Genomic DNA, 461,373 nt, shown 5'->3' on the forward strand with positions numbered 1-461,373 from the left:
GGCGCGGTCATCGCGGGTTGGCAAGGCTTTTTTGCTCTCGTCCCCGTTTGGACTGGCGGGCTCTGCCGTGCTCACGGCCTCTGCGCTGCGCCCCCGGGGCCTGCGGATCGCGCTTCATCAAGCGCGCCATCCCCGGCCGGATATCCTGGCATCGTCTCTCTGCCGGCGGCAGCTCCCGGCGATTCCTCACGACGGAGGTCCTGGCGAGGAACCTTTCCGTGAGGGCGAGGACGGCTCGAAACCTGGGGGAGACTCGTCTCGGATCGTGGAGCGCTTTCGGGGCCTCGACCTGTTCGTGCGGCGCGGGCGCGTGGTCCTTTGCCGCGGCGATTCAGGCGCGAACACGCTGCCCTCCGGCGTCGACCTCGTGGGGAGCTTCGACTGCATGAACGATTGAAAGCGGAGGAGCAACGGCCTCGATCCATGCATCATGGCATTCCCCCTGGGTCTCGCGTTGACGATCGGGCCCGCGAGCCCCGGCGACACGGGGGCCGCGGACGGCGTCTCGACGCTCGTCAACTTGCGGATCGGGAGCGAGAAGGACATCGGGCTCGAGACCTTCCGCTCTCCCGAGTGAGCCGCCTGGGCGCTTGCCCTGATGCGGCTGTTGGGCCGCGGATAGGAGATGTTCGCGCACCTTCCGCGGGTCAGCCGTCGCGGCGCATTCGGCCCTGCGACCCGGCCCGGCGCGGCGTTCCGCGCCGTCGCGATGCGGCCGTCCGTAGGACGCGTCCCCTCGGACGTGGCGCGGCCGGTTCATGGAGTCCCTCGGTGCCGGCAAGGCCCGCATGCGGTGCTCGACGTGCAAACGCGTCGTGACGCGCCGGCGGAAGCGTTGCGCAACGGCGCAATCCGTTGCGGTTCATGGCAGCGCGTTGCGCTGCCGCCGCACATCGACAGGCCGTGGAGGCGTTTCGACGCGGCCGCGACAGAGCTCCAGGGGTTCCGCGGCGTGCGGGCGAGCGCGCAGGCCGACCAGCGCCATTCGGCGACGAGCGAGGCCGAGCGGGGTGCGGCGAACACCGACAGCGACGACCGATGGCGCGCGTTCGAGAAGTGGAACGCGGGAGTCGCCGGGCTCTCCGACGACGGGGAGAAGCCGTCGCCGTCCGAGGCGCGCTGGCTCTACGCGCAGCTCTTCCCGGCGCCCGAGGGGCTTCGCTTCATCACGCGCCGGCCGCGGGTCCAGTGGGCCGCGATGGTGCAGCGGATGAAGACGCTGGAGGAGAAGCGCGCGCAGGCGGTGATCGCGGGATTCGGCGGGACGCGGCATGTTCGGCAGCTCGTCGCCGCCCACGCGCGCTTCGGCGAGGCCTACGGCTTCACGGCCGTTGTCATCGCAAACGATGGCGGGCCGACCGATGGCCGGCCGCAGTGGAGCGCCGCCCGGGATGCGCTGCGGAGCCTGATCCAGAAGATCGAGGGCCACGCCGATCCGGACATCCCGGGGAGCGAGGCGCTGGCCGCGTTCCTGCTGGCGCCCTACGTCGCGATGGTCGACGACCTCGCGAGGCCCCGTCGAAGAGCCCCCGCCAGGAAGCCCGAAGCCGTCCCGGTGCCCCCGCCCGGGGCGGTCGGCATGCCGTGAACCCATCCGCGTGAGCCGGCGCGTCCACGCGGGAGATGGGTGGCACCCGTCTCCGGGTGGACGTGCCTCCAAGAAAAGATGGGTGGCACCCGTCTCCGGGTGGACGTGCCTCCAAGAAAAGATGGGTGGCACCCGTCTCCGGGTGGACGTGCCTCCAAGAAAAGATGGGTGGCACCCGTCTCCGGGTGGACGTGCCTCCAAGAAAAGATGGGTGGCACCCGTCTCCGGGTGGACGTGCCTCCAAGAAAAGATGGGTGGCACCCGTCTCCCGGTGGACGTGCCTCCAAGAAAAGATGGGTGGCACCCGTCTCCCGGTGGACGTGCCTCCTACAAAAGACAGGTCGCGCCCATCGCCGCGGTCCCCCGGCGACGTTCTGGACGCGGGCTCAGGGCCCCTTCTTCTTCTTCTTCCACTTCTTCTTCGGGCCCGGCGGAGGCTTCATCTTCTTCGGGTCCTTGGGCGCCCACGGCACGCGCGTGTCGACCGGCAGGATGTCCTCGTGCGGCAGGGCGCGCTCGCCCTCGCGCTTCACCGCGAACGACGCCGAGACCACGTTGACCCTGTGCGCCCCGACATCGGATAGATCGGCGTTGATGCGGAGCCCGATAGGGATGCAGAAGAGCCTCTTTCTCTCCTCCTCATCCATGTCGGCCGCCGGCGGCGCCCCGTCGCCCGCGCCGCGCCGATCGCCGAGCATATTCGGGTTCTCCATCGCCTCAGCAATCTGCGCGAGCACCTCCTCGGCGCACACGAGCTCCGGCTTGGGCTTCGTCCTGCGGCCGGACGGATACTGCACCTTGGACTGGACCTTGACCGTCACGGTCACCGGCTGCCGGTCAGACCCCATCTGCAGCGCGCCCCCCGCGAGCGCGCCCTTGGCCGCGTCCACGACGCGATCCCACGTGGGGCCGTCGCCGGCCGACGCGCTCACAAGCCGCACGCCGAGGACCTGGCCGTCGGCGCCGAGCTTGACCTCGAAGGTCGCGCGCGCGTCGAGGGGCGCGGTCGAGGAGCGCACCGTGTCCGCCAGGGTGCTCGCCACCACGCCCGCGGCCGGGACGCTGATCCCCACGCTCCTGTCCTTGCCGTGCAGCGTCTCGGTCAGCACCTTGCCCGCGATCGCCGGATCCACGGGCAGAGCGCGCGGCGCGGCTGTCGGGGCGGCGCGCGGCGCGTCGGGGCCGGGGAGCAGGCCGGGCACCGTCCAGAGGGGCGTCCCGATCCCGGGCGCGAGCGCGACGTCCCCGCCCGCCGCGGGGGGCGGCCCGCCGTACTCGCCACCGGGCGGCGCTGTTGTCGGGGCACCCGGCGCCTCGGCCACGGGCCCGGACGCCTCGGCCGCAGGCCCGGCCGCCTCGGCGGCGGGCGCCGCGGCCTCCGGCGGTTCGGCCTCCGGCGCCGCCCTCGGCTCGGCGGCGGGCGCTTCAGGCGCGGCCGGCGCCGGCCTGGCGCGCTCGGTCGAGGCGACCTTGGCGGCTGCGGCGCCCGGCGCGGGCGCCTGCGTCTTCTCGGCGGGAGCGGCCTTGCCGACCTCACCGGCCTCCTCCGGATCGCTCGCGACCGCCTCGCCTCCGGCCGGCGCCGCCGCGGCGCCCCGGGAGGCGGGCGGTTCGAGATCGAGCTCGATGCCGTCCACGAGCGCCGGCGGCCCGGCCGGGGCCTCGGGGGGCCGGTCGGGCGTCGGCGCGGCGAGGATCGCGAGGTGCGCCGCGACCGCCATGGCCAGGGCCACGGCCTCGCGTCCCCGCAGCGAGATGCTCACCGCCTCCTCGAGCCAAGGCGACTACGCATCGAGCAAGGCTAGCATGTCCCCCCGGCGCGCGGACCGGCTTCCCCGGGAGGCCCCCGCCCGCCGCCGCGGAAAGCACGATTGCGGCGCGGCGGCCACGCGCGGTGTCAGAGCACCGGTGTGCCCGGCGCGGCGCCGTCGACCGTGAGGGTGCGGACTCGCCCCGCGACCTCGGCGGTCAGCAGCATGCCCTCGGACACGAGCCCTTTGCCGAAGTCGCGCGGCGGCAGGTTGCAGAGGACGACGACCCGCTGGCCGACCAGCTCCTCCGGGGCGTAGCTCGCCGCGATGCCCGAGATGATGCGCCGGGGCGCGCCGTCGCCGGTGTCCACGCGCAGCTCGAGCAGCCGGTCCTTCTTCTTCACGCGCTCGGCGCTCGTGACCACGCCGATCCGGAGGTCCAGCCGGGCGAAATCGTCGAACGCTACAGGCGTCTTGGCCTGGTGTGCCGGCTGGGCGGCCGCCTCGGCGCCGCCGCTCGCCTCGGGCGTGACCTTCGCCTCCGGAGCGGCCTTCGCCTCCGGAGCGGCCTTCGCCTCCGGAGCGGCCTTCGCCTCCGGAGTGCCCTTCGCCTCGGGGATGGCCTGGGCCGTCTCGACGTCCGGCTGCGGCGGGGCGAACCGGGCGAGCAGCTCGGCCTCCTTCTCCTTCTCGAGGCGCGGGAAGATGGGCGCGCCCTTGCGGAGCTTCTCGCCGGGCCTGCGCGCAGGGGCGTTGAACGGCCACTGATCGCTGCCCACCTCGGGCGCGATCGGCGGCAGCCCGAGCTGCTCGCGCATCCTGCTCGCCACAACCGGCATCACGGGGGAGATCATCAGGCTGATCGCCCCGAGCTGCTCGATCAGGGTCCCGACGATCGTCCCGAGGCGCTTCGGGTCGGTCTTCTTGGCCACCCACGGAGCGGCCTTGTCGACGTAGAGGTTCGCCGCCGCGACCACCGTCCAGATCGCGTCGAGCGCGCGCGTCGGCAGGTGCGCGTCGAACGCCCCCGCCGCGGCCGCCGAGGCCTGCTGCTGCGCGCTCCTGAGCTCCTCCTCGAGCGGGCCCGGCGCCCCCTTCTCGGGGACCTCGTCGGCGAACGGGAGCACCCGGTTCAGCAGGTTGCCGAGCGCATTGCCGAGCTCCGAGGCGTACCGCGACAGCAGGTCCTGGATGCTGAAATCCCCGTCCTGACCGAACGAGATCGCGCGCATGAGGCAATAGCGCACCACGTCCACCCCGACGGGCGGCGCGCCGGCCGCGGCGCCCGGGCCGCCGGGCAGGGCCGCGGCCGCCGCCTCCGAGAGGGCCTCCGCCACCTCGACGGGGCTGATGGTGTTGCGGAGCGTCTTCGACATCTTCTGTCCGCTGTAGGTGAGGAACCCGTGGGCGAAGACCTGGCGCGGCAGCTCCGCCTCGCCGTAGCCGGCCGAGAGCAGGAATGCCGGCCAGTAGACAGCGTGGAAGCGGAGGATGTCCTTGCCGACGAGGTGCACGTCCGCGGGCCAGAAGCGCGTGTTGTCCTCGGGCGCCATGAGGGCGGTCAGGTAGTTCGCCAGCGCGTCGAACCAGACGTACATGACGTGCTTCGGGTCGCCGGGGACGGGGATGCCCCACTGGAACGTGGTGCGGGAGACCGACAGATCCTGGAGCCCCTCGCGCACGAAGCTCGTCACCTCGTTCAGGCGGCTCGCCGGCTGCACGAAGGTCGGGTTGCGCTTGTAGTAGTCGAGCAGCGCGTCTCCGTACCTGGACAGGCGGAAGAAATAGCTCTCTTCCTTGACGCTCTCGACGGGCCTGTGGTGCAGCGGGCAGACGTTGCCGGGCTGCTTCAGGTCCTTCTCGGTATAGTAGGCCTCGCACCCGACGCAGTAGAGCCCCTCGTAGTGGCCGAGGTAGATGTCCCCGCGCGTCTGGATGCGGCGCCACAGCTCCTGCACGGCCTGCTTGTGGCGCGGCTCGCTCGTGCGGATGAAGTCGTCCGGAGCGCAGCCGAGCTTCGGCCACGTGGCCCGGAAGACGGCGGCGATCTCGTCGGCGTGGGGGCCCGGCGCGATGCCGCGCGCCTCGGCGGCGCGCTGGATCTTGAGGCCGTGCTCGTCCGTGCCGGTGAGCATGCGGCTCTCGTGCCCGCGCATCCGGTGATAGCGGCACAGCACATCCGCGGCGATCGTCGTGTAGGCGGTGCCGAGGTGCGGGACGTCGTTGATGTAATAGATGGGCGTCGTGACGTAGAAGCGGCTCGCCATGGGGGCGCTCTCTTACCATGCGGCGCTCTCCTGCGGCGAGGCGGCCGAGCGGCTCACTGGAGAACAGCGGCCCTTGCCATGGGAGCCGTCCTGGATGGAGAGGGACCGAGGAACGGGCGGGCGACGCGAGCGGGGCGCCGTCACCGCCGTCATCGAACGGGCGTCGGGTCTGCCGGGATGCTGATCGTCAGGCCGGCGGTCGCGCTCGGCGTCGCGAACACGCCGTGCACCTCGCCCGCCGGCGCCCATTGCCCCGCGTTCATCAGCGCGCCCCCCGTGATCTCGGGCTGCGGCCCGGGGCGCGCCTGCACCTCGTCCGCGTGGACGCACACGTTGACGTGCACGCGCGCGTCCGCGTCCGGGCGCTGGACGAGCATCTCGTGGAGCGCCGCCGCGGCATCGAGCGCCGCGCGTCGCTCCCGCCGCTCCTCGATCGCGGCGCCCGGGAGGAGGCGCACCCCGAGCACCTCGTTGCCGGTGATCGACGCCAGGATGAAGCCCGCGCGCGCGAGCTGCGCCTCGGTGAGGTCGAGCACCTGCCCGATATCGGCCGCAAGCGCCTCGTCGAGCTCGTCGGCGCCGCCGCGCGTCCGCACCTCCAGGTAGACCGCCACCGCCGGCATCCTCGGCTCGGGACGGCTCGACACCGCCGACGACGGTCCGCCGATGGCGTCGCTGAGCGCGCGCATCAGCTCCTCGACCGAGCCGTAGCGCCGCTCCCGCTGCTTCTCCATACACCGCAGCACCACCGCGTCGAGCTCGGGAGGCAGCGGGACCCGCACGCTCGGGGGCAGCGGCATCTCCTCCAGATGCTTCCGCACCATCTCGTCCGTGTCATGTGTGTGGAATGGTAACCGGCCTACCAGCATGCGATGGAGAAGTACCCCGAGAGCATAGATGTCCACACGCGCATCGATGGGGCCGCCAAGGATCTGCTCCGGGGCCATGATCGATGGTGTCCCGGGCATACGTCCGGCGGTGGTGAGCCAGGTCGAGCTCTCCTCGGGGGCCAGCATCTTGGCGATGCCGAAATCGAGCAGCTTCACGGTGCGCGGCTGGCTCGAGCAGATGAAGATGTTGCTCGCCTTGACATCCCGGTGGATGATCCCCGCTGCGTGCGCCGCCCCCAGCGCCGCGCACACAGGTTCCATCAGCTCGAGCACATCGCGGAGCGCGAGCCGCGTCTCGGCCCTGATGAAGGCGTCGAGCGTCTGGCCCTCCAGGCGCTCCATCGCATAGAAGGGCCGGTGATCTTCGAGCTTGTCGACCTCGTAGATCTCGATGATGCTCGGGTGGGAGATCGTGCGCAGGACCTCGATCTCGCGCGCGAACCGCTCGAGCACGCGGGGGGAGTGGGCCACCGCCTCGTTCAGCACCTTGACAGCGGCCCGCCTCCCCGAGCGGCTGTGCCGCGCCGAATAGACCGCGCCGCAGCCGCCTCGAGCGATGAACTCCTCGAGGATGTACTCGCCGGCCAGGGTGCCCGGCGGGAGCTCGCCGCGCGCGGCGAGCCTTTCAGAATACAAGAAGGTCCTGGTCTCGGCCTCGTCGTCGTCGGTCATGTCGCCTCTTCGCATGGTGTGTTGACGTCGCACCACCTGCGCGTGCGTTGCGCGAGCTGCGTGAGTTTAATAAAGCAATAGTTTTCTGATCGGGTAATAGTTTTTATGAAGTTGTTAAGAAGGCATACACAGGAGCGTTTCCAAATGGTAACTTAAACTTTCCCATAGCTCGACCTCGTTCCAAAAACCCGCGATGAAAGGTGGAGACCGTCATGGAACTTTGCTGTACGCGTCTCGCTGCTCTTCTCGTAGTACCTCTGGTTACCACCGCCTGCATCGGCGCCGAGCTCGACGAGGAGTCGGAGGCGCTGCTCGCTGAGGCCGAGAGCGCGATCGAAAGCAACAACGGCTACTTGCCGAACGCGCTGAGCCTCAACGCGCTGAGCCTCAACGCGCTGAGCCTCAACGCGCTGAGCCTCAACGCGCTGAGCCTCAATGCGCTGAGCCTCAACGCGCTGTCGGCCATCAAGAATCCGGGAGCGAATGGCACAGCGTCGAGGGAGGTTCTGCGCTACGTCGTGAGCTGTGCGCTGCGCCCCGACCAGATGTTCTCGTTCTCATGGACCGACAGCGCCGGGGTCGTCCGCCAGGAGGTGTACCGCGGCGACCTCGGCTACGCGCACTGGTGGCCGACCACCCCCCTCGGCACCGCCTACAGCGACAATACATATGTTCAGAGCCAGATCACGGCCTGCCTCGCCGCGCGGATGAACTGGTACGGTATCTCGGTGAGCATCTCCCTGCGCAACAACGAGATGACGTCGACTCCGGCGGAGCGCGCGGCCTATCCGGTGAGGGAGGGCGCGTTCTGGGGCAACCTGTTCGCCACGACGGAGGCACCCTTTCTGCGGGCCTGCTACTCATCAGACCCAGGAAGCATCGCGCGCGCGCGCCAGGTGCAACGCGACTGCGCGGCCGGCCACCTCGTCGACCCGGTGAACGGGACAACCGTGCAGCAGTGTGGTTCCATGGTGATCGTGGGCTCCTGCGAGTCGGTGTGCAACGGGTCGGACTCCACGAGCGGCTTCTACAGGGGGTGTCTCAAGAATCCTTCGGTCTCGCCTTGGGAACGCTGGGACCAGGTGATGACCACGTTCTTGACGCCCGCCCCCTCCCCCTAGGAGCGTGAATGCGCTCGGAAGCGCTGCGAGACGAGGAGCCGGAACGCCCGACGAGGGAAGCGGGGCGCTGTCCGGCCTGCGGGCGGCGGAACCAGGGCGCGTGCCCCGAGTGCACGCTGTCCGCCCGGCCGCCCGCCGGGCAGTCGTCGATCCCGCCGGACATCACGGCGATCGTCCCCGTCGCCTTGCCTCGCTTCCCCGGCTACTGGACCCGCAGGACGCTGGGGCAGGGCGGCTTCGGTCTCGTCTTCGAGGCCGAGCCCGAAAGCGGCGGGGCGCGCGTGGCCATCAAGCTCGCGCGCGTCGATCGGCGCGGCGCAGGCCAGCGCCTCCGGGGTGAGATCGATGCGCTCGCGGCCGTCGGTGCCCCCCATGTGCCGGCCGTGCACGGGTGGGGGGCGCTGGACGACGGCTCGCCCTACGCGGTGATCGAGCACATCGCCGCGCCCACGCTCGCCGCCCGGCTCGCGGCGCGCCCGGCGCCGAAGCTCGAGGAGGCCGCCCGGCTCGGGCTCGCGACGCTCTCGACCCTCGAGGCCGTGCACGCGCGCGGCTACGTGCACTGCGACCTCAAGCCCGAGAACATCCTCGCCGAGGAGGCGAAGGCGACCCTCATCGACTTGGGCATCTCCCGCGTCGTGGGGCGGCGCTACGACGGGCAGGACGAGGATCTCGCCGTGGGGACGGCCGAGTACATGGCGCCGGAGCAGTCCGCCGGGGGGGTCGATCTCGACGCGCGCGCCGACATCTATGCGATGGGCGTCATCCTGTACGAGCTCTTCGCGGGCCGACCCCCGTTCTGGGGGCCGCGCGCGGCGGTGCTGGAGGACCACCGGAGCCGCAGGCCGCCGCGCCTCTCGGCCAGCGTGGCCGTGCCGCGGGCGGTCGAGGAGGTGGTGCACCGCTGCCTGGCCAAGGAACGGAGCGAGCGGTTCGCGAGCGCGACCGAGCTCCGCGTGGCGCTGGAGCGTGCGCTCCGGGACGAGCTCACGACGAGCGCGCGCGAGGCGCCGCGCTCCGTGGCCGGCATCGAGCGCCGCGTGATGGGGCTCCTGTTCTTCGAGAGCGCGGCCGATCGCGTCGCCGTGCAGCGCAGGCTCCGGGCGCTCGGCGGCGAGCTCGCGCACGCCTCCGGCGCGCGCTACGTGGGCGCCTTCCCCCAGGAGGGCGCGGCCAGCCCCGCGCACCGCGCGCGGCGCGCGGCCGACGAGCTGCTCCGACGCGGGACGTGCGCGCGGGTCCTCATCGATCTCGCGCCCGTGTCGATCCAGGCGCGCCCGGACGGGGCGCGGCGGCTCTTGAGCCCGCTCTTCTCGCGCGCCGAGCGGTGGCCCTCGGCCGACGGGCCTCCCGGGCCGTTCCTCACGCCCGAGGCGTCGGCCGCGCTCCCGGAGCCGTCGCGCGCCCCGGCGGGCGACGAGCTCCCGCCGGGCATCGAGGACCAGTCGCGGGAAGCGACGCGCCCCGGCGCGTTCATCGGCCGTCGCGACATCCTCGATCAGCTCCTGCAGAGCGCCGAGGAGGCGCTCCGCCTGAAGCAGCCCACGGCCGTCTCCGTGACGGGCGGGCCCGGCCACGGGAAGAGCTGTCTCGTCGTCGAGCTCGGCAAGCAGCTGCGGGAGCACCTGCCGCACGCCCACATCATCGACCTCCGCGGGCACGAGCCGACGAGCGCCGCCTCGGACGCGACGCTCCACGAGCTCGTGCGCGAGGCGCTCGGCATGCCCGAGGAGCCCCCGAAGAGCGGCGTCCGCGCGGCGCTCGCGGAGCGGCTCGGCCCCGCGCTCGGCGAGGAGCTCTGCTCGGGGATCGCGATGGCGCTCGGGTGGGTGGACGAGCAGACGGGCGTCGATGTCTTCCCCGAGCTCGAGGCGCTCCGGGCCGCGCCCGGCGCGCTGCGCTCGGCGCGCGTGCGGGCGGCGGGCGAGTGCCTGCGGCGGCGCGCGGCCGCGTCGCCCGTGATCGTGATCCTCGACGACGCGCACTTCGCCCACGACGCGACGCTCGCGGCGCTCGAGTACGCGGCGCTCGCGGACGAGGCCACGCCGCTGTGGATCTGCGCGATGGGGCGCCCGGCGTTCGCCGAGGCGCACCCTTCCTGGGGCGAGCGCGCCGCCCGGCGCGAGGTGTTGCGGCTCGATCCGCTGGACGACGAGAGCGCGCGGGCGCTGTGCCGGCGGCTGCTCCTGCCCGCGCGGGACGTGCCGGAGCCGGCGATCGAGCGCCTGCTCGAGCGCTCACAGCGGGTGCCGCTGCTGCTGGTGGAGCTCGTGCACGGGCTCAAGCGCGAGGGGATCCTGCGCCGGCACCCGCGGGGAGACGCGTGGTACCTGGCGACCGACGAGCTCGATCGGCTCCCCGCATTGCCGGCGCTCGATCCGCTGGCGCAGGCGGAGATCGCGGCGCTCGGGCCCGCGCTCGGGGCGCACGCGCGGCTCGTCTCGCTGCTCGGCGCCGAGGTGTCGATCGACGAGATCGCGGGCGTGCTGCGCCACCTGGACGAGCGCGGCGAGGGCGCGGCTTTCCCGCTCGACGCGCGCGTCGGGACCGAGCGGCTGCTGAGGGCGGGGGTGCTGGTCGGCGATCGGAAGGGCGGGCTGCGCTTCCGGCACGCGCTGGTGCGGGAAGCCGTCGCGCAGGACGTCGCGGAGTCCGAGCGGCGGCGGATCCACCAGGCGGCGTACGAGCACCACCGCGAGGCGAATCACGAGGGCCGGGAGCAGCGGCGGTTCAAGATCGCGCACCACGCGGCCGAGGCGGGGCTCGCGGACGTCGCGGAGGAGGCGTACCTGGCGATGGCCGAGCGGGCGCGGGGGCGGCACGCCTACGTGGAGGCGGAGCTCCACTACAGCCGCGCGCTCGCGCAGCCGGCCACGGAGCGCGGCGAGCGGCGGAGGACGGCGTACCGGGGCCGGGGGCTGATGCGCTACCGGCTGGGTCGCTACCACGATGCGCTCGGGGACCTCGATCGCGCGCGCGCGATGGCAGTCGAGGAGGGCGACGTGATCGAGCAGATCGAGATCCTGCTCGACGAGGCGACGGCGCTCGATTGGATGGACGACTACGGCCGATCCAAGCAGCGCGTGGAGGAGGCGAGGGCGCTCGTCCACGGTGATCTGCCGCCCGCGCTGGCGGCGCGGCTCTCGATGGCGGCGGCGCGCTCGCTCCACCGCGAGAGCCGCGATGAGGAGGCGGCGCATCAGTTCGAGCGCTCGGCGGCGCAGGCAGAAGGCGTGGGCGACGAGGGCTACGAGACGCTCGTGGTGTCGCTGCTCCTCCTGGGCTTCATCTACCCGGGGCTGGGCAAGCTGGACGAGGCCGGCGCGGTGCTGGATCGGGCGATTCGCATGTGCGAGGAGCGCGGCGATCTCCTGCACCTCGGACCGGCGATCAACGGCCGGGCGCTCCTGCGGGCCTGTCTCGGGGACAGCGCGGGGATGATCTTGGATTTCTGTCGACTGCTCACCATCTCGCGCGAGCTGGGTCTCGGGACGGTGGAGCTCGTGAGCGAGTTCAACCTGGGCGAGTACCTTTACCTGATGGGTGACCTGAACGCGGCCGTGCCGCACGTGGAGCGGGCCATGTCGCTGGAGCGCCAGCGGCGGGGGGAGGAGATACGGCCGGTGGTGCAGCTCCTTCAGGCGAGGCTGCTCCTTTACCAGGGCGAAGAGGGCAGGGCGCGGGAGATCATCGAGCCCATCCGGGCTCAGCAGACGAATGCCGCCGCGGCGGGGGGCGAACAGACGGCGATGACCCCCGCGGAAGAGGTGCTGTGGTCGATGATCGACCTGGCGACGCGGGAGGCGAGCGACGAGGAATGGGACGAGCTCGAGCAGCGGTCCACTCGCCATTTCGTGGGGCAGGAGCAGATCGAGGTCATCGAGGCGCGGGCGCGGGCGCGCTCGCGGCGCGGCCGCCACGAGGAGGGGATGGCGGCGCTCGCGAGGGCGATCGACGCGGCGGGGAGGATCCCCAACGTGATGCGGGAGCGGCTCGAGCGGCAGCGAGGAGCGTAGTTGGCCGAAGCAGGAGAGGCGCGCCTCAGTCGCAGTCGAGGCACCTCCACTCGACCTGGCCGTCCGCGGGCACCCCGAACCGCTCGACCGTGTACTTCTCGATGTCGATCAGGAATCCCGAGGGCCGGGCGTTCTCGGTGCAGCACCCGCTGCAATCGGAGTCGGCGCACATGTCGTACACCGTGACGTCGATCTCCTTGCCATCCTTCCGGAGACGCAGGGTCTTCAGCTTGTAGGCCTCGAAGTCCTTGGAGTGGACGGCCGCGATGTTGTGCTCCTGGACCCAGCTCTCCGACTGCTGCCCTTCGAGCGCCGCGAACTGACCTGCCCACATGCACCCGTTGAATTTGATGCACTCCTCGCTGCCTGGGTCGGGGTACGACTCGAACTCTGTCAGGCTGGCCGTGCGCCACACCACGCCGGTGTCGCCCCCTGACCCGGCGCTGCCCCCTGACCCGGTGCTGCCCCCTGACCCGGCGGTGCTCGTTGAGCCGGTGTCGCCCCCTGAGCCGGCGCCGCCCCCTGAGCCGGCGCCGCCCCCTGAGCCGGCGCCGCCCCCTGAGCCGGCGCCGCCACAGCTCGGATCCGTCAGCTCGATGCTCGAGGGGGTGAACGAGGCGCGGGAGGTCGTGGAGAAATGGAACATGAACGACGAGCCCGGACCCACCGACACGCTGGAGGTCCTCGAATACGTGCACGTGGACCCGGATTGCGTGTGGGTCCAGCCCGGCTCGTGATCATCGCACGTGGCGCCGCTCGGCACCCCGAACGCGACCTCCGGCCTCGTCCAGCCGGTCGATCCGGTATTCTCGATCTCGATCGTGCCCCAGTAGTCCGGACTCCCGTCGTAAACGCTCGTCGTGACTCTGTACGAGCAGGATGCAGGATGCTGCTGCACGTCGGAGGAGGTGCCGGACGGAGGCGCTGGGTCCGTCGAGCAGGCGACGAGCGGAGAGAAGATCGCCGCCAACGCGATCGGAAGCCCCGGTACCCGCAAAGTTCGAACCGTGCTCATGCGAATATTCCCTTCTTGCTGGATGCAACGTATGGGCTAAAAAACAATGACAAGCACATCCACCGCCAGAAATCCGGCGCGGCCGTGCCACGGTAGACGTCCGCCACGCAGAGCTCGATGCTGAGGCCCCCGCGTACGACAGGCCATCTCCACGCCCTGCTGCTCCTCCTCGTGACCGCGCCGGCCCAGGCCGACGCGGGCGAGGGCGAGGCCGCGCCGGGCTCCCCCGCCATGACCGCGCCGGGCGAGGCGCCGGCGACCGCGGCGCCGGCGAGGAAGGACGTCTCCACCGGGCGGCGCGCCCTCGCCGCGGCCGGCGCGGTGTTCCCCGGAGTCCTCGCGCACGGCACCGGGCACCTGATCCTGGGCGAGCCGCGCACGGGGTGGACCCTCCTGGCGCTCGAGGGCGCGGGGGCCGGGCTCGCCGTGGGCGGGCTCGCGGGCGCGGCGGTCTCCGGGGCCTCGCGGCGCGTCATCGCGCCGATCGTGCTCGCCACCGTGACGGGCGTGGGCCTGTTCGGGATCTCCCTTCTGGCGGACCTCTATGGCGTGCTCGCCCCGGAGGGCGGCACCGGCAGCCCTCCCTCGTCGCTGCCCTGGGTCGAGACGCAGATCGGATTGGCCTACGTCCACGACCCCACGTTCGCCTACCGCACGTTTCTCGTGCCGGGCATGGATCTGCGCCTGAGCTCGCTCCGCCTCTCGGGCTCCGGCTGGTTTGGCCTGAACGACGACAATGCGCGCCTCCGCGCCGAGGCCGCGCATCGCTTCATCGGCCCCGGCACGCCGGACGGCCCGCGCGCGGCGGACGGCTCGTTCCTCGAGCTCGAGGGCGCGCTCACCCATCACCGCTACACGTCCGACGACTTCTCGATCACCACCGGCGAGGTCACCCTCCAGGGCCGGCTCGATCTCGCCCACATCGGGCGCACGCTGCGGGGCTCGTTCGCGGAGATGGGGTGGGGGATCGCGATCGAGGGCTACCGCAACGGCGGCCGGCCGTTCGAGGGGAACGAGCTCTTGATTCCCCACTTCGCCTTCGGCATGTACCTCGGGCACGCGGGGTATCCGCGCGGCGAGGCCAAGGTGGTTTACGGCCACCGGCACGACGGGTACGCTGGCGGCGCGAAGATCCCCGGCCTCGGCAGCGGCGTCCCGGGCCACCTCGGCCTGCAGGGCCGGCTCTACGCCTCGCCCCGCTGGGGCCTGCTCGCCGACGTGCAGGCGGGCTCCGCGTACGTCGGGCGCCTGTCGCTGCTCTTCCGCCCCGGAGACTCGCCATGATCCCGAGAGACGCTCTCCTCGCGCTGCTCGCCCTCACCGCGCCGCTCGCCCTGTCCTGCCTCGACGTGGCCGAGGGCCGCGCGCGCCGCGATCAGGAGGTAGGAAAGGCCTCACGGGGCCAGGCGCGCGTCGCCGTGGACGAGGGGCTCGCGGCGATCCGCCGCCTCGAGCCGGGAGAGCTCTCGCTCTGGGCGAGCGCGCCCGCGCTCTCGATCCGCCTCACCGACGAGGCGGGCGGGCCGTGGACGGTCACGATCGAGAACATGCTCGCCGACGCCGAGCTCTCGGCCCGCGTCGGGGACGAGCGCGTGCCCGTGGAGCTCGTCGACGCGCCGTTTCCGACCCAGCGCACCTTCCGCCTCTCCCTGCCGCCCGGCGCCGAGGCGACCCTCTCGCTGCGCTCGCCGGACGAGGCGCGGCGCGCGCCGTGGCGGTTCGCGGTCTTCGCCGACGTCCAGGAGGAGATCGACCGCGTTCAGGACATCTACGCGAAGATGAACGAGGCGGAGGGCGTCCGCTTCGCGCTCATCAGCGGCGATCTCACCTCGCAGGGCTCACCCGAGCAGCTCGAGCGGTTCCAGCGCGAGATGAAGACGCTCCGTTTCCCCTGCTATGCGACGCTCGGCAACCACGAGCTCGGCACGCGGGACGACCTCTACCATGAGTGGTTTGGCCGGGGGAACTTCCGCTTCGTGTTCCGGGGCGTGCAGTTCACGATGCTCGACTCGGCGAGCGCGACGATCGATCCGCTCGTCTACGGGTGGCTCGACGGCTGGCTCGCCGAGGGGCAGGAGCTCTTGCACGTGGTCACGATGCACCTCGCGCCCCTCGACCCGGTGGGCTCCCGCAACGGCGCGTTCGCGAGCCGCGCCGAGGCAAACAAGCTCCTCACGATGCTCGCGGACGGGCGCGTGGATCTCACGTTCTACGGCCACATCCACTCGTTCTATGCGTTCGAAAACGCGGGGATCCCGGCGTACATCTCGGGCGGCGGCGGCGCGATCCCCGAGCGGCTCGACGGCATCGGGCGCCATTTCGTCACGGTCGACGTCGAGCCCCCCGGCACGATAGCGCAGGTCGCCGTCGTTCGCGTGGATTGAGCCGAGGGGCGACCGTCCCGCCGGTCGAGCCACCCCTGGGGCGCGCCGCGGCGCCCGCGCTATCCTCGGGCCCATGACCTCTCCCGAGACGCTCGCCGCGCAGGCGCGCCACTTCGTCGACGACGCGACCGGCGCGGTCGTGCCGCCGCTGCACGCGAGCACGACATACGCGCGCGACGAGGGCTACCGCCTGCCCGCCGCGCACGAGTACACGCGCGACGACAACCCGACGTACCGCGCGCCCGAGGGGCTGCTCGCGGAGCTCGAGCGCGGCGCCGACGCACGCCTGTTCGCGTCGGGCATGGCCGCCGCGACCACGGCGGTGCAGGCGCTCTTGCGGCCGGGCGCGCGCCTCGTCGCCTCGCGCGCGATGTACAATGGCCTCCGCCTCTGGATGACCGAGTGGTGCGCGACATGGGGTGTCGACCTCGAGCTCGTCGACGCGACCGACCTCGACGCCCTCCGCGCGGCCGTCCAGCGCGGTCCGACGTCCCTCGTCTGGATCGAGACGCCCGCGAACCCCACCTGGGACGTTGTCGACATCGCCGCCGCGGCCGACATCGCGCGCGCGGGCGGCGCGCGGCTCGCCGTCGACTCGACGGTCGCCACGCCCGTCCACACGCAGCCGCTCGTCCTCGGCGCCGACCTCGTGGTGCACGCGGCCACCAAGGCGCTCAACGGCCACAGCGACGTCCTCGCCGGCGCGATCGTGGCCGCGCGCGACGACGAGGCATGGCAGCGCATCCGCCACATCCGTCGCGTGCAGGGCGCGGTCCCCGGCCCGTTCGAGGCGTGGCTCCTGCTGCGCGGCATGCGGACGCTCTTCGTGCGCGTCGGCAGGGCGAGCGCCTCCGCCCTGGAGCTCGCCCGCCGGCTCGCGGCCCACGCCGGCGTGGAGCGGGTGCTGTATCCAGGGCTCGAGTCGCACCCCGGTCATCCGGTGGCGGCGCGGCAGATGAAGGGCGGGTTCGGGTCGATGCTCTCGGTCCTCGTGCGCGGCGGCGCCGAGGACGCGCTCCGCGCCGCCGGCCGCGTGAAGGTCTTTCTCCGCGCGACCTCGCTCGGCGGCGTCGAGAGCCTCGTCGAGCACCGGGCGACCGTCGAGGGTCCGCGCACGCTGGCGCCGCCGAACCTGCTCCGGCTCTCGATAGGCCTCGAGTCGATCGACGACCTCTGGACCGACCTCGACGAGGCGCTCCGGGCGCGCTACTCGCCATGAAGCTCGAACGACGCGTGCTCATCCGCCGGACCTTGAGCGCCGCCGCCTTGATGTTGCCCATCGGCGCCGCGGTCGCTGCGAGCGCGCCGACTCCACACGAGCCAGGGCGGCGACGAGGAGACGACCTACTCCCCGGGCGTCAGCGCCTGGACGACGGACCAGACGCCCACGATCGACGTCTCGATGTGAGGCGGCCTCGAGCGCTGCCCGCGCGCCTCTCGAGGGGGACCGGCGTCAGCGCGAGCCGAGCGCGATCGCGTCGTGGATCGCCGCGAGGGGCAGCCGCACGCGGGCGGTGACGCGGGCGGCGCCGGAGCCGAGCACCTCGGAGGTGACCGCGAGCGGGATCGCGACCTCGCCGCGCGCCGGCAGCGTCGCGAGCCCGGCGAGCTCCTTGGCGGCTTCGTCGATCGCCCCCGGCGTGTCCCCGCGCGCCGCCAGCAACACGAGGCCCGCCAGCGAGAAGAGCCCGCCGGCGAGCGTCCCGGGCTGCCGCAGCGCCTCCAGGCCCGGCGCCGCGGCGAGCGTGCGCTCGTCGCGCCCCGGGTCGGCGGCGACGCGCAGCCGCGCCACCACGGCGGCGTCGTTCTCGCCGATCCCGAACCACGTTCGCTGGCCGGCGGGCACGACGTAGAAATGGGTCGTGTGCGCGGGCGGGGCGTCCTTCGTGAGCGGTCTGGAGCGCAGCTCGATGTGCAGCGTCCCCGCGGGCAGCGTGGCGGGCGCGCGGACGATCACGGGCGTGGTGCGCTCCTTGTCCTCGTCCTTGCTCGCGCGGCCCCCCGGCGCGCCGCCGGGCGTGCCCGCGCCGCCGGGCGTGCCCGCGCCGCCGGCCGCCTCCGGGCTCGCCTTGAGCCTGTCCAGCTCTTCGCCGAGCAGGAGCAGCTCCTTCATCCCCGAAATCCAGGTCTGGGCCGGCTCCTCGACCGCGACAAGGATCCAGCTCTGCAGCGCGCGGTGCACCGCCTTCTGCGAGCGCGCTGCGCCCTTGCCGCGCTGGTGGGCCGCGAGCGCCTGCTCCGCCGCCGCGCGATCCCCGCCCGCGCCCATCACGATGGGGCCGCCCGTGAGGGCCAGCGTGTCGAGGCGCTCGATGAGCCGATCGAACGCCGCCGCGTCGTAGCCGTCGTCCACCATGTCGTCGCGCAGCGCCGGGAAGATGGCCTCGCGCAGCGGGGTGAGCTCCGCGCGCGACGCGCCCTGCGTGTAGAAGGCGACGGCCGTGTCGCCCGGCAGGCGCAGGAAGGCCGGCGGGGGGGCGGCGTCCGGCGCCACGGCCGGGGCGAAGGCCCGCGTGAGGGGCGAGCGCCGGCTCGCGAAGCGCATGCTGAAGCCGATGTCGACCTCCGCGCGGCCCCACCTGAGGTCCATGCTCATGCTCTCGAGGTCGCGCATGAACGCGTCGCCGATCTCCTGGCCCAGCGCCCCCGAGCGGCCGTCGTCGCCGTCCGCGTCGTCCTGGCTCTTCATGACCTGGCGGAGGGTCCACTCCATGATCTCGATCCGCGCGTCCGCCTCGATCGGCTCCCGGCCCACGACCTCCACGAGGTAGGGCGCGGCGGCGTCGATATCCTTCGCGTCCTTGGCGCAGAGCAGGCGCGCGCCGCCCCGGCGCTCGCCGGGCTCGAAGGCGCAGCTCTGGCGCGGTGTCTCCTCGTCGGGATCCGCGTCGCGCGCGCGCTCCACGCGCAGCATGCCTCGGTGCTCCTCGAGCACGAAGCGCTCGTGCAGCCGCGACACCTCCTGCTCCGCGACCGACAGGGAGACCACGGGGCGCAGCTCCGGGTCCGTGATGCCGAACCAGGCGACGTCGATCGGCTTGTCCAGATCGACCACGTCGGCGAGCGCCGGCCCCAGCGCTTGCTCGAGCAGCATCTCGGGACCCATCGGGCCCGCGCTGAACAGCAACACGCCGAAGGGCGTGCTCGCCATGAGCTGCGTGACGTGGCTCCAGCTCCGCTGCGGGTCGGCGATCCGCAGCACCGCGGAGAGCCCTTCCGGCGCGGTCACGGGCTGCGCCGCCGCGGGGGCGGGCTGGGCGCGCGCCGCGCGGGGCGCCGGAGGCAGCGGCGCGACAGGGCCATGCTGGGGAGCCGGAGCGCCGGCGCACGCGGCGACGAGGGCGATCGGGAGCAGGAGGGCGGCGCGTCTCATGAAGCGCCGATCGTCGCGCCCGAACGGCACGCGTGGCAAGCGATCTCGGCAGGCGCCGGGCGCCGCGCGCGGGAGCTTCATCACCGTGCCGGCGGCGCTGTTCGTCCAGTCATCGAATGCTCGTCTGTCCTGTCGCTACGTCGCGCCGAGGGCCGCGGCGATGCCGGAGCGCTGGGTGCTGAAGGTGGCGATGCCGCGTCGCACCTCGCACGCTCGCGCCGGCCTGTCACGGGCCGATGTGCGGCGGGAGCACCTCGGCGGTCCTGCCCCTGGAGCGCTCTCGCTGGCGAGCTTGCGGTGCGGCGGCGCGAGCGCGTCATGGGACGATGGCGGCGCGGGCGCGACATCGGCCTACGTGGCCGGGCCTGCGCTATCCGCGGAACAGCACGTACACGCCGGTGCCGAGCATCACCGTTCCGGCGGCCATGTTCAGCCTTCTTCTTGCCGTGGTGTTCTCGAAGAACGATGTCGCCCTCTCGGCCGCGTACGCATAGCCGAGCTTCACCCCGCCCACGACGCCGGTGGCGATCGACATGAGGATGGCCGTATCGGCCAGGGACACCCTCGACAGGTCCAGGAACGCGGGGAACAGACCCATGTAGAAGAGGATGGCCTTGGGGTCCGCGAGCGTGATGAAGAAGCCGCCGAGGAAAGCAGAGAACCGGGCAGCGCCGGCCGCCCGCCCGGCGAGGGCGACATCGGGCCTGGCCCTCCACAGGCCCGCTCCCAGCCAGATGAGGTACGCGGCGCAGGCGTATTTCGCCAGGACGAACAGGCTGCCCATCGCCTCGGCGATGGCCGTCAGGCTGTAGACAGCCAGCGCGATGAACACGAGGTCGGCGGCGACGATTCCGCCGACCATGAAGAGCGCGCTCGTGAATCCCGATGCAGCGGACCTCGCGACCACCGCGATATCGCTGGGTCCGGGGACGACAGCCAGCACGAGCATGGTTCCGAGCAATGCGACGATGTTGTCAGGGGCCATGGGGTCGGATCCGGATCAAGGAAGAGGCGCCGCGAGGGCTGCGCGACCGTCCGGACGCCGCAGACGACGACGAGACGGCCTTCATGGATACAGGGTCCGGCTTGCCCGAGCCACGAGGCGCGCGCCTCAGCGCGCCGGTTCCGTGCCCCTGTCGTCGAGCTCCGGCCAGGCCGGCCGGAGCGGGATGATGAGCGCATCGAACCGAGCGGGCAGGGAGACGGGGGTCGCGGCGTGCAAGCAGAGCTCCCGGCCGGGCCCGAGCACCATCTGGCGCATCCACAGGCCGGCGCTCGCATGATCCAGGACCGGCGTGAGCTGAGCGAAGAGCTCACCGTAAGACATGCCGTCGGGTTTGCCGAACCAGTGGGCGTACCCGGGCGTGCGCAGCGCTGCTCCGGCCCGCAGGCGATACAGTCCACCGGCCCCGCCGCTGGCCGCTGCGGCCGCCGCGTCGTGCGGCGCCGAGCGGCTGGCGGAGACCGCGGCCTCGTTCAGCGCGCCGAGCGCACCGAAATCTTGCACCAGGTACCAGTCCTCGTAGACGTCGCCGCCGCCGGCCGCCCAGGGGGCCCCTGAGAGCCCGACGCTGAACGACCGGAGAAAGCCTGACGAGGGCGCTGCAGCGAGCGCCGCGTGGAAGGCCCGCTGTCGGCGCTCGTACTCCTCCGCGGCGGTCTGTGGCTGTCGCCAGTGCCAGAACACATAGGCCAGGGGAGGGCTCACGGGCGCCGAGAGCGTAGAGGTAGCCGCCGGGAGGGTCAAGAAGCCGGCCATCGGCGCCGCTGATGGATCCATCGAGAACAGCGATGGGCGGAGCGGCCGCGCGGTCGTCATAACCCTCCCTATCAAGCGCGGCGCGCAGCGCGCCGCAGAACAAGGAGACCCTCATGACGACTACAAAGCTCCCTGCCGTGACCCGCTCCCTCCTGGTCCGGATCGAGGCAAAGCCCGGCAAGGAGGCCGAGGTCGAGGCCTTCCTCCGCAGCGCCATCGGCCTCGCCGTCGAGGAGCAGCGGACCATTCACTGGTTCGCCCTGCGGATCGGCCCGTCGACCTTCGGTGTCTTCGACACCTTCGTCGAGGAGGACGGCCGCAAGGCGCACCTCGAGGGCCCGATCGCGGCCGCGCTGATGGCGAAGGCGCCCGAGCTGCTCGCGACCGCGCCCGTCATCGAGCGCGTCGACATCATCGCCGCGAAGCCTTGACGCCGCTCCCGGGAGGGCGCTCGCGCGGCCGGGCGCCGCCTGCCTGCGGCTCGAGGCGGGCGGCGCGCGCGAGCATCGTGTCCCAGAAGCGCTGGAGCGCGGACGTCGGCGTGCGATCCCCCGAGCGGACCAGCGCGATCGTGCGCTGGAGCGCCGGGTCGATGAGCGGCCGCCGGGACGCCTCGGCGAGCAGCACCGAGTGCTCCGGCATGAAGGCGAAGCCGAGGCCCGCGTGGACGAGGCTCTGGACCCAGTCCTCGCGCTCGGTCCGATACGCCGCATACAGCTCGACGTCGCGGGCCGCGCACGCGGCCGTCACCGACTCGCGCATCTCGCACGCGAGCCGATCGAGGTACGGCTCTCCCCTCAGATCCTCGATCCGGAGCGCCTCGCGCGCCTCCAGCCGATGGCCGGGCGGCAGGACGACGACGTACCGCTCGTCGTAGAGCGGGGCGACGACGCACCAGTCCGGGACGGCGACACCGAGGCTCGTGATGACGACGTCGACCTCCGCCTCCTCCAGGCGCCGCAGGGTCTCCGCGTGCATGGCGACCGAGATCTCCAGCTCCACGCCCGGCGCCTCGCCGTGGAACGCCGCGAGCGCCCGCACGAGCCGCGCCGGCCCGATGGTGCACAGGGCGCCGACGCGGAGCGGGACCTGCTTGAGGCGTCGGTGGTTGTCCGCGATCACCTGCACGGCCTGCGTCTCGTCGTGTAGCCGCTGGAAGCGAGGCAGCACGTGCTGTCCGAGCGCCGTCAGCTTCGCGCCGCCGCGCTCGCGCAGGAGGAGCGCGCCGCCCAGCTCCTCCTCCAGCTTCTTGATCGCAGCGGTGAGCGCGGGCTGCGAGACCGCGCAGCGCTCTGCCGCGCGGGTGAAGCTGCGCGTCTCGGTGACCGCCAGAAAATAGCGGACCTGGTGGATCTCCATGGACGCCCATCTTCGCCCGGTGCCGGAGCGTGCGCCACCGGGTGCGCCCGGTCGAGGTGCGTGAGCCCACCTCACCGTGGGCTGCGTCCGGAGCGGTCACCTGAGCGCGCCGTCGCGCAGGACCCGCGAGACCGCTGGATACTATGCCCGAGCAATAGATTTACGATGCACATGCGCGCATCAATCCATCGGGCTCGAGGAGAGCCGCTGGCGGGCCGATTGGAGTAGACATCGTCCATGGGGTCGCTCACATTCGAACTGAAGGGGCACCGTTCTGCTCGGCTCTGGATCGGTCGTCCTGCGCAGCGGGACCTTCGTCATCCACTACAGCGCGACAATGAGGCTGTACGTCGGTGAGCGGCTACAGGAAGCTTGGTTTGCGAGTAGCGTTTGGACTCTGGCCTCCTCGAGGGGAGCGGTGTCAGTCGAGGCGCGCGTGCGCATGTGGAGATCCGATATGAGTGTTCGATCTCTCGGCTGGATCTGCGGTCTAGGTCTGTGGGCGCTCGCCTGCACCGGGCAGATCGGCGATCCGTCCTCGAACACGGCGGCCGGCGGAACCGGCAGCGACATTCCCGCGCCGCAGGCCGACGGCAGCTTGCCGTACGCGGCGCCTCAGCCGGTCTCCGCGGCGCTGCGCGCCCGCACGTGGCTGCTCACCCCGGAGGAATATGGTCGCTCCGTCCAGAGCGTGCTCGGCGTGCCGGTCGACGTTTCCGACATGGAGCCCGTGCCGGACAACGGCGTCTATCCGAACATGTCCACCAGCGGTCTCGTCCGCGTGACCCTGGCCGAGCAGGTTGCGGCCAAGGCCGAAGCCGCGGTGCTCGCGCTCAGCGAGCAGCAGCTCCGCGCATTGATTCCGTGCGGCAAGGTGGACGCGACGTGCAAGGCGGACTTCCTGCGTGCGGTGGTCAGCAAGGCGTTCCGGCGGCCCGCGACGGCGGAGGACCTGACCCATTATGGCGAAGTGTTCGATCTCGCCGCCGAGTCCGGGGATCCGGCGCTGCCGTTCCGCTGGGCGCTGAAGGGCGTGCTGAGCTCGCCCTATTTCCTGTACCGGACCGAGATCGGCGCGCCGAGCGACGAGGCGAACGCCGCGTTCCGGCTGACGAGCCACGAGATCGCGACCTTCCTTTCGTACAGCGCGCTCGGCGCGCCGCCCTCTGCGAAGCTTGTCGCCGCCGCCGATCGCGGTGAGCTGGCCGATCCCGCGCTGCTCCCTGGTCACATCGAGCAGCTGCTCTCGACGCCGGGCGCCGCCGACCAGCTCGGTCATTTCCTCGTCCAATGGTTGCGGTTGCACACGTTCGAGGCCGAGGTGGAGAAGTTCGAGGACGTGTTCCCCGGCTTCGCGGAGGTGAAGGCGGCGATGTTCGCCGAGACGCAGCGCTTCCTCCGTACGAACGGAGGCATGGAGGGCTCGATCGCGAGCCTGTTCACGGCGCCTGTGCCAGAGGCCGATCCCGCGCTCTCCGCGTTTTATCGCAGCGACGCCTCGGGCGCGACGGACACCGCGCGGAGCGGCCTGCTCTCGCTCGGCTCCGTGCTCGCCAAGACAGCCAAGCAGTACCTCACGTCCCCGACGCTCCGCGGCCTGTTCATCCGCGATCAGCTGCTGTGCCAGCACATCACGTTGCCCGAGAACTTCACGCCGCCGCCGATCGAAGAGAGCGAGCAGCGCATGGCCCCGAAGACCACGCGCGAGCTGTACGAGACGCACGCCGCGCAGTCGGCCTGCAAGGCTTGCCACGCGCTGACCGACAACGTCGGCTACATGCTCGAGAATTTCGACGGCGCGGGCCGCTATCGGACGCTCGAGCAGTACAAGAGCCCGTCGCTCACCGCGCCCGTGGCCGGGCCGCAGCCGATCGACGCGGTGGGCCGGCTGCTCAACACCGACGTCGACGGCGAGTACGACAGCGCCGCCGAGCTGGGGGAAGCGCTGTCGCGCAGCTCCTGGGTCCGCGAGTGCGTGGCGCGGCAAGCCTTCCGCTTCTATTTCGGCCAGGCCGAGTCTGCGCGCGGTATCCCGCCGGTCGTGCAGGGCACCGCGGCGCTGGATCGCACCGGTCTCCTGCGCGACCTGCTCGTGGCGCTCCTCTCTTCGCCGAGCACGGTGGAGCGCGTGCGCGAATAGCTCCGGCCATCGAGGATCGAACATGCCCAGGCCCTTCGACGTATCCAGACGAGACATCCTGAAGGCGACGCTCGGCGCGATATTCCTGGCGCCGCTGCTGCGCCACCGCGAGGTCGAGGCGCAGACCGTCGTGCCCAAGCGGCTGGTGCTGATCTTCACGCCCGACTCGCACCCGCCCGAGTGGTGGCCGACCGGCAGCGGGTCGACGTTCCAGCTCCAGGAGCCGCTCGCCGATTTCCGCGGCCTGGAGAGCGACATGCTGTTCTTGCGCCGGCTCGACCATGCCTGGACGGTCGGGAACCATCACGAGGCGGGCATGGCGCAGCTGTTCACGGGCGCGCGCTTCAGCGACGACAGCTCACGCCACGCGAACGGTCCCTCGCTCGATCAGATCCTGCTCAAGAGCTCCGACCTGCGCGGCGGCACGCCGATCGCGAGCATCCACCTGTGCGTCGCCGATCGCGGCGGCGCCGACAAGCGCCACATCATCTCGTACAGCGGCGCTGGCCAGCCCATGACGCACACGGCCGATCCCGCGCGCGCGTTCAGCACGATCTTCAGCGGCGTCACCTTCGGCGGCGCCGCGCCGACGCCCACCGCGATGCCGGACGCCGTCGCGGACGCGAAGCGCAGGGCCGACCAGCGCATCCTCGAGATCAACACCGGCGAGCTCAAGACCCTCCAGCGCTTCCTCGGCCAGGCCGAGCGCCAGAAGCTCGAGCTCCACGTGGAGGCGCTGTTCGAGCTGCAGCAGCGCATCGCGGGCATGGGCAGCGGCGCGTCGGTCCCGGCCGGCGGCGCGTGCGAGCGCGTGGACACCTCGGGCTACAACGGCAGCACCAACAACGCAACGACGATCACGCGCTGGGCGCAGATCCAGGCCGACATCATCGTCAACGCGTTCACGTGCGATCGCACGCGGGTCGCGGACTACCACTTCAGCTTCTCGGGCGGCCACCACGAAGGCCTGCTCGGCTTCGGCCAGAGCTGGCACGACGTTGTCGCGCACGTCAGCCGCACGAACGACAGCATCACCGTCGGCGGTCAGTCGATGACCACGCGCGAGGCCTTCATGAAGTTCGATCGCTTCTGGGCGAGCCACGTCGCGTACCTGGCGAAGAAGCTCGCCGGCATCCGCGAGGGCAGCGGCACGATGCTCGACAACACGATCCTGCTCTGGGGCGTGGAGAGCGGCACGAACCACAACCACAGCCCGCGGGACATGCAGTACCTGGTCATCGGCGGGAAGAACCTGGGCGTGAACGTGGGCCAGTACATCAACAACACCACCGCGCAGAGCGCGAACAAGCTGCTCACGTCGGTGATGAATGCGCTCGGCCACGCCGCGACAGGCATCGGCATCGAGCCGAGGTGCGGCCCGCTGCCCGACTTCCTCGCCTGACGCGCGCATCGTGGAGGGCGAGCTTCCTGGAGAACGTGCCCGAGAGCGCGCGCGCTCGCGAGGCGCCCGTGCCAACGTCACCCTGTGTCTGCTCGTGGAGAACACCGATGCTCAATTTCACCCATCACCGCGTCTCGCTGCTCACCCTCGTCGGACTCTTGACCCTGCCAGCGTTGGCCTGCGACGTCTCGGGCGGGGACGTCGTCGTGCGGGACGAACCTCAGGCCGAGCTCGCCGTCGAGGACGCCCCCGGCGCGCTGACCAAGGCCAAGGTCGCCGTGGCCGACTATTACATCGTGACGCACCCTGACTACCGCAGGTGCGTTTCACCGCTCTGCGGCGGCCATTTCGTCGCCCGCGTCAACACGAGCGTGACCCCTTGCGCCGATGGGACATGGCAGGAGGAATGCCATATGTTCGAGCTCGATCTGTCGAGGCTCGGGCTCGACCCATCGACCGAGGACAAGGCCAAAGAGGCGTTCGCCGCGGGGACGGCGCTGGTCCGCGGCGCGCTGAAGCAGGTCGACCTCGGCGACCTCAGGGGGTGGCCGGCCGACGTGCTCATCGCCAGCGAGATCTGGCTCGGGGCGACCGGCAACACGCCCGAGGGCCATTTCTCTCGCGTCGATGAGACCGGGATCGTCTGCATAACCCACCCGTGCCCCTCCCTCTCCGAGCTGAGCCTGAACACAAACCTCAGCGCTTCGCTCGACAGCATCGATCTGTCCGCGTCCGGGGCCACGCCGGCGCAGGTCGACACCGGCATGCGCGCGCTCTACGAGAGCGGTCTCTTGATCGCCGGCGGGCACGCGGTGGTCACCGGTCCGGCCGGCTCGATGAACCGCCTCGACGCGGCGGAGTTCTACCTGCGCCTGCAGTGAGGCCGGCGCGGAGGGCTGTGACCGCCGCGGCGTGACAATCCTCACCTTCATGAGCGCCTCCTCGGGATCATGCGCCTCATCGGACCGGACCCGCGATGACGACGTGGATCCACGGGTGGACGGAGATCCGATGAGACGCGCTCAGAACAACGGGAGGCGGCCCGTGTCGATTCCAGAAGCGGGAGGAGCTACCGTGGAGGGACGGTGGTGGGCGCGTGCGAGAGCCGAGGAAGCGAGCGCACCCGGGGGCCGCGAGCAACGACCGGCGCGGCCTCGGGACCTCGGGCGCCGCTCAGGGCGCCTGGCAGGACACGCGGTGGACCGGCTCCTCTTTCCCTTCGCCGATCGTCACGTAGTCCCATCCGCCGGGCACCCACGCGATCGCCTCGGCCTGCTCCTCGTCGGGTGACGGCAGCACGCAGGGCGAGCCGGCCAGGGCCTGCGCCACGGTCTGATCCGGTGTCATCGGGTAATAGAGCACGTGCGAGGAAGTCCGCAGCAGCACGCCCGTGCCGTCCGGGCGCACGTCGCCGCCCGTGAAGCGCGCGCTCCCGGCGGGCGGCTCGATGGAGCCGGCTCCGACGAGCGTCGCCGGCGCGCCCGGGGCGGGCAGCGCCGGCAGCTCGTAGATGCGAGAGATGCCCTTGTTGACCTTCGTCACGAGGGTGAGCGCCCCGGTGGTGGGGTGAATGAGCAGCGTCTCCGCGTCGTGCCTCCCGTCGGGGTACGAGAGCACGAACGCCTCGGCGGTCGAGGGGCGCGGCGCTCCTCCGAGCGTGTCCGGCTCCTGCACGCTGTACACGGCATAGCTGTCGCGCTCGCCGTCGTTGTCGCCGATGTCCGCGAGGAACAGGCAGCTGCCCCCGCCCGTACGGCAGGGACCGCGCGCGATGTCCTCCCAGTCGATGGCGGCCGCGCCGGCCACCTTCACCTCGGCCCGCAGCGCGCCGTCGAGCCCGATCGCGAAGAACCGGGGGTCGTCGCCGCGGTCGTTGTGCACATAGAGCGCGTCCGGGTGCAGCCCGCCGGCGACCACGCCGGAGCACTCGTCGATGTCGCCCCGCGGAAGCGCGCCGACCTGCGCCGCCCCGGCGCAACGAGGGCAGCCCGAGACCCGCACCTCCGGCGGCTCCGGGGCCCCGCAACCCGACAGGAGCAGCGAGAGCGCGAGCGCTGGCGGCGCCGAGCGCCGCGCCAGGGCCCCTGGCGCAGGCCCGCCACGCGGACGGGACGCCCGGAGGGGACGCGGCTGCAGCAACGGGGCGCGGAGGATCTCGATCGCAGGCGTCGGTGACATCAGGTCTCCTGTTCGGTGAGGTGCTCGCATGCTTCGCTGCTGCTCGACGCGGCGGGATCGGTGTGTCGACGACCGGCGGGCGCCGGGGGGGCGCCGTGGCCCCCCCGAGGCGCTAGGGCGCCGCGTTCGCCGCCCCGGGGGTGGGCGCCGTGACGGTGCCCTCGCCGGTCAGATCGGGGAGCCTGCCCCACGTCTGCCCATCCGCTGCCGCCTCGATCGGGTACTCCAGCTGGGTGAGCACCTGGTCGTTCGGCGAGATGAGGGAGACGGTCTCGCCCCTGGAGGCGCTCACCTTCCAGGTCACATAGAAGCAGCTGCTCGGGCCGCCTACCGGCAGGCACGTGGTGTGGGGCCCAAAGCCGTCCTCGACGGCCTGATCGCCGAGGACGAGCAGGTACTCCCCCGGGGCGAGCTGCGTGCCCTCGGGGAACGTGAGCGCGTCGGACGTGTTGCACTGCCCGGTCTCGTTGGCGTCGCAGAGGCCGAACCCGCCGAGGTCGGCCGATCCCGGGCCCGGGTTGCCAAGCTCGATCCAGTCGCCGTCCTTGGCCGAGATCTCGTTCACCACGACGGTCGTCGTCGCGGCCCCGCCGCCCGTTCCCCCTTGCCCGTTGCCGCCGGTGCCGCTCGATCCCTGGGACGCGCTGGTCGCGCCCGTGCCCGGCGCGCCGGTGTCCTCCGGCTCGTCGCCCGAGCCGCAGCCTCCCGCGCAGAGCGCTGCGACACAGAGCAAGGTGAATCGAAGTTGTGCCATCACGATGTTCTCCTCGGCGCACAGCACACGGCGGTCCCGGCGCCATGTCAATGGGGCGGCGCGCGCGGGCTCCCCGGCCGCGGGGCCGCCCCCTGCTCGTTCCGTAACCCGGATCGCGTCGGGGCCATCCCCCATCGGCTCGCGGGGCATCGCCGCGGAGCTTGGGGTACCATGCCTTCAGCCGTGTCGCGGCGAGAGCGGCCCGAGAGCGGTCGACGCCGCTGCCCGCATACTTTCGGGGTGAGGAGGACATGATGCGACGACCGCTGGAGCTGATCTTGTGCCTGTCGATGGGGACCGTGCTCGGGGCCTGCGGGGACGACGCGAGCGGGGGGGAGGGGACGACCGACGCGGGCGGCACCGGCGCGACGAGCGCGTCGGGCGCGGGCGGCGCGGGCGCAGGCTCGGGCGGCGCGGGCGCAGGCTCGGGCGGCGCGGGCGCGGGATCTCCCGCGCATGCGGGGGGCGGCCCGCCGGCGGGCAACCCCGACGGGCGCTGCGCTGTGCCGGCCGAGGCGCGGGCCGCCGACACCTCGTCCCCGACGACGGTGATCGGCGACGGGACGCCGGCGAGCTGCACCTCGGAGGCCGTCGTCCGCGCCGTCGCGGCCGGCGGCATCATCACCTTCGACTGCGGCCCCGACCCGATCACGATCACGCTCGAGGAGACCGCGAAGATCTTCAACGATACCGGCCCCGAGATCGTGATCGACGGCGGCGGGCTCGTGACCCTGAGCGGCGGCGGGCAGCGGCGCATCCTCTACATGAACACCTGCGACGAGGCGCAGGTCTGGACGACACCGAGCTGCGACAACCAGGATCACCCGCGCCTGACGATCCAGAACCTCACCTTCATCGAGGGCGACTCGACAGGCGATGACGACGAGGGCGGCGGCGCCGTCTTCGCGCAGGGCGGGCGCCTGAAGGTCGTCAATTCACGCTTCTTCAACAACGCCTGCGACGCGGCCGGCCCCGACGTCGGCGGCGCGGGGATCCGCGCCTTCATGCAATACAAGGGTCTGCCGCTCTACGTGGTGAACAGCACCTTCGGCGGCGCCGAGGGCCACGGGAACGCGTGCGCGAACGGCGGCGGCATCAGCAGCATCGGCGTCTCGTGGACGGTCGTGAACAGCCTGTTCTCCCACAACCGCGCGCTCGGCAACGGCGGCAACCCCGCCGAGGCGGGGACGCCGGGCGGCGGCAGCGGCGGGGCCATCTACAACGACGGCAATACCATGACGCTCACGCTCTGCGGGACCCGGATCGAGCGGAACGAGGTGAACGCCCACGGGAGCGCGATCTTCTTCGTGAGCAACGACCACACGGGGAACATCGTCATCGATCGGTCGGTGATCACCGAGAACGCCGGCGGCTCCTGGTACCCGACCTACCCGCAGATCTCGAACCACGACGACACGCCGATCGCGGTGACGGACTCGGTCATCGAGTGAGCCCCGCCGGGCTCGACGGACGCGCTGCCCAGCAGCTCAGCTGTGCTCGAGCGGAAGCCCCGCCTTCACCCAGCCGCTCGTGCCACCGTCCAGGTTGTAGAGCTGGTTGAACCCGAGCCGCTCCGCAAGCTTCGCCGCCGTCAGGCTGCGAGCGCCCTTCGCGCACACGAAGACCACCCGATCGCGCGGCAGCGCACGCTGCGGATCCGCCCTCAGCTGATCGAGGGGCACAAGCCGCGCGTGCGGCACGTGCCCGACCGACCACTCGCGCGGCTCACGCACATCCACAACGTCCACCTCTCCGCTCTGGATCAGAACGTCCGCGTCCCTGGGAGAAATCGTCTGGATCATTCGTCCACTATAACGGACATGTGCCCGGCTGGCAACCCGGGGGACACAAGTTCGCCGCCACGACGAAATCCTCCGAAATCCCTTGTTTTTAGCTTGTTTTGAAGATCCCGGCGCGGGGGCCTGCGGCGAGGGCAGATCGGCAGGGAGGGCGTGGCCTCCGTCTCAGCGGACAACCGCCGGTCAGGTCAACGCGAGCGCCCGACCTGGATTCGACGCAATGCGTCAACCAGCGCATCGATGTCCTCGCAGGTGTTGTAGGGGGCGAGGGACGCGCGCACGGTGCTCTCCAGGCCGAAGCGACGCAGGATGGGCTGCGCGCAGTGGTGGCCCGAGCGCACCGCGATGCCCTCGCGATCGAGCGCCCCGCCCACGTCCTCGGTGCGCTGCCCGTCGAGGACGAAGGAGAGCACGCCCGCCTTGTCGGGCGCGGTGCCGATGAGCCGCAGCCCGGGGACGGTCATGAGGCGGTGGGTCGCGTAGTGGAGCAGCTCGTGCTCGTAGCGGCTGACGTTGTCGATCCCGATCCGCGTCACGTAGTCGAGCGCGGCGCCGAGGCCGACCGCGTCCGCGATGTTGCCGGTGCCGGCCTCGAAGCGGGCCGGCGGCGGCTGGTAGACCGTCCGCTCGAAGGTGACGTCCGCGATCATGTTGCCGCCGCCCTGCCAGGGCGGCATCGCGTCGAGCACCTCGCCCTTGCCGAAGACGACGCCGATGCCCGTGGGGCCGAACACCTTGTGGCCGGAGAACACGTAGAAGTCGCAGTCGAGGAGCTGCACGTCCGCGCGCATGTGCGACACCGCCTGAGCGCCGTCCACGACCACGCGCGCGCCGTGCCGGTGCGCCATGGCCACCATCTCGCGGGCGGGCGTGATGGTGCCGAGCGCGTTCGACACCTGCGTGAGCGAGACGATGCGCGTCCGCGGGCCGAGCAGCTTCTCGTACTCCTCGAGGATCACCTGCCCCCGGTCGTCCACGGGCGCGACACGGAGCCTGGCGCCCTTCTCGGAGCAGAGCTGCTGCCACGGTACGATGTTGGCGTGGTGCTCGAGCCACGTGATGACGATCTCGTCGCCCGGGCCCACGTTCCTCCTGCCCCAGCTCTGGGCGATGAGGTTGATTCCCTCCGTGGTGCCGCGCACGAACACGATCTCGCGCGTGGACGGGGCGTTGAGGAAGCGGCGCACCGCCTCGCGCGCCGCCTCGTACGCGTCCGTCGCGCGGGCCGCGAGCGTGTGCGCGGCGCGGTGGATGTTGGAGTTCTCGTGCTCGTAGAAGTACGAGAGACGATCGATGACGGCCCGGGGCTTCTGGGTCGTCGCCGCGTTGTCGAGCCAGATGAGCGGCTTGTTGTGGACCCGCTCCTCGAGGAGGGGAAAGTCCCGGCGGATCGCGTGGGCGTCGAAGATCCCGGCGGAGGCGCCCAGGCCGCGGACCAGCTCTGGATCGACCGCGCGGATCTCGTGGGCCTCGATCCGGGGAGCGCCGACGGGCGACTCGATGCCCAGCGCCGGCGCGCCGGGCACGAAGTAGGGGTCGGCGCCACGCGCCGCGAGATCGCCCAGCACCGGGATGCGGAGCACCTCGTCGACGGCTCCCAGGCTCAGCGGCTCGGAGCCCACGAGCGGGACGCGCACGAACCCCGCGTGAACCGCCGAATCCGGCAGCGCCGCCTCGCCGGGGTAGGCGGGGGTCGAGCCGGAATGAGCGGGGGCCGAGCCGGGAACCGCGGGGGCCGAGCTGGAATACGCGGGGGTCGAGCCGGGGACCACGGGGGCCGTCGCCGCGGAGGGCTCCGTGGCAGACAACGGCGCCGCTCCAGGCGCCAGCGCGGGCGGGGCGGGCGACAGCGACGGCGCGGCGCCGGGCAGCGGCGCCGCGGGCAACGCCGACGCCCCCTGCTTGATCGGCGCGCCGAGCATCTCGTTCGCGAGCTGCGCGATCATCGCGGCCATCGCGTCGGCGTCAAAGCCGGGGACGCCGGGCGCCGGCACGTGCGCGGCGCCCGGCGCGGAGAGAGGCGCGGCGAACGGCGCGCCCCCAGAGCTCCCCACGGTCCGGGTCACCTGCGGCAGAGCGCCCTGGAGATCCGTCGTGTGGAGCTCACTTATACTCATAATAGCTGTCCACCTCGACGCCCTCGAGCACGCCGAGCGCATCCTCGGTCAGAACGGCCGCCGAGCAGTAGAGGGATGCGAGGTACGAGGCCGCCCCGGACTGATTGATGCCCATGAAGCGAATGGACAGGCTGGGGCTCACCTCGCCGGGGATCCCCGGCTGGAACAGGCCCACGACGCCGCGCTTCTTCTCGCCGGTGCGGACCAGCAGGATATCGGTCTTGTTGCCCGCGAGGTGCAGCTTGTCGGTGGGGATGAGCGGGAGGCCGCGCCACGTGAGGAACGGCGAGCCGAACAGGGTCACCGTGGGCGGCGGAACGCCGCGCTTCGTGCATTCGCGACCGAACGCCGCGATGGCCCGCGGGTGCGCCAGGAAAAAGGCCGGCTCCTTCCACACCCGCGCGATGAGCTCGTCGAGATCGTCCGGCGTGGGGCCGGCGCCGCGCGGCTTGACCCTCATGCTGCCATGCACGCTGTTGAGCAGGCCGTAGTTGCCGTTGTTGAGGAGCTCGTCCTCCTGCTTCTCCTTGAGCTTCTCGACGAGGACCGTGAGCTGCTCCTTCACCTGATCCATGGGGCTGCGGAACAGGTCGGAGATCCGGGTGTGCACCTGGATCGTCGTGGTCACCGTGTTCAGCACGTACTCGCGCGGCTGCTCCTCATAGTGGATGTGCGCCACGGGCAGATCGGCAGCGTCATCCGGGCTGCAATCGACCGCGAAATCGTTCTCGGCGACCCGGTTGAGCCGGTACACGCCCGCTTCGACCGGCGTCCAGGGAAGCAGGTGTACGAGCCAGCGCGGGGTGGCTCCGGCCCACTGCGGCGGCGTCTTGCTCGTGTTGGCGTGTTGGCGTGCGGCACGCTCGCCAAGCAGGTGGCCTTCATGGTTGCTCATGGCAGGGCTTTTTCTCGAGCTTTGGCACGTGGGGGGAATGTCTACGCCAAAGCTGATTCCATGACTACACATTCCCCACGGGGCACCGCAATGGCGCCGGTGATCTCCGGGACACTTTCCTCCTGTAAAACAGAGGTGACTTCCACGATAGTGGACTGTTGTGACCCGGAGGTAACCCGGAGGTTTCCTCCATGATGCACGACGATAAAGCGCGACCGCGCGCGCCGGGAGGGGGGGACGTCAGCGGATATCGGCGGACGTCAGAGCCCACCGACCTTGCGGCGTCCCTGGGACGTAACTGGGACGTAAAAGGAGAGGCGCCAGGCGAGGGAGCGCCGACCCCGAGCCACGAGGCGCCGTCGACCGGGGCGGAAGGAGACAAATGGCTCGGCGGTGACCGTCCGTTATGTTGGGCGTTATATCCGCTGGTGTTTCAGGTGCCGCATTCGCTGCCCGCTCGACGTCCCCCGAGCTCGGGGCCGCGGGGGCGCGCCGTCGCACCCCAGAGGCTCCATGTCGAACGTCCCACGCGGCTGGTTCGAAGACAGCGAGGGCAAGACGATCGTGGTCATCCTCCCCGATTCGGGCGAGCTTCTGCCCCGCATCACTCGCACGGGATGATCTCGACCTCGTAGTCGATGGGCTCGCTCACGCCGGTCACATGGATGGCGTAGGTGTGACCGGCCTGGGCACTCCAGCCCTGCGGGTTGAAGCGGAGCGCGAAGGCGCTGCCGAAGTTCGGGTCGAGCTGCGTCACCTGGACCGGGAGGTTCTCCCCGGCGTCGGTCACCGTCACCTGCGCGTCGCGGAGGTCGATCCGCGAGCTCTGGATTGTCCAGCCCGTCTCGTCGAGCGGCGCGTAGGAGGCGTGGAGGGCCCCCGAGGGGAAGGGGCCCGGCGCGGGCCATGCGATGAACGGCTTATCGCCGGAGCCCGACCCGCCGAGGACCACGATGCAGGAGTAATCGCTCGTGGAGCCGAGCCCGATCGGGCCGAGCTCCTCGGAGAGGAGCCAGCGGCGGTGGCCGATCGTTGTCTCGTTGCCGGGATCGGCCATGTAGAGGTCGATGCTCTCGACGCCGGGAGTCGGCGAGATGACGCTGGTCGCGGCCCCCTCGGCGCCGAGCTCGGTGTAACAGGTCCAGCTCCGCGGCGGGCTGTGCGACAGCATGCCGTTCGCGTGCATCATCAGCGCGCACGCCTGCGCCTTCTCGTCGCGGAGCGGCTCGGTGGTGACGGGGGGCAGCCCGGCGATGAAGCGGTAGAGGTTCAGGAGCTTGACCGCGTTCACCCGCCCCGCGGCCGGGACCTCGCCGCCCACGCACGAGCTCACGTCGCCGTTCCAGGCGCCTTCCTTGACGTCGCTCCGGTCGGCGTTCCAGCGAGCGCACACCTGCTCACCCGTCGAGCCGCCGCCACCGCCCGCGCCCGCGCCCGCGCCCGCCCCGCCCGCGCCCGCGCCCGCATCGCTTGCGCCCGCCCCGCCCGCACCCGCATCGCTTGCGCCCGCGCCCGCGTTGCCCGAGCTCGAGCTCGCGTCCGTCCCTCGGCCGCCAGCGCCCCTCTCGCCAGCGCCCTCGCCCCCCGTGCCGTCCTGTGGACCCGCGTCTCCCGTCGCCGTCGGGGCTCCCGCGTTGCCAGTGCACGCGGCGGAGAGGGCGAGCAGGAGAAGCGCCGTGCTCGGCGCAACAAGCTCTGTGCGATATCCCATGGTGTAAGGCTCCGGGCCGCTCGACGTGAGCGGGCAGCCATTCAGCCTACATGGGCGCGCGACGGGCGTAAACGCACGGCTCCTCGCGCGCGAGCGCGGCGCCCCGCCTCCTGGCGCCGCCGCGGGGCCGCGGGGCCGCGGAAGCGGGGGAGGACCAATCCAGTTGCGGCGCCCCACGTGGTGCGACTAAAAAGACGGCGAGCGATCCCCGGCGGAGAAGCAAGAACGACATGCGAATTCCCAGCAGCCTCACGTCTCTGGCCGACCAGGGGCTCATCGAGGAGGTCGTGCGCCCGCTGATGAGCGGCAAGGAGGCGGAGGTCTTCCTGGTGCGCGCCGGCGGCGAGCTTCGGGTGGCCAAGGTCTACAAAGAGGCGCAGAACCGGACCTTCAAGAACCGGGCGGAGTACACCGAGGGGCGCAAGGTGCGCAACAGCCGCGATCAGCGCGCGATCAACAAGCGCTCGCGCCATGGTCGTGCGCAGGATGAAGCCGCGTGGAGATCGACCGAGGTGGACATGATCTTCCGCCTGCGCGACGCGGGAGTGCGCGTCCCGATCCCCCACCATTTCATCGACGGTGTGCTGATCATGGAGCTCATCACCGACGCCTACGGCAACCCGGCCCCGCGGCTCGCCGAGGTGAGCCTGAGCCCCGACGAGGCGGTGAGGGTCTTCGACCGATTGCTGGCAGAAGCGGTCCGGATGCTGAGCGCCGGGGTCGTGCACGGCGATCTGTCCGACTTCAACGTGCTGATGGGGGCGGACGGGCCGGTCGTCATCGATTTTCCGCAGGCAGTGGACGCTTCCAGCAATCAGAACGCGCGAAAGCTGCTGCTGCGCGACGTCGACAACCTCCAGCGCTTCCTCTCCCGGTTCGCTCCCAACCGGCAGCCTCGCCCCTACGCGCAGGAGCTGTGGGAGCTCTACTCGTGCAGCCAGCTCACGCCCGAGACACGGCTGAGCGGTCGCTTCCGGGCGTCTTCGAGGCGGGCCGATACCGAGGCGGTCCTGGAGCTCATCAGCGATGCCAACCACGACGAGCGCCGCCGCCGTGAGGCGCAGGGGCTGAACATGCGGGGCGTATCGCCCCCGCCTCGCAAGGTCGAGGTGGTGATTCTACCGAGCGGCCCGCGAGACCGGGCGCGCCGGAACGCTCAGGAAGCACAGGCGGGCGGCGGGGAGAACGCGCGCCCAGGACACGCGGGAGGCGGGGCGAACACGCGCCCGGGACAGGCGGGCGGCGGGGCGAACGCGCGCCCGGGACAGGCGGGCGGCGGGGCGAACGCGCGCCCGGGACAGGCGGGCGGCGGGGCGAACACGCGCCCGGGACAGGCGGGCGGCGGGGCGAACACGCGCCCGGGACAGGCGGGCGGCGGGACGAACACGCGCCCGGGACAGGCGGGCGGCGGGGCGAACACGCGCCCGGGACAGGCGGGCGGCGGGACGAACACGCGCCCGGGACAGGCGGGCGGCGGGACGAACACGCGCCCGGGACAGGCTCGCCGCGCGGGCGGATAAACGTAGAGCTTTCGCTCGTGTCAAGCCTCGCGGGGACGGCGCCTGGTGAGCCGTTCTTGGCTCACCGGACACCCGCTTGCCCCGTCGCAGGGCTGGCGCGGCGTGCTCCGAGCGCAGCTGTGGCTCGACGACCGCGGCGAGCGCTCGCCATGACGGGGGTGGGTCGTGTGCCCAGCTACTCGGCGGTGAACCCGAACGCCATCGGTTCCCACGTCGGGTGAAGTGATTGATGTCGCCGACGAGCTACCTCTCGTCCTCCGCGAGCGTGAAGTCGATGACGGGAACAACTTCCGCAGACTCCGGCCACGAGGTGACGAGCTGAATAGCTGCCTGGAAAACAGGGCTCACTCAGGGGGCATGGTCCCGAGCATGGATCTGACCGAGCTCACCGACGCTCAGCACTCGCACTCGTCCTCTCCTTCGTAGGACTTGGCGATGAACGTGATGTCGTACGGATAGCTCGCCTCGGGCGGCCCATAAATGCGGAGGAGCAGATCGTCCGCCGAATCCAGCCCCTCGCCGTCGAGCCACACCCGTCCATGGTCGCTCTGCTCAGATCCGATGAGATTCATCGTGGCAGCGCTATAGACCTCCACGAACAGCGTGTTCTCCGGACGGGATGGGGGAGTGTACTGCTCACAGCTCGCGCCGCAGAGCTCTGCCCCGGCGGCCAGGACGCGAAGCTTCCAGTAGACCTCTTCGAACCCGAGAGACGTGTCGAGCAGGTACCAGTCTTCGTCTCCCTGGCAGAGGACAAAATCGATCCTCGAGAACCACGCGTCGGGAGATCCGCTGCCCCCTGCTGTATAGGCGAGCGGCGCCGCGGAGAGGGCTCCGTCATTCCCCTCGTAGGCGTCATCTGCGCAAGCCGCCGCTCCGCCGCTCCCGGTCTCGGCGCTGCTTCCACCGGCTCCACCACTGTCGCTGCTGCCGTCGCTGCCGCCGCCGCCGCTGGTGCTGCTGCTGCTGCCACCGTCTCCGCCGCTGGTGCTGCTGGTGCTGCTGCTGCCACCGTCTCCGCCGCTGGTGCTGCTGGTGCTGGTGCTGCTGGTGCTGCTGGTGCTGGTGCCGCCGCCGCTGCTAGCGCCTCCAGTGCCGGGGCCCACGTCGTCGTCCGGCTCACGCGAGCAAGACGTCGTTCCCAGCAACAAGGTGTAGAGCGCTGCCAGACCCATGAGACGAATCGAGCTACGGATGGACGACATAAAGATTCCTTTGGGCACGGGTGAATAACGACCTTCAAGGCGAGGCTTCGCTGTCGAAGCGCGAGCGTCGAACGTCGAACGAACCAGGGTTGGATGTGGATTGTCAATCACATCATTTTCTCATGCATCCCTCCATTCCTCGTGGCGCCAGCCCGGCTGCCGCGTATCCTTGTCGGCCATGGATCCGCATCGCTCATGTCGCTCTCGTCGCTCGCGCCGTCGTCGTCCTCTATCGATGGTCTCGCACGCGGAACGCTGGGCTCGCGTACGCGGCGTGGCGTGGGGAGCCGCGCTCGCCGCCGTCCTGGGATGCCGCTCCTCGCCGGCCCCGTCGGCCGGTAAGGAGGTCATCGACGTCCATGTGCACCTGACGCAGGCCGACGCGGTGGCACCATTGCTCGCCCACATGGCCAAGCATCGGATCGATCGCGCCGTCATCCTGGCAAGCCCGGACCTGACCAGCGGCCGCGGCGGATCCGGGCTCTCCGGCTACCGCGCAGGCAACGAGATCGTCCTCGACGCGGCGACGGCTCACCCCGGGAAGCTCATTCCGTTCGTCACCGTGGAGCTGGGGCACGACGACCTCCCGTACCTCGCCGAGCTCCGCCGCCGAGGCGCCTGCGGCGTGAAGCTCTACCAGGGGCACAACCTCTTCCACGAGCGTCCCCTCGACGACCCGTCGCACCAGGCGATGTGGCAGGCGCTCGCCGATCAGGCTCTCCCGGTTCTCCTTCATGCCAACACCGTCCGTTACCGGAGCGAGCTCGAGGCGGTCCTGCGCGCCTTCCCCAGCCTGCGGGTGGCGTGCGCACACCTCTGCGGCAGCCGCACCGATCTCGCGCGCGTGGAGTCCTTGATGCAGGCGTTTCCCCGCCTCCTCGTCGATACGAGCCATGGCTCTGCCGGCCCGGCGGCAGAGGGGTTTGCGAACCTCGAGCGCGAGCGCGCCCAGCTCCTCGGGCTGTTCTCTCGCTGGCCCGAGCGCTTCCTGTTCGGGACCGATCTCGTGACGAGCGGGCTGAACCCCACGTCCACGGAGATGTGGGACCTGCAGGCGGAGTCGAACATGGGTCTCTTGAAGGCGGAGAATTTTCGTTTCTTTCGTCGAACCGAAGGTCAATCAGCCCGCGTCCTCGGCACCTATCAGGGCCTTCATCTTCCCCCCGAGCACCTCGACCCCGTCCTCGGTCAGAACGCCGCGCGGTGGCTCGGCGCCTGCCTGCGGTGAATGTCGTCCCGCCGCCCGCGGCCTCAGGGGCCGAACTTCGCGAGGAAAAGATCCAGGGCGAGCCTCGGATTCACCAGCGGCCCCGTGCCAAAGTCGATCGTGCCGAGGAACGGCCCGGCGGCGAACACGTTGCCGGCCGCGTCCATGCCCGTGGAATAGCCGTACTGGTCCCCCCTGTCGCCGGTGTGCTTCACCCAGCGCACGGTGCCCGTCGCATCGAGCTTCGCGACGAAGGCATCGCCATAGGTGCAGGCCATCAGGCCCGTCCCGAAGTCGACGTCGCCGTACATGAAGCCGGTGATGGCGATATCGCCGTCCACGGTCGTCGCGACGTCCAGCGCCGTCTGTGGCCCATGCTGCCCGAGGCGCTTGGCCCAGAGGAGCTCGCCTGCCGGGTTCAGCTTGGTCACGAAGGCGTTGCCGCCCCACGTGATAGAGCCGGACTCAAGATATTCGAACCCTCCTGCGCTCACCAGCGGACCTCCGCCGAAATCCACGCTCCCGAGGAACGTCCCGCTGATGACGATGTCTCCAGCGCCGTCGACCGCGACGCCGTACGCCCTCTGGATCGCGGCGTCGCCGAACCGCTTGCTCCAGAGGTGCTCTCCGGCAGCATCGAGCTTCGCCACGAAGATATCGTCGCGGCCCGCGGAGATCAGCGGCCCGCCGCCGAGGTCGAGCGCCTCGACGAGGTAGGAGCCGAAGCTGCCGGCGAGGACGATGCTGCCCGACGCGTCGAGAGCGACGTTGTGGATCTCCGTATAGCCGTCGAAGTGCTTGCTCCAGAGGCAATGCCCCGCAGGGTCGAATTTCACGATGAACGAGTCGAGCTCATCGGTGCTGGTCAGCGTGGCGTCGCAGAGGCTGATCTGTTGATGGAAGCTCCCTGCCACGACGACGTTCCCGGCTGCGTCCATGGCGATGCTGTCCGCGTATTGATAGGCGTCAGCGCCGAACCGGGTCGACCATACGTGATCTCCGTCTGCCGTGAAGACGGCCACGAAGGCGTCGAGCGATCCGTCCGATCCCACGAGCGGACCGCCTCCGAGATCGATGCTGCTGGCGGAAACCCACCCCGTCGTCGCAATGAGCCCCGCCTGGTTGACCGCGATGTCACGCGCGTAGGTGAAACGGGAGAATTCCTTGTGCCAGAGGACACCTCCTTCGCCGTCGAATTTCGCGAGGGCGAAGGCGTCGCTGCCCCCGGTCGAGAGCGGACCGTCGCCGAAATCGACGCCATCGGCAATCCCCGTCGCGAGGACGACGTTGCCGGCTTCCTCCACGGCGATGCGGCTGCCCGCCCAGAGGCTGGCTCGGTCTGCGTTCGCGCTGAGTTGCCGGCTCCAGAGAGAATCGCCGGTGCCGGGTGCGCCGCCGCTGCCGCCGCTGCCGCCGCCGCCGCTGCCGGCGCCGCCGCTGCCGCCATTGCCGCCGTCGCTGCCATCGCTGCCGCCGCTGCCGCCGCTGCCGCCGCTGCCGCCGCCGCCGCTGCCGCCATTGCCGCCGGCGCCGTCGCTGCCGCCATTGCCGCCGCCGCCGGCGCCTCCTCCCGTCGCATCACCTCCGGCGCCATGGCCGTGAATGGGATCGAGCGGGATCCTGTCGCACGCGGTGGCGAGCGCGACGAGTACAATGCATCCAGGTACGATGAGCTGTTTCAAGGAGAACCCTCCGCTCGCGGTGAAGAAGCACGCGTGTCGTGCTTCCATGAATGGCCGCCCGTCGTCGCGGCGGCTCATCGCTGGACGACGACGCCGAGCGAGAAGGACGCGAGCGGGCTGAACGTCGAGATGACCCGCCCTGCGATCCGGATGTCGACAGGCGGGATCGCCGCGCCGCCGAGCGCGCCTGCCGTGAGATACAAGGAGTCGATGAGCCGAAAACGCGCCTCGCCTCGCCCATACACGAGGGCGGTGAACGTGGACTCGTCGCTGTCGACGTAGGGCGGTCTCGCGTCGCCGGACGCGCTCACATAACCGAGACCCAGGCCGGGGGAGAGGACGAGCCCGAAGCGACGGCTCCTCGCGATGGGCGCGAGGACGAGCTCGGCGCCGAAGAGCGCGGGGAGAAAGCCGACCTTGCCCTCCGACGCCTCGATATCCGGGCCGACGACTGGCACTTTCGCCAGGAGCCCGACGCCGATCCCGGCCGAGGGCCAGATCCGGAGCGAGGCGTCGAGCGCCAGCGACGCGCCCGGCGCCTGCCATCCGACGGCGATCGCGACGCCCACATCGACGAGCGCGGCCCCGGGCGCCGCGGGCACCGGGAACGGCGGCGGGGGCGGCGCCCAGGCGCGGAGCGGCTGGCTGCGCCACGCCTCGTCGGGCACAACGGCCGGAGGCGCGACGGGCGCGACGGGCGCGACGGGCGCGGGCGGGAGCGGCGCCGGCACGACGGCCGGCGGCGCCGCGCCGGCGGGGGCGCGGGCCACCGACCGGAGCGCCCGCACGAGCTCCGCCGCGCGGAGCACTCGGGTGTCGAGCGGGCCGTCGGGCGCCACGCTCGCGACGAGATCCGCCCGTCCGCCCGACTCCGACCAGATCTCGATGGCCCCCTCCTCGCCCTCGGGGACGACGATGAGCAGCCCGCCGGGCGCCACCGCCGTTGGGCTCGCCTCGACCTGCACCCGCAGGCCCGCCGCCTCGAGCTCCTGCGAGAGCCGGTGCGCCAGCGCCCCGCGCGCGCCCGCCACGACGGTGACCGGCGACGGCGCGTCGGCGGCGCACGGCGCCGCGAGCGCCAGGAAGGCGGCGAGCGCGCCGCACGTCGAGCTCGCCACGGCGCGTGCTCCCGGCGCGCTCCGCCGGCGCCGGCCCGACCCCCGTGATCTCCGCGGGCGCAGGCTCAATCCGCCCCACCGGCGAGCGCCGCCGCGAGCCCGGCGTGGGCGCCGTTCGGGTAGGCCGCGAGATAGCGCGCGGCGAGCTCGCGGGCGCGCGCGTGGAGCCGGAGGTTCCTCGCGCACTCCAGGGAGCGGCCGAGCGCCTCCGGCGCGAGCGCGCCGCGGGGTCGCTCCGCGAGGTACACAGCGAACCAGCGCTCGGCCTCCGCCCACGCGCCGCGCCCGTCGAACGCCATGCGGCCGAGGTGGTACGCCGCCGCCGCCGCCGCGTCGCTCCCGGCAAACCGCTGGCGCGCCGCCTCGTAGAACCGGGCCGCCAGGTCCGGCTTGCGCGCCAGCCGCGCCGCGGAGCCGAGATCGACAAGCTCCGCTCCGCCGGCGCGCCCGAGCACCGTGTCGACGCCCACGAGCTCCACGTCCGCGAGCGCGTCGCCGAGCTTGCCCGCGGCGAGGTGCGCGCGCCAGCCGGCGGAGTGAGCCTCGGCCAGGGGCGCCGCCGCGCGGGCCGGCGGCGAGGCAGGGGAGGCGGGCGCGGCGGCGCTCGCGCTCGGGAGGAGGGCGGGAGCCCGCGCCGACGGGCTCGCTCGCGGATCAGCCGCCGGAGGCGCGGCGGCGCGAGGCGCCGCGCACGTCAGCCGTATCGACTCGGGCGCGGCGACGGCGCGCCCGGACGGCTCGACGCAGGGGCCCAGGACGCGCACCCGGCCGGCGATCATCGAGACCGCGAGCTCCTCGGCTTCCGTGTCCCACGTGACGTCGAACTCCGTGCCGATCACGTGGACCTCGAAGGGCCCGCCCGCCACCACCCACCGGGTGTCGCCGCGGTGCACGACACGCACGCGCAGCGATCCGCGCTCCAGGAGGACGCCCGCGCCCAGCGGGCCGACCTCGGTCACGCGGGCGCGCGTCCCCGGCGCGAGATCCACGCGCGACCCATCCGAGAAGTCGAGCCCGACGCGCGACGCGTCGGCGGCGACCCACCGGCCGACGGCGCCCGGCGACCCTTCGACCCGGTAGGTCAACGGGTCGCCCGGCCGCGACAGCGCGAACACGAAGACGAGCGCGAACGCAGCCGCGACGCACGCCGCCGCGAGCGCGAGGCCGACCCGCCGCGAGGAGGGAGCCGCGCTGGCGCGCAGCGAGAGCGCGGCCTCCTTGCGGTAGATCGCCTGGAGCCGATCCGCGGCCCGGGGCCGCGCCAGCCGCTCGAGCGCGGCATCCTGGTGCGCGGCGATCCGGCGCCCCAGGGCCTCGACGTCTTTGGTCCTCAGGTCCATCGGTCGCCCTCCTCGAGCCAGCTGGAGAGCGCCTCGTCCTCCTTGCAGCGCTCGACGAACGCGAGCTCCGCGCGGTGGATCCGGCGCTTGATGGTCGCCAGCGACACGTTGCACGCGGCGGCCACCTCGGTGAGCTCCTGGCCCTCGACGATCCGCAGCGTGAAGGCGAGCCGCTCGTCGGGATCGAGCGTCTCCAGCGCCCGGTAGAAGGCGCGCACGCCCTGCCGCGCCTCCGGATCGACGCTGGCCGCGATCTCCGGCAGCTCGTCGCTCGCGAAGAACGCGAGCCAGCGGTGACGCCGCTTCCTGCGGATCGCCTCGCGCGCGACGAACACGGTGACGCCGGTGATGAACGGCTTCAGCGCCTCGGGCTCGCGCACGTCGTCGATGCGCGAGAACACCCGGGCGAACACGTCCTGCACCAGGTCCTCCAGGCTCCGGATGTCGCCCAGGATGCGAAACAGCATCCGCTCGACGAGGCCCGCATACGCGTCGAGCAGGCGGCGCTCCGCCGCGGGATTCCGGGCGTGCAGGCCGCGCAGGAGGTCGGGCGAGGTGGGCTGCGCGCCGGCAGGGCGGTCCGGTGGACGAGGCTTTCGGACGACGCGGAGGTGCACGGACATCGCGGTAGCCCGTTAGATGGCCGGACCCCGTCGCGACGGCTCATCCAGGGCGAGCCGCGCCGCCCGCGCCCACGATCGGCGTCCTGTGGCCCGGCCGCTCCCGCCCCACATCGCCCTTCCCCCGCACCTCCTCCTCGCTCATGACTTAACCGGTTCATGTAATGACACGCTCCGCGGGACGCCCCGTCCGGCTCCCCCCGATGCGATGTCTCCCACCACCGCGCCTCCCCGCCGACACACCGCGGCTCGCCGCGCCTGCTCGCGCGTCCCCGGGCCGCATTGCCGCGGCGCCCCCGGTCCGCGCGGCGCCCCGGCCCCCGAGGGTTTGCGCGGGAGCCATTGCGTGAGATAGGATGCTCAACGGGTCTCAGATCCATCCCCGGCGGCCCGCGGAGCAGCCAGACTGCAGGGAGGTCGCGTGGGGGCCGCCGGTCAGGAGCGCCGCGCGGACAGCCACGGAGAGCTCCGCCCGTCGTCACGGCCTTCCTATGTCGGATTCGAAAGAGCGAAAGCGCAAGCAGCCGAGCCTGGCCGAAACCCAGCAAGAGCAGCTCTTACGGCACATCATCTCGACGTTTCCTTACAGCATCTGGTGGAAGGACCGTGACTGCGTCTACCTCGGCACCAACGAGATGAGCGCCCGGGGAGCGGGGCTGAGCCGCGCGGACGACATCATCGGCCTCACCGACCACGACCTGCCCTGGACCCCCGAGGAGGCGGAGAACTACATCCGCCTCGACAAGGCCGTCATGGCCTCGGGCGAGCCGATGCTGAACATCGAGGAGACCCAGCGCCAGGCCGACGGCAGCCAGCGGTACCTGCTCACGTGCAAGGTGCCGCTCAAGGACGAGAACGGCGAGGTGTTCGGCATCCTCGGCTCCTGGACCGATATCACCGATCGCAAGCACACCGAGCTCGCGCTCGCCCGCGCCAAGGACGAGGCGGAGCGCGCCAACAACGCCAAGAGCGACTTCCTCGCCACGGTGAGCCACGAGCTGCGCACACCCCTCACCCTGATTCTGTCCCCGCTGGAGCGACTCCTCGAGACCCAGCACACGGCGTTGCCGGGCGATGTGCGCGACGAGCTGGAGCTCATCCGCCGCAACACGGCGCGGCTTCTCAATGTGGTGAGCGACCTCCTCGACTTCTCCAAGGCGGAGGCGGCGCGCATGGAGGTCGACTGGGAGCCCGTGGATGTTAACCGGTTCACTTCGCTGATGCTGAGCGATATCCGGCCGAGCGCGGTGGTCCGCGGGCGGACCCTGGCCATGACCGGCGACGCGGTCGGCGTCGTCCTGCTGGATCGCTACAAGTACGAGCGCATCCTGCTCAACCTCATCAGCAACGCGCTGAAGTTCTCCCACCCCGGGGGGCACGTCGAGGTCGCGCTGCGCGCGCTCGACGACGCGTGGTTCGAGCTCAGCGTGCGCGACGAGGGGATCGGCATCCCGCGGGGCGAGCTCGGCAAGCTGTTCTCGAAGTTCACCCAGGTCGACGGCTCGGTGAAGCGGAGGTACGAGGGCACGGGGCTCGGGCTCTCGCTGGTCAAGCAGTTCGCGGAGCTCATGCGCGGCTCGGTCGCGATCGAGAGCGAGAGCGACCAGGGGACGACCGTCCGCGTGCGCCTGCCGCTTGCGGTCGACGACGCCGGGCCGGGGTCGCGCAGCGAGAACAGCACCGCGCAGACGCGGCGCTGGCTCAGCTCGCTGCCGCCCGTGGCGATCTCGGCCGGCGGCGGCGGGCCGGAGGAGGGCGCCGGCGCGCCGCGCGACGGGCGCCTGTCGAGCAGACCGCCGGGGCCGCCGTCCGCCGCCCGGCCGGGCGCGGAGGCGGACAGGCCGCTGCTGCTGCTCGTCGACGACAACCCGGACATGCGGCAGTTCATGCGCTCGCTGCTGTCTCCGAGCTACCGCCTCCTGGAGGCGACGAACGGCCTCGAGGCGCAGCGGCTGATCGAGCGCTCGCCCCCGCAGGTCATCGTCTCCGACATGATGATGCCGCTGATGTCGGGCATCGAGCTCATCGCCTGGCTGAAGGCCCACCCCGTGCTGCGCCACGTGCCGGTCATCCTCGTCACGGCCCGCGCCGACGACGAGGCGGTCGCGTCGGGGCTCGACGGCGGCGCCGACGAGTACCTCGTGAAGCCGTTCTCCCCGCGGGAGCTCCTGGCGCGCGTGCGGTCGATGGTGCGGCTGTACCGGTCATACCAGCAGCTCGGCGCGGAGCAGGCCGAGATCGCGCGGCACTCGGGCATGGCGCAGGTCGCGATGGACGTCCTCCACAGCGTGGGCAACACGCTGAGCAGCGCCGGGGTCACGGCCGAGCTCGTGCGGGAGCGCCTCGGGAGGTCGCGGCTCCCGCGCCTGACGAGGGCCCTCTCCGAGCTGATGAGGGGCGGTCCGGAGGTCGCGGATCCGGCGGACGAGCCGCGCAGCGAGAGCCTGCGCCGCTACGTCGACCTGGCGCTCGCCGCCCTGGAGCAGGAGCAGGCGGAGACCGCGGCGGACGTCGAGCGCGTGCGCGAGCAGCTCGACGTCATCCGCGACGCCATCCGCGCGCAGGAGCGGTACGCGTACAGGAACGCGTACCGCACGGAGCGGCTCTCCGTGAGCGAGGTGGTCCAGGAGTCGCTGCACGTGCACGGGGTGGCGCTCGTGAGCGCGCGCGTCGCCCTCCGGCTCGATCTGCGGCCGATCGACGACATCGTCGCGAACCGCCATGATCTGCTGACCATCCTCTACAACCTCCTCGACAACGCGCGGGCGGCGTTCGGCGAGGGGGAGACGCGCGAGCCCTGGATCGAGATCGCGACATGGCAGGACGGGGCCGAGGTGTGCTGCGCCGTGGAGGACAACGGGCCAGGCGTCCCCGAGGGCGCGCGGATGCAGGTGTTCCAGTACGGGTTCACGACCCGGGAGGGCGCGAACGGCATCGGGCTGCACTTCTCGGCGAACCGGATGAAGAGCTTCGACGGATCGATCCGGATCGAGGAAGGCCGCGAGCGCGGGGCGAGGGTCGTGCTCACGTTCGCGGCCGCCCCCGGCGGGGCCGCGCGCGCCCGCTGAGGGGCGTGGCCCTGCCTGAGACCGAAGGCCGGAAGTTGGAAGAAAAGCTCAATGATCTTCCCGCCTTCCAGCCTTCATGCGCGCTCTCTCCGGGCCGATGCGACCGCGACCCCGCTCAGCGCGGCCGCGCGGCGTGGTCCGCGATCACGCTCGCCACGCAGCAGGTCAGCTTCTTCCCCATGCCGAGGTGCAGGAACTCGTTCGGACCGTGCGCGTTCGATTGCGGCCCGAGCACGCCGGTGATCAGGAACTGCGCCTCCGGGAACTTCTCCCCGAGCATCGCCATGAAGGGGATCGTCCCGCCCTCGCCGATCCCCATCGCCGGCCGGCCGAAGAACGCCTGCGACGCCTTGCTCACCGCCGCTTCAAGCCAGGGCGCCGTCGCCGGCGCGTCCCAGCCGGGCGACGGCTCGCTCACGTGGAACCGGACCTGCGCGCCGTACGGCGGGTCCTGCTCCAGCGTCTGCTTCAGGGCCGCCGCCGCCTTCCTCGGGTCGACGCGCGGCGGGATGCGCATCGAGAGCTTCGCCCTCGTGAACGGGCGCAGCACGTTGCCCGCGCTGGCGAGGGGCGGGAGGCCGTCGGCGCCGGTCACCGAGAGCGCGGGGCGCCAGGTGCGGTTCAGGAGGAGCTCCGCCACGTCGCCGGTCACCGGGCCCGCGCCCTGCACCCACGGCAGCTCGCTCACGACCGTCGCGCCGAGCACCTCGGCCGCGGCCCGCGCCTGCGCCACGCGCTCGTCCGGGATCTGCACGTGCAGCGCGTCCACGAGGACGCGCCCGGTCCGCTCGTCCTCGACGCGCGACAGGAGCTGGCGCAGGACGCGGAAGGTCGAGGGGACCACGCCGCTGCCGACGCCCGAGTGCACGCCCTCGCGCAGGATGCTCACCTCGAGGGTGCCCTGGAGGAGCCCGCGGAGCGACGTCGTGGTCCAGAGCTGGTCGTAGTTGCCGCAGCCGGAGTCGAGGCACACGACGAGGCTCGGCTTGCCGATGCGGTCCGCGAGCGCGTCGATGTAGGCCGGCAGGTCCTGGCTGCCGCTCTCCTCGCAGCCCTCGATGAGCACCACGCAGCGCGCGTGCTTCAGCCCCTGCTCGTGCAGGAGGCGCAGCGCGGCGAGCGACGCGAAGCCCGAGTAGCCGTCGTCGGCGCCGCCGCGGCCGTAGAGCCGGTCGCCGTCGCGCACCGGCTCCCAGGGGCCGAGCCCCTCGCGCCAGCCCGTCATCTCGGGCTGCTTGTCGAGGTGGCCGTAGAGGAGCACCGTGTCGTCGCGCCGGCCCGGCACCTCCATCAGGATCACCGGCGTGCGGTTCGCGATGCGCACGATCTCCACCGTGAGCCCCGGGATCGGCTGCGCCTTGCACCAGGCGGCGATGAGCGACGCCGCCTTCTCCATGTGGCCGCTCTCGCGCCAGGCGGGGTCGAAGGCGGGCGATTTGTTGGGGATACGGATGTAGTCGTGGAGCGCGGGGACGATCTCCTGCTCCCAGCAGCGCTCGCAGGACGCGACGGCTTCACTCTCGTCGAGCTTCGTCAGCATGGATCTCTCCAGGGGGTTGAGGACGGCGGTGATCTTCGGGACGGACTCTACAGCGCCGGCGACGCGGGGGGGGCCGACGACCGGGGAGGTCTGGCATCTTCGGCGGGGCGCCGCGCGGAGCGCGCGCAGGCGGACGGGCTCCGCGTCTCGCCGGGGCGGCCGCCGCCCTGGCGAGCGGGGCGGGCCAGCGCTCGCCGGGCGCGATGTCGTCACCACAGGCTGTCGAGCCCAGGCATACCGCGGCTGCGCCCATCGAGGCAGTCGAGCAGCGTGCAGGCCAGCCCGGCGTCCCCGGTCCACAGGCTGTAGCGCCACTGGCCAACCCGGTTGAGCTCGGCCTCGGACTGCGCGAGGGCCCACATGGCGAATTCGCGGGCGCGATCGAGCCAGAAGGCGTCCTGGGTGCGCCGGTACATCTCCAGCAGGGCGGCCCCGTTGCCGTCGGTGCCGTGGCACAGGGCCACCCCCTTCGCCAGCGGCCCGGCGGCCACGATCGACCGCGCGCCCTGGAGCAACAGGGGTAGCGCCTCGGGCAGCTCCGCGTGGCGCAACGACGTGATGATCCCCGGCGCGCCGTGGCACCACTGCAAGAGCAGCTTCGACGGCGATTCCGTGTGCGCAGGCCAGTTGGCGAGCTCTCCATCGATCACCGCCAGGCGGTCGAGCCCCTGCAGGGTCCGCGCGCGCAGCGCAGTCTGCTGCTCCGGGCTCAGCAGGGGCCGGGCGCGCCAGAGCGAATAGAGATTGCCGGCCCAGCCGTGAGCGGCGCCGAGATAATGGATCCGGCGGCCGTACAGGTCCTGTTCCCACAACCACACGTCCCGGGCCTCGTCGTGAACCCAGCTCTCCCAGAGCGCCGCCGCGCTGTCGCGGATCAGCTCCGCCCAGCGCTCGTCCCCGGTCGCCTCGTGCAGGAACAGCGCCGCGATCATCGTCCCGGGCGCGCCCCACAGCGCCTCGCGCGTCGGGTTCACGCGATTCTCGCGGATCATCTCGGCCAGGCGAGCGGCCTTGTGCGCGTCCGGTCGGGCAAGACAGCAGATCGTCAAGAGCGCGCTCTCGCCGAGGAACCACGACGGCACGCGAGCGCCGTCGTCGGGCGAGCGCGTGTAGTCCTCCAGCACCTGATCGAAGATCTGCGGCAGGCCCATCGGCAGATTGCAGAGGCCCGCCGCCGCGACGCGGGCGAGGGCGAGCCAGACGCCGCTCGCACCGAAGTACAGGCTGTTGAGCGGGGCGGGCGACGCCGGCTCCGGGAAGTCCTCGGCGTCGCGCGGGTGGACCGGCCAGGCTTGCCGGGCCCGGACCGAAAGCGCGTCGGCGGCCCATCGCTGCAGCCAGGAGCGCGCGCGGCCGGGGTCCCAGGTCTCGGGCGGCAGCGTGACGTGGCGTGTCGGAAGGTAGAGGGTCATGCGGTCTTTCGGCGGCGCGACGACGCGCCGAGCCGGCCCAGGGTAGCAGCGAAGCAGCAGCGAAGCCGGAGCGCTACACGCTATCCCAACCACAGATTCCCCCAAGGACGAAGTTGCGGTGGCGAACCGGCGCGATCCGTCGGGACGAATCGGCGGTGCCGAACCGTCGCGACCCGTCGCTTTCCGCGGGAATTTCGGGGCAAGTGACGACGGAGCGCGGCTCCTCGGAAGGCATGGTCCCAACCCGGGGCCGACCGCCGGGCCTCGGGCCTGGCACGCTCACGCCGGAGGACCGTTCGCCTCGATCCGCCGTGGTCGCCTCGCTCGCCGAGGCCCTCACCCGCGCGGTGCACGGCGCGAACGAGGCGATCCTCAAGGCGCGGCTGCTGCGGGATCCGGCACACACCCGCGGGCGCTGCCGTCGCTGCTCGAAGCAATAGCGCTGTGGCAGGGGCTGCCAGTGCGCGCCGTGCAGAAGTGCGTCCGCGTAGATCTCGCCCGCGAGGATCACGAGCTGCGACGGCGCGCGGAACGACGGCAAGAGCTCGCCGATCGTGCGCACGCCACAGCCCTCGCGCTCGCTCTTCCTGAACTCGCGCAGGTTCCGGTCATACGGGTGGAGCACGGTCTTCGGAGAGACCGCGCCGTAGAAGGCTGAGACGATGAGCACCACGTCGCACGTCTTCTCGGCGTACTCGTAGGCGGCGCGAAAGAGCGTCGACGTGTAGAAGTCCTTGGCTGGCGGCGGCCTCTTTCTCTTCAAGGCCGAGCAGCCCACGAGGGTAACCCGTGGGGCGCCCGGCAGCTTCTCGGTGAACATGTTCCGCCTCGAGAAGTGCGCATCGGAAGTCCAGCGAGAGGACTCGGCGACTCCGATGACGCAGTGATTGTCCTACTTCTTCGTATTGCTAGCGCCACTGTGTTACGCAAGATATATAAATATTTGAAATTACTTGTGTTTGTTTGATCCGTGACATGGTAAAAATATCGAATAATTCCAAGCTATTGCACGAGGGCGTGATTCCGCCGTGCTAAAATCTGCCTGCGATGACATGTCACGCCCCACCCGTGACATGTCACGCCCCACCCGTGACATGTCACGCCCCACCCGTGACATGTCACGCCGGGCGACCCTCCGATCGGCCGGCGTTTTTGCCCCAGCGGCATGGAACATCGCTCCCATGAAATGGCTCGACGATTGCTATGGCTGAGATCGGCGCGGTGACCGGAAGCATCGACGCACCGAGGTCTGGCGCTCCGATCGGCCTCCAGCGACGGGCACCACGAGCCTGAGCCCGGCTCAGCTCAGCGACCCCAGAGATGCTTTGCACGGAGGAAGAACATGTCGAATTTGCTTAAGCCGCTAGGATTCGTGGCGTTGCTCGCCCTCATGGGCGGTTGCGCGATTGAGGGTACCGACTCGGACGAGACAGGGACTGAGACCGAGACCGAGGAGGTCGGCAGCTCGGAGCAGGAGGTCAGAAACGGGCTGTGGGCACCTCTCCCCAGCGCGGACGGAAGCGTGTACATCACTGCAGAGCGATTGGCCAACGGCGTGCTCTTCCGCAAGTTCGGCACGGGAATGCTGTTGAGCCCGAGATGGATCTTGACCGCCGGGCATGTCGTTGACTCGAGCACTCTCTCCGGCAATCCGACCCAGATCACGGTGAGATGGGGCCACGCGACAGACCCGAGCGCGCCCACGCGCACCTATCAGGCCGTCTATTTTCACTCGACACACGTGTCCGGCGGTGTCACGTCGTCCACTTCGTTGACGGATGTGGACATCGCGCTGGTCCACCTCACGACTGGATTCACCGGCGCTGTGACGCGTTCGATTAGCACGGCGTCGTGGTCTGCGCTCCTGGCCCTGAACTCGACCTTGAGCTGCTGCGGCTACGGGCTGACGGCGAACACGGGCAGCTCCACCGGGGTTCTGCACTGCGGGGCCATGCCCGTCCTGACGGCCACCGACAAAGTCGTGGTGCTCAGCCCGAATGTGCTCGACCAGCTGCCGCTGTATGGTGACTCGGGCAGCTCGTGCATCGACGTCTTCGGAGGAGCGGGCATCGCCGGGGTCGTGAGCGCGAATTCCTTCCTATCGCCGGGCAGCCCGGCCGGCGGCGCGTATGTCGTGCCAGCTGATCGGTTCAGAACCTTTGTACAGAATACAATGGCCACCGTCGGCGGGCTGTGAGCTCGACAGCGGAGGAGCGCCGGCTGCTGCAGCGCCACCTGCCCGCGCGCGTGCGGCGGTGGAAGCGGCCGATCCGATTTCGAGTGTCTGCCCGGATGGCGCCGTGATACCTTCAGCGACGCGCTGCGCGGCTCGCCGGTGACAGATAACGCAGGATTCCCATGAACGCTCGCTCCGCGATCGGCTCGATTCTGCTCTGGCTCGGCGCCGCCGCCTGCGGTGCGCGCGCGGCGTCGCCCGGCCCTGCGGCCGTGCAGGGGCCTCCGCCGGTCTCGACCCCCTCGGCTGCCGCAGCGCCTCCCCCCGTTCCGTCGGAGCGTCCGGCTGCCGCGGCGCCCTCGACGGATGGCGGCGCAGCTCCGGAGCCGGGGGCGGCCGCTTCCCAGGCGCCACCCGCCGAGGAGCCGCCGGCACCTCCGACCCAGGAAGAGAGAGCGGCCGCGAACGTCCCGCCTTGTACGGTCCAGTCCGCCGTGTTGGTCATCTCGCTGGTGATCGAGGTGCAGGACGCGTCGACGAAGGAGCCGCTCTGCGACGCAACGGCGACGCTGACGAGCCCGCAGGGGAAAGAGATCCCCACGCATAAACCGCACGGGGACTGCAAATCTTCGTGGGTCGTCCATGCTGCGGGCAAGTACACCCTGCGCGCGTCGCATCCTGGTTATGCGACGCGAACCAGGACGGTGCCCATCGGGCGGAGAGACTGCGTCTTCCAGGCGCCAGGCTTCATGTTCCCGCTCCCGCCCTTGAAAGGGGCGCCTCCGAAGGCTGTGAAGTGAACGCGGCTCCTTAGCCATTGACCTCAGGGCTGCCTCATCGTCGATGCATGGATAAGCCGTTGATACGGCGTCACTCTTCCAGGAGGGCTGGCGCGCGCGCTCGCGCGACGGCGGCGCTCGCACCGAGTCAGCCGCGGCGTCCGTCCTGCGGGCGCGTGCGGCTCCGAAACGCGCTCCGGTAGGCCTGCGGGCTGGTGCCAGCCACGCGGTGGAAGTGCTGGCGGAACGCGGCCACCGAGCCGAAGCCGACGTCGGACGCGACCCGCTCCACCGATCGCGCCGTCGTCTCCAGCAGGAGCTGCGCTCTGCGCACGCGGGCGCGCAGCAGCCACTGCAGCGGGGTCGTCCCCGTCTGTTCCTTGAAGCGCCGGTTCAGCGAGCGGACGCTCATCGCCGCCTGCCGGGCGATGTCGCAGAGCGCGATCTCCTCGCGCAGGCTCTCCTCGATCCAGTCGAGGACGCGGCTCAGCGAGCTGCCGTCGGCGGTGGGCGGCGCGTGCACGATGAACTGCGCCTGACCGCCGTCGCGCTCGAGCGGCATCACCGAGAGGCGCGCCGCCTCCGCCGCGACGGCCGCCCCGTGGTCGAGCCGGACCATGTGCAGGCACAGGTCGAAGCCCGCAGCTGCGCCGGCGGACGTCAGCAGTTGTCCGCAATCCACATAAAGGACGCTCGGATCGACCTCGACGCGCGGAAACCGCCGCGCGAGCTCCCCGGCGGCGAGCCAGTGCGTCGTCGCCCTCCGCCCGTCCAGGAGCCCGGTCGCGGCGAGCAAGAACGCTCCGGTGCAGATCGAGGCGACACGGGCCCCGGCGCCGGCCGCCGTCCGCACGGCGCGGAGCAACCGTTCCGGTACGGGGCGACCGATGTCGGCGACCCCCGGGAGGATCACCGTGTCGGCCCTGCGGAGCTCCTCGAGCCCGTGACGGACCCGCAAGGCGAAGGTCCCAGCGTCGACCTCCTTCGCAGCGGCGCACACGCGGACTTCGTAGCCAGGGCGTCCGTTCGGGAGCCGCACGCGTCCAAACACCTCGTTCGGGATCGATAGATCGAAGGCCACGACGTCGTCGAAGGCGGCGATGGCGACGCGATGCATGGCCGGATTATGCATGCAGGCCATGATCGCGCCAGGCCAGCTCGCGCGACGACCAGCGGGCATTTCGGCTCCGCCGTGGCGTTCGAGCCGCTTGGCCAGAACCTGGCGATGTTTGGCGTTTCAGCCGATCGCGCGGCCGCGGCGCGCGTGCGATGGTATCGTTCATGGTCAGGCGGGAACGCGGGGCTCCGGTGAGAGGCCCCCGGGGGGCGAGATGATGCTGTACCAGCTGGTCCTGACGCTGAAGTTTCTCGGCGCGATGGGGTACGCCGGCGGGCTCGTCGCGAGCTTCGTCACGGCGGATCCGCGCGAGCGGAAGCGAGCCGTGCACCGCATCGCCTCTCCGAGCCTGCTCGCGACGTGGTGCGCCGGATACGCCCTGGCCGCTCTCGGTGGTTTTCGGATGTCCGAGCTGTGGGTCGTCGGCGGGCTCGCGCTCTCCGTCGGCTCCAACGTCATCCTCGTCTACTGCGTCTCGCGTGACAAGCGGGGTCATGGAGCGTTCTCGTGCGCTGCGCTTCCGCTCGCCGGCGTCGTCGGGCTCATGGTCCTCAAGCCGACGTGGGCGCAGGTGTTCCAGTGAGCTCGCTTCATTCCTTGCGTCTGGCGAGCCTCATCGAGGGGGCATCCCTGCTGCTCCTCCTGCTGGTCGCCATGCCGCTGAAGTACGGTCTCGGCCTGGCGATCGCGGTGCGCGTCGCCGGAACCATTCACGGTCTGCTCTTTCTCGTGCTGCTCTCGGTCGCTTCTCGGGCGTATTTCGAACGAGCGGTCCCGACGAGGAGCTTGCTCCGCGTCCTCGGCCTGTCGCTCGTCCCGCTCGGGTTCCTCGCCGCCGAGCGGCTGCTGCGACGCGACGCTGACTCGAGGACGACCCGCCCCTGACGGTGGCCGCGCGTGAGCTGGCACAGCTCGGCGCATCGTACGCTGGGTCAGAAGGCCAAGTGTTTGAATTTGATGACTTTATTGGCTGTGCCGGGCGCCGCCCGGCGTGGCATACGGCATGCTGACGGAGCGGGCATGACGGCAAGCTCATCCCTCGATCGCCGCCCCCCTCGTTCGCGCCGTGCGCGTGCGGGGGCGGGCCTCTTGTCGTTGGCCCTCTTCGTCGGCTGTTCGGGCGAGACGCTCGACCCGCCGCCGGGGCCGCCGGACCCGCCGGACCCGCCGGACCCGCCGAGCTGCGACTTCGTGGCTCCTGCGGGCGGCGCGCCCGCGCCGAGCGGCGGTCTGCGCATCAACGAGGTGATGACCGGCAACGACGGCGCGTGGGTCGATGAGATCGGCGAGACGGACGATTTCATCGAGCTGATCAACATGGGCGACCGCGCGCTCGATCTCGGGCAGTACTTTCTGGGCGACAAGCTCGGCAAGGCGACGCGGCTGCCGGAGCTGGCGCTCGATCCGGGTCGAACGGTGCTGTTCTGGGCCGACGACACGCCCGATCAGGGCCCGCGGCACCTGCCGTTCAAGCTCTCGAACTCGGGCGCGCGCGTGCTGCTGTGGTCGGCGTCGTGCGAGCTCGCCGACGTGGTGGAGGTGCCGGAGCTGCCGCGCTCCGAGAGCTACGCGCGGCTGCCCGACGGCACGGGCGAGCCGTCGATCTGCCGCTATGCCACGCCCGAGCGCGAGAACGGCGAGACCTGCGATCCGCCGGAGCCGCCGAACCTCGACGACGGCATCCAGTTCGCGCCTTTCCCGTGGCCCGAGCCGTTCCCGGCCATCGCCGGGCCGCTGGTCATCTCGGAGCTCTCGCTGCGGCCCGCGGGGTTCGTCGAGGTGCTGAACGCGAGCGCCGAGGCCGTGGAGCTCGACGCCTTCGCGCTGAGCCTCGCGACGCTCTCGCCGGGACAGGCGATGCCCGGCGCCGGCGTGGGCGTGCTGCTCGCGTGGCCAGAGCCGTCGGCCACGCTCGCGCCAGGGGAGCGCGTGAGCGTTCCGGTGAGCGCGGGCGATACGGCCGAGCTCGAGGCCTCGCCGGATTTCGAGGGCATCGTGACGCTGCGGCAGGTGGACCGGCCGGTGCCGAGCGATCGGGTCGACTTCATGGCATGGCCGGAAGGCGCCTCGCTGGCCCGCGTGCCCGACGCCACCGGGACGCCGCGCTTCTGCGCAGCGGCGAGCCCCGGCGCCGCGAACGAGGGCTGCGCCGAGCTGCCGGGGCGTGCGCTCGCGAGCGGGCGCGCGCGTCGGCTGGAGACCGCCGGCGATTTCGCCGAGCTGGCCAGGGGCGGCACCGAGGTCGGCGAGGCCGGCGTCAAGTTCGTGATCGACATGGCCGCGAACGACACCGTGCATCTGTTGAGCACGCGCCAGTGGGCGCTCCACTACACCTTCATCCGCGAGCAGATCCAGAGACTGCCGCACCTCGATCGCTGCGACCCCGAGCAAGCCGCGGAGTTCAACCTCGGCTGGGGGCTGTTCAGCCAGACCGAGTACTTCAGCGTCGAGGGCCGGCGCTACCTCCTCGGCACGCTGGTGGAGCACACGAACGGCACAAAGACCGTCGAGTTCTCTCCCGGCGACAAGATCGTCGGCGAGCAGATGCGACGCGCGTTCTTCGCGGTGATGAAGGCGGTGCCCGACCCGCAGGCGTGGGCGATCCGGCCCACCGAGGCGCGCCAGATCGCCGAGCTGCGCGCGATCGAGGGGAGCGCGCCGCTGGTCGGGCCGAACGCGCCGTACAAGGGGCTCACCTACCAGCCGCTCAATCCGGCCGAGGGCTTCGGCACGCTGACGTTCGTCCCGGCGCGCGACCTGGAGACGGCCGAGCTCGGCCCGAACGTGATCGTGGTGACGGACGACGTGCCGAACGAGACGGCGTTCATGGGCGGCCTCATCACCGAGGCGTTCCAGACGCCGCTGGCGCACGTGAACGTGCTGGCGCGCGGCCGGGGGACGCCGAACATGGCCCTGCGCCGCGCGCGCGACGACGAGCGCCTCAAGGGCCTGTTCGGCAAGCTGGTGCGGCTCGAGGTGCGGGCGTCGGACTTCGACCTCCGCGAGGCGACCGCGCAGGAGGCGGACGCTTACTGGGAGGCGCGCAAGCCGACCGGCGCACGGCTCGCGCCGGCGCTCGACCTCTCCGTGCACGGGATCGTGTCGCTCGACGCCGCGGGCTATTCGATGAGCGACAGCATCGGCTCCAAGGCGGCAGGCATGGCCGAGCTGTACCGCGTGAGCGGCGTGGGGCCGTATTGCCCGACCGACCTGGTGCCGCTGTACGTGCCGCCCGCTGCGTTCGCGATTCCGTTCGCGCATTACATGGATCATTTCCAGGCGAGCGGCGCGGCGGAGCTCCTGGCCGACCTCGAAAAGGATCCCGAGTTCCGTGCCGATCCGCACGCGCACGCCGAGGGGCTGGCGCAGGTGCGCGCGCGGATGCTGGCGCACCCGGTCAATCGCGATCTCATGGGCGAGGTCACGGCCGCCGTCAAGCGACGCTTCGGCGGCGACCGCGTGCGCCTGCGCAGCAGCAGCAACACCGAGGATCTGGCGACCTTCAACGGCGCGGGGCTGCACACGTCGACGAGCGGCGAGCTGGACGCGGCGTCGAGCTCCCTCGAGGGCGCGCTGCTCACGGTCTGGTCGAGCCTCTGGAACACGCGCGCCTACGACGAGCGCGAGTTCGGCCACGTCGAGCAGGCGAGCGCGGCGATGGCCGTGCTCGTGCACCAGGCCTGGCAATCGGAGCGCGCGCAGGGCGTGGGCATCAGCCGCAACGCGCTCGATGCGACCCGCGACAGCCAGTACTACATCAACGCGCAGATCGGGGAGGCGTCGGTCACAAACCCCGCGCCCGGCGTGAGCAGCGACGAGATCGTGTACACGCCGCCGCCCCGCACGATCAAGGCGGAGTACCACGCGCGTTCGAGCCTGTCGCGCGGGCGCGACGTGCTGTCGTTCCCGGAGGTCCAGCGGCTCGGCTGCGTGCTCAAGTCGATCCACGACCATTACAGGCCGCTTGTGGACCCGGACGGGGAGAACCGGCTGTACGCGATGCAGATCGAATGGAAGCTGATGGGGCCGGAGCGCCGGCTGCTGGTCAAGCAGGCGCGGCCCTACAGCTTCGGCGCGCTCCAGGCGCCGGGCGACTGCCGCGAGTACTAGCCCGTTCCCGTCCCGCGAGTCCACGCGAGCGGCGGGCTCGACGTTCGGCCCCGGCTTGCTCACCCCTCCGGCGCCACCGGCAGCCCGAGCAGCCGACCGATCGCCTCATTCTTGACAGATCGGAATGGCTCTGCGCGGGCTATCCTGCGGCGGCGCCGCGATCACAACCCGGTGTAGATGGTGGCGAAGGAGGCCGCCTCGCCGCGGAGCAGCAGGCTGAGCCGCGGGTTCGGCACCTTGAAGCTGTGAATCTTGGCGTTCCGCACGTCGAGCACCGCGAAGGCGCCGCCCGGCGTGCTCTCCGCGAGTCCGTTCATGAGCAGGTTCAGCACGACCGAGACGCGCTTGGCCGACAGAGGCTCCCCGCGGAAATACATCTTGATGACATGGGGCGTCCCATCGATGACGAGCCCGAGCTCCGGGTTGACGTTGATCTCGAGATCGCCGAGGCGATACGTCGACACCGGCGGCTCGAACCACGTCATCCTGGCCGAGGCGAGGAACTTGCGATATCCGTTCACCACCGACGGGTAGATGCGGCGGCGCCGCTCGTCGTGCTGGGCGGCGAGGAAGCCGTCGAGCACGCTGGTGGGCTCTCCGCTCCTGTGCATGTCGACGATCGCCTCTCGCACCTGCCTGTAAAAGTCCGTGTGGAGCTCGTCCTTCCGGTCCTTGAGGTCCCTGACGCCGGTCAGCTTGGGCGTCCCGGCCTTGAGAACGAAGTCGACAAAGTACGTGAGCGAGATTTTTTCCATGAAGTCTCCTCCAGAACGAAGCATTCCGGCGCGCCATTCGCGCGCGTCGTGCGAGAGACACGCCGTCGCGCCGCGTCCTTGATGTCTACCATGGATAGTCATCTTCGACCCGTCGGGGAAGGGATCGCTCGGACGGACATTGTCCCAACCCGTCAGGGGTGGACGGTGGCGCCCGTGGTCAGAGAAATAGTTGTGATTACGCGTATTTACGTCGAGCGATGGCGCCGGTCTCCCCTGCGGCGCGGGGCTCCGCCAGGGGGTGCGAATGGCCATGACGAGGAGAGACACGCGCGGCGAGGGTAATCGACAGAATCCAGCTGTTGTCCAGGGGATGTCCTGTGGAGAACGCCTGTGGAGAACTGGAGAGGAAGGGGGCGCTATCGAGGCGTCGACCCGGTCGGACATGGTCTGTCATAGCCACGCGCTCTTTGGCGCTTGACGCTGCTCGCGGGCGGGGGATGGAGCCGGACGCACTTGTCCGTCAGGGCGGCGGCTCACGCCGTCACATCGCCGCGCGCCTCGCGCCGCCAGGAGGCATGTAGCTCTCGCGCATCCGCGCGAACCCGAGCGCGGCGGAGAGGACGAGAACAAGCTCTCGTACTGGAGAGAGGACTGGGAGATCGACGCGTGGCACAACAACCGCTGTTGACGTCGACTTCGATTCGAGCTGCGGGTACTGGGTCCCTACCGTGGAGGAGACGGACAACAGCTCGTTCAACGAGGACGAGGTGCGCAGGAGCTGGTGGGATGGTGGCCTCCTTCGCTCCTCCTCCTCCTCCGCAGTGACGGCTCCGCTATTGCGCTCGGCCCCGCGCACCACTTCGACCCCTGGGTCTACTCCGCCTGCGCCGCCAGCGAGAAGCGATGGTCAGGGGGGCGGGTCCGGGGCACCCGGGGGCGGGTCGTACGTCATGTTCCCATCGCAGAAATAGACATGCCCGCTGGATCCTATCTCGCGACCGTGCTCGGTGGCGTACCCCCCGGAGCCTTGCACCGTGAAAACCACGCCCGCCACGTTGTCAAGCTTGGATACTCCGATAAAGAATGAGCAGCATCCTTCACCTTTACACGGCCATTCATTCTGCACGAAGCCGATCCATCCGGAGGTCGTGGGCAGCAGCATCGTGCTGAACAGGCTCTGCTCTGCGTGCTTGTTGGTCGTGGTGCGCCTGTTGGCATTTTGCTTGGGTTTGGTATGTGTTGCCGGGGTCCAGCGTTTGCTGTTGTCGTTGTAACGGAACGCGCTGGACCACAGCGTCTCCTTGCTGGGCTTCTTGGGCGACCTGGTGGACTGCTTCTGCTTCCACACCTGTTGGCGGGCGGTCACGGCGTTGTCGAAAAACTTCGCCTGTCGACCGGGGTCATAATTCCTGAAAGCCCCCAGGATCCGATTTTTGTAGGCATCCCAATCTTCGTTGTCGAGCTTGTCGTTGGCCGCGAGGTGAGCTTTGAAGGCAGTGAACTTCCACGTGGCTACGTCGTAGGTCGCTTCCGCCCGCTGAGCCACGGGGGACCGAGCGATGAGGGCCTGATGCGGCGCCTTCGGCTGCGCGACCGTCGCCGGGTGAGGCGGCCGCCCCTTGCCCGGGGCGGACGCGAGACGCGGCGCCTTCGGCTGCGCGACCGTCGCCGGGTGAGGCGGCCGCCCCTTGCCCGGGGCGGACGCGAGACGCGGCGCCTTCGGCTGCGCGACCGTCGCCGGGTGAGGCGGCCGCCCCTTGCCCGGGGCGGACGCGAGACGCGGCGCCTTCGGCTGCGCGACCGTCGCCGGGTGAGGCGGCCGCCCCTTGCCCGGGGCGGACGCGAGATGCGGCGCCTTCGGCTGCGCGACCGTCGCCGGGTGAGGCGGCCGTTTGTTCGGCGCCTGGCGGCGCCCGCTGTGGGTCCCATCGCTCATCGCGACACCTCGACCATGGTCCCGCGATTCTCCTCGCCCCGTCCTCCTGGGTCAACTTTGGCCAACGCCATCCGGCGCTCGAGAGCGCCTCTGGCGTGCTTCGTTGGCGGAGCTTCGCGGCGAAGGAGCGCTGGCTTTGTCTCCCGGCGATCAGAACGGGATGTCGTCGTCCTTCCCGAAGCCGCCCCCGCCAGTGTCGTAGTCGTCGGCCGGCGGCGCTTCCTGCGGCGCCGGGCGTCCCCCGCGAGGCGCGCTCCCACCGCCGCCGGCCGGCGCTCGCCCCCCGCCGCTGCCGGTCGCGACCGAGCGCGCGCCGCTGCCCGCGCGCCGCGCCAGCTCCGCGTCGATCGCCGCGAGCTGCCCGCGCGCCTTCTCGTGGAACTGGGCCTTCGACCCGTCGGCGAGGTCCCTCTCCAGCGCCCCGCGGAGCCACGAGAGATCCCCGACCTCGCTGATCCGCTTGCCCTTGTCGCGACCGAACTTCACCTCGAAGTCCCCCGCGCTGGCGGCGGAGCCGCCCGCCGAGGAGCCGCTGCTGCGGGCGTATCCGCCGCCCTGGGGCGCGCCTCCACCTCCGCCGCCGCGAGGCGCGTACCCGCCGCCGCCGCCGCCGCCGCCGCCGTAGCCTTCGCCCTCCGCTTCGTACCCGCCGCCATCGGGCACGAAGGTCTCGTCGCTGCTGCCGCTGCCCTTGCCTCGGCCGGTGAGGATGATGTTGTTGGCGTTGATCTCGGTCTTGTAGCGCTTGTTGCCGTCCTTGTCGTCGTAGCTCGACGTGCGGAGCGAGCCCTCGATGAAGACCGACGATCCCTTCGTCAGGATCTTCGCCAGCGCCTCGCCGCGCTTGCCCCACGCGACGACGTTGTGCCAGTCGGTGCGCTCGACGCGCTCCTTGTCCTTGTTGAGGTACGTCTCCGTCGTGGCCAGGCGCATGTTGAGCACCGCCTGCCCGCTCTGCGTGAACCGGAGCTCGGGGTCGGCGCCGAGGTTTCCGAGCAGCATCACGCGATTCAAACCGTCCATGGTAGCGACCCTTTCGTGAGGAGGTACGCACGCCCTCGCCCAGTGCAGGGGGTCCCTGTACGCCGAGAAGCTCGCCCCGGCGAGGGCAAGGTGCAGGCGCTGCGTCACCGGCCTGGCCGGCTCTGCTGCGATCGGGGGTCGACGGGCGGCGCCCCCTCGCTCGGCGCCCTCGATCGACGGGGCGCTTGACAGGGGCGGCGGTCTCGGCTCTCGCTCTCTCCCCCCCCCGAGGCTCCCCACGGAGCGCGGGGCGCCGGAGGTCTCGCTCCCGGGAGCGGCGATACCATGAGCCACGACCAGCCTGGGGAATCCCCTCAAATAATTCCGAAGATCTCGCGGAAGACGGCGTGCTCCCGGACGATACGGTCGAAGGCAACCATGAGGGGCCGAAGCCAGTCCTCGCGCAGGGTGGGAATGCAGTCGTACCAGTAGAGCCCCTGGCGATAGAGCGAGTGTGTGCGGCGCTTGACCGCATTGACCTTCAGATACCGATCGAGGCCGGCTTCCTCGCTCGCAGCGCCGAGCAGCGTCAAGAGCGGGTGGCGGGGGGCTTGGGCGCTGCCTCGCTCACCCGCCGAGCGCCTTGTCGATCGCCTGCGTGAGCTTCGGGTCGTCCGGCGCCACGGACGACTCGAATCTCGTGATCACCGACCCGTCCTTGCCGATCAGGAACTTCGTGAAGTTCCACTTCACCTCACCGGCGGGCGCGGACTGCGTGAGGAAGGCGTAGAGCGGGTGCTTGCTGCCCCCCTTGACGGGGATCTTCGAGAACATGGGGAAGCTGACGCCGTACTTCGTGGAGCAGAAGGCGGCGATCTCGGCGTCGGTCCCTGGCTCCTGCGCGCCGAAATCGTTCGAGGGGAAGCCGAGGACGGCGAAGCCACGATCCTTGAGCCGATCGTGGAGCGCCTCGAGCCCCGCGTACTGCGGCGTGTAGCCGCACTCCGATGCGGTGTTCACCACGAGCAGCACCTTGCCCCGGTAGTCGCCGAGGGAGCGGTCCTGTCCGTCGATGGTCTTCATGGTGAAGTCGTGGAGCGACATGGCCTTTCCTTCCTGAGCAGCGCCGGGCGTGAGGTCCGGCGAGGGCTGCTGGACGTCCTTTCCACAGCCCGGCACGCAGGCGAGGGCGAGCGATGTGGTCAGGGCGAGTCCGCACCGGAGCGCGCGCGGCGAGCTTTCCATGACGGAGTCGATAGACGCGCCTCCGGGCCGCGTCGAGCAGGAACGCGCTCCGGGTCGAGGGGGCGCTGCCGAACCCGCGCCGGATCCCCCCGCGCGAGCTCGCCGAGGATGTCGACGCATGGCTCGCCGCGACCGGCGCGTCGGCCCCGTCCCAGGCAGCGCCGACCACGTCCGGCTCGACGTGGAGCTCCCGTCGGAGCGCGCCGCCTGCTCAGGCGGAAGGCACGACCGCGATCTCTCCGGTCGTGTACAGCGCGGAGGTGTCCCAGGCGAGCCCGGGGGCGAGCGGCAGGGCGATGCTCACGTCAGCGAAGGTCCCTGTGAGCTCTCCGCTCCAGCCGAGCAGGGCGACGGTATCCCCGGCCTGGAACGACACCGTGTCGTCTGCCGGGACCACCTCCAGCACACCATCGAGGCTCACATCGCCGTTCACGTGCAGGATCGGCGCGGCGCCCGGGCCCGCGACGGTGGCGCTCAGCGTGGCGCTCGGGCCCTGGCTGTAATCGCCGGCCACGTCCGTCGAGGCGTAGACCTCTCCCACGGAGAGCGCGCCGGCCTGTGTATTGGCGAGATCGCCGGCGAAGCTGCCAGTGCTCAGGCGGCCGCCGGCGAAGTCGAAGTCTCGCTCCTGGATCTCGATCGCGCCCGCGACGAGCTCCCCGCGCGTGAGGCGCACGATGGGCTCCGGGCCAGGCGCTGCGCCTTCGACCAGCGGCGTGATCCGGAGGAGGCCGCCGATGCTGACCTCGCTTCGCCCGTCGACGAGGAGCGACGGGGAAATCGAGAAGTGCGCGTAGATCGTCACGTCGCCGCTGTTGCGCCATGACGCGTAGGGCTCGTTCACCCGGACGAACCCGTGGCCGTACGTGGAGCGGATCTCCGTGTCTTCCGTCACGAGGGTTCCATAAGCGCCGACCGTGAGCTCGCCAAAGCCGGCGGCCCCGACGCGCAGCAGCCCCTCGTTGGTCCAGGTGGCGTCCCAGCCCCTCACGGTCGCCGAGCTCGGGAAGCTGGGCGGCTCGCCGGGATAGGTCTCGATCTGCGCGTTCGCGGTGAAGACCTGGGCCCCCTGCTCGATGCGCAGCCTCGCGCCGCCGCGCGCGCCCACGACGAACTCCCCGGTGTTGACCCACCTCGTCGCGGAGCCCGTGACGGTCACGTCGCCCTGGCAGATCTGGCACGTCGCGATGAACATGTTGTTCGAGAAGAAGCTCCCTCCCTGCTTGATCTCGAGGACGCTGCGCTCCTCCGAGCGGCCGATGTACGCGTTCGTCTGGCTCGTCAGGGAGGCGTCGTACCCCTCGACGAGCACGTATCCCATGGCCGAATAGCCGCGCACGCCGAGCACCAGGTCGTCGGTGGTCACCTGGGCGCCCTGCTGCACGAGGAGCGAACCGTACGCCCCGGAGGTAAGCCCGAGCGCGAGCTGCCCATGGTTGATCCACCGCGAGCCGTATCCGATGACCTGGACCCTGCCGGTGGAGTAGCTGGCCCGCGCAATCGAGGCGCCGGCGCTGATCAACGTCCCCCGGCGGCTGACGATCACCTCTCCCATCGGCTCGTCATCGCTGAGCGCGCTGCCGACCATCAGCGCATTCGCCCCGAGGTCCCACGGGTCGCTCGGGTCAGGGACAGCGGGTGTCACGTTCCCTGAAACGGTCACGTCTGCATGGGCCGGCCCTGCCGGGCCCACAGAAGCTGCCACGAGCAATACCGAGAAAGCGGTTCGAGCTAGTTGGTTCATGTGTTGTGCCTCTCCATGAATAGATTTGCGTTACACGGGACTGCCCTTCGCCCCACGCGTCCCTGAAACGGGAATTTTGTGAATTATGTTACGCGTTCCCGTGTCAGAGACGTTATCGCCCGTTCTGGTCCGCTTGCAGGGGATCAGGTCATCGTTTTCGAGGTGCGGAGGCAGGGTTTGAGGTGAAAGAGTACGCGGGATCATTCAAAAGAAAAATCGCCCAGTGGCTTCTCGCTCCAGGAGGACCGACGGCGGTGGCGCTGTCTGCCGAGACGGGGATGCATCAGGCGACGCGCTCGCGCTGGCTTCGCGATGCTCGTCGCCTGGCGCCCGTGCCTGACGATGCTCGCCGCTCTGCGCCATCGCCCCCACGCCGCCCGTTCGTCACGGTGGAGCAGGCGCGCCATTGGGTCGAGCGCGTCCACTCCACCACCCGCGGGAGCGCCCCCAGCTTGAATCAGTTAGCAAGCGTGCAGGTGTTGCCGGCTCCGCAATCTTCGGAGGTGACTGCCACGACGACCTGGGACGCTGGAATCGGCGTGTAGCTGTACGGAATCTCGAAGACGGTGCCCCGCGAGTCGTTCAGGTCGTCGCCAGTCCCCTCGTTGCCGATCCCCTTCCAGCCTCTTGGACTGCCCATGTCCGTCCAGATCGACCTGTTCTCATCGTAGACGCAGCTCTCGGCGATGAGCGCCATGTCCTTGCCCACGCCGTGGATCTGCCCGCCGCGGGTGTTGTGATGGTTGTTGAGCATGTGGACGTTGCCGTACCGTCCGCGAGGCTGGCGTGAATCGACGCGCTCGCCCCAGTGGCTGTTCATGTACGTGATGTGCAGCTTGCCTTCGCTCGCCGGTTCGTCGTCGCTTCCGGCAATCAGGAGGCGAGTCGATACGAGTGGGTCATGGTTCCTCTGCGGATGATGGGAAGGCGAGCATCTTTCCCTCAGGTTGCGCTGCGCACCTGCCAACCGTCAGAAATCGCCGGGACGCTCCCGAACCGCGATCCGCGCTGAATCCTGGCGGGCCGATCCTTCGCCGCCAGGGGGCGCCGCGGGGCTCGCCGTCGCCTTGCTGCCGCTCGCGGGCGGGACGCGGGGCGCGCTCCACCCGGAGGACACTTGCTCGGCCGCGAGGGCCGCGCGCCGGACCGAGGGCGACCTGGATCGCAGGGGCTCAGGCACGACGCCTCACTCTGCGCACGTGGGCCCGTCGGACCACGCGCCGACCGATCGCCTCATTCTTGACAGGTCGGAGTGGCTTTCCGCGGGCTTATCCTCCGGCGGCGCCGCGATCACAACCCGGTGTAGATGGTAGCGAAGGAGGCAGCCTCGCCGCGGAGCAGCAGGCTGAGCCGTGGGTTCGGCACCTTGAAGGTGTGAATCTTGGCGTTCCGCACGTCGAGCACCGCGAAGGCGCCGCCGGGCGTGCTCTCCGCGAGTCCGTTCATGAGCAGGTTCAGCACGACCGAGACGCGCTTGGACGACAGTGGCTCCCCGCGGAAATACATCTTGATGACGTGGGGCGTCCCATCGATGACGAGCCCGAGCTCCGGGTTGACGTTGATCTCGAGATCGCCGAGGCGATACGTCGACACCGGCGGCTCGAACCATGTCATCCTGGCCGAGGCGAGGAACTTGCGATATCCGTTCACCACCGACGGGTAGATGCGGCGGCGCCGCTCGTCGTGCTGGGCGGCGAGGAAGCCGTCGAGCACGCTGGTGGGCTTTCCGCTCCTGTGCATGTCGACGATCGCCTCTCGCACCTGCCTGTAAAAGTCCGTGTGGAGCTCGTCCTTCCGCTCCTTGAACTCCCTGACGCCGGTCAGCTTGGGCGTCCCGGCCTTGAGAACGAAGTCGACAAAGTACGTGAGCGAGATCTTGTCCATGAAGTCTCCTCCAGAACGAAGCATTCGGCGCGCCATTCGCGCGCGTCGTGCGAGAGACACGCCGTCGCGCCGCGTCCTTGATGTCTACCATGGATAGTCATCTTCGACCCGTCGGGAAAGGGATCGATCGGACGGACATTGTCCCAACCTATCGGAGGCGGACGGTGGTGCCCGTGGTCATAAAAATCGTTGTAATTACGCGTGTTTGCATGGATCGACGGCGCCGGTCTCCCCTGCGGCGCGGGGCTCCGCGAGGCTGTGCGAAGGGCCATGACGAGGAGAGGCCCGCGCGGCGATGGTAATCGACAGAATCCAGCTGTTGTCCAGGGGATGTCCTGTGGAGAACGCCTGTGGAGAACTGGAGAGGAAGGGGCGCTATCGAGGCGTCGACCATGTCGGACATTTTTTGTCATGGCCACGCGCTATTTGGCGCTTGACGCTGCTCGCGGGCGGGGGATGGATCCGGACGCACTTGTCCGTCAGGACGGCGGCTCACACTGTCACATCGCCGCGCGCCTCGCGCCGCCAGGAGGCATGTTTCTGCTCGGCGCGCCCGACTCGCTCACTGCGCCGCCCGAGACGCTGATCGTCGCCGCCTCGCAGGAGGCTCCTGCTCTCCGCCTCGTCCTCGCAGACGCTCGTCGCTCTCCACCGGATCGCGACGGTTCGTTCCCGCGGAATCGTCCCGCCAGGAATTGCTGATGCACGGAACGAGACTGGAGAGCAGCGGCGTTCCGGCGCTTCAGCGCGTGACCGCGCCGAGATCCACGAACGCGCGGTCGATCATCACCACGAAGGGCCGCTCCTCGAAGCTCAGGCCGCCCTTGCCGTCGTGATCGACGATCTGCAGCTTGCCCATGCCGTAGCCCATCGGGCCGCGCGAATAGTAATGCGCCTGCAGGGTGTACCGGCTGGCCCGCTGCTCCCGGGGCGCGCGAATGGTGAAGCACTCGGGCCCGTAGCCGGTGGTGACGTCGGCATAGAGGCGCCCGCCGCCCGGCAGCGTCGGGTTCTCGTAGGAAGCGTGGCCGCCGCGGTCGTCCCGGATGTGAAAATCGACGTCGTTGGCGTCGGTCTCCCAGCTCAGCACGAAGCGGAGCGAGGGCGCCCGTTCGAGCGCGGCGCCGGCCTTCGCGAGCCGGCCCAGGACGCTCGCCCGGCGCGCCGGATCCGCCTTGAGCCACGCCGCGGCGATGAGGCCGAGGTCCTCGCGCAGGACGCTCTCCACGCCGGCAAAGCGTCCCGGCGGGTAACGGCGCTCGAGGCCCGCCGCGAGCGCGTCGAAGGCGGCGGCGTGCTCGCCCCGCTTGAGGCGGGCGAACGCGAGCAAGCGGTGGCTGGAGGGGTGGTCGGGGCGCTGTTCGCGCGCCTTCTCGTAGGTGTCGACCGCCAGATCGAGGCCCGCGCCGGGCGGGAGGCGCTCGAGGCGCCCGCCGGCGAAGCGGCGGAGGTCGGCGCGCGCCGGGAACAGGTCGATGAGCGAGCCGTACGCGCGGGCGGCGCCCGGCGCGTCGCCCGCGGCCTCGAGCGCCTCGCCGAGCGCGACGAGGGCGAGCACGTCGCCCGGCGCCTCGGCGCGCCAGGCCGAGGCGTCGCGCACCGCGGCCGGCGCGTCGCCCCGGGCGAGGAGGTCCTGGATCCGCTTGAAGCGGCCGGTATACGGCTCGCTCGGCGGCTCTGGCGGCGGCGCGGCGGCGTCGGAGGCGTCGGGGGCGTCGGGGGCGTCCGGCGGCGCGAACAGGATCGGGTACGCCACGTCGACGCTCCCGGCCTCGGGCGGTGGGAAGCTCAGCGCGTGGAAGGAGCGGAGCACGCAGGAGACCACGGCCCCGTCGGGCAGATCGGAGCCGTCGTCGCGCGCCTTCGCGACCGCACCGCGCTGGTCGATGGTGAAGCGCACGGCGACGCGGCCCTGCAAGCCGGCGTTCCGCTGGAGCCCGCGCTCGTAGCAGAGGCGGAAGCGGCCGAAGTTCTGGCGGACGATGCGCTGGATCACCTCCGGCGGGAGGCGGCCGCTCACCTGGACGGCGCCCATGCGGACCGAGGGCGCCGCGCCCCGGTGGCGGCCGCCGAGGCGGCCGTGCCCGCTGCCGAAGCCCTGGCCGGCGCCCGCGGTCGGCGCGGCGCTCGGCGCGGGCGCGGAGGCCCCGTGGCCCAGGGTGCCGATCGCGCCGAGGCCGATGCCCTCGCCGCGGCCGCCGCCGCCCTCGCCGATGCCCGACAGCCCGAGCCCGCCCGCGCCGAGGGACGCTTCGGCTTGCGCGCCGGGAGGAGATCCAGGCGGCGCGGGGGGCGGGCGCAGGGCCGCGGTCTGGCCCAGGGAAGCCTCGGCGTCCGGGCGGGCGGGCGGCGCGGCGCGCTGCGGCTTCTGGGCCGGCGGCCAGGAGCGCTTCTGCACGGAGACGCGGCCGCCCTCCACGGTCAGGATGTCGGCGAGGCCGCGCCGGGCGATGTCGAAGCGCGCGTAGTCGCCCTCGGTCTCCAGCACGAGCAGCGCGGTGTACGGGCTCAGCACGCGGTGGGTGATCGAGAGGTCGATGATCTGCCGGCGGAGGGCGGTCGGGTCGCCGCCCGACGTCTCCCGGGCGAGGAGGCCGTCGATCTTCGCCCGCGCCCAGGAGCGCTGGAGCAGCGGGCGCTCCACGCCGCGGAGATCGGGCGCGGTGGTGCGGCCGTCCACCGTGATCCGGACCGGCAGCTCGGCGGGCACCTCGGCGTAGACGAGCGCCTCGTCGCCAGGCTGCACGCCGTCCAGCGTGCGGGGCCAGACCCAGCGGGCGCCCTCGACGTTCACGGCGATCCCCGAGCGGGTGGCCGCGGCGAGGCGCCGCTCGAGCTCGGCGACGCCGCGGGCGCCGTCGATCACGGCGCCGTCGCGCGGCAGGCCCGCCGTGACGAGCTGCCGGAGGACGGCCTCATCGCGGATGCCGCCGAGCGCGACAGCGTCGAGCCGCTCGACGCCCGCGTCGCGCAGCGCCGCCGCCGCGCCGCGCAGGGCGCCCGGCGCGACCTCGCCCGCGGTGGCGATGCCGTCCGAGAGGAGCACAACGCGCCGCTGCCCGCGGGCGGGCGCGCGCTCGCCGGCCCAGCGGAGCGCGCGCCCGAGATCCGAGGCGCCGAGCGCGTGCCGCTCGCGGATGCGCCGGAGCTCCGCCTCGCCGAACGCCGAGGCCGGGCCGTCGAAGATCGGGGTGACGGTCTGGTCGTAGCAGGCGACGGTGAGCGGCGCGCCCGGGCCGCCTGCCCGCGCGGTCGCCTGCGCGACGGCCGCGAGCAGGCCGAGCTGCTCGTCGAGGCCGAGCGCCCGCGAGGCGCTCGTGTCCACGAGGATCACGGCGGAGGCGAGCGGATCGGGCCGCGCTTCCACCGGTGCGCGCACGCGGGCGAGCACGAGCTCGCCGCTGCGCAGGCCGCCCCGCGCCTCCATCGACCCGAGCCGCGCGGGATCCACCGCGAAATCGGCGTCGGGCGCCGCGTCGTTCCGCTTGAGCACGTGGATCGGCGCGGCGGCGCCCGCGACGGTGGCCTCGAGGTCGAGGCGCCTCATCACGGGCAGGCCGCGCAGGGGGACGGTGAAGGGCGCGTCCGGGCGGAGCTCCTGGGAATACGAGAGGACGATCTCCTTCACGCCGCGCGCCGGGATGGGGAACACCCGCGCGCTCACCTCGTTGCCCGCCGCCTGCTCGAGCAGCGCCGGATCCTGCTTGCGATGGAGGAAGTCCTCGTACGCCTCGCGCGCGCGCTGGCGCTCGACCACCTCGCCCTCCTGCCAGCGATCGCCGATCCTCATGGCGAGGCGGCCGAGGCTCGCGCCGGGCGGCAGGGTGACGCGGAAGGTGCCCTCGAGCACGCGATCCTCGGGGTTCTCGAAGGTGAGGTGCAGCTCGGTGAGCGCGAGCGGCGCCTCGATGACCGCGCGGCCGGTGAGGGCGGCGAGGCGCAGCCCCGTGCCGTCGGCAGCGGTGAGCTGGATCGGCGGGGCCTCGGGGCGGCGCGCGGCGAGGGCGAGGGGCGGCACGGCGGGCGCGGCGGGCTCGGGACCGCGCGAGAGCGAGCCGGGTGTCGCGGGCGGCGAGGTGCTGTCGGCGCAGCTCGAGAGCGCGGGGACGAGAACGGCGATCGCGGCGAGCGCAGCGCGGCCGCGGAGGAGGGAGCTTCGCACGGGGGTCTCCGGTCGTGGCACGGCGGGCCGCGCCTGAACGCGGGCCCGCCGGCTGTGGGGTAGGCTGATCGACAGCCGGGCGGGCCGGAGGTTCCCGTCGCAGCCGCGGTCGAGTCGTCGCCGGCCTCCGCATCGAGCACCGCCGGTTGCCGGCGTGCGCCAGCCTTTGAGCTACGCTGCGACGCCATGATCGCCCGCCGGCCCGCCTACCTTGGGTCGATGCCAGCGCACCGCGAGCAACAGAAGCCCACGTCGTTGGGCGCCACCAGGACAGGACTGACGGATGTCTGAACCGGCGAAACATATCACGACCGCTCGGTGCTCATGCGGGAGTGTCGAGCTCGAGGCCACCGGCGCTCCCATCCTCGGCGCCGCCTGCTACTGCGACGATTGCCAGGCAGGCGCCCGTCAGATCGAAGCGCTGCCGGATGCGCTTCCCGTTCGAGATCCCGACGGCGGTACCGCATACCTCCTCTACCGGAAGGATCGCTTCCGATGCTCGAAGGGAGACCAGCTCTTGCAGGGCCACAAGATCAGAGAGACGTCGCCCACGAGCCGAGTCGTCGCCGCCTGCTGCAATTCAGCGATGTTCCTCCGGTTCGATGGCGGGCCGCACTGGGTTTCGGTGTACCGAGCGCGGTTCGAGGGAGATGCTCCGCCCTTGCAGATGCGCATCAACACGAAGTTCAAGCCGGAGAATGGCGATGTCCCGAGCGATGTGCCCGGTTACTCGACCTTCCCCCTCAGGTTCGTGGCGAAGCTCGTCGCTGCCAAGATCGCGATGCTGCTTCGTCGATGAGGCGCGGCGCCCGACCCATCGATCGGTCGGGAGCCGCCCTCTCGCAGACGACGGTCGCCGCGCGGGCGAACACGGAGATGGCCCGATGGATCACGTCATCCGTTGTACTCGCGCAGCGCCGTGCCCCTGGCGCGGGCCAGCATGGCGAACGCGCGGCGCTCCGCCTCCCAGAGGATCCGCTCCTCGTCGAGCGTGAGGAGCTCATGGTCCTTCATGACGAGCCGGCCCGCGATGATGGAGTGGCGAATATCGCTGGACCTCGCCGAGTACACGATGTTGCCGACGAGGCTGTTGCGAGGGCGGAGGTGAGGGCGGTGGAAATCGAAGAGGATGATGTCGGCGGCGGCGCCGGGGGCGATGACGCCGCTCGCCTCGAAGCCCAGGGCCCGCGCGCCGTTCCGCGAGGCCAGGCGGAGCACGGCGTCGCCGGGCAGGGCCTCGGCGTCGCGCAGGTGCGCCTTCTGCAACAGGGCCGCGAGCTGCGCCTCCTCGAGCATGTCGAGGTTGTTGTTCGAGCCGGGGCCGTCGGTGCCGAGCGCCACGTTCACGCCGCGGGCGAGGAGCGCGGGGACGGGCGTCACCCCCATCCCGAGCTTCATGTGGCAGCCGGGGCATTGCGCGACGCTCACGCCGCGGCCGGCGAGGATCGCTGTGTCCTCCTCGGTCACCGAGATGCAATGGGCGGCGAGCTTCTGGCCGGGGACGTCGAGGAGGCCGAGCGCGTCGAGGAGCGCGGGGGGCGTCTTCCCGTGGCGCTTCCGCGATGCCTCGACCTGCTCGTCGCTCTCGGCGAGGTGGATATGGATGCCCAGGCCCTCCTTGCGCGCCGTCTCGCCGACGCTCCTGAGGAACTCGGGCGGGCAGGTATAGGGCGCGTGCGGGCCGAGGCACGTCTTGATCCGGCCGCCGGCCGCGCCCTGAAAGCGCCGGGCGAAATCCACGGCCCCGGAGAGATCCGCCCCGACCTCGCTGGAGAGGCCGAAGACGCACCAGGCGAGGAGCGCTTTCATGCCGCTCTTCTCGACGACGTCGGCGACGCGGTGCATATGAAAATAGTGATCCGCGAAGCCGACCGTGCCGCTCCGGATCATCTCGGCCGCGGCGAGATAGGCGCCCCATTCGACGTCGTCTGCGGTGAGGGCGCGCTCCGCGACCCATATTTTCTCATTGAACCAGCGATCGAGCGGCAGGTCATCTCCGAAGCCGCGCACGAACGTCATGGCCGCGTGCGTGTGCGCGTTCCAGAGGCCGGGCAAGGCGACGAGATCGGTGCCGTCGAGCACCTCGCCGGCGAGGAAGCCGGGGGGCGCCTGGCCGACGGCGACGATCGCACCGCCTTCGATCGCGATATCGACGCCGCGGAGCACATCGCCCGCGTCGTTGAGGGTGATCACATCGGCGGCCTTGATGAGGATCGACGGCATGATGCTTTAAATCACTCTTCGCGCGAGGGCTCAAGGCCCGCGCCGGCCACGTGGGCCTGTCGTGGTCTGAGCCGTGGGCTCATGCCGTCGAGCACCGGGTGTGCGGCGTCCGGGACGTAGATGTGCCCCAGGCTTTACCGCGCGCGCGTGCTGTGATGCAGTGTCGCCGTGACCGCACCGAGCCAACCCAGGGCGCCCGAGGGCGATCTCGCCACCTTCCAGCGCGAGCGCGTCGCGCGCGACGGAGAGACGCGCGATGTTTATCGAAAAGGGAAGGGCCCCGCGGTCCTCGTGCTGACCGAGATGCCGGGCATCTCTCCCCAGGTGCTCGGGTTCGCGGACCGGGTCGTGGCGCTCGGCTGCACGGCCGTGCTGCCCGACCTCTTCGGCACCGCTGGCCGCGACCCCCTGCGACCCAGGCTCTCGGGCGTGCTCTACGGCCTCTCGACGATGGCCAAGGCCTGCATCAGCAAGGAGTTCACCTGCTTCGCGGCGGGGCGCTCCTCGCCGGTCGTCGACTGGCTCCGGGCCCTCGCCGCGTCGGAGCACGAGCGCTGCGGCGGGCCGGGCGTGGGCGTCGTGGGGATGTGCTTCACCGGCGGGTTCGCGCTCGCCATGGCTGCAGACGCTCGGGTGCTGGCGCCCGTCATGTCGCAGCCCTCGCTCCCGTTCCCGCTCACGAAGAGCCGGCGGCGATCCGTCGACTGCGATCCTGCGACCCTCGACGCGGTGGCGCAGCGCTGCGACCGAGAGGGCCTCCGGGTGATGGGGCTCCGCTTCAAGGGCGATCCCCTGGTGCCGGAGGAGCGGTTCCAGTTCCTTCGCGAGCGCCTCGGCGACGGGTTCGTCGCCGTGGAGCTGGAGCAAGCCGACGGGCACCCCGAAGGGCCCCTCAGGAAGCATCACTCGGTGCTCACCGGCGCGTTGATCGACGCGCCGGGCGAGCCGACGCGCGCCGCGCTCGACCGCGTCCTGCAGCTCTTTCGCGACAAGCTGCTCGTCACTTCGATGAGCGCCTGAACGATGTGGGCTCGGCGACGCCCCTCTTCGAGGCGTCGAGCTCGGGACTCCGGACCCGACATCCGCTTCGATCCTCGCGACGCGTGGTCACGCGCAGCAGGAAAACGACGCAGTCGTGGCGATTCGCGTGAAGGACGACCGAGGTTGCCGGCATCCACCAGGCAACCGTCAGGTTTTCATGCGGGTCAGTCTCTCGAGACGGCTCGTATCTCGCACGCTCGGAGAGAAAATTCATGAGACAGCGGTATCTTGCTTTGGTGGAATTGTTCTGTGTCGCGGCAATGGTCATGGCCTCGTCGGCGTGCGGAGGCGACGAGGGTCGCGATTCCGAGCCGGAGCTCGACCTCGATCGCTCGGATGTGGAGGCGCCGCTCCAGGGAAGCGCCGGGAGCGGGAGCTGCCCGTTGCTCGACGGTCCACACGCGTACAACGAGCTCAAGGGCGCGCTCGAGGATCTGCCGGTCGACTGCGTCCCCAGCTGGACCGAGGCGCAGCTGAGCGATGGATTCGCAGCGATCCGCGACACGCGGGTGCAGGCGCTCGCCTTGCCGGAGCAACCCGACTTTCCGCGGCGGATCCCCTGGCTCGATCCCGAGAATGGCTGCGAGGAGCGGGCCCCGGCGGCGACCTACCTCCTCCATCAGTGGGACTATCCGACGCCCTGGTTTGCCAGGGTGACCGGGGATTTGACCTTGCAAACCGAGAACGAGCCGGACGGAGAAGTGTCGTGGAGCGGCCACGTTGCGCCCGTGGTCCGGGTCGGCGGGCAGCTCATGGTCCTCGACCCTGCCATCGAGCCGGCTGGGCCTCTCCCGATCGCGGCGTGGCTCTCTCGGTTCGTCGCCGGCGAGGCCGACATGGCGGTGTGCCGCGATCACGCTCTCGGGGACGGGTGTTTCGACGCGGTGCCTGCGGTGCCGTCGCTTCCCAGCGTGACCCCCGGTCAAGGGATGCGCGTGCGGCTGATCTCCGAGTGGCGCGTTCAGGAGCTCCTCGGACGCGACCCGTACCGCTCCCTCGGCGACTGCCCGCCGTGGGTCACCTCCTGCCCGCCCGAGCCCGCGCCGGATCCGAACCTCCCGCCGACCATCCAGCGGTTCGCGTCGGACCGGACCGACTTTCCCGTCTGGTATCCCATCTATGTGATCGGTGACAATTTCGTCGAGGGCTTGACGACCGTGCGCATCACCGGGCCCGAGTTCGACGTGCTGGCCCCCATCTCCAAGATCAACAAGCGCAGGATCCTGATCGAGGAGTCGTATCCGTCCGGCGTCTACCAGGTGACGGTGTCGAACGGAGCGCATGCCAGCCCGCCGCTGTCGCTGACGATCGAGTGATCCGGAGGACCAGGCACGTGCGCCGGAGAGCGAGCAGGCCGGCGGTCGAGCTATCTACCGCCCGAAGAACGACACCTGCTGGAACCGCAGGCCGGCCAGGATCTGCTCCACCCGCGTGTCGGACAGCGACCCGATCCGCTCCCCCAGGCGGGCCTTGTCGACCGAAGAGATCTGCGACACGACCACGACGCTCTGCCTGGGGAGGTCCCCCTCGCCCACGTCGAGCAGGACATTCCCCGGCTCGTTCGCACGGTGCAAGTTCGACGTCATCGCGCACACGACCACGGTCGTGATGCGCGAGTGGTTGAAGAGGTCGTCCTGAACTACCACGTGGGGATGGCAGTAGCTCGGGGCAGGCCCTCGCGAGTCATCTGGCCCTATCCAGAACACGTCCCCGCGGTTGATCTTCACTGGACGTGTGTCCGCTGGTCCTTCTGCGCTCGCCGTCATGTGCGCTCGTGAACTTGGCCTGAAGAATGCGGCATTGCAAGAATTATGAGCCCGCCGGCCGATGCCGGCGGGCTCTCAGAGGCACTCGACGAGGCCGTCGTACAGCGATCTGTCCGTTCCGGGGAGCGCGGCGTCGATCGCCCGATCCATCGGCGCCGAGAGCGCCTTCACGAGGTCCACGACGGCGGTCTCCGGGGCGACGGGCATCTCGCAGAGGAAGACCCTGGCGTCCACCTCCACATCGCCCGTGGAAGGGAGGATCTCCTCGTTGCTCGCGGCGAAGACCCACATGCAGCTGCCTATCGTCCCGGCGTGCTCCTCGACGGAGCAACGGAACCGAAGCGGCTTGTAGTTGCTGTACTCGCCTTCGCAGAAGGTGTCGCCGCACACGGCGTCGAAGTCGTCGTCCAGAACGCGGAGCAGCCCGTACCAGGCGTCGATCTCGGCCGCGCTCGTGAAGTACGACTCGGCGTCGACGAAGCGCTTCGCGCCGGTCGAGCCGGCCGGAGCCCCCGCACCGTCTTGCCGCGGAGCGGTGCTCTCCGGTCGCGGCAGGGCGGCGCCTTGCGCGGCAGAGCAGGCGAGCGCGAGAACAGGGAGAAGCAGGAACAGGGAGCGATGAGAGCGATGAACCAACATGCGTGCCTCCATCCGAGCGCGACGCGCGGCGCCGGCTCGAGCTATCACGCCGCGCCCGGGCCTTCGCGCTGTCCCGCAACGGCGAGGCCAGCGCGAGGTCGGCCCTCGCGGCGTTTCGATAGGCACTCTTTGCGAGCGGCGTGCCGAGGCTTTTTTGCCGGATCTCGCAGCCCTCGCCGCGCCCCGGGACCTGGCGGCCGCCACGCGTGCCGCCAGCTCCGCCAGTCCCGCCGCGATCCGATCGTTGCTCTGGCTGATCTTCATCGCCCCGGCGCGCCCGCCACATCGATCACGAAGCGCTCGCCGTCGACCCGGATCGCCACCGGCCGGCCGGCGAGCCGCGCGCGCGTGGCCCTCCGGCAGCTCGGCGACGAGCGCCGCCGCCGATGACGCTCTGCCCGGCGCCGGTGGCGCTTTGAAGAGAATCTCGTCTCTGGGCATGAATGATCCTCACGAGTCCGGGAACAGAGCTCCGAAAACGAGCGGTGCTCTCCAATCGACGTGACGATGCCTGGCGGCGCGAGCCGACGGCGCGCGGCGTTGATCCGGGGACGCCCGCGCACGACCAGGAGCCGATCATGAAATCTTTGCACCATCGCTTCATTTCTCCGGGAACGCCGGTCGCCGGCGCAGCAGCGACGCGCTTCCGACGCGTGTTCTCGACGGTCCTCATCTCCGCGCTGCTCGGATCCTCGGCCCTGCTCGCGGGCTGCTCCGACGGCGGCGGGGCGCCGGCAAGCACGGACGCCGGCAGCGGCGCGGGAGGCGGCGGCGCCCAGAGCGGCGCGGGCGGCGACGAAAGCGGCGGCGGCGGCGGCGAAGACGCCGGCAGCGGCGGTGGCGGAGGCGACCCGTCGGGCGAGTGCGCCGGTGACGCCACGCTCGATGCCAGCACCGACCCCGACGATCCCCTGCAGCAGCGCGCCGACCGCCTGGTGAGCGAGGACAAGTTCCCCGCCGTCCTGGTCGCCGTCCGTGATCTCGACGGGAGCACGCGTCACTACACCGCCGGTGTCGGCGATCTGGAGACCCAGGCGAAGGTGCCTGTCGATGGGCAGGTGCGCATCGGGAGCAACACCAAGCCCTTCACCGCCGTGGTCGTCCTGCAGCTCGTGGGCGAGGGCAAGGTCGACCTCGACGCGCCGATCGAGACGTACCTGCCGGACCTGGTCCGCGGCGACGGCATCGACGGGCGCAACATCACGGTGCGGCAGCTGCTGCAGCACACCAGCGGGCTGCCCGATTTCGTCGGGCTGCTCCTGGGCGAAGATCTCTTCAAGGCCATTCACACCTATGTCCAGCCCCGCGCTCTGGTCGACCTGGCGCTGACGCAGACGGCGAAATTCGCCCCCGGCGACGACTGGGCGTACAGCAACACCAACTACATCCTCGCCGGCTTGCTCATCGAGCAGGTCACCGGCCGCCCGCTGAACGAGGAGGTCACGACCCGGATCATCGAGCGCATCGGGCTGCGCCACACCTATGTGCCCGACGTCGGCGAGCAGGGCATCCGGGGGTGCCATCCAAGGGGCTATCACGCGGCGCTCGGTGAGCCGCTGCGCGACGTCACCGAGCTGGACCCGTCGATCGCAGGGGCCTCCGGAAACATGGTCTCCACCCCGAGCGACATGAACCGTTTCTTCGCCGCCCTGCTCGGAGGCGAGCTCCTCGAGCCGGCGCAGCTCGAGGAGATGCGCGCCACCGTCGACGCATCCACGATGTGGCCCGGAAACGAGTACGGTCTTGGCCTGAGCAGCAGCCCGCTGAGCTGCGGCGGCCTCGTCTGGGGCCACGGCGGCGACATCTTCGGCTACGAGACCAGCGGCGGCGTCACCGAGGACGGCCGCGCCGTCACCGTCGCGGTCACGGCGCTGCCTTCCGCCGTGCCCAGCGTGCAAACCATCGAGGATGTCTACGCCGTCTACGAGAACGTCCTCGCGCTCGTCGACGCCGCGCTGTGCGAGTGAGCCCCCGGGCGCGCCCTTGCGCCGGTGGGCACGACCGCCGTGCTGGCAGGAGCCACAGCGGTGCTTCGAAGAGAAAATCGTCTCGAGGCATGAACGGACCTCGCGGGTCCGGGAACAGAGTCACGAACACGAACGGAGCTCTCCAACCGACGCAGAGATGCCCGGCGGCGCGCGCCGACGGCGCGCGGCGGTGACGCGAGGGCGCCCGCGCACGACCAGGAGCCGATCATGAATTCCCTGCACCCTCCTTTCACTTCTCCGAGAACGCGTGTTGCCGGCGCAGCCACGATGCGCTTGCGAAACGTCCTCTCGACGGTCCTTGTCTCGACGCTGCTCGGCTCCTCGGCCCTGCTCGCGGGCTGCTCCGACGGCGGCGGGGCGCCGACGAGCACCGAGGCCGGCAGCGGCGGCGGTGATGGCGGCGGCCGCGAAGACGCCGGCAGCGGCGGCGATGGCGGCAGCGGTGGCGAAGACGCCGGCAGCGGCGGCGATGGCGGCAGCGGCGGCGGTGATGGCGGCAGCGGCGGCGAAGACGCCGGCAGCGGCGGCGACCCGTGGGGGGAGTGCGCCGACGATTCCACGAACGGCGCCAACACCGACCCGGACGACCCCGTACAGCAGGCCGTGGATCGCCTCGGCGACGGCATGTACCCCGCCGTCCTGGCCGCCGTCCGGGATGTCGACGGGAAACTCCGTCACTATGCCGCCGGTGTCCGCGACCTGGAGACCCAGGCGAAGGTGCCTGTCGACGGGCTTGTGCGCATCGGGAGCAACAGCAAGACGTTCACCGCCGTGGTCGTCCTGCAGCTCGTCGGCGAGGGCAAGGTCGACCTCGACGCGCCGGTCGAGACGTACCTGCCGGACCTGGTCCGCGGCGAGGGCATCGACGGCCGCGAGATCACGGTGCGGCAGCTGCTACAGCACACCAGCGGGCTGGCCGACTACGACGATGTGCTCCTGAGCGGCGGCTTCTTCCCGGTCCAGCACACCTACTTCGATCCCCACGCTCTGCTCGACATGGGGCTGTCGCAGCCGGCGAAGGCCCCCGGCTCCGAATGGGCGTACAGCAACACAAACTACGTCCTCGCCGGCCTGATCATCGAGAAGGTCACCGGCCGCCCGCTGAACGAGGAGATCACGAAGCGGGTCATCGAGCGCATCGGGCTGCGCAGCACCTATCTCCCCGGCGTCGGCGAGCAGAGCATGAAGGGGTGCCATCTCAAGGGCTATCACACGGACGTGCCCCTGGAACCGCTGCAAGACGTCACCGAGCTGGACACGTCCTGGGGATGGGCCGCAGGACAGGTGATCGGGAGCCCGAGCGACCTCAACCGCTTCTATCTCGCCCTCTTCGGCGGCGAGCTCCTCGAGCCGGCGCAGCTCGAGGAGCTGCGCACCACCGTCGACGCCGCCATGTGGCCCGGCGCCCGGTACGGCCTCGGCGTGGTCAGCACCCCGCTCAGCTGCGGCGGCCTCGTCTGGGGACACGGCGGCGACATCCCAGGCTACCATACCCGCGGCGGCGTCACCGACGACGGCCGCGCCATCACCGTCGCCGTCACGGTGCTGCCGTACTTCCTGTACGGCGAAGGGGCCGCCGATCAGGCCTACCTCGACATCCTCGACCTCGTCGACACCGCCCTTTGCAAGTGAGCCCCCGGGCGCGCCCTTGCGCCTCTCCGGCGGCGGGAAGCGCCCGGACCGCGCCGCGCCTCAGGCCCTTCGAGCCGCGCGCGGCGCGATGACATACCCCTTGCGCGCCAGCGCGTGCCGGAACCCGGCCTCCAGGTCCCGGTGCGTGGTGAGGTTGCCGAGATCGAGGCCGAGGTCGATCACGGTGCGGGCGATGCCGGGCGAGGCGCCGACGACGCTGCACTCGGCCCCGAGGAGCGCCGCGGCGCGCGTGGCCTGGAGCAGGTGGTTCGCCACCGCGGTGTCGACCGAGGTGACGCCGGTGATGTCGATGATGACGAACTCGGCATGGTGCCGCTCGATCGCGCCGACGAGCGACTCCATGAGCTGAGCGCCGCGGGAGCTATCCATCTGGCCGATGAGCGGAACGACGAGGATGCCCGGGTGGATGGGGATGCTCGGCGTCGAGAGCTCCTGGATGAGATCGAGGAGCCGCCGCTGGGTCTCGAGGAGGATCGCCTCGTGGCGCTTGGCGTCCTCGATCTTCTTGCGCTCGGTGATGTCCTCGCCGAGCCCGAGCAGATAGCACCCCTTGCCCTTCGAGTCCTTCATGGGGATCCACCGGGAGTGGCAGATGCGCTCCCCGAAGCGCGCCGAGGGCACGCGGAGCTCGGGGATCTCGACCGGCACGCCCCCCGCCAGGACGGCGCGGCTCTCGGCGTCGAGCTTGTCGGCCACCTCCTGCGGCAAGTAGTCAGCGATGCGCTTGCCGATCAGGTCCTCTCGCGCGTGGCCATGAAACTCCTCGAACCTCTTGTTCACCCGCACGTAGCGGAGCTCCGCTTCTTCCTTGACAAAGAGCATGAGCGGGAGGTTCTCGATGATGCCGTCGAGGAGGATGCGCGCGCGCTCGAGCGACTCCTCCGTCGCCCGGCGCTCGGTGATGTCGTCGTAGATCACGGCGAGGCCCCGATCGCCCACGGGAAACGACCAGGTCGTGATGACGCGCGAGCCCGCCTCCGGGGGGAGGACCAGCTCGTCCTCGGCGGAGCGGCCGCTGCGGATCAGGTCCGCCAGGAGCTGAGGAATGCCGAGCTGGCGCAGGCTGGGGGCGCTCTCGTCCACGGTCCGGCCGATGATCTCCGCCATGGGCCTGGTGGCGAGCCGCGCGGAGGCCGGGTTCATGTAGACGTAGCGGAGCGACCGGTCATCTGCGGGGGTCTCGAGGGAGAGGAACGCGCAGCCGAGCTGCATCGTCTCGATCACCTGCACGCAGCGGCGCTGGTGCTCCCGCGCGCGGCGCTCGTCCAGATCGATGAAGCGGAGCAGCGCGCCGCGGCCGCCGCCGATCGTGCAGGAGAGCCCGCGGAGCGCCCAGCGCGGCGCGCCGGAGCCCTCTCCCGGGAGGTCGCTCTCGCCCCGGTCGCTCTCACCCGAGAGCAGCGCCTGGAGCCAGGCGAGGTCGACGGCCGCGGGCGCCGGCGGCAAGAGCACGCGATCGCCCTCCGGCGACAGCGGCAGCATGGGCGCCCCGGGCCCCGCGAGGAGCCGCGCGAGCGGCTCGTTCTTGCACCGCACGGCGCCGCGCGCGTCGATAACGAGCGCGGGGTCGTCCAGGGTCTCGACGAGCAGCCGCGGATCGATGCACACCCTCTCTTCTCTATCTTCAGCTGCCGTATTCACGAATCCACCCCGGCGAGCCTTCCGCGTGAGCCGATCGCGGCCCGCTGTCCTGGAGGCTCACCCCGAGGGCATCATCGCTCCGTTCGCGAAATTCTGCACTCCCTGGTGAGCCTCTCCACCGAAAAGACGGAGCGGGCGTCGCGTCCGGAGCCGCCGTCACCACCTCCGCTGGCGCCGAGGTCGGCAGGAGCGCGCCGCCGACCGACATGGTTGTCTGGGGGGGCCACGACGAGCGGCACGACGTGCGGTTTATCCCAGATTCGAGCTCATCGCTCCCGGGCCACGCCCCCTTCGGTCGCGCCGCCGGAGCCCCAGAGACGCCGCGAGCAGCGCTGTCAGCACGAGGGCATTCCCGGACGGGGCGCGGCTCGCCGAGCGGCAGCTACAACCGGCTGGGTCGCCTGATTCCCCGCCGGAGGTCCCCCCCGACGTCTGGGCGGGTGGCGCTGAGCCCGAGGAAGCCCCACCCGTACCCACCGTGGACCCTCCGCCGGAGCCGGCTCCACCGCCACCGCCACTGCCGCTGCCGCTGCCGCTGACGGTGCCGCCGCCGCTGGTGCTTCCAGCCGTGCCAGCCCCGCCGGCTCCCTCACCTCCGATGGGCGAGAATTGCCAGGAGTTCACGTTGAAGAGGTACGACTCGCCACCGGTGAAGACCAGATAAAGATCGTGCACGCCGGTGGCGCCGTCGACACCACACGACGTATCGCTCCACGTCTGCCAGCCCCCCGTCCCTTCGACCGCGCAGGTCCCCACGAGCATGCCGTCGGGCGCATCCAGGTGGAGCTCGATGCTGCCTCCCGCCGCGGCGCTCGCGACGCGCGCGCTGAAGCTCTCCGCCCCTTCGCCGAAGTCGACGCCACGGAGACGCACCCAGTCTCCGTCGTGGATGTTGGCGAGGTTCATCCCGCCCTCCTCGCAGGGCTCGGTCTCGATGCCCCTCTGTGCGTTGAAGGTCTCGGCTTCGACGCGCGCGTACGGGTCGAGGTGCCCGATCTGTTTGAGCCCGTCCGTCGTGTAGGTCACCGGCACGATCGAGCCGTCGGCTTTGTAGGTGAGCGACTCGAGCGCGATGTTCCGGCGATAGCTTGTGGGCTCTCCGGCGTCGTTGGCGACGGAGCGATTGTGGTAGGCGTGGTACCAGGAGCCGCCAAACTCGAAGATCGCCGCGTGGTTGTTGTCGCTGTTGTTCTTCGGCGGCTGCTGCCCCACCGTGCCACCGTACGTGAAGCCGGACGTGGGGCTCTTGCTCGTGAGGTAGTCGATCCGTATGCCGTTGGCGGGGTTCGTCGAGTACGACAGATAGTAGACGCCGTCGCGCTTGTGCATCCAGGCGGCCTCGAAGAAGTACGGGACCGTGAGCGCGATGGCCGACCCCGAGACGCTCACCATGTCGTCGTTCAGCTTGCTGATGCGCGCGTTCTGCTCGCCGTTGCCGCCGAAGTAGAGGTACGCCTGGCCGTCGTCGTCGACGAAGACGCCCGGATCGAAGAGCCACATGTTGGGGCCCGAGGCGCCGGGTGTGCTCGACGTGATCAGGGCGCTGCCCTTCGCGTCCTTGAACGGTCCGGTCGGGCTGTCGCTCGAGGCGACGCCGATATTGGACCCGCCATTGCCGAAGTACATGTAGATGGTGCCGTTGCGCTCCGTGAGCGCCGGGGCCCAGGAGAGGTTCGCCCAGGAGGCGTCACGGGGCATGCGCATCACTTCCCCGTGATCGGTCCAGTTCTTCATGTCGCTGCTCGAGACGGCCACGATCGAGGCCATCTTGTAGCCGTCGTCCGAACCGTCCTCCTTGACGCTGTCGTCGTCGTTCGAGCAGTAGAGGTAAACGCGCCCGTCGTGCACCAGCGACGCCGGGTCGGCGAGGTAGCGGTGCGAGGCGATGGGGTAATCGGCCAGCGCGGAAGGGCTCGCGAAGAGCCCGGCCAGGACGAGCGCGCCCCCGCGCCATGCCGCTATCGACAATTTTCGTGAGGAATGCATGTTCACCTGATCGGTTGGGGTCCGGAGCCGTCGATCACGGCCGTTCGGGCGGCCGGCGCCGGTTCCTTCGTGTACGAGTGAGGATGCCTTCTCACTCAGGCGATGATCGGGTCGACGAGCCCGCCTTCGAGGCTCTCGTCGCCGAAGTCGTCGAGCGGGCCTCCCTGGCTGTTGGTGCAGCCGACGGCCGCGCCGATCGTGTTGAGCAGCTTGTTGTTGGTGACCTTGACGTCGACGAACTGGCCGGTCTTCAGGTAGCCCGCGGCGCCGCCGGCGAGGATGTACGGAACCTTCTTGAAGGAGTGGAACTTGTCGGCGTTGTCATTGAGCCACACCGCCACGCCGTGGTCGAGCAGCGTCCCCGAGCCGAGCTCGTAGGACGAGAGCCTGTCGAGCAGGTGCTTGAAGTGCCGCGCGTGGATCCGGTCGATCTGATGGTGCAGCTCCTGCGCGCCCTCGATCGGCGGGCCCGAGGTGCCGTCGCTGTCGATGCGGTGGGAGATCTTGTGGAAGCTCTTCTGCCGCACGCCGTTGATCGTGTACTCGGTCCCGTCGTTGCCGTCGCCCACCTGGAGAGTCGCCGCGCGCGTCACGCCGCACGCCATCGCGAGCGCGATGATGTCTATCTGCATGCGGGTGACGGTCTCCACGTTCTCGGAGCTGCCGACCTTCGGCGAGATCGCCTCCATCTCGGCGACCCGCTCCTCCGGCAGCTTGCAGGAGAGCGCTACCTCGAGGTCGCGGATGCTGTCGAAGTGGAGCTTCAGCCGCTCGCGATCGCTCTTGCTGAGGTCCTTCCGGCTCATGAGCGCCTGCATCTCCGCGCGCACGAGATCGTTCACGCTGGTGCGGCGCTCGGTCAGCGACTGCTTGACCTCGGTGTCCACGTCGGCGAGCCCGAAGAGCTTCTGGTACGCGTTGAACGGGTTGCGCTCGGCGGCGCGGAGCTGCTTCGGCCCGCGGTACGAGAGCACCTCGTTGATGTAGCCGCCCATCCTGCCCGCGTAGAGCGTCAGCGGCTCGACGCCCGGCGGGTTGAGCTCGGTCGCGATGCGGTTGTCGATCGACTCGCCCATCGCGAGCGACGCGTTGCCCCTCGGACTGTCCGACACGCGGGCGGCCGTGAGGCACTGGTTGCCGCCGCCGGAGTGGCCGCACCCGTTGGCCTGGAACGCGAAGTCGACGCCGCGCACCATGATCAGCTGGCTCGCGTACTCCTTGAGCTCGCTGACCGCCCGGTCGCTGTCCCGCTCCATCGCGTCGGCGGACAGCGGGCCCGCCTCGCTGGGCCAGAACATCTCGGGCTCGCCGCCGGCCGCCTGCGCCACGCCGTTCGCCTGGCGCATGAAGATCGCGAAGGGCGGCACGTCGCCCGTGCCGGCCGCCGCGCGCCGGGGCGCGAACGTCTCCAGGAACGGGAGCGCGACCGTGACGCCAAACAGGCCTCGAAGCACACGTCGTCGGGTGATCATTGCGCCTCCGTGGGAACGCGAGTGAGGAAGGATGTGGAGGAGACGATCTGGAGGAGGAGCTCCTTGGTCGAGGCGCCGCCGCGCGACGCCTCGCCGAGCTCCTTGATGAGCTCCCGGTCCTTCGCGCCCACCTCGCGGCCGTGGGCGAACTCGACCCAGCGCCTCGCGTAGCACGCGTGCGCCTCGCTGCTCTCGGCGAGGAGCTGGCTGAACGCGATCGCGTCCTCGTAGCTCCTCGGCTCGCCGCCGAGATAATAGACGTCCGCGGCGTCGACGGGCACGCCGTTGTCGGTCGTGCGGTACTTGCCGATCGCGTCGTAATGCTCGAAGGCGAACCCGGCAGGGTTGATCATCGTCGCGTGGCATGCCGCGCCGCACGTCCCCTTGCCCGTGTGCGCCGCGACGCGCTCGCGGTTGGTCGCGTGCTCCCCCGGCGGCAGCCCGGTCACGTTGTCCGGCGGCGCCGGCAGCGCCGCGCAGAGGATCCTGAGGTTCACGAAGACGCCGCGGTGAATCGAGTCCGGCTGCCGCGCCGTCGCCCTCGACGCGAGGAAGCCGAGGCGCGTGAGCAGCCCCGAGCGCTCCGCCTTGTCGAGCTCCACCTGCTTGAATTGATTGGAGAATTCGCCATCGACGCCGTACGCCGCCGCGAGGTGATCGTTCACGAACGCGGTGCGGGAGGTGAGCAGGTCGGTGAGCCCGCGCTCCTTCTCGAAGACGATGTGATCCACGAACAGCTCCGCCTCGCGCTGCATGTCGTCGCCCATCTCGGGGACGAACTCGGGGTAGAGCGCCTGGTCCTTGTTGAGGTCGTGGTAGTGCTCGTAATCGTAGAGCTGCCGGTGGAACGCGCTGACGACCTCGCGGGCGCGCGGGTCCTCGAGCATTCTCTCGGCGTAGCCGCGGACCGCCTCGTGGGTCGAGAGCTCGCCCGCCTTCGCCGCCTCGAGGAGCTCGTCGGAGGGCATCGTGTTCCAGAAGAGGTACGCGAGCTTGGTCGCGATCTCGTACCCGCTCAGCGGGATGAGCCCGCCCTTCGCCGGCCCGGCGCCGAGCTCGACCCGGTAGACGAAATGGGGCGATTGCAGGAACGCCTCGGTCGCCGCGCGCACGCCCGCGACGAACGGGTCCTCGCCCTCGAAGAGCTCCTTGCCGCGGTCGAACAGCGCGAGGTACGTGCCCCGCTCGCCGGCCGTGAGCGGGCGCCGGAACGCCCGCTCGCCGAACCGCTCGACGAACGCCTGCGCCCGCGCCTCCGGCCCGGCCGGCAGATCGGCGGGCACGATCCGCTCTAGCTTGCCCTGGTCGCCGGCCACCATCGCCGCGAGCTCCTCGGCGGCGCGCTGGTAATCGCTCCAGAGACCCGGGGTCACCTGGAGCGCAGCCTCGTTGTTGTCGAACACGCCGCCGAGGGGATCGCTCGTGAACGACGCCGAGAGACCGGGCCTGTCGTCGAGGCGCAGGAGATCGCGCACCGTGCTCTCCCACTGCGCGTGGCTCAGCCGCGGGAACATGCTGCGCCCGGCGACCTGCGACGGCGCCGCGCCGCCCGGCAGACCGCCCGGCACAGGGCCGCCGCCTCCCTCCGGATCACCCAAGGAGCCCGTGCACCCCGTGAGCAGGAGCGTCGCAGCGCAGAGCCCCGCGCCGAGCGCCCGCCTCCAGCGCGGCGAGCCGGTCATCGAACAAGACGGTCGGGTCATCGTTGTCTCCTGATCAAGCTCCAGTGGTCAAGCAGCCCCCTCAGCATAACTATCGATGCAACCACATCCGTCCGATGTTGTCTTGCTCACTACATGTCATCGAGCGCGGCTTCGGTTTGACCTGCAACGCTGGGTCCGCGATCGATCGATGCTGGACAATTCGGATGTCACCTGAGCTCGCGCGCTCGCGCCGGAGCGAAATCGCTAGAGCTCGCGCGGCCTCGGGGGGGGCGCCGCGACAGCGGGCGACCTGCGGTGGCCCCGATCCGCCGTTCGCGACGCGCACCGCCGAGCTAACGGAATCGGTGCCGAGATCGATCGTAGGACGAAGATCTCGGTGTGCATGCCCACCCACCCAGGGCGAAGACAAAGGATACCGCTCGGGCCTAATGTGAACGCTCACAGGACCGGTGTCAATTCCAATCGACCAGCCCGCGGGTACCCTCAGCCCGGGGAGGACAAGGCTGGCGGGGCTCCTCCGGAGCGCGGCGTCAAAGAGGAGCGGGCGCGAGGCGCCGTGGACAGGCCCTCCAGAGCCGTTAGTGAACGTTCACATAGGTGGTGTCAGCTCGAATCGACCGGCGCGCGGCTCTCCTCGATCGCGATGAATGACAGGAGGGGCGGGGCGATTCCGGAGCGCTGCGTCAACAGGAGCGGGCGCCGGTGCGTCGGTCGATAGGGTGAGGCTCGCTGGCGTCGCCCCGCGCGGAGAGCGCGGTCGCCTCGGTCGTCGCGCGCAGCTCCTGGTCCGGGATGACAGCGCCACCCGCGCGCGGGCGGCGCCCCCGGTCTCGGGCCGGCGCTCAGCCCTGCTTGCGCGGCGCCTTGAGCGACAGCTTGAGCAGCACGTCGTCGCGGATCAGGTCGTCCTGCTTGCCCGGATAGACGATCCCGAAATCCTTCCGGTTGATCACGAACTCGGCGTTGCCCGACACCGCATCGGCGCCCTCGGTGATGGTCGCGGGGAAGGTGATGGTCTTCTTCACCCCGTGCAGATCGAGCTCGCCGGTGATCGTGTGCGTCGCGCCGTTCTCGCCGCCGGCCTTGATCTGGCTCGAGGTGAAGGTCGCCTTCGGGAACTTCTCGACATCGAAGAAGTCCGGCGACTTGAGGTGGCCGTCGAGCTTCTCCGCGTCGGACTTCACCGACGCCGTGTCGGCCTCGACGCTGAGCTTGCCGCCCTCGGCCTTGCCGCCGGCGAGCGTGATCGAGCCCGAGATCTTCTCGAACTTGCCCTCGTGCTTGCCGGTGACCTTCGAGCCGACGAAGCCGATGGTGGACGCGGCCGCGTCGAGGGGCAGCGCCTCGGCGGGGCCGGAGGGCGCGGCCGCCTGCGCCTGCGCCGGCGCGGCGGTCGAGACGGTCGCCTTGGGCTTGTCCTTCGTCGGATCCTCGCAGCCCGCGAGCGAGAGCGCGAGGGCGGCGGGGAGCACGAGGCCAGCAATACGGGACGTGATCATGAGAGACATTCTCCTTGTCGGTCAGCCAAACTGCACAGAACGCTTCGTGAACGTGCCATAGGTGAGCCCCGTGATGGGGAACTCCACCGGCTCGCTCACGTCGATCGACGCCCCCAGGGCGGCGACCACCGGTACGAAATGTTCGTGCGTCGGGAGCGCCATCTTCACCCCCGGCGCGCGCTTGCGGTAATCGAGCAGCGCGTCGACGTCGCGGCGCCCGAGTACGTCAGCGCACCAGGCGTCGAACTCCGTGGCCCAGGGCTGCGTGACCGCATCGCCGCGCCAGTCTGCCGCGCGCAGATTATGAGTCAAGAACCCGCTGCCGATCACGAGCACCCCCTCGTCGCGCAGCGGCGCGAGCGCTCGCCCCATCTCGAGGAGCGGGCCTGGAGAAAGGGTCGGCAGCGAGACCTGGAGCACGGGTATGTCGGCACCCGGGTACATGCAGACCAGCGGCACATAGGCCCCGTGATCGAGGCCCCGGCGCGGATCCTCCGCGACCGGCCCGAGGGGGCCGAGCAGCTCCCGGACGCGCCGCGCGAGCGCGGGGGCGCCCGGCGCGGGGTAGGTCACGCGGTAGTATTTCTCGGGGAAGTTGTAGAAGTCGTACACGAGGGGCACGGTCTCGGTGGCGCCGAGGGTGACCGGCGCGTCGACCCAGTGGGCCGAGAGCATCAGGATCGCCCTTGGGCGCGGCATCGCCTGCGCCCAGGCGCCGAGCTCGGCCACCCACGCGCGATCGTCGAGCAGGAAGGGAGAGCCGTGCGCGAGGAAGACGGCCGGCATGCGCCCCGCGTGAGCCTGGTTCAGGGTCTCGGACATTGTACCTCTCTCGTTCGCGCCCGACGTCGACGTGGCGTCCGATGTCGAAGCCGAGCTCGATGTCCCCGATGTCGAGGGCCGGCACGCGCCCGCGATGGGCGCGGCTCCGCCCGCGACAAGGAGGAGCCTTAGCGCAGCCCGGCGATCCATGGGCCCACCCTAGGACGTTTCCAGGAATGGTACAATTCCCCCCGCAGTGAAACGCCAGGCTGTCAATCGCCCGCGAAACACCGCGGCCGTGCGCCCGCCCACCCCCCCCGGACGGGACCCGCCGTGCTCGTGCCGGAGCAGCGGATCACCACCGGCTGTTGCTGGGGAAGCAACGCGTCCGCAGATCCGCCGCCGGGCGCCGCGCGGACCCATGGACGGTCGCCGCCGGAGGGCGGCCCGCGCGGCGGCATGGGTGTTGCTGGTCTGCCGGCGCGCGGCGCTCCTGCGGAGGGGTCGCACAAGCTGCCTTGTCGAAGCTCATCTCTGCGCCTCTCGAGGACTCCACTCCGGTGCCCGGCTGGGCGGCGGAGCGGGCCTGAGCGCCAGGGACACGGCCTCGCTTCCAGCCGCGCACCGAGGTCCATCTGCGCACGTTCATCGACAGCAAAGGCCTTCTTCTGGTGCTCGCCGCGGCGCTGCTCGCCCTGTCCGGGTGCAAGCGCGAGCGCGGCGCGAGCGCCGGTCCCCGGCTCGCCCTGGACGCCCCGATCCCGGCCGAGTTCCCGCGAGAGACGCGGCTCAGCATCGGTGATCCGAGCGCGCAGAAGCAACTCCAGATCTCCGGCGACATCGACAGGCTGCCGTTCCGCGTCGACTGGCAGAACATCAGCGGCGGGCCGCAGACCATCGAGGCGTTCCGCGCCGGCGTCCTCGACGCGGGCTCGGTCGGCGACACGCCGCCCATCCACGCCACCTTCACCGGCGTCGACATCAAGATCATCGCCGTGCTGGTGCGGGAAACGCCCATCTACGAGCTGGCGACGGCGCCGGGCGTGCGGCTCGCGTCGGTCCAGGACCTCCGCGGCAAGAAGATCGCCTATTCGCCGGGGCAGGCGCAGGGCGCGCTCGTCCTGCGCGCGCTGAGGAAGGCCGGGCTGTCGCCGCAGGACGTCACCCTCGTCCAGCTCGGCAGCCCCGAGTTCAGGGAGGCGCTCGCCGGCCGACAGGTCGACGTCGCGCCGCTGTCCGGCATCACCCTGCTGCGCTACCTCAACGACTACCGCGCCGACGGCGCCTCGTCGATCTCGCACGGGGTCCGCGACAACCTCGGCTTCCTTCACGTGCGCACCGAGGCGCTCCAGGACGCCCACAAGGCGGCGGCGCTGGTCGAATACGCCAGGTGGCGCGCCAGGGCCCAGCTGTGGGCCCACGCGCACCCGGAGCCGTGGATCGAGGCGTATTACGTCAAGGACCAGGGCCTCACCGCCGCGGAGGGGCGCTTCCTCGTCGAGAGCACGAGCAAGCCGCAGTACCCGAGCGACTGGACCGAGACGATCGCGCTGACCCAGGAGACCGTCGACCTGCTCGCCGAGGCCTCCGGTCAGAAGCGCTTCGAGGCCACGACGATCTTCGACCGTCGATTCCAGTCGATCGGGGCGGAGGTGGCCAGCGCCGCCCAGGGCGCCGAACCGACGGACCGGCCGGCGACGGCCGACAGGAGCACTCCATGACGACCACACTGCCCACGAGGGCCATCTCGCCGCGCGTCGCCACGCGAGCCGCCTCGCTGCGCGTCGCCGGCGGCCCGGATCTCACCGCGACCGCGGATGTCCACGCCTCGCTGGTCGGCGCGCTCGCGCGCCCGGTCGCCGGCCGCCGCTCGCGGCGCCGCCTCGGCCCGGGCCGGCGCATCCCGTACGGCGCGGCGCTCGGCCCGGCGCTGCTGCTCGTCGCCTGGGGCCTCGCCTCGGCGACCGGCGTGCTCGACGCGCGCGTGCTGTCCGCGCCGTGGACCGTGGTGACCACGGCCAGCGATCTGATCGCCGACGGGCGGCTGCTGTCCAACCTGCTCACGTCGGCGCAGCGGGCCTTCCTCGGGCTCGCCCTCGGCGTCGGCCTGGGCACGGTCCTGGCCCTGCTCTCCGGGCTGACCCGCGTCGGCGAGGCGCTCGTGGACGGGCCGGTGCAGCTCAAGCGCGCGATCCCGACGCTCGCGCTCATCCCGCTGCTGATCCTCTGGTTCGGCATCGGCGAGGAGATGAAGGTGCTCACCATCGCCCTCGGCGTCGTCATCCCGGTCTACGTCCACACCCACGCCGCGCTGCGCACCATCGACGCGCGCTACGTGGAGCTGGCCGAGACGGTCCGCCTCTCCAGGTGGCAGTTCGTCCGGAAGGTGGCCTTGCCGGGGGCGATGCCGGGCTTCCTCATGGGCGTCCGGCTGGCGGTCACCGGCGCGTGGCTGGCGCTCGTGGTGGTCGAGCAGATCAACGCCACGAGCGGCATCGGCTACATGATGTCGCTGGCCCGCTCTTACGGTCAGACGGAGATCATCCTCCTCGGCCTCGTCGTGTATGGCCTGTTCGGCCTGGCCTCCGACGCGGCCGTCCGGCTCATCGAGAGAAGGACCCTGTCATGGCGTCGTATCCTGGCCGGCTGACCGCGCCGCCGCCCACGGTGCGGATCCGCGGCCTGACCCGCCGCTTCGGCGCCCGCACGGTCCTCGACGACGTCGACCTCACGATCCAGCGGGGCGAGTTCGTCGCGCTGCTCGGCCGCAGCGGCTCGGGCAAGAGCACCCTGCTGCGGGCGATCGCCGAGCTCGACTACGACGTGACCGGCTCGGGCGAGCTGCACATGCCCGAGAACCGCGCGGTCGTGTTCCAGGACACGCGGCTCCTGCCGTGGGCGCGGGTGCTCGACAACGTGATCCTGGGGCTCGACCTGCCCGACGCCGTGGCGCGCGGCGAGGCCGCGCTCGCCGAGGTCGGGCTCGCCGGGCGGGAGCGCGCGTGGCCCGTCGAGCTGTCCGGCGGCGAGCAGCAGCGGGTCGCGCTGGCGCGGTCGCTCGTGCGCGACCCGGAGCTCGTGCTGGCCGACGAGCCGTTCGGCGCGCTCGACGCGCTGACCCGGATGCGCATGCACGATCTCCTGCGCGAGCTGTGCGCGCGGCACCGCCCCGCCGTGCTGCTGGTCACCCACGACGTCGACGAGGCGATCACGCTCGCCGACCGGGTGCTGGTGCTCGTCGACGGCCGCATCGCCGAGGAGCAGCGGATCGAGCTGCCGGCCCCGCGCCCGCTCCGCGACCCCCGATTCCTCGCTTGCCGCGAGTCGCTGCTGGCCGCGCTGGGCGTGGCGCCGGCAGCGGCCTCCACCGAAGACACCGACTCGAGCTCTGAACTGGAAGGAAGTGCCCCGTGACCCATCGGCCCGGACGACTGCATCTCAACGCGTTTCTCATGAGCGTAGGCCACCATGAGGCCTCGTGGCGCTTGCCGGAGAGCGACCCGTTCGCGAACACGAGCATCGCGCATTTCAAGCACCTCGCCCGCGTCGCGGAGCGGGGCAAGCTCGACTCCCTCTTCCTCGCCGACAGCCCGGTGCTCTGGAACAACGTCGGCCGCAGGCCGGCCGGGACGCTCGAGCCGACGGTGCTGCTCGCGGCGCTGGCGGGCGTGACCGAGCACGTCGGGCTGATCGCCACCGCCTCGACAACGTACAACGAGCCGTTCAACCTGGCCCGGCGGTTCGCGTCGCTGGATCACATCAGCGGGGGGCGGGCCGGGTGGAACATCGTCACGACCGCCGGCGTGGACGCGGCGCGCAACTTCAACCTGGACGAGCTGCCGGCGCACAGCGACAGGTACGCGCGGGCGGCCGAGTTCATCGACGTGTCGCTGAAGCTGTGGGACAGCTGGGACGACGACGCGCCGCTCGGCGACAAGGAGAACGGCGTCTGGGGCGACGACGCGAAGATCTACCCGGCGCGGCACGCGGGCCGGCACTTCAAGGTCGGCGGCGCGCTCAACGTGCCGCGCCCGCCGCAGGGCTATCCGCTGCTCGTGCAGGCCGGCTCGTCGGAGGACGGCAAGGAGCTGGCGGCGCGGTACGCCGAGGCGGTGTTCACGGCGCAGCAGACGCTGGAGGACGGGCAGCGGTTCTATACCGATCTGAAGGCGCGCGTCCGGGCGCTGGGCCGCGACCCGGAGTCGATCAAGATCCTGCCGGGCATCGTGCCCGTGATCGGCGCCACCGAGGCCGAGGCGCACGCGCTCGACGCCGAGCTCGACCGGCTCATCAAGCCGGAGTACGCGAAGCGCCAGCTCGCGCAGACGCTGCGCGTGAAGCCGGAGGACCTCGAGCTCGACGCCGAGCTGCCAGGGGATCTCCCGAGCGAGGATCAGATCGAGGGGGCCAAGAGCCGTTACACGCTGATCGTGACCCTGGCCCGGCGGGAGCGGCTGACGGTGCGCCAGCTCATCGGCCGGCTCGGCGGCGGCCGCGGGCACCGGACGTTCGCCGGCACGCCCGAGCAGGTGGCGGACGCGATCCAGCACTGGTGGGACCAGGGCGCGGCCGACGGCTTCAACATCATGCCGCCGGTGCTGCCGTCGGGGCTCGAGGCGTTCGTCGACAACGTGGTGCCGATCCTGCAGCGTCGTGGTCTGTTCCGGACCGAATACGAGGGCAAGACGCTGCGCGACAACTACGGCCTGTCGCGGCCGGTGAACCGCAACCACGGTCAGGAGCTCGTCGAGGCGGCGGAGTGAGCGGCGTACCCGCTGCGCGGCGACAGCTGCGCTCGCCGCGTTCCTGAGGACGATCCGCCGTTACCTGGCGGCGGTCGCGCCGGTCTCGGGGAGCCACGCCTCGACGTCCTCGGCGAGCTCGCGCGGCGCGTTCACCGAGGTCTCGTGTACAGACTCATGGAGTAGAAGGCGAAAGCGCATGTCGGGGGATCATCGTGATCGTCCGACGTCCGGCGGCGCACCGTTCCGTGAATTCCGCGCGAAACCGATCGATCCAGGCGCGTGTTCATGTAGCGTCCGCGCGACATGCGCACTCCTTTTCTGACATGGATCGCCATCTCGCTGTTCTCCCTGGCCACCGCCGCCTGCGGGGACGATGCTGCCAATGAACCGCCCTCCGAGGCCACTGGCGGTGCCGGCGGCGCGGGCGGTGGCACCGGCGGCGCGGGCGGCGCGGGCGGCGCGGGCGGCGGTTCCGGCGGCACCGGCGGCGCGGGTGGCGGCACCGGCGGTACCGGCGGCACCGGCGGCACCGGCGGCACCGATGGCACCGGCGGCGCGGGCGGCGCCGACTCGCGCGACCTCCTCGAGCAGCTCCAGGACATCGATGGCCTCACCGCCGTCGAGCAGGACTCGAGCTTACCGGGATACCGCTACTTCGTGATGGAGCTCGACCAGCCCGCCGATCACGACCACCCCGAGGGCCTCCGGTTCCAGCAGCGCGTGACCTTGCACCACCGGGATCCCGCCGCGCCCGTGGTCGTCGTCACCGAGGGCTACCAGGTCCGCCCGGATTCCCAGTGGCTCGACGAGCCCGCCGAGCTGCTCGCCGCCAACCAGATCCGCGTCGAGCACCGCTTCTTCACCCCCTCCCGCCCGGAGCCCGCGGACTGGTCGCTGCTCACCATCGAGCAGGCCGCCGCGGACCTTCACCGCGTCATCGCGTCGATCCGGCCGCTCTACGAGGGCAAATGGATCTCCACCGGCGCGAGCAAAAGCGGCATGACCTCCGTCTACCATCGCCGCTTCTATCCCGCCGACGTCGACGGCACCGTGGCGTACGTGGCCCCGCACAGCGCCGGCACCGCCGACCCGCGCTACGTCGATTTCGTGGCCGAGCGCGGCGATCCCGCGTGCCGGGAGGCCCTCCAGGGCTTCCAGCGCGAGGTGCTGCTGCGCCGCCCCGCCATGCTCGACCTCATGGAAGCCGAGAACGAGGTCACCTACGATCTCCTCGGCGCCGAGAGGGCCCTGGAGGTCGCCGTTGTCGAGTCGGTCTTCTCCCTCTGGCAATACAAGGACGCGAGCTTCTGCGAGCGCGTCCCGACCGCCGCGTCGGACGACGCCGCGGTCTGGGCGTTCCTCGACGAGGCGAACGCCCCCCGCCTCTGGTCCGACGCCGACCTCGACGGCATGGAGCCGTACTACTGGCAGGCTGCGACGGAGCTGGGCTATCCGAGCTTCGCCGAGGCGCACATCGCGGATCTGCTCCTCTACCCCGGCGCGAACGCGCCCACCACGTTCATCGAGCCCGGGCCCGGCAAGGCCGCGGTCTTCGATCCCGCGGCGATGCAGGACGTCGCCGGCTGGCTCACCACCGAGGGCGAGCGGTTCCTGTTCATCTACGGTGAAAACGATCCGTACACCGCGGCCGCCTTCGACGTCGGGGGCGCCCGCGACTCCCACCGTCTCATGGTGCCGGGAGGGACCCACGGCGCCGTCCTCCTCGCGCTCGCGCCGGCCGACCAGGCGGTGGCCTTCGGCGCGCTGGAGGCCTGGACGGGCGTCACGCCGAGCGTCACGCCGAGCGGCCGCGCCCCGGCGGCGCTGCTGCTCCGGGGCCGGCGCTGGGTGGCGCGCGACTAGAGCACCGCAGCCGCGCAGCGCGCCGCGTAGGCGGCGGGCGTGAACCCGACTTGTGCCTTGAAGTCGCGGATGAAGTGCGCCTGATCGTGATACCCGAGCTCGGTCGCCAGCGCCGCCCACGCGATGGACGCCCCCGACGCCACGCGCTCCGCGGCCTCCTGGACCCTGGATCGCCGGATGATCCACTTGGGCCCGACGCCGATGTACCGCTCGAACGCGCGGTGCAGGGTGCGGACCGAGACCCCCGCGACCCGCGCGAGATCCTCGGCGCGGTGGATGTCGCGATCTCCCTGCGCGCGCGCGGCGAGCGCCATGGCCTCGTCGAGGCCCCGATCCGAAGGACCCCTGTGCGCTCGGAGGAGCGCCTCGATCGCGCGGACCGCGAGGAGGTCGTCCGGTTGATTGAGCACGTCGCGCTCGAGCGCGCTCGCCGCGTCACCGAAGACGTCCACGAGCGGGACGACCTGATCGACCAGCCGGCGCATCGGACAGCTCGCGAACGGAAAGAAGCCCCCCGGCTTGAACTTCGTGGCGACGACGCGCCCCGTCCCATCGAGCCGCGAGACCTCGCGCCGCGTCCCGAGCCCGTTCACGATCGACCCGTTCACCTGGATGGCCAGGTTGACGCAGGGGTGCGGCAAGATCTCCTGCTCGAACGGCGCGGGGAGCGACCAGCGGACGACCCAGTGCCAGTCGACGAGCGCGGCCAGATCGGGCGCGGGCGCGTGGCGGCGCAGCTCGAAGCTCTTGAGCCCCGCCGCGGGGTTCAGGATGCCGAGGGTGCGACCTTCGGGGGTGACGCTCGAGCTCATCGCGTGGCGCTCTTTTACAATACGCGGCCCGGCCCGGGCAGTAGGGTCCGGCCCGGAGGCACGACATGGCTGATTCGACCACGCCCGCGCGGGGAAACCTCGTCTTCTATCATTCACCGAACACGCGCGCGTCGGGCACGCGCATCCTTCTCGACGAGCTCGGCGCGTCGCACGAGCTGCGCGTCCTCAACATGAAGGCGGGCGAGCAGCGCAAGGCGCCCTACCTCGCGGTGAACCCGCTCGGGAAGGTCCCCGCCATCGCGCACGACGGCGCGCTGGTCACCGAGCAGGTCGCGATCTTCATCTACCTCGCCGACCTCTTCCCGGAGGCGGGCCTGGCCCCGGCCCTGCGCGATCCGCAGCGAGGCCCCTACCTCCGCTGGCTCGCCTACTACGGGTCATGCTTCGAGCCGGCCATGATCGATCGCGCGATGAAGCGCGAGCCGGCGCCCCCGGGGATGTCGCCTTACAGCGATTACGACACGATGTTCGGCACGCTCGTGGAGGCGCTCCGAAAGGGCCCCTACCTCCTCGGTGAGCGGCTCTCCGCGGCCGACATCCTCTGGGGTACGGCGCTCCAGTGGATGACGACGTTCAAGCTCATCCCCGAGCTGCCCGAGATCACGGCCTACATCGCGCGGATCTGCAGCCGGCCGTCGTTCGCGCGGGTCACGGCGGACGACGCGCAGCTCGCCGCGGCGCACGAAGCCGCGGTCGCGGCGGCGGTGCAAGCGAGCTGACGCGCTGACGCCCCGCCGCGGACGTCGGGTCACAGGTCCGGAGCAGGCCTGAGCCGGTTCTCACGCCGGCGGCGCGCGCCAGCTCGACGGCGCCGTAGCCGCGCGGAGCGGCGGGGGCGCGGGGATCAGCGGCATCGAGACATCCTGGCCAACAAACAAGATAAAAGTCGACTGAATCTAGAGAAACAGCCTTGGATTCTAGAGCGAACTGGGCTGGATACAGAGAATTGTCGCTAAAATCTGGCTGATTGGAAGCCAGATCTAGAGAATGAGCTCAAATAACAAGATAATACTGAGCTGAATCCAGAGAAACCGCTCAAAATCAAGCGAACCGGGCACGCCCCGGGCCCCTCTGGGGAGTCTGCGCGACCGCACTACCGGGCTCTGGGGCTGGAACAGGCTTCATCCCGGTCCGGCGGGCTCAGCAGCCTCAGTCCCCGTTGCGCATTCGAGCAAGTCCTCGCGTACTCGCGCAGTCGCTCGCCGACAGCGTCGATGCCGGAGCCATCGATCGATCCCAGCCGCTTCGCCGTGTCCTGCTCGTTTTCACCCTCGTACAGCTGCATTTGCCGGTGGATCGCGCTTGAGCCGCACCCCGGCGCGCAGCGTGCATGGTCACCCTGCATCACCCGGTATGCGACAGTCAGCATGCTCGGGTAGAAGGGAAGGAATCGAAAATGAAACAGCTGAGATTGATCGGCGCTCTGGTGGCCACCGCGGTGGTTTCTATCGCTCCGCTCGCTCGTGCGGCCAGCACCACGCCGATTCAGGACCTTGCGCTCGTCGAGGAGACGAGTGTACCCAGCTCGGCGGACGCGAGCGCCAGCTGGCCCAGCCATCATCACGGCCACGGCGGCCACCACGGCGGGCACCACGGCGGGCACCACGGTGGCCACCACGGCGGGCACCACGGCGGCCACCACGGCGGGCACCACGGCGGGCACCACGGCGGCCACCACGGCCATCACGGCCACCACGGCTATCACGGCTATTGGGGTTTCCGGACCGACGTTTCTCCGTGGGGGGCAGGGCTCCCGACTCCGGTCGTGAGCCTGACGGCGGGGCAGCGCTGATGTCCTGACGGTTCATGGCGCCGCTGGCAGGTCGAGTGGACGCTCGGCCCCAGCGGCGCCGTGCCGGCAAGAGGGGTCGTCCGGTTGGGCAAGGTGCCGGCGCTGCGGGCACCCTGGGGGTGAGCTGCATGAACGGAACAGCCATGGGCCGAAGACGCGCCATCCTTCTGCTCGCCGCGGCGGCGGCGCACCTCGTGGTGGTCTGTCTGGGCGCGCTGCACGTCCACATTGGCGACGAGGGCTGGGCGCGCCGGGCGGTGAAGGTTTACGGCCTGCTCTCCGGAGCGGACAGCGGGTACTCCTTCTTCGCTCCGGGGGTCGGGACGACGCTCTCAGCACGCTTTCAGGTGAACGGCGCCAACGGGGAGATCGCCGCCGATGCCCTGGAGACGGGGGTGAGCCGTGAAGCAGATATCCGGGTCAGGAACATCATCGGGATGTTCTCGTTGGAGCAGGATGAGAGGGTGAGGCGCTCGCTCGTGGCTTCCTGGGCCGGCAAGGTGCTCGCCAGGCATCCAGGCGCCGATGGCGTCGTCGTCCAGCTCGATACGTTCGAGCTCCCCTCGATGGCGGAGTACCGCGAGGGGAAGACCACAGGGTGGACGCTGAATTACCGAGCGAAATTCGTGCATCACGCGAAGCTCCTGCGCGCGCAGCAGAGCAACGGGAGGGCGCCGTGAACGCGCGGCCGATGGCTGCTCCCCGGGCTGCGACGGAGCGCTCGCTTGCGCGAGCGTGGGCGGCCGTCGAGCGCTTCGCCTTCGCTCCTGCGTCTGCAGCGCCGCTCGCCGTGCTCCGGATCGGGCTCGCCTCCGTTCTGCTCATCCAGGCGGGGATGGTCGCTCCTGCGCTGTTCGATCTCTACGGGCGAGCGGGGATCCTCCAGACACCGCTCGTCGACGCGCTCGGACGGCCGGGGTTTGTCCGGCTCAGCTGGCTGATAGACCGTCTCGCCCCGCTCGGGATCGGAGACGTGCCCATCCTCGTCGCCGTGGGCGCCTTCTATGTGCTCGCCCTCGTCGCGCTGCTCGCGGGATGGCGCACGAGGGTGGCCGCGGCGGCTGCCTGGTCCTCCCACCTGATGCTGATGATGACGGCGGATAGCACGAATTACGGTGTAGACCAGTTCGCCAACATCTTCCTGTTCTACCTCATGTGGATGCCGGCGGGCGCGGCGCTGTCGCTCGATCGATGGCTCGGCCGCGCGCCCATCGGGCCCACGAGCATGGCGCGATTCGCCCTGCGCGTGGTGCAGATACACCTCTGCGTCGTCTACCTCGTGAGCGGGCTGGGAAAGGCGCTCGGCGAGCAATGGTGGAACGGCGATGCCATCTGGCGGACGCTCAACCTGCCGGATTATCGCCAGTACGACTTCACCTGGCTGGCCCACTATCCATGGCTCGCGGTGGGCGCAGGCTGGATGGTGCTGCTCGTCGAGACCGGCTACCCGGTCATGATCTGGCCGCGGCGCACCCGGCGGCTCTGGGTCGCGGCCACCGTGGCGCTCCACGTCGGCATCGCGGCCTTCATGGGGCTCGGCGTCTTCGGAGCCATCATGGCTGTGCTCACCCTCTCTGCATTCGCGGTGCGGGCAGATCCTCGCGAATCCATGCCCTCCGAGACGGCCGCGCTTCGCAGCGAGGACGCGGGTGCGCCCCGCTGCGCGCTGTCAGCGGCAGCCGGACCATGGCGCCGCGACCGGCCGTGATCGCGGGTGACGCTGGCGCACGGGCGCCGTCGTCCCGCTGTGCGTGCGCGTCCGTCAGCACACCGTGACGGCTCGCAGGCGACGTCGTGCAGCCCCAAGACGCGCGGTGGCCAGTGTGCTCTCGATCCACGACAGGGGCGAGCCCGACGAGATATCGGCGGCGGGCCGTGGCGATACGCGCCGGGGGGAGAGCTCAAGCGCGCTTGCTGTCGAACGAGTCACGGACGCCCGAGAAGCCTACGAGCTGGCCGAGTCTCCGGCGCTCTTCCTGAGCTCGCCGACGTGCGCCTCCCGATACTCGACTACGCCGCGACCACAATCGCTGAAGCCGATCGCTCGCATCACAGTCAACTGCGTGTACGAGGAAACGACGCCGTGCATGGATCCGTGCTATGGGAACAAGAGGATTTCGTTAAAATGCTGGTATTTATCGCTCGGATTCCTGGGCATGATGGGAATAAGCACAAGATCGATGGCCGAGACAGCGAACCATGCCACCCATTGCGTTGACATAATCAGTGCCAACAACTACAATTTCCCGGCGAGCACGACGACCACGGAAGAACCGTGTTCAATCGACGAGAACGAGACGGGCGATGGATCGATATTGCCGGAATGGACGAAGAAGCAGTGTCGCAAGGCGTTTAAGCATAACGTGAAAATTTGCAACAAGTCTCCGCCAAACCTCCGACTGCCGTGTATAGCGGCTGCTCTTTTACTATTTCGCGCGTGTCTCAAGAATGCGCAGTAGTTCAGGAAGTCTGCAGCATGACGCTCGACGACGAGATCACGGCGGTTGAAGACTTGGTTCAGGTCGCGCGAAGTGCAGCAGCCGAGCATCTCGGGCGCGCGACAGAGCATCTGTATCTCGGATGCGAGGCGCTGAATCGATACCATGATTTCGTGAACGCCACTATTGCCAATGCGGAGTCCACGCTGGGGCACTGTAGAGAAACAGCGTCAGCTCTGGCCGTTTTTGCTCAAACGTCCACAGCCATCGCGCAAGGACTACTTGCTGCAACACGCGATTCCATCAAGCTGATGTATGCCGCAATGGCCGTCGCCGAGGAGCTTACTGGAGCCGGAGGCCAGCTCGACGTATCCCAAGGTGGGATCGCGCACGTAATAGAAACTGCGGTACCCAGGTCATGCTCGTTCTGCGGAAAGACCGATAAAGAATCGAAGCTCGTCGCCGGGCCAGAGGCCAACATCTGCGCCTCCTGTACTCGCCTGGCCTGCGGCGTGCTAGGAATAGAGCTATCCGCGAGTGAGACCGAGTAGATCGATCTCGCTCGCGAGCGTGGGCTCGCACGACCGCCCGGCGCGTCCGCTGGGAGCGGAATGCCCCTTGGTGGAGGTGTTCGTCAACCGATCGGTCGGCGAGCAGGCGGCCACATGGGCAAGAGCGCCGCGGTTCCGCGGCACCGCCCAGCGGCGGAATGGACGCGACGAGGGGCGCTGGGGGAGGGGGGGCTGGGGCGGCTCGCACCTCGGCAGGGCTTCATCTCCTCCAGGTGGAAGCGCTGCGCGAGCTCGGGGCCGTCGCCGTCCACCTTGTCGAGCTCGGCCACATCGCCGGCGAGCTGGGGTCGCGGCGCGGGTGGCGGGTGACCACGATAGGCTATCCTGGGCGGGATGACGGTCCAGGAGCTCCACGTCGCGGGGTATCGCTCGATCCGCGAGCTGACCCTCCCCCTCGCGCAGGTCAATGTCATCGTCGGGCCGAACGGCGTCGGCAAGACAAACCTCTATCGCACCATGGTGCTGCTCGGCTCGGCGGCGAGCGGGACCTTCGCGCGCACCCTGGCCGAGGAGGGGGGGATGCCGTCTGTGCTCTGGGCCGGCCAGCGCAGCAAAGGCCCGGTGCGGATGACGCTGCGGGTGCGGCTGGATCAGCTCGTCTACGAGCTTCAGTGCGGGCTGACGCCGCCGCCTGCGGGGCCGTTCGCGCTGGACCCGGACATCAAGGAAGAGACCCTCTGGTTGCTCGACAAGCGCCGCCGCCTGCCGATGCTGGAGCGGGCCGCGGGCTCGGCCTTCGCGCGCGACGTGGACGGCCACCGCGTGACCTTTCCCTTCTCGCTCTGGGGCTCGGAGTCGGTGCTGGCGCAGGTGGTGGAGCCGCACCGCTTTCCGTTGCTCTCGGCGGTGCGGCAAAAGCTGATGAACTTCCGGTTCTATCATCACTTCCGCACCGACTCCGGCGCGCCGTTGCGGGTCGAGCAGGTCGGGGTGCGGACGCCGGTGATCAGCACCGATGGCCACGATCTGGCCGCGGCGCTGGCGACGATCCTCGATATCGGCGACAGGGGCGCCTTGCAGGATGCCGTCTCCAGCGCGTTCCCTGGCGCGTCGCTCGAGGTCTCCTCGACGCAGGGGCGTTTCCGCGTCGAGCTCGGGTTGCCAGGGATGTCGCGGCCGCTCGACGCGCGCGAGTTCTCGGACGGCACGGCGCGCTATCTCTGCCTCCTGGCGGCGCTGCTGAGCCCGAGGCCTCCGCAGCTGCTGGCGCTGAACGAGCCGGAGACGAGCCTGCATCCGGATCTGCTCGGGCCGCTCGGGGACCTCCTTGTGCACGCGGCATCCCGGAGTCAGCTGTGGATCACGACGCACTCCCGCCCGCTGGCAGAGCGGATCCGGAAGGCGACGCCCTGCCGGCTCATCGAGCTTGACAAGAACGGTGGAGAGACGGCGCTGGCGCGCGGCGCGGCGGAGGAGGATGAATGACGTCCGCCCCCGCGTGAGCTTTGCGAGCGGAGCCGGCGCGGGGGAGGCGAAGGGGAGGTGAGCTCGGCGCGGCCGCGCAGGTCGAGGGCGACGTCGGGCGCTCGTGACTGGAGAGCAGGCACGCCACTGGATCGAGCGTTTCGTCGCCTCGTCCAACGACAAGGGCAGCGGACGCCGGGCCGCGTGGGGTAGACTGCGTCCGTGGCTCGACCCGGCAAGCGCCCCACGGATGATTTGCTGACACCGACGCTGCAGGACGCCGGCGAGGTGCAGGCAGCGCCAGGGAAGCGGCCGTTCCGGCTCCGGTCCCAGCTCTGGATCGGGGTGCTCGGCGGCGTGGTGCCCATGTTCCTCCTCGGCATGATCAACGCCGGGCGCCTGCGGCTGCCGGCCGAGCAACGGCGGCGAATGCTGCTCCTCGGCCTCGCGGCCCTGGCCGCCATCCTGGTCCTCTGGAGCTGGGCGCAGTTTTCCGCGTACGGCCAGGCGTCGGCCGACGCGCCGGGCTTCTACCGCGGGATCCGGCTCGCCAACCAGGTCCTCGGCGTGCTGCTTTACCTCGCCTACAGCCGCCTTCAGCAGCTCGCCGACCGGCGCTTCCAGTTCGCCGGCGGAGAGCACGCCTCCCTCTGGATCCCCGGCATCGCCGTCATCCTCGCCGGCTTCGCGCTACAGTTCGCCGTGCTCGCGGGGCTCGCCGCGCTCCCCGCCGGAGCGCGGCCGTGAGCGACGCCGAGCAGGCCGCCGCGCTGGCGCGCCACTACCTCCACGTCGACAAGCCGCGCCGCGCGCTCGAGACGCTCGAGCGGATCGCGGATCCCGATCTCGAGGACCCCGAGCTCTGGGCGCTACGCGCCGCCGCGCTCCACGCGCTCGACAAGGCCGCCGAGGCCGCGCGCGCCGCCCGCGAGGGCCTCGCGCGCGCGCCGGAGTCGCCCCACCTGCTCTACCTGCTCTGCGACTGCGAGGCGCAGCTCGGCGACGCCGCGGCGGCGGAGCGGGCCATTCTGAGCTGCCTGCGCGTCGCGCCGGAGAGCGCGCCCGCGCTCTGCCGCTATGCGTTGCTCGTCGCCAAGGAGGGCCAGGTGGACAAGGCGGCGCGGCTCGTCGAGGAGGCGGCGCGCATCGATCCCGAGGCGGGCGGCGTCGCGCGCGCCCGGATGATCGTGGCTTACCTGCAGGGCAAGGACGAGGAGCTCGCCCGGCACGGCAAAGCGCGCCTCGCCGCCGATCCCGACGACGCGCTCACCCACCACTTGCTCGGCCAGGCCATGCTCGAGGGCGGCCGGGTCGAGGAGGCCGGTCGCCACCTCCGGACCGCGGCGCGCCTCGACCCGGGCGACCACGACCTCGCCGGCGCCGCGCGCGAGGCCCGCTTCGCCTCGCATCGGCTGATGCGGCCCCTCTGGCCGATGCAGCGCTTCGGGGCCATCCCGCTGTGGATCGCGGCGATGGTGGTCCTCTATGGGCTACGGGCGACGGGGAACCGGGTCGCCGCGGGCCTCTTCGGCTTCGCCTACGTCGCTTACTGCCTTTACAGCTGGATCATGCCGCCGCTCCTGCGGCGCTGGATGGGTCTATCGCGATGAGCTCGGACCGGATCACCGCGCTGGAAAAGGCGCTCGAGGCCGCCCCCGACAACCACCCGCTCCGGCTCCTGCTCGCCGAGATGCTCCAGGGCGCGGGCCGCCCTGCGGACGCGGCGCGGCAGTACGAGGCGCTGCTCGACGCGGGCGAGCTGCCGCGCGAGTCGCTGCTCGACGCCGCGAGGCTCTCGATCGAGGCCGGCAGCCTGCAGGCCGCGGCGCGCTGCCTCGACGCCGCGCGCAAGGCCGGGCTCGTGGAGGGGATCGCCGAGACGCAGGCGCGGCTCGACGCGAAGCTCGACCAGAAGGGCGTGCTCCGGCTCGTGCACTCGTCGAGCGGCCGCGCCGCCGCCGCGGCGGGCGCCGAGGGGCGCCAGCAGGACCGACGCAAGCTCGGCGAGGAGGCGCGGGCCACCTTCGCGGAGATCGGCGGCCTGGAGGAGGTGAAGAAGGCGGTGCACCGCGCCATCATCCTCCCGCTGCAGCGCCCCGAGCTCTACGCGAAATACGGGCGCAAGGCGGGAGGGGGCATTCTCCTTTATGGCCCGCCCGGCTGCGGCAAGACGCTGCTGGCGCGCGCGACCGCGGGCGAGTGCAATCTGCCCTTCTTCAATGTGCGCATCGAGGACATCCTCGACCCCTACGTCGGCGTGAGCGAGCGCAACCTCCACGACGCCTTCGAGGAGGCGCGCGCCCACGCGCCCGGCGTGCTGTTCCTCGACGAGCTCGATGCGCTCGCCTTCGCCCGCCGCAAGCACCACGGCAGCGCGGGGCGCCCCCTCGTGGATCAGCTCCTCCAGGAGCTCGACTCCATCGGCTCGGAGAACAAGGGTCTGCTCGTGCTCGGCGCCACCAACGCGCCCTGGGACGTCGACGACGCGCTCAAGCGGCCCGGGCGCTTCGATCGCCTTGTGTTCGTCCCGCCCCCCGACGAGGCGGCGCGTCGCAGCGTCCTGGAGATCGCGCTCGCGGGCCGGCCTGCGGAGCGGCTGGATCTGAAGAAGCTCGCGCGGATGACGCCGCTCTTCAGCGGGGCCGATCTGCGCGCGCTGGTGGAGCAGGCGTTCGACCGCGTGATCGAGGAGGCGCTCGACACCGGCACGGAGCCGCCGCTCACGATGAAGCACGTGGAGGCGGTGCTCGCGGCGCAGCGCCCCACCACGCTGGAGTGGCTGGCGCGCGCCCGGAATTACGTGGAGTTCGCCAACCAGAGCGAGCACTACAAGGACGTGGCCCTGTTCCTGAAGTCCCGCGAGGCCAGGGCCTGGAAGGACTGAGCGCCCGCGCCGCCCGCCGGCGCCATGGCCTCCGCGGCCGAACGTCCCGCAGGCTGTCTCCTCACCAGGGGATCGGGCCTGCGTCGTCCGAGAAGGTGCCAGTCGGTCCGTCGGGACCGAGCAGCGCGAGCCGCACCGGCTCGCGCGCACCTTCGGCGACGGTGCGTGTTCCGCTGTGGTTGTTGAGATCGGTCGCGACGTAGCCGGGGCACACAGCGTTGACCTTGATCGCGGTGCCGGCGAGCTCGTGCGCAAACGCGATCGTCACCGCGTTGAGCGCGCTCTTCGACGGGCTGTACGCGACGCCGCCGACGCCGCGGACCGACGTGGCGGGATCGCTGAGCCATGTCATCGAGCCGAGGCGGCTCGACACGTTGACGATCCGCCCGGCCGGCGCCTCGCGGAGGAGCGGCAGCATCGCCTGGGTCACGGCGATCACGCCGAACACGTTGGTCTCGAACACGTCGCGGACGTCGGCGAGCGAGGCCACGCTCGGCCTCCCGCTCAAGGCGATCTCGTCGACCGTGACCCCGCTCTGCGCTGGGCCTTTGGCGATGCCAGCGTTGTTGACGAGGACGTCGAGCCGGCCGAGCTCGCGGCGGATCCGCGCTGCGGCGGCGGCGATCGAGTCGGCGTTCGTGACGTCGAGCGCGATGGCGCGAGCATCGCCGGTGATCTGCCTGGCCGCGGCCTCGCCGCGCGCGAGGTCGCGCGAGCCGACGAGCACTGTGTGGCCGCGCGCCGCGAGCTCCTTCGCGATCGCGTGGCCGATACCTTTGTTGGCCCCGGTGACCAGGGCGACGGGTCTGTCTTGCATGTCCCCTGGATAGCGATCGTCGCGGGCGCTGCCTTGGTGATCCTTGGCGGTCGAGAGTGCGGCCAAGAATGCCCAAGCCGAGGGGGCGCGTCGGTCCTAGGATAGAAGCGTGGCGACCCGAGCCGACCTCCTTGCTGTCCCCGTGCCAGGCGTGAGCGTGACGCGCTGGTCGACCGGCGAGCTCTACGCCGGCATGAAGGAAATGTACGCGATCGCTCGCGTCGAGGTCGGGCGCTCGGAGTGGTGGTGCCGCGGAAAGGTGTGGAGCTGCGGCCCTGGCTCGTTGCAGATCCTGAGACCCGGCGACGTGCACCGCGACATCTCGCGCGACGGCCCGGGCACGGGCCAGTGCGTCGCGTTCTCGGCGTCCATGGTCGAGAGCGTGATCGGCAAGGTCTGCGTCCACCCGCAGCTCGCCGCCGGTGACGAGCGGGGCGCGGCGTTCCACCGCCTGCATCACGCTGTGCGCGCCGGCGCCGATCGTCTCGAGCTCGAAGTCGCGGTCGCCGAGGCGATCAACGCGCTCGCGGCGGTCGGCGACGCGCAGTGCGAGTACACGCGACCGGTGCGCCGCGCTCTCGAGCTCCTGCGGGAGCAGCTCGCCGAGCCGGTGACGCTCGACGACCTCGCCGCGCACGCCGGCCTCGACAAGTTCCACCTGTGCCGCGCGTTTCGCGCGCAGGTCGGCATGTCTCCGTACGCGTACCTGACGCGGCTGCGGATCATGCGCGCGAAGGAGATGCTCGTCGCCGGCGTGAGGCCGTGCGACATAGCCCCGCGGGTCGGCCTCTACGACCAGAGCCAGCTCAACCGGCACTTCCGGCGCATCGTCGGCACGACGCCAGGCCAGTACGCGCGCGGCGTCTAGAGCGGGGCTGAATCAAGCTTGGCGGAGCGCCGGGCTGGAGGGCACCCCGACCCGCATTGGCTCCCGTTCGGAGTCGGAGGAGGACGACAGCTGATCCCGAGGGCGACGGCGCCAGGCGGGGGAGCGGCTGCGGGGGCGAGGTGAACGCCCGCAGGCCTTGGTCGGGGCCGTCGGTGTCACCTGGCGGGGCGCGGAACGGCCGCGAAGGTCGAGGGATGTATCGGGCGCTGGTGACCGGCCGTCATCGACCAGCTCGTTGGCGAACACCCCCGCCGCGTAACCGCATGCGCCCCTGCGCACGCCCGGGACGGGCGGACCCGCATGCATTCCGGTTTCACCGCGAAATTTGTCTTTGACGCCCACATCACGCTCAGAGAAATGGCTTGCGGTTCTCAGCGCTCATCGCGCGCAGCGGCCGAAGATTTCCAACCGGGGGGAGACGGTGAGGGCGTCACAACGGCGGATCTCATGGGCAGCAGGGGTTGTCCTCCCGCTCCTCGTTGTCCCGGCGCGCGTAGAAGCGTACGAGCTGAGCGCCGGTGTGAGCCTCGGGTGGCTCCAGGCCGGTACCGTTCCGCGCCTCGCGGTGGGCCCGCACGCGGGCATAGCGTGGCCCCTCCAGCGAGACATCCTGTTCACGGTGCATGACCTGTGCACGATCCTACCCCCGACCCAGGAGGACGGGCCCGGGGTGTACAACCAGACCTCGGCCGACATCGGGTACGCGTGGGAGGACGGCAACGTCAGCGCGGGGCCCTCGGTCGCGTTCTATGTCGTGCCGGCCTGCGGCATCACCTTGTGCGGCCGCGTCGGTGGCTTGGCCGTAGGCGGCCACGCGCAGACCAACGCGTACGTTGCTGGACCGCTGGGGGTGTCGGTGAGCGTCAACGTGGATTGGGTCGGTCGGGGCAGTCTGGTGCTCCCGGGCTACGTGTCCGTCGTCGTTGTTGCTGGTCCTGTGCTTCGATGGAGTGCTAAATGAACGTGAGAACAGTTCTGTTATTGGTCGTGGTCATATCGGCTTGGACGCTGGCGGCGTGCAACTGGACGATCGGAGACTGCTACCCTGTCGGGGAAAGAACTTCGGGGGCAGGTGCCGGTCCAGGCTCGGAGCCCCGCCCCGTCTACACCTCCGCCGCATCCGGTGACTTCGGGGCGGAGCCGCCGGACGGCCCGCACGACGGCAACGAGCGCAAGATCGCCTGCAACGAGTGGGAGCTCGAAGACGAAGAGGAGAGCCCGAGCGACAGCTCGGAGACCCCGACGACATACAGCCCGGAGAGCCCGCGAGACCAGTGCCCCGGAGCCGGCGATGTAGCGGGAGCCGGAGCGACCTTCTTGAGCTGTAGCGGTGCATGCAGCTCGAAGTGTCCGAAGCCTGGAATGGCCCACTTTGTCTGGGTAAATTTCGAGACATCGGATTTCCCGTTTGTTACCACTGTCCAGGATGACGGAAGGGGTAAGGCCGGAGGGTACCAACAGGCCAAGGCAAACCTGAAATTCGAGCACGTGTCTACAGCCGGCACCAGGGAGTGGTACTGTTCTCTCACCATCCAGATGCCGCTCCGGACTGAGTTGATGGGAAAAATCGATCCACTCCTTGCAGCCAACCTCAGCGAAGAGATCACGGAGGAGGTCGGACAGCTCATGGACTATAACTTGCCGCCGGGGATCTTCTGCGAAAGGTTTCACCGCGCGGTGGACGCTGCGTTCAAATCCAAGTACCCGAAACTAGGCGCCTCGGTGACGAAATGATGGTGATAAACCGCTCCGATCTGCTCGGCCTCGTCTACCGCTTCTACCCGCGGGGCGTGCATAACTTCGAACGCAGGCACGTGCCTCCCAACGAGCCCTTCTACGACGACACGGAAGAACATCGCCGCCTGGTGGAAGCCGCAAACCGCGGGCGAGCGGAGTACCCGACGTGGAAAGCAATGATCCGCCGATTGGGGGATCGATACAGTCTGCAAAACGAGTCGCTCCACCTGTTTACGGGGGGGAGCGTCCCGGCGTACTCGGCCCGCATCTATCGCCTTAGGGACGTGGGGCCCGTTCCCTCGCTCAGCGACAGGGCTTCGCTCAGCTTCCACGTGAGCCTTCTCGGGCCCTATTATGGGATCCACAGCAGGGGCGAGCCCGACGAGATACCGGCGGCGGTCGCAGAAGAGATCGAGGCCACGTACCCCGGTTACCAGACGATCCCGCCGGAGCTCGGGAACGAGGTGGTGCCAGACGTGGCGATGGACGGGGCGTTGATGGGCGAGGCGACGATCTACGTGTGCCTCTTCTCGAACGTCTGGACCTGGGTGGATCCGTAACTACTCCCCCCGGGCGGCCGCCGTCCACGTGGCTGAGCTCGGGCGCTTCGTCCTCGGAAGCGCTCGCGGGGAGCTCGGCGGCGCTCCGCCGCCGCGGCGCGGTCGTGGCCGCACGAGCCGGGGGAACTCTGGCGGCTCGCATCTCGGCAGGGGATCTTCTCCTCCAGGTAGAAGCGGTCACATCGCTGGCGGGCGACCTGGGCGAGCTCGAAGACCGCGAGCTCGGCGCGATCGCCGTGCTCGTCACGCGGGCGCGGCCGCCGTTTACACCTCTCCGAGCTCGGTCGCGGCGCCGACGACGAGGGCCGCGAGCGAGTTCGGCCGCCTCCCCGTCTCGGTGAAGGTCCGGGTCCAGAAGTATGGGGCGGTCCTAACGGTTGCAGCAGAGCACGTGCGTGTCGCCGGGCTCCAGCTCGCCGCTCACCACCTTGGAGTCGGTCGAAGCCGTGCAGGTAGGCTCGTCCTTCACGAGGATAGACCGAATCGCACCGATCTGTCCGTCGATCGTATCCGTGCAGAGCGGTCCATCCAGCCCGGAAACGAAAACGGCTCCGAGCTCTTCGGAGCAGTCTGCCTGATAATACACCGTGGTCTGTACGCGGCACTTGTCGCGGCTCGGCTCGCTACAGGAGCACGGGCTGCACGTGCGCGTGTCGTTGTAGAGGGGGATCTCCCGCCGCCTCCGGTAGGAGTCCCAGCATTCTCCGTTCGCCTGCGGGGGGTAACAGTAAAGGAATGCCGTGGGGACGAAGTCTAAATCCGGCTCACACGCCCGGATGAATTCCATGCCGGTTCGCCGCAGCGCAGGAACCGGAGAGACAGGCTCGCAGTGACTTACCGGCGGCGGCTCGATCGTCACAAAAGCGTAGGAATCGCTAGGAATGGGGTGGGTCAGAGGGAAACATGTCCCATCCCAGCTGTTGCCTGCATCGATCGTATCGACGAGGTCGCTGCTGGAGCAACGGGACGAGGAGTGCAGGAGCACCCTCTGCGGGAGCACGCAGGAGGATGAGCTACACTCGCAAGGCTCGCATTCGACCGGCCCAGGCGTCCCAGCCCACCCTTCCCACAAGACCTTGCCATCGCATCGTGGAGCGTACTCCGGTGGGCCTCCGTAGAGCAGGATGAGCTGGCTCGGATCTGGATCTGGCAGGTCGTCGGGCATCGGCGAAGAGCAGCCGAGTAGCACACATGCGGCCAGCATGGAGGGGGCAACCCAGCGCATCGCGGCTGCTACCCCACAGTCTTGGTCAATCGTCAGCATTGCCATGAATCACCTCCACCACGTCCGCGCTGGAGCAGCAGAACGTTCGGGTCTCGCTGCTCTCGATCGTGCCGTCCACCAGAGAGACGGTAGTTGTTGGCGTGCACGTGCCCGGCTCGTCCCGTGCGAACACCACGCGCACGCCTGCCAGAGGCGAATCGGCAGGTGCGCCGTAGCAGATTTCCTCTTCTGCGCCGATTCCGTTGATCGAGATCAGCATGTCCGAGCAGCTGGCGTCGCTGAAGAGCATGACATCCGCCACGCAGCTTCCACCGACGGGGGCGCCGCACTCGCATGGAGTGCAGGTACGAGCGTCTCTGATCTTCTCCTGAAACTCGAAGCGTGCGGAGAAGCCCGGCCGGCACGAGCCGTCGGATTCCGGTGCGATACACACCAGCCCATCGAAGGAGGCAACGTACTCACCGGTCCACGGGCAAGCTCGTGCGAAGCGCCCGCTGAGGGGCGGCGGAGTGAGCTGCTTCGAGGGATCGCAACTGGGAGCCATCGTAGGCGGCTTGATGGTGACCGAGGCGAACGCGTCGCCGGGGACGAGGGGCGAGGTCCTGACGCAGTGCCCCGGCGGATCGGCTGTCCCGGCGAAGTGAACCTTGACCCCTTCGTCAGCGCAGAGCGGCGCCTCGTGCGCCCCCACGCTGTCCGGCAGCACGCACGCGGCAGGGCTGCACGCGCACGTCCCGCATTCATTCTGGTACTGAGGATCCATGCGCACATCGGCCCAGCCCTCCCAGTAATCGAGCCGACCTCCCGGACAGATGGGAAAATCCGGCGTGTCGCCGATCCACAACAACACCGGGTTGTCATCGGTCCGGGGCCTGGGGATCTCGAGGTCCTCCCCGCAACCGAGCAGCGCAGCCATGCTGAAGGCAAAACAAGATGTCGACCGCATGGGAACCCCTCTGCTGCTCAGTAAAAGACCTTCTGACAAGGGAGCAGACCGTCACAGAGATCGGGCTCCTGCGCCGGCGTCTTCATGGTCTGTCGTGTGGGAGCGGCGGGCCGATTCGTGCGCGGCCGCGCCGCGACGGGCGGCGGGGCGGCCCCTGGGAGCGGCTCAGGGCATCGATCGAGCGATCGAGCTGAGGGCGGCGGGGTGGCTCGACCCGCCGCGGCGTGGACCACTGGCCCCAGGCGCGGCACGGCGTGACGCGGTGGCTCCCGCCGCAGGACCGTGGCCGCGCTGCCCAGCACGAACGCCAGCGCGAGCACCGCGCCGAACCAGCGCGGCGGGGAGCGTCGCCCTGGGGTGCGGCTTGAACGCTGCGGGGTCGAGGGCACCGGCGGTACCGGCAGCACCGGAGAGCGCTGCGGGGTCGAGGGCACCGGCGGGACCGGCAGCATCGGCTCGAGGTCCGGTAGCTCGGGCGCTGGAGGGGACGGCAGCGCGACCGGAGGCGCGTGGGTGATGCTGTCGCGGGCGTCCTGCGGCGGGATCGCGCTCTTGAGGGTGGAGGGCGTCTCGGAAGGGTGCCGCGTGGCGACCGGGGACGCGTCGGTGACGTCGTCCGCCGCGTCCCGCGGCGGCACGCTCTTGACCGTGTCGGGCACGTCGGAAGGGCGGGGCGCGGGGAACTCGCCAGCTCGCCCTCCCTCTTCACCCGAGGCGAACGCGTCCGTTTCGTCCTCCACGAGGATGGCCGCCGCCTCGTCCGACTTGTGCCGAGCGCCGGACGGCTCGGCGAAGATGTCCGCGTGGTGAGGGGCCGGCGGTGCGCCAAGCTCTTCCCACGCGCGGGCAAAGGGAGTCAGGACAGAGAGCATCTTGTCGATGCTCGGCTGCCGTCGCTTGGGGTTCTCCTCAAGGGCCCTCTGGATCATCACCTGAAGCATCGGAGGGATCCCGCTGGGAAAGCTCGGGGGTCGGGTCCACGGCGAGAGGGCGCGTTTGCACAGGAGCTCGTACATGATCGTGCCGAAACCGTATACGTCGGCGCGAGGTCCCAGCTGACCACCCGAGAAGAGCTCGGGCGGTGCGTACCCATACGGATCCTGACGAGCGTCCTCCGGGCCGAGCTGAAAGAGACGGGCAAACCCGAAGTGGGTGATCGCGTATCGGCCATCGCCCCCGACGAAGACCCGGTCCGGACTGAGGGCGCCGTGGATGAAGGAGAGCTCATGAGCGCGCACGAGACAACGGCCGACGTCGATCAGCACCTCGAGATCCGCCGGCCCGAGGTCGTTTCCGCGCGTGGCGTCGATGAGCGGGATCGCGTCGTCGAGCACGGGCGACGCTGCCCAAGCCACGGCGCCGTTCACCCCTCCGTAGAGCACGGGGACGACCTCCGGGACCTCGCCTGCGAGGCGCTGCAGGCGCGCGATCTCCTCGGCGAACAGGCCCGCATCGAGGCGCGCGCCCTCGTGGACGTGCAACCAGACCAGAGCCCCCGTGTCACCGACCTGCCGCGCGAGGAAGTGACGGAGCAAGCCGCGCTCCTCGTTGAGTAGCTCGTGGCCTTCCCAGACGTCGCCGGCGGCTACCATACGAGCTGGACCTCCGCGCCGGCGCCTCTCGTGCGGATCTCGGCCTTCCGCGGCCAGACGACGTACACGACCGTCGCGGCACCGAGCGCTGCCCCTGCGACGAGCGCAGCCGAGCCGCAGCCATGGAACAGGCCCGCTCGTGTGTTCGCCGCGTGCGCTTCGTCGTAGGTCTTGCGGAACTGCGCGCTGCTCGGGAGCATCGAGCCGTCCGAAAGGCGCGACACCTTGGCGGCCGATTCGCTCTCCGCGGCGTCGCCGGCCAGGTGAAGGCCGACGCCGGCGCCGAGCAGGGCCGCCGAGGCGGCCGCGCCGGTGCCGAGGGTCCACGGGTTGCGCGCCCGCGCTGGAGCGCTGGCGGCCTTCGGGGCCTCGAAGGCGAGGGCGACGCGCCGCGACTGCCCCGCCGTCACCTTGACGAGCGCACGGGCTACCTGCCCCTGCTTGCCCGTCGCCGTGACCTCGTGCTGTCCAGGGGCGACGAAGACGGGGCCGCCCGCGCTCACCTCGCGACCGTCCACCAGGAGCCGCGCCGTGCCCGGCGGGGCGCTCACGTGGAGCTCGGCCACGCGTTGCCGAACGGCCGCGAGGTCGGCGCGTCGGACCTCGTAGCGGCGGCGCTCGACGTCGTTGGTCGGCGCGGGCATCTGCGCGACGCACGTGGAGAGCTCGGCCGCGGCCTCCTCGATCCGGCCGAGGCGCAGGTCGAACACGCCGAGCTGACACACGGCCATCGTCGAGGGCTCGAGCTCGTTGATCCGCGCCCAGAGCTCGCGGGCGCGAGCGAGGTCGAGCCGCTTGGCGGCCTTCTCCGCCTCCTCGATGAGCTCCTGGACCTCGGGGGACCGGGGAGGAGGGTCCGCGGCCGCGGCCTGTACGGGGAACGCGGAGGCAAGGACGAGGGCCAGGGCCGCCGCTTGCCGCGGATGGATCAGCAGAATAGAGGCACGCACGGTTCAGCTCGGGGCAAACGAGGGGGACCACAGCGCCGCGCTGGCGCATCCAGCGCGGCGCTGCTTTTCATACCACCGCGACGACGCGGTCGAGCGTGCAGAAGTGCCGCGTGTTTCGTGGAGAGCATTGTGATTGCGCGACGAAATTTCTCGTTTGCGGCCTAGAAAAGCGCCGCGACCGGTGTCGACTCTCGCGGCGGTCCATGACCGCGCGAGGAGCGAGGCGCGCTGCACGGGACGCGCGCGTCCACGCCGTCCACCCGCGTCGTCTGGTAGGCTCGGAGCATGCGTCCCGCCCGCCGCCCCCGCTCCGCCTCGCGACGAAGGAGGAAGCGATGGCGACGAGGGCGGAGTGGGCCGAGCGTGTGGAGTGATGTCTGAGCCGCTCGCTAGACGACGGAGCACCCCGGGCGGCGTGAGGAGCTGGAGGCCGCGGGTGACCCCTGCGATTGGGCTCGCACAGGTACGTGCGACCAGCGAACGCACCGAGGAGGACGGGGCTAGATCGCCCGCTGTCCGACCTCGTCCAGGATGGCGCTGAGCTCGGTCTGGAGACGATGCACGGAGGGCATGGTAAGCGGAGCACAGCGCTACCCAATGTGCGCCAGCTCGCCGAGCTTGCATCGTTAGCGCACCCAACATACGACCTCTGCTCGCCCGTTGCCTCCGTGTCCGGCCGGCTCGCCCCGCCCGGCGGGAGGTTGTTGACAGATCGGAAACCCCACCGAACAGGGGCGAAGAGCCCCCTGCTCGGACAGGCACAATCCGGCAAGAACGCCTATGACTACGCTGCGCTGGCTTCACATCACGGACCTGCACACCGGAATGAAGGATCAAGGCCTGTGGCCGAGCGCAGCGCAATCCCTGCTCGAAGATCTGGAGCAGGTCACCCGCCGCGTGGGTCCTGTGGACATCGTGCTGTTCACCGGCGATCTCGCGTTCAGCGGCAAGCACAACGAGTACCGGCACGTGGACAGGGCGCTCGCCCAGATCTGGGAGGTCCTCCAGCGCGTCCATCCGTTCGCGCCAGAGCCGAAGCTCCTCGCGGTGCCCGGCAACCATGACCTGGACCGACCTGGAAAGACCGACGCGACGGCGTACGGCCTGCTGACGGATCCACGCCAGCGGGACGACCTCTGGCGCGGCGGTCGCGACAAGCTCAGGCCCCTCCGCGGCTGGTTCAAGGGCTACGAGAAATGGTGGAAGGACTGCAAGCGGCGGCCGACGACGGGCCTGGCGGAGGGCCTACTGCCCGGGGAGTTCTCCTACACGCTCGAAAAGGACGACGCGCGCTTCGGCTTCGCCGGGATGAACTCCGCGTTCCTCGACACATCCGACGAAGTCAAGGAGGGCCAGCTCTGGGTGGACGTGCGGCAGATCCAGCCGGCGTGCGGCAGCGATCTGCCCGCATGGCGCAAGCGCCACCACCTCACGTTTCTCCTGACGCACCATCCGCCCTCGTGGCTCAGCAAGGAGAGCCGCGACGCATACGCGGCGAGCATTGCCCCGTTCTTCACGGCGCACCTGTGCGGCCACCTGCACGAGTCCTTCGCGGAGATGCGCAGGGTGGGCGGCGGCGATGCGCGGCGAATGTGGCAGGCGACATCCCTCTTCGGCATCGAGAAGCTGCCCCCTGACGGCAAGCTCGACCGCAAGCACGGGTACACCCTCGGCGAGATCGACCTGCGCGACGGCCAGGCGCACTCCCGTCTCTGGCCTCGCCTGGCCGTTCGGCTGCAGGACAGGAGCTGGCGCGTCACGGTGGACTACACGTACCGGCTCGCGGACGACCTGTGCCCCACGCGGCCGGAGGAACTCCCCGTACAGCAACCGCTCCCGGTCCCCCCGCCGTCCACGGCGGCCCCGGCCATCGCGTCTCCGGCCGAGCCCGCCACCTGGCGCCAGGCCATCGAGCGCGCGGCTCTCTGGCCAGCGTCGGGAGGCGAGACGGCGGAGCGGCTCCGGCTGCTGGCCGTCGAGCTCGCGGACACGTGCTGGGCCTGGTGGCAGCGGGGCGAGGCCGCTGTTCCGGGAGATCCGTGGCGGGATGATCGCTATCCGGTCCGCGTCGTCCAGCGCCTCGAGCAACTCGTGCGCACGGACGCGGTGCGCCCGGAGGAGGTCGTTCTGGTCCTCGTAGCGCCGTTTCTCCGCGAGGCCGCGTTCGCCGCCGGAGCCGCCTGGATGGCGCCTGCTCGGCCCGACGATCTCGCGGTCGAGGGCGAGGCGCGCACAGCGGATGCGGCGCATGCGGCCCTCGAGCAGCTCCGCCATAGTCGCCCGGACCTCGTGCGTCACGCGACCAGGCTCGCAGGCGACGATCGGCGGTCCGTCTGCCTGTGGATGATGATCCGTGCCCTGCAGGCCAGCAGCGATCTCTGGCGCCGCACGCCGGGTGGACCCGCCTACCCGCTGCTGGAGCAGATCGTGCGCATCGTCGACGACCATGGCGCGGCGCGGTGGCTGCGCATCGAGATGCTGCTCCGGCTGGCGCGCTGCGTCGGCGTCAACCCGGATGCACTGGATGGCGAGGAAGGCATCGAGCGGGAGGGGGAGGTGACCCTTGACGGGATCCATCTCCGCATCCCGGCGCTGGGCTACCTCCTTTGCGCGGCGGGCTGGCAGGCGCTGGACGTGCGGACGGCGGATGAGGTCGTGGTCGATCACGTCGGCCGGGACGGCTTCAAGGCAACGGAGATCCGGGAGGCGCTTCGCGCCGCACGCTGGACTGCGCGTGACGAGCGTCACCTGCTCGAACGGGCGTGCACGTCGCCCGTGGTGGACTTCGCGCTCAAGGATCTGGTCCGCCGAGCCGACGAGGCGCTCGAGCGGATCCGGCGCAAGCACGACCGGGATCAGCAAGCCTTCGCGCTGCTCCAGGATCTGCCGAGCCGCCTCTCCGGGGAGGGCATCCAGCCGGCCACGAACGCGCATGGGCGGGCGCTCTACCGGCTGCCGCACGTGCGCTTTCGTCTGGATCATAACCGCATCCGCGAGCTCCTAATGGGAGAGGCGCTCTACGGCGATCCGACCCTGGCCATCCGCGAGCTGTACCAGAACGCGCTGGACGCGTGCCGCTACCGCAAGGCACGTGCGGAGTACCTGAAGCGCATCGGCAAGCCCGCCGGCAGTGCGCCGTACGAAGGGAGGATCACCTTTCGACAGTCCACGGATGCAGCGGGCCGGCGTTACATCGAGTGCGAGGACAACGGCGTGGGGATGACGGAGGAGGTGGTGGAGCGCGTGTTCGCCGTGGCGGGACAGCGCTTCCACGACACGCCGGACTTCATCGAGGAGCAGGCAGCATGGCAGCAGCTCCCCGAGCCTGTCGAACTGCACCGGAACAGCCAGTTCGGCATCGGCGTACTGAGCTACTTCATGCTGGCGGACGAGCTGGTGATCTATACCCGTCGCTACCATCCGGACGGGCGCTGGTCCAGCCCGCTCGTGGTCCGGATCGCCAGCGCGAGCGGCCTCTTCCGGCTGGAGCACGGCCGGGAGGAGGACATGCCCGAGCCCGGAACGCGGGTGCGGCTCTATCTGACGTCCACAACCTACAGCAAAAGATCGGAGCTTGGGATGTCACAGTACAAACAGGAGCTCTCGTGCGGCGAGGTGCTCGGCGAGTTGCTGTGGGTCGCTGAGGTGGACACCAGGGTCGAGGAGAAAGACAGGGCCTCGCTCCGCTGGCCGATTGGCGTGCCCGCGAGGAATGTGCGGGAGATTCCGCGCGCACGATGCTTGCCGACGACGGATCCCGACATTTGGTGGCTGGCGCCCGAGCATGCGGGACGCAACTTCAATATTGGAGTCAGGGTGCTCGTCGATGGCCTTAGTACGAGTAGTTCACCGGCTTCATGCATGCTGGTCAACCTGCGCGGGCAGCGACCTCCCAAGCTGACTGCAGACCGTCGGACGGTTCATAGCTGGGACCATGCCCGCGCGATCGAGGTTGCGGAGAAAGACTGGCACGTTCTTCCCGAATGGGAGGGGCTAACGTTTGGCTTTCTCTGGGCGCTTGAGTCGATTAGTCTAAACGTCGCAAGGGCTGTCTGCACAGCTCTTTTGCGTCAGGGGCGGTACCTGCGCCTTGACGGCCCAAATCAAAGCGGTGCCGAGATTCAGAAGACTGGTAGTTGCGCAGAAGATGATGACATTGTTCACTTTATGCGCTTTGAGTCTCCGAATCCTAGCAACGTCAATCTTCTGGAGGCATGGCGCGTGGCGTGCTGGGCAAAAGCTGGCGCCGTGTCGATTCCATTGAGTTGGCCCGCTCACATGCTGCAGCTTGCGGACCTTCCAATTCCAGCGCCCGAGCCGGGCGACCAACTGTTCCTGGGGAATCAGCTGTGGGGGCGGACTGGCATGTTCGAGCGCGGAGGTGGTCTTGTCCGCCACCTTCTGTCCATTGCGCGCATTGCTGCAATGCAGCGCATGTCTGTTGCGGAAGTGCTCGCGCGTGCTCGCGGATACGCGCCTCTCGGAATTGTTGTGGAGCCCTCGAACGTGGATCCCTCCTTGTTCGAGAGCCTTAGCCTCGACGACAATGACTGGAAGCTGCTGTCGCGTGAGCTTGATGGCCAGCCGCCGTGGGTGCGAGGTAAAGTCCCTCCGGGCCAGCTGCTCAAAGCTGTGAAGGTGTTGGAGATGTTGCCTGAGGAGATTGTACAGCGTCTGCGGCGTCTGGCACCCCTCGGCGTACATGTTGAGATCAGCCCCGAGTCGCTTCGGGACATGAATCCGACAGACGAGGATCTCCGCCTCTTGTCACGCAACGACGATGCTTCGTACCCCTGGCTGCGCGGCGAGGTGGGGCTTGATAGGGTCCTCACCACGGCGGAGAGCATGCGGTTGCCTGCCGCGGAAGCCGCGCGTCGGCTCACTCGGTTCGAAGTGCTGGGGATCAAGCTCGCGTTCGCGCCGTCTGCGCTGGAGGGGATCGATGTGTCCGAGGAGCAACGGGTCATTCTTTCGTGGAACCTGAACGCGGGAACTCCCTACATCAGCCACGTGTCGACGGTTCGGGTGCTGCTGGCGGCGCACAAGCTTGGGGTTCAACCGAGCGACGTCCTGCGGCATCTGCAGGGGCTCCCCGGATTGTCCCTGGACGTGCCGGAGGGGGCTGCGTTGGATGACATTACACTGACCGATGACGACTTGCGGCTGGTTTCATGGAACCTGAGCGGTGAGCAGCCTTGGAACACTGTCCCCGTAGGCCTGAGTCATATCCTAACGGCCGCCCGCAGGCTCGACCAGCCCATCGCGAAGATCGCCGCTTCCGCGCATCGCATTGGCCTCCTGTCCGAGTCCACGCGGGTGGCCGTGGAGCGCATGGACGGGCGTGAGCTCGATGAAACTGATGAGAGGCTCCTGGACTACGCGAGTGCTGCCTCGGCGGCGGGAGGGCAAGACGAGATCACTCGCAAGAAAGTCGTAGCCCGTTTCTGGCTTTGGTGGCTGCCCTCCGAGGAGTTCGAGGCGCGTTGGGAGCGGCTCCTCCCGCTCCTCCAGCAGGAATGGGAGTAGCGCAGGGGAGCCAGGACGCTGGCGGGCCTTCCGGCGGGAGGAGCGGAGGAGCCCGCAGGCTGTAGAGTGAAGGCGGCCCCTTCGATTCGTGGGTAAGTTGTTGACATTGCGTCGCGCTTTCAGGGGGGTGGAGCGCACAAGGAACCTCCTGTCACCTGAAAGGCCAGGAAGGCCAGGGCTACCGCAAGTGACGCCAGCGCTTGAGCACGTGCGCGAGGTGCTTGCGGCCGAGCGCGAAGCTGCGAGAAGGCGGTCTCGGCCAGTAGCTTCATGATCCTGGCGACTTAGGTGACCTGCTCGCCCTCGTCGACAAGGAGGAGGGAGGCGCTCCGGGCCCTGATCAGCCGGAGCTGGTCCAGAACTCGCGCGCCTCGACGGGCCCGTGTGGGCGACGGCGCCTGCTGCTCGCCATGCGGGTCCGCGAAGGCCCCCCCCGGCGGCGGTCGGCGTACTACCGGCGCGAACTGGCCCGGTCCTCCGACGGTAACGGCAGACTGATCAGTCGGCCGATCGCCTCGTGGACGACCCGGGCTGCCTCCGCATCACCGAGGGCGACGGCACGGCTCAGGGTGGCGGCGAGCGACGCGACCACGGCGGACCGAGGGGAGGGGTCGGCTGACGCCGGCTCTCCAAGCGCAGGCATCGCCGGTTGGGCCCGGGCTGGGCCCACGCCTTCCGAGGGGGTGCGATCGGTGGTCTGCTGCCCCCAGAACTGTGGCAAAAGCTCCGGATCGCGACGGTTCGCAACCGCAAATTCGTCGCCCAAGCTCGTCCCTGGTTCCACGTCCACGGTAGGCGCCCGGAAATCCCTCCGCCGCACCAGGGACGAACCTCCGCAATCCGGTGCGGCCCGCGCCCCCGCCTCCGATCGGCGTTGCCCGCCCTTTCCCTTCCGTGATGTGCTGAGCGGCATGGTCGCTTCGAAGCTTGTCGCGGTCCTCTCCACATGCACCCTCGCGCTGGCGGCCTCCTTGACCGGAGGCTGCACCGCGTCAGATGACCCGTCGGAGCCCAAGGCGGAGGACTGCTCGACGGAGGGGCAGAACCGGTTCCTGTTCGATCTGATGAAGGACGCCTATCTCTGGTACGACCGCGTGCCGGACGTGGACCACCGGGCTTACCCCTCGCCCGAGGCGCTGCTCGAGGATCTCGTCGACACGTCGCGAGACCGCTGGAGCTACATCACGACCCAGAGCGATTACGAGGCCTATTTCAAGGAGGGGCAGACCCTCGGGCTCGGCCTCCGCTGGAGCTACGACCCGGAGGGCAGCCTCCGGCTCGCGCTCGTCCATCCGGCCTCGCCCGCGGGGGCGGCGGGCCTGCGGCGGGGCGACAGGGTGCTGGCCATCAACAAGATCGATGTCGAGCAGGTGGCGAGCGACGATCTCTGGGCAGAGGTGGCGGGCCCCGACGAGGAGGGCGTCGATGTCTCGCTGACGATCGAGCGCGCGGGCGCGGAGGTCTTCACGGTCGCTGTCCGGAAGGCGGTGTATCCCATGACCACGGTGCTGAACCCGCGGATCCTGCAGGCGGGATCCGCGACGGTCGGTTACCTCATGCTCACCACCTTCATCGAGCCCACCACGAAGGAGCTCGACGGCGCCTTCGCGATGTTCAGGGACAGCGAGATCGACGAGCTCGTCCTCGATCTGCGCTACAACGGCGGCGGGCGCCTCGCCGTCGAGAGGCACCTCGCGAGCCTGATCCACCGGCCCGCGGAGAGCGGCGCGCTGCTCGACGTCATGGCGCATAACGACCGGCACGCCGACTGGGACAAGCGGGCTTCGTTCGAGGACCTCGACCAGCCGGCGCTCCCCCTGTCCCGGCTGGTCGTCATCACCACCGGCGCGACGGCCTCGGCGAGCGAGACGCTGATCAACAGCCTGCGCGCCTACATGGACGTCCAGATCGTCGGCTCGACGACGCACGGCAAGCCCGTCGGCATGCACGGGTGGTCCTACTGCGACAAGAGCCTGCACCCGATCTCGTTCCGGGTGCTCAACGCGAAGGACGAGGGGGATTTCTACGAAGGCTTCGCCCCCGACTGCGCCGCCGTCGAGACGCTCGACGCCGAGCTGGGCGACACGGGCGAGGCGTGCCTCGCCGAGGCCCTGCACCTGCTGGAGCACGGCGCGTGCTCGACCCCGGCGGAGCCGGGCGAGGCGGGCGAGGCGGGCGAGCGACGCGCCGCTCCGCCGCGCGAGATCCCCTGGCACGGCCTCCGCCGCGAGGTCGGCGCGCTCTGAGGCCCTCTCGTCTCCACGGGATTTCCCGCTCACGGGGATTTCCCGCGCGCGGAACCAGGGCCCGGCGGCCGCCCGGGCCGGCGCCGCCCGGCGGCCGCCTGGGCCGGCGCCGCCCGCCAGGCCGGCCAGCCGCCGGCGAGGCGCCAGCGCGAAAGACCGCAGCGACCGGCTTGACACGCTGAGCGGCTTGGCGGAGATTCATCCGCCATAGCGGACGTAGCGCCGCGGCCAGGAGGGACTGTCATGAGCCTGCAACTCGGAAGCATCGCGCCTGATTTCGAGCAAGAGTCCACGCACGGGAAGATCCGGTTCCACGAGTGGGCCGGGAGCTCGTGGGTGATCCTGTTCTCGCACCCGAAGGATTTCACCCCGGTCTGCACGACCGAGCTCGGCGTGGTCGCGCACCTCAAGGCGGACTTCGACAAGCGCGGCGTCAAGCCCATCGCCCTCAGCGTCGACGACGTCGACTCGCACAAGCGCTGGTCTGTCGATATCGAGGAGACGCAGCGCACGAAGCTGAACTATCCGATCCTCGCCGACGTGGACCGGAAGGTGTCGAGCCTTTACGGGATGATCCACCCGCAGGCGAGCGACACGCTCACGGTCCGCTCGGTGTTCCTCATCGATCCGAACAAGAAGATCCGCGCGACGTTCACGTACCCGGCGAGCACCGGGCGCAACTTCGATGAGATCCTGCGCCTCATCGACTCGCTCCAGCTCACCGACAGCCACTCCGTGGCGACGCCCGCGAACTGGAAGGACGGCGATGAGGTGGTGATCGTCCCCTCGCTCCAGGACCCCGAGGTCCTCAAGCAGAAGTTCCCCAAGGGCTACAACGCCGTCCGCCCGTACCTGCGCCTCACGCCGCAGCCGAACCGCTGAGGCGGCGCGGCGGGGGCGCTCGGGCCTGTATGCCCTCCGTGACGCGGCTGCTCGCCGTGCTCGCCCTGCCGCTCGCGGCGTGCTCGTGCTCGCGCGCGCCGGCGCGCGAGACGCTCGCGGCGACCGGCGACGCCCCGAAGCCGGCGGCGCCGGCCGCCGGACGCGGGTGGAGGCTCGTGCACCACGAGACCTTCGATGCGCCGTTCCAGGAGCCGGCGGCGTGGACCGAGGACACGTACGGTGACGCGAGCCCCTACCACGTCGATGCCTTCGACGAAGATGGCGAGTTCTTCTCCGCGCGCGGCGGCGAGGCGTTCCGGGAAGGGCTGCGGAGGTTCCGCTCGTTCCGGAAGTCCTTCACGTACGGCGAGGGGGGCTGGCTCACGGTCGAGCTGTACGGCCGCGACAGCGATCGCGACGGCGTCCCCGAGACGGGCGGCCGCTTCGAGGCGATCGGCGGCAAGGCGAGGCTCGTCTCCACCCGCCATGTCGACGGCGCGATCCTCCGCTCGACCGCGCCCCTGCCGGCGCGGTACCGCGTCGAGGTGACGGTCTCCAGCATCGACTTCGGCGGCCTGCGCGAGGGGAGCTGGACGCACCGGGGCAAGATCAACGGCTACGACGGCGATGAGGTGGCCGACCCGTGGCGGTTCACCGATCGGAGCACGAAGCCGCTGTCCGCCACCTTTGGTAACGGTGTTTACTTCCTCTGCATCACCGACCACGCGCGGCCGGCGCCTCACAACAACGTCTTCATCCATCATCACCGGAAGGTCGTGATGGACACCGACAACAACTTCGGCGACGACGGCCCCTGGTCGGAGGTCTGGAACCCCGTGACCGGCCGGGCCGAGACGGACGGCTCGCGTTACGTGAGCATGATCTGGCTCCGCGGCGACGCGTTCGGGAGCCCCTGGACGGGCAATGGGTTCACGTCGTACACGGCCGGCGGGTGGAAGGACGGCCCCGTCTTCGTGGACAAGTACCTCGACCGGGAGACCTACGTGTTCACCGTCGAGCGCGACGGCGAGGGCTATGCGATGTCCGCGGCGGGCAGGTTCCACCACGGCGGCAGCACGACGTACGCGGCGCGGCGGGGCTTTCGCGAGCCGCCGGTGACGTGGCACTACAACCAGCGTCCCGACGAGCTCGAGGGCCCGGGCTTCAACGAGACGGTCGACTTCGGCAAGACCTTCGAGACCTGGCCGGCGGGGTCGGCCTACCCGGATCACTTCTTCTTCGGCGACCCGCACATCAACTATTACGAGGGCACCGCCGAGTTCGACGACGTCAAGCTGTACCTGCCAGACGAGGGATAGGCCCCATGCGATGGGTGGACCGAGGTCTCGGGCCTCGCGGCTTCGCCTTCTGCCCCGGTCCACCCTGATCCAGGGGAGCCGCGCGAACGCGCTCGGCGCTTTGGTGAGCGCGGCTGGCCCTGGCTCGCCAACTCCGGCGCGGCCGTGTGGCAGGACATGCAGTCTACCCCTCAGGCACCAGCGCCGGCGCCGCCGCGGCTCCTCTGCGGGAATATCCCTGGAGGGGCGCCGCGGGCAGGTGGATCGATCCCCCGGCGCGGTCACGGAGGCTGCGGCCCTCGCGACGAGACAGGCACGCTTGTGCCTCCGCGAGGATGGCCAGGGCGATCTCCTCCGGCGTCTCGCCCCCGAGGTCGAGGCCGATGGGGCTGTGCAGACCGCCTGCGCACGCGAACGTGGGCGCGCCGCTCTCGGCCAGCAGGCGCTCGGTGCGGCGCCGCGGTCCCAGCAGGCCAAGATAGGCGACAGGAACCGTGGAGAGCGCTCGCAGGAGCGCCCGGTCCTGCGTCACGCTGTGCGTCATGACCACGCAGGCTGTTTCGGGCGGGATAACGAGGTTGGCGAGCGGGGACGCGCGGTCTGTGACCACGACCTCGTCGGCGACGGGGAAGCGATCCCGGCGGGCGTAATGGGCCCGAGCGTCCGCCACGGTCACGTGCCACCCGAGCTCCTTGGCGAGACGCACGAGCGGAACCGCGTCGTGGCCGCCGCCGAACACGACGAGAGAGCGCGGCGGGCGCACCACCTCGAGGAAGACGTCGACCCGCACGCGCGCGCCCCCGAACGCCACCTGTTCGGAGGCTCCTCGCCGCAGGCAGTCCGCGGCGCGCGCGGCGATGCTTCGCGCCAGCGCGGCGTCCGGCAAAAGGCCGCCGAGGTGGCCGTCCGCATCGAGGGTCACGCGGTCCCCGACGCGCGCCCGCGAGGGGTCGAGCGCGCCGATCACGGTGGCGAGCACCCCCGCGCGCCGGCGCGTCACGCACGAGGCAAGGAAATGGATCGGCTCGACCGGCTCCTCCTCGTGGCGCAACCGCTCGAGCAGCACGTGAATCACCCCCTCGCAGCCCAGGTCATAGGGGCGTTCACCCTCCTCCTCCTCGCGCGTGCTGTATCGGACGAGGGCGGGGCTCCCATTGCCGGTCAACCACCACGCCTTGCGCGCCACCTCGCCTTCCAGGCAGCCGCCGCTCACCGAGCCGACGCGGCGCCCGTCCTCGACGAGCAGCATGCGCGCCCCCGGGCGTCGATAGGCCGAGCCCTCCACGCGCACCACCGTCGCCAGCACCGCATCCTTGCCGTCGCGAACGGCCTCCGACCACAGCGAGATGATGGCTTGTGCTTCGTTCATCGGGGGTCTCTCCCTTGGATTCGAATCGACCTTCGGACCTCGCGCGTGACGCCGCGCGCCCTCGACGCCGAGCGAGCGCCGCGGGGTTACAGCACGTCCTCGACACGGACCGGCAAATGGCGGAGGCGGCGCCCGGTCGCGTGATGGATGGCGTTGACGATCGCGGGCGCCACGCCGACCATCACCACCTCGCCGAGACCCTTGACGCCCATGCTGTTGATGAGCGGGTCCGGCGCGTCGATGAACTCCGCCTCGATCGTCCCGATGTCGGCGTTGACGGGTATCACGTACTCCGCGAAATCGGCGTTCACGAACCCGCCGTACCGGGGGTCCACCTCGCTCACCTCGCGCAGCGCCGCGCCGATCCCCCAGACCACGCCGCCGAGGACCTGGCTGCGCGCCGTGCGGGGGCTGATGACCCGGCCACAGTCGACGACGCTCACCACGCGTGGCACGCGGATCCGCCGGGTGCGGGGCTCGATCCGCACCTCGACGAACTGGGCGCAAAAGCTCATGGAGACAAAGTCGGGATAGGCCGGGCCGGCGGCGGCGGGGAGCCCCTGGGCGACACGGTCGAAGATCGCGTCGGGCTGGCCGGGCGCATGGTGGCGCGCCTCGACATCGACGTGCGACCTGCCGGCGTCACGCAGGATCTGCAGGAAGGTGCGGTTGGCCGGTCCGTTGCCTGCCAGTCGCCCGAGCTCCCGCAGCATGTTCAAGGCTGCCTTGTGCACCGCGGGCAGGGCCGTGGCGGCCCCCCACGAGCCCGCGGTGAGGTGCTGGGGCACGCTGCCCGTGTTCCCGACGAGGATGTTCACCGCCTCGGCCGGAACACCGAGATCCACCGCGACCGTGGAGGCGATCGCCGTGCGGATCCCCTGACCCATCTCGTGCCCGCCGACGCTCACGAAGATCTCGCCCGCATCGGTCACGCGCAGCATCGCGATGGCCGGCGCGGTCGCCGCCTTGTATGCCCCGAGCGCGACACCCCACCCGACGAGCGTGCCATCGGCCAGGCGCATCGAGCCCGGCGCCTGCGTTCTCCTCTCCCAGCCAAACCGCTCGGCGCCCCGCTCCAGGCACGCCACGACGTGCCGGGACGAAAACGGCCGGCCGGTCAGCGGGTCTGTCGCTGCGTCGTTGGCGATGCGGAACGCGACCGGGTCGCGCCCGAGCGCATACGCCAGCTCGTCGACAGCGACTTCGAACGCGCACGCGGCGATGTGCTCGAAGGGGGCGCGCGCGAAGCCCGGCGTCTGGATGTCGTTGCGGACAAGGCGCTCGCGGCCGCGGAAATTCGCGATGCCGTACAGGCGCGCGGTCAGATCCGCGTAGGAGAGCGGGAAGAGGTCATGGCGCGAGGTCTGGTGGTCAATCTCGTGCACGGCGGCCACCATGCGCCCCGACGCATCGGCCCCCAGCCGCACCGTATGGCGGCTGGCGGGGCGGAAGCTCGCATTGTTGAAGATCTGCGCCCTGGGGACCACCAGCTTGACCGGACGGCCGAGCTCGCGAGCGGCCAGCGCGACAAGCGCCGTGTGTGCCTGCAACGAGTTTCTCTGACCGAAGCCGCCGCCGGCCGTGGGCGAGAGCACCCTGATCCTGTCCGGAGCCAGCCCGAACACCCTGGCCAGGCCGTGCCTGAGCGCCTCGGCGTTCTGCGTCGATTCGCGGATCGTGAGCTCCCCCCGCGACCACTCCGCCACGGTGGCCAGGAGCTCCATCGGGTTCTGGTGCTGGGGAGGGCCTTGAAACGTCGCGTCCACGCGCGTCGCGGCCGTCGACAGGGCGCCGTCCGCGTCGCCGACGACCCGATCCGCGAAGGCGGGCTTCGGCAACGGGGAGTCCGCTTGCGCGAGGATCTCCGCGCCCGGCGCGTCGAGCGTCACGCTGATGGCGTCCTGCGCATAGGTGGCGCGGACGAGCGCCGCGGCCTCTCTGGCCGCCTCGAGCGTATCGGCCACCACCAGCGCGATCGGCTGGCCGCGATAGGCGATCGCCGTGCCGAGCAGGGGCTGCAGGCTCTGAAAACCGTAGCCGCCGCCGAGCAGAAACCCGGCCGACTGCAGGCCCGCCGTGTCGAGGTGCGTCAGGACCAGCCGCACGCCGGGGACGCGGCGGGCCGCGTCCGTATCGAGGCTCAGGATGCGACCGCGGCCGATCGTCGCCACCGCCAGCATCGCGTGGGCGAGCCCGGGGAGGGCGTGATCGGCGGTATACTGGGTCGCGCCGCACACCTTCTCGCGCGCGTCGACCCTGGGGATATCCGGATGGCTCATGGCTGTTCTGCCCTCTGTCGTGCGATCATCAAGGCGTCCGTGATCGTCCGCGCCCCCAGCTCGACCTTGAAGGCGTTGTGGACGCCCGGGCTCGCGGCCGCGAACGCGGCCTGGCCAGCGCTCTGCGCGACGTCCTCGGTGAGCGGCTGACCGAGCAATACGCTCTCGGCCTCCGGCGACCGCCAGGGCCGGGTCGCGACGCCGCCCAGGGCGACCCGCGCTTCAGCGACCACGCCGGCGCTGAGCCGGACGGCGACAGCCGCCGACGTGAGCGCGAACGCGTAGGATTCGCGGTCGCGTATCTTGTGATAGGTCGACGCGCGGCCCGCCTCGGACCTCGGCACGCGAATGCGTACGATCAGCTCGTCAGGGGCCAGCGTCGTCTCGACCTCCGGCGTGGAGCCCGGCTCCCGATGCAGCTCCGCCAGGGGAATGGAGCGCTCGCCGCGCGGGCTCAGCGTGTCCACCACCGCGTCGAACGCCACGAGCGCGACGGCCCAGTCCCCTGGATACACCGCGGCGCAGGCGTCGCTCGCGCCCAGGAGCGCATTGCCGCGATCCATGCCATCTCGCGCCGCGCATCCGCTGCCGGGGTCCCGCTTGTTACAGGCAAACGGCTCTCCACCGCGGAAATAGGCGCAGCGGGTCCGCTGCAGCAGGTTTCCGCCCACCCTCGCCATGTTGCGCAGCTGCTGCGAGGCGGCCTTCCACATCGCCTCCGACAGCGCGGGGTAGTCCTCCTTCAGCCGGCGATCGGCGGCCACATCGCTCATCCGGGCCAGCGCCCCGAAGACGAGCTCGCGCGGGCCGGAGGTATCGAAGCCCGCGAGCGCGTCGAGGCGGGTGATATCGATCACCCTGAGAGGCCCCTCGACGCCCAGCTTCATGAGATCGTAGAGCGTGGTCCCTCCCGCCAGGAACCGGGCTCCGGGGCCGCCGTCGGCCATGGCCTCGATCGCCTGCGCCGGCGTCGACGGCCGTAGGTACGTGAAGCTTCGCATGGCTCAGGTCCCTCCGATCTCGGGCGCGGCTTGCTGGATCGCAGCGAGGATGCCGGCATAAGCGCCGCATCGACACAGGTTGCCGCTCATGTACTCCCGGATCTGCTCCGCGGACCCGGCGTTGCCCTCGCGGACACAGGCCACCGCCGCCATGATCTGGCCGGGCGTGCAATATCCGCACTGGAGCGCGTCCTGATCGATGAAGGCCTGCTGCATTGGATGCAGCGGCCCGCCCTCCGGCGATAGCCCCTCGATCGTCGTGATCTCCCGGCCGTCGGCCTGCACGGCGGGGGTGAGGCAGGACGCGACACGACGGCCGTCGAGGTGCACGGTGCACGCTCCGCACTGACCGTGGTCGCAGCCCTTCTTGGCGCCGGTCAACTGTAGCTGCTCGCGGAGCACATCCAGCAGAGACGAGCGCAGGTCGATGTCGAGCTCGGCCCTCGTGCCGTTGACGAGGAGCCGGACGGACGTGTCCGCGCTCGTCGCCGGAGCGTTGCTTCCCGCGCAAGCGCTCCCGAGCGTCGACAGCCCGCTGGCCACTGCGATCGAGCCCGTGGTGAACTGACGTCGGGTGAGGAGGTGGGGCGCCAAGAGCCCGCCGCCGGTGTCCGTCTCGCCAGCGGTCTCCTGCTTCGATTGTGCTCCACGAAGGGGCGATGGTCGACTCGTCTTGTCCTGCATGGTGATCTCCTCGCGACAGGCGCCCAGATACCCCAGCCCGGGCTGAACGCGACTCGTCCTGTCGTGACCATGCGCCCGCGCACCCCACCAGGCCAGCGAATAGGATATATGAGTCATATGAACCCCAGTTATGGGAGAGACCTCGACCTCAACCTCCTGCGCGTGTTCGCGGTGGTCGCGGACACGGGCAGCGTCACCGCGGCGGCGGGCCGGCTCTACCTGACCCAGCCGGCGGTCAGCGCGGCGCTGCGCAGGCTGGCCGCCGCCGTCGGGGCTCCGCTGTTCGTGCGGCGCGGGCGCGGCCTCGCGCTCACCGGCCGGGGCGAGCGGCTGCGCGCGACGCTGGTGCCCCACCTCCAGGCGATCGTCGACGCCGCGCTCAGCGAGCCGCAATGGAACCCGGCGACCAGCGAGCGCACATTGCGACTCGGCCTGTCCGATACAGCCGAGTTCTGGCTGCTGCCCGCGCTGCTCCGCGCCCTCGCGCCCGAGGCCCCGCGAATGCGCGTGATCGCCGTGCCGGTGCAGTTCCGCACGATCGCAGCGGCGCTCGCGGGCGGCCTCGACGCCGCGGTCACCGTCGCCGATGACCTGCCCGCGACCGTGCGCCGCCAGGCGCTGTACTGCGGCGGCTTCGTGTGCCTGTTCGACCCGCGCCACACGCGCCTGCGCCGCACGCTGACCACGGAGGACTACTTCGCGCTCGATCACGTGATCGTCAGCTACAACGGCGATCTGCGCGGCATCGTCGAGGACGTGGTGCAGCGCTCGCGCAAGGTCCGCTGCTCGGTCTCGACGTTCGCGAACCTCGGCGCGCTGCTGGACGGCAACGCCCTTGTCGCCACCGTCCCCGTCATCGTCGCCGCGCACATCCGCGAGACCCGGCGGCACCTCGCCACGCGCCCGCTGCCGTTCACGATCGAGGGCACGCCGACGGAGCTCGTGTGGCCGTCGAGCACCGACGACGACGACGCGTGCCGGTTCGTGCGCGGCAAGATCGTCGAGGTCGCGCGGTCCGCGTCGCCGAAGCCGCGCGTCGCCACGGCGCGACACAAGCGCGCCCTGGACCGCAGCCCTGGATCGGAGTAAACCACTTATCGGAATTACATTCCGAATAATGGAACGATCTGGGACGGTCGACAAGGCGGTGCGCGCCCTCGAGGCGCTGCGCGAGGGGGGCGGCAGCGCCTCGCTGGCGGAGCTCGCGGCGCGCCTCCGCATGCCCAAGGCGACGCTGCACCGGCTGCTCGCGTCGCTCGCCGCGCACGCGCTTGTCGAGCAGGACGGGGAGGGGCGCTACCGGCTCGGCGTCGGCCTCATCCGCCTCGGGCTCGGCGCCCAGGGGCTCGACCCCGTCGCGCGCGTCGCGAAGCCCGAGCTCGAGCGGGCGGCGCGCGCCTTCGGCGAGACGTTCTTCCTCGTCGCCGCGCGGGCGGGGCGGCTCGTCGTGCTCGACAAGGCCGAGGGCACGGGGCTCCTGCGCGCGGCGCCGACGGTCGGGGCCGAGGTCCCCGTCGACGTCACCGCGAGCGGCCGGCTGTACCTCGCGCACGCGCCGGAGCTCGTGGGCGCCCCCTGCGCGGGCCCCGCCGCGCAGCGCGCCGCCAGGCGCGGCTACGACGTCAACGAGGGCGAGTGGATCGACGGGCTCACCGTCATCGCGGCGCCGGTGCTCGCGCGCGGCGGCCTGCACGGCTGCATCGCCTGCGCCGCCGCCGCCCAGAGCCTGCGCGGCGATCGTCACGACGCCGCGGTGCGCCACACGCGCGACGCCGCCGAGCGCGTCGCGCGCGCTCTCCAGGGAGAAAGCAGGAGGTGAACGGCATGAAGACATGGATCGATGGGCGAATCGTCGACGCGAAGGACGCGACCGTGAACGTGACCGATCACGGGCTGCTCTACGGCGACGGCCTCTTCGAGGGCATGCGCGTCGCCGCGGGGCGGCTCTTCCGGATCGAGCGCCACCTCGCGCGGCTCGCGGCCGGCGCGAAGGCGCTCGGCCTCGCGCTGCCGCGCCCGCTCGATGGGCTCCGCGCGATCGTCGAGGAGACCGCGCGCGCCCACGCCGAGCGCGAGGCCTACGTCCGCCTCGTGGTGACGCGCGGCGTGGGCCCGCTCGGCGTCGACCCGACCACCTGCGCGCGGCCGGGGCTGTTCTGCATCGTGGGGTCCATCCGCCTCTTCGACGACGAGCAGCGGCGGCGCGGCCTCGAGCTCATCACGTCGAGCCACCGCCGGCCGGACGCGGACGCGCTCGACATGCGGATCAAGAGCCTGAACTACCTGGGCTCCGCCCTCGCGAAGCTCGAGGCCAGGCAGCGCGGCGCCGACGACGCGCTGCTCCTGAACGCGCGCGGCCACGTGGCCGAGGCCAGCGTGGCCAACGTGTTCGCGCTCCGCGGCGACGTGCTCGCGACGCCGCCCGCCACCGACGGCTGCCTCGAGGGCATCAACCGCGCGGCCGTGATGGAGCTCGCGCGCGGCCTCGGGCTCACCGTCGTGGAGCGCTCGCTCGGGCGGCTCGACTTTTTCGCCGCCGACGAGGCGTTCCTGACGGGCACCGGCGCCGGCGTGATCGCGATGCGCAGCCTCGACGGGCGCGCGATCGGCCGCGGCGAGCGCGGCCCGGTCACCGCCCGCCTGACCGCGCTCCACCGGCAGCTCGCCGAGACCGAGGGCGTCGAGCTCATCGCCGCGCCCGGCGGCCAGACCTGAACGGGCAGGCCGAGGGAAGGGGAAAATAACTCAACCGATTCAGAGCTCCGCCCGTCGTCTCGTCGACCTCTCTCCCGGGAGACCCGACCGCGGCGGGCCGCCGGAGGGCACGTCAGCTGTCACGGGCAATCTCGGCGAAGATCCCTCTCAGCCAGATGTGCGCCGGGTCCTTCGCCTGCCGCTCGTGCCACACCTGATCCAGCGAGAAGCCGCCGAGCTCCACGGGCGGCTTCATGATGCGCAGCGCCTCCATCTCGGCGAACACGCGCGCGATGCGCGCCGGCACGGTCAGCACGAGATCCGTCTGGGCAACGATGTGCGCCGCCACGAGGAAGTGGGGGAGCTGCAGCGCCACACGGCGCGAGAGCCCCCGCTCCGCGAGGACCTCGTCCACCCGGCCCCCGCCGTCGCCGCGCGGGCTGATGAGCGCGTGAGGTAAGCTCGTGTAGCTCTTGAGGGTGAGCTTGCTGCCCACCACGGGATGATTCTTCCGCACCACGCACATGTAGTGCTCCTCGATGAGCCTTTGCCGGTAGAAACCGGCGGGCACGGTGGGGAGCAGGCCGATCGCCAGGTCGACCTTGCCGGTCTCCATGGAGCTCCACATCTCGCTGTCGTAGGGGCGCGCGATCAGGTCGACGAAGGGCGCGTCGGAGAAGAGCTTTTGCACGAGCCGGGGCAGCAGGATGAGCTCCACGTAATCGACCGTGGCGACCGCGAACGAGCGGCGCGCCGTGGCGGGGTCGAAGCGGGGGCTGTGCGCGACCGTCGCCTCGATCTGGGCGAGGGCCTCGCGGATGGGGCCGATGAGCTCCTGCGCGCGCGGCGTCGGGATCATCCCCCTCGGCGTGCGCACCAGGACGGGATCGTCGATCAACGCGCGGAGGCGCCCGAGGGCGTGGCTCATGGCCGACTGGCTCAGCCCGACGCGCGCCGCGGCGCGCGTGACGCTCCCCTCCGCCAGGAGGGCGTCGAAGACGACGAGCAGGTTCAGGTCGATCGAGGCAAGATGCACGGGATGCATGGGGCCCATGCTACGAATGAGCTGGAGGCGCGCCATGGGCCGACCTACAAGTTCGCTGTTGAGGCGGCACGGTCACTGACCCCGCCAAAAGAGGTGGGGGGATGCCGCCGGCCTTCGTGCCCATGTCCCGCTTCGATCCCCCGAGCACGCCCGCGGAGCCCGGCTCACGGCTCCTCCTCGCGCCCGCTCCGCCCGCCGTGACTTCGACACGCGGCGATGTCGCAGGCCGAGCAGCCGGGGAATGTCGTCTCGTGATCCTGCTTGTAAAGATTCGTTAAGAAGTCAGAATCGTGCTGCGACCGTCCGTGAACGTTGCTGTGTCTGGTCCGGTAAGCTATGTAGTCGCCGCCTGAGAACGCCTGCAGCGCGATCCCCGGAGGGGGGTCGTATCGAGGCGGAGCGGCCCGAGCGCGCTCGTCGCACGGAGCGCGCAAGGGCCGGGCCTCGGGCCTCCGGCGTGCCTCCGAGGCCGCGCGGATGGCCGGGATCGGCCATCTCGCCCCCGGCGTGGCGCCAGGTCGGTTTCCACTGTGTTTCCCCGGCGCCGCCGCTGAACGGCGCGCCGCATCCATGAACGCCTTGGTTCGGAATCGGTGTCGAACAACCGTAACAGGAAGAGAGAGCGTCATGCCAAGTCCGAGATTGAGTTCCTTGTTCCTCGCTCCCATCGTCTCTGTTTCTCTCCTCGCCTCGTGCGCCCCCTCCGCGCCGGAGGGCGAGGCAGAGGCCCTCGGCGCCGCGTCGAGCGCGCTCACGGCCCAGCAGCGGCTCGCGGCTTGCGACCAGGATCCTCGCGTGATCGCCGGGCTCGTCACGAGGGAGATCTGCGCGGGCGCCGACATCTTCTTTCACGAGACCTTCGAGGGCAATGGCCGCTCTTGCGGGACGTGCCATCCTGTCGGAAACAACTTCACGATTGACATCCCCTTCATCGATGCTCTGATCGAGGATAACCCTCTCGACCCGCTGTTCGTCTTCGAGCAGGACCCGGAGCTGACCGAGCTCGAGACGCCCGAGCTGAAGACGCTCGGCTTGATCCGCGAGAACATCGACGGCTTCGACGATCTCGACAACAAGTTCTCGATGCGCGCGGTCCCGCACACGCTCTCGCTGGCGACGAGCATCACGCCGGATCCGGTGGACGGGACGGCGAACCCGCCGGTCCATCGCACGGGCTGGTCGGGCGACGGCGCCCCGGGCACCGGCTCGATGCGCGAGTTCCTCACCGGGGCGATCACGCAGCACTACCCTACGGATCTCGGCCGCGAGCCGGGGGTGGCCTTCCGGCTCCCGACGGAGCAGGAGCTCGATCTGACGCTCGCCTTCCAGATGAGCCTGGGCCGGACGAACGAGCTCGACATCACGCAGGTGAACCTCGCCGATCCCGAGGCGAACGAGGGGCGGCAGGCGTTCCTCGACCCGGCGCGGGGCCGCTGCAACGTGTGCCACGCGAACGCGGGCGCCAACCACCTGGACACGGGGCGTAACCGCAACCTGGACACGGGCACCCGGAAGGCCCCGGCGACGGCCACCATCGGCGTGTTCGACGGCGGCTTCGGCGGCGCCGGGCTGTCCTCGCCCAACATCGATGTCCTGGACATCGGCTTTCTCAACGGGTTCGGCGACGGCACGTTCAGCACCCCGCCCCTCATCGAGGCTGTGGACACGCCGCCGTTCTTCCACACGAACGCCTTCGGGAACGACATCGAGGGCGCGGTGGCGTTCTATGTGTCGCAGTTCTTCAAGGATTCGCCGGCCGGCCTGGAGCTCGAGGCGCGGTTCGGGAGCCCCGTCCAGTTCCCCGACTCCGACATCATCAAGATAGGGCGCTTCCTTCGTGTCCTGAACGCCGCGTTCAACCTCGACCTCGCAAGGCAGCGCCTGAACGCCGCCCAGGTGCTCGTCCAGCAGTTCCACGACACGCGGGCCGACGTCCAGCGGCGCCTGATGGAGCTGGCCGAGGCCGAGATCGACGACGCGCTGCAGGTCCTCGCCGTCGGTGGTACGCCGCTGCACCCCGTCTCCACGGATCGCCTCCAGCTGGCGAAGACCGAGATCGCCGCGGGACTCTCGGCGACGACCTGGTCGCAGCGCCAGGGTCGGATCTCGAACGCGATCTCGCGCGTCCAGAACGCGCGCGATCAGTTCGGAGCGAACATCCACTTCCAGCTCGGCAAGGGCAACCTGATGTACTAGCGAAGCGCCATGAGCCCTGTCAGGGCGCTGGCCCAGCGGTCCGGACGGCTCGTTCGTGGACGGCGTGCTGCTCCAGAGCGTCATCATGGTCCTGTCGCTCGGCGTGTACGTCGCGTACATGCTCCACGCGCACGCCCTCCTGACGCTTGTGTGCCTCGCGCCGACGCCGCTGCTCTGGATCGCGAGCACGCTCTTCGCCCGGTGGGCGCGGCCCGCCTACCTGCAGAACCGGGGGCTCGTGGACCGCATGGTCCTGAGCTTCACCGAGGGGCTGCAGGGGATCCAGGTCAGATCGCGAGCATGGCGACCCTCGTCAACACCGCGCAGCAGAGCTTCACGACCCGACCTCCGGGCGCATCCTGCTCGACGGCATTGACCTGCGGCGGCACGACCTCGACCTGATCCGCCGGCGCAGCCCGTCGCGCCGCGCCGGCGCGGGCGCAGCTCGGGCTGGTGCTACAGAGCAATTTCCTGTTCAGCGGCACGGTGCTCGACAACGTGCGTCTGGGCAACCCGGCGGCGACCGACGCCGAGATCCGCGAGGCGGCGCGGAGCCTGGACGCGCTCGACGTGCTCGACGCGCTGCCGGACGGCCTCCACACCGAGGTGGGCGAGCGGGGGACGGGGCTGTCGCTGGGGCAGCGGCAGATCGTGTGCTTTCTGCGGGCGATGGTCGCCCATCCGCGCATCGTGCTGCTCGACGAGGCGACGAGCTCGGTGGACGCGCTGACCAAGGGCGCTTCACCGGGAGCTGGCAAACGAGGCGCCGGCCCCCTGAGAGGGAATTGGTTGGGAGGGGGCGATGTCTATCGCTCGGGGGAGAGGGGGATCGCGATCAGGCGACCTCTAGACGGACGGGGACGTTGTTGCGGGTGGCGTTCGAGTAAGGGCAAACCTGGTGCGCCTTCTCGACAAGCTGCTCGGCCTGCGACCGCTCCAGACCGGGCAGCGCGATCCGCAGGCCGATGTCGAGGCCAAATCCGCCCTCGGAGCGGGGGCCGATGCCGACGGTCGCGGTCACGGTGGCGTCGGCGGGTATCCGCGCCTTCTCCTGCGCGGCCACGAACTTCAAGGCACCCAGGAAGCAGGCCGCGTAACCCGCCGCGAACAGCTGCTCCGGGTTGTTCCCCTCACCACCCGCGCCGCCAAGCTCCTTCGGCGTCGAGAGCTTCACGTCGAGGGCACCGTCCGCGGTCTTGGCGTGGCCATCGCGGCCGCCCTGAGCAGTGGCTTGGGTCGTGTACTTCACGTCGACAGGCATCGAAGCGCTCCTTTTCGTGACGACAGGCCCGGGTACGGAGGGTTCGTCCCCGCTGGGCAGGGCCGGCCGGGCAGCCGTTCGGATACGCTCCCCATAGTGCTCAAGCCCACCGTGCGCAACGTCGGAAGGGACACCGCGCTCGCGCTCGGCATTCTCCGCCGCGAGCAGCCGGTTCTTCTCCTCGAGCTCCTCGGCGTGGACCGCCCGGCGCTGGAGCGCCTCCCTGAGCTCGGTCTACAGCCGCTTGAACCCCCCGAGGGGGCGCGGACATGCGACATCGCGCCGCAGGACAGCGTGTCGCATGGTCGCGCCGCATGGCAGCGCGTACACAGGCATCATGAGACGCCGACAGATCTTGGATCTCGCTGCCGCGAGCGCCGCGCTCGCCACATTGCAAATGCTCGGCGGGTGCGCGCAGGACGACGGCGCTCCCGGGCCGTCGCCCGCAATCCCTGAAGGAGAGAGCTCCCCCATGCAGCACATCGCCATGCTGGTTTATCCGGGCTTCACCGCGCTTGACCTCATCGGTCCTCAGACCGCGTTCAGCATGATTGACGATACGCAGATACACCTCGTGTGGAAGACGCTCGACCCCGTGACGACGGATTCGGGCATCACCCTCCTTCCCACGGCGACCTTCGGGACGTGTCCCGAGGAGCTCGAGATCCTCTTCGTCCCGGGCGGCGTCGACGGCACGATCGCCGTGATGGAGGACGGCGAGGTCCTCGATTTTCTCGCGGCGCGGGCGGAGCAGGCGAGCTACGTGACGAGCGTCTGCACGGGGTCGCTCGTGCTCGGCGCTGCGGGGCTGCTCCGCGGTTACCGTGCGACCACGCACTGGGCATTCCGCGAGGTCTTGCCCCTCCTCTTGGCCGAGCGCGTCGACGCGCGCTACGTCGAGGACCGCAACCGCATCACGGGAGGCGGCGTGACGTCAGGCATCGATTTCGGCCTCCGGATCGCCGCCAAGATGCGGGGCGAGGAGGCCGCGCAGGCGGCGCAGCTCATCATGGAGTACGCTCCCGACCCGCCGTTCCAGGCGGGCACGCCCGAGTCCGCGCCCGCGGCCGTGGTCGAGCGGGTGGCCGACCTCTCTGCGCCGGCGGTCGCCCAGGCCAGACAGGCAGCGGAGCACGCCACGGCACGCTGGTAAAGGCACGACGCGCCGTCTCCGAGGGCCGCTGAACCCGCGCTCGCCGGACAGGGACGGTCAGCCCGTCCGGAACGCGCTGTAGAGCTGGTCGCGCCACGCGATCAGATCATCGTAGCGATCGCGCAGCTCGGGGTCGGAGAAGCACCGCCGGCTGGCGGCGCCGAGCCTCAGCGCGGCGGGCGGCGCCACGTTCACGAGCAGCTGGCTCATCGTGATGTCGGCGAACGTGATGCCGCCCAGCAGCGTCCTCGGCGCGTCTCCGGACGGCGCGCCCCGCGCGAGCATCGCGCGGAGCTCGCCCAGCGCCTCGACCTGCGTTTGCAGGTGCGCCTCGCCGCCGGCCTCGTGGCCGCCGTACTTGCGGAGGGTGCGCCGGACCCCGAGCCCTCCGAGCCGCGAGGCGAGGGGGCCGAGCGCGCGGCGGATCGGCCCCGGCGCCATCTCGGCGAGCGCCTCGTCGTCGGCCAGCATGCGCGACAGCGCGCGGGCGCGCCCGGCGGCGAGGGCGCGCTCCGACAGATCGATGAGCCGCGCGATGGTGGCCTCGTGCTCGACAGGGAACAGGGTCGGACCGGCGCCGCGCCCGTCGGCCCAGCGCGCGATGTCGGCCGAGTCCGCGAGCACGCGCCCGTCGTCGGTGGTGAGCACCGGCACGGAGACAGGGCCCGTGAGCCGGCGGAGCTTCGCCCGGAGCGCCGGCTCGCCGATGAGCGGCTGGTAGTGACGGAAGGTGTACGGGACGCGCCGGACGTCGAGCGCCCAGCGCGCCTTCTCGGTCCACGCAGAGAACACGAGGCCAAGTAGCTCGGTCATGGGGCCGGCAGCCTACCACACGCCGCGCGCGCCTCCTGCCGATCGCCGGCGGGCAGAGGACGCGGCTCCTCGCCGGCGGGCCTCGGCCTCACCACGAGCGATCTCACGCGCCGGCCTTCCGGTCGGCCGGCGCTCTCTCCAACATTCGCCCAACATTCGCCCAGCGTGCCGCGCCTCAACGCCTCAGGAGAACCTGCGCCTACCAGCCCAGTCCGATGCGCAGGGAGCGATCGCCTTGCATACAGACCGACCGGTCGGTATAGCTTCCCGATGCCGGCGCGGACTTACTCCAGCGCGCGAGAGCGCATCCTCGACGCGGCCGAGCGGCTCCTCGCCTCGCGCGGGGTGAACCAGCTGACCATCGAGGCGGTGATCACCGAGGCGCGGATCAGCAAAGGCGGATTCTTTCACCACTTCGCGACGAAAGACGCGCTCCTGACAGCGGTGCTCGATCGGCTGAGCGCGCGGGTGAGCGATGACTCCGCGAAGCGCGCGGCTCGGGACCCGGAGCCCCGGGGCGCCCGGCTGAGGGCACAGATCGCGCTCGCCTTCGACGCGGACAAGCGCGAGACCGCCGCGCCTCGCGCCTTGCTCCTGGCGCTCATCGAGGCGGTGAGCGCCCAGCCTGCGGTGGCGCGCCACGCCGGCGAGCTGAACGCCGAGGCCTTCGCGCGCGACGCGGCCGAGGACATCCCGGAGGGGCGGGCCATCGCGATCCAGTTTGCTCTCGACGGTTTCTGGTTCTCCCAGGCGCTCGGCACGGCCGCGCTCACCGAGGGCCAGCTGCGGGCGCTGCGCGACGCGCTCCTCGCGCTGGCGCAGCCGGAGGCGGGCGCGGGGCGCCGGCCCAGGCGGCCACGAGCTTCAAAGAAAGGCGGTTCAGCATGATGTCCATTCCCGATATCTCCGGTGCTCAGCACAAGGCGAACCCCCATCCGCTCTATGCGCGGCTGCGCTCCGAGGCGCCGGTCGTGCGCCTCGTGCTCGGAGACGGGAAGCCCGCGTGGCTCGTGACGCGCTACTCCGACGTGGCTGTCGCGCTCAAGGACCCGCGCCTCGGCAAGGATCCGCTCCGCGCGCTCAGCGCGGAGGAGCGGGCCGGGCAGGTGCCGTGGATGCCCGGGTTTCTCCGGCCGATGTCGAAGAACATGCTCGATCAGGACCCTCCGGATCACACCCGCTTGCGCGCCCTGGTGCACCAGGTCTTCACGCCGCGGCGGGTCGAGGAGCTGCGCGGGCGCGTCGCGGCGATCACCGAGCGCCTCGTGGCGCGGGCCCGGGCGCGCGGGGCGCTCGATCTCCTGGAGGAGCTCGCGCTGCCGCTGCCGCTGGCGGTGATCTGCGAGCTGCTCGGCGTTCCCGAGGCGGACTGGCCGCGCTTCCGGGCCTGGACGAACCGCCTGACCGGGATCGTCACGAAGGTGGACATGGTCCGCGCGATGCCGTCTCTCTACATGTTCGTGCGCTACCTGCGCGCGCTGGTGGAGCGGCGCCGCCGCACGGGCGGGGAGGATCTCATCGCGGCGCTCGTGCGCGCCGAGGAGGCGGGCAGTCGGCTGAGCGAGGACGAGCTGCTCGCGATGATCATGCTCCTGGTCGTGGCGGGGCACGAGACGACGGTGAACCTGATCGCCAGCGGGACGCTCGCCCTGCTCGACGATCCGGAGGCGCTCGAGCGCATGCGGCGCGAGCCTGGGCTGATCAAGCCGGCGATCGAGGAGCTCCTGCGCTTCACGAGCCCGGTCGACCTCGCGACCGAGCGGTACACGACGGAGGACGTCGCGTTCGGCGAGCACGTGGTCCCGCGGGGACAGCGGCTCATCGCGGTGCTCGGCTCGGCGAACCACGACGAGCAGGTCTTCGCGAGCCCCGGCCGGCTGACGCTCGACCGGGACCCCAACCGCCACCTCGCCTTCGGCAACGGCGTGCACTACTGCCTTGGCGCGCCGCTGGCGCGGCTCGAGGCGCAGCTCGCGTTCCCCGCGATCGTCCGGGATCTCCCCGGTTTGCGGCTCGCCGTGCCGCGTTCGTCCCTGACATGGAAGCCGTCGCTCCCCCTGCGCGGGCTCACCCGGCTGCCGGTGCGGTGCGCGGCGGCGCCGGTCTACTCCGTCCCCCGGGCGGCCCGGCCGCCGGAGGCGGGTACCCAGCTGTAGAGCACGCCCTTCGCCCGCTTCTGTCCGCGGACGGGCCTCGGCCGTCCCGTCGTTCACGCAGCCTGGAGCCCGGCAATCGGCATGCTCCATGCACTCACCGTGCCTCATGCGCCCCGGGGAGCCCACGCTCTGGTCTCGTGATCTGCGGCGAGCAAGCCGCGATGAGCAGGTCGAGCGCACGACGCGCGGTGCGCCCGTCTCGGCCGGAGCCGACCGCGCGGCCGTCCCCGGGGCAGGGTAGCCGCGAAAGGAGGGAGGTGTCCGTGCGAATCCATCATCTCAACTGCATCTCGACCTGTCCGATCGGCGGCGCGCTGATGGATGGCCAGACGCTGGGGCTCCGCGGGCGGCTGACGTGCCACTGCTTGCTCCTCGAGACGGAGAGCGGCCTGGTCCTCGTGGACAGCGGGCTTGGGCTGCTGGACGTCTCGATGGCGAGGAAGCGGCTCAGCCGGTTTTTTCTCTTCCTCGTGCGACCGGAGTTTCGCGCCGAGATGACGGTGTACCGGCAGATCCAGCGCCTCGGTCTCCGGCCCGAGGACGTCCGTCACATCGTGCTCACCCACCTCGATTTCGACCATGCCGGCGGCCTCGACGACTTTCCCGGCGCCGAGGTGCACCTGCTCGCCGACGAGCGTGACGCCGCGGTCGCCCGGCGGACGCTCCTCGACAGGATGCGTTACCGGCCGGCCCAGTGGTCGACGCAGCCGAGCTGGATCGCCTATCCCTCGCACGGTGGCGAGCGCTGGTTTGGCTTCGAGGGGGCGCGGCCGGTGGGCGGTTTGAAGGACGAGGTGCTCTTCGTCCCGCTCATCGGTCACACGCTGGGTCACGCCGGCGTGGCTGTCCGGAGCGATGACGGCTGGCTGCTCCTCGCCGGCGACGCCTACTTCTATCACCGCGAGATGGACGCGGTTCGACCGACCTGCACGCCCGGCCTGCGTTTCTATCAGTTCATGATGGAGAAGGACCGCGGCGCGCGGCTCCAGAACCAGCGCCGGCTGCGCGCGCTGTGCCAGGACAGCGGCCACGAGGTGACCCTCGTGTGCTCCCACGACGTCGTGGAGTTCGAGCGCCTCGCCGGGCGGAGCCATGCTGTGCCGGCGGGCGCCCAGGGGATGGACGTGTCCGAGCCACCCGTGTGGACCCCCGCCTCGTCCCGAGCACAGAGAATCTGAGCTACAGAGGCGCAGAGCAAATAAGACCTCTGCGCTCTCGGCAGCTCATGCTCCAGGGCAGCTCTCGACGAGCCCCTCTCCTGATCACGGCGCACCCCGTCACGGCGCCGCCCCCACCGGCAGCGTGAAATGGAACGTCGTGTACCCTCCCCTGGGGCTCTCGACCCAGATCCTGCCGCGGTGCGCCTCGACAAGCCCCTTCGCGATGTACAGCCCGATCCCGAGGCCGGCCGCGCGCTCCTCCCTCGCTCTTCCCCGGAAGAACCGCTCGAACAGCAGCGGAAGATCCTCGGCCGGGATCCCGCGGCCGCTGTTCCGGATGGAGATCTGCACCTCGTCGCCGCGCCGCTCCAGCGAAGCCTGGATCGGCGCCTCCGGATCACCGTATTTCACGGCGTTGGAGACGAGGTTGCTGAGCACCTGCTCGACGCGCTCGGCGTCCGCGCGCACGACCGGGATCTCTCCCCTGATCTCGACCTCGACAGCGCGCCCCTCGGCCTCGCTCGCCATCCGCTCCACGACCGCGAGGAGCAGCGCCGGCAGATCGATGGGAGCGCTCTCGATCGCGAGCCGCCGCGACTCGAACTGGGAGATATCCGTCAGATCGGACACCATCCGCCCGAGCCGCTTGGCGCTCGCCAGGATATGCCCCGCCTTCGTCTTCACCGCGGCCGCCACCTGGGGAGCCCGCTCGATCTGGGCCGCATAGCCGATGATCGTCGTCACGGGCTGCTTCAGATCGTGCGCCACCACCGACGTCCACTCTTCCTTGAGCCGCTCGAGGTCCTTGAGCCGCGTGATGTCGTCGAACACGACGACCGCGCCGAGCAGCTGCCCATTTCCGTCGACGATGGGCCCGGCGCTCACGAGCACCGCCAGCATGCTGCCGTCGGCGCGCCGGAGCGCGAGCTCCCTCGAGCTCGTGACCTCGCCGCGCAGCGCGCCCGCCGAGGGCCGCTCGTCGTCCGGGAGCGGCTGCCCGTCGAGGGAGCGCAGGCTCCACGCGCCCGGCAGCCCCGGCGGTGCGTCGGTCCCGGCGAGCTCCTGGGCGCGGCGATTCCAGGCGAGCGGCGCGCCGGCCGGGTCGAGGAGGAGGATGCCGACCGGCGAGCGCTCGATGACCGCGTCGAGCCAGCTCCGCTCGGCCGCCACCTGCCTGAGGAGCCGCTCGCGCTCCTCGGCGGCGAGCTTCTCCGTCGTGACGTCGCGCGAGATGCCGATCCCGGCGACCGGGGCCCCGTGCTCGTCGCGCTGGATCGTGATGTGGGTCGCGACCCAGCGGATCCGGCCGCTTCTGTCGATGATCCGGAACGTGAGCCGCCCGCCGGCCGCGGCCATCTGCGCGACGAACTCGTGATAGCGCCCGCTGTCCTCGGGATGGACGAGCGAGAGGAACAGCTGAGGATTCTCGTACCAGGCCTCGGGCGGATAGCCGGTGTGATCGAGGACGGCGGGGTTGATGTACTCGTAGCCTCCTTCCGGGCCGAACCGGATGCGGAAGATGACGTCGCTCGCGTGCTCCGCGATCACCCGCAGGCGCTCCTCGCTGAGCCGCAGGGCCCGCTCGGCGCGCCGCTGCTCGGTGACGTCGAGGGCCGTGCCGATCAACCGGAGCGGGGCTCCGTCCTCGGCGCGGATCACGTCCGCCTCGGTGTGGAGGAGGCGCTCTTCGCCGCTCGGGCGGAGGATCCGGTAGTCCATGCAATACGGCCTCTCCCCCTGGAGCGCGAGGTCGACGGCGCGCATCAGGCCCTCGCGGTCCTCCGGGTGGATGCAGGCGAGGAACCGGTCGTACGTGAGCGCGCCGGCGTCGCGGGACAGCCCCAGCATCGAATAGCACTCGTCGGACCAGAACAGCTCGTCGGTCGGAATGTGCCAGTCCCAGTTGCCGAGCCTGGCTATCTTCTGCGCCCGCGCGAGGCTCTCCTCGCTCAGCCGGAGCGCCGCCTCCGTCTTCCTGGCATCCGCGATCGCCTCGTTGAGCTGCTCGCTCGCGCGCTCCAGCGCGCGTTTCTCCCGCTCGAGCTCCTCGATCCGCGCGCGCAGCCCGCGGGGCTCGGCGGCGGCGAGCGCCATCCCGAAGAGGCTCGACAGGGCGGCTGCGATCTCGACGATCTCGGCCGGCGGCAGGGAGGGCTGCGCCGCGGCACAGAGCACCACCGCGCGCAGGTCGCCGGCGAAGGCGATCGGGATCGCGATCGCGTGATCGCAGCCGCAGAGGGCGCGCAGGTGGGCAGCGTCCAGGAGCGCCGCTGCGGTCTCGCCCTCGGGCGCGACCTGCACGACCCTCGTGCGCGCGGCCTCGGCCGCGAGGCTCCGGTCGTCGAGCGGCAGGCGCTGGAGCGCGTCCAGCGAGCCCTCGCCGCCGCCCTCGGAGGCGACGAGCCTGAGCGCTGCCGGCTCCTCTGCGATCTCGTAGAGACAGGCGATGTCGGCGTGCAGGAGGCGCGACGTCGCCGCGACGATCGCCCGCGGCGTGCCGTCCTCGCCGGCGCGGAGCAGGGCCAGCGACGCGTCGGCCACGATGCGGGCCAGCGCGCCGCTCGACGTGGGTGGGTCCTCGCAACGTCCCTCTCCGGACGGTCCACCCCGCTCGGCTCCTAGTCCGTCGTCGCTGTTCACTCCGCCCCTCGCGCCTTCTACCAGGATCCCGGCGGGCGCGAGGCGAGACTATCACGAGCGTTCGTGCGGCACCTCGGTTCGCTCAGCGATCCTTTGCCGGGCCCCGCGGCGTGGGCGCGGGCCGCCGGCGGCGCCGCGCCCACGCCGCGGGGAGCTCCGTGGGAGCCTTGGATGTCATCCGGCTGCGCGACATTCATGCGCAGGCGACAACTCCTGCCTTACAGTGGGAGCGTTGCGTGCTTGGAGCTGTTGAGCTCGCCATTGCAGGGAAGACAGCGATGGCCGGATGGCGTCGAAGAGGTCCTGCGTCGCGTGGCTGAAGCTCCTGGCCTGGACGGCGGACGCGGGATCACCGGTGAGGTTGACCTCTCGCTGCCTGGGGGCGCCGTCGACGCCAGCCCCGCCGGTTGACGCTCGCGGTCCTCTCTCCATGCTCCCCGTGAGCGCGGGTTGCCCGCGCAGGGAGGGACCATGTCCAGGACAGCGTCGGACGAGACGAGGAAGATCCGCTACGCCGTCGTCGGGGCGGGCAACATCGCGCAGGTCGCCGTGCTGCCGGCGTTCAAGAACGCCGCCGAGAACTCGGAGCTCGTCGCGCTCGTCTCGGGTGATCCCGAGAAGCTCGCCGCGCTGGGCGAGCGCTACGGCGTCACCGAGCGCGGCGGGTACGACGAGCTCGAGGACATCCTGAAGCGCGCGCGCGCCGACGCGGTGTACATCGCCCTGCCCAACGCGATGCACCGCGCGTACACCGAGCGCGCCGCGGCGGCCGGCGTCCACGTGCTCTGCGAGAAGCCCATGGCCATGACCGAGGAGGACTGCGAGGCGATGATCCGCGCCACGAAGGACCGCGGCGTGAAGCTGATGATCGCCTACCGTCTCCATTTCGAGGAGGCGAACCTGCAGGCCATCGAGATCGCGCGCTCGGGCAAGCTCGGTGAGGTGCGCGCGTTCACCTCCCTGTTCACGCAGGTGGTGCGCCCCGGCGACATCCGCACGCGGAGCGACGAGGGCGGCGGTGCGCTGTTTGACCTCGGCGTTTACTGCGTCAACGCCGCGCGGTACCTCTTTCGTGAGGAGCCGACCGAGGTGCTCGCGACGAGCCTGCGGCTCGACGAGAAGCGCGCCAAGGACGTCGACGAGACCACCGCGGCCATTCTGCGCTTCCCGAGCGGCGCGGTCGCGCAATTCATCGTCAGCCAGGGGCTCGCGAGCGTGTCGTCGTTCCGCCTCGCGGGCACCGAGGGCGACCTCCGCGTGGAGCCGGCCTTCGATTACACGGCCGACATCAAGCATTACCTGACGGTGGGCGGGAAGACGGAGGAGAAGACGTTCAAGAAGCGGGACCAGTTCGCTCCCGAGCTCGTCTATTTCTCGCGCTGCCTCCTCGAGGGCAAGGAGCCTGAGCCGTCGGGCCTCGAAGGGCTCGCCGACGTGCGGGTGATGTTCGCGATCCAGAGCTCCGCCGCGAGCGGGAGGGTCGAGGCGATCCCGCCGCTCCATCCGGAGCAAAGGCCCGACATGCGCCAGAACATCAAGAAGCCCCCGGTCGACGCGCCGGAGCCGGTGAAGGCCCCGTCGCCGTCGGAGCAGTGAGGCGGCGACCCGACCCGATCCCAGGCCGCAAGCTCCGGGGAGGCCCTGCTGGGTCGCTCCAGCGGGCCCCTGGCCGAGCGCCGACGCGGCTCCCGCGCGCGCGCTCCTCGCGCCGTCACCCTTCGAGGTAGGAGCCGAGCTCTCGTTGCCGCGAGCGCATCCGGAGCTTCTCGAGCAGCTTCGCCTCGATCTGGCGGATGCGCTCCCGCGTCAGCGAGAACGACTGCCCGATCTCCTCGAGCGTCTCGTCCTCGTTGCCGTCGAGGCCGAAGCGGCGCCGCAGGAGCTCGCGCTCGCGCGGCTGCAGCGAGTCGAGCAGCTCGCGCGTCTGCTCGATCAGGCGGCGCCGGGCCAGCATCTCGGCGGGCGTGGGGTCCTCGTTGGCCAGCAGATCGCCGAACCGGGTGTCGCCCTCCTCGCCGACGGGGGCGTCGAGGCTGAGCGGCTCGAGGGCGAGCTCGCCGATCACGCGCACCTTCTCCACGGAGAGGCCGCTGCGCTCCGCGACCTCCTCGACGGAGGGCTCGCGCCCGCGCTCCTGCACCAGGTCTCGCCGGGCGCGCACCACCTGGCTCCGGATCGCGGTGAGGTGGACCGGCATGCGGACGGGCTTCCCCTGGTTGAGGATCGTCCGCTTGATGGCCTGCTTGATCCACCACGCGGCGTAGGTGCCGAAGCGGTGGCCGCGGCGGTACTCGAACTTGTCGGCGGCGCGGATCAGGCCGAGGTTCCCTTCCTGCACGAGGTCGAGCAGCGGGACGCCGAAGCGCTGGTGCTCCCGCGCGATGGCGACCGCGAGCCGGAGGTTCGCCTGGACGAGCTCCGACTTCGCCTGGGCGACCGCGCGACGCCCCCGGGCGATCGCCGCGATGGTGGCCGCGATCGGCGCGCGCTCCGCCCCGTCGGCCTCGGCCGCCGCGGTGCGCAGGCTTTTCTCGATGCGCTCCTCGAAGGCCGGATCGAGCCGCAGCTCGGCGAGGCCCGCGGCGAGGCCGGCCAGGGCGATCTCGACGTCCTCCTCATCCTGCCGGGCGACGCGCTCTGCGTCCCGCTGCCGGTCGACGAGCGCCCGGGCGACGCCGAGCAGCCCCACGAGCCGCGTCGTGCACGCGTCCGCCTCGGGATCGTTCGCGTCGGTCTCGCACAAGAGGTCCCGGACGCTGAGCGCTCCGTTCTCGACGTCCTCCGCCGTGAAGGCGAGCTCGCGCAGGGCGACGGGCGAGCGGACCCATGCCTCGAAGCACGCGAGCGCGCCCGCCTCGATGCGGCGGCCGAGCGCGACCTCGCCCTCGCGCGTGAGCGGCTGGCTGCCGGCGAGCGACCGGAAGTACAGCTCCGTCGCCCCGAGCGTGGCTTGCGTGCCAGCGGTCTTCGCGCGGCGCGCCGGAGCGCGCTCACCCCCGCGCCCGGCCGCGGCTCCGCGCCCGGCCGTGGACCCGCGCCCGGCCGCGGAATCGATGGAAACGGGAGGACTCGATTCGGACTCGCTCGCCGGTAGCGAGGAACGGAACCTCATTCAATGCGCTCCAGTGTTGCCGCTGCTTCGTGCCTGACCTCGAAGGGTGTGAAGGGGCACGATCATCGAGGCGCCTCGTTATCCTAACCGCCAAGGACGTAAATAGGAAAACGAATCGCTCGCTGATTTGGCGCATTTGCACGGCGTTTTTCGGGGTCGTCCGCCGGCCGGAGCGGAGCGTCTCTCCGCCGGCGCAGGCGGCCGCGCGGTCGCGTCGCCGGACGAGCGGGCACGGCCCGCTGGAGCCGTCGGTGTTTCACCCCGATGCGGTCTTGTCGTCGCTTGCCGTTGGAGCCTGTCGTCGGACGTGGTGAGGACGGCGCCGGACGGACAGGGCGGCGCTGGAGTAGCCGCCCGGGCGCGGCATCGGGCGCCTGGCCCCTGGGCCGCGATCGTGCGCCCTCTTGAGCCGTGCGCCGCGCCTCCGGGGACTTCAGGGCAGGAGCCTCGCTTGACCCGCCCCCTGAAGCTCGTCCGACCGCTGCCGCCGTCTCCCAGGTACGCCTTCGCGGGGGACGACGCGGCGCTCGTGGACGGGTTCCGGCGGGGCGATTTGCGGGCGCGCTCCGCCCTGTACCACCGGTACGCCGAGCACGTCCACCGGGTGCTCTACCGGCTGATTGGCTTCCACCGCGACCTCGCGGACCTGCACCACGACGTCTTCGTGCGCGCGCTCGGCTCGCTGCCGACACTGGAGGACCCGAGCGCGCTCAAGGGCTGGCTCACGATGATCGCGGTGCACGTGGCGCGCTCGTGGATCACCCGCAAGAAGCGGCGCAGCTGGCTCTGGTTCCTGCCGAGCGAGGAGCTGCCCGAGGTCGAGTCCGGCGCGGCGTCGGGCGAGGTGCTGGACGCCCTGCGGGCGACCTACGCGGTCCTCGACGCGCTCCCGGTGGAGGAGCGGATCGCCTTCGCGCTCCGGTTCATCGACGGCATGGAGCTCACCGAGGTGGCCGCGGCGTGCGAGACCTCGCTGGCGACGATCAAGCGGCGGCTCGCCCGCGCGTGCGCCCGCTTCGGGGCCGAGGCGCGCAAGCAACCCGTGCTCGAGGCGTGGCTCGATGGAGGTACCCGGTGGGGCAATCCGAGCGATCGCTGACCGCCCTCGGGCGGCACGTGGCCGAGCTGCAGGACCGGGCGGCGGCGGCGCGGCTCGACCTGGAGCGCGGGCGCGCGCGGTTGCTCGAGGCGGAGCTGCCCGATCGCCGGTCGGAGGACCGCGCCGGCGGGAACCCCGGTGCGCCGCGGCTCGTGAGGACCTCCGGCGAGGGGCGCGCGAGCGGGGCCATCGCCCGGGCGCCTGCGCGGCCGCTCGCGACCCGGCTCGCCGCGTCGCTGGCGGCGGCGCTGCTCCTCGTCGCGATCGCGGTGGTGCTCGTGAAGCGCTCGCGCGGTCCGATGGGCTTCGAGCTCGGGACGACCGAGGCGGGGGTGGTCGGGGCGTGGATCGCGGCGCCCCCCGAGGCGGAGCTCCCGATCCGGTTCTCGGACGGCTCGCTGCTCCGCCTCGCGCCGGGCGGGCGCGCCCGCGTCGTCGCGGTGGACGCGGAGGGCGCAGAGGTCGCCCTGGAGCGGGGCGCGCTCGACCTGTCGGTCGTCCACCGGGAGCGCTCGCGCTGGACGGTGCGGGTGGGTCCGTTTCAGGTGCACGTGATCGGGACGCGTTTCGAGACCCGGTGGGACCCGGTGACCGAACAGTTCGAGGTGGCCTTGCGCGAGGGGGCGATCACCGTCTCCGGACCGGTCGTGGGAGATTCGCGCACCGTCCGTGCCGGCGAGCGGCTCGTGATTTCGCCCGCGACGAATACGCTCGAGGTGGGGCCGATCGATGCGACGTTGACCGACGCAACCCCGGTCGGCGGCGCAACCCCGGTCGGCGGCGCAACCCCGGTCGGCGGTGCAACCTCGGTCGGCGGCGCAACCCCGGTCGGCGGCGCAACCCCGGTCGGCGGCGCAACCTCGGTCGGCGGCGCAACCCCGGTCGGCGGCGTGGACCCGGTCGGCGGCGCAACCCCGGTCGGCGGCGCAACCCCGGTCGGCGGCGCAACCCCGGTCGGCGGCGTGGACCCGCCGAGCGCTCATGCGGGCGCCGAGGGCTCGTCCGCCCCCACGGTGGCCACTCCGCCGCTGGCGCCCCTGGAGACGCCCCGCTGGCGAGCCCTCGCCCTCGACGCCAGGTACAAGGAAGCCCTCGCCGCGGCGGAGCGCGAAGGCTTCGACGCCATCTGCGAGGCCGGGACCGCCGGCGACCTGCACGCCCTCGGCGACACGGCCCGCCTCGGCGGCAGCTCGGCGCGCGCCGTCCAGGCCTTCACCGCCCTCCGCAGGCGATTCCCCGGCTCGCCCGAGGCGGCATCCGCAGCGTTCCTCCTCGGGCGGATCGCCCAGGACCAGCTGAAGGACGATGCCGGCGCTGCGGGCTGGTTCACCCGGTATCTGAGCGAGCACCCGGCCGGCGCGTTCGCCGCCGATGCTGCGGGACGCCTCGTCGAGACAGAGGACAAGCGGGGCGACAAGGCGGGCGCTCGCCGCGCGGCGGAGCGCTATCTCGCCGCGTATCCGAGCGGCTCGCACGCGGAGTATGCCAGGCGCCTGCTCGCGCGCAGCGCGACGCCGGCTGCTCCCGGCGGCTCGACCGGCAATCCGGGAGCCGCCCCCGATCCCCCGGCGCCGTGACACGCCGCTCCCCGGTGCCCCTCCTCCTCGCCCTCGCCACCCTCGCGGCGGGGGCCGCGCTCGCGGCGGGCGCGCACGCCGACGAGGCCCGCGAGGAGGCCCCCTCGACCATCGCCGTCCTCTGCCCGCCGGGCGATCGCTTCGGCCTGCGGATCGTCGCCGAGCTCGAGTCGCTCGGCTTCCGCGCGGAGATCCTCGACCCCGCGGCCGAGCCGGCGACGCGCGCGTCCCTCGAGGCCTCGGCGCGCCGGGCGGGCGCGATCGCCGCGATCCGCGCCGTCCGCTCCGGGCCCGGCGTCGAGGTGTGGATCGCCGACCGGGTCACCGGCAAGACCGTCCTCCGCGAGATGGCGGGCGGCGCGGACGACGACGGCGGCGCGCCCGACCGCGACGCCGCGCTCGCGCTCCGCGTCGTCGAGCTCCTGCGCGCCAGCCTCCTCGAGGCCTCCCTGCCGGCGCCGCCGCCCGGAGAGCTGCCCGCAACGCCGGAAATCCGCGAGAAGCTGCGCGTCCCGGCGCCCGCCGCGCTCGCTGGCGAGCCGGCGCCGGCGCTCCGGTTCTCGCTCGCTCCCGGCGCGCTGCTGAGCCCGGGCGGCCTCGGCGTATCGGCCAGCGCCGACCTCGGCCTCGCCTGGATGCCGAGCGAGCACGTCGGCGTCTTCGCGCTCGCGGCGATCCCGCTGAGCAGCGCGCGGCTCGAGCGATCGCACCTGAGCCTCGACCTCTCGGCCCTGTTCGCCGGCGGGGGGGTGCGCTTTGCCACCCGCGAGGGCCGGATGGCTCCCTCGGTGGATCTCGGCCTGGCTGTCGTCTCGCTCTGGAGCTCGGGGAGGGTCGTCAGCTCGGGCTTCCTCGGTGGCGAGTCCACCGCCGTGACCGTCGCCCCCTTCGCGCGCCTCGGCGTCGCCTTCGCGGTGACACCCGCGTTCCGCCTCCGCGCCGACCTCCTCGCCAGCGTGATCGCTCGAGGGGTCTCGATCCAGATCGCCGAGCACGACATCGTGACCTGGGGACAACCGATCCTGCTCACGTCGGCCGGCGTCGACTTCGGGTGGTTCTGATGAGCCGTCTCCGCGCCGCCGAGGGACTCCACATCAGGAACCTGATCCGGAGGTCAGCGAATGAAGCGACGAACGATTGTCCTCGGAGCCGTGGCCATGTTGAGCCCCACGCGTCCGAGAGACTTCAACTGAAGAGCCTGTCATGGAGATTGAAGAACCTGTCACGGAGGTACACCAATGAAGCGCTTCCTCATGGCTCTCGGAATGCTGGCGATCGTGAGCACCGGGTGCGACGAGATCGTGTTCGTGCCGGAGGTGGACTGGACGGACCCGTCCGATCCGGGCCCCACCCCGCCTGACGATCCCCCGCCTCCTGAAGAGGGCGACCCTCCGGTGCCGGGCGCCGTCGCGGTGCGGGCCGGCGACGTGCCTCCCGATCTCGGTTTCGGGATGTGGGAAGACCCCGAGACGACGCTCCTCATCTTCGACAGCGATGCCCAGGAGTGCATCCCCACCGTGATCAAGGCGACGTGCGACAACGCACCCATCTGGCAGCTCATCCTCTACATACCATCCGAGATTGACATGGACACGCCGGGGCTCATCGATCTGACGGATCCGCGGATCGCCTTCCGCGAGACGGTATCCGAGAACCACTCCGGGTGCTCCTTCGGGGGCGGGGGAGGTGCCTTCACCGGCTACCGGGGCACGCTCGAGATCGTCAGCAGCGACGAGACCTCTCTCTTCGTGAAGCTGCGCGGCGCCGGCATGAGAAACCAGGTGAACGGCGATTACACGGTCGAGCGCTGCGGCGCAGCGGCCGCGCTGGCGCCTGACGAGTGATCTTCCACGAAGCCCGCGCCCGCTCGCTCCGGCGGCCGGGCCTGCCCCCGGTCCGGTCCGCCGAGCCCGCCCTCGCGCGCGGCGCGCGATCTGCCGGCGCTCCCCGCCTCGCCGCCGCCTGGTAGGCTGCCGCGTCCGCGCCTATGCTTCACGCCCGCGCTGCCTGCGGGGCGCGCAGGGAGCCAGGCGATCCAGGAGCGACGCGGATGATCCAGATCTTCGGCACGGCCAAGTGCAAGGCGACGCGGGCGGCGCAGCGGTTCTTCGCCGACCGGAGCATCAAGGTGCAGCTCGTCGAGCTGCGCGAGAAGGGCCTCTCCAAGGGGGAGCTCGCGAGCGTGGCGCGCGCGGTGGGCGGCATGCGCGCGCTCTACGACGCGGAGGGCGCGCGGGTGAAGGAGCGCGGCCTCCAGCACCTCGGCCCGAGCGAGGCGCGGCTCGCCGAGCTCCTCGTGGACGATCCGCTCCTGCTCCGCACGCCCATCGTGCGCGACGGCGCGCGCGCGTGCGTGGGCCTGGCCGAGGCCACATGGAAGGCCTTCGCGGAGGCAGCGAAGGCCGGCTGAGGCGCCCAGGGGACGGTCGCGGAGGGGCATCGAGAGGCGCGTCGCCACGCTGCTTGCGCGGCGGGCTTTCCCCCGCCTCGCCGCGGACGGACGTCGTGTCCGGGGTACCGGTACGGGGGCGCGCGCCACCGCTCGTCCTCACCCCGCCGGCGCGCGCCCGTACTCCTTGAGCTTGCGGTACAGCGTCGACACGCCGATCCCGAGCTCCGCCGCAGTCCGCGTCTGGTTGCCGCCGTGGCGCGTCAGCGCCGCGAGGATGTGCTCCTTCTCGACGTCGCCGAGCGTCCGCGCGCGCTCGCGGCGCGGAGGCGGATCATCCCCTGCAGCGTGTGGATGCGCCCGCCCGCGTTGCGCCACGCCTCGTCGCTCTCCAGCGCGAGCTCGGGTCCCGTCGTCTCCAGGACGGCGCCACGTGCCCGAGCGGGGCACGCCGAGGGGGCCGCGCGTCAGAGGGGCTTGACCGCCGGTGGCGCGCCGCATCGGAGATCACAGCGACCTCCTCGAACGGTAGCGTGAGTAGCAACCCGGGCAGCGCCACTCCATCATCCTTAGCCCGTTCGCGTCGACGGTCCGTGTCAGCCGCCAGCCATAGCGAGAGCTGATGAGCGTGTAGTTCGTCTCCGTCTTTGGCGCAGGTGTACCGCAATCCACGCACTGCTGTGCTACACGCTGCTCGCTGTCCGGTGACTCTCTCATCGTGAGACCCGACCCGGAAGGCGGCGCGCTCTTGGGGCCGTCGATCGTGCGACCCGACCCGGAAGGAGGCGCGCTCGTGGGGCCGTCGATGGCGCGACCTGACCCGGAAGGAGGCGTGCTCTTGGGGCCGTCGAGCGTTCCCGGGTAGAATGAATCGCGTCTCGTCGCCGACATCTGCTCCTCAGGGGGTGCGCCGAATCTCCGCTGAGCGTGTCGCCTCGCCCGTCCGCAGGGTGCCCGGGGTCCAGCAGTCCCAAGTGTACCGAAGCGCGTCTCGGGTGCCAAGTTGATCTCCCACGGGACGGCCGGGATCGAGGCCATCTGCAGCTCGGCGGGGGCCTGTAGGCCGGCGCGGCTGCGACGTCCTCGCCATCCTCGCCGTCCTCCGCCATCCTCGCCCGGGCGCGCGGCCGCCGTCAGCGCTCGTGGCGCTTTTCCTTTTCCTCGACGTGGTGCCGTCGACGCTCCGCGCGAGGCTTCTTCGTCGGCTTGGCCGGGGTCGCCGGCCTGGCCGTCGCCCCCGCCTTGACCGTCGCGTTCGCCTTGACCGTCGCCCGCGCCCTGACCTTGGCCGCCGGTCGGGCCGCGGGCGCCGGTCGGGCCGCGGGCGCCGGCCGGGCCGCGGGCGCGCGGTGTACGTGGCCGTGCTGCACGTGGTCGCGGTGTACGTGGCTGTGCTGCACGGGGTCGCGCTTCACGTGGTGATGGTGGTGATGGGCTCGGCGCCGGTCGAAGTCGACGCGGTAGTGGACAAGCGCGCGCGGCTCGTTGCGGTAGTAGACCCAGCCGTGGCGCGATGGATAGTACCAGCGGCCGTCCACGTAGTAGACGTAGGTCCCGCGGTAGTACACGCGCGGGTAGGTCTCGATCTGGACCGGCGCCGCCGCGATGTGAACGACCGGCTCCTCGTACACTGCGAACTCCTGGTACGTGACGGTCGCAGGCGCGGCGGCCCTGGTGTGGACTTCCGCCGCGCACCCGGTCGCGCCGAGGAGCGCGAGCGCGACGAGCGCGGCCAGCACGGCGAGCCTGCTGCGCTGCGGGGCATGGGCGGTGGGTCTGGGGAAAGAGGTATCGAGGGCTGTCACGTTCATCTCCATGGGGTTCACAGGAGCAACTGCGGTGCCATCCGGCGGCCCGGGGGCCGGCGCCCGCCGCCTGGCAGCGCGCCTGCTCCTGGTATAGCGCTTGCTGGCCCTTCGCGCATCGGCGCGACAGCGCCAGACTTGGATAAAGGAAGACGACCCCCATGGAACTCTCGAAGGTGCTCTCCGGTCTCACTGGCTGCGTCCTCGCCACCGCCTCGCTCACGGGGTGCATCATCGTCGATCATGACGACCACGACCCCTTCACGAGCGGCTCGCTCACCGTCGCGCTGACCATCGGCGGCAGCAACGACCCGTGGGAGTGCTTCGAGCACGACGTGAGCGGGCTCGCGGTCAGCGTCGAGGACGAGGATGGCTACGTCGTCGATGTCGTCGGGGACTGCGATGATTTCGGCTTCACCATCGACGACCTCTACGAGGGGTACTATGACGTCGATGTCTGGCTCGTGGATTTCGAGGGATACGCGATGAGCGATATCGTGCGCGTCGAGGGCGTCGACGTGCTCGATGGCCTCGACACGCTCGTGAGGGTCGACTTCCCGACGAGGTGGATCGATCGCTGACGAGGCTCAGAACGGCTCCGTCGACGGGCGCACGTCGCTCTCGACCTCGCGGCCGGCGAACGCCGGCAGGTTACCCGCCTCGGGGCTCGACGAGGTCGTCCCCCGGCGGAGCGCTCCACGAACGCACGAAGAAGGGCCACGCGTCGTGGAGATACAGGCCGAAGGGGACCCACCAGACGAGATCGTTCGTCAGGCAGAGCACGGCGGACCGGGGCGGCCACTGCCCGCTCACGACCAGGGCCGCGAGGCCGATGGGCCCGAGGACCTTGCCGAGCAGGCCGACGGCCGCGAGGAGAAAGCCGCGTTCCGGGGCCCGCGCGACCTCCGCATAGAGGATGGCGTACACCCCGACCACCATCCCGAGGCAGGCGAAGATGGCGGGGTGGTTGAGGGGCGGCATGCCGGCGAAGCGAAACAGCCATTGCGGGTCGAGCGCCGCGTAGAGCCCCCAGCAGGCGTTGTAGAGGGCGGCGAGCGAGAAGACGGCGCGGTGCAGTCGGCGGCGGGCGATCATGCGGCCTTCGGGCGGCAGGCGTGAGGGGCGCACGGAGGCATCACGGGCATGCCGGCGAGGATACCAGCTCGGGCGACCGTGAGCGCGACGATCAGAGCCGTTCCAGACGAGGACGGCGATCGCGTTCTTCGGACGTGGTCCGGATCGAGGAGACCGCCGAGACACCAGGAGAGATCATGAACCTCTTCGCTTGGCGTCCCTGGCGTCCTGGCGGTTCATCTCCTTCGGGTCCGCCCACCGCTCCGGAGATCGCGGGCGCGATGGGGCCGATGCGGCGCGCGGGCGGTGAGAAGGCGCTGCTGAGAGGGTCTTCTGCGGCTCGCCTTGCTACTGGTCCGGCTGACTCTCTTGCTGCTGCGCGTAGGCCTGGTGGCCTTGCTGCTGGACGCGCTGCTGCTGCCCGAGCTGGGCGCCCTGCTGCTGGCCGCGCTGCTGAACGCCTTGCTGCCCGTACTGGGCGCCCTGCTGCTGGCCGCGCTGCTGAACGCCTTGCTGCCCGTACTGGGCGCCCTGCTGCTGGCCGCGCTGCTGAACGCCTTGCTGCCCGTACTGGGCGCCCTGCTGCTGGCCGCGCTGCTGAACGCCTTGCTGCCCGTACTGGGCGCCCTGCTGCTGGCCGCGCTGCTGAACGCCTTGCTGCCCGTACTGGGCGCCCTGCTGCTGGCCGCGCTGCTGAACGCCTTGCTGCCCGTGCTGGCCGCGTTGCTGCTGGCCGCCTTGCTGCCCGTGCTGGCCGCGTTGCTGCTGGCCGCCTTGCTGGTCTTGCTGCTCCTGCAGCAGCGAGCAGAAGAGCTGCTCCGCCTCTCTCAGGTGCTGCTCGACGTGCGCTCGCATCGCCTTCACGTGAGAACGGAGCCTCGCGTTGTCCGTGCTCGCGATCCTCGGCATGTCGAGGAGCTCGAGCGCGCGGCGATGGAAGGAGACCTGCGCCCAGATGAAGGCGATGTCGAACTCGGTGCCTTTCTGGTCCTCCAGCGATTCGGTCAGCTCGGTCGAGCTGGTCTCCAGCTGCTGGCAGCGCGGGCAGGCCTCGAAGTTGACCCTGCCGCCCTGCGACAGCTCCGCCCCGCGCTGCCCGGCCTGGGAGTGCTCCTCGATGATCTGCTCGGCGTAGCGCTGGACCTCCGGGGACTCCGCCTTGCCTCGAGCGATCTCCGACAGCTCGACCTCCTTCTGGTGGATGAGCGAGACCAGCATCGTGATCTCCGCCTCCGACGCCTGCTGCATCGCGCCTCGCTGGCCGGGCTGCCTGCGGTCTCCCTTCCTGTCGCCTCGACTGCCGATCTCGCCGCGGCCTCCTTGCCTGCCGCCCTGATAGCCGGCCTGCTCGCCGCACGCCTGCGTGCCGCCCGCGCGCTGGCCGCCGGCCTGCTCGCCGCCGCGCTGCCCGCCGCCTTGCTGGCCCGGCTGCCGGCGGCCTCCCTGCCTGCCGCCGGCGTGCTCGTGGTCGCGTTGCCCGCCGCTCCTGTCCGCGCCTCTCGCGCCCTCTCCGCCTGTCTGGCCGCCGCTCCTGCCGTCGGCGCCCGTGGGGCCCCTGCCGGTCCCCTCGTCGCCGGACGTCCCGTCGCGGTCCGTCTCGGCATCTTCGTCGCCGCCGATGCAGCCGCTAGCCCCGGCGAGTACAATGCTCCCAGCGAACATGATCGCCATGAGGCGACCTGAACGATAGCCCAACATCTGCTTGCTCCTTGCTCGATATCGGCGCGCTGTCGCGCTCACCTGCCGGTTATCGGCCCCCAACATCTGGGTTCGCGCAACGGGGATGGTGAGCGAGGTGGAGCCCGAAGCCAGCATCGTCTTTTCCCCGAGAGCCCCCGCGCCACCGGCGCGATCACCGCGAGAATCGAAGTCCCGCTCAACGTCGACCCTGGCCGTCCCAAAGCAGCCAGCCCGCAGCAGCGGTTCTCCCGCGACGACCTGCCCGCGCGCCGGGGCGCCGCGCCGAGAGCCGCCGTCCGCCCCCGTCCGCGCCGGCGCGAGCCGGACAGGCGCGCACGCACCTGTCCGGCGGCGGCGCCGCTCTCGCGCCGCCTTTCGCCGCGCCGCCGATGAGCGTAAGCTCCGGGCGGCGTCCGACCGAGCGATGCCTCGGCCCTGCTCCGAGCCTCCGGTCGCGGTCACTCTATGGGAACCTCCGCTCACCCCCGCCCGCCTTCCGGGCCCTCGATCAGCGTTGACTCGACGGACATCGAAGCCCTGAAGCGGGAGATCGAGCGGCTCCGCGTCGTGGCCTCCCGCGATCGCGGGTGGCTCGACGCCGTGCTCGAGCACAGCCCGCACGGCGTCATCCTCTGCGACGCCTCCGGCAAGCTCGTCCTGCACAACCGTGCGGCGGAGCGCATCTGGGCCGGCAGCGCCTCGACCGAGTCGATCCAGGACTGGACGCTGTATCGCGCCTTTCACGAGGATGGCCGCCCGTACGAGGCCGGCGACTGGGCGATGGCGCGCGCGATGGCCGCACGGCAGGTCATCGAGAGCGAGGAGACCCGGATCCAGCGCTTCGACGGGACGCGGGGCATGGTCCTCGGGAGCGCCGCGCCGCTCATCGGGCCCGGAGGCGAGCTCGAGGGGGGGATCTCGGTGTTCGCCGACGTCTCCCGCCTGAAGCAGGTCGAGGCGGAGCGCGGCGAGCTCGCGGCGCAGCTCACGAGGCGCGTCGAGGAGCTCGATCGCAGCGCCCGGCTCACCCAGGCGCTGCTCGCGGTCAGCTCCGCGCTGAGCGGCGCGGTCACGGTCGAACAGATGTCCACCGCCGTCCTCCGCGACATCCACCGCGTGCTCAACGCCTCGACGACGATGATGTACGCGGCGGACGAGGCGGCCGGGGTCGCGACGCTGATCGGCCAATGTGGGCTCGAGGCGCAGCGCGCGACTCCTTACGTGACCGTGCCGCTCGACGCCCGACTGCCGCTCTCGGAGGCGCTCCGGGAGCGGCGGCCGATCTGGGTGGGTACGAAGAGCCGCCTGCACGCCGGGTACCCCGAGCTCGCGGCGCTCAGGCCTGCTCGCGACGACATCGAGGCGCTCGCCGTCCTGCCGATCATCACCCACGGAGCGCTGCTCGGCGGGCTCTCGTTCTCGTTCGCGACCGAGCGGGCGTGGACCGATGAAGAGCGCGAGTTCTTGCTCAGCGTGGCCGCGCAGTGCGCATCGGCGCTGGACAGGGCGCGCCTGCTCGAGCAGGAGCGCGAGGCCCGCGCGCGCGCCGAGATGCTCGCGGCCGAGCTCGAGCGGCAGCAGGCGACGCTTCGCCTGCTGAGCGAGGCGGGCGCCGTGCTCTCGAACTCGCTCGACGACGAGGCGCGGCTCACGCACCTGACCCACCTCGCGGTCCCCACGCTGGCGGACTGGTGCGCTGTCGACATGCTGAACGGCGACACCATCGAGCGCGTGGCCGTTCACCACGGCGATCCGGCGAAGATCGAGCTGGGAGAGCGCCTGCGGGCGATGTCGCCGCCCCGGCCCGACGCCGCGACGGGCGTGCCCGCGGTCATCCGCACCGGCCGCCCCGAGTGGGTGGCCGACATCCCGGGCTCCGTGCTCGAGTCCGCCGCGCAGGACCCCGAGCACCTGCGCCTCATCCGGTCGCTCGGGCTCAGGTCCTACGTCGTCGTCCCGCTCCGGGGGCGCGAGCGGACCATCGGCGCGCTCACGCTGGTCCACGCCGAGTCGGGCCGTCGCTTCAGCGAGGCCGACGTCGCGCTCGCCGAGGAGCTCGCGAACCGCGTGGCCTTGCTGATCGACAACGCGAGGCTGTTCCAGCAGGTCGACGCGTCCCGCCAGCAGCTCGCGGGCCTGTTCAACCAGGCGCCCGCCGGCATCTGCATCCTGCGCGGCCCCCGGCACGTCTTCGAGCTGGTCAATCCGACGTATCATGACATCCTCGGCGGTCGAGAGGTGATGGGCAGGCCGATCCGGGAGGCGCTCCCCGATCTGGAGGGCCAGGGCATCTTCGAGCTCCTGGATCGGGTCTACCGGAGCGGGCAGCCCTACGTCGGCACGTCCGTGCCCCTCCGCCTCCGCCGCGGCGCCGCGGGCATGGAGGAAGAGCGCTTCTTCAACTTCGTCTATCAGGCGATGCGCGCGCAGGGCGGCAGCACCGAGGGCGTCATGGCGTTCGCCTTCGAGGTGACCGACCAGGTGCTGGCGCGTCGTCACGTCGAGCATCTCGCGATCGAGCTCTCCACGAGCGAGGCGCGCCTCCGCACGCTGGTCCAGGCGACCACGGCCATCGTGTGGACGACCACGCCGGAGGGGAAGATCATCGAGAGCTCGCCGAGCTGGCGCGAGTTCACTGGCCAGGACGACGCCGAGTACCTGCGCGGCGCCTTCATGGAGGTGATTCACCCGGAAGATCGGGAGGCGACGGCGCGGGCCTGGTCGGACGCGACGGCGCGCGGGGCCGTTTACGAGGCCGAGTACAGGCTCCGCCGGAGGGACGGCACGTATGCCTATACCGTGGCGCGCGCGGCGCCCGTCCGCGCGACGGACGGCAGCATTCGCGAGTACGTGGGCTGCAACATGGATATCAGCCTGCAGCGCGAGGCCGAGCGGCTTACTCGAGAGCACGCCGAGGTGCTCGAGACGCTCCACGAGGTGGGGCAGGCGCTGTCGGCGGAGCTCGAGCTCGACGCGCTCGTCCAGTCGGTCATCGACGCCGGGACGAAGCTCTCCGGCGCGGCGTTCGGCGCGTTCTTCTACAACGTGAACGACGCGCAGGGCGTCAGATCCGTGCTGTATGCGGCCTCGGGGGCGCCGAAGGAGGTCTTGTCGCGCTTCCCGATGCCGCGGAGCACGGCGGTGTTCGCGCCGGCGTTCAGCGTCGATGGCGTGATCCGCCTCGACGACGTGACCCGGGATCCGCGTTACGGCACGGACCCCTCTTCTCAGGGCCCGCCGGAAGGGCACCTCGCCGTCACGAGCTACCTGGCCGTCCCCGTCGTCTCCCGGAGCGGCAAGGTCATCGGCGGCATGCTCTTCGGTCACCCGAGGCCGGGGGTCTTCACCGAGCGTTCCGAGCGCGTCACCGTCGGTCTCGCCGCCCAGGCGGCGGTGGCGATGGACAACGCCCGGCTGTTCCGTGAGGCGCAGTCGCTCATCCGCGCGCTGGAGCGGACCAACGCCGAGCTCGACCAGTTCGCGTACGTGACGAGCCATGACCTGAAGGCGCCGCTCCGCGGTATCGCGAGCCTCGCCCAGTGGATCGAGGAGGACCTGTCGGACAGGCTCACCGCAGAGACGCGCCACCAGATGGAGATGCTGCGCGGGCGCGTGCGGCGCATGGAGGCCTTGATCGAGGGGATTCTGGCCTACTCCCGCGCTACGAGGTTCCGCGAGAAGCCGGAGAGCGTTGACCTCGAGAAGCTTGCGCGGGAGGTGGTCGAGCTCATCGCCCCCAGGCCGCCGGCGCGGGTCACGCTCGACGTCCCGCCCGCGATCCTAAAGACGTACAGGGTGCCGCTGCAACAGGTGCTGATGAACCTGATCACCAACGGGCTCAAGCACGCCGGCCGCGACGATGCGACGGTGTTCATCTCCGCCCGGGAGCAGGGCGACAGGTACGAGATCGCGGTGTCGGACAACGGGACGGGTATCGCGCCTGCGTTCCAGGAGAAGGTGTGGGGGATGTTCCAGACGCTGCAGGCGCGGGACAAGGTGGAGAGCACGGGGATCGGCCTCGCCATCGTGCGGAAGATCGTGGAGAGCCGCGGTGGGCGGGCCTGGGTGGAGTCGGACGGCAAGAACGGCGCGACGTTCCGGTTCACGTGGCCGAAGAGGGAAGAGGCGCAGGGGGCGGCGTAGGGCTCTAAGGATAGTTCAGCTCGACGACGTTGCCGTCGGCGTCGACCGAGAGCTCGAACTCCACACCCCTGATCACGATGTTCGCTTCGTAGGAGAGCTTTCCGTCGTGCAGCTCTTCGTCCAGCTCCACGATCGAGCCGCCCTGGGCTGCGCGGACGAGCGCCCAGTAAGCCCCCGGCGGGAGCATGGCCATCGTGATGTCCCGCTCGATCAGCGTGCCGTGCGAGTCGATCCTCAACGCGTAGGTCCGCGTGGTGTTCCGGATATCGGCCTCGTAGACGACTTCTCCTCTATCTTCCTCGATTTCCATGCGTATCTCCAGGATCGCCGCGCCGGCTGCCTCGTTCTCGATCGCCCGGCGCGCGGGCTCGGTGACGCTGGCCAGAGGCACGATCCACGACTCGATCTCGCTGCCGATCACGTTGCCCTCGGCGTCGAGCTCCACCTCGTAATAGGTGTCGGCCAGGAGCAGATCGATCTCGTATGTCGCGACGCCACCGTCGATGTTCTCCTGCACCTGCAGGATCTGGATACCCTTCCCGAGGCGCATGAGCGCCGCGCCGACGGGCGCAGGGAGTCGATCCACAGCGATGAGCCGCTCGATGTCGTCCACCGTACCCGCCTTCGAATCCACCTGCTCCTTGGCTGGCGCGGAGCCGTGATCGTCAGATGTCGCGTGCGCAGAAGCAACGGATAACACGCACGGAATACACGCCAGGACGACGGACATCGACGCACTCGGGACAGCCTTACGTGTGTTCATTGGGCTCCTTTGTTCTACATGTATGCTGTAATGCGACACAAGGTGCCCGGGTAGGGGCGGCTTCATTTCGACGTGCTCGCGTGAGCATGCCGGCGATAAGCGTCTGTCCCGGACACTGTCTGAGGACTTCGTCGGACGCGGTGTCACGTCCCTCGGCGTCTCTGGAGCCGGAAAGGCCACAGCGGCCGGAGGAAGCAGCGCTCCCGTTCGCAATGTCGCCGCGCGACGACGCTCCGATGGATCTCGTCCCGAGCTTCCGAGCCGCGCCGTGAGCCGTGGCTGCCGCCGCTCTCGGGCACGGAGCAACACGTGGAAGATCCTCCGTGGGGGGCCGGCGGATCGAGCGCGCCGGCGACTCCTGTCGAGCCCGGGTGACTGGCACGCTCCACGCGCGCCCGAGCGCGCCACCCGCGCTCACGCCAGCCTGCGGAGCTGCTCCAGCCGCCGGCGCTGGTCGGTGTCGCGCCGCTTGATCTTCCCGGTCCTGAGCTCCTCGTACGGCCCGCACACGGGCCGGTAATCGCACTGCGCGCACGCCCCCTCGGCCGGCATCGGCAGGAGCGCCGCCCTGTCGATCGCGTCGCCGATGATCCCCGCCACCTGCGCGGCCGCCTCGCGCGCCCGCGCGTCCAGGTAGATCGGCACCTCGGCGAACCCGCCGGCGGACGTGCAGTAATAGAGCCGCCCCGACTCGACCTGCGTGCCCGGCGGCATGAGCTTCTCCAGCGCGAGCGCGTAGAGGACCGGCTGGAGCGCGCCGCCGCCGCTCACGACCGCGTCGCGCGGGGCCCGCGCCTTGCCCGTCTTGTAGTCGGTCGCCCGCATCGCGCCCCACACGCTCCGCTCGACAAGGTCGATCGACCCCCTGAGCCTGACCCCGCAGTCGAGCGCCACCGCCTGGTCCGAGCTCCCCGGGTCGCGGGTGGCGAGGCGGCGCGGCAGCCCGAACGACAGCTCGAAATGGATCGGCTCCCAGTCGCGGTCCTCCGCGGCGCGCCGCAGCCACTCGCGGAGGTCGGCCCGCACCGACGCGATGCCGTCGTCCCAGACGCGCTGGATCGCCGGCGCGAGCTCGTCCGCGTAGCGCGCGGCCACGCGGTCGAGCGCCCGATCGAGCTCGGCCCGCGCCTCGTCGAGCGAGGCCACGCTCACCGGCAGCTTGCCCGCGTCGCGCAAGGCGACAAGCACCTCGTAGAGCACGTCGTGCACGAGCCGGCCGCGCTGGAGCGGGTCGAGCTCCTCGATCGCCGCCGGCGCCGGGCGCGGCGCGAGCTCGTGCACGGCGTGGAGGAAGAACCGGTAGGGGCACGCGGCGAAGTGCTGGAGCGCGGTCGGCGAGAACGACCGGCGCCCGAGGGCGTGCCTCGCGAGCGCCTCGCGCGCCTCGGCGATCGGCTTGAACAGCCCGTCGGCGCTCGTCCAGCCCGGGATCCAGCGCCGCGCCCGGAACCGGAGCGCCCGCGCCAGGTGCGGGTTCGCGCCGAGCAGGTAGCGCGCGGTGCCGATGGTCCGGTCCTCCGGCAGGCTGAAGAGCGTCTCCAGGAGCGCGAGATCGTGCTCGGCCGCGTCGATGGCGTCCTCGGGCCGCGCCGGCGCGGGCCAGCCGATGCGCGCGGCGCCGCCCTGCTCGGCGCGGCGCTCGAGCTCGCCGAAGCCGGGCAGCCGGCCCTCGGCCGCGCGCAGGAGCTCGAGCCCGTAGAACGAAGGCACGCGCGGCCGGGACTGGTCCATGTCGACGCGCGGGTACGACACGACGAGCTTGCGGCGGGCCGCGCCGACCGCGAGCCGGAGCGCGAGCCGCTCGCGCGCCACCCGGTCGTCGCTCGTGTCGAGGCCCGAGGCGCCCCCGGCGATCGCCCGGCGGAGCGCGTCGCGGAGGATCGGGTCCTCGGTGACCTTCTGCGGGAAGATCCGCTCGGCGAGCCCGGGCACGAAGACCACGTCGAACGAGCGCCCGCGGGCGGCCTCGATGGGCGCCACGAAGAGGCGCCCGTCGCGGCGGGCGGCCGGGGGCAGCACGAGGTCCGTGAGCCGGTGCGCGAGGCAGAGGCGCACCTCGCCGAGATCCACCGGGCCGACGTCGGCCATCGGCGCGAGCTCGGCGAGCACCGCGAGCACGCGCTCGGGCCGCCTCAGCGCGCGCGTCGCGAGCGCCGAGAGCCGCTCGCGCCACGCGCCCCAGGTCGCGCGTTCGCCCGGGCTCGGCAGCGCCGCGAGCAGCGGCAGCGCGAAGTCGCGGAGCGCCGCGAGGTCCGCGAGCATCCGCGCGACGCGCGCGGCGTCGCGCTCCTCCGGGGCGCGCGAGAGCTGCAGCCGGAGCTCCCGCTCCAGGCCGGAGAGCCGCGCCTTCCACCGGTCGAGCCCGCCGATCACCGCCGCGTCGACGAGGATCCGCTCCCAGCGCCGCGGGGCGCGCAGGGTGCCGTCGTGCACGGGGGCGTCGGCGGGACTGGCTGTCGGATCGGGGGTGGCGGCTGTCGGATCGCCGTTATTGCCCGTCGAGGGGGAGTTATTGCCCGTCGAGGGGGAGTTATTGCCCGTCGAGGGGGAGTTATTGCCAGTCGAGGTGGAGTTATTACCAGTCGAGGTGGAGTTATTGCCCGTCGAGGGGGAGTTATTGCCCGTCGAGGTGGCGTTGTTGCCCGTCAGATCGGGATTCTCGTTCTCGGCCGGTGTGTCGTCGAAAGGCGCCTCGTCGAGCTCGCCGCGCAGGAGCGCGGGGAAGAAGTCGTCGTCCGGCGGCACCCACCGGTCGGCCTCGGACGCGGCCGGCGGCGGCTCGCCCGCGGGCGTGGCGTCGGGCACCTGCCCGAGCGAGAGGTACTCGGCGAAGCGCGACGCCGAGAGGTGCTCGGCCGCGCACGCGAGCAGCGCGAGGAGCGCGCGTCCCGCGGGATCGGGCTGGACCGAGCCCTGCGCGAAGTGCGCGGGGATCCCGGCCCGGCGCAGCGCCTCGACGAGGTGCGCGCGGTACTGCTCGGGCGCGCGCAGGAGGATCGCCATCCGCTCGAACGGCACGCCGCGGCCGGCCTCGCGCAGCGCGATGCGCGCGAGCTCCACGCACTCCCGGCTCTCCCCGGGCGCGGAGAGGATCTCCACCTCGTCGCCGAGCCCCGGGGCCTCGTCGGTCAGCGGGTCGAACAGGTGCTCCTGCAGACGCGCGAGCGAGGTGCTGGGCGCGCCCGGCGGCGGCCCGTCGCCCGGGTCGTCCGCGTCGGTGCCCGCGTCGGTGCCCGCGCCGGGGCCGTCGTGCGCGGCCGAGACCGCGGCCAGCGCGACCCGCCGCGGCGGCGACCGGAGCGCGGCCTCGAGGTGGCGCAGCGACGCGGCGTCGCCGGCGGGCACGGTGGCGAGCGCGTCGGGCGAGCGCGCGGCCATCGCCTCGAGGAGATCGCGCTCGAGCGCGAACCGCACCGGCAGGTCGAGCAGGAGCATCGGCAGCCCGAGCAGCGGGTGCCTCGCGCGGGGGTCGCCGTCGTCCTCGGCCCGGGCGCGCTCGGCCGCGAGGCGCAGGACGAGCGCGCGATCGGCGAGCCCCGCCTCGTCCAGGGCGGCGTCGAAGGCGTGGGCGATGCGGTCGAGATCGGCCGGCGCGAGCGCGTCCGGATCGACGCCGGCGAGCCGCACCTCGTCCAGCGTCCGCGCCACGGCGCGCGGCAGCCCGGGCCGATCCGCGACGCGGGCGAAGCGCCCGAGCAGCCCGTCCTGCGCGAGCCCGCCGATCGCGCGCGCGCACAGGGCCTCGATCGCGAGCGGGCTGGCCGGGACGAGGCCGCGCGCGGCGAGCGCCGGCATCGCGAGCGCGGCGGCGACGCGCCCCAGGGTGAGCCGGTGCCAGCCGAAGGTGGCGCGGCGGCCGCGGATCGACGCGCGGGCGAGCTCGCTCACGGCCTCGACGGAGGCGCCGACGAGGAGCACCCGCTCGGCGGGGCGCCGGCGGCGCAGCCAGCCCACGGCGCGATCGAGGCGGGCGGCGGCGCTGGGCGAGGTGATGAGGGCGTGAGGCACGAGGGCGCTGGGGAAGGCGGCGGCCGCGCGGGGCGGCGCGGGCCGCGGTGAGGACCGCTGCACGACGGTGCAGGCCGGCGGAGTGTGAAGCAGAACGGAGGAGGAGGAAACCCGCCGCCGAGCAGGACGGCGCTGGCGCGGGGCCGGTCGAGGCCGTCGGCTTCGGGCCAGTTAAGGCTACCGGGCGGAGGCCCGCGAGCTGCTTGGCCTGGGCGGCTGCTCCGCGTACGCTACCGCGCGCGAAAGCCCCACCACCTCGTCGATGGAGCACGCACGCGCAAGCTTCGCCCTGGTTCCGACCGCACGGGCGCGGTGTCCTGGGTGCAATCCGTGCGGCTCGACGGATCGGAGCGCCGGCGGTCGAACGGCCGGAGTAGGTGCTCATGCAGCAGCCTATCCATGGAGATGCGCTGATAGGACGCAGCGGGTCACGGCCTATCCACGGGAATACGGACATAAGCCGCGGGGAGATGCGCCCCATTCGCGGGAATACGGATCGTAGTCCGCGGTGGCTCGCGGCCTACATGCTGGAACGCGCAGATAGGCCGTGCGTCACAGATGATTGCGACGTTGGGCGGGCGGGCGTGGTGCCGAGGTGGGTCAGCCCCCAGGTGCCCATCTGTACGGGCAGGCCCCGACGTCCAGTTGGCCAGCACCTCGTACTCCGTCGTGTGCGATCGCTCCTGCGCCACCTGAACCTTTGGCTGGATGTCTTGCCCTGGCTGTGCTATTGCGTCGGCTGTCCCTATGGCGACTGACGTTCAGTTCAGTGACTTCGAGACGTTGCTGGAGCGTGTGACAGAGGAGCAGCAACCGATTGTCATCCTCGCCGGCTCGGGCTTGACTCTGCCTCGACATCCTAGAGCCAAGGGAGTGCCAGGTGCTCGCGAAATTGTCGAGTTCATTCGGGCAGAATATGCAAGTCGTCCCGGTCAACTCGAACGATTCGAACAAGCAGTCAAGGATTCGCAAAACCCCTATCAGGACGCATTTCGCCATCTGATCGCAACCCGGGGCCAGGACGTTGCAAACCGCATCATCCGACGTTCTGTGCTTCGAGCTCGAAAGTCTGGGCCGGCGGATCTTCCGGTCGATCGAGCTGAGGCTGGAGATATATCGGCGTGCAGAAAGTTGGAGCAAGACACAGGAGGATGGTGGCTTCAGCCGGGTACCGAAGCTTTGGGACACCTGCTGGTGAAGTTCGCGAATAAGTTCGCGCCGCTAGTCCTCACTTCCAACTTCGATCCCCTGATCGAACTCGCGATCCGCAGAGCTGGTGGCACGGTCTCGACTACCGCACTTCATGGCGACGGGGGTCTAGATCAAACGGATGTCGAAGGGTACCGCGTTGTTCATATACACGGGGATTGGTTTCGTTCCGACACGCTCCACACTTCGACACAACTGGGTCAGCGTCGCCCGCATCTCAGCGCGTCGCTGTCGCGCATCCTCGGAGAGCGAACGCTCTTGGTGCTCGGATATGGCGGTTGGGATGATGTCTTTATGCAGAGCCTAATTGGTGTCGTGCAAGGCGGTTTGGCAAAGTTTAACGTTGTGTGGGGATTCTACGAGCCCGACGAGGCGCAGATTCGTGGCCTGCATGGACAGATGATGGCATCGCTCCAGGCAGGCATCGGTCGAGGTAGAATTGTGTTTTACCGGGGCATCGACGTGCACGACCTCCTTCCACGGACGTTTGACGTCCTAGCCTCCCGAGATCCGCTTCCGGCTGCGCTCCGCAAGCACCATGATAAGGATCTTCAGCATTTGCTCCACCTTTCAGGGCAACCGATTTCCCTTCGAGGCAACACGCCAGGTATGAAGCCCATCGAGGCCACCCGGCGCCTTCATTATGCGTCCGACGCGGGTACGCGATTCGTTTCTTTCTATGTTCCGGAAAATCCGCACATGATTGATGCATGCGAGGCATTGCTTGATACTGTTACAGTATTCGTGCAATCTGCCGACCAGCAGCTTCATATTTCATTTAAACATCCAGGGCAAGACTGGCACCATTCCACTGGCGATCCATTTTCCGGGTTGGTGTACTTCTACGTTGAGACCGAGCTCACCCCAGAAGAAGTATCGCGCCTCGGACGGCGCGCAGGCGAACTCTCTATGAAGGTTGCCGTTCGTGGGCCTGCCTATGTGGTGGAGCGACGCGCGCTCCGTCTCTTCGGAGAAGATGAGCCTCCGTCGGTTCTTCCGGGAGTAGCGGCGAAAGAGCCTCAAGAGATGACGGCGATGGCCGCTGCGTCTCCTCAGAGGAACAGCACAGCCTTGCAGTCTGCACAAGAGCCTCCCGTTGGCTACAGCAGTATGCCGGTTGGTTATTCGCACCTTAGCAATTCCTCCGTACAGCCTGCTTATCCGCAGCGGCAGCAGCCTCAAAGGTTGCCTTCGTCCCATTCGCCCACGGCCAACGAGAATCGGCCGCCGAAGACACTGGTGGCAAGCGCACACGAAGGCAACGTACAAGTCGATCCGTCGAATTGTCTGGTCAGGATTGGAAACTACACTTTTCAGTTGCGGTCCGGAACGGCACCTGAGCCTGCCGGCATCACGTTCACTGCGCCTCAAGCTGGTACCGTGGCAGCATCCTGGGATGTCTACTTCAATGGTACGAAAGTTGGCTGGTTCGGCATCACGATGAAAGGCAGGGACGGTCGCTTTCGCGTGGCTGAGGCTCGAACCTACGTTTCCAATCTCCCGGCCGACGCGCACGCTGAGTATATTGCGCTTGCCTGGGCGAGTTATGTTGAGTCTGTGGAGGTTGTGAAATTCCAGCGACTGAGCGGGAACGTTCAGATGGGAGACAACCACAACGACTATCTCGCATTTTTGGCGGACGGAACCAAAGTCTGGGTCGCCATGAGCGGGCTTCTCAGTCATGTGCAGACCGGTGACCACGAGGCATATTACCGTAAGCGCATGGGAGATATTCCCCACGCAGCGTTGCGCCGGCTCATCTCGGAGAACAAGGAGGTGCGTGTGGAGAGTGAGTACGTGTTCCATCCCGGGGCCGGCAGCCTGGAATACCACAGATTGACCTTCCTATGATCGTCTTACAATCCGCTCTCGGATGGCGTATGCCGACGAACCAGGCAATGTGGCCCGCGGCTGATTGCCAGGTCGTTGGATGGACCAGGACTGCGCTGAGTGAAAACCGGAGACAGGAGGCCCTGGCGTTGCTCCGCTGTTACCACTTCCGCGCAACCACATCGGTGCGATTCAGCATTCATGCGTCATACCAGACACTCGCGGTCGCGTCCGTTGTCTGGTACGGTTGTTGAATTCTCATGAAACAGCCGGCCGGGCTCATTGGTCAATTCCGTCGGTTCCGTGAGGCTTCGTCTGGCGTGCCAACCACGGTACCCAAGCAACAGCTAGAACCGACCGGCGTCGCGCTCGTGGCTGAGCGGCCGTCAGTCGGGCAATTCGGGAATGGACGGACGAGCACACAAGGACTGGCCAATCGTCCAGCGCTGCGCTAAGGTTCCGCGAGGAAAGCCGTGGCTGAAGTTTCCTACTGCGAAAATTCGACAATCACGGAGGCTTGGGCCCTTCTCGTTGGGGTTCCCAGCAAGCCGGCCCCAGACGAAGTTGCGGCGCTAGTACACGCAGCGCGGCGCCGGATCCCCAAGCTTGAGCCGCGACCGTCATTGGTCCTGGTTGAGGAGCCTACCACCGGGATTCTCCCACCTCATTGGCAGCATCAGTTGACCTGGGACGATGGGCTCCACCTGGCGCGCGTCGGTCATCGATACCTGAGTGTGCATTTCCTTAAGCCCGGGGAGGTGCGGTACGAAACCTACGAACGGTCTCTGAAACCGCACCTTTCCGAGTGGCTTCAGGTTCTGTCCGATATTCTTGCCGGCGGCCCCGAACAGTACCCGCTTGATCGCGTTTGCTTCGGATACTTAAACTCGTTTGAGTTCGACCCTGACGGTTTTGACATTTCTCGCTACTTCCGCCTGAGTGTTGGAATAGGTGCGGAGACTGCACGCGCAGGATTAGGCGCACTGAACGTCACCTTCCGAGTCACTCCTAGCCCCAACTGCGACGTAAAGTCCTCACTATTTGTCGAGGCTGATCCATTAAGCGGGAAGGTTTCCGTTCGCACAAAAGTCGTGGGGGAGCTACGAGGCTTGCAATTTTCATTTCTCGATCAGGCGGACATACACGCCGCCGTGGCTGAAGCCAAGCGCGCAGCGAAGCGGGCGTTCTTCGACCTTGCAACGGATGAGACCCGCACACTGATGGGAGTCAAGTATGCAGATCTCGAATGAGCACATGGTTTGCCAATATGCTGCCGCTTCGTTTGGTGCGAGCGCCAAGGTTGATCTCCAGCGTGGGATTGGCCAAGTCCTTCGACGGCCCATAGCGGTGCTAGAAGTGCCACCGGAGGGAGTAAGCGTGGAGGATAGCGACACAGGGACGGAGCCCCTGCGCGTTTTCCTTGACCGAGCTGAGCCGCTTCGACAGGCGTTGGCAGCGAAGCGCATGCGGGGGGAGCAGCTTTCGCTCAAAGAGCAGCTCGTACTGCAAATCCTCAACAACATTCTCGATTCACTGCTTACTCCTCCCGTCCCCGAGGCGCCGGACGTGAGCCAGGCGCTCTCCGAGGCACGCCGCTTACTGAAAAAGTACGCGAATGGCTAAAGTGGAGATGGACGCTCCTCCGGCACTGCCGTCCGAAGCAGTGTACGGCGAGTATATGCCATGGCTATTGCGGAATTTCTTCGACCGAACATGCGCCTACTGCCTAGCTCGACATCTGGTCCTAACAATCGATCACTTCGAGCCTCAGCGTTACGCTCCGACGCGAGTCAAGGATTCGACAAACCTTCTGCCTGCGTGTGGTAACTGCAACGGGAAGGGCGGAAAGGGTGACTATCATCCAGCGCATGCCGCTCGGACACGGCTACCGCACGACCGCACTGGTCACATGCCGGTTGATGTTCGGAACGAGAGTTTAGGCGAGCTATATTCAGTGGAGGCCAACGGCCAACTCTCCGTGGCGCACAGTCGCAACCCAGACCGTGCGACGTGGAATGCAACGGTTCTGCTGAAGCTTGACCGCCCTGCTCTGGAGGCATTCCGCGCACGCTTGCTGGAGAAAAAGGCCGTTTGCGAGAGTCTACTCTCGAACACGAAGATACCTGAGGCCGAGCGGGAACTTGTGCTCGCGCCACTCCTTCGCGATCTCGCGGAGTCTTGGCTGTTTTTTTATGCCTTTGATATTCCGGTCGCCTCGCACGTGCGCGATCGCATTCTGACGACAAGGAAGGTGGCCCAGGCGAAGCTGTAGCGACGCACCATCTGTAAGTGAGTTGTGCCGCCCAACACGCCGCTGCTGCCGGCGGCGCTGCGCACCGCGGCAGACCGGCAGGACGTTGGACAGCCGAGCATTGAGCCAAGCCTGCAAAGGCCACCTCATCGGTATGTACGGCGACGGCCCCGACCCGCTGGCCAGGTTTACTACGATCTCGTGTACAATTCCCTCAACGATGCCGCCCGCTGGGCGCTGGAGGCGATGATGAAGGGGTACGAATATCAGAGTGACTTCGCCAAGAAGTACGTCGCGCAGGGCGAGACCGCCGCGAATGCGCGCGCCGTGATCACCGTGCTCAAGGCTCGCGGCATCACCGTCCCGGATGACGCGCGCGAGCGCATCCTGGCCCAGAAGGATGTAGAGCGTCTGGAGCGCTGGCTGGAGAAGGCCGCCGTCGCCGCCTCGCTGGCCGAGGTGCTCGACGAGCCGAGCTGACAGCGCCGGTCAACCCGACTCCAACGACGAAACGATGTGGCGGATTCCTCTGGTTGCTGGCGTGGCCGTCGCATACGCACTCGGGAGAATTCGAGATCAAGGTTCATGCTGCTCGAAGCGGCGCAGACATTATAGTCAATCAATCATCTGACGAACGGACGAACCAGTCCGGGAACTATGTTTTTACCGAGTGGCGCTCGTCGGGCACATCCGGACGGGGGATCGTCACGTAGTGTCGCCCCGCCGAACGAGGGGCTGGTACCAACGAGCGAGTGAGCTCTGCGCATCGCGGCACACACCCCAAGGCGTTGGGCTGGGGTCGGGTCGGGGGAGAGGGTTGGAAGCATGGGTGCGGGTGGCCAGCGCGCAGCCTCCGCACTTCCACAACCCGCCCGGGCACCGAGTTCCGGCCCCGAACGGCTCCCGCGAGCTGCCGAAGCGAGTTCCTCTCCGACCGTCGCGTCCCGATGTAGGCGACGCGGCCGTCGTTCGCTGCCTGCCTCCGTCGTCCTCCGCTATACTTGCCGCGTCATGCTGTACGACGCCGCGGCGAGGCAGGCAGGCCGCCCCTTCATGGACCGCCGCGCCCCGAGGCCCGCGTGAACGACGACGACCTTCGCTGGATGGAGCGCTGCCTCGAGCTGGCGGCGCTCGCCCGGGGGCGCACCGCGCCGAACCCGATGGTGGGCTCGGTCCTCGTGCGCGACGGGGAGCTCCTCGCCGAGGGATTCCACGAGCGCGCCGGGCTGGCCCACGCCGAGGTCGACGCGCTCCGCAAGCTCGCCGGCCGCGCCGAGGGCGCCACGCTCTACGTCAACCTCGAGCCGTGCTGCCACCACGGCCGGACGCCGCCATGCACCGACGCGATCCACCGCTCCGGCGTCCGGCGCGTCGTCATTGGCATGATCGATCCGAACCCCCTCGTCTCCGGCAAGGGCGTGGCGATGCTCGAGAGCGCCGGGGTCGAGGTGGTCATCGGCGTCCGCGAGCTCGAGTGTCGCGAGCTCAACCGCGCTTACATCGCGAGCATGGCCGAGCGCAGCGCCCTGAACGCGCCGCGCGAGTGAACGCCCCCGCCGCCCCGGCGGCGGCGATCGACCGGGCGCGATCCCCCCGCTCGCGCGTGTCGTGACCCCATCGCCCGGAGAGAGCTCGCATGAAGGCGGGAATCGGGAAGATCGTTGAGCGTTCCCTTCCACCCTTCCGCCTTTCCGCTTTTCCGCCATCGCGCACTCGTGCTCCGATCGGACCACCACCCTCGCGCGCCACGCCGGGACCCCCGCCGCCCCGGGGCCGACACGGGCGCTCCGCGCGCACGGCGCTGGCACCACGCTTGTTATGCCCTCCGCTCACCCGCGGAGCCGAGCGGTGCCGAACTGTGGGCGCCCTCACAATCGGCCGCTCTAGACACCATTTCTAGAGGGAAAGGTGGCAGTATGAAGAATGCTATCCCGATTGCGATCCTGTGCCTCGGCGGGCTCGGCTGCGCGGATACGCCTGCTGGCGACGAAGGCGAGCAACCATTGCTCACGTCCCGACAGCGCATCGTCGGAGGCGCCGTGGACACAGCGCACGCCTATGTCGTGGGCGTGGGCACCCGCAGCCGGGCGTTCTGCAGCGGGACCGTGATCTCGCGGCGCACCGTGATCACGGCGGGACACTGCCACGGCACGCTCACGCGGGTTTACTTTGGCACGAGCCTCGGGCGGCGCTCGGAGAGCGTGCGGGTCGAAACGTCGCGGCGGCACCCCGAGTACGACCCGGGCACCCTCGAGAACGACCTCACCCTCCTCAAGCTGGAGAGCGACGCGCCCGTGCAGCCCGCGCCGCTCCTGCGCGAATCGATGGAAAATAGCGGGTGGTACGTCGGACCGGACTACACCTTCGTCGGATACGGGGTCTCCGACGGGGTCGCCGGGACGGGGTTCGGCATGCGCCGCGTCGTGACGTTCCCGATCCTGGCGATCGGCCCGGCCCAGGTCGGCGGGACGCCTGGGACGATCGACGCGACCCAGTTCTATTACCAGGTCCCCGCCATGAACACGTGCGCCGGAGACTCCGGAGGTCCGGCGTTCCTCGTGCGGTCGGGCGTCGAGCGCCTCGCCGGCGTGACGTCGTTCGGCGACGACCCCTGCACCCTGGACGGGGTGCAGGCGCGCACCGATTTCGCCCAGATCTCGCGGTTCATCCAGCCGACGATCGACGAGTTCGAGGCGGACAACCCGTGCCGCGCGGACGGCCGCTGCGACGCGACGTGCGATGTCGGCCCCGATCTCGTCGACCCCGACTGCGCCGATCTCCACTGCGGCGCAGATGGGGTGTGCGCGCTCGCGTGCGTGTCCCCGGCCGACCCGGACTGCGCCCTCGGCGACGATGGCGTGGAGGAGTGATCGGCGGCGGCGCTCAGGGCGTGTCTGCGGGGTCCGCCGGGTCGCTGCCGGCGCTCCGCTCGTCGCCGTCGAGAAAGCCGTCCTCGTCGCGATCGATGCCTGTGCGGTAGCCCGAGCCCGGCGGCGCGCACGTGTACGTCAGCGGGCGCCCCGCCGCGACGGCGATCTGGCGGAGCACGGCGTCGGGGATCGGCGGCAGCGCCATCCGGTCGGCGGCGAACTTCCCGGCTCCGGCGTAGAGAAAGCCGATCTCCTGCAAGATCACGTGGCTCTTCACGACGAGGTCGCACTCGCCGGCATTCGCCCTCTCGATCAGGAGCTCGACGCGCGGGCCAGCGGCGACCTGGTCGTCCCAGCGCAGCGTCACCTGCTGGCCGACGATCGGCGCGACGTTCGAGTCGAAGGCGAGGAGGTACGCCTCGAGCTGCCTTCGGACCGCGTCGCCGGCCGGCCGCGCTCGTCGAGCGAGCCGCTGTCCGGCTGGGCGGCCTCCGCGTCGTTGCCGCCCGTGCGATCGCCGCGCCAGTGCATGGGCCCATGGTTCGCCATGCCGCGCAGGCTCTGGGTCGTTGTCGGGCCCTTCATCGGGTGGAGCTGCTGCGGCATCGGCTGCTGCGTGAACAGGTTGAGCAGCGGGCCGACGAACGGGCCCGGGTTGTTCGTGACCGCCGCGCCCGGATTGCCGAGATCCCACCCGAGGCTGTCGAGGTCGCCGAAGATATGGCAGCTCGCGCACGAGGAGTCGCCGTGCGCCGAGCTCGATCGCGCGTCGTAGAGCTGGCTCCGCCCGAGCGTGACGCTCGGCGGCTCGGGGCTGTACATCGCGACGTGCGCCGTCTCGATCCGGCACGAACGTGTCGTCCTCGGGCGCGGCCGTGCCGAGCACGCCGATCTTGCTCGAGCCGAGCGTGGCCACAATCTTCCCGTTGGCCGGGTTGACGACCATGTTGAAGAGGACCGTCCCGACGCCGGTGATGACCCCCGAGGGCCCGGCGACGGGCTGCGGTGGGCTCGCCATCGCGTCGATGGCGAACACGTCCTTGCCGGGCAGCGAGAGCTTCACGCGATGGTCCCAGGGGCCGCCGAGCTCGTCGACCCAGTGCGCGCCGTCGAACTTGACGATGAGGCTGACCTCGGGCGCCGGGTCGCCGTCCGCGTTGGTGGCCGGTCCCGGCGAGGAGCCGTCGGGCACGAGCAGCTCGGTGACAACGGTGGTCTGGTTGCCCCAACGATTCACACGATCACGCTCTCTCGAGATCCATGAATCAACGCTCGTGTTTCAAGCTTGAAACATGTGCGCTGTCCCACGGGCGTTCCGTCCGCCGACGGCTGTGGCGCGTCGTGGGGCAATCGTCGAATAGCAATAGCAATGGCCATGGCGGCGCCGCGGTGTGCGGTGCGTGGCCACCAGCGCGTCGGCGAGACGACCGGGGCCCTCGTGCGCGCGCCGGTGTGCCCGGCGCGGGGGCTCTGACGGGAGCTGGAGGAGGGCAGGAAGAGGAGGGAGGGCGGTCAGCGCGGGAGAGCTCGAGGACGCCCGGACTGGGCGCCGCGGAGCGGGGGCGCTATTTCTTCGCCATCACGTACCGGAAGCCACGGCGCCCGGCGCCCGTGCCGAGCGTGCCCGCGCGGTGCGCCTCGACGCCGTGGAGCTCTTTCACCTTGAGGTCGTCGAGCCGGCAGATCATGGGGACGACCTCCGGCACGCCGTGCCGCCGCGCGAAGGTCACGAGCGGGCACTCGCGCACGTCGCTGGCCCTGCCGAAGCGGAAGGCGCCCGGCTCACCCGCGAGCATGCTCCTCCTGCGCAGGCGCCGCGCGGGCTTCAGCCGGAACACGATATCCATCGCGGCGCCGAGGAGCGGGCTCCGGTGAAGCTGCTTGCGGTAGAACGCGAGCAGCATGTCCTCGGCGAGGCGCAGGGCCGGCTCCCGGTCCACGCCGAGGTCGTGCAGGAGCGCCTGGTAGATCGCAAGCACGGGCGGGCCGAGCTCGAAGAGCTTGCGATCCATGCTGCTCCCGAACTGCGGTATCGTCGCCTCCAGCGCGAGGTACCGCTCCTTGGCGCGCGTGTGGAGCTCCGCCGCGCACTCTTCGCCGAGCTCGCGAATCGCGACGAACCGGCCTTCGCTGAGGATCTGAGCGAGACGTTCCGACGGCGACGACGACATGCTCGGAAATTATCACATGCGGCGCGCGAGCAAGAACCATTGTTCAAATTTCCACGGCGGAGATGGCCACTCGGAGTGGCCGGGCTGGCCGGCCAATGGGTCCACTCGCCTGGCCGGCCAGCCCGGCAGGGGAGCCGGCGTGTTCGGATGAGTTCAATCCGGACGCACACGGTTCTGCCGGAGTGCCTGATCGCCGGACAGGAGCTCTTGTGGCAGCCCTACGCGGCCCCCGGGGCCCACAGGCCGGGCACGGGCGTCCCGCACGCTGGGCACGCGCCGCCGGAGAGGAGGACCTCCTGCGTCTCGTAGTTGAACCGCCGCACCACGACCTCGTGGCAACCCGGGCAGCGGGTATGCGAGAGCTCGCGCACGCGGTCGGCCACGTTGCTGACGTAGACGTACTTCATGCCGCGCGCGTACGCGACGCCGGCCACGTCCACGAGGAACGCCGGATCGGTCGTCAGCCGATCGCGCATCTTGTAGCGTGGGTAGAAGGCGTTGAGGTGCCACGGGATGTCGGGATCGACGCCGGCGATCTCGGCGCCGAGGGCGCGGAGGCCGGCCGCGTTGTCGTTGAATCCCGGCACGACGAGGGTCACGACCTCGACCCAGTAGCCGAGGCCCCGGGCCTCGCCGATCGCCGCGAGCACCGGCTCCACGCGGCCGCCGAGCGTCCGGTACTGGTCGGCGCTCCACCCCTTCAGATCGACGCGGAACACGTCGGTGACCGGGCGCATGTACGCGAGCGCCTCGGGGGTCGTGTTGCCGTCCGAGATGAGCGCCGTGACGAGCCCCCTCCGCCGCGCCTCGGTGAACACCGCGCGCGCCCACTCGGCCGTGATCATCGGCTCGTTGTAGGCGCTCGCGAGCACCCCGCAGCCCGCTGCGACGGCCACCTCGACGAGATCCACCGCGCTGATGTCGATCGGCTCGCCCTCGCCCTCGGGCTCGCGGAGGGCCTGCGAGACCTTCCAGTTCTGGCAGTAAGGACAGCGCAGGTCGCACCCGAACATGCCGAAGGTGAGCGACCTCGCGCCGGGGCGCACATGGAAGATCGTGTTCGTCTCGACCGAGCGCACGTAATGGCGAGCGACGTAGCCGAACGGGACGCGGAGCTCGCCGTCCTTCTCGAAGCGGATCCCGCACGCGCCCGCGCGCCCCGGCGAGAGGACGCAGCGGTGCGCGCACGCGGTGCACCGCAGATACCCCTCCTCGGGCCCTCGCTCGTAGAGCACCCCGGGCACGGTGCGGCGGGCGAGCTTCGCCGTGAGGGGCTCGCCCCCGGCGCTGCCTTCTCCCGCCTCGGCGAGAGCGCGCTCGCCCCCGGCGCTGCCCTCTCCCGCCTCGGCAGGAGCGCGCTCGCCCGCGGGCGCCGCGCCGCGCACGAGGTCCTCGACGCGGACGTGCGGCCGGCTGCCCGGGTCGCGCGATTCGCGCGGATCGACGATCGCTGCTTCCGGGGCGCTGCGGCCGTTCGTCACCATGGGAAGGCGCCCATCCTCGCATCGACGCCGCGAAAGACAAGGGCCGGCGCCCGCGACGGGGGTGTCAGTCCGGCAGCGCGCCCGCGCCCTCGGCGAGCCCGGCGAGCTCGTCCTGGCCGAGCTCGCGCTCGCCGGCGAACGCGATCCCCACGACGGCGCGCACGCTCGCCGAGGCGCCGCGCACCGGCAGGGCCACCGCGGCCTGCGCCGCGACCGCCCTGGCCCCCGGCCGCACGTCGCCGGACGTGTCCGTCTGCAGGTTGCACGTCTGCACGGGCTGGCCGCGCTCCCAGGCGAGCCCGGCCATGCCCTTGCCGCGCGGGACGCGGCGCGTGATCTCCTGCACCTTCTCGGGGATGTTCACGGCCGCGGTCAGCGTGAGCGCGTCGCCCTCGACGAGGTGCACCGTGCCGGCGATGCCCCCGTTGTCGGCGACGAAGCTCCGCAACCACGGCTCGAGCGACTCTCGGCGCGCTTGCATGGCCGCACCCTCGACCGGCGCGGCGCCTGCGTCAACCGCGAGGACCGGCCGGGGCCGTCCGTCGGACGACCCGCAGATGTAGCGCAGGTGCGGAGAGCAGGGCGCGTCGTGCCAGCCGCGCGCCGGAGTGGACCCGTTGAGCTGTACTGCCACCCTGACGGGTAGATCGCGCGTATGCGGACAGCGTGACTTCACGCCAAGAAGAAATTGAACACGCCGCCTCTCGAGGAGAAGGTATCCGGGCGTGTGCGTCCTCGCGGGGGCTCTCGCGCACTCCGTCCGCGCCCGCCTCGAGCCCCTCGACGCGCGACTCCTCGCCTGCGCGCGCGGAGCGCATGATGACCGGAACGCGGCTCGTGCGCTCGTCCTCGCGCAGCGCCCGGAGCAGGCCGAGCCCGTCGAGGTTCGGCATCATCACGTCGGTGAGCACGAGATCCGGCGGGCTTTCGCGCGCGGACTCGAGCGGCCCGAGCATCAGCGTGAGGGGCGTGCGAAGCTCGTGGCTCACGTTGCTGAAGAAGGCTGTCTTCGCGCGATCGAGCTCGGCGAGGGCCTCCGCCCGCCGCTTCTCTTCCTCGTACGCTTGCGCGTTGGCGACGCTGGCCGAGATCTGGCCGGCCACGAGGTGGAGGAAGCCGCGGTAGTCGTCGTCGAAGAGGCGGAATGGATTCAATCCGACGATCAGGACCCCCGCGCGCCCCGTCTCGCCGGATGGGAGAGCGAGAGCGTGGCGGCTCGCGCTGGCGGCCTTCGCCACGCGCCGGTCGGGAGGTCCCCGAGGTCGGACGGCAACTCGACGACGCGGCAGGTCTCGTGCTCGCGCAGCACCCCGGCGAGCGGGACAGTTGCGCTAGGCGCCCTCGTCGTCGGGCGGCGGCGCGTCGAGCACCGCGCGCAGCGCCCGGCGCGTCACGTCGGGCGCGTAACCCTGCCGCGCCAGGAACGCGTAAAGCTTCTGCCGCTGTTCCATCGGCTGGAGGCCCGAGAGGGAGCGGAGCTTCTTCCGCGCTGCCCGTTCGGCCACGGCGAGCTCGTCTGTCCCCTCATCGGCCATCACCTGCCGGATCGCCGCGTCGGCCACGTCGCGCGCGACGCCCTTCCGGGCCAGGTCCTGCTCGATCCTGCGGCGCGAGCGCGGCTTGCCCACGATGCCCGAGCGCGCCTTGGCCTCGGCGAAGCGCGCGTCGTCGAGCAGCCCGTTCGCCGTGAGGCGCTCGATCGCGCTCACCACGTGCTCCCTCGGCTCGCCCTTGTCGATCAGGCGCTTCTCCAGCTCCCTGGCCGATCGCGCGCGGAACGACAGGAGCCGCAGCGCCCGCTCGTAGGTCTTCTGCGCGCCGGCGCCCTCGCCGGCCTTCCGGAGCGGCTCCGCCGCGGCGGCGGGGCTGTCTTGCCCTGGCGCGAAGCCCGCGGCGCTCGCCTCGGGGACCGTGGCGAAGGCGACCCCATCGACCAGGATGACGACGTGGCCAGGCTTGTCGGGCGAGGGGACGATCCCCGTGATGATCGGCATGCGTGGCAGCACGATGGCGCAGCCCGCGCGGGCCGCAAGCGCCCTCGCGCCCGCCGGCCGGCGACCGCCGCGATCGGCCGCCCGGCCGCTCCTCTCGGAGCTCGAGTCAGGGATCCAGCACGAGCACGCCGAACGCCTCGGGTACATGGAAGTCCGGCTTGGTCGTGCGGGGAGGGCTCCACGCGAGGTAGTGCCGCGGCCCCTTGCCCTCCATCCGGTAGAGGTTCATGGGCAGCCGCGCGTCCGGGGCGAGCGCCTTCACGATCCCCGGCGCCGCGATCCGCGCCTCGATGACGGCCGTGCGCTCGTCTGCGCTCTGGCTCGTCGCGATCGTCGCGCCGCTCGACCACGCCGTGTCTTCCAGGCGCGCATCGCGGTCGATCGCGATATCGAAGAAGTGACCGAACGGCCCGATCTCGACCTCGAAGTACCGCTTCGGCGCGCCCGGATCCGGCGTCAGGAACAGCTCGATACAGTCCTCCTTGTAAAGCCCCTTCCGCTCCTCGCCGACGGGCCTCGAGCGATCCGTGTTGAGCCCGGCGTTCGAGAGCTCGAAGAGCGCATGGAGCCCCGCCGTCGACCAGAGGAAGCGCGCCCGCGTGGGGAATCCGGTGCGCTGGCCGGCATAATCGGTGTCCCACTGCACGGCCTTCGCGCGGCTCCAGGCCGCGTCGTCCGCCTTCCCGTCGAGCACGATCGGCTCTCCCGGCGGCAGCCGCGGCGCGCGCGCCTCCGGCCTCGCCGGGGTCCCGCCGTCTTGCCCGCCCTCGGGTGCCCTCTGCGAGGCCGGCGGCGCGGGCTCTGGCCCCTTTGTGGACCCGCCGGGCAGGGGCGTTTGCCCGGGCTCCCAGTCGAGCCGGAAGGGCGCCATCGCCTTGTAGTGGACCGGCCTCGGGGTCTTCAGGAGATCGGCTCCGTCCCCCGTGATCGCCGTCGCCTCGAGGTCGAGCCCGAAGCGCTTCGCCGCCGCGTCGATGAGCGGCGATGTCCGGTGGCCGCCGAGCTCGCGCGCGAGCGCCGGGCTGTTCCAGACGCCGAGGAGCTCCGCCACCACCCGGTCGACCCGCACCGGGTTCGTGCCGCCGACCGCCACCCTCTCCGCGGTGGGGCGCAGGACCTGGAAGCCGTCTCCGCCCATCGCCGGCGCGCCGTCGCCGAGCACGGCGTCCGGCGTCGAGATCTCGAGCACGTCGACCATCCGCTCGGCGAAGACGCGGAGCGACGCGAGGTACAGGGCGCGGTCCTCCTGGCCGGCGGCCTTCGTGTCGAGGTACGTCTTGAGCTCCCGGTGCATCCTCCACTTCTGCTTGTAGGCAGGCGCGCTGTCCGACAGCATGACCGTGCCCTGCATGCCCTTGATGCCGGCCGAGATGACCGAGTACCTGTGCATCTTGAGCCGCGGGAGCGACAGGAAGAGCCCGCGGTCGAGGTGCTCGGCCAGCACCCTGGGCATGAGCAGCGTCGGGACGTGCGTCGCCTGGATTCCGCGGATGGCGAGGGGCTTTCCGGGCTTATCTCCGGCGACATCGAAGACCCCGTCGTCGTCCATCGCGACGAGCGCGGCGCCCTCCTCCGCGGCCATCGCTTCATAGCCGGTCCGCTGCACGAGGTCCTTCCAGAACTTGTGCGAGTGGCCGCAGCCCTCGGCGATCGTGATCTTCGTGTGCCCGCGCGCCTTGAGGCACTGGACGACGCCTCGAACGAACTCCGGCTGCGTGATGCGGCCGGTCACGCCGTCGTCGCCGTTCGACTTCGCCGGGTCCTTCACGCTGTCGAAGCCGCAGATATTCGGCTTGAGGAGCACCGGAGTCGCCGCGGGCCGCCTGGGCACCACCGCCTCGCAGATGCGCTTGCCGAGCTCCAGAGGCCCCTCGCCGCGGAGCACGGTGACGGGCGAGTCGTCGGCCTCGAGGCGCTCGATGTGCCGCTTCCTGAGGGCGGCGCCGTCGATGCTGTCCGACGCGATCACCGACGGGCCGGCCTCGTACCGCTGCGACGCGCCCGCGACCACGTCGCTCGACGCGCCCGGCGCGGCGGTGGGCACGGCCGGGTGCGCGGAGGCGGCGGCGAACGAGGAGGCGCTCGCCGCCGGCGCAGGCGCGGCGCTCGACGCCGGCGGCGGCGCGGCGGCGGGCCCGCCGTCGCCGGGCGCGCCGCCCGGCTGGCGTTGCCGGTCCCCGCAGCCCGCAAGGAGGGCGAGCAGCGCCGGCAGCGCCGCGAACGCGCAGGAATTCCGCCGTGCTCGACCGCCGTGGATCGTCCGTGTCCCGTTCATGCTCCCGAGCACGATGGAGCGAAACGGCGGCGAGGAGAAGGCAGAACGTCGAGGCGGCTCACGCCGCGCGGCGCGGTCGCCGGATGCGTGCCTGGAAGGGCGTGAGCGGGATGAAAGACGACATTCGCTCCGGCGACCCGCCCCGCTGGACGAGCGCAAGGTGGGAAGGGAACCGCCCCCCGGATGCGTACGAAGGACGAACCTCGATTCTTGTTGTCCGGAAGCCACGCCGCCGAGACGGCGTGAACAGAGGCTCCGCTCCCCTCAGGCATGACCTTCGACGCACTGTGCGCGGCAGAGCCTGGGGCTCTCTTTCCCCTGGAGGAACTCATGAAATCCAAGTCTCGTACGTGCTCGATCCTGCTCGTGGCATCCCTGCTTTCGCTGTCCGCGTGCGGCGACGACGGCGGCAGCAGCGAAGGAGGAGGCGCCTGCGGAGAAGTCGCGGCGTGCGGCGGCGATCCGACCGGATCGTGGACCATCGAGGAGACCTGCATCGACCCCTCGATGTTGGCGGAGCTCACCGGGAGCTGCGACGCGGAGGTCGATGTCAGCGGTCTCGAGATGGTCGGAACTGCCGAGTTCAGGTCCGACAGCACGTATGCCACGACATCCACGGTTCAAGGGCCGATGAAGATCGTGTTCCCGCCGTCGTGCCTCACCACGGAGGGCGTCACGGTCACGTGCGCGCAGCTCGACACGTTCCTGCAGCAGCTCCTGACGGAAGGCGACGCGCCCTTCGCATCGGCGTCGTGCGCGGCCGCGGGCGAGGGCTGCGCGTGCACCCTGATCATGGAGGAGACCACCACGACGGGGGCGGGCACCTGGTCGGCCTGGGGCGCCAGCCTCACGGTCGAGGCCGACGGCGAGGCGCCGGAAGAGGTGCCGTTCTGCGTGGAGGGGTCCTCGCTCACGATGGCCATCGACGCTGACGCGGGAGGCGACGCCTCGGGGAAGATCAAGAGCTACATGCGGCTCACGAAGCAGTGAGCCGCGGCGCGCGCGCGGGAGCCGCTCCAGACCGGCGATTGGCCCTCGCGCGCGACCGAACGACCCATGTTAGTATAATCATTGAACAAAGTCGGCGCGCGCGCGGATGGCTGGCGGCCTCCGATCACGCGGAGCACGCCTGCTGCGGCCGCGCGACGGAGAGCCCCGGGACGAGCGCCTCGATGCGCGCCCGCTGCCGCCGGGTCAGCTCCCCGAGCGCGCGGCCGATGGCGAGATCCTTCTGCTTCGCCTCCACGAGGACCACCACCTCGCGGCCGCCCGACGCCTCCTCGACCTCGTCGCAGAAGCGGAGCAGCCCGCGGCCGGTGATGTGCTGGGCGTGCGCCCCGGCCGGCTTGCCCTCCCATTGCTCGCTGTAATGGAGCTCCGGCAGCCGGTGTGCCGGCCAGGAGCGGAGCGCGGCGTCGAGCTCCGTCTCGCGGGGCGCGCTCCGCGGGTTCGCGGCCCAGTGAAGGCTGTCGAACACGATGGGCACCTCGCCTCGCGTGGCCTCGAGCAGCTCCGGCACCGTCCAGCAGCGCTCGTCGTTCTCCAGCGCGAGCCGCTCCTGCGCCGGCGGCGTGAGCCGGGCGATGCCCTCCCACAGCCGGGCGGCGGTGCCCTCGCGGTCCCCGTGAACGCCGCCGCCGTGCAGGGTGATCGAGCCCTGCGCGCCGAGCAGGTCCATGACCCAGCCCTGGTCGTCCATGACGGCGAGCGAGTTCAGCAGCACCTCCTCGCGCGGCGAGGAGAGCACCACGAACTGGCTCGGATGATTCGACAGGTGCACTCCGCCCCGCTCCGCTGCGAGGCGGACGGATCGCAGATCCGGCACCAGCATGCGCGCCCCCGGCGCGATGTCGAGCAGCGGGAAGAGATCGCTGGAGATGCGGTGCGCCGTGAGACCGAGGTCGAGCGAGTGCACCAGGGATCGGCGGACGTACTCGGCGTTGTATCTGTAGATCGGCGTCAGAGCGACCAGGCCCATCAGATAGCGTCCGAGCTGGGCGGTCTTCAACGAGGGCTCCGGCATTCCGAGCGACTGACAGATGTAGCCGAGTCGGATCATGTCGACAGGGTGTGTCGTCCACGACTCGCCGGCATCGGGATCACAGCGAATTAAATTCCAGGCTGTCCGCCGGTCGGGTCTGCGAGGCCGACCGCCTCGCGGATCTCGCGCGCGGCGGCGAGGCGGCCGCCCAGCGCCGCGAGCTCGAGGCGGAGATGGCGGCCGTGACCCGGCGCGCCATCCGGCGGCCGCCGCGCATCCACGGGGGCTGGGCGATCCTCCAGCGCGACGAGCCGCACCGGATCCACGGCCCGGTCGCGAGCGCGTGGACGCGCCGGCCCCCTGCCGGATCGTCCTGGCGGCCCACCGGGGCTACGCGCCGGGACCACGTGTGTCGTTCCTGTTGGCCCCGCCGCGCGCGAATCGTCTAGTCTCGACGACCGCTCCCTCTCCGAACGCGCGCGGCGCAGCGCCGCTTCACGCCGTGCTCGATCCGGAGTCGGAGCGCACCGGCCAGGCAGCACATCGAATCGTGGCCCTTCGTCCAGCGAAATCTTCTATTCCGACCGTGGTTCGAGCGACGGAGCCATCGCTTCACATCGAGGTTGACCATGCCCCACCTGCGGATCTTCTTGCTCGTCGGTCTCGCCTTCTTCCTCGCCGCTTGCACGAGCGAATCCCCCGGGACGACAAGCGGCGGGGCACCCCTGTGCGGGCCAGGGCAGTCCTTGTGCGGCGATGTGTGCGTCGACCTCGCCACCGATGTGGCGCACTGCGGGGCGTGCGACGTCGCCTGCCCGGAGGGGCAGCTCTGTGATGGGGCGGGGGAGTGCGCGCTGTCGTGCCAGAGCGGGCTTGTGGCGTGCGACGGGACGTGCATCGACCCGGACACCGACCGCGAGCATTGCGGCGCGAGCGGCGATTGCATCGGGAGCGACGCGGGCGTGACGTGCGCGTCCGGGGAGATCTGCAACGGCGCCGGGGAGTGCGCGCTGTCCTGTCAGAGCGGGCTTGTGGCGTGCGATGGGACGTGCATCGACCCGGACACCGACCGCGACCATTGCGGCGCGAGCAGCGATTGCATCGGGAGCGACGCGGGCGTGACGTGCGCGTCCGGGGAGATCTGCAACGGCGCGGGGCGGTGCGAGCTGTCGTGCCAGAGCGGGCTTGTCGCGTGCGACGGGACGTGCATCGACCCGGACACCGACCGCGACCATTGCGGCGCGAGCAGCGATTGCCGCGGCAGCGACGCCGGGATCGTGTGCGCGTCCGGGGAGATCTGCAACGGCGCGGGGCGGTGCGAGCTGTCGTGCCAGAGCGGGCTCGTGGCGTGCGACGGGACGTGCATCGACCCGGACACCGACCGCGACCATTGCGGGGCGAGCAGCGATTGCCGCGGCAGCGACGCCGGGATCGTGTGCGCGTCCGGGGAGATCTGCAACGGCGCGGGGCGGTGCGAGCTGTCGTGTCAGAGCGGGCTCGTGGCGTGCGACGGGACGTGCATCGACCCGGACACCGACCGCGACCATTGCGGGGCGAGCAGCGATTGCATCGGGAGCGACGCGGGCGTGACGTGCGCGTCCGGGGAGATCTGCAACGGCGCGGGGCGGTGCGAGCTGTCGTGCCAGAGCGGGCTCGTCGCGTGCGACGGGACGTGCATCGACCCGGACACCGACCGCGAGCATTGCGGCGCGAGCGGCGATTGCATCGAGAGCGACGCCGGGGTCGCGTGCGCGGTCGGGGAGATCTGCAACGGCGCGGGGCGGTGCGAGCTGTCGTGTCAGAGCGGGCTCGTGGCGTGCGGCGGGACGTGCATCGACCCGGACACCGACCGCGATCATTGCGGCGCGGCCGGCGACTGCAGCGGGAGCGACGCCGGCGCGGTCTGCGGCGCGGGCCAGATCTGCAGCGGCGGCGCGTGCGAGGCCTCCTGCGCGCCGCCCCTCGTGGCGTGCGGCGGGGCCTGCGTCGACCCGTCGGCCGACGAGACCTACTGTGGCGCGACCGGCGACTGCGCGGGGGCCAGCGCGGGCGCGACGTGCAGCGCGAGCGAGGCGTGCGTCGCTGGGGCCTGCGCGAGCACGGACTCGAGCCTCTCCGGCCTCTCGGTCTCCAGCGGGGCCCTGAGCCCGGCCTTCGATCCGGCGTCAGCGGTCTATGTCGTGTCCGTCGAGGAACGCATCGCCTCGATCACGGTGACGCCGACGGCGTCGGCCCCGGGCGCCGCGATCGAGGTCAACGGGACCCCCGTCGCCTCCGGGAGCGCCTCGTCGCCGATCGCGCTGATCGCGGGCGGTAGCACCGCGATCACCATCGAGGTGACCGCGCCGAGCGGGGACGTGACGACCTATGGCATGGTGGTCCTTCGCGGCGGGGTCGTCTCGGCGTACCTCAAGGCCTCCAACACGGATGCGCAGGATCAGTTCGGCTTCGCGGTCGCGCTCGACGGGAACACGCTTGCCGTGTCCGCGCTCGGGGAGGCGAGCGCCGCGACAGGGGTCGATGGAGACCAGACCGACAACTCGAAGACCAGCGGCGCAGTGTACGTGTTCGTGCGCGACGGCGGCTCCTGGGTCCAGCAGGCGTATCTGAAGCCGACCACCGCCGACGTGAACGACAACTTCGGTTACAGCCTCTCCCTGTCCGGGGACACCCTGGCGGTCTCCGCGCAGGGCGAGGACAGCAACGCCCGCGGCGTGGACGGCAACCAGGCGAACAACTCTTCGCCGAACGCCGGCGCGGTGTACATTTTCAGGCGCAGCGAAACGACGTGGTCCCAGGAGGCCTACATCAAGGCCTCCAACACGGATGCGCAGGATCAGTTCGGTTATGCGGTGACGCTCGAGGGAGACACCCTCGTCGTGGGCGCGCCTACCGAGGACAGCAATGCCATCGGCGTGAACGGCGGGCAGACGAACAACGGGGTGTCGCAGGCCGGAGCTGCCTATGTGTTCACGCGCAGCGGGACGACCTGGACCCAGCAGGCGTACCTGAAGGCGTCGAACACCGGCGCGGGCGACATGTTCGGCGCCAGCGTCGCCCTCTCCGGGGACACGCTCGCCGTGGGCGCGGCCGGCGAGGCGAGCGCCGCGACGGGCGTGAACGGCGCGCAGACGGACAACGCTGCTTCCGGGAGCGGCGCCGTCTACGTGTTCGTGCGCAGCGGGGCGACGTGGACCCAGCAGGCGTACCTGAAGGCGTCGAACACCGGCGCGGGCGACGCGTTCGGCGCCAGCGTCGCGATCTCCGCGCATTCTCTCGCCGTGGGCGCGACCGGCGAGGCGAGCGCTGCGACGGGCGTGAACGGCGCGCAGGCGGACGACAGCGCCCCCGGGAGCGGCGCCGTCTATGTGTTCACGCGCAGCGGGACGAGCTGGTCGCAGCAGGCCTATCTCAAGGCGTCCAACACCGAGAGCGGCGACGCGTTCGGGTCTGCAGTCTCGATCGACAACGATTTCCTCGTCGCGGGCGCGCCCGGCGAGGACAGCAGCTCCACGGAGTGGGGCTGGCTCGAGTCGGACAACGGCGCTCCCGGGAGCGGGGCAGCGTACCTGTTCGAGCGCTCCGGCGGCGCCTGGGCGCAGGACGCGTACATCAAGGCGGCGAACACCGGGGCGTCGGACGCCTTCGGGGCGCGCCTCGACCTGCACGGCACGACGCTCGTCGTCGCCGCGACCGGGGAGGACAGCAGCGCCACGGGCGTCGACGGCGACGGGGCGAACGACGCGGCGGCCGGCAGCGGCGCTTGCTACAGCGCCAGCTGGTAGCCAACGGCGAGCGTTTGGCGTGAGCGGAGAGCCGCGCCGCTCAGCGCCGGTCGAGCCCCACGATCCGATCGAGCAGCGCCCGATCGAGGCTCGCCTCGACCGCCGTGGCGAGCCGGTCGTACTCCTCGTGACGGCTCGGGATCGCCGCCTCCCCCGCGGGCGCGGGGAGCCCCCGCCGCCCGCGCAGCGCCGCGAGGAGCGACCGCCTGAGCCCGTCGTTCTCGAAGAGCCCGTGGATCATCGTGCCCACCACCGCGCCGTCCGTCGATACGGCCCCATCGAGCGCCGCATCGGCCCTGCCGCTCCTCGACCCGATCGCGAACGCCGCGCGCGCGCCGCCCACCCGCTCCACCCGGCCCATGTGGATCTCGTAGCCGGTCAGCTCTCCCTCTCCCGCGCTCGCCGCGTCCCCCGCGCCCAGGAACGAATCGCCCGCGAGCCGCGCCCGCACCTGCGCCGTCGTCTTGGTCCGCTCGAACCGCGTCCACACGTCGAGCAGCCCCAGGCCCCGCGCCGCCGGCTCGGCCGACTCGACGCCTTCCGGATCCTCGATCGCCCCGCCGAGCATCTGGCAGCCGCCGCAGATCCCGAGCGTCCACCCGCCTTGCCGGGCGCGCGCCGCGACCGCCTCCGCGAGGCCGCTCGCGCGCAGCCACGCGAGGTCGGCCATCGTGCTCTTCGTCCCGGGGAGCACCACGAGATCCGCCCCGCCGATCTCGTCCGGCCGCTCGATGAACCGCACAACGACGTCCCGCTCGTGCTCCAGCGGCTCCACGTCGTCGTAATTCGATATCCGCGGCAGCCCGACCACCGCGATGTCGATCTGCCCCGGCCCCGCCGCCCCTCGCCGCCGCCGGCCCTCCAGCGACACCGAGTCCTCGTCCGCGATCCGCAGGTGCTTCAGATAAGGTACCACGCCGAGCACCGGGACGCCCGTCCGCGCCGTGAGCATCTCGAGCCCCGGCTCGAGCAGCTTGATGTCGCCGCGGAACTTGTTGATCACGAACGCCGCCACCCGCGCGCGCTCGTCGGGCTCGAGCAGCGCCATCGTCCCCACGAGCGCCGCGAACACCCCGCCGCGATCGATGTCGCCGGCGAGGAGCACCGGCGCGTCGGCGACGCGCGCGACGTGCATGTTCACGATGTCGCGGTCCTTCAGGTTGATCTCCGCGGGGCTGCCCGCCCCCTCGATCACCACGACGTCGTGCGCCTCCCGGAGCCGCCCCAGCGAGCGGGCGATGATGTCCTTGAGCTCCCCGCGATAAGCGAAGTAGTCGCGCGCGTGCAGGCTCCCGAGCGGCTTGCCGAGGACGACCACCTGCGAGCGCGAGTCCCCCTCCGGCTTGAGCAGGACCGGGTTCATGTCGACCGTCGGCGCCACGCGCGCCGCCTCGGCCTGCACCGCCTGCGCCCGGCCGATCTCGCCGCCGTCCAGGGTCGCGAACGAGTTCAGCGCCATGTTCTGCGACTTGAACGGCGCGACCCTGAGCCCCCGCCGCTGGAACATCCGGCAGAGCGCCGTGCAGAGGAGGCTCTTGCCGACCGAGGACGCGGTGCCCTGCACCATCACCGTGAGCGCTGTCATCGCCAAAGCCCCTGTCCGAAGGATGTCGCCGCGAGCGCGGCCGCCGCGAGCCCGGCGAAGAGCAGCGCCGCGAGCACGACGATGCGGCAGGCCTCGTCGATGAGCTCCCTCCGGAGCGGCTCTGCCGCGTCGCCGAGGCGATAATGGCCGCGCTTCTCGAGCGCGACCCGGAGCAGCCCCGCCATCGCCGCCATCGGCCGGCCGGCGTTCGGGCTCTCGGTGCGGCCGCCGTCGCGGAGCAGCACGGCGAGGCCGCGGCGCGCGTCGGCGCCGCGGAGCCAGCCGGCGGCGAGGAGCAGGAGCGCGGTGAGGCGCGCGGGCACGAAGTTCAGCGCGTCGTCGAGCCGCGCCGACGCCTTGCCGAGGTACTCGTAGCGTCCGTGGTAGCCGATCATCGCGTCGAGGGTGTTCACCGCGCGGTAGAAGAGCGCGCCCGGCAGCCCGAAGAGGGCGAAATAGAAGAGCGGCGCGACGAAGCTGTCCGACGCGTTCTCGGCGACCGACTCGATCGACGCGGCGACAAGCGCGGGCTCGTCGAGCTCCGACGGGTCGCGGCTGCAGAGGCTCCGCAGGGCGCCGCGGGCCGCGGGGACGTCGCCGGCCGCGAGCGCGTCGCGCACGCCGAAGGCCGCGTCGCGGAGCGCGCGCAGGGCGAAGGTCGGCTTCAGAAGGAGCCCTGACAAAGCGACGCAGACGACCGGGTGCGGGGCGATCAGCGCGGCGAGCCCGGCGCCCAGGGCCGCGAACAGGCACGGGACGGCGAGGGCCATGAGCGCGCCGAAGAGGAGCTCGGCCACGCGGCCGGACCGCGGCGCGCGGCGCTTCAGCGCCTGGATCGCGGAGCCCATCCACACGACCGGGTGGACGACGGCCGGGGGCTCGCCGCAGGCGAGGTCGAGCGCGACCGCCACGAGCACCGCGGCGGCGGCGGTCATCGCCCGTCCTCGCCCATGACGGCGACCGGGCCGGGGCGCAGGCGCAGGATGGCGCCCATCACGGCCACGTAGAGCTCGCTGGCCGACCGGTTGAGCCGCTGGTGCGCGCGTCCGGCGAGGTCGCGGAAGGCCCGGCCGAGCCGGCTCTCGGGGACGATGCCCATGCCCACCTCGTTCGACACGAGGACGACGTGGGGCGCCGCCGACTCGACGGCGGCGGCGAGATCCTCGACGCGCGCCTCGATGCGATCGAGCTCGCGGCCCTCGGTCTCGTCGCGGAGCAGCAGGTTCGACAGCCAGAGGGTGAGGCAGTCGACGACGACGACGTCGACGCCGGTGAGCGCGGCGATGCGCTCGGGGAGCGCGACCGGCTCCTCGAGGGTGGTGAACTCGTCGCCCCGCTCGCGGGCGTGGGCGGCGATGCGCGCCCGCATCTCGTCGTCGAACGGCTCGGCGGTCGCGATGAAGGCGCGGCGCTCGCCGAGCGAGCGCGCGAGGGACAGCGCGAACGCGCTCTTGCCGGAGCGCACGCCGCCGCCGACGAGGGCGATCCGCCGCGGCGCCGCGCGCACGCCGCTCATCGCCCCTGCTCCTTCCGGTGCGCGGCGGCGCTCGCCACGAGCCCCTCGGGCACGAGCGGGTTCGAGGCCCAGTGCGCGTGGACGTAGGAGGCGAGGACGCGCTGCGCCCAGTACCCCTCGCGCGCGACCTGGCCGCCGCGCCGGCGCCGCACGGAGTAGGCGTGCTCGATCGGCGAGGGCGCCTGCGCGGCGGGCGAGGGCGCCGGCGCCTGCGCGGCGGGCGCGGGCGGCGGTTCGGGCGATGCCGGCGCCTGCGCGGGCTGCGTGGGGCGGAGCTCGGAGTAGCGGAACTGGTGCCCGCGGAAGCGGAGCCCGGCGCCGCCCAGGATCGTGCGCGCCTGCGTCTCGACCTCGACGTAGCCGAGCGCCTGCAGCTTCTCGCACATCACGGCCTCCGCCGGCACGAGCCCGACCATGGGGTGCGCGCGCCCGTCCAGCGTGCGGATCGCCTCGGTCAGGTACATGAGCCCGCCGCACTCGGCGTAGATCGGGCCCCCGCGGCCGGCGAACGCGCGGATCTCGGCGCGCAGGGCGGCGTTCTCGGTCAGGCGCTCCGCGTGCGCCTCGGGGTAGCCGCCGCCCAGGTAGAGCGCGTCGACGTCGGGCAAGCGCGCGTCGCGGATCGGTGAGAACCGCACGAGCTCGGCCCCCGCGGCCTCGAGGCGGCGCAGGTTGTCCGCGTAGTAGAAGTGGAAGGCCTCGTCGAACGCCACGCCGAGGCGAACCCGCCGCTGTTGCGCCCCGCCGCTCGCTCCTGTCACGGCTCCGCCCGCTGCTCTCCCGGGCGCAGCCGCCGCCGCCGGCGCGGCCGCCTCCGCCGTCTGCGGCAAGGGCGGCGCCCCGCGCGCGATCTCGAGCAGCGCGTCGAGCCCGATCCACGCCTCGGCCTGCGCGCCCCAGTGGTCGAAGCGCTCCTCCGGGAGCGCGGCCTCGTCGGCCGTGCGCAGGCCGAGGTGGCGCTCGGGGAAGCTCTGCGCCTCGTCCCGCGGCAGGCCGCCGAGCACGGGCGGCGAGCGCTGCGCCTGTCGAAGAATGTCGAGGTGCCCCCGGCTGCCGACCTGGTTGCACACGACCGCGGCGACGCGGAGCCCCGGATCGAAGCCCGCGAAGCCCTGCACCAGCGCCGCGATGCTGCGGGCCATCCCGGACGCGTCGACCACGAGCGCGACCGGCGCCTCGAGCCACTTCGCGATCTCGGCCGTCGAGCCCTCTTCCCCGGTCGGGCTCGCCCCGTCGAACAGCCCCATCACCCCCTCGATCAGCGCCACATCGGCGCCCGCGGCCTCCGCGGCGAACGTCGACAGGACCGCCTCCCGGCCCATCATCCAGCCGTCGAGGTTGTGCGACGTCCCGGCGACGGCGCGCGCGTGGTACGTCGGATCCAGGTAGTCGGGGCCGCACTTGAACAGGGCGACCCGCAGGCCGCGGGCGCGGAGCGCGCGCGCGATCGCGACCGTGGTGGTCGTCTTCCCGACGCCGCTCGCCGTGCCGGCCACGACGAGCCGGGGGATGGCCAGGCTCATCAGAAATCGACTCCGATCTGGGCCTTCGCCCCCTGCTCGAACGGGTGCTTCACCGACCGCATCTCCGTCACCAGATCGGCGAGCGCGACGAGCGCGTCGGGGGCGTTCCTGCCGGTGATCACCACGTGCACGTGCGCGGGCCTCCCGCGCAGCGCCGTGAGGAGCTCGTCCTCCGCGATGAAGCCGTAGTGCAGCGCATACGTGATCTCGTCGAGCACGACGATGTCCTGCTCGCCGCTGCCGATGAGCGCCGCGGCCTCCTGGAAGGCCGCGCGCGCCGCCGCCTTGTCGCGCGAGAGGTCGTCGCTCTCCCAGGTGAAGCCGCGCCCCATCACGAGGAAGGTGAGGCCGGGGAGCGTCTCGGCGAACAGGCGCTCTCCCGTCTTCCACTTCCCCTTGATGAACTGCACGACGGCGACGCGCATGCCCCGGCCGAGCGCCCGGAACACCATCCCGAGCGCGGCCGTCGTCTTGCCCTTGCCGTGGCCGGTATAGACGATGACGAGCCCTCTTCGACCAGCCGCCGCGGCGCCCGCCGCGCCCGCCCCGGCGCCTCCCTCCGCGCTCACGAGCCCTCCTCCGCCGGGCGCGGAGAGCGCGGCCTCTCGGCCTTGCGGAACCTGTGGCTGAACTCGGGATCATAGAGCCGCGAGTCGGCGAAGTCCGTGGACGTGAGCACCCGGCCGACCAGGATCATCGATTGTGTCTTGATCCCCTCGGCCCGCACCTTCTCCCGGATGTCGGCGAGCGTGCCAGTCACGATCTTCTGATCGGGGCAGCTCGCCTTGTGCACCACCGCGACCGGGCAATCGGCGCCGTAGGAAGGGATGAGCGCCGCGGTCACGTCCTTGAGCAGGGTGATGCTCAGGAAGAGGCAGAGCGTCGCCTTGTGGCGCGCGAGCTCCTCGAGCCGCTCGGCCGGCGGCACCGGCGTGCGCCCCTCGGCGCGCGTCAGGATCACGGTCTGCGAGAGCTCCGGGAGCGTGAGCTCGCGCCCGAGCGCCGCCGCCGCCGCCGTGAACGACGAGACGCCCGGGATGATATCGTAGGAAATCCCGAGCTCATCCATCCGGCGCATCTGCTCGGCGGTCGACCCGAACAGGACCGGATCGCCGGTGTGCACGCGCGCCACGTCGTGGCCCGCCTCCTTCGCCTCGACGAAGACCGCCACGATCTGGTCGAGGGTCATGCCGGAGGAGTCGATGACCCGGGCGTCCGGCCGCGCGCTGGCCACGATCTCCCGCGGGACGAGGGAGCCCGTGTACATGACGACAGGGCAGCGGGCGACGAGCTCGGCGCCGCGGACCGTGATGAGCCCGGGGTCGCCTGGGCCCGCGCCGATGATGTAGACGCGCATGGGGGTTCTCTCCTCGTTTCGTGCGCCGGCCATCCTGCCGGGGAGCGCTGGCGCGCGAAGCTAGAGCGGTCGTGAAGCGAACGCCAGGGATCCATTCCTCCTCCAGGCGACACGCCTCTCCGCGTCGCCCTCGCGGAGGAGGGGGCGCGCCGTCCGCGCTCAGCGCCGCGCGGGCAGGGCGCGGAGGCAGACCTCGATCCCGGCGCGGAGGTTGCCGTGCGTCGTGACGCCGGAGAGGTCGACCCCGAGGCCGCAGATGGATTGGGCCACGGCGGGCCCGATGCCGGTGAGGACGCCGCTCGCGCCGAGCAGGCGGATCGCGCGGACGATGCGGACGAGGTGGTCGGCCGTCGCGGCGTCGACGCTCTCGAGGCCGGTGACGTCGATGATGGCGAAGCGAGCGCCTGTGCGCACGACCTCGTCGAGGAGCTTGCCGGTGACGTCGGACGCGCGCGCGTCGTCGAGCGCGCCGATGACGGGCACGGCGAGCACGCCCTCGGCGACCTGGAGGATGGGCGTGGACAGGGCGCGGATGAGCGCCTGCTGGCGCTGGATGACCGCGAGCTGATCGGCGATGGCCTCCTTCTGCAGCTCGAGCTCGGCGATGGTGGCGGCCATCTGCTCCTCGTGCTCCCGCTGGGCCGTGATGTCCGTGCCGATGGCGAGGACGTGCGCCGTGCCGTCCTGCTCGACGAGGGGCACCTTGATGATGGACATCCACCGCACCTTGCCGTTCGGGCGCGAGACGGGCTGAACCCGCGAGACCGGCTGCATGCGTGCGAGCACCTCCTGGTCCATCTCGCTGATGACGGAGAGCTCGGCGTGGGAGGGCGGCAGATCGGCGACGGTCTTGCCAACCGCCCCCTCCGGCGTGGTGTTGTACAAATCGGCGTAGCCCTTGCTGACGAGCTTCATCTTGCCGTCCCGATCCTTGACCGTGACGATGAGCGGGATGGTGTCGAGCACGAGGCGGATGAACTGCCGCTCGCGCTCGAGGGCGAGCTCTGTCTCCTTGATCTCGGTGGTATCGATCCGCAGGCCGACGACGCTGCCGTCGGCGAGGCGGCTGCTCTTGAGGGTGAGCCAGCGGTCTCCGAACCGCCGCATGTAGACCTCCCCGGAGCGGCGATGGTCCGCGAGGCGACCGGCGATCCACGCGTCTTCGCTGAGGCCGCTGTGGAGGTGGAGCCCGTTCCGGCAGCCCTCGCGGACGACGTCTTCGAACGTATTGCCTACCTGGATGGCGGCGGCACATTCGGGGTAGAGCGATCTGTACGTCGTGTTGAAGAAGCAGAGCCGCTCCTTGGTGTCGTAGATGACGAAGCCGACGTCGAGCGCCTCGACGGCCGCGTGCAGGCGCGCTCCTTGATCGCGCGCCGCCTGCTCGGCCCGGCGTTGCTCGGTCACGTCGCGCAGCGCGAGGAGCACGGCGGCGCACGCGCCCGCGGGGTCGACGAGCGGGCTGAGGCTCCCCTCGGCGAGGACGACGCGCTCGTTCGCGAGGTGGAGCGCGAGGTCGGGCGGCAGGGCGCGCGGGGCGCGATCGCGGAGCACCTGCTCGAGCAGCGCGCCGAGGGGCGGATCGGGCCGCAGGGCCTCATCGATCGGCGCTCCGCGCGCCGTCGCCCCGGACGTGGAGGCGAGGCGCTCGGCGGCGGGGTTCAGCGCCAGGATCCGACCGCTCTCATCGAGCAAGAGCAGCGGGTCGACGCTGCAGGTGAAGGCGAGCGAGTAAAGATCGACAGGAGCGTCGCTAGGCATCGGGAGGAGCGTAGATCAAGATCTCCTCAGGGTGTCGGCCTCGGTGACCCCGTGGCGCATCACAGGCAGCGAAGCTGCTGGCCGAGCTGGGCGTGGGCGCGAGCCCTTGAACCGCCGGTTCACGCGCTCGCGGACAATGTGGTCTATGTCGACCGCCTGTCCGACGCGCACCACGGGTCGTTCACGGCGCCACCCGAGCTCTTCGCCTCCACGACATCGCTCACGTGGACTCCCGCGAGGTCTGGATCTGGGTCCGAGGTGGCGTCGCGCGCCCCGTCCGCGTCATGTGGAGCTCGTACGTGAAGCCGAAGTCGTGCTCCCGCCCCTCGTTGCCCCACCCCTGATCGTCGATGGGGAAGAACTCCTCTCCCCAGAAGTGCCCGAAGCCGCGCTCGCTCGCCTTGAGAGGGACGACGTATGGAATCGGTACGTTGACCGTGGGGTCGTCTTGATACCACGGATAAAACGCCTCGGGCCCGGTCGTGTGATCCGTGCCCCCTGATGGGCACATAGACGGCGGTGGACGTGGACGAGGACGAGGCGGGCAACGGCGATGTCGTGGCGCCCATGTCGCGACCGAGGACGGCGATCTCGGGGGTGCACCCCGCGAGCGCCGTGCCCGTCGAGACAAGGACGGCCAGGAATCTCGGGGCGCCCGCGCGGGCCGCCGTGGGCTGGGACAGCTTCATCGAAATCGTCTCCTGTCGCATGAATGCCGCCGAGCTCACCGGTCCTTCAGGCAAACTCACGCGAGCGCGTCGTTTCGAGGGGCGCTGCGTCCTGCCTCGCAAGGGCGGGAGGGGGACGCGCCCGGCGGGGTAGCTGGCTGCGGCGCACCGTCACGGCCGCGCTGCAGGCGGAGCGCGCCGCGTTCATGGTCGACGTCGACAAAACTCGCCGGCGTCTCGTACCGGACGGTCTCGCAGGTCCTGCAGCACAGCCCTCACGCGCATCGCGACACGCAGGGGTCCATTTGGATTGACACCCGTCATGTGAACGTTCACAATCGACTCTCGAAGTATCCTTCTGCTTTGCCGCGGGTGGGGGGTGTCGTGCGCCTCCGGCGCCCTTCGTTCCTGGGATTGGGGTGGTTTTTTGCATTGATTTCGCTCGGCCGTCGCGGGCGCGGGCAGGGCGCGAGCTCGTGGGGGCTCGCTCGCGCCCTGCCCGCGCTGGGCTCGAGGTCTCACCTGCGACCCGCACGCGCACCGGTCCACTGGAATCTTGGAAGCACATAAGTAGCATCGTGGAGGTTGCCGTGCGTTCATATGCAGCGCAAATCGCTGCTCTCGTTGGATTGAGTAGGGTGGGTTGCGGCTCGTCGGATACGGCGCCCGTCCCGGGAACGTGGAGCACCTCGTCCGGGGCAGCGGCGGGCGGTCGGCGGGCAAACGGACACCCGCGCTGCGGGATAGGCTGGGAGGCTTGAACATGCATCGACCTCAGGTTTGGGATTGGATTCAGCGCGCGGCGTCCCCCGCCGTGGGGGAGGGGCAGGCCGCCCGGGAGCGCTCCGGCGGGCGACGCCGCTCGGCGTGGCTCGCCGCGTGCGCCTCGGCCCTCGTGGCGGCGGCGTGCACGGGCACCCTCGGGAGCAACGTCGACGAGCAACCCGGCGGCGAGCGACCCGGCGGCGAGCAACCCGGCGAGGACGCGCAGTGCGCGCCGCGGCTGGCGCGCCGCGTCGTGCTGCTCCCCGATCTGCAGTTCACGAATTCGGTGCGTGCGCTGCTCGGGGACGCCGCCGTGCGGGCCGATCAGGCGCCCGATGAGAGGACAAAGCCCTTCATGAAGAAGGGGATCGTCGTCGGCACATCGCTGGTGCGCACCCGGCTCGACGCGGCCGCTTACGCCGCGGAGAGCCTCGAAGGGCGCTTCGAGCAGGTGACCGGCTGCGCGACGGACGGGGATGACGCGTGCGCCCGCGACTTCCTGACCCGGTTCGCGGCGGAGGCGTTCCGGAGGCCGCTCGGGGCGATCGAGCTCGAGGACCTGTGGGGGGTGATCGAGCTCGGGAAGGAAGAGAGCTACGAGCGCGGCGTGATGCTCGCCGTCGAGGCCATCCTCGCGTCGCCCTCCTTCTCTTACCGGACGGAGCTCGGCGAGAAGGGAAGCGACGGCGTCGTGAGGTTGTCGCCGCACGAGCTCGCCAGCGAGCTCTCGTTCTTCCTCACGGACAACCCGCCGGACGTCGAGCTCATGGCCGCCGCCGACTCCGGGGCCATCCGCGACCCCGCAGAGGTGGCGCGGCAGACCGAGCGGCTGCTCGCGCTGCCGGCGACGCGGCGCAGCCTGAGCACCACGCTGCTCGCGGCGTGGGGGATCAGCAACCTGTTCGGCACGGTGAAAGACCCGGGGATGTTCCCCGAATACGGTCCCTTGCTCCAGGCGAGCATGTTCCACGAGACCGAGCTGTTCGTGGACGCGACCCTCTGGGGTCGCGGCGCCGATGTCTCCGAGCTGCTCACGTCGCGGGAGACGTTCGCGAACGAGCCGCTCGCCGAGGTGTACGGCGTCGAGCATACCGGTGCGCCGGAGGAGTTCGCGCCGGTCACCTTGCCCGCCGACCAGCGCGCCGGCCTGCTCACGCAAGCGAGCGTCCTCGCGACGCTCTCCCGCACGGACAACACGAGCGTGGTCGCGAGGGGGCTGTTCATTCGAGGCGCGCTGCTCTGCCTGCCGAAGCTCGCGTCGCCGCCGGAGACCCTCGCGGGCGCGGTCGCGGACCTGCTCAACGCCGACATGACCGAGCGAGAGCGCGCCGAGGCGCGCGCAGCGAACCGCACCTGCGGCGCATGCCACCGGGGGATCGACCCGCTCGGCTTGGCGCTCGAGAACTACGATCCGCTGGGTCGTTATCGAGAGACGCTCGACGGCGCGCCCATCGACGCGCGCATCGAGCTCGGGGGGATCCTCGGGCTGCACGAGAGCTACGCGAACGCTGTCGAGTTCGCCGGCGCGATCGCGCAAAGGGAGGAGTTCGCCGCGTGCCTCGCGCGGAACCTCATCACCTACGGCACCGACGACGAGCAGCTCTCGCCGGTCGACTGCCAGGTCGACGACGTGATCAAGGCGTTGCCGGAGGGCGCGCGCACCCTGCCCGCCATCGTGAAGGCCATCGCGAGCTCGAGCGCGCTCACCGAGCGCACCGAGGAGGAGTGACCATGAACCGCAATCTGCCCTATGTCTCGTCCCGCCGTCGCTTCCTCCAGGGCATCGGCGCCGCCGCGGGGATGTTCGCGATCCTCCGCGGCCTCGAGCGGACCGCGGAAGGCGCGCCGAGCCCGAAGCGGCTCCTCATCGTCCAGCGGCCCGTGGGCACCGTCTACGAGAGCTGGTGGCCGCAGGGGAACGGGACCAACTTCACGCTGTCCCGCATCCTGCGCCCGTTCGAGCCGGTGCGTGACCGGATGATCGTGATGCGCGACCTGAAGCTGCCTTACGAGGGGTCGGTCGGCGGCGGCCATGAGCGCGGGACCGTCCTGATGGCGACCGGCCAGCGGACCAAGCAGCTCTACCCCGGCAACGGCGGGGACGACCCCATGGCCGAGGGGGCGAGCGTCGACCAGCTGCTCGTGAAGCAGTCGGCCGATCTGCAGGGGACGCCGATCGCGTCGCTCCAGATCTCGTGCGACAAGCGCGCGGACACGCCGGAGGTGTCGACGCGCCACATGTCGTACTCCGGCCCGCGGAGCCCGATGACGCCGTACTACCAGCCGCTCGACGTCTATCAGCGGATGTTCGGCACGATGATGCCCGGGGGGCCGACGAGCGACAACCTCGAGGCGCTCGCCAGGGCGCGCCGGCAGAAGAAGAGCGTGCTCGACTTCGCGAGGAAGGACATCGGCCGGCTCCACGAGCTTGCGCCGAGCGCGCAGCGCGAGATGCTGGACGGCCACATGGAGGCGATCCGCGAGGTGGAAAAGGAGTTCGATGCCGACCCGCGCAACGCTGCGTTCTGCGGCATGGAGCAGCCGCCCGAGATCGTCAATGTGAGCGAGTACATCGACCCTTACAGCTCGTCGCACGTCGTGAGCGAGCGCGACGACGAGAAGCACGCGCGCATCGGCGCCCTGCACTTTGCCCTGATCAAGGCGGCCTTCCGGTGCGACCTGACGCGCGTGGTGACCTTCCAGTGGGCCCCGGGGACCAACCACGTGAGCTTCGGCGACCTGTGGCCGCCGGATTCGCGCATCTTCAAGGTCCATCACACGACGAGCCATGATCCCGACACGCGAGATACGCTCGAGTTCCTCACGCGCGTGGAGGAGTTCTACGCCAACAAAATGGTGGGGTTCCTGCAGGAGCTCGCGGCCACCCAGGACGTGAACGGCGGGACGCTGCTCGACAACACGCTCATCCCCTACGTGACCGAGGTCGGCACCCGCAAGCACAACTGGGACAACGTGCCCTGGCTGCTCTTCGGCGGCGCCAACACCGGGCTCCTCGGCGGGCGCGTGTGGGACAGCGGCGGTCGCGGCCTCCGCTCGACGAACGACCTGTGGATGGCGTGCGCGGGGGCGTTCGGCGTCCCGGACTTCGTTCTCGGGGATTCCGATCTCCACACGACGGCGCTCCCGGGCGTGTTCATGCCGGCTTGAGCGTCCAGGTCGCTGTAGCCTGGGTGTCGGACCGCACGGCTCGAGATGACCGCGGTGCGGCGCCCGCTCCTCTCGACGCGGCGCTCCGGAGGACCCGATGGCCTTGTCCTCCCTCGGGCTCGAGGATACCCATGGTCCTTCCAATGGAGTTGACACCGAAAATGTGAACGCTAACAATGCGCCCGGGCGGGCATCTCTTGGCCGCCTCCTGGGGGGACGTTTCTACTCCGGGAATCAATGATTCACCGCTTCACGGCGGAGTGAGAGAGGCGGCCATGCTCTGTTTCGGTGTCATCGGTACGGGCGGGGTCGCGCGTGGCTTCACGCGCGCGCTTCAGGGCAGTCAGCGTTGTCGGGTCGTGGACGCCACGCAGGGTGTCCACGCGCTCAAGAGTGAATCAGCAAGGAGACCTGCCGTGAAAGAGACGAAGTCCTGGGGCAACGGTTGGGCGATCGCAGCGCTCTCCCTGTTCGCGCTGCTCGCGATCACGGGGTGCGGCAAGACGACCGAGGGGACGGGCGCCGCGCCCGCCGAGGGGGCCGACTCGAAGCCGAAGACGGTGAAGCTCGCCTTCGTCACCAACAACGCGAGCGAGTTCTGGAAGATCGCTCAGGCAGGCGTCCGGAAGTATGAGCGAGAGAGCAAGGTCCAGGTCGACGTGAAGATGCCGCCGAACGGCACCACGGAGGAGCAGAACCAGATCCTCGAGAACCTCTCGAGTCAGGGCTACGACGCTATCGCCGTGAGCGCCATCGCGCCGGGCGATCAGGTCCCGGTGCTCAACAAGACGGCCGAGAAGAGCAAGCTCATCACGTTCGACTCGGACGCCCCGAAGTCGAACCGACTGCTCTACATCGGCACCAACAACTACGAGGCCGGCAAGGCGCTCGGCGCCCACATCGTGAAGCTCCTCCCGAGCGGCGGCAAGATGGCCGTGTTCGTCGGCATGCTGTCCGCGGACAACGCGAAGCAGCGCCTCCAGGGCATCCAGGACGCGATCGCCGGCAAGGACATCGAGATCGTCGACAAGCGCGAGGACAATACGGACCGCGCGAAGGCGCGCTCCAACGTGGAGGACATCATCAATGCGCACCCGGACCTGAAGCTCGTCGCAGGCCTGTGGTCCTACAACGGCCCGGCCATCGCGGCGGCCATCGAGGCGCTCGGGAAGAAGGGCAAGGTCCTCGCGGCCGTGTTCGACGAGGAAGAGGGGACGCTCGCGGCCATCGAGAGCGGCACGATCTCGGCCACGGTCGTCCAGAAGCCGTTTCAGTTCGGCTACATGGCGAGCAAGTGGGCGCATGAGCTCGCGACGAAGCCCGACGCGGCGATGGCGCAGATCCCGGCGAGCAAGGGCATCGACACCGGCATCGATGTGATCGAGAAGGCCAACGTGGCGGAGTTCAAGCAGAAGCTCGCCGAGATGAAGAGGTGAGCGTGGCCGCGGCGCTACCGAGCCTGCTCGCGATGAGCGCGATCAACAAGCGGTTCCCCGGCGTGGTGGCGCTCCAGGGCGTCTCTCTCTCGCTGAATCCGGGGGAGGTGCTCGCCCTGATGGGCGAGAACGGCGCCGGTAAGAGCACGCTGATGAAGATCCTCGGGGGCGCCCAGCAGCCCGACGAAGGCGAGATCCGGATCGGAGGGAAGCAGGTCACCCTCGAGAGCGTGCGCGCCGCCAAGCGCCTCGGCATCGCGCTCATCCACCAGGAGCTGATGCTGGCGCCGAACCTGGACATCGCCGCCAACATCTTCCTCGGCAACGAAGGCGGCGGGACCAGAACGCTCCTCCGTCCGCTGCCGAAGGGCGGCATGTACGCCCGCGCCCACGAGCTGCTTCAGCGCGTGGGCTTGGCGCTCCCGCCCTCGACCCCGGTGTCCGTGTTGACCGCCGGTCAGATGCAGATGGTCGAGATCGCCAAGGCGCTCGCCCTGGACGCGCGTATCATCATCATGGACGAGCCGACTTCGTCGCTGACGAGCGGTGAGTCCGAGCACCTCTTCCAGATCATCCGCAAGCTCCGGGCGGACGGTATCGGCATCGTCTACATCTCGCACCGGATGGAAGAGGTCATGGCGCTGGCGGACCGGGTGACGGTCCTGCGCGATGGCCGCCACGTCGGCGACCTCGCGCGCGCAGAGGCGACGCACGAAAAGATCGTCGCCATGATGGTGGGCCGCGAGCTGAGCACGCATTACTTCCCGCAGAGACGGCCGCGGAGGTCGACCGAGCCCGTGCTGGTGGTCGACGGCCTCGTCGTGCCCGGCGCGCCGGCGCCGATCTCCTTCTCGGCCGAGCGCGGGGAGATCCTCGGCTTCGCCGGCCTGGTCGGCTCGGGCCGCACCGAGCTCATGCAGACGATCTTCGGGGTTGCTCCTGCGCTCGGCGGGCGCATGACGCTCGAGGGCGAGGCGTTTGCTCCTCGAAGACCCAGGGACGCCATCGACCGCGGCGTCTACCTGGCGCCGGAGGATCGCAAGCGGCACGGCCTCGTGCTGCCGCTCAGCGTCGCAGAGAACACCTCCCTGCCCAGCATCGGCAACTACAACCGCTGGGGCTTCTTGGACAGGAAGACGGAGCGCCGCGTCGCCGAATCGGAGGTGAAGCGGTTGCGGACGAAGACGCCTGGCATTCGTCAGAGCGTCGCGAACCTCTCCGGCGGAAACCAGCAGAAGGTGGTGCTCGGAAAATGGCTGGCCATGAGCCCGCGCGTGCTCATCGTGGACGAGCCGACACGCGGGATCGACGTCGGCGCCAAGGCCGAGATCTATCGCCACATGGCCGCCCTCGCGGATGAAGGCATCACGATCTTGATGGTCAGCTCGGACATGGGAGAGATCATCGGAATGAGCGATCGCGTCGCCGTCATGCACGAGCGGCGCATCAAGGGGGTGCTGCCGCGGGAGCGGCTCAGCCAGGAGCGGGTCGCGACGTTGATGACGGGCCACGCCGGAGTGGAGGCTTTGTCGTGAGGCGCGAGCTTGGCATGACCATCGCGCTCGTCGTGATGTGCCTGGGGCTCTACATCTCGAACCCGGACTTTCTCGGGCAGTCGAACTCGATCAACACCCTGCGGCAGATCTCGATGCTCGGGATCTTCGCGATCGGCATCGGCTTCGTCATCATCACCGGCGGCATCGATCTGTCGATCGGGTCCGTGATCGGCCTGACGGGCGTCCTGATCGCGAAGCTCTCGTCGAGCCAGGTCGGCGGCCTGGGCTACTCGTTGTGGATCGGCATTCCGGTGGCGCTCGGCGTGGCGCTGCTGATCGGCCTCGGCCAGGGGCTCCTGATCACGCGGCTCAAGCTGCAGCCGTTCATCGTCACGCTCGGCGGCATGCTGTTCTTGCGCGGGGTCTCGCAGACCATCGCCGAGGGCGGCACCCTGAGCCTCGGGGGCTCGCCGCTGCTCCACCTCGCGAACGGCGGGCTGCTCAACGTCGGCAGCGACGCGCTCGTCCCGTATCCGTTTCTGATCTTCCTCGCCGTGATCGGCCTCTCGACCTACGCGCTGCACTTCACGGTGTTCGGGCGTTACGTTTATGCGATCGGCGGCAACCGCGACGCAGCGGAGTACTCCGGCATCAACGTGAAGCGGGTGGAGGCGTCCACCTACATGATCTCGGCGGGCCTCGGCGGCATCGCTGGCGTCTGCTACGCGTCGTACATCGGGCAGATGTCGCAGCAGGTCGGCGTCGCGTACGAGATGTACGCGATCGCCGCGGCCGTGCTCGGCGGCTGCTCGCTTCGCGGCGGTGAAGGCACGGTGCTCGGCATCGTCATCGGCTCCGCGGTGATGCGCGTCATCGACAACGGCATCAACATGTTCCAGCTGCCGTACGAGGACGCGGACGGCATACGACGCATCTGGCGCCTGGACCCGAACTGGACGTTCATCATCATCGGCGCCGTGATCCTCGTCGCCGTCATCCTCGACCAGATCGTGCACATGGTGCAGACAAAACGGCGCACCCGGCGTGCCTCCGCGGGAGCCGCCGAGGCGGCGCCGAGCCTCCAGGCGGTCGCGGCCTTCAGCGCGGCGGAGTCGCCGGTCGCGCGAGCGCCCGATCGTGAGAACGTCTGAGCCCTCCGGTTCGTACGTCGTCGCACAACGATGAGGCGGCCCCGGGGTCAAGGGGACGCTCGTCTCGGACTTGCGCGCTGGCCTCGGTATCGGGGACGTGCCGTTCCTCGCCGGGGATCTCCTCTATTCGGGGCCGTGCGCAAACCACAAGTCGCTGGCGACCGCTGATTCGAATCCTTTCGGACCCGTGGCGGCTCCCGTGCTCCCTCGGGCAGGACGCAGGCGCTGCCACACCGCTTCCGGGTCGAGAGGGGGCTCGCGTCCCGCCCGGACGCGCTGCGTCCGCGGGAGACGCCAGCCTGCTCGTTCCACCTGGACCCGCCCCCGTTCTCCTGCTTATCTGCTCCGTACCGTGACCGTATCCCGTGACGAGATCTTCATCTCGCTCGTCCCCCGCCTCGTGTCGGCCACGTACTTTGACGAAGCTGCCACAGCGGTCCTCCAAGCCATGTTCGCCTGCGTCGAGGAGGCGCTCGCCGACAGCCCGTTCGCCGGCCGCGCTCGGATCCTGCGCGGCGTCGTCCACCTCCGCCCCGAGGGCAGCTACCTGCGCCTCTTCGGCATCGACCGCTCGAGCGGCGCGCGCATCGAAGGCACCGGCTATCTCACCTCCGGCAGCGTCTGGAGCTGGATCGAGAAGCACCGCTGTTCGGTCTCGATCGACGTCCAGCGCGCCTCGCTCCGCTCCTGGATGCCAGACGGGGCGATCGAGCTCCGCGACCCGTCGGAGGCGGCCGGTATGCCCGGCGACGCGACGCGCAGGCGCATGCTCGATCGCGATGCGACCCACGTCCATGTCGTCCCGCTGCGCGCGCCCGGCGGCTGCGTCGACGGCATGATCACCCTCGAGGCGAGCTCCAGGGGGGCCGTCGGACGGGAGCTCCCCTGGGCGGAGTGCTACGAGGGGCTGGAGATCCTCGCCAGCATCGCCGGGGCGTTCATCGCCGCCCGCGCGCTGCCGCTTCGCGCGGACGAGCCGGCGAGCCCGGACGAGTTCCTGCCGGTCGTCGGTCAGAGCACCGCGCACCTGGTCGAGCTGCTCCGCGCCTTCGCCCCGAGGGACGACACCATTCTGATCACCGGCCCGACCGGCGCTGGAAAATCCAGGCTCGCGCGGTGGTGCCACGAGCACTCGCAGCGCCGGGGCCAGCCCTTCGAGTCGCTGGACCTCCTCGGGGTGCCCGAGGACCTGCAGATGGCCGAGCTGTTCGGCTGGAAGCGGGGCGCCTTCACCGGCGCGATCAAGGACAACCCAGGCGCGGTCGCCCGCGCCGCGAAGGGCACGCTCTTCCTCGACGAGATCGACAAGCTCTCGCTCAAGGCCCAGGCGGGCCTCCTGCGCTTCATCGAGGAGCGCGCCTACCGGATGCTGGGCGATGACGGGGCGGGGGAGCGCCGCGCCGACGCGCGCCTCCTCGTCGGCACCAACGCCGATCTGCGCGCCGCCGTGCGCGCCGGCCGCTTCCGCGAGGACCTGTACTACCGCATCAACGTCCTGCCGGTGCGGCTGCTCCCGCTCGCCGAGCGGCTCGACGAGCTCCCGCGCTGGGCCGATTACATGTTGAACCGGCGCCACCAGGAGGCCGACGGCAAGGGCACGGCGCGCTTCGAGCCCGAAGCCATGAAGCTCCTCGTGTCCGCGCCCTGGCCGGGCAACCTGCGGCAGCTCGACAACATCGTCCGGCGCGCTTACGCGCTCCAGCTCGCGGGGCAGAGCGGCCTCGGGGGCGATCTCGTGATCCAGCGGCGCCACGTCGAGCGCGCGCTCACCTTCGACACCGACGCCGAGCCGAGCGCGCTGGTCAAGCTGCTCTGGCGGGCGGCGCTCAGCTTCGTGAACGAGGCCGAGCGACGCCGGGGCGGCGGCGCCCCGCTCCCGCTCGAGGCGACCGACGCCTTCCGGGGCATGGTCCTGGGCGCGGCGGTGCAGCGGGCGGGCAACCGCGACGATGGCTTCACGCTGCTCGGCCAGGAGCCGCTGCTCAAGAACCGCAACCACCACCGGACGCTGCGCCGCGAGCTCTCGCGGGTGCGCGAGGTCCTGGACGTGCTTGGGGGTGATGTCGACCCGGATCTCCAGGCGGTGCTCGACGCCGACAGGGATCCCTGACGGAGCGAGGTGCCGGCGCGCTCCGAGCGCCTCCGGCGACCCTGAGATCGAGCATGCAGCGCTACGTTGCAACCGGTGCAGCACCCGTCCCAGGCACCACGTTCGCGGGGCAGTACGAGATCCTGGCCAAGCTCGGCGAGGGCGGCTTCGGCGTGGTGTACAAGGCCCGCCAGCTCACCACCGGGCAGCCGATCGCCTTGAAGATCCTGCGCCTCGCCGAGCAGGGGGGCGTCGCGCAGGCCGACAGGCGGGTCACGCGCTTCCTGCGCGAGACGCGGCTCTGCGCCCAGCTTCACCATCCCAACATCGTCCAGCTCGTCGATTCGGCGCAGATCGCGGATGGGACCCTCTACACAGCGTTCGCCTTCGCGCCCGGCGACAACCTCGCCGCGCTGCTCGAGCGAGAGGGCGCGCTCGCGCCGTCCGAGGCGCGGCACCTGATGCTCCAGGTGCTCGACGCCCTCGCCTGCGCCCACGCGGCGGGCGTCGTCCACCGCGACCTCAAGCCCAGCAACATCATGGTGATCCCCACGGGCGCCCGCCGCAACGCGCTGGTGCTCGACTTCGGGATCGGCGCCGCGCTCGACGACGATCGCTCCGCGCGCCTGACCGGCAGCCACGACGCGCTGGGCACGCCGGGCTACGGCGCGCCGGAGCAGTGGCGCGGCGCCGAGCCTTCACCGCGCGCGGATCTGTTCTCGTGGGGCCTCGTGTTCCTCGAGTGCCTGACGGGCAAGCCGGTGTACGGCGGCACGGAGGCCGAGATCTTCTATCGGCTGCTCGGCCCCGACGCCGTCCCGATCCCCGCCGCGCTCGAGCGCCACCCCCTCGGTGACCTGCTCGCCCGCGCTCTCCGCAAGGACGAAGGCGCGCGCGATGTCGACGCCCGTGGGCTGTTCGAGGCGCTCGAGGCCTGCAGCCTGCGCGGCGTGTCGCGCGAGGCGATGCTCGGCGCCGGCGGCTCCCCGTCCGGCGGGGACACGCGGTCGCTCTCCTCGATCGCGACGGTCGCCACGTCGCCCGACCGGCGGAGGGCGCCCGCGCTCGACGGCGAGCGCCGGCAGCTGACGGCGCTCTGCTGTCACGTGAGCGCGCGCGCCGCCGCCGCGCAGGCCCTCGACGTCGAGGCGCTGGACGATCCCCTGCGCTCGGCGCTCGCGCTCTGCGCAGGCGTCGGGCGCCGCCACGGGGGGTACGTGGCCGCGGCGCTCGGCGCCGATCTGCTGATCTACTTCGGCTACCCCAGCGCGGCGGAGGACGACGCCAAGCGCGCCGCCCGCGCGGCGCTGGCGATGGCCGGCGCCGTCCAGGCCGAGGACGAGCGGTTCGCCGCGCAGGGCGCCCTGATCGAGGTGAGCGTCGGCCTCCACACCGGTCCGGTCGTCGACGGGAGCCTGGGGGATCTCGAGGGCGCGTGCCTCGTCGCCGGCAGCACGCCGCGGCTCGCCGCGCAGCTCGCCTCGCTGGCGCCGCCGGGATCCGTGACGGTCGGCGCCGCGTCGCAGACGTTGCTGCGGGTCTCCTTCGACCTCGAGAGCGAAGGGGCCCGATCCATCGAGGGGATCGCGGCGCCGGTGGAGACCTTCCGCCTCCGGCAGGAACACGGCGACGCGGCGGGGTGGCCGACCCCCGACGGATCGAGGGCGCCGCTGTACGGCCGAGCTCAAGAGCTCGGGCTCCTCGTGGAGCGGTGGCGCCGCGCGTGCGAGGGGGTGGGCCACGCGAGCCTCATCATGGGCGAGGCCGGCATCGGCAAGAGCTGCCTGGCGCGCGCGCTGCGCCGCCGGCTGGCGCACGAGCCCCACACGTTCCTCGAAGCGCGGTGCTCGCCCGATACGCGAAATAGCCCCCTCCGTCCGGTTGTCGATCTCATCGAGCGCGCCTTCGGGCTCGATCAGGAGCTCGACGCGGGCCGCAAGATCGCGCGGCTCGCCGGGGAGCTCGCCGGCCACGGCTTCACGCCGGCCGAGGCCATGCCGCTCTTCTTGCCGCTGTTCTCCCTGCCCATCGGCGCGCCGTACGCATCGCTCGACGCCTCGGCGCAGCGGCAGAAGGAGCTGACGCTCCAGGCCATCGCGTCGCTGCTCCTCGCCATGGCGGACGCGCGGCCGGTCCTCCTGCTGGTCGAAGATTTGCATTGGGCCGACCCCACCACGATGGAGTTCCTCGGCCAGCTCGTCCGCGAGGCGATCACGGTCCCCCTGTGCGTCATCATGACGGCGCGCCCGGCGTTCTCGCCGTCGTTCTCGACGGCCGATGTGCTGTTGCTCCCGCTGAGCCGCCTGGAGCGCTCGCCGATGGAGGAGATGCTCGCCGGGCTCCTGGGCCACAAGGCGCTGCCTCCCGTCGTGATCGAGCAGGTGGCGGAACGCGCCGACGGGGTGCCCCTCTTCGCGGAGGAGCTGCTCCGGATGATGGTCGACTCGGGGCTCCTCGTGGAGCGGGAGGATCGCTACGAGCTCACCGGGCCGCTGTCGGGCGCGGCGATCCCGGGGACGCTGCGGGCGCTGCTCACGGCGCGCCTGGATCGGCTCGCGCGCGCCAAGGAGACGGCCCAGCTCGCGGCGGCGCTGGGGCGGGAGTTCAGCGTCGAGGAGCTCTCGGCCGCGAGCTCGCTCGGCCCGGCGGCGGTGGCGGAAGATCTGGAGCGCCTGATGCGGGCTGGGCTCGTGCTGCGCAGGCGGCGGGGCAAGGAGGCGGTGGGGATGTTCAAGCACGCGCTGGTGCGGGATGCGGCGTACGAGTCGCTGTCCACCGGCGCGCGGTGGAGGGTCCACGCGCGCATCGCTGCGACGCTGGAGGAGCGGTTTCCGGAGGTGGTCCGGACGCGGCCGGATCTGCTCGCCCATCACCACGCGGCGGCGGAGCAGAAGCGGGAGGCCGTGGGCTACGCGCAGAGGGCGGCGCAGGCGGCGCTGGCTCGGTCGGCGTACGCGGAGGCGATCTCCGGGGCCAGGCAGGCCATCGAGTGGCTGCCGGCCATAGCGCAGGAGCACGAGCGAGCCGAGATGGAGCTCGGGCTGAATGGCATCATCATGCCGGCGCTGATCACGACCAAGGGCTGGTCGGCGCCAGAGGTAAAGAGAATTTACGAACGCGCCATCGAGCTCGCCACGCAGACCGGCGAGCAGGAGCGGGGGAGCCAGGCCCTGCACGGCATGGCCATGTTCACGCTGTTCCGCGGCGATCTCACGGCAGCCAGGGACATCGCGAGCCAGTGCGCGAGGCTGGCGGAGGACATGAATGACGTCGTCGCCCTCGCGCAGGCGTCGCTCATCCTGGCGAACGTGACCACGTGGCTGGGGGACCACGACGCGGGCGAGCCTCACCACCAGCGTGTCATCGAGCTTTACCAGCCGGCGCAGCTGCCCGTCTACATGGCGCGTTATGGCTGGAACCCGAGCATCGTCGTGCGCGTGACCCACGCCATGAGCGCGTGCATTTGCGGCGAGCCGGATCGCGCGGTGCGGATCTACGAGGACGCGATCGCGGCGGCGGAGGCGACGGGGCACCCCTTCACCATCGCCATCGCCTATCAGATCGGCGCGTGGATCCACCACCTGAGGCGCGAGGTGGCCGACACGCAGCGGTACGCCGACGCGCTGGGGAAGGTCGCGGCCGAGCATGGATTCCCCGCGTTCATGGTGCTCGCCGACGCGCTGGGGGGCTGGGCCATGGTCCATACGGGACAGGCGGAGCAGGGGCTCCAGCGCGTCCGAGCCGCCATCGCGCGCTGGCGGCGAATGGGCTCGGGGATGGTCACCACCTTCTACGCCACGCACCTCGCTGACGCCTGCCTGGCCGCCGGCGACATCGAGGGCGCCCGCGAGGCGCTCGACGAGGCGCTCGGCGAGGCGTTCACGACACAGGAGCGCTGCTACCATCCCGAGCTCTACCGGCTGCTCGGCGAGGTGTGGCGGGCCAGGGGAGACGCAGGGCAGGCGGAGGCCGCGCTCGCGCGCGCGAGGGACATGGCCGAGGCGCAGGGCGCCCGGCTCTTCGCGCTGCGCGCGCAGGCGGGTCTCGTGCGCCTGCGCAGGGCTGAAGGGCGCGTGGAGCTCGACGACATCGAGCGGCTCCGCCGGCTCCGGTCGGGCATCACCGGCATCCCGGACGCCCGCGAGGCCGACGCGCTGCTGTCGTGGGGCGCCGGCCCACCGAGCACCGGCGAGGGCTCCGGGGCATCTACGACAGGGCAGCAACCGACGTGACATAAGGAGGATACGATGAAGGATGAGAGCGCAACCAGCGGGGCAGAGGAGAACACGAAGGTCGATCGAGATGCGCCGGACGACCAGTGTTGGGGTTTCAACATGATCGTCGCCGTGCCGAACAAAGCGGGCACCGAGACCCTGTATTACGAGGTGTCATCGGACGTGCTGACGAAGCGGCGCAACCGCAGGCCGGCAGATTCGGTGCAATCGTGGTGCACGGAGCTGGTCGATATGGGCGCGCAGATAGGACACGTGGCGGACGAGCCGGATGTCGAGCAGCTGGTCGATGCGGACGCGCAGACGGGGCAAAAGAAGGTACCGGTGTCCACGGACTTCTGCGGCACCTACCTGGTCAACCTGACCAGCTTCAGGCGCCGGTAGCCGTGGGTGCCTGAGCGCGCGCCGCTCGCTGCGAGAGCCCGACGACATGACCCGGCCCTCCACGCACAAGACGTTTCTCCGGGGCACGCACCGCCTTGTCAGCCCCGCGGAGACCGTCGAGCGGGTGCTCCCGATGACGCGCGCCATGGGGATCACCCGGGTCGCCGACGTCACCGGGCTGGACGTCGTCGGGATCCCGGTGGTGATGGTGTGCCGGCCCAACGCCCGATCCGTGTCGGTCTCGCAGGGAAAAGGGCTCGCCATCGACGCGGCGCGCGCGTCCGGGCTGATGGAGGCCATCGAGCAGTGGCACGCCGAGCACATCCTGCAGCCGCTGCTCTTCTGCACCGCCGCGGAGCTCTCGGCGCGGCGCCGCCTCGTCGACCTCGCCGGGCTGCCGCGGCTCTCGATCGGCTCCTTCCACCCCCATCACAAGATGCTCTGGATCGAGGGCGAAGACATCATGAGCGGCGGCCCACTGTGGGTGCCGCTCGAGGTGGTCCACGCCGACTACACAGTGCCGCTCCCGCCCGGCAGCGGGTGCTTCTTGACCACGTCGACGGGGCTCGCCTCGGGCAACCACCGGCTCGAGGCCGTGCTCCACGGGCTCTACGAGGTTATCGAGCGCGACGCGGTGGCGCTGTGGCGCGCGGCCGGGCCGGCGCGCCGCGCGCGGACGCGCCTGGACCTCGGCACCGTGGACGATCCGACCTGCCGCGATGTGCTGGCCCGCTTCGCTCGTGCCGACATCGCGGTGGGCGTGTGGGACGCGAGCAGCGATATAGGGCTGCCTGTCTTCGTGGCGGAGATCGTCGACCGCGTGCCTCACCCGGGCCGCGTCCTTTACGTGAGCGGCGGTCAGGGGTGCCACCGCTCCCGCGCCGTCGCCCTCGCGCGCGCCCTGACCGAGGCCGCCCAGAGCCGCCTGACCGCCATCGCGGGGGCGCGCGACGACGTCGACCGGACCTCGTATGAGCTGTTCCGGTCGCCGCCGCACATCGCCGCGGCGCGCGCGGAGATCGAGCGGTTCGAGGGGCCGTGGCGCTCCTTCGGCGCCGCGAGCGACGGGTTCAGCGAGCGCTTCGACGAGGATCTCGCCGCGGTGCTCGCGGCGCTGCGCGGCGCCGGGCTCGGCCAGGTAGCGGTCGTGGATCTCACGCGGCCCGAGCTCGGGCTGCCCGTCGTCCGCGTCGTCGTGCCCGGGCTGGAGAGCATGTGGGATGCCCCCGGGTACACGCCTGGACCGCGCGCGCAGGCGGCGTCGTCGTGATCGTCCTGTTCACCGGGCCCAGCCTGCCGCCCGCCGAGGTGCCCGCGCTCCCGGAGCTGCGGGTCTTGCCGCCCGTCGCCCAGGGAGACGTCTACCGGGCCGCGCGCGAGCGGCCGTGGGGGATTGGCATCGTGGACGGCTTCTTCGAGCGCGTCCCGGCGGTCTGGCACAAGGAGATCCTCTGGGCGATGTCCCAGGGCGTCCATGTGTTCGGGGCATCGAGCATGGGCGCGCTCCGGGCCGCCGAGCTGGCCGACTTCGGCATGGTCGGGGTGGGCCGGATCTTCGAGCAATTTCGTTCGGGCGCGCTCGACGCCGACGATGAGGTCGCGCTCGCGCACGCCTCCGCCGAGGAGGGCTATCGGCGCACGTCGGAGGCCCTCGTCAACATCCGCGCGACGCTCGCCGCCGCCGTCGAGGCGACGATCTGCGATCCGGCGCTCGCCGAGCGGCTCGTCGCCATCGCCAGGGCCCTGTTCTACCCCGATCGCACCTGGCCAGCGGTGCTCCAGGCGGCCCGGGCCGCGCAGGAGGCCCCGGACATGCTCGACGCGCTGAAGCGGTGGCTCCCCGTCGGGCGCGTGGACCAGAAGCGCCTCGACGCGCTCGCCCTGCTCGAGGCCATGCAGGCCGCCCGCGCCCGGCATCGAGGACCGCTCGAGCCCGGCTTCGTCTTCCAGCGTACCGACGTCTGGGAGCGGGCCGTCGAGCGCATGCGTGCGACCCGGCTCGACCTCGACCCCGGCGCGGACTTCGACGCGCTGCTCGACGAGCTGCGCCTGCTCGGGGACGAGCCGCTCTACACCCTCGCGGTCCAGGGCGCCCTGCTGCGCGGCCTCGCCGAGGAGGCGGCGGAGCGCAACGGGGTGAAGATCGGCCCTGCACACCTCGAACGCACGGCCATGGAGTTCCGGCGCGAGCGAGGGCTGTTCACCGGGCCGTCGACCCGCGCGTGGCTCGGCGAGCAGGGGCTCGACGCCAGGTCCTTCGCCGACATGATGGCGCGAGAAGCGAAGCGCCGCTGGACGGCCGCCGTGTGCGAGCCGGAGGTCCGCCGTCACCTCGTCGACCAGCTGCGCGCCATGGGCTGCTACGGGCGTCTCGCGCAGCAGGCTCGCGCCAAGCAGGCGGTGATGGAGCGTGAGGGGCTGGACGCTCTGGATCTGGCGGGCAGCGGCGTGGACGACGCGGACGCGCTGTGGCGGTGGTATTTCACCGAGCGGCTCGGCAAGCCGGTTCCCGAGGATCTGGAGACCTATGCCGCGCGCCTCGGCTTCGCGGGCGTGGGAGCGCTGCTCCGATCGGTGCTGATCGAGCGCTGGTGCGCGGAGCTCCAGCCTTGACGGACGGGCGCCGAGCCGGCCGCAAATGTGCGTCCGTTAACATGGCTTGACGGGTCGCGCTGTCTCGCGCTGTCCTGTTGGCACGCTCGAATGCTTCCAGCAGACACGAGCTCGAGCGTGCCGCGCTGCTGGCGTGCGTGGGCATTGCCCGCGCGGCGACGAACTCAGCGTTTCACACGACGACCTGGGCCTCGCCTTCTCGTGCAACGGAAGCAGCCGGCCGATCAGGGTGGGGTTGATCTGCCCACTTGCCCCGCCGGCTCCGGGGCCGGCCGCGCGTGTCTCTAGAAGAAGCGTCGTGTCTCCAGGTGACGCAGCCCGATCGTCGCCGGCTGACGAGAGATCACTGTCCGCGCGCGCGCCGCGCTGATCGCGATGTTGACGGCTCGCGGGAGGCGGTTCGAGCGCCTGGCATGCGTGCTGCAAGTCGCAGGAGCAGGGGATCGAGGCCAAGGTGGCCTCGACCAAGGTCGCCGCTCAGACGGCAATTCTAACCAATGCGCAGGAGATGATCATGAGCAAAAGCAAGCAAGTCCTCACGGTTGATTCGGCCAAGATCGCGATCAATTTCAGCGAAGTAAACGGCCAAAGCAACCTCATCGCGAACGTTCCGAACACCCTGAATATCTCGGTGAGCAACACCAGCGGCTACGACCTGCAGAACGTCACCCTGAACCAGGGAGATGTTCACGTCATGTACACACCCAAAGGCACAGGGAAGCCGCAGGATGTGACGTCGTCTTTCATTGTCACCTTCACGCAGGGAGGTCAGGTGACCTTTCCCAGCGTGCCCTCCACCGGGCAGTGCAACCCGCAGGGGTTCTTCGTGACGCCCCTGTCGCCGCAGGTGCTCAGCTATCTCGAAGGCACCATCTCGTTCTGCATCGATACCGACAACATCGTTTACGACGTGAAGGCCGATACAGGCGGCCAGTGCACGTCGGACAAATGGATCGTCACCACGAGGGGGTAGAGCGAGTTCGGTCTTGTCCCAGGGCTCGAGGCGCATGGTGGGATCCGCGCCCGGCGTCGGCCGCCCGCAAGTCTCGCCGGCGTGCGCCAGGAGCCGAGATCAGAGGCAGCGCAGCACGTTGTCGCGCACGAGCTGCCAGATGGTCTCGGGGATATCCCCGAGCCACCGCGCGTCGCGCTCGACCGGCGCCTCGGCGTCGTCGAGCGGGTCGTCGGGGCTGTAGACGAGCCGCCAGAGCCGCTCGCTCACCGAGCCGTTCCTGTCGATCACGAAGCGCTGCACCAGCTTCTTCGCGAGCTCCTCGCCCTCGACGTCGAGGAGCAGCACCGGCGCCGCCACCTTCACCTCACGCAGCGGCATCAGCCGGATATAGGCCCCCTTCACGAGGTCGACCTCGTCCGGCGGCTCGAACCCCGCCTCGCGGAAGTCGACCGGCGCCTTTGTGTTGCCGATGAGGTAATACTCTCCCTGGGTCTCGGCGAGGATCGCGCCGCCCAGCCTTCCTACGCGTGCCATCTAGACCTCCTCTCCAGCGGCGCCCTCGTCCGAGACCACCAGCGTGCGCCCCGGCGTCTGGCCCGGGAGCGCTTCCCCATCCCATGTGTATTTGTTGGTATATCCGCGCGGCGTGACCATGTATCCCTCGAACAGGAAGGTGTTTGTCGAGCCGACGAGCACCGTGGTGAGCATCCCGATCTCGTAGTCGAGGAAGTGATCGACATCGGTGAGCACGGCGCTCTCCAGCTTGCGGTAGGCGCTCTTCACGAGCGCGACAGGCGTCGTGCCCGCGCGGTGCTGGCGGATGATCTCCTGGGCCCGCACGATCTGGCGCGTGCGCCGCCCGCTCGCCGGATTGTAAAGGCCGATGACGAAGTCGGCCGCGGCGGCGGCCTCGAGCCGCCGCTCGATGACCGGCCACGGCGTCAGGAGGTCGGACAGGGAGATGGCGCAGAAGTCGTGCCCGAGCGGCGCGCCGACGAGCGACGCGCACGCGTTGAGCGCGGTCATGCCGGGCACGATGCGGAGCTCCGGCGACTCGCCCCGCTTCCAGCCGATCTCCTGAAGCACCTGGAAGACGAGCCCGGCCATGCCGTAGACCCCGGCGTCGCCCGAGGAGATGATCGCGACGCGCCCGCCGTCCCGCGCCCGCTCCACAGCGGCGCGCGCCCGGCCGATCTCCTCGGTCATGCCGGTCTTGATGATCTCCTTGCCCTCGATGAGGTGCTTCACCAGCCGGATGTACGTCGTGTACCCCACGATGAGATCCGACGCGGCGATCGCCTCCAGGGCGGCGCGGGACGCGTGCGCCTCGGCGCCGGGGCCGATTCCGACGATCGACAGGACTCCTTTGTCACCCATGGCTCTCCTCGATGGTGCGCTTCGCGAACGGGACGCGCGCCACGGCGAGCGTCATGGACCGGCCCACGCCCGGCTCGGTGTACGCCCGCTTCGGCACGAGCAGCCTCGCGGCCCCGGCCGCGCGCAGGGCGGCCGGCTCGGCGACGCCCCGGGCGCCGACGTGCTTCTTCACCGTCTCCGACGGGTTCTCGATCCCCTCGGTCGCGTCGAGCTCCTCGGCCGTGAACGTGACGAGCGGCCACCCCCGCCGCGCCGATAGCGCGAGCAGCGCCTCCTCGTCGGCCTTCTTGTCGATCGTCGCCAGCGCCTTCACCGATTTCGCCGACAGCCCGTGCTCCTCGAGCAGCCTGTCGACCCCGCGCTCCACCATGTCGAGCGGCGCGCCGCGGTCGCAGCCGACGCCGAGGACGAGGCTCTTCGGCCGGTAGACGACGGCGCGCTCGACGATCGCCGGGTGCGAGCGGGCGAGGTCGCGGTCGCTCGCGACGAGGAGGATCTCCCATGCGTCCGGGTCCACGCCGTCGAGCGACGTCGCGTAGCGCACGCCCGGCGGCAGCGGCTTGTCCTCGGGCCAGAACGACGGCTCGCCCGTCTCCTGGACGAAGAGCACGGGCGCGGCGTTCACGACGGCGGCGCAGCCGCGGGTCACGTTGCGGTCCGGGTCGTCGAGCGTCCAGCCGAGCTCCCGGCCGAGGATGTCGACCGTCAGCGTCCCGAGCGCGTCGGACGCCGTTGTCACCACCGGCAGCGCGCCGAGCAGCGAGGCCACCTTCTCGGTGAACGCGTTGCCCCGCCCCACATGCCCGGAGAGCACGCAGATCGAGAACCGCGCCGTGTCGTCGACGCAAACGACCGCTGGATCGACCTTTTTGTTCTTGAGCAGCGGCGCGATCATCCGCACCACGGCGCCCACGCTGATCACGAACACGTGGCAGTCGTACGCCGTGAACGCCTCGTTGAGCAGCGGCCCCATCGGCAGCGGGAGCGGCTTCGCACCCTCCGGCGCCCCGTCGAAGAGCTTCTGCGACACGTAGAGGTCCGCGCCCGGGAGGCCCTCGATGAGCCGGCGCGCGATGGCGATCCCGTGGCGCGTGATGGCGTAGACGGCGTAGGGCTTGCGCGCGGCGATCATGGCGCCTCCTGTTCGTTAAATGTCTTTTCGAAGCTGCCCGGCAGCGAGGCCTCGGCCTCGCCGACGAGGAGCCCGCTCCGCTCCCCGCGCGTGACGACGACCATGGCGAAGCAGTCGCCCCGCTCGCCCTGCGCGGCCCGGAGGTCCCGGACGATCCGCTGCTCGGGCATCGTCGCCTTGGACACGAACACCGCGCGATCGAGGAGCCCCGCCCGCGTGAGCGCCTCGATCACCTTCGGCATCTCCGAGCCGATCTTCATCAGGACCACTGTGTCGAAGCGACAGAGGACGTCGGTCAGGTCGTCGACGCCGTACGTGGCGGGGAGGATGGCGATCCGCTCCTGGCCGTCCGCGAGCGAGAGCCCGCTCACGGCCGGGACCGCCGTGACCGAGGTGACGCCGGGGACGACCTCGACCTCGAGCCCGGGGAAGCGGCGGAGCGCCTCGCGGCGGACATAGACGAACGTGCTGAAGAGCGACGGATCGCCCTCGGTGGCGAACGCGACGGAGAGGCCGCGCGAGAGGCGGTCGCCGATCTGGCCGACGGCCGCGTCGATGTACGGGCGGACGCGATCCGGGTCCTTGCTCATGGGGAAGGTGAGGAGCAGCCGCTCCTGGTCCGGCCGCTTGGGGACGACGGGGGAGAGGATCCGGTAGGCCATCGAGGCGCCGAAGTCCGAGCTGCGGGGGAGCGCGAGCACGTCCGCGGCCTCGAGGACGCGCACGGCGCGCAGCGTGAGCAGGTCCGGCGCGCCGGGGCCGACGCCCACGCCGTAGAGCTTGCCGAGGCCGCTCATGACGCCTCCGGCGCGCCGGCGGGCGCGGGCCGGGCCGCCTGCGCCCGCTCCGCGTCCTCTGGCTTCGCGGGCTTCGTCGCGGCGAAGACGTGGATCGGGTTCAGCGCCTCGTACCGCATGTAGCGCGCGAGCGGCACGCCGCGCGAGACCGAGAGCAGCGTGACCTCGGGATCGAGCCCCCGCGCCCGGAGCGCGCGGTACGTCTCGGCCACGTTCTCCATCGTGATCGCGTTGACAACGAGCCGGCCGCCCGGCCGCAGCCGATCGAGCGCCGCCGTGATGATCTCCTCCATGCTCCCCTTGCTCCCGCCGACGAACACAGCGTCCGGGTCCTCGAGCGCCGCGAGCGCCTCGGGCGCGCGGCCCGCGACGACGCGCACGTTGTCGACCCCGTGCGCGCGGACGTTGTCCCGGCAGATCTCCACGCCCTCCGGGTCGACCTCGATCGCGTAGACGCGCCCGAGGGGGCAGAGCATCGCCGCCTCGATCGAGACCGAGCCCGAGCCGGCGCCGACGTCCCAGACGACCGCGTCGGGGCGGATCGCCATCGACGCGATCGAGAGCAGGCGCACCTCGCGCTTCGTGATGAGGCCGTTCTTCGGCATGCGCTTCGCGAACGCGTCCTCGTGCAGGTAGGGGACGGCCGGCGGCGGCCGCCACACGGGATCGCTCCGCAGGAGCAGGAGCACGTTCAGCGGCCCGATGTCGTCGCACGACGCGAGCGCGGCGAGGTCGAAGGCGCGCACGCGCTCGCCCGCGCCCGCGAGGCTCTCGCAGACCCACGCCTTCCAGCCGGTATCGCCGTGCTCGAGGAGGCGCGCGGCGAGGCGGGCCGGGCTGCTCTCCCCGTCGGTCAGCACCGCGACCTTCGAGAGCCGGCGGAGGCGCGTCGCGAACCCCTCGGGCGAGCGCCCGTGGACCGAGACGAGCGCGGCGTCGTCCCAGGCGATCCCGGTGCGCGCGAACGCCCACTGGACCGAGCTCAGGCTCGGGATGATCTCGACGTGCTCGCCGCCGAGCTTCCGGACGACGAGCGCGCCGACGCCGAAGAACAGCGGGTCGCCCGAGGCGAGGATGCACACGTTCTGCTCGGCCGACAGGGCCTCCACGCGGTCGAGCGCCGCGGACAGCCCGCCCTTGAGGGCGATCTTCTCGCCGCGGAACTGCGGGAAGAACTCGAGGTGCCGCTCGCCCCCCACGAGCACCTCGGCCCGGGCGACCGCGGACGCGGCGCGGCTCGACAGGCTGGCGCACCCGTCGTCGCCGATGCCGACGACGGTCACGGCGCGGCGCGCGCTCGCGCTCATCGCGCCACCGTCGCCGGGGCCGCCGGGCCGGACGGCAGCGTCGGATCCGGGGGGTCCGCCGAGAGGAGCAGCAGCGCGTGGACGATCGCGACGGCGATCGGGCTGCCGCCCTTGCGCCCGCGCGCGACGATGGAGGGGAGCCCGGACTCGATCAGGGCCTCCTTCGACTCCGCGGCCGACACGAACCCGACCGGCACGCCGATCACGAGCGCCGGCCGCGCCCCCTCCTCCCGGGCGAGGCGCACGACCTCGAGCAGCGCGGTCGGCGCGTTGCCGATCGCGACGACCGCCCCGTCGAGGAGGCCGAGCCGGTGCGCCTTGCGCATCGACTCGATCGCGCGGGTCGAGCCGGCCGCCGACGCGGCCTGGATGACGTCGTCGTCCGAGATGAAGCAGTGGATCTTGCAGCCGTACGACGCGAGCCGCTGCTCGTTCAGGCCGACGCCGATCATCTTCACGTCGACGAGGACCGGCGCGCCGCCCCGGAGCGCCTCGATCCCCCGGGCGATCGCCTCGGGGTGGAGCCGCATGAGCGACGAGAACTCGAAGTCCGCGGTCGCGTGGATCACGCGGCGGACGACCTGCCACTCCGCCTCCGGGAAGCCGTGGCCCCTGGCCTCCTCGTCGATGATCGCGAAGCTCTTGTCCTCGATGCGGCGCCCGAGCGCGGTCATCTGCCGCATGTCGTTCACCGCGCGCGCGTCTTCACCGATCTTGGCACCGCTCATGGCTCCTCCGCTCTGTCTGTGCTGGCGGCCCCGGCCGGGTACCGGCCGAGCAGCGCCCCGTTGAAATCGACGAGGCAGGCGTGCACCTCGAGGGCGCCGCCCGCGTGGGCCGAGGTGTGCTCGACGACGCGCCGGCAGATCCCGCCCGCGACGCCGGTGAGCGCCTCGCGCTGGCACAGCTCGAGCACGTGCCGCGCGGTGTTCGCCTGCCGGATCTCCGCCGCGACCTCCGGCCGCGCGCCGAGCTCCTCGGCGATCTGCGCGAGCAGCTCCATGCTCACCTCCGAGCCGGCGGCGTGCGTCATCATCTTGCCGTCGGCCATCTTCGAGAGCTTGCCGATCATGCCGACGATGACCGCGCGGGCGATCCGCCGCCGCGCGGCGTGGCGGACGCCGGTGCCGATGAAGTCGCCCACCTGGATGAACGCGTCCTCCGGGAGCTCCGGGTAGAGCTTCATCGCGTACGCCTCGGACTTGCCGCCGGTCGTCAGCGCGAGCGTCGCGATGCCGCGCTCGGCGGCGACGTCGATCGCCTGCACCACGCTCGCGCGGAAGGCGGCGGTCGAGTACGGCTTCACGATCCCGCTCGTCCCGAGGATGGAGATCCCGCCGATGAGCCCGAGGCGCGCGTTGATGGTCTGCTTCGCCATCTCCTCGCCCTGGGGGACGCTGATCGTGACCGTGGCGCCGGCGAAATCCGAGCCCTCGAGCTCCTCGAGGACCATCTCGGTGATGTTCCGGCGCGGCACGGGGTTCACGGCCGGCGCGCCGACCGGCAGCCCGAGCCCGGGCTTTGTGACGACGGCGACCCCGTCGCCGCCGCGGATCTCGACGCCCGGCTCGCGGCGGAGCTCGACCTCGGCGACGAGCTCGGCGCCGTGGGTGCAGTCCGGATCGTCGCCGGCGTCCTTGATGACGCTGCACGTGGCGCGCGGCCCGTCGCGGTCGCAGCGCTTCAGCGGGAAGGTCACCCGCTGCCCGTTCGGCAGGGTCGTCTCGATGGCGTCGACCGCCGCGCCGTGGGCGAGCACGCGCGCCGCCGCCTTGGCCGCGGCGGCCGCGCACGCGCCCGTCGTGAACCCCTCGCGCTGCCCTTTCGGGTCTCTCGGCCGGACCTCTGCCATCCAGAATCCTGAACGATTACAAGGATTTCTTCAGGGGGTTGTTGAAGAAGCTCTCGAGGAGCACGCTGCCCTCCGGCGCGCCGAGCGAGGCCAGCCGGTCGCGGAGCGGGTAGAGGACGGCGCCGTCGCCCGCGCAGAGCACGGCGTCGTAGGGGCCGGCCGCGAGGTGCTGCTCACCGACGAGCGCGCACGCGCGCGCCGGCCGCTCGGGGTGGCCGACCGGGGGGAGGTCGCGGGCGACCGAGAGGCGGACGGGGGCGGGGAGGCGCTCGCGGACGAACGGCTCGGAGAGGAAGTCGTCCTCGGACTCGACGAGCCAGAGCAGGTCGAGCTGCGCCGCGCCGGCCGCGGCCGCGCTCTGCGCGATGCCGAGCGCGGCGGTGATGCCGGTGTCGGTGGCGATCAGGAGCGCGCGCCCGGAGAAGCCCGGCGGGAGCCGCAGCTTGCCCCAGGGGCCGCTCCACTCGAGCTCGGCGCCGACGGGGAGGTCGTTGAGCACGTTCGACCCCGGCCCGGCGCCGATGCGCTTCACGGCGATCTCGACGGCGCGCTGCTCGGCGTCGCTCGAGAGGAGCGAGTAGGCCCGCTTCGCGAGCTTGCCGCCGGGCAGGGTGACGCCGGTGTTGATGATCACGTACTGCCCGCCGGCGAAGCCGAGCTCGGCGCCGTCGACGCGCTCGACGCGGAGCAGCCGGGCGCCGTGGCCCAGCGGCGTTGCGTGGGCGATCCTGATCTTCGGGTTGCCCTGAGCCATGGGTTTGCTCCGCTCACTCCGCCGGGTAGATCTCGTGAACGAAGTCGTGCATCTCCTCGAGCTCCCGGTAGAGCCGGCCGAGCCCGTCGACCTGGGCGCGGAGGTCGAGCTCGACCTGCTTCGTGAGGATGACGAGCGAGCGCAGGTAGGCGAGCTTCGCGTCGCCGGCCGGGGTCTTCGCGACCTTCTCCTGGAGCTCTGCGAGGGACCCCTCGAACAGGCGTGAGAGGTTCTTCAGATCTCCGGCGCGCAGCATCGCCGAGACCGGCCCCGGCGCCTCCGCTGCAGGGCCGAGCTCGGCGAGCTCGTGCGCGCGCTCGGCGGGGTCGTCGATGCCCAGGATGTTCATGAGCCCCAGGCGGAGCGCGGCGATTTCGTGACAGGCCATATCGGTGCTCTCCTAAAGCGAGAAGATGTTTGAATGAAGCGAAAAGAAGATGGACCGCCAAGGCGCCGAGGACGCCGAGAGAGAGGGAGAGAGAGAGGGAGACATTTGTTTTCTCTTCATTCTTTCTTGGCGCACTTGGCGTCTTGGCGGTTCATTTTCTCTCCCTCTTCATCTCTCGCGGCGGTTCGTCTTCTCTGCCTCATTGCATGATGTCGTCGACGAGCCGCGCCACAAGCCGGTCGCCGAGCAGGTGCTCCTCCACGAGGTCCTCGGCGTCCTCCTCGCGGACGCCGCGGTACCACACCCCGTCGGGGTAGACGGCGACCGTCGGCCCCTCGCCGCAGCGGCCCATGCACGACGTCCTCGTCACGCGGATCTGCTGCTGCTGGCCGGCCTGCTTCAGGCGACGGCGCAGCGACTCGAGCAGCGCCAGGCTGCCGCGGTCCACGCAGTCGGCGTTGCCGCAGACGAGCACGTGCTTGCGCAGCGGGCGGTGGGCGTGCAGGTGGTTCGACGCCTGCGTGTGCGTCAGCGTGTGGCGCACGCTGTAGAGCATCGCCTTGAGCCCGCCGACCTCCTGGGCCAGCCCCGGCATGGCGGTGCGGTACATGCACGTGTCGCAGGGGAGGGGCGACTCGCCGGCGAGCGCCTGGCGCGCGCGCTCGTCGACGAGCCCGAAGAGCGCGCGCGACAGGCCGAGGTGGGGCGCGAGGGACGCGCGGATCCACGGGTACGTCGAGGCGAAGCGATCGACCTGCTCGGCGAGCTTCGTCATGAGCCGGCCGGCGAAGAGGAAGTAGGGGAGGACGACGACGCGCTCGGGCCGCTGGCGCGCGACGCGATCGAGCGTCTCCTCGACCGAGGGCCGCGTGATGCCGATGAAGGTCGGCTCGACGAGCTGGAGCCCGCGGCCCTCGCCGATGAGGCGCGCCATCTTGCAGAAATCGCCGTTCGCGTCCGGGTCGCTGGCCCCGCGCCCCACCACGACGAGCGCCGTCCGGGCCCGCGCCGCCGGGTCGTCCGGCAGCACGGACGCGGCGCGCTCGAACGCGAGCTCCGCGAGCGCCGGGTGCACGCCGAGGTGCCGCGCCGCCGAGAAGCGCACGCCCGGGTGCGCGGCCCGCGCCTGCTCGAGCGAAAGCGGGATGTCGTTCTTCACGTGACCCGCCGCGAACAGGAAGAGCGGCACGACCGCCACCCGGGACACCCGCGCCGCGAGCGCCGCGAGCGCGTCGGCGAGATAGGGCGTCGCGAGCTCGATGTAGCCGTGCTGCACGACGATCCCGGGCCGCGAGGCGCGGTAGTCGGCCACGAGCGCCTCGAACTCGGCGTTCGACGCGGCGTCGCGGCTGCCGTGGCCGATCAGCAGGAGCCCGTCGTCATGCATGCGAGCGCCTCCTCCAGGGTGAGCGGAAGGCCCGCGTGGCCCCGCAGGGGGGACGGGCTCATCCGGGTCCAGAGCTCCGCGACCCAGGGCCGCCTGAGCCGCGCCCGCGCGAGGAGCTCCCCGCGCGCGAACACCTCGCGCGGCGGCCCGTCCGCGAGGACCTGTCCGTCGCCGAGCAGGATCGCCCGCGTCGCGAAGAGCGGCACGAGATCGACCGCGTGCGTCGCGGCGACCAGCGTGGTCCCCTGCTGCTCGGCGAGGGCGCGCAGCGTCCGGCAGAGGGAGAGCTCGCCCTCCGGGTCGAGGCCCGCGGTCGGCTCGTCGAGCAAGAGCACGCGCGGCCGCATCGCCAGCATCCCGGCGATGCACGCGCGCTTGCGCTCCCCGAAGCTCAGCGCCTCGATCGCGCGGCCCTCGAGGTGCGCGATCTGCACGGCGGAGAGCGCCGCCTCGGCGCGGCGCCGCGCCTCGGGCGCGGGCAGGCCGAGGTTCCTCGGGCCGAACAGGACGTCGTCGAGGAGCGTCGCGCCGAGCAGCTGGTCGTCCGGGTCCTGGAGCACGAGCGCGGCGCCCGCGGCCACGGCGTCCGAGGGCGAGCCCACGCGGCGGCCCGAGATCTCGACGCTGCCGCCGGGCGCAGGGAGGAGCCCGACGAGCGTCCGGAGCAGCGCGGTCTTGCCGGCGCCGTTGCCACCGAGCACCGCCACGGACTCGCCCTCGGCGACGTCGAGGCGCACGTCGCGCAGCGCGGGCTCGGCGCCGCGGTAGCCGATCCGGGGGGCGCGCAGGGCGATGGCGCTCATCCCGCCTCCCCGGCGGCGACGCTGAGCCCGAGCGCCGCGAGGGCGGCGGCGGCGAACGCGAGGTTCGCGGCGGGCGCGCTCGCCCGGCGGTCGGCGACGGGGAGCTCTCCCTTGTAGCCGCGGAGCTGCATCGCGAGGGCGGCGTGCTCGGAGCGCTCCAGGGTCCGGAGCGCCACGACGCCCGCGACGGCGCCGGCCGAGCGCGCGGCGGCGCGCGGGTGCGCGAACCCGCCGCGGAGCGCGGCGGCGCTCCACGCGCCGTCGGCCGCGCGCTGGAGCACGCCGGCGAAGCGCCGCGCGAGCGCGAGCAGCTCGACGAGGGCCGCGGGCGCGCCGAGCCCGGCGAGCGCCGACTCGATCTCGGCGGGCGCGGCGGCGCTGGCGAGCCACCGGAGCACCGCGGCCGCCGCGAGGACGCGCGCGGCGATGGCCGCGGCGCGGTCGGCCCCCTCGCGCGTGAGGGCGTCGAGCGGGAACGGCGCGCCCGCGAGGAGCGGCTCCCCCGGGGTGAGCGCGAGCGCGAGCGCGGCCGCGAGCCCCCCGAGCCACGCGGCGGGCGCGAACGCGCGGAGGACGGCGCCCGCCGTCACGCCCTGGAGGCGGAGGGCAGCGCACGCGACGACGAGCAGCGCGGCCGGCGTGAAGGGCGAGCGCGCGCCCGCGGCGACGCAGCACGCGGTCACGGCGGCCCCGAGGCGGAGCCGGGGATCCACGTCGCGGAGCCGCGCGGGGAGGTCAGTCCGCACGGAGGCCTTCAACGCCGGGCTTGCCGCCGGGATCGCCGGCGGGCTGACCGGCGCGCTCGACGAAGAGCACGCGCGAGAAGTAGCCCAGGGCGAAGCCGGAGAGGAGCCCCGCCCAGAGGAACGCGAAGAGCAGGAGATCGCCCTCGAAGCCCGCGAACAGCGGCCCCGTGTCGTGGCGCCCCGCGTCCTCGGCGACGCGGCGGATCACGGCCTCGTCGACCCCGTCCCAGGAGGCGTTGCCGCACGCGACGAGCCCGAGCGCGGCGGCGGCCGGGAGCGCGGCGGTGAGCCGGAGCGCCGCAGCGCGCGCGCGCCGTGCGAACGCGGGCTGCGCGCGCTGCGCGACCCGCCGTGTCACGACGCCCCCGCGGCGAGCGGGACGACCCGGAGCCGCTCCAGGATGTCGGGCCGCCGGGCGCGCAGGAAGACGAGCGCCCCCGCGGTCATGGCGCCCTCGAGGAGGCCGAGCGGCAGCTGGGTGGGGACGAAGGCGAGGGCGACGCCGGTGAACATGGACGTCACCGACCCTTCGCCCGCGAGCCCGAGCGCGAGCTCGAGCGCCGTGGTCGCGTACGTGGCCCAGTCCGAGGTCACGCCGGCCAGGAACCCCGCGACCCAGAGGCTCGCGCCGCAGCGCTGCGCGAGCCGGAAGGCGAGGAACCCGGTGAACGCGCCCGCGATGCCCATGGACGCGACGTCGGCGCCGAGCGTGGTGAGCCCGCCGTGCGCGAGGAAGAGGGCCTGGATGAGGAGCGCCACAACGGTGACGAGGACGGCCATCCAGGGGCCGATGAGCACCGCGGCGAGCCCGGTGCCGCACGGGTGGGAGCAGGTCCCGGCGGTCGGCACCGGCACGGGCATGCACGAGATCGCGAAGACGGCGGCGGCGACGAGGCCGACGAACGGCTTGTAGAAGACGTCCTGCCGGGTGCGCTGCCGGAGCAGATGGAGGGCGATCGCCACGAAGGGCAGGGCGATCGCGTTCCAGACCGCGCACCAGCCGAGCGGCAGGACGCCTTCCGCGAGGTGCATGGCGGCCGCGGGCCGGGCCGCGAGGAGCGTCGCCAGGAACACGCAGGCGATGGACACGGCACGGCCGTGGGGACCGATTTCGGCGCTCCGGGTGAGATCCGCACCCGAACGCCACGAAGACGTGCGCAAGCTGCACCTCGTGGGGGGCTCGGGTAGGTCTCCCGGCTCATGGGTTCAGGGAGCTGTTCGAGCTCCCAGCGCTGCGTCCACCTTCCCAGGCCTGTTCATGAGGCCCAGTGGTCTTCGGAGGCAGCTCCCCACTCACGGTGGCGGTACCGCGCCGGTTTCGCACCGGCTTCCCTGTTATGCCCTGAGGGCACCCGAGGCGTAGATTGTCAGATGGATCTCGGTAGCCCCGTTTCGCGCTCGGCGTCAAGGACGTCGCGTCGCGATCGCGGGGGCGCTCGTCTCGCGGCGCAGCGCGGCGCGGCGAGCGGGCGGTCCTGGCGCTGCCGCGGCGTGCCGTGCGCTGTTGGCGCCGCCCTGTCGAGCCGACCGGCGGCGCCATACGGGATCGCGCCCTGTGCAATGGTGGAATCGGAGGCGAGGACGGGAAGGAGAAGGAGAAATTGACCGAGACGCACGAGGCAAAGCTTTCTCGAAAATGCTGCAAGCCTTGTGCTTCGGTAGTTAAAGTCTCTTTACTTGCTCGCCTCAGGGTCGCTGCTTACCCCGGCGTCCTGTCGGGGCGTGCGCCGCCCCATGCGCGCGGCGCAGGTTCTGGGCCCTCTCGGCGCGTGCGCGCCTCGTGCGCGCGGCGCACGCTCCGGTGGTTTTCTCGCGGCAGTGTGCCTTGTTCGTCCTGGCTCTTTACTTATGAGCAGGTGTTCCGTGCCTGGCTCCCTTCGTCGCGGCGCCTGCCGTGAGGGGCCGGCGGGTTCTCGTGTACTCCTTTCCGAGAACGCGAAAATGGACTCCGCCGGAGGCTGTCTGCCGTGCACGGGTATGCCCGGCTCGAACGCGCATTCGCCGGAATGGGCGGCGTCTGCGCTGTGCGGTCGTCTGGCTGTCCTCGTGCCGGGCGCAATCCGCTCACCTGCGTGCATACGTTGCACTTTGTTATCGACAACCTGCCCTTGGGTGCCACACTCTGATCACCGCATGCGCACCGGCGCGGTTTCCCCCCCCGGCCCGGAGCGCGTGCGGGTTTTCTTGAGCACCGCGACGGACGTCCACCACGCCGCCGCGGTCCCCCTGCCGCGGTCATGTCTGGCCCCCCTCCAGCATGATGCGCGGTATTTTTTTGTCCTCCGGCGTGCGGCTCGGAGGCTCACTTTCCGGTGAACGCGGCCTGTGATTTCGCCAGGAAAGCTTTCATTCCGAGCTGCTGGTCGTCGCTGCCGAAGAGCGCGGCGAAGGCCTGGGCTTCCAGCTCGTTGGCGGCGGCGAGATCGAGGCTCTCGCCGCGCAGGATGACGCGCTTGGCGGCGGCGACGGCGAGCGGCCCGCGCGAGGCGATCTTGAGGGCGGTGTCGCGGGCGCGCGCGAGGAGCTCGGTCGCCGGGAAGACGGCGTTGACGAGCCCGATCGAGAGCGCCTGCTCGGCGGTGATCATATCGCCTGAGTAGATGAGCTCGCGTGCGCGTCCGGGCCCGACCCGTCGCAGCAGCCGCTGGGTGCCGCCGAACCCTGGGATGACGCCCAGGTTCACCTCGGGCTGGCCGAGCTTGGCGCCCTCCGCGGCGTAGATGAAGTCGCAGGCGAGGGCGAGCTCGCAGCCGCCGCCCAGCGCGAAGCCGTTGACCGCGGCGATCACGGGGAACGGGGCGGTCTCGATGAGGTCGCCGAGGCGGTGGCCTGCGTCGGCGAACCGCTTCGCGGCGATGCTGTTCATGGCGGCCATCTCGGCGATATCGGCGCCGGCGACGAACGCCTTGCCGGCGCCGGTCAGCACCGCCGCGCGGATCTCGTCGCCCTCGGCGGGCGCGAGCAGATCGCGGAAGGCCGCGGTGAGCTCGCCGAGGACGGCGGGGTTCAGGGCGTTGAGCTTGTCCGGCCGCTGGATGGTCACGGTGGCGACGTGGCCCGCGCGCTCGACGGCGACGAACTGGAGCGTACCGCGAGCAGGGATCCCCGGCTGCTGTTCTTGAGCGGTCATGGGGTGGGGTTAGCAGCGCCCGGCGCCGGGGGGAAGCGCCTGCCTCGCGCCCCGGAAGGCGCCATTTCGTGCCCGCCTGGGCCTGCTATGTATTCATTGCGTTCCTGGACGCAGGCCGCGCGCGGTCATGGGGAATCGCGTAAACAGGCTGTCTCCTGAACCGCCAGAAATGTTCGCATCTCGCGGATGACGCGGCGTCCCTCCACCCCCGCCCCCGCCCCCGCCGTCTCTGTCGCGGCTCCCGCCTACACGGCCCTCCCCGTCTTCTGCCCCTTCTCGTCGTACACGTAGAACCCCCGCCCGCTCTTCTTCCCGTACCACCCCGCCGCCACGAGGTTCCGCAGCAGCGTGGGCGCCCGGTACTTCGAGTCCCCGAACTCCCGGTGCAGCACCTCCGCGATCGAGAGCACCGTGTCGAGCCCGATCAGGTCCGCGAGCTCCAGCGGCCCCATCGGGTGGTTCAGCCCGAGCCGCGCCCCCGCGTCGATGTCCTCCGGCGTCGACAGCCCCTCCTGGAGCGCGAAGCACGCCTCGTTCAGGAACGGGATCAGCATCCGGTTCACGATGAACCCGGGCTGGTCCTTCGAGGTGATCACCGTCTTGCCGAGGCCCACCGTGAGCGCCCGGACGGCCTCGTACGTCGCGTCCGACGTCTGCACCCCACGGATGAGCTCGACGAGCTTCATCAGCGGCACCGGGTTCATGAAGTGCATCCCGATGACCAGCTCAGGCCGGCCGGTCACCGCCGCGAGCCGCGTGATCGAGATCGACGACGTGTTCGACGCCAGGATCGCCCCCGCCGGCATCGCCGCGTCCGCGAGCTTGAAGATCCGGCTCTTCACGTCGAAGCTCTCGGTCACCGCCTCGACGGCCAGGTCGACCCCCGACAGGCCGGCGATGCCGTCCGCGACCGCGACGCGGCCGAGGAGCGCCTCCCGCGCCTCCGGGGCCATCTTCCCCTTCTCCACCTGCTTCGCGAGGATCGCGGCGATCTGAGCCTTGCCAGACTCCGCCACCGGCCTCGAGACGTCGCACAGGACCACCTCGAGGCCCGCGGCCGCGGCGACCTGGGCGATGCCTCGCCCCATCTGGCCCGCGCCGATCACCCCGAAGCGCTTGATCGTCGTAGCTTCCATGCCCGTGGTGGATACCCGAAGCCGAGGGCGCGGTGAATCGTCCATGCAGACGGCCCGCCCGCTGGCCGTCCCCGCGGCAGAAGCGCGCGAAAGCTGCGCCCGCGCTTTTGCCGCGGGGGCGAGGATCCTTGAAACCGTGTCGTCCGCCCGGCTATCTTCGCCCGGCCGTGAACGGACCGGACCGAATTCGCGAGGTCCGCGGAGATACGATGAGCGTTGAGACGATTCGGATGGCCCTCGGGCGCCTGCAGGATGAGCCCGAGAACGAGGCAGCCTGGAACGAGCTCGCGGAGGCCGTGACTGCTCCGAACAACGGCGCGGGCGCGGGCGACGTCGAGCGTCTGCTCGGCGCGGCGCGCGGGCGGCACGAGGAGCGGCACGAGTGGCAGGCCGTCGCTCGCCTCCTCGAGCTGGAGATCGCGCTCGCCGCCGGCAGCCCCGTCGAGGGCGCGATGCAGGCGGAGCTCGCCCGCGTCTACCACGAGGAGCTCATCGACGTCGAACGCGCGACGGCCGCCTACAAGCGGCTGCTCGAGCTGCGCCCCGACGACGACGCCGCCACCGAGGCCCTCGAGACCGACGCCTCGAAGCGCGAGCGATGGCGCGACCTCGTGGACCGCTACATGGCCGAGGCCGAGGCCGCGACCGACGGCGCCTTCAAGAGCGCGCTCACCACGAGCGCCGCCGACATCGGCTACCGCTACGGCCGCGCCGAGCTCGGCGCGAAGGTCGGCGAGCTCATCGATCTCGCCCTCCAGCTCGACCCGAAGAACCGCCGGGCCGCCAACCTCGCCGAGATCGCCTTCGCCGCCGCGGGGGACTGGGACGCCGTCGTCCGCGTCCAGTCGCTCGTCAAGGCCGAGGCCGAGCGCAAGGAGGACCGCATCGCGGCGGGCGTCCGCGCCGCCCGCACCATCAAGGCCCACCTCGATGATCCGGCCCGCTCCATCGCGGCCTACGAGGAGGTGCTCGATCTCTCGCCCGGCCAGCCCGAGGCGCTCTCGTTCCTGGCCGAGGCGTACTCCGCCGCGGGCGACTGGGATCGCCTCGTCGCCCTCTACGAGGACCAGCTCCGCAGCGGCGGCGTGAAGCCGGGCGACGAGCTCGGCATGCTCGTGCAGATCGCCATGGTCCACTGGCGCATGCGCGCCCAGCCCCAGGCGGCCGAGCCCTACTTCGACCGCGTGCGGCGCGCCGACCCGGCGCACGCCGGGATGCTCAACTTCTACCGCGAGGTCCTGGAGCAGCGCGGCGACAAGCCGCGGCTCACGACCATCCTCACGGACGCGCAGCGCGCCGTGCCCGACGGCCCCGAGAAGCGCGCCCTCGCCACCGAGCTCGCGCGGCTCGCCGAGTCGCAGGAGAACGCCGCCAAGGCGATCGAGCAGTACAAGTCCGTGCTCCGGACCGATCCGGAGAACCGCCAGGCGCGCGACGCCCTGAAGCGCCTCTACCTCCAGACCGAGGGGTACAACGCCCTCGTCGAGCTCCACCGGCAGGACCTCGAGCGCACGCCCGTCGACGACGTGGCCGGCAGGGTCGCCGTGCTCCGCGAGATCGCCGGGATCTACCGCGACCGCGCCAAGAACGACGCGGCGCTCGTCACGGTCCTCACCCAGATCGTCCAGCTCGACGACAAGGACGTCGACGCCGTGCGGGAGCTCACCCGCATCTACGAGGCGCTCGGGCGCTGGCGCGACCTGCTCTCGTACCAGCAGCGCCTCGCCGAGCTGACCGAGAGCCGCGCCGAGAAGGCGGGGCTCTACCGCGCCGTCGCGCGGCGCTGGTTCGACCAGTTCTCGAACGTCCAGAACTCGATCGCGGCCTACGAGGCGCTGCTCACCGTCGAGTCGATCGACGAGGAGGCGCAGCAGAAGCTCCGCGAGCTCTACCTGAAGCGGCGCGCCTGGCCGCAGCTCTACTCGCTCTACGAGCGCAAGCTCGACAGCGCCGAGGGCGCCGCGAAGATCGAGCTCCTCGGCGAGATGGCCAAGCTCGCCGCCGAGCGGCTCGATCGCGGCGGGGACGCGATCACGCTGCAGAAGCGGATCCTCGAGCTCGACCCGAGCGCCCCCGGGGTGCTCGACGCGCTGGAGAAGCAGGCCGAGCGCGAGAAGGACTTCGCCACGGTCGCCGAGGTGCTCGAGCGGCGCGTCGACCTCGCGGCCGACGACGCGGCGCGGCTCGTCTCTCTGCAGAAGCTCGGGGCCGTGTACGCCGAGCGCCTCAAGGATCCGGCGCAGGCGGCGCGGACGTGGCGGCGCGTGCTCACGCTCTCGCCGGGGCACGCGCGCGCGCTCCGCGTCCTGCGCGACGCGTACTTCGTCGCGGGCGACTGGGACGGGCTCGAGGAGCTCTACGCCTCGCAGAACGACTGGGAGGGCCTCGTCGACTTCCTCTCGGGCGCCGCGGACAAGGCGACCGACCCGGCCACGAAGCTCGACATCTCCTTCCGCGCGGCGCGGATCTTCGAGGAGCAGCTCAAGGCGCCCGAGCGCGCGGCGCGCTCGTACGAGCGCGTGCTCAGCGTCTCGCCGAAGGACGCGCGCGCCGCGGCGGCGCTCGTGCCGATCTACGAGGACGAGGAGAAGTGGGCCCGGCTGCCGGCGCTCTACGAGATCCTCCTCGACGCGACGGAGGACACCGAGGCCCAGGTCGGCATGCTGCGCAAGCTCGCGGCGGCGACGGGCGGCCCGCTCTCGGACAAGCCGAGCGCGCTCGGCTACGCGCGCCGCGCCTACGAGCTCAAGCCCGACGAGGAGGGGCTCGACCTGCTCGAGGCCTGGTCGCGGGCGGCGGGCTCCTGGGGGCCGTTCGTCGAGGCGGTCGAGGGCCGGCTCCGGACGGCGACGGACCTCACGACCGACGTCCAGCGCACGCTCCGGCTGAAGCTCGCCGAGGTGTACGCGCGCGAGATGGGCAAGCTCGACGAGGCGGTGACCGTCTACCGCGGCCTCGTCGAGGACGACCCGTCCGACGACGACACGGTGCGGGCGCTCGACGCGCTCCTCCGCGCGAACGAGCGGCAGGCCGACCTCAGGTGGCTGTTCGATCTCAGGGCGAGCCAGGTCGAGGGCGAGGCGCGCGCCGAGATCCTCGAGGAGTGGGCGACGCTCGAGGAGGAGGTCTTCGGCGATCCGGCGAAGGCGATCGAGCTCTTGCGCAAGGTCATCGCGCTCACGCCCGGGCGCATCAACGCGCTGCGGGTGCTCTCGCGCCTCCTGAACGCCGCGGGCGAGTACGAGGCGGCGGCCGAGATCGTGGCCACGCACCGCGACGTCAGCGAGGGCGACGAGCGGGCGCGGCGCGAGATCGAGCTCGCGACGCTCTACCTGGACCGGCTGGATCGTCCGGCGGACGCGTTCGAGGCGGCGGTGCGCGCGCTCGAGCTGTCGGCGCACGACCCGGACGCGATCGCCGTGCTCTCGCGGCTCGTCGAGCGCCCCGAGACGCGCGTGCGCGCGGCCCGGGTGCTCGCCGTCGAGTACGCCGAGACGGGCAACCACCGGCGCGAGGCCATGGCCCTGCGGGTGATCCTCGAGGCGGAGCGAGACCCGGCGCGGCGCCGGGAGCTCTACCTCACGCTCGCGAACGTCGAGGAGACGAAGCTGCACGCGGCCGGGACGGCGTTCGACGCGCTGCTCCGGGCGCTGCACGAGTTCTCGGACGACATCGAGCTCTGGGACCGCGCCGCGGAGCTGTCGCGCCGCGCCGGCCGGCCGACCGACCTCGCGGAGGCCTACCGCGTGCACCTCGTCGCGGGGCGCACCGAGGGCGACAAGGTGCTCGGGAGCGCCGTGGAGGTCGAGCTCTGCGAGCGCGCGGCGAGCCTGCACGACGAGCAGCTCGGCGATCCGGAGGGCGCGAAGCCCTACCTGGAGCGGGTGCTGAGCCTCGACCCGAACAGCCACCGCGCCTTCGAGCGGCTGAAGCAGATCCTGACGGCGGCCGAGCGCTGGGGCGAGCTCGAGGAGCTCTACGACCGCGCCGCGAAGGGCACGACCGATCAGAGCGAGCGCCTCGAGCTGCTCAACGAGGTCGCGCTGATCGCCGAGGAGATCATCGGCGATGCCGCCAAGGCGATCGGCTACTACGAGCGCATCCTCGAGCTCGATCCGTTCTACACGGCGGCGCTCGACTCGCTGGAGAAGCTCTACGAGCGCGAGGGGCGCTTCCGCGACCTCGCGGCGCTCCTCGAGCAGCGCTTGAAGACGGCGACCGAGGCCGAGAGCGTGGAGATCAAGCTGTCGCTCGGCAGCATCTACCTCGACCGGCTGCACGAGCCGGACGGGTCGCTCGGGCACCTCGAGGACGTGCTCCGGATCCGGCAGAACGACCCGAAGGCGCGCGAGCTCGTCGAGCGGCTGCTCGACATCGGGGCGCTCCGGCTCCGGGCGGCGCGCGTGCTCGAGGCGGTGTACGAGGCGCGGGACGAGATCCGGCAGCTCGTGCGGGTCCTCGAGATCCGGCGCCAGGGCGCGGAGACCGAGTCCGAGCGGCGCGAGCTGCTCCGCCGCGTCAGCGTGCTCCAGGACGAGCGGCTCAAGGACGACGCGGGCGCGTTCGCCAGCCTGTCGGAGCTGCTGCCGCTCGAGCCGGAGGACCTCGCGGCGCGCGAGCGGCTCATCGAGATCGGCCGGCGCCTCGGCGAGCACGAGCAGGTCGCCGAGGTGCTCACGGCGGCCGCGGACGCGTGCGGGACGGCCTCGATCCGCGGCGAAATCCTGATGGAAGTCGCGAGGATCTGCGAGGACCTCCTCGGCGACGCCGACCGGGCCGAGAAGGTCTACCGGCGCGTGCTCTCCATCGATCCGACCGATCCGTCGCTGGTCATCCCGGCGGCGCAGGCGCTCGGCCGCATCTACGCGGCGAAGGAGGAGCACCAGGCGCTCGCGGGCGTGCTCGCGATCGAGGTGCGCCTCGAGGAGGACGTCGAGACGCGGCGGTCGCTCTACGAGCGCATCGGCACGCTGTACGAGACGGTGCTGGACGACCCGGCCAAGGCGATCGAGGCCTGGCAGGCGCGGCTCGGCGACGACAGCGCCGACACGGCGGCGCTCGCGGCGCTGGAGCGGCTCTACGAGCGGACCTCGCAGTGGCGGGAGCTCGTCTCCGTGCTCCGGGCGCGGGAGCAGGCGACCACCGACCCGGAGGAGCGGCGGCGCGCGATGACCAAGGCGGCCGAGACGCTCGCGCAGCGGCTCGCCGACGTGCCCGAGGCGATCAACGCGTGGCGCGCGGTGCTCGACGAGTTCGGGCCCGAGCGCCCGACGCTCGCGGCCCTCGAGGCGCTCTACGACCTCGACGAGCGCTGGGTCGACCTCGCCGACACGCTGGAGACGGACCTGTCGCTCGCGGTGGAGACGCCCGCCCGGCTCGATCTGCTGGCGCGGCTCGGCGACGTGCGGCGGCTGCACCAGGCCGACGCGACGGGGGCGCTCGAGGCGTACCGCCAGGCGCTCTCGCTCGATCCGTCGAACGCGCGCTGCCGCGCGGCGCTCGAGGCGATGCTCGAGCGGGACGACGCGCGGCGGGACGCGGCCGAGACGCTCGAGCCGCTCTACGAGGCGGACGGCGACGCCGAGCGCCTCCTCCGGGTCCTGGAGATCAAGGTCGAGACCTCGGATCTCCCGGGCGAGCGGCTCGCCACCCTGCAGAAGGCGCTCCGCACCGCGGAGGGGCCGCTCGGCGACACGTCGCGGGCGTTCGGCTACGCGCTCCGCGGCGTGCGGGAGGCGGCCGGCGAGCCCGACGTGACGACCTGGATCGAGACGGTCGAGCGGCTGGGCGAGGCCACCGGACGCTGGTCCGAGGTGTGCGCGCTGTTCCAGGGCATCGCGCCGGACATCCTCGACGGCGACGTGCAGCAGGACGTCCGGCTCCGGGTCGGCGAGCTCGCGCGGCACAAGCTCGACGACCGCGAGCTCGCGGTCGAGCAGTACAAGAAGGCGCTCGAGGCCCGCGGCGACGACCGGCGGGCGATGATCGCGCTGGAGGAGCTCTACGGCGAGGCGAACGACGCCGGGCGGCTGCTCGAGATCCTGAAGCTCCGGGTCGAGCACGCCGAGAGCGACGAGGAGAAGACGGGGCTGCTCTTCCGGATCGCCGAGCTCGAGCGGGGCCCGCTCGAGGACCAGGCCAGCGCGATCGCGACCTACGAGACGATCCTCGACATCGCGCTGCACCCGGACGCGCTCGCGGCGCTGGACAGCCTCTACCGCGCGGCGGGGCGCTTCCAGGACCTCATCCGGCTCTACGAGCGGCAGCTCGACGTGCGCGCCGGCGATCTCGCCGAGCTGCACGTCAAGATCGCGCTCGTCGCGCACCGCCACACCGAGGACCTGCAGCGCGCGTTCGACGAGCTCTCCGAGGCGCTGCTCATCGATCCGGCGCACGAGGGCGCCGTGTCGCTCCTCGAGGCGATCCTCGAGGGCTCGGCCGAGGCCGAGCACCGGGCGCGCGCCGGCGAGATGCTCGAGCCGGTGTACCTGCGCCGGGCGGACTGGAACCGGGTGAAGATCGCGCTCGATGCGCGCCTCGCCGCGAGCCAGGACCCGGTCGAGCGCCGCGACCTCCTGCAGCGGCTCGCGACCTTGCACGAGGAGCAGCTCGAGGACTACCGCGCGGCCCTGGAGACGGTGGCGAAGCTCCTCCACGAGGATCTCACCGACGAGGGGGTCTGGGCGGAGCTCGAGCGGCTCGCGAAGGTGGCGAGCGCCGAGCGGCGGCTCGCCGAGATCTACGCGGCGGAGCTCGGCGAGCTCACCTCGGACGACGCGTCGAGCGCGAAGCTCAGCCGGCGCACCGGCGAGCTCTACGCCGAGCTCGGCGACGTGACCGACGCGCTGAAGTGGTACCGGCGCGCGCACGAGTTCGAGCCGGACTCGCGCGAGCTGTTCGACGCGATCGACGGGCTGCTCATCAAGGAAGGGCGCCACGCCGAGCGCATCCAGCTCTACCGCGCCGCGCTCGACTACCGGAAGGACGAGGACCGGCTCGACGCCCTCCACACGATCGCGCGCCTCGAGCGGACGGAGCTCCGCGAGCCCGCGCTCGCGATCGAGACCTACCGCGCGGCGCTCGACGTCGACGAGGACGACGCCCGGTCGCTCGACGCGCTGACCGAGCTCTACCGCGAGCTCGATCGGCCGCGCGATCTCGCCGATCTCTACCTGCGCCGGGCCGAGGCCGCCCCGAACGGCGAGCGCGCGGCGCCCTACCGGCTCGCGCTCGCGGAGCTCCTGCGCACGCGCCTCGACGACACCGCGGGCGCGATCGATCAGCTCGAGGCGATCGTCGGCGAGGTGCCCTCGCACGCCGAGGCGATCCGGGCGCTCGAGGCGCTCATCCAGGACCTGCAGCACAAGGCGCGGGTCGTCGAGATCCTCCGGCCGCTCTACGAGGGGGCGGACGACTGGCGGCAGCTCATCCGGCTCAACGAGGAGCGGTTCGGCCTCGCCTCGGACGCCCGCGAGAAGGTCGCTGTGCTGCGCGAGACGGCGAAGCTCTGGGAGGCGCGGGGCAGCGACGAGCTGCGCGCCTTCGACGCGATCCGGACGGCGTTCAGCCTCGATCCGGACGACGGCGAGACGCGCGGCGAGCTCGAGCGGCTCGCCGAGCAGCTCGGCGCCTGGGAGGAGCTCGCGGAGAGCGTCGAGCAGGGCGTGACCATCACGTCCGACGAGCTCACGAAGCGCGAGCTGCTCTCGTCGCTGGCCAGGGTCTACGACACGCGCGTGGACGACCCGCGCCGGGCGCTCCGCGCCTACGCGCGCCTGTCCGCGCTCGACCCGAGCGACCCCGAGCCGCTCGAGCAGATGGACACGCTGGCCGTGCTGCTCAGCGACTGGGACACGCTCATCGCCGTCCTCGAGAAGAAGAGCGAGATGGCGTCGGACGAGGACAACGCCTCGATCTGCCGGCGCATCGCCGAGACAAAGCTCGAGATGCTCGAGGACACGGAGGGCGCCATCCAGGCGTACGAGCGGGCGCTCGAGCTCGACCCCGAGAGCGCGATGACGATCGACGCGCTGATCGAGCTGCACGAGCCCCGCGGCGCCGCGAGCCGGCTGGTGGAGCTCTACGGCCGCCGCGTCGAGCTCGCGGGCCCCGACGAGGAGGAGCTGCGCTACGACCTCAACGTGCGCGCCGCCGAGCGCTACGACAGGGACCTCGCGAGCCCGCGCGACGCGATCACCGCGCTCAACGCGGCGCTCGACGCGAAGCCGGGCGATCCGGCGGTGCTCACCTCGCTGGAGCGGCTCTACCGGGCCGAGCGGATGTGGGACGAGCTCCTGTCGAACCTGATGCTCCAGGCGAGCGCCGCCACGGAGCGGGACGCGCGCATCAAGCTCCGGACGGCGATCGGCGATCTCTACGCGCGGGAGCTCGAGAGCCCGAGCGACGCGATCGAGCAGTACCGGCTCGTCCTCGACGAGGATCAGGCGAACGATCACGCGATCCGGGCGGTCCGCGCCATCGGCGAGGGCCGCGAGGAGCTGCGCCTCGACGCCGCCCAGGTGCTCGAGCCCGTCCTCCGCGCGGCCGGGCGCCACGAGGAGCTCGCGGCCGCGCTCGAGCTGCGCCTGCGCGCGCAGACCGAGCCGACCGACCGGGCCGAGACGCTCCGGGCGATCGCGGTGGTGCAGGACGTGCAGCTCGGGCGGCCGCTCGAGGCGGAGGAGGCGCTGCTCCGCGCCCTGGAGGACGCGCCGGACGACGCGTCGCTGCACGGCGAGATCGAGCGGCTCGCGGAGCGCACGGGCGGCTTCGGCCGCTACTGCGACGCGCTCGCGCAGCGGGCCTCGGCGACCTTCGACGCGACGATCGCGAAGGACCTGTTCCTCCGGATCGGCCGCATCGCCGAGGACAAGCTCAAGGACGACCGGCGCAGCGCCCAGGCCTACGCCAAGGCCGTCGAGCACGCCGGCGACACGCCGGAGCTCCTCGAGGCGCTCGATCGGCTCTACGGCCGCCTCGGCGACGAGAAGGCGCTCGCGGACGTGCTCGAGCGCCGCGTCGCGGTGACGAGCGGCGATCGCGACCAGGCCGATCTCTTCTACCGGCTCGCGGTGATCCAGATCGAGTCGTTCGGCGACAAGCCCCAGGGCCTGAACACCCTGCGGCAGGCGCTCGATCGCGCGGTCGATCACGAGCGGGCGAGCGCGGCGATCGAGGCGCTCACCGAGGATCCCACGCTCTTCGACGAGGCGGCCGAGGCGCTCGAGGGCGTCTACCGCACGCGGGGCGACAACGCCGCGCTGGCGCGCCTCTACGAGAAGCGCATCCGCTTCGCGCCGACCGGCGTGGAGCGGATCCGGATGCGCCTCGACCTGGCCAAGGTGCTCGAGGTGCGCTCCAACGACCCGCGGGCGGCCCTGGAGACCCTCGAGAAGGCGCTCGCCGACGACCCGTCGGACCCGGACGTGCTCGGCGAGATCGAGCGCCTCGCCCCGCTGACGGGCGGCTGGGCGAGCGCCGCCTCCGCGCTGGAGCGGGCGGTGCGGGCCGGGGACGATCTCGACGGCGACACGGCGCGCGACCTCTGGATGCGCATCGCCGAGTGGCAGAAGAACAAGGTGGGCGACCCGAAGGCCGCCGAGGCCGCGTACGAGGCGGCGCTCACGCACGATCCCACGAGCGAGCACATCCTGCGGTCGATCGAGGAGCTGCAGCGGGCCCCCGGGCGCGAGCGCGATCTCATCGGCACGCTCCGCCGGATCGCGGCCCTCGACGGCATGGAGGGGACCGCGGGCGAGCTCCGCCGCGAGGCGAAGCAGCTGGCGGAGCGCGCGCTGGGCGACCGGGAGCTCGTCGAGGCGATCCTGCGCGAGATGATCGCGGCGGACGAGGGGGACACCTGGGCGCTCGCCGAGCTCACGAAGGTGCGGGAGGAGGCGGGCGACCCCAAGGAGGTCTTCCGGCTGCTCGTGCGCCAGTCCGAGCTCTACGCCGAGGCCGATCGCATCCGCGACGCGCGGCACGCCGCCGCGGCGGTCGCGCGCGAGAAGCTCGGGGACGACGCGGCGGCGATCGATCTCTACGAGACGCTCTTCGAGGCGGAGCCGGGCGACGCGCGCGCGGCGACCGCGCTGCGCGAGCTCTACGCGAAGGCCGGCAAGCACAAGGAGCTGCTCTCGCTGCTCGAGCGGCTCACCGACCTGGCCGAGTCCCCCGAGGCCCGCTCGGCGCTGCGGCTCGAGAGCGCCGAGATCTGCCTCTCGCGGCTCGACGCCGTGAGCGAGGCGACCGAGCACCTGCGCGCGGTCCTCGACGAGCAGCCCGACAACGAGAAGGCGACGGTCCTGCTCGCGCAGCTGCTCGAGAAGACCGGCCGCGATCAGGAGCTGTCGGATCTGTTCGTCACGCAGATCGAGCGCGCGAAGGACCGCGGCGACGTCGCGGCGGAGCTGTCGTACAGCGTCCGCCTCGGCGAGGTCTACGAGACCCGGCTGAACGACACGGCGCGGGCGATCGAGACCTACCGCGCGGTCCTCGAGCGCGAGCCGCGCCACGCCGGCGCGCTGCTCGCGCTGGCCCGCCTGCACGAGCAGCGCGGGGAGAAGGCCGAGGCGGCGCAGCGGCTCGAGGTGATCCTCGAGGACGCCCGCGCCGCGGAGGCGGTGAGCACGGCGCTGCGGCTCGCGGATCTGCACCGGTCCCTCGGCGACGAGGGCGCGGTCCGGCGCGTGCTCGAGCGGGGCCTCGCGGCGGACGCGTCGGCGCAGGACATCAGGAAGCAGCTCCTCGCCCTCTACGAGAAGCAGCAGGCCTTCACCGAGCTCGCCGATCTCATCACCGGCGACGCGGAGACGGCCGGGCAGCCGGCCGAGAAGGTGGCGCTCTACCGCAAGGCGGCCGGCATCCACCTGACGAAGCGGAGCGATCCCGGCCGCGCCGCGGACCTCCTGGTCAAGGCGACCGAGCTCGTGCCGGGCGATCGCGAGCTCCTGCTCGCGCTGTGCGACGCGTACAGCGCCTCGGGCCGCGGCCAGAAGGCCGCCGAGGCGCTGCAGCAGATCGTCGAGTCCTACGGCGGCCGCCGCTCGAAGGATCTCGCCGCGATCCACCACCGCCTCGCCAAGGCCTACCTGGCCGAGGGGCAGCGGGAGCGGGCGCTCACCGAGCTCGACGTCGCCTTCAAGATCGACCCGGGCTCGATCGCCATCCTCCGCGACCTCGGCGTGCTGGCGCTGGAGCTGTCGGAGTCGGGCGACGACGCGGCGAGGACGGCGCACATCGACCGCGCGCAGAAGACCTTCCGCGCGCTGCTCCTCCAGAAGCTCGACGAGGGCGCGCCGATCAGCAAGGGCGAGGTCTTCTATTACCTCGGCCTGATCAGCCACCGTCAGAACGACGACAAGAAGGCGATCCAGATGCTGGAGCGCGCGCTCGACAACGCGCGCGACTTCGCCCCGGCGAAGGAGCTCCTGGCGCAGCTCAAGAAGTGACGTAATCTCGCCGCGTGACGCGGCTTGTCAGCATCGACGGTGTCATCCATCGGCCGGAGGAGGCCAAGGTCTCGGTCTACGACCGCGGCTTCCTCTACGGCGACAGTGTCTTCGAGACCATCCGCACCTACGGCGGCGAGCCGTTCGCGCTGGAAGAGCACCTCGCCCGCCTCGAGCGCTCGGCCGAGCGGATCGCGATCGCGCTGCCGATCCCGCGCGACGCGCTCGCCCGCGAGGTGCGCGCGCTGATCCGGGCCGCGAGCGCGCCGGAGGGCGCCGGAGCCACGGCGGGCGCCGCGGGCTCGGCGGGAACGACGGGCCCGGCCGCGCCGCTCGAGAGCTACATCCGCGTGATGCTGACCCGCGGCAGCGGCCCGCTCGGGCTCGATCCCGCGCTCGCCGGGGCGCCGCTCCGCGTCGTCCTCGTCGAGCCGCTGAAGCCGCTGCCGGGCGCGCTCTACCGCGAGGGGATCTCGGTCATCACGACGCGCACCCAGCGGGCCGGCGACGCGGCGCCGGGGGCCAAGATCTCGAACTACCTCGAGAGCCTCCTCGCCCTGCGCGAGGCGCGGGCCGCCGGGGCCCACGAGGCGCTGATCCTGGACCCGTCGGGCCACGTCGTCGAAGGCACGACGTCCAACGTCTTCCTCGTGGAGCGGCGTCCGCCGGCGCGCGAGGGCGCGCAGGAGGCGGGACACCTGCTGATCACGCCGCCCAGGGAGGCAGGGATCCTTGTCGGCATCACCCGGGCCAACGTCATCGACGTCGCGGGCGAGCTCGGCATCCCGGTGTGCTGCGAGCCGGTCACGATGGCCCGGCTCCTGGCTGCGGAGGAGGTGTTCATCACCTCGAGCCTCCGCGAGATCGTTCCGGTCGTGCGCGTGGACGGGCACACCCTCGGCGCGGGACTCCCCGGCCCGAAGACCCGGGCGCTGCACGTCGCTTTCCGCAAGAAGGTGGGTCTTGGTGAGGCGCCCCTCCCGTGGGAGGCGCCCTGAGCCCCGGCGACCGACCGGACCGCGTCGAAATCTTGCGATCCATGATGTGTTGCTCGGAGCGCGCGTCCAAGAAGCGGGCTGACACGCTCCCTGCGCGGTCGGACGGGGCTCGAACCTCGCCTGCCGTACTATCTGCTCGAGAGGAATCCATGATGAATCGCTCGCTTCGAATCGCCTGCTTCCTGATCTGCGCTGCGTCCGCCGCAGCGGCGGCCGGGTGCGTCGTCACCGCCGAGACCCTCGTGCGCTACGAAGGCACCGACGAGAGCGTGCGTGTCGAGTACCTCCCGACCCAGAGCATCCGCATCGTGAGCGACAACGGTGACGTCGAGGTCCGCACGGGGAACGTGAGCGATGTCGTCGTCACCTTCTCCCCGTTCACGATGCGCAAGAAGGACGAGAACGTGCTCGCGGTGCAGGAGATCGAGGAGAACCTCGAGCTCGCCGCGAAGACCGAGGGCGAGGTCGTCATCACGACCCAGCGCAGGGCGGGCTCCTCCGGGTACCTCGGCGCCGACATCGAGGTCGTCCTGCCCGCCGACTTCGACGGCGGGCTCCGCGTCGAGCAGGACAACGGCAGCGTCGAGATCGACCTCGACGGCGCCCCGTCCCGCGGCACCACCGTCCTGAGCGACAACGGCAGCATCGACGTGGTCGGCGCGCGCGGCGCCATCAACGTGGCCACCGACAACGGCGGCGTCTTCGTCGACCTCGACGCGTGGAGCAGCTCGGACGGGGCGATCAGCTCCGGCAACGGCGCGGTCGAGCTCTCGGTGCCGGCGGGGGTGGACGGGACGATGACCGCGCAGACGCTCAACGGCGACGTCGTGGAGCAGGGCATCCCCTCGACGTGGGCGACCGCCGGCGAGGGCAGCGCGACGTCGTACACGATGGGCGACGGCAAAGGCGGCCTGCTCGAGCTCTTCACCGAGAACGGCGACATCACCGTCACCGTGAAGTAGCTCCGCCAGACAAAAGCCGAGAGGCGAGCGCCGGGTCGTTCCGGGCTCGCCTCTCGCGCTTGTTTCCCGGCGCGCCAGCCGAGCCGGCGCGCGCGATCACGCGCCGGCGTGGCCGGCGCGCGCGATCACCCGCCGGCCGCCTGCTGGGCCTCGCCGCCCGAGCCCTCGGCGCTCGCGGCCTCGGCGCCCGAGCCTTCGGCAGGCTCCTCGCCGCTCGCGGCCTCGGCGCCCGAGGAGGGCCCGGCCGCGTCGGCCGGAACCGGGACCCGCAGCTGCCCGCCGCCCTGCTGCGCGAGCACGCCGAGCGCCTTCTGGAAGAACGCCGCCAGGAAGGGGATCTCGCGCGGCGGCGCGGTGATCAGCCCCGCCTCCTTGATGGCGCGCGCCACGGCGAGGGCGGTGGTGGCCGCCGCGTCCCCCTTGCGCGCCCGCAGCGAGACCGCGCTGCTCCGCATCCGCGTCGCGAGCTGCCCGCGCACCTCGGGCGAGAAGAACCGGTCGGTCGCGAGCTCGAGCTCCTCGCGCAGCGCCGTGTTCACCTGCGCGGGATCGCGCATCCCGGCGGACCCGAGCCGCTGGCCGACCTTCTGCAGGAGCTCGTCGAGCGCCTGCCGGGCGGGCAGCCAGTGCCGGAACTCCGGCTCGTCGTGCAGGGCGGCGGAGCCCGGGATGAGCGCCGCCACCTGCTCGTCCGTCAGGCTCTCCTCGAGGTCGGCCACCGGGTGGCGCGGCTCGGTCTCCGGCGCGGGCTCGATGAGATCGCGACACCCCTCGAGCCCGAGCGGCACGACCTGCCCCGACACGGCGTTCTGGCGCTTGGCGGTCGCGACCCGATAGCGGGCCCACTCCAGGGAGACGGGCACGGGCGCCGTGCCCAGGTTGTCGTACGCGCGCGCCCGGCCCTCCTTGAGCTGCGAGCCGCTGAGCCACCCCGCGCCGGCGTGCAGCACGCCGACCGACTCGCGCACGATCACCTCCGCGATCCGGTAGCGGCCGCTCGTATCGCGGCTCGTGATCGCGATGGCCTCGGTCCCGCTCGAGTCGGGCGGGATCAGCGTCGCCTGGATCACCTCGGCGCGCTCCTCGGCGAGCCGCACCACGCGCGGCCGCGTCGGGATCGCCGCCCCGCGCGACTTCAGCACGTTGAGCGCCCGCCGCGCCGCCTTCCGCGCCGCGCCGGAGGCGTCCTCCGACTCGGCCGCCGCCGCGATCGCCTCGGCGTTGGAGGCGCCGATCCAGGCGTCGATGAGCGCCGGCGCGGCGTCGCCCGCCGCCCGCAGCGCCTCGATGGCCCGATCCCAGCCCGCCGCGAGCACCTCGGCGTCGAAGTCGACCTTCGCCGCCTCGACGCCCGCGCTGCCCTCCGGGCGCGCCCCGCTGTCGGCCTTGCCCTTCGTGGCCGCCGTCGCCTGCTTCGCCTTGGCGGTGCGCGCGCTGAGCGCCTCGCGCGCCGTGAGCGCCGGCTTGTCCGCCGCCGCGACCTGCGTCGCCTTGGCCGCCGGCAGCGCGAACAGGAGGTGCGCCGGCCTGGCCGGGCCCTGCGGCTGCCGGGCGCCCTTGCCCGTCACGACCGTCGCGCTCGCGCCCTGGCCGACAACGGTCACCATCCGGTCGCTCTGCTGCTGCTTCGCCGCAGCGGGCGCTCGTCCCCCGGCGCCCCCCGGGCCTTGCGCCCCGGGCCGCGCGCCCTGCGGGCGCCCGCTGTCTGTCCGCCCGCCTTCCGCGACCGGTCGCGCCGAGAACCCGCGGTCGGGCCTCGGTCCCCGGTCGGGCCTCGGCCCGCGATCAGGCCTGGGTCCGCGGTCGGGCCTGGGCCCGCGATCGGGCCTCGCGCCCTGCTCCCCTCCGGCTCCCTGCGCCGCGCCAGGTCCCTGCTCCACCCTGGGGCCACGCTCCGGCCGGGGCCCGCGGTCGGGCCTGGGCCCCCTGTCGGGTCGCGGGCCGCGGTCGGGCCTCGGCCCGCGGTCGGGCCTGGGCCCGCGGTCGGGCCGCGGCGCGCCGGATGCCCCGGCGGTCCGCTCGGGCCTCGGCGCGCGGTAGTCGCGGACGACGCGCGGCGCGACGGTGGGCGGCGGCGCGGCGTCCTCGGTCGGGGCCGGCGGCGGCGCGTCCGCCAGCGCCGGGCGCTTGCGGGGCGCGATCAGGTCCAGCAGCGAGCCTTGCGGCTCCTTTGCGGCGGCCTTCGCCGAGGGGCGCGGCGCCTCGCCCGCGGGCTGCGCCGAGGCGCCCTCGGACGGCTCGTCGGCTCGCTTGGCGACGCTCGCGCTCGACGTGCTCGCCGAGCGGACGACCTTCCGCGCGCGCGGCTTGTCTCCGCTCTCTGCATCGGGGGCGCCCTCGTGCGCAGATTCGGGAACTGCGCTGGCGGTCCGCTCCGTGCTCTCGCTCTCGTTCTTTGTGCTCATGTCGAGGCTCCCGGGGACATTTTGGAGAGGGGGACCGCGGCCGCGGCTCCCCGATTATCGCGATAGATGGGCAACAGCTTCGATCTCGACGGCGGAGCCCTTGGGCAGCGCCGCCACCTGCACCGTCGCCCGTGCGGGCAGCACGCCGCCGACGGCCGCCCCGTACACCTGGTTGACGACGGCGAAATCCGCGAGGTCCGTCAGGTAGATCGTGGTCTTCACCACGTCGTTCCAGCTCGCGCCGGCCGCGGACAGCACCTCGCTCAGGTTCTTGATCACCTGGGTCGTCTGCGCCTCGATCCCCCCGGCGACGAGCTCGCCCGTCGCGGGATCGATCGGGATCTGGCCGCTGCAGAACACGAGATCGCCGGCCCTGACGGCCTGCGAGTAGGGCCCGATGGCGCGCGGGGCCCGATCGGATGTGATTGCGGTTTTGGACATGTCGACCTCTGAATCGTGGAGCGCCTCGGCGTGCGGGGAAGGCTCGCCCGCCCCGCGCTGACGTGGGTCGGGGGCCGATCTACGCGGTTCCCTCTAGCCGAAGCTCTTCCGGCCTTCGATCGCTCGCCCCAGGGTCACCTGGTCGGCGAACTCCAGATCTCCCCCGTGGGGCACGCCGCTGGCAATCCGCGTGACCTGGATCCCCATGGCGCCGAGCTCGCGCGCGAGCAGGAGCGCGGTCGCCTCCCCGTCGACGGAGGGCGGGGTGGCGACGAGCACCTCCCGCACCGGCTGCTCGGGGTCGAGCACGCGCGCCCGGAGCGCCGCGAGCGGCAGCTCCTCGGCGCCGACCCCCTCGAGGGGCGAGAGGAGCCGGCCGAGCACGAAGTAGCGCCCGCGCATCGCCCCGCTCCGCTCGATCGCCAGGAGGTCCTGGACGCGCGCGACGACGCAGAGGAGGCCGCCGTCGCGCCGCGTGTCCTGGCAGATGGCGCAGAGCGCCCCGCCGCCGTCGTCGATCTCGGCGATGTGGCCGCACCGGACGCACGGCCGGATGTGGTCGCAGAGCTCCGCGAGCTCGCTGCCCAGGTCGCGCGCGGTGTCCTCGCCGGCGGTCACGAGGAAGAGGGCGAAGCGCTGCGCCGTCTTCTCGCCGACGCCCGGCAGGCGCGCGAGCAGCTGGGCGACGCGCGACAGCCGGCCGGGCAGGCCTCCAGACGCGCTGCGGAAGCCGGCGGGGCCGCCGTTCGGGAGCTTCGAGGAGCCGGGGAGCGAGGCCGGGGGACGCAACGCAATCAAGTGTGCATGCCGGGGAGCTTGACGCCGCCGGTCACCTTGGCGATCTCGCTCTCGACGAGCTTGTCGGCCGTCTCGAGCGCCGAGTTCGACGCGGCCACGATGGCATCGAGCGCCATCTCCAGGCCCTCGCTCGCGAGGAACGCGGGGTCGACGTCGATCCGGCGCACCTTTCCCTCGCAGGTGACCACGACCGTGACCTTGTCCCCGGCGGCCGTCGCGCTTACCTCGCGCTCCTTCAGCTCGTCCTTCACCTGGTCGATTTTGCGCTGCATGCGCGCCGCCTGGCGAACCAGCTCATTCATTCCGCCGCGAAATTGCATGAGACGGCGGTCTATGCCGTGAACGGCGCCGCGCCGCAACCGGGAAGGGGACGCGGAGAGCGCGGCCTGTCCGGCCCCGTCCGGTCGCGTCTCACGTCGAGCGGCGCTTCCGCCTCTCCAGGGACTCCGTTGCGCACCCTTGCGCAGGGCGGCCGGCCCCGGTCTGGGCGGAGAAGGGTGCGTTTGGCGCGGCAACTCTGGCAAACTCACCGGAATGCAGGGCGGCGTCCGAGTCGGCCACAGCTGCGGCGACGCGCTCGCCAGAAGGTGCTAGTCGAGCAGCGTATGAGCTACGTCGTCCTCGCGCGGAAATGGCGCCCGCAGTCCTTCGAGGATCTCGTCGGCCAGGAGCACGTATCCACGACGCTCGGCAACGCCATCGCGCGGGATCGCGTCGCGCACGCCTTCCTCTTCACGGGCGTCCGCGGGGTCGGCAAGACGACGAGCGCGCGCATCCTCGCCAAGGCGCTGAACTGCGTGCAAGGCCCCACGGCGAAGCCGTGCCAGACGTGCCCGCAGTGCGCCGAGATCACCGTCGGCGCGGACGTCGACGTCCAGGAGATCGACGGCGCGAGCTACAACGGCGTCGACGAGGTGCGGAAGCTCCAGGAGAGCCTGCCGTACCGGCCGGCGCGCGACCGGTTCAAGATCTTCATCGTGGACGAGGTCCACATGCTCTCGAACGCGGCGTGGAACGCGTTCCTGAAGACGCTGGAGGAGCCGCCGCCGCACGTGAAGTTCATCTTCGCGACGACGGAGGTGCACAAGGTCCCGGTCACGATCCTGAGCCGGTGCCAGCGCTACGACTTCAAGCTCATCGGGGCGCAGGCGATCGCGGCGCGGCTCCGCTGGGTGCTCGAGCAGGAGAAGATCCCCGCCGACGATCCGGCGCTCAGCGCGCTCGCGCGGGAGGCCGCGGGGAGCATGCGCGACGCGATGAGCCTGCTCGACCAGGTGATCGCGTGGGTGGGGACGAGCGGCGATCGCATCACGGCCGAGGGCGTGGCGAAGGTGCTCGGCGTCGCCGACCGCGTGGTGCTGCACCGGCTGGCGGAGGCGCTCGTGGACGGCGATCCTGCGGCGTGCGTGCGCATCGTGGGCGAGCTCGCGCAGCAGGGGTACGACCTGCCGCACGTGGCCCGCGACTTCCTCGCGCACCTGCGCGATCTCGTGGTGGCGAAGGTGTGCGAGGATCCGGCGCCGCTGCTCGATCTCGCCGACGAGGAGGTCGCCGACGCGCGGGCGCTCGCGGCGCGCGCGGACGCGGACGATCTCACGCGGCTGCACCAGGGTTTCTCGCGCTCCTTCGACGACATCGTCCGGAGCGGCCAGCCGCGGGCCTCGCTCGAGATGGCGCTCGTCCGCCTCGCCAGGCGGCCGCCGCTCCTGCCGATCGATGAGCTGCTGCGCCGCCTCGGCGATCTCGAGCGGCGCCTGAACGGCGGAGGCGGCGGTGGCGGCGGCGGTGGTGGTGCGCCGGAGCGCGCGCCGCAGCGGCCCGGCGCGCCGTCCGGCGGAGCGGCTGCGCCCCGGCGCGGCGCGGCGCCGGCCGAGGCAGCGCCCGACGAGGCGCGGGCGGATGCGCGCGCCTCGGGCGTCGCGGCAGAGGGCATCGCGGCCCCGGGGGCGGCGCGCGCGGGGAGCGGCGCGGCGGCTTCGTACGGCGCGGCGGCTTCGTACGGCGCGGCGGCTTCGTACGGCGCGGCGGTGAACGGCGCGGCGGCTTCGTACGGCGCGGCGGCGCACGGCGCGCCGCGGGCGAACGGCGCAGCGGCGAGCGGCGCGCCGTACACCGCGGGGGTGGCGAGGGCGACGGGCGGCGTGGCGGCGAACGGCACGTCGTCGGCGCACGTCGTGGCCCTCGCGAATGGCGCGCCGGGCGTGCACGGCGCGGCGGCCAGCTTCGCGGGCGGCGGCGCCGCGCCGGCCTTCGCGAAGGCCACGGCCTACGCGAACGGCGCGGCCGCGCCCGCGTACCGCGCCGACAGCGCGCCGCCTCCCTCGCCGCGCGGCGCCCTGTACTCCGTTCCGCAGAGCGCCCCGCCCCCCGCGGCGCAGGCTCCGGCGCCGCGGTCGAGCGCGCCGCCGCCGGCGGCGCAGGCCCCGGCGCCGCGGTCGAGCGCGCCGCCCCCCGCGATGAGCGCCGGCGATCTCGCCACCTGGCGCGCGGTGATCACCGGGGTCCGGGCGCTGCGGCCGGCGCTCGCCTCGGTGCTCGAGCACGCGGCCGTGCTGGAGCTCCAGCCGACCCGCGTCGTCCTCGGCTACGAGGCGAACTCGTTCCTGTCCGGACAGGCCACCGAGCCCGCGGCCCGCGAGCTGCTCGCCCGGGCCCTGCGCGCCCATTTCGGCGGCCCCGCCGAGCTGGTCTTCGAGACGATCACCCGCGGCAGCGCCGGCCCCTCGCTCGCGCAGGTCGAGACCGCCGAGCGCAAGGCGCGGGTCGAGGCCGCCCGGCGCGCCGTGGCCGACCACCCGCTCGTCACGGCCGCGATCGAGCTGCTCGGCGCGGAGCTCAAGGACGTGCGGCTCTCTCAGGACTTCGCCGAGGGCTGAGCGTCCCGCGCCGCCGCGCGAGCGAGCTCAGCCGCCGTCCCGCAGCCAGCTCCGGAACGCCTTGACCGCCGCGTGCTGGTCCGGCCAGCGCACGAAGCGCGCGAGCGCGACGAGATCCAGAGCCGGAAGGAGCTCGCTGGCCGCGATGGCCTCGTACGCCTCGCCGCGCAACGCATGGATCTGGAATGCATCGCGCTCCCAGAACCAGACCTCACGGACGCCGAGACCGCTGTAGACAGATAGCTTGTCGAGCCCACCGCTCGTCAGCACCACCTCGATCGCGATATCGGGGAATTCCTTGAGCGGCTCGCCGACGCAATAGCACTCGTCGGGCTCGAGGCCCCGTGCCTTGGCCTCGCGACGGAACGTGGTCGAGCCGTAGCCGTGGAGCGGCACATCCCGCTCCAGCGCGAAGATCTCGATCAGGCGGGCGATCAGCGTCTTCGTTGCTTCGTGATCGATGGACGGGCTCATCAGCTCCAGCGTTCCCTCGCAGAAGGTCATCCGCAGGCCGGGTGTGTCCAGCTCGTCCCGCAGCCTCACGTAGGTCTGCCAGGGGACGCCGTGGATCACGAACCGCTGCTCACCCGCGGGCGCGATCGAGGACGGAAACGGCATGTGCGCGGCGGCTACCATGGGCTCTCATGCAAGATAGCACGCGCCCCCCGAGCCAGGAGCTCCGCCCGCTCTTCCACGGTGCCGGGGCCGACATCGACCACCTCGAAGCCGGCCGCGCGGTAGAGCGCGCCGAGCCGCTGGTTGATCCGATCCGCCTCGGCGGCGCGCGCCTCTCTGCTCCTGCCCCAGCGCGGCGCCTGCAGCTCGGGCATCACGGCGAACAGGAACACAAGCGCATACCGCTCGAACGCGGGCTCGCCGGGCGGCCACGGATACTCGGCCTCTCCGCTCGTGCGCAGGTAGTACTCGACCGGATCGAGCGCCCCGCGCTCCAGCCAGTCGCCATCCCGCGCCTCCGCCTCGATCGTCTTCTGGGTCTCCAGCACCCGCGCGGCGAACTCCCGCTTTCGGCACATGGGACAGACGTGGTCCGGCGCGTCGATCGGGCGAAACGGCTCGTCCGGCGGATGGCCGTGGGTGCGCGCGCCGAGCTCGTCGAGCACGCGCCGGTGCGCCTCGCCGTGCACGCCGTAGCCCCGCGTGGACGCGAGATGACGGAGCGTCGTGGTCTTGCCGCACCCATAGGCTCCCGTCGCGACGAAGAGGCGCTTGTTCGTCTCCATCATCTCGTTATCGCCGCGCCCACCACACCGAGCCGGCGCCGCGCTCGGCCGCCCGTCCGGCCAGGGACATGAAGTGAGCCACGGCGTCCATGACCCCCGCGTGCTTGTCGTTGTGATCGTGGCCGGCCAGGACGGCGCCCGGCCTGAGCTTGGGCCACCAGGCCTCGAGATCGGCGAGCACGGCCGCGCGGTCGTGCGAGCCGTCGAGAAACACGAGATCCAGGCTCGCGTCGGCGAAGCGCGCCGCCGCGTCCGTGGACGGCATCCGGAGGACGCTGGGCCGGATCCCGAGCGCCGCCATGTTCGCCTGGAACGCGCCCGGCACGTCCTCCGCGGCCAGCAGGGCGCGATACCGCCCGTCGTACGCGTCGCTGGAGCCTTCCCACGTGTCGACGCAGTGGAGCGCGACGCCGTTCCTCGCCGCGAGCCGCCCGACGTAGGCCGCGGAGAGCCCCTTCCAGCAGCCCACCTCGACCATCGCGCCACCCCGTATCGAGCGCACGAGCGCTCGGTACGCCAGGCCGTCTTCCTCGGAGAACCAGCCCTGGATCGGTTCGACCCGCGTCACCGGAAAGAGCGCGAGGAGCGCCGCCCGCTTCTGCGCTGGATCGCTGTATTCGTACTGCCGGTCGCACAGCTTGACGAAGCAGCGGGCATCGTGCGCGACGAACAGGGGCCGCTGGATCACGGCGAATTTCTTGAGCGAGGTGGACCGCTCGGGCTCCCGCTCTCCCGACCGGATCTCGTCGGCCGTGGTCGCGAAGATCACGTCCTCGTGCCGTATCGGGCGCCCCTGATCCGGGCCGTCGGTCCACGGCCTCTCTCCGGGGTATCCGGCGCGGTCGGTGCCGTCCTCGAGGAGGCGAGCCAGCTTGTCGGTCTCGCTCGCGCGGAACAGCAGAGGGCCCGTGATGCCGCGCCCGTCGAGCTCGTCGAGCACCTCCTCGAGAAAGAGCAGGTTCCGGCCGATGTAGGGCAGGGGGATGATCGGCGGCGTCATGATGCGTCGAGCGAGGCACGCGCCGCCGGGGGTGGGCCCAGGATGCCGTCCCACGGCTGCCAGGTGGAAGCGAGCCTCCCGTTCGGGTGGAAGATGAGCTCGTGGACGATGCCTGGGCCCGAGCGCTTCGTCTCCTCGAGCTGGGCGAGGTCGGCCTCCTCGAAGACAACATCGATGTCCTCGAAGCGGAACACCTCGACATAGTAGTAATAGCCCACGATCTGCCGCTCGAACGAGAACCGCGGGTCGGCGCTGAGCGCGTCGAGGAGCGGCTCGAGCTGGACGCGGGAGCGATCGCTGTATTTCACGACGTGGTTCTCGACCACCGCGGCCTTGTCGGTCTTCATCAGCTGGCGGAAGATCACGTTGTCGACGCCGAGCGACCGGGCGAACCGCAGATAGGCCACGATGGGCTCGACCGAGTCGATCTGTCCCTGCAGGAGCACGCAGGAGAGGCGCACCCGGGTGCCGCCCGCCGCGGCCGTCTCCACGACCTGGCGCAGCTCGTCGACGCTCAGGCCGTCCTTCATCACCATCAGCTTTGCGTTCCTGTCGTGATCCGGGTGGGCGCGGCTGATGTTGAGGTGCTGGACGCCTGTCTCGACGATCCAGTCGATCACCCGCTTTCCCTCGCGCTGCTGCAGCAGCCCCGACCCGTTCGTGGTGAGCGTCCGCTTGCGTCCTCGGCGGGCCTGTCCGAGGGCGAGGATGCGGGGCAGCCGCGGATCGTGGCTCGGCTCGCCGCCGGTGATGGATACCGTCGGATCGAGCGGCCGGAGCGCGACAAGGGACTCGGCCATGGCGTCGAAATAGCGTTCGTCGTCGTCCTCGACGGTCTTCTGCACCGACAGGCTCCGCCCGCGCGACGCCGGCCTGAGCTCCTCGACGCAGAAGTGGCATTTCGCATTGCAGGGCTGGCGGCTGTAGATGGAGAAGTTCGCATTGCGGTAGATCTCGACCGGCTGTCCCCACAGGTCGAAGCGCACCGTCTCGCCGGCGGTGCTGTTGCTCGTCAGATCGAAGGCGCGGCTCTTCAGGCGGCGCCATTCCTCGCGGAAGGGGCGCGCGCTCACGGCAGCTCTCGCATGGCGTCGGAGCGCGCCACGAGGTCGGGGCCGAAGGCGCGGCCGTCCGGGTTGAGCATCGTGAAGTGGGTGCCGACGAGAAAGGGCTCGTCCCAGTCCTCGCGCTTCTGCGCGAAGCCGTAGCGCTGCAGGTGGAACACGTTGGCGAGCTCGATGAGCCCCGCGTCGCGCACCGCCTGCACGACCCACGCGTCGCCGTCGGCCTCGTCCTTCCGGAGCCGGACGTTCAGGACGAGCTGGCGGTCGCCGCCGAGCGCGGAGAGCCGCTCGAGCAGGGCGCGCGCGAGGGCGAGGAGATCGCTGTCGTGCTCGAGGAGGTGGTGGTTGATCGAGAGCTTGATCGTCGCCGGCTCGCCGAGCTTCTGGAGCCAGGCGTCGAGCCCGGTCGGGTCCCGCGGGATCTCGACGCCGTTTGTCACGACGACGACGCGCGCGCAGCGGGGCTCGGCGCGGGCGAGCCGCACCATCTCGTCGAAGTGCGGGTGGATGGTGGGCTCGCCGCCCTCGAGCTGCACCTCGAAGGGGCCCTCGGCCGGGAAGCTCGCCTGGTAGCGGTCGAGGGCGAGGAAGGTCCGGCCCCGGGGCGACGAGCAGGTGCAGCACCACGGGCACGCGCGGTTGCAGTGGTTCGAGGTGGCCACGTAGAGCCGGTGCGGCCGCTCCGCCGTGGGCCGGTCGAGCGGGAGCGCGCCGGTGAGCGTGGCGTTCTGGGGTCTCGTCGCGGTCGGCATGGGGCCTCCAGCGAGGAGGATACGGCGGAGGGGGGAGGGGATGAAGGGGCTGAAGGAGATCCGTGGCCGCGGATCAGGGCGCCGGGGTCATCGTGCCGAAGCCGAGGTGCGAGGCGTCTCGAGAGCCGCCTCACTGCACCGCGAACACCCCCATCCCGCGGTACCGGCCCGACCCGATCGCGATGGGGCCGGAGATCGGCTCCGCAAAGCGGACGCGAACATGGTACATCGGACCACTGACCTTGTCCGGGGGGAGGTATCGGCTCGAGACGTCGACGCCGGCACGGAATCCGACCTTCCGCCACTCGATCTCCTCGATCGCGTCGACGACCTCCGGCTCGAAGCCCGCCTGGAGGAACGCCTTTCTCAGGAGGCGCTCGGCCTTGCGCGCTGAGCGATCGTCGTGACCGGGCAGGACCACGGGCGTCACGGTCGACCAGCGATGGCTGGGCATGACGTACTGAATTAGGACCCAGTCGTTCGACGGCAGCGGGTCGAGGAGGGCCACCGGCTCGCCCTCCCACACGAGCTCGTGGCCCGCGAGATGAACCCGCATCCACGCGAGCTGGTCGTCGAGGCCGGGCGGCGCCGCCACCATCACGCGAGCGATTCCCTCCGCCCGCCCGGACCGCGGCGTGATCGTCGGAAGCGGCAGGAACGAGAGCCTCGCCCGGGGCTCGTCGCACGCGTCCGCGTCCTGACCGTGCCCATGAACGAGCGTTGCCGCCGAGCCGAACGGCCAGCCCTCGCATACCTCGGCGACGGCATGCCGCATCCATGCCGCGACGTCGCGCGCTCGCCGCCGTGGATCCAGCGAGAGCCGATCGCCGGTTATCGGCTCCAGCACCCGGAACGCGATGAAGGGCCGAGGCGCAGGGTCGGTGGCCCGCGCATACGGCTCGATCGCGAAGGTCGAGAGCGGCGGCACCGGCCGGAACGTCCCTCGGTCGAGCCGCTGGAGGAACTGCGTGTGCTTGCGCTCCAGCGCGTCGAACGTCCCCGCGACCGGGCGCCGCAGCGTCGGGCCGCCTGGCCTGCCCGGGATCCACCGCTCGCCGTGGACATTCCCCGTCGCGTCGCTCGCATCGCCCGCCACCATGTCGATGCCCCAGCCCAGGTGCGTGATCGAGCGGGCTGCCGCGCGGAGCGTCGAGAGATGCGCGTCCAGCCCCTCGACGCCCCGGAAGACATAGTGCACCGCCGTCGGCTCGCCCTCCAGCCGCATCGACCGCACGTCCTTCTCGGTGCGGTAGTCGGCCAGGCTCGCGTCGCGACCCGAAGACCACGCCCTGGCGATCTCGTCGCCGACGTTGTCCGGCACGTAGAGCCGATAAGGCGACTCCGAGCCCGTCGCAGGCGGCGCCACGATCTCGGGGGCCGCTCGACGCTCCAGCCACCGCAGCGCCGCGACGGTGCGCGCGCGTTGCTCGGGGTCGCCCTGACGCCCCACCGACGACGCCACAAGCGCCTGGAACAGCCGAAGCGGCGACGGCGGCCACTCGGGCAGACCGTCCTCCCCCCGGCCGTGGCTGTACGGCTGGAGGAAGTGGACCGTGACGCGGAGCTCGGATGGCATGCTCACCCCTTGGCCTTCTTGCCTTTCGCCTTCTTCTCGCCGTCGCCTGCCACGTCGCGCCTGGCGCGTTCCTTGTCGAAGTCGACCGTGCGACTCTGGCCGACCCCGAAGGTCTTCGCCGCGGCCTGCGCATAGGCGAGCGCCTCTTCGTGCGAGAGCGTGAAGGGCTTGCGCTCACCCGACGGATAAACTTCCTCGATCCGGCGCGGCTGGGGCTTCGACGCGTCGAGCACGAGGTTGCAGCCCTGCCGCAGATACCCCGACACGTTCGCGGTGAACGCGGTGACCGCGATGCCGAGCACGTAGCGGCGGAGCGCCCTCGTCCGCTCCGGGTCGCTGCCGGCCGCCAGCAGTCGAAGCGCCGCCAGGCTGAGCGTCGCTTCCCGCTGGATGCCCCCCTTCGCGATCACCCCACCATGCGACGCGGTCGCCGGCACGTGGATGAAACCGCGCTTGCTGTAGGAATCCTGCGTCGACTTGTCCGCCGGTTCCTCGAGCAGCGCCTGCCCCACGTAGTCGATCGCCGGCACGTACTGCGCGGAGCGCGTCAGCTTGCGTACGTTGCGCGCCCGGATCGTCGACGCGATGAGGCGCGGCGCCTTCGCCTGGGTGTCGCGAGAGTCCCAGACCCCGAAGACCAGCGACGTGGGCGCCACCCGGGCGAGCGGCCCCGCGTCGCCCTTCAAGAGCGCCTTGAACGCTTGCTGGAGCTCTTCCTGGAGCGCCGAACAACGCACCGCCGCGTCGCCCGCGCGGTGTGCCGCGTCCAGCAGGCTCACGACACGGTCGCCCGCCCGGATGCCGATCTGCGGCACCAGCTCCGCGTAGGGAGCCTTGCCGAACATCGGCTCGATGCGGTTGGCCTGGGCGCCGACGCTATCGATCAGACAGACGTTCTCGCCGTCGGGGGTTCCATCGATGTTGTAGCCGCCCGGAAAGCCATCTCCCGCCGCGTACGTCGGCGGGAAGACGACCCCTTCTGGTCCCTCTACGGACACCAGCTCGTCCCGGAGCACCAGGGCCGCCGGTCCGGCGTCGCCGAGAAACGCATCGAGCTTCGTGAGTTCAGACATGGATCACCACCCTCCTCCGACCGCAACGGCGGAACGAAACGCCTTGTGCTTCTTCTGGCCACTACGAAACCAGTTCTCGAATCGATATTTGCGCGTCTCCGCCGCCGGCACGGCCGCGCTGACCACTGGAGCCGCGATCGTGATCGGGAGCGGCGTCCCCCAGGTGCGGTAGGCGAACACCAGCTTCTGCTCGGTCGGCGCGGGCCGGCAGCGCTGGAGGCCTACCAGGCATAGGGCCTCGACGGCCGGGAACGCGGTGGTCGTCATCTTGAGGTCGTTCGGCGAGAAGCCCACGTCGCGCGAGTGGGCGTTCGGCGCGCGGCGCGCATCGAAGTAGAACGGCTCGACCTTCTTGGTGGGTTCGTCAGGGTCGTAGACGATCAAGCCCCGGTCGAAGAGATCCTCAGCGTGCAGCTCCGGATCGCGGAGCGATGCCATCATCGCCTGCGCGATGCGGATGCTCTTCATACTGCCCGCCCACACCTTCAGCTCGCGGCCGCCGGCGTCCTCATCCCTCCACCAGTCGAGCCGCAGATCAAAGGGCGCTGGCACGTGGATGGGTGGTGACGACGCTTCGTCCTCGGGGTCGACCTGGACGAGGCGCGTGCTCGTCCATCGGTCGAGCAGCCCTGACAGGGTGCACTCGGCGGCGACGATGAAGTGGCCTCCCTCGAAGTGACCCTCCGCATCCCCCGCGAGTCGCGTCGCCAGCTCGAGGAGCCCGCAGCATGCGAAGAACTGACCGGGGTTGGTCACGTCCACCTGGACACGGAAGCTCATCGCTCCACCTCCACCACCTGCGACGGCCGCGCGCTCGCGGCGTAGTCGGCGGCGCGCACCAGCGACTCGAGGTACGCGAGGCTCCAGCGGCCGAAGCGCTTCTGCAACGTGGCGAAGCGCGTCATCACGTGCACGCACACCTCGCGCACGTCGACACCCTTCGCTTCCGGGTCGAACTGCTCCTCTGGAGGGAAGTGCGGGCGTGCGCGGCCGTGGTGCGCCGCGACCAGGTGCAAGGCGAGCTCGCGGTCATCCGGATCCAGACCGGCGAGGAGGCCGCTCTGCTCGGCCTCGAGCATGGAGCCCACCTCGTGCCGGTAAGGGGTGATGTCCATGGGGCGCATCGCGCCGCCGGATTTGGCGAGGACGCGGGCGCGGTCGGTGTTTCCGATGCTTCGTTGCCACACGCGTCGGTTCTTGCCGATGTCGTGGAGCTTCGCGGCCAGCACGACAGCGCGCTTCACGCCCGGATCGAGCGGCAGGCGCTCGACGATGCGACGCGCCTCGCGCTCGACGTCTGCGCTGTGCACCTCGAGAAGTACCGGCTTCTCGGCGCTGCGCGAGCCCTCGTCGTCCGCGCCCAGCGGTCGCTCGTACCAGCGCTTGATCTCCTGTCTCGCTCCGCTGCCCTCGTCCTCCGCGCTCCCGCTGTCCTCCTCGACTTCCGTGCGCTCGCTGTCCCCGAGGACGAGCGTCCGGATCAGGCGCATTCCGTCGGGCGGCGGCGATTCGCCGGACAGGCGCTGTCGCATGGGCCTCCCGCTCTCGTCGAGCCAGGCATCGGCGACATCGATGCCGTCACGGCTCGCCGGCATCCAGCCCTCGAGCGTGAGCAGGCCTTCCACGGGTCGGAGATGCCTCGGCGACAGGACCAGCGTGCAGCCTGCGAGGCTCGCCTCGGTGGTCTTGCGGTCCCCGTCGAGCAGGTCAGCGAGCTCGCCTTTCCTCGCATCGACGCGCCCGTTCTCGTTCACCACCCAGACCGGCATGGACCGCGCGTCCGGATGCCTGTCGGCGAGCTCCGTCAGCGTGTCGAGGACCCGCAGCGCGCGGTCGGTCAGCAGCTCGTGCGGCTTGAGCGGATAGTCGTCGATCAGCTCCTGCGCGGGATAGCGCGTGAGGAGGTCCCCGGTCACGAGGCCGACCTCGTCGCGCCAGGCGACATGAGTCGTGGGGGGCTCCCATTCCGCCACGCCATGCAGATACGGTGCGACCGGCGGGCGACCGGGGAGCGCGTCTCGGATGGTCGTCATGGCCCACGCGTCGAAGAGGATGTCGCTCGCGGTGAGCATCCGCGGCTCGGGCGCGAAGGCTGCCTGTCGCCTCTCGGGATCGAGCGCGGCGAGCGCGGCCGGCGACGCGTCGCCATCGAGTGTTTGCAGCAGCGTGAGCGTCTCGAGGCGCCGATGCGCGTCTCGGACCTTGTCCGTGTCGAGGCTCTCGGGGCCAGGATGGAAGACATGGATCTCGCTGTCCGTCCGCAGACCGAAGCGATTCACGCGGCCGAAGCGTTGCGCCATCGAGTCAAAGGTGGACAGATCGCAGACGAGGTGATCCGCCGAGAGGTTCACGCCCACCTCTCCGGCGCTCGTGCATACGAGGAAGACGGTCTCGGCCCCGTCGGTTGCGCCCGATTCCGGGAGGAATCGACGGAACACCGGGTCCGTGGTGACGAGGCGATCGCGCTCGAAGCCGCGCATGGTGCCAATGAGCTGCTGCACCTTCGCGTCCGCCTTGCGAAGGCGGCTCACGGCGTTCACAACGTCCTCGACCGTCCGCAGGAAGACGAGCACCGCGTGGCCCGACGGCGCGTAGCCGAGCGCCTGGGTGACGACCTTCTCCACCAGGTCCTTGTCGCCGTGTGGATGAAGCCTGAGCTTCTTGACCGCGTGAAGCCGCCTGGCGACGACGGGATGGGCGAAATCGTCAGCTCCGAGGCGAAGCGCCTCCGCGCTGCGTCTCGGCGTCGCGGTCAGCGCCATGACCCGCAGCGGCCACCGATCTCCCTGGCGCTTCTGCTCGGCCTGGATGGTCTCGAGGAGGTGCTGGAACGCAGGCTCGAGGTGCGCCTCGTCGTGCACGAGCAGCGCGTCCTGTCCGAGGAAACCGGCGTGGAGCGGGCGCGTGCGGAAGCCGAGCCGGTAGCCGCTGAAGAGCAGGCGACTGCCGATCATATCGACGGTCCCGCAGATCACCGCGGGCTGGGACGGGTCCGCGGACCATGCGCGATTGTCCGCCATCTGTCCGCGCAGCGTGGAGATGGCGAGCTCCTCTTCGACGCCCGCGCGCGCGAGGTTCTCGCGGAGCCGCCCGACCTCGTCGGTGGTCTGGTCAACGACCGTGCGCCGATTCACCACGTACACGAGTCGCCGCGGCACCGGCGCGCCGGCCGCCCTCGCCAGCAGCCACACCGCGATCACCAACGTCTTGCCGAGCCCGGTCGGGATGTCGCAGCTCGGCGGGATGTCGCCCGAGAGCAGGCGCTCGTGGAGGGCGCGCTGCCAGGGAAAGGGCTCATTTCCCGTGAGCACGTCGAACGCCTCGTCGAACGTCCGCTTCATCGTGGCTCCTTTCAACGCGGCGGTCTCCTCGGTTGTCGCGACGTCATCGGCACCGGGAATCCATGAGAGATGGGATTCCTGATGAGCGGCGGCGTCCGGTGGCAGGTCACGGCATCGTAGACGAGCCGGGGCAGTTGCTCAACAGCTGTTCGATTTACCTCGACGCCAAGGCAGATGCCGAGGCGAACGCGAGAACATCGCGGCCGCGCTGGTGCATCGAAGTCGTGGTTGGCGGCGGCGGGCGCGACCTCGGCGAGGGATTCGAGCCTGCCGGCGCGCGCGGAGCTGCCTGGCCTCGTCGGTGACGGCCTTGGTGAGGTCGCGCCTGGCGAGGATCTCGCGGGTCTCGTCGCCTTCGGCGTCGGGCCGCCCTTTTCCGTCGACTTGTCCGGGCTTCCCCGGCGCTTGACGAAGGTGCTGACGGAGGCGAGGACGGCGGCGCCTGCCGCCTTCGGTCTGGCCGAGGTGGCGCACGCCTCCTGCTCCGCATTCCAGGCGTCCTCGGGCAGGGCGGCGAACTCCTGGATGGCGAAGGCCGAGCGCTCCGGACGCCGGCTGCGGAATGCGCGTCCGTGATGCAGTAAGCTCACCACCGTGACGGCCCGACAAACCCTGGTTCAGCAGCTCGCCGATCTCTCCGATGAGGACGTCCAGGCGCTCCTCCCCATCGTCGAACGCCTCCGGGCGAAGCGCATCATCCCGGCGAACGCTCCCACGATGAACGAGACGGCTTCGCTCGCCCCGTCTCCTCGGCGCCACCCCGAGCGGTTCGGCCCGCTCACGGGCTCGGTGCGATTCGTAGGGGGAATTGAAGCTCCCGTGGAAAGTGCGGACGGGTGGACTTTCGATGCGGAGAACCTGAAGCCGTGATGGTACTGGACACGCGCGCCTGGTTCTGGCTTGTCGCGTCGCCAGATCGCCTCTCTGCCGCGGTGCGATCGCACGCGCAGGCCACCTGTGTCCTCCGCGTCGTCCGAGCGGTGCGAGCCCTGGACTTGCCCCTCTCCCGTCTCCCCTCGCTCCAGCGCTCCTCCGTGGCGCCCTCCCGCTCCTGGTGTGGCGCCCTCCCGGTGCGCCGCGGCGCTCACCCAGTGGGCGAGCGATTGCGCGTGATTGCGCCGAGTCGACTCGGGTTCTCACTTTTTGTTCGTCTCTCTTGTTCTTGACCCTGGCGACGGATCCAGCGTTTCATCGTCCTTGAAAGGGGGTTTCATGGGGAAGGCGCGAGCTCCTGAGCGAGTCACGGACGAGTCGAGCGAGCCGCTGATCCGGGCGAAGCCGCTTCCGCGGAGGTTGCCTGTCGCGGGGACGCCGCCGGAGCTGGTACCGGCGCGGATGATCAACGAGGTGCTTTACTGCGAGCGCCTGCTCTACCTGGAGTGGGCGCAAGGCGAGTTCGAGGACAACGTCTTCACGGTGGAGGGCCGGAGCGTGCACCGGCGCGCGGACGTCGCGGGCGGCGAGCTGCCGGCGCGGCCGGCAGGGGTGGCGCACGGCTCCGTCGGGGAGCAGGCGACGCCTGCGCCGGCCGCGGCGACGCCTGCGCCGGTGCAGCAGCGGCGCGCGCCGGGCAGGCGGGCCGACAGGGACGAGGAGGGCGACGAGCCCGCGCCGTACGAGGCGCGCAGCGTGTGGCTCTCGTCGGAGCGGCTCGGCATCACGGCGAAGATCGATGTGGTGGAGGGCGACGCGTCGGGGCGCCTGCTGCCGATCGAGTACAAGCGCGGCCGTGCGCCGGACGTGCCCGGCGGGGCTTACCTGCCGGAGCGCGCGCAGCTCTGTGCGCACGTGCTGCTCCTGCGCGAGCACGGGTATTCGTGCGACGAGGCGGCCGTCTATTTCGCGGCGTCGCGGCGTCGCGTCTCGATCGCGATCGACGAGGCGCTGATCGCCGCGACGCAGGCGGCCGCGGCGCGCGCACGGGAGGTGACGACGGCCGCGGCCATCCCACCGCCCCTCGTTGACAGCCCGAAATGCAACGGCTGCTCGCTGGTGGGGATCTGCTTGCCCGACGAGACCAACCTGCTGCGGCGTCTCGCCGGGGAGGATCTCGACGCGGCGGTGGAGCCAGAGAGTCCGCCTCTCGAGGCCGACGGGTCGGAGGAGCTGGAGGGCCCTCTGGAGGTGGATCCGTGGGGGATCGCCGGCGAGGCGCGTGCGGACGCGGGGCCTGGGGACGGCGACGAGGAGGGCGAGGCGGAGCTCAGGCGGCTCCATCCTGCGCGCGACGACAAGGTCCCGATGTACGTGCAGGAGCAGGGGGCGCGCATCGGGCTCGCGGGCGAGCGGCTCGTGATCTACAGCCGGACCGGGGGCCAGACCGAGGCGCGGCTCTCGAACACGTCGCAGGTCGCCCTGCTCGGCAACGTGCAGATCTCGACGCAGGCGATGCGGGCGCTGCTGGAGCGCGGGATACCGCTCTGTCTCATGACGTACGGCGGCTACTACATGGGTCGCGCGACGGGGCTCGAGTCGCGGAACGTGGAGCTCCGGGTCGCGCAGCACCGGGCGGCGGCGGACGAGGCGTTCTGCCTGTCGTTCGCGCGCGGCGTGGTGGTGTCGAAGATCAAGAACGCGAGGACGATGCTCCGGCGCAACCACGCGGCGCCCGAGGCGGCCGTCTTGTCGGAGCTCGACCAGCTCGCGCGCAGGGCCGCGGAGGCGGCGGCGCTGCCGTCGCTGCTCGGGATCGAGGGGACCGCGGCCCGGGTGTATTTCGGGGCGTTCGCCGGCATGTTGAAGGCCGGGGGCGAGGCGAGGGGCGAGTTCGATCTGGAGGGGCGCAATCGCCGGCCGCCGCGGGATCCGGTGAACGCGCTGCTGTCGCTTGCGTACGCGCTGCTCGCGAAGGAGATCGCGACGACGCTGGGCACGGTCGGGCTGGATCCGCTGCTCGGGTTCTATCACCAGCCGCGCTTTGGGCGGCCGGCGCTGGCGCTGGATCTGATGGAGGAGTTCCGGCCGATCGTGGCGGACTCGGTGGTCGTCGCGGTGATCAACAACGGGGTGGTCGCGCCGGACGATTTCCTGCGCTTCGGGGGCGCGGTGGCGCTGCGGCCTGCGGGGCGCAAGAAGTTCCTCCTGGCTTACGAGCGGCGGATGGACCAACTCGTGACGCACCCGGTGTTCGGCTACCGGATCAGCTACCGCCGGGTGCTGGAGGTGCAGGCGCGGCTGCTCGCGCGGGTGCTGCTCGGCGAGGTCGGAGCGTACCCGTCGTTCCGGACGCGGTGAAGGCGGGGGAGAGGGCGCGGGGAGAGAGCGGGAGACGGAGCGAGGGAGAGAGGGAGAGGAGGTCGGCGTGAGGCAAAGTTACGTCGTGAGCTATGACGTCTGCGATCCGAAGCGGCTGCGCAAGATCTTCAAGGCGATGCGGGGGTATGGGGACTGGCTGCAGCTCTCGGTGTGGCAGTGCGATCTGAGCCGGAGGGAGCTCGTGGAGCTGCGGCGCGATATCGGGCAGATCATCGATTCGAGGGTGGATCAGGTGCTGATCATCGACATCGGTCCGGCGAACGGGCGCGGGCTGAGCGCCATCGCGTCGCTCGGGAGGGCGTACGTCCCGTCGGAGCGGGTGGCGGTGGTGGTGTGAGGCGCTGAGCCGGCGCTGGGGGCGGCCAAGGCGCGCGCGAGGGTATGGCGCAGGATGTTCTTGCCGAAGGCGTCGAATCTGCTGCGCATCGATCCGGGGGCGAGCATGGGATCTCGCGAGCGCTTCAGCAAGGCGATCGTGGTGCCTCGCCTGCTGTTTTTGCGAGGCGAAAGAGGGCGTGAGCACGTATGCGGGGGAGCCGGAGCAGGAACACGAGCCGAGGTATTACGTGGGTCGCGCCGATGTCGTGCTGGAATCGTTGTCGTGCTGGAATCGTGTTGCCAGCGCCGTCCGCCGCCGCTGCGTGCCCGCCCCGAGTCGCGCGGTGCTGTGACGGCGCGTGTTCGATGGATGAAGGGTTGTTACGAGGCAGGGAGAGGAGCGAACGCGACGCGCCCGCGCGGCTCAGCGCCCGTTGCGCCCGGCGGCCGGGGCGCGGGCGCGAGGCGCGGGCAGGAGCGCCGGTGAGGAACGCGCCGGGGTGCGGGGCAAGTACTCCAGCCGCACGTCGGTGAGCACCGAACGAGCTGGGCTCCGCCAGGGTGCGGACGAGCCGAGCGTCACGATCGTCCGCCCGCTCATCGAACTCGGCGGAGATCCCGCGACGCGCGGCGGTAGTCCTGGAGCGGGTGCGGTCCGGGGGCCGCGCCGCCGAAGTGAATCACGATCTGCTGGGCCATCTACCGCAGGATCGGCCCGCCCGCGCTGCTCACGAGGAGCTCCAGGCCGGGCACCAGCACGACACGCTCCCAGCGTTCCGCCGCGTAGGTCGGCTCGGGCGGCGGGGGCCGGAACGCCGGGGGCAGCGGCGCGAGCAGCGCTTCCATGTCGGCGGGGGACATCGTCGCGAGCTTCCGCTTGATCTCGGGCAGCTTGAGCCCCTGCTCGCGGAGCTTCTGGATCGACAGGATCTGGAGCCGATGCTCGCGCAAGTACCGCGTCCCCGGTCCCCGGCGAACGGCGGCGGCACGACGAGGTTCCGCTCGTACCCGTAGCGAATGGTGCGTTCGCTTATGCCGGCTTCCTCGGCGATCTCCCCGAGGGTGTACCCGTCGTTCCTCGGCATGGGCGGCCTCCTCGGACAGAGCATCGCAGGGGAAAGCGGCAAGATGTCATGAATCTTGACAAGATCGAGGCCGGGCTTTGCTGAGAATTGGACGAATTTGTGCGATTATCTTCACTTGTGTCGAAGAAAACTGTCACGATCGTGACGTTAATCTATCCATCCCGGATGTCCGAAGCCACCTGCGTGAGGTTAACCTCTCCATCACGGATGTCCGAAGCCACCTGCGTGAGGTTAATCTATCCATCCCGGATGTCCGAAGCCACCTGCGTGAGGTTAATCTCTCCATCCAACATGCTTGGAGCCGGGGAGGCGGACAGTCCATGCAGAAGCACGGCTGGTGATAGAGACCACCTGCAGTGGTTCCGGTGTCTATAAGAATACCCTCCGCAGGCCACGCGGACGGCAACGAGGACGAACGCCGGGACGAGGACGGCGAGCGCAGCGACGACTCCCATGGCGACCGCTGTCCGCACGCTCGTCTCCAGCCGCGCATCGGTGAGCACCGAACGAGCTGGGCTCCTCCCGTGTGCGAACGAGCCAAGCGTCCCGATCGCCGGCCCGTACATCGAGATCCACGGAGATCCCGCGACGTGCGGCTGGAGTACAAGGGCGCCGGCGGTCGGGGGGACGAAGCCCCGGCGCGGGCGGTGGGTCGCGGGGGTCGGGCGGGCGGGAGCTCCGGGGCGGCCGGGGGTCGTCCCCGGCTCGGGAGGTGAGCGTTCCGAGGGGCGAGGTGGGGGATGAGTCGGGCGAGGTGGGGGATGAGTCGGGCGAGGTGGAGAGGCGAGCGGGGGAGGTGGGGCAGGAAGCGGCAAGGCGGCCGGGGAGAACGGAAGGGCTGGGCGAGGAGAGGAGGGGGTGTGGTAGAAGAGGGCGGGAGCACCGGCCGCGAGCGGTGGAGTGACGCGAAAAACCCGGGGGGCGCTCGCAAGGCCGGCAGGTGTTTGAAAAGACGATGGATTTCGAGATGGCCGGGGGCGCGCGGGGCGGCCCCGGGTGGCCGGAGCGGGGGGTGGAACGGGGACCTCTCGCAAACCGGGTTGCAAGTGCGCGAAATATTAGGTAGGTCTGGGAGGCCTCTCTCCGCCGCTGAAAGGCGGCGGCCCCATTGAAGCCGGAGTGCACTCGATTTGCTGACCTGTCGACGCGGGCTCTCCGCCGCTGAAAGGCGGCGGCCCCATTGAAGCCGGGAGGTGCTTACTCCGAAGTACAGCGGCTTTAGGCTCTCCGCCGCTGAAAGGCGGCGGCCCCATTGAAGCAAGTAGACCAGGGCCTCCCGCAGCTTGCTCCTGACCGTCTCTCCGCCGCTGAAAGGCGGCGGCCCCATTGAAGCTCGTGGCGAACGGTCTGGATTGCGTCGGTCCCGCGGTACTCTCCGCCGCTGAAAGGCGGCGGCCCCATTGAAGCGAAGGCGACGAGCAAGCGCGTGCGCAAAGCGGCCTAGCTCTCCGCCGCTGAAAGGCGGCGGCCCCATTGAAGCCGACCGGAGGCGCCGCGCACCCATCGCCAAGCCCATCGCCTCTCCGCCGCTGAAAGGCGGCGGCCCCATTGAAGCAACTTTAAGGGGAGGCAGAGACGAGTAAGGGACAACTCTCCGCCGCTGAAAGGCGGCGGCCCCATTGAAGCGCTGCAGCGTCGTTGTTCATAGGGTGAGTATGATCTACCTGCTCTCCGCCGCTGAAAGGCGGCGGCCCCATTGAAGCACGTGGACGTACATGCTCTAGCCTCCTACGCCGAACTCTCCGCCGCTGAAAGGCGGCGGCCCCATTGAAGCGCGATGTAGACCGTGGTACCGGGCACCGTCCCATCGGCTCTCCGCCGCTGAAAGGCGGCGGCCCCATTGAAGCGCCTTGAACCTCACGATGCCGTGCGCGTCACGCTCGAGCTCTCCGCCGCTGAAAGGCGGCGGCCCCATTGAAGCATGGCGCCGACCTGCCGCGCGATGCGACAGATCTTGTCTCTCCGCCGCTGAAAGGCGGCGGCCCCATTGAAGCTGCGGGATGATCGGTTCCGGCGCGGGATCGGGGTTCGGACTCTCCGCCGCTGAAAGGCGGCGGCCCCATTGAAGCGCGATGATCTCCTCTGCCTCCTCCGGAGAGCCGCATCCTCTCCGCCGCTGAAAGGCGGCGGCCCCATTGAAGCGGAGAGTCGACCGAAAAAAAAAGATTCGGAAGGCTTGACGCTCTCCGCCGCTGAAAGGCGGCGGCCCCATTGAAGCCATTGGGACATCGATCTCGACGCCGCGCACGCAGAGGCTCTCCGCCGCTGAAAGGCGGCGGCCCCATTGAAGCTTGAGCCGATGCGCCTCGTCCGCCATCACGAGGTCAGGCTCTCCGCCGCTGAAAGGCGGCGGCCCCATTGAAGCCGGAGCTTGTAGGCCTCCACGATGAGCCGCCCGACCCCCTCTCCGCCGCTGAAAGGCGGCGGCCCCATTGAAGCCTGTTCGCCACGCGATACGCCAGGCGCTCTTCCTGGACTCTCCGCCGCTGAAAGGCGGCGGCCCCATTGAAGCGCGGAGGCGGGCGCGCGGGACGCCACGCTCTGGGCGCTCTCCGCCGCTGAAAGGCGGCGGCCCCATTGAAGCTACCCGTCCAAGGTCGCCGCTTCCTACAAGGCGCGCTCTCCGCCGCTGAAAGGCGGCGGCCCCATTGAAGCCTCGCCTCCTACGCCGAAAGGCCCGCCGCGGCAGGTCTCTCCGCCGCTGAAAGGCGGCGGCCCCATTGAAGCAGCGGAACGAACCAGCGACGCTGGCGCCCCAGGAGACTCTCCGCCGCTGAAAGGCGGCGGCCCCATTGAAGCCTGGTGAATCCCAGGGACAGATACATCTTTCGCAGCTCTCTCCGCCGCTGAAAGGCGGCGGCCCCATTGAAGCCAGCATTCTTCTCGCGTGCCCAGTACCCTACAGAGTTGACTCTCCGCCGCTGAAAGGCGGCGGCCCCATTGAAGCCGGGTCGTCATGCTCGCACGTATCCCCCCAGAATTCGCCTCTCCGCCGCTGAAAGGCGGCGGCCCCATTGAAGCTCAGCCCGCGCACCTTTTACTCGTGCACTGATCGGCCTCTCCGCCGCTGAAAGGCGGCGGCCCCATTGAAGCGGTTCAGCGTCCCCGCTGAAGCGCGAATTTCAGTGGCTCTCCGCCGCTGAAAGGCGGCGGCCCCATTGAAGCCCCGCCGCCGCGCCCGTCACGTGCCCGATCGCCCGCGCTCTCCGCCGCTGAAAGGCGGCGGCCCCATTGAAGCTGGTAGTTCGTGATGATGACGTCCGGCATCGCCGAGCGCTCTCCGCCGCTGAAAGGCGGCGGCCCCATTGAAGCGTCATGCCGCGCTTCGAGCCCTTCGCCAACTCCACCGTCTCTCCGCCGCTGAAAGGCGGCGGCCCCATTGAAGCAGGTTCACTCGGTAGCAGGGCATGTCAGGGTCTCCCGTCTCTCCGCCGCTGAAAGGCGGCGGCCCCATTGAAGCCGATCGCGCACCGCGGCCTCGAGGAGCCGCTCTCGCCTCTCCGCCGCTGAAAGGCGGCGGCCCCATTGAAGCGATGCTGTCGACTTCGGCAACGATCCTCTGACTGGCCTCTCCGCCGCTGAAAGGCGGCGGCCCCATTGAAGCTCGTAGAACCCCCTGATGTCACTGTCCCCGGTAGCATTCTCTCCGCCGCTGAAAGGCGGCGGCCCCATTGAAGCCCAATCACGCCCGCGCTTGGGCCTGGGGCCGCTGAGTCTCTCCGCCGCTGAAAGGCGGCGGCCCCATTGAAGCATCCGGGCGACGTTGATGTCCAACGCCGTCACCGGCTCTCTCCGCCGCTGAAAGGCGGCGGCCCCATTGAAGCGGCCCTGAATGGGCTCGTCGAACACGACCGATGAAATGCTCTCCGCCGCTGAAAGGCGGCGGCCCCATTGAAGCCCGCTCACCGACGCGCTCGAGGACGCGACGGGGAAGGCTCTCCGCCGCTGAAAGGCGGCGGCCCCATTGAAGCCCGCTCACCGACGCGCTCGAGGACGCGACGGGGAAGGCTCTCCGCCGCTGAAAGGCGGCGGCCCCATTGAAGCAGGTTGATGTGGGTCCTCCAGCGGCCAAGGTTCGTCGCTCTCCGCCGCTGAAAGGCGGCGGCCCCATTGAAGCGTGGTGGCGCAGGCGGCCGAGGCGCCCGCCGGCACCTCTCCGCCGCTGAAAGGCGGCGGCCCCATTGAAGCATGCTGGTCACGCGCACTCGCCCTCGACGAGCTCGGCTCTCCGCCGCTGAAAGGCGGCGGCCCCATTGAAGCTCCGCCTCGGTCGCCGCTCAGTTGCCACCGAGCACGCTCTCCGCCGCTGAAAGGCGGCGGCCCCATTGAAGCCGCCCCCCGCTGGCCTTCGCCATGGCGCGGCTCGCGATGCTCTCCGCCGCTGAAAGGCGGCGGCCCCATTGGTGCGCCCGGCATGGGCGCGGAACTGGAGGTGCAAGTCCTCTTGGGACCCAGACGGAAAGGAACCCAACACCGAAGCGACAAGGGCGAGCCCGCGAGGTCTCGTCTGGTGGAAGTCTAAGGTGCAGTGCCGAACCGAGCGAAAGCGAAGCGCTGACGAGGCGCACGTACCGCGGGGTGAGCCGGCCAACGGCGGCGAAGCCCAAATGTCCGTCGGGCGGCGTGCGTATAGGCGACGGGCTCGGCACGAAGTTTCGCGTTCTTACCCGGGGAGACCTCCCGGCCTCCGCCACGGGCGACCGTGGGCGGTAACCATGGAGAACGAAAGGACAAAGTGGTGAAGGGACGGGAGGAGTCGGATGGTCGCGTAGTACCGGAAGACCGTCGAAAGGCGGCCCCAACCGCGGCGACGCGGGGAGGGAAGGCGACCACGGCGAGTGAACAGGCAGGACAGCTCGAACTGTTCCGAGCGACAGCCGACAGCCCGAAGGGGGCCGACGGCGGGGTGGACACGGGCCGGCCCGTGCCTGCGCCGCGCGCGGTGCCGAAGGCTCGGAACACGAAGGGAATCGCCCTGCTGGCGATGACGATGGAGGAGGTGGCGTCCGAGGACAACCTGATGCGTGCGTTCGAGAAGGTGGCGCAGAACGATGGCGCCCCCGGACCGGATCGGCAGAGCGTGGACGAGGTGCGCGCGCACCTCGACGTCGTGCTGCCGGCGCTGCGCCGCGAGCTGCTGGAAGGGAGCTACCGCCCGGGCCTGATCCGCCGGGTGTGGATCCCGAAGGCAGGGGGCGGCCAGCGCGGCCTTGGCATCCCGAACGTGGTCGATCGGATCGTACAGCAGGCGGTGCACCTGGTGCTCAGCCCGCACTACGAGCCGACGTTCCACGGAAGCAGCCATGGCTTCCGACCCGGGAGGAGCTGTCACACGGCGATCGCGGAGGCCGTGCGGCATCTGGAGGAGGGCCACGAGTGGATGGTCGACCTCGATCTGGAGAGCTTCTTCGATCGGGTCCACCACGACCGCTTGGTGGCCAGGCTCGAGCTGGGGGTCAAGGACCGACGGCTCATCGACCTGATCCGAAGGATGCTCAAGGCCAAGGTGATCATGCCGAACGGGGTGGTGGTGAGCACGGAGGAGGGAGCGCCGCAGGGCGGTCCACTTTCGCCATTGCTCAGCAACATCGTGCTCGACGAGCTCGACTGGGAGCTCGAGCGGCGCGGCCACCGCTTCGTCCGCTACGCCGACGACGTGAACATCTACGTCCGAAGCGAGCGGAGCGGCCAGCGTGTGATGGCGAGCGTGGTCCGCTTCATCGAGAGCCGGCTGCGGCTGAAGGTGAACGCGGCCAAGAGCGCGGTCGCGCGACCGGAGGAGCGACACTTCGTCGGCTTCAGCCTGCGGCGCGAGCCGGAGGACGGAAGCGTCGAGGTGAGGCTGTCGAAGCGGTCCAAGACCCGCGTCGACGAAAAGATCCGCGCGCTGGTGCCGCGTAACTGGGGACGGTCGCTCCGCGACTGCATCCTGCAGCTCAACGCGTACCTGTTCGGCTGGATCGGCTTCTTCTGGATCTGCACCGAGGCCGCGGTGCGGATGCTGTCGAACCTCGACGCGCACATCCGGCGGCGCCTGCGCGCGTTGCTGCTCAAGCAGTGGAAGCGCAAGCGCACGATCGCACGCCGGCTCATCCGGCTCGGCGTGAAGCCCAAAACAGCGTGGAAGGTCTACGAGGAGCACCGCTCCTGGTGGGCGCTCAGCCACAGCTCGCCGGTGGATCGGGGACTGCGTAACGCGTACTTCGCCGAACGTGGGCTCGTTTCACTGGCGGCCAAGTGGAGGGAACTGCAAGGCCGAGCCATCATCGCCCCGGTGCAGCTTGCGCTGCCGCTGGGATAGCTGCGGGTGGAAACACCGGCGCCGGACCACGAGGGCGACCTCGGACGCCGGCGTCCCGAAGAGCCGGATGTGAGGCCCACAAGTCCGGTTCTGTGAGAGGGGCCCCTGGGCAACCAGGGGCCCCTACTCGACAAGCAGCCAGAGGACGGTCGCCCTCGCCGCGCCCGTCCTCTCCGCCGCTGAGAGGCGGCGGCCCCGCGCCCGGCGGCGGCGCGCGGAGCAGGCGGGGGAGCCGGCGGCGGGGGCTGCGCGGTCCGCCCTGGGGGACGCGCGACGGCGTGCAGCCCGCCGTGGGGGGACCGCCGCCGGAGCGAGCGGGGCGCTACGCCTCCGGTCGGATCCGCCGCGCGGCCCTGGGCGGCACGCCGGGCCGGAGCTGCGCGGGCCGCAGCATGTCTCTCCGAAAGAAGTGCTCGAACATGTGCTGGCAGCTGGGGCAGGGGCTGACGGGATCGCCGGCGTCGAAGTACCTGGACGCCTCGGCCTGGATCGCGATGCCGCCGTCGGGGATCTCGCGCAGCGCCCGTCGCGTCCCTGCTTCGTCCAGGGCGCCGGGCCGGAGCGCGTGCTGCCGCTCCCACGAGGCGAGGTAGTCGCTGAGCGCCGCGGGCGCCGAGCACCGGCCTGGCTCCACGGGGATCCGCGCCGGCTCTCCCCTGGAGAGCGCCTCGATCCAGCCGCGGTACCACGCCGTGAAGCTGTCGTGGGTCGGGACGACGCCGAGGCCTGCAGGGCGCAGATCCGCCCAGACGCTGCCGGCGCGCGGGCCGCGGATCACGAGCACGGAGAAGTAGCCGCAGCCCATGTGCGCGAGCGCCACGGTCCCGCGGACGGCCTCGTCGGCGTGGAGCGCGGCGCGCTGGGGGGCGGTCAGCGTCCGCGGATCGGGCCGGTAGGGCCTCGTGTGGGGGAACTCGCCCGTGAGGCTCTCGAGCTGTCCGGAGCCGTCGAGCGGCAGGAGCCCGTAGTACGGGCCGGCGCCGGCGCTGCCGACGCGGGTGAGGAAGGCGGCGTAGTCGGCGGGGATGCGGGCGCCGCACGAGGCCTCGATGCGCTGGAGCTCGCGCAGGGTGAGCGGCGGGCGGAGGCGGTATCCGTGCGCGCGCGCGCCGAAGCGGTTCAGCCACGGGTCGTGATCCCGGTGGAGGTGGTCGAGCGCCTCGGCGACGCCCGCGACGAAGCCCTCGACGACGCTGACGGGGGCGGGGTGGTGGAGCCCCTCGGCGCGGAGGCGCTCGAGCGACCGCGCCGCAGCGGCGCTCTCCGGGTGCGCCTTGGCGTACGCCGCGAGCTCGTCGTACGCGGAGGCGTCGCCGTCGCGCGCGGCGCGGTGGTAGACGTGGAGGGGGAAGGCTGCGGGGTGCGCCGGCTGCGCCTCGAGGACGGCCTCGAGGTGGCGCAGGCCCTCGTCGGCGCGGCCGGCCTCGCAGAGCATGGCTCCGAGGTCGCAGCGGGCCGAGACGTCCTCGGGATCGAGGCGTGCGGCGGCCTCGAACGCGTCGCGGGCCGCGTCGATGTCGCCTCGCTCCCGGAGGGTGTACGCCAGGCTGACCGCGGTGGCGAAGGTGGGGTCGAGCTCGAACGCGCGGCGGGCGAGCTGCGCGGCGTCCTCCAGGCGGCCGAGCTTGCGGAGGATCATGCCGGCGACCCAGGTGACCTGCGGGTGGTCCGGGTGGCTCGCGCGGAGCGCGTCCAGGGCGGGCAGGGTCTTTTCGATGGCGCCGCGGGCCTTCGTGTCGAGGCGCTCGTCCGGGAAGCGGCTGAGGAGCTTCACGAGGCGGTAGACCGCTGCGTCGACGTCCATGAGCGCGACGTTCTTCGGGGTGAGCTCCGGGGCGCCCTGTCGCGGCGTGGGTTTCTGCTTGCGCCGCCCGGTCCTGGCCATGGCGGGACGGTAGCTCGCCCCCGGTGGGGCACCAAGGAGCGGCGAGGGGCCGCAGGGCGTCGCGCGCAGCGGGAGAGGTCCGCTGTCGAGACAGCCGGGACCGCCGTCCGCTCGGGCGAGCTCTCGCGGATTCCGGCGGCGGCCGTCGACCACGTGACCTGGGGAGCCGGCGCCGCGTGGGGGACGCGAACCGGCACGCCGCGCCGCGTGGGGGGACGCCCGCCGGGACGCCGCGCCGCGTGGGGGGACGCCCGCCGGGACGCCGCGCCGCGTGGGGGGACGCCCGCCGGGACGCCGCGCCGCGTGGGGGGACGCGCGCCGGGACGCCGCGCCGCGTGGGGGGACGCCCGCCGACTTGCAGGCGGCGGTGGGGGGACCACCGCCGCGTCATCCCGGCGCGGTCGAGCGCCATAGCTGAGCCGCGTGCGGGTTGCGGTCGGCAGTCCCGTCGCCGAGCATGCCCGCATGGCGCGAACGGCCCCGCTTCCGAATGCGGCGGTGATCCCCGGCATGAACCCCGGCGTCTTCATCCTCGGCGGCGGCGGGGGGGGCGGAGGCGGCAACGGCCGCGGCGGAAACGGCCGCGGCGACGGGCAGGGCGGCGGCGGGAGCAACGGCGGTAACGGCGCCCGCGGCGGCGGCAAGGACGCCGGGAGCTGCGGCCCGGGCAGCGGCGGCGGCTGCCCCAACCCCACACACGGCGGCGCCGGCGGCACGCACGCGGGCGATCCCGTCGATCCGATCACCGGGCGCGTCACCACGGTCGCGGTCGTCGACCTGGCCCTGCCCGGCGCGATCCCGCTCGTGATCCAGCGCAGCTACAGCTCGGCGCTCGCCGAGGAGGACTGCGGCCTCGGCTTCGGCTGGACGCACTCGCTCGCGTGGCAGGTCGACGAGCGGCGCCGCGGCCTGCGGGTGCTGGAGCCGCACGCGGCGGCGACGGAGCTGCCGCAGAGGCTCGATCCGGGCGAGTCGGCGCGGCTGCCGTGCGGGGTGCTGACGCGGTACGCCTGGGGCTTCGCGCTCGCGGCGGAAGGGCTGGCGTACCTGTTCGCGGAGCCGCTGGGCAGCCGCTGGCTGCTGAGCCGGATCGTCGACGTCCACGACAACGCCATCGCGCTCGCCTACGACGACGGCCGCCTCGCGCAGATCATCGACAGCGTGGGCCGTGTCGTGCGCGTTCGACGGCACGGCGACGGGCACATCGCTGGCTTCGAGGTCAAGAACGCCTTCGTGCACGGTCGATGGGAGACACGGCGGCGGTACGCGTTCGACGCGCGCGGCGATCTCGTCGCGGCCGAGGACGCCGCGGGGCACGCGCACCGCTTCGCCTACGACGAGGACCATCGCCTCGTCCGGCGGGAGGAGCCCGGCGGGCTCGTCGCGGAGTTTCGCTACAAGGACAGGCGCTGCATCGAGGCGTGGTGCCACCGCGAGGGCAACGACGCGCTCGACGACGGCGTGCCGGGAACCTTGAGCGACGGCTCGCGGGCGAAGGGGTTCCTGCACGCCAAGATCGACCCCCACGACGGCGTGCTCACCGAGGTGATCACCTCGCGCGCCATCCGGCGACTCGACGGTAACGCTTTCGGCAAGCTCGACAGGATGGTCTGGGGCGCCGGCGGCGGCGTGCACACCTTCCGTTACGACGACGACACCGGGGCGCTGCGCGCCTACCAGGACGCGCTGGGGCAGGTCTTCCGCTGGGAGCGCGACGCCGAAGGGCAGCTCCTGGCCGAGGTCGATGCAGCCGGGAACAGGACCGTCTACGAACACGACGCGCGCGGGCTCGTCTCGGCCATGACCGACGCGCTCGGCGGCGCCGCGCGCTACGAGCGCGACGCGCGCGGAGACGTGATCGCCGTCTACGATGACACGGGGTTCGTCGTCGGATTCACCTATGACGCGCGCGGCCTGCTGGTCGGCGCGACGCTGCCGAACGGCGGCGAGACGCGCATGGAGTACGACGCGCTCGCGAACCGCGTCCGCGTCGTCGAGCCCGACGGCAGCGAGCGACGCGTCCGTTACGACTTTCTCGGACGGGTGATGGGCTTCACCGACGAGCGCGGGCAGGAGACCCGCTTCGCGTACGATGCCTGCGGCAGGCTCGCGGCCGTGTTCGGGCCGGGCGGCGGCGTCACGCGTTACGACGTCGACGTCGACGGCAACCTGGCGAGGATCAGCGACGCCGACGGGCGCACGACCACGCTGCGCTGGGGCGGCTTCCACGTCATCACCGAGCTCCTCCGGCCTGATGGGAGCACGGTGCGGTACCGCTACGACCGCGAGCAGGACCTGGTGCGCATCGTCAACGAGGCCGGCGAGGAGCACCGCATCGAGCGCGACGCCGAGGGGCGCATCACCGGCGAGCGGACCTTTGATGGGCGGCAGATCCGGTACAAGCTCGATCTGCTGGGCAGGATCGTCCGGAGGGCGTGCGGCCTCGAGAGCGTCGACCTCGAGTACGACCCGCTCGGCAGGCTCGTGAAGCGGAGCACCTCGGATGGGCGCGAGGACGTGTTCGAGTACGATCCGCTCGGCCGGATCGAGCGCGCGGTCAGCGGCGACGTCGAGTGCGAGTACACCTACGACCCGCGGGGGCGGGTGACGACCGAGGTGACGCGGCGGGGCAGCGAGGTGCTCGCGGCCTTCGCGTGGACCTACGACGTCATGGGCAAGGCCACCGGCGTGCGCGGGCCGGGCGGCGAGATGAGCGTGCAGCGCGACATCATGGGGCGGCCCGTCGCCGTGCAGATCGGCGGCGAGAGCGCGCCGCTGCGCCTCGCCCACGACGCGCGTGGCTTCGAGGTCGAGCGGCTGTTGCCAGGCGGCGGCACGATCGCCACCGAGGTCACCGCGGAGGGGTGGATGGAGCGGCAGCGCGTGCTCGGCAAGCCGAGAGCGCCGCGCATCGGTCCAGGCGAGCCCGCCTGGGTTGGGCCGCTCATCGCGCCGGAGACGTGGCGCAGGACGTACGCCTGGTCGACTGCGGGGCTGCTCCGCGCCGACGAGGACCTCGGCGGCGAGAGGGGAGAGCTGCTCCGCGATGCGAACGGCCGCGTCGTCGAGCGGCGCAAGGACGGCAAGGTCGCGGAGCGGTTCCGCTTCACCGCGGCGGGAGAGGTGGAGCGAGCCGGCGAGCAGCGGACGTACGCGCCTGGGGGGCGGTTGACGGTGCGCACGACAGGACAAGAGACCGTGCGGTACGACTACAGCGAGCGCGGTGAGGTGGTGCGGAAGCGCGTGAGCGAGCTGGACGGCCAGGGGGAGGTGCGGCGCGAGCTCGTATGGACCTACGCCTTTAGCGGCGACGGGCGGCTCATGGAGGCGCGTACCCCGGAGGGGAGGACGATCTCGTTCGCCTATGACGCGTTCGGCCGGAGGATCGAGAAGCGCGCGGCGCGGGTCGGGCAGGTCGAGAGCGTGACCCGGTATGCCTGGCGCGGCGACGTGATGGTGCTCGAGCGCACCGAGCGCGCGAGGGATGGGGAGGCGCCCGTCGTGGAGGAGCGGAGCTACGTCACGCTGCCGGAGAGCGTGCTGCCGCTCGCCCAGCGGGACGGCGCCGCGGGGGCGCTCAGGTACTTCGTCCATGGGACGAACGGGTTTCCCGAGGCGCTGATCGAGGGGGATGGGAGCGTCGCGGCGGGGATCGATCCCGGGCTGTACGGCGACGTGCCCGCCGAGCAGGCGGGGATCACGCCGCTCAGGCTCCCAGGACAGTACGCCGACGAGGAGACCGGGCTCCACTACAACTGGCACAGGTACTACGACCCGGAGACGGGGGTGTACATCAGCCCGGAGCCGATCGGGATCGAGGGGAGCCTCAAGCCGTACACGTACGTCGACAATTACCCGATGGAGTGGGTGGATGCCGATGGGCTCCTTCGCTGCGTCATCGCCCGCCGCAACGGCACACAGATCGTGCGAAGCAGTGGCGGCAGCGAGGAATCAATCCACCCCGCAGTTGCAGCGGCGCTGCCTCGAACGAGCGCTCGACAGCCGGGCGATCCAAGACCCCCGGAAGGATGCGCCGAGCCCCAAGCCCTCTCTGAGCATTTAAGAGACTGGGAACGTCGGACCGGTCGTTCCTGCGCCCCAGGAGATCGCAACTGGCAGCGGAATCTCAAGAGGGCGCTCCGCGAGGTCGACACGATCCGCTCGGAAACCGGATCGAATGATGCCGTACCGGCGTGCCCGAACTGCTCTCAGCTCATCCCGCGGCTCTGGACGATGGCTGGACAATCCCCGCCGAACGGGCGCGTGATTGGCGGAGGCACAAACGCAAGCCGCGATTATTCATCCCATCCCACGAGCCACCTCAGCCGGCCGAACGCACACGGATCCATGAATCTTGGTACGTGGAGCACCGACAACGGCAATTTCGTGAGGCAGCGATGAGCTCCAGGAAGGCGTTTCACCGCGGCCTCGACTTCATCAAGCCACCGGCCGGCCTCGCGTTGCGGCTAGACCGCCGCGACGAGCACGTTGATCTGCGCATCGAGGGCGCCCGCGTCGTGGAGCGTCCGGTCGGGAGGAGCCGCCGCGCGCCTTTCGAACGGCGTTTCCTCAGGACAGAGTTCGCCGAGATCGTCTTCGAGCACCGCCTTGCTGGACTCCGCGCCGAGGGGTTCACCGCTGGCGCTCAACCCATCACCAACGTGCGTTTCGAGGAAGACATGCTCACCGCGCCCCGCCTGATCGGCGCACAGCTCGAACGGCGGGGCGATCCGACGGGCACCCTGCTCGCCTTTCAGGTCGAGCGGCTGCTTCGCGATGGAGACGATGCGCGCGCCATGGAACGTGAGCTCCTCGATTCGCTTACGGCGATGACCTTCGGCCCGATCCCCGATCTCGGCGAGCCTTTCGCGTGCATCGATGACGGTCACGGCGGCTTCCTCGCGTGGGCCTACGACGAGGATGCGGCCACCATCGAGGATGCGCTCCGGCCAGAGCTCGCGCTCATCGGCCGCGACACGCTCGGCTTCTCGCCCGACGACTCGGACGTCTCGCTCGGCGTCGTCGGGCTGCATCGGCTGCGCCGATTCCTGGCGAGCGCCGCCGGACGCTCGCTCCGATCCCTCCGCCTCATGATCTCTGGTGCTCTCGGACCCTTCCTCGATCTGCTCAACGCGCACAGCTGCGCGTCGGCGGTCACATCGCTCGTCGTCCGTGGGACCAGTCCGTCGGTCGGCGCGGCGCTCCCTGGGCTACGCGGGCTGGGCGCGCCGGAGCGCAACCTCGCAAATCTGCTCGCCCAGCCCGCGCCGGCGCTTCGCTATCTGACCGTGTTTCGCGGTGACGATGACGTACGAGGAGCCCTCGCGCCGCTCGACCCAGAAAAGCTCCCGTCGCTTGAACACCTCGCGCTCTGGTACCGCCCGACGCGCCCCGAGGGACTTCGTGCGCTCGCAGCGCATCCTCTCGTCCGGCGACTTCGATCGCTCGAGATCTGGTCGGCAGACGACGCCAAGAGGTTCCCTTTCGAGGATCTCCTCGCGTTGCGCCCGTCCCTCTCTCACCTCGCGCGGCTCCTCCTCGGAGGGCACCTCGTACCTGCGGGTGCTCAGGCGCAGCTCGCCGCGTGGCCCGCGGTCGAGCTCGTGAGCCACGATCGACGTGAGGTTCTGGCGCTCGACATCGCCGCGCTCGGCTGGACGCGGGCGCTACGGTGACCTCCTCTGCGGCCGGAGCGCGCCTCGCAGCGACGACCTGCTCGGCTGGCCCATGAGCTCGACCGGGTTGTCACCGCAGAACATTCATGGGTCTCCGCTCAGGGCGCGGAGGCAGATATGGACCTACGCCTTTAGCGACGACGGGCGGCTCATGGAGGCGCGCACCCCGGAGGGGAGGACGATCTCGTTCGCCTATGACGCGTTCGGCCGCAGGATCGATCAAGGTCGAGCAGGACAACCTCTCGTTCCCGACGGATGAAGAGATCGCGCTCTGCGCGCGCTCGGGCGTCCTGCTCGCCGAGTAGGAAGCGTACGGGGCCCCTCCCTGAGCGCACGGAGCGCGCGATGAGGGAGGGGCAGACCGCTGCGCGCACTGCTGCTCAAGCCGTGGAAGCGCAAGCGCAGCGTCCCGCCCCGCCCCCCTCGGCGCCGCCCCCGCCCCCCCTCGGCACCCGCCCCTGCCGATTCCGTGACGACTCCGGGGGCTCACCCGCAATTCTAAACATGAGCCCTCTTTCTCTTCCCCCGCGTCCGCCCCCCGACCTCGTCCAGCACAGCACCTGGACGTCCATGCACGCGACCGCCGTTCACGTCCTCCCGGGGATGCTCCGGTACCTCGGGGTCGCCGAGGACGACATCGACGACCTCTCCCAGGAGGTCCTGCTCGGCGCCTACACGAGCCTCCCACGGTACGACCCCGCCTCGACCCCTCCGCCGGCGCCCGGTACGCCGTCCGGTCCATCGCTCCCGCACGGCCTCGGCCCGCGCTGGCGCGCCGAGGCCGCCTGGCTCTTCGGGATCGCCTGGCGCCAGGTCGGGCACCACCTGGAGCGCGCTTACCGGCGGCGCGAGGTGCCCGTGGGCCTCGTGGACGCGGCGTGCTTCGAGACCGCCGGCGTCGCGCCGAGCAGCGAGCAGCACATCGCCCGGAAAGAGCGGGGCGCGCTCGCGACCTGCCTGCTGGCGAAGATCGCGCCCGAACGGCGCGCCGTCCTCCTCCTGGCCGACGCGTACGAGATCCCGATGCACGAGATCGCGCGCGCCCTCGATCTCAACGAGAACACCGCCGCGAGCCGGCTGCGCCTCGCGCGCGAGGACTACCGCGCCGCCGTGAAGCGCCTGCGACCCGAGCAGCAGCAGGCGCTCCGGTCCGGTCTGCTCATGCTCCCGCTCTTCTCCCTCACCTCCGCCTCCTCGAGCTCCGCCGTCGCGTCGCACCCCATTCACTCCGGCGCCTCGGCCATCGCCGACACGAACCCGCCCGCGACCCTTGCCAGCCCGCGGAGCGAGCTCGGACGACACGACCTCGCAGCTCCGCCCGGGGATCCCGCTCGACCCGCGCGCCTCGCACGCCTGGCGCGCCTCGCACGCCCCCTCGCCCGGCTCCTCCGCCCGGCGCTGGAGTGGGGAACGGCAGGCATCGGCGGCGCCGCCATGGCCGTGGCGCTCGCTGAAGCGCCGGTCCCCTGGGCGAACCACTTGGCTCCGGTCGCGACACAGATCCTCCTTGCGCGCGCCGTCCACACGAATGCACAGCCGGCCACCGATCTCGGCGAAGCTCCGCACTCCGGAACGGCGCGACGCGAGGCGATCTCGATCGCTACCAGGGAGATCGCTATCTCTCCGAAGGAAACGCCAGCGTCCTCCACGAAGGAATCGCCAGCCTCCTCCCCGGAGGAAACGCCAGCCTCCCGAACGCCCACACCCACACCCACTCCCGCGCCGGCGGACGGCTCCGGCCAGCGCAAGCCCGCCGCGCCGATGCCGCAGGCTCGCTCCGACGAGGAGCAGGCTCGCTCCGGCGAGGAGCAGGATCCGCTCGCCGAGGAGCTGCGCCTGCTCGATGCGGCCAGGCAGGCGCTGCTGCAAGGCGACCGGGCAACCGCGATGGATCGCATCGCCGCCCACGAGCGAGGGTTCCCGCAGGGCCGGCTGAAGCTGCTGCGCGAGCGGCTGCGATCGAAGGTGGACCCGAGGCGGTCCGCGCCGGCCGGCAGCGCGGCCACGCAGCAGGAGCTCCCGTGACGGCGCGAACGAGGCGCGCGCGCCGGACATCGCATGGCGAGAGCGCGATCACGACGCGGGCCCGGCGCGCAGGGGTCGCGGCGATGACCGCCGCCGCGATCTCGGCGCTCGGGATCGCTCCGGTCCAGGCCGAGCCGAATGCCACGCCGACCCGCGTGCGGCTCGAGCTCATCCGAGGGCCAGGCGTCGAGGATTGTCCCGATGAGCAGTTCCTGCGCGCACAGACGATCCGGAAGATGGACGGGGTCGATCCCTACGACGCCGAGGCGCCGCTCACGATGACCGCGTCCATCCAGCGCCGGCGCGGCGAGCTCACCGCCTCGCTGTTCCTCCTCGATCGCGACGGCCGCGGACTCTGGGCCGACGGGTTCAGCGCCGGCAAGGATTGCAGGGTGCTCGTCACCGCCATGGCCGTGTCGATCGCCGTCCTGCTCGACGACGACGAGCTCGCCGCTGCGCCGGGCGCACCGACCGCACCGCCCGAGCTCTCTGCTGCGCCGGGCGCACCGACCGCACCGCAGCAGCCCGTCCAGCAGGCATTGCGGCCCGAGGAACCCTGCTCGCCGGACCGCCCCTGCCCGCCGCAGCCCGTCCATGCTCCGGCACCGGCGCCGCTCCCCCACGAGACGCCGCTCTCTGACAAGACGCCGCTCTCCGACAAGACGCCGCTCTCCGACAAGACGCCGCTCCCCCACAAGACGCTGCCCACGCCCGCGCCGTCCGGGAGCAGCGTGCCGCCAGCTCCGGCGGAGCGCTTCCGCTGGGTGGCCGGCCTCGACGCCGTGACGGGCCTCGGCTTGACGCCCGGCGTTGCCCTCGGGTCGGCGCTGTCCATCGGGGGACGCTGGCCGGCGTGGTCCGCGGCGCTGGAGATCCGCGGGCTCTCCTCGCTGTCGGGGAGGGTCGACGCCGTGGCCATGTCGGTGTCGACCGTCACGGCGGATGTCGTCCTCTGCCTGAACCGCCGCGCCCTGTTCGTATGCGGCCTCGCGGAGATCGGCGTGCTCCGTGCGGCGCCCAGCGTTCCATTCGACGCGGCATCGCGGCTGAACCTCCGCGTCGGTACAGGGGTACGGGCGGGCATCGCGTGGCCTCTTTCGGAGAATCTATCCGTGCGGGCACACGCCGAGGTCGTTCACCCCGTGATCGACGACCCAATCCTTCGCCACCCAGGCGCTGCTGTACGCGAGCGCCCCGTCTGGAGCGCTCCTGCACTCGCCGTGGCACTCGGAATCGGTCTACAGGCGAAGCTGTGAGAGCGATCCGAAAATGAGCGCAACGAAACTCAGCCGCGCTGAGGAAACGAGAGAGAAAATTTTCTCGATACCAGGAATGGTGCCCATGAGAATGTTCGTCAATCATCCTTCTTGTGCCGGGGACTCGCGTCTGAGTAAGGTCTCAGACATGCGCACGTCACGCTTCGTCCTTCCAGGATTGCTGCTGGTCGCAGGCTGCGGATTAACAGATCCCATCGTCATCACGGGCCCCTGTCAGCCTGAAGAGGCCAAGCTGGGATATTGCACGTTGCCCGACGCCGGAACCGGCGATGACGGCGGCGGCGCCGGCGGTGGCGGCGCCGGCGGTGAGGGCGGCGCCGCCGGTGGTGGCGGCGGCGGCGACGCGCACAGCTCGCTCTGCTCCGGCCAGTGCGCCCCGCCCGCGCCGCTCGGCTGGTTCGGCCCGGCGTTGCTCTGGTCCGGCCCGCCCAACGCGGTCCCCGACTGCCCCGCCGACGCGCCGACGCTCGGCTACGAGGGCTTCGCCGATCTCCGGCAGCCGCCCCTGGAGTGCGCGACCTGCGCGTGCGATCCGCCCGAGGCCTCGTGCGCGCTTCCCCCCGATTGGTCGGCCCATGCCGCCTCCTGCGCCGATGACGCGCCCGGCACCGTGGCGACCTCCTTCGCCGCGCCCGACGGCTGGGACGGCGCCTGCACCGAGGCGAACCCGATCCCCGCCGACCAGCTCTGCGACGGCGAGCCCTGCGTGCAGTCGCTCACGATCGCCGCCCCCTTGGTCACGGCCGGCGCCTGCACGCCGCGCCTCGACGTCCCGCCGCCCGTGCCCAGGCTCGATCTGTGGGCGACGCGGGCCAGGGCGTGCCTCGCCGGGGCGTACACCGAGTGCGGCGACGCGACGACGTGTGTGCCGTCCGCGCCCTCGGGCTTCCAGACCTGCATCTTCCACGAGGGGGACGCCGCGGCCTGTCCGGAGGGGTACGCCGTCAGGCACCGCTTCTTCAAGGACGTGATCGACGGCCGCGACTGCACCCCCTGCGGCTGCGGCGATCCGACAGGCGCCTCGTGCACCCTCATGGCGTCCGTGTACCGCGACGCCGCCTGCACGGACCTGCTCGCGTCGAGCCTCGTCACCTCGAGCGTCCCGTTCTGCGTCGTGACGCCTCCCGGCGTGAGCCTGGGCAGCAAATCGGCCGTGATCGCCGCCGTGGAGCCGGGCGCGTGCGCTCCGCACGGCGGCGAGCCCGTCGGCGACCTCCAGCCGAGCACGCCCTCCACGTTCTGCTGCATCGCCTGAGCTCCTCCCCCGGGAGCTCTCCCTCACCAGGGAGTGGTGGGGTCATTTGAACATGAAGGCGGGAAGGGGGAAGAAAATCATCAATAATCTTGCCATCTTCCCGCCTTCTCGCCTTCCTGTGACATCGCTCTGGGCCAATGCCCCCACCACCCACAAGGGCGCAACGCTCCGCCACCCTGGCCCCGCGTGCCCCGCGCGCGCCCCCACTTCAACACCCCGCCGCCTCCCTCCGCGGCAGCCGCGCCGTGAACGTCGTCCCCCGTTCCGCCTTGCTCTCGACCTCGATCTCCCCGCCGTGCGCCTTCGCGATCTGGTGCGCGATGAACAGCCCGAGCCCGAGCCCGCGCCCCGTGCTCGACCGTCCGTCCGCGGGCGGCTGTTGCCACGGATCGAACAGCGTCTCCAGCCGCTCCGGCGCGATCGCCGGCCCGTCGTTGTGCACCTCGATCTGCACGTCCTCCCCGCGCGGCCGGATCGCCACCCGGATGGCGCTCCCCGGGTCGGCATAGTCGACAGCGTTCTGCACGAGGTTGGTCACCATCTGGGCGATCCGCTCGGGATCCCACAGCCCGGCGCCGCTCCCCTGCAGATCGAGCCCGATCGGCACCTCCTGCTGCATGGCCCTGAGCTCGTCGATCGCCCCCTTGCAGAGGACATGGAGGTTCCCCGGGCTCGGCGCGATCGGGATGCTTCCGCCGAAGCGGCTCCGCGTCAGGTCGAGCAGGTCGTCGATCGTCCGCGCCATGCGGCGGGCGCTCGCCGCGATACGCTCGACGCTCCTCGCCTGGCGCGGCGTCACGTTGCCGTGGTGCATCAGCACGCTTGTCGCCAGCGTGACGGACGTGAGCGGCGTGCGCAGATAATGGCTGAGCGCGCCCAGGAACCGATCGCGAAACGCGAGCTCGTCGATCCGCTCCGCCTCCGCCCGCTTGCGATCCGAGATGTCGATCACCGTGCCGAGCATCCGGACGCTGCGCCCCGCGGCGTCGAAGAACGCGCGCCCCTGCACGCAGACCCAGCGCTCGATCCGGTCGCGGATCCCCACGAGGCGGTACTCGATGCTGTACTCGCCGCCGCTCTCCGGGTCCTGCGACCGCAGCACGGCCTCCTGCACGCGCGCGCGATCGTCGGGGTGGATCGCCGAGACGAAGAGCTCGAAATCGACGTCCGGCTCCGGACCCAGCCCGGACACCTGCCGGCAGCGGTCGTCCCAGCGCAGCTTGCCGGTCACGGTGTCGTAATCCCAGACCCCCACGCCGCCGGCCTGCGTGGCGAGCCGCAGGCGCGCAGCGCTGTCCTCGAGCGCGGCGCGCGCCGCTGTCTCGATCTCGCGGGCGCTCGTCCACATGCTCGCGTCCACCACCGCGTGGAGGACCTGCGCCTCCCTCACCCCAAGGGGGATCCCCTGGGCGGCGCACACCTCGATGAGCACCGCCCGGAGGTGCGATAGCTCGCGCAGGGCCGCCGCGATGCAGCTGCCCTGCGCGGCGTGAAGGTGCGCGTGGTCCTCGACCCGCCCGTAGGCGCTCTGGAGCTCCCCGTCCTCATCGGCGAGGGGCTCGGCGAGCCCGCTCGCCGCGAGCGCCTCGGCGCGCCCGCTCGCCGCGAGCGCCTCGACGAGGTGCTCGAAGAGCCTCGGGACCTCGTGGACGAGCACCGGACCCCTGTTCCGCTGCGCCGCCGCCGCCCTGGGATCGTCGCGCACCCGGCGCGTCCAGCGCTCGATCACGTCGCGCTTGCAGCTGCGCAGCCTGGCGGCGGGGGAGGTCTCCACGGGCGGACCGGCGTCATCCATCGCCACAAAAGCGAGCGCGCGCCAGCGCGGATGTCACGTGAGGACACCCCCTGATTGACGCGTCGGTGGCCGTCATACGGCCTCGCGCCCGGTGCCAAGGGGCCAAGGACGCCAGGAGGAGAAGAAGAAAGAGAGGGAGACAGATCGCCGAGGCGCCCAGAGAGCCCGGAAATCCTCTTCCGAGCGCCCTCGGCGTCTTTCTGCTCTTCTCCGGGTCGCTCCACCCGGCGCGGCCAGGCGCCGCGCTGGTTCCGTGCGTCAGAGATCCCGCCAGAACAACCGGTCGATGACGAGCGGTCGCCGAAAATGGTGGCGATCGCCATCGTTTTCCGCCTGTTTCGCCGCCGAGGGCGGCTCCGGTGCCGCCCATCGGGGCGCCCTCCGCCGCCGCGTCGCCCGTGGTCAAGGGCCCGCAGCATCACCGGTGTGCTCGTTCGTGTGGCCGCGGCTCGAGCCGGTGATCATCGCCGGGTAGCGGTCGAGGTCGCCACGCGCCGAGGCGGGAGCCATGAACGCGGCGGGCAGAGGAATTCAAATCTGCCGCACCTGGCGCCGCGCCCAACGGGGCCGGCCTCTGGTAGCCTCCGCCGCGCCGCCGACCGACCGGCGGAAACGAACGGAGAAAGAGACACCACCATGGCCATCGTTCTTTACCACCACCCGTTTTCGCGCGCCGCCAACACCGTGTGGATGCTCGAGGAAGTCGGCGTCGAGTACGAGCTCAAGTTCGTCGACATCATGGCCGGCGACCAGAAGAAGGAGGACGTCACGAAGCTCAATCCGATGGGCAAGCTGCCCTTGCTCGTCGACGGCGACACCGTCGTCACCGAATCCGCGGCGATCGGCCTCTATCTCGCGGATCGTTATGCCCCGGGCCGCCTCGCGCCGAAGCTCGACGACGCGGCGCGCGGCACTTATTTTCGCTGGTCGCTCTTCGCCCCCTCGGTCATCGAGCCCGGCTCGATGGCCAAGGCCGGCAACTGGGAGTTCCGCGTCGGCTCCGCCGGCTGGGGCAACTACGACGACATGATCGCGACGATGGAATCGGCCATCTCTGGCCGTGACTTCGTCCTCGGCAAGGCGTTCTCGATGGCCGACGTCATCTTCGGCGGCACCATCGCGTACATGCTCGACTTCAAGATGCTCGAGCCGCGCCCGAGCTTCACCGGATATGCCGCGCGGGTCAAAGCCCGCCCGGCGTACGCGAAGAGCGAGGCGCGCAACAAAGCCGTGATGGACGAGCGCGGCCTCAAGATGCCTGGGGCTTAAGGGGCGCATCGGGCGGCGCCGCGCGCGCCAAGGGGCGCATCGGCGTGCCGTGGGCACACGTGAGTTTACTCGGCTGTGGTAGTTTGTCTACACCACGCTGGCGCGCTGGGGGCGGCCCCTGTTCCCCTGCAGGCGAGACGCCCCGAGCGCGGCGCTACGCGCGGGCGAGGGGCCCGTCCGCGGCGAGGACGTCGGTCAGAACTGCTTGAAGAACTTCCACGACTCGATGGGAATCCAATTCGGATTGCCGTCGATGTTCGTGTGCCCGCCGCCGAAGGTGCACACCCGCGTCGGATGCTCCGGATCGCAATCCTGGAAATCGTAGCAGCTGTACGCGCCGTTTGACGTCGGGATGTTGTTCGGAATCGTGCAGCCGTTGTCTTCGGCTTTTTCGAGGGCGATGAACTTGGCCCCTCTCTTTTGACCTTCGTTGTTCACCCAGGGGCAAGTCCCGTCGCTCATGCCCGTCGTGTGCATCCAAGCAATGGGCTTACGTGTCTTTTCAGGCAACCAGATGTTGTAGTTGGCCGGGGCGATGCCCACGGCCGCACGGATCTCCGCTTGATGGTTCGTCGACAGCGAATAGGTGATCATCCCTCCGAAGCTGAAGCCTGTCGCGAACACGCGGGTCGTGTCGTAGCATACATTCTCATGCATGAGCTTCATGATGTCGTCGAACAGCGCGTGGTCCTTCTCTTGCCACGTTGCACCGTCCGAGGAGGGGGCCACGAAGATGGCTTGCTCTCCGTCGGCCTCTAGCTGCGGTTTGAGAAAGTAGAAGTTTTGCCCCTGGACGTCTTGCCAGCGGCTGCCGATCCAGTGTGACGTGTAGAACAGCCGGTAGGGCTTGTTCATGTCGTAGTTCCTGGGCATATCGACGTAGTACACGCGATTTTGGCCCGAACTTGAGATCGTATACTCCTTGGTCGTCAACGTGGTTGCTTTGCCGCACCCCGCGCTCAGCACAGGCGCGTTCCCCATGGGAATGGCTCCTTCGGGCCAGCCACCCATGCCAGCCCCGCCGCTGCCGGTCGGCTCAGCCCCGCCACTCCCGCCGCTGTTGTCACCGCCGGTCCCAGCCACGGTGGTGCCGCTGGAGGTCGCAACGCCGCTGCCGCTCGCGCTGCTGCCGCCCGCGCTACTGCCGCTCGCGCTACTGACGGAACCGGTCGTCGTCGCTCCGCCCGCTCCGCCCGCTCCGCCCGCTCCGTCGTTGTTCGAGTCGGACTCGGCGGGGGCGCACGAAATCGCGACCCAACTCGCAAGGGTGACACAAAAGGCGAGTCGGCTGAACGTTTGATCTTGCATCACAGGTCTCCTACGAACCGGAATCAGGTGAAAAGGAAACTGAACGATTCGAGCGTGTCAAGGGCGACTCGCCACGCTCTCCTCACTGAACGGATCATGTTGACGAAGAGCTCGGTACTCAGGAGGACCCGAGCAAACCGAAACAAAAGGGTGGCCTCGACTGGAATGTGAACGCTCACATTGCCGGTGTCAATTCCAATCGACCGGCCCGCGGGTATCTTCGGGCCCGAGGGAGGACATGGCTGGCAGGGCTCGTTCGGAGCGCCGCGTTAAGAGGGGTGGGCGCCGGACCGCGGCCATCGCCGGACTGCCCGATTACAATCCTACTGCCAGCCTGTCATGTTGCCGCGGCCGATGCGGAAACCGTGCCGGTCCGACTCCACGTCTTGTCGGTAGCAGGGCGTGTGGTAGTCGAGCTCGTGGACGAGCAGGTGGGCCAAGAGGCTCGGATCGGCAAGGCGCCTGTCCATCGGGCGCTCCGGCAGCGAGGCGATCATCACCGGCTCGCCGCTGCCCGCGATGGGCTGGACGGTCTCCATGGGGCCGCCACGCCGGTAACGCCGCCGGTGGAGGGAGGGCGCCGCTATTGCTGCGGCGTGGCCGGGTGCGCCGTGCTGGCGGGCGCGCTTCGCCCTGCGCGCCGCGTCCGGAGCCGCGCGAGGTCCTCGGGCCGGCTCCGCTGCTCCGCGAGCAGGCGCGCGCGGACGCCGATGCGGCGCCCGTCGTCGTTGTACTTGGCGATGCGTCCGCCGCCGATCAGCGTGTTCAGCGTCGTCGCGATCGCCTCGACGCTCACGCCGAGGTGCGCCGCGCGCGCGGTCGGGCACGATGCGGAGCTCGGGCATGCCGAGCTGGTAGTCCGTGTCGAGATCCACGACGAGGCCGCTCTGGGCGAGCTCGCCCCGGATGCGCTCGCTGTGCTTCGTGAGCTCCCCCCGGTCGGGGCCGCGGACCGAGAGCTCGACCGGGAACCCGCGCTGGGCCGTGAAGCCGGACTGGGAGAGATCCTGCACCACGGCGCGCAGGCCGGGGTAGCCGTTCAGCTCCTTGCGGAGCACGCCCTGGAGCTCGGCCTGCGAGAGCTCCCGCTGCGCGTAGGCAAATCAAGCCGGATCGCAGGGCGAGGAAGTGTAGCGCGGCAGAGCGAAAGGGTGGGACCGCGAGCTTCGTAGACTCTTCTGGCTTCGCAGGGCGCGGTCCGACGCGCTTGCGCGCCAACGTGGGCGACTCGCCGACGCGAGCACGCCCGCGTACTTGAGAGCGCAGCGCACAGCGGCTTGTCGTACGCGAGCGCGCTCGGACAATACGACGAGATGGTCGTCTCCTACGTCGGAGACTTCGTCGCTTGTGGGCAGGCTTTTTCCGCTTCGGAAGAGTTTTTCTTGGAACTCAAGTCCTTGAACACAAAGTGTGTCCCACCCCCGCCACCTTGGGCAGCATTCCCCGAAAAAGACCCATTATCCACGTGGAACCAAGGAGTCGAAGGGGACTTCTTGAATGAGATCTGGCATCCTTACTTGCAAGAGCTTACTGAGGAGGAGCGCGTTGCGCTCTTGGAGAGGCATCCGGCACCCGCATCCTGGATTGGCACTCCGGTTTGGCGATCGGCCAGTGGACACAAAGAGGAGTGATCGCTGAATCGCGGCTAGGGAGAATAAACGTGAAAAAGCCCATCTGGCAAAGTAGGCTCCGCCCCGAACCTCCGCTCATCCGACGAACGCACGCGGTCTGGTGCTGCCGAAAATCCGTCGGGGAGGAAAAGTCGGCGCAACTGGTCCCAATCGGCGAACTGGAGACGCACCCAGCGCGTAGGCAAATGAAGCCGGATCGCAGCGCGAGGAAGTGTAGCGCGGCAGAGCGAAAGGGTGGGACCGCGAGCGTCGTGATGACTCGGTCCTGGGTCGAAAGAGCGTGGTCCGGGCGGCGCCGCGCGCGCTAAGGGGCGCATCGGCGTGCGGTGGGCACACGTGTCCGTCCGGGCGTTGGTCTGGCCCGGGAGGCGCGTCGCGAGACGCTATACGTCGTCATCGAGCGCCTTGCGGCGCACAACGGTGCTTTTCCAGTACGGTGGTCCCCGGTTGGGAGAGCGTGCTGGAACATCGATGCCTGCTCCGGCTGCCGCGGTCCGGCCCTGGCGCGCGGATCCGGTCTGCGGTCCGGCCCTGGCGTGCGGTCTCCGGTTATCCTGGGCGACCGATGCGTGTGTATCGTTCACTGCCGCTCGTTCTGGTCCTCGCCGCGTCCGGGTGCCGCGACTGCGCGCCGGATCCCTCGGCCGCGCTCCAGCCGGCGCCCGAGGCGCTCGCCTCGGCGCTTGCCGGCGCCGCGGCGCCAGCCGCTGCGTCGAGCGACGCGGCCGTCGCCCCGATCGCCTCGGGCGGCGCCGCGGCGCTCGCCCCCGCGCCCAGCGGCTCGGCCGCCGCGCTGCCCGGGTCATCTCGCGTCGAGGCGGCGCCGGTGGATCGCGAGGCGTACCTCGGCGCCCTCGGCCAGGGACGCGCCGCCGCGCGCCAGGGCCGGTACGCCGAGGCGATCACCGCCTTCGACCGTGCGCTCGCCGCGATGCCGCACGAGCCGCGCGCCCTCGCCGAGCGCGGCCACGCCCGGATGCGCCTCGGCGCGGACCTCGACGCGGCCGCCGCCGACCTGCAGCGCGCCGAGCAGCTCGGGCCCGACGACAAGCTCGCCGCCCAGATCTGGTACAACCTCGGCCTGCTCGACGAGCTGCGCGGCCAGGCCGAGCTGGCCCGCGCCGCCTTTGCCCGGTCGTTCCTCCTGTCGCCCACGGCCGCGGCCAGGGCCAAGGCGGGCCCCGGCATGCCGTGCGGTGTGCTCGTCGAGCGCCGCGGGGCCCCGTCCAGAGACGACTTCCTCGCGCCGAGGCTCGTCGTCGCGCGGGGCTGGCTCGACGCCTACGAGCAGCTCTACCGGGGCAACGACCCGAAGGTGGAGCAGAAGGAGCCCGCGACGGAGGCCGAGGCACAGCGCTCGCTCTGCGAGCGCTACGACACGGATCGCTGCACGGGCCGTTCGCCGTGGCTGCTGACGCGGTACCTGAACAGCATCCTGGGCGAGATCGAGGATCACGTCCTACCGCGGCCGGACGGCTCGCTGCTCGTTTTCCATGCGGGCATGGCGTTGCGGACGACGGCCCTCACGACGATGAACCGGATCGCGTGTATCCCCGAGGAGCGGATCGAGGTGCGGTTCGAGCCCGACGTGGTGCACGTGACGGTCGAGGCGGAGCTCCGCGCCTGGAAGAGCGCGGACGAAGCGGCGGCCGACGCGTGTGACCCCGGGCGGCTCGAGACCGAGGATCTCCTCTACGACGCGAAGACGGGCCGGGAGCTCGTGCGGCTGAGCCGTGCGGGGGGCCGGGACGCGGCCAGGGTGAAGCTCGCCGGGCGCATGGTGGAGGTCGCGGCGGGGACCTGCACGACGATCGTGCCGCTCGACGTGCCCGCCGCCGGCGCTGGGAGGCCGGCGGAGCCGAGATGAGGGGATGAAAGGGGATTCGGGTCGCGGCCGGACGGCGGCGACCTGCAGGTCGGCCGGGGGTGGTCCAGACCAGGCGGCAGCGACCTGCAGGGGTGGTGCCCTAATCAGGGCAGACGGCGCGCCCGGGCGTTGGTCTGGCCCGGGAGGCGTGTGGCGAGACGCTAGAACACCGACGATGAGGTTGATCGAGCGAGAAATGAACCGCCAAGGCGCCGAGGACGCCAAGAAGAGAACAAGATCTTGGCGTCCTCGGCGCCTTGGCGGTTCGATTCTCTGCTCTTTCGAGCGGTTTCAACCCGTTTGTCGTTCGTGCGCCAGGCCAAGCCTGGGCGAGGAGGATGCGATCAGCTGAAACTTCGCGAAGAAACCCGGCGGGTGAGAGTCCCGCCCGGCAAGGTTGGCCCACCAGCCGGAAGCGAGTCTTGCGTGGCGCTGGGTGACCGGCGGCGCGAAGCGTAGACAGCGAGCGTGCGGGCCGTGGGATAGAGCCTCGAAAGAACGGAAGTCGTGGGGCCGACGTCGTGAGCGTAGCGGAAGGCAACATCGTCGCGTCAAGAGCGAGCCCGGGTAGCCCCCACTCGCAGGGCCTGGCGCGGCGACCCACCGGGGTCAGAGACCAGGGCACGTACGCAAGGGTTTCCCGAGGAACCTGGGAGGTCCCGCCGCCTCCACCGAGAGGTGGAACCGCCGAGCGGAGCGCAAGCGAGCGGAGCGGGGGCGACGGGAAGTCGGAGTGCACTCGTAGTACCGCGGAAGCGGGGGAACCAACCCGAGGGACCCCGTGGAGGGAAGGGGAGCACCGGGGCACGGGATCGTTGGAGGGAAAGATGAAGGAGACATCGGGCTCCGAAACCGTCTGCACGAAACTCGAACGAATAGCGGAGCTGGCGCGGCAGGCACCCACCATGGTGCTGACGACGCTCGCCCATCACATCGACCTGGACTGGATGCGCGAAGCCTACCGGCGAACGCGCAAGGACGGCGCGCCCGGCGTGGACCGGCAGACCGCGGAGCAGTACGCGGAGCAACTGGAGGACAACCTCCGGTCGCTGCTGGAACGAGCCAAGGCGGGCACGTACCGCGCGCCGCCGGTGAGGCGGGTCCATATCCCGAAGGGCAACGGGGAAACACGCCCGATCGGCATCCCGACCTTTGAGGACAAGATCCTGCAGCGCGCGGTGGCCATGGTGCTGGAGGCCGTCTTTGAGCAGGATTTTCTTGACTGCTCGTACGGTTTCCGGCCCGGCCGTTCGGCACACCGAGCGCTCGCGTCGTTCTGGGACAAGGCGATGGAGATGGCGGGCGGATGGGTCATCGAGGTCGACATCCGAAAGTTTTTCGACACGGTGGACCGTCAGCACCTGATGGATGCGCTGCGCCGCAGGGTACGAGACGGCGTGCTGCTCCGTCTCATCAGCAAGTGGCTGCACGCGGGCGTGCATGAAGACGGTAGCCTCAGCTACCCGGAGGCCGGCACACCGCAGGGCGGCGTGGTTTCGCCGATCCTGGCGAACATCTACCTGCACGAGGTGCTCGACACGTGGTTCGAGCGCGACGTCCGACCCCGGCTTCGAGGCAGGGTACACCTCATCCGCTACGCGGACGACGCGGTGCTGCTGTTCGAAGTGGAAGAAGACGCGCGCCGGGTGATGGCCGTGCTACCGAAGAGATTCGGCAAGTACGGGCTGAGCCTGCACCCGGACAAGACGCGCCTGTTGCCGTTCCAGCGGCCGCCGAAGAGACCCCCGCCGAGCGGCGGGGCGTCGCCGATGTGGCCGTCGACGTTCGAGCTGCTCGGCTTCATGCATCACTGGGGCAGGTCGCGGCGAGGCAACTGGGCGATCAAACGCAGGACCGCCAAGGACCGCTTCAGCCGCGCGCTGCGGCGCGTGGCGGAGTGGTGCAGGGACCACATGCACGATGAGCTGAGCAGCCAGCAGGAGGGCCTGGCCATGAAGCTGCGGGGTCACTACGAGTACTACGGGATCACCGGGAACTCGGAGGCGCTCCGTCGCTTCGCCTGGGAGGTCGTGGCGGTGTGGCGCAAGTGGCTCGATCGCCGCTCGCAGAACGCCAAGATGACCTGGGAGCGGATGCACCGATCGCTGGAGAGGTACCCCCTTCCGCGGCCGCGCATCACGCACCCCGCTCCTGCCCGCTCGTAGCGAACCCGTGTCCCGAAGAGCCGGATGCGGGAATTCCGCACGTCCGGATCTGTGGGGGGCCGGGGGGTAGTCGACCCCGGCCTACCCGACTAGGATGCGCGCGGGCGCAGCGGATCGGGAGGTCGGGTCGGCGGCGCCTGGGAGAACAGCGAGGGAGCGATGGAGCTGAGGGAGGTCGACGAGGGCGGCGTGCAGTTCGTGGAAGGCGCGCCGGATCAGGGGCTCATGTCGAGCGTCCGCGACGTCAATCGCGTGATCGAGGCGTGCTTCTCGGACCAGGTGAGCGGCGCCCTCCTCTATGCGGCGAACCTGACGGCCGCCTTCTTTGACCTCAGCTCGGGAGAGGCCGGGGAGATCCTGCAAAAGCTCAGGAACTACTCGATCCGGCTCGCCGTCGTGTGCCCACCGGGCGGCGTCCGCTTCAGCAGCCGGTTCGGGGAGCTCGTGACCGAGGAGCGCCGCGGCGCCTACTTCGGGGTGTTCGAGGCGCGCGACGCCGCCGTCGCGTGGCTCCGCCAGACGTCCGACGCAGAGGCGGTCTGACCCACGGCGGCGTCGGGACAAGCCGCGCTCCTCTCGGCCGTGAGGGGGGCGACCCGCGCCGGCGGGGCGCGGGGCGAGCCGCGCGCCGGCGGTCGCGAGGGCAGGGGTCAGTCGCGATCCGGGGCGCCCAGCGGGAAGAGCGGGCGGTAGGGCCGCGCCTCGTCGATCGCGCGCTCAGGGGGCCGCCAGCGGCTTCCGCCCCCGGATCATCGCGATCGGCATCAGCGCGGTGCGCATCCGGTCGATCTCCGCGACGTCCGAGTACCCCGCGCCGGTCAGCAGCGCGGGCAGGAGATCGGCCAGGTTCTCGCGGAGGTGCGCGAAGCGGTTCAGCGCCCACGCGACCGCGCGCCCCGCCGCGCCGCGCGGCGGACCGAAGTCGGCGAGGAGCAGGGCGCCGCCCGGGCGGAGCACGCGGAAGATCTCCAGCGCGGCCCGCCGCTTGTCGTCCGGGGCGAGGTGATGGAACATCAGGCTCGACACGACGCGGTCGAAGGTGCCGTCCGGATACGGCAGCGCCCACGCCATGGCGCGCTCGAAGCGAACGGCCGCGCCGGCGCGCGCGGCCTTGTCGCGCGCGATGGCGAGGACCTCGTCGTCGCCGTCGGCGGCGTGCACCTCGACGCCGGGGTGGCGCTGGCTCGCGAGCACCGCGAGCGTGCCGGTGCCGCAGCCCACGTCGAGCACCCGCTGGCCGGGGGCGAGATCCATGTGCTCGAGGAGCCGGCTCCTGAAGGCCTCCTCGCGGATTAGCAGGCGGACCCCTGTGTCGTAGAAGCGGGTCAGGACCACCGCGGGCAGCTCGCCGCTCCCGGCGCACGGACCCTACACCCCGTACACCCACCAGACGCACATCACCCCGTTCCAAGAATCGAGCGTGGCGAGCACGCGGTACCGCCCGACGCGCAGGCGTATGACGCCGGCATGGTCAGCGGGGACCCGACGGACGATCCCCTCGCCGGTCGCGGCGAAGCGCTGCACCGCCGCATCGACCCTGCCGGCGTCGAGCCAGTGGATCTGGTGCAGCGAGGCGATGCCGGATGGGGTCCACTCGACCTCCCAGCTCATCGAGGACGGTGAGCCGGCGCGCGCGCGAGCGCGTAGATCTCGTCGAACTCCGCCACGGCGCCTTCGGCTTCCGCCCGCCGCCGGAGCTCGGCCGTCACGACTTCGCCGGGGATCGTCCGCCCGGCAGCCCCCTCCGCCATCGCCGCGCGCTCGTCCTGGGTGAGCGGCTCGTCATCGACGGGCGCGCGGAGGAACGCCTGCCACACCGGGTCGTTCTCGGGGATGACCGGCTGCCGAGCGGGGGCGGTACTGTCTCGTCGCGGGCTCATGGGCGAGAGGGTACTACGGCACCCTCGTCGGATCGACGGCGTCCGGCATGGAAAATGCCGACCACGGAAGGGAATGCTCGTCCTCAGCCGAGCCGCTCCCAGCGCTTCTGCTCGGCGATCGCCATGTCGGCAGCGCGGACGCCCTCGACGAAGAGCTCCGCGGCCTCGGGGTCGCCGAGGTCCAAGGTCCGTCCGGGCATTGGTCTGGCCCGGGAGGCGCGTCGCGAGAGGCTATACGGCGCCACCGAGCGCCTTGCGGGGCACAACGGTGCTTTTCCAGTACGGTGGTCCCCGGTTGGGAGAGCGTGCTGGAACATCGGTCGGCTCGCCGAGCGCGGAGAGGAAGCGGACGATGTTCCGGGGCTCAGTGACCATGGCGACGAGCTTCATCCGCCCCTTGCAAGCTGGGCACTCGAGGACATCGATCGCAAATGTGCGGCGCAAGAGCTCGGCCCACGGCCGATAGCCGCCACGCTGGCAGCTCGCGGAGCTCCCGTCGTACCTCGACCGCGCGAGCGCCGATGTCGGCAACACCGAGGGCGGCGCCTACCAGATCCGCTACCCGGAGGCCGTCGGCGGGGCCGTCGTCGCCGAGCAGCCGGGGCTCCCCGCGGGCGAGCTGCTCCCGAAGGAGACCTGGCTCGTCGACGTCGTGCGCCGAGAGCTCGCCGAGGGCCGGAACGTCATGGTGTTCTGCTGGCACCTCGAGCTGATGCCGCGGCTCGCGCGCCTGCTGGAGGAAGCGACCGGGGAGAAGGCGCCGATCCTCTGGGCGGACAAGGTGGCGCCGAAGAAGCGCGAGGCGTGGATCGACAAGGAGATCGTGGGGAAGGGCCGGCGGATCCTTGTGGTGAACCCGGTCGCGGTGCAGACGGGTCTGAACAACCTCGTCCACTTCGCGAGCGTCGTCTGGTACGAGAACCCGGCCTGCAACCCGCTGATCCGCAGGCAGGCGATCGGGCGCGTGCGGCGCATCGGGCAGAATCTCCAGGCGCGCGTCTACCCCCGGTCTACAAGGGGACGCTGCAGGAGGTGCTGCACCGGCTGCTCCTGCACAAGGTCGGGGTGAGCGAGGCGGCCGACGGGCTCGACGCGACCGCGGCGCTCCAGGCGGCCGGCGTTGGGGCCGCGGACGAGCTGGCCGGGCGCGACCTCGGACGGCTGCTCTACCAGATGCTCACCCGGGGCGAGCGCGCGGAAGCGCCGGCGGAGAGGCCGGCGCCCACGGCGCGGCGGGAGCGCGCGCCGCGGCAGGTGGGCCTGGGGTGGTGATGCGGAGCGCGCACCGCGGCGATCCGACGCGGACGTCCGCCGTGAGCCGCACGGGCCAGCGGCGAGCCGTCGTCCGTTCGACCGGTTACAGTCCAGGCGGACTGGTCCGGCGATCCGAGGACAAACCTCACCGCTGGCGCCGGCGGCACCCGTCGATCGCTACGCCAGCACGCGGATGCTATGCTCGCGTGAGCTAGATGCTCCTCTTCATCATCTGAGGAGGTGCTCCACCTTCTGGATGACGATCCATGCAGATGTCGCGAACAACAAAACCATGAGGCCGATGCTCACGAAGTTGTTGTTCGAGAACTTCATCTGGATCATCAAATCGTTTTCTTTGTTGTTCTCATCAACCGGAACCGATACATTCTTCTTCGAGCGATGGTTCATACGTTCTTCTTCTCCAAGTAGAAACAACGACTGTCGTTCACTGAACGCGCGCGTGGATGCCCCCGCCTAGGAACTGGAGCACCTGCGCGCGCGGCCGTTTTGTGGCCGCGGCGCCATCACATCAGACCTGCGTGTGCGCGTCAACCAGCCACGCTGGCATTGATGGAATTCCGCTGCCTTAACGTATTATTGTCGACTCCCACCTCCTTTCCGGCGAGCCCTCGCCTGCAGCGTCGTCTGCCTCACAACCCGTCCTCCTGGCGATCGCCATCGCCGGCGGCACCAGTCCTACCGAAAGCACAAAGAGTTCCCCGGAGACGACGAGGCGCTTATCGCCTCGATCTCCCCCGGGTCCTCGTCGCTTCTCCCCGACTGCCTGCTCAAACGTTCCGTTTCTTGAGCAGTGAGCATAGTTTCAGGTGCCACGCCTGAAAGGCGTGCACCGACATTCGGGAGCGCCTGGCCGCCTGCTAGTCAAACCCGCGAAGCCCTCGTGCGTCAAGGAGAACCGCTACATCTTGGGATCTCCGGCCGAACAGGGCCCACATATGGGGTCCCGTCCGTCCGACCCACGTTTCGTAGCGTTCTCTGAGCAGCTCTGAACAAGTGCTACCCAACGGGCGCACAGATTGCTCACGGCTTTCCCCCGATAAAATCGCCTGCCGCCCGGAAAGCTACCCAACAATCCCCCACGCTCCCACCCCTCCTACAGCCGTCGCCCCCCCGAGTCAGTCGAGCTCCGCCGCTTTCCCGCAGTACGCGAGCACCCGCTCCCCCTCGCAGTGGATCGCGAGCGCGACCTCGCCGGCGAGCCCCCCGCAGCCCGACGAGCTCGAGCAGCGTCGGCACCGGCGGCGGGATGTACCGCGACGCCCGCACGATCGTCGGCTCGATAGCCGCCGCCTTCGGCCCGATCATCTGGCGCAGCTCGTGGAGCGCCCGCTCGAACCCGCCGAGCATGTCGACGAGCCCGCGCGCCTGCGCCTCCGCGCGACGACGTCGAGGAATGTCACGTAGATCACGTAGAGGTCGCGTTCCACCACCGCCCGCTCCCCCTCGTCGAGCCGGCGCGACGGGAAGAACAGGTCGGCCCACGCACCATCCTTCACGACGTCGGTCGAAACGCCGAGGCGCTCGAGCAGCGGGCCGAGCGCGCAGCGCGCCGATGACAACGCCGATGCTCCCCGTGATCGTCTGAGGTTGCGCGACGATCGCGTGCGCGGCCACCGCCACGTAGTACCCGCCGCTCGCCGCCACGTTCGACATGCACGCCACGACCGGCTTCACCTCCGCGGCCGGGCGGAGACCCGTCTGCCTCGGGCCAGGCCATGCTGACCCGCCTCCGTTGGCAGGTACGCCACGATGTCCTTGCTGCCCGCACGGAGCCGCGGCGATTTCTGGGACCGACCCCTACCCGTCCCCGCCTCCGCTTGGAGCTGCAGGCCCCGGCGCGGTTTGGGGGTGATGAGCGGCGAGCCGGAGGCGCCGAGCATGGCCGGGCGCCTCCGGCGCGTAGGTAAAAGAAGCCGGATCGCAGCGCGTAGGTAAAAGAAGCCGGATCGCAGCGCGAAGAAGTGTAGCGCAGCAAACCGGAAGGGTGGGGCCGCGAGCGTCGTGATGGCTCGGTCCTGGGCCGAAAGAGCGTGGTCCGGGGCGGCGCCGAGCGCGCTACGGGGCGCATCGGCGTGCCGTGGGCACACGTGTCCGTCCAGGCGTTGGTCTGGCCCGGGAGGCGCGTCGCGAGACGCTATGCGGCGTCACCGGGCGCCTTGCGGCGCAGAACGGTGCTCTTCCAGTACGGCGGCCCTCGGTTGGGAGAGCGTGCTGGGACGTCGGTCGGCTCGCCGAGCGCGGAGAGGAAGCGGGCGATGTTCCTTGGCTCGGTCACCATGGCGACGATGCCTTCATGATGCTCCTCCCTTCCTTGCGGAACCTGATGCGGGCAGCCGCTCCCTTTGCTCATTTCCCCGCGCCATCGCAGCCCGGAGGCGGAGCAGCGTGCCTCGGTCCAGCTCGAACCAACGAGCGCGACCGGCGCCGCCGCCGACGCGGCTGCGGAGCTGGCCCCTCCGCACCCAGCTGCGTGCGGCAGCGACGGTGACGCCGAGCCGAGCGGCAACGCCGCGGATGGAGTACAGGCCGTCCGAGCGCCGGAGGGGGCATGGATGGCGGCGTGCGCGTAGGGCGAGCGGCCGCTGGATTCCGAGGCGCACGCGCGCCTGGCAGACCAAGCTCTTGTTCCAGGCGAGATCGTGGACAGTGCACAAGTGCCGCCGGTTCAAGTCATTGGCAATCTCGGCGTCGCTCTTGCCCTGGGCAACGAGAGCGCGGATCCGCTCGACGACCTCGGGCGACGTGTCCGGGGAGATGCAGCTCCGCGGACGGTCCACCGTGACCTCCGTCACCGCGCCCGTCTTCCAGACCACCTGGATGCGCGTGCTTCGCGTAGGTGTCTCGCTCGGACTCAAGACCACCTCCTTCACGAGCATGCGCAGGAGGTTCTTGCGCTCCGCGTGCGTGGTCGTCGGAGCATCCCACACCCGGGTCAGATCCTTGGTGAGGGCAAGGATCCGATCGCGATCTTCCTCGGAGAGAGCGAGCTTGTGCGCATGCCGAGCTGCTTGGTACTCGTTTTCGAGTCGTTCGAGCTCCCGGAGCTTCTCGTTCCAGTCTCGCTCCAGCGTTCTGGCGACGACGCGGTTGTCGGGGTCAACCGCCTTGTATCGCCGCTCGGCGAGCCTCGCGTCGTACGTGAGCCGCTCGCGGCGCAACGCCCACTGCCGATCGACCTCCTGCGCTTGGCGCTCTGTCTCCCGAGCCACGGCGAGCGCGAGCTCGATCTCGGGGACGTGGACCGACTGGAGGAAGATCGCTGCCACCGCGCGATCGACGGCACGCGCCGACACCGACCAGCACCGACGGTTTGCGCCTGGCCGCACCGTGAGCGAGATGCAGGCGTACGCCGCCGTGGGGCCCCGGTGATACCGTGGCGACATGCGGCGGCCGCATCGGCCACAAATCACGATCCCCTGCAGCAAAGCGGATCCCTCCCGTGCAGGCCCCCGGGAGCCATTCAGCCGATTACCACCGAGCTTGCGCTGGTTGGCCACGAATTCGTCCCAGGTGATGTAGGCCGGGTGATGATCGCGCAGGCAGATCTTCCACTCCGACTCGGGGAGTCGACGAGTGCGGCGCCGGGCCTTGCCTTCGACCAACCCCGGGCGTGTCGCGCGACGCCCATAGACATACGCCCCCGCGTAGGCAGGGTTGTGAAGGATGTCGAGGATGTGGCTGAAGCCCGGAGCGACCCAGCGCACTTGCCCTGTCGCCTTGTCGAATGCGGGCAGCTGGAGCCCATGACGCTCGAAATAGCGAAGCACGCCGTACGCGCTGCCGTCGACGCGGAAGCGTTCGAGCACGAGCCGCACCGCGCGCTGGACCCGCTCATCCGGATCGAGGCGGAAGTGCGAGGTCTCCGCGTCCCATACGAAGCCGGTCGCCGGTGTGATGTGGAGTTCCCCGCGGCGTGCCTTGCTGAGCTTTCCGCCACCGAGGCGAAGGCGCATCCAGTATTGCTCGGCTTCGCTCATGGCCCCCTTGAGCCCCAAGAGGAGGCGATCGTCCGGATCGCCGGGCAAGTACGCGCTTTGCTCATCGACGATGACCACATCGGCCAGGCCGCAGAGATCGAGCAGCCGATGCCAGTCGGCGGACGACCTCGCCAACCGGGACACTTCGAGCGCGAAGAGCGCCCCGACGCGGCCTTCTGCCACATCCTGGGCGAGGCGCTGGAACCCGCTCCGGTCGTGCGTCGTCGTCCCGCTGCGCCCGAGATCGTCGTCCACGATCCGCACTCGCTCGGGCGGCCACCCAAGCTCGATTGCTCGATGGCCCAGAGCGTACTGCCGTACGGTTGACTCGTGGTTATCATGCACCTGCCGCAGCGTGCTCTGCCGGAGGTACACGACCGCCAGCCTCTCGAGGTGGGTCGCCTGGATCTTGTCCCTCATCGCTCCCCTCCGCGTCTGCGTCCTGCTCGCACACGATCTTGTGCACGAGCGAAGCCCACGCGGCGAGCATCTCCCACCGCACGGGCGGATCGAGGCTCGACCATGCCAGCGGGTGCGTCGGAGACAGCGCCGCGCTCGGCGCGCTGGGTCCGGGTGGTTGCGAGCTTGTCGGCGTCGTCATGCCTCACGTCAAGCGCCGCCTCGACCGCCATCGCCAGCCGTTGGAGGCCGGCCACGGCCAGACGCACGTCGCGGCCGTTGATTTGCAACACGACCCACGTGTTACCGAGCAGGCTGTTTGATGGGCGGAAGATCCGGCTCCGTGATGGCCATCGTCGACGTGGATCTGCGCTCACCGCGGTTGCAGCGAGGCGAGGCGCCGGGGCACCTCGGCGGACGCGGAGCGCCGGCGCACTCAGTCGATGTGGATGGGGAGGCGCTCATCGCCGTCGAGGACGGCGCGGTAGCGACCGAGGGCGTCGTCGAGCCGGTCGATGTAGTGGAGCACGACATCGACGGCGTAGGTGCGAGGGCACAGCGGATCAGGATCGTTCGGGTAGCTCGCGGTGAGGGCGTCGCGGGCGAGCGCGAGGGCGACGACGAGGGCGGCGACTGCGCTGCCTTCGACGTCGGCCCGCGGCGTGTCCCCCTCGGCCAGGGGGGCTGGGTTCATCCGGCCTCCTCTGCGTCCAGTTGGAGGATGCGGCTCAGGACATCGCGCTCGACGAGCTTGCGCTTCTTGCGTGCAGCGGCGCGGAGCGCGGCCGTGGCGAGTCGGTCGGTGTCGCGCAGGCTGCCGGCGGCCGCCTCGTGCAACATCGCGATCGCGTCCGAGGTGAAGAGCTCTTTCGTGCAGCCGACTCGGCCGAGACGTACACGCAGATAGTCGGCCGTGTCGTCCGGCGTGAGCGGGTCGATTGTCAATCGGTAGTGGAGGCGCGAATACAGGGAGCGATTGCGCCGCACGCGGAGCCGCTCGCTGAGCTCGGGCAAGCCAAGCAACACGAGCGAAAGCAACGCGCGGCTATCCCAGGCGTAATTGAGGAGTATGTGAAGATGGTCGAGCGTATCCTGATGAAGCAAGTGGGCCTCATCAAGGACGAAGACCGGAAATACGCGCTCCTTCGCGAGGTCCTCGACGTGCGTGCTGACCGCGTAGAAGACGTCTCCCGCGGTGCTGCAGCGAGCGAGACCGAGCGCCAGACAGAGCTGGCGATAGAAGTCCCGGCGTCCAAGCGTCACGTTGGCGCAGTAGGTCAAGCGAAACGTCTGCGGCGAAAGGGCATGACGGAGCGCGCGGAGGAGACACGTCTTGCCGACACCCGGGTCACCGGCGAGGAGCACGCTCTTTCTGGCGTGCACCGCTTCAATGAGCATCTCGAGTATCATCTGCTTGGACGGGGGAAGCCAGAGCTCGCCGTCTTCGACCTCCTTGGAAAAGGGCTCTGCGGTGAAGCTGAAGTAGCCACAAAAGTCCACGGTCATTCCTCCTCGTCATCGCGGGGCTTTCGTCCGAGAGCCTTGTCCAGTAGTGTCTTCGGCGGGTCGAAGGGGACGCGCGCCTCGTGCGTGACATCGAGGTTGCAGGCCGGCCGCGGGCGACGAGCGTTCTTCACCGGATCGACGCGGTGCAGGGCGAAGCGTTTGCCCTCGTGTTCGATCCAGGGCGGCTCGTTCGGCGTGACGAGGCATCGCGACACCGTGACGAGGTGGCCGGCGAGGAAGCCGAGATCGGTCTCCCAGTCCTCGCCATCCATCGAGAGCGTGCTGTCACGCCGGACGCGCCGGCGGGCCTGGGTCGTGAGCGCGTCGCGCAGCTTCCGCTCGTCGAGGTCGTCGGTGACGTGGGGATACTCCTCGTAGACCTGCGCGGGGGACTTGCCGAAGAGCGCCGCGTGCGGGGTGCGGTGGTAGTGCTCGTCGCCCCAGGCGTAGAGCCGGACGTTGAGGTCGTGCAGCGAGCCGAGCGCTCCGGTGAAGTCCAGGCACCTCTGGCGCAACGTCCTCCAGAAGCGCTCCATCTTGCCGCGTGCAGGGGCGTCGTAGGGACGGGCGTGGATCAGGGTGGTGCCGAGTCGCTCACACGCCAGGTGCAAGGTGTGCCCGCGGTAGGTCGAGCCGTTGTCCAGGTAGAGGGCGTCGGGAGCGCCGTGCTTGCGCAGCGCCCGGATGAAGAGCGCCAGCATGTCGACCTCCCGCTCGGCGCTCATCGCCTCGATCGCGAGGATGTACCGGGAGGCGTCGTCGAGCAGCGCGTGGATCCGCACCGGCGCCGGGCTGCCGCCAACGAGGATCGGTGACGCGTGACACACGTCGCCGTGCCACAGAGCGCCGGGGTGCTCGGCCTGCCAGCGCAGCCTCACCTTGCCGCCCGTGCGATCGCGCAGCGCCACGCGATCGAGGCGGTGTTCGGCGTACAGGCGTCGCACCGTGGTGGCGGAGATGGCCTCCTTGTCGATCCGGCCGGACGCGATCAGGGTGTCGAGGATGAGCGAGACCGAGGCGCTCGGGTGCTCTTCTCGAATGTCGAGCAGCATCTGCCGTTGCTCGGGGGTGAGCTCGCGCGCCCGTCCCTTGTCCTTGCGGGGCTTGGGGCGCAAGCCTTCGAGACCTTCGGTCTTGTACGCGTAGTACCAGCGCTCGAGCGTGGGGACCGAGTAGGAGCGCGGAGAATGGGCGCGCGGGGGGCGAAACCGCTGCTTGCTCAGGTCGGCGAGCGCTTCGGCGAGCTCTCCGCGGTCGAGCTCGCGGTGCATGAGCGAGCCGATGATCTCACTGCGATAGAGCGCTACCGCTTCCGCGTGATCCTTCGGCTTGAGGGGGTCTTGCACGTCGTGTCCTTTCCGCGCCGGTGACACCGCACCGGCCGCACAGCCATCCAAGCGCAAAGCGCCCCGCCGACCGAGGATCCAACCGGGTGGGGCCCGAGATGAGCCCGACAAGCAGGCCGCTCGCCATCACGCAGCCCGCGCGGCGCCGGCCATGACGGCGGCCTCGGGGACCTCGGCGGCGGGGGGCGCCATCGCGAGGAGCGTCATCGCGGCCCGCTCGGCCCGCTGCCGCAGTGAAGAAGCGAGGGGACTGGGGCGGACCGACGGAAAGAGGCGCCCCTGGTCGATGGCGAGCAACCAGCGCCGCACGGTCACCCAGCTGTCGGCATCGAAGCTGGCGGACCAGGGGCTGACGCGCCGCCGCACCTCGATGAGCGCTGCACCGGCGGCGCCGACGAGCAGCAGGGCCAGACCGATCGCCGTCGCGGCGAAGTGCCGTCGCGGTGCGACTCCCCGCGGCACGACCGTGATCGTGGCGCCGCAACGGCGGCATCGATAGCGGCGCGCCTCGATCGTGACGAGCCCGCCACGCTCGCCGGCAGCCAGCGGCCCGCGCACCTGCCGGGACCGCGAGCCGTGACCCCACAGCCCCAACCCGCCCCCCAGCGGGCAAGCCGCAGCGCCGCAGCGCGGGCAGCGGGCTGGCCGCGCGCGAGCTACGGTGGGCGGTGAAGCGGCCAGCTTTTGACATCGAGGTCCAAATGGACGATCTGTTGGGGGCTCCGCTCTTTCAAGCGATTCGGAGCACGACGGGAGGAGGCACGCGGCCAAAACGAGCTCCTCCCGTCGCCTATTTTGTGGCCGACGCCGCGCCGATGCTCCGCTCCTGTCGCTGACCTACCCCATGGGTTACGTGGACGGGTGAGGAGTCGTGCTGGTAATTTTTGATGGGTGAACGGAATGCACAACGCCCTCTCTGGCGTGGGAGCCGCAACTCGCTGCCGCTGTCGTTTCAGCACGAGCTAAGCTGAGAATTTTGTTGGTCCCAGCGCAATGCATAGCCGGGGAACGCCCTGACAGCTTGCCGCCCCCGGACAACGCCGCCATCGAGCAGGATCCGCCTCGGCGATGGCGCGCTGCGGTGGGCCGGCCGCCCCGCCATCAACGAGCTGGATCGACAAGCGCACCATCGGCATCAACAACGGTGCTCAGTAACACCACGGGGCCGCTCGATCGGTCCATTCGAGCGGCACGCGGAAAGGTCCGCCATCCGGGTGCTCGACGTCGACGTAGCCCTCGCCCTCGCGGACGCGCACCAGCCGGACCAACGGGAGTGGCCTGCCACGAAGCGGGTGCGCGGGCAGGACGATGGTCACACTGTCGCAGGATGGACCAGCCGTATGAGCAGTCTGCGGGTCGCGTCGCGATGAGCTTCATCCGCCCCTTGCAAGCTGGGCACTCGAGGACATCGATCGCACATGTGCGGCGCAAGCGCTCGGCGCGGTTTGTCGACCGCCCGATAGCCGCCACGCTTGCGTTTCGGAGCGGCGTCATCGTCCGTCTTCGTAGACTCTTCTGGCTTCGCAGGGCGCGGTCCGATGCGCTTGCGCGCCAACGTGGGCGACTCGCCGACGCGAGCACGCCCGTGTACTTGACGGTGTGAAAGCGCGGCGGCGGAACGCTGGCCGCGGCACGGATACTTCCCGGATCGCGTCGCGCTCGGCAACGCGGGCTTCCACCGAGCCCACTGCGGGGGCTGCGGCAATGTGTGCAGCGGGCAGTGCGTGGACGGCGTGTGCACCGACGCCAGCGCCGACCGCGTGCTCATCGCCGGGGTGTCTTTCATCCCGGGCTGGAACGACGACATACGGGCGGAGCTCGCTCGCACCGGCGCGTTCTCGGCGGTGGATGTCTACGACATCGGAGAGGCGACGCCGACCGTGGAAGAGCTTCAAGCCTACGACGCGGTCCTCGTCTATATGTATGGCTTCCCGCATGATGGCGGTGCCCTGGGCGAAAATCTGGTCTCGTACTTCGATGGCGGTGGCAGGGTCGTGGTCGCGAACTGGATCAGCGGCAGCACCATCCTCGGCGAGCGCTGGGGATCCGAAGGCTTTGCACTCCTGGATCCCATCGGGATGCAAACGTTCACGGAGACGGCTCCTCTGGGCATCAACGAGCCCGGGAGCCCTCTGGTCGCCGGCGTGACGTCGCTCAGGGCGGCCAATGCTTCCCTGGGCAGCGGCGGCCCCATCAACGGCGGCGTCGTCGTCGCGACGTGGGGCAGCGGCGTGCCGTTGATCCTACGCGACTTCAAGGACGGCCGCGCGCGCGTGGAGCTCAATATGCTCCCCGTCTCCAGGGCGTCGAGGGACGGCTTCTGGGTCGGTGACGGCGCCGACATCATGAGAAACGCGCTGCTGTTCGAGTAGTCACAAGGCTTGGTACTACGGTCCCCCGTCGTACCATCGCGGTCCCGTCGCACCGTCGCCGGCGCTGATCTGGTGTGGCCCAGCGGGGCGCCCTCCGCCGCCGCGTCGCCCGCGGTGAAAGCTCTCTCCCCTGTTCGAGGAACAGGGCAGTGGAGGAAACGAATTCAGATGTAACAACGCCCTGTCAAGAAAGCATCACTCGTGCCAATTCGTGCTCTATAAGGACTTCTTGTTCTTGTCCTTGTTCTTTCCGGGACCGCCGCTCTTGGATCGCCGAGATGGATCCGGTGAGCGGTCGGCGCTCCGCGCGCGAGCTCGGATCTCGCTGCGCGGCACGTCCGATGTTCGCGCGGTGAGGCGAGGGGGGAGCAGGACCTCTCGCGCGACCTTCCCGCCCGCCAGCATTTCAAGGAGCAGCCGGACCGCTTCGCGTCCTATCGCGCCGACGTCCTGATCGACGGTCGCGACGGGATAGCGCAAGAGATCGGCCATCAGGATGTCATCGAATCCGACGACGTCGATCTCGTCGGGAACGGAGAGGCCGGCGGCGCGGATGGCCCGCAGGGTCCCGACAGTGGTGCAGAAATTTGCTGCGTAGACGGCCAGAGGTCCACGCAGCCGCTGGAGAAGCTCGACCATGCGCGTCTCGGCCTCTTCCGGGGTGGCCTCCTTCAACTCCTCGATGGCCGCCGCCTCGACGCCGCTCCGCGTCAACTCCGCCCGGAACCCGTCGAGACGATGTCGGTAGGTGGGGATGTCGAGCGGGCCGCCGATGTAGACGAGCGACCGATCCTTGTGCCTGAGAAGGTGGCGGAGCGCCAGCACCGAGCCGGCGGCGTGATCGGTGCGCACGCACGCGACGTCGAGGTCCGGGACCGCCCGGTCGATCTGCACAAAGGGAAGTCCCTGCTTGTGCGCCGCGATGAGATCGCAATCCCCTCCGGAAACCGGGGACACGATGAGCCCATCCACCCGGGACTCGTGCACGAGCTGCAACGCGCGACGCTGGCGCCCTGCGTTGCCGGCCAGGTGGCTCACCACGAGGGCGTAGCCGTGGAGCTCGGCCTCGCGCTCGGCGCCGACGGCTATCCCGGCCCAGATCGGGTTCGACAGGTCTTCGACGGCGAGGGAGATCGCGTACGATTTTTGCTCCCGGAACGCCTGGGCCATGGCGTTGGTCCGATAACCCAGCTTCTGGGCCAGCGTCCAGACCCGCTCCACCGTGGCGGCGCTGATGCGAAATTTCGCATGCTTGCCCGTCAGCACGTGAGACACCGTGGTCTGGGACAACCCCAGGCGTTCGGCGATGTCCTTCATACGGATCGGACGCAGACCGGGCACGTGCGGGGGGTCGGGGTCGGGGGGATCGTTCAAGCGCGCGCTCCGTTTAGCTAATTCGGATTAGCTGTTGACGCTAGCACGGGCATGCATAGTATTGAAGCGGAATACGCGGTCGGTGTTTGCGGTCCCCCGCGCGCGCGGGAGCCATGAGCGCTGGTCGGGTCCGACGCGCGACTGGACGCCGGTTGGCGCTGTCCGCCTCGGTCCGCGCAGACCTGACGAGCCCAGTGGGACTCGTGGCAAGGGGGCGCCCACAGCGTAAGTGGACGCCGATGCGACAACAACCGTGACGCTGATTGGCGGGCTGGAGCGGCAAGACCATCCTGGCTCAAGCCCGCCTGCTCCAGGAGACAGCGATGACACAGAGCGAGCCGGTGATCTTGGGCTTCATGGGCAACCGGGGCTTCTTTCCGACGGAGTTTGCGGAGGACGGAGCGAAGGCCACCCAGTCGGCTGTGGGCCATGTGCTCGGCGGGCGCGTGCGCTACGTCGAGCTCGGCAACGTCGAGACCTACGCCGACGCGCGCGCGGCCGCGGGCGTCGCCCAGCAGTACCGCCGCACCCCCGACGGCGGCGGGGCCATTGGCGTCATCTGCTCGATGTACAATTTCTCCGATGAAAACGGGATTCGTGACTTTCTGCGGCTGGCCGACCTCGATGTGCCGGTGCTGCTGCACACAGAGCCTGACGTGCGCGGTCTGGGACGCATGGGACAGAAGGGCCGGCGGGACGGGGCGTGCGGGCGCTTCTCGGCCGCCAACGCGCTCCGCCACATCGGCTACCCGTACACCCTCACGTCCAAGCATTGCGAAGCCGTCAGCTCGGCAGCCTTCGCGGACGATCTCCACGCCTTCTACGCGAGCTGCGTTCTGGCATCGAAGTTCCGTCGCCGGGGCCGCGGCGTGCGCCTCGGGCTGGTGGGCTCGGGGCCCGACGCGTTCCAGACGGTCACAAACGTCTCCACCGAGCTGCTGGGGCACATGGGCCTGAGCACGGTCGGCCTGGAGTTGATCGCGCTCGATCGACAGATGCGCAAGGTCTCGCCGCGCGAGCTATCCACTCAGCTGGAAGCGGTCTCCGGCTACATGGCAGCGGCTGACGTTCCGCGCGCCTCGCTGGAGGCGATCGCCCGGATGGGCGTCGTCTTCGATCGCTTCGTGAAAGAGAACGACCTCGACGGCATCGCGGTGCGCTGCTGGACGGAGATGCAGAAGTACCAGATCGGCGGAGAGGTGGGCGTGATGCCCTGCACCTGCATGAGCATGCTCTCGGACAAGCTCATTCCCGCCGCCTGCGAGACCGACATCGCGGGCTGGATGGGGATGTACATGCTCCAGTGCGCTTCCGGGCTCGTGCCGCTGCTCGGCGACTGGAACAACATGTACGATGACGAGCGCGAGGAGGTGGATCTCTTCCACTGCGGCGTCTGGGCCAAGAGCGTGATGCGCCCCGGCGCCCGCATCACCCGCCAGGAGATCCTGGCCACCCAGGCCGACATCGGCGCGGAGAACACCTGGGGCGCGGTCGACGGCGAGCTCAAGGCGGGCACCTGCGCTTTTCTGAGACCTTGCACCAACGCGCGCGAAGGCAGCGTGTTCCTCTACGGCGGGGTGGGCCGGGTCAGCGAGGAAGGCATCGACACGTTCGGCACGCGCGGCCGCATCCAGATCCCGCGCATTCAGGAGCTCTTTCGCTATTTGACGCAGCCCGAGCGGGCGGTGGAGCACCACACCGCCCTCGTGGTCGGGACCCACAAGAACATCGAGCTGACGATGAAAGCGATTCGAGACGCGGTGCCCTACATCAATGCCCAAGCGGGCCTCAGCCGCAGCGGCCAGGCGCTGGTTGATTTTTACGAGCACAGCCAGGTGGGCGAGCTCTGAGGCCGGAGCTCAGGTCGCCTGCGTGCGCGCGCGGATTCGCTCCCGACCGCCGACGGTCACGCTCCACGGCAGCGGGCGCGGACTGGCGCAGCCACGACGGCGCACGATCGCGGACCACCGCAGGCCGGTCCTCGTCGAGGCAAGGAGGTCGGCGACCTCGACGAGAAACGTGCCCAGGTCGCGCCTAGAACGCCCCCAGCACGCCGACCCCGCCCCCATCCGGGCCGATGAGCGGCACCACGCGCGCCTGCACGCGCCCCGGCCGCGCCCCGGCCGCGCTCGCGCCCTCCGTTCCCGACCGGCCCGACGTCAGCACCAGGATCACCCCCGCGCCGATCGCGGCGACGCCCACGCCGATGCCGATCGTCGACACGAGCGCCTTGGTCTCCGCCGCGTCGATCTCCGCGCGACCCAGAGGAGAGCACTGCTTGCCCGGACAGAGCGCCGCGTCCTTCTCCGCGTCGCCAGCCTGCCCCGCGGCGAGGATCCCGAACACGGCACCGACGCCGAGCACCGCCGCGCCGGCGCCCCCGATCACGAAGCCCGCGGTGCGCAGTCCTCCTCCGCCGCCGCCGCCGGCGCTGCCGGCGTCGCCGCCCGCCGCCGGCCCCCGCGGCGCGGTGGTCGTCTTCGCGGGGGGCGCGGGCTGGAGCTTCGGGACGGCGATCGCCTTCAGATCGGCGCTCTCGCCGACCTGCACGGTCGTCGACCACACCGAGTAGCCGCTCGCGGTCGCCTCGACCTGGTGCGACCCAGGATCGATCGGGATCGGCGTGCCGAGCGCGGCCGCGGGGATGTCGTACCCGTCGATGCGGACCAGCAGGCCCGGCGTGCCCTCCGCGACGAGCTGGATCTTCGAGAGCCTCGGCTCCAGCGCGTCGATGTGCTCCTGCGCGAACGCCTCGCGCGCGGCGTTGCCCTCCTTCTTCGAGGCGAAGAGCGCCTCCTTGAACTGCCCCCACGCCGTCGCCGTCCTGCCGAGCCCCTCGTTGCACAGCGCCAGGTTGAGCAGCGTGCCCGTGCCGGGCCGCAGCCGCTGGCTCTCCGCCAGCTTGGGACACGCCTCGGCGTACGACTTCGCCTCCATCAGGCGGCGCCCCTCCTCGAACAGCGTCTGGGCCAGCGTCGGATCGCCGCCCATGCCCTGCGCCGCAGCGCCCGCGGGCGCGAGCAGGGCGGCCGAGGCGAGGACGACCGAGGCGAGGACGAGTCGAGCGCGACGGATCGCGCGGGGCGCATGCAATCTCGAGAAGATCATGGGGGTGGCTCAGTGCGGGTCGTTCAGGTCGATGCCCTGGGGAGGACGCTGGGTCGCTGGAGGTGGCACGGAGCGGCCAGCCGGCCCGCTGCGCCCCGCCGGCGCCCGCGGAGGCGCCGCCCTCGTCGGCACCGACGCCGGCGAGGCTGACGCCGAGGCGCTCGCCGCCGCCGAGGCGCTCGCCGCCGCCGAGGCGCTCGCCGCCGCCGAGGCGCTCGCCGCGGCAGTGTCCGTCGCCACCCCCGTCGGCAGGATCGTCGGCCCGTCCGGCGTCGCCGCCCCGGGGTCGGACGCCGGCCGCTCCGGGGTCGGCGCAGGCGCGGCGGTCTCCGTCGCGCTCGCGGTCGTCGCCTGCGCCGCCGCCGCGCCGCCCGCGTCGTCCGCGCCGCCCCGGCGCAGCATGAACACGCTGACCGCGAGCACCCCGAGGACGAGCGCCGCCGAGAGCAGCGTGATCGCGATGATCACGGCAGGGGAGGCCGGCAACCCGGGGATCCGGCGCCCGTCCGACGAGATCCCCAGGTGGGTCGACGAGGCGAAGGTCGCGGCGGCGCGCGAGCTCATCGGCGCGCTGTACGGACCGGGGACGATCTGCTGATGCGGCGCGGGACCTTCGGGCGGCACCGGGCTGAGCCTGCCGCCATCGCCGGGCGGCGCGCCCGGGGGGCCGAAGGCCGGCGACGACGGCCGGGCAAACGGCGAGGACGGGTGCGGGAACGGCGTCGTCGCGGAGGCGACCGGCGATGGCGAGAACGGCGACGGCGGGTGGGGGTAGGGGGTCGCCGCAAAGGCGACCGGCGACGGCTGCGAGAACGGCGCCGCCGCGTCGGGGAGCGGCGTCCCGGGGCGCTGCGGCGGCGCTGCGGCGGCCTGACCGGCCGCCGCAGGCGACGAGAGCCCCGGCCACGACGGCTCGCGGAGCGCCGGCGCCGAGGCCCGCGCGTCCACGACCGAGAACGAGGGCTGCGACGCGCGGTGCCCGCCGGCGGCCGCGGCGTGCAGCGACAGGCCGCCCATGCGCGCGATCCGGACGAGCGTCGGGTACGTGCGCGCGGGCGCGAACGGGGCGAGCGCCACGACGAGCTCGGCGACCGACGCGTACCGTTGATCGCGCTCGCGGGCATAGGCCCTCTCCAGCACGGTCGCGAGCGGGGCGGGCACGTCGGGGCGCATGTCCCGGAGCGGCGTCGGCGTGCCGGTCAGCACCTCCGCGCAGAGCTGCGGCAGCGTCTCGGCGTGGTACGGCTGCCGGCCGGCGAGCAGCTCGTAGAGCGAGACGCCGAGCGCATAGATGTCGGTCCGGTGGTCCACCGAGCGCGTCTGCCGCATCTGCTCCGGCGACATGTACAGCGCCGAGCCCAGCGCCGCGTCCGTGCCCGTCAGGATGTCGACGGCGCCGGTCGCCATCTTCGAGATGCCGAAGTCGAGCACCTTGACGAGCGGCGAGCCGTCGATCCGCGTCGTCAAAAACAGGTTCGCCGGCTTGAGATCGCGGTGCACGATGCCGAGCCCGTGGGCCTCGGCGATCGCCTCGCTGCCCTGGACGATGTAGTCGACAGCGTCCTCCAGGCCGAGCACGCCCTGGTCCTGGAGCAGGCGCGCGAGATCGCTCCCGGTCAGGAACTCCATGACCATGTACGGGGCGCCGTTCTCGAGCGTGCCGACGTCCGAAACACGGGCGACATGCTCGCTCTTGATCTTCATGCCCGCCTTCGCCTCGCGCAGGAAGCGGCCCGCCCCCTCCGGGTGCCGGCTGAGCTGGGGCAGCAGGAACTTCAGCGCGACCCGCTCGTCGAGCACGATGTGCCGCGCCTCGACGACCACCCCCATGCCGCCCTGGCCGATGATCCGCTCCACGCGGTACTTGCCGGCGAGCACGGTCCCCGGCTCGACCGGGGCCAGCGAGGGCTGTTTCGTCTCGGAACCCGACACAGCGGGCGATGATCACCGCTTCGCCCTCGGACGGCAAGCGCGCGGCGCCGGTGGTGGGTCGCGGCGTCGCACGGCCGGCAGAACAACGCGAAAGATGCAGCAACGCGCGCCGCCGCGCGGCCGCTCCGCGCACGATCACGCCGCCGCTCGTCGCGCCGCCTCCGCACGCGCGCGCCGCCTCCGGATACCCGCGTCGCCGCGCCCGCCACACGCCGGCGTCTTCGCGCCGCTACACCGCCGCATTCTCGCTGAATCCTTCAGGAAACGAACGCGCCGTGCGTCCAGAACACGTCGCGGAGAGCGAGACGGAACGGGGGCAACTCTGTTTGGATAGGGCCACCCCCGGAGAGAACCACCGTGCGCCTGCTCATCCAGCACCGGACCCGTTACACCTATCCCAGTCCCGCCTCGCTCGGCCCGCACCTCATCCGGTTGCGGCCCGCGACGCATGCGAAGGCGAAGATCGAGTCGTACAGCCTGAAGCTCGACCCGCACATCGCGGCGCACTGGCAGCAGGACCCGTACGGCAACCATGTTGCCCGGGTGCTCCTGCCCGCGGGGGAGCGCGCCCCGCACCTCGACATCCTCGTCGAGCTCGCGGTCAGCGTGCGCCCCGTCAACCCGTTCGACTTCTTCGTCGATGAGCGCGCGGAGCAGGTCCCGTTCGCGTATCCGGCCGAGCTCAAGCAGGACCTCGCCCCCTTCCTCGACAGCGCCGATCCGTCGATCGCGCGCGGCCCGCTGCTCGACGAGTTCCTCGCCGGGCTGCCGTCGCAGGGCCACACCGTGACGCTCCTCGTCGCGCTGAACACCGCCGTGAACCGGCGCATCAAGTACGTCATCCGCGAGGAGGCCGGCATCTGGACGCCGGAGGAGACGCTCGCGCAAGGGCGCGGCAGCTGCCGCGACTCGGCGACGCTGCTCATCGCCGCCCTCAGGTCCCGCGGGCTCGCCGCGCGCTTCGTGAGCGGCTACCTCGTGCAGCTGACCGACGAGGGGATGATCCCCGACCAGCCGCGCGGCGTCAGCCGCGACGTCGTCGACCTGCACGCGTGGGCCGAGGTCTTCCTGCCCGGCGCGGGCTGGATCGGCCTCGACGCGACGAGCGGCCTGCTCTGCGGCGAAGGCCACATCCCGCTCGCCTGCACCGCCTCGCCCGCGCTCGCGTCGCCGGTCGAGGGCACGAGCGACACGCGCGCGAGCGACGTGACCTTCGAGATGAAGGTCGGGCGCCTCGGCCACGAGCCGCGGCCCACGACGCCCTACGAGGAGCCCGTGTGGCAGGAGCTCCTCTCGGTGGCGGATCGCGCCGACGAGCGGCTCGCCGCCGCGGGGCTGACCCTGACCATGGGCGGCGAGCCGACCTTCAACTCGCGCGAGTACCCGGACGCGCCGGAGTGGCGCGAGGGCGCGCTCGGCGCGACGAAATGGTCGCAGGGGCTCCGGCTCGCGCACGAGCTACGGCGCCGGATCACGCCGGGCGGCGTCCTGCTGCTGCGCGCCGGCAAGCACTACCCCGGCGAGAGCCTGCCCCGCTGGGCCCTCGAGATCGTCGGCCGGCGCGACGGCGTCCCGCTCTGGACCGAGATGTCCGGGGCGCGCCACGCGGACCCCGCGGTCGCGCCGAGCCGCTCGTCGCGCGGGAAGAACGTCGCGCTCTCGCGGAAGTTCGCCGAGGCGCTCGCGACGCGGCTCGGGCTGACCGAGTTCCTGCTGCCCGCCTACGAGGACCCCTGGCGCCACCTCCAGGACGAGGCGAGCTTGCCCACCGAGGTCGACCCGCTCAAGGCGAACCTCGACGACCCGGAGGAGCGGCGGCGCCTCGCGCGGGTGCTCGATCGGGGGCTCGGCAGCGAGGCCGGCTTCGTCCTGCCCCTCACGCGCCAGTGGGGGGCGTGGATCAGCGAGCGCTGGGGCTTCCGGCGCGGGAACCTCTTCCTGATCCCGGGCGACAGCGCCCTCGGCCTGCGCCTGCCGCTCCGCTCGCTCGTCGCGGTGGCCCCGCCGCCGCCCCTCGAGGAGCTCGTGTCGCCGCCCGATCCGCGGCGCGGCGAGCCCGAGGCCGACGAGGAGGAAGCGAAGCAGCGCCGCGTCGAGCGGCTGCACGACGACGGCGAGCCGGAGCACGCCGAGACGGCGCGCGCGCGGGCGGCGCAGCGGCACGCCCACGAGGGCAAGCGCGCGGCGCAGGCCCAGCGCGCGGCGCCGGCCGCGGGGCGATCGGGCTACGGGGTGCGCACGGCGCTCTGCGTCGAGACGCGCGACGGCGCGGTCCACGTCTTCCTGCCGCCGCTCCTCGCGCCGGCCGACTTCTTCGAGCTCATCGCGGCGATCGACGCGACCCGCCAGGAGACGGGCATCGACGTGCTGCTCGAGGGGTACCCGCCGCCGCCCGGCGCGGACGTGCTCCGCTTCTCGGTGACGCCGGACCCGGGCGTGCTCGAGGTGAACCTGCCGCCGACCGACGGGGTGCGCAAATACGCGTCGCTCCTGGAGACGGTGTTCGACGCGTCGCTCCACAGCGGCCTGCACTGCGAGAAGTACCTCGTCGACGGGCGCATGGCGGGCAGCGGGGGCGGCCACCACCTCACGTTCGGCGGCCCGACGCCGCGCTCGAGCCCCTTCCTGCGCCGGCCGGATCTGCTGGCGAGCCTGCTCACCTTCAACCAGCACCACCCGTCGCTCTCGTACATGTTCGCCGGCCTGTTCGTCGGCCCGACGTCGCAGGCGCCGCGCGTGGACGAGGCGCGGCACGAGAACCTCTACGAGCTGGAGATCGCGCTCGCGCGCGCGTTCGAGCGGCGCGAGGACGAGCCGCCGTGGCTCTCGGACCTCCTGTTCCGCCACCTGCTCGTGGACATGACGGGCAACACGCACCGCGCCGAGGTGAGCATCGACAAGCTGTTCGACCCGCAGACGGCGCACGGCCGGCAGGGGCTCATCGAGCTGCGCGCGTTCGAGATGCCGCCGCACTTCCGGATGGCGGTCGCGCAGTCGCTGCTCGTCCGCACGCTCTTGGCCTCGTTCGCCGAGGAGCCGTACACGGGCCCGCTCGTGCGCTGGGGCCAGGCGCTGCACGACCGCTTCCTCCTGCCGTACTACCTGTGGCGCGACTTCGAGGACGTGCTCGATCACCTGAAGGGGCGCGGGCTCGCGCTGCCCGCGGACGCGTACCGCCCGTTCATCGAGCTGCGCTGCCCGGTGGTGGGCACGCTGCACGCCGGCGACGTGATGCTGGAGGTGCGCAACGCGATCGAGCCGTGGAACGTGCTCGGCGAGGAGCTGACCACGACGGGCACGTCGCGCTACGTGGACTCGTCGATGGAGCGCATCGAGGTGCGGGTGCAGGGGCTCACGCCGGAGCGCCACACGGTGCTCGTGAACGGCCACGTGCTGCCGCTCCGGCCGACGGGGACGGCGGGCGAGCTCGTGGGCGGCGTGCGGTTCCGCGCCTGGGCGCCGCCGCACAGCCTGCACGCGCACCTCGGCATCCACCACCCGGTCCACCTCGACCTCCTCGACACGTGGGCCAAGCGCTCGATCGGCGCGTGCGCCTACCACGTGTGGCACCCGGAGGGCCGCGCCTACGACGCGGCGCCGCTCACGCGGTTCGAGGCGTCGGCGCGGCGCGCGCAGCGGTTCACGATCGAGGGGCCGACGCCCTGGCCGGTGACGGGGAAGCCGGCGTCCCCCCACGCCGACGCGCCGTACACGCTGGATCTGCGGCGCTACCCGGTGGATCGGCCGCCGCCGAAGCCGCCGAAGCCCGAAGACGAGGGGTGACCGAGGTGGGAGACCTGGTGGGCGCCGAGGTCAGGGCGGCCCGGGCGGGCGCCGCGAGCGCGCGCATGTCCCCGAGCCAGGCGAGGCGGCTGGCCGCCGGGTCATCGTCGTCGCTGTAGCCGGCGATCAGGGGAATGGACGACAGCGAGAGAACGAGCGCGGGTCGCCGGAAGAATCTTATGGCCGCTCGTGCGGCCGGGTAGGGGGAGCTCCGATCCAGAGTGCAGGCTGCGACCGATGGTCGGGCTGGCCTGCCGTTCCTATTGCCATGTACCGCCGGGAGCGCGAGCGGCCTCCCACCACGAAACGGTATCAGGAGGAGGCATGCGGAACACTGGACCGAGCGAGGATCCGAAGGGCGCCGGCCCGAAGCCGCCTTTCGAGGGCAAGAGCCAGGACCGGCCCGGTATCGAGGCCAGGATGGATCCGAGGCCCGATTACGGCGAGTCGTCGTACAAGGGGCTCGGCCGGCTGAAGGACCGCGTCGCGCTGATCACCGGCGGCGACAGCGGGATCGGCCGCGCCGTCGCGCTCGCGTTCGCCCGGGAGGGGGCCCGCGTGGCGATCTCTTACCTGAGCGAGCACGAGGACGCGAAGGAGACGGCGCGGGTCGTCAGGGAGGCGGGGCGCGATGCGATCACGATCCCCGGGGATCTGGCCGACGAGGCCCATTGCCGGAAGGTGGTCGAGGAGACGGCGCGCGAGTTCGGGCGGATCGACATCCTTGTGAACAACGCGGCGGAGCAGGGCAAGGCCGCCGAGCGGTTCGAGGACATCGACGCCGCGCGCCTGGAGCGCACGTTCCGCGTGAACATCCTCGCGATGTTCCACCTCGTCCGGCTCGCGCTGCCGCACATGAAGGAAGGCAGCGCGATCATCAACGTCGCCTCGATCCAGGCGTATCAGCCGAGCCCGAGCATCCTCGATTATGCGTCCACGAAGGGGGCGATCGTCACCTTCAGCAAGGGCCTGGCGCAGGACCTGATCAAGCGCGGCATCCGGGTCAACACCGTGGCGCCCGGCCCCGTCTGGACGCCGCTCATCCAGCAATCGTTCCCGGAGGAGAAGGTGGCCACCTTCGGCAAGGACTCCCCGATGCAGCGCCCTGCGCAGCCGGCCGAGCTCGCCCCTGCGTTCGTGTTCCTGGCCTCGAACGAGGCCAGCTACATCAACGGCGAGGTGCTCGGCGTCACGGGCGGCAAGCCGCTCTAGGACCTGCTGAACTGCGTCAGATCGACGCGGACACCGAGGTGGAGGAGCGCCTCCTCGGGCCGGGTGAAGGTGCCCACCGGACTGACATGCCCCTTCGAGAGCCGCTCCACCTGGAGCACCCCGATCGCGCTCTTCAGGAGGACCGCCGTCTTCTTGAACCCGTGCATCAACCGCGTGTGAGACGGCGCGAACGTCGCCTCGAACCGGTCGTCGTTGCGCATTGGTGCGTCCCGGGCGTCCACGAGCAGCAGAGAACGCGGTCTGGAGATGATCCCGAGCGCCTGCTCCATGCGCTGGAAGTTCTGCTCGACTTCCCCGAGGCTCGGATAGGGCGGCGAAAACCGCTTGAGGAACACGAGCTGCTGGGCCGGGTCGTGGTAGACGGCCGTGTACGGGTTCCGCTCGAGCTCGATCAATCCGCGGAGAGGCACAGCCAGATGTTAGGCCCATTCCTCTTTGGCGTCGACCCTCGCGGCGCCGCGCCGCGGACCGCGGCGGCTCACCGCTCCTCACAATCGACGCTGCACTGCGCCCCTTCGCACGCGAAGACCTCGGCGGCGGCGGGCGCGCCGCTCTCGTACAGCATGGCGCACTCCCCGGGGCAATCGGCGTCGTCGGCGGCGCACGCGTCGGTGCACGCGAGCAGCGCCCTGCACACCGGGTCGGCGACGCACGCGTTCATCTCGGCGGCGCACCGCGCGTGAAGGCAGGACCCGCAGGGAGGCAACGGAGCGCGCGACGGGCACTGCACATTGCACCGCTCGGCCGCACAGCCGCCTTCGAGCAAGACGTCGGAGATGCCCTCCTTGTGCGCGGTCATGCACGTCTGCCGGCACGGCTCGTCTCCCGTGGCGCAGCCGAGAAAGCAGTTGGCCAGCGCGTCGCACTCCGTGCTCCGCTGGCACGCGCAATAGCTCTCCTGACAGCGCAGCGCGAGGCACGTCGTGCACGGGTCGCCGAGCGAAGCGCAGGCGTACTCCGGCTCTCCGCCCGCCCCGCCGCCGGTCGCCACGGAGCTCGCCCCGCCGCTTCCCCCGGCGCCCGCGCCGCCCGCGCCCGCGCCGCCGACCCCGCCCGCGCCGCCGACCCCGCCCGTGCCCGTGCCGCCAGCCCCGCCCGCGCCCGCGCCGCCGGCCCCGCCCGCCCCGGGGCTGCCCGGCGCCGAGCTGCAGGCCGATGCGAGGAGCGCCACAACCGCGCACTTCTTCCAGGAAGAACCGGCCATGGTCGACGCTACCCGAAGGCCGGCGGCAGCTCAAGGTGGGGGCGGACCCCGCGTGCTACCGTGGCCCGACCAAGGAACGTCCTCATGGCCCTCATCATCGATCGAGACCTGGAGCGCTACGTCCACGACCACACCGAGCCGCCTCCCGCGCTCCTCGACGAGCTGCGCGAGCACACCCTCGCCAACGAGCCGGGGGCCGGCATGCAAGTGGGGCGGGTCGAAGGCGCCCTGCTCAAGATGCTCGTCGCCCTCATGCAGGCGCGCCGCGTGCTGGAGATCGGCACCTTCACGGGCTACTCGGCCCTCAGCATGGCCGAGGCGCTCCCGCCGGACGGCGAGCTCATCACCTGCGACCGCGACCCGGACGTGAGCCGCGTCGCCCGGTCGTTCTTCGACCGCAGCGAGCACGGCAAGAAGATCCGGATCGCCCTCGGCGACGCGCTCGACACGATCCGCGCCCTGCCGGCGAGCCCGGCCTTCGATCTCGTGTTCATCGACGCCGACAAGGAGCGCTACTCGACCTACTACGAGGAGGTCCTCCCGCGCGTCCGCCGCGGCGGGCTGATCGTCGCCGACAACACCCTCTGGAGCGGCGAGGTCCTCGCCCCCCAGACGGTCGACGGCCGCGCCATCGCCGCCTTCAACGATCTCGTTTACCGGGATCCCCGGGTCGAGAAGGTCATGCTCTCCGTTCGCGACGGGGTGACGCTCGCGCGCAAGCGCTGAGCGGCCAGAGCCCCGGGCGCGCGCGGGCGCCGGCCCACGCGCGCGTCCGAAATCCTGGCGGGATCCAGGGCGCGCGGCGCTAGAGTCCAGCCCAGCATGCTGCTCACCATCGACGTCGGGAACACCAACATCAGCTTCGGGGTGCTGGAGGGCGAGGTGCTGCAGCACCACCTCCGGTGCGAGAGCGCGCGCTCTCGCACCGCGGACGAGTACGCCGTGCTCGTCCGGCAGATGCTCGACCTCCGCCGCGTCGATCTCGCCCGCATCGACAGCGCGATCATCGCCAGCGTCGTGCCGACGCTGACCGACACGATGGTGGGGCTCGTCGAGCGGGCGTTCGGGATCGAGCCGCTCGTCGTGGGCCCGGGCATCAAGACCGGCATGGCCATCCTCTACGAGAACCCGCGCGAGGTCGGCGCCGACCGGATCGTCAACGCGGTCGCGGCGCACGAGTGGATCAAGCGGTCGTCGGAGCCCGCGCCCCGCTCCGCGCCGGCGCGCGAGCCCGCGGCCGATCCCGGCCGGGGCGATCACGCCGCCTTCGGCGTCATCGTCGTCGACTTCGGCACGGCGACGACGTTCGACTGCGTGACCCCGAGGGGCGAGTACCTGGGCGGCGTCATCGCGCCGGGCATCCAGATCAGCGCCGAGGCGCTCTTCTCCCGCGCCGCGCGGCTGTCCCGCGTGGAGATCGCCCTCCCGCCCCGGGTCGTCGGACGCAACCCCGTCCACTCGATGCAGTCGGGCATCGTGTACGGCTACGCCGGGCTCGTCGACGGGCTCGTGAGCCGACTCCGGCGGGAGCTCGGCTACCCGTGCCGGGTCATCGCGACGGGCGGCCTCGCGCAGCTCATCGCGCCGCAGACCGAGACGATCGAGGAGGTCGACGACGACCTGACGCTCACCGGGCTGCGCCTCATCTACGAGCGGAACGCCGAGCGCAACAGCGGCCCCGCCACGCAGCCGCCCGCGGCGCGCGGAGGCGGCCAGGATTGACGGCGCCCGCGTCCGGCCGCGCTCCCGCGCGCGCCCCCGCCGCGGCGCCCGCGTCCGGCCGCGCGCCCCGGAGCTCGCTCGCCGTCATCGCGGCGCCCGTGGTGCTCGTCGTCGCGCTGCTCCTCGCGGTCCTCCTCGGCGCCGAGCCCGTCTCGGTCGAGCGCGCCCTCGCGGGCCCGGGCCTCGACCGGACGCTCCTCCTCGATGTGCGCCTGCCGCGCGTGCTCCTCGCGGCCATCTCCGGCGCCGGCCTCGCGGCCGTGGGCGCCGCGTTCCAGGCGCTGCTCCAGAACCCGCTCGCCGAGCCGTACGTGCTCGGCGTCTCCGGCGGCTCCGCGCTCGGCGCCTCGGTCGCGATCGCGCTCGGCGTCGGCTCGGCGACCGTCCTCGGCGCCACGCTCCTGCCCGCGGCGGCGCTCGTCGGCGGCCTTGTCGCGACGGTGCTCGTCTACGCCATCGCGCGCGGCGCGGCCCAGGGCACCTCCGGCGCCTCGATGCTCCTCGCCGGCGTGATCGTGAACTCGATCGCCGCCGGCCTCATCTCCTTCCTCAAGACGGTCGTCTCTCCCTCGCGCTCCCAGCAGCTGCTCCGGTGGCTCATCGGCTTCATCGAGCTGCCCACGACCTCGGCCCTCCTCGGCGTCGCCGCCTACGTCGTCGCGGGCTGCGCGGTGCTCGTGGCCGACGCCGCGCGCCTGAACCTCCTCTCGCTCGGCGACGAGTCGGCCGGGACCCTGGGCGTCGACGTGCGCGCCGTCGAGCGCCGGATCTTCTTCGCGTCCTCGTGCGTGGTCGGCGCGATCGTCAGCCGCACCGGCCTCATCGGCTTCGTCGGGCTCATCGTCCCGCACGCGGTCCGCCGGCTGGCCGGCGCGGATCACCGGCGGCTCCTGCCGCTGTCGCTCGTCGCCGGCGCGGTGCTGCTGACGACGTGCGACCTCGTCGCGCGGCTCCTGTTCCGGTGGCTCGGCACGGAGCCGCCCGTGGGCGCGGTGACCGCGGTCCTCGGCGGGCCGCTGTTCCTCGCGCTGCTGCGGCGCTCGCCGCGCATGTGAGGGGGGCGCGCCGGGCCGGTGGCGGACCGGCCCGGGGGCGTCAGGCCATGCCGAGGAGCTTGTTCATGCTGGCCTCGTCGGCCGGCGTGAACGGGTAGCGATCGAACTCGGCGCTCGTGACCCACCGGAAGGCGTTCACGGCCAGCGACGCGAGCTCGCCGCTCTCGATGTGGCACTCGTAGAGGTACAGGTCGACGACGTAGCGCTCGTACGGGTGGCTCACGAACGAGATCAGCTGGCGCACCTCGATCTCGACGCCGAGCCGGTGCCGGACCTCGCGTTTCAGCGCGGCCGCGTCGGTCTCGGACTCTTCCACGCGTCCACCCGGGAACTCCCAGAGCATCGGCAGCACGGCGGTCGGGCGGCGCTGGGTGATGAGGTAGCGGCCGTCCTGTTCGATCACGGCGGCGACCACGCGGATGGTGCGGACCATTTCCATGACGAGTGCCTCAGCGACGCCCAGCGTACGACGGGGCGCGGGGTTGTGCGAGCGGGACGGTCGCGTCCTCGGGGCCCAGGTCGCGCGGCCTCACACGGACACGCGGAACAGCTGCTGACCCATGAGCAGGATGTCGCCCCCCGTGATCTCGGTCTCGCCGAGGACGCGGAGGAAGGTGCCGTTCGAGCTGCCGAGGTCCGTGAGGAACAGCCGGCCGCCCTGGAGCGAGATCTGGCAGTGGAGCCCCGAGACGTAGCCGTCCTCGGGGAAGAGGATGTCGCCGCGCTCGCGCCCGAGGTGCAGGCCGGTGTCGGGGACGGGGAACGCGTTGCCGGTCGCGTCCCTGCCGATGATCAGCGCCAGGCGGGCGACGTAGCCCTTCGAGGGGCTGCCGAGGCGCTCGACCCCGTCGGGCGTCGCGGGCGCGGGGGCGAGCGACTCCAGGCGGACGATCTCCTGGCCGACGCGGAAGACGTCGCCGGTGTCGAGCTGCACCGGCGTGTCCCTGCGCAGCCTGCGGTAGACGCCGTTGAGCGAGCTCTCGTCCTTGACGAACAGCCGCCCGCCCTTGATCGAGAACGTGGCGTGGCGCGGGGAGAGGTAGCTGTCGCCGCCGAAGATCGCGCCGGCGTCGCGCCCGATCGTCGTGGGGTTCGCGGGCAGGGTGTACGAGCCGGCCTCGGTGCCGTCGGCCCGGAGCGCGGTCAGCACGACGTTCGCGGCGCCCGACGTGGATACGACCGGCGCGGGCGGCTGCACGGACAGGCCCGCCGGCTTGAGGAGCTTGAAGCCGCAGAGCGCGCAGAACTTGTTCGACGGCGGGTTGGGCTCCTGGCACTGCGGGCAGACGACCGTCCCCGCGCCGGCCGACGCCGCGGGCGCCGACGGCTGCGCGGCGGCTGCGGCGGCGGCCTTCCTGCTCGTGCCGGTGTCCTCGCCCCGGACCGGCGCCATGAACGCCGCGGGGTCGACGAGGGCGGGCGGCGGGGGCGCGCCCGGGGCCCCCTTCTGGGCGCCGGTGCCGATGGCGGTCGGCTCATCGCCGTAGCTGTTGTTCGACCGCGAAGCCGCCGGCACGCCGTGGGGCGGCGTGCCCGGCGCGAACTTTTTCGGCGAGACGTCGCGAGGCAGCTCGGCGCCGCAGCCGAGGCAGAACTTGTAATGGTCCTGATTTTCCTTAGAGCACTTCGGGCAGGTGATCACCAGGCCTCCTCACAACGAGCGACCGACGGGGTCCAAGGCGAACGGCGGCGGGAGCATATTCGCCGCGGCCGCCTTCTGTCGACTGTCTGTCGCTTCTCTGTGCGCTTGCGGCCGGTAGGGCCCGGAGCGGCCGGCGGCTCGCCTCGCGCGGGCGCCTCACTTGGACAGCATCGCGAGCGCGTCGCGCACGAGATCCCCGAGCGGGGCGCTGTCGACGCGCGCGCCGAGGGCGGCGACGGCCCGCTCGGCCTCGGCCGGCCGGTAGCCCATGCGGGTGAGCGCGCTGTGCAGGAGGTCCTGCTTCGCGGCGCTGGCCGCGGGCGGCGAGGCCGCGGAGGAGAGCGGGGCCGAGGGGAGGTTGACGAGCTTGTCCTTCAGCTCGAGCACGAGCCGCTCGGCGGTCTTCTTGCCGACACCGGGGATGGCGGTGAGGCGCGCGGTCTCCCGGCGGGCGATCACCGCGGCGAGCTCCCCCGCGCCGAGCGCGCTGAGGATGGCCACCGCGATCTTCGGGCCGATGCTGGAGATGCCGATGAGCATGCGGAAGGCCGCCCGGTCCTCGCGCGTCGCGAAGCCGTAGAGGAGGAGCGCGTCCTCGCGCACGTGGGTGTGGACGAACAGGGTGATCGCGTCCGAGCCGGCCGGCGCGGCGATGCCGCGCGCGCGCCCCAGGGCGCCGAGCGGGACCGTCACCTCGTAGCCGACCCCGCCGACGTCGAGCACCACCGTGCCCTCGTCGCCCTCTTCGACGACGTGGCCCGAGAGCCGGCCGATCAATTGACCTTGGCCCCTTGCTGGATCCACCGGCGGACGGCGTCGCGCTCCGCCGCGGCCAGGGTGTCGCCGGTGTAGGGCATCGGTTCCCCGCACTGTCGATCGGGGGCGCACTCGAGGTCCCCGCAGCTCAGGGTGTCGTCCATCTTGTGCATGAGGAAGCTGTTCGCGGGGTCGCCGGCCGCGATCCGCGGCATCCCGGACGGCGCCCGCGACGCGGCGCCGACGTTCTGGGCCACGATCGCGTCGATCTGGGCCGGCGTGGCCTGCTCGCTCAGCCCCGGGCCGAGGTACGTGAACCCGGCCGAGCCGGCCTCGGCGCCGTGGCAGGTCGAGCTGAACGAGCAGGACCGCTGGAAGACCGGGAGGACGTCGGTCGCGAAGCTCACCTCGGGGGTCGCGCCGTCGAATTTGCTATAATCGAAGCATTCGGTCGCCGCGGGCTCCGTGCCGCCGTCGCCGCACGCGGCGGCCGCCGTCGCGATCAGGAAAATCAAGAAGAGTTTCCGCACGTTCACCCCTCGCAGCTCGATCTGGGAGGCGCGACCCTAGCAGAACTGTGCGCGCTCTGTAACGCGCGAGATCGCCGTGCGTTTGGCCGGTCGGCGCGGCGGCGGGTAGGCTGGGCGCTGCATGAGGACTGGCCTGGGCATCTGCTCGATGGGGCTCACGCTCGCCGCGCTCTCCGCCGGGTGCGGCGGGGGGCGGGACGCGGTCGGACAGCAGCTCTCCGAGCTGCGCGCCGAGCTCGTCAGGGTGCGCGCGGACAACGCGGTGCTCTCGGACCGGGTGGGCTCGCTGGAGCGCTCGCGGGCCGCTCCGCGCGGCGCGGCGCGCCCGGGCGAGGCCGCGGCGCGCGCCGCGGCCCCGGAGGAGCCGGACAGGCCTGACCTCGAGGTGGTGCGGCTCGCGCCCGAGGACGGCGGCGCGCGGCCGCCGGTGCTCCGCTCGACCGCGAAGGGCGTCGTGATCGACGAGCCTCCGGGCGGCGGATCGACGCCGCCGAGCCCGCCACCCTCCACCCTGTCGAGGCGCAATCGATGAAGTTCCACGCGAAGGCAACGCTGGTCCCGGTCTCCCTGGCGCTCGCCGCGGCGTCGCCGCTGGCGCTGGCCCAGGAGGAGGGCGCCGGCCAGGGTCCGGGCGTCACCGTGGTCCAGCTCCCGCAGGCCGAGCCGACCGTCGAGACGCAGGTCGTTGTGCCGGGCTACCCGCAGCCGGGGTTCGATCCGAACGCCCACCTGCCCTCCAGCTCGCGGGGCACCACGGACACGTCCCGCCCGTCGGACGGCTTCGATCTGGGCCGCCGCAGCGAGGGCCCCGCCTCGGTGCGGGGCAGCGCGAGCGGGAGCTACGTCGTCGAGGGGCAGGTCGTGCCCGAGTCGCACTCGGTGCGGCGCGGCGACACGCTCTGGGACATCTCGGGCAGGTACTACACGAACCCCTACGCGTGGCCGCAGGTCTGGGCGCTGAACCCGCAGCTCCAGAACCCGCACTGGATCTACCCGGGCGACCGGATCCGGCTCCGCGACCCGAACGAGGGCCCGACGCGCGGCAGCATCGGGCTCGGGGCGAGGCAGGCGGGGCGCGGGTCGCGGGTGCCGGCGAAGACGATCTTCCTGCGCGACCTCGGCTGGGTCGACGACGTCAAGAAGGACACGTGGGGGGAGCTCGTCGCCAGCCCCGAGGACCAGATGCTCCTCAGCGAGGGCGACGACGTCTACCTCCGCCTCTCGGACGATCACGACGTCGCGATCGGCGACGAGCTCACGATCTTCCGCGAGATCAAGAAGGTGAGGAGCGGCGGCGACCCGAAGGGCGAGCTCGTGACCGTGCGCGGCACGGCGCGCGTGGACCGCTACAACCCGAAGACGCACATGGTGCGCGCGCGGCTCATCGAGTCGCTCGACGTCGTCGAGCGCGGGGACAGGGTCGGCTCGGTGGTGCGCCGCTTCGACGTGGTGCCGCCGGCGAGCGCCGAGCAGGACCTCGAGGCGAGGATCATCGCGGCGATCTACCCCTACCAGCTCTTCGGGCAGCACCAGGTGGTGTTCATCGACAAGGGCGAGAAGGACGGCGTGAAGGTGGGGCAGCGCTTCTTCGCGGTCCGGCGCGGCGACCGCTGGGTGCAGCAGCTCGGGGGCGCCGGCAAGCTGGCGACGCTCAGGCCGCGGCTGCAGGACGAGCAGCCGGCGCAGGTCGACGCGCCGAAGTTCGGCGTCGACGAGGAGCTGCTGCCGGACGAGACCTACGCCGAGCTGCGCGTCATGCACGTGCGCGAGCACACCGCCGCGGCGCTCGTGACCCAGGCGATGCACGAGGTCGAGCGGGACGCGGTGCTCATCTCGCGCAAGGGCCTCTGACCGCCGCGGCGCGGCGGCGGGCGCGCCGCGCGAGGTCGCGCCGCCGCCGCCTGCGTGAGGGAGCGAACCGTGGCGCGCGGCGGCCGGCGCGCCGCCGCTCGCGACCCGGACGGCGCGGCCGAGCGCCGCGCTGACCGCGACGAAAAGCGCGAAGTTGGAATGTACGTGGACGCGTGGACGCGTGTACGTGGACGCGCCGATGGCGTGGAAGGTACGGCCGCGGAATGTGCGTGAGCGCGCGGCCGCCGGCGCAATGTCTCCACGAGAGGGGCGCCGCCGCGGTAGGATGTTCCGTCTATCATGCGTCGCCGCTCAGAAGCCCAGTCCGAGCTGAAGGGCGTGGATGGAGATCCTCCCACGCAGCGCTCGTTCGAGAGCGCGTTGGATCGCTGCGCCCCGAAGAGCGGATCGCTGGCCGAGGTGCTCGGTGACAGCGCGATGCGCGGTCCCCGATCGAGCGCCGCGCCGCCGAGCCTCAACGGCACGGCGCCGGAGGCGCGCGGCCACGCGCTGCGGGAGCGCGGCAACCTGCTGCTCCGGCGCAACGACACCGTGAGCGCGGGGCGCGACTACGACGAGGCGCTCGCGCTGTTCCAGGCCTCGGGCGACGTGCTCGGCCAGGCCCAGGTGCTCATGGATCGCGGCGCGCTGCGCCTGCGGGAGGGCGTCCCCGTCCAGGCGGTGCGCGACTACGACGAGGCGCTCGCGCTGTTCCAGGCCGCGGGCGACCGCGCGGGGGAGGGGGACGCGCTGCGGGCGCGGGGCTTCGCGCGCGCCGAGGAGGGCGATCTCGGCGGCGCGGTCTGCGACTACGATCTGGCGGTCCACGTCTTCCTGCAGCTCGGCGATCGCGAGCCGCTCAAGCCCCGCGCCGGGTCGCGCGGGGCCGCCGAGGGCGCCGACGGCCAGGGGCCCACGGAGTCGCCCCGCGCCCGCCCGCACGGCGCCGCGCACGCGCGGGCGCTCAAGTCGCGCGGCGATCTGCGCGTCCGCCTCCGCAACCTGCCGGGCGCGGCGCGCGACTACAGCACCGCGCTCGCGCTCTTCCAGGGCGCGGGGGCTCGGAGCGGGCAGGCCAGCGTGCTCAAGGCGCGCGGCGACATGCGGCTCGGCCAGGACAACGTGACGGGCGCGGCGCGCGACTACGACTGGGCCCTCACGCTGTACCAGGCGACCGAGGACCACCTCGGGCACGCCGGCGTGCTCAAGGCGCGCGGCGATCTCCGGACCCGGCAGGGGGATCTCCCGGGCGCCGAGCGCGACTACGATCAGGCGCTCGAGCTGTTCTCGGCGACGCGCGACGTGCTGGGCCAGGCCGCCGTGCTGAAGGCGCGGGGGGATCTGCGCTCGCTGCAGGAGGATCTCGTGGACGCGGTGCGCGACTACGATCGGGCGCTCGCCCTGTTCCGCACCGGCTTCGAGCGCCGGGGCCAGGCCGCGACGCTCAAGGCGCGGGGCGATCTCCGCCGCAGGCAGTTCGAGCTTGTGGCCGAGCTCGTGGGGGTCGCGGCGGCCGACGCGTCGGACCTGGAGGGCGCGCTCTCGGACTACGAGCAGGCGCTCACGCTGTTCGAGGTGCTCGAGGACGGCGCAGGCCAGGCCGGCGTGCTCCGGGCGCACGGCGATCTTGTGCGCATCCAGGGGGATCTCGGCGCGGCGCTCGAGCTTTACCTGGGCGCGAAGCGGCTGCTGGACGTCGCCGGCAACGCCTCGGAGCTCTCCGCGACGCTCGCCGAGATCGCCCGGACGCACGCGCTCGGGGGCCGCGCGACCGAGGCCCGCGCCGCGGCCGAGCAGGCGCTCGCGCGCGTCGATCGCGCGACGAGCGCCGAGGTCCGCGAGCTGGCGGAGGCGGTCCTCTCCGGGCGGATCGCGGAGCGCAAGGAGGAGCGCGCCACGCGCGACTCCAAGCTGCCGAACAGCCCGAAGCGCTTCTAGCGAGAGAGGTCTTGAGCGGCGTACCCGCACGGCGACACGGCGTGTGCTGCGTGTTGAGCCTGCGCCAGCCGGCCTGGACTCCCGGCTGGCGTGGCGACCGCCTATCTGCCACGTCCTTCGCCACACGACGCCGCGCGCCGAACGAGCACGGCACGCGCGGCGGCGGCGAGGGTGGGGATGGGAGGAGGTCGCCTCAGGGATCGCTGGGAACGCAGAGCATCTCGGGGGCGCCCCCGGGCGAACCCGCCCGGCTGCAGGAAAACGACCCATCGGGTGCCATGCCAACCCAGCTGTAGACGAGCCCGGCGGGATTGATCTGCTTGCCACGCAGGGATGCTCCCGCGTGTTGTGGCAGTTGTTGGGGACCCAGTGGCCCGAGTGGCCCCGGCCGCCCGCTCCGTGCGTCACGCGCTGCGGCGGCTCCCAGCAGAGGCGCCGCCCAAGCCGCGGCGCGCCGAACAAGACTCACTGCGTTCACGTCGGCGGGCGTCCCCCCACCGGGCGCTGCACGTCGGCGGGCGTCCCCCCACCGGGCGCTGCACGTCGGCGGGCGTCCCCCCACCGGGCGCTGCACGTCGGCGGGCGTCCCCCCACCGGGCGCTGCACGTCGGCGGGCGTCCCCCCACCGGGCGCTGCACGTCGGCGGGCGTCCCCCCACCGGGCGCTGCACGCCGGCCGCGGTCCCCCCACCGGCGCCGGCTCCCCCGAGCGCGTCGCCGACGCGGCGGCCGAGCCCCGCCCGCCGCGATTGCAAGCGCATCGCGGATCGGGCTCGCCGGGCGAGCGCTCAGCGCCGCCGTCTGCCGCGCGGTGCCGGCTTGCGCCGGCCGCCTGGCGGCCCCGGCTCGACCGCGCCATTGCCGCGCGGCGCGGGCTTCTCCGGCGGCGCCTCCGTCGTCCGGACCACGAGCAGCGCCTGTCCGCGCTCGAAGGTCGGCGTCACGCTGACGTAGCCGCTCTCGCGCGCGAAGCCCGCCGCGTCGCCGCGGTGCTCATCCATGTACCGGCTGAACCGCGTCCACAGATCGCGCGCCTCCTCGTCGGGGAGGCGCGCGCCGTCGACGGAGGCGGCGAGGTTCGATCGATCGCTCACTGGATCCCGTACTCCTTCAGGCGCCGGTAGAACGTCCGGCGCGGCAGGCCCACCACCTGCGCCGCCTTCACCCGGTTCCAGTTGCAGCTCGAGAGCGCAACAAGGATCCGCTCTCGCTCGCTCGCCTTGTGCGCGTCGAGCGACGTCTCGAGGCGGTGAAGGTCGCTCGACGGCGGCGCCCGGCCGGCGCTCGCAGGAGCCCCGCCGCGCGCGCCGCTCGGCGGCGGTGACGCGGCCTCGAGGCTCCGCAGCGACCGCGGCGCCGCGTCGGGGAGCTCGAAATCGTCGCTCTCCAGCTCGGGGCGGTCCGAGAGGACCCACGCGTTGAGCAGCACGTTCTCGAGCTGCCGCACGTTGCCGGGCCAGCTGTACGCCGACAGCCGCTTCAGCGCGGCGCGCGAGACGCTGCGCCGATCGCGGCCGTAACGCGCGGCGAAGATCCCGAGGAAGTAGTCGATGAGCAGCGGGATGTCCTCGATCCGCTGGCGCAGCGCCGGGACCCGCACCTCGACGACGTGCAGCCGGTAAAAGAGATCCTCGCGGAACGTGCCGCGCGAGACCATGTCGGCGAGGTCCCGGTGCGTCGCCGCGATGACCCGCGCGTCGACCGGCTCCTCGCGCGCGCCGCCGACGGGACGGACGACCTTCTCCTGCAGCACCCGGAGCAGGCCCGCCTGCATCTTCTGCGGCATCTCGCCGATCTCGTCGAGCAGGATGGTGCCGCCGGTCACCTCCCGGAAGAGCCCCTTGCGGTCGCGATCGGCGCCCGTGAACGCGCCGCGGACGTGCCCGAAGAGCTCGCTCTCCAGCAGGTGCTCCGGGATCGCGCCGCAGTTGACGCCGACGAACGGCTTCTTCGCCCGCGGGCTCGCGTTGTGGATCGTCCGCGCGACGACCTCCTTGCCCGTCCCGCTCTCGCCGGTGATGAGCAGCGGGATGTCGGTGTCCTTCACCCGGTCGATCAGCGCGTACACGCGGCGCATCGCCTCGCTCGTGCCGACCAGGCCCTCGTAGCCGAAGTGGCCGCGGATCACCGCGCGCGCCGAGCGCAGATCCCGCCGCGTCGCGGCGAGCTGCGCGGTCCGGTGGCCGAGGAGCTCCTCCAGCTTGGCGCGCGCGGCGCGCAGCTCCTCGTTGGCGCGCTCGAGCTCGCGGGCGCGGCGCTCGTTCTCGCTGACGAGGCGCGCGGTCTCGATCGCGATCGCCACCTGATCGGCCAGCGCCGTCAGCGTGGGGAGCTCGGCCTCGAACTTCGCCGCCGCGCTCAGGCGGGTCTCCAGGTACAGCGCGCCGATCACCTGCCCGCTCCGCTGCCGGATCGGCACGCACGCGACCGACTGCAGCATGAGCTGGTGGACCGAGACGTAATCGCTCATGCGCGCGTCGTCCCGCGCGCTCGCGGTCACGACCGGCTCGCCCGTGGAGATCACCCGCTCGGCGATCGAGCTGGAGAAGCGCGCGTGCGGGTCGTCCCCGGCCTGGTCGCGCGAGGCGTGGATCGAGAGGTCGGCCGCGGCCTGGTCGCGCGCGGCGTGGATCGAGACGTCGACCGCGGCCTCGCCCGCGGCGGGCGGCGGCTCGTCGCGCGGCGGCCGCTGCAGGATGATGAACCCGCGCTCCGCCTGGAGGAGCGCGATCGCGTGATCGGTCACCTTCGCGAGCAGGCGCGTGAGATCGTACTCGCCCGCGATCGCCCGGTTGATCTCGAGGACCCGCGCCAGCCGGTCCTCGCCCTGCTGGGGCGCCGCGCCGGGCGAGGGCGCCGCGCCCGGCTGGGTGAACGGCACCGTGCGGCTGCTCATCAGCTCGAGCATCGCCGCCGCCCGGATCTCCTTGCGCCGCCCGTCGTTCCAGAAGACCTCCCGGAGGTCGCGCGGCAGCTTCGAGGCGATCTCCTCCAGCGTGCTCAGCGCCTCCTCGCGATCGTGGCGCGCCCGGATGAGGTGCCCCCGCTCCGTCTCGAGCTGCGCCCGCGCCTCCAGCGCGCGCCAGATCCAGTCGCGCTGGCCCGCGGCGCGCGCCGCGTCGAGCGCCTCGTCGTACGCCGCCCGGGCCCGCCGCTCGTCGCGCGCCAGCGCCGCGACGCGCCCGCGCGCCAGCGCGAGCAGCGCGCGATGGGCGCCGGTCGTCCCCAGGCGCTCCGACGCCACGTCGATCTCCTCGCCGAGGACGCGCGGGTCCGCGCCGGCGCGCGCCACCGCGAAGAGCACGCGCTCGAGCCGCGCCTCGACCCCGTCGATCCGCCGGCCCATCCCCTCGTACGCCTCGGCGCACTCCAGGCAGAGCCGCTCGGCCCGCTCGAGGTCGCCGGAGCGCGCCGCGTGCTCCGCCTCGAGCGCGAGCAGCTGCGCGTGCTGCTGCGGCGCGAGATCCGCGCGCTGGGCGGCGAGCGCGTCGAGCGACACCCGGGCCCGCGCGAGCCGCCCGAGGTAGAGATCGAGGTTCGCGAGGTTGAGGAGCGCCTGCCGGATCGTCGCCACGCGGCCCGAGCGCCGGCCGAGGTCGACGGCGGCCTCGAGGTGGCGGATGGCCGCGCCGAGGTCGCCCTGGAGCTTCGTGAGCGCGGCGAGGTTCAGGCGGGTCGTCGCGAGCGTGCCCGCGTCGCCGGCCTGCTCCGCCGCCGTGAGCGCCTCCTCGTAGACCGCCTTCGCCTCGCTGAGGCGGTCGTCCCGCTGGAGCGCGAACGCGAGCGAGACGAGCGCGACCGACAGGATCCGCGGCTCGCCCGTGAGCCGCGCGAGCCGGACCGCGTGCTCGAGCGTGCGCTTCGCGTCCTCGTGCCGCGAGGCGAAGCTCTGCGCGAGCCCGCGCGTCGCCACCGCCTCGGCGACGATCGCCTCGGGCGAGGCGCCGAACGCGGCCGCCGTCGCGATCTGCGAGGGCGACCCCCCGGCGAGCTCCGCCTCGAGCTTGACCGGGCCCACCCGCTCGACGGCCTCGCCCGCGCGGCGCTCCGCCTCGCCGTAGTCGCCGGTGCGGACGAGCGCCCGGGCCATCTGCAGCGACCAGAACGCCGCCAGCGCGGGGTCGCCCGAGGCCTCGACCTGGTCCTTCACGCGCGCGAGCTCCGCGAGCGCCCGCGCGGTGTCGCCGCGGTTCATGGCGAGCCGCGCGCGCGCGATCGTCAGGATGGACACCACGACGGGCGAGCAGTCGCCCTGGTACCGGCCGAGCGCCTCCGCGGCCGCGTCGAAGTGGCCGCGGTCGAGCAGCCGGTGGATCTCCGCGGGCGGCAGCGCCGCCCTCTCCTCGCCGGCGCCGCCGGGCCCGGACGCCTCCGCCCGGGGGGCGGGCGGCGCGTCGAGCAGCCGATCGACGTCCTCGGTCGACGCGACGGGCGCGCGCGCGATGCGCGCGACGATCTCGCGGATGCGCCCCGGCCACCGGCCCGCGCGCGCGACGACGTGCGCGGCCACCGCGTCGCTCAGCGACGGGATGGTGCGCTGCACGAGCTCGCGGGCGACCTGCTCGTCGAGCGGCGCCATCTCGAAGCGCTCGAACCCGCGCCCCGGCGGCTCCCCGCGCACGAGCACGAGCTTGCCGCCGGCCCTCCGCACCTCGTCGAGCCGATCGCGCTCCGCGTCGCCGAGCCGGTCGGCGTCGTCGACGAGCGCCGTCACCCGGCCGAGGTCGTGCCCCGACAGCTCGATCGCGAGCGCCTCGCGCGGGTCGGCCCCGCTGGCCGCCTCGACCCACGCGACGGCGTACCCGCCGACCTCGAGCGACCACGCGATGCGCCGGAGCAGCGCGCTCCGCCCGGACCCGGGCGGCCCGGCGATCGAGAGACCGCCGCCCGCGGGCAGCGCCAGGATCTGCGCGAGCAGCCGCGTGGACGGCGCGTCCAGCCCGACGATCGGCCAGACCACCGCGCCCGCGCCGGGCCGCGCGCCCGCGTCGGCCGGCCCCGCGGTCTCCTCGTTCTGCCCGCAGGGCAGCCGCGCGGCGCGCCGGAGCGCGTTCGCGAGCTCGTCGGCGCTCGGGTAGCGCGCGTTGGGGTCCCTGGCGGTGGCCCGGTCGACGACCTCCTGGAGCGCGTCGACGACCTTCGGATCGCGCTGGACCGCGCTGTCGCGGAGGGCCTCGGAGAGGGTCGCGCCGAGGGCGAACACCTCGGCGCGGACGGTGAGCGGGTCGCCCTTGAAGAGCTCCGGCGCGGCGTAGCGGGGCGTGAGGCCCACGGGCCGCGAGCCGTCGTCACGGAACGGCGCGGCGAGGCCGAGGTCGACGAGGGTGGCGCGCCCGCCCTCGCCGACGATGATGTTCGCGGGCTTCACGTCGCCGTGCAGCAGGAGCGCGCGGTGCAGGCGCGTGAGCTGGTCGGCCGCGCCGGCGATGGCCGCGACGTTCCTGGCCAGGTCGCCCTTGTGCGCGAGCAGATCGGCGAGGCTCGTCCCCTCGACGAGCTCGCGCACCATGAAGGGCCGCCCCGACGCGGGCAGCCGGCCGAAGCGCAGCACGCGCGGCACGCCGAGGCCCTCGACGCCCGACAGCGCCGCCGCCTCGCGGACGAGCGCGAGCACCTCCGGCTCGTCCGCGTCCTCGCCGAGCGTCTTCAGCGCGACCGTCTTGCCGGTGATCCGGTCGCGCACCGCCCACACCTCGCCGCCGCCGCCCTTTCCGAGCGTCCCGATCGGCTCATACCGCGGGGGAAACAGCGGAGGCGGCGTCACCTGGTCCCTCGCTCAGAGGCCATACCCGGCGGACAGCCCCATGAAGAAACCCGTGATGGAGAAGCCGGCGTCGAGCCGCGTCTGCAGCTGCTTGATCGGCTTGTACCGGAAGCTCACCTGCGGAAACGAGATCCACGGGAACACCGACGGCTTCGAGCCCCCGTTGACCCAGCTCGGCTCGTCGTAGTCGCCGTAATGGTTGTTGGAGGCGTCGCAGTAAGGGCCGCCCGCGCCGGAGCACTTGTTCCAGGCGCGCACGTCGTCGGGGCTCGGGTTCGACCCCGCGCCGCCCGGGTACGCCTGGGCGCGGTAGAGGTTGCCGAACACGACGCCGATCCCGACGCCGGCGCCGACAAGGAACGAGAAACGGCCCTTCTCGTCGATCGGGACGTCGAAGAGGAGATCGCTCGTGAAGTAGACGAGCTTCATGTCGCTCGACACCATCTCCCAGGCGAACTGGTCGTCGTTCTTCCCCTTGAAGAGGAAGGGATCCATCGAGTAGTCCGCGTAGGACACGGCCAGATCGATCTCGAGCCCGTTCTTGCGCGAGGTGAACTCCGGGCCGATCATGAAGACGTTCACCGACGCGCCGCCGTCGGCAAAGAGGTTGATCATGAACTTCGGGACGATGACGTTCCGGAGCCGGAGGCCGATGAACTTGTGGGCCTTGCCGTCCTTCTCGAGCGGGCTGTTGTCGTCGGCCGCCTCCGGCGGCGCCTCCGGCAGCATGTCCTTCTCACCCGGCGTCTTGTCGCCCTGCGCCTGCTCGTCCTTGGCCTGCTTGTCCGCGGCGGGGGAGTCGTCCTGGTCGCTGTCGAGCCCGTCCTCCGACTGCGCGCGGGCAGTCCCGGCGAAGCACACGGCGCCGAGCAGCGCGGCGAGCGCGGCGGCCCTGGCATGCACCCCGACCGCGAGCTGCCGACCCATCTTCGAGTGGTACATTGTAGGTCACCTAGCGATGCGTAAGGTCAGGGCCGGACCCGGGCATGCACGGAACGAGCGCGCCGAGGCCAGACTCCGGCTCTCCGCGCGCCCCGGTGCACCGGGTACCAGCCGAGGGGAGGGTACACGAGACGCAGCGCCGTGTGACGCCTGCGGACCGCCCACGGCAGAGCTTTTTCCACCAGGGCATGCCAGAGCGCGCCCGCCCGCGCCCGGCATGAGCGGCCGCGCGACGCCGGCACCGTGGCGGCCGCCCGCGCCGTCGTCGCACGGCGTCGAAGCGTGCCTGGCCGAGGTTGCGCACAGCAAAATTATCCGCAATAGACGGAAAAGATGATCCTGCACCAGTCTCACGTGGAGCAGACCGTCGACCGCGATGAGCGGGACAGGTTCATTAAGGAGCTGGTGGTGGTGCGGGTCCGCAGCACCGCGCACGAGATCGCGCCGGCGAGCCGTGGGATCGAGGGGGCGCGCGCGCCGGGCGTGGAGGACCCGGGCGGCGACAGGGAGGGGATCGTCCACGATGTGCCGCTCGCGATGATCCGCAAGCGGAGCGCGCGGCTGCGGAGCACGGTGGCGAGCGTGCTGCTGATCCACGGGTACGGCCAGAACCGTTACATCTGGCACCTGCCGTCGCGCAGCTTCTCGAACTACCTGGCGCGGGCGGGCTTCGACGTCTTCAACCTGGATCTGCGGGGGCACGGGCGGTCGCGGCACCTCGGGGCGCGGCGGCCGGGTCACGTGACCGATTTCGTCCGCGAGGACGTGCCGGCGGCGATCGAGGAGATCCGGCGCATCTCGGGGCCGCGGCCGGTGTACCTCATCGGGCACTCGCTCGGGGGCCTCGTCAGCTACGCGGCCGCGCCGACGATGGGCGACGCGGTGGGCGGGATCGTCACGCTCGGGAGCCCTTACCTGTTCACGCACGGGTCGCGGGCGCTCGCGCTGCTCGGCCGGCTGATGCTGACGCTCGACCAGCGGGTCCCGCTCGGGCAGGGCGCGCTGGCGCTGTCGGCGTGGGGGGAGCCGTTCCGGTTCGTGCGCGCGTTCATCGAGAGCCCGATCTTTCCGCTGCCGATCCGGGGGTTCGTCCCGGGCTCGATGGAGACCCGGGTGCTCACGCAGCACATGTCGCTCGCCATGGACAGCGGCAGCATCACGGTGCTCCGGAACATGTTCCTGGACGCGGCGGCGTCGCGGAAGAGCGGCCACCACATGGGGAGCCTCTTCGGTTACGCCGAGCGGTTCGAGCAGCTGGACCTGCCGCTGCTCATCATCGCGGGCACGCGCGACGACCTCGCGCCGCCGGCGTCCGTCAAGCCCGCCTACGATTTCAGCCGCTCGTCGGACAAGACGTACCGCGAGTTCCCGCGCGGCCACCTCGACGTCGTGGTCGGAAGGGACGCGCCGCTCACGGTGTGGCCGCTCATCGAGGCCTGGCTGAAGACGCGCATCCGGCGTGCGGCCGCGCGAGAGCGGGAGCGGCTGAGCGCGTAGGCCGCCGCGAGCACGACGCCGCCGGAGATCTCCGCGCCGGGATGCGCGGCTCCTTTGGTATCGTGGCCGCATGCACATCGAGCTCCGGCAGATGACCGCCGAGCAACAGGCCGAGTTCAGTCAGCCCATCCTCACCGCGTTCGGCGTGGTCCCGGACGCCGAGCGCCTCGAGGGCGCGAAGCGCCTCCCGGAGCTCACGTCGCGCCTCGGCGCCTACGACGGCGAGTCGCTCGTCGGGGCCGCCGGCTCGTTCTCGCTCGCGATGACCACGCCGGGCGGCACCGTCCCGGTCGCCGGGCTCACGGCGGTCGGGGTGACGCCGACGCACCGCCGCCGCGGCATCCTCACGTCCCTCATCCGCCGGCACCTCGACGACGCGCGGGCCGAGGGGCGGCCGATCTCCTCGCTCTGGGCCACCGAGGGCGCCATCTACGGCCGCTTCGGCTACGGCCTCGCGTCGCAGGCGTGCTCCATCTCGATCGAGCGGGAGCGCACCGCGTTCCGCCACGAGGCGGGCGCGCAGGGCCGGGCGCGGCTGCTCGGGGAGGCGGAGGCGCTCGAGGCCTTCGCGCCGGTCTGGGAGCGCGCCCGCGCGTCCGTCCCCGGGATGCTGGCGCGGTCGCAGGTGTGGTGGCAGGTCCGCCGGCTGGCCGACAACGACTTCACCCGCCAGGGAGGCGGCCCCTTGCAGCGCGTCGTGATCGAGGTCGACGGGCGCGCGGAGGCCTATGCGCTCTACTGCGTGCACCACCGGTGGGACGCGTCCAACATCCCGATCGGCTCGGTCCGCGTGATCGAGGCGATCGGCGCGACGCCGCTCGGGACCCGGCTCGTCTGGCGCTACCTCTTCGACCTCGACCTGGCGCAGCGGATCGAGGCGAGCCTCCTGCCGCCGGATCACCCGCTCGGCCTGCTCCTCGTCGAGCCGCGGCGCCTGCGCCTCACGGCGAGCGACGGGATCTGGGTGCGCATCGTGGACGTCGAGGCCGCGCTCGCGGCGCGCGCCTACGGCAGCGGCGAGCCGCTCACGCTCGAGATCACCGACCGCGACTTGCCCGGGAACGCCGGTCGCTTCCGGCTGCGCGGGGGCGAGCGGCGCGCGGCGCGGACCAGCGAGGCGCCGGACGTCCGCCTCGACATCTCGGCGCTCGGCTCGGCGTACCTCGGCGGTGTCTCCTTCCGGTGCCTCGCCGACGCCGGCCAGGTCGAGGCGCTCTCGGAGGGCGCCATCGAGCGCGCGGATCGCCTGTTCCACGCCGCGCGCGCCCCGTGGTGCCCCGAGATCTTCTGAGGGCCCGGCCCCGATGACGCTCCCGCTCCGCGGCGTCTACGCGGTGACCCCGACGCGCCGCCGCCGCTTCCTGTGGGCCGCCTGGTGGACGGCCGAGCCCGCGCGCGAGCCGTTCCGCCCGCCGGACGCGAGTCAGGGCGGCGCGCGGACCGCGGAGGAGGCGCGGGCGCAGGCCGAGCGCGCCGCCGGGCGCCCGCTCGTCGAGATCGAGCCGGCGTGGGCGACGGCCTGGACGCGCATCCTGCGCGGCGAGCCCCCCTGGCCCAGGCCGCGCGCGGCCGGTCGGAAGGAGGCGCCCCCGCCGCCTCCTCCCGATCCGCCGCGGCGCGCCCCCTCGCGGCCCGCCTCCGCGCGCGGCGTGTCGCCGTTCGCGGTGCTCGGCCTGACGGAGGCCGCCGGCGCGGCCGAGGTCCGCCGGGCGTTCCGCCGGCTCGCGCTGGTCACGCACCCCGATCGCGGCGGCGACGCCCGCGAGTTCATGCGCGTCAAGTGGGCCTACGACGAGGTCATGTCCAGGCTGTCGCGCCCGAAGCGCCGCCCGTAGCGCTCGCAGCCCGCGCTGCCCGGCGGCGCGTGCGTCCCCAACGCCGGTAGCGCACGCGCTGCCCGGCAGCGCGTGCGCTACGGCCGGTCCCCGCCCGCCTCCGCGACCTTCCGCGCCTCGTCGAGGAAGCGCGCGTACTCGCGCGCGAGGAGGGGGGCGTCGCGGAGCGCTCGATCGAGCCGCGCCCCGGCGTGCCGGGCCAGATCCCGGCGCGGCGCCGGCTCGGGCTCCGCCTTCGCTTTCAGCAGGAGCAGCGCGCCCTGCTCGGCGCTCGCCGCGGGGAGCGCCGGATCGATGGCCAGCGCGCGATCGATCAGCGCGAGCCCGGCCTCGACCTCCGCGCGCACGTCGCGGGGGCCGGGGCCGAGCGAGGCGGCGCGCAGCCGGTGGACCTCGGCCAGGGCGCCGAAGATCCTCGCGTTTCGCTCGTTCGCCTCGAGGGCGCGGAGCAGCGAGCGCTCCGCGGCGTCGAGCGGCGGCGCAGGGCTCCTACCCCGGGACGCGAGCCACCGCGCCGCGAGCAGGTCGATGTGCCCGAGCGCGAGGAGCGCCCCCGCGTTGTGCGGCCTCGCGGCCAGGGCGCGATCGAGCGCGCCCCTCGCCGCGCGGAGCGGGGCGGTCGGATCCTCGCCGCGGTCGAGCGCCCACCGCGCCGCCTCGAGGTGAGCGAGGCCCACCCCCTGCTGCGCCTCGAGATCCTCCGGACGGAGGCGCAGCGCCGCGCCGTAGCCGTCGAGCGACCGCGCGAGCGAGACCTCCGGGCTCCCGCCGGCGAGCCGCTCGTGCCGGCCCTGGATCAGGTAGGTCAGGGCCAGGGCGCCATGCGATGGATGGCTGTCCGGACGCAGCCTGAGCGCCGCCTCGAGGTTGTCCTTGGCGAGCTCGAGCGACTCCTCGGGCGGCGTCCCGTGGTCGAGCTCGTACTGCGCCCGCTGCGCGTAGAACCAGCCCTGGTTGAGGAGCGGCGGCGCGTCGTTCGGGGCGATCTCGATCGCCCGCTCGGTGTGCGACGCGCTGAGCGCGAAGAGGGGGAGGGGATCGGCGCCGCGGGACGCTGTGCGCTCGGCCATCATGCCGTAGGCGATGCCGGCGTCGTTCCACGCCCAGAAGGAGCTCGGGTCGAGCGCGAGCGACCGCTGCATGCTCTCGACCGCGCGCCCGAGCGAGGGCCACACGTCGACCCCGAGGGCGCTCTCGTGGGACGCGAGGAGGAAGATGCTCGCCCCCATCGCGCCGTGCGCGGTCGCGTCCGACGGGTCCCCCTCGATCGCCTGCTCGCTGGACGCGATCGCCTGCACGAGGTCCGGCTTCGGGTCCGCGCCCCGCGCGAGGTCGCGCCTGGCCCGGTGCACGAGGGCCCAGGCCCTCTTCGCGTGGGCGCCGCTCGCGCGCGGGCTCGCGCGGAGCGCCCTGTCGCAGCGGGCGATGACCTGCGCGAAGATCGCCTCGGCGTCCCCGCCGCGCTGCGACTCGATCAGCATGATCTCGCTCAGGGCGCGGGCGGCCGCCTCGTGGACGTCGGGGTCGCTCTCGGCCATCTCCGCCGCGGCCTCGTACGAGACGACGGCGCTCCGGAACTCGGCGAGCGCCGCCGCGTGCTCCCCGAGGTCGCGCGCCGCCGCCCCCTTCGCGAACAGGATGTCGCCCTCGAGCATCCTCGCCTCGTATTCCCAGGGCGACCGCGCGAACGCGCGCCGCGCGTCGGCGAGGGCCTCGTCGAACCGCCCCTCGTAGAGCTCGATGAGCGCCGCGGTGTACGCTGACGGCGCCGCGGCCGCTCTCACGCTGTCCCTCAGGTACTTGAGCGCCGGGGCCCTGTGCCGCGCCTCCAGCTCGCGCTGGTGCGCGGATCGCTCCCCCTTGTCGGCGAGGCGCCGCGCCCGGTCGACCCCCTTCCTGTAGAGCATCCCGTGCACGAGGCCCGCCGCGAACTTCGCCTCTCGCGCGGCATACCCGCTCTCGAGCGCCGCCTCGAGGTGCGCCAGCGCCTCCTCGGGCTCGTGCAGCGCGAGGTGCCCGCGCCCGAGCGCGTAGTGGCCCGGGCCCTCGACGAGGTCGCCCGCGGTCTCGCGCATGGCCTGCATCTTCCGGTCGATCTCGCCCATGCGCGCGCGGATGACCTCCTTTTCCCGCGATACCTCGTGGAGGGGGAGCGCGTACGCATAGCGCATGAACAGCTCCATCTCCTTGCCGTCCTGGCCGAAGCCCTGGGCCAGGGACGCCACGTGCGCCGAGAGCTCGGCCTGGCGCGCGGCGGCGAGCTTCGCGCGGAGGGCGACGGCGCCCGAGAGCGCGAGCACGAGCAGCGCCGCGGCGCCCGCCGCGACCGCGAGCTTGTGCTTCCGCGCCCGCTTCAGGGCGCGGTAAACGAGGCTCGGAGGCCGCGCGTCGATCGGATCGCCCTCGAGGTAGCGCCCGAGATCGAGGGCGAGCATCTTCGCGGAGTCGTACCGCCGCTGAGGCTCCTTCTCGAGGCACTTCATCACGATGGTCTCCAGATCGAGGGGGATCCCCCGGTCGATCTGGCGCACCGGCACGGGCAGCTCGTGCGCGACCCGCAAGACGAGGCTTGTCACCGACGGGTCGACGAACGGCGGGCGCCCGGCGAGGATCTCGTAGAGCGTGGCGCCGAGGCAGTAGACGTCCGTGCGGCGGTCGAGCTGGCGCTGGCCCCCGGACACCTGCTCGGGCGCCATGTAAGCCGGCGTCCCCTCGCCGCTCATGGTCGCGCGGACGTCCACGGCCGTGTCCCGCGCGAGCCCGAAATCGAGGAGGTAGGGGCGGAAGGCGCCGTCGGCCGTCCGCTCGACAAGGATGTTCGCCGGCTTGATGTCGCGGTGGATCAGCCCGAGCCGGTGGGCGGCGTGGAGGCCGTCCGCCACGTCGGCCACGATCTTCACCCGCTGCTCGAGCGACATCTGCTGCGCCACGCGGTGGAGCGGCTGGCCGTCGATGTACTGCATGGCGATGAACGGCTGGCCCTGCGCCTCGCCGACCTCGTACACCTTGCAGACGTTCGGGTGCTCGACGCGGGCCTGGGCCTGCGCTTCCCAGATGAAGCGCTGGGCGAGAGCCGGGTCGTTGCCCCGGATCAGCTTGAGCGCCACGTACCGCTGGAGCCGCGGGTCCCTGGCCTTGTAGACCGTTCCCATGCCCCCTTTGCCGACGAGAGACACGCACTCGTACCGGTCCCAGTCGCGGATGGGAAACCGGCTCGGCACGCGCGAGGAGGGCGGATCGACGCACTCGAACACCGTGTCCTGGGCGGCGCCCGAGCCCCCCGGCGGCGCGGTGCGCGACGGCCCGCTCTGGGGCGCGAGCGGGACGGACCTCGACGTGAGCTCCTCGTCGACCGGGCTCGCGGCCTTCGCGCCCTCCGGGCCCGCTCTTCCCCTCCGGCTCATGAGTCGGACCCTCTTCAACATCGAAGGCGGAGGCCCCCGGGGTCGGGGCGCCGAGCCCGTCCGAGGAGGGGCGCGACGACCGCGCCCGAACGGCAGCGCGCTGCATGGCCCATCGCCGGCGCGCGCATCGACATGAACCTTCGCATCAGCACCTGCCTCGGCAGCCCCCAGCGCGATGGCCTCGACTCGCCATCTTCCCGAACCGTCTGGTCGCTTGCCAGTGAGCGCCTCGCCTGGGACGTGAGCTACGAGCGATGTTGTTACAGAACTGTTGTGCAACGGTAAACCGGGGTTTACGTCCATGTCAACACCCGGGACGTTCCGTGTCCCCGTGTCGTGGAATCTTCCAGGAGGGGAGGGCGCGCGGGTGCGATGCGGCCCGTGCGGTGACGTCCTACGCGGCGGGAGCGGGTGGCGGGGGCGCTGTCGGCCTGCGAGCGACGAAAGAGATCAACGGGGGGAGACTACGTCCGTGGCGCTATTTGTGGGGCGCGCGACGTGACGCCGAGGTGGGTCAAGCTGCGATGCGGGGGATGGGCCCGCTGGCGGGTCGCTCAATATTTGACGGTGCAGCCGAACGCCTCGGTCTCTTTCGTGGAGATCGGCTTGCCGGCGGCGAGCTCGGCGATCGCCGCATCGACGTAGTTCGTGACCTGCTCGCCCGGCTCGGGCTCACCGCCCTTCGTGCTGTCGATGGCGCCGGCGTAGACGAGCGTGCCCTGCGGGTCGATGATGTACATATGCGGTGTGCGCTCGGCGCCGTACGCGCGCCCGACATCGCCCTTCTCGTCGACGAGGAGCGGGTAGCTCATCCCGAACTCCTGCTTTGCCTTCGCGTTCTCGTCCTTGGCGGTGCCCTGCTTGCCCGGAGCGCCCGAGTTGATGGCGAGCCACACGACGCCGTTCTGGGCGTGCTGCGCCGGCGCGTCCTTCAGGCCGCCCTTGCGGTGCGAGAGCTGCACGAACGGGCAACCGGGGTTGAACCACTCGAGAACGACCGTCTTGCCCTTGTAGTCGGCCAGCTTGACGGGCTTGCCGTCGAGGTCCGGCAGCGTGAAATCGGGCGCGGGCTGGCCGAGCTTCGCGTTCTTCGCCTGCGTCGCCGGCGCCTGGGCCGCGTTCGCCTCGGCGGGCTGCGCCGCGACGGCGCCGGCCGCCGCGGGCGCGCTGGCCTCGCCGGGCTGGGTGCACGCCGCGAGCGCCGCGGCGAGGAAGGTCAGGGGGATGAGCTTGGTCATGCCGAGACGCTTACCACGCCCCGCGACGGGCGCATGCGTCAGGGGAACTCAGGCCAACGATCGCCGGTCGCCCACCGGTACCGCAGGCCGAGCTGCCCGAGATCCGCGCCCAGCAAGCCGAGCTGATCGGGCGCCGCCGCCACCACCATCACCGTCCCGACCGCGTCCAGGTGGTGTGTCAGCGAGACGGCCAGCACCGGGCCGATGCGCACGATGACGCTGCCGCGGCCGGGGTTGCCGAGCACCTCGGCGGCGGCGCCGAACCGGAGCTCGCCGTACCGGTCCATCTCCCCCAGGAAGCCGAGCCGCGCGCGGTAGAGATACGGCGGCTTCATCACCGTATGGAGCGATTCCTCGTAGAGAGTGAATCCCTCGGGCGCGCCCAGCACCGCATAGCCGGTCCCCACGCCGAACAGGTTGCCTCCGAGCAGGGGTATCGAGCCCGACACCTCGATCTCCGCGGCGACGTAGCGCGACAGGGGGCCCAGCATGAGCTCGGTGTCCCTGCGCGTGTACGACGCCCGGGGCTCGAGGAAGTACTGGCTCGTCGAGAAGGCGTATCGCGCGCCGCCGCGGATCTCCACGCTGGGCAGCGCCGCGCGGAGGCCCACGTACTCCGCGCCGCCGCTCGGCGACACGCTCGCGTAGCCCTCGATCCCGAGCCAGGACCAGTGCGGCTTGCCGAAGCCGACCGCGAGGCTCGGCCTGTAATAGATGACGCCGAGATCCATGACCGCGGAGACGAACGGGCGCGCGCCCGCGCTCCGCGCCCAGTACGAGCGCTTCTGCAGGACATCGACCCCCGAGGGCACCGGCGGCGGATCGACGGCGGGCGGCGGCAGGTCGGCCGGGTCCTGGGCGCGGGCCCCGGCGGGCGGGAGGGCGAGCGCGGCGAGCGCCGCGGCGGCGGCGAGCGTGCGGCGCGGCGCCATCGCTAGAACCTGCCCACGAGGGTTCCGCCGAGCGGCGCGGGCACGAAGCGGATCGAGACGCCGTCCCCGCGCGGCGCGTCCGCCGCCGGGGCGCCGCCGCGGTAGTGCAGGAGCCACGGGAGCCCGAAGCCCGTGAGGGCGCCGACGGTCGCGCCCGTGAGCGCGTCGGTCGCGAAGTGCTGGTCCGAGACGACCCGCAGCATCGCCACGGCGGCTGCCGTCCCGAGCGACGCGGCGCACGCGAGCGCGTCGGGCGCGCCGCCGCCGTACAGGGGCAGGTGCGCGTGGTGCGAGCACACGAGCCCCGCCGCCGTGAACGCGGTCGAGCTGTGGCCGCTGAAGAAGCTCCGGTACCGCTTGCTCCCCCGGCAGTCGCGGTCCTGCTGCGCCTCCGGCCCGGTGCACCCGGCGCGGTAGGGGCGCTCGCGGCTCGTGAGCCCCGCGACGACGCCGTTCAGGGCCGCGTTGAACGCGAGCGCCTCGATGTCGATCATCGCCATCTCCCACGCGACGCTGCCGCGCCCGTGCCCCCACCAGGTGACGAGCAGGGCGTCCACCGCGAGGTGGTTGGTCATCAGCGTGAGCAGGAGATCGCTCGCGTCCCGCGCCATCTCGCGCTGGCGATCGCTCCGGATGCGCAGGGCGTGGCGCGCCGAGCCGTCGAAGCCGTTCACGGTCGTCCACCGGCCCTCCGACGGCGGGATGGCCAGCGTCCCGAAGGCGGTCGCGGCCAGGAGGCCCGTGGCCACGTACTCGCTCGCGCGGAAGCCCGTCCAGCGCGGGTCCCACGCGACCTCGCGCCGCGCGCGCTCCGGCCGCGCCGCGGCCTGTGGCGCCGCCGCCCCGGGCGCCGCCGCGGCCGGCTCGGCCTGCGCCGTCGCCGCGCCGAGCAGCGCCGTCGCGCCGAGCAGCGCCGTCGCGCCGAGCAACGCCGCCGCGCCGGAGGCGGGCCGTCGGGCGGCGGTGCACCTCACGGGGCGGACCGCGCGAGTCAGAAGTCGGGGTGGCCGATGACGAGAAACTCGAGCTGCCCGGCGCCCGCGTTGCGCAGCCCATGGTGCACGTTCTTCTCGACGTGCATCATCTGGCCGGGGCCGAGCGGCACCTCGCGGTCGCCGACGATGCCGAGCGCCTTGCCGGCCAGGATGTAGATGGTCTCGCTGGTCTCGGTGTGGAGCTCGCGCGAGATCTCACAGCCGGGGTCCATCTTGCCCTTGTAGAAGCCGAAGGCCTGTCCGAGCCCCCTTCCCAGCAGCTGTGCCAGGAAGACCCCTCGGTTGGGCAAATACTCCATGACGTCTTCGTCGGCCGCGGTCAGCACCACGGCCCCGTCGATCTGCTGCCTCATGGCGATCCTCCTCCTCCGCGAGCGAAGCTGCTGGAGAATCCATCCGTTACAGAAGCGCACGGCGTCCTGTCAACGCGCTTCACGGCGAGGATCGCGACGGCGGCGGTCGCATGTCAAAAAGGCAACACCACGCTCGAGGCGGCGCGGAGCTCGTAGCTGAACGACATCGTCCTCAGCCCCTTCGGCGGCAGCTCGATACGGCCGCGGAGAAAGCCGTCCTTCTCGTCGAGGGTCCAGCCGGGGGCCTCGCCGAGCGCGACCTCGACGTCGGCCACCTCGCTGACCGGGATCCGCTCGGTGACGAGCACCCGCTTCACGCTGCTGGAGAGGTTGGAAACAGAGAGCTTCACGCGCCGGCGGATCTTTCGGCTACCGGTGATCGCCGAGGTCTCCTGCTCCTCGTCGACGGTGCGCCGCACGCGCACGGCGTCGTCCACGCCAAAGCCGAGCTCGAGCGGCTCCCCGGCGCCGACGAAGTCGAGCCGGGCACGGCCGATGAGGCTGCCGCCGCGCGCGACCTTCACCGGGCCCGCGAGCAGCGGACGCGGCCTCCCGCCGGCGCCGCCGCCGTCCAGCGTCGCGGTCGCGCGCAGGTGCGCCGCGGGGTGGGCCTCGGGGTACAGCACGAGCGCGAGCTCGGCCGGAACCGAGCGCCGCGCGATCTCGATACGCGTCGGGCGGCCGTCGGAGGGGAGGGTCACCGGCTCCGCCGCCTCGAAGATCAGCGGCTCGCCCCCGTCGTCCACGCCCGGCATCTCGTCGACGGCCCGCGCCCCGCGGCCGAGCCCGGCCGTGACGATCGCCTGGTCGCGCGCCTCGACGACGACGCGGCGGCGGTCGACCTCCGCCCTGCGCCGCACCCGGAGGACATCGTCCGCGAGGAGCGGCGCCTCCGCGCTCCGCGACGGCCGCGCGGTCGAGAAGCGCGCGGTGACGTTCTCCCAGGCCTCGCCCGTCGCCTGCCACGCCGCGGCCCACGTGGTGAGCTCGACCGAGCCGCCTGCTCCCTGCGCCTCGGGGCCGCCCGCGCCGGCGGCGTGGGCCGAGAGCCGCGCCAGGTGCTCGGGGCGCCAGATCGCGCACGCGACGCGGTACGTCAGCTCGATCTCGATGGGCTGCGGCGCGGGCGCGTGCACCTCGACCTCGATCACCGCCTCGTAGCGCGGCTGCTCGATCGACCCCTCGCGCAGCCGCGCCGCGGCGCGCCGGGCGTCGTCCTCGGCGTGCGCCCGCGCCGCGCGCGCGTCGGCCGACGCGCCGAGGGCCTCGGCGAGCGCCGCGTGCAGGGCCTCGACGCCGGCGCGCCACGAGGCGAGGCGCGCGGGCTCGCCGGCGTCCTTCGGGGCCTCGCTCATCGCTTGCGCCCACTTCGCGAGCAGCTGGTCGAGGTGCGCCTCGCGGCGCGACGCCCGGTCCCGCGCGCGCTCGGCGGCGCCGGCCCGGCGGGACGCCTCGCGCTGCTCGCGCTCCAGCGCGTCGATCGCCTCGCGCCCGAGCGCCGCCTCCCGGTGCGCCCTCCACCGCACGCGCGCCGCCGTCACCCGGACCGCGCCCTGGCCGTCGGCGCCCGCGCCCTGGCCGTCGGCGCCCGCGCCCTGGCCGTCGGCGCCCGCGCCCTGGCCGTCGGCGCCCGCGCCCTCGGCCCCAGCGCGCGCGACGCGCGCCTGCACGGTGCGCTCGTCGACGAACACCGACACGCCGCCGATCGCGATCCACTGCGCCCCGGCCGCGACATCGACGCGCGCGGCGCGCACGACCTCGGCGCGATCCTCGAACAGCGTCACCACGCGCGCCGCGCTCGGGTGGGGCGCGCCCTCCGCGGCGCGCCCTCCGCTGCCGGTCACCTCGCTTTCATCTCCTCCGCCGGCGCTCCGCTCCGCCCGGTCCGAACCGCTCGCATCCGTTGCCATGGTGCGCCTGTTTCCCCTGTTATTCCCGTCGGTTACCGCCGACGACCTCGTTCCTGGAGGAGAACACAACGCGGTAGGCGAAGGCGACCGAGGCCTTGCCGCCGGGCGCGATCGGGACGCGCCAGCGCAGGCCGCCGCGCACGGGCTCGCCGAGCTCCTCCTGGGTGAACGGCTCGGCCTTCGGCTGCGACGAGAGCAGCTTGATCTCGACGTCCTTGTCGTCCGTCACGGGGATGCGGTCGAGGACCTCGACCTCGACGCCCACGCCGAGCGACGAGGAGAGATCGATGGTGATCGCGTGCTCGACGGCGAGCGAGCCGCCGAGCAGGCCGGCGCTCGACTCCTCCACGCGCGCGTTCCTCGCGACCCGGATCCGCTCCTCGACGCCGAGGCCGGCGCGGAAAAGGCCGCCCCGGTCGACGTGACCGAGCGAGGACTGCGCGGCGAGGGCGCCGTCGACGAAGATCTCGACGGGCCCCGCGAGCAGCGGGGCGTCGATCGGGTTCTCGACGCGCGCCTCGCGGTAGACCTCGGCGGCCTCGCGCGGCACGGTCACGAACCGGGGCGCCGCCGGGGCGCGCGCGGCGCTCAGCGCGACGCGGTGGCGCCTGCCGTTCGACGGCACGTCGGCGGCGCCTTCGCCGGCGTAGAGGTGATCGAATTGCCCGCGCGACGCGCGCGGGTCCACGGCCCGGGGCGGGGCGCCGAGGTGGTCGATGTCGATCTGCGCCCGGCGCGCGGCGCGCCTCGAAGGCCCGGGCTGGTCGTGCGCGAGCCGGCCGCGCTGCGGGCCCGTCCCGGGGAGGTGCAGCGCGTCGAAGTCGAGCCACCGTTCGACCTGCGCGGGCTCGAGCGGCGCGGGGGCAGCGCCGGCGCCTTCGAGCTCCTCGTCGTGGCCGAGAGAATCCTCGGCCAGATCCGCCGTGCGCTCGGCGCTCGCCACGCGGGCGAAGGCGGCGCTCGGCGCCTGGGGCGCGCTCGCCTGGAGCGCCTGCGGCGGGGGCGGACCGCCGTAGCCGCCGCCGAACGAGGGGAGCGACAGCCCGCGCGACTTGCTGCGCGCCGGGGCGGGGAGCGGCATGGAGAGCGGCGCAGCGGCCGGCACCGGGGGCGGCTCGGGGGCCGAGCCGCGCTCCGGCCACGTCGTCGGTGGCGGCGGCGCGGCCCCGCCGGGTGGCGGCGCGATCCTGTCCATCGCCTCCCGCAGCTCCTGTCTGGCCTGGCTCGGCACGGGCCGACTCAGCGTGGGCTCGTCGTCGTCGTTGTCGTCGTTCTCGTCGGACGCGGGCAGGAGCTGACCCGGGGCGGCCGTGGTTCCCGCGGCGGGCTGGGGGAGGGCGGCGACGAAGCGGTCGAACCCCTCGAACAGGGCGTCGAGCCCCTCCGGCGCCGGGCGGTAACCGCGGCGCGGGGGGCGCTGCGCGCGGCTCAGCCGCAGCGAGGCGAGCTCCGGCAGCCGCGTGTCCTGCACGAGATCGGCGGTGGCGAGCGCGAGGCGCACGTTCTGCCAGTCCTCGCCGGAGGCCTGCGCGACGAGGGCGTCGAGCTGCAGGGCGACCTCCGTCGCGCCGCGCGAGAACCGCGCCGCGTAGGCGGGCCACCACCGCGCGGCGCCGACGGCGTACTCGATCCGGAGCGCCGGCTCGCCGCCTGCCCCGCCGCGCGCGGGCGCGAGCCGCACGACCACGTCGAGGCGCGCCGGGGCGCGCTCCTCGACCTCGCCGCGGGTCGCCTGGGCGGCGTCGAGCTGCGCGGAGAGGAGCTGCTTGCGGGCGCGCTCGAGCTCCGCCTCGAGCGTCGCGGTGCGGCTGTCGAGGGTGGCGAGCTCGTCCGAGAGCAGCCCGCTCACCGCGAGCGCGTCGCGGATGCGGGCCGCCGGGTCGCCCGGCCGGAAGCGCCGCGCGAGCTCCGGATCGAGCGCGACGGCCGCGAGCTGGTCGCGCCAGCGGCGGAGGTGGTCGTGCTCGGCCGACAGGCGCTCGATCGCGAGCTCGAGCTCGCGGAGCTGCGCCGAGAGCGCGCTCCTCGAGACGGGCGCCGGGGGCACGACGAGCCGCGCCCGCACGCCGACGACCTCGCGCGGCGCGGCCGCCGCGTCCGGCGAGGCGCCCGCCGCCACGAGCGCGCGGAAGCTCCCCGGCTCGGCCAGCGGCGTGATCCCCGGCACCGCGATCTCGATCGCTCCGCGAGGGAGCGGCTCCGCGAGCTCGACGCGGCGGGTGACGATCGCGCCGCGCGCGTACACGACGACCGCCTCGATACGGCTAGCGCACTCGATCTTCTCCGCCGTCATCCGTTCGTCCCTCGCCCGCGAACGCTGTGTGGGAGCGCGAAGGTATCACGCCGCGCCCGACGCCTGATAGCGCGCTAGCGCCGCGTGTCGACGAAGCTGAAGCCTGGGAGCGCGTCGATGCCATAGGCGCGCAGCGCGAGCGCGTCGAGACGGTGGAAGTCGCGCTGCCGGAAGGAGCTCCGTAGATCGCTGATCAGCGCCTCGGCGACGCTCTCCGGCGGGGGCAGGCGGATGCGCCGCAGGTACTGGGCCTGGAAGCGCAGGTAGCCGCCGCGCATCTTGACCGCGTAGGACCACACGAAGAAGAGGGCGACCCTGGAGCTGAGCAGCCCGCCGAGCGCCTCCATGTCCCAGCCCTCCGACGTGATGAAGTAGAGGTTGTGGTGCGGGTGGAACCTGCCCTCCTCGTAGACCACCTCGTTGGATCCTGCGATGTCGGGGATGAGGAGCTTCGGGATGGAGGCGAGCTCTGGATAGACGCGATCGATGGTGCGGAACCAGCTCGCGGCGTTCCTCCCGGCGACGTAGCGCTTCCTGACGTCGGCCTCGTGGGCGCGCAGGTAGCCGGCGAGCTTCGGGTACTCCTCGAGATTGACCACCTTGCCGTCGTCCCCGAAGGTGTTGATGACGAACCGCCCGGCGTCCCGGATGCGGCCGTCCTCGATATCGTCTCGCATGACGAGGGGGACGAGGCGGTCGCGCTCGATATCTACATCGTCGCCGTGGCCGACGATGTAGATCCTGTCGCTCCCGGTGGCGACGCCGATGCCGACGCGGGTCCCGCCCACCTGCTCGATCGGCGCGAAGCGCGCCTCGAGGGCGCGCAGGGCGTCGAGGTGCTCCGGTGAGCTGAGCACCCACGGGTCGTCCCCCTCGAACCAGGAGGGGTACTCCGACACGGCGACGCCGGCGCCGCGCACCGGCGCGCCCCCCTCCGCGCGCCCCTCCGTGCGCCCCTCCGTGCGCCGAAGCGCGGCGGACGCGGCCTCGCACTCCTCCGGAGAGGCGGTGCGGAGCGTCGCGACAGGGACGCTCCCCGTCTTGCCGGGCGACACGGCGAATATCGACGGATAGGCGACGACGTCGGACTCGAACGGGGAGGCGCTGTGCAGATCGATATAGCACTGCACCCGGAACCACCTCGAGAGCATCCGGCGGAGCGGGGCGCCGTACCGGTTGAGGGTCCACCGGTCGGCGCAGATGAAGGAGAGGACCCCGCCGGGCGCGAGGAGGTCGAGGCCGCGCTCGATGAACGCGACGTAGAGATCGGCGCGGTCGTAGAGCGACCTGTACCGGTCGCGATACTCCTCCTGCAGCTCGGGCGAGAGCTGCTCGATCCGGATGTAGGGTGGGTTGCCGACCACCGCGTCGAAGCGGCGCCCCTGGCTGGTGAGCAGGAAGTCGCCGTGGGCTATCCAGGCCTCCGAGAGGCGTCGCGCGTCGCCGTGGGGCAGCCCGAGCCGGGCGAGCGCGCCGGCGACGGCGAGGCGGGAGCGGTCGACGTGATCTCGCGCGATGTCGTACGACCGGATGGCGGACTCGATCTGCAGGAGATCGCGGTCGTGTCGGCGCGCCGACTGGATCAGCCGCTCGACGGCGGGGACGAGGAAGGCGCCGTGGCCGCAGGCCGGCTCGAGCAGCGACAGCGACGCGAGATCCCGGTCCGCCGTGTAGCCCGCGAGATCGAGGATGAGATTCACGACGTGGGGCTTGGTCAGCACCACGCCGTGGGCCTCGCCCGACGAGCGCTCGCCGTAGTCGTAGGCGCTCTGCGGGAGCATGACCGTCAGATCGAGGGCTGTCTGCATGGGCGCCGCGTGGATGCTAGCCGCGATCGGCGCGTTTCGGACGCGCGACGCGCGATGCCGCGCTGGCGCGCTCGCCGCGCTCGCCGTCGGCAGCGCGGCGCCTCGGGCCGCGGCCGCCTGCCTCGCACCGGGCCTCCGCCCCGCCGGCGCGCGGCCCGCGAGGGCGTTTCTCCGCGATCGGGGCGAGAGGCGGCTCGCGTTTCACGGGGCGTCGCGATTGAATAGGGTAGAGTCGCCTCATGGCCTTCCCCCTGCGTCTCTCTTCTGCCGATCGCATCGGGGCGAGCGCCGCCCGCGAGGGCGCCGCGGCGCCGCCGGCCGCCGGGCCGGGCTGCCGGCCTCTCGAGGTGACTGCATGATCCTCGGCATCGGCATCGACGTCTGCGGCATCGGACGCATGGAGGAGGCGCTCGCGCGATGGGGGGAGCGGTTCTGGGAGCGCGTGCTGTCCGAGCCCGAGCGGCGTTCGCTCGCGCACCGTGTCGACCGGGCGACGGCGCTCGCGGGCCGCTTCGCCGCGAAGGAGGCGGTTGTGAAGGCGCTGGCCGGGGCGCCGGGGGTCGGCTGGCACCACCTGGAGGTGCGCGGCGCGCCGCGCACGCCGCCGACGATGGCGCTCCACGGCCCGGCGCGCGCGCTCGCGGATCGCATGGGCGTCAAGCGGGTGCACCTGTCGATCACGCACGACGCCGGCGTGGCGGCGGCGGTGGTGATCCTGGAAGGGGACGGCGAAGTCCGATCCCCGACGATGAATGACGAGGACGGCGAAGTCCGATCCCCGACGATGAATGACGAGGACGGCGAAGTCCGATCCAGCCTGGACGACGAAGGGAAAGAGCGCTCGTGATTCCGGTCCTCTCGCGCGCGCAGATGCGCGCCTTCGACAAGCACGCGATCCACCATTGCCACGTCCCCGGCGTGGTCCTCATGGAGAACGCGGGCCGCGGCGCCGCCGACGTCATCTCGGCGATCATCGAGGCGCGCTGGCCGGCGACGTTGCCCTCCGGAGGCGGCCCTCGCTCCGGGAGCCTCCCGCCGCCGCCGAACGGCCGCCGCGACGCCGACGATGCCCGCGCCGCGCGGCTCCGCTCGTTCCCGGTGCGGCACGTCCCGAGCCCCGGGCAGCCCGCGACGTACCCGCTCCACGCCCGCGTCGTCGTCGTCTGCGGCGCCGGCAACAACGGCGGCGACGGCTTCGTCGTGGCGCGCCACCTCCTCGCCCGCGGCGCCGAGGTCCAGGTCTTCCTGGCCGCCCCGTCCGAGAAGGTCACCGGCGACAGCCGCATCAACCACGACGCGTACGTCGACCTCGGAGGCGCGCTGACCGAGCTCCCCCCTGGCGCGTCGCTCGCCCCGCTCGAGGCCGCGCTCGCGGAGGCCGACCTCGTGGTCGACGCCATCTTCGGCACGGGCCTCGCTCGCCCGATCGAGGGCCACCTCGCCGACGTCATCGGCGTCCTCAACACGGTGACCTGCCTCTGCATCGCGCTCGACGTGCCCTCGGGCCTCGACGCCGACAGCGGCGCGCCGTTCGGCGCCGCGGTGCAGGCCGACGAGACCGTCACGTTCGGCCACCTCAAGATCGGCCTGCTCACGCCCGAGGGCGCGCGGCTCGCGGGCAACGTCCACGTGGTCGATCTCGGCGTCCCGGACCGGCCGATCCTCGCCGAGGTGGGGCACGTCGCGGAGGTCATCCGCAAGGAGACGATCGGCGCGTCGTTGCGCCCGCGCGAGGCGACCATCTACAAGCACCAGGCGGGCAACGTGCTCGTGATCGCCGGCTCGTCCGGCAAGCTCGGCGCCGCGCTGCTGACGGCGCGCGCGGCGATGCGCACGGGCGCGGGCCTCGTGACGATCTGCACCTGGGCGGACGCCGCGCCCGCGATGGAGTCGCGCGTCGTGGAGCTGATGACGACCGCGATCGATCCGGCCTGCATCGCGGCGTCGCTCGACGGCGCGCTCGCCGGGCGGCGGGCGGTCGCGATCGGCCCGGGCCTCGGCCTCGACGAGCGGGCGCGGGTCGCGGTGGATCACGTCGTGCTCGGCTGGGACGGCCTGAAGGTCGTCGACGCGGACGCCCTGACGCACTTCGCCGGCCGCCCCGAGGCGCTCGCGAGCGCGCGCGGGAGCCTCATCCTGACGCCGCACGCCGGCGAGCTCGGCCGGCTGCTGGGCCGGAGCGCGCGGGCCGTCGAGGAGGACCGCTTCGGCGCGGTGCGCGAGGCGGTGGCGCTGACCCGGGCGATCGTCTTGCTGAAGGGGGCGCGCACGATCATCGCGCTCCCGGACGGCCGCATGCTCATCTGCATGGCGGGCAACCCGGCGCTCGCCACCGCCGGCTCGGGCGACGTCCTGACCGGGATGATCGCGGCCCTCCTGTGCTCGATGGATCCCTCCGCCGCCGCGAGCGCGGGGGTGCTGATCCACGCGCTCGCCGGGGACGTGTGGAGCGCGCAGACGGGCAGCGATCGGGGGCTGCTCGCGAGCGAGCTCGCCGAGCTCGTCCCCGGCCTGATCGCCGCGCTGGCCGCCGGAGGCGATCCGCTGTCCGGGCACGTCTAATCCACCGATCAGTTTGCTCGAGCGAGAATTGAACCGCCAAGACGCCAAGGACGCCAGGAGGATCCAGAAGCTCTCTTTATCTTGGCGTCCTGATGACTTGCTCTCTTCTCTTGGCGCCTTGACGATTCCTGTCCTCCTCGCTTGAGCTGCCCGGCTACTTCTTCAGGAGTTTGAACGCGTGCGTCCAGCGGTTGTTCAGCAGGCCGGGGATGCACCAGAGCATGCAGAGCGGCTCGATCGCGCGCGCCGCCTCCACGCTCCCCAGGTCCTCGGTCTCCCACCCGAAGGCGTCGAGGATGCCCTCCACCTCCTTCTTCGCGCGGGCGTCGTCGCCGCAGATGAACATCGTCGGCCGCACGCCATCGAAGTCCGGATTGACCATCCACACGCTGCCGACGCACGAGAAGGCCTTCACGAAATGCGCGTCGGGCGCGCGCCGGGTGAGCCGCTCGAGCAGCGACTCGTTCGGCCCCGTGAAGAACTTGAGCACCCCGTTGACGGGCGGCTCGTCCGCGATGGGGTTCGTCGCGTCGATGACCGTCTTCCCCGCGAGCGCCCCGGGGCCCGCGAGCTCGATCGCCTGCTCCGCGGCGGTCCCCTTCACGGCGAGCACGACGAGCTCGCCGAACTGCGCCGCCTCCGCGAACGTCCCCACCGTCGCCTTCGCACCCGCGTCCGCCAGCCAGGTCGCGAGCTTCGAGGGCTGGCGCGTGGCGCGCATGACGCTGTGACCGTGCCTGAGAAAACCGTCCGCCAGCGTCTGCCCGACAATCCCTGATCCGAGAACCGCGATATTGCTCATGGCAGGAGCATCGCACGCCCCTGGAGCCGCGCTCCAGCGCCCGGATCGACGTGGAGGATGCGCCGCAGGGCAGCACCTCGGGAGTCGATTGCAGCGCGACCTTGCTTCAGCCAGCGATGATCCTGATGTGCCCGCTGCCCAGCCCAGCCAGACGAACCCGATGCCTGCGCCGCCCGCGCCCGAAGCGGGCGGCCTGGTGCTCGGCCTGCTCCCGCGCCGCGGGTCGGCTCGCCACTCTGACGAGCCTCGGCGACCTGCTGTCGATTTGACACGCGCCCGCGTGCCTCCGCCCGCGCCATCCAGCGCCTTTCGCGTCCTTCGCGCGGTCCGCTCGGTGGCACCTGCCTTGCCAGGGTCGATCCGCAGGAGGTCCCGCCATGCTTGTCCACGCTGCCCATGTCCCCGCCCGGTCCCCGAACCCAGCGCCGCTGTCGCCCGGCGTGACACGCGCGGCCGGGCGCGGGCCGTCGCTCGGCGCGGCCCGGACGGCGCCGGGCGAGGGCTCGCGGGCGGCGGTCGACGAGCTGCTCCGGGGTCTTGTCGAAATGACACCGGAGCTCTTCGGCCGCGCCCTGCGGCTCTCCCGATCGCCCGCGACGGCGGAGGATCTCGTGCAGGACACGGTGGAGCGCGCCATCCGGTTCGCGGAGAGCTACGAGCGTGGGACCAACCTGCGGGCGTGGGTGCATCAGATCCTCTTCAGCGTCTTCATCACCCGCTGCCGGCGCAGCCGCCGCGAGCGCAACGCCCTCGACGTGCTCGCGACCGACCCGTGCGCGTGGACCGCGCCGGAGCGCCGCGCCGAGGTGCACTTCCTGTCGCCCGGCGTGCGGCGCGCGCTCGCGACGCTCCCGCCGACCTTCCGCGACACCGTCGTGCTCGTGGACCTCGAGGAGATGTCCTACAAGGACGCAGCGACGCGGCTGGGCGTCCCGGTCGGCACCGTCATGAGCCGCCTGCACCGCGGCCGGAAGCTGCTCGCCGAGGCGCTACGCGGCGAGTCCGGAGGCCCGAGGATCGACGTGAACGACGCGAACGACGCGAACGATGCGAAGATCGACGCGCAGACCGACGCAGATCGCGCCCGCTTGCCGCACTGATCGGCGGCCCCTACCATCGGTGTGCCACCGAGGAAGCGTTCCTCGCCAGGAGGCACCATGGCATCGACCGCGAAAGAGCCCCACGTCGTGATCGTCGGCGGAGGCTTTGGCGGCCTGAACGCGGCGAAGGCGTTTCGCAACGCGCCCGTCCGGGTCACGCTCGTCGACAGGACCAATCACCACCTGTTCCAGCCGCTGCTCTACCAGGTGGCCACCGCCAGCCTCTCGCCGGCCGACATCGCGGTTCCGATCCGATCGGTCCTGTCGCGCCAGCGCAACGTCCGGGTCCTGCTCGGCGAGGTGACGGGCGTGGACCTCGCCGGTCGGCGCATCACCGTCGATGCCGACGCGATGGAGTACGATTACCTGATCCTCGCGGTCGGCGCGGCGAACAATTACTTCGGCCACGAGGAGTGGGCCCGCTTCGCGCCGGCGCTCAAGAACCTCGACGAGGCGCTCACCATCCGCGAGCGCATGCTGCTCGCCTTCGAGGCCGCCGAGCGCGAGGAGGACCCCGCCGTGCGGCGGCGGCTGCTCACGTTCGTCGTCATCGGCGGCGGCGCCACGGGCGTCGAGATGGCCGGCGCCTTCGCCGAGCTAGCGCGCTACATCCTCGCGCGCGACTTCCGCTCCCTCGACGCCTCGCTCTCGCGCGTGCTGCTCGTCGAGATCGGCCAGCGCATCCTCCAGGCCTTCCCCGAGGGCCTCTCGGAGAGCGCCGAGCGGCAGCTCACGTCGCTCGGTGTCGAGGTCATCAAGGGCCGTCGCTTCCGGACCATCGACGAGCAGGGGGTCGAGTTCGAGGACGGCGAGCGCCTCCTCGCGGCGACCGTCATCTGGGCGGCGGGGGTCCGCGGCACCCCGCTCGCGCGCTCGCTCGGCGTCGAGCTCGATCGCATCGGCCGCGTGAAGATCGAGCCGGACTGCTCCCTGCCCGGGCACCCGAACGCCTTCGCGATCGGCGACATGACCCTGCTCCGCGACAGGAACGGCGTCGACGTGCCCGGCCTCAGCCCCGCCGCGATCCAGGAGGGGCGCTTCGTCGCGCGTTGCATCCTCGGCGACCTCGAGGGCCTCCCGCGCGGGCAGTTCGCCTACCGCGACAAGGGGACGATGGCGACCATCGGCCGCTCGCGCGCCATCGCGAAGGTCGGGCGCCTGCAGATGTCCGGCACGCTCGCGTGGCTCGCCTGGCTGGGCGTCCACGTGCTCTTCCTCATCGGCTTCAAGAACCGCTTCGCCGTCATGTTCGCGTGGATGTGGCAGTACATCACCTTCAAGCGCGGCGCCCGGCTCATCACCGGCCACACCGCCCGCGCCGCGCTCCCCGCGGCGGCGCCCGCGGTCGCGCCCCCGGCGCCTGGCCCATCACCGGCCCGGCGCGCGGTGGCGGACGCTGTCTCCGACGGCGCCTGAGCGCCCTCGGCGCTCGCTTGCTTGACGCGCGGCCTCCACCATGGCGGATACGCCTCCAGTGAAGGCACGCAGAGCTCAGTCATCCGCGCGACCGGCGACCCCCGAGGCGCCGCCGCCCCCGGCGAGCGATCCGGGCGTTGACGACCCGGTGCTCGACGACGCCTCGGACCTCACGCCGGTCGTCGCCTCCAACCTGAAGCGCTTCCGGGCCGAGCGCGGCCTGTCGCTCGAGCGCCTGGCGAAGGCGTCCGGGGTGAGCCGGGCGATGCTCGGGCAGATCGAGCTGGGCCAGAGCACGCCGACCATCAACGTCCTCTGGAAGATCGCGCGCGCCCTCGGGGTCCCCTTCTCGGCGCTGATGAGCCAGGCGGCCTCGCCCGTCACGACCGTCATGCAGGCCTCGCAAGCGCGCATCCTGCGCTCGCGCGACGGCGAGTTCTCTTCCCGGGCGCTCTTCCCGACGGACCGGCCGCGCAACGTGGAGTTCTACGAGCTCCGCCTCGCGCCGCGCTCGGTGGAGAACGCCGACGCGCACGCCCCCGGCACCTCCGAGAACCTGGTCGTCACGGAGGGCTCGGTGGAGATCATCGTGGCCGGCGAGCGGCGCGTCCTCGAGACCGGCGACGCCATCCTGTTCGAGGCCGACAGCCCCCACAGCTACCGCAACCTGGGCAGCTCCGAGGTCGTCATGTACCTCGTCATGACCTACGGATCGCGCGGGTAGCCCCCCGTTTCACGAGCTCCAGCGGCCCCGTGTCCCTCCGGTATCCAAGACGTGTCGTCCGCTATACTGTCAGATCTTCCTTGCGCCCTCTGCTTTAGCGTGAGATATGTCCGCTATAGCGGCGGTTACCCGCTGCGGGTAGCAAGGAGACGGCGCGATGCGGATCACCTGGATTGGTGGGTTGGATCGCAACCAGGCGCAGCTGGAGCGGATGGCGCTGCAGGCCGGGCACCATCTGGAGTTTCATACGGGCAACACGGGGGGCCGCGGGGCGGCCGAGCTGCGGGCGGCCATCGAGCGAGCCGATCTTGTGATCTTGCTCACCGATGTGAACAGCCATGGCGGCGTGCTGCTCGCCAAGAAGCTCTGCAACAAGCTCGGCCGCGCGGCCTTCATGGCGCGCCGCTGCGGCGCCTCGCGCTTCCAGCAGCTCCTCGACGCGCTCGCGCAGCGGGAAGCGCGGTTTTTGGCCACCGGATAACGGAGTGAGTACGACCAATGCGATGCTTGATCATGGCGCTCTGCTGCGTGCTTTCGCTGGCCGGGTGCTCGAAGAACGAGGCGGGCAAATCGGGCTCGGTGGAGCTCCTGAATGTCTCTTATGACCCCACGCGTGAGCTCTATGAAGAGGTGAACGCCGCCTTCGCGAAGCGCTGGAAGGAGCAGAGCGGACAGGACGTCACCATCAAGCAGTCGCACGGCGGCTCGGGCAAGCAGGCCCGCTCGGTGATCGACGGGCTCCAGGCGGACGTGGTCACGCTCGCGCTCGCCTATGACGTCGATGCGCTCGTGCCGAGCGGTCGTCTCCAGGAGGGGTGGCAGGCGCGCCTCAAGGACAACAGCGCTCCTTACACGTCGACAATCGTCTTCCTGGTGCGCAAGGGCAACCCGAAGGGCATCAAGGACTGGGACGATCTCGTGAAGGAGGGCGTCGCGGTCATCACGCCGAACCCGAAGACCTCCGGCGGCGCGCGGTGGAACTACCTCGCCGCGTGGGGGTACGAGCTGAAGCGAGCGGGCGGCGACGAGGCCAGAGCGAAGGACTTCGTCGGCCGTCTCTTCAAGAACGTGCCCGTCCTCGACACGGGCGCGCGCGGCTCGACCACGACGTTCGTCGAGCGTGGGCTCGGCGACGTCCTTGTCGCCTGGGAGAACGAGGCGCTGCTCGCGGTGAAGCAGAGCGGCAAGGACAAGTTCGAGGTGATCGTGCCGTCGATCAGCATCCTCGCCGAGCCTCCTGTCGCGGTGATCGACAAGGTGGTCGACAAGCGCGGCACGAGGGCGGCGGCGGAGGCGTACCTCAACTTCCTCTACACGGAGGAGGGGCAGCGCATCGCGGTGAAGCACTTCTACCGCCCGCGCCATCCGGCGGTCCTCGCGGCGGCCGAGTCGGAGGGGGCGTTCCAGAAGGTCGCGCTCTTCTCGATTGACGAGGTGTTCGGCGGGTGGCAAAAAGCTCAAAAGGCGCACTTCTCCGACGGCGGCGTCTTCGACCAGATCTACCAGACCGGCAAGTAAATTTCGGTGGCTCTCCTCTGGCGGCGACAGAGCGTTTTGCCCGGCTTCGGGCTCGCGATGGGGATCACGGTAACGTACCTGTCGTTGCTCGTGCTGGTCCCGCTGTCGATGATCTTCCTCAGGACAGCGACGCTCTCGCCCAGCGAGATCTGGGCCGTGGTGAGCTCTCCGCGCGCCATCGCCTCCTTGAAGATCAGCTTCGCCGCGTCGCTGATCGCGGCGGGCATCAACGCGGTCTTCGGCGTGCTCGTGGCGTGGGTGCTCGTGCGCTACAGCTTCCCGGGCAAGTCGATCGTCGACGCGCTCGTCGATCTACCGTTCGCGCTCCCGACGGCGGTCGGGGGCATCGCGCTCACGGCCATCTATGCGCAGCAGGGGTGGGTCGGCCAGTTTCTCTACCCGCTCGGGATCCAGAGCGCGTTCAGCCGTCTCGGTGTGGTCATCGCGCTCACCTTCGTGGGGCTCCCGTTCGTCGTGCGGACGGTCCAGCCGGTGATGGAGGAGCTCGAGGTGGACCAGGAAGAGGCGGCGGCGTCGCTCGGCGCGGGCCGCTTCCAGATCTTCCGTCGGATCCTCCTGCCGGCGCTCTGGCCCTCGATCCTCACCGGCTTCGCGATGTCGTTCGCGAGGGCGTTCGGCGAGTACGGGTCGGTCGTGTTCATCTCGGGGAACATGCCTTTCAAGACCGAGATCACGCCGCTCGTCATCATGACGAAGCTCGAGCAGTACGACTACGCGGGGGCGACGGCGCTCGCGCTCGTGATGCTGCTCTGCTCCTTCGTGCTCCTGTTCGTGATCAACCGGCTCCAGTCCTGGAGCGGCGCGCGCGTCTCGTCGCGGAGCCCGGTCGAGGCGCCGCGCGCGGCGCCCGCGGGCCCGGGCGCGTCCGGGGTCGCGTCGTAAATGGCGGGCGCGGCGGGCAAGCTGCGGGTGCGGTCGCGCGGGGCGGTGCGCGGCGCGACCTCCGAGCCCCCGCTTGTGCGCTGGGCGCTCACGGCGGTGGCGCTCGCGTTCCTCGGGTTCTTCCTCTTCCTGCCGGTCGTGGCGGTGTTCATCGAGGCGCTGAAGGATGGCCTCTCGGGCTACTGGCGGGCGATCACCGCGCCGGACGCCGTGGCCGCCATCGAGCTGACGCTCACGACCGCGCTCATCGCGGTGCCGCTCAACCTGGTCTTCGGCGTGGCCGCGGCCTGGGCGATCGCGCGCTTCGAGTTCACCGGCAAGAGCCTGCTGGTCACGCTGATCGATCTGCCGTTCGCGGTCTCGCCGGTGATCTCCGGCATGATCTTCGTCCTCCTGTTCGGGGCGCACGGGGTGATCGGCCCCTGGCTCATGGAGCACGACATCCAGGTGATCTTCGATCGCCCCGGGATCATCCTCGCGACCACGTTCGTGACGTTTCCCTTCGTCGCGCGCGAGCTCATCCCGTTCCTGGAGAGCCAGGGGGCCGACGAGGAGCACGCGGCGCTGTCGCTCGGCGCGAGCGGGTGGAGCATGTTCTTCCGCATCACCCTCCCCAACGCGAAGTGGGGTTTGCTCTACGGGGTGGTGCTCTGCAACGCGCGGGCGATGGGCGAGTTCGGCGCGGTGTCGGTCGTCTCCGGCCATATCCGGGGGCAGACCAACACGATGCCGCTGCACGTCGAGGTGCTCTACAACGAGTTCCACTTCTCGGCGGCGTTCGCTGTCGCCTCGCTGCTCGTCCTTCTCGCGCTCCTCACGCTCGTGGTGAAGCGCCTGATCGAGCACCGGGCGCAGCGCGAGATCGGCCCGGAGCTCGAGAAGGCGAACGTCGGCGCAGGGTGACGCGCCCGCGCGGTAGACAGCAGATCTCGGCGCTCCGCCCCGGGTGAGCGCGGCGACAGGCGCGCTGTCGGGCTGGGTCTTTCCGCCGAGCAGGAAGGCGGGGAGAGGCGCTTGAGGATCTTCATGCCTTCCCGCCTCGATGGGAGGCCTCGCCGGGCGAGCGATAGCGAAAGGCGCCGTCGGGCTTCGCCCAGCTTGCGATGGGCCGCCTGCGCTCCAGGTTGGAGCGAGGGGGGCACCATGCGGTTCTTTGAAGCGATTGGGCGTGCGATCGGGGGAGCCCTGTCTCCTCTCGTCTGGCAGGGCAGCCTCGTCCGGGGAGCGAGGCTGTTCCATCCCGACGGCGTGGTTTACTGCGCGGGGGTGAAGGCGCTCGCGATGGAGGGCGAGGTCGGTGCGCTGGCGCAGCGGCTGGCGGGGCCGGCGCTGGTGCGGCTGTCGGGCGGGATCTGGCGGTGGCGGGGCGGCAAGGGCGAGCGCCGCCCGGACGTGCTGGGGGTCGCCGTGCGCTTCCGGACCAGCGAAGAGGTGACGCCGACGGCGAGCGCCGGCGATCAGGATCTCATCTTCCTGAGCGCGCGCCGATTGTCGCTGCTTCCGATCGCCATCTTCACGACGAGGAGGCGTGATTTCCTGGACAACGATTACTACGCGCAGCTGCCGTTCGACGTGGAGGGCTTCGGTCGCGCGAAGTTCCGCCTGGTGCCGCTGCGCGCGTCGACGACGAAGGGCAATCGCCGGGAGAAGCTGGAGCGCGCTGCGGCGGCGGGGCTCGCGCTGCTGCGGCTCGAGATCAGGCGCGGGGGAGCGCGCGCGCGCTGGATGGCCGTGGCCGATATCGAGCTGTACGAGCCGGTGGACATCGACCAGAACACGCTTCGCTTCAACCCGTTCCAGACGGGGAAGGGGATCGTGCCGCGCGGGCTGCTCCAGGCGACGCGGCTCGCGACCTACGCGGCCAGCTACCTCGGGCGGACGCTCGGGGCACGGGCACGGGCACGGGCACGGAAGCCGGGGGCGCGGGGGGAGCGGCGGAGCGAGCGGGAGCGGTAAGGGGCGTATTCCGGGGGGGCGGGGGCCGGCTCGAGGCTCGAGGAAGCCGGGAAGCGGCAGGCCTCCGCCGGCTCACGGAGGCGAAGCGCCCGTAAAGGCCGCCCGGGCGCATAAATGCGGGTGAGGGCGGCGGTGAAGGCGTTGACAGCTGGGTAGAAATGAGGCATGACCTCCCGCCGCTTCGAACAGTCGGTGAGGTAGCCAAGTGGTTAGGCAACGGTTTGCAAAACCGTTATACGCGGGTTCGAATCCCGTCCTCACCTCCGCAAGGATGACAGTCCGGCCTGCGCGCTGAAACAGCCCCCGAGGGGGCGAGCGAGGAGCGGTGGGCCAGGCTGGAGCACGGCACGGAAACGTTATCCGGCGATCTCGCTGAGCGTCTCGCCGGACAACCCTGCAACACGGCTGCACCGGCGCCTTGGATTCGTCGACGCGGGCCCGAACGGCACGTCGCTCACCCTGGTGCTGGCGCTCTCGGCTCAGGGAGGCTCGGACCCGGTGCGGCCGTAATCAAGCCGGCGTCCGGCTCGTGATACCGTGGCGCGTCCGGAACACCTCACCTGCGCCGTCATGGCGCTGCTGACCCCGGCGCGCTGACTCATGGCCTCGGATCCCCCGCGACGACCCGCCGTGCTGCCCCAGGCGCCCGGCCTCCAACAAGGGCCGAGCGTCGGCCCGGCCCCGCTGGAGCCCACGCTGCCGTACGACGCAGGCGCGGCGAGCTCCGACCCGACGCCGAGCGAGCGCGCACCGACGCGGCGCTGGTCGCCCCAGCACGCCGCGCCGGCGCCGCCCGCGCCGGGGAGCCCGCCGGCGGCACCGCCCTCGGCCGGGCACCCGCTGCGGGCGCGGGCCGCCGCGGCGCTCCGCGCGGCCCTCGCGGCGCTCCGCGCGGTCTTCCAGCGGAAGCCCCACGGCGCCGGACCCAGGTCGCCGCTCCGCCCCCAGCTCGTCCGCTGGGGCAAGCGGCTCGCGATCGCCCTCGCTTGCCTGGCCGTCGCCGCGGTCATCGCGTTCTTCCTCGTCGTCCGGCACTACGAAGCCGATCTGCCGACAACGGTGGAGCTGAAAAATTACAGTCCTCCGCAGGTGACGCGGTTCCTCGCGCGCGACGGCACGGTGATCGGCGAGCTCTTCGTCGAGCGCCGGACCCTCGTGCCCGTCACCGAGATCCCGCCGGCGATGAGCCTCGCGGCGCTCGCCGCCGAGGACGCCAGGTTCTACAAGCACGACGGCCTCAACTACCTCGGCATGCTCCGCGCGCTGATCGTGAACCTGCGCTCCGCGGAGGCGCGCCAGGGCGGCAGCACGATCACCCAGCAGGTCGTGAAGAACGTCCTGCTCACGCACGAGCGCACGCTGGACCGGAAGATGCGCGAGCTGCTCCTCGCCCGCCGCATCGAGCAGGAGCTCACGAAGGACCAGATCCTCGAGCTTTACCTGAACCACATCTACTTCGGCCACGGGCGCTACGGGGTCGAGGAGGCGGCGCGGTTCTACTTCGGCAAGAGCGTCCGCCAGGTGACGCTCGCCGAGGCGGCGCTCCTCGCGGGCATCGTGAAGGGGCCCTCCATCTACTCGCCGCGCGTGAACCAGGGGCGCGCCGAGAAGCGCCGCGCCTTCGTGCTCGGCCAGATGCGCGAGAAGCGCTTCCTGCCCGCCGCGCAGATCGACGCTGCCCTCGCGGAGCCGATCCACCTCGCCCCCGAGCCGGAGCACTCGGACGAGCTCGCGCCCGAGGTCCTCGCCGAGGCCGAGCGCGCGCTGCGAAAGGCCGTCGGACCCGAGGCCAGGTACGGCGGCTACACGGTCGTGACGTCGATCGATCCGAAGATGCAGGCCGCCGCGCGCGCGGCGGTGCGCCAGAACCTCGACGCCTACGCCGCGCGCCACGGCCTCGCCGCGCCGTTCGCCCGCGCCAAGGGGGATCCGGCGCCGTTCCAGGGCGCCCCCAGGGACCCGAACCGCGCCTACCTCGGCGTCGTGACCGGCGCCGACGACGCGCGCGGCACGCTGGCGATCCGCGTGGGCACGGCGCAGGGGACCGCCGACCTGCGCAAGGAGCGCCGGTACAACCCGCGCGGGCTGCCGCCCAGCCGCTTCGCCGAGATCGGCAAGGTGCTCCGCGTGCGCTTCGCCGGCGAGCCCGAGGCCGGCAAGCTGCGGCTGGACCTCGGACCGCAGGGCGCGCTCATCGCGCTGGACGCGCGCACGCGCGAGATCGTCGCGCTCGTCGGCGGCTACGAGGGCGCGCGCGGCGGGCTCGATCGGGCGAGCCACGCGCACCGGCAGCCGGGCTCGACGTTCAAGGCCATCGTCTACGGCTACGGCATCCACGCGCGCAAGCTCACGGCCGTGTCGATGCTCGAGACGAACCCGGCGGCGCTCGAGGGCTACAAGCCCGGCAACCACGACGAGAGCGAGGGGCAGAGCCCGAAGCGCCTGCGCGAGGCGCTCGCGCACAGCGTGAACGTGGCCGCGGTGTCGGCGCTCCGGGACGTGGGCCCCGAGGCCGTTGTCGCGTGGGCGCGCGAGCTCGGGATCACCTCGAAGCTCGGCGCCGACCTGTCCCTCGCGCTCGGCTCCTACGAGGTGACCCCGCGCGAGATGGCGGCCGCCTACGCGACGTTCGCGGCGGGCGGCGCGTACCAGGAGCCCGTCCTCGTGACGAAGATCACGGGCCCGCGCGGCGAGGCGCTGCCCGTGCCGGCGCGGCCCCCGCCGCGGCCGGCGATGACCGCGGCGGAGGCGTACATCACGACGGACCTGCTCACGTCGGTCGTCGAGGTCGGCACGGCGAAGCAGGCGCTCTCGCTGCGCCGGCCGATGGCGGGCAAGACTGGCACGACGAACAGCGCGAAGGACGCGTGGTTCGTCGGCTACTCGACCGACATCGCGTGCGCCGTGTGGACCGGCTTCGACGACGCCACGCCGCTCGGCGCGCGCGAGGCGGGCAGCAGCGCCGCCCTGCCGGCCTTCATCGCGTTCATGGACAAGGCGCACGCGGGGCGGCCGGCGACCGACTTCCCGGAGCCGCTCGGGATCGTCCGCCTCGAGATCGACCCGGAGACGGGCGGCCTCGCGATGCCCGGCCAGGAGAACGCGGTCGAGGAGGTGTTCCTCGAGGGCACCGAGCCGGTCGGCGTGGCGCTGCCGGACCCGGCCGCGATCGGGCAGGGGATCCTGGACCTGTTCAAGACGCAGTGACCGCCGTGGCGTGCCGTGCGCCTCCTCGGGCTCCCGCGCTGCGGCCTCGAACGAGCTGGTCGGGCGCCCTGGCGAGCCCTGCGTCACAACGTCGCGTTACCCGGGCCCGCGGGCGCGCTATGTTCCGGCCCGCCCGCATGACACGGTCGCCGATCCTCGCCGCTCTGCTCCTGCTCCTGCTCGTGGCCGCGTGCAAGGGGCCGGCTCCCGACGAGGGGCTCGCGCTCTCGCCGCGCGCCGCGAAGGGCAAGGCCCTGTTCTCCACCCTCTGCGCGGCCTGTCATGCCCCCGCCGCCAAGCTGGTCGGCCCGCCGCTCAGCGAGATGGCGGCCCTCTATGCGACCGACCCCGAGGGCATCGTCCGCTGGGCCGTGACCCCGGGCCGCAAGCGCACGGACGTCCCTCCGATGCCCAGCTTCCGCGGCGTCCGCGAGTCGGACCTCGCCGACGTGGCGCAGTACATCATCGAGGCCGGCACCGCGGCCGGAAAGCAGCGTCCATGATCTACTCGTTCGTCCTCGTCGTGCACTCGTGGCTGCGCTGGGCCGTCCTGCTGTTCGGGCTGGCCGCGCTGGTGCGGTCGGTCCAGGGCTGGACCCAGCGGAGGCCGTGGACCGAGACGGATCGCAAGATCAGCGCCGCGTTCGTCGGCTCGCTCGACACCCAGCTCCTCCTCGGCCTCCTGCTGTACGTCGTGCTCAGCCCGCTCCGGCCCACCTCGATGGCCGCGCTGAAGGCCGCGATGCCCATCGCCGCGCTGCGCTTCTTCGCCGTCGAGCACATCTTCACCATGATCGTGGCGGTGGCGGTCGCCCACGTCGCCTTGAGCCGGGCGAAGCGGGCCGCGGATCCCACGGCGCGGCACCGGCGCATGGCGCTCGGCGTCCTCTTCACGCTGCTCATCGTGCTCGCCGCCATCCCCTGGCCGTTCCTGCCCTACGGCCGCCCGCTGTTCCGGCTGCCTTGAGGCGCCGGGTCGAGGTCGCTCGGAGAGGCGCGCCGGCTACGCGACGTCCTCCCGGCTCATCCTGAGCAGCCACAGCGGCGCGAGCGCCTGCGACAGGCTCCTCACCAGCGCCGCCTCGGCGTACCCCATCGCGTAGTCCTCGATCTCGATCGGCGCGGCCCTGCCCGGGCGGCCCGGCGGGTCGAACCGGATCCTCCGCACCACCGGCAGGAGCGCCGCCGGGTTCGGCGGGAGCGCGCGCCCGTGCCGCGCCGCCTCGTCGAACGCCGCCTGCCGCTCGAGGTGCTCCCGGACCGCGGTCGCCGGCGAGAGGCCCGGCCGGGCCGGCAGGACGCGCACCCGCACCACCTCGGGGCCGCGCGCGAGCGACGTCCAGACGTGCGCGCCGGTCTCGAGCTCGAAGAAGTCGAGCACGCACAGGCCCACGACGCTCAGCACGAGGAGCTCCGCCCCGCCCGTGAGCATCGCGTCGAGCCCCGCCGTCCCGCGGCCCTGCGCGATCGCGGGCGCGTGCCGATCCTCGGAGGGCGCGCGGCCGGAAGGCGCGCCCGCCCACCCCTCGACCTCGCCCCCCGCCTCGCTGTACGCGCGCGCGAGCGCCTCGAAGAGCCCCTCCTCCCGCGCGCCGCCCGGGCCGCCGGCCGGCCCCTCCTCGAAGTGCGCGGCGCGGAGCAGCTCGATCAGGACCGCGTGCTGGCCCGGCTCGTCCACCTTGCGGAGCGCGCGCCGGAGCGCGTGGCCCTCGGCGATGCACTCCAGCACCTCCTGCTTCGCCAGCCGGGGCAGCGGGCCCGGCAGCTGGCGCCGGTGGAAGAGGCGCACCCGGGAGCGATTCCGCTCGTCCTCCCCCAGGGTCACGTAGCCGAACCGCCGCATCTCCAGGTCGAGCTGCTGCTGCTCGTCGTCGTCGCCGCTCCGCCGCCGGACGAGCTCGATCCGCTCGCGGAACGCCTGGATCGCGCCGCGCATCGCGTCGAGGTTGTAGACCGCCTCCGCGTGCTCGTGCGCCTCGGGCCCCTCCGCGGTCCGGCCGTGCTCCGCGAGGTGGTAGCGGATCCGCGCCGACAGGCGCGCGAGGCCGTCGCCGCGCTCGAGGTCGTCGACGAACTCGAGCAGCGGCGAGAGCTCCGCCGTGAGCGCGTCGAGCGGCCTCGTCATGAGGGGCGCGAGCGCCCACGCCGCGGCCGCGGGCTCGGCCTCCTCGAGCGCCTCGCGGTGCAGTGCGAACGGGGGCGACGCGGCGCCGTCGCTCCCAGCGGGCATGGAGGTCGTGAAGATGCGGAGCAGCTGCATCGCGGCGGGCGCGCCGCGGGTGAGCGCGTCGCTGAGCAGCGAGCCGATCTCGTCCTCGATGAACCGCTTCACCGAGCGGGCGCCGTCCTCGGCCACGAACGCCTCGCGCGCGATCCGCTCGGCCACGCCGGCGCCCCGGCGCACGAAGACGCTCCGCTCGGCGAGCCCGCGCCGGCAGAGCAGCCGGTCGAGCTCCTTCTCGGCCACCCGCACCGCCACCTCGGGCGTCAGCGACCGGAACGGCACGACGCGATCGATCCGGTTGAACAGCTCGGGCGGGAAGAACTCGCGCACGGCCCGCGCGACCTCCTGGGCCGACTCCTCCGCCATCGCGAGCGCCCGCGCCTCCGGGAGCCCCGCGCCGCCGACGCCGACGCCGACGCCGAAGCCGACGCCGAAGCCGACCAAGGAGCGCGCGCGCGAGCCAAGGTTGGAGGTCATCACCACCACCGCGTGGTTGAAGTGCGCGGGCCTCGCCGCCGCGTCGGTGAGCCGGCCGTCCTCGAAGAGCTGGAGCAGCAGGCTGTGCACCGACGGGTGCGCCTTCTCGATCTCGTCGAGCAGCACCAGCGAGAACGGCTGCTCCCGCACCCGCTGCGTCAAGAGCCCGTCGGGCGCGTAGCGATCGCCGATGAGCCGCGCCGGCGCGTCGGGGCCGCTGTGCTCGCTCATGTCGAAGCGGAGCAGCCGCGACGCGCTGCCGTAGATGAGCTCCGCCATGCACTTGGCGAGCTCGGTCTTGCCGGTCCCCGTCGGCCCGGTGAAGAGGTACACCCCGTACGGGCGCCGCGGATCCACGAGGCCCGCCTTGATGCGCGCCACGAGATCCGCCGCGGCGCGCACGGCCTCCGGCTGGCCGATGACCCGGCGGCCGAGCTCCTCCTCCAGCGCGCCGGCGTCGAGCGGCTCGTCGCCGCCGAGCAGGAGCCTCGGCACCCCGGTCTTCTGCGACAGGAGCCGGAGCACGTCCTGCGACGCGACCGGCCGCGGCGCGTCGCCGCGCGCCGCCGCGTGCTCCCCGGAGGGCGAGGGGCTCCCGCCCGCGCGGACGACCTCGCGCAGGAGATCCATGGCCTTGCCCGGCAGCGCCTGCGCCGACAGGAGCGAGCCGCCGAGGTCGAGGATCGTCCGCAGCACGTACGGGCTCACGCGGGCGGCGTGGCGCTGCTCGAGGGCGCGGACCTCCCGCACCATGAGGCGGAACGTCTCGGAGGGGGTCGCCTCGGGGAGGAAGAGCGGCGTGAACAGGGCCGCGAACGAGGGGGCGTCCTGCTCGAGGAGGCGAAACGCCTCGGGGGAGCACTCCCCGACCATCACGATCTCGCGGCGGGAGAGCGGGCCGCGGAAGAAGTCGGCGAGCGAGCGCTCGCTCTCGCGCGACCTCCCGATCCGGCCGAAGTGCTGGATGTCGTCGACGACGAGGATCGCGCCCCGGCTGCGCGCGTCCTCGACGAGATCGACGCCGCGCTTCTCCCAGTCGCCGAGGTGGCTCATCCCGGCGATGAGCCTGCGGCCGCTCACGGCGACGACGTCGCGCGCGCGGTCGAGGTTCTTGTGGGCGCCGTACCCGTCGGCCTCCAGCAGGTCGACAACCGCCCGGTGGATCAGGGTCGTCTTGCCGCACCCCGGCGGGCCGATGACGAGGACCGGCTGGGCCCGGCCCGCGCCGAGCAGCAGCGCGAGCTGCTCGCGCTGCGGCGACCGCGGCACGCCCGCGTCGAGGCCGCCCTGGGCCGCGCGCTGGGTGAGGCTCACGCCGAGGCTCGGCAGGACCTTCAGGCCGCGGCGCTTCTTCCAGCGGAAGGCCGGGTCGGCGCCTGTGTCGTCGTCGCCCGGTCGATCCGGCAGATCCGCGAGCGCCGAGCGCGGGGTGCACGAGAACGACAGCGCCGTGATGCGCTCCTTGCCCTGGCTCCAGAGCCGCGCGATCTCGTCGTCGTCGAGCCCGGCCCACGCGACCTGGAACAGCGCGCGGAGCTGCTCATCGAGCGGGAGATCGTCGCGGATGGGCGCGGCGTCGCCCTGCCGGGTGGGGTGGTAGGCGAAGACGATGCGCTCGCGCTCCGAGGCCCAGCGCGGCTCGAGCACGACGGGGCAGAGCCCGCTCACCTTGCGGCGCTCGCCGGCCCCGGAGAGCGAGAGCTCGAGGCGCACCTTCTCGAGCCGGAGGCCGCGCGGCATCTCGATCCGCGCGAGCTGCGCCGCGCGCGCCTTCTCGAAGAGGGGCCTGAGCTCCTCGATGAGCAGGCGCCGGACGCGCTCCGGGTGCCGCCCCGCCCGCGATCGCGTGCTCGGGCCGAGGCCGAGCGTCACGCACTCGACGTTCGTGGTCCGGCGTTCGAAGAGCGGGATCGTGAAGTGCACGGCTGCAGGGTAGTGGCTCCGCCGCGTCAGGCGTCCGGCAAATCATCGCCGGGCGCCGCGCCGTCCCCGCCCGCGCTGAAGTACTCGCTCCGATCGAGCCCGCTCCCCTCGTCCTCGAACAGGAGCAGGTGCGCCAGCGCGACCTCGTCGAGGCGCTCCCAGTACCACGCCGGATCCATGGCGATCCGCGCCCGGCGCCCCGCGATCAGCACCGCGCCCTCGACCTCGTCGTGCTCGCGCGCGGCCGCCCCGCGCCGCCGCGCCGCGGTCGAGCCGGCGGGCGGCGGCGCGAGCGATTTATGCTCCCACTGATCCTCGGCGATGCTTGTCGCGTGCGCGACGAAGTGCACGAACACGTGCAGCCGGCCGTCGTCTGACGCGTCGCGCGCGGCGCCCGCGTCCCGCTTCCGCACCACGAGCTCGTGGTGCCCCCGCTCGAGCGAGAGGAACGCGCCGGCGTACGCGCCGGTGCAGCGGAAGAGCACGTTCCGGAACCCGCGCTTCGGCTGATCGAGCGCCTCGAGCACGTCGCCCGGAGAGCGCGGCGGGCCCCACCGCCGGCTCGCGGGCCACGCGCCGTCGCCGGGCCCGGCCCGGTCGCCGTCGATGTGCAGCGTCGCGCTCCACCCCCGCCTCGGGAGCGCCCGCAGGAGCGGCGCGAGCCACCGCGCGAACGCCCCCTCGTCGAGCTCCTCCAGGACGAGCGTGATCGCGTCGCGCCGCGCTTCCGTCGCGACGAGCGCGCGCGGCAGCACCTTGCGGACGCCCTCCCACGCGGCGCGCGCCTCGCGCGCGAGCTCGCGCACCTCCTCACCCTCGAGCAGCGCCATCAGGGCGAGCTCCTCGACGCTGTGCATCTCCTCCTGCGCGCCTTCCAGCTGCCCCCAGAGCTCGCTCAGCCGGTGGTGCTCGGCCTGCAGCCCCGCGGTGTCGATCTCGTTCCGGCGGTCGCGCGAAGGGCCGCTCGCCAGGCTCAGCTGCGTCAGCAGGAACTCGATCTGCTCCCGGAGCTGCTCGACCGGCCCGAGGCCCATCCACTGATCCACCTCGCGCCGGAGATCGCCGACCTGCTCGACGCCGAACGCCTGCTGCGCCGCCCGCGCCGCGCGCCGCCGCCGCGCCACGAGGCGGAGCGCGGGCGTCTCCGCGCGGCCGACCAAGACGCCCTCGGCCGGCGCCTCCGGCTCCCCCGCCTCGGCGACCCACACCGTGAGCTCCCGCGCGTCGCCGCCGAGCCCCGCGAGCAGCCGCGCGAGGGGCGCCGCGAGGTGCTCCTCGACGTGGCGCCGGAGCGCCCGCGCGCCGTAGGCCGGCGCGTGGCCGTCCTCGGCCAGCCGGGCGAGCGCCCGCGGCGACACCTCGAGCGCAATGCCCGCCTCGGCGAGCCCGCGGCGCTGGCTCAGGCGCTGCGTCGTGAGGCGCGCGACCTCGGACAGCTCCGCGCCGGTCAGGGTCCGGAACGGCACCACGCGATCGATGCGGTTCACGAGCTCCTGCCGGAACGCGCCCGCGACGACGCGCTGGTAGTGCGCCTCGTCCAGCGCGGCCCGCTCCTCCGGAGGCGCCGCGCCCCGATTGCCGGCGAACCCCGCCTGCGCGCGCCGCTCCGCCCCGCCGAGGTTCGAGGTCATGATCACGATCGCGTTGTGGAAGTACGCCGTCCTGCCGCGCGCGTCGGAGAGGCGCCCCTCCCCGAGCACCTGCAGCAGCAGGTCGAACACGGCCCGGTGGGCCTTCTCGATCTCGTCGAGCAGGAGCACGCAGAACGGCTGCTCGCGCACGCGCTCCGTGAGCAGCCCGCCCGCGCCGTCCGTCCCGCGGATCAGGCGATCGGCCGCGCCCTCGCTCGAGAACTCGCTCATGTCGAACCGCGCGAGCCGCTCGGGCGACCCGAAGAGGAGCCCGGCGAGCGCGCGGGCGAGCTCGGTCTTGCCGATGCCCGTCGGCCCCACGAAGAGGAACGTCGCGAGCGGCTTGTCCGGAGGCGACAGCCCCGCCTTCACCACGGCGATCGTCTCGGCGAGCGCGCGCACCGCGCGCTCCTGCCCGACGACGCTCGCCCCGAGCTCGCGCGCCACGCGGTCGACCCGGAGCGGCAGATCGTCGCGCAGCAGGAACGCCGGCATCCCGGTGCGCATCGAGAACAGCTCGTAGAGGTCGCTCCGCCCGAGCGTGACCGGCTCCCCCTGCGCGGTCCGCTCCCGCTCGTGCACGGTGCGCAGGTCGTCGTAAAGGCGCACCGCCTTGCCCGGGAAGGCGCTGTAGGGGAGGTACCGCTCCGCGAGATCGACGAGCGCCGTCAGCGCGTCGCCCGCGACCGAGGGGCGGTGCGGCTCGACGCGGCGGTCGCGCTCGGCGCGCTCGGCGAGCGCCCTCCGGGTGTCTTCGGCCGAGAGCGGCTCGACCCGGATGCGGCTCAGGCCGGCGAAGAAGGCCCAGTGCCGCCCCTCGAGCGCGTCGAGCCGGTCGTCCCGGAGCTCGCACACGACGCGCACCCGCCCCTCGTCGAGGTAGGGCCGCATCGCGCCGGCCAGGTCCACGTGCCCCCCCTCGGAGCGCTCGGCCAGCAGGTCGTCGAGGCTCTCGAAGTAGAGCACCGCGTCGAGCGCGGCGGCGGCCTCCATCACGCCGTGGATGCGCTCCTGCCACTGCCCGAGCCCGCTCATGCCCGCGACGAGCTGCGCGCCCGAGGTCGCGTAGACGAGCCGCGTCTGGCGCGCGACGTAGGCCTGCATGAGCGCGGTCTTGCCGGCGTGCTCCCGGCCGACCAGCAGCACGCCGAGGCGCTCCTCTCCGTCGAGCAGCGCGGCGAGGCGCGCGAGCTCCGCGTCGCGGCAGGCGAGCGGCGGCGTCGCGGTCGGGCTCCGCTGCGCCGCCACGTGGAGCGGCGTCGCGACAGCGACCAGCGCGTTCACCGCCTTCTTCCGCCGCGCGCGCTCGGCGATGGAGACGCCCCGCCGCGGCCCGCGCCCGCCCGCGGGCTCGGGCAGCGGGGCGTGGAGCACCTCCAGGCGGTGCGCGCTCCCGGGCAGGAGCCCCATGTGCTCCCACGTCGACAGCGTCTGCGAGGCGAGCAGCCGGCGCACCTCGTGCCGGATCGCCGGCTCGATCGGCTCGCCGGCCTCGACGTAGAACGCGTGGCCGAGGCTCGGCACGAGCACCCACGCGTCGCGCTCGTCGCGCGCCGCCGGCCCCGGCGCCCCGCGCGCCGCCCGCTCGCCGGCGGGCACGATGACGCAGGGGAAGCTCACCGGCACCTCCCTCCGCAGCTTGCGCGGCAGATCGTCGCGCGGGACGGCGACGTCCACGGAGAGGAGCGCGGTCCCCTCCGGGAACGACAGCCGGGAGATCGCCTCGGGCTGGGCGCGGGCCGCGTGCTCGCGCAGGAAGAGCTGCTGCTCGACGAGGACGTCCTCGTCGCGGCCGAAGCTCGCGGTGTCGGGCGCCGCGACGGGGAAGGCGACGCACGCTCCGTCGAAGCGCTCGCGCACGAGGACGAGCGCCCTCGCGGTGCGCCCCTCGCTTGCCTCCGGAGCGCCCTCGGCGGAGGCGCCCGCTCCGTCGTCAGGAGCGGGCGCGGATCGGTCGTCGTCGCCGGAGCTCGTGCTCATCCGAGAGGGCGGAGCAGACCCGATCGGCCCGTCCGGCGCAATCGGATCGGCGCTCAGCTCACGACGGGTCGGCCTTGGGCGTGGTCGGCGTGCTCGGGGGCAGCTCGGGCTTCTTGATGTACTCGGTCGGGAGATCGCCGGTGAGCGCCTTGAGGTAGGCGACGATCGCCTTCACCTCGTCGGGCTTGGCCTCCACGCCGAGCTGGTGCCACGCCATCTTGGTCACCGTCTCGTCGAGCGTCGCGATCGAGCCGTCGTGGAAGTAGGGGAAGGTCTTCTCGATGTTCCTGAGGCTCGGGACGCGGAAGAAGAACTTGTCCTTCTCGTCCTTCGTGTGATCGAAGCGACCGTTGTCCTTGAGGCCGGCGAACTCCTTCACGAGGCCGAGCTTCTGGAACGTCGAGCCGCCGACGGCGACGCCCGTGTGGCAGGTCGGGCAGCCGAGCGAGATGAACTTGTGGAACCCGGCCTTCTCCTCGGCGGTGAGGGCCTTGTCGTCGCCGTCGAGGTACTTGTCGAAGCGCGACGGCGTGACCAGGCCGCGCTCGAACGCGCCGATCGCCTTGGCCATGTTGTCGTAGGTGACCGGCTCCTTGTCGTCGGGGAAGGCGGTCTTGAAGAGCTTCACGTACTCGGGGATCGACTTGAGCGTCGTGATGACCCGCTTCTCGTCCGGCATGGCCATCTCGACGGGGTTCAGGATAGGCCCCTTGGCCTGGTCCTCGAGCGTGGCCGCGCGGCCGTCCCAGAACTGGGCGACATGGTGGCCCGCGTTGTAGGCGGTTGGCGAGTTGCGGCCGCCGAGCTGGCCCTTGTGCCCGGAGGAGAACGGCTTGTTGTCCACGCCGTAGGTCGAGAGGTCATGACACGAGTTGCAGGAGATATCGTGGTTCTTCGAGAGGCGCGCCTCGTACCAGAGCATCCTGCCCAGGGTCACCTTCTCATCGGTGATCGGGTTCTTGTCGTACTCGAATTTGGCTGGCAGGACCTTGAAGGCCTTGACGTCGTTCGGATCGAAGACGAGCGGCTTCACGTCGCCCGTCGTGGAGGGCTTTGCCGTCGTCGAGGCCTGGGGGGCCTGATATTGGTTATCCGCGGATCGTTCGCAGGCGCTCAGCCCGGCGGTGACGAGGAGCACACAGATGAGAGATGAGGGCCAACGCATGATGTCTCCTGGCTCGTGAGGACGACGTCCACGGTAGATAGAGCCGCCTGCCACGTCAACGCGCGCCTCGGCCGCGTCGCCGCCGCGCCCGCCGGCCGGGGCGCGCGGCTCGGCGGCCGCCGCGAGGGGCGCCTTGTGGCCTGATGTGTGTTACGGCGGGGTTGCGACTCCTGGTCTCGAAGGTAGCGCAAGAGGTGCTGAGGTGCCTCCGGAGCGCCTGTCTTCCGAGGTGCGCATTCCCGCCTCCGAGGTGCGCATTCCCGCCTCGTCCGATTTGTCCAGGTGCACGCGATGCGCGCCCGCCCGGCGGGCGGGCGCCGGGTGGACGCTCCGGGACGGGATGGAGAGGACGCCCGTCGACGCGCCTCTTGCGCGGCCCGGGGGCGCTGGGCAACCCTTGCGGCCGTGCAATCGCCGATCGACAGCGGGGTCGTGCTCATCACCGGCGCGTCGTCGGGCATCGGCCGCTCGCTGGCGCGCGAGGTCGCCGGCCGCGCCCGGGCGCTCGTGCTCGTCGCGCGCCGCACGGATCGCCTGGAGGCGCTGCGCGCCGAGCTCTCCGCGGCGCGGCCCGGGCTCACCGTGCTCGTCTTCGGCTGCGACGTCACCGATCGGGCGGCGGTCGACGCGATGCTCCTCTCCGTCGCGGCCGAGCTTGGCCAGGTCGACGTCCTCGTCAACAACGCCGGTTTCGGCGATCTCAGCCTGTTCGACCTCTCGGCGTGGTCGCGCACCGAGCAGATGATCGCGCTGAACGTGACGAGCCTCGCGTACCTCACGCACCGGCTCGTCGGCCCGATGGTGTCGCGCGGCCGCGGCGCGATCGCGAACGTGAGCTCCGGCTTCGGGCTCACGTTCGGGCCGGGGATGGCCTCCTACATCGGCACGAAGCACTTCGTCACGAGCTTTACCGAAGCCCTCCGCATCGACCTCGCCGGCACCGGCGTGCGGGTGACGCAGGTCTGTCCCGGGCCGGTGCAGACGGAGTTCGCCGAGATGGCCGGCAACTTCACGGACCTCGAGCCCCCCGCGCTCCTGTCGATCTCTCCGGAGCGCTGCGCGCGCGCCCTCGTCCGCGCGGTGGACCGGGGGCGCGCGCTCGTGGTGCCCGGGGTGGTGGCGTGGTTCGTCGTGTACCTCGGCGTCCTCTGCCCCCGCTGGCTCCTCCGGCTCGTCTACCGGCCGATCGCGCGCATGCTGCGCAAGAAGCAGCTCGCCGTGCGCGGCGCGACGGCGCCGCCCTGAGGCGGGGCGGCGCGGCAGGTTCGCCTCCGGAGGCGACAGCCCTTGTGGTAGCGTCTTTCGCGGCTCGCCAAGCCCCTGAGGAGAACCACGGATGAAGAAATATCGGTGCCTGGTCTGCGAGTTCATCTACGACCCGGCGGTCGGCGACCCTGACAGCGGCATCGCGCCGGGGACCTTGTTCGAGCACCTGCCCGACACCTGGGCTTGCCCGGAGTGCGGCGCGACCAAGGCCGATTTCGAGCCGATCGAGGATTGAGCGATCCGCGCCTCCGCCCGTCTCGAGGGGGCGCGCGCCGCGGGCAGCACGGGAGGGCGGGCACATCGGTTGTCCGCCTCCGTGCCTCTCTGTGCTTCGCCGCTCGCGCCGTGTGCCGCACGCGGCGCGCGACAAGCACGGTGCCGTGAGGGCGAGGAGCTCGGCGCGCTGCGATCGGAGCTCACGCCGCTGACACGAGCTCCCTCTGGCGGGCCGCTCAGCGCGCGGAGGCCGCGGATCCGACACCGGACCGGCTCACGCAAGGCATGCGCTCGAGCGCTTGCCTGGGTCGCTTCGCCGTGAGCTCACGCTCGCGGGGATCAGCGATCAGCGACGGTGCGGAGGGGAAAGAAGAACTGCTAAGAAAGAGAACTGGACGGCTTCGAGGGTGGACCTGACAGGGATCGAACCTGCGACCTCTAGAGTGCGATGTTCGTGGTTCGCGGCCGCTGCGGGATCTACGCGGCCGTTTCGGGCCGCTGCGGCCCGTTGGGACGGGCAGGGACGGCAAATCCCTGGCCAGAGCCTGGCCACGCTCGGGAGGCCTCGCCCGCGTGCCGCGTCGGCGGCGCCGAGCTCGGCCTGCTACCCTGCGCGCATGGCTCGACTCCTCCCCGGCTCTGTTCCCGACGCCCTGCTCGGCCGCGACGTGCCGCCGAGCGCGCTCGCGGCCGCTCGCTCTGCCGGCCTCGATCTCGCCGATCCCGTGCTCGCGGACGCCTTCGCCGAGGGCGTGCGCTTCGCCGACGAGCTCCTGGCGGTGGACGACGCGCGCGGCGTCGAGAGCGCGGCGTAGCCTACGTCTCCGTCTCCCAGAGTGTGGCAAGGTCGAGCTCGATCGCCTGGAACGGCGCGATGCGCACCCGCGCCGCCCCGCGGTGCGTCGCCACGGCGGTCCAGCCGCGCGGAGCGAGCGAGTAGACCTCGAGCGTCCGCTCGATGGGGTCGACGAGCCACGCCGTCTGCACGCCCTCGCGCGCGTACACCGGCATCTTGTCGGCCCGATCGACCTTCTCCGTGGACGGGCTCAGCACCTCGCAGACCCAGTCGGGCGCGAGGGAGAAGTGGGCCGTCTTGGGGAGCGCTGGCATGCGCTCGCGGCGCCAGCCAGCGACGTCCGGAACGAGCACCTCCACGTCGCGTGGCGCCGCCGGATCCGGGAAGTGCAGCTCGGGCTCGTTCAGGATCCACCACCCCCCAGGGCCGCCGCGGCCTCGCTGGAACGGGCCGCGGAACTCCCCGATCAGGCCAGAACTGGCGTTCGCATGAGGCGGCGCTGGTCGGGGCATCACGTGCAGCTCGCCGCCGATGAGCTCCGCCACCTTGTTCGGCGGGACGGCCTCCAGGTCCGCATACGTCGCGCGGCGGCGCTTCTCGGCAGGGTGACCCATGGCCAACAGCTTAGCCGATGGTCCAAATGGTACAAATGGTACATTTGTACCATCGGGATCCGCCTCGGTCGCCAGCTCGCCGACGTCTCCAGCGCTGGGCCGCATCGGCCGCGCGCCGTTCGAGTCATCCACCGGACGTTCCCTCATTCGAGTCATCGAAGAGCGCAACCGCGTCAGCGGCGCTCGTCGCCGTGAGGGCGCGCCGGAACCACCGGTGGAGCTGCGCGCGCTCGCCGCAGCGGGAGACCTTGGCCAGCACGACGTCGGATGGCTTGACCCCTCGCATGTGCAGGACCTCGAGGAGCGTCCAGCGTGCTTCCCTCAGCGCTCCGTCCTCATATCCGATCCCCTCCCACGCGAGCCGCGATTCGAGCCACGCCCGCTCGATGGGCTCGGGTGACTTCACCCGCGCAGCCTCTTCGACACCGTCGATCACGCGCGCAGCGCTGATCAAGGTACGGACGGGCAGCGGTTCCTTGAGGCAGCGATCCTCAATGGCGGCGTCCACCGGCAGCGTCGCCCACCCATCGACCTCCGGCGACCACTCGAGAACGCGGGGAATCTCGGGGACGAGACAGATGACCCGTCGGACGCCGCTCTCGACGAGCTCGCGGGCCTTCGTGGTGAACTCGCCCAGGGCCTGCTCTCTCGTCACCTCGAACCAGAGCTCCTCGCTGCCGGACCCATCGGGTGCTGGTTGAGCACTCATCAGCCGTTCTCCTCCGTGTCGTTCACGGGTCCGCCGAGGTCGATCGCTTCGACGGCACTCGTCGCGGTGATGGCGCGCCGGAGCCACCGGTCGAGCTGCGCGATGTCCGTGCAGCGGTGGACCTCGACGCGGACGAGGTCAGGGATCTCGAGGTCCCGCACCTCAAGCGTGGCGAGCACCGTCTTGCGCGCGCGCGCCAGCTCCCGAGCGAGGCGCGCGTCGGTCAGCGCCTGCTTGATCGGCGCTGACGCCTTCAGCAGGATCGCCTCGAAGACGGCTTCGTCGGCGCTCGCGGCGTCGAACGACGCGCGTACGGGCAGCGGCCGCACGAGGCAGCGGTCCTCGATGACGGCGTCCTCCGGCAACCGCGCCCAGTCGTCGTTCTCGCGCGACCACTCGAGCGTGAGCTGCTGCTCGACCACGAGGCAGAAGACGCGGCGCACGCCGCGCCGGACAAGCTCGCGGGCCTTCGTCGTGGGCACGCTCATGGCTTGCTCGCTCGCGACCTCGAACGCGATCTCCTCGAGGCGCCGCCCGCCCGTCTCGGGATCGGGGGCCGCCGGGAAGACGCTCGTGTCGGCGGCGAAGTCCGAGTCGGCCGACGTCCGCGTGAGCATGTCGAGCGCCGCCGTGTAGCCCGGCGCCACGTGGGCTCGGACCACATGAGCGAGGTCGCAGTGGAGCGTCGCGTGCGGCTCGTCGGCAGGCGCCACGATGAGCCGCTGGCCGTGCAGGTACTCGACGCGCGTCTCGGGCGGCGCCAGGCGCTCGTCGACATGCGGCGACCTCGTTAGCAACGGATCGTTCGAGTCATCCATCAGACGTCACCTCCGATCTGACGCCGCTTACCCATCCGCGTCCGCGCCCTGGTCGGCCGCATCCACCTCGACCCCGGCTTCCCGCGCCCAGCCGAGGATCATGCGGCGCATCGTCACGCCCTGCTGGGCGGCCGCGCGCTTGAACGCGGCCCGCGTCTGCGACGTCACCATGATCTTCAGCGGCACCTCCTCCCCCTCGCCGGTGAACTGCCGCGCCGCCGCAGCGGCCGCCGCGCGCGCCTCGCTCGGCCTCGTGGGCCGGACCGGCTCAGCCATCGGCGGCCTCCCTCGGCGACGCGATCGCGCCCCACACCGCCAGGAGCTCGGCCGCGGCGGCCCCGCCCGGCTCCGTCGTGAGCACCGACTCGCCGGCGAGCGCCGCGTCGGGGAACGCCACGCGCGAGCCGACGCTCGGCGCGAGCTCGCCGACGGACTGGAGCGCGTCGCGCGCGGCGCGGCCGCCGCGCGTGCGCTCGTTGACGGCGTTGAGCACGAAGAGCCGCCGGGCGCGCGGGCGGCGCAGCTCGTCGCGCACCAGGTCGGCGGAGTCGAGGAGCGCGAGCGTCTCCGCCGCCGCCCACCAATCGAACGCGCCGGGCCGGAGCGGCACCAGGACGACGTCGGCCGCCACGGCGGCGGCGCGCGAGACGTCGCCGAGCCTCGGCGGCCCGTCCAGCACCGCGACGTCGTAGCCGGCCGTGAGCTCCCGGAAGCGGGGCAGGTTGATGGCCCGGTCGACCTTCGCGCACGCGAGGCCGTCGAGCCTGCTCCGCGCCGCGCGGCTGGCGCTCCAGTCGAGCGCGGACCCCTGCGCGTCGAGGTCGAGCAGCAGGGTCCGGCGCCCCTCCAGGTGCGCCGCGGCCGCGAGGTTCACGGCGAGCGTCGTCTTTCCGACGCCGCCCTTCTGGTTGAGCACCGCGAGCGTCAGCATGTCACCGACCCTCCTCAAGATTCCTCGGTCGGCAACCGGGGCAGAGCGTCCTCGATTCGCTGAGTATCTTCGCCCTGCGCACCAGCCACTCGGCCTCCTGTGCGAACTGGAACGCCTCGTCGACCGAGCCGGACCACGGGCCATGCGCGCCGCACGAGTCGCAGTGGGCGATGAAGACAGGATACTCGATCACGGCCATCGTCTACTCCTTGCACGGTGCCTCACCCCCACCGTCGCCGCGCCGCCGCCTCCGCTGCCCCGACGTCCGGCACCAGCGAGACGGCGCCCCGCGCGCGCTCCAGGTGCTCCGGCAGCAGGTGCGCGTAGAGCTTCGACGTCCGCGTCTCGCTGTGCCCGAGGATCTGTGAGAGCAGGTACATGTCGGGTACGGCCTTCAAAAAATGGGCGGCGAACGTGTGCCGCGCCGTGTGCGGGCCGCCGCGCAGCCCCTTCGCGCCGCAGAGGCACGCGCGCTCGTGGTCCAGCCAGACGGGGCAGGTGCGGTCGTGACCGGCGGCGCGCCGCGCGCGATCGAACTGGAGCTTGGGCCAGCACCTCCACCGCTCGCCCGTGCTGCACGGGAACACCCACGTCGAGACCCGCTCGCGCCGGAGCCACGGCAGCAGCGCGTCGCCGATGGGCACCTCGCGGGGCTCGTTGTCCTTCGGCTGCCACTCCGGCGAGGGCCAGATCCGGATGTGGCCGCGCTCCAGGTCGACGTGCTCCCACGTCAGCGCGAGGGCCTCGCCCTTCCGCATCCCCGTGTTCATGAGGCACACGACGATCGGCAGCAGCTCGGGCGACAGCTCCTCGAGGGCCTCGTAGAGCGCGGCGACCTGGGCCTCGCTCCAGAACGTCACGCGCCCGCGTCCGCGGACCGGCAGCGGCTGGATCGCGAACCGAGCGATCGGCACCGGGATCTCTCGCGCGTACGTGCACACCGCCTGGAGCACGGCGAGCTCGTTGTTGATGGTGCGCGCGCCGCGGCCGTCAGCGAGCCGCCCGCGCTTGAACGCCTCGACCTGGCCCGTCGTGATCGCCGTAAGACGCAGCTCGCCGAAGTGCTCGATCAGCGTCGCGAGCTGGTAGGCGCGCACCTTCCACGTCGAGGCCCGGAGGTGCATCTCAGCGTGAGGGCGGTAGCGGCTCACGCAGAAGTCGGAGAACTTTGGCGCGATCCTGACCTCGGCGAGATCGCCCGCCTCCAGCTCGAGGCGCTTCCGCGCCTGAAACACCTCCGCCTCGCTCTTCATCCCGCGGATCGTCCACTCCCGCTGCCGGCCCCGGACCGACATCACCACGCGCCACGTCCCGCGGCGCCCCGCCTTCGGATAGATCGGCATCACCACCTCGCTGGCCAGCCGGCTTGGCCGCCGCCGGCGGGAAGAGCTTGACGATACCCCACTCGGGGATCCGCCAGCGCCGCCCGACCTTCACCGCCCCCGGCATCCGGCCCTGCGCGCAAAGCTGCGTGATCGTCTTCGGGGCCACCTGGAGGATCGCTCCCGCCTGCTCCGGCGTGAGCACCTTCGGGGGCGCGGGCGCGCTCACCGCGCCTCCGCGATCAGGAGCACGAGCAACAGCGGCGAGACCGCGTCGGTGCGCTCTCTCGTGCGCGCACACGCCGCCGCGTCGAGGCAATGCTCCCCTGATGCGGCCTCGCACACGTCGCAGGGCTCGGCCGGCGGGTCTACGTCCGCGTAGTGCCGCCCCGCGTGCCCCGCTGGCAGCTGGCAGCGCAGCCCACGGGGACCGGGCCTCGCGCAGGGCTCTACGACGACGTCGTCGCGGCTCACGGCGCGAGCTCCCGCGTCGCCGGCGTCGCCGGCGTCGCCAGGTACTGGACCAAGGCCGCGGCGCCCTGGAGCCCCTCCTCGAGCGCGAGGTAGGCCCGCTGCGGCAACGTCACCTCGCCGGAGATGCCGACGATGTGCTTGCCGTTGAAGCGGCCGGTGTCGACCACGTCCCCGCCGCGCGCGAGCTCGATCTCCCCGTCCACGGTCATCCCGGCCGAGTAGCTGACCCCCTCGACCTGCACGTACACGCGCAGCAGCGCCAGACCAGCGAGCACCTCGGTCACCATGACGGGCCTCCCCCGTTCGCTTTGCGCTGCATCGGCACGGGACCGACCAGCCGCCACGGCTTGTCTGGGTCCGACGATCGCGGCGTCGCGATGAACGCCGCACCGTCGAACGCGGTGAGGAACTCCCGCTTTGCGGGGCCGTCGTAGATCATCCTCCCCGACACGGGGAACTCGACGACGTAGAGGTTCCGACCGATCTCCTTGCACGCCACCCCGCGCGAGCGCAGCGGCGTCGGGTCCTCGACGTAGTAGACCCCGTAGTGACCCGAGGGCACGTCGCGCATGGCCTCGCGGATCTCACGCCCCCAGGGCGCGAGCCTGTAGGCCAACCAGAGCACGACGGCGAACGCGCAAGCGACGAGCACGGCTATCTCGACCATGTGGACCTCCGATGCCGACCCCTCGCGCGGCGGGCCAACCTGAGCCCTCCGCGCACCCACATCAGACGCGCTCCCGCGCGCCGCCTCTCTTCCGACGACCTCAATCGCCGCCGGACCAGCCATCTCGCGACGTCGTACGCGACGAGCGCAGCGAGCACCCCGAGCAGCACCCCCGTCACCGGCGCCTCCTCTCGCGCTACGAGGGCTTCCCGCACCCCGCCCCGGACGCGTCCGGCAGCGGCACGGTGACCAGCGACGTGTCGGTGCGACGCGCCAAGAGCTCGAGCGTCGAGAAGAACAACCGCCTCTTCGGCACGCCGCTTCCGAGCGCCACCTGCAACGCGACGTTCACGAGCGCCATGGCGGCAGCCAACCCGGTGCCCGGGTTCCGGTCGAGTCCACGGGCCTCAAGGAACTCGCCTGCGGACTCCGCCACGGCGATGGATAGCCGCTGCGGCCAGTCCGACTCCGGCGCGATCACGAGAGCGCTCCAGCGAGCGCGCAGCGCTCGATCTTCACCGTCGGCTCGGGCTCGCCGCTGTCCTGGGGCGCGGGCTCCATCTCGAGCCAGATCAGCGTGGGGGCCGCGGTGTCCCGCTTGAGCCACCCCGCGTCCTCGAGCGTGTCGAGCGCCGCGCGCAGCTCCTCGACGTCGACGCCGAGCCGCTCTCGGAGCTCGTCGGCATGCACCGGCAGACGCTCCGCGCTGTGCTCCTCCAGGTCGTCCAGCACGCGGCTGAGCAGCCGCGGACCCACCACGCTTCGCATGACGCTCTCCTTCTGCCGGCCGAGCCGGCTCAACTCGCGTTCGATCCCCTCGTGCGCCTGCGCGAGCTCCACGGGCGAGAGCTCGCCCTCCCAGGGGGCGCACGCGTCGCAGTCGAGACACCGCAGCGAACCATCGGGCAGCCGCACCACGGCGATCCGGCGCGTGCTCCCGTGGCGCTCCACGTCCGTCGGATAGACCACGACGCGAGGCCTGTTCACGGCGCCCCCGTCGAGCTGGCGCCCGAGCCGCTACACCGCAGGCAGCGCCCCGCGACGCATCCACAGAACGCCACGCGGTCCAGCTCCCCGTGCCTGAACGAGCCCTGCCCGCCGCACCGCGGGCAGACCCCAGAGCCACCGCAGCCCGCGCACGCCGCCGGCGGGGGCACCGCGTCGCGCACCGAGCGCAGGTCGGCCAGCCGCTGATCCGACGCGCGCATCGCAGCGCTGACCCGCTCCAGCTCCTCGGCGAGGCGCTGGCGCTGCTGCTCCTCGAGCTCGATCTGCTGGTCCGGCGTCAGCGGCTGCGCGGGGTCTCCTCCGCCGGCCGGAGCCACGCGCCAGCCAACACCGTCGCACGCAGCGCAGTCGCCGGCGTTGCACGCGCCGCAGAGCCCTCCACTCCGATGTCGGCCCAGGCCGCTGCAGTTGCGGCACAAGCCGCTCCCCGCGCACGCGGCGCAGCGCTCTCCAGCGACCGGGTAGCTCGCAGGGGCCGGGTCGGTGGGCCGGTCATCGCCCGAATCCGTCGGGTGGTCCTCGAAAGGAACTGCATCCATCGAGACCGAGGGTACGGTTCGTTTTTGTACGTGTCAACTTGTACGTACAGAATCTGCGACGGCTAGCTGCTCTTCTTTCTGCGCACGTGCGTACCCGGCGCCGGCTGGCGCTCGGCCAGCTGCTCGAGCAGCTCCCGCTGCACCTCGATCAGCTTCTCGCCGTAGGCGCGAGGCGGCAGCGCGGCTGGCCGGTCTCGGGCCCAAGCTCGGACGCGCGCCACTGCTTCCGCGGAGACGGCGTCGCCCAGGTACGCAACCGCGATGTCGAACGGGCTCATCGTTGACTCTCGGGTGGAACCACCCTGCCTGATGAGCTCTATGGTCTCCTGCAAGTCGGCCTGTCCATCGAGGTAGGCGTTGATCTGCGCCAGCGTCAGGCCGAAGCCGTCGGCCAGGGCTTGGCGGATCGCCAGCGAGCTCCCCTTGTTGCTGCCCCTCTCCAGGCGAGGGAGTTCGGTGCGTCGGAGGCCTGATCTCTCGGCCAGCTGCTCCTGCGTCAGCTGCATGGCCTTCCGCAGCGCCCTGAGTCGTTCCGCGAGCGTCACGCGCCCGACGGTACCGGGACGGGACTGTAGCACAATTCCCGACCCTGTTCGTACAAGTTGACACGTTCAAAGTTGTACCTTAGCGTCGTGCGGTGCCTGTTCATCGTCCCACCGATGGCGCCCGCGACCTCCGGGCGTACCTCACGCGACGGGAGCTCAGCGTCCCGAAGTTTTGCGAGCTGCACGATCTCGATCGCATCACCGTGCAGCGCGCGCTCAACGGCGAGCGGCGAAGGACCTCAGTCGATTTCGCCTGGGATATTGAGCAAGCCACCGGGGGAGAGGTGCCGTGGCACAAGTGGCGGAGCGTCACCGCACGGAGCGTCACCGCTAGGCCCAAAGACAGGCCGGGGAGTCGTCTCCCCCGGGTGAAGCGGCCGCAAGCCGAACCCGCGCCGGCGCGGAGATCGGCCCGATGAGCCGCCCGCGGAAGCAGAAACGCGGGTCCACCGGCGCCGAGCGCGAGCGGCGCCCGCCGAGCTGGACGCCGGCGACGCTGGCTGTGCTGCGGATCGTCCGCCGGTGGCTGTCGAGCGAAGCCGACGCGTTGCGGAAGGTGCTCGGCGAGTACTGCGAGCTCGAGGACAGCGGGGCCCCGGGGGCAAAGCGCAACCGCGAGGACCTCGAGGAGGTCTACGAGGTCGTGCGCGCGCAGCAGCAGACGCTCGACGCGCTCATCGCGCCGCAGGCCGCGGAGCCCCCGAGCGGGGACGTCGTGGAGATGCTCACCCTCGATGGGGCTCTCGATGTCGTGTGGCAGGCGAAGGCGCGAGCGCGCCGCGGGATGTACCGCCGCGAGCTCGCCGCCGCGACTTCACCCGGGGCAACCGCAGGCGAGCCTGCGACCCGCGGGCAGGAGGGGGAGAGCCGGCAGGCCCGTGAGCCGGCGGGTCCTGCGCGCGGGCCGCGCCGGGCCGAGGGCTCGTCAACGGAAAGCGGGCTCGGCGGTGCGGAACCACCGCCGAGCCCTTCGACCTCTCAGAAAGGCCGCGACGATGAGTAGCACGACTTCTAGCGAACCTCTCCTGCAGCCGTCGAGCCGGATCATCTTCGACGTGCCCGTAGATCGCCTACGCGCGTCGCCCACCCAGCCCCGCACCCGGAATCGCGACGGCGCCGACCTGGTCGAGAGCGTCCGGGAGCACGGCGTCCTCGAGCCGCTCTGGATCCGGAGCTCCACGGTAGAGGGCTCGTACGAGATCATCTTCGGCGAGAGGAGATGGAGCGCGTCCAAGCTCGCGGGGCTCGCCACGGTGCCCGCCGAGCTGCGGGACGACCTGAGCTCCGAGGACATCGTCGCGCTCCAGCTCATCGAGAACGGCCAGCGCGAGGACGTCTCACCGCTCGACGAGGCCCGCTCGTACCGCCTCCTGCAGCAGCGGTTCGGGCGGGCGACCCACGAGATCGCGAGGCTCGTGAACAAGCCCGAGGCGCGCGTGCTGCGGCGGCTGCGGCTGCTCACCCTGCCCGAGGACGCGCAGCGCGCGCTCGAGGGCGGCTCGCTCCAGGTGAGGTCGGCGGAGGCGCTCGCGCGCATCCAGCACCCGGGCGACCGTAACGCCGCCGTCCTGCGCGTCCTCGCCAGCGAGATGAGCCCGCCTGAGGTGACGCGCATGGTCGAGCGCGAGTTCATGCTCCGGCTCGCGGCTGCGCAGTTCGATCGCGACGATCCGGCGCTCGTGCCGGACGCGGGCGCATGCGGGGGCTGCCCCAAGCGGTCCGGCGCCCAGATGCTGCTCTACGCCGAGGCGGGGGAAGAAGAGGACCGGTGCGCGGACCGTTCCTGCTTCGAGGAGAAGAAGCTGGCGCACTGGCAACGCGTCGCCGCCGGTGGCCTCTCGCGCGGCGTACGGGTTGTGGAGGGCGAGGAGGCGGCGCGGCTGTTCCCGGCCGGTCACTTGTCCGGGAAGGCCGCGCAAGAGTTCCACGAGCTCGACGACCCCTGCTACATGGTCGGTCGCGACTTCGCCGCTGTGTCCTCGGACGCTGACGACGCCGAGGCCGAGGTGGCGAAGCCCCCGCGCGCGCCGACGTGGCGCGACGCGCTCCGAGGACTGGACGTCCCCGTGACGCTCGTGCGCGACCCGACCGGCGGCGTGCACGAGCTCGTCCCGCGCGAGGCGGCGGTGCTGGCGCTCGACAGCGCGGGCAAGCTGCCGGCGTCACCGCCGGCGCCGGAGGAGCCGCGCATCGCGCCGAACGCGGGCCGGACGACGGCCGAGGCGCGCATCGCTCGCGCCGCTCAAGAGGCCGCGTACGAGAAGGCGCTCGCGGCGGTCGCCGAGCAGGCGGCCGAGACGAAACCCTCGCTCTCGTTCTGGCGCTTCCTGGTCGCGCTCCTCTTGGAGGTCGTCGGACCGTGGAACCTCAGCGACGTGATCGAGCGTCGGAAGATCGAGGTGCGCGACGACGAGAGCGAGGAGAAGGCGGTCCGGCGCCACGTCACCGGCGTCAAGGAGCCCGAGGCGCGCGCGCTCGCGATCGAGATCCTGGTCGGATCCCAGGGCGACGTTTCCTACGCGCGAAGGGATTCCGCTCTCCACATGGCGGCGACCTTCTACGGCGTGGACCTGAAGAGGATCCACACCGGGGCGCTGCGGCGGGCCCGCGAGACGGCCGCGCAGGATGCGCGCGAAGCGGCTTCGAAGCGCCCGAAGAGCAAGACGCGCCAGGCGGCGGCGAGCTCACCGGCCAAGGCCACCGCGTCTCGCGACAAGCGCCAGGCGGGAGCGAGCGAGGAGGCGTGCGCGGTGTGCGGCTGCACCGAGGACGCGGCCTGCGAGGGTGGATGCTGCTGGGTCGCGCCGACCCTGTGCTCCGTTTGCGGGAGCCTCCAAGAGCGCATCGTCGAAGCGCTCGCCGAGCGGTCGCTCTCCCGCGCGGAGCTCCGCGCCGGGCTCGAGGCGGAGGAGCAACCGTTCGCGCAGCGCACGCCGCGTGCGTGCGACGAGCTGATCGCGCGGAAGGTCGTGCGCGAGCGCGACCACCAGCTCGAGCTTGTGCAGCGCCGCCTGTTCGCCGGCGCGCGCCCGCAGAAGGGACGCAGCACCGGCAGCGCACAGGCGCGCGCGGAGGCCCCGTGAGCCCGCGCTCCAGGCTCGTGGTGCGCGAGCGCCGAGCTTGCTTCAATGGGGCCGCCGCCTTTCAGCGGCGGAGAGGAGGACCGCTGCTCCGACCGGACCTGCTTCGAGGCGCTTCAATGGGGCCGCCGCCTTTCAGCGGCGGAGAGGGTGGACCTGAAGAGGATCCACGCTGCCGCGCTCCGGCTTCAATGGGGCCGCCGCCTTTCAGCGGCGGAGAGATGCCTCCCAGACGTACCTGGAATTTCGCTCGCTTACAACCCGGCCTTCGAGAGGTTCCAGGTCCGCTCCGCGCGCAGGCGCACGCGGAGGCGCTCGGGAGGGAGGTCGGCCATGTCGGGTAGGTACGCTGTGATCCGGGGTGAAGAGCTCCGCGAGCTGCGCGGGCCCGAGCCGCCGACAGGCCGGGACCTTCTGCTGCGACTCGCGGTCGGCGCTCCGATGGACTGCAGCGCGTGGGAGGTGATCCTCCGGTGGGCCGACGTGATCGACTGGAGCCCTCGGCTCGTCTGGCACGCAGCGGAGGCCTTCGCGACGTATGCCCGGGGGCTACGTCTCGAGGAGACCGCCCAGCTCTTCGACCGTGCGGCGCTCTGTGCCGTCGTGGAGCTGGAGTGGCCGAAGGTGCGCCGCGCTGACCTGCGCTCAGGGGCGCCGAGATGAGCGCCGAGCACCATCTCGTCCGCGAGCTGCGCCAGCGCGGGCTCATGCCCCTCGTGCGCGCCGTCGCTCGCGATCACGGCGTCAAGGCAATCGAGCTGCTCGGTCAGCAGCGGGGCCGGGCGCTGCACGCCGCGCGCCGCCGGCTGTGGTCGATCCTGGCGGACAGGTACAACATGTCCTCCATCGAGATCGGCCGGCTCTGCGGCCGCAACCACACGTCCGTGCTCGCTGCGCTCCGGGAGACGGCGCCGTCCGCGCCCCTCGCGCGAGCTCGCCGCGGTCCGCAGCGCTCCGAGGGCGCGGCGGCATGACGTCAGGCGCGCCGGCGCGCTCGGCGGGCGTGCTCTCCGACGTCGAGCGGATGCTGGCCGAGCTCCCGGACGACGGGGGCTGGGTGCTCGAGAGCCTCGCGGTTGAGCGCGCGGGGCTCCCGTGGCGGCGCGCCGGGCCCGCGCTGGCGGTGCTCTGCTCGGAAGGCAGGGCGGAGGTGCGGCATTGGCGCGGACACACCTGGGCACGGAGAAGGATCGATGAGCGACGAGACGGCGAGCGCGCAGCACGATGGGCGCCGCGGCCCCAGCGGGCGAGGTTCCAGCGGCGGGTCGGGCGTCAAGAAGCGTGACGGGTCGGCGCGCAGGACCCGCCGGCTCAGAGGGCCCGAGCGGCGCCGGACCAACAAGGGGCGGTACCGGGTCGTCTGGGTGTCGCTGTGGGGGGACGAGAAGTTCCGCCGCCTGACCGGCGACGCCAAGCTGCTCTGGTTGTACCTGCTGACCGGTCCGGTCGTGACAACCCTGCCGGGACTGTTCGCGGCCGGGCGCGCGCAGCTGGCCGAGGCGCTCAGCTGGCCGGTCGAGCGGTTCGACGGAGCGTTCGCGGAGCTGGCGGAGGCGCGCATGGCGACGGCCGACTGGGACGCGCGCGTCGTCTGCCTGCCGAACGCGTGCCGACACAACCCGCCCGCGAACCCGAACATGGTGCTCTCGTACCGGGCCTACTGGGACGAGATCCCAGAATGTCCTCTAAAATTCGCGGGGTTGGACGCGATCGTCGCGCACCTCATGACCTGCCCCGAGGGCTTCCGCGAGGCCTTCGCGCGCGCGTTCGCGGACGTGCCGCTGCGGTTGCCGGAACGGTTCGCGAACGGTTCCGCCAACGGTTCGCCGAACCAAGATCAGGAACAAGATCAGGATCAGGACCAAGATCAGGAAAAAGATCACTCGAGAGCGCAACGCGCGCGCGCGCCCGCGCAGGAGCGAGGGGTCGATGACCAGGGTGGGGAGGAGGGGGAGGAGGAGAGCGCTCCCGCGCCGGGCCTGAGCCCGGCGGCGGAGGCCATCCTGGCGGAGCTCCAGGCTCGGCCAGAGCTGCGCGAGGTGGCGGAGCCGGACTTCGCGGCGGCGCTGGGGAAGGCGGTCGATGGCGGCACGCAGACGCTCGACCGGGCGCTGGGGGCCATCCGCGAGGGGGCGGTGAAGCAGGCGGCCCGCCGGCGGCCGCCGCAGAAGCTCAAGGACTTCCTCGCCGGGTGCGTGCTGGCCGGGCCCATCGGCCGGCCCGGGCCGGACGCTGCCGAGCTGCCGGAGGGCACGCCAGCCGAGGCGGCGCAGGTGCTGGAGATCTACGCGGAGGCGTGGTCGCGCCGGTACGGCGCCTACTGCGAGGACCCGGACGGCGCCGACCGCGCGACCGCCGGGCGGGTGGCGGCCAAGGCGCACCGGATGGCGGCGGATGCGCCTGGCGCTCCGCCCGAGAAGGCATGGCTTGAGCTGGTCGGGTACTGGGCGAAACGGTTCCTGCGCGAGGAGGAGCACGCGCCGCGCCGGCACCGCCTCGACATGATCCACGGGCACCTGCAGCGCTACCGGACGCCGTGGCACGAGCGCGCGGACCGCGAGCGGCTCGCGAAGACGCGGCCGGCCGAGGAGCACCACGCGGGGCCGCGGTCCGCGGGCGCTCCGTTGGCGCGGCGAGCGGGCGGGGAGGTGCCGCCGCCGCCGGAGCTGCGGCAGCTGCTCAAGCGAATGGAGGGCGCGGCGAGCGGCGAGGAACGGGCGAAGGCCGATGCATCGGCGGCGTGAGGCCATCAAGCCTGGCGACGTGCTTCAGGGCACGGGCGGGCTCCGCGTTCTGGTGCGCGTGGAGAGCGTCGATGGCACCAAGGCGCACTGCACTCTGGTGCGCAGCGGGAATCCCAAGACGCTCTCGTTGGCGACGCTGCGAAGCAAGTACGAACGGGTAGATCACGGCGTGACGGGCGCGACGGTCCTGGAGGAGGAGAAGCGGTCGTGACCAAGATCGGGCGCGCGCAGGCTGGCGCGTTGTCCGCGTGGGGGGGAACATGGACGTGGACTTCTCGTGCGTGTGGCGGGAGCGGGCGCTGATCCGAGCTGCGCTGAGACGGGCGGGGGTCGCCTTGAGCGACGTCGACGACGTGGCGCAAGATGTCCTGTTGGGGGCTTGGCGCGCGCTGCAGGGCGGGCGATTCACCCCACCCGCCGGCGTGAGCGTCGGGGCTGCGCTGCGGCCCTGGCTCCGTGGCATCGCGTGGCGGCAGGCGCGAGATCACCGCCGGAGGTCGGCCCGCCGCGGCGTCGAGCTGCGACCCGACGAGCTGGTCGAGCCGGCGCCGACCGCGGACGCATGCCTCGAGCGCCGGGCCGAGGTCGCGGCCGTGGGCGAGCTCGCCGTCGTCCAGCAGCTCCTGCTCCAGCTCGCGGCGGACGGACACTCGATCGACGAGATCGCCATGACGACCGGCGCCGACCGCAGCACCGCGTGGGCCCGGCTCCGAGAGGCGCGCTCGGCGGCCGCTGCCGCGCTGACGCGACGACGCGCCCGCGAGCGCTTCATGGAGGCCAAGGCTCTCCGGCCGGTGGTGCGCCGGATGAGCGGTTGACGCTTGGTGCGTCGCCCACCCGTGCCCACACTCCCGCGCGGGGAGACATTAAGTGTCCTACGGGAGGGAAAAAAACGGCCCCGGCGCGCAATGGGCTGTAAACTCTACGATCGTGTCAGAGGCTCATCCTACGCTGTCACTCCCGCTCACCGCCCATACCCTGGCGCGGGGCCAGGCCCGCGTGGCGTGGTCCGATAGCGACGTGGGCCTGCGCGTCGTCGTCGGCGACGACGGCCCCGTGGTCGAAGCCATTGCGGGGCTCGACGCGATGGGCCAACCCACGTGGCGGCGCGTCGACACCGCCGACCCTGCAGAGACCCGCCAGCAGCGGTTCGAGGGGTGGAAGGCGATGTCCGTCGCGGCTGGACTCCAGCCGTCGCAATGGAAGATGGTATACAAGGCCAGCCGGCGGAACATCGATCCCCTGCTCGTCTTCTACGACGCCTTCGACCGGCCATTTTGCTTTCAGGTGGTCATGCGCGACTGGCTGGCGCGGCAGGTCCGCTCGGCGAGGGCGTTCGACCTGGAGAAGCTGGCCCGCCGTCACGGAGCCCATCGGGGCCGAGCGGCGTAGCTCGCCCCCGACGAGCGCACGGGCGAACCCCGCGTGCACCCAAGTGCACTGGGTGCCAAAAAACGCGGGAAATGCAGGGGAAATAATCGTCCGGCGAGCACCACGAAGCACCTCGTCATCGTGACGGGCGAGCGCGCATCGTCGCGGGCGTGCAGCTTGACCACCCCGCGAGCTCGGACACCCTCGCCGTCGTCGAGGACGGGGCCCTCGCGGCGGTCGAGCGGCCCCGCCTCGATCGTCAGCCTCACCTCGTCTACCTCGCCTCGCTGACGACCGAGAAGGGTCGCCGGTCGATGAGGAGCGCCCTCGCCGTGGTCGCGGAGGTGCTCACCGCCTCGGCGCGCAATACTCCGTTCGGAGTAAGGGGACGCCAGGGGGCGGACGCGGTGCCGTGGCACCTCCTGCGGTATCAACACACCCAGGCCGTCCGCGCGCGGCTCGTGGAGCACTACGCGCCGGCGACGACGAACCGGGTGCTCTCGGCGCTGCGAGGGGTGCTCCGCGAGGCGCGCCGGCTGGGCCTCATGTCCGCGGAGGACTGCGCCGCCGCGAGCGACCTCAAGCCGGCGCGCGGGCAGCGTCTGCCGACCGGCCGGGCGCTGCGCGAGGAGGAGGTCGTCGCCCTGCTCGGCGCCTGCGACCGCCGCACGCGCGCAGGCGCGCGCAACGCGGCGCTCGTCGCGGTGCTCTACGGGTGCGGGCTGCGCCGCGCCGAGGTCGTGGCCCTCGACCGCGACGACTACAACGCCCGCGAGGGCACGCTGAAGGTCAGCGGCAAGGGCGGCGCGGAGCGGCAGGCCTTCGTGTCGTCGACGGCGGCGGGCGCGCTCGACGCATGGCTCGCGGCGCGGGCGCACGTCGCCTGCCCCGCGCTGTTCCTCCCGATCGACCGGCTGGATCGCATCCAGGCCCGGCGGCCGAGCGACCAAGCGGTGCTCGACATCTTGCGGCGGCTCACGCGCGCCGCCGGCGGCGAGGCCTTCAGCCCGCACGACGTGCGCCGGACGTTCATCACGGAGTTGCTCGATCGCGGGGCGGACCCGCTCACCGTGCAGAAGATGGCCGGCCACGCGCGGGTCACCACCACCCAGCGATACGACCGCCGCGGCGAGGACGTGCAGCGCGAGGCGGCTGAGCTGTTGCGGCTCGAGTGAGCCGGAAGGACGGAGCCATGGAGATCAAGTTCGAGACCGTGAAAGAGGCGGCGGACGCCTGGGTGGAGGCGAAGCTGCAAAACAAACGGGCAGAGGCGATCATGGACGCCGCGGAGCCGCTGCTCTTCGCCTACTTCGACGAGCACCCGGCGGCGACGCACTACGATGGTCGAATCGCGCTCACGAGCGTGTCGCAGGTGCGGATCGACAACGCGAAGGTGAAGAAGCACCTCGGCTTGGAGCTGTTCCAGTTTCAGCGGACGATCTCCTTCAAGTCGCTGGCGCTGATCGCGAAATGAGCGGACCGCGGCAACTCCCGCTCACGCGCGGCGAGTGCGTCGACGGGCCGCGGCCGTGCCCTCACGTCCGGTGCGTCCACCATCTCGGGCCCGAGCTCGTCGCGCCGGAGTTCGCGACGAGCTGCGCGCTCGACGTGGCAGACCGCGGCGGCGCGAGCGCGGCGGAGGTCGCGGCCGTGCTCGGGGTGAGCGTGGAGGAGGCGCGCCGGATCGAGGGAGAGGCGCTCGCGCGTCTGCGAGCGTGGATGACGGGGTACGGCGGCTCACGCCGGAGAGAGGTAGACTGTGCATCTTCCCAGCAACGTTGATGGAGCCCTCGCCAGGTGGGTCGAGTGGTACTCTGGCTACAACCCATCTGGCGCGTTCGCCGCGCGACAACACGAGCCCGACGCCAACCCTCACGAGGTGGTCAAGGCGCCGATCCAGGACATCGCGCTCGCGATCCTCGAGGAGGCGGAGCGCATCGCGAAGCGCGAGGTCGAGCGCGCCTTGGCGCCGAAGGCCTCGCCCGCGCGGGTCGTCTGCGGCCGAGTCCTCCGCGGGCTCGCTCACCTGGTGGACCCGAGCTCGTGATGCACGCTCATGGTGCCCGCGCTGCTGACCGTGGTGGGCTACGCCGCGCTCGTCTACCTGGTGTGGAGGCGCTGACGCCCCTCGCCGGCGGGTTCGTGCTCGCCGCGCTCGCGCTGCTCTGCTCGGGCTGCGCCGGCCTACCCGGCCTCGGCGCCGCCTTGCCCCCTCCGCCGGATGCGGCCGTTGGGGCGGCCATCATCGTCGGCTATCCCTGGGCGACGCGGGCCTGCATCGAGCTCGTCCGCGACCCGCAGGAGCGCGCCGTGTGCGTCGCCGTCGCGCGGGAGGCGCTATCGTCGGCGCTGGAGCTCTATGACGCGTCGGTCGACGCCGAGCTGGCCGAGCGGTCGCCGCGGCCGGAAGGGGCGGTGACGCGATGACCGATCCCCGTCCGATCGAGCCGGTGGAGCGCGTCGTCCCCTCGCCGGAGCTCCGCCAGCGCGCCGCCGAGCTCGCCAGCGGCCTGGCCGGCATGGGCGGGAGCACGCGCGCCGCTTCTCGGCGCGAGGAATACCTCGACCTGATCGCGCCGGGTGAGAGCCCGAGGATGCAGGCCGAGATGGCTCGGATGTCGGGGTGCGCGCTCGTCGCCGCCGGGTGCTGGCGGGCCCTCGGCGTGCGTCACCCGCTGCTCGCCGCGCCCTACGCGGTGGGGACCGCCGTGTCCCGCCTGATGAGGATCGGAGCCGAGGCCCGCGCGATCCGCCGGCCTGACCCGGACGCGCGCGAGCACGGCCCGCGGGAGCTCTGGGCGATGCCAGGGCCTGGCGACGTGGTGCTCGTGGGCTCGGGCGCGAACGAGCACGTCTTCGTCGTGATCGAAGCCGGTCTGCGCGCCGGCGTGCCGGTCATCTGGGCGCTCGACGGCGGGCAGCGGGACGTCGAGGGGTACCAGCTCGTCGAGTGCAAGGAGCACGTCTGGACCCCGAGCGGCGCGGGCGCGGCAACGAGGCGCGTGCTCGACATCGCCCGCAACATCGAGCCCGGCAGGTCGTGGGGCGCGCAGCGCGAGGTGGTCTGCTGGATCGACCTCGACGCGGTGGTCGCGAGGTTCGGGTCATGCTGACGTGGATCAAGACGGTGCTTCGCGCCGCCCAGCGCGACGGATACGACGTGAAGCTCATCGAGCGGCCCTTGAAGTCCGGGGAGCTGGACGAGCTGCAGGCGGCCGGTGCGCGCCATCGCGAGCGCCGCGCCTCTGGAGGCCTCGCTGACGATGAGGTGGACGTCGACCTGGCGGAGCTCACCGGCGACACGGACAAGACGGTCATCTGCTTGCTGGACCGCGCCGAGGTGGTGGCCGCCCTGCGCGCGACGTGGCGCGACGGCGATGGCGCAGCTGCCGGGTGGAGGCACGACCGCGAGGGAGCGCTGGAGGGAGCCGGGATGTGCGAGGCGGCGGAGGCGATCGCCGCGGCCCTGGGGGTCGAGGACGCGGAGCTACGGGCGGAAGGGGCGCCGGGCGATGACGCCTGACGAGGTCCGCGCCGCGGCCGGCCTGATCCCCTTCGACGTCTACGCGCGCGCAGCCGCCGAATCCACGGCCCGGCGCCACCCCGGCGCCGACCCGAAGCGGGGCACGGGGCGGACGACGCGCATGCTCTGTGACGCGCTCGCCGCGGCGAGCGAGGGGCGGCAGGTCCACATCGTGGCGGGGAGGCGATGGGCGGAGGTGCGGCGCGCCCAGCTCGAGCGGCAGGCACGTGGCCTGGCGCTCGTAGCGGGCATCCCGTTCGAGCGGGTGCGGGTCGTACGCCACGACGACCCCCGCCAGCTCTGGGACGTGCCGCGCGAGGACCTCGTGCTGCACGACCACGAGTGATGGCGGCTCGGCGCGAGCCATGGGCGCCGCCGACTCAAGCTTTCGAGAACTACCATTCTCATAAGCTCCAGGGGTAGGGGGCGCCACCACGGGAGGAGGTTAATTCCGCTATGGCTGAACAGTATAAGAGGCCGCCGGGCGTGGAACTCCCGACTTTTGCGCGCACGGCCCCAGAGGCGCCGGGGGTTTATGCAGCGCTGCATTGCACGCGACCGCATAACGGAACCATGCGCAGCGAGGGTAGCGTCCTGCTCCAAAGGGCCCCCGGGACGCAGGCCGAGAAGGCGCGCCGGCTCGGGGTGACTCAGGGCACCGTATCTCGATGGGAAACGGGCAAATCGTCTCCCCGCAGCTTCGACGACCGGGACGCCTGCCGTCGAGCGTACGCCATCCCGCTGGAGGCATGGGGGCGCGCGCCCTCCGATGCAGTCGCCGCGTCGGTAACTGCATAATCGAGGCGCACGAGGCCCGATTATGCAGCGCTGCATAGCCGATCGCTCACCCTCGCTAGGTGACGTCCGAGCGCTGCACGATCTGCCGTCTGCCTGCCGAACGGCGAGCGGCGATCGATGCAGCGCAGGCAGCAGCTCTTGGCGCGGCGGACCCGGACGAGGCGATCCTTGCCCTGGCCGCGCTACACCATGTGTCCCGGCTCGCGCTCCAGCGGCATCGCGCCCACGGCCGGCACGAGGCCCCGCGCGCGAGCAGCGGACCGCCAACACCCAAGCCCACATCCCCAAGAGGACCTCATGTAGTACCCGCTGAGGCCGAGGCCGAGATCCGCTCCGACGTGCCGCTGCCGGAGAGCTCGCTCGAGCGCGTCGGGCTCATGGCGGACCGGGCGTTGGCCAGCGCCATGCGGGCCGCCAACGACCCGGAGGTCACGCCCTCCGCGCTCAAGGAGCTCCAGGCAGAAGCCCGGCAGTGGGAAGCGCTCCGAGCCAAGCTCCGCGGCGAGGGCGGGCGGATCCCGCCGCTGCACGAGCATCCGGAGTACCCGGCCTTCGTCGAGCTCGTCCTCGATGCGGTCGACACGTTCCCTGGCGCAGCAGAGCGGCTCCTCGAGGTCCTCCGCGCGCGCAGGGCCGAGGCCGCGCAGGAGGCCGCCTGATGGGCACCGCGAGCGCCGGGACATGGCTCGACGACCTGGAGACGCGCGTCGTCCAGCGCCGCGCAGCGCGGGTCCGCCGGACCTGGCCGTGTCCGGAGTACCAGCGCGACCCGAACCGCTTCTGCCGGGAGCAGCTCAACTTCGCGCCGTGGGACAAGCAGGCCGAGGTCCTCGATGCCCTCGTGCCGCCGGGCGCGTGGGTCTCGGTGGTGAGCGGCCACAAGATCGGGAAGAGCTCCCTCGCGGCCGGAGCTGCGCACTGGTTCTCGAGCTCGTTCGACGACGCGCGCGTGGTGCTGCTCGCCCCGAAGGCGGAGCACATCCGCGTCGTCATCTGGCGCGAGATCACGAAGTTCTACAAGCGGTCGGGTCGCTGTCCGGCCTGCCGAGCCATCGAGGCGCGCGAGAACAAGACCCCGGACCCGTGTCCGTTCTGCTCGCCGCTGGGCGATCCCGACTGGCTCTCCGTCGAGCCGCACCGCGGCCTGCGGTATCCCGACGCTCGCGAGATCTTCGGGTACACGGCGCGCGACGTCGACGCCATCGGCGGCCTCTCCGGCAAGAACATGCTGTTCATCTTCGATGAGGCGTCCGGTATCCCGGACCCCATCTTCGACGCGATGAAGGGCAACGCCGCCGGCGGCGTGCGCGTGCTCTTGCTGGGCAACCCCCTGCGTACGATCGGCGAGTTCTACGCCTCTCGCCACGACCCGGCGAAGAAGAAGCTCTACGTCACCTTCCAGATCAGCTCGGAGGACACGCCGAACGCCCGTACCGGGCGCGCTGAGATCCCGGGCCTCGCCACGCGGCAATGGTGCCAAGACCGCGCCGAAGAGTGGGGCAAGGACTCCGTCCTGTACTCCGTCCGTGTGCGCGGCGAGGACCCCAAATACGAGGAAGGCCAGCTCGTCCCCGTCGACGTGATGGAGGCGGCCGAGCAGCGGTGGGAGACCGCTCGGGCCGAGGGCCGGCTGCAGGTTGGCGTGGACGTCGCCTTCACCGGGGACGAGGCGGCGATCGCGGTGCGGCGCGGGCTGAAGATCCTGGAACTCACGGCGATCGCCAACGCCGGAGAAGAGGACAAGCTCGCCGAATACGTCATCGGCGCGGTGCGAGCGCACCGCGGAGACCACGAGCTTAATCCGGTGGTCGTCTACGACTCCAACGGGATTGGCGCTCGCCTCGGCAAGGCGCTCCAAGTCTACGCCGGTGAGATCGAGATCGTGGGCGTCAACGGCACCGCGCGCGCGCGGAAGCCGAAGGAGTATTTCCAGCTGCGCGACGAGGTCGCGTGCAACTTCGCGAGCTGGCTCAAGGTCGGCGCCATCCCGAGCGACGGCAAGCTCCAGGGCGAGATCGGGCACACAAAGGCCTACGACGCGGGCGGCAACCGCCGGCGCGTCATCTCCAACGAGGCGCTGAAGAAGGTCCTCGGCCGGTCGCCCGACCGGCGCAACGCGTGCGAGCTCTCCGCCTGGGAGGTCCGAACGCTGCCCCGCGAGGACGAGGCGCTCGTCGAGGCCCCGACCCTGTCCGAGGTACGAGCGTACGCCTCGCCGCAGGGCGAATGCGGGCCCGGCGCGCCGGGCGTGGGGATCACGCCATACGGGGGCGGGATCGACCCCTACGGCGGCCGCGGAGGGCGTCGATGGGGCTGAGAGGGCGCCTCCGCCACGCCGTCGGCCAGGCCGCCCGCCAGGCCGCCGAGCTGCTGCTCGAGCCGCCGAGGCCGGCGCCGGCGAGCGTCGCCGAGCCGCCGCGTCGGAAGGTCAAGCGCGCGCGGAACCTGACGCCCATCTCGCGCACCGTCGTCGAGTGGTACCAGGCCGATCTCGCGATCGCGTCGCAGCTCGCGGACAGCGGCAACCTGATCGAGGTCGGTCGGCTGCGCGGCGCGCTCACCCGGGACGCCGTCGTGCGCGGGCTGGTCGACACGCGGTTCGGGGGCCTGGTGAGGCTGCCTCGGCGCTGCGTCGGGCACCCGGACGTCGTGCGGTGGTTCGACGGCGAGGAGGGGCGGCCTGGCGTCTGGAATCACATCTTCCCCCCGGCCGAGCTCGCGCAGCTCGACGCGGACGGCGGGATCTGCGGTGTCGGAGTCGGAGAGTTCGTCCAGGAGGACGGAATGGAGCTCCCGCAGCTCCGACGGCTCGATCCGCAGTGGCTGCACTACCGATACGACGAGGACCGCTGGCAATACCGCTCGGTGGCGGGCCTCCTCGATATCGAGCCGGGGAATGGTCGCTGGGTCCTGCACCGGCCCGGGGGCGTGAACGAGCCCTGGAAGAACGGCATCTGGTACGCGGCGGGACGCGCGTTCATCGCGAAGGAACACGCGATCAACTACCGCGAGAACTACGCGGGGAAGCTGGCGCACCCGGCGCGCGTGGCCATCTCGCCCCAGGGCGCGAGCGAGGAGCAGAGCCAGTCCTGGTTCCGTGCCGTGATGGCCTGGGGCGTCAACAGCGTCTTCGGCCTGAGGTCGGGCTACGACGTCAAGCTCCTGGAGTCCAACGGGCGTGGGCACGAGGTGTTCCACGCCACCATCGAGCACAGCAACATCGAGTTCATGATCGGCTTCGTGGGGCAGGTCGTGACCCAGACGGGCGGCGTCGGATTCAGCAACTCCGACACCTTCGAGACGATGCTCTACAACCGGATCGAGTCGGACGGCATTGCGCTGTCCGACACGGTCAGCACGCAGGGCATCGAGCCGATCGTCCACCACCACTTCGGGATCGAGCGCGCGAGGGCGGGGACGCGGGTCGAGTGGGACACCCGGCCTCCGGCCGACATGACGGCCGCGGCGAACACGCTCCTCGCAGCGGGCAATGCCATCAAGCTGCTGCGGGAAGTGCTTCAGGTGGACGGCATCCCGCTGGACACCCGCGCTCTCCTCTCCGACTTCGGCGTGCCAGTCCGGGGTGACGTCGACGGCGACGCACAGCCTGACGACGTCGCCGCTCGCATCCTGGCGAAGTGGACGAACGACTACGGGACGGGCGGCGCGCTCGTCGCTGCGCGCGCGCTCCAGCAGCTGGCAGAGCAGGTCGCGAACGACGTGGAGGCGGACATTGCTGCTGCCTAACCTCGTAGAGCGCGTGCAGTGGTGGCAGAGTCAACTCCGGCTCCGCGACTGGGAAATCGACATCTCCTACGTGGACGACCTGGAGCACGAGGACTTCGGTCCGGTGTACGGACTGTGTGACCGGTTCCCCCATGACCGGCGCGCGACGATTCTGATCCGGACGCCGAAGAGCGCCTCGGATCTCGCGGAGGTCGAAGATACCGTCGTCCACGAGCTGCTGCATTGCTTGCTGGCGCCGCTGGCGGGGCGAGAAGAGGCCACGCGGACCGCCGAGGAACAGGCGGTGTGGGCGATCGCGCCGCTGCTCGTCGAGCTCGGCGAGAGCCGCCAGGGAAGGGTTCTCGCCCGGGCGATGGCTCGGGCGGGCATGAGGACGCTCGCAGCGGGCAGGACCCGGTCGAGCAGCAGGAGGAACAAAAGCATGCTGGATCCCAAGATCGCGGAGCTCCTGAAGAGGCTCCTCGAGATGCAGGACCCGGAGGGCATGAAGGCGGCCATCACGGCCGCCCTCGAGACGCTCTCGGGCGGCGAGGGGGAGGGGGCCGGGGATCTGGCCGCCGACACCTCCGCGAAGGACGAGGGCGAGGCGGACGCCGGCGTCGCGGCGGCCGAAGAGGAGGGCGGCCAGAAGCCCTATCTCCGCGCCGCGCCTGGCAAGGCGGCGAGCCTGGCTGTGCAGGCGCTCCTGGCGGCGACCCGCGTCAAGATCGAGGCGCCCCGGAAGAGCAAGGAGGAGCGGGCCAGAGAGCTCCGGCTCCCGAAGGACATCGCGGCTCTCGCGGTGAAGCTCCCGGACGACGAGTTCGACGACTACGTCCGCCAGGTCGAGCCGATGCTCCGTGCCAGCGGTCCCGCGAGGACGACGACGCAGGGCGAGGGCGCCGGCCGGGGAGGCGGGTCGGCCCCGCGCAACGACGCGATGGCGCGCCTCCCTGCCGACCAGCGCTCGGGGCTCACGCGGGTGTTCGGCGCGCGCACGGCGAAGCCGGCCGCGGCGCGCACGGCCGATGGGCGGCTCGTGCTGAGCCACTTCGGCTCCATGCCCGATGGCTCCAGCCAGCTGGGCGGGAAGGACGGGAAGTAGCATGTCCGCCACCACAGGACCGATCGGAGCCAGGCTCCGCTCGATTCGCATCATCGAGGGTCTCCCCGTCGCCGCCGCCACGAAGATCAACCAGGGGGCGGATGTCGGGGTGAACGCCTCCGGGCAGCTCGCGCCGGTCGCGGGCACCACGATCACCCCCCTCGGCATCGCGCCGCGCACCTACGACAACACGGGCGGCGCAGCGGGCGCCATCCTCGGATCTGTCGACCTCATCCGGGAGCGCTGGGTCCGGGGCTACCTGAACGACAGCGCTCCCAACGCGGTCTCCACGGCCAACTTGGGCACCACGGTCTATCACCTCGACGACCAGAGCGTCACGACGCTGGCCACCGGCCACGTCGCGACGAACGGCAGGGTCCTCGAGGTCACCAGCGCGTCAAGCGACAAGGGCGCTTACGCCTGGGTGGAGGTCTGATCCATGAGCGCGATCACGCAGACGTTCATCACGAGCTTCGAGACCAACCTCCAGCATCGCGTCTACAGCACCTGGGCTCGAGTCCTCAAGAAGCTCTGGTGGCAGCGGCTCGCCGCGCGCCAGCCCTCGAGCACGCTGACCGAGATCTACGAGTGGCAGCTCTCCAATGCCACCATCCACGATCTCGGCGTCGAGGGCGCCCAGAAGATGTACGCGGACCTCGCGTCGCAGAAATTCGAGCTGACCAACCGGTTCCACGGCCAGTCGCTGCGGCTGTCGAAGCAGAGGATCCACGACAACCAGTACGACCAGGCGGCGGAGTGGGCGAGCGATATCGGGAAGGCGGGTGCGTATGACCCGCAGCGTCAGCTCGTGGCGCTCATCAAGGGCGGCAAGGTCAACACGTGCTACGACGGCAAGGCCTTCTTCGCCACGGACCACCCGTACAACCCGTTCAAGCCGGAGGCGGGGGCGTACGCGAACCTGTTCACTCTGAACGCGGCGTTGGACCCGTTCGACCTCAACGCGGCGAACCTGGCTGAGGCGTACGCGTACATCGAGAGCATCTTCCAGCCGGACGGGGTCACCCCTCGGTACCTGGAGGCGACGCAGCTCATCGTGCCGCCCCAGAAGCGGCTGACCGCGGGCACGCTCACCGGCGCGAAGATGATCACGGACCCGACCAACAGCACGGGCGGTGCGAGCGCCGACAACATCCTGGCGAACGTCTCCGACTACAGCTTCCTCCCTCCGATCGTCGCGCCGGAGTTCGCGAGCGAGCCGCACGTCTGGTATCTCGCGGTCCCGGTCGACACCGACGAGGAGTCGCCTTCCCGTGGGCCGTTCGTGCACCAGGAGCGCGAGCCGTTCACCCTGTCCTCGTTCTCCGACATGACGGACGCGCAGCTCGCGCGAGTCAACGAGTTCGAGTGGAACTTCGAGGGCCGGAGCGTGAGCGGGTACGGCGACCCGTTCCTCTTCTTCCGCTTCGAGGGCACCGCGCCGTAACGCGCGTCGTCACTGGATGAACGCGGCGCCGCGAAAGCGACGCCACCCAGCCCCGACCGGCCCAGCCGGCGGGGCGTTCGGGTCAGAGGGTCACGATGGCGTATCTCACAGTCTCAGAGTTCCGCACCCGGAGCATGATGCCCGGGGAGGACATCGACGAGCTGGAGACCCGATATCCGGGGTTCCTCGCGGCCAAACTCGAGGAGCACAGCTCGCGCATCGATTCGCGGCTGGTCAAGCGGTACGTCGTCCCGCTCCGTTCGGCGACAACCGATGCGCCGCCCGAGATCGTCTATGCCTGGCTGACCGCGTTCGTGACGCTCGATGCGTATTTGCGCCGCGGCTTCAACCCGAGCAGCGAGCAGGACTCCTATATCGCCGCCCAGCGCGACTGGGCGGACGAGGACATCAAGGAGACGTCCGACGCGCAGAATGGTCGGTACGAGCTCGTCCTTGCCACCTCGAGTGGCTCCGTGTCGGCCGTGTCGAAGGGGGGCCCGCTCGCCTACTCCGAGGCGGACCCGTACACGTGGCAGCAGCGGCAGGTTGAGGCGCTGTCGCTGAGTGGAGGTCGCTATGGCATCCGGCGGTGACTTCGCCGCGCTCGAGCGCATGATCTCGGCCTGCCAGGAGCTGGCGCGCCTGCCGGAGCGGGCGGCGCCGCTCGCGGCCCAGAAGGTCGGCGAGGAGCTCCGCCGCACGGCGAGCGCGGGGCAGGCACCGGACGGCACGCCCTGGGCCCCGCGCAAGGCCGACGGCGGCCGGGCGATGGCCAACGCGGCCAAGGCGATCACCGTCAAGGCGATCGGGACGGTCATCCTGATCACGCTCCATGGGCCGGAGGTGTTCCACCACTTCGGTGCCCAGGGCAAGCCGGCGCGGCCCGTCATCCCACGCGGCTCGCTGCCGTCGAAGCTCGGCAACGCGATCCGCCTCGGGTTCGTCGAGCCGTTCAGCAGGGTGCGTGGCTACTCCGGCTACGGCACGGCCAGGAAGGCGGCGGAGAAGTGAGCTTCACCGACCTCTACCGGCACGTCAAAGCTCGCCTGGCGTCCGCCGAGGTGACAGCGGAAGTCCTGTTCGGCCGGCGCGAGCCCGCGAAGCAGACCAACCAGGGCGCCGGGCGCGCCAACCGGGTGGTGTTCGTTCCTGGGGACGACGGTGGATCCCTCGGCGGATACGACGCGCCGGTGAAGCCCGGGCGCAACCCGCGCTCGCTCTGGGACTGGATGTTCGTCGGCCGCGTCTACGTGTGGGCGTACGACCCGGCGGCCCCGAACGACGAGGTCGCCCAGTGGGAGTCCCTCGTCGAGCTGCACGACTTCGTCCTCGAGGCGATCCACAGCTACACGGCCGGCTTCTACCTCCCGAGCGCGCCGCGCCTGCTCGGCACGACCGAGCGACGCTTCGGCGAAGAGGTCGTGTTCCTGCTCGAGCACAGGCAGCCCGTCGTGGCGACGCCGCGCCCGAGGAGGGAGGCCCCCATCCTGGCGCATGGGCAAACGTTCCTGAAGACGCCGAACGGCGAGGAGCAAGGGTGCTGAATGACTCCCAGCGTTGAAATCGAAGTCCTGGACAACCAGCTTGATATCCGAGCGCCGCAGGACGCCATGCTCGCAGTCGTCGCCACGGCGGCGGACGGCCCGCTGGGCGTCTCGGCGCCGATCACGCAGACGCAGGAGCTCGTCGACACGTACCTCGAGGGCCCGCTCGTCGAGGCGTGTGCGTACGCGATCGAGCGCTTCGGCCTCACCGTCCTGCCGGTCCGCACCGACGCGACCGTCGCCGGCGGCTACGGCTCGCTCACGACGACCACGCCGGGCACGAGCGTGGCGACGATCGACAACACGACCGAGCCGGACGACGAGCTCGAGATCGTGATCCAGTTCGTCCTCGGGGGCACGGTCGCGACCGATGGCATGACCTATCAGCTCTCGCTCGACGGGGGGCGCTCGGGGCTCCTCTCGACCGATCGCGTCTACGCCCTCGGGACCGCGAACCACATCATCGTGCCGGGGACCGGCGGGGCGCGCGTCAACTTCGCGGCCGGGACCATCCCGGCGGGGTTCAGGCTGTCGTTTCCGACCACGGCGCCGAGGTGGAACGCCACCGAGCTCGGGACGGCCCTCACCGCGCTCCGGCAGACGCAGACTCGCTGGACGGCGCTCGAGGTCTACGGCGACATGGACTCGACCGCGCTCTCCACCCTCGATGCCGGCCTCGAGGCCATGCACAGCGCCGGGCGCGAGCGGCGCGCCGTGGCGCACGCCCGCGGGCCGAGCGCGGGCGAGACGGAGGCCGCCTACCTCGCCGCGCTCACGACGGCCCTGGGGGGCTCTGCGAGCCGCCGCGTCGCGCTCTGCGCGGGGTACGCGAAGATCGACTCGTCGATCTCACGGCGCCGATACCGCAGGCCGCCCGCGGTCGCCGTCGGGGCGCTCGCGGCCGCCGTCTCCGAGGAGATCGACCTCGCGGAGCTCGCCTACGGCCCGCTGCCCGGCGTGGCGATCGCGGACGGCAACGGCAACCCGGACGAGCACGACGAGCGGATCAACCCGGGCCTGGACGACCTGCGCTTCCTCACGCTGCGCAGCTGGGAGGGGAGGGCCGGCGTGTGGGTCAACAACCCGCGGCTCTTCGCGCCGGTCGGCTCGGACTTCCTGTACCTCCAGTACGGCAGGATCGTGGACATCGCCTGCACGGTCGCGCGGACCGAGCTCGAGCCGATCCTCAACCGCGGCGTGGAGGTGCGGACGGACGGGACGGGGCGGATCGATCCCAACGTGGCGCTGGCCATCGAGGGGCAGATCAACGCCCGGCTCGGCTCCGCGCTCATCGGAAACCGCAAGTCAACCGCCGTCGCGTTCACGCTCTCTCGCACGGACGACGTGCTGCGCACCGGCGAGATCGGCTGGCAGGTCAGGGTCGTTCCCCTGGCCTACCTCAAGAAGCTTCGGGGCAAGGTCGCGCTCGTCGCGTCGGCGAACGCCCCTGTCAACGTCACGGGGTGATCCATGGCAACGGGCAAGGACGTCTTCCGGCGGAATGGCTACGAGCTCTCCTGGGCGAGCTCGCAAGCGAAGATCGACAACGACGAGTTCTTCGGCTTCACGGGCATCGACTACGAGGAGAAGCTCGAAAAGTCCTTCGCATGGGGGATGGACAAGGCCGGAGTCCCGCGCGGCCGGACCAAGGGCAAGTACAGCGTCGAGGGCTCGAGCATCAAGATGTACAAGTCCACGGCGCTCGCCCTGATCGAGGCGCTCGCGCGGAAGTCCCCGGACGGGAAGAGCTACGGGAACGTCCAATTCCACTTCACCTTGCAGTACGTGGAGGACGAGATCTCGGTCACAGAGGAGCTCTTCGGGTGCGAGATCTCGGGCGCCAAGCGCAGCATTTCCAACGGTCCTGACGCGGCGATCGACGAGATCCCGATCTCGGTGATGTACGCGAAGCTCAGCACCCCGAACATCCAGGGCATGACCCTGTTCGATAACCGTCAAGGAAGGCACTGACCAATGAGCGATTACGTGGTCCAGGCGGTCGACGCCGAGAAGGAGCTGGAAGAGCAGCTCGACGCGAAGCGAGCGGAGCTGGCGACGCTCCAGGCAGGGCGCGAGAAGTCGCGTCGTCGAGCCAACCTCCAAGAGGAGATTGCCGAGACGGAGCGGAAGTGCAAGGAGGAGGCCGCGCTATCGGAAGCCGAGGGGAAGTACGGGCCGATCGGCAAGCGCATCGCCACGCTCGATACGGTGGACGGCCTCGTCATCGTCAAGATGGGTGACGGCATCAAGGTCCGCATCTGGGCGGACAAGCACGGTGCCAACCCCACCACGCAGGCATGCCGGGAGCTCGTTCGCCCGTGCGTCGTCCACCCTTCGGTCGAGGTGTTCGACGAGATGGTCAAAGAGCGGCCCATGATCCTCGTGTCCGTGGCCGGCAAGGTCCTCGAGCTCGCCGGGATCGGCGGCAAGGAGATCGGGGGAAAATAGACGAGCTCGTGGAGCGGGCGAGGGGGAACGACGGGCTCAGCGCCGAGCTCGTTCGCTGCCTGTTCCAGGAGCGCGGTCGCAACGAGGCGGAGTTCGTTCGTGGCGCGGCGGGCGCGGTGGTGATCCTGAGGGAGCTCCGCCGCATCGAGGCAGCGGTCAAGTCGCGGAGCGGGTGAGATGGCCGGAGCTGACCAGGAAGCCAGATTCGCGATCGACCTTGACGCCAAGGGGGCGGACAAGGCTCGTGATCTGGCGTCCGCGCTCACCGGCTTGCGCGATAAAATCAAGGCCGACCAGTCCGCGGTGGGCGAGCTGCAGGCGGCCCTGAAGCGCCTGGAGAAGGGCGGGAGCACCAACACCGCGGTCTTCAAGCAGCTGCGGGACCAGCTCGCCGCCAAGAAGGCCGCCCTCAGCTCCGCGCAGGAGCAGTACGTTCAGCTCGGCGGCACGTTCGGGCCGGTCGTCTCCGGGGCGAAGGCGGCGTCCGCGGGGCTCGACGACGTGCTCGGCGCGGCGCAGGGGGCAGGGGGGCCCATAGGCGGGCTCGCCGGGCGCTTCAGCCACCTCAAGGGCATCATCGGCAAGGCGGGCGTCGCCGGGGCCGCGTTCCTCCTCGCAGCCGCCCTGGCCGCGGTCGTCGTCGGCGCCGTCGCCGCGACGGTCGCGCTCGCGGTCTACGCGCTCGGCGCGGCCAACGCGGCGCGGGACACGCGGCTGCTGTTCGACGCCGTAAACGCCGGGTCGGGGGCGGATCAGCGGCTCGGCGTGCAGGTCGAGCTCCTGGCCGAGCGGGTGAACCTCGCACGGTCCCAGCTGAGCGAGATGGCGCTCGCGCTCGGGCGCACGAGGCTCCAGGGGCGCGCGCTCGAGGCGGCGTTCTCGGCGGTGGCGACGACTACCGCCGTCATGGGGCAGGCTGCGGGCGCCACGCTGCAGAGCATCGCGACCGAGGCGGCGCGCACGCGCGTCTTCGTGCTGAACGCCTTCTCACTCGACGGAACCGGCCTCAAGATCAAGGACGTCGCCGCGGAGCTCGCGAAGCGCACCGGCGTGTCGATGCGGACCGCCGTGGCGGCGATCCATAACGGCCGGGTCAAGGTGGCCGACGGGCTCGCCGCCCTCGACGCCGCGGTGCAGGCGAAGTTCGGGAAGCTCGCCGGCGCCCAGATGCTGAGCTTCGGCACGCAGGTGCAGCGCGCGAAGGAGAACATCGCGGCGCTGTTCAAGGACGTGAAGATCGAGCCGCTGCTCGAGGGGCTTCGCGGTGTGCTGCGGCTTTTCGACCGGAGCACCGTCACCGGCCAGCAGCTCAAGTTCATCGCGGAGACGCTGCTCAACCCGCTCTTCGAGGCGGTGCGCGCCGCGTCTCCCTACGTGCAGGGCTTCTTCAAGGGGATGGTGATCGCCGCGCTCCTCGTCGCCATCACGCTCCAGCGCCTCAAGCGGTCTTGGGACGACGCCTTCGGCGGTGGAACGAAGTCGAAGATCGACGGCGTGAAGGTCGGCGTCTACGCCGGGATCGGCGCGGTCGTGTTGCTCATCGGGGCAATGATGGCCCTCGGGATGACCATGGCCATTTTGGCCACGCCGCTGATCGCGCCCTTCGTGCTTCTCGCCGCGTTGGTCCTGGGGCTCGCGCTGCCGTTCGTCGTCGCTGGCGCCGCTGTCTATGGCCTCTATCTGGCCGTGCAGATGGCCTTCGACGCCATCGCCGACACCGACTTCGGCGCGCTCGGCACGCGGCTCGTGGACGGCCTCGTGAACGCGATCAAGGGTGGCGTCTCGCGGCTCGTGGCCGCGGTGAAGGGGCTCGGGTCCTCCGCGGTCGCCGCGCTCGAGAGCGTCTGGCGGATCGCCTCGCCGTCGAAGGTCGGCTTCGAAAAGGGGTCGTTCTTCGGCGAGGGCGTCGAGCTCGGCGTCGAGGACAGCGTCGCGGGCGTCGACGCCGCCACGCGCGGTCTCGCCGGCGCCGCCGTCGAGGGCCTGGGCGGGATGCAGGGCGGCGGCGGCCGAGGCGGTGGCGGCCGAGGCGCTCCGACGCTGCATGTCGAGCACCTCGAGATCCACGGCGTGAAGGACGCGGACGAGCTCACGGGCCGGACGTTCCTCACGCGGCTCGTGGGGGCGCTCCAGGACTCCGCCACGTCGGCCGGGATTCCCCTCGACCCGGAGACCGCATGATCAACCCGCTGCTCGACTCCGACCCGTGGCGCACGATCGTGCTCGTCGGTCGCCGCAATCCGGGCCTCGCCGAGGTGGTGGGCGCCGGCTCGCCGCGGGACTGGGACATCCGGAAGGGATACGGCCTCTCCGGCGCGTTCGTCGTCTACACCGGCGACAACCTCGCGAAGTTCACCGTGCGGATCCGGCTGTTCGAGGACGCGCATTTCGACGAGTGGGATAGCTGGGCGCAGCTCCTCGCCAAGCCGCCGCGCGGTGTTCGGCCGAAGGCGCTCGACATCTACCATCCCGCCCTCGAGGACCTGCAGATCCGCTCGGTCGTGGTGGAGGACCGCTCCCAGCTCGCCCCGGAGGACGAGACGGGCATGTGGGTGAGCGAGATCAAGTTCATCCAGTTCCGCGCGCCCATCCCGATGCTCGGCAAGCCGGAGGGCAGCACCGCGGCGCTGAAGGACCCCACGGCGGAGGACAAGTTCGACAAGTCGATTCTGTACCTCAAGGAGCAGTTCCAGAAGCCGACGGACGACCTGGGCACCGTCTTCAGCCGGGCTCTCGGAGGGGAGTGATGGCGCTCTTCGCGACCATCAACGGTGAGCGCGTCCTGACGGCGAGCCTCCACGTCCCGTACGGCGGGCTCTGGTGCGCCGACGTCGAGCTCGACCAGCCTCGGACGCTCGCCGGCGCCGCCATCGTGAAGCTCGGCGGGCTCGAGCTGCGCGGGGTCATCGCCCCGGCGCGCTCGGGCGCGTTCCAGGGGCGCGCGCGCGTCCGCGTGATCGCCGGCGCCGGCGGCTGGTTCCGGCGCTGCAAGGCGCGGCAGTTCTACCACGTGAGCGCCGGCGTGACGCTGCGGAGCGCGGTCACGGCGCTCGCCGCGGACGTCGGCGAGACGTTCGACCCCACGGGGCTCAACGCGCGGATCGGCCACTACTTCATCCGCGAGGCCGCGCCGGCCTCTCGGGTGCTCGCCCAGCTCCTCGGCTCGACGCCCTGGTGGGTCGACTACCCGGGCATCACGCGCGCGGGCCAGCGCCCCGCCGTCGAGCCGGCGGAGGGCGCCTACCAGCTGCTCGACTTCGACGAGCGCTGGAAGGTGGCCGAGCTCGCGCTCGACGACCCCGCGCAGGTGGTGATCGGGTCGGTGCTGAGGGACCGGCTCGAGCGGCCGCTCGCCGTCCGAGAGCTGCACTTCGAGATGACCAGGGGCGCGCTCCGCGCGAGCGCCTTCGGGAGGGAGCTGTGACCGACAGGCTGCTGGAGACCCTCAAGGCGATCGTGCGGGAGTTCTTCCCCCGGTACGACTTCCTCGGTCGCTACCGATACCGCGTCATCGCCATGGAGGGCGAGCTCGCTGTGCTCCAGGCGGTGCGGCGCGACGCTGGGCTGCCCGACCTGCCGCCGGTGCCCGTGGTGGCCGGAATGGCCGGCCTCATCGCCGAGCTCGCGCCGAGCGCGATCGTGCTCGTCGAGTTCATCGAGGGCGATCCGCGACTCCCGATCATCACCGGCTTCTCGCGCGACGGGGGAGACACGTTCTTCCCTGTGACGCTCACCCTCGACGCCGAGACTCTGTTGCTCGGCAAGACGGCCGTGCGTGGCGTCGCGCGGCTCGACGACAGCGTGACCACGCTGCTCCCGCCGGCGACGTTCACCGGCACGATCGGCGGCTCGCCGGCGGTCGGCATGGTCGTCTGGTCCCCCGGTCAGACCATGGGCAGCATCACGACAGCAAGCGCGAAGGTGAGGTCCGCATGATCACGGACCTCGGCTCGCTCACCCTCGGCGCCGTGGTCCCCGGGGCCGCGGCCGCGGCCGCGGCCACCGTCGTGGCCTGCGACGTGGCAGCGCCGGACGTCTCCGGACAGCTCACGGCGCTGGCGAGCTTCGCACCGGTCGCAGAGCTCAGCTTTGCCGCGCAGCTCGAGATCGCGCAGTCGATCGTCGCCAACATCCAGGAGGCGATCACCTTGGGGCTTACCCCTCCGAGCCTGTCGCTACAGGCCGAGATCGCGGCGGACATCACAGCGGATCTGACAGCGAAGCTCGGCACCATCGAGGCGCAGGTGGCCATCGCCGCCGCGCTGCAGGCCTTGCTGGCGACCGGCGGCGTGCGCCTCCTGCGGTTCGCGGGGGCCCAGAACGCCTTCGGCGGCGAGCTCGGGACGGCCCTCGGCGGCGCCGCGACCAACGCCAACGCGCTCGTCCTGCTGACGACCAGCGGCGCGGCGTGGAGCGCCGTGCAGGGGGTGCTCAAGACGTCATGAGCCTCCTCGAGGACATCCTTGGCGCGGTGGTCGCGTCGTTCGGCGCGCCGGCGGAGCCCGCCGCCGGCGTCGACGGCTTCGGGGTGGACTTCGACTGCGGCGAGGACATGCGCGAGGACATGCGCCTCGCCGGGCCGGTGCTGGCGCTCGCGCAGGCGGCATACCGCCGCCTGACCACGCCGCGCGGCGGGGTGATCGACGCGCCCGACTACGGCTTCGACCTCCGCTCGCTGCTCTCGCGCGGCATGACGACCGCCGAGCTCGCGGCGGTCCCCGGCCTGGTGCGCGCCGAGCTGACGAAGGACGAGCGGTTCGAGGGCGTCGAGGCGCGGGTGCGGATGCTCGACAGCGCGACGCTCGAGCTCGTCGTCCGGTGCCGCACGGCCGCGGGACCGTTCGAGATGACCATGAACGTCACGGCGGCCGCCGCCGTGCTGGCAGGAGTGCGCTGATGCTGCCGATTGACCAGCTCATCCAGCCCCTCACCCCAGGCCAGGTGAAGGACTCGATCTACCGGCTCCTGTCCGCGAGCGGCCTGCCGGTCACCTCGTGGCACGAGGGTGCGGTCGCGCGGTCGATCATCGCGGTCATCGCGGCGATCTTCGCCGGCTTCACCCAGGTGATCGCCCTGGCGATCCGGGCGAACTACCTGGACCTCGCCGAGGGTATCTGGCTCACACTCCTCGCGTACTACGTCTACGGGGTCGAGCGCGTCGAGGCGACCTTCGCGACCGGGCAGGTCACGCTCGTGAACGCCGGCGGCGGTGTCTACCCGTTCGAGGCCGGCGAGTTCATCTGCCGCAACCCGACCACGGACGCGCACTACACGAACGCCTCGTTCTTCGAGCTGGGCGCCGGGCAGACGCTCACGATCGACGTGCGCGCGGTGGTGGCCGGCGCCGAGGGCAGCTCGTCGGCCGGGCAGATCACGGCGCTCGTCACGGAGATGCTCTCTGTCACCTGCTCGAACGCGGCAGCGCTCAACGGGCGAGACCAGGAGTCGGACCCAGCGCTGCGCCAGGTGTGCAGAGACTCGCTCGGGGCGCTCAGCCCGAACGGACCGCAGGCGGCGTACGAGTACTGGGCGAAGCGGGCCAGGAGGGCAGACGGCACCATCGTCAACGTGACCCGCGTGTGGGTGAGCCCGGGGAGCTCGGTCGGGCACGTGCAGGTCTACGTGGCCAGCCCGAGCGGCGCGGTCGACGGGAGCGCGGGCGACCCGTCCACCGACCTCGGCGCCGTCGCGTCGACCATCATGCGGCTTGTGGTGCCGAAGGGCGCGACCTGCACCGTCTCGAGCGCGGTGGCGGTGACGGTGACGGTGACGGGCACGGCCTGGGTGCAGGTCGCCGCGAACTTGAGCGACGCCGCGTGGCAGACGTTGTTTCTCCAGCAGCTCACCATGTACCTCGCGGAGGTGCCGATTGGCGGGCACGTGCTCACGTCGGTGCCTGGACACGTTTTCAGAAACGCCATCATCGGACAGGTAGAAGGCGTATCCAAGTTCGTCATCAAGTTCGATCCCACGCTCCCAGCCGGTGACACGTCGCTCGCGGAAGGCCAGGTGCCTGTGTCAGGCGCTCACTCGATCGCTGTGCAGCAGGTGGGATGATGGCTTTACAGACACACGCCGTAATCGCGCGTCAAGTTGCTGTGCCAGACGGTGCAAGCCGATCCTGGCGCGCAGTATCCGGGGCCCGCCGAGACACAGCCCGTCTCGCTCCCGTCAGGCTGCATCCATCGGATCCATGTGCTCCTACTCCCGAACCCGTCGCAGTCCATGAAGATAGTGTAGTCGACAGACGGGTCCGGCACCTTGCACCGCACGGGGATGTAGTCGACGCAGGCGCCGTCCTGGCAGAGCCCCGTGGCGCACGGCGTGCCCGTGGCGACGAGCACCTGCTTGGGGCCCTCGATCGAGCAGACCTCGTTCGTGCACTCGTTGCCGTCGTCCGGCACGTCGGCCGCGTCGAACCGCGGCGTGGCGTTCCCCGCGCCGTCGCACGCGTGCCTTCTGCAGTCGCCCGGCTCGGCGTCCGGGACCGGAGTGCCCACGAAGGCGAGCGCGCGACTGCACGCGCCGTCGTTGCAGGTGGGCCAGGAGCACGGCCGGTCCTCTCCCGGGCAGTCCTCGGCGGCGACGCACTCGGGCCCGGGGGCGCCACCCTGACCGCCCTCGCCGCCGGCCGAGGTGCTGCTCGCCGTGGTCGCGGCGTTGCCGCCTTCGCCGCCCTGACCGCCCGCGCCACCGCCCTCGCCGCCGGCGCCCGTGGCACTGCTGGTGGCTGCCGCGGAGGTGCTGCCAGCGCTCGAGGAGCTGCTCACGGTCGAGACATCGACGGTCGGCGTGGGCGCCGGGCCGCTCCAGGGCAGGTGTTCGTCCTCCCCCCCGGGCAAGGCGCACCCCGCCACCATCACGAGCACCCCCACGATTGCGCGCATGGCCGGTCAGGCTACGCCGATCGTTGTGGGCGTCAACGGGAGGCGGCATGGCCCACCTGAGCTTCCGCGAGACGCTACGGTTCTACGTTCCGCCCTGGCTCTCCGACCGGCCCGGGCGCAGCGTCGGCTTCCGGTACCTCTACGGGATCGCGTCGGTCCTCGACGCGGGCGCCGAGGTGCTCGTGCAGGGCATCCAGTCGCGTTTCCCCGGCGTGGGAACCCCGACAGCGCTCCCGTACATCGGTCGCGACCGCCGAATCTTCCGCGGCCCACAGCAGACCGACGCCGCATACGCGGCCGAGCTCGTGCGTTGGTTGGAGTACTGGAGGACCGCCGGCAACGCGTACACGCTCGCGCTCGCGCTCCAGACGTTCCTCTACCCCGGCGCGCCGCGCGTGCGGCTCGTAACCCGGACGGGCCTGTGGTGGACGCTGGACCCCTCGGGCGAGCTCTCCTGGCACGAGGCGGACCCGAACAACTGGGACTGGGACTCGATCACGCACCCCGAGAAGTCCGGCGACTGGTCGGATTTCTGGATCATCGTCTATCCGCCGAGCTTCGATGATGCCGGCAACTGGGGGCCGAGCGACGGTCAGACATGGGGGCCTGGGAAGGCTTTCGGCCTCGACACGGCGAGCGGGACCATCGACACCATCAAGCGCATCGTCCAGCAGTGGAAAGGCGCTCACACGCGGTGTGTCTGCCTCATCGTCGCGTACGACGCGAGCAGCTTCGACCCCGCGGCCGCGCCCGGTGCGCCGGGGATGCCCGATGGGCACTGGGGGCGGTGGTCCAAGGACGACGGTTCGGGCGGTCGGATCAAGTCGCGTCGCGACGACGCGCGTTACGTGGAGGTGTGAGCCGTGGCGCAGTACGAAGGAAATGATTCGTTTCCGGCCTCCGCAGAGCTGGTCAACGACGGGACGGTGCGTGACGCGGGGAGCGTCAACGTGCTGTTGGAAGCCGCGCTCGACCGGACCGTATACCTCCGCTCGCGGGGGTTCGTCGACCAGCAGGCGTGGAGCTACGTCACCGAGACCGGCGTGGGGAGCGTGTTCCCGTTTTCGGCCACGAGCTATGCGCCGAACACCACCGACGCAACCGCCATGTCGGTGCAGTTCACGAACGTGCGTGTCGGCGACATCTTCCTGATTCAGTTCCACGGGAACACGTTCAACAGCGGCGCCGCGATTTCAGACGAGCTCCTCCTGGCGGTCCACGCCACCGACGACGTAGGGGGCGCCGGCGTCGAGACGCGTGTCGATTCCGCGGTGGCCAGACTCGCCATCTTCGACACGCCGCAGGCCGTCATCGCCGCAGGCCGCTGGGTGGCCACGGCGGCAGGAACGACGCGACTCCGGTTGCTTGGCAGGTGCGCCACGGCCGGTGGATGGTCGGGCGGCATCGCGTCGGTCGGTGCACTCTGCGTCTCCAGGTTCCGCACGAAGTGAGGGTATATGACTGGGATTCTCAATTGGATTGACACGCTGTTTTTTGGCCTTCGTCGCATCTACGCCGCCGGCGTCGAGATGCCCGAGCGCCCCGCAATCAACTTCGCCGGCCCGGGCATCGCGGCCACGGACGACCCGGCGAACAACCGGACCACGGTCACCGTGGCCCCTGGCGACATGCTGTTCTATTACCACAAGACGGCGGATGACGCCTTGGCCAGCGATGGCACCAGAGAGATCGTCATCTCCGGGCCGTTTGGCTCAAGCAACGCGACGCTGGTGGGCGCGCACTTCATCCCCAGCGGCGAGCTGACCGCGCACGCGGGCGACTACGCCGAGTTGGAGGTGTCGGTCTTTGACCTCGATGAGGGCGTGAGGGTCCGTACCGCAGCTGTCGGTTCCACGATCCCCTCAGGCGGAACGGGCGCCACGGGCAACTGGGCCGGGTTCGTGTCTGTCCAGCTTGCCGACCTCACCAGCGGGGCTCCGTTCGGATCGAGGGAAGCGCTCTCGTTCCGAGTCACTAAGGCCGGGTCGGGCGTGGTGGTGCCGGCGGGAACGCTCGTGGTGGTCTGTCGGCCTGCCGCCGCCTGACGTCACGCGCGTGCCACCCGCGGAAACTAGAAGGGAAACCGCAATGACCGATAGGCTCCAAGACATCGCCAAAGCGCCCGCGCGGCGCGTGGTCCTCGACACCGGCGATAGCAACTTCTCCGGCTTCGCCGCCAACGCCGACAACGCTACCGGGCCCCGCTCGACCCTGCAGCGCGTCTTCCAGGAGGAGGGGATCCGATTCAGAATGGTTGGCCGAGGCTATGGCGCACCGAACGGCGCCGGCTTCACTTGGGGCAGATACCCCAAAATCGATGATTTTCATGACCATCCCCGCGCGCATATCGGCGACTGGCGGCACTGGGCGTTCGGCGGGCGCAGGCTCTCGAAGAGCAGCGCGGTCACGGCCATCGACGCGACCGCGAACACGTTCACCGTGCCCGGGCACACCCTGGCCGTGGGCGTGGCGTGCACGCTCGACTTCAGCGGCACCACCGACCCTCCGGTGCTCGCGGTGCAGCAGCCGATCTACTACGTCGCCACGGTCGTCGGCGACGTCGTCAGCTTCGCTCAGTACGAGGGCAGCACCACCCCGATCGACATCACGTACGCCGGCTCGGGCGAGGTGCGCCTCAACGAGGGCCTCATCGAGATGCTCCCGAAGATCGCGGAAGCGTGCGACGAAGCGCCCACGGACGTTATCGCCGGCGGCGGGACGAATGACATTTCCGCGCTCATCGTAGCCGGGTACTCCGAGGCAGAGACGCTCGCGATCCTTCAGCAGCGCGAGCGGGACTACGAGAAGCAGCTGGCCCGGCTTTTCCCCCGGGCCAACAAGCACCGGGTCTGCGTGCTGGACTTCAAGGACGACACGGCGAGCTCCATCGCTGCTTCCGCCGTGGCGCTCGCCTTCAACGCGTGGCTGGTCAAGCGCGCTCCGACCCTCGGACGGACGTGGAACGTGATCGACGCGACGGCCAAGGTCCCCGCCTCCGCGTACGCCGATAACGTGCACCTCTCCCGGGTTGGTTATGAGATCTGGGGCGAGGAGATCGCGCGCCAGGTGGTCCAGGGCATCGGTGCTGGCCTCGAGGGGGCGAAGGTTCCGCGGACGTTCGTGCGCCGGGCGGCGCAGGCCTGCATCGAGCTCCGGGCGACGACCGACCGCGCGACGTTTCCCGCGCAAGCGGCCCTGAACGTCGGGTCCAACCCGTTCTTCTTCCGGGTCCGGTACATGCCGTTCGAGCTGAAGACCGGCACGAACGTGATCGTCATGCAAGAAAACCCGTACAACGACGGGTGCATGCTGACGATGACCGGCCCGAGGTTGAACCTCTATCACAAGAGCGCGGGCGCTGGCGCTGTCATCGCGGCCAACGCCTACACGGAGTGCCTGAAGCAGTATCGATGGCACGATCTGTTCGTGTTCGTTGCGCCCGGGAAGGAAGCGGCGCTGCTCTGCAACGGCCGGCTGGTGCAGCGGGTGGTCATCGGCGAGGCCAGCATCACGTCGCAGGATGGATGGGCGGTGGGCGCGTTCTCGAGCCTCAGTAGCGCGCCGGGCCTGTACCAGGGCTTCCTGGTCGGCCACGGTGCGGCCCTCTCGATTGAGGACGCGTGGGAACTGGCGATCGCCGCCTACTACGACGACGAGGACCCCGAGGGCACTACGTACAAGGCGAAGCTCGACGAGGGCACCGGCACCACGCTCGCCAGCACGGTGCATGACACGACGGCGGGCACGCTCGCCGTCACCACCGGCGGCTGGGTGGGGTCGGGCAAGTACGAGATGCCGGCGAATGACGGGTACCGCAAGCCGGAGCTCGACCAGCGGATCGCGCCCGTCACGGCGGCCTATACGGCGACCTACGGCGAGCTCGTGAAGTGCGATCCGACCTCGGCCGGCTTCACCGTCACGCTTCCCACGGCCGTGGGACACGAGGGCGAGCCCATCTGGGTCTCGAACGTGACGGCGTCGACCAACGCGATCGTGGTCGATGGCAACGCGTCGGAGACCCTCGACGGCGCGACGACCGCGACGATCAACACGGCGTGGGGGGACCTCCGCCTCATCAGCGACGGCGCGAACTGGGCGGCTATCTGAGGGCTCCAGGGGCGCGCGCCGCGGCGGCCGCGCGCTCCGCCATCTGTGCTCGCCGCCGCTGAGGAGGGCCCATGCCCAGGATCGACGAAGACCAAGTCCCGAGCGCGCCCGCGTCACGGCGAGCGCGAGACACCTACGACGACGAGCGCCGTCCGAGCGGGAGGCCGGTCCGCGTGAGCGATGCGGAGATCCGCGCGCTCGAGCTGGCGACGAGCGCCGCCGCGGGCGTGAACGCCCTGCAGGAGGACCTGGCCGAGTTCCGCTCCGAGACCCGCGCTGCGCTGGGTCGCGCGCCGTCACCCGGGCACGAGGGCAGCGGCCTGATCGGCGCGGTGTCCGAGATGCAGGCCGTGCTGGCTCGGCTCGACACGCCCCCCGAGCGGCGGGGCCCTTCCCGCGCCCGCAGCCTGGCGCGGGCCCCGGTCGTGGTCGCGCTCATCGCGGCGCTCGGCGGCGGCGCCGGGATCGCGGGGATCGTCGAGGCGGCGAGGGGCCGGCACGCGGCCGCGGAGGAGCGGCCGCGCGGCCCCTGAGCTCCAGGAGAGCCAGCCACGAGCGCCGAGCTCGCGGGATCCTGGCTGCGACCCTGGCCAGGTGGGCGCCGGGGCGGCGCCGGTGAGGCGAATAAGCTAAAGATTTCGAGGGTGGACCTGACAGGGATCGAACCTGCGACCTCTAGAGTGCGATTCTAGCGCTCTCCCAACTGAGCTACAGGCCCTCGCTTTCGAGAGCGCGGACTCTACTCGCCGGGACGCGGCTGTCAAGCGAAGAACGCCGTTTTCTGTCCGGCGTCCCTGTGCCTCGCCTGCGCGCGCGCCCCCTTGTCCATGTCCTTGCCCTGCTCCTGGTTCTAGTCCGCGGGGCTCTTGTCGGGCTGCGTGGGCGCTCCGGGCGGCTCGGCCGGGGTGCGCGCCTGGGCCTTCGGGTTGTGGAAGGAGAAGAGCCGCTCGCGCTCCTCCCCGTAGCTCTCCGTCTTGCCCCACTTCGGGTTCCAGTCCTTCACCCAGTACACCTCCCCGGAGACGATCGCGTCCTCGGGCCGGCCCGTGCGCTCGGGGTAGCGGTACATGTACTCCTTCATCGCGTCGCGGTACGACGTGTTGGCCGGCAGCTTGATGCGGGCGAAGTAGTCGCACCAGATCTGGGTGTACGCGAAGCTCTTCGCGTGCAGGAGGTCGAAGTTCGGCGGCTTGCCCGTGAAAGGATTGATGTGGCGGCCGTCGACCGTGACGGCGTCGACGACGATCGTCCCGTCATCCATCACCGGGTTGGGGGAGAACATGAACCAGCCCTGGAGGAACCGGAGCTTCTGCGCGAGGACCCGCGTCTCCTCGGGGTGAGGCACCTTCCAGCGGTTCTTGATGACCCAGAGCTCGACCGCCGCCTGGTTCACGGCGCCGGCGAACATCGCGAGCACGGCGAGCTCGCGCAGCGCGGCGAGCGTCTTCCGGCCGGCGAGCCGCAGCGGCGCCGGCGGGGCGGCGACCTCCGAGCGCTCCGGGATCCGCGCGCCGAGCGCCCGGCCCAGGCTGCGGCGGTGCGCCGCCGCCATCGCCGCGGTGGCCGCGTCGCGCGCGAGCGGCAGGCGGAGCACCCACGCCACGGCGGGGCCGAGCGGGATCGCCGCGACGATGTCGGCGAGCGCCCCGGCGCCCTCGAGCGGCGCGCCGTCGGGGCGCCGCGCCGCGAGCCCGTGCGCCGCGGAGCCCGACGCCTCGAAGGTCAGCAGCCCGAACCGGTCCATCCGCTTCAGCACGCGGCAAGCGAGGACGGCGCCCGGCGACCGCGGATCGAACAGCACGACGCGGGCCCGGTGCGCGCGCCGCATCGTGCGCGCGGCGATCTGCCAGTCCTCCCGGCCGAACAGGAGCGTGGAGAACACGCAGAGCGCCCACGCGAACGGCCCCAGCACGAACGTCATGCCGAAGCCGATGTGGAGCACGTTCATCATGACGAGCGCGAGCCGCCGCGCCCACACGCGGCCGAGGGGCGACAGGAGGCACACCGGCAGGGCCGCCTCGAACGCCATCACCATCTTCGTCATGAACACGATGACGACCTTCGGCGCGTAGTCGCGGATGTCCGCCACGATCGGCGTCACCATCCGGTCGACGTAGAGCACGTAGTGGATCGCGGTCCCGTTCTTCCAGGCGGGGCCGGTCTTGTGCACAACGTTGAAGAAATAGATCGCCGCGATCTGGATCAGCAGGACGGGCCCGAGGACGGTCACGTGGTCGTTCGGCTTCAGCGGGTCGTCGACCGTTGTGCGGTCGTTCAGATCGTCCGCGGTCCGCTCGCGGCTCCGCTTCAGCGACGCGAGGAGCGCGTCGACCGAGAAGCGATCGCCGAGCGGCAGGAAGCACGTCCAGAGCAGGAGCAGGTTGTGGACGACGTAGCCGCCGTTCTCGATGAGCAGGACGCGCCCGTTCATGCTCGTGACGAACACGAGCGAGAGCACCTGCATGAGCTTCGTCTTCCAGCCGATGAGCAGGCAGACGTAGGTCGCGAAGATCACGGCCCAGAGGACCCAGAGCTCGCCCGACGTGGAGAAGGCGTTGACGAGCGAGAAGTTCCCGCCGCCCTGCGGGCGCCAGAGGTTCACGTGGTTCGGCAGGACGCCGATGTCCGCGAACATGTCGGTCCACGCCCACGTGCGGCGGAGCAGGTCGCCGATCAGGAAGAAGCCGAGCAGGATGCGCGTGAAGCCGAGCGTCCGCCGGTCGAACGTGAAGAAGCTGTCCCGGAGGATGTCCCACATCGAGGGCCCGCGCGCGGGGGGAGGCGCCGGCGGCGGGGCGTCGTCCTCGCCCTCGGCTTCGCGGTCGTCGTCCGCGGCGGCGCCGCCCGCGGGCGCGTCCTCGCCTGCGCTGGAGCCTCCCGCGGCGGCAGCGGCCTTGCGGCCATCTCCGCGGCTCCCGCTGGGGTCCTCGTCCCGGAGCGCGCCCTCGGGCCCGCGCTCGTCGCGATCGTCGTTTGCGTTCATAAGGCGTCGAGGTCGATTCTACGCGAGCGCAGGGCTCGCGGGTTCCCGGCTCGTACCTACCGCAACCGCGCTGGCGCCGCACGAGGCGACCAGGATCGCGACGCGCCGGCGCGCCGGCTCCCCCTGGAGATCGCGCGGCGCGCTCGATGCGCGCGGGGCTCACCGCGGCGGCGGCGCGGGGCGCTTGATGCGGGCGGCGCGGGGCGGTAACGAGGAGCGAACGTGTCCCCGATGCCCGACGCGGAAGAGCGCCTTGCGCTCGCGGCCTGCGCCTTCCTGGCCGGCTGCATGCTGCTCGCGCCGCGCGAGTGGGTCTCGGCGGGGCTCGCCCTCGCGCTCGCGGCGGCGCTCTTCGCGTGGCACCTGCGGCTGCGCGCGCGGGCCCAGAGGGGCGCGCCGGCGGCGGGCGCGCCGGGCGCCGCGGGCGCTCAGGGCGCGCCGGGTGAGGAGCCGCGGGAGCCCGCCTGAACGCGCAGCGGCGGGCGGCCGAAGCGGGCGCGCACGCGATCGGCGACGGCGCGCATCTTCGGCGCCCCGAGGATCCGCCGCACCATGCGCCGCTTGCCGGGGAGGTCGAGGAGCATCACGCCGATCAGGATCACCAGCGCGCCCGGGCCCGGAATGCCGGGCAGCGCGAGCATGATCCCGAGCGCCACCGCGACGACGCCGAGCAGGTTCTTCCCGATGCGCGCCGAGATGCGCATCCAGGCTGGGCGTCCTGGCAGGAAGGGCTCGTCTTCCTGCTTTTCCAGGTAGTCCTCGGGCAGCCGGACAAGCACGAACGCGGCCAGCGACGTGGCCACGATGAAACTTGTGACGGCCACGCCCGCCCCGATCGCGAACTGGCCGCGATGCGCCTGCACGAACAAGACCGCTGATCGGACGGCATCCATGATCGAGCCCGCGAGGAGCATACGGCGCGCGGTCAGCCGGGGCGAGGCCGGCCGCGCGGGTCAGCGGTCGAGCCCGGCCGCGCGGCTCAGGGGACGAGGCCGGCCGCGCGGCTCAGGGGACGAGCACGGTGCCGATCGAGCCCGGCGCGCTCGCCTCGCGCGCGAGATCCCCCGGGCTCAGCCGTCCCACGATGTGGATGCGGCGGACCCCCTCCGCGAGCGCGGCGAACGACTCCTCGAGCTTCGGGATCATCCCGCGCGTGACGGCGCCGCTCGCGATGAGCGCGCGCCCCTCGCCGACCGTGAGGCTCGGGATGCGCGAGGCGGGATCCGAGACGTCGCGCAGCACGCCGGGCACGTCGCTCACGAGGAAGAGCCCGGCGGCGCCGAGCTCGATGGCGACCCGGTTGGCGACCGTGTCGGCGTTGATGTTGTAGACCTGCCCGTCCGTGCCGGCGCCGAGGCAGGCGAGCACGGGCACGTAGCCGGCGCGCCCGAGCAGCTCGAGGAGCCCGCGGTCGACGCCCGTGATGTCGCCGACGAGGCCGAGGTCCACCGGCTCGGGCCCGGCGCTCCTGTAGACCTGCGGCGGCCGCTTGACGGCCGAGAGGGCGGGCCCGCTCGCCCCGTGGAGCCCGACGGGCCGCGCGCCCGCGGCGAGGAGCGCGGCGCAGAGGTCGACGTTGAGCTTGCCCGCGACGACCATCTTCATGACGTCGAGCGTGTCCGCGTCGGTGACGCGCTGGCCCGCGACCTGCCGGACGGGGATGCCGAGGCGCTCCTGCAGCCGGCTCGCCTGCGCGCCGCCGCCGTGGACGACGACCGCGCGCGCGCCGCCGCGGGTGAGCGCCGCGAGGTCGCCGGCGAGGACGGCGAGGGCAGGGCTGCCCACGACCTCGCCGCCGAGCTTGATGACGAGCGGCCCTTCCGACGCTGTCACGGGTGCCTCCGCGCTGCTCTGGGACGGTTCATGAGCGCAACACGTATCACTTCTGCAGCGGGCAGGGCAGAGGTCGCCGGGTCCTCCCCGCGCCCGGCCTCGCGGCGGCGCGGCGGCGCGGCGGTGCCCGGGCTTCCGTGGCATGCTGGCGTGGTGATCCAGGCACTCCGACAGGCGCTGTCCAGCCGCACGGAGCCGATGCTCGCGCTCCTCGAGCGGCTGGTGAACCTCAACTCGTTCACGGACAACCCGCGCGGCGGCGACGCGGTGGGCGAGGTCATCGCCAACGAGCTCTCGACGATCCCTGGCCTGTGCGTGCGGCGGCACGCGAGCGCGCGGTTCGCCGCGCACTGGGTGGTGGAGAGCGAGGCGGCGAAGGCGTCGCCGGCGGGGCACGTCGCCCTCGTCGGGCACCTCGACACGGTGTTCCCCCCGGGGGTCTTCGAGGGTTTCCGCCTGGACGGCGACCTCGCGCGCGGGCCCGGGGTGCTCGACATGAAGGGCGGGCTCGTGGTGGCGATCGAGGCGCTCAGGGTGCTCGAGCAGATCGGCGCGCTGCCGCAGATCGCGGTGCGGTTCGCGATCGTGTCGGACGAGGAGGTCGGGTCGCCCGAGGGTCGCCCGCTGCTGCAGCGCGAGCTCGCGGACGCGGCGTGCGCGCTCGTGTTCGAGGCGGGGCGCGAGGGCGACAGGATCATCACCGCGCGCAGGGGCACGGGCGCCGCGGTGGTGAGGGCCACGGGCAAGGCGGCGCACGCTGGCAACGCGCACAAGCAGGGCGCGAACGCCATCTGGGCGCTCGCCCGCTTCATCGACTGGGCGCAGCGGCTCACCGACTACGGCCGGGGGGTGACGGTCAATGTCGGCAAGGTGAGCGGCGGGCAGGGCAGGAACACGGTGCCCGACGCCGCGGAGGCCGGGGTCGATTTCCGCTTCGTGAGCCTCGCGGACGGCGAGGCGATCCTCGCGGCGCTCGCCGCGGCGGCGCACGAGGCGGCGATCGAGGTCCCCGGCACCGCGGTGCGCGTCGACGGCGAGATCGCGCGGTCTCCCCTCGTGCGGACCGAGGCGAGCGCGGCGCTCTGCCGCGAGTACGCGGCCTGCGCGCGGGCGGCGGGGCTTGGCGACGCCGAGGCGCCGCTCATCGGCGGCGGGTCTGACGCGAGCTCGACGGCCGAGATCGGGATCCCGTCCATCGACGGGCTGGGGCCGCGGGGCAGCGGTTTCCACACGAAGGACGAGCTCATCGAGGTGAGCACCCTCGTGCCGAAGGCGGAGGCGCTGGCGTCGTTCCTGCTGGGGCGGTGCGCCTCGGCGAGGTGAGGTTGATCGATGGCGTGCGGCGAGCGAGGCACGCTGTGGGGTGGCCGGCCTGCGCTCGCCGCGGGCCTGCGAGCTCGTCCCGGTCCGTGAGCTGGGTAGATCCGGAGATGAGAAAGAGGAGCAGGAGAATGAGGAGCAGGAGAATGAGGGTTGCCCACCCCCGGCCCGTGCTCGGCCCTTCGGGCCTGCGCGCGGTCCGCCCCTCCCAAATCGCGCGCTCCGCGCGCTCAGGGAGGGGTGCGCCTGTCGCAAGCACTTCACCCACCTCCCAGACCTCCCAGCCGCCGGCGCACACGTCACCGTACCGCCGTGCTCGGCTTCTCCTCGTGGTCCACCCGCCGAAGTCCGGCCAGGGATCCCGGAGGGAGAGATTTTCTCACCCATGGCGCCCTACTCCCGGGAGCGTCGTGTTCAGGGGAGAGCGCTCTGCTTCCTCCCAATCGGACGCACCGGCCGCGCTCGTCCCCCCTTCGTCGGGCTGCAGCGGGAAGCTCGTCAGGGTGGCAGCGCGACGGGCGAGCTCTTCCCCCGCGACGGCGCGGACAGGGCGCGGTGGCCGGAGCTGCGGCAGGGGAGGCGGCGGGAGCTTCGCCTGCGGGCTCCTGGCCGCGAGCTCGGGAGACGGCACCACGGGAGGTGGAATGTCGAGCGCGCGGGGAGGTATCGGCGGCGACGCCGAGCGCTCACGCTCGGTGACGAGCTCACCGGCCCGGAACACCGCGGTATCCTCCGCGTCCGTTCGGCGGTCGTCGTGCAGCCGCCACAGGCGCTCCCAGTACCGCGCCGGCGTGCCGGTGAAGGTCTCCAGCTGCCGCGCGAGGCCGGGCCTCATGGGCAGGTCGCTCCTCAGCAGCCGCTCCACCTCCCTCGGTTCCAACCCCGTGCTCTCGGCCAGCTTCCTCCTCCACGAAGGCGTCGTCGCGCAGAACGACTCGAGGACCCTTCCTGGCCAGGGGACGGGGCGCCCTCGGGCGTCTCTCAGCTCGGCGAGCGCCGCATCGACGTGACAGTCCAGCAGGCGCCGGCAACGGTCCCGCTCCCCCGCTGCCTGCTCCTTCGCGTCGGTGAGGGCGGCCTCCTCTTCATCATGCGCCAGCTCGCGCGCCTCACGAAACCCCCGCTCGCGTCCCAACGCTTCGCGCGCGGTGACCGCGAAGCCGATCGCGATGCACGCGATCATCGCGAGCCCGATCGGCGAGACGAGCCACATTGCACCCAGCATGTCTTCCATGTTCCCTCCTGAACCGTGAGCACTCCTGTCCGATGCGCCGCGGAGCCCGGCCTTGTGCTACCCGACCCAAGGCATCCCCTCACATCCGCCGTTCGTCGCGCCTGGCTCAGCGCGCCGTCTCGTCCCGCCTCCCAGGCGCGCCAGGACGCACGTCACATTGTCCGGCCCGCCATGCTCGTTGGCGATGTCGACAAGCAGGCTCGCCGCGAGGCTCAGGTCCCGGTGCCTCCCCAGCACGCCCTCGATCCGTGGCTCGGGCACCGGCCCCCAGAGCCCATCCGAGCAGACGAGGAAGATATCGCCCGGCGCCGTCGCCTCCACGCGCGACTCGATCGCCACGCTCTCGTCGCACCCGAGCGCCCGCGTGATCGCGCTCGCCCGATCGCTCAGCGCCTCCAGCGCTGCCAGTGCGCCGTCGCCATCGCGCAGCAGCTCTTCCAGCAGTGTGTGATCCCGCGTCAGCCGCTCCAGCTTGCCGCCCCGCATCCGGTAGACCCGCGAGTCGCCCACGTGCGCGATGTACGCCATCCCAGCTCCGAGCAGCACGCCCGCGAAGGTCGTCGCCATGCCGCGCACTTCCTCTTTTTTCTGGCTCGCGTCGTAGATCGCCCGGTTTGCCCGCCGCACGCTCAGCACCAGCCTCACCTCGTCACGGTCGTGCGGCGTCGCCGTGCCGTAAGGCCATGTGTCCTCGAGATCCTCGTCCTCCTCGAAGCAGCTCTTGACGACCTCGATGGCCATCCGGGACGCCACCTCTCCGGCCGCGTTGCCGCCGAGGCCATCGGCCACCATGAACAGCCCGAGGCACGGCAGCGCCGCGAAGCTGTCCTCGTTGTGGCTGCGGCGGCGGCCCACGTCCGACTGCGCTGCCGCCTCGATGGCGAGCTGTGGATACACGATCGTCCTCCTCGCGTGCTCGTCCACAGGACGAGCCGAGCCATGGCGCGCCGCGTATCGCGGCGCGCTCAATCCTCCTCACGACCACCTCAGCGCGCGAGGCGCTGCTCCCTGCTCAGCGCGCGTGGGCCACGTCGGCGCACGCGCGGCGCGCGCTCATCCCTGTCAGGCGCCAGGCCCCAAAGGGGTCCGCTTCTCCCGGGCTGCTGCCAATGGCCATTGGATAAATATCCAGACTATAGGCCTGACGAAGCAGTGGAGGATTTCAGCAGACCATCGGCCCACCCGCCCGACACTCACGCTTTCGCAGCAGTGTTGTTAGCCCCGAGCAGCCCACCGATCCGCGTTGCCGCGGCACGCTGAAATCTACTGCCTGGGTGCTCTGCACGTCCAGCCTCCTGAAGCGATGCTGCCCTTGATTGGTCCGGAGAAGCTCATTCCCTCCAGAGCGCTTCAATTCTCACACGATCCACCTGAGCCGAAATTCCAGCAACTCCCGGCGCTCCCCGGCGCGCCGGCGCTCTCCGGCGGGCCGCCGGGCGCGGCGTTTCCGCCGGCGCCCGGCGTGCCTGGCGTAAACGTCTTCAGCTCGGGGGGGGCGGCCGGGGTCGACGCGAAGGTGATGCCGACTGCGTAGCCGCCTCGGCCGCCGCCGCCGGAGCCACCGCGGCCGCCGTCGCCGCCATTTCCTCCTTGACAGCCGCGTCTTGAGTCGCCCAGCCCGGAGTCCGCTCCGCCAGCGGCGCCATCCCCTCCTCGGGCGCCCGTCCTGCCGGCCGCGCCGTCGCCGCCTTTTCCGGCCTTCCCTACGGTCACCGCGACATCGGTCAGCACCAGCTTCGTGCCCAGGCTGAGGATCCCGACGCTCGACCCGCCGGTCTTGCCGCCGCCCCCTCCTTTACCGCCGCACCCACCGGCCCCGCCGCCGCCGCCGCTCGCACCCACGCCATCGACGAGGGTCGAGTTGAGCGAGCAGAACAACCCCGACTTGGCGCCGCCGCCCCCGCCGCCCCCTTGACCACGGCCGCCCGTCATGCCTTGGCCGCCGTCTCCGCCGCTGATCCCGGCGAGCGTCAGCGTCGCGCCGCTGCCAGCGTCACCTGGCCCGCCAGCGCTGCCGCTCTTGCCCGGTTCGCCTGGCTCACACTCGCCTTCAGGATCGACCTGCCCGACGCCGCCGATGCCCTTCCCGGATGGATTCGGCTCCGGCATCGGCCCCCCATCCCGCCCGGCCAGCCCGTTGCCCTCCTCTGTCCCCGTGATTCCTCCGGTCCCGCCGTCTCCGCCGCGCGTCTCGCCGTCCTCGCACGTCGTCGCGCCGGCGGTCCCGCCGATGACCAGGTTCGGCGCCATGCACGCATTCGACGCGCTCGTCGCCTCCGCGCTTGCGCCCGCGATGGGCGCCTCTGTCGGCGTCGTCCCGTTCTCGCCGTCCATCCCGTCGCCCGCCGTCACATCCACCTGCGCCAGCTCCGCCTCGATGTCCGCCACGGCCACACCGATCGACGACCCGCCGCTCTTCACCGCGCTGGCCGCGCGCACCGCGAAGCTTCTCACCTTCGCACCGCTCGCTCCCTCGCTCAGCGTCAGCGCGATCTGCCCTGCGGGCCCCACGATCGCGCTCCGCGCCTCAGCGCTCCACGTCCACTCCGCCGCGCAGTCGAAGCCGCCGATCACCTCGACCTCCGCTCCGATCGTCACGCTCTCCGCGAACGCCCCGCTCGCGCACGCCAGCACGCGCTTGCCGTTCGCGTTCGCCACCGCCTCCCCGAGCGACGCGTACGGCCTTGCCTTGGTTCCATCGCCGCCCGGCATCGCGCTCGCGCTCGCGAACACCGCGCATTCCTCCGTCGCCGTGCTCGCGTCCTCCGTCGGGTCCACATCGCACACGGCGCTGCTGCCGCCGCCACCGCCCTCACCGCTGCTCACGTCGCACACGAGCGTGAGCGTGCAGTCGTCCGGCATCGCATACGGGAAGCATCCCAGCGGCTGGCTCACGGCAACCATCACCCCGAGAATGAGCACCGAGCCACAGCGAGCAGTCCGACGCATGCTTCTGTCTCCTCGACCCTCTACACCCTGCTCAGAAGCCACCGCGTACTCCAATCCCGAGGCCGCTCGACCCGACGAGAGGCGTTACATGCACACGCCGCTCGTTCACGGAGGCGCGCGACATGAGACCATAGACGAGTGTTCCGACCCCGATCGTCCCCGCACCGACGAAGCTCCAGAACGCCGCGTTGCTGAGATCGTAGCGAGCGGCGACGGCGTCCTTCAGCTCCGTGCATCGCGCGGGTGCGCCGGGAGCCTCACATGCACCCAAGCCGCCCGCTTGACGCAGCAGCCTTCGCTGCTCTTCCGCGTCGCTGGCGTTCGCGTTCGCCAGCACCGTGAACACCACGCCCGCGACCGCCGCCGCTCCCGCCGTCGCCGCACCGCCGATCAGCACTGCCGTCCTCGGACCGCCGGCGTGCTCCTCCGCGCTGCGGTCGGGCGGTGCCATGGTCGTGTCCAGCAGCCTCGGTGGCGGTGCGCCCGCCGACTTCGGCTGAAGCTGCAGCCCATTCTCGATCTCGCCGCCGGCCCCGAGCTGCACCGTCATCTTCTTCGTCTCGTACTCCTCGTGCTCCACCGAGATCGTGTGCGCGCCCGCCTCCACGAACAGCGGATCCGGCAGCGGCGTCGACCCTCGCAACGTGCCGTCAACGAACACCCGCGCCCCGTCCACGTCGGTGCGCACCACCAGCGTGCCCACCTTCGACCGCGCCTCCGCGTAGATCGCCGCGCCTCGCTCTCGCTCCGCCGCCGTGCTCGTCGCGTCCTCCGCCATCTCCCGCACGTACCTCGCGAGGTGCTCGGCCGCGTCGCGGTAGCGGCCGAGCTTGAGCTCAGCCGCGCCAAGGTTTCCGCGGATCGTGTAGTGGGCGTTCAGCGCCAGCGCCGCCAGGAACGCGGCCCGCGCGTCGGCCCAGCGGGATTGCGCGAAGGCATCGACGCCTTCCTTGAACAACTTCCGCGCCTGCTGGGTCATCGCGGCTGCTTCCGCCTCGTGCGGTGCCGCGCTCGGCTGTGTCCGGCCCGGCGCCGCCCAGCAGAGCAACGCGAGCAAGCCAGCGACAGAGGCGATGCGACGAATGTGCCTGTGCATGATCAGAACTTCGGCTCCGTGTGGGGGGCGCGCTTGCCCGGTGGCTCGGTGGATTCATTTGCGCTGGCAACAGGCGCCGACAGCGGCGCCTCGGCCGACGAGGTGGCGGGCGCTACCGGCGCTGCGGGCGCCTGGGCTGTCGCGTCGGCCGTGGCCACGGATGAACGCTGCCGCTGCACCGGCTGCATCACGGTCGCTCTCGGCGCCGGCGCGTCCGCCTCGGGTGCGGGCCTTCGGGGCGCGCCGTGCGCCGCTTCAACTCGATCCGGCGCCGCGGGAGGCGCGGCGCGTTCGACGGACACCTCCGGCGACGCTCGGACGGGCGCGCTCTCCGCGCGCTCGGCGCTCGCAGGCGCGTCGCTCGTTGTGCGCGCGCCGCTCGCCGCCGCCGCTTCACGCACCGCGTGCGCGCCGCTCGCCGCCGCAGTTTCGCTCCTCGCGTGGGGCCCGCTCGCCCGCGCCGCCTCTCCGGCCGGCGCCCCTTCCTTCACCCCGCACATCGCCGCGGCGCCGATCCCCGCCGCCAGCGCCAGCACCGCCACGGCCGTCCCAGCGCGCCGCGCCTTCGCAGGCCTCGCCGCCGCCTCGTCCTTCTCTTCCGCCGCCTCGCTCCTCGGCCGGTGCGCCGACGGCAGCGCGCTCTTGTCGATCACCGCCGCCCCTGCCGCCGCGTCCGCCGCCCACGGGCTCCCGCCGCCGCTCTTCCCGCCGCCGCTCTTCCCCCCGGCGCTCTTCTCTCCTGGACCCTTCGCGCCGCTCCCTCGCGCCGTGCCCTTCGGCGCCATCGCCTCCCGCAGCCGCGCCGCGGTGCTCGGCTTTCCCTCGTGGTCCACCCGCACGTTCACGCGCGGCTCCCGCGGCGGCGGTCCTTGCTTCGTCCTCTCCCACGCCGCGTACGCGGTCCAGTACGCCTCCACCTCGTCGCGCAGCTCCGGCTCGATGTAGATCACCCCCGTCTGGAACGCCGGGTGGGACACCAGCTGGCTCGGTGCCGGCGCTGGGCTGGCCGGCGCGCCGGCGCCCGGCTCGCTCGCCGCGCCTCCCTCCGCTTCGCGGTCCCCGCGCTCATCCCGGTCTGAGAAAGCGATCGCCTCGGAGAAGAGGAGACAGAGCAGGAGAATGACAGATGCCCACCCCCGGCCCGTGCTCGGCCCTTCGGGCCTGCGCGCGGTCCGCCCCTCCCAAGTCCCGCGCTCCGCGCGGGACGGGAGGGGTGCGTCTGTCGACCACCGCGCGGTTGTCATGGGTCACCCACCTCCCAGCCGCGCCAGCACGCACGTCACGTTGTCCGGCCCCCCGTGCTCGTTGGCGATGTCGACCAGCAGGCTCGCCGCCAGGCTCAGGTCCCGGTGCCTCCCCAGCACGCCCTCGATCCGCGCCTCGGGCACCGGGCCCCACAGTCCGTCGGAGCACACGAGGAAGATGTCTCCCGGCGCTGTCGCCTCCACGCGCGACTCGATATCCACGCTCTCGTCGCACCCGAGCGCCCGCGTCACGGCGTTGGCCCGGTCGCTCAGCGCCTCCAGCGCTGCCAGCGCGCCGTCGCCCTCGCGCAGCAGCTCCTCCAGCAGCGTGTGATCTTGCGTCAGCCGCTCCAGCTTGCCGCCCCGCATCCGGTAGACCCGCGAGTCGCCCACGTGCGCGATGTACGCCATGCCAGCTCCGAGCAGCACGCCCGCGAAGGTCGTCGCCATGCCGCGCACTTCCTCTTTCTTCTGGCTCGCCTCGTAGATCGCCCGGTTCGCCCGCCGCACGCTCAGCACCAGCCTCACCTCGTCCCGGTCGTGCGGCGTCGCCGTGCCGTAAGGCCACGTGTCCTCGAGATCCTCGTCCTCCTCGAAGCAGCCCTTGACCACCTCGATGGCCATCCGCGACGCGACCTCTCCGGCCGCGTTGCCTCCCAGGCCGTCGGCCACCATGAAGAGCCCCAGGCACGGCAGCGCCGCGAAGCTGTCCTCGTTGTGGCTGCGCCGACGGCCCACGTCCGAGTGCGCCGCCGCCTCGATGGCGAGCTGTGGGTACACCTTCGTCCTCCTCGCGTGCTCGTCTTCGAGACGAGCCGAGCCATGGCGTGCCGCAGACAGCGGCGCGCGTTCTCCTCGATGTGATCAGGCCGCGTCGCGCGCGGCCTTCGCTACGTCGCTACCGCTCCGCCGCAATGGCGGAGCATCGTCTCGCCTCGATCACTCGCCGCGCTCGAGCTGCTCTCGCGCGCCTTCGCCTCGTCTCAGACGCGTCGCCCCGATCTGGGAGGCTGCGCGCCCTCCTCCATCAGCGCTTCGACACCTCGGCGACGTGGCTCGCCGCAGGCGACGCCTCCTTCACCGGTGCGTTCATCGTGGCGGGCACCTCCATGTGCGACGGACGCAGCAGAGGCATCGTCAGGTCCAGCGTCTCCCCCGCCTTCGCCTTGATGACAAGCTGCGCCGGCACGTACCCATCGAGCTCCGCTTGGATCCGATGCGGACCCGGCGCCAGGAACACCGGATACGAGAACGGCGTGCGGCCCCGCTTGCACCCATCGACCGTCACCTGCGCGCCTTCCGGCGTTGTCGCCAGGTTGAGCGTCATGACCCTGGTCACCGCTTCCTTCAGCGCTTTCTCGGACTGCTCCAGCAGCGCCATGTCGTCGGGCGTCAGCTCCAGCGACGAGGACTGCTGCGTCGGCTCTCTGATGTCCGCTCTCCAGCAGGTCGTGCGCTCCCCCTGGGCCGTCCTCTCCGCGGGCGTTTCCTGTGGGGACGACGACGGGTGCATCGGCGTTGCCGTGACGTCCGCGGACCGAACAGCGCATCCGGCAAGGGAAACTCCGGCGGCCAGCACGAGGATGCCGAACCGTGGCGCGGCGAGATGAGAGATGCCCACGCCCCGGCGGTGCTCGGCGCTGTGCGCCTGTGCGCGGCCGGCCCGTCTCTCGTCCCGCGCTCGGCGCGGGACGAGAGGGGATGCCTTGCTGCTCATCGATCTCATCGGTGCCCTCCGTCCACGTGTTGCCTTCGAACCACCGCCCGCTGCTGCAGGCCGCACCAGAGCGTTCACGGAAGCTCCTGTTCCGCGGCCATCACGCCCTCAGCTCCGGCGTTCATCGCGACGTTGTTGCTCCCGCCAAGACCACCGGCCCCCGCGGTACCGGGCGTCAGCGTCGTCTTGCCTTCCTGCTTCACCGGCTCGCCGCGGAACGCGATCGCAAGCGAGGGCCCACCGAGGCCTCCGCCGCCAGGGCCGCCGTTGCCGCCCTGCCCGCCCTTGCCGCCGTCGCATGCCGCCTTGGTGCCACCGACGCCGACGCCGCCCGTGCCACCGATGCCGCCCAAGCCTCCCGGCTGGAGGCTGCCACCCTTGCCGCCATTGCCACCGCGTCCGGCGGTGAGCGTGCAGTCGGTCAGGGTGACGTTGGCGTCGATACTGGCGAGGGCGATGCTGGTGCCGCCCGGGGCGCCGCCTCGTCCGGCCAGGCCGCCGCAACCGCCAGCGCCGCCGCTGCCGCCGCTGGCGCCCGCGCCCGAGACGCCGCCGGTGCAGACGAGGCCGCCCTTGGCACCGCCGCCGCCGCCGCCGCCCTGGCCGGGCATTCCGGGCATGCCGTCGCGTCCAGGCACGCCGGTGTAGCCGCTGGCGCTCAGCGTGCCGAGGCCGCTGGCTCCGGCGCCAGGTTCGCCAGCGGTGCCGTTGCTGCCGGCATTGCCACCGCCATTGCTTGGATCCCCCGGCGATACTCCGCAGCTCCAGTCGTCGCTCATCGACGGGGGCTCTCCAGCGCCAGCATGTCCCTTGACCCCGGTCTGGCCAGCAACGCCGCCTGCCCCGTTGTCGACGTTCCCATTGCCGCCACTGCCGCCGATGGAGAGCTCTCCGCCGCATTCGTTGACCACCTGCGCGCCGCCGCTCAGCGTCGCGTCGGGCCCGTCCACCTCGTCGAGGTCGCTGCACGCATCGACGCCGTTGCTGCCGCCCGGCGCTCGTTCTGGCGCCTCGCTCGGCGCGTCGTCACCATCCGCGCCGTCGACCGCGTTGCCCGCGACGAGCGCGCAGCGCGCGAGCTCTGCGGTGACGCCGTCGGCGAGCACGGCGATCGACGACCCGCCCTTCTGCTGCGCGTCGGGCGCGCGTGCCTCGATGTCCTCGAGGCGCGTGGTGCCCTCGCCGCGCGCGAGCGTCAGCGGGATGGCCTCGGCCTCAGGCGCGACCGTGGTCTTCGTCTGCTTGCCGATCCAGGTCCAGCCGTTCGCGCAATCCAGCCCGCCGAAGAGGGCGATGCCGGCCGGCACCTCGACCGATTCGGCGAACGGCTCGGCGCACGCATAGACGTCGCTGCCCGTCTCGCCGGCGCGTCGCAGCGCCTCGGCGAGCGTCTTGACGGGCTCGGCCTTGGTGCCTTCGCTGCCGTCGTCGCCGCCCGTGGCGACGAACAGGCCGCAGGTGTCATCCACGGCGCCGTCGGCCTCGCTCGGCACACAGACCGAGGGCACGATCGTCGCGCCCCTGCCTCGGTACTTCTCGCAGGTGAGCATGAACTCGCAGTCGTCGGTCCGGTTGAACCACCAGCTGTCGCAGCCATGCGCGAGCAGGATCAGCCCCAGCGTCGCGTGGACGCGTGCGTTCCGCTGCAGTCTCGTCATCACGTTCTCCCTCGATCCATCACCAGGTGGTCCGCACGGCGATGCCGGCGCTGCGCACACCGAACCCGGGCACCACGCGCACAGCCGCATGCCCAGCTGCGCTCTCGCGAGGCCACAGCGCGAGCGCGACCGCCGTGAGGGCCATCGCTCCGGATGCGGCGTACGTCACGACCGCTGCGTTGCTGAGGTCATCGGACCGCCTCGTAGTGCGTCTGAACTCGCGACACGCTCCCGCGAACGCCGGTGACTCCAGGCACCCGCCGCCGCCCGCGAAGATCTCCTCCTGTTGAGATCTCGCGTCCGCGGTCGCGTCGTTCGCCGCCACGGTCAATCCCACGCCCACGCCGAGCGCCACGGCGCTCGCCGCCCCCAGCACGATCACCGGCACCCAGCTCCGCTCTGTCGGCGGCGCGGCGGTGGTCTCCGGCCGCTTCGCTGGAGCCGCGTGGCTCGCCGCCCGCGGCCCCGCCGCCGACGACGCGCCCGCCGCGGCCGGCGCCTCGGCGTCGCGCCGGACCAGGTGCAGCGTGATCCCGATCGCGTGGCCCGCCGCCGGCTCGATCTGCTCCTGCGCCGGCTTGTACCCGTCGAGCTCCGCGCCGACTACGTGCCGTCCCGGCTCCAGGAACACCGGCAGCGCGAGCGGCGTCCGCCCCGCCGCGGCCCCGTTCACCTTCACGTCCGCGCCTTTCGGCTCCGTGGTGATCGTGATCGCCGCGACCTTCGCCAGCGCCTCCTTCAGCAGCACCTCCGCGCGCTGCCGCTGCGCCGTCCTCTCGGCGGGTGCCTCTCGCAGGTACCACGACAGGTGCTCTGCGGCGTCGCGGTGCTTGCCGAGCCGCAGCTCCGCCACGCCGAGGTTCGCCGCGATCTGATAGTGCTGCTTGATGCGCCAAGCCGCCAGGAACGACGCGTGCGCCTCGGCCCAGCGCGCCTGGTTGAGCGCCGCGAGCCCCTCGTCGTAGAGCTGGCCTGCCTTGTCGGTCAGCGCCTCCGCCTCGCCTCGCGCACCGGCGCCGGTTTGGGCGCTGCTGGCCGGTGCGAGCAGCGTGATCGCGAGGGCGAGCGAGCACAGCAATATGTCCTTCTTCATGTTCAGAACTCCCGAAGTCCTTCAAGGGGCGGTAGCGGCTGCGACAGCCCGGCCGGCGGTGACATGGGCGGCTGCGATGGCGCAGGCCTCGGGGGCACTCCCTGCCCCGTGCCGACGCTTTCGGACTGCTTGAGCGAAGGCTGCGCGGTCGGCACCCGTGCCTCGTGCGCCCGCGGCGCCGGTGCGTGCGTCGCCGGCGTAGGTCTCCGGCGCGCAGCGGGCACTGCCTCATCTCGATCGGAAGCCACCGCAGGCGCTGCGCGTTCGGCGGATGCCTGGGGCAGCGCTCTCTCGGCCGCGCTCTCCGCGACGGCCGCCGCATCGCTCGCTGCGTCGGCCGCCACGCTCCGCGCCGCCGCATCGCTCGCTGCGCCGCTCGCCACCGCCGCGTTGCTTGCCGCGCCGCTCACCGCCGCATCGCTCGCCCGCGCCGCGCTCCGCGCTGGCGCCCCTTCCTTCACCCCGCACATCGCCGCGGCGCCGATCCCTGCCGCCAGCGCCAGCATCGCCGCCACCGTCCCGGCGCGCCGCGCCTTCGCAGGCCTCGCCGCCGCCTCGTCCTTCTCCTCCGCCGCCTCGCTCCTCGGCCGGTGCGCCGACGGGAGCGCGCTCTTGTCGATCACCGCCGCCGCTGCCGCCGCGTCCGCCGCCCACGGGCTCCCGCCGCCGCTCTTCCCCCCGGCGCTCTTCTCGCCGCCGCTCTTCCCCCCGCCGCTCTTCTCTCCTGGACCCTTCGCGCCGCTCCCTCGCGCCGTGCCCTTCGGCGCCATCGCCTCCCGCAGCCGCGCCGCGGTGCTCGGCTTTCCCTCGTGGTCCACCCGCACGTTCACGCGCGGCTCCCGCGGCGGCGGTCCTTGCTTCGTCCTCTCCCACGCCGCGTACGCGGTCCAGTACGCCTCCACCTCGTCGCGCAGCTCCGGCTCGATGTAGATCACCCCCGTCTGGAACGCCGGGTGGGACACCAGCTGGCTCGGTGCCGGCGCTGGGCTGGCCGGCGCGCCGGCGCCCGGCTCGCTCGCCGCGCCTCCCTCCGCCTCGCGGTCCCCGCGCTCGTCCCGGTCCTCGTCCTTCACCGCCTCGCCTCCTGTCCGTGCCGCCGATCCCTCACCGCGATCCATCGTCCCCGCGTGCGCGAATTCTCATCTTTCTCATCGCCCATCGCCCATCGACCCGCCCGCCGCCCGCTCACAGCTCGTCCTCGCGCGGCGGCGGCTCGGTCACGCCGGCCGCGCGCAGCAGCTTGCCGAGCCGCACGATCGCTCGGTCGTGGACCCGGTACGCGCCCGGGTGCGGGATCCGGAGCGCGCCGCCGATCTCCGTGAGCGGCCGCCCCTCCACGTAGTGCATCGACAGCACCTCGGCCTCGCGCGGCGTCAGCCGCTCCAGGGTGCGCCGCAGCACCGCGTGCGCCCGGCCGTGGCGCTCGCGCCGCGACAGCACCTCCTCCCCGGTCTCCGGCTTCGCCACGCCGGCGGCCGTCGCGAAGACGCTCGCCGCGAGGCCGTCGACATGGTCGAGGAGCCGCTCCTCCGCCTTGCCGTCGACGTCGGTCATCACATCGCCGTACCGCCGCTGCCGCGCGATGTAGTCGTACCCGCCCTGCAGGCAGAGCGCGACCACCCGGTCCTGCTCCCGCGCCTCCCGGAGATACCCGTCGAGCATCGCGCCCCGGATGCGGTGCCGCGCGAAGCGCGGGAAGCTGTCGTTCCGCGCCGGATCGTAGGCGAGCGCCGCCTCGATGAGCCCCGCGCGGCCGAGCGATATCAGCTCGTCGAACGAGAGGTGCCTTCGCAGCCTCGGCGACAGCCGGCGCGCCGCGCCGCTCACCTCGTGCAGCGCCGACGCCGCGAGCGCCTGTTGCGCCGGCGTGAGCCTCGCCTCGGGGTCAGCCATCCTCGCCGCCCCCCGCCTTGCGCCGGGGCTCCCCGGCGCCGTCCCGGGCCTCCACGCCGCTCCCGAGCGGCGCCGCGCGAGGCCGCGCGCGCTCCAGGAGGTCCCGCCCGACCTCGTCCTCGGTGAGCGCCTCCACGAGCAGCCCGCGCATGGCCTCGATCACGTCGAGCGACGCGATCCCGCGGTAGCGCGCGAGCGTCCGCTCGACGACCTCGGCGAGGAAGGGATCGGTCGCGCTGGGTTCGTCGTTCGACATGTCTTCGCTCCTCGCTCGGCCTCGTGCCTCGTTCCGCGCTCGCGCTTTCATTCATCGCTCCGCGCCTGTCCTCTAGAAGCGGGGCGGCCCGCCGACCGGACCCTCGCCGCCCCTCCCCCGCTGGGCCTTGGCCGGCCTCGCGGGCGCCGAGGTACGCCCGCGCGAGGGCATCGGGTAGATGTCCTCCTCCTCGTACGGGTCGGTGTTCTTCTCCGCGTCGCGCCCCTTCGACGTGAACAGCCAGTCCCACGGGCGCCGCGCGGGCGCTTGCGCCGCCCCCGCGACCGGACGCGCGCGTGTCGCCGGCGCGCTCGGCTGCTCCGGCACGCTCGCGTGCGGCGGCGTGCTCGCCTGCGCCGGCGTGCTTGCCTTCGCGGGCGCGCTCGGTCTGGCCGCGATCCCCCTGGATTCGGCGGGAGGTGACGGCGCGGCCTCAGACGCCTCGACGCCGAGGGGGTCGGCTGCGCTCTCCGGCACGCGCGCGTCCGGCGGTGCCCCGGTCTCGCGCGTGGCGCGCGTGGCGTCAGAGAGCGCCGGCGCCGCCTGTGCGCTCGTGACGACCCCGCCGGCGGACGCGGCCAGCACAGCCCCGCTCTCGGATGCGGACATCGCGGGGCGTTCGCGGCGCACATGGATGTACAGCGCGGTCGCGGCGCCCGAGATCGGGATCGCCAGCACCGCCGCGGCGGCGCAGCGGCGCAGGAGCTGCGCTCGCCAGCGCCGGTCGGCGACGCGGTCCGTCGCCGGCAGGTCAGGTCCCACGAGGCTTGCTCCCTGGCCTCCCGGCGACGATCGCACCGTGACCGGCCCGGGGGTCACGAGCAGCGGCCAGCCCGGGTCGGCCGCCGGCGGCGCGCTCGGCGGCGGATGCCACGGAGGAGCCGAAGGCTGCGCCGGCCGCGCCGCCTCACCGTCCTCGCGCGCCGCCGGCGCCGCGTCCTCCTCCCGCGCCTCGCTCCCGCCGAGCTCGGCCGAGGCTGCCGGCCCAGGGACGATCACCCGGCTCTCGTCGGGCCGCGGCGCCGTGATCAGCCGCTCGGGCGATCGCGGACCGTGGTGCTCCCGCCGGGACCCCGGCGTCCCTGGGTCCGGTGCCGCGGCGAGCCGGCCGGCGCGCACGTCCGAAAGGTAGCGCTCCCGGAGCTCGCGCAGCGCGCTCGCCGCCGCGCCGGCGTGCCTGAAGCGCTGGGCCGGCCGCTTCGCCAGGCCGGTCTGGAGGACCGGCCAGACGTAGTCCGGGATCGACGGCACGAGCTCGTGCACCGGCACCGGCATCCGCAGCATGTGCGCCGCAACGAGCTGGCCCTCGCTGGGCATCCCCGAAAGCCCCCGGCCCGTGGCGAACACGTAACGGCCGGCCAGGAGCTCGTAGATCACCAGCGACAGCGCGTAGACATCGCTCGCCGGTGAGCACGGTTCTCCCCAGCAGTCCTCCGGCGCCGTGTACGCCGTCGTGCCGAATCGCTGGCCCGGCCGGGTGCTCGGCAGACCGTCGACCCGGATCTTCGCGATGTTCAGGTCGAGCAGCTTGACGTCGCCGTGCCGGTCGACGAACACGTTCTCCGGCTTCACGTCCCGGTGCACGATCCCGAGGTCGTGCGCCGCCGCGAGGCCGTCGGCGATCTCGATGCCGATGTGGAGCGCCCGCGCGATCGGCAGCGGCGACTCCACCTGGCAGATCCGGCGGAGCGACTGGCCCTCCAGGAGCTCCATGGCGATCCAGACCGTGCCGTCGGGCAGCATGTCGGCGCTGTGCACGGCGACGATGTTCTTGTGCCGCAGCCGGCAGAGCGCGATGGCCTCCTTGCGGGCGCGCTCGCGCACCTGCTCGGTGCTCGCGTAGCACGGGAGCAGCAGCTTGAGCGCGACCCGCCGCTGCGTGAACTCGTGGACCGCCTCGTAGACGACGCCCATGCCGCCCGCGCCGACCATCCGCACGAGCCTGTGGCCCGCGACGGTGCTCCCCGGAAGATAGGTCGCCGAGGGCGAGGGCGGCTCGGCGTCGTCGTCTCGTGCGCTGCGCTCGCCCTGACTCATCCAAGCCACCTCTGCACCAGGAGCGCGCCGACCATACCAAAGAACGCCGCGGTCGCGGCGACGGCGAGCCAGCTCGCCACCGGCGCAGCGGGACGCGGAGCGAGCGCCTGCGCGGATGACGCGCGCTCCTCCGTCGGATCGGAGCGTGGAGCCCGGCGGACCGGAGGACAGGGCACCTCGATCACGAGGGGTCGCGTCGCGACAGGTCGCGTGACGGCCGCCGGTGCGACCGGCAACGGCGCCGTCGCCATGGAAGCGGGCGGCGCCTGGGACGGCTGCCAGGGAAGAGGCGAATCCGGGCGAAACGACACGGGAAGCGGCGCGGTGAGCAGCGGGGCCGGAGGGGGCTCGACGCGACCCAGCGGCCTGGCGGCGCCCTCGCCGGCACGAAGGACCTCATCCAGGGGCACGGTCGCGAGCAAGCATTCGATCGAGCTGCGGGCGGTCACGGCCAGGTTCCTCTCCAGCAAGCGCGGGCATGAGAGCGCGGGCATGAGACGGCGGCGGCGACGGATCCCGGGCGTGACATCCGAACAGGGTCGTCGCTCCTGCCTTCGACGGGTACTATCGACGCTGCGCGGCGGATTTCTCAGAAAAGTGATCGGTCTCGGGAAAGCCATGGGCGGCTGCGGCTGCGGCTGCGCGCCCCGAGGGCATGGCTGCGCAGGCTGGACCCATGCCTGCATGCGCGGAGGCCGTAGTTGCACACGCGGAAGGCCATGGCTGCGCAGACGGGAGCCATGGCAGCACGCTCGGAGGCCATGGCTGCAGGCCCGGACTCCATGGCCGCGCGGGCTTGAGCCATGGCTGCGTGATGAGAGACCCTCGCCGCGCCCTCCAGAGCCATGGCTGCACGCCTGGAGGGCATGGCTGCGTTGTCGGCCTCCCCCCCTGCGGCGCACCGCGGGACCACGGCTGCGCGCGGGGAAAGGCAGGTACGCGGCCCCGCCGCGCTACACCGGCACGCCGGGCTGGGGCTTCGGCTCCGCCGAAGCGGCCTTCGGCGCCGCCGAAGCGGCCTTCGGCGCCGCCGCGGGGACCTCCTCGGCGGGCTTCTCCGGCTTGGTTCGCCGCGGCGAGAAATACCGGCCGAGCGAGATGGGGACGAGCCGGGGCACCGACGGGTCGACCTGGTGGCCGGCATCGAAGAGGTCGATGACCATCTCCAGGAGGAGGAGGTTCATCCCATCCCAGGTGTCGACCTCCGTCTGGTCGACGCTCGCGCTCGCCGTCACCGCCGCCGCGGCGTCGCCGGCCTTGCGGATCTCCTCGGCGAGCGCCTCGATCTGATCGAGCTTCGCCGCGTCGAGGCGCGTCCCTTTGCGGCGCAGCGCGGCGGCCTCGGACCGGTCGGCGACGACCTCCCGTCCCACCTTGACCAGCGCGGCGAGCGACCTGGCGAGCTTCGCGGCGTCGGGGGCGACGCCGTGGGCGCCGTCGATCTTCTTCAGCAGCCTCGGCTCGCCGCCGCTCAGCGTCCGGAGCGCGGTCGCGAGCTGTTCGCGCACGCCGCGGCCCCTGCGCCGCGCCGCCTCGGCCGCGGCCTCGCGCGCCGCCTTGGCGCTCCCGGCCTTGGCCACGCCGCCGTCGCGCGCGGCCGCGAGCCGGCTGCCGCGGAGCGCGGCCCAGATCGCGGTCCGCAGGAGGTCGTCGGACAGCCCGAGCAAGGCGTCGCGCTGCGCCTCCGTCGCCTTCCTCAGGAACGCGTCCGCCTTGCCGTACAGGCGCGCCGCGTCCCTGTCGATCCGCGAGGTCGCGACGGCCCGGCCCTCGCGGACGAGGTCAGCCTTCTCGACCCCGCCCACGTACGCGAGCACCTCGTCGACCGTCGCCTCGCCGCGCCGCGCGACGAGGTCGTCGAGGCTGTAGATCGCGTCCTCCTCGTCCTGCGGTTCTTGCGCGGGCGCGGCCGGCTGGACCTTCGCCTTCGCCGTCGTCGACTTCACCTTGGGGGCGATCCGGGATGTCCCTCTCGCCGCAGCTTGGGTCTTGGTAGTGAGTTTTGTCGCCATGACCCGATGCTACGGAGTCCGGCGCGCCGAGCGCAATGCATGGGCACGTTGACGCCGACCGTGACGACCGCGCCCGCGCACTTCCGCCCGCAGCGCATCGACAAGCTCACTCCAGCACAACGAACTTGAGATACCGCCCCTCCCACCACGCCGGCAGCGTCGGGTGGTCCTCCGGCTGTCCGTGGATCGCCCGGACCCGCAGGTCGTCCCGCTCCAGCGTGGCGTCGTCGAGCGTCGCCAGGAAGTCCTCCATCGTGATGTGGCTCGAGCACGACGCCGCGCACAGCACGCCGCCTCGATCGAGCACGCGCGCGACCGCGGTGTGCAGCCGCCGGTAGGCGCCGAGCGCGCGCGGCTTGGCGCGCTCGCTCGGCGCGAAGCTCGGCGGATCGCAGATGACGAGATCGTACCGGTCGCCGCGGCCGCGGGCCTTCTCGAGGAAGTCGAACGCGTCCGCCGTCACGAAGTCGTGCGCCGCCGGATCGACGCCGTTCTCGCGGAACGTGCGCTGCGCGGACGCGTGCGCGGCCGGCGCCGAGTCCACGGAGGTGACCCGCCCCGCGCCGCCGAGCGCCGCCGCCACCGAGAAGCCCCCCGCGTAGCTGAACAGGTTCAGCACGCGCCCGCGCCCCGCCGCGAGCGCGCGCACGCGGGCGCGATTGTCGCGCTGGTCGAGGAACGCCCCCGTCTTCTGCCCTCGCGCGAGATCGACCTCCATCGCGACCCCCGTCTCCCTCACGAAGAGGCGATCCGGCAGCGGCGGCCCGTGCAGGTGCGCGAGCTTCTTCCCCTCCTTCCCCTCCGCGTCCCCGCTCGCCGAAGGCGCGCGCGCGCGCAGGCCGATCGAGCGCACGCCGCAGGCGCCCAGCGCGCGCGCGAGGTGCGGGAGCAGGCGATCGAGCCACGGCGCGAGCATGCCGCCGTCGAGGCGGATCACCGCGACGCGGTCGTACCGATCGATGACCAGCGAGGGCACCCGGTCCCCCTCGCCGTTGCACAGGCGGTAGGCCGTCGTGTCGCGGCCGGCGAACCAGCCGTCGCGCAGGGCGAAGGCGCGCTCGAGCCGCTCGGCGATGGCGCGCTCGTCGAGCGCCGGCGCCGGCGTGCGCTGGAAGACGCGGACGGCGATCGCCGAGTCGGCGTCCCAGAGCCCCCGCCCGAGGAACGCGCCCTCGGCCGACAGCTCGACAACGTCCCCCGACGCGGCGGCCGCGGCGCCGCCGCCGGCGCGAGGCGAGCGCTCCCCGCGCCGGCGCTCCCCGGGAGGGCCCGCGTTCCCGCCGCCGCCCGCGATGCCGTCTCGGTACACCCACGGGTGGCCGCGGCGGACGGCGGCGGCGGCTGTCGCGGTGAGATGGACCCGCATCGACCCCGCCTAGCACGGTAAGCTCGCAGCGTGCTGCACCGTGTTCTCTCGATCGGCTGGGCCTGCCTCGGAGGGATCCTGCTCGCCGCGCTCGGCGGAGCCGGCTGCACGCAGGACCACGATCTCCTCGGCCGAGATCCGCCGGGCGCGGCGAGCACGTCCGGCGCCGGCGGCGGCGCGGGGACGACCGCGAGCAGCGCGACCACCACCGGCACGGGCGGCGGCGAGGCGGTCGAGCCGCCAGGGCCGACGAAGCTCACGGTGGTGAACGGCGTCGGCGATCACGACGCGGTCCGCTTCTGCTTCCTCGCCTACCCCGACGGCACCGGCGCCGGCGTGGAGCCCTGGCCGAGCGCCGGCCTCCCCTTCGCCCGGGCCCGCGTGATCGAGCCGCTCGGCGCGGCGATCCCCGAGGGGACCCGCGTGCAAGCGCACGCGATCGCCGGCGACCTCGACGCGACCGAGGGGCTCGACTGCGCCGAGATCCTCGCGCTCGCCGCGGAGCCCGCGGCGCAGATCGTGGCCGCGGGGCTCCCCGTGCTGCCGGCGCCGGTGTTCGCCGAGGAGAAGAGCCTCCTGCTGGTCGCCACCGGCTGCCTCGGCGGCGAGGGGCACACGCACGCCGGGGAGAAGCAGGGCTGCGGCGACGCCTACACGGTCGACACGCCGACCGCCGGCCTCGTGGCGGTCGCCATGTCGCGGCGGACGCGCTTCGACAGGCTGAGCCTCCAGGTCGCGCACGCGAGCGCGGCGACGCCGAGGGTCCACGTGCGGCTCGCGCCCGGGCGCGCGGAGGCGAGCGCGGCGGCCGTCGCGCAGGACCTCTCGTACGGCGCGATCTCGCCCTCCCCGCCGTTCGCCGGCCTCTCGCGCGGCGATCTGGGCACGCTCGACGAGGTCGAGATCGAGATCTACGATCCGCTCGCGGCGAAGGTGACGTCCTCGGTGCCGATGCGCGAGATCCTGGCGAGCAGCGACGTGCCGGCGGACAGCATCGCGAACGGCCAGGGGCTCGTGCTCGTGGCCGTCGGCGCTGCCCCGGAAGCGGCGCGCGGCGGGTTCTGGCACCCCCTGACGTACGCGCTGCTGTGGGCGGATCCCTGAGCAGGTCCTGATCATCCCTTCTCCGGACTCCCGCGCTGGCCGCCCCCTCAGGAGCTCAACCACACCTCGTCCGGCCGCTCCCAGGCGATGTGCTGCAATTCCGCCTTGGGCATCAAGACGTCGTCGACAGCGGCACGCAATCCCACGTTGGCTCGCGTGGTGCGCTGCGTTGTCCGGCGCTTGCGCACGACCCTGATTGCTTCTGTGCAATCGACGCGAGCGACGCGAGCGACTCCGGGGGTGTCCTGCGCGCCGACGAGCTTGCAGGCGACGTGGTCGTATTGAAGGATAAGGATTCTGCTCCCTCGGTCTCGGGCGCCTACCTCCGCTCCGCAGGTCTCGTCTCGCAGGCCCTTTCGCGGCTCTGTCCGGCTCTTCTCCGAGAGCGTCGCGCCGGGAAAATCGCGAGTCGAGCGAGGAGCGGGAGCGCCCTGTACGGACGACATCCCAGGAGAATGCGCGCGTCGTGACGTTCGGGTGAATCTCCAGTATAACGCGAGTGCCTACATTCCGAGGGGGGGAAGAGAACATGGCGACACAGATGTTTGTGGGGGCGAGCTCCACGGCGGATCCAAAGAAGGCTGCCTCGGAGGCCGTGGCTGCGGCGCTCCGCGGGTCGGCGCGCTCCGAGCACGCTTCACCGCCGCCCCGACCCGCCTTCGCGCTCGTCTTGTCGACGGATCAATACGACGCCGACGCGCTCGCTGCGGCCATGACGAGCGAGCTGCCCGGGGTCCCGTGGGCGGGGTGCTGCACGGCGGGGGTCTTCGCGGGCAGCCGGCTCCTCCGGCAGGGGCTCGTCGTGGGGCTCGTCGCCTCGGAGACCGTGCGCGTGGGCGTCGGGGTCGCGCAGCCGGTGAGCCAGGACGGGCGGCGCGCCGGCGTGCTCGCCGCCGCGCGCGCGCTCGAGGCGTTCCCCTCGTCCGTTCCGGCGGGGTGGAGCCGCGCGCTCATCGTGCTGCCGGACGCGCTCACGGGCAACGCGGCCGACGTCGTGCGCGGCGCGGTCGAGGTCGGCGGCACGGGCGTCGTCTGGGCCGGCGGCGGCGCGGGCGACAACCTCCGCTTCGTGCGCACCGCGCAGTTCGCGGGCGGCCGCGCCTACTCGGACAGCGCGGTCGTGGTCGCGATCGACTCGCCGGCGCGCATGGCCACCGGGATCCGCCACGGCTTCCGGCCCTACGGGCCGCCGACGATGGTCACCCGCGCCGAGGGCACGGTCCTCGCGGAGCTCGAGTACGAGAGCGCCTTCTCGGTCTACCAGCGCACCGCGCGGGCGAGGGGCGATCAGGTCAACCTCGAGGGCTTCGCTTCCTTCGCCATGACCCACCCGCTCGGCATCCCGCAGGCCGACGGCGAGCACGTCATCCGCGACCCGCTGCGCGTGGTCTCGCCGGGCGGCCTCTACTGCGTCGGCGAGGTCCCGGACGGCTGCCTCATCCGCGTCATGGAGGGCGACCCCAGCGGCCTCGTCGGCGCGGCGCGCGAGGCCGCGACCACGGCGCGCGACGCGGTGGCCGGGCCGATCGCCGGCGCGTTCGTGTTCGACTGCATCTCGCGGTGCATGATGCTCGGCGACACGGTGCGCGACGAGCTGACGACCTTCGAGAGCGAGCTCGGCCAGAGCGTTCCGGTGATGGGCTGTCTGACGTTCGGGGAGGTGGGCACGCTCGGCCGGGGGGTGCCGCAGTTCCACAACAAGACCGCCGTCGTGCTCGCGCTGGGGGCCTGAGCCAGGCGCGGCGGGAGCCCTGTATGCCGAGCGGTTCAGACCACGAGATCCAGGAGGAAAGGCTGGCGCTCCTCAGCGTCCTCCAGGAGCTCACGGTCGCAGCGCTCGATCTCTTCGATCCGCGCCAGTCGATGGCGATCTTCCTGGAGCGGCTCGCCGAGCGGCTGAGCTGCATCGCGGTGCTCGTGCTCGTCGAGCCGACGCCCCTCGCCCCGCGGCTCCTCGACGCCGCGGGGCTCTCGGCGAGCTCGCGCGCGCTGCCCATCCCGCCGCGGTCGCCGGCCGCGGCGGGCGAGCCCGCGGGCGAGGGCGCGGGCCTCCGCTTGCCGTACCCCGAGCTCGCGCGGCACGGGCTCGTGACGTGGCACTTCTCGCTGGAGGGGCAGGGCGACAGCGGCGCCTCCGGGCTCATCCTCTGCTTCGAGGGCGAGCCCCCGTTCGCGCCGCGGTACCGGGGCATGATGCGCCGGCTCGCGGGGACCTTCCGCACGGCGCTCGTGCACCGCCTGCTCTACGCGCGCATGATCGAGAACGAGCTCGAGCGGGCGCGGAACCTCGCCGCCGCGGAGGCGGGGCGCGCCGCGGCGGAGGCGGCGCAGCGCCGCGCCGCGTTCCTCTCGGAGGCGAGCCGGCTGCTCTCCAGCTCGCTCAACTACGAGGCCACGCTGGTCCGCGTCGCGCGGCTGCCGGTCCCGTTCGTCGCGGACTGGTGCATGGTCGACATCATCGAGCGCGAGGCGATGCTCCGGCGCGCGGTCGTCGTCCACGCCAACCCCCAGAAGAGCGAGCTCGCGCGCCTGCTGCAGGGCCAGATGCCGATGGAGGCGGTCCTTCCGTCCGGCGTGGCGCGCGTGATGCAGACGGGCGAGGCGGTGCTCTGCGAGATCGCCGACGCGCCCGCCCCCGAGGGCGAGCGCGGCGCGGTCGAGAGCGAGCCGCCGGTGTCCGCCAGCGAGGCGCTCCTCCGGGAGCTCGGCCTCCGGCGCTACATCTCCGTGCCGCTCGTCACGCGCGGCACGATGCTCGGCGTGCTCACCATCGCCTCGGGCCGCGACGATCTCCTGTACGGCATCGAGGACCGGGCGCTCGCCGAGGATCTCGGGCGGCGGGCCGCGCTGGCGATCGACAACGCGCGGCTCTACGAGAGCGCGCAGCGGGCGATCCGGGCGCGCGAGGAGCTCGTCGCGGTGGTGTCGCACGATCTCAAGAGCCCGCTCGCGACCATCGTCATGAACACGAGCCTCCTGCGCCGGAAGCTGCCGAGCTCGGACGAGGCGGTCGATCTGCGGCGCCCGGTCGAGCGCATCCAGAAGTCGGCCGATCGCATGAACCGCCTCATCCGCGATCTGCTCGACCTGGCGAAGCTCGACGGCGGCCACATCTCGATCCAGCCGGTGCCGCACGACGTCGCCGTCCTGCTGAGCGACGCCCTCGAGCTCCTGCGCGAGGAGGCGGCGGAGAAGTCGCTGCGCCTGGAGCACTGCATCGAGCTCGGCGTCGAGCGGGCGCTGTGCGACCGCGAGCGGGTCCTGCAGGTGATCGCGAACATCGTCGGCAACGCGATCAAGTTCACGCCCGCGGGCGGCGAGGTCGCGCTCCGCGCCGAGCCGTGGGGCAGGGAGGTGCGCCTCTCGGTGCGCGACACCGGCCCGGGCATCCCGGAGGACCAGCGGACGAGGATCTTCGAGCGCTACTGGCAGGCGAAGGAGACCGCCCACAAGGGCACGGGGCTCGGCCTCTCGATCGCGAAGGCGCTCGTCGAGGTGCACGGCGGGCGGATCTGGGTCGAGAGCAAGGTGGGTGAGGGGAGCACGTTCTTCTTCACGCTCCCGGCGGCTGAGGCCGCGGGCGCGACCGCGGGGGTCGCGGCGGGCACGCGCCTCGGGGCCTGATCGCGGTGATCGGGTTTCGCCGGACAGCGATGTAATCAAGCCACCTAGGCGCATCTGTCCCTGATTTCGCGCCTTGGCGGGCCGATCCGTTCATCGCTATACCTACCGCGATGAAGGACGTCGGCGACGACAGGGGCGACGCGGCAGAGGCCCAGGCGCGCGGGGGCGAGGACGAGCGGGGGCTCGTCAGGGCCGCATTGCAGCTCCTGGGCATCCGCAATCTCGTGCTCGCGATCCACGATCCGAGCTTTCCGTCGGACGACGCCGAGGACACCGGGCGCGGGTCCCCGTACACCGACGGGGGGCGCCGGTTCCTCCGGTTTGCGCGCGATCTCGGGTTCAACGGCGTCCAGCTCGGGCCCCAGGGGGAGACCTCGGCCGACAACGCGTCTCCGTACGACGGCGCCATCTTCTCGCGGAGCACGCTGTCGATCGCGCTCGCCCGGCTGGCGGAGGACGGCCCCTGGGGCGCGCTCCTCCGCCCCGAGTCGGTGAGGAAGATCGTGGCCGGGAAGCCCGGCGGCAGCGAGGGGCGCGCGCTGCACGGCTATGCCCACCGCGCGCAGCGCGCCGCGCTGCGCGAGGCGTACGCGTCGTTCGTCGACCGGCGGAGGCGCGGCGAGCTCGGGGCCCTCGCCGCTCGGCTCGACGCGTTCAGGAAGCGGAACGCGGCGTGGCTCGAGCGGGATGGGCTTTACGGCCCCCTCTGCGACGAGCATCGGAGCGACTGGTTTCACGGCTGGTCCGGCGCGCCGGAGCTGGATCGCCGCCTCTGGGCGCCCGGCCCGGGCGAGGCGGTCGCCTGCGCGGAGCGCAGGAGGGAGCTCCTCGACCGGTACCGCGACGAGCTCGACCTCTACGCCTTCTGCCAGCTCCTCGCGCACGAGCAGCACGCGGCGCTCCGGGCGGTGACGGCCGAGCTCGGGCTCAAGCTCTATGGAGATCTGCAGATTGGCTATTCGCCTCAGGATGCCTGGGCCTATCAATCGGTCTTCCTGAAGGGCTATCTGATGGGGGCGCCGCCGAGCCGGACCAACCCGGAGGGCCAGGTGTGGAACTACCCTGTCCTGGATCCGGCGCAGTACACGGACGGCTCCTCCGGCGCGCTCGCGCTCGTGCGGGCGCGGATGGACAAGATGTTCGACGAGTTCGACGGCGTGCGCCTCGATCACCCGCACGGCCTCGTCTGCCCGTGGGTGTACGCCGCCGGCGCCCCCGATCCGCTCCGCGCGGTCCAGGGTGGGGCGCGGCTCTTCTCGTCGCCCGACCTGCCGGACCATCCGCTGCTCGCCCGCTACGCGATCGTCTCTCCTGCGCAGCTGAACCGCGCCGTGCCCCGGTACGCGGACGACTGGGTCTCCTCGCTGACGCCGGAGCAGGTCGGGCGCTACAGCGCCATCTTCGACACCATCGCGCGCTGCGCGGAGGCCCACGGGCGCGCCATCACCGACGTCGTGTGCGAGGTCCTGAGCACGCTCCCGTACCCGCTCAGGGCCGTCCTCGAGCGGCACGGGCTCGGGCGCTTCCGGGTCACGCAGAAGGCGGATCTCGACAACCCGAAGGACGTCTATCGCAGCGAGAACGCCGCGCCCTCCGACTGGATCATGGTGGGGACCCACGACACGCCGCCGCTCTGGCGGCTCGTCGACACGTGGGCGCGCGCCTCCGCGCTCGAGCGGCAGGCGGCGTACCTCGCCGCCCGGCTGGCGCCCTCGCCGGCCGAGGAGGGCGCGATGGCGCGCGCGCTCGCGTCCGACCCGCGCGCGCTCGCGCAGGCCAAGTTCGCCGACCTCTTCGCGAGCCAGGCATCGAACGTGATGGTCTTCTTCTCCGATCTGCTCGGGGTGAAGGAGATCTACAATGCTCCCGGGACGATAGGCGATCACAACTGGTCGCTGCGGGTGCCCCGCGATTACGAGCGCTCCTATTCCGAGATGCGCGCGCGCGGCGAGGCGCTCGATCTCCCGCGCGTCCTCGCGCTCGCGCTGCGCGCCCGGGGAGGCGCGGAGTCGCAGGAGCGCCGCGACCTCGCCGCGCGGCTGGAGCGCCGGTCCGGCCCAGCCCGCGGCCAGCGCTGAGCGCGCGCGACCAGCGCTGAGCGCGCGCCGGGCCGGTCGCGACGTTGCGCTGCCCCGCCTCGAACGAGCGACCGGCGCGGCCGCTCGACGCAGGGCGTCGCAGGGTCGCGTCGGTCAAAAAGCTTGCATCCAGCCCCCTCGGGCTGCATTGATCCGGGCGAGCGCCGCGGTCATGGGGCCTCGCCCGTGCGACGCGGCGGCACAGTGCGACAAGGTGGTCAATCGCCCGCAGAGCCCGTGAGTCGAGAACGAGATGGGAGACACCAGGTGAGCACGACCAAAGCGTCTCTTGGCACCCTGTTCCTCATGCTCTCCCTGGCCGCGCCTGCGCTGGCGCAGGAGGCGGCGCCGCGGCAGCCCATCACGGACAAGACGAAGGAGCGCTGGGCGAAGACCCAGGGAGGCCGGTTCGGATTCGAGATCGACGTCCTCAGCTCGTCGTACCAGGAGCCGATCGTCGAGGCGCGCCCGGGGTCGGATGAGGTCACGCTCCCGGCGTCCGATCGGCTCGGCGTCGCCATCACCGCCGTCATGCAGTACAAGCTCTTCGCGGGGCTCCACCTCGACGCGGAGATGCCGTTCGCTTACGGCGACGTCTCGGGCCCCCACTCCACGGACCTGTTCGGCAAGCGATTCTGGAGCACCGCAGACTACAGCCATTTCTTCCTCGGCAATCCCACGTTCGGCCTGCACTACGCCGGCAACGCGCTGAAGAACCTCGCGCTCTTCGGCGGCATGAGCGTGACGGTCCCGCTCCACCCGCACCCGGGCGCGGGCCTCGAGGCCGCGGCGGTGGCGAATTTCCCCGCGCGGGCCTACTTCGACGCGCAGCGCGTGCTGCTCGGGCACTGGGCCCTCCGGGCGCGCGTCGGGACCGAGATCCACTTCGGCAAGGTCCTGTTCCTCACCCACGACGTCGCGGCCCAGATCTTCATGCCGACGCGGGAAGGGGACTTCACGAAGACCGTGATCGAGCAAGGCAACGAGATCGAGTTCCGCCCGTTCGGCAACTTCGGCATCGGCATGCGTCTCCAGGCTGCCTTCCCGCTCTCGTCGAGCAACTCCGCCCAGCTGGCGGCGGAGCCGTTCATCGGCTGGGAGCCGCTCGTGAAGGGCTCGTTTACCCGCGTCGGCGCGCTTGTCGCGCTGGACGACGACCTCGGCTTCGGCCTGGACCAGGGGAAGGTCGCCACCATCCGTGTCGCCCTCGGCAGCAAATGGTAGGAGGCGAGCGCGGCGGCGTCGAGCTACGCTGAGCGCCGCACGATGACCGCGAGCTCGATCTCCGATCCTTGGGTGGGCTGCCCTCGGCCGAACCCCGCTGCCCGGCTTCGCCTCTTCTGCTTCCCCTATGCCGGTGGCGGCTCGTCGAGCTACGGCGCCTGGTGGCGCGGGCTCCCGGCGCACACGGAGCTCTGCGCGATCAAGCTCCCCGGCCGGGAGGCGCGCCTGAGCGAGCCGCCCTTCGAGCGCCTCACCCCGCTCGTCCAGGCCCTCGCGACCGCGCTCGAGCGCTGGCTCACGAAGCCGTTCGCCTTCTACGGCCACAGCCTCGGCGCGCTGGTGAGCTTCGAGCTCGCGCGCGAGCTGCGCCGGCGGGGCGCTCCCTTGCCGCGCCATCTCCTCCTGTCGGGCCGGCGCGCGCCCCACCAGCCCGGCCCGGCGCCGCTCCACGGCCTGCCCGATCACGAGTTCCTGGCGTGGCTCCGCCGAATGGGCGGCACGCCCGACGAGGTGCTGCGCGAGCCGGAGCTCCTGGCGCTCTTCCTGCCCACCCTGCGCGCGGATGTGGCGGTCAACGAGGTCGAGCCGTTCGTCCCCGAGGCCCCGCTCGATTGCCCGATCTCCGCCTTCGGGGGCCTCGAGGACGAGCGCGCGGGCCGCGCGGAGCTCGAGGCCTGGCGCGAGCACACGCGCGGGCCCTTCCGGGTCGAGATGTTCCCCGGCGGGCACTTCTTCGTGCGGAGCGCCCGGGAGCCGCTCCTGCGGTCGATCGCAGCGCTCCTCGACGGCGTCGAGCGCGAGCTGCCCGCGTGACGGCCGGCGCTGGGCGGGTGTTGAGCCCGGGGCCGGAGCGATGCAAAGAGGGGAGACCCGCAGCCTCCCTGCCCCCGGAGACCCGAACGATGACCGATTTTCAGTACCAGGACATGCTGCCCCTCGGCCACGACGAGGCGCCTTACCGCCTCGTCAGCCGCGACCATGTCTCCACCTTCGAGGCCGCCGGCTCGACCTTCCTCAAGGTCGAGCCGGCGGGGCTCACGCTGCTCGCGCGCGAGGCCATGCGCGACATCGCCCACCTCCTCCGGCCCGGTCACCTCGCGCAGCTCGCGCGGATCCTCGGCGATCCCGAGGCCTCGTCGAACGATCGCTTCGTCGCCCTCGAGCTCCTCAAGAACGCGAGCATCGCCGCGGGGGGCGTGCTTCCGTCGTGCCAGGACACCGGCACGGCCATCATCATGGGCAAGAAGGGCCAGCTCGTCTTCACGGGCGGCGGCGACGAGGCGGCGATCGCGCGCGGCGTCTTCGAGACCTACCGCGCGCAGAACCTCCGCTATTCGCAGCTCGCGCCGCTCGACATGTACAAGGAGGTCAACACGAACGACAACCTCCCTGCGCAGATCGAGATCTTCGCGACGGACGGCGACGCCTACAAGCTCCTGTTCATGGCGAAGGGCGGCGGCTCCGCGAACAAGAGCTATCTTTACCAGGAGACCAAGGCGCTCCTGAACCCCGAGAGCCTGCTCTCCTTCGTCGAGGCCAAGATCCGCGCGCTCGGCACGGCGGCGTGCCCGCCGTACCACCTCGCCATCGTCGTCGGCGGCACCTCGGCCGAGCACACGCTCAAGGTCGCGAAGCTCGCCTCGGCGCGCTACCTCGACACGCTCCCGGCCGAGGGCAACGCGCGCGGGCGCGGCTTCCGCGATCGCGACCTCGAGCAGAAGGTCCTCGAGCTCGCGCAGCGGACGGGGATCGGCGCCCAGTTCGGGGGCAAGTACTTCTGTCATGACGTGCGGGTCATCCGCCTGCCGCGGCACGGCGCGTCGTGCCCGGTGGGCATCGCCGTCTCGTGCTCCGCGGACCGGCAGGCCCTCGGCAAGATCACGCGCGAGGGCATCTTCCTCGAGCAGCTCGAGGCCGATCCCGCGAAGTACCTGCCCGAGACCACGGACGCGGATCTGGGGGGCGAGGTCGTGAAGCTCGATCTCCGCCGCCCCATGCGCGAGATCCGCGCCGAGCTCTCGAAGTACCCGATCCGGACGCGGCTCTCGCTGACCGGGCCGATGATCGTCGCGCGCGACATCGCGCACGCCAAGATCAAGGAGCGCCTCGATCGCGGCGACGGCATGCCGAGCTACATGCAGGAGTTCATGGTCTACTACGCGGGGCCCGCGAAGACGCCGGCGGGCTATGCCTCCGGCTCGTTCGGGCCCACCACGGCCGGCCGGATGGACGCGTACGTCGATCTCTTCCAGGCGAGCGGCGGCAGCTACGTCATGCTCGCCAAGGGCAACCGCTCGCCCGCGGTCACCGCGGCGTGCAAGAAGCACGGCGGCTTCTACCTGGGCTCGATCGGCGGCCCGGCCGCGCGCCTCGCCAAGGACTGCATCAAGAAGGTCGAGGTGCTCGAGTACCCCGAGCTCGGCATGGAGGCGGTCTGGAAGATCGAGGTCGAGGATTTCCCCGCCTTCACCGTGGTCGACGACAAGGGCAACGATTTCTTCGCCGATATCAACAAGCCGACCGGCCGGAAGCTCGACGTCGCGGGCTGAGCTCCCGAGCCCGGGATCGCGGCCGGGCAGCGCTCCCTCGGCCTCCAGCGCCGGCGCGGCCCGGTCGCCCCCGCCTGCGCGCACCCGATCTTCCAGGATCTGGAGGCGCTCCGCGTCGGCGGAGCGGAAATAACGAGCTCGACTGACGATCACGTCCTCCGGATCGAACGCGGAGGGTCCCTGTTGCGTCCATTCGTGACGCGGCTCCTGATCTGCTGCCATGAACGGGGGTCGATCGAGGCAAAAGGTCACATTCGAGGCGTCTTTGCTCCTGTTCGGTCCGGTTTCGGCGCCACGAGCTTCCCGGGCGCTGCGGTCCGCGGGGGCACGGTCCGTGCTTCGACCTCGTGCGGAAGGAGCTGAGAATGACACTTCGACCTGATCGCACGGTGTCCCATGGCCCTGCAGATGCCGGGCACCACCGCTTCGAGGATCGGCACGGCGGTCCGGACGGGGCTCGCCATCACATGGACGGGGAGCGCCTGGAGCGGCTGGTGCGCGCTGCGCAGCAGGTCTCGGATCAGGCAGAGCGCGAAGCGCGCGACGAGCGCCGCGACGCTGGCCAGGGTGGACGGGCCGACGCTGGCGGCGTCGAGGCGCGGCCGGCTCCGAGGACCGCGAGCATCGCCGATCTCGAGCGCGCGGATGATGAGGGGATGCCCTCGCCGGAGGAGACGTGATGGGAGCGCGTGCGATGAGCCTCGATGGGGTCGTCGATCGGTTCGTGCCGAGCGCGCTTCGCAGGACGGAGCGCGCGCCCCTGGCCGGCGCGCTGGACGCGGAGGTCCGGCATGTCGACACGTGGAGCGCGGGGCGCCTCGCCTATTACGTGGACACGCGCGCAGCGGGGCGCCCTGTCGTGCTCGTTCACGGGGTCGACGCGGCCGCCTCGTCCAAGGAGATGGCTCCCCTGTTCGATGCGCTGCGCGGGAAGCGGCCTGTCTATGCGCTCGATCTCCCGGGATTCGGCCTCTCGGAGCGATCCGACCGCGCTTACGATCGCGAGCTCTACCGCGCCGCCGTGCGCCGCTTCCTCACGGACGTGGTGCGCGAGCCGGGCGGCGCCGACGTCATCGCGCTCTCCCTCTCCTCGGAGTTCGTCGCCGCCGTCGCCTGCGAGGAGATGAGCCTCGTCCACAGCCTCGTGCTCATCTCCCCGACGGGGCTCGGCCGCGAGGCGCCTGGCGCGAACGTCGTCCTCCGGGCCGTCTCGCACGTTCCCCCCGTCGCGGAGGCGCTCTATCGCGTGCTGGCGTCGCCGCCGAGCATTCGCTGGTTCCTGAAGAAGAGCTTCGTCGGCGCCCCGGATCCCGGCCTTGTCGACTACGCCATCCGCACCTCGAAGGAGCCTGGCGCCCACCGCGCCCCCCTCGCGTTCATCTCCGGCGCCCTGTTCACGGAGGGTGCCTTCCAGCGCCTTTATGCGCGTCTGCCCGTCCCCACCTTGATCGTCCACGATCAGGACCCGTATTCGCGCTTCGATCGTCTCGACGATCTCCAGCAGCAGAACACGCGTGTGGAGGTCGCTCGCGTCGCGCCCACGCGGGGTCTACCCCACTTCGAGCAGCTCGACGCCACGCTCGAGGTCGTGCGCAGGTTCTGGGCGCAGGACCCCTGGTAGACGCTCCTCGAAGAGCGACCAGGACAGCGCGGGGGCAGCTCCGCGCAGGGCGGACGTCGACGTCTCGCTGAGCCCCGGGCTCGCGGCGAACGACGACCTGCCGGTGTACATGACACCGTTGCCGGACGACTGGGAGGTGGGGCGGGCGCTCCGTGTGCGCGGTCACATACGAACCGGCCCACTTCGGGCCAGTTCGTTAGGATCATGACATTCGTTGGCTTGGCGGCGTTTTCCCTCAGCCTGCGATGGAGCGCTGCGCAAGAACGGCACGGTGTGACGGCCGGACGATGGAGCGGCGCGGCACGCGTCCGGGAGGTGCGCGGCGTGTTTCCAAAACATAAAAGTCTTTGCAAACTTCCGGTCAACGGGGTAATTAAGCTCTTATAGCGGGGGATGTCGTGAATGCAGGCGGCCAAACCATCTCGACGAACCAGCAAGCGAGCAGCAGCTTGCTTGGTCGATACCGCCTGATTGCAAAATTAGGCCGCGGTGGAATGGCGGATGTGTTCCTCGCCGTCTCCCGCGGGCCTGGGTCGTTCAACAAGCTTGTTGTTGTGAAGTGCCTCCGCGTCGGGATGGCGGAGGACCCGCGCTACGTCCTGATGTTCCTGGACGAGGCCAAGCTCTCGGCCCGGCTCAATCACCCGAACGTCGTTCAGACCTACGAGATCGGGGGCGAGAGCGGCGGGTACTTCATCGTGATGGAGTACCTCGAGGGGCAGCCGCTCAAGGACATCGTGAGGGCGGTGGTCAGCGGCTGTCCCGGCGCCGCGAGCTTCACCCGCGCGGCGTGGGTCAGGGTCATCGCCGAGGCGCTGCGCGGGCTGCATTACGCGCATGAGCTCACGGATTTCGACGGCGACCTGATCGGCGTCGTGCACCGCGACGTCTCGCCGCACAACATCTTCGTCACGTACGACGGCGCGGTAAAGATCGTTGATTTCGGCGTTGCGAAGGCGTCCCTGAACGCGGCGCACACCGAGAATGGAACGTTCAAGGGCAAGATGGCGTACGCCGCGCCCGAGCAGGCGATGGCGAGCGCGGATGTCGACCGGCGGGCCGATCTCTTCGCGATCGGCATCGTGCTCTGGGAGCTCCTGGCGATGCGGCGGCTGTTCGACGGCGATCATGTCGCCGTCATGCACCAGCTGCTCTCGCGGGACATCCCCCGGCTCTCCACCGTCGTGCCGGACATCGCCCCGGAGCTCGAAGAGATCGTGGCGCGGGCGCTCCAGCGGGACCCGGCGCGACGATTCGCCACCGCGCAGGAGATGGGCGACGCGCTGGAGAGCTACCTGCGGGCCTCTGGCGAGGACATCCGGACGGAGCAGCTCGGCGCGCACGTGCTCGAGATGTTCGCGGAGAGCAGGGCGCTCGTGCGCCAGCAGGTCACCACGCAGTTCGAGTACCTGAGCTCGCTGGACGTCACGGGCGACATCCAGCGCACCTCGATGCTCGGCGAGTTCCCGCGCGCCTCGATGGTCATGGGGATGAACCGCTCCATGTGGCCCTCCGCGACCGCGGCGGGGCTGCCCGTCCTCAGCGATCACAGCAGCCCCGTGAACTACCAGCACGAGCCTGTGGCCGTCGATCCCGACAGCCTGGGCGCGACGGTGGGGCGCGTCTCGTCCTGGCGGCAGCGCGGCTATCTCGCCTCCGCGCTCGGCATGGCGGCGTTGCTGACCGCCGGCACCGTCGCGCTGCTCCTCGAGAGGCAGGTGGTGCCGGTCGAGACGGCCTCGTCAGACCGGCCTCTTGTCGATTCGAGGGCCGAGCAGGTGGTCGAACCGAACGTGGCGAAGGCCAAGGTCACGATCCGGAGCGAGCCCGCGGACGCGAACGTGAGCTGGAACGGGAGCATGCTCGGCAAGACGCCGCTCAGCGTCGAGCTGCCGCAGGGAATGCAGGTCGTCGTGGTGTCCAGGTCCGGCTGGTTCGACGAATCGATCTTTCTGCAGCTCTCTGCGTCGGACGTCATCGAGCGCACCGTCTCCCTCCGGCGTCAGGAGGTCACGGTGATGCCCAGGAGAGACTCCGAGTCTCGCTAGCTGGCCGCGGCCGAGTCCCGCGCTCGTCTCGTTTACGTACGGCGCGAGCGGCCCCGAGCCCAGGGAGAGCGCGCCGGCCGGGGGGCCGATACGCCCCCCGGAGGGCCCGGACAGGCGAGCTCCGCGGAGGGTTACTCCTGCTCGATGAGGCCGCAGCCGATGCGGCCGCCGGCGGCCGGGTCTGCCGCGGCGTGCACGACGATCGCGTACTTCGTCACGTCGGTGTCCGCGTCGTCGCCGACGGTCCAGAGGTCGGTCCCGCGCTTGACCGTCTGCGTGCCCTGGCCGCTCGCGTCGCACATGAAGCTGCCGAGTCCTTCGCCGTTGGGCACCCAGTGGGCGCCCGCATCATCACCGTTGCTGCCGCAGCTCTTGTTCTCGTGGATGTGAGCGGAGTGCTCGCCGGCAGGGCAGCCTGACAGCGTGATGGTGAGCGTCACCTCCTCTCCGGTCTGCGTGAAGACCGCGGTCCCGGTCAGGTCGCTCGAGTTCAACCCCTGGATCTCCGCCTCGGCCCGCAGGGGCGCGCCGCCGCCGCTCCCGCCGTCGCCGCCGCCGCTCCCGCCGTCGCCGCCGCCGCTCCCGCCGTCGCCGCCGCCGCTCCCGCCGTCGCCGCCGCTCCCCGACGCGGAAGTGCTCGTCGAGGCGTCGCCGCCACCCGCGCCGGTCGTGGACGACGTGCTGCTGGTGCCAGCGGCCGATTCGCCGTCATCCCCGCACGCGGTCAAGAGAGCGCTCGCGCCAAGCGCGAGCAACGAGAGCTTCAACCACCGTGACATAAGTCTCCTTTCCTCGGCGCGACCCGAGCGGGCAGGCAGTTGCCCCCCCGGACGCGACAAGCCATCGAGGGCACGAGTATGTCCTAACATGGCGAGCGTCCAAGCAGCTCCGTCATAAAAATCGTGCATCGATCGCCCATCCGATGACGAAATTGCGCCGATCATAGAAAGATGTGGCCCGGCCGCCCTGCTCCGGCGCTCCGGCGCGCGGTGGGCTATCCAGCCCCGAGCGCCCGCGTGGAGGAGACCGCCCTGGCAGCGAGACGATCCACTTCTCGACCGAGCCAAGCGAGAAAACCCTCGTTCCAGGGAGGGCCCTCTGGCCAGCCTGCACGGATGCGATCGGCGAGCTCGAGATCCCAGCTCCCGTAGAGGTCCACGAGAGCGTCATGGGCCCTGCGGCCGGCCAGCGCTTCAGGGGCCCCGCGAAGCTCGCCCCCGTGCGCGAAGGCGTCGTCGCAGACATAATAATTGCACGTCGCCGCGCGCCGCTGCGGCGGGATGGTGCAGCCCTCGGCACCGTGGAAAGCGCACCTCTTCGGCAGCGGGTGGCCGTCGCTGCCCTGGGGCTCGACGCGCAGGATGAGCAGGCCGCGCCGGCCGGGGCGCAGGGTGCCTGCGGTCATCTGATCGAGCAGCCAGCCTGCGCCGCCGAGCGACACGATCCTCCCGATGTCCGACCACTCGACCCCCGGCGGGCTGGCGCAGCAGCCGGTCGGCCCCTGCGGGCAGGCGCCGCACAAGGTCGAGTGCAACCGCGTATGCGCACCTGCCAGCTCCAGCCGGATCATCGCTTCACCAGCGCTCGAGGATAACGGCGCATCCCGCTTCGTCCAGCGCGCCGGCGCGCTCAGCGGAGGACCGGGATCACCACACCCCGCTGAGCGTCATGCCGCTGGCCGACGCGGTGATCTCGGCGCGCGGGTGCGTGAAGAGCGCAAACCCGAGCGTGCCGGCGGCCAGCACGCCGCCCGTGATGAAGCTGGCGGCGCCGAGCTCGCGCGCCGTGAACATGGTGTTCTCGTACCGGGCGGCCCGCTTGCACTCCGGCGCGATGAGGCGAAGACAGTTGTTGCCGCCGACGCTGCGCGCGGTCTCGTTCCGGCTCATCTCCGCGTCGTGCGCCACGACCATCAGCCCGCCGCCGAGCGCCAGGAAGAGCGTCGAGGCCGCGGCGCCCCCGAGGATGAGGCCGGTCCGCAGCCCGGAAGCCGGCGGCGAGCTCGCGAGCGCAGGGCCCCTCGTCGGCGTGGGCCTGAGCGCCGGAGCCGTCACATCGAGCCGTACGTCGCGGAGCTCCCCGCGGCGAACATCGACGTCGACCCGGACGGCGGCGCCGTTCAGCGTTGCCACGACGGCGTGGCGCCCCGGGTTGACGGGAATCGTCTTGTCGCGCTCGACCGAGACCTGCTCGCCGTCGATGGTGCAGGTAGCCCCGGCAGGGACGACGATGCGGAGCTCGCCGACGAGCTGACGCGCGCGCGCCAGGTCGAAGATCCGCGATTCGTAGAGGTCGCGCTCCTCCGGCGTGCTCGGCAGCCGCATGATCTCCTTGCAGAGCGACAGCCAGCGCACAGCGGCGGGCGCGTCACCGATCCGGTAGGCGAGCGCCCCGATATTGCAGGCGGCGACCTGCGAGCGCTCCAGTTTCCAGATCGCCTCCCAGAGCTCCCGCGACTCGGCGAAACGACCCTCCGCCTGCGCGGCGTTCGCCTGCGCACGCAAGCGGGTCACCGCGTCATTTCCGGGCTCGGCGTGAACATTGGATGAGAAAATTAGAAGAGCGGCGGCAATGCGCAGTCCCAAGCCGAGTTGCGACATCGTGCTCACTGGGTAGGACCTCCTGGCCCGAGGTTCAGGTCAACCGCGCTCCTGGGGCTGTCCGTCGGCCGCGCAGGCTGGCAGCCTAGCAGAGACAGCCGCCGCACGACTCGACTCTTCGCCTGTCGAGCGGGCCAATCGCTCCACACCAAAGCACCTTCGCCTGTCGAGCCCCGGTGCGAGCGCCGCCGGATACGTCCTCGCGGCGCGACGCGGGCGGGCTCGGGCACCGAGCAGCACCGCGCGCCTCCGTCAGGTCGCCGCGGGCGCTGTACGTCGGGCGCGCGCTCGGCAGGGCGCGCCCGATGCGTTCTGACCGGCTGAACGGAGAGGAAGAGGAGAGGGCAGGCGTTGAATTACACCTTGGGTGTAATCAGTTGCTCCAGCCCGCGCAGCGGGATGTCCAGCCAGTCGGGCCGATTGTTGAGCTCGTAGCCGACCTCGTAGATGCACTTTTCGAGCATGTAGAAGTCGAGCAGGAGCACCGTGTCGGCGTCGCTCGCGGGCACGAACGGCGCCGAGTCGTCGGTCCGCGCCTCTGAAGCGGCCTGCGCGCGCGCGATCGTGTCCAGGTAGCCCGCGAGGTAGCTCGCGGAGACCCAGGCCACCCAGGCGTCGGTCCACGGCTTGAGCACGGCGACGTCCTCCGGCCGGATGCGGCTGTCCCGGAGCGCCGAGGCTCCGGCGTAGTTGAACGAGCGCAGCATCCCCGACACGTCCCGGAGCGGGCACCGCTTGTAGCGGCGCTCGCTGAGCGGCCTCGCCGGCTCGCCCTCGAAATCGATCAGGATGAAGTCGTCGCCCGTCGAGAGCACCTGGCCGAGGTGGAAATCGCCGTGCGAGCGGATGCGGGTGACGTTGAACTTCCGCGACAGGACCTGCTGGAGCTTCGCGTTGATCTCGGCCTCGCGCGCGAGCAGCGCCGCCGCGGGCTCGCGCACGTTCTCGGGGAGCATGCGCTCGCGCTTCCGGATCAGGGTGAAGGTGCGCGAGAGCATGCCGTGCGCCGACTGGAACAGCGACTGCTGGTGCAGCGTCGTGAACGGCTGCTGCCCGAACGCAGGATCCTTGCTCGCCTTCCCGAGCGTGAGGTGAAGCTGCGCGGTGCGCTCGCCGAGCAGCCGCATCCGCACGAGATCGGTGCCCATCAGCTGGTTCACCACGGGGGGAGGCGTCGCGCGCGACGCGTCGATGAGCGTGCCGGCCGGCATGGGCGGCGCGCTCCCCTTCACCGACTCCTCGTCGGCGAGCACCCGCTCGAAGAAGCGGTTCAGCGACTCGAGCGTGGTCTTCCACGCGTCGCTCTGGCTCTGCACGAACTCCTGCAGCATCGCCACCGTGGTCGTCTCGCGACCGCGGCCCTGGTACTCGATCGCCCCGGCGAGCCGCGCCGTCGCGGGGAACTGCTGGTCCGTCAGGAACCTGCCGATCTCGAGCTCCGGGTTGATGCCCTCCTCGACCTGCCGGAAGATCTTGAGGAGCAGCTTGTCGCCGTAAATGATGGTCGTGTTGCTCTGCTCGCTCTCGGCGATGCGCGCCGTGAGCTCTCCCTCCGCGCCGAGCGCATCGAGCGTCGTCCCGAGCGGCAGGGCATGGAGCTCGCCGGCGGCGCCCGTCGCGACGCCCCGCGCCCGGATCGCAGTGAGGATCAGCGCGGCGAACTCCGGGGTGGTCAGCGCGTCGTACAGGACGCCCTCGGGCGACGCCGCGCTCTCCGGGTCCGGATCGCGCACCGTGACGTCCGCGATCACCGCGTGGCGCGTGCGCGTCGCGAGCGCCCGCGCCTGATCGCCCGTGGCGAAGCCGATCGGCACGACGTACGTCTCCGGCGAGCCGTCCGTGTACTCGATGCGCACCAGCAGGAGGTAGTGCTCCGCCGCCGTCTGCTCGTTGCGCACGATCGGGACGACGTCCGCGAGCGCCGTGGCGCGCCGGGTGCGCGCCTTGCCGCGGAACCAGCGACGTGCCGCGATGAACTTCCCGAGCGCAGGCTCGAGCGCCCTGCGCCCGTCGGAGGAGAGGAGCGCCCGCCACGAGCCCTTCGTCGAGATCGCGGGCACCGCCTGGCTCTCGCCCGCGGAGGCCACCGGCGTCGCGGGCTCCAGCGCGAACCAGAAGAAGTCATGCGGCCCGAGCGAGAGGGAGTAGCCGCGGCCCGTGATCTCCGGGAAGCGGCTCCTGCCGAACAGCTCGACAGGCACCATGCCCTCGAAGCGCGCGAGATCGAGCTCGACGTGCTGCGCGTACCGCGACAGGTTCGCCACGATGAGCAGCCGCTCGTCCCCGTGCGCGCGGATGAACGCGAGCACCTTGCTGTTGTCCGGGTGCAGGAACTCGATCGTGCCGCGGCCAAGCACCTTGTGCTGCTTGCGCAGGGTCATGAGCCGCTTCATCCACCAGAGGAGCGAGGCGGGGTTCTGCTGCTGCGCCTCGACGTTGATCGCCTCGTAGTGGTACTCGGGGTCGATGATGATCGGCAGGTAGAGCTTCTGCGGGTTCGCCCGGGAGAAGCCGGCGTTCCGATCCGCGCTCCACTGCATCGGTGTGCGCACGCCGTCGCGGTCGCCGAGATAGATGTTGTCGCCCATCCCGATCTCGTCGCCGTAATAGAGGACGGGCGTCCCCGGCAGCGAGAAGAGCAGCCCGTTCATCAGCTCGATCCTGCGCCGCGTCTTCATGAGCGGGGCGAGCCGCCGCCGGATGCCCAGGTTGATCCGCGCCGTGTGCTCCTGCGCGTAGACGCGGTACATGTAGTCCCGGTCCTCGTCGGTCACCATCTCGAGCGTCAGCTCGTCGTGGTTCCGGAGGAACGTCGCCCACTGGCAGGTCTCGTGGACCACGGGCGTCTGCTTCAGGATGTTGACGATCGGGAAGCTGTCCTCGAGCTCCACCGCCA

365 protein-coding genes, 2 tRNA genes, 10 pseudogenes, 1 CRISPR repeat array and 1 riboswitch (1 of these 379 running past the window's edge) are annotated in these 461,373 nt (G+C 71.4%); of the genes and pseudogenes, 187 read left to right on the plus strand and 190 right to left on the minus strand.

The window, feature by feature from the left end:
- The first annotated feature begins 265 nt into the window (after positions 1-265).
- From WMF17_RS00700 to WMF17_RS00710, 3 genes are all read left to right on the plus strand, one after another.
- Positions 266-397, plus strand: a complete 132-nt coding sequence (locus WMF17_RS00700; RefSeq protein ID WP_437600034.1) for a hypothetical protein — start codon at positions 266-268, stop codon at positions 395-397.
- A 33-nt stretch (positions 398-430) separates the two neighbouring features.
- The gene (locus tag WMF17_RS00705) at positions 431-577 is read left to right on the plus strand and encodes a hypothetical protein (RefSeq protein WP_437600035.1); all 147 of its coding nucleotides are present in this window, start codon (positions 431-433) and stop codon (positions 575-577) included.
- A gap of 225 nt (positions 578-802) precedes the next feature.
- On the plus strand, positions 803-1,588 hold the full coding sequence (locus WMF17_RS00710) for a hypothetical protein (protein WP_437647421.1): 786 nt from the start codon (positions 803-805) through the stop codon (positions 1,586-1,588).
- Positions 1,589-1,974: 386 nt separating this feature from the next.
- Here the strand turns inward: WMF17_RS00710 and WMF17_RS00715 are convergent, their stop codons facing one another.
- The 3 genes from WMF17_RS00715 to WMF17_RS00725 form a co-directional block, all read right to left on the minus strand.
- The gene (locus WMF17_RS00715; protein WP_437647423.1) at positions 1,975-3,351 is read right to left on the minus strand and encodes a hypothetical protein; all 1,377 of its coding nucleotides are present in this window, start codon (positions 3,349-3,351) and stop codon (positions 1,975-1,977) included.
- Positions 3,352-3,485: 134 nt separating this feature from the next.
- Positions 3,486-5,606 (minus strand): methionine--tRNA ligase, encoded by a 2,121-nt coding sequence (gene metG / locus WMF17_RS00720; RefSeq protein WP_437647425.1) that lies wholly within the window; start codon positions 5,604-5,606, stop codon positions 3,486-3,488.
- Positions 5,607-5,755: 149 nt separating this feature from the next.
- The gene (locus tag WMF17_RS00725) at positions 5,756-7,168 is read right to left on the minus strand and encodes a serine/threonine protein kinase (RefSeq protein ID WP_437647427.1); all 1,413 of its coding nucleotides are present in this window, start codon (positions 7,166-7,168) and stop codon (positions 5,756-5,758) included.
- Positions 7,169-7,368: 200 nt separating this feature from the next.
- Between WMF17_RS00725 and WMF17_RS00730 the strand changes: the two genes are divergently transcribed.
- Positions 7,369-8,289, plus strand: a complete 921-nt coding sequence (locus WMF17_RS00730) for a hypothetical protein (protein WP_437647429.1) — start codon at positions 7,369-7,371, stop codon at positions 8,287-8,289.
- A gap of 8 nt (positions 8,290-8,297) precedes the next feature.
- The gene (locus WMF17_RS00735) at positions 8,298-12,305 is read left to right on the plus strand and encodes a serine/threonine-protein kinase (RefSeq protein ID WP_437647431.1); all 4,008 of its coding nucleotides are present in this window, start codon (positions 8,298-8,300) and stop codon (positions 12,303-12,305) included.
- Between the two features lie 25 nt (positions 12,306-12,330).
- Here the strand turns inward: WMF17_RS00735 and WMF17_RS00740 are convergent, their stop codons facing one another.
- Positions 12,331-13,320 (minus strand): hypothetical protein, encoded by a 990-nt coding sequence (locus tag WMF17_RS00740; protein ID WP_437647433.1) that lies wholly within the window; start codon positions 13,318-13,320, stop codon positions 12,331-12,333.
- Positions 13,321-13,437: 117 nt separating this feature from the next.
- Here WMF17_RS00740 and WMF17_RS00745 point away from each other — a divergent pair, with 117 nt between their 5' ends.
- From WMF17_RS00745 to WMF17_RS00755, 3 genes are all read left to right on the plus strand, one after another.
- On the plus strand, positions 13,438-14,604 hold the full coding sequence (locus WMF17_RS00745) for a hypothetical protein (RefSeq protein WP_437600045.1): 1,167 nt from the start codon (positions 13,438-13,440) through the stop codon (positions 14,602-14,604).
- Entirely contained in the window at positions 14,601-15,704 is a 1,104-nt protein-coding gene (locus WMF17_RS00750) for a metallophosphoesterase family protein (RefSeq protein WP_437647435.1), read from the plus strand. The genes WMF17_RS00745 and WMF17_RS00750 overlap by 4 nt, the downstream gene beginning before the upstream one ends.
- 73 nt (positions 15,705-15,777) lie before the next feature.
- A complete protein-coding gene (locus WMF17_RS00755) occupies positions 15,778-16,923 on the plus strand; it encodes a trans-sulfuration enzyme family protein (RefSeq protein WP_437647437.1) in 1,146 nt (381 codons plus the stop codon).
- A 234-nt stretch (positions 16,924-17,157) separates the two neighbouring features.
- Here the strand turns inward: WMF17_RS00755 and WMF17_RS00760 are convergent, their stop codons facing one another.
- The 3 genes from WMF17_RS00760 to WMF17_RS00770 all read right to left on the minus strand — a co-directional run bounded on the left by WMF17_RS00760 (position 17,158) and on the right by WMF17_RS00770 (position 20,785).
- The gene (locus WMF17_RS00760; RefSeq protein ID WP_437600048.1) at positions 17,158-19,077 is read right to left on the minus strand and encodes a hypothetical protein; all 1,920 of its coding nucleotides are present in this window, start codon (positions 19,075-19,077) and stop codon (positions 17,158-17,160) included.
- Between the two features lie 370 nt (positions 19,078-19,447).
- Positions 19,448-20,062, minus strand: a complete 615-nt coding sequence (locus WMF17_RS00765; RefSeq protein ID WP_437600050.1) for a LysE family translocator — start codon at positions 20,060-20,062, stop codon at positions 19,448-19,450.
- A 126-nt stretch (positions 20,063-20,188) separates the two neighbouring features.
- Complete coding sequence (locus WMF17_RS00770) at positions 20,189-20,785, minus strand: hypothetical protein (RefSeq protein WP_437600051.1); 597 nt, start codon at positions 20,783-20,785, stop codon at positions 20,189-20,191.
- Between the two features lie 164 nt (positions 20,786-20,949).
- Here WMF17_RS00770 and WMF17_RS00775 point away from each other — a divergent pair, with 164 nt between their 5' ends.
- A complete protein-coding gene (locus tag WMF17_RS00775; protein WP_437485370.1) occupies positions 20,950-21,267 on the plus strand; it encodes a putative quinol monooxygenase in 318 nt (105 codons plus the stop codon).
- Here the strand turns inward: WMF17_RS00775 and WMF17_RS00780 are convergent.
- On the minus strand, positions 21,248-22,195 hold the full coding sequence (locus tag WMF17_RS00780) for a LysR family transcriptional regulator (protein ID WP_437600052.1): 948 nt from the start codon (positions 22,193-22,195) through the stop codon (positions 21,248-21,250). The genes WMF17_RS00775 and WMF17_RS00780 overlap by 20 nt on opposite strands.
- 457 nt (positions 22,196-22,652) lie before the next feature.
- On the opposite strand from WMF17_RS00780, the gene WMF17_RS00785 reads away from it, so the two are divergent.
- The 3 genes from WMF17_RS00785 to WMF17_RS00795 all read left to right on the plus strand — a co-directional run bounded on the left by WMF17_RS00785 (position 22,653) and on the right by WMF17_RS00795 (position 26,618).
- Positions 22,653-24,335, plus strand: a complete 1,683-nt coding sequence (locus tag WMF17_RS00785; protein WP_437647439.1) for a DUF1588 domain-containing protein — start codon at positions 22,653-22,655, stop codon at positions 24,333-24,335.
- 22 nt (positions 24,336-24,357) lie between these two features.
- Positions 24,358-25,737, plus strand: coding sequence for a DUF1552 domain-containing protein (locus WMF17_RS00790; protein ID WP_437647441.1), 1,380 nt, complete (start codon positions 24,358-24,360; stop codon positions 25,735-25,737).
- Positions 25,738-25,844: 107 nt separating this feature from the next.
- Positions 25,845-26,618 (plus strand): DUF6748 domain-containing protein, encoded by a 774-nt coding sequence (locus tag WMF17_RS00795; protein WP_437600055.1) that lies wholly within the window; start codon positions 25,845-25,847, stop codon positions 26,616-26,618.
- A 292-nt stretch (positions 26,619-26,910) separates the two neighbouring features.
- Here the strand turns inward: WMF17_RS00795 and WMF17_RS00800 are convergent, their stop codons facing one another.
- Positions 26,911-27,915 carry a hypothetical protein gene (locus tag WMF17_RS00800; protein WP_437647443.1) on the minus strand — a complete coding sequence of 335 codons (1,005 nt, stop codon included), beginning with the start codon at positions 27,913-27,915 and terminating at the stop codon, positions 26,911-26,913.
- A 112-nt stretch (positions 27,916-28,027) separates the two neighbouring features.
- Positions 28,028-28,669 carry a lamin tail domain-containing protein gene (locus WMF17_RS00805; protein WP_437647445.1) on the minus strand — a complete coding sequence of 214 codons (642 nt, stop codon included), beginning with the start codon at positions 28,667-28,669 and terminating at the stop codon, positions 28,028-28,030.
- Positions 28,670-28,920: 251 nt separating this feature from the next.
- Between WMF17_RS00805 and WMF17_RS00810 the strand changes: the two genes are divergently transcribed.
- Positions 28,921-30,120, plus strand: coding sequence for a hypothetical protein (locus WMF17_RS00810; RefSeq protein ID WP_437600059.1), 1,200 nt, complete (start codon positions 28,921-28,923; stop codon positions 30,118-30,120).
- Between the two features lie 36 nt (positions 30,121-30,156).
- Here the strand turns inward: WMF17_RS00810 and WMF17_RS00815 are convergent, their stop codons facing one another.
- From WMF17_RS00815 to WMF17_RS00830, 4 genes are all read right to left on the minus strand, one after another.
- Entirely contained in the window at positions 30,157-30,471 is a 315-nt protein-coding gene (locus tag WMF17_RS00815) for a rhodanese-like domain-containing protein (RefSeq protein ID WP_437600060.1), read from the minus strand.
- 185 nt (positions 30,472-30,656) lie between these two features.
- Positions 30,657-32,585: a family 2A encapsulin nanocompartment cargo protein cysteine desulfurase gene (locus tag WMF17_RS00820; RefSeq protein ID WP_437647446.1), complete on the minus strand. Its 1,929-nt coding sequence runs from the start codon at positions 32,583-32,585 to the stop codon at positions 30,657-30,659.
- Positions 32,572-33,480: a family 2A encapsulin nanocompartment shell protein gene (locus tag WMF17_RS00825; protein ID WP_437647448.1), complete on the minus strand. Its 909-nt coding sequence runs from the start codon at positions 33,478-33,480 to the stop codon at positions 32,572-32,574. Before WMF17_RS00825 ends, WMF17_RS00820 begins: the two co-directional genes overlap by 14 nt.
- Before the next feature lie 604 nt (positions 33,481-34,084).
- The gene (locus tag WMF17_RS00830) at positions 34,085-35,191 is read right to left on the minus strand and encodes a CAP domain-containing protein (protein ID WP_437647450.1); all 1,107 of its coding nucleotides are present in this window, start codon (positions 35,189-35,191) and stop codon (positions 34,085-34,087) included.
- 230 nt (positions 35,192-35,421) lie between these two features.
- Here WMF17_RS00830 and WMF17_RS00835 point away from each other — a divergent pair.
- Positions 35,422-36,300: pseudogene (locus WMF17_RS00835) on the plus strand (PA4780 family RIO1-like protein kinase); the annotation flags it as partial.
- A gap of 806 nt (positions 36,301-37,106) precedes the next feature.
- Here WMF17_RS00835 and WMF17_RS00840 read toward each other — a convergent pair.
- Complete coding sequence (locus WMF17_RS00840) at positions 37,107-37,886, minus strand: hypothetical protein (RefSeq protein WP_437647452.1); 780 nt, start codon at positions 37,884-37,886, stop codon at positions 37,107-37,109.
- Positions 37,887-38,190: 304 nt separating this feature from the next.
- Here WMF17_RS00840 and WMF17_RS00845 point away from each other — a divergent pair, with 304 nt between their 5' ends.
- Positions 38,191-39,144: an amidohydrolase family protein gene (locus WMF17_RS00845; protein ID WP_437647454.1), complete on the plus strand. Its 954-nt coding sequence runs from the start codon at positions 38,191-38,193 to the stop codon at positions 39,142-39,144.
- Positions 39,145-39,167: 23 nt separating this feature from the next.
- Here WMF17_RS00845 and WMF17_RS00850 read toward each other — a convergent pair whose 3' ends face one another.
- The 4 genes from WMF17_RS00850 to WMF17_RS00865 form a co-directional block, all read right to left on the minus strand.
- Positions 39,168-40,805 (minus strand): hypothetical protein, encoded by a 1,638-nt coding sequence (locus WMF17_RS00850; RefSeq protein WP_437647456.1) that lies wholly within the window; start codon positions 40,803-40,805, stop codon positions 39,168-39,170.
- Between the two features lie 74 nt (positions 40,806-40,879).
- Entirely contained in the window at positions 40,880-41,923 is a 1,044-nt protein-coding gene (locus WMF17_RS00855) for a hypothetical protein (RefSeq protein WP_437647458.1), read from the minus strand.
- A 65-nt stretch (positions 41,924-41,988) separates the two neighbouring features.
- Positions 41,989-43,263, minus strand: a complete 1,275-nt coding sequence (locus WMF17_RS00860) for a FecR domain-containing protein (protein ID WP_437647460.1) — start codon at positions 43,261-43,263, stop codon at positions 41,989-41,991.
- Positions 43,254-43,886 (minus strand): RNA polymerase sigma factor, encoded by a 633-nt coding sequence (locus WMF17_RS00865; RefSeq protein ID WP_437600070.1) that lies wholly within the window; start codon positions 43,884-43,886, stop codon positions 43,254-43,256. Before WMF17_RS00865 ends, WMF17_RS00860 begins: the two co-directional genes overlap by 10 nt.
- A gap of 488 nt (positions 43,887-44,374) precedes the next feature.
- Here WMF17_RS00865 and WMF17_RS00870 point away from each other — a divergent pair, with 488 nt between their 5' ends.
- Positions 44,375-46,951: an ATP-binding protein gene (locus WMF17_RS00870; RefSeq protein WP_437647462.1), complete on the plus strand. Its 2,577-nt coding sequence runs from the start codon at positions 44,375-44,377 to the stop codon at positions 46,949-46,951.
- Between the two features lie 115 nt (positions 46,952-47,066).
- Here the strand turns inward: WMF17_RS00870 and WMF17_RS00875 are convergent, their stop codons facing one another.
- The 3 genes from WMF17_RS00875 to WMF17_RS00885 all read right to left on the minus strand — a co-directional run bounded on the left by WMF17_RS00875 (position 47,067) and on the right by WMF17_RS00885 (position 50,723).
- Positions 47,067-48,491: a M20 family metallopeptidase gene (locus WMF17_RS00875; RefSeq protein WP_437647464.1), complete on the minus strand. Its 1,425-nt coding sequence runs from the start codon at positions 48,489-48,491 to the stop codon at positions 47,067-47,069.
- Positions 48,492-48,700: 209 nt separating this feature from the next.
- Positions 48,701-49,903 (minus strand): lanthionine synthetase C family protein, encoded by a 1,203-nt coding sequence (locus tag WMF17_RS00880; RefSeq protein ID WP_437647465.1) that lies wholly within the window; start codon positions 49,901-49,903, stop codon positions 48,701-48,703.
- Positions 49,904-49,976: 73 nt separating this feature from the next.
- Positions 49,977-50,723 (minus strand): DUF6884 domain-containing protein, encoded by a 747-nt coding sequence (locus WMF17_RS00885; RefSeq protein WP_437647467.1) that lies wholly within the window; start codon positions 50,721-50,723, stop codon positions 49,977-49,979.
- A gap of 522 nt (positions 50,724-51,245) precedes the next feature.
- Here WMF17_RS00885 and WMF17_RS00890 point away from each other — a divergent pair.
- Positions 51,246-52,100, plus strand: coding sequence for a trypsin-like serine protease (locus WMF17_RS00890; RefSeq protein WP_437647469.1), 855 nt, complete (start codon positions 51,246-51,248; stop codon positions 52,098-52,100).
- 473 nt (positions 52,101-52,573) lie between these two features.
- A complete protein-coding gene (locus tag WMF17_RS00895; RefSeq protein WP_437647470.1) occupies positions 52,574-52,879 on the plus strand; it encodes a hypothetical protein in 306 nt (101 codons plus the stop codon).
- A gap of 127 nt (positions 52,880-53,006) precedes the next feature.
- Here WMF17_RS00895 and WMF17_RS00900 read toward each other — a convergent pair whose 3' ends face one another.
- Positions 53,007-53,975, minus strand: coding sequence for a GlxA family transcriptional regulator (locus WMF17_RS00900; RefSeq protein WP_437647472.1), 969 nt, complete (start codon positions 53,973-53,975; stop codon positions 53,007-53,009).
- Positions 53,976-54,189: 214 nt separating this feature from the next.
- On the opposite strand from WMF17_RS00900, the gene WMF17_RS00905 reads away from it, so the two are divergent.
- The 3 genes from WMF17_RS00905 to WMF17_RS00915 are packed head-to-tail and all read left to right on the plus strand — an operon-like array spanning position 54,190 to position 58,085.
- Complete coding sequence (locus WMF17_RS00905) at positions 54,190-54,558, plus strand: hypothetical protein (protein ID WP_437647474.1); 369 nt, start codon at positions 54,190-54,192, stop codon at positions 54,556-54,558.
- The gene (locus WMF17_RS00910; protein ID WP_437647476.1) at positions 54,555-54,860 is read left to right on the plus strand and encodes a DUF3817 domain-containing protein; all 306 of its coding nucleotides are present in this window, start codon (positions 54,555-54,557) and stop codon (positions 54,858-54,860) included. Before WMF17_RS00905 ends, WMF17_RS00910 begins: the two co-directional genes overlap by 4 nt.
- Positions 54,861-54,872: 12 nt before the next feature.
- The gene (locus WMF17_RS00915) at positions 54,873-58,085 is read left to right on the plus strand and encodes a PEP/pyruvate-binding domain-containing protein (RefSeq protein ID WP_437647477.1); all 3,213 of its coding nucleotides are present in this window, start codon (positions 54,873-54,875) and stop codon (positions 58,083-58,085) included.
- 161 nt (positions 58,086-58,246) lie between these two features.
- Here the strand turns inward: WMF17_RS00915 and WMF17_RS00920 are convergent, their stop codons facing one another.
- The 9 genes from WMF17_RS00920 to WMF17_RS00960 all read right to left on the minus strand — a co-directional run bounded on the left by WMF17_RS00920 (position 58,247) and on the right by WMF17_RS00960 (position 70,735).
- Complete coding sequence (locus WMF17_RS00920; protein ID WP_437600074.1) at positions 58,247-58,840, minus strand: hypothetical protein; 594 nt, start codon at positions 58,838-58,840, stop codon at positions 58,247-58,249.
- Positions 58,841-59,708: 868 nt separating this feature from the next.
- The gene (locus WMF17_RS00925) at positions 59,709-60,737 is read right to left on the minus strand and encodes a hypothetical protein (protein ID WP_437647479.1); all 1,029 of its coding nucleotides are present in this window, start codon (positions 60,735-60,737) and stop codon (positions 59,709-59,711) included.
- Between the two features lie 150 nt (positions 60,738-60,887).
- A complete protein-coding gene (locus WMF17_RS00930) occupies positions 60,888-61,760 on the minus strand; it encodes a single-stranded DNA-binding protein (protein WP_437647481.1) in 873 nt (290 codons plus the stop codon).
- 314 nt (positions 61,761-62,074) lie between these two features.
- On the minus strand, positions 62,075-62,293 hold the full coding sequence (locus WMF17_RS00935; protein WP_437647483.1) for a hypothetical protein: 219 nt from the start codon (positions 62,291-62,293) through the stop codon (positions 62,075-62,077).
- 34 nt (positions 62,294-62,327) lie between these two features.
- On the minus strand, positions 62,328-62,804 hold the full coding sequence (locus tag WMF17_RS00940; protein ID WP_437651475.1) for a glutathione peroxidase: 477 nt from the start codon (positions 62,802-62,804) through the stop codon (positions 62,328-62,330).
- Positions 62,805-63,156: 352 nt separating this feature from the next.
- Complete coding sequence (locus WMF17_RS00945) at positions 63,157-64,590, minus strand: hypothetical protein (protein ID WP_437647485.1); 1,434 nt, start codon at positions 64,588-64,590, stop codon at positions 63,157-63,159.
- A gap of 556 nt (positions 64,591-65,146) precedes the next feature.
- Entirely contained in the window at positions 65,147-65,656 is a 510-nt protein-coding gene (locus WMF17_RS00950) for a hypothetical protein (RefSeq protein ID WP_437647487.1), read from the minus strand.
- A 323-nt stretch (positions 65,657-65,979) separates the two neighbouring features.
- Entirely contained in the window at positions 65,980-66,573 is a 594-nt protein-coding gene (locus WMF17_RS00955; protein ID WP_437647489.1) for a hypothetical protein, read from the minus strand.
- A gap of 742 nt (positions 66,574-67,315) precedes the next feature.
- Entirely contained in the window at positions 67,316-70,735 is a 3,420-nt protein-coding gene (locus WMF17_RS00960; protein WP_437647491.1) for an AgmX/PglI C-terminal domain-containing protein, read from the minus strand.
- A gap of 283 nt (positions 70,736-71,018) precedes the next feature.
- Here WMF17_RS00960 and WMF17_RS00965 point away from each other — a divergent pair, with 283 nt between their 5' ends.
- Entirely contained in the window at positions 71,019-71,534 is a 516-nt protein-coding gene (locus WMF17_RS00965; RefSeq protein WP_437647493.1) for a GFA family protein, read from the plus strand.
- Positions 71,535-71,629: 95 nt separating this feature from the next.
- Here the strand turns inward: WMF17_RS00965 and WMF17_RS00970 are convergent, their stop codons facing one another.
- Positions 71,630-72,958: an amidohydrolase gene (locus tag WMF17_RS00970; RefSeq protein ID WP_437600083.1), complete on the minus strand. Its 1,329-nt coding sequence runs from the start codon at positions 72,956-72,958 to the stop codon at positions 71,630-71,632.
- A gap of 168 nt (positions 72,959-73,126) precedes the next feature.
- On the opposite strand from WMF17_RS00970, the gene WMF17_RS00975 reads away from it, so the two are divergent.
- Both WMF17_RS00975 and WMF17_RS00980 read left to right on the plus strand, forming a co-directional pair.
- Positions 73,127-73,978 carry a dienelactone hydrolase family protein gene (locus WMF17_RS00975; protein ID WP_437647495.1) on the plus strand — a complete coding sequence of 284 codons (852 nt, stop codon included), beginning with the start codon at positions 73,127-73,129 and terminating at the stop codon, positions 73,976-73,978.
- Between the two features lie 257 nt (positions 73,979-74,235).
- On the plus strand, positions 74,236-75,315 hold the full coding sequence (locus WMF17_RS00980) for a protein-glutamine glutaminase family protein (RefSeq protein WP_437647497.1): 1,080 nt from the start codon (positions 74,236-74,238) through the stop codon (positions 75,313-75,315).
- 54 nt (positions 75,316-75,369) lie between these two features.
- Here WMF17_RS00980 and WMF17_RS00985 read toward each other — a convergent pair whose 3' ends face one another.
- Together WMF17_RS00985 and WMF17_RS00990 are read right to left on the minus strand one after the other, a co-directional pair.
- Positions 75,370-75,765 (minus strand): type II toxin-antitoxin system PemK/MazF family toxin, encoded by a 396-nt coding sequence (locus WMF17_RS00985; protein WP_437647499.1) that lies wholly within the window; start codon positions 75,763-75,765, stop codon positions 75,370-75,372.
- Between the two features lie 75 nt (positions 75,766-75,840).
- A complete protein-coding gene (locus WMF17_RS00990) occupies positions 75,841-76,404 on the minus strand; it encodes a hypothetical protein (RefSeq protein WP_437647501.1) in 564 nt (187 codons plus the stop codon).
- A 578-nt stretch (positions 76,405-76,982) separates the two neighbouring features.
- Here WMF17_RS00990 and WMF17_RS00995 point away from each other — a divergent pair.
- Both WMF17_RS00995 and WMF17_RS01000 read left to right on the plus strand, forming a co-directional pair.
- Entirely contained in the window at positions 76,983-78,371 is a 1,389-nt protein-coding gene (locus WMF17_RS00995) for a serine hydrolase domain-containing protein (protein WP_437647503.1), read from the plus strand.
- 288 nt (positions 78,372-78,659) lie between these two features.
- Entirely contained in the window at positions 78,660-80,024 is a 1,365-nt protein-coding gene (locus WMF17_RS01000) for a serine hydrolase domain-containing protein (protein ID WP_437647505.1), read from the plus strand.
- Positions 80,025-80,084: 60 nt separating this feature from the next.
- Here WMF17_RS01000 and WMF17_RS01005 read toward each other — a convergent pair whose 3' ends face one another.
- The 6 genes from WMF17_RS01005 to WMF17_RS01030 all read right to left on the minus strand — a co-directional run bounded on the left by WMF17_RS01005 (position 80,085) and on the right by WMF17_RS01030 (position 89,129).
- Positions 80,085-81,653, minus strand: a complete 1,569-nt coding sequence (locus WMF17_RS01005) for a PAS domain-containing protein (protein ID WP_437647507.1) — start codon at positions 81,651-81,653, stop codon at positions 80,085-80,087.
- A gap of 282 nt (positions 81,654-81,935) precedes the next feature.
- Positions 81,936-83,654 (minus strand): glycoside hydrolase family 43 protein, encoded by a 1,719-nt coding sequence (locus WMF17_RS01010; RefSeq protein ID WP_437647509.1) that lies wholly within the window; start codon positions 83,652-83,654, stop codon positions 81,936-81,938.
- A gap of 113 nt (positions 83,655-83,767) precedes the next feature.
- Positions 83,768-85,144 carry a DUF1552 domain-containing protein gene (locus tag WMF17_RS01015; protein WP_437647511.1) on the minus strand — a complete coding sequence of 459 codons (1,377 nt, stop codon included), beginning with the start codon at positions 85,142-85,144 and terminating at the stop codon, positions 83,768-83,770.
- Positions 85,141-86,847, minus strand: a complete 1,707-nt coding sequence (locus WMF17_RS01020) for a DUF1592 domain-containing protein (protein ID WP_437647513.1) — start codon at positions 86,845-86,847, stop codon at positions 85,141-85,143. Before WMF17_RS01020 ends, WMF17_RS01015 begins: the two co-directional genes overlap by 4 nt.
- Before the next feature lie 803 nt (positions 86,848-87,650).
- Entirely contained in the window at positions 87,651-88,307 is a 657-nt protein-coding gene (locus tag WMF17_RS01025) for a YceI family protein (RefSeq protein WP_437647514.1), read from the minus strand.
- A gap of 21 nt (positions 88,308-88,328) precedes the next feature.
- Complete coding sequence (locus tag WMF17_RS01030) at positions 88,329-89,129, minus strand: dioxygenase family protein (protein WP_437600095.1); 801 nt, start codon at positions 89,127-89,129, stop codon at positions 88,329-88,331.
- A gap of 611 nt (positions 89,130-89,740) precedes the next feature.
- On the opposite strand from WMF17_RS01030, the gene WMF17_RS01035 reads away from it, so the two are divergent.
- From WMF17_RS01035 to WMF17_RS01055, 5 genes are all read left to right on the plus strand, one after another.
- Positions 89,741-90,790, plus strand: coding sequence for an ABC transporter substrate-binding protein (locus WMF17_RS01035; RefSeq protein ID WP_437600096.1), 1,050 nt, complete (start codon positions 89,741-89,743; stop codon positions 90,788-90,790).
- Entirely contained in the window at positions 90,787-91,719 is a 933-nt protein-coding gene (locus tag WMF17_RS01040; protein WP_437600097.1) for an ABC transporter permease, read from the plus strand. Before WMF17_RS01035 ends, WMF17_RS01040 begins: the two co-directional genes overlap by 4 nt.
- Complete coding sequence (locus WMF17_RS01045) at positions 91,695-92,483, plus strand: ABC transporter ATP-binding protein (RefSeq protein ID WP_437600098.1); 789 nt, start codon at positions 91,695-91,697, stop codon at positions 92,481-92,483. The genes WMF17_RS01040 and WMF17_RS01045 overlap by 25 nt, the downstream gene beginning before the upstream one ends.
- A complete protein-coding gene (locus WMF17_RS01050; RefSeq protein ID WP_437647516.1) occupies positions 92,480-93,832 on the plus strand; it encodes an LLM class flavin-dependent oxidoreductase in 1,353 nt (450 codons plus the stop codon). Before WMF17_RS01045 ends, WMF17_RS01050 begins: the two co-directional genes overlap by 4 nt.
- A gap of 285 nt (positions 93,833-94,117) precedes the next feature.
- Complete coding sequence (locus WMF17_RS01055; protein WP_437647518.1) at positions 94,118-95,677, plus strand: S28 family serine protease; 1,560 nt, start codon at positions 94,118-94,120, stop codon at positions 95,675-95,677.
- Here the strand turns inward: WMF17_RS01055 and WMF17_RS01060 are convergent.
- Positions 95,674-96,489, minus strand: coding sequence for a DUF6597 domain-containing transcriptional factor (locus WMF17_RS01060; RefSeq protein ID WP_437647520.1), 816 nt, complete (start codon positions 96,487-96,489; stop codon positions 95,674-95,676). The genes WMF17_RS01055 and WMF17_RS01060 overlap by 4 nt on opposite strands.
- 65 nt (positions 96,490-96,554) lie before the next feature.
- On the opposite strand from WMF17_RS01060, the gene WMF17_RS01065 reads away from it, so the two are divergent.
- Positions 96,555-97,229, plus strand: a complete 675-nt coding sequence (locus tag WMF17_RS01065; RefSeq protein ID WP_437647522.1) for a glutathione S-transferase family protein — start codon at positions 96,555-96,557, stop codon at positions 97,227-97,229.
- A 374-nt stretch (positions 97,230-97,603) separates the two neighbouring features.
- Here WMF17_RS01065 and WMF17_RS01070 read toward each other — a convergent pair whose 3' ends face one another.
- The gene (locus WMF17_RS01070) at positions 97,604-98,206 is read right to left on the minus strand and encodes a hypothetical protein (protein ID WP_437647523.1); all 603 of its coding nucleotides are present in this window, start codon (positions 98,204-98,206) and stop codon (positions 97,604-97,606) included.
- Positions 98,207-98,445: 239 nt separating this feature from the next.
- On the opposite strand from WMF17_RS01070, the gene WMF17_RS01075 reads away from it, so the two are divergent.
- The 7 genes from WMF17_RS01075 to WMF17_RS01105 all read left to right on the plus strand — a co-directional run bounded on the left by WMF17_RS01075 (position 98,446) and on the right by WMF17_RS01105 (position 105,600).
- A complete protein-coding gene (locus tag WMF17_RS01075) occupies positions 98,446-98,982 on the plus strand; it encodes a hypothetical protein (RefSeq protein ID WP_437647525.1) in 537 nt (178 codons plus the stop codon).
- Between the two features lie 11 nt (positions 98,983-98,993).
- The gene (locus WMF17_RS01080) at positions 98,994-100,010 is read left to right on the plus strand and encodes an HTTM domain-containing protein (protein WP_437600105.1); all 1,017 of its coding nucleotides are present in this window, start codon (positions 98,994-98,996) and stop codon (positions 100,008-100,010) included.
- 768 nt (positions 100,011-100,778) lie between these two features.
- On the plus strand, positions 100,779-101,291 hold the full coding sequence (locus WMF17_RS01085) for a ClpX C4-type zinc finger protein (protein WP_437600106.1): 513 nt from the start codon (positions 100,779-100,781) through the stop codon (positions 101,289-101,291).
- Positions 101,292-101,645: 354 nt separating this feature from the next.
- On the plus strand, positions 101,646-102,737 hold the full coding sequence (locus tag WMF17_RS01090) for an AAA family ATPase (RefSeq protein ID WP_437600107.1): 1,092 nt from the start codon (positions 101,646-101,648) through the stop codon (positions 102,735-102,737).
- A gap of 201 nt (positions 102,738-102,938) precedes the next feature.
- Entirely contained in the window at positions 102,939-103,463 is a 525-nt protein-coding gene (locus WMF17_RS01095; RefSeq protein ID WP_437647527.1) for a hypothetical protein, read from the plus strand.
- On the plus strand, positions 103,460-104,326 hold the full coding sequence (locus WMF17_RS01100) for a tetratricopeptide repeat protein (protein WP_437647529.1): 867 nt from the start codon (positions 103,460-103,462) through the stop codon (positions 104,324-104,326). Before WMF17_RS01095 ends, WMF17_RS01100 begins: the two co-directional genes overlap by 4 nt.
- Positions 104,323-105,600, plus strand: coding sequence for an AAA family ATPase (locus WMF17_RS01105; RefSeq protein ID WP_437647531.1), 1,278 nt, complete (start codon positions 104,323-104,325; stop codon positions 105,598-105,600). Before WMF17_RS01100 ends, WMF17_RS01105 begins: the two co-directional genes overlap by 4 nt.
- 61 nt (positions 105,601-105,661) lie before the next feature.
- Here the strand turns inward: WMF17_RS01105 and WMF17_RS01110 are convergent, their stop codons facing one another.
- Positions 105,662-106,417 carry an SDR family oxidoreductase gene (locus tag WMF17_RS01110; protein ID WP_437647533.1) on the minus strand — a complete coding sequence of 252 codons (756 nt, stop codon included), beginning with the start codon at positions 106,415-106,417 and terminating at the stop codon, positions 105,662-105,664.
- A gap of 109 nt (positions 106,418-106,526) precedes the next feature.
- Between WMF17_RS01110 and WMF17_RS01115 the strand changes: the two genes are divergently transcribed.
- Positions 106,527-107,285: a helix-turn-helix domain-containing protein gene (locus WMF17_RS01115; RefSeq protein WP_437647535.1), complete on the plus strand. Its 759-nt coding sequence runs from the start codon at positions 106,527-106,529 to the stop codon at positions 107,283-107,285.
- Positions 107,286-107,751: 466 nt separating this feature from the next.
- Here WMF17_RS01115 and WMF17_RS01120 read toward each other — a convergent pair whose 3' ends face one another.
- Positions 107,752-107,931 (minus strand): hypothetical protein, encoded by a 180-nt coding sequence (locus tag WMF17_RS01120; protein ID WP_437647537.1) that lies wholly within the window; start codon positions 107,929-107,931, stop codon positions 107,752-107,754.
- A 45-nt stretch (positions 107,932-107,976) separates the two neighbouring features.
- Between WMF17_RS01120 and WMF17_RS01125 the strand changes: the two genes are divergently transcribed.
- From WMF17_RS01125 to WMF17_RS01135, 3 genes are read left to right on the plus strand one after another with little or no spacing between them, the layout of a single operon-like run.
- A complete protein-coding gene (locus tag WMF17_RS01125; protein WP_437647539.1) occupies positions 107,977-108,267 on the plus strand; it encodes a hypothetical protein in 291 nt (96 codons plus the stop codon).
- Positions 108,264-109,040 carry a hypothetical protein gene (locus WMF17_RS01130; RefSeq protein ID WP_437647540.1) on the plus strand — a complete coding sequence of 259 codons (777 nt, stop codon included), beginning with the start codon at positions 108,264-108,266 and terminating at the stop codon, positions 109,038-109,040. Before WMF17_RS01125 ends, WMF17_RS01130 begins: the two co-directional genes overlap by 4 nt.
- Positions 109,037-109,603 (plus strand): hypothetical protein, encoded by a 567-nt coding sequence (locus WMF17_RS01135; RefSeq protein ID WP_437647542.1) that lies wholly within the window; start codon positions 109,037-109,039, stop codon positions 109,601-109,603. Before WMF17_RS01130 ends, WMF17_RS01135 begins: the two co-directional genes overlap by 4 nt.
- 370 nt (positions 109,604-109,973) lie before the next feature.
- Here WMF17_RS01135 and WMF17_RS01140 read toward each other — a convergent pair whose 3' ends face one another.
- The 4 genes from WMF17_RS01140 to WMF17_RS01155 form a co-directional block, all read right to left on the minus strand.
- Positions 109,974-110,390: a hypothetical protein gene (locus tag WMF17_RS01140; RefSeq protein WP_437647544.1), complete on the minus strand. Its 417-nt coding sequence runs from the start codon at positions 110,388-110,390 to the stop codon at positions 109,974-109,976.
- 463 nt (positions 110,391-110,853) lie between these two features.
- Positions 110,854-111,774, minus strand: coding sequence for a hypothetical protein (locus tag WMF17_RS01145; RefSeq protein ID WP_437647545.1), 921 nt, complete (start codon positions 111,772-111,774; stop codon positions 110,854-110,856).
- 17 nt (positions 111,775-111,791) lie between these two features.
- Positions 111,792-113,366, minus strand: a complete 1,575-nt coding sequence (locus WMF17_RS01150) for a serine/threonine protein kinase (protein ID WP_437647547.1) — start codon at positions 113,364-113,366, stop codon at positions 111,792-111,794.
- Entirely contained in the window at positions 113,360-114,316 is a 957-nt protein-coding gene (locus WMF17_RS01155) for a hypothetical protein (RefSeq protein WP_437647549.1), read from the minus strand. Before WMF17_RS01155 ends, WMF17_RS01150 begins: the two co-directional genes overlap by 7 nt.
- A gap of 780 nt (positions 114,317-115,096) precedes the next feature.
- On the opposite strand from WMF17_RS01155, the gene WMF17_RS01160 reads away from it, so the two are divergent.
- The 4 genes from WMF17_RS01160 to WMF17_RS01175 all read left to right on the plus strand — a co-directional run bounded on the left by WMF17_RS01160 (position 115,097) and on the right by WMF17_RS01175 (position 124,289).
- On the plus strand, positions 115,097-119,842 hold the full coding sequence (locus tag WMF17_RS01160) for a wHTH domain-containing protein (RefSeq protein ID WP_437647550.1): 4,746 nt from the start codon (positions 115,097-115,099) through the stop codon (positions 119,840-119,842).
- A 911-nt stretch (positions 119,843-120,753) separates the two neighbouring features.
- Entirely contained in the window at positions 120,754-122,088 is a 1,335-nt protein-coding gene (locus WMF17_RS01165) for a S41 family peptidase (RefSeq protein ID WP_437647552.1), read from the plus strand.
- Positions 122,089-122,331: 243 nt separating this feature from the next.
- Positions 122,332-122,970, plus strand: a complete 639-nt coding sequence (locus WMF17_RS01170; RefSeq protein ID WP_437647554.1) for a peroxiredoxin — start codon at positions 122,332-122,334, stop codon at positions 122,968-122,970.
- 29 nt (positions 122,971-122,999) lie between these two features.
- Entirely contained in the window at positions 123,000-124,289 is a 1,290-nt protein-coding gene (locus WMF17_RS01175; protein WP_437647556.1) for a hypothetical protein, read from the plus strand.
- A gap of 163 nt (positions 124,290-124,452) precedes the next feature.
- On the opposite strand, the gene WMF17_RS01180 is transcribed toward WMF17_RS01175, so the two are convergent.
- The 4 genes from WMF17_RS01180 to WMF17_RS01195 all read right to left on the minus strand — a co-directional run bounded on the left by WMF17_RS01180 (position 124,453) and on the right by WMF17_RS01195 (position 129,601).
- On the minus strand, positions 124,453-125,637 hold the full coding sequence (locus WMF17_RS01180) for an XdhC family protein (protein ID WP_437647558.1): 1,185 nt from the start codon (positions 125,635-125,637) through the stop codon (positions 124,453-124,455).
- 86 nt (positions 125,638-125,723) lie between these two features.
- A complete protein-coding gene (locus WMF17_RS01185; protein ID WP_437647559.1) occupies positions 125,724-127,916 on the minus strand; it encodes a xanthine dehydrogenase family protein molybdopterin-binding subunit in 2,193 nt (730 codons plus the stop codon).
- Complete coding sequence (locus tag WMF17_RS01190) at positions 127,913-128,917, minus strand: FAD binding domain-containing protein (protein ID WP_437647561.1); 1,005 nt, start codon at positions 128,915-128,917, stop codon at positions 127,913-127,915. Before WMF17_RS01190 ends, WMF17_RS01185 begins: the two co-directional genes overlap by 4 nt.
- Positions 128,918-128,920: 3 nt before the next feature.
- Positions 128,921-129,601 carry a (2Fe-2S)-binding protein gene (locus WMF17_RS01195; RefSeq protein WP_437647563.1) on the minus strand — a complete coding sequence of 227 codons (681 nt, stop codon included), beginning with the start codon at positions 129,599-129,601 and terminating at the stop codon, positions 128,921-128,923.
- Positions 129,602-129,718: 117 nt separating this feature from the next.
- Between WMF17_RS01195 and WMF17_RS01200 the strand changes: the two genes are divergently transcribed.
- The 3 genes from WMF17_RS01200 to WMF17_RS01210 are packed head-to-tail and all read left to right on the plus strand — an operon-like array spanning position 129,719 to position 132,316.
- Entirely contained in the window at positions 129,719-130,690 is a 972-nt protein-coding gene (locus tag WMF17_RS01200; protein ID WP_437647565.1) for a LysR family transcriptional regulator, read from the plus strand.
- Positions 130,691-130,718: 28 nt separating this feature from the next.
- Positions 130,719-131,420, plus strand: coding sequence for an IclR family transcriptional regulator (locus tag WMF17_RS01205; protein ID WP_437600126.1), 702 nt, complete (start codon positions 130,719-130,721; stop codon positions 131,418-131,420).
- A 5-nt stretch (positions 131,421-131,425) separates the two neighbouring features.
- Complete coding sequence (locus WMF17_RS01210; protein ID WP_437647567.1) at positions 131,426-132,316, plus strand: aminotransferase class IV; 891 nt, start codon at positions 131,426-131,428, stop codon at positions 132,314-132,316.
- A gap of 112 nt (positions 132,317-132,428) precedes the next feature.
- Here WMF17_RS01210 and WMF17_RS01215 read toward each other — a convergent pair whose 3' ends face one another.
- Positions 132,429-133,340 (minus strand): LysR family transcriptional regulator, encoded by a 912-nt coding sequence (locus tag WMF17_RS01215; RefSeq protein WP_437647569.1) that lies wholly within the window; start codon positions 133,338-133,340, stop codon positions 132,429-132,431.
- A gap of 651 nt (positions 133,341-133,991) precedes the next feature.
- Between WMF17_RS01215 and WMF17_RS01220 the strand changes: the two genes are divergently transcribed.
- From WMF17_RS01220 to WMF17_RS01230, 3 genes and pseudogenes are all read left to right on the plus strand, one after another.
- Positions 133,992-135,536, plus strand: coding sequence for a hypothetical protein (locus WMF17_RS01220; RefSeq protein ID WP_437600129.1), 1,545 nt, complete (start codon positions 133,992-133,994; stop codon positions 135,534-135,536).
- A 55-nt stretch (positions 135,537-135,591) separates the two neighbouring features.
- Complete coding sequence (locus tag WMF17_RS01225; protein ID WP_437600130.1) at positions 135,592-135,912, plus strand: hypothetical protein; 321 nt, start codon at positions 135,592-135,594, stop codon at positions 135,910-135,912.
- Positions 135,913-136,022: 110 nt separating this feature from the next.
- Positions 136,023-136,190, plus strand: a pseudogene (locus tag WMF17_RS01230) (hypothetical protein); the annotation flags it as partial.
- Positions 136,191-136,371: 181 nt separating this feature from the next.
- On the opposite strand, the gene WMF17_RS01235 reads toward WMF17_RS01230, so the two are convergent.
- On the minus strand, positions 136,372-136,797 hold the full coding sequence (locus WMF17_RS01235) for an organic hydroperoxide resistance protein (protein WP_437577746.1): 426 nt from the start codon (positions 136,795-136,797) through the stop codon (positions 136,372-136,374).
- Between the two features lie 472 nt (positions 136,798-137,269).
- On the opposite strand from WMF17_RS01235, the gene WMF17_RS01240 reads away from it, so the two are divergent.
- Positions 137,270-137,950 (plus strand): DJ-1/PfpI family protein, encoded by a 681-nt coding sequence (locus tag WMF17_RS01240; RefSeq protein WP_437600132.1) that lies wholly within the window; start codon positions 137,270-137,272, stop codon positions 137,948-137,950.
- Between the two features lie 57 nt (positions 137,951-138,007).
- Here the strand turns inward: WMF17_RS01240 and WMF17_RS01245 are convergent, their stop codons facing one another.
- Positions 138,008-138,763 carry a glutathione S-transferase gene (locus WMF17_RS01245; RefSeq protein WP_437600133.1) on the minus strand — a complete coding sequence of 252 codons (756 nt, stop codon included), beginning with the start codon at positions 138,761-138,763 and terminating at the stop codon, positions 138,008-138,010.
- Positions 138,764-139,033: 270 nt separating this feature from the next.
- Here WMF17_RS01245 and WMF17_RS01250 point away from each other — a divergent pair, with 270 nt between their 5' ends.
- From WMF17_RS01250 to WMF17_RS01260, 3 genes are all read left to right on the plus strand, one after another.
- Positions 139,034-139,651 carry a TetR/AcrR family transcriptional regulator gene (locus WMF17_RS01250; RefSeq protein WP_437647571.1) on the plus strand — a complete coding sequence of 206 codons (618 nt, stop codon included), beginning with the start codon at positions 139,034-139,036 and terminating at the stop codon, positions 139,649-139,651.
- Positions 139,648-140,919 (plus strand): cytochrome P450 family protein, encoded by a 1,272-nt coding sequence (locus tag WMF17_RS01255; protein ID WP_437647573.1) that lies wholly within the window; start codon positions 139,648-139,650, stop codon positions 140,917-140,919. Before WMF17_RS01250 ends, WMF17_RS01255 begins: the two co-directional genes overlap by 4 nt.
- 263 nt (positions 140,920-141,182) lie before the next feature.
- Entirely contained in the window at positions 141,183-142,097 is a 915-nt protein-coding gene (locus WMF17_RS01260) for an MBL fold metallo-hydrolase (protein WP_437647575.1), read from the plus strand.
- A 99-nt stretch (positions 142,098-142,196) separates the two neighbouring features.
- Here the strand turns inward: WMF17_RS01260 and WMF17_RS01265 are convergent, their stop codons facing one another.
- On the minus strand, positions 142,197-144,620 hold the full coding sequence (locus tag WMF17_RS01265; protein ID WP_437647577.1) for a PAS domain-containing protein: 2,424 nt from the start codon (positions 144,618-144,620) through the stop codon (positions 142,197-142,199).
- Between the two features lie 570 nt (positions 144,621-145,190).
- Between WMF17_RS01265 and WMF17_RS01270 the strand changes: the two genes are divergently transcribed.
- Entirely contained in the window at positions 145,191-146,315 is a 1,125-nt protein-coding gene (locus WMF17_RS01270) for a Gfo/Idh/MocA family protein (RefSeq protein WP_437600138.1), read from the plus strand.
- A 115-nt stretch (positions 146,316-146,430) separates the two neighbouring features.
- Here the strand turns inward: WMF17_RS01270 and WMF17_RS01275 are convergent, their stop codons facing one another.
- On the minus strand, positions 146,431-147,831 hold the full coding sequence (locus WMF17_RS01275) for a sigma-70 family RNA polymerase sigma factor (RefSeq protein WP_437600139.1): 1,401 nt from the start codon (positions 147,829-147,831) through the stop codon (positions 146,431-146,433).
- Between the two features lie 451 nt (positions 147,832-148,282).
- Between WMF17_RS01275 and WMF17_RS01280 the strand changes: the two genes are divergently transcribed.
- The 5 genes from WMF17_RS01280 (at position 148,283) to WMF17_RS01300 (ending at position 152,917) form a co-directional block, all read left to right on the plus strand.
- Positions 148,283-148,930, plus strand: coding sequence for an RNA polymerase sigma factor (locus WMF17_RS01280; RefSeq protein ID WP_437600140.1), 648 nt, complete (start codon positions 148,283-148,285; stop codon positions 148,928-148,930).
- Positions 148,906-150,507 carry a FecR domain-containing protein gene (locus tag WMF17_RS01285; RefSeq protein ID WP_437647579.1) on the plus strand — a complete coding sequence of 534 codons (1,602 nt, stop codon included), beginning with the start codon at positions 148,906-148,908 and terminating at the stop codon, positions 150,505-150,507. Before WMF17_RS01280 ends, WMF17_RS01285 begins: the two co-directional genes overlap by 25 nt.
- Positions 150,504-151,568 carry a hypothetical protein gene (locus tag WMF17_RS01290; RefSeq protein ID WP_437647580.1) on the plus strand — a complete coding sequence of 355 codons (1,065 nt, stop codon included), beginning with the start codon at positions 150,504-150,506 and terminating at the stop codon, positions 151,566-151,568. The genes WMF17_RS01285 and WMF17_RS01290 overlap by 4 nt, the downstream gene beginning before the upstream one ends.
- A gap of 177 nt (positions 151,569-151,745) precedes the next feature.
- Positions 151,746-152,351 (plus strand): hypothetical protein, encoded by a 606-nt coding sequence (locus WMF17_RS01295; RefSeq protein ID WP_437647582.1) that lies wholly within the window; start codon positions 151,746-151,748, stop codon positions 152,349-152,351.
- A 206-nt stretch (positions 152,352-152,557) separates the two neighbouring features.
- On the plus strand, positions 152,558-152,917 hold the full coding sequence (locus tag WMF17_RS01300; RefSeq protein WP_437647584.1) for an arsenate reductase family protein: 360 nt from the start codon (positions 152,558-152,560) through the stop codon (positions 152,915-152,917).
- A gap of 138 nt (positions 152,918-153,055) precedes the next feature.
- Here the strand turns inward: WMF17_RS01300 and WMF17_RS01305 are convergent, their stop codons facing one another.
- Positions 153,056-153,274: a helix-turn-helix domain-containing protein gene (locus tag WMF17_RS01305; RefSeq protein ID WP_437647586.1), complete on the minus strand. Its 219-nt coding sequence runs from the start codon at positions 153,272-153,274 to the stop codon at positions 153,056-153,058.
- A gap of 755 nt (positions 153,275-154,029) precedes the next feature.
- Positions 154,030-154,701, minus strand: a complete 672-nt coding sequence (locus WMF17_RS01310) for a hypothetical protein (RefSeq protein WP_437600146.1) — start codon at positions 154,699-154,701, stop codon at positions 154,030-154,032.
- Positions 154,702-154,862: 161 nt separating this feature from the next.
- On the opposite strand from WMF17_RS01310, the gene WMF17_RS01315 reads away from it, so the two are divergent.
- Positions 154,863-155,282: a hypothetical protein gene (locus WMF17_RS01315; RefSeq protein ID WP_437600147.1), complete on the plus strand. Its 420-nt coding sequence runs from the start codon at positions 154,863-154,865 to the stop codon at positions 155,280-155,282.
- A gap of 70 nt (positions 155,283-155,352) precedes the next feature.
- On the opposite strand, the gene WMF17_RS01320 is transcribed toward WMF17_RS01315, so the two are convergent.
- On the minus strand, positions 155,353-155,796 hold the full coding sequence (locus WMF17_RS01320; protein ID WP_437647588.1) for a hypothetical protein: 444 nt from the start codon (positions 155,794-155,796) through the stop codon (positions 155,353-155,355).
- 849 nt (positions 155,797-156,645) lie between these two features.
- Positions 156,646-157,590: pseudogene (locus WMF17_RS01325) on the minus strand (DUF4142 domain-containing protein); the annotation flags it as partial.
- Positions 157,591-157,920: 330 nt separating this feature from the next.
- On the opposite strand from WMF17_RS01325, the gene WMF17_RS01330 reads away from it, so the two are divergent.
- A complete protein-coding gene (locus tag WMF17_RS01330; protein ID WP_437647589.1) occupies positions 157,921-161,598 on the plus strand; it encodes a GAF domain-containing protein in 3,678 nt (1,225 codons plus the stop codon).
- Between the two features lie 4 nt (positions 161,599-161,602).
- On the opposite strand, the gene WMF17_RS01335 is transcribed toward WMF17_RS01330, so the two are convergent.
- A complete protein-coding gene (locus WMF17_RS01335; RefSeq protein WP_437647591.1) occupies positions 161,603-162,211 on the minus strand; it encodes a hypothetical protein in 609 nt (202 codons plus the stop codon).
- 564 nt (positions 162,212-162,775) lie between these two features.
- Positions 162,776-166,432 carry a PD-(D/E)XK nuclease family protein gene (locus WMF17_RS01340; RefSeq protein ID WP_437647592.1) on the minus strand — a complete coding sequence of 1,219 codons (3,657 nt, stop codon included), beginning with the start codon at positions 166,430-166,432 and terminating at the stop codon, positions 162,776-162,778.
- Positions 166,433-167,116: 684 nt separating this feature from the next.
- Between WMF17_RS01340 and WMF17_RS01345 the strand changes: the two genes are divergently transcribed.
- The 7 genes from WMF17_RS01345 to WMF17_RS01375 all read left to right on the plus strand — a co-directional run bounded on the left by WMF17_RS01345 (position 167,117) and on the right by WMF17_RS01375 (position 174,529).
- The gene (locus WMF17_RS01345; protein ID WP_437647594.1) at positions 167,117-169,429 is read left to right on the plus strand and encodes an SIR2 family protein; all 2,313 of its coding nucleotides are present in this window, start codon (positions 167,117-167,119) and stop codon (positions 169,427-169,429) included.
- Between the two features lie 713 nt (positions 169,430-170,142).
- The gene (locus WMF17_RS01350; RefSeq protein ID WP_437647596.1) at positions 170,143-170,658 is read left to right on the plus strand and encodes a hypothetical protein; all 516 of its coding nucleotides are present in this window, start codon (positions 170,143-170,145) and stop codon (positions 170,656-170,658) included.
- Positions 170,659-170,785: 127 nt separating this feature from the next.
- Positions 170,786-171,031 carry a hypothetical protein gene (locus WMF17_RS01355; RefSeq protein WP_437647598.1) on the plus strand — a complete coding sequence of 82 codons (246 nt, stop codon included), beginning with the start codon at positions 170,786-170,788 and terminating at the stop codon, positions 171,029-171,031.
- 286 nt (positions 171,032-171,317) lie between these two features.
- On the plus strand, positions 171,318-171,680 hold the full coding sequence (locus WMF17_RS01360; protein WP_437647600.1) for a hypothetical protein: 363 nt from the start codon (positions 171,318-171,320) through the stop codon (positions 171,678-171,680).
- Positions 171,681-171,860: 180 nt separating this feature from the next.
- Positions 171,861-172,139 (plus strand): hypothetical protein, encoded by a 279-nt coding sequence (locus tag WMF17_RS01365; protein ID WP_437647602.1) that lies wholly within the window; start codon positions 171,861-171,863, stop codon positions 172,137-172,139.
- A 599-nt stretch (positions 172,140-172,738) separates the two neighbouring features.
- Positions 172,739-173,206 (plus strand): bifunctional diaminohydroxyphosphoribosylaminopyrimidine deaminase/5-amino-6-(5-phosphoribosylamino)uracil reductase RibD, encoded by a 468-nt coding sequence (ribD, locus tag WMF17_RS01370; RefSeq protein WP_437647603.1) that lies wholly within the window; start codon positions 172,739-172,741, stop codon positions 173,204-173,206.
- Between the two features lie 369 nt (positions 173,207-173,575).
- Positions 173,576-174,529 carry a S1 family peptidase gene (locus WMF17_RS01375; protein ID WP_437647605.1) on the plus strand — a complete coding sequence of 318 codons (954 nt, stop codon included), beginning with the start codon at positions 173,576-173,578 and terminating at the stop codon, positions 174,527-174,529.
- A 13-nt stretch (positions 174,530-174,542) separates the two neighbouring features.
- On the opposite strand, the gene WMF17_RS01380 is transcribed toward WMF17_RS01375, so the two are convergent.
- The 8 genes and pseudogenes from WMF17_RS01380 to WMF17_RS01415 all read right to left on the minus strand — a co-directional run bounded on the left by WMF17_RS01380 (position 174,543) and on the right by WMF17_RS01415 (position 182,453).
- Positions 174,543-174,896 (minus strand): thrombospondin type 3 repeat-containing protein, encoded by a 354-nt coding sequence (locus WMF17_RS01380; protein WP_437600157.1) that lies wholly within the window; start codon positions 174,894-174,896, stop codon positions 174,543-174,545.
- Between the two features lie 89 nt (positions 174,897-174,985).
- A pseudogene (locus WMF17_RS01385) lies at positions 174,986-175,754 on the minus strand (hypothetical protein); the annotation flags it as partial.
- 340 nt (positions 175,755-176,094) lie between these two features.
- Positions 176,095-176,700, minus strand: a complete 606-nt coding sequence (locus WMF17_RS01390) for an L-2-amino-thiazoline-4-carboxylic acid hydrolase (protein WP_437647607.1) — start codon at positions 176,698-176,700, stop codon at positions 176,095-176,097.
- Positions 176,701-176,918: 218 nt separating this feature from the next.
- Positions 176,919-178,184: a radical SAM protein gene (locus WMF17_RS01395; protein WP_437647609.1), complete on the minus strand. Its 1,266-nt coding sequence runs from the start codon at positions 178,182-178,184 to the stop codon at positions 176,919-176,921.
- A 64-nt stretch (positions 178,185-178,248) separates the two neighbouring features.
- Positions 178,249-178,665 (minus strand): GAF domain-containing protein, encoded by a 417-nt coding sequence (locus WMF17_RS01400; protein ID WP_437647611.1) that lies wholly within the window; start codon positions 178,663-178,665, stop codon positions 178,249-178,251.
- Positions 178,666-178,696: 31 nt separating this feature from the next.
- Positions 178,697-179,505, minus strand: a pseudogene (locus WMF17_RS01405) (response regulator); the annotation flags it as partial.
- Positions 179,506-179,515: 10 nt separating this feature from the next.
- Positions 179,516-180,178 carry a regulatory protein RecX gene (locus WMF17_RS01410; protein ID WP_437600161.1) on the minus strand — a complete coding sequence of 221 codons (663 nt, stop codon included), beginning with the start codon at positions 180,176-180,178 and terminating at the stop codon, positions 179,516-179,518.
- A 106-nt stretch (positions 180,179-180,284) separates the two neighbouring features.
- Entirely contained in the window at positions 180,285-182,453 is a 2,169-nt protein-coding gene (locus tag WMF17_RS01415) for a DUF362 domain-containing protein (RefSeq protein WP_437647613.1), read from the minus strand.
- Positions 182,454-182,783: 330 nt separating this feature from the next.
- Between WMF17_RS01415 and WMF17_RS01420 the strand changes: the two genes are divergently transcribed.
- Positions 182,784-183,443 carry a hypothetical protein gene (locus WMF17_RS01420; protein WP_437647614.1) on the plus strand — a complete coding sequence of 220 codons (660 nt, stop codon included), beginning with the start codon at positions 182,784-182,786 and terminating at the stop codon, positions 183,441-183,443.
- Between the two features lie 124 nt (positions 183,444-183,567).
- Here WMF17_RS01420 and WMF17_RS01425 read toward each other — a convergent pair whose 3' ends face one another.
- Positions 183,568-184,512 carry a hypothetical protein gene (locus WMF17_RS01425; RefSeq protein ID WP_437647616.1) on the minus strand — a complete coding sequence of 315 codons (945 nt, stop codon included), beginning with the start codon at positions 184,510-184,512 and terminating at the stop codon, positions 183,568-183,570.
- 551 nt (positions 184,513-185,063) lie between these two features.
- On the opposite strand from WMF17_RS01425, the gene WMF17_RS01430 reads away from it, so the two are divergent.
- On the plus strand, positions 185,064-188,219 hold the full coding sequence (locus tag WMF17_RS01430) for a cadherin-like beta sandwich domain-containing protein (protein ID WP_437647618.1): 3,156 nt from the start codon (positions 185,064-185,066) through the stop codon (positions 188,217-188,219).
- A gap of 40 nt (positions 188,220-188,259) precedes the next feature.
- On the opposite strand, the gene WMF17_RS01435 is transcribed toward WMF17_RS01430, so the two are convergent.
- The 8 genes from WMF17_RS01435 to WMF17_RS01470 all read right to left on the minus strand — a co-directional run bounded on the left by WMF17_RS01435 (position 188,260) and on the right by WMF17_RS01470 (position 196,472).
- A complete protein-coding gene (locus WMF17_RS01435; protein ID WP_437647620.1) occupies positions 188,260-189,804 on the minus strand; it encodes a cobyric acid synthase in 1,545 nt (514 codons plus the stop codon).
- Positions 189,801-190,739, minus strand: a complete 939-nt coding sequence (gene cbiB / locus WMF17_RS01440) for an adenosylcobinamide-phosphate synthase CbiB (protein ID WP_437647622.1) — start codon at positions 190,737-190,739, stop codon at positions 189,801-189,803. The genes WMF17_RS01435 and cbiB overlap by 4 nt, the downstream gene beginning before the upstream one ends.
- On the minus strand, positions 190,736-191,320 hold the full coding sequence (gene cobU, locus WMF17_RS01445) for a bifunctional adenosylcobinamide kinase/adenosylcobinamide-phosphate guanylyltransferase (protein ID WP_437647624.1): 585 nt from the start codon (positions 191,318-191,320) through the stop codon (positions 190,736-190,738). The genes cbiB and cobU overlap by 4 nt, the downstream gene beginning before the upstream one ends.
- Positions 191,317-192,843, minus strand: a complete 1,527-nt coding sequence (locus tag WMF17_RS01450) for a cobyrinate a,c-diamide synthase (RefSeq protein ID WP_437647626.1) — start codon at positions 192,841-192,843, stop codon at positions 191,317-191,319. The genes cobU and WMF17_RS01450 overlap by 4 nt, the downstream gene beginning before the upstream one ends.
- Complete coding sequence (gene cobO / locus WMF17_RS01455; RefSeq protein WP_437600169.1) at positions 192,843-193,412, minus strand: cob(I)yrinic acid a,c-diamide adenosyltransferase; 570 nt, start codon at positions 193,410-193,412, stop codon at positions 192,843-192,845. Before cobO ends, WMF17_RS01450 begins: the two co-directional genes overlap by 1 nt.
- On the minus strand, positions 193,409-194,200 hold the full coding sequence (gene cobM / locus WMF17_RS01460) for a precorrin-4 C(11)-methyltransferase (protein WP_437600170.1): 792 nt from the start codon (positions 194,198-194,200) through the stop codon (positions 193,409-193,411). Before cobM ends, cobO begins: the two co-directional genes overlap by 4 nt.
- 159 nt (positions 194,201-194,359) lie before the next feature.
- Positions 194,360-195,961, minus strand: coding sequence for a PAS domain-containing protein (locus WMF17_RS01465; RefSeq protein WP_437647628.1), 1,602 nt, complete (start codon positions 195,959-195,961; stop codon positions 194,360-194,362).
- A 220-nt stretch (positions 195,962-196,181) separates the two neighbouring features.
- Positions 196,182-196,472: a hypothetical protein gene (locus WMF17_RS01470; RefSeq protein ID WP_437600172.1), complete on the minus strand. Its 291-nt coding sequence runs from the start codon at positions 196,470-196,472 to the stop codon at positions 196,182-196,184.
- A 920-nt stretch (positions 196,473-197,392) separates the two neighbouring features.
- On the opposite strand from WMF17_RS01470, the gene WMF17_RS01475 reads away from it, so the two are divergent.
- From WMF17_RS01475 to WMF17_RS01525, 11 genes are all read left to right on the plus strand, one after another.
- Positions 197,393-199,123 (plus strand): DUF1592 domain-containing protein, encoded by a 1,731-nt coding sequence (locus WMF17_RS01475; protein WP_437600173.1) that lies wholly within the window; start codon positions 197,393-197,395, stop codon positions 199,121-199,123.
- A gap of 2 nt (positions 199,124-199,125) precedes the next feature.
- Entirely contained in the window at positions 199,126-200,562 is a 1,437-nt protein-coding gene (locus tag WMF17_RS01480; RefSeq protein WP_437600174.1) for a DUF1552 domain-containing protein, read from the plus strand.
- A 416-nt stretch (positions 200,563-200,978) separates the two neighbouring features.
- A complete protein-coding gene (locus WMF17_RS01485) occupies positions 200,979-201,998 on the plus strand; it encodes a sugar-binding protein (protein WP_437600175.1) in 1,020 nt (339 codons plus the stop codon).
- A 2-nt stretch (positions 201,999-202,000) separates the two neighbouring features.
- Positions 202,001-203,533 (plus strand): sugar ABC transporter ATP-binding protein, encoded by a 1,533-nt coding sequence (locus WMF17_RS01490; RefSeq protein ID WP_437600176.1) that lies wholly within the window; start codon positions 202,001-202,003, stop codon positions 203,531-203,533.
- Complete coding sequence (locus WMF17_RS01495; RefSeq protein ID WP_437647630.1) at positions 203,530-204,645, plus strand: ABC transporter permease; 1,116 nt, start codon at positions 203,530-203,532, stop codon at positions 204,643-204,645. The genes WMF17_RS01490 and WMF17_RS01495 overlap by 4 nt, the downstream gene beginning before the upstream one ends.
- A 352-nt stretch (positions 204,646-204,997) precedes the next feature.
- Positions 204,998-206,755: a sigma-54-dependent transcriptional regulator gene (locus WMF17_RS01500; protein ID WP_437647632.1), complete on the plus strand. Its 1,758-nt coding sequence runs from the start codon at positions 204,998-205,000 to the stop codon at positions 206,753-206,755.
- A gap of 53 nt (positions 206,756-206,808) precedes the next feature.
- Complete coding sequence (locus WMF17_RS01505; protein ID WP_437647634.1) at positions 206,809-210,966, plus strand: TOMM system kinase/cyclase fusion protein; 4,158 nt, start codon at positions 206,809-206,811, stop codon at positions 210,964-210,966.
- A gap of 15 nt (positions 210,967-210,981) precedes the next feature.
- The gene (locus tag WMF17_RS01510; RefSeq protein ID WP_437600180.1) at positions 210,982-211,350 is read left to right on the plus strand and encodes a hypothetical protein; all 369 of its coding nucleotides are present in this window, start codon (positions 210,982-210,984) and stop codon (positions 211,348-211,350) included.
- Between the two features lie 46 nt (positions 211,351-211,396).
- Positions 211,397-212,620: a YcaO-like family protein gene (locus tag WMF17_RS01515; RefSeq protein ID WP_437647635.1), complete on the plus strand. Its 1,224-nt coding sequence runs from the start codon at positions 211,397-211,399 to the stop codon at positions 212,618-212,620.
- Positions 212,617-213,963, plus strand: coding sequence for a TfuA-like protein (locus WMF17_RS01520; RefSeq protein WP_437647637.1), 1,347 nt, complete (start codon positions 212,617-212,619; stop codon positions 213,961-213,963). Before WMF17_RS01515 ends, WMF17_RS01520 begins: the two co-directional genes overlap by 4 nt.
- A 454-nt stretch (positions 213,964-214,417) precedes the next feature.
- Positions 214,418-214,936 carry a hypothetical protein gene (locus tag WMF17_RS01525; protein WP_437647639.1) on the plus strand — a complete coding sequence of 173 codons (519 nt, stop codon included), beginning with the start codon at positions 214,418-214,420 and terminating at the stop codon, positions 214,934-214,936.
- A gap of 99 nt (positions 214,937-215,035) precedes the next feature.
- Here WMF17_RS01525 and cobJ read toward each other — a convergent pair.
- From cobJ to WMF17_RS01600, 15 genes and pseudogenes are all read right to left on the minus strand, one after another.
- Positions 215,036-216,295 (minus strand): annotated as a pseudogene (gene cobJ, locus WMF17_RS01530) (precorrin-3B C(17)-methyltransferase).
- Positions 216,288-217,427 (minus strand): cobalt-precorrin 5A hydrolase, encoded by a 1,140-nt coding sequence (locus WMF17_RS01535; protein ID WP_437600186.1) that lies wholly within the window; start codon positions 217,425-217,427, stop codon positions 216,288-216,290. The pseudogene cobJ and the gene WMF17_RS01535 overlap by 8 nt, the downstream one beginning before the upstream one ends.
- Positions 217,424-218,224, minus strand: coding sequence for a precorrin-2 C(20)-methyltransferase (gene cobI, locus WMF17_RS01540; RefSeq protein ID WP_437600187.1), 801 nt, complete (start codon positions 218,222-218,224; stop codon positions 217,424-217,426). Before cobI ends, WMF17_RS01535 begins: the two co-directional genes overlap by 4 nt.
- Positions 218,221-219,531: a precorrin-6y C5,15-methyltransferase (decarboxylating) subunit CbiE gene (cbiE, locus tag WMF17_RS01545; RefSeq protein WP_437600189.1), complete on the minus strand. Its 1,311-nt coding sequence runs from the start codon at positions 219,529-219,531 to the stop codon at positions 218,221-218,223. Before cbiE ends, cobI begins: the two co-directional genes overlap by 4 nt.
- The gene (locus WMF17_RS01550) at positions 219,528-220,259 is read right to left on the minus strand and encodes a precorrin-8X methylmutase (protein ID WP_437600190.1); all 732 of its coding nucleotides are present in this window, start codon (positions 220,257-220,259) and stop codon (positions 219,528-219,530) included. Before WMF17_RS01550 ends, cbiE begins: the two co-directional genes overlap by 4 nt.
- Positions 220,256-221,383: a cobalt-precorrin-5B (C(1))-methyltransferase gene (locus WMF17_RS01555; protein WP_437600191.1), complete on the minus strand. Its 1,128-nt coding sequence runs from the start codon at positions 221,381-221,383 to the stop codon at positions 220,256-220,258. Before WMF17_RS01555 ends, WMF17_RS01550 begins: the two co-directional genes overlap by 4 nt.
- 16 nt (positions 221,384-221,399) lie before the next feature.
- Entirely contained in the window at positions 221,400-222,137 is a 738-nt protein-coding gene (locus tag WMF17_RS01560) for an FAD-dependent oxidoreductase (protein ID WP_437600192.1), read from the minus strand.
- A gap of 13 nt (positions 222,138-222,150) precedes the next feature.
- The gene (locus WMF17_RS01565) at positions 222,151-222,525 is read right to left on the minus strand and encodes a DUF3209 family protein (RefSeq protein WP_437600193.1); all 375 of its coding nucleotides are present in this window, start codon (positions 222,523-222,525) and stop codon (positions 222,151-222,153) included.
- 199 nt (positions 222,526-222,724) lie between these two features.
- A complete protein-coding gene (locus WMF17_RS01570) occupies positions 222,725-223,912 on the minus strand; it encodes a CbiX/SirB N-terminal domain-containing protein (protein WP_437600194.1) in 1,188 nt (395 codons plus the stop codon).
- A complete protein-coding gene (locus tag WMF17_RS01575) occupies positions 223,888-224,715 on the minus strand; it encodes an energy-coupling factor ABC transporter ATP-binding protein (RefSeq protein ID WP_437600196.1) in 828 nt (275 codons plus the stop codon). The genes WMF17_RS01570 and WMF17_RS01575 overlap by 25 nt, the downstream gene beginning before the upstream one ends.
- Positions 224,712-225,461: a CbiQ family ECF transporter T component gene (locus WMF17_RS01580; RefSeq protein WP_437647640.1), complete on the minus strand. Its 750-nt coding sequence runs from the start codon at positions 225,459-225,461 to the stop codon at positions 224,712-224,714. The genes WMF17_RS01575 and WMF17_RS01580 overlap by 4 nt, the downstream gene beginning before the upstream one ends.
- The gene (locus WMF17_RS01585) at positions 225,451-225,819 is read right to left on the minus strand and encodes a hypothetical protein (RefSeq protein ID WP_437647642.1); all 369 of its coding nucleotides are present in this window, start codon (positions 225,817-225,819) and stop codon (positions 225,451-225,453) included. The genes WMF17_RS01580 and WMF17_RS01585 overlap by 11 nt, the downstream gene beginning before the upstream one ends.
- On the minus strand, positions 225,816-226,550 hold the full coding sequence (locus WMF17_RS01590) for an energy-coupling factor ABC transporter permease (protein ID WP_437647644.1): 735 nt from the start codon (positions 226,548-226,550) through the stop codon (positions 225,816-225,818). The genes WMF17_RS01585 and WMF17_RS01590 overlap by 4 nt, the downstream gene beginning before the upstream one ends.
- Before the next feature lie 77 nt (positions 226,551-226,627).
- Positions 226,628-226,832, minus strand: a riboswitch (cobalamin riboswitch).
- Between the two features lie 931 nt (positions 226,833-227,763).
- Positions 227,764-228,591 (minus strand): enoyl-CoA hydratase/isomerase family protein, encoded by an 828-nt coding sequence (locus WMF17_RS01595; protein WP_437600200.1) that lies wholly within the window; start codon positions 228,589-228,591, stop codon positions 227,764-227,766.
- 245 nt (positions 228,592-228,836) lie between these two features.
- Complete coding sequence (locus tag WMF17_RS01600; RefSeq protein WP_437600201.1) at positions 228,837-229,727, minus strand: 3-hydroxyacyl-CoA dehydrogenase family protein; 891 nt, start codon at positions 229,725-229,727, stop codon at positions 228,837-228,839.
- A 209-nt stretch (positions 229,728-229,936) separates the two neighbouring features.
- Here WMF17_RS01600 and WMF17_RS01605 point away from each other — a divergent pair, with 209 nt between their 5' ends.
- The 3 genes from WMF17_RS01605 (at position 229,937) to WMF17_RS01615 (ending at position 243,137) form a co-directional block, all read left to right on the plus strand.
- Positions 229,937-241,177 (plus strand): tetratricopeptide repeat protein, encoded by an 11,241-nt coding sequence (locus WMF17_RS01605; RefSeq protein WP_437647646.1) that lies wholly within the window; start codon positions 229,937-229,939, stop codon positions 241,175-241,177.
- 14 nt (positions 241,178-241,191) lie between these two features.
- Positions 241,192-242,175: an aminotransferase class IV gene (locus tag WMF17_RS01610; protein WP_437647648.1), complete on the plus strand. Its 984-nt coding sequence runs from the start codon at positions 241,192-241,194 to the stop codon at positions 242,173-242,175.
- A gap of 149 nt (positions 242,176-242,324) precedes the next feature.
- Positions 242,325-243,137 carry a hypothetical protein gene (locus tag WMF17_RS01615; RefSeq protein ID WP_437647650.1) on the plus strand — a complete coding sequence of 271 codons (813 nt, stop codon included), beginning with the start codon at positions 242,325-242,327 and terminating at the stop codon, positions 243,135-243,137.
- A gap of 125 nt (positions 243,138-243,262) precedes the next feature.
- Here WMF17_RS01615 and WMF17_RS01620 read toward each other — a convergent pair whose 3' ends face one another.
- The 4 genes from WMF17_RS01620 to WMF17_RS01635 form a co-directional block, all read right to left on the minus strand.
- Positions 243,263-245,542, minus strand: a complete 2,280-nt coding sequence (locus WMF17_RS01620; protein WP_437647651.1) for a hypothetical protein — start codon at positions 245,540-245,542, stop codon at positions 243,263-243,265.
- Positions 245,543-245,596: 54 nt separating this feature from the next.
- On the minus strand, positions 245,597-245,983 hold the full coding sequence (locus WMF17_RS01625) for a RidA family protein (protein WP_437600206.1): 387 nt from the start codon (positions 245,981-245,983) through the stop codon (positions 245,597-245,599).
- Positions 245,984-246,076: 93 nt separating this feature from the next.
- Positions 246,077-246,772, minus strand: coding sequence for a recombination mediator RecR (recR, locus tag WMF17_RS01630; protein ID WP_437600207.1), 696 nt, complete (start codon positions 246,770-246,772; stop codon positions 246,077-246,079).
- 5 nt (positions 246,773-246,777) lie between these two features.
- Complete coding sequence (locus tag WMF17_RS01635; protein ID WP_437485718.1) at positions 246,778-247,101, minus strand: YbaB/EbfC family nucleoid-associated protein; 324 nt, start codon at positions 247,099-247,101, stop codon at positions 246,778-246,780.
- Positions 247,102-247,386: 285 nt separating this feature from the next.
- Here WMF17_RS01635 and dnaX point away from each other — a divergent pair, with 285 nt between their 5' ends.
- Positions 247,387-249,657: a DNA polymerase III subunit gamma/tau gene (dnaX, locus tag WMF17_RS01640; protein ID WP_437647653.1), complete on the plus strand. Its 2,271-nt coding sequence runs from the start codon at positions 247,387-247,389 to the stop codon at positions 249,655-249,657.
- Between the two features lie 27 nt (positions 249,658-249,684).
- On the opposite strand, the gene WMF17_RS01645 is transcribed toward dnaX, so the two are convergent.
- The 9 genes from WMF17_RS01645 to cas3g all read right to left on the minus strand — a co-directional run bounded on the left by WMF17_RS01645 (position 249,685) and on the right by cas3g (position 259,704).
- Entirely contained in the window at positions 249,685-250,293 is a 609-nt protein-coding gene (locus WMF17_RS01645) for a Uma2 family endonuclease (RefSeq protein WP_437647655.1), read from the minus strand.
- On the minus strand, positions 250,287-250,901 hold the full coding sequence (locus WMF17_RS01650; protein ID WP_437647657.1) for an ATP/GTP-binding protein: 615 nt from the start codon (positions 250,899-250,901) through the stop codon (positions 250,287-250,289). Before WMF17_RS01650 ends, WMF17_RS01645 begins: the two co-directional genes overlap by 7 nt.
- Before the next feature lie 4 nt (positions 250,902-250,905).
- The gene (locus tag WMF17_RS01655) at positions 250,906-251,898 is read right to left on the minus strand and encodes a class I SAM-dependent methyltransferase (protein WP_437647658.1); all 993 of its coding nucleotides are present in this window, start codon (positions 251,896-251,898) and stop codon (positions 250,906-250,908) included.
- The gene (locus WMF17_RS01660; protein ID WP_437647660.1) at positions 251,895-252,971 is read right to left on the minus strand and encodes a radical SAM protein; all 1,077 of its coding nucleotides are present in this window, start codon (positions 252,969-252,971) and stop codon (positions 251,895-251,897) included. Before WMF17_RS01660 ends, WMF17_RS01655 begins: the two co-directional genes overlap by 4 nt.
- Positions 252,968-253,714 (minus strand): radical SAM protein, encoded by a 747-nt coding sequence (locus WMF17_RS01665; RefSeq protein ID WP_437647662.1) that lies wholly within the window; start codon positions 253,712-253,714, stop codon positions 252,968-252,970. Before WMF17_RS01665 ends, WMF17_RS01660 begins: the two co-directional genes overlap by 4 nt.
- A gap of 130 nt (positions 253,715-253,844) precedes the next feature.
- Positions 253,845-255,290, minus strand: coding sequence for a type I-G CRISPR-associated protein Csb2 (csb2, locus tag WMF17_RS01670; protein ID WP_437651276.1), 1,446 nt, complete (start codon positions 255,288-255,290; stop codon positions 253,845-253,847).
- Positions 255,291-255,292: 2 nt separating this feature from the next.
- Complete coding sequence (gene cas7g / locus WMF17_RS01675; RefSeq protein WP_437647664.1) at positions 255,293-256,363, minus strand: type I-G CRISPR-associated RAMP protein Csb1/Cas7g; 1,071 nt, start codon at positions 256,361-256,363, stop codon at positions 255,293-255,295.
- A 3-nt stretch (positions 256,364-256,366) separates the two neighbouring features.
- Entirely contained in the window at positions 256,367-257,143 is a 777-nt protein-coding gene (locus WMF17_RS01680) for a hypothetical protein (protein ID WP_437647666.1), read from the minus strand.
- The gene (cas3g, locus tag WMF17_RS01685) at positions 257,140-259,704 is read right to left on the minus strand and encodes a type I-G CRISPR-associated helicase/endonuclease Cas3g (RefSeq protein WP_437647668.1); all 2,565 of its coding nucleotides are present in this window, start codon (positions 259,702-259,704) and stop codon (positions 257,140-257,142) included. The genes WMF17_RS01680 and cas3g overlap by 4 nt, the downstream gene beginning before the upstream one ends.
- A gap of 594 nt (positions 259,705-260,298) precedes the next feature.
- Between cas3g and WMF17_RS01690 the strand changes: the two genes are divergently transcribed.
- The 3 genes from WMF17_RS01690 to WMF17_RS01700 all read left to right on the plus strand — a co-directional run bounded on the left by WMF17_RS01690 (position 260,299) and on the right by WMF17_RS01700 (position 263,296).
- Positions 260,299-260,574, plus strand: a complete 276-nt coding sequence (locus WMF17_RS01690) for a hypothetical protein (RefSeq protein WP_437647670.1) — start codon at positions 260,299-260,301, stop codon at positions 260,572-260,574.
- Positions 260,575-260,916: 342 nt separating this feature from the next.
- Positions 260,917-262,938, plus strand: a complete 2,022-nt coding sequence (gene cas4g/cas1g / locus WMF17_RS01695; protein ID WP_437647672.1) for a CRISPR-associated endonuclease Cas4g/Cas1g — start codon at positions 260,917-260,919, stop codon at positions 262,936-262,938.
- Positions 262,939-263,005: 67 nt separating this feature from the next.
- Positions 263,006-263,296 (plus strand): CRISPR-associated endonuclease Cas2, encoded by a 291-nt coding sequence (locus tag WMF17_RS01700; protein WP_437647674.1) that lies wholly within the window; start codon positions 263,006-263,008, stop codon positions 263,294-263,296.
- Positions 263,297-263,976: 680 nt separating this feature from the next.
- Here WMF17_RS01700 and WMF17_RS01705 read toward each other — a convergent pair.
- Together WMF17_RS01705 and WMF17_RS01710 are read right to left on the minus strand one after the other, a co-directional pair.
- Positions 263,977-264,228, minus strand: a complete 252-nt coding sequence (locus WMF17_RS01705; RefSeq protein ID WP_437651494.1) for a hypothetical protein — start codon at positions 264,226-264,228, stop codon at positions 263,977-263,979.
- 17 nt (positions 264,229-264,245) lie between these two features.
- Positions 264,246-264,386: pseudogene (locus WMF17_RS01710) on the minus strand (MerR family transcriptional regulator); the annotation flags it as partial.
- A 1,055-nt stretch (positions 264,387-265,441) separates the two neighbouring features.
- Positions 265,442-268,769: direct repeats of the CRISPR family, unit length 36 nt; unit sequence CTCTCCGCCGCTGAAAGGCGGCGGCCCCATTGAAGC.
- A 535-nt stretch (positions 268,770-269,304) separates the two neighbouring features.
- On the opposite strand from WMF17_RS01710, the gene ltrA (WMF17_RS01715) reads away from it, so the two are divergent.
- Positions 269,305-270,663, plus strand: a complete 1,359-nt coding sequence (gene ltrA, locus WMF17_RS01715; RefSeq protein WP_437647676.1) for a group II intron reverse transcriptase/maturase — start codon at positions 269,305-269,307, stop codon at positions 270,661-270,663.
- Positions 270,664-270,985: 322 nt separating this feature from the next.
- Here the strand turns inward: ltrA (WMF17_RS01715) and WMF17_RS01720 are convergent, their stop codons facing one another.
- Positions 270,986-272,548 (minus strand): tetratricopeptide repeat protein, encoded by a 1,563-nt coding sequence (locus tag WMF17_RS01720; protein ID WP_437647678.1) that lies wholly within the window; start codon positions 272,546-272,548, stop codon positions 270,986-270,988.
- Between the two features lie 465 nt (positions 272,549-273,013).
- Between WMF17_RS01720 and WMF17_RS01725 the strand changes: the two genes are divergently transcribed.
- The 4 genes from WMF17_RS01725 to WMF17_RS01740 all read left to right on the plus strand — a co-directional run bounded on the left by WMF17_RS01725 (position 273,014) and on the right by WMF17_RS01740 (position 282,780).
- A complete protein-coding gene (locus WMF17_RS01725; RefSeq protein ID WP_437647679.1) occupies positions 273,014-276,949 on the plus strand; it encodes an RHS repeat-associated core domain-containing protein in 3,936 nt (1,311 codons plus the stop codon).
- Between the two features lie 1,778 nt (positions 276,950-278,727).
- Entirely contained in the window at positions 278,728-280,248 is a 1,521-nt protein-coding gene (locus tag WMF17_RS01730) for an RNA polymerase sigma factor (RefSeq protein ID WP_437647681.1), read from the plus strand.
- A gap of 83 nt (positions 280,249-280,331) precedes the next feature.
- The gene (locus WMF17_RS01735) at positions 280,332-281,504 is read left to right on the plus strand and encodes a hypothetical protein (RefSeq protein ID WP_437647683.1); all 1,173 of its coding nucleotides are present in this window, start codon (positions 280,332-280,334) and stop codon (positions 281,502-281,504) included.
- A 268-nt stretch (positions 281,505-281,772) separates the two neighbouring features.
- Positions 281,773-282,780: a hypothetical protein gene (locus WMF17_RS01740; protein ID WP_437647685.1), complete on the plus strand. Its 1,008-nt coding sequence runs from the start codon at positions 281,773-281,775 to the stop codon at positions 282,778-282,780.
- Between the two features lie 208 nt (positions 282,781-282,988).
- On the opposite strand, the gene WMF17_RS01745 is transcribed toward WMF17_RS01740, so the two are convergent.
- The gene (locus WMF17_RS01745; protein WP_437647687.1) at positions 282,989-284,575 is read right to left on the minus strand and encodes an ATP-binding protein; all 1,587 of its coding nucleotides are present in this window, start codon (positions 284,573-284,575) and stop codon (positions 282,989-282,991) included.
- A gap of 636 nt (positions 284,576-285,211) precedes the next feature.
- On the opposite strand from WMF17_RS01745, the gene WMF17_RS01750 reads away from it, so the two are divergent.
- The gene (locus WMF17_RS01750; RefSeq protein WP_437600262.1) at positions 285,212-285,844 is read left to right on the plus strand and encodes a glutathione S-transferase family protein; all 633 of its coding nucleotides are present in this window, start codon (positions 285,212-285,214) and stop codon (positions 285,842-285,844) included.
- A 195-nt stretch (positions 285,845-286,039) separates the two neighbouring features.
- Here WMF17_RS01750 and WMF17_RS01755 read toward each other — a convergent pair whose 3' ends face one another.
- The 3 genes and pseudogenes from WMF17_RS01755 to WMF17_RS01765 form a co-directional block, all read right to left on the minus strand.
- Positions 286,040-287,152, minus strand: a complete 1,113-nt coding sequence (locus WMF17_RS01755; RefSeq protein WP_437647689.1) for an alpha/beta hydrolase family esterase — start codon at positions 287,150-287,152, stop codon at positions 286,040-286,042.
- A 323-nt stretch (positions 287,153-287,475) separates the two neighbouring features.
- Positions 287,476-287,691, minus strand: coding sequence for an IS66 family transposase (locus WMF17_RS01760; protein WP_437647691.1), 216 nt, complete (start codon positions 287,689-287,691; stop codon positions 287,476-287,478).
- Positions 287,692-287,765: 74 nt separating this feature from the next.
- Positions 287,766-288,234 (minus strand): annotated as a pseudogene (locus WMF17_RS01765) (efflux RND transporter permease subunit); the annotation flags it as partial.
- 1,114 nt (positions 288,235-289,348) lie between these two features.
- On the opposite strand from WMF17_RS01765, the gene WMF17_RS01770 reads away from it, so the two are divergent.
- The 3 genes from WMF17_RS01770 to WMF17_RS01780 all read left to right on the plus strand — a co-directional run bounded on the left by WMF17_RS01770 (position 289,349) and on the right by WMF17_RS01780 (position 293,358).
- Positions 289,349-290,650: a tetratricopeptide repeat protein gene (locus tag WMF17_RS01770; protein WP_437647693.1), complete on the plus strand. Its 1,302-nt coding sequence runs from the start codon at positions 289,349-289,351 to the stop codon at positions 290,648-290,650.
- Between the two features lie 905 nt (positions 290,651-291,555).
- Entirely contained in the window at positions 291,556-292,815 is a 1,260-nt protein-coding gene (gene ltrA / locus WMF17_RS01775) for a group II intron reverse transcriptase/maturase (protein WP_437643507.1), read from the plus strand.
- A gap of 159 nt (positions 292,816-292,974) precedes the next feature.
- Complete coding sequence (locus tag WMF17_RS01780) at positions 292,975-293,358, plus strand: DUF4180 domain-containing protein (RefSeq protein ID WP_437647695.1); 384 nt, start codon at positions 292,975-292,977, stop codon at positions 293,356-293,358.
- 174 nt (positions 293,359-293,532) lie between these two features.
- Here WMF17_RS01780 and WMF17_RS01785 read toward each other — a convergent pair whose 3' ends face one another.
- Genes WMF17_RS01785 through WMF17_RS01795 form a run of 3 tightly spaced genes read right to left on the minus strand, consistent with a single transcriptional unit; the run spans position 293,533 to position 294,695 of the window.
- Positions 293,533-294,150, minus strand: a complete 618-nt coding sequence (locus WMF17_RS01785) for a class I SAM-dependent methyltransferase (protein WP_437647697.1) — start codon at positions 294,148-294,150, stop codon at positions 293,533-293,535.
- 33 nt (positions 294,151-294,183) lie between these two features.
- Complete coding sequence (locus WMF17_RS01790; protein WP_437647699.1) at positions 294,184-294,426, minus strand: type II toxin-antitoxin system RelE family toxin; 243 nt, start codon at positions 294,424-294,426, stop codon at positions 294,184-294,186.
- Entirely contained in the window at positions 294,423-294,695 is a 273-nt protein-coding gene (locus WMF17_RS01795) for a hypothetical protein (RefSeq protein ID WP_437647701.1), read from the minus strand. Before WMF17_RS01795 ends, WMF17_RS01790 begins: the two co-directional genes overlap by 4 nt.
- Before the next feature lie 652 nt (positions 294,696-295,347).
- Between WMF17_RS01795 and WMF17_RS01800 the strand changes: the two genes are divergently transcribed.
- Positions 295,348-295,764: a hypothetical protein gene (locus tag WMF17_RS01800; RefSeq protein WP_437647703.1), complete on the plus strand. Its 417-nt coding sequence runs from the start codon at positions 295,348-295,350 to the stop codon at positions 295,762-295,764.
- Positions 295,728-295,967 carry a hypothetical protein gene (locus tag WMF17_RS01805; protein ID WP_437647705.1) on the plus strand — a complete coding sequence of 80 codons (240 nt, stop codon included), beginning with the start codon at positions 295,728-295,730 and terminating at the stop codon, positions 295,965-295,967. Before WMF17_RS01800 ends, WMF17_RS01805 begins: the two co-directional genes overlap by 37 nt.
- Before the next feature lie 1,304 nt (positions 295,968-297,271).
- Here the strand turns inward: WMF17_RS01805 and WMF17_RS01810 are convergent.
- The 8 genes and pseudogenes from WMF17_RS01810 to WMF17_RS01845 all read right to left on the minus strand — a co-directional run bounded on the left by WMF17_RS01810 (position 297,272) and on the right by WMF17_RS01845 (position 303,756).
- Positions 297,272-297,529: a S49 family peptidase gene (locus tag WMF17_RS01810; protein WP_437647707.1), complete on the minus strand. Its 258-nt coding sequence runs from the start codon at positions 297,527-297,529 to the stop codon at positions 297,272-297,274.
- Positions 297,530-297,572: 43 nt separating this feature from the next.
- Positions 297,573-297,623 (minus strand): annotated as a pseudogene (locus WMF17_RS01815) (hypothetical protein); the annotation flags it as partial.
- 481 nt (positions 297,624-298,104) lie between these two features.
- Positions 298,105-298,248: a hypothetical protein gene (locus tag WMF17_RS01820; RefSeq protein WP_437647709.1), complete on the minus strand. Its 144-nt coding sequence runs from the start codon at positions 298,246-298,248 to the stop codon at positions 298,105-298,107.
- A gap of 13 nt (positions 298,249-298,261) precedes the next feature.
- Positions 298,262-300,367, minus strand: coding sequence for a recombinase family protein (locus tag WMF17_RS01825; RefSeq protein ID WP_437647711.1), 2,106 nt, complete (start codon positions 300,365-300,367; stop codon positions 298,262-298,264).
- 415 nt (positions 300,368-300,782) lie between these two features.
- Positions 300,783-301,040 carry a hypothetical protein gene (locus WMF17_RS01830; RefSeq protein ID WP_437647713.1) on the minus strand — a complete coding sequence of 86 codons (258 nt, stop codon included), beginning with the start codon at positions 301,038-301,040 and terminating at the stop codon, positions 300,783-300,785.
- Positions 301,037-301,852: an ExeA family protein gene (locus tag WMF17_RS01835; protein ID WP_437647715.1), complete on the minus strand. Its 816-nt coding sequence runs from the start codon at positions 301,850-301,852 to the stop codon at positions 301,037-301,039. The genes WMF17_RS01830 and WMF17_RS01835 overlap by 4 nt, the downstream gene beginning before the upstream one ends.
- Complete coding sequence (locus WMF17_RS01840; protein WP_437647717.1) at positions 301,849-303,198, minus strand: helix-turn-helix domain-containing protein; 1,350 nt, start codon at positions 303,196-303,198, stop codon at positions 301,849-301,851. The genes WMF17_RS01835 and WMF17_RS01840 overlap by 4 nt, the downstream gene beginning before the upstream one ends.
- A 126-nt stretch (positions 303,199-303,324) precedes the next feature.
- Positions 303,325-303,756 carry a hypothetical protein gene (locus tag WMF17_RS01845; RefSeq protein ID WP_437647719.1) on the minus strand — a complete coding sequence of 144 codons (432 nt, stop codon included), beginning with the start codon at positions 303,754-303,756 and terminating at the stop codon, positions 303,325-303,327.
- Between the two features lie 1,166 nt (positions 303,757-304,922).
- Here WMF17_RS01845 and WMF17_RS01850 point away from each other — a divergent pair.
- Positions 304,923-305,570, plus strand: coding sequence for a hypothetical protein (locus tag WMF17_RS01850; protein ID WP_437647720.1), 648 nt, complete (start codon positions 304,923-304,925; stop codon positions 305,568-305,570).
- A 216-nt stretch (positions 305,571-305,786) separates the two neighbouring features.
- On the opposite strand, the gene WMF17_RS01855 is transcribed toward WMF17_RS01850, so the two are convergent.
- Complete coding sequence (locus WMF17_RS01855; protein WP_437647722.1) at positions 305,787-306,887, minus strand: LacI family DNA-binding transcriptional regulator; 1,101 nt, start codon at positions 306,885-306,887, stop codon at positions 305,787-305,789.
- A 380-nt stretch (positions 306,888-307,267) separates the two neighbouring features.
- Between WMF17_RS01855 and WMF17_RS01860 the strand changes: the two genes are divergently transcribed.
- A complete protein-coding gene (locus WMF17_RS01860) occupies positions 307,268-308,794 on the plus strand; it encodes an L-fucose/L-arabinose isomerase family protein (RefSeq protein ID WP_437647724.1) in 1,527 nt (508 codons plus the stop codon).
- A gap of 184 nt (positions 308,795-308,978) precedes the next feature.
- Here the strand turns inward: WMF17_RS01860 and WMF17_RS01865 are convergent, their stop codons facing one another.
- Positions 308,979-310,052, minus strand: coding sequence for a hypothetical protein (locus tag WMF17_RS01865; protein WP_437647726.1), 1,074 nt, complete (start codon positions 310,050-310,052; stop codon positions 308,979-308,981).
- Positions 310,053-310,061: 9 nt separating this feature from the next.
- Positions 310,062-311,984 carry a protein kinase domain-containing protein gene (locus tag WMF17_RS01870; protein ID WP_437647728.1) on the minus strand — a complete coding sequence of 641 codons (1,923 nt, stop codon included), beginning with the start codon at positions 311,982-311,984 and terminating at the stop codon, positions 310,062-310,064.
- A 357-nt stretch (positions 311,985-312,341) separates the two neighbouring features.
- Here WMF17_RS01870 and WMF17_RS01875 point away from each other — a divergent pair, with 357 nt between their 5' ends.
- Positions 312,342-315,767, plus strand: coding sequence for a DUF2126 domain-containing protein (locus WMF17_RS01875; RefSeq protein WP_437647730.1), 3,426 nt, complete (start codon positions 312,342-312,344; stop codon positions 315,765-315,767).
- Between the two features lie 324 nt (positions 315,768-316,091).
- Positions 316,092-316,979, plus strand: a complete 888-nt coding sequence (locus WMF17_RS01880) for an SDR family oxidoreductase (protein WP_437647732.1) — start codon at positions 316,092-316,094, stop codon at positions 316,977-316,979.
- Here the strand turns inward: WMF17_RS01880 and WMF17_RS01885 are convergent.
- Both WMF17_RS01885 and WMF17_RS01890 read right to left on the minus strand, forming a co-directional pair.
- Positions 316,976-317,410 carry a hypothetical protein gene (locus tag WMF17_RS01885; RefSeq protein WP_437647733.1) on the minus strand — a complete coding sequence of 145 codons (435 nt, stop codon included), beginning with the start codon at positions 317,408-317,410 and terminating at the stop codon, positions 316,976-316,978. The two genes, WMF17_RS01880 and WMF17_RS01885, sit on opposite strands and share 4 nt — an antisense overlap.
- Before the next feature lie 68 nt (positions 317,411-317,478).
- A complete protein-coding gene (locus WMF17_RS01890; protein ID WP_437647735.1) occupies positions 317,479-318,204 on the minus strand; it encodes a hypothetical protein in 726 nt (241 codons plus the stop codon).
- Positions 318,205-318,288: 84 nt separating this feature from the next.
- Here WMF17_RS01890 and WMF17_RS01895 point away from each other — a divergent pair, with 84 nt between their 5' ends.
- The 3 genes from WMF17_RS01895 to WMF17_RS01905 all read left to right on the plus strand — a co-directional run bounded on the left by WMF17_RS01895 (position 318,289) and on the right by WMF17_RS01905 (position 320,981).
- Complete coding sequence (locus WMF17_RS01895) at positions 318,289-318,930, plus strand: O-methyltransferase (protein ID WP_437647736.1); 642 nt, start codon at positions 318,289-318,291, stop codon at positions 318,928-318,930.
- Positions 318,931-319,026: 96 nt separating this feature from the next.
- The gene (locus WMF17_RS01900; protein WP_437600283.1) at positions 319,027-319,926 is read left to right on the plus strand and encodes a type III pantothenate kinase; all 900 of its coding nucleotides are present in this window, start codon (positions 319,027-319,029) and stop codon (positions 319,924-319,926) included.
- Positions 319,923-320,981 carry a FecCD family ABC transporter permease gene (locus WMF17_RS01905; protein ID WP_437647738.1) on the plus strand — a complete coding sequence of 353 codons (1,059 nt, stop codon included), beginning with the start codon at positions 319,923-319,925 and terminating at the stop codon, positions 320,979-320,981. Before WMF17_RS01900 ends, WMF17_RS01905 begins: the two co-directional genes overlap by 4 nt.
- 40 nt (positions 320,982-321,021) lie before the next feature.
- Here the strand turns inward: WMF17_RS01905 and WMF17_RS01910 are convergent, their stop codons facing one another.
- The 4 genes from WMF17_RS01910 to WMF17_RS01925 form a co-directional block, all read right to left on the minus strand.
- Positions 321,022-321,420, minus strand: coding sequence for a (deoxy)nucleoside triphosphate pyrophosphohydrolase (locus tag WMF17_RS01910; protein WP_437647739.1), 399 nt, complete (start codon positions 321,418-321,420; stop codon positions 321,022-321,024).
- Between the two features lie 90 nt (positions 321,421-321,510).
- Positions 321,511-322,623, minus strand: a complete 1,113-nt coding sequence (locus WMF17_RS01915) for an FHA domain-containing protein (RefSeq protein WP_437647741.1) — start codon at positions 322,621-322,623, stop codon at positions 321,511-321,513.
- A 156-nt stretch (positions 322,624-322,779) separates the two neighbouring features.
- Positions 322,780-323,400, minus strand: a complete 621-nt coding sequence (gene ruvA / locus WMF17_RS01920; protein WP_437600287.1) for a Holliday junction branch migration protein RuvA — start codon at positions 323,398-323,400, stop codon at positions 322,780-322,782.
- Positions 323,397-323,915, minus strand: a complete 519-nt coding sequence (locus WMF17_RS01925) for a hypothetical protein (RefSeq protein ID WP_437600288.1) — start codon at positions 323,913-323,915, stop codon at positions 323,397-323,399. The genes ruvA and WMF17_RS01925 overlap by 4 nt, the downstream gene beginning before the upstream one ends.
- A gap of 115 nt (positions 323,916-324,030) precedes the next feature.
- On the opposite strand from WMF17_RS01925, the gene WMF17_RS01930 reads away from it, so the two are divergent.
- The 3 genes from WMF17_RS01930 to WMF17_RS01940 all read left to right on the plus strand — a co-directional run bounded on the left by WMF17_RS01930 (position 324,031) and on the right by WMF17_RS01940 (position 327,698).
- Positions 324,031-324,441 carry a hypothetical protein gene (locus tag WMF17_RS01930; protein WP_437647742.1) on the plus strand — a complete coding sequence of 137 codons (411 nt, stop codon included), beginning with the start codon at positions 324,031-324,033 and terminating at the stop codon, positions 324,439-324,441.
- Positions 324,438-325,760 carry a LysM peptidoglycan-binding domain-containing protein gene (locus WMF17_RS01935; RefSeq protein WP_437647744.1) on the plus strand — a complete coding sequence of 441 codons (1,323 nt, stop codon included), beginning with the start codon at positions 324,438-324,440 and terminating at the stop codon, positions 325,758-325,760. Before WMF17_RS01930 ends, WMF17_RS01935 begins: the two co-directional genes overlap by 4 nt.
- A 300-nt stretch (positions 325,761-326,060) precedes the next feature.
- Positions 326,061-327,698 (plus strand): tetratricopeptide repeat protein, encoded by a 1,638-nt coding sequence (locus tag WMF17_RS01940; RefSeq protein ID WP_437600290.1) that lies wholly within the window; start codon positions 326,061-326,063, stop codon positions 327,696-327,698.
- A 787-nt stretch (positions 327,699-328,485) separates the two neighbouring features.
- Here WMF17_RS01940 and WMF17_RS01945 read toward each other — a convergent pair.
- From WMF17_RS01945 to WMF17_RS01955, 3 genes are read right to left on the minus strand one after another with little or no spacing between them, the layout of a single operon-like run.
- Entirely contained in the window at positions 328,486-328,791 is a 306-nt protein-coding gene (locus WMF17_RS01945) for a hypothetical protein (RefSeq protein ID WP_437647746.1), read from the minus strand.
- Entirely contained in the window at positions 328,788-333,461 is a 4,674-nt protein-coding gene (locus WMF17_RS01950; RefSeq protein ID WP_437647748.1) for a sigma 54-interacting transcriptional regulator, read from the minus strand. The genes WMF17_RS01945 and WMF17_RS01950 overlap by 4 nt, the downstream gene beginning before the upstream one ends.
- 12 nt (positions 333,462-333,473) lie before the next feature.
- Positions 333,474-334,403 (minus strand): hypothetical protein, encoded by a 930-nt coding sequence (locus tag WMF17_RS01955; RefSeq protein ID WP_437647750.1) that lies wholly within the window; start codon positions 334,401-334,403, stop codon positions 333,474-333,476.
- 333 nt (positions 334,404-334,736) lie between these two features.
- On the opposite strand from WMF17_RS01955, the gene WMF17_RS01960 reads away from it, so the two are divergent.
- From WMF17_RS01960 to WMF17_RS01970, 3 genes are all read left to right on the plus strand, one after another.
- A complete protein-coding gene (locus WMF17_RS01960) occupies positions 334,737-335,900 on the plus strand; it encodes an alpha/beta hydrolase (RefSeq protein WP_437600317.1) in 1,164 nt (387 codons plus the stop codon).
- Between the two features lie 70 nt (positions 335,901-335,970).
- Positions 335,971-337,191 carry a GNAT family N-acetyltransferase gene (locus WMF17_RS01965; RefSeq protein WP_437647751.1) on the plus strand — a complete coding sequence of 407 codons (1,221 nt, stop codon included), beginning with the start codon at positions 335,971-335,973 and terminating at the stop codon, positions 337,189-337,191.
- Positions 337,192-337,204: 13 nt separating this feature from the next.
- Positions 337,205-337,735 (plus strand): DnaJ domain-containing protein, encoded by a 531-nt coding sequence (locus WMF17_RS01970; RefSeq protein ID WP_437600319.1) that lies wholly within the window; start codon positions 337,205-337,207, stop codon positions 337,733-337,735.
- Between the two features lie 77 nt (positions 337,736-337,812).
- Here WMF17_RS01970 and WMF17_RS01975 read toward each other — a convergent pair whose 3' ends face one another.
- The 8 genes from WMF17_RS01975 to WMF17_RS02010 all read right to left on the minus strand — a co-directional run bounded on the left by WMF17_RS01975 (position 337,813) and on the right by WMF17_RS02010 (position 350,668).
- Positions 337,813-341,139 (minus strand): protein kinase domain-containing protein, encoded by a 3,327-nt coding sequence (locus WMF17_RS01975; RefSeq protein ID WP_437600320.1) that lies wholly within the window; start codon positions 341,137-341,139, stop codon positions 337,813-337,815.
- 554 nt (positions 341,140-341,693) lie between these two features.
- Positions 341,694-342,377, minus strand: a complete 684-nt coding sequence (locus tag WMF17_RS01980; protein ID WP_437600321.1) for a thioredoxin family protein — start codon at positions 342,375-342,377, stop codon at positions 341,694-341,696.
- 38 nt (positions 342,378-342,415) lie between these two features.
- Positions 342,416-343,309 carry a hypothetical protein gene (locus WMF17_RS01985; protein ID WP_437647753.1) on the minus strand — a complete coding sequence of 298 codons (894 nt, stop codon included), beginning with the start codon at positions 343,307-343,309 and terminating at the stop codon, positions 342,416-342,418.
- 2 nt (positions 343,310-343,311) lie between these two features.
- Positions 343,312-344,283, minus strand: a complete 972-nt coding sequence (locus WMF17_RS01990; RefSeq protein WP_437647755.1) for a phosphatase PAP2 family protein — start codon at positions 344,281-344,283, stop codon at positions 343,312-343,314.
- A 17-nt stretch (positions 344,284-344,300) separates the two neighbouring features.
- The gene (locus WMF17_RS01995) at positions 344,301-344,657 is read right to left on the minus strand and encodes a cupin domain-containing protein (RefSeq protein WP_437647757.1); all 357 of its coding nucleotides are present in this window, start codon (positions 344,655-344,657) and stop codon (positions 344,301-344,303) included.
- Positions 344,658-344,770: 113 nt separating this feature from the next.
- Positions 344,771-346,567 carry a DUF4139 domain-containing protein gene (locus WMF17_RS02000; protein ID WP_437647758.1) on the minus strand — a complete coding sequence of 599 codons (1,797 nt, stop codon included), beginning with the start codon at positions 346,565-346,567 and terminating at the stop codon, positions 344,771-344,773.
- Positions 346,568-346,586: 19 nt separating this feature from the next.
- Entirely contained in the window at positions 346,587-348,860 is a 2,274-nt protein-coding gene (locus tag WMF17_RS02005; protein ID WP_437647760.1) for a DUF4139 domain-containing protein, read from the minus strand.
- 74 nt (positions 348,861-348,934) lie between these two features.
- Complete coding sequence (locus WMF17_RS02010; protein WP_437647762.1) at positions 348,935-350,668, minus strand: Eco57I restriction-modification methylase domain-containing protein; 1,734 nt, start codon at positions 350,666-350,668, stop codon at positions 348,935-348,937.
- A gap of 355 nt (positions 350,669-351,023) precedes the next feature.
- Between WMF17_RS02010 and acpS the strand changes: the two genes are divergently transcribed.
- Positions 351,024-351,515 carry a holo-ACP synthase gene (gene acpS, locus WMF17_RS02015; protein WP_437647764.1) on the plus strand — a complete coding sequence of 164 codons (492 nt, stop codon included), beginning with the start codon at positions 351,024-351,026 and terminating at the stop codon, positions 351,513-351,515.
- Positions 351,512-353,230, plus strand: a complete 1,719-nt coding sequence (locus WMF17_RS02020; protein ID WP_437647765.1) for an NAD(P)H-hydrate dehydratase — start codon at positions 351,512-351,514, stop codon at positions 353,228-353,230. The genes acpS and WMF17_RS02020 overlap by 4 nt, the downstream gene beginning before the upstream one ends.
- Positions 353,231-353,384: 154 nt before the next feature.
- On the opposite strand, the gene WMF17_RS02025 is transcribed toward WMF17_RS02020, so the two are convergent.
- Positions 353,385-354,032 carry an NADPH-dependent F420 reductase gene (locus tag WMF17_RS02025; protein ID WP_437600330.1) on the minus strand — a complete coding sequence of 216 codons (648 nt, stop codon included), beginning with the start codon at positions 354,030-354,032 and terminating at the stop codon, positions 353,385-353,387.
- A gap of 377 nt (positions 354,033-354,409) precedes the next feature.
- On the opposite strand from WMF17_RS02025, the gene WMF17_RS02030 reads away from it, so the two are divergent.
- The 12 genes from WMF17_RS02030 (at position 354,410) to WMF17_RS02085 (ending at position 365,823) form a co-directional block, all read left to right on the plus strand.
- Positions 354,410-355,132 carry an RNA polymerase sigma factor gene (locus tag WMF17_RS02030; protein WP_437647767.1) on the plus strand — a complete coding sequence of 241 codons (723 nt, stop codon included), beginning with the start codon at positions 354,410-354,412 and terminating at the stop codon, positions 355,130-355,132.
- 57 nt (positions 355,133-355,189) lie between these two features.
- Positions 355,190-356,548, plus strand: coding sequence for an NAD(P)/FAD-dependent oxidoreductase (locus tag WMF17_RS02035; protein ID WP_437647769.1), 1,359 nt, complete (start codon positions 355,190-355,192; stop codon positions 356,546-356,548).
- Positions 356,549-356,606: 58 nt separating this feature from the next.
- Positions 356,607-357,272, plus strand: a complete 666-nt coding sequence (locus WMF17_RS02040; RefSeq protein WP_437647771.1) for a helix-turn-helix domain-containing protein — start codon at positions 356,607-356,609, stop codon at positions 357,270-357,272.
- A gap of 157 nt (positions 357,273-357,429) precedes the next feature.
- Positions 357,430-357,753 (plus strand): DUF2325 domain-containing protein, encoded by a 324-nt coding sequence (locus WMF17_RS02045; RefSeq protein WP_437600334.1) that lies wholly within the window; start codon positions 357,430-357,432, stop codon positions 357,751-357,753.
- Between the two features lie 17 nt (positions 357,754-357,770).
- Positions 357,771-358,790 (plus strand): sulfate ABC transporter substrate-binding protein, encoded by a 1,020-nt coding sequence (locus tag WMF17_RS02050; protein ID WP_437600335.1) that lies wholly within the window; start codon positions 357,771-357,773, stop codon positions 358,788-358,790.
- Positions 358,791-358,796: 6 nt separating this feature from the next.
- On the plus strand, positions 358,797-359,693 hold the full coding sequence (gene cysT / locus WMF17_RS02055; protein WP_437647773.1) for a sulfate ABC transporter permease subunit CysT: 897 nt from the start codon (positions 358,797-358,799) through the stop codon (positions 359,691-359,693).
- Complete coding sequence (gene cysW, locus WMF17_RS02060; protein ID WP_437647775.1) at positions 359,694-360,596, plus strand: sulfate ABC transporter permease subunit CysW; 903 nt, start codon at positions 359,694-359,696, stop codon at positions 360,594-360,596.
- Between the two features lie 240 nt (positions 360,597-360,836).
- The gene (locus WMF17_RS02065; protein ID WP_437647777.1) at positions 360,837-361,649 is read left to right on the plus strand and encodes a hypothetical protein; all 813 of its coding nucleotides are present in this window, start codon (positions 360,837-360,839) and stop codon (positions 361,647-361,649) included.
- 191 nt (positions 361,650-361,840) lie between these two features.
- Positions 361,841-361,912 (plus strand) — tRNA-Cys (locus tag WMF17_RS02070).
- Between the two features lie 337 nt (positions 361,913-362,249).
- Positions 362,250-364,856 (plus strand): penicillin-binding protein 1A, encoded by a 2,607-nt coding sequence (locus tag WMF17_RS02075; RefSeq protein WP_437647779.1) that lies wholly within the window; start codon positions 362,250-362,252, stop codon positions 364,854-364,856.
- 137 nt (positions 364,857-364,993) lie between these two features.
- Complete coding sequence (locus WMF17_RS02080; protein WP_437600341.1) at positions 364,994-365,359, plus strand: c-type cytochrome; 366 nt, start codon at positions 364,994-364,996, stop codon at positions 365,357-365,359.
- Complete coding sequence (locus WMF17_RS02085) at positions 365,356-365,823, plus strand: hypothetical protein (protein ID WP_437600343.1); 468 nt, start codon at positions 365,356-365,358, stop codon at positions 365,821-365,823. Before WMF17_RS02080 ends, WMF17_RS02085 begins: the two co-directional genes overlap by 4 nt.
- A 36-nt stretch (positions 365,824-365,859) precedes the next feature.
- Here the strand turns inward: WMF17_RS02085 and WMF17_RS02090 are convergent, their stop codons facing one another.
- From WMF17_RS02090 to WMF17_RS02100, 3 genes are read right to left on the minus strand one after another with little or no spacing between them, the layout of a single operon-like run.
- Positions 365,860-369,480 (minus strand): AAA family ATPase, encoded by a 3,621-nt coding sequence (locus WMF17_RS02090; protein ID WP_437647781.1) that lies wholly within the window; start codon positions 369,478-369,480, stop codon positions 365,860-365,862.
- 26 nt (positions 369,481-369,506) lie between these two features.
- Positions 369,507-373,091: an AAA family ATPase gene (locus tag WMF17_RS02095; RefSeq protein WP_437647783.1), complete on the minus strand. Its 3,585-nt coding sequence runs from the start codon at positions 373,089-373,091 to the stop codon at positions 369,507-369,509.
- A 58-nt stretch (positions 373,092-373,149) separates the two neighbouring features.
- A complete protein-coding gene (locus tag WMF17_RS02100) occupies positions 373,150-374,256 on the minus strand; it encodes a cytochrome-c peroxidase (RefSeq protein ID WP_437647785.1) in 1,107 nt (368 codons plus the stop codon).
- A gap of 405 nt (positions 374,257-374,661) precedes the next feature.
- Here WMF17_RS02100 and WMF17_RS02105 point away from each other — a divergent pair, with 405 nt between their 5' ends.
- The 3 genes from WMF17_RS02105 (at position 374,662) to WMF17_RS02115 (ending at position 376,553) form a co-directional block, all read left to right on the plus strand.
- Positions 374,662-375,501: an SDR family NAD(P)-dependent oxidoreductase gene (locus WMF17_RS02105; RefSeq protein WP_437600348.1), complete on the plus strand. Its 840-nt coding sequence runs from the start codon at positions 374,662-374,664 to the stop codon at positions 375,499-375,501.
- A 91-nt stretch (positions 375,502-375,592) separates the two neighbouring features.
- Positions 375,593-375,757, plus strand: coding sequence for a rubredoxin (rd, locus tag WMF17_RS02110; RefSeq protein WP_437485945.1), 165 nt, complete (start codon positions 375,593-375,595; stop codon positions 375,755-375,757).
- A 598-nt stretch (positions 375,758-376,355) separates the two neighbouring features.
- On the plus strand, positions 376,356-376,553 hold the full coding sequence (locus WMF17_RS02115) for a hypothetical protein (RefSeq protein WP_437647787.1): 198 nt from the start codon (positions 376,356-376,358) through the stop codon (positions 376,551-376,553).
- Between the two features lies 1 nt (position 376,554).
- On the opposite strand, the gene WMF17_RS02120 is transcribed toward WMF17_RS02115, so the two are convergent.
- The 15 genes and pseudogenes from WMF17_RS02120 to WMF17_RS02190 form a co-directional block, all read right to left on the minus strand.
- Positions 376,555-377,148, minus strand: coding sequence for a Uma2 family endonuclease (locus WMF17_RS02120; protein WP_437647789.1), 594 nt, complete (start codon positions 377,146-377,148; stop codon positions 376,555-376,557).
- A 124-nt stretch (positions 377,149-377,272) separates the two neighbouring features.
- Positions 377,273-377,857 (minus strand): hypothetical protein, encoded by a 585-nt coding sequence (locus WMF17_RS02125; RefSeq protein ID WP_437647791.1) that lies wholly within the window; start codon positions 377,855-377,857, stop codon positions 377,273-377,275.
- A complete protein-coding gene (locus WMF17_RS02130) occupies positions 377,857-378,675 on the minus strand; it encodes a Uma2 family endonuclease (protein WP_437647793.1) in 819 nt (272 codons plus the stop codon). The genes WMF17_RS02125 and WMF17_RS02130 overlap by 1 nt, the downstream gene beginning before the upstream one ends.
- Before the next feature lie 27 nt (positions 378,676-378,702).
- Positions 378,703-378,951 (minus strand): hypothetical protein, encoded by a 249-nt coding sequence (locus tag WMF17_RS02135; protein WP_437647795.1) that lies wholly within the window; start codon positions 378,949-378,951, stop codon positions 378,703-378,705.
- On the minus strand, positions 378,944-379,606 hold the full coding sequence (locus WMF17_RS02140) for an AAA family ATPase (RefSeq protein ID WP_437647797.1): 663 nt from the start codon (positions 379,604-379,606) through the stop codon (positions 378,944-378,946). The genes WMF17_RS02135 and WMF17_RS02140 overlap by 8 nt, the downstream gene beginning before the upstream one ends.
- A 1-nt stretch (position 379,607) precedes the next feature.
- Complete coding sequence (locus tag WMF17_RS02145; RefSeq protein WP_437647798.1) at positions 379,608-379,805, minus strand: hypothetical protein; 198 nt, start codon at positions 379,803-379,805, stop codon at positions 379,608-379,610.
- A 22-nt stretch (positions 379,806-379,827) separates the two neighbouring features.
- Positions 379,828-380,949 carry a tyrosine-type recombinase/integrase gene (locus tag WMF17_RS02150; RefSeq protein WP_437647800.1) on the minus strand — a complete coding sequence of 374 codons (1,122 nt, stop codon included), beginning with the start codon at positions 380,947-380,949 and terminating at the stop codon, positions 379,828-379,830.
- Between the two features lie 64 nt (positions 380,950-381,013).
- Positions 381,014-381,271 (minus strand): annotated as a pseudogene (locus tag WMF17_RS02155) (helix-turn-helix domain-containing protein); the annotation flags it as partial.
- Entirely contained in the window at positions 381,154-381,402 is a 249-nt protein-coding gene (locus tag WMF17_RS02160; RefSeq protein ID WP_437651495.1) for a hypothetical protein, read from the minus strand. The pseudogene WMF17_RS02155 and the gene WMF17_RS02160, both read right to left, overlap by 118 nt.
- The gene (locus WMF17_RS02165; RefSeq protein WP_437647802.1) at positions 381,399-381,689 is read right to left on the minus strand and encodes a hypothetical protein; all 291 of its coding nucleotides are present in this window, start codon (positions 381,687-381,689) and stop codon (positions 381,399-381,401) included. The genes WMF17_RS02160 and WMF17_RS02165 overlap by 4 nt, the downstream gene beginning before the upstream one ends.
- Entirely contained in the window at positions 381,683-382,069 is a 387-nt protein-coding gene (locus tag WMF17_RS02170; protein WP_437647804.1) for a hypothetical protein, read from the minus strand. Before WMF17_RS02170 ends, WMF17_RS02165 begins: the two co-directional genes overlap by 7 nt.
- 196 nt (positions 382,070-382,265) lie before the next feature.
- Complete coding sequence (locus WMF17_RS02175) at positions 382,266-382,550, minus strand: hypothetical protein (protein WP_437647806.1); 285 nt, start codon at positions 382,548-382,550, stop codon at positions 382,266-382,268.
- Positions 382,547-383,056: a hypothetical protein gene (locus WMF17_RS02180; RefSeq protein WP_437647808.1), complete on the minus strand. Its 510-nt coding sequence runs from the start codon at positions 383,054-383,056 to the stop codon at positions 382,547-382,549. The genes WMF17_RS02175 and WMF17_RS02180 overlap by 4 nt, the downstream gene beginning before the upstream one ends.
- On the minus strand, positions 383,053-383,616 hold the full coding sequence (locus WMF17_RS02185; RefSeq protein ID WP_437647810.1) for a hypothetical protein: 564 nt from the start codon (positions 383,614-383,616) through the stop codon (positions 383,053-383,055). Before WMF17_RS02185 ends, WMF17_RS02180 begins: the two co-directional genes overlap by 4 nt.
- Positions 383,617-383,678: 62 nt before the next feature.
- Positions 383,679-384,161, minus strand: coding sequence for a helix-turn-helix domain-containing protein (locus WMF17_RS02190; protein WP_437647812.1), 483 nt, complete (start codon positions 384,159-384,161; stop codon positions 383,679-383,681).
- 415 nt (positions 384,162-384,576) lie between these two features.
- Between WMF17_RS02190 and WMF17_RS02195 the strand changes: the two genes are divergently transcribed.
- From WMF17_RS02195 to WMF17_RS02375, 37 genes are all read left to right on the plus strand, one after another.
- Positions 384,577-385,164, plus strand: coding sequence for a hypothetical protein (locus WMF17_RS02195; RefSeq protein WP_437647814.1), 588 nt, complete (start codon positions 384,577-384,579; stop codon positions 385,162-385,164).
- Between the two features lie 52 nt (positions 385,165-385,216).
- Complete coding sequence (locus WMF17_RS02200) at positions 385,217-387,244, plus strand: ParB/RepB/Spo0J family partition protein (protein ID WP_437647816.1); 2,028 nt, start codon at positions 385,217-385,219, stop codon at positions 387,242-387,244.
- Between the two features lie 330 nt (positions 387,245-387,574).
- The gene (locus WMF17_RS02205; RefSeq protein WP_437647818.1) at positions 387,575-387,904 is read left to right on the plus strand and encodes a hypothetical protein; all 330 of its coding nucleotides are present in this window, start codon (positions 387,575-387,577) and stop codon (positions 387,902-387,904) included.
- On the plus strand, positions 387,901-388,215 hold the full coding sequence (locus tag WMF17_RS02210) for a helix-turn-helix domain-containing protein (RefSeq protein WP_437647820.1): 315 nt from the start codon (positions 387,901-387,903) through the stop codon (positions 388,213-388,215). Before WMF17_RS02205 ends, WMF17_RS02210 begins: the two co-directional genes overlap by 4 nt.
- A gap of 219 nt (positions 388,216-388,434) precedes the next feature.
- Positions 388,435-389,985, plus strand: coding sequence for a hypothetical protein (locus tag WMF17_RS02215; RefSeq protein ID WP_437647821.1), 1,551 nt, complete (start codon positions 388,435-388,437; stop codon positions 389,983-389,985).
- Positions 389,969-390,196, plus strand: a complete 228-nt coding sequence (locus WMF17_RS02220) for a hypothetical protein (protein WP_437647823.1) — start codon at positions 389,969-389,971, stop codon at positions 390,194-390,196. The genes WMF17_RS02215 and WMF17_RS02220 overlap by 17 nt, the downstream gene beginning before the upstream one ends.
- Before the next feature lie 49 nt (positions 390,197-390,245).
- Positions 390,246-390,803 carry a sigma factor gene (locus WMF17_RS02225; RefSeq protein WP_437647825.1) on the plus strand — a complete coding sequence of 186 codons (558 nt, stop codon included), beginning with the start codon at positions 390,246-390,248 and terminating at the stop codon, positions 390,801-390,803.
- 202 nt (positions 390,804-391,005) lie between these two features.
- The gene (locus tag WMF17_RS02230; RefSeq protein ID WP_437647827.1) at positions 391,006-391,377 is read left to right on the plus strand and encodes a hypothetical protein; all 372 of its coding nucleotides are present in this window, start codon (positions 391,006-391,008) and stop codon (positions 391,375-391,377) included.
- 149 nt (positions 391,378-391,526) lie between these two features.
- A complete protein-coding gene (locus WMF17_RS02235) occupies positions 391,527-392,531 on the plus strand; it encodes a tyrosine-type recombinase/integrase (protein ID WP_437647829.1) in 1,005 nt (334 codons plus the stop codon).
- A gap of 17 nt (positions 392,532-392,548) precedes the next feature.
- Entirely contained in the window at positions 392,549-392,830 is a 282-nt protein-coding gene (locus WMF17_RS02240; RefSeq protein ID WP_437647831.1) for a hypothetical protein, read from the plus strand.
- Complete coding sequence (locus WMF17_RS02245; protein WP_437647833.1) at positions 392,827-393,138, plus strand: sigma factor-like helix-turn-helix DNA-binding protein; 312 nt, start codon at positions 392,827-392,829, stop codon at positions 393,136-393,138. Before WMF17_RS02240 ends, WMF17_RS02245 begins: the two co-directional genes overlap by 4 nt.
- Positions 393,116-393,403 carry a hypothetical protein gene (locus WMF17_RS02250; protein ID WP_437647835.1) on the plus strand — a complete coding sequence of 96 codons (288 nt, stop codon included), beginning with the start codon at positions 393,116-393,118 and terminating at the stop codon, positions 393,401-393,403. The genes WMF17_RS02245 and WMF17_RS02250 overlap by 23 nt, the downstream gene beginning before the upstream one ends.
- Before the next feature lie 62 nt (positions 393,404-393,465).
- The gene (locus WMF17_RS02255) at positions 393,466-393,783 is read left to right on the plus strand and encodes a hypothetical protein (RefSeq protein WP_437647837.1); all 318 of its coding nucleotides are present in this window, start codon (positions 393,466-393,468) and stop codon (positions 393,781-393,783) included.
- Positions 393,780-394,469 carry a hypothetical protein gene (locus WMF17_RS02260; RefSeq protein ID WP_437647839.1) on the plus strand — a complete coding sequence of 230 codons (690 nt, stop codon included), beginning with the start codon at positions 393,780-393,782 and terminating at the stop codon, positions 394,467-394,469. Before WMF17_RS02255 ends, WMF17_RS02260 begins: the two co-directional genes overlap by 4 nt.
- A complete protein-coding gene (locus tag WMF17_RS02265; RefSeq protein ID WP_437647841.1) occupies positions 394,463-394,879 on the plus strand; it encodes a hypothetical protein in 417 nt (138 codons plus the stop codon). The genes WMF17_RS02260 and WMF17_RS02265 overlap by 7 nt, the downstream gene beginning before the upstream one ends.
- Complete coding sequence (locus WMF17_RS02270; protein WP_437647843.1) at positions 394,869-395,225, plus strand: hypothetical protein; 357 nt, start codon at positions 394,869-394,871, stop codon at positions 395,223-395,225. Before WMF17_RS02265 ends, WMF17_RS02270 begins: the two co-directional genes overlap by 11 nt.
- 227 nt (positions 395,226-395,452) lie before the next feature.
- Positions 395,453-395,677: a helix-turn-helix transcriptional regulator gene (locus WMF17_RS02275; protein WP_437647844.1), complete on the plus strand. Its 225-nt coding sequence runs from the start codon at positions 395,453-395,455 to the stop codon at positions 395,675-395,677.
- Between the two features lie 338 nt (positions 395,678-396,015).
- Positions 396,016-396,336 carry a hypothetical protein gene (locus WMF17_RS02280; protein ID WP_437647846.1) on the plus strand — a complete coding sequence of 107 codons (321 nt, stop codon included), beginning with the start codon at positions 396,016-396,018 and terminating at the stop codon, positions 396,334-396,336.
- Positions 396,336-397,994, plus strand: coding sequence for a hypothetical protein (locus WMF17_RS02285; protein WP_437647848.1), 1,659 nt, complete (start codon positions 396,336-396,338; stop codon positions 397,992-397,994). The genes WMF17_RS02280 and WMF17_RS02285 overlap by 1 nt, the downstream gene beginning before the upstream one ends.
- On the plus strand, positions 397,985-399,424 hold the full coding sequence (locus WMF17_RS02290; RefSeq protein ID WP_437647850.1) for a phage portal protein family protein: 1,440 nt from the start codon (positions 397,985-397,987) through the stop codon (positions 399,422-399,424). Before WMF17_RS02285 ends, WMF17_RS02290 begins: the two co-directional genes overlap by 10 nt.
- A gap of 13 nt (positions 399,425-399,437) precedes the next feature.
- Positions 399,438-400,508 carry a hypothetical protein gene (locus tag WMF17_RS02295; RefSeq protein WP_437647852.1) on the plus strand — a complete coding sequence of 357 codons (1,071 nt, stop codon included), beginning with the start codon at positions 399,438-399,440 and terminating at the stop codon, positions 400,506-400,508.
- Position 400,509: 1 nt separating this feature from the next.
- Entirely contained in the window at positions 400,510-400,944 is a 435-nt protein-coding gene (locus tag WMF17_RS02300) for a hypothetical protein (protein WP_437647854.1), read from the plus strand.
- 3 nt (positions 400,945-400,947) lie between these two features.
- Positions 400,948-401,952: a Mu-like prophage major head subunit gpT family protein gene (locus tag WMF17_RS02305; protein ID WP_437647856.1), complete on the plus strand. Its 1,005-nt coding sequence runs from the start codon at positions 400,948-400,950 to the stop codon at positions 401,950-401,952.
- Between the two features lie 95 nt (positions 401,953-402,047).
- Positions 402,048-402,545, plus strand: a complete 498-nt coding sequence (locus WMF17_RS02310; RefSeq protein ID WP_437647858.1) for a hypothetical protein — start codon at positions 402,048-402,050, stop codon at positions 402,543-402,545.
- Positions 402,529-402,963: a hypothetical protein gene (locus WMF17_RS02315; RefSeq protein ID WP_437647860.1), complete on the plus strand. Its 435-nt coding sequence runs from the start codon at positions 402,529-402,531 to the stop codon at positions 402,961-402,963. The genes WMF17_RS02310 and WMF17_RS02315 overlap by 17 nt, the downstream gene beginning before the upstream one ends.
- A complete protein-coding gene (locus WMF17_RS02320; protein WP_437647862.1) occupies positions 402,960-403,496 on the plus strand; it encodes a hypothetical protein in 537 nt (178 codons plus the stop codon). The genes WMF17_RS02315 and WMF17_RS02320 overlap by 4 nt, the downstream gene beginning before the upstream one ends.
- Positions 403,497-404,963 (plus strand): DUF2586 family protein, encoded by a 1,467-nt coding sequence (locus WMF17_RS02325; protein WP_437647864.1) that lies wholly within the window; start codon positions 403,497-403,499, stop codon positions 404,961-404,963. It begins immediately after the preceding gene.
- A gap of 3 nt (positions 404,964-404,966) precedes the next feature.
- Positions 404,967-405,467, plus strand: a complete 501-nt coding sequence (locus WMF17_RS02330) for a hypothetical protein (RefSeq protein ID WP_437647865.1) — start codon at positions 404,967-404,969, stop codon at positions 405,465-405,467.
- Positions 405,468-405,470: 3 nt separating this feature from the next.
- The gene (locus tag WMF17_RS02335) at positions 405,471-405,944 is read left to right on the plus strand and encodes a hypothetical protein (RefSeq protein ID WP_437647867.1); all 474 of its coding nucleotides are present in this window, start codon (positions 405,471-405,473) and stop codon (positions 405,942-405,944) included.
- 8 nt (positions 405,945-405,952) lie between these two features.
- A complete protein-coding gene (locus WMF17_RS02340; protein WP_437647868.1) occupies positions 405,953-406,120 on the plus strand; it encodes a hypothetical protein in 168 nt (55 codons plus the stop codon).
- Between the two features lies 1 nt (position 406,121).
- On the plus strand, positions 406,122-408,125 hold the full coding sequence (locus tag WMF17_RS02345) for a hypothetical protein (protein ID WP_437647870.1): 2,004 nt from the start codon (positions 406,122-406,124) through the stop codon (positions 408,123-408,125).
- A complete protein-coding gene (locus tag WMF17_RS02350; RefSeq protein WP_437647871.1) occupies positions 408,122-408,691 on the plus strand; it encodes a hypothetical protein in 570 nt (189 codons plus the stop codon). Before WMF17_RS02345 ends, WMF17_RS02350 begins: the two co-directional genes overlap by 4 nt.
- Positions 408,691-409,368: a hypothetical protein gene (locus WMF17_RS02355; protein WP_437647873.1), complete on the plus strand. Its 678-nt coding sequence runs from the start codon at positions 408,691-408,693 to the stop codon at positions 409,366-409,368. Before WMF17_RS02350 ends, WMF17_RS02355 begins: the two co-directional genes overlap by 1 nt.
- Positions 409,365-409,880, plus strand: a complete 516-nt coding sequence (locus WMF17_RS02360) for a hypothetical protein (RefSeq protein ID WP_437647874.1) — start codon at positions 409,365-409,367, stop codon at positions 409,878-409,880. Before WMF17_RS02355 ends, WMF17_RS02360 begins: the two co-directional genes overlap by 4 nt.
- Positions 409,877-410,389 carry a hypothetical protein gene (locus tag WMF17_RS02365; protein WP_437647875.1) on the plus strand — a complete coding sequence of 171 codons (513 nt, stop codon included), beginning with the start codon at positions 409,877-409,879 and terminating at the stop codon, positions 410,387-410,389. The genes WMF17_RS02360 and WMF17_RS02365 overlap by 4 nt, the downstream gene beginning before the upstream one ends.
- Positions 410,386-410,841: a hypothetical protein gene (locus WMF17_RS02370; protein ID WP_437647877.1), complete on the plus strand. Its 456-nt coding sequence runs from the start codon at positions 410,386-410,388 to the stop codon at positions 410,839-410,841. The genes WMF17_RS02365 and WMF17_RS02370 overlap by 4 nt, the downstream gene beginning before the upstream one ends.
- Positions 410,841-412,001, plus strand: coding sequence for a baseplate J/gp47 family protein (locus WMF17_RS02375; RefSeq protein ID WP_437647879.1), 1,161 nt, complete (start codon positions 410,841-410,843; stop codon positions 411,999-412,001). Before WMF17_RS02370 ends, WMF17_RS02375 begins: the two co-directional genes overlap by 1 nt.
- 5 nt (positions 412,002-412,006) lie before the next feature.
- Here the strand turns inward: WMF17_RS02375 and WMF17_RS02380 are convergent, their stop codons facing one another.
- Positions 412,007-412,831 carry a hypothetical protein gene (locus WMF17_RS02380; RefSeq protein ID WP_437647880.1) on the minus strand — a complete coding sequence of 275 codons (825 nt, stop codon included), beginning with the start codon at positions 412,829-412,831 and terminating at the stop codon, positions 412,007-412,009.
- Positions 412,832-412,878: 47 nt separating this feature from the next.
- Between WMF17_RS02380 and WMF17_RS02385 the strand changes: the two genes are divergently transcribed.
- From WMF17_RS02385 to WMF17_RS02405, 5 genes are all read left to right on the plus strand, one after another.
- On the plus strand, positions 412,879-413,691 hold the full coding sequence (locus tag WMF17_RS02385; RefSeq protein WP_437647882.1) for a hypothetical protein: 813 nt from the start codon (positions 412,879-412,881) through the stop codon (positions 413,689-413,691).
- 3 nt (positions 413,692-413,694) lie between these two features.
- Positions 413,695-414,282 (plus strand): hypothetical protein, encoded by a 588-nt coding sequence (locus WMF17_RS02390; protein WP_437647884.1) that lies wholly within the window; start codon positions 413,695-413,697, stop codon positions 414,280-414,282.
- A gap of 6 nt (positions 414,283-414,288) precedes the next feature.
- On the plus strand, positions 414,289-414,876 hold the full coding sequence (locus WMF17_RS02395; RefSeq protein WP_437647885.1) for a hypothetical protein: 588 nt from the start codon (positions 414,289-414,291) through the stop codon (positions 414,874-414,876).
- A 43-nt stretch (positions 414,877-414,919) separates the two neighbouring features.
- Positions 414,920-416,938 (plus strand): SGNH/GDSL hydrolase family protein, encoded by a 2,019-nt coding sequence (locus tag WMF17_RS02400; protein WP_437647887.1) that lies wholly within the window; start codon positions 414,920-414,922, stop codon positions 416,936-416,938.
- 71 nt (positions 416,939-417,009) lie between these two features.
- Positions 417,010-417,471, plus strand: coding sequence for a hypothetical protein (locus tag WMF17_RS02405; RefSeq protein WP_437647889.1), 462 nt, complete (start codon positions 417,010-417,012; stop codon positions 417,469-417,471).
- Between the two features lie 112 nt (positions 417,472-417,583).
- On the opposite strand, the gene WMF17_RS02410 is transcribed toward WMF17_RS02405, so the two are convergent.
- Together WMF17_RS02410 and WMF17_RS02415 are read right to left on the minus strand one after the other, a co-directional pair.
- Positions 417,584-417,656: transfer RNA gene (locus tag WMF17_RS02410), tRNA-Ala, on the minus strand.
- A gap of 132 nt (positions 417,657-417,788) precedes the next feature.
- On the minus strand, positions 417,789-419,921 hold the full coding sequence (locus WMF17_RS02415; protein WP_437647891.1) for a hypothetical protein: 2,133 nt from the start codon (positions 419,919-419,921) through the stop codon (positions 417,789-417,791).
- 222 nt (positions 419,922-420,143) lie between these two features.
- On the opposite strand from WMF17_RS02415, the gene WMF17_RS02420 reads away from it, so the two are divergent.
- Complete coding sequence (locus WMF17_RS02420) at positions 420,144-420,389, plus strand: hypothetical protein (protein WP_437600351.1); 246 nt, start codon at positions 420,144-420,146, stop codon at positions 420,387-420,389.
- Here the strand turns inward: WMF17_RS02420 and WMF17_RS02425 are convergent.
- Together WMF17_RS02425 and argB are read right to left on the minus strand one after the other, a co-directional pair.
- Entirely contained in the window at positions 420,350-420,835 is a 486-nt protein-coding gene (locus tag WMF17_RS02425) for a hypothetical protein (RefSeq protein WP_437600352.1), read from the minus strand. The genes WMF17_RS02420 and WMF17_RS02425 overlap by 40 nt on opposite strands.
- 91 nt (positions 420,836-420,926) lie before the next feature.
- A complete protein-coding gene (argB, locus tag WMF17_RS02430) occupies positions 420,927-421,754 on the minus strand; it encodes an acetylglutamate kinase (protein WP_437647893.1) in 828 nt (275 codons plus the stop codon).
- Positions 421,755-421,907: 153 nt separating this feature from the next.
- Here argB and WMF17_RS02435 point away from each other — a divergent pair, with 153 nt between their 5' ends.
- Positions 421,908-423,077 carry a M20/M25/M40 family metallo-hydrolase gene (locus tag WMF17_RS02435; RefSeq protein ID WP_437647895.1) on the plus strand — a complete coding sequence of 390 codons (1,170 nt, stop codon included), beginning with the start codon at positions 421,908-421,910 and terminating at the stop codon, positions 423,075-423,077.
- A 376-nt stretch (positions 423,078-423,453) separates the two neighbouring features.
- Here the strand turns inward: WMF17_RS02435 and WMF17_RS02440 are convergent, their stop codons facing one another.
- The 15 genes from WMF17_RS02440 to WMF17_RS02510 all read right to left on the minus strand — a co-directional run bounded on the left by WMF17_RS02440 (position 423,454) and on the right by WMF17_RS02510 (position 441,629).
- The gene (locus WMF17_RS02440; protein WP_437600356.1) at positions 423,454-424,308 is read right to left on the minus strand and encodes a helix-turn-helix transcriptional regulator; all 855 of its coding nucleotides are present in this window, start codon (positions 424,306-424,308) and stop codon (positions 423,454-423,456) included.
- 57 nt (positions 424,309-424,365) lie between these two features.
- Positions 424,366-425,205 carry a PP2C family protein-serine/threonine phosphatase gene (locus WMF17_RS02445; protein ID WP_437600357.1) on the minus strand — a complete coding sequence of 280 codons (840 nt, stop codon included), beginning with the start codon at positions 425,203-425,205 and terminating at the stop codon, positions 424,366-424,368.
- A 453-nt stretch (positions 425,206-425,658) separates the two neighbouring features.
- On the minus strand, positions 425,659-427,203 hold the full coding sequence (locus WMF17_RS02450) for a hypothetical protein (protein ID WP_437600358.1): 1,545 nt from the start codon (positions 427,201-427,203) through the stop codon (positions 425,659-425,661).
- 85 nt (positions 427,204-427,288) lie between these two features.
- Positions 427,289-428,236 (minus strand): PEGA domain-containing protein, encoded by a 948-nt coding sequence (locus tag WMF17_RS02455; RefSeq protein ID WP_437600360.1) that lies wholly within the window; start codon positions 428,234-428,236, stop codon positions 427,289-427,291.
- A gap of 119 nt (positions 428,237-428,355) precedes the next feature.
- Entirely contained in the window at positions 428,356-429,330 is a 975-nt protein-coding gene (locus WMF17_RS02460) for a hypothetical protein (RefSeq protein ID WP_437647897.1), read from the minus strand.
- A 270-nt stretch (positions 429,331-429,600) separates the two neighbouring features.
- Entirely contained in the window at positions 429,601-430,377 is a 777-nt protein-coding gene (locus tag WMF17_RS02465; RefSeq protein ID WP_437647898.1) for a PP2C family protein-serine/threonine phosphatase, read from the minus strand.
- A gap of 247 nt (positions 430,378-430,624) precedes the next feature.
- Complete coding sequence (locus WMF17_RS02470; RefSeq protein WP_437647900.1) at positions 430,625-430,978, minus strand: PEGA domain-containing protein; 354 nt, start codon at positions 430,976-430,978, stop codon at positions 430,625-430,627.
- Between the two features lie 410 nt (positions 430,979-431,388).
- Complete coding sequence (locus WMF17_RS02475; protein ID WP_437647902.1) at positions 431,389-432,972, minus strand: PGRS family protein; 1,584 nt, start codon at positions 432,970-432,972, stop codon at positions 431,389-431,391.
- Between the two features lie 19 nt (positions 432,973-432,991).
- Positions 432,992-434,065: a PEGA domain-containing protein gene (locus tag WMF17_RS02480; RefSeq protein ID WP_437647904.1), complete on the minus strand. Its 1,074-nt coding sequence runs from the start codon at positions 434,063-434,065 to the stop codon at positions 432,992-432,994.
- 2 nt (positions 434,066-434,067) lie between these two features.
- Positions 434,068-435,138 (minus strand): hypothetical protein, encoded by a 1,071-nt coding sequence (locus tag WMF17_RS02485; RefSeq protein WP_437647906.1) that lies wholly within the window; start codon positions 435,136-435,138, stop codon positions 434,068-434,070.
- Positions 435,139-435,250: 112 nt separating this feature from the next.
- Positions 435,251-435,958, minus strand: a complete 708-nt coding sequence (locus WMF17_RS02490) for a sigma-70 family RNA polymerase sigma factor (RefSeq protein ID WP_437647908.1) — start codon at positions 435,956-435,958, stop codon at positions 435,251-435,253.
- Positions 435,951-436,214 carry a hypothetical protein gene (locus WMF17_RS02495; protein WP_437600363.1) on the minus strand — a complete coding sequence of 88 codons (264 nt, stop codon included), beginning with the start codon at positions 436,212-436,214 and terminating at the stop codon, positions 435,951-435,953. Before WMF17_RS02495 ends, WMF17_RS02490 begins: the two co-directional genes overlap by 8 nt.
- 72 nt (positions 436,215-436,286) lie before the next feature.
- Complete coding sequence (locus WMF17_RS02500; protein ID WP_437600364.1) at positions 436,287-438,251, minus strand: protein kinase domain-containing protein; 1,965 nt, start codon at positions 438,249-438,251, stop codon at positions 436,287-436,289.
- A gap of 953 nt (positions 438,252-439,204) precedes the next feature.
- Positions 439,205-440,263 carry a hypothetical protein gene (locus tag WMF17_RS02505; protein WP_437600365.1) on the minus strand — a complete coding sequence of 353 codons (1,059 nt, stop codon included), beginning with the start codon at positions 440,261-440,263 and terminating at the stop codon, positions 439,205-439,207.
- A gap of 106 nt (positions 440,264-440,369) precedes the next feature.
- The gene (locus WMF17_RS02510; RefSeq protein WP_437600366.1) at positions 440,370-441,629 is read right to left on the minus strand and encodes a class I SAM-dependent rRNA methyltransferase; all 1,260 of its coding nucleotides are present in this window, start codon (positions 441,627-441,629) and stop codon (positions 440,370-440,372) included.
- Between the two features lie 30 nt (positions 441,630-441,659).
- Here WMF17_RS02510 and WMF17_RS02515 point away from each other — a divergent pair, with 30 nt between their 5' ends.
- From WMF17_RS02515 to WMF17_RS02560, 10 genes are all read left to right on the plus strand, one after another.
- The gene (locus WMF17_RS02515) at positions 441,660-442,733 is read left to right on the plus strand and encodes a hypothetical protein (protein WP_437647910.1); all 1,074 of its coding nucleotides are present in this window, start codon (positions 441,660-441,662) and stop codon (positions 442,731-442,733) included.
- Between the two features lie 529 nt (positions 442,734-443,262).
- The gene (locus tag WMF17_RS02520; protein ID WP_437600368.1) at positions 443,263-444,465 is read left to right on the plus strand and encodes an FIST signal transduction protein; all 1,203 of its coding nucleotides are present in this window, start codon (positions 443,263-443,265) and stop codon (positions 444,463-444,465) included.
- A gap of 23 nt (positions 444,466-444,488) precedes the next feature.
- Positions 444,489-446,357 carry an ATP-binding protein gene (locus WMF17_RS02525; protein WP_437647912.1) on the plus strand — a complete coding sequence of 623 codons (1,869 nt, stop codon included), beginning with the start codon at positions 444,489-444,491 and terminating at the stop codon, positions 446,355-446,357.
- A gap of 110 nt (positions 446,358-446,467) precedes the next feature.
- Complete coding sequence (locus WMF17_RS02530) at positions 446,468-448,435, plus strand: 4-alpha-glucanotransferase (protein WP_437647914.1); 1,968 nt, start codon at positions 446,468-446,470, stop codon at positions 448,433-448,435.
- A gap of 267 nt (positions 448,436-448,702) precedes the next feature.
- Positions 448,703-449,659 (plus strand): hypothetical protein, encoded by a 957-nt coding sequence (locus WMF17_RS02535; RefSeq protein ID WP_437647916.1) that lies wholly within the window; start codon positions 448,703-448,705, stop codon positions 449,657-449,659.
- A 42-nt stretch (positions 449,660-449,701) separates the two neighbouring features.
- Positions 449,702-450,472 carry a thioesterase II family protein gene (locus WMF17_RS02540; RefSeq protein WP_437647918.1) on the plus strand — a complete coding sequence of 257 codons (771 nt, stop codon included), beginning with the start codon at positions 449,702-449,704 and terminating at the stop codon, positions 450,470-450,472.
- Positions 450,473-450,561: 89 nt separating this feature from the next.
- Complete coding sequence (locus WMF17_RS02545; protein WP_437647920.1) at positions 450,562-452,208, plus strand: fumarate hydratase; 1,647 nt, start codon at positions 450,562-450,564, stop codon at positions 452,206-452,208.
- Positions 452,209-452,573: 365 nt separating this feature from the next.
- Positions 452,574-452,888: a hypothetical protein gene (locus tag WMF17_RS02550; protein ID WP_437600375.1), complete on the plus strand. Its 315-nt coding sequence runs from the start codon at positions 452,574-452,576 to the stop codon at positions 452,886-452,888.
- Positions 452,888-453,829 (plus strand): alpha/beta fold hydrolase, encoded by a 942-nt coding sequence (locus tag WMF17_RS02555; protein WP_437600376.1) that lies wholly within the window; start codon positions 452,888-452,890, stop codon positions 453,827-453,829. The genes WMF17_RS02550 and WMF17_RS02555 overlap by 1 nt, the downstream gene beginning before the upstream one ends.
- 398 nt (positions 453,830-454,227) lie before the next feature.
- Positions 454,228-455,877 carry a protein kinase domain-containing protein gene (locus tag WMF17_RS02560; RefSeq protein ID WP_437600377.1) on the plus strand — a complete coding sequence of 550 codons (1,650 nt, stop codon included), beginning with the start codon at positions 454,228-454,230 and terminating at the stop codon, positions 455,875-455,877.
- Between the two features lie 131 nt (positions 455,878-456,008).
- Here WMF17_RS02560 and WMF17_RS02565 read toward each other — a convergent pair whose 3' ends face one another.
- From WMF17_RS02565 to treS, 4 genes are all read right to left on the minus strand, one after another.
- Entirely contained in the window at positions 456,009-456,656 is a 648-nt protein-coding gene (locus WMF17_RS02565) for a superoxide dismutase family protein (RefSeq protein WP_437647921.1), read from the minus strand.
- Positions 456,657-456,871: 215 nt separating this feature from the next.
- On the minus strand, positions 456,872-457,447 hold the full coding sequence (locus WMF17_RS02570) for a hypothetical protein (protein ID WP_437647923.1): 576 nt from the start codon (positions 457,445-457,447) through the stop codon (positions 456,872-456,874).
- Positions 457,448-457,523: 76 nt separating this feature from the next.
- A complete protein-coding gene (locus WMF17_RS02575; RefSeq protein WP_437647925.1) occupies positions 457,524-458,477 on the minus strand; it encodes a hypothetical protein in 954 nt (317 codons plus the stop codon).
- 356 nt (positions 458,478-458,833) lie between these two features.
- Positions 458,834-461,373, minus strand: partial view of a maltose alpha-D-glucosyltransferase gene (treS, locus tag WMF17_RS02580; protein WP_437600382.1) — the 3' portion only. It continues 856 nt past the right edge of the window; only the last 2,540 of its 3,396 coding nucleotides appear in the window; its start codon lies beyond the right edge, outside the window; its stop codon occupies positions 458,834-458,836.

The sequence above is a fragment of the Sorangium sp. So ce362 genome, assembly GCF_051519845.1.
Classification (GTDB): Bacteria; Myxococcota_A; Polyangia; order Polyangiales; family Polyangiaceae; genus Sorangium.

Coding starts and splice junctions, on each gene's coding strand:
- WMF17_RS00705 (WP_437600035.1), top strand. CDS start 431: ATGGCATTCCCCCTGGGTCTCGCGTTGACGATCGGGCCCGCGAGCCCC.
- metG (WP_437647425.1), bottom strand. CDS start 5,606: ATGGCGAGCCGCTTCTACGTCACGACGCCCATCTATTACATCAACGAC.
- WMF17_RS00725 (WP_437647427.1), bottom strand. CDS start 7,168: ATGACCGACGACGACGAGGCCGAGACCAGGACCTTCTTGTATTCTGAA.
- WMF17_RS00735 (WP_437647431.1), top strand. CDS start 8,298: ATGCGCTCGGAAGCGCTGCGAGACGAGGAGCCGGAACGCCCGACGAGG.
- WMF17_RS00740 (WP_437647433.1), bottom strand. CDS start 13,320: ATGAGCACGGTTCGAACTTTGCGGGTACCGGGGCTTCCGATCGCGTTG.
- WMF17_RS00745 (WP_437600045.1), top strand. CDS start 13,438: ATGCTGAGGCCCCCGCGTACGACAGGCCATCTCCACGCCCTGCTGCTC.
- WMF17_RS00750 (WP_437647435.1), top strand. CDS start 14,601: ATGATCCCGAGAGACGCTCTCCTCGCGCTGCTCGCCCTCACCGCGCCG.
- WMF17_RS00755 (WP_437647437.1), top strand. CDS start 15,778: ATGACCTCTCCCGAGACGCTCGCCGCGCAGGCGCGCCACTTCGTCGAC.
- WMF17_RS00760 (WP_437600048.1), bottom strand. CDS start 19,077: ATGAGACGCGCCGCCCTCCTGCTCCCGATCGCCCTCGTCGCCGCGTGC.
- WMF17_RS00765 (WP_437600050.1), bottom strand. CDS start 20,062: ATGGCCCCTGACAACATCGTCGCATTGCTCGGAACCATGCTCGTGCTG.
- WMF17_RS00775 (WP_437485370.1), top strand. CDS start 20,950: ATGACGACTACAAAGCTCCCTGCCGTGACCCGCTCCCTCCTGGTCCGG.
- WMF17_RS00780 (WP_437600052.1), bottom strand. CDS start 22,195: ATGGAGATCCACCAGGTCCGCTATTTTCTGGCGGTCACCGAGACGCGC.
- WMF17_RS00785 (WP_437647439.1), top strand. CDS start 22,653: ATGAGTGTTCGATCTCTCGGCTGGATCTGCGGTCTAGGTCTGTGGGCG.
- WMF17_RS00790 (WP_437647441.1), top strand. CDS start 24,358: ATGCCCAGGCCCTTCGACGTATCCAGACGAGACATCCTGAAGGCGACG.
- WMF17_RS00795 (WP_437600055.1), top strand. CDS start 25,845: ATGCTCAATTTCACCCATCACCGCGTCTCGCTGCTCACCCTCGTCGGA.
- WMF17_RS00800 (WP_437647443.1), bottom strand. CDS start 27,915: ATGTCACCGACGCCTGCGATCGAGATCCTCCGCGCCCCGTTGCTGCAG.
- WMF17_RS00805 (WP_437647445.1), bottom strand. CDS start 28,669: ATGGCACAACTTCGATTCACCTTGCTCTGTGTCGCAGCGCTCTGCGCG.
- WMF17_RS00810 (WP_437600059.1), top strand. CDS start 28,921: ATGATGCGACGACCGCTGGAGCTGATCTTGTGCCTGTCGATGGGGACC.
- WMF17_RS00815 (WP_437600060.1), bottom strand. CDS start 30,471: ATGATCCAGACGATTTCTCCCAGGGACGCGGACGTTCTGATCCAGAGC.
- WMF17_RS00820 (WP_437647446.1), bottom strand. CDS start 32,585: ATGAGTATAAGTGAGCTCCACACGACGGATCTCCAGGGCGCTCTGCCG.
- WMF17_RS00825 (WP_437647448.1), bottom strand. CDS start 33,480: ATGAGCAACCATGAAGGCCACCTGCTTGGCGAGCGTGCCGCACGCCAA.
- WMF17_RS00830 (WP_437647450.1), bottom strand. CDS start 35,191: ATGGGATATCGCACAGAGCTTGTTGCGCCGAGCACGGCGCTTCTCCTG.
- WMF17_RS00840 (WP_437647452.1), bottom strand. CDS start 37,886: ATGGGTCTGGCAGCGCTCTACACCTTGTTGCTGGGAACGACGTCTTGC.
- WMF17_RS00860 (WP_437647460.1), bottom strand. CDS start 43,263: ATGGACCTGAGGACCAAAGACGTCGAGGCCCTGGGGCGCCGGATCGCC.
- WMF17_RS00865 (WP_437600070.1), bottom strand. CDS start 43,886: ATGTCCGTGCACCTCCGCGTCGTCCGAAAGCCTCGTCCACCGGACCGC.
- WMF17_RS00870 (WP_437647462.1), top strand. CDS start 44,375: ATGTCGGATTCGAAAGAGCGAAAGCGCAAGCAGCCGAGCCTGGCCGAA.
- WMF17_RS00875 (WP_437647464.1), bottom strand. CDS start 48,491: ATGCTGACGAAGCTCGACGAGAGTGAAGCCGTCGCGTCCTGCGAGCGC.
- WMF17_RS00880 (WP_437647465.1), bottom strand. CDS start 49,903: ATGACCCTCTACCTTCCGACACGCCACGTCACGCTGCCGCCCGAGACC.
- WMF17_RS00885 (WP_437647467.1), bottom strand. CDS start 50,723: ATGTTCACCGAGAAGCTGCCGGGCGCCCCACGGGTTACCCTCGTGGGC.
- WMF17_RS00890 (WP_437647469.1), top strand. CDS start 51,246: ATGTCGAATTTGCTTAAGCCGCTAGGATTCGTGGCGTTGCTCGCCCTC.
- WMF17_RS00900 (WP_437647472.1), bottom strand. CDS start 53,975: ATGCATCGCGTCGCCATCGCCGCCTTCGACGACGTCGTGGCCTTCGAT.
- WMF17_RS00905 (WP_437647474.1), top strand. CDS start 54,190: ATGATGCTGTACCAGCTGGTCCTGACGCTGAAGTTTCTCGGCGCGATG.
- WMF17_RS00920 (WP_437600074.1), bottom strand. CDS start 58,840: ATGGAAAAAATCTCGCTCACGTACTTTGTCGACTTCGTTCTCAAGGCC.
- WMF17_RS00925 (WP_437647479.1), bottom strand. CDS start 60,737: ATGAGCGATGGGACCCACAGCGGGCGCCGCCAGGCGCCGAACAAACGG.
- WMF17_RS00930 (WP_437647481.1), bottom strand. CDS start 61,760: ATGGACGGTTTGAATCGCGTGATGCTGCTCGGAAACCTCGGCGCCGAC.
- WMF17_RS00940 (WP_437651475.1), bottom strand. CDS start 62,804: ATGTCGCTCCACGACTTCACCATGAAGACCATCGACGGACAGGACCGC.
- WMF17_RS00955 (WP_437647489.1), bottom strand. CDS start 66,573: ATGGACAAGATCTCGCTCACGTACTTTGTCGACTTCGTTCTCAAGGCC.
- WMF17_RS00965 (WP_437647493.1), top strand. CDS start 71,019: ATGTCTGAACCGGCGAAACATATCACGACCGCTCGGTGCTCATGCGGG.
- WMF17_RS00970 (WP_437600083.1), bottom strand. CDS start 72,958: ATGCCGTCGATCCTCATCAAGGCCGCCGATGTGATCACCCTCAACGAC.
- WMF17_RS00985 (WP_437647499.1), bottom strand. CDS start 75,765: ATGACGGCGAGCGCAGAAGGACCAGCGGACACACGTCCAGTGAAGATC.
- WMF17_RS00990 (WP_437647501.1), bottom strand. CDS start 76,404: ATGTTGGTTCATCGCTCTCATCGCTCCCTGTTCCTGCTTCTCCCTGTT.
- WMF17_RS00995 (WP_437647503.1), top strand. CDS start 76,983: ATGAAATCTTTGCACCATCGCTTCATTTCTCCGGGAACGCCGGTCGCC.
- WMF17_RS01000 (WP_437647505.1), top strand. CDS start 78,660: ATGCGCTTGCGAAACGTCCTCTCGACGGTCCTTGTCTCGACGCTGCTC.
- WMF17_RS01015 (WP_437647511.1), bottom strand. CDS start 85,144: ATGATCACCCGACGACGTGTGCTTCGAGGCCTGTTTGGCGTCACGGTC.
- WMF17_RS01020 (WP_437647513.1), bottom strand. CDS start 86,847: ATGACCCGACCGTCTTGTTCGATGACCGGCTCGCCGCGCTGGAGGCGG.
- WMF17_RS01025 (WP_437647514.1), bottom strand. CDS start 88,307: ATGATCACGTCCCGTATTGCTGGCCTCGTGCTCCCCGCCGCCCTCGCG.
- WMF17_RS01030 (WP_437600095.1), bottom strand. CDS start 89,129: ATGTCCGAGACCCTGAACCAGGCTCACGCGGGGCGCATGCCGGCCGTC.
- WMF17_RS01040 (WP_437600097.1), top strand. CDS start 90,787: ATGACGACCACACTGCCCACGAGGGCCATCTCGCCGCGCGTCGCCACG.
- WMF17_RS01045 (WP_437600098.1), top strand. CDS start 91,695: ATGGCGTCGTATCCTGGCCGGCTGACCGCGCCGCCGCCCACGGTGCGG.
- WMF17_RS01055 (WP_437647518.1), top strand. CDS start 94,118: ATGCGCACTCCTTTTCTGACATGGATCGCCATCTCGCTGTTCTCCCTG.
- WMF17_RS01060 (WP_437647520.1), bottom strand. CDS start 96,489: ATGAGCTCGAGCGTCACCCCCGAAGGTCGCACCCTCGGCATCCTGAAC.
- WMF17_RS01065 (WP_437647522.1), top strand. CDS start 96,555: ATGGCTGATTCGACCACGCCCGCGCGGGGAAACCTCGTCTTCTATCAT.
- WMF17_RS01075 (WP_437647525.1), top strand. CDS start 98,446: ATGGGCCGAAGACGCGCCATCCTTCTGCTCGCCGCGGCGGCGGCGCAC.
- WMF17_RS01080 (WP_437600105.1), top strand. CDS start 98,994: ATGGCTGCTCCCCGGGCTGCGACGGAGCGCTCGCTTGCGCGAGCGTGG.
- WMF17_RS01085 (WP_437600106.1), top strand. CDS start 100,779: ATGACGCTCGACGACGAGATCACGGCGGTTGAAGACTTGGTTCAGGTC.
- WMF17_RS01090 (WP_437600107.1), top strand. CDS start 101,646: ATGACGGTCCAGGAGCTCCACGTCGCGGGGTATCGCTCGATCCGCGAG.
- WMF17_RS01105 (WP_437647531.1), top strand. CDS start 104,323: ATGAGCTCGGACCGGATCACCGCGCTGGAAAAGGCGCTCGAGGCCGCC.
- WMF17_RS01110 (WP_437647533.1), bottom strand. CDS start 106,417: ATGCAAGACAGACCCGTCGCCCTGGTCACCGGGGCCAACAAAGGTATC.
- WMF17_RS01120 (WP_437647537.1), bottom strand. CDS start 107,931: ATGCACCGTGAACAGGATGTCTCGCTGGAGGGGCCACGCTATGCCCGC.
- WMF17_RS01130 (WP_437647540.1), top strand. CDS start 108,264: ATGAACGTGAGAACAGTTCTGTTATTGGTCGTGGTCATATCGGCTTGG.
- WMF17_RS01135 (WP_437647542.1), top strand. CDS start 109,037: ATGATGGTGATAAACCGCTCCGATCTGCTCGGCCTCGTCTACCGCTTC.
- WMF17_RS01140 (WP_437647544.1), bottom strand. CDS start 110,390: ATGGAATTCATCCGGGCGTGTGAGCCGGATTTAGACTTCGTCCCCACG.
- WMF17_RS01145 (WP_437647545.1), bottom strand. CDS start 111,774: ATGCGGTCGACATCTTGTTTTGCCTTCAGCATGGCTGCGCTGCTCGGT.
- WMF17_RS01150 (WP_437647547.1), bottom strand. CDS start 113,366: ATGGTAGCCGCCGGCGACGTCTGGGAAGGCCACGAGCTACTCAACGAG.
- WMF17_RS01160 (WP_437647550.1), top strand. CDS start 115,097: ATGACTACGCTGCGCTGGCTTCACATCACGGACCTGCACACCGGAATG.
- WMF17_RS01165 (WP_437647552.1), top strand. CDS start 120,754: ATGGTCGCTTCGAAGCTTGTCGCGGTCCTCTCCACATGCACCCTCGCG.
- WMF17_RS01170 (WP_437647554.1), top strand. CDS start 122,332: ATGAGCCTGCAACTCGGAAGCATCGCGCCTGATTTCGAGCAAGAGTCC.
- WMF17_RS01175 (WP_437647556.1), top strand. CDS start 123,000: ATGCCCTCCGTGACGCGGCTGCTCGCCGTGCTCGCCCTGCCGCTCGCG.
- WMF17_RS01180 (WP_437647558.1), bottom strand. CDS start 125,637: ATGAACGAAGCACAAGCCATCATCTCGCTGTGGTCGGAGGCCGTTCGC.
- WMF17_RS01185 (WP_437647559.1), bottom strand. CDS start 127,916: ATGAGCCATCCGGATATCCCCAGGGTCGACGCGCGCGAGAAGGTGTGC.
- WMF17_RS01190 (WP_437647561.1), bottom strand. CDS start 128,917: ATGCGAAGCTTCACGTACCTACGGCCGTCGACGCCGGCGCAGGCGATC.
- WMF17_RS01195 (WP_437647563.1), bottom strand. CDS start 129,601: ATGCAGGACAAGACGAGTCGACCATCGCCCCTTCGTGGAGCACAATCG.
- WMF17_RS01200 (WP_437647565.1), top strand. CDS start 129,719: ATGAACCCCAGTTATGGGAGAGACCTCGACCTCAACCTCCTGCGCGTG.
- WMF17_RS01205 (WP_437600126.1), top strand. CDS start 130,719: ATGGAACGATCTGGGACGGTCGACAAGGCGGTGCGCGCCCTCGAGGCG.
- WMF17_RS01210 (WP_437647567.1), top strand. CDS start 131,426: ATGAAGACATGGATCGATGGGCGAATCGTCGACGCGAAGGACGCGACC.
- WMF17_RS01215 (WP_437647569.1), bottom strand. CDS start 133,340: ATGCATCCCGTGCATCTTGCCTCGATCGACCTGAACCTGCTCGTCGTC.
- WMF17_RS01235 (WP_437577746.1), bottom strand. CDS start 136,797: ATGCCTGTCGACGTGAAGTACACGACCCAAGCCACTGCTCAGGGCGGC.
- WMF17_RS01240 (WP_437600132.1), top strand. CDS start 137,270: ATGCAGCACATCGCCATGCTGGTTTATCCGGGCTTCACCGCGCTTGAC.
- WMF17_RS01245 (WP_437600133.1), bottom strand. CDS start 138,763: ATGACCGAGCTACTTGGCCTCGTGTTCTCTGCGTGGACCGAGAAGGCG.
- WMF17_RS01250 (WP_437647571.1), top strand. CDS start 139,034: ATGCCGGCGCGGACTTACTCCAGCGCGCGAGAGCGCATCCTCGACGCG.
- WMF17_RS01255 (WP_437647573.1), top strand. CDS start 139,648: ATGATGTCCATTCCCGATATCTCCGGTGCTCAGCACAAGGCGAACCCC.
- WMF17_RS01270 (WP_437600138.1), top strand. CDS start 145,191: ATGTCCAGGACAGCGTCGGACGAGACGAGGAAGATCCGCTACGCCGTC.
- WMF17_RS01275 (WP_437600139.1), bottom strand. CDS start 147,831: ATGAGGTTCCGTTCCTCGCTACCGGCGAGCGAGTCCGAATCGAGTCCT.
- WMF17_RS01295 (WP_437647582.1), top strand. CDS start 151,746: ATGAAGCGCTTCCTCATGGCTCTCGGAATGCTGGCGATCGTGAGCACC.
- WMF17_RS01300 (WP_437647584.1), top strand. CDS start 152,558: ATGATCCAGATCTTCGGCACGGCCAAGTGCAAGGCGACGCGGGCGGCG.
- WMF17_RS01315 (WP_437600147.1), top strand. CDS start 154,863: ATGGAACTCTCGAAGGTGCTCTCCGGTCTCACTGGCTGCGTCCTCGCC.
- WMF17_RS01320 (WP_437647588.1), bottom strand. CDS start 155,796: ATGATCGCCCGCCGCCGACTGCACCGCGCCGTCTTCTCGCTCGCCGCC.
- WMF17_RS01330 (WP_437647589.1), top strand. CDS start 157,921: ATGGGAACCTCCGCTCACCCCCGCCCGCCTTCCGGGCCCTCGATCAGC.
- WMF17_RS01345 (WP_437647594.1), top strand. CDS start 167,117: ATGGCGACTGACGTTCAGTTCAGTGACTTCGAGACGTTGCTGGAGCGT.
- WMF17_RS01360 (WP_437647600.1), top strand. CDS start 171,318: ATGCCGGTTGATGTTCGGAACGAGAGTTTAGGCGAGCTATATTCAGTG.
- WMF17_RS01375 (WP_437647605.1), top strand. CDS start 173,576: ATGAAGAATGCTATCCCGATTGCGATCCTGTGCCTCGGCGGGCTCGGC.
- WMF17_RS01390 (WP_437647607.1), bottom strand. CDS start 176,700: ATGTCGTCGTCGCCGTCGGAACGTCTCGCTCAGATCCTCAGCGAAGGC.
- WMF17_RS01395 (WP_437647609.1), bottom strand. CDS start 178,184: ATGGTGACGAACGGCCGCAGCGCCCCGGAAGCAGCGATCGTCGATCCG.
- WMF17_RS01400 (WP_437647611.1), bottom strand. CDS start 178,665: ATGCAAGCGCGCCGAGAGTCGCTCGAGCCGTGGTTGCGGAGCTTCGTC.
- WMF17_RS01410 (WP_437600161.1), bottom strand. CDS start 180,178: ATGCCGATCATCACGGGGATCGTCCCCTCGCCCGACAAGCCTGGCCAC.
- WMF17_RS01415 (WP_437647613.1), bottom strand. CDS start 182,453: ATGAACGGGACACGGACGATCCACGGCGGTCGAGCACGGCGGAATTCC.
- WMF17_RS01420 (WP_437647614.1), top strand. CDS start 182,784: ATGAAATCCAAGTCTCGTACGTGCTCGATCCTGCTCGTGGCATCCCTG.
- WMF17_RS01425 (WP_437647616.1), bottom strand. CDS start 184,512: ATGATCCGACTCGGCTACATCTGTCAGTCGCTCGGAATGCCGGAGCCC.
- WMF17_RS01430 (WP_437647618.1), top strand. CDS start 185,064: ATGCCCCACCTGCGGATCTTCTTGCTCGTCGGTCTCGCCTTCTTCCTC.
- WMF17_RS01435 (WP_437647620.1), bottom strand. CDS start 189,804: ATGACAGCGCTCACGGTGATGGTGCAGGGCACCGCGTCCTCGGTCGGC.
- cbiB (WP_437647622.1), bottom strand. CDS start 190,739: ATGACCGCCGCCGCCGCGGTGCTCGTGGCGGTCGCGCTCGACCTCGCC.
- cobU (WP_437647624.1), bottom strand. CDS start 191,320: ATGAGCGGCGTGCGCGCGGCGCCGCGGCGGATCGCCCTCGTCGGCGGC.
- WMF17_RS01450 (WP_437647626.1), bottom strand. CDS start 192,843: ATGAGCCTGGCCATCCCCCGGCTCGTCGTGGCCGGCACGGCGAGCGGC.
- cobM (WP_437600170.1), bottom strand. CDS start 194,200: ATGCGCGTCTACATCATCGGCGCGGGCCCAGGCGACCCCGGGCTCATC.
- WMF17_RS01465 (WP_437647628.1), bottom strand. CDS start 195,961: ATGCCTAGCGACGCTCCTGTCGATCTTTACTCGCTCGCCTTCACCTGC.
- WMF17_RS01470 (WP_437600172.1), bottom strand. CDS start 196,472: ATGTGCCCATCAGGGGGCACGGATCACACGACCGGGCCCGAGGCGTTT.
- WMF17_RS01475 (WP_437600173.1), top strand. CDS start 197,393: ATGCATCGACCTCAGGTTTGGGATTGGATTCAGCGCGCGGCGTCCCCC.
- WMF17_RS01480 (WP_437600174.1), top strand. CDS start 199,126: ATGAACCGCAATCTGCCCTATGTCTCGTCCCGCCGTCGCTTCCTCCAG.
- WMF17_RS01505 (WP_437647634.1), top strand. CDS start 206,809: ATGCAGCGCTACGTTGCAACCGGTGCAGCACCCGTCCCAGGCACCACG.
- WMF17_RS01510 (WP_437600180.1), top strand. CDS start 210,982: ATGAAGGATGAGAGCGCAACCAGCGGGGCAGAGGAGAACACGAAGGTC.
- WMF17_RS01515 (WP_437647635.1), top strand. CDS start 211,397: ATGACCCGGCCCTCCACGCACAAGACGTTTCTCCGGGGCACGCACCGC.
- WMF17_RS01535 (WP_437600186.1), bottom strand. CDS start 217,427: ATGATCGCCGCGCGCAAGCCCTACGCCGTCTACGCCATCACGCGCCAC.
- cobI (WP_437600187.1), bottom strand. CDS start 218,224: ATGAGCGGCCTCGGCAAGCTCTACGGCGTGGGCGTCGGCCCCGGCGCG.
- cbiE (WP_437600189.1), bottom strand. CDS start 219,531: ATGAGCGCGAGCGCGCGCCGCGCCGTGACCGTCGTCGGCATCGGCGAC.
- WMF17_RS01550 (WP_437600190.1), bottom strand. CDS start 220,259: ATGAGCGGTGCCAAGATCGGTGAAGACGCGCGCGCGGTGAACGACATG.
- WMF17_RS01555 (WP_437600191.1), bottom strand. CDS start 221,383: ATGGCAGAGGTCCGGCCGAGAGACCCGAAAGGGCAGCGCGAGGGGTTC.
- WMF17_RS01560 (WP_437600192.1), bottom strand. CDS start 222,137: ATGGCTCAGGGCAACCCGAAGATCAGGATCGCCCACGCAACGCCGCTG.
- WMF17_RS01565 (WP_437600193.1), bottom strand. CDS start 222,525: ATGGCCTGTCACGAAATCGCCGCGCTCCGCCTGGGGCTCATGAACATC.
- WMF17_RS01570 (WP_437600194.1), bottom strand. CDS start 223,912: ATGCATGACGACGGGCTCCTGCTGATCGGCCACGGCAGCCGCGACGCC.
- WMF17_RS01575 (WP_437600196.1), bottom strand. CDS start 224,715: ATGAGCGCCATCGCCCTGCGCGCCCCCCGGATCGGCTACCGCGGCGCC.
- WMF17_RS01595 (WP_437600200.1), bottom strand. CDS start 228,591: ATGACCGCTCAAGAACAGCAGCCGGGGATCCCTGCTCGCGGTACGCTC.
- WMF17_RS01600 (WP_437600201.1), bottom strand. CDS start 229,727: ATGGAAGCTACGACGATCAAGCGCTTCGGGGTGATCGGCGCGGGCCAG.
- WMF17_RS01605 (WP_437647646.1), top strand. CDS start 229,937: ATGAGCGTTGAGACGATTCGGATGGCCCTCGGGCGCCTGCAGGATGAG.
- WMF17_RS01615 (WP_437647650.1), top strand. CDS start 242,325: ATGATGAATCGCTCGCTTCGAATCGCCTGCTTCCTGATCTGCGCTGCG.
- WMF17_RS01620 (WP_437647651.1), bottom strand. CDS start 245,542: ATGAGCACAAAGAACGAGAGCGAGAGCACGGAGCGGACCGCCAGCGCA.
- WMF17_RS01625 (WP_437600206.1), bottom strand. CDS start 245,983: ATGTCCAAAACCGCAATCACATCCGATCGGGCCCCGCGCGCCATCGGG.
- WMF17_RS01635 (WP_437485718.1), bottom strand. CDS start 247,101: ATGCAATTTCGCGGCGGAATGAATGAGCTGGTTCGCCAGGCGGCGCGC.
- dnaX (WP_437647653.1), top strand. CDS start 247,387: ATGAGCTACGTCGTCCTCGCGCGGAAATGGCGCCCGCAGTCCTTCGAG.
- WMF17_RS01645 (WP_437647655.1), bottom strand. CDS start 250,293: ATGGTAGCCGCCGCGCACATGCCGTTTCCGTCCTCGATCGCGCCCGCG.
- WMF17_RS01650 (WP_437647657.1), bottom strand. CDS start 250,901: ATGATGGAGACGAACAAGCGCCTCTTCGTCGCGACGGGAGCCTATGGG.
- WMF17_RS01655 (WP_437647658.1), bottom strand. CDS start 251,898: ATGACGCCGCCGATCATCCCCCTGCCCTACATCGGCCGGAACCTGCTC.
- WMF17_RS01665 (WP_437647662.1), bottom strand. CDS start 253,714: ATGCCGACCGCGACGAGACCCCAGAACGCCACGCTCACCGGCGCGCTC.
- csb2 (WP_437651276.1), bottom strand. CDS start 255,290: ATGCCATCCGAGCTCCGCGTCACGGTCCACTTCCTCCAGCCGTACAGC.
- cas7g (WP_437647664.1), bottom strand. CDS start 256,363: ATGTCTGAACTCACGAAGCTCGATGCGTTTCTCGGCGACGCCGGACCG.
- WMF17_RS01680 (WP_437647666.1), bottom strand. CDS start 257,143: ATGAGCTTCCGTGTCCAGGTGGACGTGACCAACCCCGGTCAGTTCTTC.
- cas3g (WP_437647668.1), bottom strand. CDS start 259,704: ATGAAGCGGACGTTCGACGAGGCGTTCGACGTGCTCACGGGAAATGAG.
- cas4g/cas1g (WP_437647672.1), top strand. CDS start 260,917: ATGGGGAAGGCGCGAGCTCCTGAGCGAGTCACGGACGAGTCGAGCGAG.
- WMF17_RS01720 (WP_437647678.1), bottom strand. CDS start 272,548: ATGGCCAGGACCGGGCGGCGCAAGCAGAAACCCACGCCGCGACAGGGC.
- WMF17_RS01725 (WP_437647679.1), top strand. CDS start 273,014: ATGGCGCGAACGGCCCCGCTTCCGAATGCGGCGGTGATCCCCGGCATG.
- WMF17_RS01730 (WP_437647681.1), top strand. CDS start 278,728: ATGAGCCCTCTTTCTCTTCCCCCGCGTCCGCCCCCCGACCTCGTCCAG.
- WMF17_RS01735 (WP_437647683.1), top strand. CDS start 280,332: ATGACCGCCGCCGCGATCTCGGCGCTCGGGATCGCTCCGGTCCAGGCC.
- WMF17_RS01745 (WP_437647687.1), bottom strand. CDS start 284,575: ATGGATGACGCCGGTCCGCCCGTGGAGACCTCCCCCGCCGCCAGGCTG.
- WMF17_RS01750 (WP_437600262.1), top strand. CDS start 285,212: ATGGCCATCGTTCTTTACCACCACCCGTTTTCGCGCGCCGCCAACACC.
- WMF17_RS01755 (WP_437647689.1), bottom strand. CDS start 287,152: ATGCAAGATCAAACGTTCAGCCGACTCGCCTTTTGTGTCACCCTTGCG.
- WMF17_RS01760 (WP_437647691.1), bottom strand. CDS start 287,691: ATGGAGACCGTCCAGCCCATCGCGGGCAGCGGCGAGCCGGTGATGATC.
- WMF17_RS01770 (WP_437647693.1), top strand. CDS start 289,349: ATGCGTGTGTATCGTTCACTGCCGCTCGTTCTGGTCCTCGCCGCGTCC.
- ltrA (WP_437643507.1), top strand. CDS start 291,556: ATGGTGCTGACGACGCTCGCCCATCACATCGACCTGGACTGGATGCGC.
- WMF17_RS01780 (WP_437647695.1), top strand. CDS start 292,975: ATGGAGCTGAGGGAGGTCGACGAGGGCGGCGTGCAGTTCGTGGAAGGC.
- WMF17_RS01790 (WP_437647699.1), bottom strand. CDS start 294,426: ATGAGCTGGGAGGTCGAGTGGACCCCATCCGGCATCGCCTCGCTGCAC.
- WMF17_RS01795 (WP_437647701.1), bottom strand. CDS start 294,695: ATGAGCCCGCGACGAGACAGTACCGCCCCCGCTCGGCAGCCGGTCATC.
- WMF17_RS01820 (WP_437647709.1), bottom strand. CDS start 298,248: ATGGTGACCGAGCCAAGGAACATCGCCCGCTTCCTCTCCGCGCTCGGC.
- WMF17_RS01825 (WP_437647711.1), bottom strand. CDS start 300,367: ATGAGGGACAAGATCCAGGCGACCCACCTCGAGAGGCTGGCGGTCGTG.
- WMF17_RS01830 (WP_437647713.1), bottom strand. CDS start 301,040: ATGAACCCAGCCCCCCTGGCCGAGGGGGACACGCCGCGGGCCGACGTC.
- WMF17_RS01835 (WP_437647715.1), bottom strand. CDS start 301,852: ATGACCGTGGACTTTTGTGGCTACTTCAGCTTCACCGCAGAGCCCTTT.
- WMF17_RS01855 (WP_437647722.1), bottom strand. CDS start 306,887: ATGAAGGACATCGCCGAACGCCTGGGGTTGTCCCAGACCACGGTGTCT.
- WMF17_RS01860 (WP_437647724.1), top strand. CDS start 307,268: ATGACACAGAGCGAGCCGGTGATCTTGGGCTTCATGGGCAACCGGGGC.
- WMF17_RS01865 (WP_437647726.1), bottom strand. CDS start 310,052: ATGATCTTCTCGAGATTGCATGCGCCCCGCGCGATCCGTCGCGCTCGA.
- WMF17_RS01880 (WP_437647732.1), top strand. CDS start 316,092: ATGCGGAACACTGGACCGAGCGAGGATCCGAAGGGCGCCGGCCCGAAG.
- WMF17_RS01890 (WP_437647735.1), bottom strand. CDS start 318,204: ATGGCCGGTTCTTCCTGGAAGAAGTGCGCGGTTGTGGCGCTCCTCGCA.
- WMF17_RS01895 (WP_437647736.1), top strand. CDS start 318,289: ATGGCCCTCATCATCGATCGAGACCTGGAGCGCTACGTCCACGACCAC.
- WMF17_RS01900 (WP_437600283.1), top strand. CDS start 319,027: ATGCTGCTCACCATCGACGTCGGGAACACCAACATCAGCTTCGGGGTG.
- WMF17_RS01910 (WP_437647739.1), bottom strand. CDS start 321,420: ATGGAAATGGTCCGCACCATCCGCGTGGTCGCCGCCGTGATCGAACAG.
- WMF17_RS01930 (WP_437647742.1), top strand. CDS start 324,031: ATGAGGACTGGCCTGGGCATCTGCTCGATGGGGCTCACGCTCGCCGCG.
- WMF17_RS01935 (WP_437647744.1), top strand. CDS start 324,438: ATGAAGTTCCACGCGAAGGCAACGCTGGTCCCGGTCTCCCTGGCGCTC.
- WMF17_RS01940 (WP_437600290.1), top strand. CDS start 326,061: ATGCGTCGCCGCTCAGAAGCCCAGTCCGAGCTGAAGGGCGTGGATGGA.
- WMF17_RS01955 (WP_437647750.1), bottom strand. CDS start 334,403: ATGTACCACTCGAAGATGGGTCGGCAGCTCGCGGTCGGGGTGCATGCC.
- WMF17_RS01960 (WP_437600317.1), top strand. CDS start 334,737: ATGATCCTGCACCAGTCTCACGTGGAGCAGACCGTCGACCGCGATGAG.
- WMF17_RS01965 (WP_437647751.1), top strand. CDS start 335,971: ATGCACATCGAGCTCCGGCAGATGACCGCCGAGCAACAGGCCGAGTTC.
- WMF17_RS01970 (WP_437600319.1), top strand. CDS start 337,205: ATGACGCTCCCGCTCCGCGGCGTCTACGCGGTGACCCCGACGCGCCGC.
- WMF17_RS01975 (WP_437600320.1), bottom strand. CDS start 341,139: ATGAGCCGGAGGGGAAGAGCGGGCCCGGAGGGCGCGAAGGCCGCGAGC.
- WMF17_RS01980 (WP_437600321.1), bottom strand. CDS start 342,377: ATGACCAAGCTCATCCCCCTGACCTTCCTCGCCGCGGCGCTCGCGGCG.
- WMF17_RS01985 (WP_437647753.1), bottom strand. CDS start 343,309: ATGGCGCCGCGCCGCACGCTCGCCGCCGCCGCGGCGCTCGCCGCGCTC.
- WMF17_RS01995 (WP_437647757.1), bottom strand. CDS start 344,657: ATGAGGCAGCAGATCGACGGGGCCGTGGTGCTGACCGCGGCCGACGAA.
- WMF17_RS02000 (WP_437647758.1), bottom strand. CDS start 346,567: ATGGCAACGGATGCGAGCGGTTCGGACCGGGCGGAGCGGAGCGCCGGC.
- WMF17_RS02005 (WP_437647760.1), bottom strand. CDS start 348,860: ATGACGGCGGAGAAGATCGAGTGCGCTAGCCGTATCGAGGCGGTCGTC.
- WMF17_RS02010 (WP_437647762.1), bottom strand. CDS start 350,668: ATGCAGACAGCCCTCGATCTGACGGTCATGCTCCCGCAGAGCGCCTAC.
- acpS (WP_437647764.1), top strand. CDS start 351,024: ATGATCCTCGGCATCGGCATCGACGTCTGCGGCATCGGACGCATGGAG.
- WMF17_RS02025 (WP_437600330.1), bottom strand. CDS start 354,032: ATGAGCAATATCGCGGTTCTCGGATCAGGGATTGTCGGGCAGACGCTG.
- WMF17_RS02030 (WP_437647767.1), top strand. CDS start 354,410: ATGCTTGTCCACGCTGCCCATGTCCCCGCCCGGTCCCCGAACCCAGCG.
- WMF17_RS02035 (WP_437647769.1), top strand. CDS start 355,190: ATGGCATCGACCGCGAAAGAGCCCCACGTCGTGATCGTCGGCGGAGGC.
- WMF17_RS02045 (WP_437600334.1), top strand. CDS start 357,430: ATGCGGATCACCTGGATTGGTGGGTTGGATCGCAACCAGGCGCAGCTG.
- WMF17_RS02050 (WP_437600335.1), top strand. CDS start 357,771: ATGCGATGCTTGATCATGGCGCTCTGCTGCGTGCTTTCGCTGGCCGGG.
- cysW (WP_437647775.1), top strand. CDS start 359,694: ATGGCGGGCGCGGCGGGCAAGCTGCGGGTGCGGTCGCGCGGGGCGGTG.
- WMF17_RS02065 (WP_437647777.1), top strand. CDS start 360,837: ATGCGGTTCTTTGAAGCGATTGGGCGTGCGATCGGGGGAGCCCTGTCT.
- WMF17_RS02075 (WP_437647779.1), top strand. CDS start 362,250: ATGGCCTCGGATCCCCCGCGACGACCCGCCGTGCTGCCCCAGGCGCCC.
- WMF17_RS02080 (WP_437600341.1), top strand. CDS start 364,994: ATGACACGGTCGCCGATCCTCGCCGCTCTGCTCCTGCTCCTGCTCGTG.
- WMF17_RS02085 (WP_437600343.1), top strand. CDS start 365,356: ATGATCTACTCGTTCGTCCTCGTCGTGCACTCGTGGCTGCGCTGGGCC.
- WMF17_RS02095 (WP_437647783.1), bottom strand. CDS start 373,091: ATGAGCACGAGCTCCGGCGACGACGACCGATCCGCGCCCGCTCCTGAC.
- WMF17_RS02100 (WP_437647785.1), bottom strand. CDS start 374,256: ATGCGTTGGCCCTCATCTCTCATCTGTGTGCTCCTCGTCACCGCCGGG.
- rd (WP_437485945.1), top strand. CDS start 375,593: ATGAAGAAATATCGGTGCCTGGTCTGCGAGTTCATCTACGACCCGGCG.
- WMF17_RS02115 (WP_437647787.1), top strand. CDS start 376,356: ATGGCTCGACTCCTCCCCGGCTCTGTTCCCGACGCCCTGCTCGGCCGC.
- WMF17_RS02120 (WP_437647789.1), bottom strand. CDS start 377,148: ATGGGTCACCCTGCCGAGAAGCGCCGCCGCGCGACGTATGCGGACCTG.
- WMF17_RS02125 (WP_437647791.1), bottom strand. CDS start 377,857: ATGAGTGCTCAACCAGCACCCGATGGGTCCGGCAGCGAGGAGCTCTGG.
- WMF17_RS02130 (WP_437647793.1), bottom strand. CDS start 378,675: ATGGATGACTCGAACGATCCGTTGCTAACGAGGTCGCCGCATGTCGAC.
- WMF17_RS02135 (WP_437647795.1), bottom strand. CDS start 378,951: ATGGCTGAGCCGGTCCGGCCCACGAGGCCGAGCGAGGCGCGCGCGGCG.
- WMF17_RS02140 (WP_437647797.1), bottom strand. CDS start 379,606: ATGCTGACGCTCGCGGTGCTCAACCAGAAGGGCGGCGTCGGAAAGACG.
- WMF17_RS02145 (WP_437647798.1), bottom strand. CDS start 379,805: ATGGCCGTGATCGAGTATCCTGTCTTCATCGCCCACTGCGACTCGTGC.
- WMF17_RS02150 (WP_437647800.1), bottom strand. CDS start 380,949: ATGCCGATCTATCCGAAGGCGGGGCGCCGCGGGACGTGGCGCGTGGTG.
- WMF17_RS02165 (WP_437647802.1), bottom strand. CDS start 381,689: ATGGTGACCGAGGTGCTCGCTGGTCTGGCGCTGCTGCGCGTGTACGTG.
- WMF17_RS02170 (WP_437647804.1), bottom strand. CDS start 382,069: ATGGTCGAGATAGCCGTGCTCGTCGCTTGCGCGTTCGCCGTCGTGCTC.
- WMF17_RS02185 (WP_437647810.1), bottom strand. CDS start 383,616: ATGGATGCAGTTCCTTTCGAGGACCACCCGACGGATTCGGGCGATGAC.
- WMF17_RS02195 (WP_437647814.1), top strand. CDS start 384,577: ATGAGCCGCCCGCGGAAGCAGAAACGCGGGTCCACCGGCGCCGAGCGC.
- WMF17_RS02205 (WP_437647818.1), top strand. CDS start 387,575: ATGTCGGGTAGGTACGCTGTGATCCGGGGTGAAGAGCTCCGCGAGCTG.
- WMF17_RS02210 (WP_437647820.1), top strand. CDS start 387,901: ATGAGCGCCGAGCACCATCTCGTCCGCGAGCTGCGCCAGCGCGGGCTC.
- WMF17_RS02215 (WP_437647821.1), top strand. CDS start 388,435: ATGAGCGACGAGACGGCGAGCGCGCAGCACGATGGGCGCCGCGGCCCC.
- WMF17_RS02220 (WP_437647823.1), top strand. CDS start 389,969: ATGCATCGGCGGCGTGAGGCCATCAAGCCTGGCGACGTGCTTCAGGGC.
- WMF17_RS02225 (WP_437647825.1), top strand. CDS start 390,246: ATGGACGTGGACTTCTCGTGCGTGTGGCGGGAGCGGGCGCTGATCCGA.
- WMF17_RS02240 (WP_437647831.1), top strand. CDS start 392,549: ATGGAGATCAAGTTCGAGACCGTGAAAGAGGCGGCGGACGCCTGGGTG.
- WMF17_RS02245 (WP_437647833.1), top strand. CDS start 392,827: ATGAGCGGACCGCGGCAACTCCCGCTCACGCGCGGCGAGTGCGTCGAC.
- WMF17_RS02260 (WP_437647839.1), top strand. CDS start 393,780: ATGACCGATCCCCGTCCGATCGAGCCGGTGGAGCGCGTCGTCCCCTCG.
- WMF17_RS02265 (WP_437647841.1), top strand. CDS start 394,463: ATGCTGACGTGGATCAAGACGGTGCTTCGCGCCGCCCAGCGCGACGGA.
- WMF17_RS02270 (WP_437647843.1), top strand. CDS start 394,869: ATGACGCCTGACGAGGTCCGCGCCGCGGCCGGCCTGATCCCCTTCGAC.
- WMF17_RS02275 (WP_437647844.1), top strand. CDS start 395,453: ATGCGCAGCGAGGGTAGCGTCCTGCTCCAAAGGGCCCCCGGGACGCAG.
- WMF17_RS02285 (WP_437647848.1), top strand. CDS start 396,336: ATGGGCACCGCGAGCGCCGGGACATGGCTCGACGACCTGGAGACGCGC.
- WMF17_RS02290 (WP_437647850.1), top strand. CDS start 397,985: ATGGGGCTGAGAGGGCGCCTCCGCCACGCCGTCGGCCAGGCCGCCCGC.
- WMF17_RS02300 (WP_437647854.1), top strand. CDS start 400,510: ATGTCCGCCACCACAGGACCGATCGGAGCCAGGCTCCGCTCGATTCGC.
- WMF17_RS02305 (WP_437647856.1), top strand. CDS start 400,948: ATGAGCGCGATCACGCAGACGTTCATCACGAGCTTCGAGACCAACCTC.
- WMF17_RS02310 (WP_437647858.1), top strand. CDS start 402,048: ATGGCGTATCTCACAGTCTCAGAGTTCCGCACCCGGAGCATGATGCCC.
- WMF17_RS02315 (WP_437647860.1), top strand. CDS start 402,529: ATGGCATCCGGCGGTGACTTCGCCGCGCTCGAGCGCATGATCTCGGCC.
- WMF17_RS02325 (WP_437647864.1), top strand. CDS start 403,497: ATGACTCCCAGCGTTGAAATCGAAGTCCTGGACAACCAGCTTGATATC.
- WMF17_RS02330 (WP_437647865.1), top strand. CDS start 404,967: ATGGCAACGGGCAAGGACGTCTTCCGGCGGAATGGCTACGAGCTCTCC.
- WMF17_RS02335 (WP_437647867.1), top strand. CDS start 405,471: ATGAGCGATTACGTGGTCCAGGCGGTCGACGCCGAGAAGGAGCTGGAA.
- WMF17_RS02345 (WP_437647870.1), top strand. CDS start 406,122: ATGGCCGGAGCTGACCAGGAAGCCAGATTCGCGATCGACCTTGACGCC.
- WMF17_RS02350 (WP_437647871.1), top strand. CDS start 408,122: ATGATCAACCCGCTGCTCGACTCCGACCCGTGGCGCACGATCGTGCTC.
- WMF17_RS02355 (WP_437647873.1), top strand. CDS start 408,691: ATGGCGCTCTTCGCGACCATCAACGGTGAGCGCGTCCTGACGGCGAGC.
- WMF17_RS02365 (WP_437647875.1), top strand. CDS start 409,877: ATGATCACGGACCTCGGCTCGCTCACCCTCGGCGCCGTGGTCCCCGGG.
- WMF17_RS02370 (WP_437647877.1), top strand. CDS start 410,386: ATGAGCCTCCTCGAGGACATCCTTGGCGCGGTGGTCGCGTCGTTCGGC.
- WMF17_RS02375 (WP_437647879.1), top strand. CDS start 410,841: ATGCTGCCGATTGACCAGCTCATCCAGCCCCTCACCCCAGGCCAGGTG.
- WMF17_RS02380 (WP_437647880.1), bottom strand. CDS start 412,831: ATGCGCGCAATCGTGGGGGTGCTCGTGATGGTGGCGGGGTGCGCCTTG.
- WMF17_RS02385 (WP_437647882.1), top strand. CDS start 412,879: ATGGCCCACCTGAGCTTCCGCGAGACGCTACGGTTCTACGTTCCGCCC.
- WMF17_RS02395 (WP_437647885.1), top strand. CDS start 414,289: ATGACTGGGATTCTCAATTGGATTGACACGCTGTTTTTTGGCCTTCGT.
- WMF17_RS02400 (WP_437647887.1), top strand. CDS start 414,920: ATGACCGATAGGCTCCAAGACATCGCCAAAGCGCCCGCGCGGCGCGTG.
- WMF17_RS02405 (WP_437647889.1), top strand. CDS start 417,010: ATGCCCAGGATCGACGAAGACCAAGTCCCGAGCGCGCCCGCGTCACGG.
- WMF17_RS02415 (WP_437647891.1), bottom strand. CDS start 419,921: ATGAACGCAAACGACGATCGCGACGAGCGCGGGCCCGAGGGCGCGCTC.
- WMF17_RS02425 (WP_437600352.1), bottom strand. CDS start 420,835: ATGCTCCTCGCGGGCTCGATCATGGATGCCGTCCGATCAGCGGTCTTG.
- WMF17_RS02440 (WP_437600356.1), bottom strand. CDS start 424,308: ATGGAAGACATGCTGGGTGCAATGTGGCTCGTCTCGCCGATCGGGCTC.
- WMF17_RS02455 (WP_437600360.1), bottom strand. CDS start 428,236: ATGACCCAGCAGGCGCGGAAGTTGTTCAAGGAAGGCGTCGATGCCTTC.
- WMF17_RS02470 (WP_437647900.1), bottom strand. CDS start 430,978: ATGGCGCTGCTGGAGCAGTCCGAGAAAGCGCTGAAGGAAGCGGTGACC.
- WMF17_RS02475 (WP_437647902.1), bottom strand. CDS start 432,972: ATGACGAGACTGCAGCGGAACGCACGCGTCCACGCGACGCTGGGGCTG.
- WMF17_RS02480 (WP_437647904.1), bottom strand. CDS start 434,065: ATGAAGAAGGACATATTGCTGTGCTCGCTCGCCCTCGCGATCACGCTG.
- WMF17_RS02490 (WP_437647908.1), bottom strand. CDS start 435,958: ATGGCTGACCCCGAGGCGAGGCTCACGCCGGCGCAACAGGCGCTCGCG.
- WMF17_RS02495 (WP_437600363.1), bottom strand. CDS start 436,214: ATGTCGAACGACGAACCCAGCGCGACCGATCCCTTCCTCGCCGAGGTC.
- WMF17_RS02500 (WP_437600364.1), bottom strand. CDS start 438,251: ATGAGTCAGGGCGAGCGCAGCGCACGAGACGACGACGCCGAGCCGCCC.
- WMF17_RS02505 (WP_437600365.1), bottom strand. CDS start 440,263: ATGGCGACAAAACTCACTACCAAGACCCAAGCTGCGGCGAGAGGGACA.
- WMF17_RS02510 (WP_437600366.1), bottom strand. CDS start 441,629: ATGCGGGTCCATCTCACCGCGACAGCCGCCGCCGCCGTCCGCCGCGGC.
- WMF17_RS02520 (WP_437600368.1), top strand. CDS start 443,263: ATGGCGACACAGATGTTTGTGGGGGCGAGCTCCACGGCGGATCCAAAG.
- WMF17_RS02525 (WP_437647912.1), top strand. CDS start 444,489: ATGCCGAGCGGTTCAGACCACGAGATCCAGGAGGAAAGGCTGGCGCTC.
- WMF17_RS02530 (WP_437647914.1), top strand. CDS start 446,468: ATGAAGGACGTCGGCGACGACAGGGGCGACGCGGCAGAGGCCCAGGCG.
- WMF17_RS02540 (WP_437647918.1), top strand. CDS start 449,702: ATGACCGCGAGCTCGATCTCCGATCCTTGGGTGGGCTGCCCTCGGCCG.
- WMF17_RS02545 (WP_437647920.1), top strand. CDS start 450,562: ATGACCGATTTTCAGTACCAGGACATGCTGCCCCTCGGCCACGACGAG.
- WMF17_RS02550 (WP_437600375.1), top strand. CDS start 452,574: ATGACACTTCGACCTGATCGCACGGTGTCCCATGGCCCTGCAGATGCC.
- WMF17_RS02555 (WP_437600376.1), top strand. CDS start 452,888: ATGGGAGCGCGTGCGATGAGCCTCGATGGGGTCGTCGATCGGTTCGTG.
- WMF17_RS02565 (WP_437647921.1), bottom strand. CDS start 456,656: ATGTCACGGTGGTTGAAGCTCTCGTTGCTCGCGCTTGGCGCGAGCGCT.
- WMF17_RS02570 (WP_437647923.1), bottom strand. CDS start 457,447: ATGATCCGGCTGGAGCTGGCAGGTGCGCATACGCGGTTGCACTCGACC.
- WMF17_RS02575 (WP_437647925.1), bottom strand. CDS start 458,477: ATGTCGCAACTCGGCTTGGGACTGCGCATTGCCGCCGCTCTTCTAATT.